The 452344-nt window shown below is 58.3% G+C and carries 425 protein-coding genes and 12 pseudogenes (2 of these 437 running past the window's edge); 222 read left to right on the forward strand and 215 right to left on the reverse strand.

The window, feature by feature from the left end; translation table 11 throughout:
* Positions 1-472, forward strand: the 3' end of a protein-coding gene (locus ACMXYJ_RS21420; protein WP_415756799.1) for an undecaprenyl-phosphate glucose phosphotransferase. The gene continues 953 nt to the left of window position 1, outside the view; 472 of the gene's 1425 nt are visible here — the last part of the coding sequence; its start codon lies off the left edge, out of view; the stop codon is at positions 470-472.
* 24 nt (positions 473-496) lie between these two features.
* Here the strand turns inward: ACMXYJ_RS21420 and ACMXYJ_RS21425 are convergent, their stop codons facing one another.
* From ACMXYJ_RS21425 to ACMXYJ_RS21480, 12 genes are all read right to left on the reverse strand, one after another.
* Positions 497-1648, reverse strand: coding sequence for a hypothetical protein (locus tag ACMXYJ_RS21425; RefSeq protein ID WP_415756800.1), 1152 nt, complete (start codon positions 1646-1648; stop codon positions 497-499).
* Positions 1649-1697: 49 nt separating this feature from the next.
* A complete protein-coding gene (locus tag ACMXYJ_RS21430; RefSeq protein ID WP_415756801.1) occupies positions 1698-2453 on the reverse strand; it encodes a WecB/TagA/CpsF family glycosyltransferase in 756 nt (251 codons plus the stop codon).
* Positions 2453-3640 (reverse strand): glycosyltransferase family 2 protein, encoded by a 1188-nt coding sequence (locus tag ACMXYJ_RS21435; RefSeq protein WP_415756802.1) that lies wholly within the window; start codon positions 3638-3640, stop codon positions 2453-2455. Before ACMXYJ_RS21435 ends, ACMXYJ_RS21430 begins: the two co-directional genes overlap by 1 nt.
* The gene (locus ACMXYJ_RS21440; RefSeq protein ID WP_415756803.1) at positions 3637-4839 is read right to left on the reverse strand and encodes a glycosyltransferase; all 1203 of its coding nucleotides are present in this window, start codon (positions 4837-4839) and stop codon (positions 3637-3639) included. The genes ACMXYJ_RS21435 and ACMXYJ_RS21440 overlap by 4 nt, the downstream gene beginning before the upstream one ends.
* Before the next feature lie 75 nt (positions 4840-4914).
* Positions 4915-5850 (reverse strand): DUF535 family protein, encoded by a 936-nt coding sequence (locus ACMXYJ_RS21445; RefSeq protein ID WP_415756804.1) that lies wholly within the window; start codon positions 5848-5850, stop codon positions 4915-4917.
* Positions 5851-5857: 7 nt separating this feature from the next.
* Positions 5858-6835, reverse strand: coding sequence for a glycosyltransferase (locus tag ACMXYJ_RS21450; protein ID WP_415756805.1), 978 nt, complete (start codon positions 6833-6835; stop codon positions 5858-5860).
* Between the two features lie 43 nt (positions 6836-6878).
* A complete protein-coding gene (locus tag ACMXYJ_RS21455; RefSeq protein ID WP_415756806.1) occupies positions 6879-7403 on the reverse strand; it encodes a serine O-acetyltransferase in 525 nt (174 codons plus the stop codon).
* Positions 7404-7411: 8 nt separating this feature from the next.
* On the reverse strand, positions 7412-8368 hold the full coding sequence (locus ACMXYJ_RS21460) for a glycosyltransferase family 2 protein (protein WP_415760778.1): 957 nt from the start codon (positions 8366-8368) through the stop codon (positions 7412-7414).
* Positions 8361-8978, reverse strand: a complete 618-nt coding sequence (locus tag ACMXYJ_RS21465; RefSeq protein WP_415756807.1) for an acyltransferase — start codon at positions 8976-8978, stop codon at positions 8361-8363. The genes ACMXYJ_RS21460 and ACMXYJ_RS21465 overlap by 8 nt, the downstream gene beginning before the upstream one ends.
* Before the next feature lie 135 nt (positions 8979-9113).
* Complete coding sequence (locus ACMXYJ_RS21470; RefSeq protein WP_415756808.1) at positions 9114-10583, reverse strand: FAD-dependent oxidoreductase; 1470 nt, start codon at positions 10581-10583, stop codon at positions 9114-9116.
* A complete protein-coding gene (locus tag ACMXYJ_RS21475) occupies positions 10580-10774 on the reverse strand; it encodes a hypothetical protein (RefSeq protein ID WP_415756809.1) in 195 nt (64 codons plus the stop codon). The genes ACMXYJ_RS21470 and ACMXYJ_RS21475 overlap by 4 nt, the downstream gene beginning before the upstream one ends.
* 134 nt (positions 10775-10908) lie before the next feature.
* Positions 10909-12285 carry an oligosaccharide flippase family protein gene (locus tag ACMXYJ_RS21480; protein ID WP_415756810.1) on the reverse strand — a complete coding sequence of 459 codons (1377 nt, stop codon included), beginning with the start codon at positions 12283-12285 and terminating at the stop codon, positions 10909-10911.
* A 95-nt stretch (positions 12286-12380) separates the two neighbouring features.
* On the opposite strand from ACMXYJ_RS21480, the gene ACMXYJ_RS21485 reads away from it, so the two are divergent.
* Both ACMXYJ_RS21485 and ACMXYJ_RS21490 read left to right on the forward strand, forming a co-directional pair.
* Positions 12381-13904, forward strand: a complete 1524-nt coding sequence (locus ACMXYJ_RS21485) for an O-antigen ligase family protein (protein ID WP_415756811.1) — start codon at positions 12381-12383, stop codon at positions 13902-13904.
* A gap of 5 nt (positions 13905-13909) precedes the next feature.
* Positions 13910-16528 carry a glycosyl hydrolase family 5 gene (locus ACMXYJ_RS21490; protein WP_415756812.1) on the forward strand — a complete coding sequence of 873 codons (2619 nt, stop codon included), beginning with the start codon at positions 13910-13912 and terminating at the stop codon, positions 16526-16528.
* A gap of 64 nt (positions 16529-16592) precedes the next feature.
* Here the strand turns inward: ACMXYJ_RS21490 and ACMXYJ_RS21495 are convergent, their stop codons facing one another.
* Positions 16593-18239: a phosphoethanolamine transferase gene (locus tag ACMXYJ_RS21495; protein WP_415756813.1), complete on the reverse strand. Its 1647-nt coding sequence runs from the start codon at positions 18237-18239 to the stop codon at positions 16593-16595.
* A gap of 233 nt (positions 18240-18472) precedes the next feature.
* Between ACMXYJ_RS21495 and galE the strand changes: the two genes are divergently transcribed.
* Positions 18473-19450, forward strand: coding sequence for a UDP-glucose 4-epimerase GalE (galE, locus tag ACMXYJ_RS21500; protein ID WP_415756814.1), 978 nt, complete (start codon positions 18473-18475; stop codon positions 19448-19450).
* 44 nt (positions 19451-19494) lie between these two features.
* Here galE and ACMXYJ_RS21505 read toward each other — a convergent pair whose 3' ends face one another.
* The 6 genes from ACMXYJ_RS21505 to ACMXYJ_RS21530 all read right to left on the reverse strand — a co-directional run bounded on the left by ACMXYJ_RS21505 (position 19495) and on the right by ACMXYJ_RS21530 (position 25648).
* The gene (locus ACMXYJ_RS21505) at positions 19495-20226 is read right to left on the reverse strand and encodes a CpsD/CapB family tyrosine-protein kinase (RefSeq protein ID WP_415760779.1); all 732 of its coding nucleotides are present in this window, start codon (positions 20224-20226) and stop codon (positions 19495-19497) included.
* 68 nt (positions 20227-20294) lie between these two features.
* Positions 20295-21854, reverse strand: a complete 1560-nt coding sequence (locus ACMXYJ_RS21510) for a GumC family protein (RefSeq protein WP_415756815.1) — start codon at positions 21852-21854, stop codon at positions 20295-20297.
* Between the two features lie 20 nt (positions 21855-21874).
* On the reverse strand, positions 21875-22945 hold the full coding sequence (locus ACMXYJ_RS21515; protein WP_415760780.1) for a hypothetical protein: 1071 nt from the start codon (positions 22943-22945) through the stop codon (positions 21875-21877).
* 71 nt (positions 22946-23016) lie between these two features.
* A complete protein-coding gene (locus tag ACMXYJ_RS21520) occupies positions 23017-23574 on the reverse strand; it encodes a polysaccharide biosynthesis/export family protein (protein ID WP_415756816.1) in 558 nt (185 codons plus the stop codon).
* A gap of 460 nt (positions 23575-24034) precedes the next feature.
* Positions 24035-24517, reverse strand: a complete 483-nt coding sequence (locus tag ACMXYJ_RS21525; protein ID WP_415756817.1) for a hypothetical protein — start codon at positions 24515-24517, stop codon at positions 24035-24037.
* Positions 24518-24994: 477 nt separating this feature from the next.
* The gene (locus tag ACMXYJ_RS21530) at positions 24995-25648 is read right to left on the reverse strand and encodes a peroxiredoxin (protein WP_415756818.1); all 654 of its coding nucleotides are present in this window, start codon (positions 25646-25648) and stop codon (positions 24995-24997) included.
* 288 nt (positions 25649-25936) lie between these two features.
* Between ACMXYJ_RS21530 and ACMXYJ_RS21535 the strand changes: the two genes are divergently transcribed.
* Entirely contained in the window at positions 25937-26653 is a 717-nt protein-coding gene (locus ACMXYJ_RS21535) for a glycosyltransferase family 25 protein (protein ID WP_415756819.1), read from the forward strand.
* A gap of 101 nt (positions 26654-26754) precedes the next feature.
* On the opposite strand, the gene ACMXYJ_RS21540 is transcribed toward ACMXYJ_RS21535, so the two are convergent.
* Complete coding sequence (locus ACMXYJ_RS21540; protein ID WP_415756820.1) at positions 26755-27084, reverse strand: hypothetical protein; 330 nt, start codon at positions 27082-27084, stop codon at positions 26755-26757.
* A gap of 184 nt (positions 27085-27268) precedes the next feature.
* Between ACMXYJ_RS21540 and potE the strand changes: the two genes are divergently transcribed.
* Positions 27269-28672: a putrescine-ornithine antiporter gene (potE, locus tag ACMXYJ_RS21545; protein ID WP_415756821.1), complete on the forward strand. Its 1404-nt coding sequence runs from the start codon at positions 27269-27271 to the stop codon at positions 28670-28672.
* Between the two features lie 2 nt (positions 28673-28674).
* Entirely contained in the window at positions 28675-30960 is a 2286-nt protein-coding gene (locus tag ACMXYJ_RS21550) for an Orn/Lys/Arg decarboxylase N-terminal domain-containing protein (RefSeq protein WP_415756822.1), read from the forward strand.
* 176 nt (positions 30961-31136) lie between these two features.
* Here the strand turns inward: ACMXYJ_RS21550 and betA are convergent, their stop codons facing one another.
* The 4 genes from betA to speB all read right to left on the reverse strand — a co-directional run bounded on the left by betA (position 31137) and on the right by speB (position 37039).
* Positions 31137-32825, reverse strand: a complete 1689-nt coding sequence (betA, locus tag ACMXYJ_RS21555; protein WP_415756823.1) for a choline dehydrogenase — start codon at positions 32823-32825, stop codon at positions 31137-31139.
* Positions 32826-32827: 2 nt separating this feature from the next.
* Positions 32828-34396 (reverse strand): purine-cytosine permease family protein, encoded by a 1569-nt coding sequence (locus tag ACMXYJ_RS21560; protein WP_415756824.1) that lies wholly within the window; start codon positions 34394-34396, stop codon positions 32828-32830.
* Between the two features lie 102 nt (positions 34397-34498).
* On the reverse strand, positions 34499-36007 hold the full coding sequence (locus ACMXYJ_RS21565) for an aldehyde dehydrogenase family protein (RefSeq protein ID WP_415756825.1): 1509 nt from the start codon (positions 36005-36007) through the stop codon (positions 34499-34501).
* A gap of 27 nt (positions 36008-36034) precedes the next feature.
* Positions 36035-37039, reverse strand: a complete 1005-nt coding sequence (gene speB / locus ACMXYJ_RS21570) for an agmatinase (protein WP_095132840.1) — start codon at positions 37037-37039, stop codon at positions 36035-36037.
* A 151-nt stretch (positions 37040-37190) separates the two neighbouring features.
* On the opposite strand from speB, the gene ACMXYJ_RS21575 reads away from it, so the two are divergent.
* The 6 genes from ACMXYJ_RS21575 (at position 37191) to lipA (ending at position 45827) form a co-directional block, all read left to right on the forward strand.
* Positions 37191-38105, forward strand: a complete 915-nt coding sequence (locus ACMXYJ_RS21575) for a LysR family transcriptional regulator (RefSeq protein WP_415756826.1) — start codon at positions 37191-37193, stop codon at positions 38103-38105.
* Between the two features lie 57 nt (positions 38106-38162).
* Entirely contained in the window at positions 38163-39671 is a 1509-nt protein-coding gene (locus ACMXYJ_RS21580; RefSeq protein ID WP_415756827.1) for a sigma-54-dependent transcriptional regulator, read from the forward strand.
* A 434-nt stretch (positions 39672-40105) separates the two neighbouring features.
* Positions 40106-40483: a glycine cleavage system protein GcvH gene (gene gcvH, locus ACMXYJ_RS21585; protein WP_415756828.1), complete on the forward strand. Its 378-nt coding sequence runs from the start codon at positions 40106-40108 to the stop codon at positions 40481-40483.
* A gap of 10 nt (positions 40484-40493) precedes the next feature.
* Positions 40494-43343, forward strand: a complete 2850-nt coding sequence (gene gcvP, locus ACMXYJ_RS21590) for an aminomethyl-transferring glycine dehydrogenase (protein WP_415756829.1) — start codon at positions 40494-40496, stop codon at positions 43341-43343.
* Between the two features lie 160 nt (positions 43344-43503).
* Positions 43504-44760, forward strand: coding sequence for a serine hydroxymethyltransferase (gene glyA, locus ACMXYJ_RS21595; protein WP_415756830.1), 1257 nt, complete (start codon positions 43504-43506; stop codon positions 44758-44760).
* Between the two features lie 50 nt (positions 44761-44810).
* Positions 44811-45827, forward strand: coding sequence for a lipoyl synthase (gene lipA, locus ACMXYJ_RS21600; protein WP_415756831.1), 1017 nt, complete (start codon positions 44811-44813; stop codon positions 45825-45827).
* A 116-nt stretch (positions 45828-45943) separates the two neighbouring features.
* Here lipA and ACMXYJ_RS21605 read toward each other — a convergent pair whose 3' ends face one another.
* The 5 genes from ACMXYJ_RS21605 to ACMXYJ_RS21625 form a co-directional block, all read right to left on the reverse strand.
* Entirely contained in the window at positions 45944-46324 is a 381-nt protein-coding gene (locus tag ACMXYJ_RS21605) for a RidA family protein (protein ID WP_415756832.1), read from the reverse strand.
* Between the two features lie 84 nt (positions 46325-46408).
* Positions 46409-46867, reverse strand: a complete 459-nt coding sequence (locus ACMXYJ_RS21610; protein WP_415756833.1) for a metallophosphoesterase family protein — start codon at positions 46865-46867, stop codon at positions 46409-46411.
* Between the two features lie 33 nt (positions 46868-46900).
* Positions 46901-47293: a GFA family protein gene (locus ACMXYJ_RS21615; protein ID WP_415756834.1), complete on the reverse strand. Its 393-nt coding sequence runs from the start codon at positions 47291-47293 to the stop codon at positions 46901-46903.
* A 46-nt stretch (positions 47294-47339) separates the two neighbouring features.
* Positions 47340-47987 (reverse strand): hypothetical protein, encoded by a 648-nt coding sequence (locus ACMXYJ_RS21620; RefSeq protein ID WP_415756835.1) that lies wholly within the window; start codon positions 47985-47987, stop codon positions 47340-47342.
* Position 47988: 1 nt separating this feature from the next.
* Positions 47989-48759 (reverse strand): DUF2092 domain-containing protein, encoded by a 771-nt coding sequence (locus ACMXYJ_RS21625; protein ID WP_415756836.1) that lies wholly within the window; start codon positions 48757-48759, stop codon positions 47989-47991.
* 118 nt (positions 48760-48877) lie between these two features.
* On the opposite strand from ACMXYJ_RS21625, the gene ACMXYJ_RS21630 reads away from it, so the two are divergent.
* From ACMXYJ_RS21630 to ACMXYJ_RS21650, 5 genes are all read left to right on the forward strand, one after another.
* Entirely contained in the window at positions 48878-49279 is a 402-nt protein-coding gene (locus tag ACMXYJ_RS21630) for a hypothetical protein (protein WP_415756837.1), read from the forward strand.
* A 229-nt stretch (positions 49280-49508) separates the two neighbouring features.
* A complete protein-coding gene (locus ACMXYJ_RS21635) occupies positions 49509-49790 on the forward strand; it encodes a DUF3303 domain-containing protein (protein WP_415756838.1) in 282 nt (93 codons plus the stop codon).
* Positions 49791-50080: 290 nt separating this feature from the next.
* Positions 50081-51697 (forward strand): arylsulfatase, encoded by a 1617-nt coding sequence (locus ACMXYJ_RS21640; RefSeq protein WP_415756839.1) that lies wholly within the window; start codon positions 50081-50083, stop codon positions 51695-51697.
* A 69-nt stretch (positions 51698-51766) separates the two neighbouring features.
* The gene (locus tag ACMXYJ_RS21645) at positions 51767-53035 is read left to right on the forward strand and encodes an OmpP1/FadL family transporter (protein WP_415756840.1); all 1269 of its coding nucleotides are present in this window, start codon (positions 51767-51769) and stop codon (positions 53033-53035) included.
* A 49-nt stretch (positions 53036-53084) separates the two neighbouring features.
* On the forward strand, positions 53085-53759 hold the full coding sequence (locus ACMXYJ_RS21650; RefSeq protein ID WP_415756841.1) for a DUF3313 domain-containing protein: 675 nt from the start codon (positions 53085-53087) through the stop codon (positions 53757-53759).
* A gap of 120 nt (positions 53760-53879) precedes the next feature.
* Here the strand turns inward: ACMXYJ_RS21650 and ligD are convergent, their stop codons facing one another.
* From ligD to ACMXYJ_RS21665, 3 genes are read right to left on the reverse strand one after another with little or no spacing between them, the layout of a single operon-like run.
* On the reverse strand, positions 53880-56465 hold the full coding sequence (ligD, locus tag ACMXYJ_RS21655) for a DNA ligase D (protein WP_415756842.1): 2586 nt from the start codon (positions 56463-56465) through the stop codon (positions 53880-53882).
* A complete protein-coding gene (locus tag ACMXYJ_RS21660; RefSeq protein WP_415756843.1) occupies positions 56462-57457 on the reverse strand; it encodes a methyltransferase in 996 nt (331 codons plus the stop codon). The genes ligD and ACMXYJ_RS21660 overlap by 4 nt, the downstream gene beginning before the upstream one ends.
* Positions 57458-57467: 10 nt before the next feature.
* Positions 57468-58853, reverse strand: a complete 1386-nt coding sequence (locus ACMXYJ_RS21665) for an iron-containing redox enzyme family protein (protein WP_415756844.1) — start codon at positions 58851-58853, stop codon at positions 57468-57470.
* A 194-nt stretch (positions 58854-59047) separates the two neighbouring features.
* Between ACMXYJ_RS21665 and ACMXYJ_RS21670 the strand changes: the two genes are divergently transcribed.
* Entirely contained in the window at positions 59048-59500 is a 453-nt protein-coding gene (locus tag ACMXYJ_RS21670; protein WP_415756845.1) for a cupin domain-containing protein, read from the forward strand.
* A gap of 99 nt (positions 59501-59599) precedes the next feature.
* On the opposite strand, the gene ACMXYJ_RS21675 is transcribed toward ACMXYJ_RS21670, so the two are convergent.
* Entirely contained in the window at positions 59600-60325 is a 726-nt protein-coding gene (locus ACMXYJ_RS21675) for a tellurite resistance TerB family protein (protein WP_415756846.1), read from the reverse strand.
* 171 nt (positions 60326-60496) lie between these two features.
* Here ACMXYJ_RS21675 and ACMXYJ_RS21680 point away from each other — a divergent pair.
* The 4 genes and pseudogenes from ACMXYJ_RS21680 (at position 60497) to ACMXYJ_RS21695 (ending at position 62810) form a co-directional block, all read left to right on the forward strand.
* Positions 60497-60923: pseudogene (locus ACMXYJ_RS21680) on the forward strand (GNAT family N-acetyltransferase).
* Between the two features lie 235 nt (positions 60924-61158).
* Positions 61159-61878 carry a phosphatidylcholine synthase gene (pcsA, locus tag ACMXYJ_RS21685; RefSeq protein ID WP_056741835.1) on the forward strand — a complete coding sequence of 240 codons (720 nt, stop codon included), beginning with the start codon at positions 61159-61161 and terminating at the stop codon, positions 61876-61878.
* Between the two features lie 15 nt (positions 61879-61893).
* The gene (locus ACMXYJ_RS21690; protein WP_347803871.1) at positions 61894-62280 is read left to right on the forward strand and encodes a DUF488 domain-containing protein; all 387 of its coding nucleotides are present in this window, start codon (positions 61894-61896) and stop codon (positions 62278-62280) included.
* 56 nt (positions 62281-62336) lie between these two features.
* Positions 62337-62810, forward strand: a complete 474-nt coding sequence (locus ACMXYJ_RS21695; RefSeq protein ID WP_415756847.1) for a GNAT family N-acetyltransferase — start codon at positions 62337-62339, stop codon at positions 62808-62810.
* 166 nt (positions 62811-62976) lie between these two features.
* Here the strand turns inward: ACMXYJ_RS21695 and ACMXYJ_RS21700 are convergent, their stop codons facing one another.
* From ACMXYJ_RS21700 to ACMXYJ_RS21715, 4 genes are all read right to left on the reverse strand, one after another.
* Positions 62977-63360 (reverse strand): VOC family protein, encoded by a 384-nt coding sequence (locus ACMXYJ_RS21700; RefSeq protein ID WP_415756848.1) that lies wholly within the window; start codon positions 63358-63360, stop codon positions 62977-62979.
* Between the two features lie 92 nt (positions 63361-63452).
* The gene (locus ACMXYJ_RS21705; RefSeq protein WP_415756849.1) at positions 63453-64571 is read right to left on the reverse strand and encodes an S-(hydroxymethyl)glutathione dehydrogenase/class III alcohol dehydrogenase; all 1119 of its coding nucleotides are present in this window, start codon (positions 64569-64571) and stop codon (positions 63453-63455) included.
* 118 nt (positions 64572-64689) lie between these two features.
* Positions 64690-65658 carry an ABC transporter substrate-binding protein gene (locus tag ACMXYJ_RS21710; RefSeq protein ID WP_415756850.1) on the reverse strand — a complete coding sequence of 323 codons (969 nt, stop codon included), beginning with the start codon at positions 65656-65658 and terminating at the stop codon, positions 64690-64692.
* 150 nt (positions 65659-65808) lie between these two features.
* Positions 65809-66648, reverse strand: coding sequence for a HalD/BesD family halogenase (locus tag ACMXYJ_RS21715; RefSeq protein ID WP_415756851.1), 840 nt, complete (start codon positions 66646-66648; stop codon positions 65809-65811).
* A 136-nt stretch (positions 66649-66784) separates the two neighbouring features.
* Here ACMXYJ_RS21715 and ACMXYJ_RS21720 point away from each other — a divergent pair, with 136 nt between their 5' ends.
* A complete protein-coding gene (locus ACMXYJ_RS21720; protein WP_415756852.1) occupies positions 66785-67675 on the forward strand; it encodes a LysR family transcriptional regulator in 891 nt (296 codons plus the stop codon).
* Between the two features lie 152 nt (positions 67676-67827).
* Positions 67828-68595 (forward strand): metallophosphoesterase, encoded by a 768-nt coding sequence (locus tag ACMXYJ_RS21725; RefSeq protein ID WP_415756853.1) that lies wholly within the window; start codon positions 67828-67830, stop codon positions 68593-68595.
* On the opposite strand, the gene ACMXYJ_RS21730 is transcribed toward ACMXYJ_RS21725, so the two are convergent.
* Positions 68569-69444: an alpha/beta fold hydrolase gene (locus ACMXYJ_RS21730; protein ID WP_415756854.1), complete on the reverse strand. Its 876-nt coding sequence runs from the start codon at positions 69442-69444 to the stop codon at positions 68569-68571. The genes ACMXYJ_RS21725 and ACMXYJ_RS21730 overlap by 27 nt on opposite strands.
* A gap of 778 nt (positions 69445-70222) precedes the next feature.
* On the opposite strand from ACMXYJ_RS21730, the gene ACMXYJ_RS21735 reads away from it, so the two are divergent.
* Positions 70223-70663, forward strand: coding sequence for a hypothetical protein (locus tag ACMXYJ_RS21735; protein WP_415756855.1), 441 nt, complete (start codon positions 70223-70225; stop codon positions 70661-70663).
* Positions 70664-70683: 20 nt separating this feature from the next.
* Here ACMXYJ_RS21735 and ACMXYJ_RS21740 read toward each other — a convergent pair whose 3' ends face one another.
* From ACMXYJ_RS21740 to ACMXYJ_RS21750, 3 genes are all read right to left on the reverse strand, one after another.
* Positions 70684-71697 carry a GlxA family transcriptional regulator gene (locus ACMXYJ_RS21740; RefSeq protein WP_415756856.1) on the reverse strand — a complete coding sequence of 338 codons (1014 nt, stop codon included), beginning with the start codon at positions 71695-71697 and terminating at the stop codon, positions 70684-70686.
* A 149-nt stretch (positions 71698-71846) separates the two neighbouring features.
* Complete coding sequence (map, locus tag ACMXYJ_RS21745) at positions 71847-72638, reverse strand: type I methionyl aminopeptidase (protein ID WP_415756857.1); 792 nt, start codon at positions 72636-72638, stop codon at positions 71847-71849.
* Positions 72635-72901: a ParD-like family protein gene (locus tag ACMXYJ_RS21750; RefSeq protein ID WP_415756858.1), complete on the reverse strand. Its 267-nt coding sequence runs from the start codon at positions 72899-72901 to the stop codon at positions 72635-72637. Before ACMXYJ_RS21750 ends, map begins: the two co-directional genes overlap by 4 nt.
* Before the next feature lie 310 nt (positions 72902-73211).
* Here ACMXYJ_RS21750 and ACMXYJ_RS21755 point away from each other — a divergent pair, with 310 nt between their 5' ends.
* Positions 73212-74891 carry a thiamine pyrophosphate-binding protein gene (locus ACMXYJ_RS21755; RefSeq protein WP_415756859.1) on the forward strand — a complete coding sequence of 560 codons (1680 nt, stop codon included), beginning with the start codon at positions 73212-73214 and terminating at the stop codon, positions 74889-74891.
* Between the two features lie 123 nt (positions 74892-75014).
* Positions 75015-76232, forward strand: coding sequence for a DUF3422 domain-containing protein (locus tag ACMXYJ_RS21760; RefSeq protein WP_415760781.1), 1218 nt, complete (start codon positions 75015-75017; stop codon positions 76230-76232).
* A gap of 32 nt (positions 76233-76264) precedes the next feature.
* Here the strand turns inward: ACMXYJ_RS21760 and ACMXYJ_RS21765 are convergent, their stop codons facing one another.
* Positions 76265-77383: a glycosyltransferase 61 family protein gene (locus ACMXYJ_RS21765; protein WP_415756860.1), complete on the reverse strand. Its 1119-nt coding sequence runs from the start codon at positions 77381-77383 to the stop codon at positions 76265-76267.
* A 74-nt stretch (positions 77384-77457) separates the two neighbouring features.
* The gene (locus ACMXYJ_RS21770) at positions 77458-78612 is read right to left on the reverse strand and encodes a hypothetical protein (protein WP_415756861.1); all 1155 of its coding nucleotides are present in this window, start codon (positions 78610-78612) and stop codon (positions 77458-77460) included.
* A gap of 819 nt (positions 78613-79431) precedes the next feature.
* Here ACMXYJ_RS21770 and ACMXYJ_RS21775 point away from each other — a divergent pair.
* On the forward strand, positions 79432-79872 hold the full coding sequence (locus ACMXYJ_RS21775; RefSeq protein WP_415756862.1) for a hypothetical protein: 441 nt from the start codon (positions 79432-79434) through the stop codon (positions 79870-79872).
* 213 nt (positions 79873-80085) lie between these two features.
* Positions 80086-81012 carry a universal stress protein gene (locus ACMXYJ_RS21780; RefSeq protein ID WP_415756863.1) on the forward strand — a complete coding sequence of 309 codons (927 nt, stop codon included), beginning with the start codon at positions 80086-80088 and terminating at the stop codon, positions 81010-81012.
* Between the two features lie 137 nt (positions 81013-81149).
* Here the strand turns inward: ACMXYJ_RS21780 and ACMXYJ_RS21785 are convergent, their stop codons facing one another.
* The gene (locus tag ACMXYJ_RS21785) at positions 81150-81962 is read right to left on the reverse strand and encodes a class I SAM-dependent methyltransferase (protein WP_415756864.1); all 813 of its coding nucleotides are present in this window, start codon (positions 81960-81962) and stop codon (positions 81150-81152) included.
* 50 nt (positions 81963-82012) lie between these two features.
* Positions 82013-82282 (reverse strand): DUF4242 domain-containing protein, encoded by a 270-nt coding sequence (locus ACMXYJ_RS21790; protein ID WP_415756865.1) that lies wholly within the window; start codon positions 82280-82282, stop codon positions 82013-82015.
* A 193-nt stretch (positions 82283-82475) separates the two neighbouring features.
* On the opposite strand from ACMXYJ_RS21790, the gene ACMXYJ_RS21795 reads away from it, so the two are divergent.
* The gene (locus tag ACMXYJ_RS21795) at positions 82476-83468 is read left to right on the forward strand and encodes an AraC family transcriptional regulator (protein ID WP_415756866.1); all 993 of its coding nucleotides are present in this window, start codon (positions 82476-82478) and stop codon (positions 83466-83468) included.
* 9 nt (positions 83469-83477) lie between these two features.
* Here the strand turns inward: ACMXYJ_RS21795 and ACMXYJ_RS21800 are convergent, their stop codons facing one another.
* The 3 genes from ACMXYJ_RS21800 to ACMXYJ_RS21810 form a co-directional block, all read right to left on the reverse strand.
* A complete protein-coding gene (locus tag ACMXYJ_RS21800) occupies positions 83478-84689 on the reverse strand; it encodes a cytochrome c biogenesis protein DipZ (RefSeq protein ID WP_415756867.1) in 1212 nt (403 codons plus the stop codon).
* Positions 84690-84908: 219 nt separating this feature from the next.
* A complete protein-coding gene (locus ACMXYJ_RS21805) occupies positions 84909-85121 on the reverse strand; it encodes a hypothetical protein (RefSeq protein ID WP_415756868.1) in 213 nt (70 codons plus the stop codon).
* A gap of 48 nt (positions 85122-85169) precedes the next feature.
* On the reverse strand, positions 85170-85433 hold the full coding sequence (locus tag ACMXYJ_RS21810; protein WP_415756869.1) for a DUF2790 domain-containing protein: 264 nt from the start codon (positions 85431-85433) through the stop codon (positions 85170-85172).
* Between the two features lie 305 nt (positions 85434-85738).
* Here ACMXYJ_RS21810 and ACMXYJ_RS21815 point away from each other — a divergent pair, with 305 nt between their 5' ends.
* The gene (locus ACMXYJ_RS21815; RefSeq protein WP_033060285.1) at positions 85739-86479 is read left to right on the forward strand and encodes a response regulator; all 741 of its coding nucleotides are present in this window, start codon (positions 85739-85741) and stop codon (positions 86477-86479) included.
* Entirely contained in the window at positions 86476-87777 is a 1302-nt protein-coding gene (locus ACMXYJ_RS21820) for a sensor histidine kinase (RefSeq protein WP_415756870.1), read from the forward strand. Before ACMXYJ_RS21815 ends, ACMXYJ_RS21820 begins: the two co-directional genes overlap by 4 nt.
* A gap of 42 nt (positions 87778-87819) precedes the next feature.
* Here ACMXYJ_RS21820 and ACMXYJ_RS21825 read toward each other — a convergent pair whose 3' ends face one another.
* Genes ACMXYJ_RS21825 through ACMXYJ_RS21835 form a run of 3 tightly spaced genes read right to left on the reverse strand, consistent with a single transcriptional unit; the run spans position 87820 to position 90074 of the window.
* Positions 87820-88230, reverse strand: a complete 411-nt coding sequence (locus tag ACMXYJ_RS21825; protein WP_415756871.1) for an SRPBCC family protein — start codon at positions 88228-88230, stop codon at positions 87820-87822.
* Between the two features lie 27 nt (positions 88231-88257).
* Complete coding sequence (locus ACMXYJ_RS21830; RefSeq protein ID WP_415756872.1) at positions 88258-89055, reverse strand: SDR family NAD(P)-dependent oxidoreductase; 798 nt, start codon at positions 89053-89055, stop codon at positions 88258-88260.
* A gap of 2 nt (positions 89056-89057) precedes the next feature.
* A complete protein-coding gene (locus ACMXYJ_RS21835) occupies positions 89058-90074 on the reverse strand; it encodes an aldo/keto reductase (RefSeq protein WP_415756873.1) in 1017 nt (338 codons plus the stop codon).
* Positions 90075-90192: 118 nt separating this feature from the next.
* On the opposite strand from ACMXYJ_RS21835, the gene ACMXYJ_RS21840 reads away from it, so the two are divergent.
* Together ACMXYJ_RS21840 and ACMXYJ_RS21845 are read left to right on the forward strand one after the other, a co-directional pair.
* The gene (locus ACMXYJ_RS21840) at positions 90193-91092 is read left to right on the forward strand and encodes a LysR substrate-binding domain-containing protein (RefSeq protein WP_008156947.1); all 900 of its coding nucleotides are present in this window, start codon (positions 90193-90195) and stop codon (positions 91090-91092) included.
* A 181-nt stretch (positions 91093-91273) separates the two neighbouring features.
* Positions 91274-92194 (forward strand): LysR substrate-binding domain-containing protein, encoded by a 921-nt coding sequence (locus ACMXYJ_RS21845; protein WP_415756874.1) that lies wholly within the window; start codon positions 91274-91276, stop codon positions 92192-92194.
* Here the strand turns inward: ACMXYJ_RS21845 and ACMXYJ_RS21850 are convergent.
* The 4 genes from ACMXYJ_RS21850 to ACMXYJ_RS21865 form a co-directional block, all read right to left on the reverse strand.
* Positions 92115-92711 carry a DinB family protein gene (locus ACMXYJ_RS21850; protein WP_415756875.1) on the reverse strand — a complete coding sequence of 199 codons (597 nt, stop codon included), beginning with the start codon at positions 92709-92711 and terminating at the stop codon, positions 92115-92117. The genes ACMXYJ_RS21845 and ACMXYJ_RS21850 overlap by 80 nt on opposite strands.
* Positions 92712-92782: 71 nt before the next feature.
* Positions 92783-93904, reverse strand: coding sequence for an NAD(P)/FAD-dependent oxidoreductase (locus tag ACMXYJ_RS21855; protein ID WP_415756876.1), 1122 nt, complete (start codon positions 93902-93904; stop codon positions 92783-92785).
* Positions 93905-93920: 16 nt separating this feature from the next.
* A complete protein-coding gene (locus ACMXYJ_RS21860) occupies positions 93921-95234 on the reverse strand; it encodes an MFS transporter (RefSeq protein WP_415756877.1) in 1314 nt (437 codons plus the stop codon).
* A 114-nt stretch (positions 95235-95348) separates the two neighbouring features.
* Entirely contained in the window at positions 95349-96137 is a 789-nt protein-coding gene (locus tag ACMXYJ_RS21865) for an SDR family oxidoreductase (RefSeq protein WP_415756878.1), read from the reverse strand.
* A 154-nt stretch (positions 96138-96291) separates the two neighbouring features.
* Between ACMXYJ_RS21865 and ACMXYJ_RS21870 the strand changes: the two genes are divergently transcribed.
* From ACMXYJ_RS21870 to ACMXYJ_RS21880, 3 genes are all read left to right on the forward strand, one after another.
* The gene (locus tag ACMXYJ_RS21870; RefSeq protein ID WP_415756879.1) at positions 96292-97458 is read left to right on the forward strand and encodes an iron-containing alcohol dehydrogenase; all 1167 of its coding nucleotides are present in this window, start codon (positions 96292-96294) and stop codon (positions 97456-97458) included.
* 13 nt (positions 97459-97471) lie between these two features.
* The gene (locus ACMXYJ_RS21875) at positions 97472-97786 is read left to right on the forward strand and encodes an NIPSNAP family protein (protein ID WP_046055817.1); all 315 of its coding nucleotides are present in this window, start codon (positions 97472-97474) and stop codon (positions 97784-97786) included.
* 170 nt (positions 97787-97956) lie between these two features.
* Positions 97957-98940 (forward strand): cyclase family protein, encoded by a 984-nt coding sequence (locus ACMXYJ_RS21880; protein ID WP_415756880.1) that lies wholly within the window; start codon positions 97957-97959, stop codon positions 98938-98940.
* On the opposite strand, the gene ACMXYJ_RS21885 is transcribed toward ACMXYJ_RS21880, so the two are convergent.
* The 5 genes and pseudogenes from ACMXYJ_RS21885 to ACMXYJ_RS21905 all read right to left on the reverse strand — a co-directional run bounded on the left by ACMXYJ_RS21885 (position 98933) and on the right by ACMXYJ_RS21905 (position 104186).
* Positions 98933-99862 carry a LysR family transcriptional regulator gene (locus ACMXYJ_RS21885; protein WP_415756881.1) on the reverse strand — a complete coding sequence of 310 codons (930 nt, stop codon included), beginning with the start codon at positions 99860-99862 and terminating at the stop codon, positions 98933-98935. The two genes, ACMXYJ_RS21880 and ACMXYJ_RS21885, sit on opposite strands and share 8 nt — an antisense overlap.
* Before the next feature lie 87 nt (positions 99863-99949).
* Complete coding sequence (locus ACMXYJ_RS21890) at positions 99950-100888, reverse strand: cyclase family protein (RefSeq protein ID WP_415756882.1); 939 nt, start codon at positions 100886-100888, stop codon at positions 99950-99952.
* A 163-nt stretch (positions 100889-101051) separates the two neighbouring features.
* Positions 101052-101451, reverse strand: a pseudogene (locus tag ACMXYJ_RS21895) (DUF6124 family protein).
* 284 nt (positions 101452-101735) lie between these two features.
* Positions 101736-103076, reverse strand: a complete 1341-nt coding sequence (locus ACMXYJ_RS21900; protein ID WP_415756883.1) for a PQQ-dependent sugar dehydrogenase — start codon at positions 103074-103076, stop codon at positions 101736-101738.
* Between the two features lie 171 nt (positions 103077-103247).
* Positions 103248-104186, reverse strand: a complete 939-nt coding sequence (locus ACMXYJ_RS21905; RefSeq protein ID WP_415756884.1) for a LysR family transcriptional regulator — start codon at positions 104184-104186, stop codon at positions 103248-103250.
* A 175-nt stretch (positions 104187-104361) separates the two neighbouring features.
* Between ACMXYJ_RS21905 and ACMXYJ_RS21910 the strand changes: the two genes are divergently transcribed.
* The 13 genes from ACMXYJ_RS21910 (at position 104362) to ACMXYJ_RS21970 (ending at position 117970) form a co-directional block, all read left to right on the forward strand.
* Positions 104362-105501 (forward strand): iron-containing alcohol dehydrogenase, encoded by a 1140-nt coding sequence (locus ACMXYJ_RS21910; protein ID WP_415756885.1) that lies wholly within the window; start codon positions 104362-104364, stop codon positions 105499-105501.
* Positions 105502-105576: 75 nt separating this feature from the next.
* Positions 105577-106356 carry an enoyl-CoA hydratase-related protein gene (locus tag ACMXYJ_RS21915; protein WP_415756886.1) on the forward strand — a complete coding sequence of 260 codons (780 nt, stop codon included), beginning with the start codon at positions 105577-105579 and terminating at the stop codon, positions 106354-106356.
* A gap of 1 nt (position 106357) precedes the next feature.
* Positions 106358-107563 (forward strand): CaiB/BaiF CoA transferase family protein, encoded by a 1206-nt coding sequence (locus tag ACMXYJ_RS21920; RefSeq protein WP_056741878.1) that lies wholly within the window; start codon positions 106358-106360, stop codon positions 107561-107563.
* Positions 107564-107731: 168 nt separating this feature from the next.
* Positions 107732-108775: a TRAP transporter substrate-binding protein gene (locus ACMXYJ_RS21925; RefSeq protein WP_415756887.1), complete on the forward strand. Its 1044-nt coding sequence runs from the start codon at positions 107732-107734 to the stop codon at positions 108773-108775.
* Positions 108776-108790: 15 nt separating this feature from the next.
* Complete coding sequence (locus ACMXYJ_RS21930) at positions 108791-110689, forward strand: TRAP transporter large permease (protein ID WP_415756888.1); 1899 nt, start codon at positions 108791-108793, stop codon at positions 110687-110689.
* Positions 110690-110729: 40 nt separating this feature from the next.
* The gene (locus tag ACMXYJ_RS21935; RefSeq protein WP_415756889.1) at positions 110730-111188 is read left to right on the forward strand and encodes a thioesterase family protein; all 459 of its coding nucleotides are present in this window, start codon (positions 110730-110732) and stop codon (positions 111186-111188) included.
* A 15-nt stretch (positions 111189-111203) separates the two neighbouring features.
* Positions 111204-112163 (forward strand): amidohydrolase family protein, encoded by a 960-nt coding sequence (locus ACMXYJ_RS21940; protein ID WP_415756890.1) that lies wholly within the window; start codon positions 111204-111206, stop codon positions 112161-112163.
* Positions 112156-113115, forward strand: a complete 960-nt coding sequence (locus tag ACMXYJ_RS21945) for an amidohydrolase family protein (protein ID WP_415756891.1) — start codon at positions 112156-112158, stop codon at positions 113113-113115. The genes ACMXYJ_RS21940 and ACMXYJ_RS21945 overlap by 8 nt, the downstream gene beginning before the upstream one ends.
* Positions 113116-113145: 30 nt before the next feature.
* Positions 113146-114723 carry an aldehyde dehydrogenase (NADP(+)) gene (locus ACMXYJ_RS21950; protein WP_415756892.1) on the forward strand — a complete coding sequence of 526 codons (1578 nt, stop codon included), beginning with the start codon at positions 113146-113148 and terminating at the stop codon, positions 114721-114723.
* A gap of 118 nt (positions 114724-114841) precedes the next feature.
* Positions 114842-115414, forward strand: coding sequence for a PPC domain-containing DNA-binding protein (locus tag ACMXYJ_RS21955; RefSeq protein WP_415756893.1), 573 nt, complete (start codon positions 114842-114844; stop codon positions 115412-115414).
* Positions 115415-115515: 101 nt separating this feature from the next.
* A complete protein-coding gene (locus tag ACMXYJ_RS21960; protein WP_415756894.1) occupies positions 115516-116823 on the forward strand; it encodes an OprD family porin in 1308 nt (435 codons plus the stop codon).
* A 485-nt stretch (positions 116824-117308) separates the two neighbouring features.
* Entirely contained in the window at positions 117309-117494 is a 186-nt protein-coding gene (locus ACMXYJ_RS21965) for a hypothetical protein (protein ID WP_415756895.1), read from the forward strand.
* 158 nt (positions 117495-117652) lie between these two features.
* Positions 117653-117970 carry a DUF2388 domain-containing protein gene (locus ACMXYJ_RS21970; protein WP_415756896.1) on the forward strand — a complete coding sequence of 106 codons (318 nt, stop codon included), beginning with the start codon at positions 117653-117655 and terminating at the stop codon, positions 117968-117970.
* 52 nt (positions 117971-118022) lie between these two features.
* Here ACMXYJ_RS21970 and ACMXYJ_RS21975 read toward each other — a convergent pair whose 3' ends face one another.
* Positions 118023-118955: a pyridoxal-phosphate dependent enzyme gene (locus tag ACMXYJ_RS21975; protein WP_415756897.1), complete on the reverse strand. Its 933-nt coding sequence runs from the start codon at positions 118953-118955 to the stop codon at positions 118023-118025.
* 67 nt (positions 118956-119022) lie between these two features.
* Positions 119023-119814 carry an SDR family NAD(P)-dependent oxidoreductase gene (locus tag ACMXYJ_RS21980; RefSeq protein ID WP_415756898.1) on the reverse strand — a complete coding sequence of 264 codons (792 nt, stop codon included), beginning with the start codon at positions 119812-119814 and terminating at the stop codon, positions 119023-119025.
* 123 nt (positions 119815-119937) lie between these two features.
* On the opposite strand from ACMXYJ_RS21980, the gene ACMXYJ_RS21985 reads away from it, so the two are divergent.
* The gene (locus ACMXYJ_RS21985; protein ID WP_415756899.1) at positions 119938-120885 is read left to right on the forward strand and encodes a GlxA family transcriptional regulator; all 948 of its coding nucleotides are present in this window, start codon (positions 119938-119940) and stop codon (positions 120883-120885) included.
* Between the two features lie 114 nt (positions 120886-120999).
* Positions 121000-121659, forward strand: a complete 660-nt coding sequence (locus ACMXYJ_RS21990) for a methyltransferase family protein (protein ID WP_415756900.1) — start codon at positions 121000-121002, stop codon at positions 121657-121659.
* Between the two features lie 10 nt (positions 121660-121669).
* Here ACMXYJ_RS21990 and ACMXYJ_RS21995 read toward each other — a convergent pair whose 3' ends face one another.
* From ACMXYJ_RS21995 to ACMXYJ_RS22030, 8 genes are all read right to left on the reverse strand, one after another.
* Positions 121670-122338 (reverse strand): HAD-IA family hydrolase, encoded by a 669-nt coding sequence (locus ACMXYJ_RS21995; RefSeq protein ID WP_415756901.1) that lies wholly within the window; start codon positions 122336-122338, stop codon positions 121670-121672.
* 71 nt (positions 122339-122409) lie between these two features.
* Positions 122410-122622, reverse strand: coding sequence for a DUF1059 domain-containing protein (locus ACMXYJ_RS22000; protein WP_415756902.1), 213 nt, complete (start codon positions 122620-122622; stop codon positions 122410-122412).
* A gap of 94 nt (positions 122623-122716) precedes the next feature.
* Positions 122717-123124: a response regulator gene (locus ACMXYJ_RS22005; RefSeq protein WP_415756903.1), complete on the reverse strand. Its 408-nt coding sequence runs from the start codon at positions 123122-123124 to the stop codon at positions 122717-122719.
* A 114-nt stretch (positions 123125-123238) separates the two neighbouring features.
* The gene (locus ACMXYJ_RS22010; protein ID WP_415756904.1) at positions 123239-124846 is read right to left on the reverse strand and encodes a GMC family oxidoreductase; all 1608 of its coding nucleotides are present in this window, start codon (positions 124844-124846) and stop codon (positions 123239-123241) included.
* Between the two features lie 59 nt (positions 124847-124905).
* A complete protein-coding gene (locus ACMXYJ_RS22015) occupies positions 124906-126123 on the reverse strand; it encodes a mandelate racemase/muconate lactonizing enzyme family protein (RefSeq protein WP_415756905.1) in 1218 nt (405 codons plus the stop codon).
* Position 126124: 1 nt separating this feature from the next.
* Positions 126125-127459 carry an MFS transporter gene (locus ACMXYJ_RS22020; RefSeq protein ID WP_415756906.1) on the reverse strand — a complete coding sequence of 445 codons (1335 nt, stop codon included), beginning with the start codon at positions 127457-127459 and terminating at the stop codon, positions 126125-126127.
* A gap of 84 nt (positions 127460-127543) precedes the next feature.
* The gene (aldA, locus tag ACMXYJ_RS22025) at positions 127544-128968 is read right to left on the reverse strand and encodes an aldehyde dehydrogenase (RefSeq protein WP_415760782.1); all 1425 of its coding nucleotides are present in this window, start codon (positions 128966-128968) and stop codon (positions 127544-127546) included.
* A 233-nt stretch (positions 128969-129201) separates the two neighbouring features.
* Positions 129202-130134, reverse strand: a complete 933-nt coding sequence (locus ACMXYJ_RS22030) for a LysR substrate-binding domain-containing protein (protein ID WP_056741896.1) — start codon at positions 130132-130134, stop codon at positions 129202-129204.
* A 184-nt stretch (positions 130135-130318) separates the two neighbouring features.
* Here ACMXYJ_RS22030 and ACMXYJ_RS22035 point away from each other — a divergent pair, with 184 nt between their 5' ends.
* Together ACMXYJ_RS22035 and ACMXYJ_RS22040 are read left to right on the forward strand one after the other, a co-directional pair.
* Positions 130319-131497, forward strand: coding sequence for a hypothetical protein (locus ACMXYJ_RS22035; RefSeq protein ID WP_415756907.1), 1179 nt, complete (start codon positions 130319-130321; stop codon positions 131495-131497).
* A 233-nt stretch (positions 131498-131730) separates the two neighbouring features.
* Positions 131731-132606 (forward strand): LysR substrate-binding domain-containing protein, encoded by an 876-nt coding sequence (locus tag ACMXYJ_RS22040; protein ID WP_415756908.1) that lies wholly within the window; start codon positions 131731-131733, stop codon positions 132604-132606.
* Positions 132607-132730: 124 nt separating this feature from the next.
* On the opposite strand, the gene ACMXYJ_RS22045 is transcribed toward ACMXYJ_RS22040, so the two are convergent.
* The 7 genes from ACMXYJ_RS22045 to ACMXYJ_RS22075 form a co-directional block, all read right to left on the reverse strand.
* Complete coding sequence (locus tag ACMXYJ_RS22045; protein ID WP_415756909.1) at positions 132731-134092, reverse strand: MFS transporter; 1362 nt, start codon at positions 134090-134092, stop codon at positions 132731-132733.
* A gap of 166 nt (positions 134093-134258) precedes the next feature.
* Positions 134259-135692: an NAD-dependent succinate-semialdehyde dehydrogenase gene (locus ACMXYJ_RS22050; protein ID WP_415756910.1), complete on the reverse strand. Its 1434-nt coding sequence runs from the start codon at positions 135690-135692 to the stop codon at positions 134259-134261.
* A complete protein-coding gene (locus ACMXYJ_RS22055; protein WP_056741901.1) occupies positions 135689-136723 on the reverse strand; it encodes an aldo/keto reductase in 1035 nt (344 codons plus the stop codon). Before ACMXYJ_RS22055 ends, ACMXYJ_RS22050 begins: the two co-directional genes overlap by 4 nt.
* A gap of 10 nt (positions 136724-136733) precedes the next feature.
* On the reverse strand, positions 136734-137246 hold the full coding sequence (gene fae, locus ACMXYJ_RS22060) for a formaldehyde-activating enzyme (protein WP_008043405.1): 513 nt from the start codon (positions 137244-137246) through the stop codon (positions 136734-136736).
* A gap of 248 nt (positions 137247-137494) precedes the next feature.
* Positions 137495-137761: a pentapeptide MXKDX repeat protein gene (locus tag ACMXYJ_RS22065; RefSeq protein WP_415756911.1), complete on the reverse strand. Its 267-nt coding sequence runs from the start codon at positions 137759-137761 to the stop codon at positions 137495-137497.
* Between the two features lie 71 nt (positions 137762-137832).
* The gene (locus ACMXYJ_RS22070; protein WP_415756912.1) at positions 137833-138618 is read right to left on the reverse strand and encodes a molybdopterin-dependent oxidoreductase; all 786 of its coding nucleotides are present in this window, start codon (positions 138616-138618) and stop codon (positions 137833-137835) included.
* Positions 138615-139235, reverse strand: coding sequence for a cytochrome b/b6 domain-containing protein (locus tag ACMXYJ_RS22075; RefSeq protein ID WP_415756913.1), 621 nt, complete (start codon positions 139233-139235; stop codon positions 138615-138617). The genes ACMXYJ_RS22070 and ACMXYJ_RS22075 overlap by 4 nt, the downstream gene beginning before the upstream one ends.
* 267 nt (positions 139236-139502) lie before the next feature.
* Here ACMXYJ_RS22075 and ACMXYJ_RS22080 point away from each other — a divergent pair, with 267 nt between their 5' ends.
* Positions 139503-140444, forward strand: a complete 942-nt coding sequence (locus tag ACMXYJ_RS22080; protein WP_415756914.1) for a class I SAM-dependent methyltransferase — start codon at positions 139503-139505, stop codon at positions 140442-140444.
* Here the strand turns inward: ACMXYJ_RS22080 and ACMXYJ_RS22085 are convergent.
* Positions 140428-141204, reverse strand: a complete 777-nt coding sequence (locus ACMXYJ_RS22085) for a helix-turn-helix transcriptional regulator (protein WP_415756915.1) — start codon at positions 141202-141204, stop codon at positions 140428-140430. The genes ACMXYJ_RS22080 and ACMXYJ_RS22085 overlap by 17 nt on opposite strands.
* A gap of 111 nt (positions 141205-141315) precedes the next feature.
* On the opposite strand from ACMXYJ_RS22085, the gene ACMXYJ_RS22090 reads away from it, so the two are divergent.
* Together ACMXYJ_RS22090 and ACMXYJ_RS22095 are read left to right on the forward strand one after the other, a co-directional pair.
* Positions 141316-142419: an extracellular solute-binding protein gene (locus tag ACMXYJ_RS22090; RefSeq protein WP_415756916.1), complete on the forward strand. Its 1104-nt coding sequence runs from the start codon at positions 141316-141318 to the stop codon at positions 142417-142419.
* Between the two features lie 190 nt (positions 142420-142609).
* Entirely contained in the window at positions 142610-143731 is a 1122-nt protein-coding gene (locus ACMXYJ_RS22095) for a P1 family peptidase (RefSeq protein WP_415756917.1), read from the forward strand.
* On the opposite strand, the gene ACMXYJ_RS22100 is transcribed toward ACMXYJ_RS22095, so the two are convergent.
* Positions 143688-144338: an NAD(P)H-dependent oxidoreductase gene (locus tag ACMXYJ_RS22100; protein ID WP_415756918.1), complete on the reverse strand. Its 651-nt coding sequence runs from the start codon at positions 144336-144338 to the stop codon at positions 143688-143690. The two genes, ACMXYJ_RS22095 and ACMXYJ_RS22100, sit on opposite strands and share 44 nt — an antisense overlap.
* 86 nt (positions 144339-144424) lie before the next feature.
* Here ACMXYJ_RS22100 and ACMXYJ_RS22105 point away from each other — a divergent pair, with 86 nt between their 5' ends.
* Entirely contained in the window at positions 144425-145084 is a 660-nt protein-coding gene (locus ACMXYJ_RS22105; protein ID WP_415756919.1) for a TetR/AcrR family transcriptional regulator, read from the forward strand.
* A 261-nt stretch (positions 145085-145345) separates the two neighbouring features.
* Here the strand turns inward: ACMXYJ_RS22105 and ACMXYJ_RS22110 are convergent, their stop codons facing one another.
* Complete coding sequence (locus ACMXYJ_RS22110) at positions 145346-146068, reverse strand: GNAT family N-acetyltransferase (RefSeq protein WP_415756920.1); 723 nt, start codon at positions 146066-146068, stop codon at positions 145346-145348.
* 88 nt (positions 146069-146156) lie between these two features.
* On the reverse strand, positions 146157-146726 hold the full coding sequence (locus ACMXYJ_RS22115; RefSeq protein WP_415756921.1) for a YceI family protein: 570 nt from the start codon (positions 146724-146726) through the stop codon (positions 146157-146159).
* A 205-nt stretch (positions 146727-146931) separates the two neighbouring features.
* Here ACMXYJ_RS22115 and ACMXYJ_RS22120 point away from each other — a divergent pair, with 205 nt between their 5' ends.
* The gene (locus tag ACMXYJ_RS22120; protein ID WP_415756922.1) at positions 146932-147687 is read left to right on the forward strand and encodes an SDR family oxidoreductase; all 756 of its coding nucleotides are present in this window, start codon (positions 146932-146934) and stop codon (positions 147685-147687) included.
* Between the two features lie 161 nt (positions 147688-147848).
* Positions 147849-148253: a MerR family transcriptional regulator gene (locus tag ACMXYJ_RS22125; RefSeq protein WP_415756923.1), complete on the forward strand. Its 405-nt coding sequence runs from the start codon at positions 147849-147851 to the stop codon at positions 148251-148253.
* On the opposite strand, the gene ACMXYJ_RS22130 is transcribed toward ACMXYJ_RS22125, so the two are convergent.
* From ACMXYJ_RS22130 to ACMXYJ_RS22140, 3 genes are all read right to left on the reverse strand, one after another.
* Complete coding sequence (locus tag ACMXYJ_RS22130; protein WP_415756924.1) at positions 148183-149214, reverse strand: NAD-dependent epimerase/dehydratase family protein; 1032 nt, start codon at positions 149212-149214, stop codon at positions 148183-148185. The genes ACMXYJ_RS22125 and ACMXYJ_RS22130 overlap by 71 nt on opposite strands.
* An 88-nt stretch (positions 149215-149302) precedes the next feature.
* Complete coding sequence (locus ACMXYJ_RS22135; protein WP_415760783.1) at positions 149303-150043, reverse strand: transporter substrate-binding domain-containing protein; 741 nt, start codon at positions 150041-150043, stop codon at positions 149303-149305.
* Between the two features lie 80 nt (positions 150044-150123).
* On the reverse strand, positions 150124-150819 hold the full coding sequence (locus ACMXYJ_RS22140) for a phosphoribosyltransferase (protein ID WP_415756925.1): 696 nt from the start codon (positions 150817-150819) through the stop codon (positions 150124-150126).
* A gap of 295 nt (positions 150820-151114) precedes the next feature.
* On the opposite strand from ACMXYJ_RS22140, the gene ACMXYJ_RS22145 reads away from it, so the two are divergent.
* Both ACMXYJ_RS22145 and ACMXYJ_RS22150 read left to right on the forward strand, forming a co-directional pair.
* On the forward strand, positions 151115-151678 hold the full coding sequence (locus ACMXYJ_RS22145; protein ID WP_415756926.1) for a GNAT family N-acetyltransferase: 564 nt from the start codon (positions 151115-151117) through the stop codon (positions 151676-151678).
* A 71-nt stretch (positions 151679-151749) separates the two neighbouring features.
* Positions 151750-152676, forward strand: a complete 927-nt coding sequence (locus ACMXYJ_RS22150; protein WP_415756927.1) for a universal stress protein — start codon at positions 151750-151752, stop codon at positions 152674-152676.
* A gap of 67 nt (positions 152677-152743) precedes the next feature.
* Here ACMXYJ_RS22150 and ACMXYJ_RS22155 read toward each other — a convergent pair whose 3' ends face one another.
* Positions 152744-154093 (reverse strand): MATE family efflux transporter, encoded by a 1350-nt coding sequence (locus ACMXYJ_RS22155; RefSeq protein ID WP_415756928.1) that lies wholly within the window; start codon positions 154091-154093, stop codon positions 152744-152746.
* 228 nt (positions 154094-154321) lie between these two features.
* On the opposite strand from ACMXYJ_RS22155, the gene ACMXYJ_RS22160 reads away from it, so the two are divergent.
* From ACMXYJ_RS22160 to ACMXYJ_RS22180, 5 genes are all read left to right on the forward strand, one after another.
* On the forward strand, positions 154322-155119 hold the full coding sequence (locus ACMXYJ_RS22160) for a hypothetical protein (RefSeq protein WP_415756929.1): 798 nt from the start codon (positions 154322-154324) through the stop codon (positions 155117-155119).
* Complete coding sequence (tnpB, locus tag ACMXYJ_RS22165; protein ID WP_415756171.1) at positions 155119-155523, forward strand: IS66 family insertion sequence element accessory protein TnpB; 405 nt, start codon at positions 155119-155121, stop codon at positions 155521-155523. Before ACMXYJ_RS22160 ends, tnpB begins: the two co-directional genes overlap by 1 nt.
* Before the next feature lie 18 nt (positions 155524-155541).
* The gene (gene tnpC, locus ACMXYJ_RS22170) at positions 155542-157083 is read left to right on the forward strand and encodes an IS66 family transposase (RefSeq protein WP_415756930.1); all 1542 of its coding nucleotides are present in this window, start codon (positions 155542-155544) and stop codon (positions 157081-157083) included.
* Between the two features lie 416 nt (positions 157084-157499).
* Positions 157500-158369 (forward strand): AAA family ATPase, encoded by an 870-nt coding sequence (locus ACMXYJ_RS22175; RefSeq protein WP_415756931.1) that lies wholly within the window; start codon positions 157500-157502, stop codon positions 158367-158369.
* Positions 158366-159235, forward strand: coding sequence for an HNH endonuclease (locus ACMXYJ_RS22180; RefSeq protein WP_415756932.1), 870 nt, complete (start codon positions 158366-158368; stop codon positions 159233-159235). Before ACMXYJ_RS22175 ends, ACMXYJ_RS22180 begins: the two co-directional genes overlap by 4 nt.
* 115 nt (positions 159236-159350) lie before the next feature.
* On the opposite strand, the gene ACMXYJ_RS22185 is transcribed toward ACMXYJ_RS22180, so the two are convergent.
* Together ACMXYJ_RS22185 and ACMXYJ_RS22190 are read right to left on the reverse strand one after the other, a co-directional pair.
* A complete protein-coding gene (locus ACMXYJ_RS22185; RefSeq protein ID WP_415756933.1) occupies positions 159351-159707 on the reverse strand; it encodes a hypothetical protein in 357 nt (118 codons plus the stop codon).
* A 36-nt stretch (positions 159708-159743) separates the two neighbouring features.
* Positions 159744-161210 carry a hypothetical protein gene (locus ACMXYJ_RS22190; protein ID WP_415756934.1) on the reverse strand — a complete coding sequence of 489 codons (1467 nt, stop codon included), beginning with the start codon at positions 161208-161210 and terminating at the stop codon, positions 159744-159746.
* Between the two features lie 505 nt (positions 161211-161715).
* Here ACMXYJ_RS22190 and ACMXYJ_RS22195 point away from each other — a divergent pair.
* A complete protein-coding gene (locus tag ACMXYJ_RS22195; protein ID WP_046056783.1) occupies positions 161716-161988 on the forward strand; it encodes a hypothetical protein in 273 nt (90 codons plus the stop codon).
* A 405-nt stretch (positions 161989-162393) separates the two neighbouring features.
* Here the strand turns inward: ACMXYJ_RS22195 and ACMXYJ_RS22200 are convergent, their stop codons facing one another.
* Entirely contained in the window at positions 162394-163248 is an 855-nt protein-coding gene (locus tag ACMXYJ_RS22200; RefSeq protein WP_415756935.1) for a LysR substrate-binding domain-containing protein, read from the reverse strand.
* Between the two features lie 105 nt (positions 163249-163353).
* Here ACMXYJ_RS22200 and ACMXYJ_RS22205 point away from each other — a divergent pair, with 105 nt between their 5' ends.
* The gene (locus ACMXYJ_RS22205; protein WP_415756936.1) at positions 163354-164037 is read left to right on the forward strand and encodes an FMN-dependent NADH-azoreductase; all 684 of its coding nucleotides are present in this window, start codon (positions 163354-163356) and stop codon (positions 164035-164037) included.
* On the opposite strand, the gene ACMXYJ_RS22210 is transcribed toward ACMXYJ_RS22205, so the two are convergent.
* Positions 164026-164352 carry an AzlD domain-containing protein gene (locus tag ACMXYJ_RS22210; RefSeq protein ID WP_415756937.1) on the reverse strand — a complete coding sequence of 109 codons (327 nt, stop codon included), beginning with the start codon at positions 164350-164352 and terminating at the stop codon, positions 164026-164028. The two genes, ACMXYJ_RS22205 and ACMXYJ_RS22210, sit on opposite strands and share 12 nt — an antisense overlap.
* Positions 164349-165089 (reverse strand): AzlC family ABC transporter permease, encoded by a 741-nt coding sequence (locus tag ACMXYJ_RS22215; protein ID WP_415756938.1) that lies wholly within the window; start codon positions 165087-165089, stop codon positions 164349-164351. The genes ACMXYJ_RS22210 and ACMXYJ_RS22215 overlap by 4 nt, the downstream gene beginning before the upstream one ends.
* A 124-nt stretch (positions 165090-165213) precedes the next feature.
* On the opposite strand from ACMXYJ_RS22215, the gene ACMXYJ_RS22220 reads away from it, so the two are divergent.
* Positions 165214-166167: a LysR family transcriptional regulator gene (locus tag ACMXYJ_RS22220; protein ID WP_415760784.1), complete on the forward strand. Its 954-nt coding sequence runs from the start codon at positions 165214-165216 to the stop codon at positions 166165-166167.
* An 80-nt stretch (positions 166168-166247) separates the two neighbouring features.
* On the opposite strand, the gene ACMXYJ_RS22225 is transcribed toward ACMXYJ_RS22220, so the two are convergent.
* Positions 166248-166592 (reverse strand): cupin domain-containing protein, encoded by a 345-nt coding sequence (locus ACMXYJ_RS22225; protein WP_415756939.1) that lies wholly within the window; start codon positions 166590-166592, stop codon positions 166248-166250.
* A 372-nt stretch (positions 166593-166964) separates the two neighbouring features.
* Here ACMXYJ_RS22225 and umoC point away from each other — a divergent pair, with 372 nt between their 5' ends.
* Positions 166965-167465, forward strand: a complete 501-nt coding sequence (gene umoC, locus ACMXYJ_RS22230) for a UmoC family flagellar biogenesis regulator (RefSeq protein WP_415756940.1) — start codon at positions 166965-166967, stop codon at positions 167463-167465.
* A 76-nt stretch (positions 167466-167541) separates the two neighbouring features.
* Here the strand turns inward: umoC and ACMXYJ_RS22235 are convergent.
* Both ACMXYJ_RS22235 and ACMXYJ_RS22240 read right to left on the reverse strand, forming a co-directional pair.
* Positions 167542-167672, reverse strand: a pseudogene (locus ACMXYJ_RS22235) (organoarsenical effux MFS transporter ArsJ); the annotation flags it as partial.
* Positions 167673-167833: 161 nt separating this feature from the next.
* Entirely contained in the window at positions 167834-168808 is a 975-nt protein-coding gene (locus ACMXYJ_RS22240) for a TerC family protein (protein WP_415756941.1), read from the reverse strand.
* Between the two features lie 376 nt (positions 168809-169184).
* Here ACMXYJ_RS22240 and ACMXYJ_RS22245 point away from each other — a divergent pair, with 376 nt between their 5' ends.
* The gene (locus tag ACMXYJ_RS22245; protein WP_415756942.1) at positions 169185-170087 is read left to right on the forward strand and encodes a universal stress protein; all 903 of its coding nucleotides are present in this window, start codon (positions 169185-169187) and stop codon (positions 170085-170087) included.
* A gap of 323 nt (positions 170088-170410) precedes the next feature.
* Here the strand turns inward: ACMXYJ_RS22245 and ACMXYJ_RS22250 are convergent, their stop codons facing one another.
* A complete protein-coding gene (locus tag ACMXYJ_RS22250) occupies positions 170411-171211 on the reverse strand; it encodes a GNAT family N-acetyltransferase (RefSeq protein ID WP_415760785.1) in 801 nt (266 codons plus the stop codon).
* 292 nt (positions 171212-171503) lie between these two features.
* Between ACMXYJ_RS22250 and ACMXYJ_RS22255 the strand changes: the two genes are divergently transcribed.
* Positions 171504-171881: a c-type cytochrome gene (locus ACMXYJ_RS22255; protein ID WP_415756943.1), complete on the forward strand. Its 378-nt coding sequence runs from the start codon at positions 171504-171506 to the stop codon at positions 171879-171881.
* On the opposite strand, the gene ACMXYJ_RS22260 is transcribed toward ACMXYJ_RS22255, so the two are convergent.
* The 3 genes from ACMXYJ_RS22260 to ACMXYJ_RS22270 all read right to left on the reverse strand — a co-directional run bounded on the left by ACMXYJ_RS22260 (position 171823) and on the right by ACMXYJ_RS22270 (position 173219).
* A complete protein-coding gene (locus ACMXYJ_RS22260; RefSeq protein WP_415756944.1) occupies positions 171823-172143 on the reverse strand; it encodes a MerR family DNA-binding transcriptional regulator in 321 nt (106 codons plus the stop codon). The two genes, ACMXYJ_RS22255 and ACMXYJ_RS22260, sit on opposite strands and share 59 nt — an antisense overlap.
* Before the next feature lie 140 nt (positions 172144-172283).
* Positions 172284-172400 carry a DUF488 family protein, N3 subclade gene (locus tag ACMXYJ_RS22265; RefSeq protein WP_415756945.1) on the reverse strand — a complete coding sequence of 39 codons (117 nt, stop codon included), beginning with the start codon at positions 172398-172400 and terminating at the stop codon, positions 172284-172286.
* A 6-nt stretch (positions 172401-172406) separates the two neighbouring features.
* Positions 172407-173219 (reverse strand): AraC family transcriptional regulator, encoded by an 813-nt coding sequence (locus tag ACMXYJ_RS22270; protein WP_415756946.1) that lies wholly within the window; start codon positions 173217-173219, stop codon positions 172407-172409.
* Between the two features lie 132 nt (positions 173220-173351).
* On the opposite strand from ACMXYJ_RS22270, the gene ACMXYJ_RS22275 reads away from it, so the two are divergent.
* Positions 173352-173870, forward strand: a complete 519-nt coding sequence (locus tag ACMXYJ_RS22275; protein ID WP_056739513.1) for a carboxymuconolactone decarboxylase family protein — start codon at positions 173352-173354, stop codon at positions 173868-173870.
* A 27-nt stretch (positions 173871-173897) separates the two neighbouring features.
* Complete coding sequence (grxC, locus tag ACMXYJ_RS22280) at positions 173898-174149, forward strand: glutaredoxin 3 (protein ID WP_415756947.1); 252 nt, start codon at positions 173898-173900, stop codon at positions 174147-174149.
* 134 nt (positions 174150-174283) lie between these two features.
* Here the strand turns inward: grxC and ACMXYJ_RS22285 are convergent.
* Positions 174284-174520 (reverse strand): annotated as a pseudogene (locus tag ACMXYJ_RS22285) (tripartite tricarboxylate transporter permease); the annotation flags it as partial.
* A 514-nt stretch (positions 174521-175034) separates the two neighbouring features.
* On the opposite strand from ACMXYJ_RS22285, the gene ACMXYJ_RS22290 reads away from it, so the two are divergent.
* The 3 genes from ACMXYJ_RS22290 (at position 175035) to ACMXYJ_RS22300 (ending at position 179039) form a co-directional block, all read left to right on the forward strand.
* Positions 175035-176159 carry an alpha/beta hydrolase family protein gene (locus tag ACMXYJ_RS22290; protein WP_415756948.1) on the forward strand — a complete coding sequence of 375 codons (1125 nt, stop codon included), beginning with the start codon at positions 175035-175037 and terminating at the stop codon, positions 176157-176159.
* Positions 176160-176408: 249 nt separating this feature from the next.
* A complete protein-coding gene (locus ACMXYJ_RS22295) occupies positions 176409-176813 on the forward strand; it encodes a DUF6632 domain-containing protein (protein WP_415756949.1) in 405 nt (134 codons plus the stop codon).
* Positions 176814-177179: 366 nt separating this feature from the next.
* Positions 177180-179039, forward strand: coding sequence for an ABC transporter ATP-binding protein (locus ACMXYJ_RS22300; protein WP_415756950.1), 1860 nt, complete (start codon positions 177180-177182; stop codon positions 179037-179039).
* A gap of 112 nt (positions 179040-179151) precedes the next feature.
* Here ACMXYJ_RS22300 and ACMXYJ_RS22305 read toward each other — a convergent pair whose 3' ends face one another.
* A complete protein-coding gene (locus tag ACMXYJ_RS22305; protein WP_415756951.1) occupies positions 179152-180363 on the reverse strand; it encodes an MFS transporter in 1212 nt (403 codons plus the stop codon).
* Positions 180364-180408: 45 nt separating this feature from the next.
* Entirely contained in the window at positions 180409-181446 is a 1038-nt protein-coding gene (locus ACMXYJ_RS22310; RefSeq protein ID WP_415760786.1) for an alpha/beta hydrolase, read from the reverse strand.
* Between the two features lie 204 nt (positions 181447-181650).
* On the opposite strand from ACMXYJ_RS22310, the gene ACMXYJ_RS22315 reads away from it, so the two are divergent.
* From ACMXYJ_RS22315 to chrA, 9 genes and pseudogenes are all read left to right on the forward strand, one after another.
* Positions 181651-182544, forward strand: a complete 894-nt coding sequence (locus tag ACMXYJ_RS22315) for a LysR family transcriptional regulator (protein ID WP_415756952.1) — start codon at positions 181651-181653, stop codon at positions 182542-182544.
* 192 nt (positions 182545-182736) lie between these two features.
* Entirely contained in the window at positions 182737-184242 is a 1506-nt protein-coding gene (locus ACMXYJ_RS22320; protein ID WP_415756953.1) for a PLP-dependent aminotransferase family protein, read from the forward strand.
* Positions 184243-184354: 112 nt separating this feature from the next.
* The gene (locus ACMXYJ_RS22325) at positions 184355-185425 is read left to right on the forward strand and encodes a sugar phosphate isomerase/epimerase family protein (RefSeq protein ID WP_415756954.1); all 1071 of its coding nucleotides are present in this window, start codon (positions 184355-184357) and stop codon (positions 185423-185425) included.
* Between the two features lie 34 nt (positions 185426-185459).
* Positions 185460-186725, forward strand: a complete 1266-nt coding sequence (locus ACMXYJ_RS22330) for an MFS transporter (RefSeq protein WP_415756955.1) — start codon at positions 185460-185462, stop codon at positions 186723-186725.
* A gap of 389 nt (positions 186726-187114) precedes the next feature.
* Positions 187115-188128: an acyltransferase family protein gene (locus ACMXYJ_RS22335; RefSeq protein WP_415756956.1), complete on the forward strand. Its 1014-nt coding sequence runs from the start codon at positions 187115-187117 to the stop codon at positions 188126-188128.
* A gap of 65 nt (positions 188129-188193) precedes the next feature.
* Positions 188194-188404, forward strand: a pseudogene (locus ACMXYJ_RS22340) (GNAT family N-acetyltransferase); the annotation flags it as partial.
* 166 nt (positions 188405-188570) lie between these two features.
* Positions 188571-189311 carry a Mut7-C RNAse domain-containing protein gene (locus ACMXYJ_RS22345; protein ID WP_415756957.1) on the forward strand — a complete coding sequence of 247 codons (741 nt, stop codon included), beginning with the start codon at positions 188571-188573 and terminating at the stop codon, positions 189309-189311.
* A gap of 115 nt (positions 189312-189426) precedes the next feature.
* Positions 189427-190371: a chromate resistance protein ChrB domain-containing protein gene (locus ACMXYJ_RS22350; RefSeq protein ID WP_415756958.1), complete on the forward strand. Its 945-nt coding sequence runs from the start codon at positions 189427-189429 to the stop codon at positions 190369-190371.
* A complete protein-coding gene (gene chrA, locus ACMXYJ_RS22355) occupies positions 190364-191722 on the forward strand; it encodes a chromate efflux transporter (RefSeq protein ID WP_415756959.1) in 1359 nt (452 codons plus the stop codon). Before ACMXYJ_RS22350 ends, chrA begins: the two co-directional genes overlap by 8 nt.
* A 170-nt stretch (positions 191723-191892) precedes the next feature.
* Here chrA and ACMXYJ_RS22360 read toward each other — a convergent pair whose 3' ends face one another.
* Both ACMXYJ_RS22360 and ACMXYJ_RS22365 read right to left on the reverse strand, forming a co-directional pair.
* Entirely contained in the window at positions 191893-192411 is a 519-nt protein-coding gene (locus ACMXYJ_RS22360) for a hypothetical protein (RefSeq protein ID WP_415760787.1), read from the reverse strand.
* Between the two features lie 88 nt (positions 192412-192499).
* A complete protein-coding gene (locus tag ACMXYJ_RS22365) occupies positions 192500-193183 on the reverse strand; it encodes a winged helix-turn-helix transcriptional regulator (protein ID WP_415756960.1) in 684 nt (227 codons plus the stop codon).
* Positions 193184-193286: 103 nt separating this feature from the next.
* Here ACMXYJ_RS22365 and ACMXYJ_RS22370 point away from each other — a divergent pair, with 103 nt between their 5' ends.
* Complete coding sequence (locus ACMXYJ_RS22370; protein ID WP_415756961.1) at positions 193287-194228, forward strand: carbon-nitrogen hydrolase family protein; 942 nt, start codon at positions 193287-193289, stop codon at positions 194226-194228.
* A 42-nt stretch (positions 194229-194270) separates the two neighbouring features.
* Positions 194271-194705 carry a GFA family protein gene (locus ACMXYJ_RS22375; protein WP_415756962.1) on the forward strand — a complete coding sequence of 145 codons (435 nt, stop codon included), beginning with the start codon at positions 194271-194273 and terminating at the stop codon, positions 194703-194705.
* 50 nt (positions 194706-194755) lie between these two features.
* Here the strand turns inward: ACMXYJ_RS22375 and ACMXYJ_RS22380 are convergent, their stop codons facing one another.
* Positions 194756-195226: an anti-virulence regulator CigR family protein gene (locus ACMXYJ_RS22380; protein WP_415756963.1), complete on the reverse strand. Its 471-nt coding sequence runs from the start codon at positions 195224-195226 to the stop codon at positions 194756-194758.
* Positions 195227-195711: 485 nt separating this feature from the next.
* Between ACMXYJ_RS22380 and ACMXYJ_RS22385 the strand changes: the two genes are divergently transcribed.
* The 3 genes from ACMXYJ_RS22385 (at position 195712) to ACMXYJ_RS22395 (ending at position 197940) form a co-directional block, all read left to right on the forward strand.
* Positions 195712-196521, forward strand: coding sequence for a glycosyltransferase (locus ACMXYJ_RS22385; protein ID WP_415756964.1), 810 nt, complete (start codon positions 195712-195714; stop codon positions 196519-196521).
* Positions 196522-196604: 83 nt separating this feature from the next.
* A complete protein-coding gene (locus ACMXYJ_RS22390; protein WP_415756965.1) occupies positions 196605-197408 on the forward strand; it encodes a 2OG-Fe(II) oxygenase in 804 nt (267 codons plus the stop codon).
* 46 nt (positions 197409-197454) lie between these two features.
* Positions 197455-197940 (forward strand): GNAT family N-acetyltransferase, encoded by a 486-nt coding sequence (locus tag ACMXYJ_RS22395; protein ID WP_415756966.1) that lies wholly within the window; start codon positions 197455-197457, stop codon positions 197938-197940.
* A 22-nt stretch (positions 197941-197962) separates the two neighbouring features.
* Here the strand turns inward: ACMXYJ_RS22395 and ACMXYJ_RS22400 are convergent, their stop codons facing one another.
* The gene (locus tag ACMXYJ_RS22400) at positions 197963-198271 is read right to left on the reverse strand and encodes a panthothenate synthetase (protein WP_415756967.1); all 309 of its coding nucleotides are present in this window, start codon (positions 198269-198271) and stop codon (positions 197963-197965) included.
* Positions 198272-198552: 281 nt separating this feature from the next.
* Here ACMXYJ_RS22400 and ACMXYJ_RS22405 point away from each other — a divergent pair, with 281 nt between their 5' ends.
* The 4 genes from ACMXYJ_RS22405 to phnE are packed head-to-tail and all read left to right on the forward strand — an operon-like array spanning position 198553 to position 201783.
* Positions 198553-199404, forward strand: coding sequence for a putative selenate ABC transporter substrate-binding protein (locus tag ACMXYJ_RS22405; protein WP_415756968.1), 852 nt, complete (start codon positions 198553-198555; stop codon positions 199402-199404).
* Positions 199401-200198, forward strand: a complete 798-nt coding sequence (locus tag ACMXYJ_RS22410; RefSeq protein ID WP_415756969.1) for a phosphonate ABC transporter ATP-binding protein — start codon at positions 199401-199403, stop codon at positions 200196-200198. Before ACMXYJ_RS22405 ends, ACMXYJ_RS22410 begins: the two co-directional genes overlap by 4 nt.
* Positions 200192-201019, forward strand: a complete 828-nt coding sequence (locus ACMXYJ_RS22415) for a PhnE/PtxC family ABC transporter permease (protein ID WP_415756970.1) — start codon at positions 200192-200194, stop codon at positions 201017-201019. Before ACMXYJ_RS22410 ends, ACMXYJ_RS22415 begins: the two co-directional genes overlap by 7 nt.
* Entirely contained in the window at positions 201016-201783 is a 768-nt protein-coding gene (gene phnE, locus ACMXYJ_RS22420; RefSeq protein WP_415756971.1) for a phosphonate ABC transporter, permease protein PhnE, read from the forward strand. The genes ACMXYJ_RS22415 and phnE overlap by 4 nt, the downstream gene beginning before the upstream one ends.
* A gap of 38 nt (positions 201784-201821) precedes the next feature.
* On the opposite strand, the gene ACMXYJ_RS22425 is transcribed toward phnE, so the two are convergent.
* Genes ACMXYJ_RS22425 through ACMXYJ_RS22440 form a run of 4 tightly spaced genes read right to left on the reverse strand, consistent with a single transcriptional unit; the run spans position 201822 to position 206046 of the window.
* Complete coding sequence (locus tag ACMXYJ_RS22425; RefSeq protein ID WP_415756972.1) at positions 201822-202946, reverse strand: agmatine deiminase family protein; 1125 nt, start codon at positions 202944-202946, stop codon at positions 201822-201824.
* Between the two features lie 29 nt (positions 202947-202975).
* Complete coding sequence (locus tag ACMXYJ_RS22430) at positions 202976-204079, reverse strand: extracellular solute-binding protein (RefSeq protein ID WP_415756973.1); 1104 nt, start codon at positions 204077-204079, stop codon at positions 202976-202978.
* Between the two features lies 1 nt (position 204080).
* Positions 204081-204989: an N-carbamoylputrescine amidase gene (gene aguB, locus ACMXYJ_RS22435; RefSeq protein ID WP_415756975.1), complete on the reverse strand. Its 909-nt coding sequence runs from the start codon at positions 204987-204989 to the stop codon at positions 204081-204083.
* Positions 204990-204993: 4 nt separating this feature from the next.
* The gene (locus ACMXYJ_RS22440; RefSeq protein ID WP_415756976.1) at positions 204994-206046 is read right to left on the reverse strand and encodes an agmatine deiminase family protein; all 1053 of its coding nucleotides are present in this window, start codon (positions 206044-206046) and stop codon (positions 204994-204996) included.
* Between the two features lie 147 nt (positions 206047-206193).
* On the opposite strand from ACMXYJ_RS22440, the gene ACMXYJ_RS22445 reads away from it, so the two are divergent.
* The gene (locus ACMXYJ_RS22445) at positions 206194-207048 is read left to right on the forward strand and encodes a LysR substrate-binding domain-containing protein (RefSeq protein WP_415756977.1); all 855 of its coding nucleotides are present in this window, start codon (positions 206194-206196) and stop codon (positions 207046-207048) included.
* Between the two features lie 8 nt (positions 207049-207056).
* Here ACMXYJ_RS22445 and ACMXYJ_RS22450 read toward each other — a convergent pair whose 3' ends face one another.
* The 4 genes from ACMXYJ_RS22450 to ACMXYJ_RS22465 form a co-directional block, all read right to left on the reverse strand.
* Positions 207057-208652, reverse strand: coding sequence for an MFS transporter (locus ACMXYJ_RS22450; protein ID WP_415756979.1), 1596 nt, complete (start codon positions 208650-208652; stop codon positions 207057-207059).
* Entirely contained in the window at positions 208649-209746 is a 1098-nt protein-coding gene (locus ACMXYJ_RS22455) for an HlyD family secretion protein (RefSeq protein ID WP_415756980.1), read from the reverse strand. The genes ACMXYJ_RS22450 and ACMXYJ_RS22455 overlap by 4 nt, the downstream gene beginning before the upstream one ends.
* A 95-nt stretch (positions 209747-209841) precedes the next feature.
* Positions 209842-210255 (reverse strand): cupin domain-containing protein, encoded by a 414-nt coding sequence (locus ACMXYJ_RS22460; protein WP_415756981.1) that lies wholly within the window; start codon positions 210253-210255, stop codon positions 209842-209844.
* A 42-nt stretch (positions 210256-210297) separates the two neighbouring features.
* Complete coding sequence (locus tag ACMXYJ_RS22465) at positions 210298-211050, reverse strand: SDR family oxidoreductase (protein WP_415756982.1); 753 nt, start codon at positions 211048-211050, stop codon at positions 210298-210300.
* Between the two features lie 243 nt (positions 211051-211293).
* Here ACMXYJ_RS22465 and ACMXYJ_RS22470 point away from each other — a divergent pair, with 243 nt between their 5' ends.
* The 4 genes from ACMXYJ_RS22470 (at position 211294) to ACMXYJ_RS22485 (ending at position 214433) form a co-directional block, all read left to right on the forward strand.
* The gene (locus tag ACMXYJ_RS22470) at positions 211294-212892 is read left to right on the forward strand and encodes a winged helix-turn-helix domain-containing tetratricopeptide repeat protein (protein WP_415760788.1); all 1599 of its coding nucleotides are present in this window, start codon (positions 211294-211296) and stop codon (positions 212890-212892) included.
* 63 nt (positions 212893-212955) lie between these two features.
* Positions 212956-213450 carry a PaaI family thioesterase gene (locus ACMXYJ_RS22475; RefSeq protein WP_415756983.1) on the forward strand — a complete coding sequence of 165 codons (495 nt, stop codon included), beginning with the start codon at positions 212956-212958 and terminating at the stop codon, positions 213448-213450.
* A gap of 103 nt (positions 213451-213553) precedes the next feature.
* Positions 213554-213772 carry a hypothetical protein gene (locus ACMXYJ_RS22480; RefSeq protein WP_415756984.1) on the forward strand — a complete coding sequence of 73 codons (219 nt, stop codon included), beginning with the start codon at positions 213554-213556 and terminating at the stop codon, positions 213770-213772.
* 223 nt (positions 213773-213995) lie between these two features.
* On the forward strand, positions 213996-214433 hold the full coding sequence (locus tag ACMXYJ_RS22485; protein ID WP_415756985.1) for a GNAT family N-acetyltransferase: 438 nt from the start codon (positions 213996-213998) through the stop codon (positions 214431-214433).
* Positions 214434-214546: 113 nt separating this feature from the next.
* On the opposite strand, the pseudogene ACMXYJ_RS22490 reads toward ACMXYJ_RS22485, so the two are convergent.
* Positions 214547-214819 (reverse strand): annotated as a pseudogene (locus tag ACMXYJ_RS22490) (integrase); the annotation flags it as partial.
* Between the two features lie 176 nt (positions 214820-214995).
* Between ACMXYJ_RS22490 and ACMXYJ_RS22495 the strand changes: the two are divergent.
* Positions 214996-215259: pseudogene (locus ACMXYJ_RS22495) on the forward strand (PaaI family thioesterase); the annotation flags it as partial.
* A gap of 84 nt (positions 215260-215343) precedes the next feature.
* Here the strand turns inward: ACMXYJ_RS22495 and ACMXYJ_RS22500 are convergent.
* The 3 genes and pseudogenes from ACMXYJ_RS22500 to ACMXYJ_RS22510 form a co-directional block, all read right to left on the reverse strand.
* Positions 215344-216891 (reverse strand): phospholipase D family protein, encoded by a 1548-nt coding sequence (locus ACMXYJ_RS22500; RefSeq protein WP_415756986.1) that lies wholly within the window; start codon positions 216889-216891, stop codon positions 215344-215346.
* A 17-nt stretch (positions 216892-216908) separates the two neighbouring features.
* Positions 216909-217157 (reverse strand): annotated as a pseudogene (locus ACMXYJ_RS22505) (hypothetical protein); the annotation flags it as partial.
* A gap of 212 nt (positions 217158-217369) precedes the next feature.
* Entirely contained in the window at positions 217370-219406 is a 2037-nt protein-coding gene (locus ACMXYJ_RS22510) for an alkyl/aryl-sulfatase (protein ID WP_415756987.1), read from the reverse strand.
* A 166-nt stretch (positions 219407-219572) separates the two neighbouring features.
* On the opposite strand from ACMXYJ_RS22510, the gene ACMXYJ_RS22515 reads away from it, so the two are divergent.
* The 3 genes from ACMXYJ_RS22515 (at position 219573) to ACMXYJ_RS22525 (ending at position 223118) form a co-directional block, all read left to right on the forward strand.
* Positions 219573-220532, forward strand: coding sequence for a LysR family transcriptional regulator (locus ACMXYJ_RS22515; RefSeq protein ID WP_415756988.1), 960 nt, complete (start codon positions 219573-219575; stop codon positions 220530-220532).
* Positions 220533-220695: 163 nt separating this feature from the next.
* Complete coding sequence (locus ACMXYJ_RS22520; RefSeq protein WP_415756989.1) at positions 220696-221145, forward strand: hypothetical protein; 450 nt, start codon at positions 220696-220698, stop codon at positions 221143-221145.
* Positions 221146-221459: 314 nt separating this feature from the next.
* Positions 221460-223118 (forward strand): arylsulfatase, encoded by a 1659-nt coding sequence (locus tag ACMXYJ_RS22525; protein WP_415756990.1) that lies wholly within the window; start codon positions 221460-221462, stop codon positions 223116-223118.
* A gap of 107 nt (positions 223119-223225) precedes the next feature.
* On the opposite strand, the gene ACMXYJ_RS22530 is transcribed toward ACMXYJ_RS22525, so the two are convergent.
* Positions 223226-224020, reverse strand: a complete 795-nt coding sequence (locus tag ACMXYJ_RS22530) for a transporter (RefSeq protein ID WP_415760789.1) — start codon at positions 224018-224020, stop codon at positions 223226-223228.
* Positions 224021-224240: 220 nt separating this feature from the next.
* On the opposite strand from ACMXYJ_RS22530, the gene ACMXYJ_RS22535 reads away from it, so the two are divergent.
* The 3 genes from ACMXYJ_RS22535 (at position 224241) to ACMXYJ_RS22545 (ending at position 226885) form a co-directional block, all read left to right on the forward strand.
* The gene (locus ACMXYJ_RS22535; protein ID WP_415756991.1) at positions 224241-225509 is read left to right on the forward strand and encodes an OmpP1/FadL family transporter; all 1269 of its coding nucleotides are present in this window, start codon (positions 224241-224243) and stop codon (positions 225507-225509) included.
* A 48-nt stretch (positions 225510-225557) separates the two neighbouring features.
* A complete protein-coding gene (locus tag ACMXYJ_RS22540) occupies positions 225558-226235 on the forward strand; it encodes a DUF3313 domain-containing protein (RefSeq protein WP_415756992.1) in 678 nt (225 codons plus the stop codon).
* Between the two features lie 191 nt (positions 226236-226426).
* Positions 226427-226885 (forward strand): glycine zipper 2TM domain-containing protein, encoded by a 459-nt coding sequence (locus tag ACMXYJ_RS22545; RefSeq protein WP_415756993.1) that lies wholly within the window; start codon positions 226427-226429, stop codon positions 226883-226885.
* Positions 226886-226907: 22 nt separating this feature from the next.
* Here the strand turns inward: ACMXYJ_RS22545 and ACMXYJ_RS22550 are convergent, their stop codons facing one another.
* On the reverse strand, positions 226908-227150 hold the full coding sequence (locus tag ACMXYJ_RS22550) for a hypothetical protein (RefSeq protein WP_415756994.1): 243 nt from the start codon (positions 227148-227150) through the stop codon (positions 226908-226910).
* Entirely contained in the window at positions 227116-228084 is a 969-nt protein-coding gene (locus ACMXYJ_RS22555) for a DMT family transporter (protein ID WP_415756995.1), read from the reverse strand. Before ACMXYJ_RS22555 ends, ACMXYJ_RS22550 begins: the two co-directional genes overlap by 35 nt.
* Here ACMXYJ_RS22555 and ACMXYJ_RS22560 point away from each other — a divergent pair.
* Entirely contained in the window at positions 228053-229129 is a 1077-nt protein-coding gene (locus ACMXYJ_RS22560; RefSeq protein WP_415756996.1) for a LysR family transcriptional regulator, read from the forward strand. The genes ACMXYJ_RS22555 and ACMXYJ_RS22560 overlap by 32 nt on opposite strands.
* Before the next feature lie 139 nt (positions 229130-229268).
* Positions 229269-229778 (forward strand): YkgB family protein, encoded by a 510-nt coding sequence (locus tag ACMXYJ_RS22565; protein ID WP_415756997.1) that lies wholly within the window; start codon positions 229269-229271, stop codon positions 229776-229778.
* 45 nt (positions 229779-229823) lie between these two features.
* Here ACMXYJ_RS22565 and ACMXYJ_RS22570 read toward each other — a convergent pair whose 3' ends face one another.
* Both ACMXYJ_RS22570 and ACMXYJ_RS22575 read right to left on the reverse strand, forming a co-directional pair.
* Positions 229824-230669: an AraC family transcriptional regulator gene (locus tag ACMXYJ_RS22570; protein ID WP_415756998.1), complete on the reverse strand. Its 846-nt coding sequence runs from the start codon at positions 230667-230669 to the stop codon at positions 229824-229826.
* A 25-nt stretch (positions 230670-230694) separates the two neighbouring features.
* Positions 230695-232368 carry a hypothetical protein gene (locus ACMXYJ_RS22575; RefSeq protein WP_415756999.1) on the reverse strand — a complete coding sequence of 558 codons (1674 nt, stop codon included), beginning with the start codon at positions 232366-232368 and terminating at the stop codon, positions 230695-230697.
* A 184-nt stretch (positions 232369-232552) separates the two neighbouring features.
* Here ACMXYJ_RS22575 and ACMXYJ_RS22580 point away from each other — a divergent pair, with 184 nt between their 5' ends.
* The 4 genes from ACMXYJ_RS22580 to ACMXYJ_RS22595 all read left to right on the forward strand — a co-directional run bounded on the left by ACMXYJ_RS22580 (position 232553) and on the right by ACMXYJ_RS22595 (position 236081).
* A complete protein-coding gene (locus ACMXYJ_RS22580) occupies positions 232553-232993 on the forward strand; it encodes a phage infection protein (RefSeq protein ID WP_415757000.1) in 441 nt (146 codons plus the stop codon).
* 153 nt (positions 232994-233146) lie between these two features.
* Entirely contained in the window at positions 233147-233719 is a 573-nt protein-coding gene (locus ACMXYJ_RS22585) for a chorismate mutase (protein ID WP_415757001.1), read from the forward strand.
* Positions 233720-233755: 36 nt separating this feature from the next.
* On the forward strand, positions 233756-234184 hold the full coding sequence (locus tag ACMXYJ_RS22590; protein ID WP_056743778.1) for a nuclear transport factor 2 family protein: 429 nt from the start codon (positions 233756-233758) through the stop codon (positions 234182-234184).
* 181 nt (positions 234185-234365) lie between these two features.
* On the forward strand, positions 234366-236081 hold the full coding sequence (locus tag ACMXYJ_RS22595; RefSeq protein WP_415757003.1) for an amidase: 1716 nt from the start codon (positions 234366-234368) through the stop codon (positions 236079-236081).
* Positions 236082-236234: 153 nt separating this feature from the next.
* Here ACMXYJ_RS22595 and ACMXYJ_RS22600 read toward each other — a convergent pair whose 3' ends face one another.
* Together ACMXYJ_RS22600 and ACMXYJ_RS22605 are read right to left on the reverse strand one after the other, a co-directional pair.
* Positions 236235-236624: a c-type cytochrome gene (locus tag ACMXYJ_RS22600; protein WP_415757004.1), complete on the reverse strand. Its 390-nt coding sequence runs from the start codon at positions 236622-236624 to the stop codon at positions 236235-236237.
* Between the two features lie 38 nt (positions 236625-236662).
* Positions 236663-237628: a GlxA family transcriptional regulator gene (locus ACMXYJ_RS22605; protein ID WP_415757005.1), complete on the reverse strand. Its 966-nt coding sequence runs from the start codon at positions 237626-237628 to the stop codon at positions 236663-236665.
* A gap of 105 nt (positions 237629-237733) precedes the next feature.
* Between ACMXYJ_RS22605 and ACMXYJ_RS22610 the strand changes: the two genes are divergently transcribed.
* Both ACMXYJ_RS22610 and ACMXYJ_RS22615 read left to right on the forward strand, forming a co-directional pair.
* Positions 237734-238303, forward strand: a complete 570-nt coding sequence (locus tag ACMXYJ_RS22610; protein ID WP_415757006.1) for an acyl-CoA thioesterase — start codon at positions 237734-237736, stop codon at positions 238301-238303.
* Between the two features lie 95 nt (positions 238304-238398).
* On the forward strand, positions 238399-238713 hold the full coding sequence (locus tag ACMXYJ_RS22615) for a DUF7693 family protein (protein ID WP_415757007.1): 315 nt from the start codon (positions 238399-238401) through the stop codon (positions 238711-238713).
* On the opposite strand, the gene ACMXYJ_RS22620 is transcribed toward ACMXYJ_RS22615, so the two are convergent.
* Both ACMXYJ_RS22620 and ACMXYJ_RS22625 read right to left on the reverse strand, forming a co-directional pair.
* Positions 238697-239971 carry a glucarate dehydratase family protein gene (locus ACMXYJ_RS22620; RefSeq protein ID WP_056743766.1) on the reverse strand — a complete coding sequence of 425 codons (1275 nt, stop codon included), beginning with the start codon at positions 239969-239971 and terminating at the stop codon, positions 238697-238699. The genes ACMXYJ_RS22615 and ACMXYJ_RS22620 overlap by 17 nt on opposite strands.
* Complete coding sequence (locus ACMXYJ_RS22625; RefSeq protein ID WP_415757008.1) at positions 239968-241332, reverse strand: MFS transporter; 1365 nt, start codon at positions 241330-241332, stop codon at positions 239968-239970. The genes ACMXYJ_RS22620 and ACMXYJ_RS22625 overlap by 4 nt, the downstream gene beginning before the upstream one ends.
* Positions 241333-241438: 106 nt before the next feature.
* On the opposite strand from ACMXYJ_RS22625, the gene ACMXYJ_RS22630 reads away from it, so the two are divergent.
* Positions 241439-242341 (forward strand): LysR substrate-binding domain-containing protein, encoded by a 903-nt coding sequence (locus ACMXYJ_RS22630; protein ID WP_415757009.1) that lies wholly within the window; start codon positions 241439-241441, stop codon positions 242339-242341.
* A 151-nt stretch (positions 242342-242492) separates the two neighbouring features.
* On the opposite strand, the gene ACMXYJ_RS22635 is transcribed toward ACMXYJ_RS22630, so the two are convergent.
* On the reverse strand, positions 242493-242792 hold the full coding sequence (locus ACMXYJ_RS22635; RefSeq protein ID WP_415760790.1) for a putative quinol monooxygenase: 300 nt from the start codon (positions 242790-242792) through the stop codon (positions 242493-242495).
* A 98-nt stretch (positions 242793-242890) separates the two neighbouring features.
* Positions 242891-243901 carry a zinc-binding alcohol dehydrogenase family protein gene (locus ACMXYJ_RS22640; protein WP_415757010.1) on the reverse strand — a complete coding sequence of 337 codons (1011 nt, stop codon included), beginning with the start codon at positions 243899-243901 and terminating at the stop codon, positions 242891-242893.
* A 97-nt stretch (positions 243902-243998) separates the two neighbouring features.
* On the opposite strand from ACMXYJ_RS22640, the gene ACMXYJ_RS22645 reads away from it, so the two are divergent.
* Complete coding sequence (locus tag ACMXYJ_RS22645) at positions 243999-244901, forward strand: LysR family transcriptional regulator (RefSeq protein ID WP_415757011.1); 903 nt, start codon at positions 243999-244001, stop codon at positions 244899-244901.
* Between the two features lie 260 nt (positions 244902-245161).
* On the opposite strand, the gene ACMXYJ_RS22650 is transcribed toward ACMXYJ_RS22645, so the two are convergent.
* The 3 genes from ACMXYJ_RS22650 to ACMXYJ_RS22660 form a co-directional block, all read right to left on the reverse strand.
* Complete coding sequence (locus tag ACMXYJ_RS22650) at positions 245162-249712, reverse strand: PAS domain S-box protein (RefSeq protein WP_415760791.1); 4551 nt, start codon at positions 249710-249712, stop codon at positions 245162-245164.
* 68 nt (positions 249713-249780) lie between these two features.
* A complete protein-coding gene (locus ACMXYJ_RS22655; protein ID WP_415757012.1) occupies positions 249781-251490 on the reverse strand; it encodes a two-component system response regulator in 1710 nt (569 codons plus the stop codon).
* A 97-nt stretch (positions 251491-251587) separates the two neighbouring features.
* Complete coding sequence (locus tag ACMXYJ_RS22660; protein WP_415757013.1) at positions 251588-252712, reverse strand: response regulator; 1125 nt, start codon at positions 252710-252712, stop codon at positions 251588-251590.
* A 610-nt stretch (positions 252713-253322) separates the two neighbouring features.
* Here ACMXYJ_RS22660 and ACMXYJ_RS22665 point away from each other — a divergent pair.
* Positions 253323-253427, forward strand: a pseudogene (locus tag ACMXYJ_RS22665) (hypothetical protein); the annotation flags it as partial.
* A gap of 12 nt (positions 253428-253439) precedes the next feature.
* Here ACMXYJ_RS22665 and ACMXYJ_RS22670 read toward each other — a convergent pair.
* From ACMXYJ_RS22670 to ACMXYJ_RS22680, 3 genes are all read right to left on the reverse strand, one after another.
* Complete coding sequence (locus ACMXYJ_RS22670; RefSeq protein WP_415757014.1) at positions 253440-254171, reverse strand: anti-sigma factor; 732 nt, start codon at positions 254169-254171, stop codon at positions 253440-253442.
* Positions 254168-254692 carry a sigma-70 family RNA polymerase sigma factor gene (locus ACMXYJ_RS22675; protein ID WP_415760792.1) on the reverse strand — a complete coding sequence of 175 codons (525 nt, stop codon included), beginning with the start codon at positions 254690-254692 and terminating at the stop codon, positions 254168-254170. Before ACMXYJ_RS22675 ends, ACMXYJ_RS22670 begins: the two co-directional genes overlap by 4 nt.
* 144 nt (positions 254693-254836) lie before the next feature.
* Complete coding sequence (locus tag ACMXYJ_RS22680; RefSeq protein WP_415757015.1) at positions 254837-255379, reverse strand: DUF3455 domain-containing protein; 543 nt, start codon at positions 255377-255379, stop codon at positions 254837-254839.
* 370 nt (positions 255380-255749) lie between these two features.
* Here ACMXYJ_RS22680 and ACMXYJ_RS22685 point away from each other — a divergent pair, with 370 nt between their 5' ends.
* Positions 255750-256310 (forward strand): YSC84-related protein, encoded by a 561-nt coding sequence (locus ACMXYJ_RS22685; RefSeq protein WP_415757016.1) that lies wholly within the window; start codon positions 255750-255752, stop codon positions 256308-256310.
* An 82-nt stretch (positions 256311-256392) separates the two neighbouring features.
* Complete coding sequence (cls, locus tag ACMXYJ_RS22690; RefSeq protein WP_415757017.1) at positions 256393-257799, forward strand: cardiolipin synthase; 1407 nt, start codon at positions 256393-256395, stop codon at positions 257797-257799.
* Positions 257800-258097: 298 nt separating this feature from the next.
* On the opposite strand, the pseudogene ACMXYJ_RS22695 reads toward cls, so the two are convergent.
* The 3 genes and pseudogenes from ACMXYJ_RS22695 to ACMXYJ_RS22705 all read right to left on the reverse strand — a co-directional run.
* Positions 258098-258237, reverse strand: a pseudogene (locus ACMXYJ_RS22695) (cysteine hydrolase); the annotation flags it as partial.
* A gap of 196 nt (positions 258238-258433) precedes the next feature.
* Positions 258434-258793, reverse strand: coding sequence for a DUF6124 family protein (locus ACMXYJ_RS22700; RefSeq protein ID WP_140894202.1), 360 nt, complete (start codon positions 258791-258793; stop codon positions 258434-258436).
* A 614-nt stretch (positions 258794-259407) separates the two neighbouring features.
* Positions 259408-259632, reverse strand: coding sequence for a hypothetical protein (locus ACMXYJ_RS22705; protein WP_415757018.1), 225 nt, complete (start codon positions 259630-259632; stop codon positions 259408-259410).
* Between the two features lie 79 nt (positions 259633-259711).
* Between ACMXYJ_RS22705 and ACMXYJ_RS22710 the strand changes: the two genes are divergently transcribed.
* Positions 259712-260101 carry a phosphotransferase family protein gene (locus ACMXYJ_RS22710; protein ID WP_415757019.1) on the forward strand — a complete coding sequence of 130 codons (390 nt, stop codon included), beginning with the start codon at positions 259712-259714 and terminating at the stop codon, positions 260099-260101.
* Between the two features lie 15 nt (positions 260102-260116).
* Here ACMXYJ_RS22710 and ACMXYJ_RS22715 read toward each other — a convergent pair whose 3' ends face one another.
* The 6 genes from ACMXYJ_RS22715 to ACMXYJ_RS22740 form a co-directional block, all read right to left on the reverse strand.
* Positions 260117-260575 (reverse strand): GNAT family N-acetyltransferase, encoded by a 459-nt coding sequence (locus tag ACMXYJ_RS22715; protein WP_415757020.1) that lies wholly within the window; start codon positions 260573-260575, stop codon positions 260117-260119.
* Between the two features lie 138 nt (positions 260576-260713).
* On the reverse strand, positions 260714-262117 hold the full coding sequence (locus ACMXYJ_RS22720) for a purine-cytosine permease family protein (RefSeq protein ID WP_415757021.1): 1404 nt from the start codon (positions 262115-262117) through the stop codon (positions 260714-260716).
* Positions 262118-262167: 50 nt separating this feature from the next.
* Positions 262168-262908, reverse strand: coding sequence for a TorF family putative porin (locus ACMXYJ_RS22725; RefSeq protein ID WP_415757022.1), 741 nt, complete (start codon positions 262906-262908; stop codon positions 262168-262170).
* A 110-nt stretch (positions 262909-263018) separates the two neighbouring features.
* Positions 263019-264761: an amidohydrolase gene (locus ACMXYJ_RS22730; protein ID WP_415757023.1), complete on the reverse strand. Its 1743-nt coding sequence runs from the start codon at positions 264759-264761 to the stop codon at positions 263019-263021.
* A gap of 19 nt (positions 264762-264780) precedes the next feature.
* Entirely contained in the window at positions 264781-266649 is a 1869-nt protein-coding gene (locus ACMXYJ_RS22735; protein WP_415757024.1) for an amidohydrolase, read from the reverse strand.
* A 225-nt stretch (positions 266650-266874) separates the two neighbouring features.
* The gene (locus ACMXYJ_RS22740) at positions 266875-267897 is read right to left on the reverse strand and encodes a helix-turn-helix transcriptional regulator (RefSeq protein WP_415757025.1); all 1023 of its coding nucleotides are present in this window, start codon (positions 267895-267897) and stop codon (positions 266875-266877) included.
* Between the two features lie 191 nt (positions 267898-268088).
* On the opposite strand from ACMXYJ_RS22740, the gene ACMXYJ_RS22745 reads away from it, so the two are divergent.
* From ACMXYJ_RS22745 to ACMXYJ_RS22775, 7 genes are all read left to right on the forward strand, one after another.
* Positions 268089-268388, forward strand: coding sequence for a hypothetical protein (locus ACMXYJ_RS22745; RefSeq protein ID WP_415757026.1), 300 nt, complete (start codon positions 268089-268091; stop codon positions 268386-268388).
* Between the two features lie 210 nt (positions 268389-268598).
* The gene (gene napE / locus ACMXYJ_RS22750) at positions 268599-268766 is read left to right on the forward strand and encodes a periplasmic nitrate reductase, NapE protein (RefSeq protein WP_033059995.1); all 168 of its coding nucleotides are present in this window, start codon (positions 268599-268601) and stop codon (positions 268764-268766) included.
* A 37-nt stretch (positions 268767-268803) separates the two neighbouring features.
* Positions 268804-269064, forward strand: a complete 261-nt coding sequence (locus ACMXYJ_RS22755) for a chaperone NapD (protein ID WP_415757027.1) — start codon at positions 268804-268806, stop codon at positions 269062-269064.
* Entirely contained in the window at positions 269061-271565 is a 2505-nt protein-coding gene (napA, locus tag ACMXYJ_RS22760) for a nitrate reductase catalytic subunit NapA (RefSeq protein ID WP_415757028.1), read from the forward strand. The genes ACMXYJ_RS22755 and napA overlap by 4 nt, the downstream gene beginning before the upstream one ends.
* Before the next feature lie 11 nt (positions 271566-271576).
* Positions 271577-272071 (forward strand): nitrate reductase cytochrome c-type subunit, encoded by a 495-nt coding sequence (locus ACMXYJ_RS22765; protein ID WP_415757029.1) that lies wholly within the window; start codon positions 271577-271579, stop codon positions 272069-272071.
* A 9-nt stretch (positions 272072-272080) separates the two neighbouring features.
* Entirely contained in the window at positions 272081-272677 is a 597-nt protein-coding gene (locus ACMXYJ_RS22770; RefSeq protein ID WP_415757030.1) for a cytochrome c3 family protein, read from the forward strand.
* A gap of 64 nt (positions 272678-272741) precedes the next feature.
* Complete coding sequence (locus ACMXYJ_RS22775) at positions 272742-273416, forward strand: class I SAM-dependent methyltransferase (protein WP_415757031.1); 675 nt, start codon at positions 272742-272744, stop codon at positions 273414-273416.
* A gap of 4 nt (positions 273417-273420) precedes the next feature.
* Here ACMXYJ_RS22775 and ACMXYJ_RS22780 read toward each other — a convergent pair whose 3' ends face one another.
* The 8 genes from ACMXYJ_RS22780 to ACMXYJ_RS22815 form a co-directional block, all read right to left on the reverse strand.
* Positions 273421-273993 carry an eCIS core domain-containing protein gene (locus ACMXYJ_RS22780; RefSeq protein WP_415757032.1) on the reverse strand — a complete coding sequence of 191 codons (573 nt, stop codon included), beginning with the start codon at positions 273991-273993 and terminating at the stop codon, positions 273421-273423.
* Between the two features lie 100 nt (positions 273994-274093).
* Positions 274094-274423 carry a DHCW motif cupin fold protein gene (locus tag ACMXYJ_RS22785; protein ID WP_056744797.1) on the reverse strand — a complete coding sequence of 110 codons (330 nt, stop codon included), beginning with the start codon at positions 274421-274423 and terminating at the stop codon, positions 274094-274096.
* 287 nt (positions 274424-274710) lie between these two features.
* On the reverse strand, positions 274711-276033 hold the full coding sequence (locus ACMXYJ_RS22790) for a purine-cytosine permease family protein (RefSeq protein WP_415757033.1): 1323 nt from the start codon (positions 276031-276033) through the stop codon (positions 274711-274713).
* 111 nt (positions 276034-276144) lie between these two features.
* Entirely contained in the window at positions 276145-277119 is a 975-nt protein-coding gene (locus tag ACMXYJ_RS22795) for a biotin-dependent carboxyltransferase family protein (RefSeq protein ID WP_103315990.1), read from the reverse strand.
* On the reverse strand, positions 277116-277988 hold the full coding sequence (locus tag ACMXYJ_RS22800; RefSeq protein WP_415757034.1) for a 5-oxoprolinase subunit B family protein: 873 nt from the start codon (positions 277986-277988) through the stop codon (positions 277116-277118). The genes ACMXYJ_RS22795 and ACMXYJ_RS22800 overlap by 4 nt, the downstream gene beginning before the upstream one ends.
* Entirely contained in the window at positions 277985-279358 is a 1374-nt protein-coding gene (locus ACMXYJ_RS22805) for an acetyl-CoA carboxylase biotin carboxylase subunit (RefSeq protein ID WP_415757035.1), read from the reverse strand. The genes ACMXYJ_RS22800 and ACMXYJ_RS22805 overlap by 4 nt, the downstream gene beginning before the upstream one ends.
* A gap of 10 nt (positions 279359-279368) precedes the next feature.
* Positions 279369-279614, reverse strand: a complete 246-nt coding sequence (locus tag ACMXYJ_RS22810) for an acetyl-CoA carboxylase (protein WP_095079351.1) — start codon at positions 279612-279614, stop codon at positions 279369-279371.
* A 94-nt stretch (positions 279615-279708) separates the two neighbouring features.
* The gene (locus tag ACMXYJ_RS22815; RefSeq protein WP_415757036.1) at positions 279709-280467 is read right to left on the reverse strand and encodes a 5-oxoprolinase subunit PxpA; all 759 of its coding nucleotides are present in this window, start codon (positions 280465-280467) and stop codon (positions 279709-279711) included.
* Positions 280468-280592: 125 nt separating this feature from the next.
* Between ACMXYJ_RS22815 and ACMXYJ_RS22820 the strand changes: the two genes are divergently transcribed.
* Both ACMXYJ_RS22820 and ACMXYJ_RS22825 read left to right on the forward strand, forming a co-directional pair.
* A complete protein-coding gene (locus ACMXYJ_RS22820) occupies positions 280593-281510 on the forward strand; it encodes a LysR family transcriptional regulator (protein WP_047882404.1) in 918 nt (305 codons plus the stop codon).
* 362 nt (positions 281511-281872) lie between these two features.
* Complete coding sequence (locus ACMXYJ_RS22825; RefSeq protein ID WP_415757037.1) at positions 281873-282268, forward strand: hypothetical protein; 396 nt, start codon at positions 281873-281875, stop codon at positions 282266-282268.
* Between the two features lie 67 nt (positions 282269-282335).
* On the opposite strand, the gene ACMXYJ_RS22830 is transcribed toward ACMXYJ_RS22825, so the two are convergent.
* Together ACMXYJ_RS22830 and ACMXYJ_RS22835 are read right to left on the reverse strand one after the other, a co-directional pair.
* Complete coding sequence (locus tag ACMXYJ_RS22830) at positions 282336-283082, reverse strand: tetratricopeptide repeat protein (protein ID WP_415757038.1); 747 nt, start codon at positions 283080-283082, stop codon at positions 282336-282338.
* A gap of 143 nt (positions 283083-283225) precedes the next feature.
* Complete coding sequence (locus tag ACMXYJ_RS22835; RefSeq protein WP_415757039.1) at positions 283226-283684, reverse strand: winged helix-turn-helix transcriptional regulator; 459 nt, start codon at positions 283682-283684, stop codon at positions 283226-283228.
* A 138-nt stretch (positions 283685-283822) separates the two neighbouring features.
* Here ACMXYJ_RS22835 and ACMXYJ_RS22840 point away from each other — a divergent pair, with 138 nt between their 5' ends.
* The 5 genes from ACMXYJ_RS22840 (at position 283823) to ACMXYJ_RS22860 (ending at position 288007) form a co-directional block, all read left to right on the forward strand.
* Entirely contained in the window at positions 283823-285106 is a 1284-nt protein-coding gene (locus ACMXYJ_RS22840; RefSeq protein WP_415757040.1) for an MFS transporter, read from the forward strand.
* On the forward strand, positions 285103-285999 hold the full coding sequence (locus ACMXYJ_RS22845) for an EamA family transporter (protein ID WP_415757041.1): 897 nt from the start codon (positions 285103-285105) through the stop codon (positions 285997-285999). Before ACMXYJ_RS22840 ends, ACMXYJ_RS22845 begins: the two co-directional genes overlap by 4 nt.
* Before the next feature lie 259 nt (positions 286000-286258).
* Positions 286259-286561 (forward strand): ArsR/SmtB family transcription factor, encoded by a 303-nt coding sequence (locus ACMXYJ_RS22850; RefSeq protein WP_017338400.1) that lies wholly within the window; start codon positions 286259-286261, stop codon positions 286559-286561.
* A gap of 61 nt (positions 286562-286622) precedes the next feature.
* Positions 286623-287597, forward strand: a complete 975-nt coding sequence (locus ACMXYJ_RS22855; RefSeq protein WP_415757042.1) for a zinc-dependent alcohol dehydrogenase family protein — start codon at positions 286623-286625, stop codon at positions 287595-287597.
* A gap of 41 nt (positions 287598-287638) precedes the next feature.
* The gene (locus tag ACMXYJ_RS22860; RefSeq protein ID WP_415757043.1) at positions 287639-288007 is read left to right on the forward strand and encodes an antibiotic biosynthesis monooxygenase family protein; all 369 of its coding nucleotides are present in this window, start codon (positions 287639-287641) and stop codon (positions 288005-288007) included.
* A gap of 100 nt (positions 288008-288107) precedes the next feature.
* On the opposite strand, the gene ACMXYJ_RS22865 is transcribed toward ACMXYJ_RS22860, so the two are convergent.
* On the reverse strand, positions 288108-289022 hold the full coding sequence (locus tag ACMXYJ_RS22865) for a LysR substrate-binding domain-containing protein (protein ID WP_415757044.1): 915 nt from the start codon (positions 289020-289022) through the stop codon (positions 288108-288110).
* A gap of 140 nt (positions 289023-289162) precedes the next feature.
* On the opposite strand from ACMXYJ_RS22865, the gene ACMXYJ_RS22870 reads away from it, so the two are divergent.
* A complete protein-coding gene (locus tag ACMXYJ_RS22870; protein WP_415757045.1) occupies positions 289163-289558 on the forward strand; it encodes a RidA family protein in 396 nt (131 codons plus the stop codon).
* Between the two features lie 283 nt (positions 289559-289841).
* Here ACMXYJ_RS22870 and ACMXYJ_RS22875 read toward each other — a convergent pair.
* A pseudogene (locus tag ACMXYJ_RS22875) lies at positions 289842-290330 on the reverse strand (TonB-dependent receptor domain-containing protein); the annotation flags it as partial.
* 19 nt (positions 290331-290349) lie between these two features.
* Here ACMXYJ_RS22875 and ACMXYJ_RS22880 point away from each other — a divergent pair.
* Positions 290350-290640, forward strand: a pseudogene (locus ACMXYJ_RS22880) (ATP-binding cassette domain-containing protein); the annotation flags it as partial.
* A 72-nt stretch (positions 290641-290712) separates the two neighbouring features.
* Here the strand turns inward: ACMXYJ_RS22880 and ACMXYJ_RS22885 are convergent.
* Positions 290713-291408 carry a tRNA (adenine(22)-N(1))-methyltransferase gene (locus ACMXYJ_RS22885; protein ID WP_415757046.1) on the reverse strand — a complete coding sequence of 232 codons (696 nt, stop codon included), beginning with the start codon at positions 291406-291408 and terminating at the stop codon, positions 290713-290715.
* A 456-nt stretch (positions 291409-291864) separates the two neighbouring features.
* A complete protein-coding gene (locus ACMXYJ_RS22890; RefSeq protein WP_415757047.1) occupies positions 291865-302799 on the reverse strand; it encodes a peroxidase family protein in 10935 nt (3644 codons plus the stop codon).
* 682 nt (positions 302800-303481) lie between these two features.
* On the opposite strand from ACMXYJ_RS22890, the gene ACMXYJ_RS22895 reads away from it, so the two are divergent.
* Genes ACMXYJ_RS22895 through ACMXYJ_RS22905 form a run of 3 tightly spaced genes read left to right on the forward strand, consistent with a single transcriptional unit; the run spans position 303482 to position 307895 of the window.
* Positions 303482-305218: a type I secretion system permease/ATPase gene (locus ACMXYJ_RS22895; protein WP_415757048.1), complete on the forward strand. Its 1737-nt coding sequence runs from the start codon at positions 303482-303484 to the stop codon at positions 305216-305218.
* A 6-nt stretch (positions 305219-305224) separates the two neighbouring features.
* Positions 305225-306565 carry an HlyD family type I secretion periplasmic adaptor subunit gene (locus ACMXYJ_RS22900; protein ID WP_415757049.1) on the forward strand — a complete coding sequence of 447 codons (1341 nt, stop codon included), beginning with the start codon at positions 305225-305227 and terminating at the stop codon, positions 306563-306565.
* 1 nt (position 306566) lies between these two features.
* The gene (locus ACMXYJ_RS22905; protein WP_415757050.1) at positions 306567-307895 is read left to right on the forward strand and encodes a TolC family outer membrane protein; all 1329 of its coding nucleotides are present in this window, start codon (positions 306567-306569) and stop codon (positions 307893-307895) included.
* 1 nt (position 307896) lies between these two features.
* Here the strand turns inward: ACMXYJ_RS22905 and ACMXYJ_RS22910 are convergent, their stop codons facing one another.
* Together ACMXYJ_RS22910 and ACMXYJ_RS22915 are read right to left on the reverse strand one after the other, a co-directional pair.
* Entirely contained in the window at positions 307897-308721 is an 825-nt protein-coding gene (locus tag ACMXYJ_RS22910) for a nitrilase family protein (protein WP_415757051.1), read from the reverse strand.
* On the reverse strand, positions 308718-310217 hold the full coding sequence (locus ACMXYJ_RS22915) for a purine-cytosine permease family protein (protein WP_415757052.1): 1500 nt from the start codon (positions 310215-310217) through the stop codon (positions 308718-308720). The genes ACMXYJ_RS22910 and ACMXYJ_RS22915 overlap by 4 nt, the downstream gene beginning before the upstream one ends.
* A gap of 147 nt (positions 310218-310364) precedes the next feature.
* Between ACMXYJ_RS22915 and ACMXYJ_RS22920 the strand changes: the two genes are divergently transcribed.
* A complete protein-coding gene (locus tag ACMXYJ_RS22920; RefSeq protein ID WP_140894216.1) occupies positions 310365-311267 on the forward strand; it encodes a LysR family transcriptional regulator in 903 nt (300 codons plus the stop codon).
* Positions 311268-311305: 38 nt separating this feature from the next.
* Here ACMXYJ_RS22920 and ACMXYJ_RS22925 read toward each other — a convergent pair whose 3' ends face one another.
* From ACMXYJ_RS22925 to ggt, 3 genes are all read right to left on the reverse strand, one after another.
* On the reverse strand, positions 311306-312337 hold the full coding sequence (locus ACMXYJ_RS22925; RefSeq protein WP_415757053.1) for a lysozyme inhibitor LprI family protein: 1032 nt from the start codon (positions 312335-312337) through the stop codon (positions 311306-311308).
* Between the two features lie 137 nt (positions 312338-312474).
* Positions 312475-313008, reverse strand: a complete 534-nt coding sequence (locus ACMXYJ_RS22930; RefSeq protein ID WP_415757054.1) for a cysteine hydrolase family protein — start codon at positions 313006-313008, stop codon at positions 312475-312477.
* A 68-nt stretch (positions 313009-313076) separates the two neighbouring features.
* The gene (gene ggt / locus ACMXYJ_RS22935) at positions 313077-314804 is read right to left on the reverse strand and encodes a gamma-glutamyltransferase (RefSeq protein ID WP_415757055.1); all 1728 of its coding nucleotides are present in this window, start codon (positions 314802-314804) and stop codon (positions 313077-313079) included.
* Between the two features lie 136 nt (positions 314805-314940).
* On the opposite strand from ggt, the gene ACMXYJ_RS22940 reads away from it, so the two are divergent.
* Complete coding sequence (locus tag ACMXYJ_RS22940; RefSeq protein WP_415757056.1) at positions 314941-315453, forward strand: methylated-DNA--[protein]-cysteine S-methyltransferase; 513 nt, start codon at positions 314941-314943, stop codon at positions 315451-315453.
* Positions 315454-315577: 124 nt separating this feature from the next.
* On the opposite strand, the gene ACMXYJ_RS22945 is transcribed toward ACMXYJ_RS22940, so the two are convergent.
* Entirely contained in the window at positions 315578-316171 is a 594-nt protein-coding gene (locus ACMXYJ_RS22945) for an NUDIX domain-containing protein (protein WP_415757057.1), read from the reverse strand.
* Between the two features lie 61 nt (positions 316172-316232).
* Positions 316233-316670 carry a hemerythrin domain-containing protein gene (locus tag ACMXYJ_RS22950; RefSeq protein ID WP_415757058.1) on the reverse strand — a complete coding sequence of 146 codons (438 nt, stop codon included), beginning with the start codon at positions 316668-316670 and terminating at the stop codon, positions 316233-316235.
* A 150-nt stretch (positions 316671-316820) separates the two neighbouring features.
* Here ACMXYJ_RS22950 and ACMXYJ_RS22955 point away from each other — a divergent pair, with 150 nt between their 5' ends.
* Positions 316821-317249 (forward strand): GNAT family N-acetyltransferase, encoded by a 429-nt coding sequence (locus ACMXYJ_RS22955; RefSeq protein WP_415757059.1) that lies wholly within the window; start codon positions 316821-316823, stop codon positions 317247-317249.
* 100 nt (positions 317250-317349) lie between these two features.
* Here the strand turns inward: ACMXYJ_RS22955 and ACMXYJ_RS22960 are convergent, their stop codons facing one another.
* A complete protein-coding gene (locus ACMXYJ_RS22960) occupies positions 317350-317700 on the reverse strand; it encodes a hypothetical protein (RefSeq protein ID WP_008154821.1) in 351 nt (116 codons plus the stop codon).
* 162 nt (positions 317701-317862) lie between these two features.
* Here ACMXYJ_RS22960 and ACMXYJ_RS22965 point away from each other — a divergent pair, with 162 nt between their 5' ends.
* From ACMXYJ_RS22965 to ACMXYJ_RS23005, 9 genes are all read left to right on the forward strand, one after another.
* Entirely contained in the window at positions 317863-318111 is a 249-nt protein-coding gene (locus ACMXYJ_RS22965; protein WP_008154823.1) for a hypothetical protein, read from the forward strand.
* A gap of 20 nt (positions 318112-318131) precedes the next feature.
* Positions 318132-318461, forward strand: a complete 330-nt coding sequence (locus ACMXYJ_RS22970) for a DUF6388 family protein (RefSeq protein WP_415757060.1) — start codon at positions 318132-318134, stop codon at positions 318459-318461.
* A gap of 35 nt (positions 318462-318496) precedes the next feature.
* Positions 318497-319201 (forward strand): YoaK family protein, encoded by a 705-nt coding sequence (locus tag ACMXYJ_RS22975; RefSeq protein ID WP_415757061.1) that lies wholly within the window; start codon positions 318497-318499, stop codon positions 319199-319201.
* Positions 319202-319325: 124 nt separating this feature from the next.
* Positions 319326-319718: a sulfurtransferase complex subunit TusD gene (gene tusD, locus ACMXYJ_RS22980; RefSeq protein ID WP_415760793.1), complete on the forward strand. Its 393-nt coding sequence runs from the start codon at positions 319326-319328 to the stop codon at positions 319716-319718.
* A 1-nt stretch (position 319719) separates the two neighbouring features.
* Positions 319720-320082, forward strand: coding sequence for a sulfurtransferase complex subunit TusC (gene tusC, locus ACMXYJ_RS22985; RefSeq protein WP_095129010.1), 363 nt, complete (start codon positions 319720-319722; stop codon positions 320080-320082).
* Complete coding sequence (tusB, locus tag ACMXYJ_RS22990; RefSeq protein ID WP_415757062.1) at positions 320082-320375, forward strand: sulfurtransferase complex subunit TusB; 294 nt, start codon at positions 320082-320084, stop codon at positions 320373-320375. The genes tusC and tusB overlap by 1 nt, the downstream gene beginning before the upstream one ends.
* Positions 320372-320707 (forward strand): TusE/DsrC/DsvC family sulfur relay protein, encoded by a 336-nt coding sequence (locus tag ACMXYJ_RS22995; RefSeq protein WP_056743897.1) that lies wholly within the window; start codon positions 320372-320374, stop codon positions 320705-320707. The genes tusB and ACMXYJ_RS22995 overlap by 4 nt, the downstream gene beginning before the upstream one ends.
* Complete coding sequence (locus ACMXYJ_RS23000) at positions 320704-321705, forward strand: glycosyl transferase family protein (RefSeq protein WP_415757063.1); 1002 nt, start codon at positions 320704-320706, stop codon at positions 321703-321705. Before ACMXYJ_RS22995 ends, ACMXYJ_RS23000 begins: the two co-directional genes overlap by 4 nt.
* A 90-nt stretch (positions 321706-321795) precedes the next feature.
* On the forward strand, positions 321796-322797 hold the full coding sequence (locus tag ACMXYJ_RS23005; protein WP_415757064.1) for a glutathione S-transferase family protein: 1002 nt from the start codon (positions 321796-321798) through the stop codon (positions 322795-322797).
* Positions 322798-322930: 133 nt separating this feature from the next.
* Here the strand turns inward: ACMXYJ_RS23005 and cysG are convergent, their stop codons facing one another.
* The 7 genes from cysG to ACMXYJ_RS23040 form a co-directional block, all read right to left on the reverse strand.
* On the reverse strand, positions 322931-324325 hold the full coding sequence (cysG, locus tag ACMXYJ_RS23010) for a siroheme synthase CysG (RefSeq protein WP_415757065.1): 1395 nt from the start codon (positions 324323-324325) through the stop codon (positions 322931-322933).
* Positions 324326-325606, reverse strand: coding sequence for a serine--tRNA ligase (serS, locus tag ACMXYJ_RS23015; protein WP_140680017.1), 1281 nt, complete (start codon positions 325604-325606; stop codon positions 324326-324328).
* 15 nt (positions 325607-325621) lie between these two features.
* Positions 325622-325996 carry a fluoride efflux transporter CrcB gene (crcB, locus tag ACMXYJ_RS23020; protein WP_046049410.1) on the reverse strand — a complete coding sequence of 125 codons (375 nt, stop codon included), beginning with the start codon at positions 325994-325996 and terminating at the stop codon, positions 325622-325624.
* A complete protein-coding gene (locus ACMXYJ_RS23025; RefSeq protein WP_027925133.1) occupies positions 325996-327318 on the reverse strand; it encodes a replication-associated recombination protein A in 1323 nt (440 codons plus the stop codon). The genes crcB and ACMXYJ_RS23025 overlap by 1 nt, the downstream gene beginning before the upstream one ends.
* Positions 327319-327541: 223 nt before the next feature.
* On the reverse strand, positions 327542-328165 hold the full coding sequence (gene lolA / locus ACMXYJ_RS23030) for an outer membrane lipoprotein chaperone LolA (RefSeq protein ID WP_008154853.1): 624 nt from the start codon (positions 328163-328165) through the stop codon (positions 327542-327544).
* 65 nt (positions 328166-328230) lie between these two features.
* Positions 328231-330633 carry a DNA translocase FtsK gene (locus tag ACMXYJ_RS23035; RefSeq protein ID WP_415757066.1) on the reverse strand — a complete coding sequence of 801 codons (2403 nt, stop codon included), beginning with the start codon at positions 330631-330633 and terminating at the stop codon, positions 328231-328233.
* Positions 330630-330902 (reverse strand): hypothetical protein, encoded by a 273-nt coding sequence (locus tag ACMXYJ_RS23040; RefSeq protein ID WP_415757067.1) that lies wholly within the window; start codon positions 330900-330902, stop codon positions 330630-330632. Before ACMXYJ_RS23040 ends, ACMXYJ_RS23035 begins: the two co-directional genes overlap by 4 nt.
* Positions 330903-330940: 38 nt before the next feature.
* On the opposite strand from ACMXYJ_RS23040, the gene trxB reads away from it, so the two are divergent.
* From trxB to infA, 4 genes are all read left to right on the forward strand, one after another.
* Positions 330941-331900 (forward strand): thioredoxin-disulfide reductase, encoded by a 960-nt coding sequence (gene trxB / locus ACMXYJ_RS23045; RefSeq protein ID WP_095129002.1) that lies wholly within the window; start codon positions 330941-330943, stop codon positions 331898-331900.
* Positions 331901-331964: 64 nt separating this feature from the next.
* A complete protein-coding gene (gene aat / locus ACMXYJ_RS23050; RefSeq protein WP_415757068.1) occupies positions 331965-332645 on the forward strand; it encodes a leucyl/phenylalanyl-tRNA--protein transferase in 681 nt (226 codons plus the stop codon).
* A gap of 57 nt (positions 332646-332702) precedes the next feature.
* Positions 332703-333410, forward strand: coding sequence for an arginyltransferase (locus tag ACMXYJ_RS23055; protein WP_129436902.1), 708 nt, complete (start codon positions 332703-332705; stop codon positions 333408-333410).
* 111 nt (positions 333411-333521) lie between these two features.
* A complete protein-coding gene (infA, locus tag ACMXYJ_RS23060) occupies positions 333522-333740 on the forward strand; it encodes a translation initiation factor IF-1 (protein WP_002553999.1) in 219 nt (72 codons plus the stop codon).
* Positions 333741-333975: 235 nt separating this feature from the next.
* Here infA and clpA read toward each other — a convergent pair whose 3' ends face one another.
* Positions 333976-336246 (reverse strand): ATP-dependent Clp protease ATP-binding subunit ClpA, encoded by a 2271-nt coding sequence (gene clpA / locus ACMXYJ_RS23065; RefSeq protein WP_415757069.1) that lies wholly within the window; start codon positions 336244-336246, stop codon positions 333976-333978.
* Between the two features lie 30 nt (positions 336247-336276).
* On the reverse strand, positions 336277-336639 hold the full coding sequence (gene clpS / locus ACMXYJ_RS23070; RefSeq protein ID WP_046032480.1) for an ATP-dependent Clp protease adapter ClpS: 363 nt from the start codon (positions 336637-336639) through the stop codon (positions 336277-336279).
* Between the two features lie 225 nt (positions 336640-336864).
* Between clpS and ACMXYJ_RS23075 the strand changes: the two genes are divergently transcribed.
* Positions 336865-337143: a cold shock domain-containing protein gene (locus tag ACMXYJ_RS23075; RefSeq protein WP_415757070.1), complete on the forward strand. Its 279-nt coding sequence runs from the start codon at positions 336865-336867 to the stop codon at positions 337141-337143.
* 62 nt (positions 337144-337205) lie between these two features.
* Here the strand turns inward: ACMXYJ_RS23075 and icd are convergent, their stop codons facing one another.
* Positions 337206-338462: an NADP-dependent isocitrate dehydrogenase gene (gene icd / locus ACMXYJ_RS23080; RefSeq protein ID WP_415757071.1), complete on the reverse strand. Its 1257-nt coding sequence runs from the start codon at positions 338460-338462 to the stop codon at positions 337206-337208.
* A 496-nt stretch (positions 338463-338958) separates the two neighbouring features.
* On the opposite strand from icd, the gene ACMXYJ_RS23085 reads away from it, so the two are divergent.
* The 9 genes from ACMXYJ_RS23085 (at position 338959) to aceA (ending at position 349706) form a co-directional block, all read left to right on the forward strand.
* Positions 338959-341184, forward strand: a complete 2226-nt coding sequence (locus tag ACMXYJ_RS23085; protein ID WP_415757072.1) for an NADP-dependent isocitrate dehydrogenase — start codon at positions 338959-338961, stop codon at positions 341182-341184.
* A 211-nt stretch (positions 341185-341395) separates the two neighbouring features.
* Positions 341396-341842 carry an NUDIX hydrolase gene (locus ACMXYJ_RS23090; RefSeq protein ID WP_415757073.1) on the forward strand — a complete coding sequence of 149 codons (447 nt, stop codon included), beginning with the start codon at positions 341396-341398 and terminating at the stop codon, positions 341840-341842.
* Between the two features lie 59 nt (positions 341843-341901).
* Entirely contained in the window at positions 341902-343047 is a 1146-nt protein-coding gene (mnmA, locus tag ACMXYJ_RS23095) for a tRNA 2-thiouridine(34) synthase MnmA (RefSeq protein WP_415757074.1), read from the forward strand.
* Positions 343044-343667, forward strand: coding sequence for a high frequency lysogenization protein HflD (gene hflD / locus ACMXYJ_RS23100; RefSeq protein WP_347805483.1), 624 nt, complete (start codon positions 343044-343046; stop codon positions 343665-343667). Before mnmA ends, hflD begins: the two co-directional genes overlap by 4 nt.
* Positions 343668-343793: 126 nt before the next feature.
* Positions 343794-345164, forward strand: coding sequence for an adenylosuccinate lyase (gene purB, locus ACMXYJ_RS23105; RefSeq protein ID WP_415757075.1), 1371 nt, complete (start codon positions 343794-343796; stop codon positions 345162-345164).
* Positions 345165-345250: 86 nt separating this feature from the next.
* Positions 345251-346420, forward strand: a complete 1170-nt coding sequence (locus ACMXYJ_RS23110; protein ID WP_415757076.1) for a JmjC domain-containing protein — start codon at positions 345251-345253, stop codon at positions 346418-346420.
* Positions 346413-346838, forward strand: coding sequence for a GNAT family N-acetyltransferase (locus ACMXYJ_RS23115; RefSeq protein ID WP_415757077.1), 426 nt, complete (start codon positions 346413-346415; stop codon positions 346836-346838). Before ACMXYJ_RS23110 ends, ACMXYJ_RS23115 begins: the two co-directional genes overlap by 8 nt.
* A 280-nt stretch (positions 346839-347118) precedes the next feature.
* Complete coding sequence (locus ACMXYJ_RS23120) at positions 347119-347880, forward strand: secretin N-terminal domain-containing protein (protein WP_415757078.1); 762 nt, start codon at positions 347119-347121, stop codon at positions 347878-347880.
* 500 nt (positions 347881-348380) lie between these two features.
* Positions 348381-349706, forward strand: a complete 1326-nt coding sequence (gene aceA / locus ACMXYJ_RS23125; protein WP_033057066.1) for an isocitrate lyase — start codon at positions 348381-348383, stop codon at positions 349704-349706.
* A gap of 183 nt (positions 349707-349889) precedes the next feature.
* On the opposite strand, the gene leuS is transcribed toward aceA, so the two are convergent.
* The 9 genes from leuS to ACMXYJ_RS23170 form a co-directional block, all read right to left on the reverse strand.
* Positions 349890-352481, reverse strand: a complete 2592-nt coding sequence (gene leuS, locus ACMXYJ_RS23130; protein WP_415757079.1) for a leucine--tRNA ligase — start codon at positions 352479-352481, stop codon at positions 349890-349892.
* 83 nt (positions 352482-352564) lie between these two features.
* Positions 352565-353824 (reverse strand): MFS transporter, encoded by a 1260-nt coding sequence (locus tag ACMXYJ_RS23135; RefSeq protein ID WP_415757080.1) that lies wholly within the window; start codon positions 353822-353824, stop codon positions 352565-352567.
* A complete protein-coding gene (locus ACMXYJ_RS23140; RefSeq protein ID WP_415757081.1) occupies positions 353781-354926 on the reverse strand; it encodes a pyridoxal phosphate-dependent aminotransferase in 1146 nt (381 codons plus the stop codon). The genes ACMXYJ_RS23135 and ACMXYJ_RS23140 overlap by 44 nt, the downstream gene beginning before the upstream one ends.
* On the reverse strand, positions 354923-355666 hold the full coding sequence (locus ACMXYJ_RS23145) for a class II aldolase/adducin family protein (protein WP_415757082.1): 744 nt from the start codon (positions 355664-355666) through the stop codon (positions 354923-354925). Before ACMXYJ_RS23145 ends, ACMXYJ_RS23140 begins: the two co-directional genes overlap by 4 nt.
* The gene (locus ACMXYJ_RS23150) at positions 355659-356636 is read right to left on the reverse strand and encodes an NAD(P)-dependent oxidoreductase (protein WP_415757083.1); all 978 of its coding nucleotides are present in this window, start codon (positions 356634-356636) and stop codon (positions 355659-355661) included. Before ACMXYJ_RS23150 ends, ACMXYJ_RS23145 begins: the two co-directional genes overlap by 8 nt.
* A gap of 62 nt (positions 356637-356698) precedes the next feature.
* Positions 356699-357748 (reverse strand): ornithine cyclodeaminase family protein, encoded by a 1050-nt coding sequence (locus ACMXYJ_RS23155; RefSeq protein WP_415757084.1) that lies wholly within the window; start codon positions 357746-357748, stop codon positions 356699-356701.
* A 69-nt stretch (positions 357749-357817) separates the two neighbouring features.
* Positions 357818-358342, reverse strand: coding sequence for a MaoC family dehydratase (locus tag ACMXYJ_RS23160; RefSeq protein ID WP_415757085.1), 525 nt, complete (start codon positions 358340-358342; stop codon positions 357818-357820).
* Positions 358343-358352: 10 nt separating this feature from the next.
* Entirely contained in the window at positions 358353-359108 is a 756-nt protein-coding gene (locus tag ACMXYJ_RS23165) for an HpcH/HpaI aldolase/citrate lyase family protein (RefSeq protein WP_415757086.1), read from the reverse strand.
* Between the two features lie 81 nt (positions 359109-359189).
* Entirely contained in the window at positions 359190-360428 is a 1239-nt protein-coding gene (locus tag ACMXYJ_RS23170) for an aminotransferase class I/II-fold pyridoxal phosphate-dependent enzyme (protein ID WP_415757087.1), read from the reverse strand.
* 448 nt (positions 360429-360876) lie between these two features.
* Between ACMXYJ_RS23170 and ACMXYJ_RS23175 the strand changes: the two genes are divergently transcribed.
* From ACMXYJ_RS23175 to ACMXYJ_RS23260, 18 genes are all read left to right on the forward strand, one after another.
* On the forward strand, positions 360877-361638 hold the full coding sequence (locus ACMXYJ_RS23175; RefSeq protein ID WP_415757088.1) for an SDR family NAD(P)-dependent oxidoreductase: 762 nt from the start codon (positions 360877-360879) through the stop codon (positions 361636-361638).
* A 642-nt stretch (positions 361639-362280) separates the two neighbouring features.
* Positions 362281-362694 carry an NADH-quinone oxidoreductase subunit A gene (locus tag ACMXYJ_RS23180; RefSeq protein ID WP_003223812.1) on the forward strand — a complete coding sequence of 138 codons (414 nt, stop codon included), beginning with the start codon at positions 362281-362283 and terminating at the stop codon, positions 362692-362694.
* Positions 362695-362704: 10 nt separating this feature from the next.
* Positions 362705-363379: a NuoB/complex I 20 kDa subunit family protein gene (locus ACMXYJ_RS23185; protein ID WP_008146035.1), complete on the forward strand. Its 675-nt coding sequence runs from the start codon at positions 362705-362707 to the stop codon at positions 363377-363379.
* A gap of 72 nt (positions 363380-363451) precedes the next feature.
* Positions 363452-365236 (forward strand): NADH-quinone oxidoreductase subunit C/D, encoded by a 1785-nt coding sequence (nuoC, locus tag ACMXYJ_RS23190; RefSeq protein ID WP_415757089.1) that lies wholly within the window; start codon positions 363452-363454, stop codon positions 365234-365236.
* A gap of 2 nt (positions 365237-365238) precedes the next feature.
* Positions 365239-365736: an NADH-quinone oxidoreductase subunit NuoE gene (gene nuoE, locus ACMXYJ_RS23195; RefSeq protein WP_008146039.1), complete on the forward strand. Its 498-nt coding sequence runs from the start codon at positions 365239-365241 to the stop codon at positions 365734-365736.
* Entirely contained in the window at positions 365733-367088 is a 1356-nt protein-coding gene (nuoF, locus tag ACMXYJ_RS23200; protein WP_017339604.1) for an NADH-quinone oxidoreductase subunit NuoF, read from the forward strand. Before nuoE ends, nuoF begins: the two co-directional genes overlap by 4 nt.
* 136 nt (positions 367089-367224) lie before the next feature.
* Positions 367225-369939: an NADH-quinone oxidoreductase subunit NuoG gene (gene nuoG / locus ACMXYJ_RS23205; RefSeq protein WP_415757090.1), complete on the forward strand. Its 2715-nt coding sequence runs from the start codon at positions 367225-367227 to the stop codon at positions 369937-369939.
* Entirely contained in the window at positions 369936-370943 is a 1008-nt protein-coding gene (gene nuoH / locus ACMXYJ_RS23210; RefSeq protein WP_150766757.1) for an NADH-quinone oxidoreductase subunit NuoH, read from the forward strand. The genes nuoG and nuoH overlap by 4 nt, the downstream gene beginning before the upstream one ends.
* A gap of 12 nt (positions 370944-370955) precedes the next feature.
* Complete coding sequence (nuoI, locus tag ACMXYJ_RS23215) at positions 370956-371501, forward strand: NADH-quinone oxidoreductase subunit NuoI (RefSeq protein WP_200889382.1); 546 nt, start codon at positions 370956-370958, stop codon at positions 371499-371501.
* A gap of 9 nt (positions 371502-371510) precedes the next feature.
* A complete protein-coding gene (gene nuoJ, locus ACMXYJ_RS23220) occupies positions 371511-372014 on the forward strand; it encodes an NADH-quinone oxidoreductase subunit J (RefSeq protein WP_007905076.1) in 504 nt (167 codons plus the stop codon).
* A 2-nt stretch (positions 372015-372016) separates the two neighbouring features.
* Positions 372017-372325, forward strand: a complete 309-nt coding sequence (gene nuoK, locus ACMXYJ_RS23225; RefSeq protein WP_010458852.1) for an NADH-quinone oxidoreductase subunit NuoK — start codon at positions 372017-372019, stop codon at positions 372323-372325.
* The gene (nuoL, locus tag ACMXYJ_RS23230) at positions 372322-374175 is read left to right on the forward strand and encodes an NADH-quinone oxidoreductase subunit L (RefSeq protein WP_415757091.1); all 1854 of its coding nucleotides are present in this window, start codon (positions 372322-372324) and stop codon (positions 374173-374175) included. Before nuoK ends, nuoL begins: the two co-directional genes overlap by 4 nt.
* A 39-nt stretch (positions 374176-374214) precedes the next feature.
* On the forward strand, positions 374215-375747 hold the full coding sequence (nuoM, locus tag ACMXYJ_RS23235; RefSeq protein WP_415757092.1) for an NADH-quinone oxidoreductase subunit M: 1533 nt from the start codon (positions 374215-374217) through the stop codon (positions 375745-375747).
* 7 nt (positions 375748-375754) lie between these two features.
* Positions 375755-377218, forward strand: coding sequence for an NADH-quinone oxidoreductase subunit NuoN (gene nuoN, locus ACMXYJ_RS23240; protein ID WP_415757093.1), 1464 nt, complete (start codon positions 375755-375757; stop codon positions 377216-377218).
* Between the two features lie 123 nt (positions 377219-377341).
* The gene (locus ACMXYJ_RS23245; RefSeq protein ID WP_415757094.1) at positions 377342-378766 is read left to right on the forward strand and encodes an IS1182 family transposase; all 1425 of its coding nucleotides are present in this window, start codon (positions 377342-377344) and stop codon (positions 378764-378766) included.
* 266 nt (positions 378767-379032) lie between these two features.
* Positions 379033-379464 carry a type II toxin-antitoxin system Phd/YefM family antitoxin gene (locus ACMXYJ_RS23250; protein WP_415757095.1) on the forward strand — a complete coding sequence of 144 codons (432 nt, stop codon included), beginning with the start codon at positions 379033-379035 and terminating at the stop codon, positions 379462-379464.
* Positions 379461-379838: a type II toxin-antitoxin system VapC family toxin gene (locus tag ACMXYJ_RS23255; protein WP_095128987.1), complete on the forward strand. Its 378-nt coding sequence runs from the start codon at positions 379461-379463 to the stop codon at positions 379836-379838. Before ACMXYJ_RS23250 ends, ACMXYJ_RS23255 begins: the two co-directional genes overlap by 4 nt.
* Before the next feature lie 170 nt (positions 379839-380008).
* The gene (locus tag ACMXYJ_RS23260) at positions 380009-381334 is read left to right on the forward strand and encodes an OprD family porin (RefSeq protein WP_415757096.1); all 1326 of its coding nucleotides are present in this window, start codon (positions 380009-380011) and stop codon (positions 381332-381334) included.
* 148 nt (positions 381335-381482) lie between these two features.
* On the opposite strand, the gene ACMXYJ_RS23265 is transcribed toward ACMXYJ_RS23260, so the two are convergent.
* The 5 genes from ACMXYJ_RS23265 to ACMXYJ_RS23285 form a co-directional block, all read right to left on the reverse strand.
* Positions 381483-381815: a DUF2790 domain-containing protein gene (locus ACMXYJ_RS23265; RefSeq protein WP_415757097.1), complete on the reverse strand. Its 333-nt coding sequence runs from the start codon at positions 381813-381815 to the stop codon at positions 381483-381485.
* 67 nt (positions 381816-381882) lie between these two features.
* Positions 381883-382083, reverse strand: a complete 201-nt coding sequence (locus ACMXYJ_RS23270) for a co-regulatory protein PtrA N-terminal domain-containing protein (RefSeq protein ID WP_415757098.1) — start codon at positions 382081-382083, stop codon at positions 381883-381885.
* A 219-nt stretch (positions 382084-382302) separates the two neighbouring features.
* Positions 382303-385455: a CusA/CzcA family heavy metal efflux RND transporter gene (locus ACMXYJ_RS23275; protein ID WP_415757099.1), complete on the reverse strand. Its 3153-nt coding sequence runs from the start codon at positions 385453-385455 to the stop codon at positions 382303-382305.
* 39 nt (positions 385456-385494) lie between these two features.
* Positions 385495-386688, reverse strand: coding sequence for an efflux RND transporter periplasmic adaptor subunit (locus ACMXYJ_RS23280; RefSeq protein WP_415757100.1), 1194 nt, complete (start codon positions 386686-386688; stop codon positions 385495-385497).
* Positions 386689-386737: 49 nt separating this feature from the next.
* The gene (locus tag ACMXYJ_RS23285; RefSeq protein WP_415757101.1) at positions 386738-387997 is read right to left on the reverse strand and encodes a TolC family protein; all 1260 of its coding nucleotides are present in this window, start codon (positions 387995-387997) and stop codon (positions 386738-386740) included.
* A gap of 467 nt (positions 387998-388464) precedes the next feature.
* Here ACMXYJ_RS23285 and ACMXYJ_RS23290 point away from each other — a divergent pair, with 467 nt between their 5' ends.
* From ACMXYJ_RS23290 to ACMXYJ_RS23305, 4 genes are all read left to right on the forward strand, one after another.
* Entirely contained in the window at positions 388465-389139 is a 675-nt protein-coding gene (locus ACMXYJ_RS23290) for a heavy metal response regulator transcription factor (protein ID WP_007940896.1), read from the forward strand.
* Positions 389136-390548 (forward strand): heavy metal sensor histidine kinase, encoded by a 1413-nt coding sequence (locus tag ACMXYJ_RS23295; RefSeq protein ID WP_415757102.1) that lies wholly within the window; start codon positions 389136-389138, stop codon positions 390546-390548. The genes ACMXYJ_RS23290 and ACMXYJ_RS23295 overlap by 4 nt, the downstream gene beginning before the upstream one ends.
* A 129-nt stretch (positions 390549-390677) precedes the next feature.
* A complete protein-coding gene (locus ACMXYJ_RS23300) occupies positions 390678-391028 on the forward strand; it encodes a toxin (protein WP_415760794.1) in 351 nt (116 codons plus the stop codon).
* Positions 391018-391332 (forward strand): helix-turn-helix domain-containing protein, encoded by a 315-nt coding sequence (locus ACMXYJ_RS23305; protein WP_095128978.1) that lies wholly within the window; start codon positions 391018-391020, stop codon positions 391330-391332. The genes ACMXYJ_RS23300 and ACMXYJ_RS23305 overlap by 11 nt, the downstream gene beginning before the upstream one ends.
* A gap of 177 nt (positions 391333-391509) precedes the next feature.
* Here the strand turns inward: ACMXYJ_RS23305 and ACMXYJ_RS23310 are convergent, their stop codons facing one another.
* The 6 genes from ACMXYJ_RS23310 to ACMXYJ_RS23335 are packed head-to-tail and all read right to left on the reverse strand — an operon-like array spanning position 391510 to position 397462.
* On the reverse strand, positions 391510-393252 hold the full coding sequence (locus tag ACMXYJ_RS23310; protein WP_415757103.1) for an ABC transporter substrate-binding protein: 1743 nt from the start codon (positions 393250-393252) through the stop codon (positions 391510-391512).
* A 48-nt stretch (positions 393253-393300) separates the two neighbouring features.
* Entirely contained in the window at positions 393301-393573 is a 273-nt protein-coding gene (locus ACMXYJ_RS23315; RefSeq protein WP_008146061.1) for a DUF2160 domain-containing protein, read from the reverse strand.
* 10 nt (positions 393574-393583) lie between these two features.
* The gene (locus tag ACMXYJ_RS23320; protein ID WP_415760795.1) at positions 393584-394378 is read right to left on the reverse strand and encodes a carbohydrate ABC transporter permease; all 795 of its coding nucleotides are present in this window, start codon (positions 394376-394378) and stop codon (positions 393584-393586) included.
* 29 nt (positions 394379-394407) lie between these two features.
* Positions 394408-395274 (reverse strand): carbohydrate ABC transporter permease, encoded by an 867-nt coding sequence (locus ACMXYJ_RS23325; RefSeq protein WP_415757104.1) that lies wholly within the window; start codon positions 395272-395274, stop codon positions 394408-394410.
* Between the two features lie 2 nt (positions 395275-395276).
* Entirely contained in the window at positions 395277-396368 is a 1092-nt protein-coding gene (locus ACMXYJ_RS23330) for an ABC transporter ATP-binding protein (RefSeq protein ID WP_415757105.1), read from the reverse strand.
* Positions 396368-397462, reverse strand: a complete 1095-nt coding sequence (locus ACMXYJ_RS23335; protein ID WP_415757106.1) for an ABC transporter ATP-binding protein — start codon at positions 397460-397462, stop codon at positions 396368-396370. The genes ACMXYJ_RS23330 and ACMXYJ_RS23335 overlap by 1 nt, the downstream gene beginning before the upstream one ends.
* A gap of 277 nt (positions 397463-397739) precedes the next feature.
* On the opposite strand from ACMXYJ_RS23335, the gene ACMXYJ_RS23340 reads away from it, so the two are divergent.
* Positions 397740-399572 (forward strand): sigma-54-dependent Fis family transcriptional regulator, encoded by a 1833-nt coding sequence (locus ACMXYJ_RS23340; RefSeq protein ID WP_415757107.1) that lies wholly within the window; start codon positions 397740-397742, stop codon positions 399570-399572.
* Positions 399573-399695: 123 nt separating this feature from the next.
* Here ACMXYJ_RS23340 and cysS read toward each other — a convergent pair whose 3' ends face one another.
* Both cysS and ACMXYJ_RS23350 read right to left on the reverse strand, forming a co-directional pair.
* Positions 399696-401078: a cysteine--tRNA ligase gene (gene cysS, locus ACMXYJ_RS23345; protein ID WP_008146072.1), complete on the reverse strand. Its 1383-nt coding sequence runs from the start codon at positions 401076-401078 to the stop codon at positions 399696-399698.
* 39 nt (positions 401079-401117) lie between these two features.
* Complete coding sequence (locus ACMXYJ_RS23350; protein WP_415757108.1) at positions 401118-402818, reverse strand: glutamine--tRNA ligase/YqeY domain fusion protein; 1701 nt, start codon at positions 402816-402818, stop codon at positions 401118-401120.
* Positions 402819-403095: 277 nt separating this feature from the next.
* Between ACMXYJ_RS23350 and ACMXYJ_RS23355 the strand changes: the two genes are divergently transcribed.
* Both ACMXYJ_RS23355 and lpxH read left to right on the forward strand, forming a co-directional pair.
* On the forward strand, positions 403096-403599 hold the full coding sequence (locus tag ACMXYJ_RS23355; protein WP_128869400.1) for a peptidylprolyl isomerase: 504 nt from the start codon (positions 403096-403098) through the stop codon (positions 403597-403599).
* A complete protein-coding gene (gene lpxH, locus ACMXYJ_RS23360; RefSeq protein WP_415757109.1) occupies positions 403596-404348 on the forward strand; it encodes a UDP-2,3-diacylglucosamine diphosphatase in 753 nt (250 codons plus the stop codon). The genes ACMXYJ_RS23355 and lpxH overlap by 4 nt, the downstream gene beginning before the upstream one ends.
* Positions 404349-404535: 187 nt before the next feature.
* Here lpxH and ACMXYJ_RS23365 read toward each other — a convergent pair whose 3' ends face one another.
* The 7 genes from ACMXYJ_RS23365 to ACMXYJ_RS23395 all read right to left on the reverse strand — a co-directional run bounded on the left by ACMXYJ_RS23365 (position 404536) and on the right by ACMXYJ_RS23395 (position 415625).
* On the reverse strand, positions 404536-406065 hold the full coding sequence (locus ACMXYJ_RS23365) for a DHA2 family efflux MFS transporter permease subunit (RefSeq protein WP_095128971.1): 1530 nt from the start codon (positions 406063-406065) through the stop codon (positions 404536-404538).
* Between the two features lie 65 nt (positions 406066-406130).
* Positions 406131-407333, reverse strand: coding sequence for an efflux RND transporter periplasmic adaptor subunit (locus ACMXYJ_RS23370; RefSeq protein WP_415757110.1), 1203 nt, complete (start codon positions 407331-407333; stop codon positions 406131-406133).
* A 15-nt stretch (positions 407334-407348) separates the two neighbouring features.
* A complete protein-coding gene (locus ACMXYJ_RS23375; protein WP_415757111.1) occupies positions 407349-408818 on the reverse strand; it encodes an efflux transporter outer membrane subunit in 1470 nt (489 codons plus the stop codon).
* Entirely contained in the window at positions 408815-409288 is a 474-nt protein-coding gene (locus ACMXYJ_RS23380; protein WP_415757112.1) for a MarR family winged helix-turn-helix transcriptional regulator, read from the reverse strand. The genes ACMXYJ_RS23375 and ACMXYJ_RS23380 overlap by 4 nt, the downstream gene beginning before the upstream one ends.
* Positions 409289-409510: 222 nt before the next feature.
* On the reverse strand, positions 409511-413185 hold the full coding sequence (locus ACMXYJ_RS23385; protein ID WP_415757113.1) for a translocation/assembly module TamB domain-containing protein: 3675 nt from the start codon (positions 413183-413185) through the stop codon (positions 409511-409513).
* Entirely contained in the window at positions 413182-414909 is a 1728-nt protein-coding gene (locus tag ACMXYJ_RS23390; RefSeq protein WP_415757114.1) for an autotransporter assembly complex protein TamA, read from the reverse strand. The genes ACMXYJ_RS23385 and ACMXYJ_RS23390 overlap by 4 nt, the downstream gene beginning before the upstream one ends.
* Positions 414910-414974: 65 nt before the next feature.
* Entirely contained in the window at positions 414975-415625 is a 651-nt protein-coding gene (locus ACMXYJ_RS23395; RefSeq protein WP_218535816.1) for a GNAT family N-acetyltransferase, read from the reverse strand.
* 324 nt (positions 415626-415949) lie between these two features.
* Between ACMXYJ_RS23395 and xthA the strand changes: the two genes are divergently transcribed.
* Positions 415950-416762, forward strand: coding sequence for an exodeoxyribonuclease III (xthA, locus tag ACMXYJ_RS23400; RefSeq protein WP_415757115.1), 813 nt, complete (start codon positions 415950-415952; stop codon positions 416760-416762).
* Between the two features lie 192 nt (positions 416763-416954).
* Positions 416955-418295 carry a substrate-binding domain-containing protein gene (locus ACMXYJ_RS23405; protein ID WP_415757116.1) on the forward strand — a complete coding sequence of 447 codons (1341 nt, stop codon included), beginning with the start codon at positions 416955-416957 and terminating at the stop codon, positions 418293-418295.
* A 208-nt stretch (positions 418296-418503) separates the two neighbouring features.
* Here the strand turns inward: ACMXYJ_RS23405 and ACMXYJ_RS23410 are convergent, their stop codons facing one another.
* Both ACMXYJ_RS23410 and ACMXYJ_RS23415 read right to left on the reverse strand, forming a co-directional pair.
* Positions 418504-419022 carry an ankyrin repeat domain-containing protein gene (locus tag ACMXYJ_RS23410; protein ID WP_415757117.1) on the reverse strand — a complete coding sequence of 173 codons (519 nt, stop codon included), beginning with the start codon at positions 419020-419022 and terminating at the stop codon, positions 418504-418506.
* 111 nt (positions 419023-419133) lie between these two features.
* Positions 419134-420972 carry a long-chain-acyl-CoA synthetase gene (locus ACMXYJ_RS23415; protein WP_415757118.1) on the reverse strand — a complete coding sequence of 613 codons (1839 nt, stop codon included), beginning with the start codon at positions 420970-420972 and terminating at the stop codon, positions 419134-419136.
* Positions 420973-421316: 344 nt separating this feature from the next.
* On the opposite strand from ACMXYJ_RS23415, the gene ACMXYJ_RS23420 reads away from it, so the two are divergent.
* The gene (locus ACMXYJ_RS23420) at positions 421317-421595 is read left to right on the forward strand and encodes a DUF3509 domain-containing protein (RefSeq protein ID WP_102615552.1); all 279 of its coding nucleotides are present in this window, start codon (positions 421317-421319) and stop codon (positions 421593-421595) included.
* A 107-nt stretch (positions 421596-421702) separates the two neighbouring features.
* On the opposite strand, the gene mtnC is transcribed toward ACMXYJ_RS23420, so the two are convergent.
* The 5 genes from mtnC to aroC are packed head-to-tail and all read right to left on the reverse strand — an operon-like array spanning position 421703 to position 425851.
* Entirely contained in the window at positions 421703-422386 is a 684-nt protein-coding gene (gene mtnC, locus ACMXYJ_RS23425) for an acireductone synthase (RefSeq protein WP_415757119.1), read from the reverse strand.
* Positions 422387-422390: 4 nt separating this feature from the next.
* On the reverse strand, positions 422391-422936 hold the full coding sequence (locus tag ACMXYJ_RS23430; protein WP_415757120.1) for a 1,2-dihydroxy-3-keto-5-methylthiopentene dioxygenase: 546 nt from the start codon (positions 422934-422936) through the stop codon (positions 422391-422393).
* Between the two features lie 20 nt (positions 422937-422956).
* The gene (locus ACMXYJ_RS23435; RefSeq protein ID WP_415757121.1) at positions 422957-423583 is read right to left on the reverse strand and encodes a methylthioribulose 1-phosphate dehydratase; all 627 of its coding nucleotides are present in this window, start codon (positions 423581-423583) and stop codon (positions 422957-422959) included.
* Positions 423580-424731, reverse strand: coding sequence for an MFS transporter (locus ACMXYJ_RS23440; protein ID WP_415757122.1), 1152 nt, complete (start codon positions 424729-424731; stop codon positions 423580-423582). Before ACMXYJ_RS23440 ends, ACMXYJ_RS23435 begins: the two co-directional genes overlap by 4 nt.
* Positions 424732-424759: 28 nt before the next feature.
* On the reverse strand, positions 424760-425851 hold the full coding sequence (gene aroC / locus ACMXYJ_RS23445; RefSeq protein WP_008146116.1) for a chorismate synthase: 1092 nt from the start codon (positions 425849-425851) through the stop codon (positions 424760-424762).
* A gap of 83 nt (positions 425852-425934) precedes the next feature.
* On the opposite strand from aroC, the gene ACMXYJ_RS23450 reads away from it, so the two are divergent.
* Both ACMXYJ_RS23450 and ACMXYJ_RS23455 read left to right on the forward strand, forming a co-directional pair.
* Entirely contained in the window at positions 425935-426933 is a 999-nt protein-coding gene (locus ACMXYJ_RS23450) for an alpha/beta hydrolase (protein ID WP_415757123.1), read from the forward strand.
* A 131-nt stretch (positions 426934-427064) separates the two neighbouring features.
* Entirely contained in the window at positions 427065-427856 is a 792-nt protein-coding gene (locus tag ACMXYJ_RS23455; protein WP_415757124.1) for a hypothetical protein, read from the forward strand.
* Positions 427857-427943: 87 nt separating this feature from the next.
* Here ACMXYJ_RS23455 and prmB read toward each other — a convergent pair whose 3' ends face one another.
* Entirely contained in the window at positions 427944-428852 is a 909-nt protein-coding gene (gene prmB, locus ACMXYJ_RS23460) for a 50S ribosomal protein L3 N(5)-glutamine methyltransferase (protein WP_415757125.1), read from the reverse strand.
* A 238-nt stretch (positions 428853-429090) separates the two neighbouring features.
* Between prmB and ACMXYJ_RS23465 the strand changes: the two genes are divergently transcribed.
* From ACMXYJ_RS23465 to ACMXYJ_RS23495, 7 genes are all read left to right on the forward strand, one after another.
* Positions 429091-429681 (forward strand): cysteine hydrolase family protein, encoded by a 591-nt coding sequence (locus tag ACMXYJ_RS23465; RefSeq protein WP_033057146.1) that lies wholly within the window; start codon positions 429091-429093, stop codon positions 429679-429681.
* A 131-nt stretch (positions 429682-429812) separates the two neighbouring features.
* On the forward strand, positions 429813-430133 hold the full coding sequence (locus tag ACMXYJ_RS23470) for a hypothetical protein (protein ID WP_348123672.1): 321 nt from the start codon (positions 429813-429815) through the stop codon (positions 430131-430133).
* Positions 430134-430208: 75 nt separating this feature from the next.
* Positions 430209-430766 (forward strand): Smr/MutS family protein, encoded by a 558-nt coding sequence (locus ACMXYJ_RS23475; RefSeq protein WP_056740389.1) that lies wholly within the window; start codon positions 430209-430211, stop codon positions 430764-430766.
* Positions 430767-430835: 69 nt separating this feature from the next.
* On the forward strand, positions 430836-431570 hold the full coding sequence (locus tag ACMXYJ_RS23480; protein WP_415757126.1) for an XRE family transcriptional regulator: 735 nt from the start codon (positions 430836-430838) through the stop codon (positions 431568-431570).
* Positions 431571-431824: 254 nt separating this feature from the next.
* A complete protein-coding gene (locus tag ACMXYJ_RS23485; RefSeq protein ID WP_415757127.1) occupies positions 431825-432499 on the forward strand; it encodes a polysaccharide lyase family 7 protein in 675 nt (224 codons plus the stop codon).
* A 358-nt stretch (positions 432500-432857) separates the two neighbouring features.
* Positions 432858-433403, forward strand: a complete 546-nt coding sequence (gene folE / locus ACMXYJ_RS23490; RefSeq protein ID WP_010456659.1) for a GTP cyclohydrolase I FolE — start codon at positions 432858-432860, stop codon at positions 433401-433403.
* Between the two features lie 101 nt (positions 433404-433504).
* The gene (locus ACMXYJ_RS23495) at positions 433505-433876 is read left to right on the forward strand and encodes a glutathione S-transferase N-terminal domain-containing protein (protein ID WP_415757128.1); all 372 of its coding nucleotides are present in this window, start codon (positions 433505-433507) and stop codon (positions 433874-433876) included.
* 78 nt (positions 433877-433954) lie between these two features.
* On the opposite strand, the gene ACMXYJ_RS23500 is transcribed toward ACMXYJ_RS23495, so the two are convergent.
* Complete coding sequence (locus tag ACMXYJ_RS23500) at positions 433955-434095, reverse strand: hypothetical protein (protein WP_415757129.1); 141 nt, start codon at positions 434093-434095, stop codon at positions 433955-433957.
* 123 nt (positions 434096-434218) lie between these two features.
* On the opposite strand from ACMXYJ_RS23500, the gene ACMXYJ_RS23505 reads away from it, so the two are divergent.
* Positions 434219-435568, forward strand: coding sequence for an NCS2 family permease (locus ACMXYJ_RS23505; protein WP_415757130.1), 1350 nt, complete (start codon positions 434219-434221; stop codon positions 435566-435568).
* Positions 435569-435647: 79 nt separating this feature from the next.
* Entirely contained in the window at positions 435648-436274 is a 627-nt protein-coding gene (locus ACMXYJ_RS23510; RefSeq protein WP_415757131.1) for a LysE family translocator, read from the forward strand.
* A 190-nt stretch (positions 436275-436464) separates the two neighbouring features.
* Here ACMXYJ_RS23510 and uraH read toward each other — a convergent pair whose 3' ends face one another.
* Positions 436465-436818 carry a hydroxyisourate hydrolase gene (gene uraH, locus ACMXYJ_RS23515; RefSeq protein ID WP_008146146.1) on the reverse strand — a complete coding sequence of 118 codons (354 nt, stop codon included), beginning with the start codon at positions 436816-436818 and terminating at the stop codon, positions 436465-436467.
* A gap of 431 nt (positions 436819-437249) precedes the next feature.
* Here uraH and puuE point away from each other — a divergent pair, with 431 nt between their 5' ends.
* The 8 genes from puuE (at position 437250) to ACMXYJ_RS23555 (ending at position 445289) form a co-directional block, all read left to right on the forward strand.
* Positions 437250-438176, forward strand: coding sequence for an allantoinase PuuE (puuE, locus tag ACMXYJ_RS23520; protein ID WP_111449005.1), 927 nt, complete (start codon positions 437250-437252; stop codon positions 438174-438176).
* Complete coding sequence (gene uraD / locus ACMXYJ_RS23525) at positions 438173-438688, forward strand: 2-oxo-4-hydroxy-4-carboxy-5-ureidoimidazoline decarboxylase (RefSeq protein WP_415757132.1); 516 nt, start codon at positions 438173-438175, stop codon at positions 438686-438688. The genes puuE and uraD overlap by 4 nt, the downstream gene beginning before the upstream one ends.
* A gap of 86 nt (positions 438689-438774) precedes the next feature.
* The gene (alc, locus tag ACMXYJ_RS23530) at positions 438775-439770 is read left to right on the forward strand and encodes an allantoicase (RefSeq protein WP_150656316.1); all 996 of its coding nucleotides are present in this window, start codon (positions 438775-438777) and stop codon (positions 439768-439770) included.
* A gap of 121 nt (positions 439771-439891) precedes the next feature.
* Positions 439892-440395 carry an ureidoglycolate lyase gene (locus ACMXYJ_RS23535; RefSeq protein WP_010456681.1) on the forward strand — a complete coding sequence of 168 codons (504 nt, stop codon included), beginning with the start codon at positions 439892-439894 and terminating at the stop codon, positions 440393-440395.
* A gap of 50 nt (positions 440396-440445) precedes the next feature.
* Positions 440446-441747, forward strand: coding sequence for a urate hydroxylase PuuD (locus ACMXYJ_RS23540; RefSeq protein WP_415757133.1), 1302 nt, complete (start codon positions 440446-440448; stop codon positions 441745-441747).
* A gap of 138 nt (positions 441748-441885) precedes the next feature.
* A complete protein-coding gene (locus ACMXYJ_RS23545; protein ID WP_415757134.1) occupies positions 441886-443244 on the forward strand; it encodes a nucleobase:cation symporter-2 family protein in 1359 nt (452 codons plus the stop codon).
* A 99-nt stretch (positions 443245-443343) separates the two neighbouring features.
* The gene (locus ACMXYJ_RS23550; RefSeq protein WP_415757135.1) at positions 443344-444129 is read left to right on the forward strand and encodes an outer membrane protein OmpK; all 786 of its coding nucleotides are present in this window, start codon (positions 443344-443346) and stop codon (positions 444127-444129) included.
* A 374-nt stretch (positions 444130-444503) separates the two neighbouring features.
* Positions 444504-445289: an outer membrane protein OmpK gene (locus ACMXYJ_RS23555; RefSeq protein WP_415757136.1), complete on the forward strand. Its 786-nt coding sequence runs from the start codon at positions 444504-444506 to the stop codon at positions 445287-445289.
* Positions 445290-445349: 60 nt separating this feature from the next.
* Here ACMXYJ_RS23555 and ACMXYJ_RS23560 read toward each other — a convergent pair whose 3' ends face one another.
* Together ACMXYJ_RS23560 and ACMXYJ_RS23565 are read right to left on the reverse strand one after the other, a co-directional pair.
* Positions 445350-446522 carry a patatin-like phospholipase family protein gene (locus ACMXYJ_RS23560; protein WP_415757137.1) on the reverse strand — a complete coding sequence of 391 codons (1173 nt, stop codon included), beginning with the start codon at positions 446520-446522 and terminating at the stop codon, positions 445350-445352.
* Positions 446523-446556: 34 nt separating this feature from the next.
* Positions 446557-447489: a lipid A biosynthesis lauroyl acyltransferase gene (locus tag ACMXYJ_RS23565; RefSeq protein ID WP_415757138.1), complete on the reverse strand. Its 933-nt coding sequence runs from the start codon at positions 447487-447489 to the stop codon at positions 446557-446559.
* A 118-nt stretch (positions 447490-447607) separates the two neighbouring features.
* Here ACMXYJ_RS23565 and minC point away from each other — a divergent pair, with 118 nt between their 5' ends.
* The 7 genes from minC to ACMXYJ_RS23600 form a co-directional block, all read left to right on the forward strand.
* A complete protein-coding gene (gene minC, locus ACMXYJ_RS23570) occupies positions 447608-448345 on the forward strand; it encodes a septum site-determining protein MinC (protein WP_046054034.1) in 738 nt (245 codons plus the stop codon).
* Between the two features lie 202 nt (positions 448346-448547).
* Positions 448548-449360, forward strand: coding sequence for a septum site-determining protein MinD (gene minD, locus ACMXYJ_RS23575; protein WP_033057165.1), 813 nt, complete (start codon positions 448548-448550; stop codon positions 449358-449360).
* On the forward strand, positions 449360-449614 hold the full coding sequence (gene minE, locus ACMXYJ_RS23580; protein ID WP_007898843.1) for a cell division topological specificity factor MinE: 255 nt from the start codon (positions 449360-449362) through the stop codon (positions 449612-449614). The genes minD and minE overlap by 1 nt, the downstream gene beginning before the upstream one ends.
* Positions 449615-449704: 90 nt before the next feature.
* On the forward strand, positions 449705-450340 hold the full coding sequence (locus tag ACMXYJ_RS23585; protein WP_415757139.1) for an RluA family pseudouridine synthase: 636 nt from the start codon (positions 449705-449707) through the stop codon (positions 450338-450340).
* A 30-nt stretch (positions 450341-450370) separates the two neighbouring features.
* Positions 450371-450739 carry a hypothetical protein gene (locus tag ACMXYJ_RS23590; RefSeq protein ID WP_415757140.1) on the forward strand — a complete coding sequence of 123 codons (369 nt, stop codon included), beginning with the start codon at positions 450371-450373 and terminating at the stop codon, positions 450737-450739.
* 103 nt (positions 450740-450842) lie between these two features.
* Entirely contained in the window at positions 450843-452132 is a 1290-nt protein-coding gene (locus ACMXYJ_RS23595) for a M18 family aminopeptidase (protein ID WP_415757141.1), read from the forward strand.
* A gap of 158 nt (positions 452133-452290) precedes the next feature.
* On the forward strand, positions 452291-452344 hold the 5' portion of the coding sequence (locus ACMXYJ_RS23600; RefSeq protein ID WP_176471556.1) for a hypothetical protein. It continues 123 nt past the right edge of the window; the window shows 54 of its 177 coding nt (coding positions 1-54); it begins with the start codon at positions 452291-452293; its stop codon lies off the right edge, out of view.

Genomic DNA, 452344 nt, shown 5'->3' on the forward strand with positions numbered 1-452344 from the left:
ATTCTTTCGTCAGCAGCGTATGGGGTGGAGTGGAGAAGCTTTTCGGATCTGGAAATTCAGAAGCATGGTCGTCCATCAGCCGGAAGACGGCATCGTCAAGCAGGCGCAAAAGAATGACCCGCGCATGACCAGGGTTGGCGCCTTTATTCGGCGGACCAGCCTCGATGAGTTACCGCAGTTGTTCAACGTGTTGATGGGGGAAATGTCTCTGGTGGGGCCTCGCCCGCACGCTATTCAACACGATGTGCAGTACTCGCCCGATGTCTCGGGCTACTTTGCGCGTCACAACATTAAACCGGGCATCACAGGACTGGCTCAGGTACGCGGCTATCGTGGTGAAACGAAGGATATAGATCAGATGATTCGGCGTGTTGACTCGGACATCGAGTACATCAACAACTGGTCGCTATGGCTCGATTTCGTCATTCTTGTTCGAACGGTGTTTGCCTTCTCCGGCAAGCATGCCTACTAGCCAGTCCTGAGTGTCTGGACGATCTCAAGGCCTGTTTAGCGCTACGACACTTTCCAGGACCGGCGGTGACTTCAGATGAGCGTAGCGACTGCGCAAGGTGTCGAGAAGCGCTTCTCCCGGCTCCCTGGAACAATGGAGGTATATTTTGAAAAGGCCGCCAAAACCCATTTCGCGATATCGATTAGCGACTTCCTCGTCACTCGGACCTTCCGGCAACCCAAGATGAAGTGTCAACTGCTTGCCTTCGACAGCAAACAGAGGCGTCTCCCAAAGAAATTGCGCTGCGCCCACCTTGGGCAGTCGAACAAACAAATAGCCGTGATTGCCCAGCGTATCAACATCACCACCACGCCTTCTCTTCCACTCAAGAAGTCCATCGTCCGGGCGTGCCAGGCAAGTGCCGATATCGTAATAGTCAAAACCATTTTCTATCGCCCATTCAAGCGCCATGAACGTGGTAATCGAGTTGATTTCACGTAACTTCTTGGCATCTGAAAATACAACATCGGGATAGCCGAAACGGATCGTGCTCCAGTAGCGTTTTCCTGCCCGGGTAATGACGCACCCAAGATGGCATGCAACAATTTCATCCTCCAGTAATACCAGATCGAGTCGCCCGGCATTTTTTGCCACCCTTTGAACCTCATGCGATTCAATTTGAGAGGCGGATGCTCCATGCCTTGCTCTGGCATAGGGCTTAAGCATTTCCCGATCTGCGATTTCAATTTCGTCATCGTTCAAGGCCTGTTTCATACGATAGCGCAGCCGGTTTTTGCGCAGATTTCGACGTAACTCGGTATTGTATCGGGCCGTAATATCCTCAATTGACCTGCTCAGCGGAACGACAGCACTCAAATATTGAGGCACATACAATGCACCCAAGGTCGGCATTTCACTGACCCACACCGTCCGGTCTGACGTGGCCAACTTCAACTGACTATCAACCGCTTGAGATTCAGCGCCCAGTAGAACCTTCACAAAATCCCGCTGTGTTTTCCTGCCCACATAGAGAATGTCGTGAAGGCTGTCTTCCCGCAGTCTGAACCTGACAATTTCCCAACGCCAAAAACAGGCTCGTCCAAGAATATCCCGCAGCCAGGCAGCCGTTTTCCTTAGCTCAAATCGCATCGAAGGCGATATGAACTTGCGTATCGACTCTGCTATGTATTTTTTCATTTGGTTATTAGCACAATTCAAGGAAGGGGTATTTGGGTTTACAAACCATCTACTTTGAACACGTCACCTTGCCTTTATCCCTGTAGATCAATGTGCGCAACAGGAACATCGGATTACCCACCACATAACGTCTGAATAATCGCTTTGGCTCACCTATCAGCCTGAACACCCACTCACAACCGAGTCGACGCACCCATTGAGGAGCACGAGTCACCTTGCCGCCGAGAAAATCCAGAATCGCCCCTCCGCACACGACCAGACAGGGCACGCCGCTGTCCGCTAACCTGGCAGCAACGGCTTCTTGCTTGGGCATGCCCATACCCAACACAACCAGTTCCGGCTGAAACTGCCGGGCAAGGTTTATGTAAGTATCCACCGGCGCGAAACCATGGTGAGCAGAGACTACATTGGCCGCAAATAGCGCTTCGCTACGCTGCACCGCGTTGGCTAAAAAGGGCTCTTCAGTACCCCAGAAAGCCACGCGCCGACCCTTGAACGCGTCCAGCAACTTGGGAATGAAATCGGTGCCATTCATGTTTAGCCCCGGCTCCAGGCCGAGTCGACGAAACAGGATGGCCATGCCGGAGCCGTCCCGTAATAACACGTCAGCAGCCAGCAGCGCGTTAAAGTAGTCGGTATTGGCCGCCACCAGATTCATGGCATGGGCATTGGCGAACCCGAGCACTGTCGTCACGTCAGGTCTGGATAACGCATCAATCAAGGCTTGCTCGTCATCAACATCGCTGACCACCCTGAGTTTCCGGGTAATCGTTTGCCAGCTGTGCTGCCAGGATAAAGCCCGCATTAGCTGTCATCTCGCTTCGAACGCACCCATTCAACCTGGCGCTTAAGCAAAAATCCGAGATACAGAGGGATTTTCTTCAGCGCGTAGAACGGCGCATACAACAAGCCTGAAAAAGAAATAATTCCGCGACCAAATTGGCTCCATGCCAGCAAGATAGCCACACCCAATATTGCCACCCCGGAAGTAGCGATCAATGCTGGCGCCAAGGCTCCGGACAGCATAAATACCAACCATGACAGACCAAATGCCGCCGCCAAGGCCAACGTCAACAAGGCCAATGGAGGGACCATCAAATCCAGCGTCATCGCCAGCAGACTCCCGTTACGCTGGCCAATCGACTCCACCAGCAACTTTGGCGTATCCCCGAGAATCACCCCTAAATGACCATGCTCCCAGCGCGTACGCTGGGTCGTTAAGCCTTCATCGCTGCGCGGAAAGTAACTGGTTACCAGAGCATTGGGGCAGAACACAGGCGGCTTGCCGCTTCGGCATAAATCCAGGCCCATCTTCAAATCTTCAACGATGTGGCCACTGGCCAAATTGATCAACGTCAGATCCCGCCAGACGAAAGCCATTCCCGTGCCCATTAACTGACAGGGTAAACCAAGCCGGGTCCAACCCTGCGGCCGTACCCGATTCTTCACACACCAGGCAAACTCGGCAAGCCGCACTTTCAGCCCGGAACCTGCTGGAGCAAGCATTAAATTAAGGGCTTGCGCTGGCCGCCCTGAGTCGATGCAGCAGATTGCCAAACGCTCAATAGAACCCTCGGCCACCTGGCAATCCGCATCGATAACAATCATGACGTCCGGCGCATCGCTCGCCAAATGACGCACCCCGCAGTCCAGCGCATAACCCTTGCCACGCTGCTGATCATTGCTGCGCTCCACCACCTCGGCGCCCGCCGTGCGGGCCAGCGCGGCCGTGTCGTCAGAACAGTTGTCCGCCACCACCAATAGGCGATCACCCAAAAGCAACTGCGGCCGAATGCTATTTAATGTCGCGAAGATGATCGAGGATTCATTGTGTGCCGGTATCAACACCGCCACCCGCGGTCGCGATCCTTGCACCGACAAGCGCGACCGTGCAGGCAGACAGGCCATCAGTACTTGCACAAACAGCACCAACACCGGCAGAAGGATGAGTATCAGCAGGGAGCTGAACAGCCAACCAAGTAATGTGATCATGCTTGCGCCCTAAACAAATTAGCCAACTTGGCCGCTTCGGTATCGATGTCGTGTCGCTCCAGCACTCGCTGATAAGCCGCCTCGCCCATCCGCTGCAACACCTCGACAGGTTGCGCGAGGCAGTCCGCCAACGCCGCCACCAACTCATCCACCGCTCCAGCGGGAAACAACCAACCGTTCTCACCCTGTCGCACTAACTCGGGAATGCCCGCCACATAGCTCGTCAGTACGGGTCGGCGTAACGCCATGGCTTCCATGATGACCACCGGCAATCCCTCGGCGAAGCTCGGCAACACCAAGGCCCGCGCCGCCAGAATTTCCGCCCGCACCTGTTCGCTGCTGATCCAGCCGGTAATTCGCACCCGCGCCTGCAAGCCATGTCGTGCAATCAGGGTTTCGATTTCCGCGCGCATTTCTCCATCGCCGGCCAGTACTATTTCGAACTCCACACCTTGAGCAGCCAGGATGCGGGCGGCTTCAAGCAACAACAGCTGACCCTTCTGCTCACACAAACGACCTACACACACCAACCGCGGCGTGGATGGCACGGCAACGGCCGGCACATTGTGAAACGCCCGCTCCAGCCCACAGTGCACCACCTTTACCCTTGGCCAGTGCGCATGAGCCACCCAGCGAAACAGCTGGCTGCGCCCATAAGAACTGATAGCAGCGACAAAGGCAGCGCGCCGAACTTTCTCACCCAAATGAATAAACTGCGGTTTGTCGAACTCTTCCGGCCCGTGCACGGTAAAACTGTACGCCGGCCCACCGAGGGCATTCGCCAGCATCACCACCTCGGTTGAGTTGGTGCCAAAATGCGCATGCACATGCTCGGCACCGAACACCTGCAACCACAACAGCACGCGACACGCCTCGGACAAATAAACCAAATGATAGGGCCAGGGGCGATCGGCACGCCGGCCCATTCGTAGCGCCAGCCACAGTGCCGAAAAAAAACGTCGCGGCTGGGCGCGCAACACTTGAAGCACAGGCACTAACAGCTCTTTGACTCCGCCCTGCAGCACATACTGGGTTTTATCGCGTTCGGACACGTCCTCGGCATCCACCAATTCGGCATCCCAGCCACGCAGGGCAATGCGCTGCACCACAAAACCCTGTCGTTCCAACGCCAAAATCTCGCGACGAATGAAGCTATGGCTGACTTTGGGGTATTGATTGATGAAATAAGCGATACGCATAGGAACCAGACTTAGTTGTCGTTGCGGTGGATTATTACTGCAAGTAATCCCACAGTAGTACAGGTCTCAGGAACGTCAACTAGCCACACGGCTGCTGCTATAACTGCCTATCAACACGCTGTCTATCTTTTTAAACGTGTCATCCAGCAACTCATAGCGCCTGCGGTACATGGCACGTTTTTTCGAAGCAATACTGTCGAGCGGTTTCCTGGACAGCATCATCGGAATCTCAAAAAAATCTTCGCGCTCTGATGGAGTCGCTCCATGCTCTAACCAGATCACATCATAATTTGCCGCCAGTTCCAGAGCTTTGTGGGCGCCAAAATACGGATGACGATGGTGGCGATACCCATCCCCTACCGCATAAATCTTTTCAACACCTATATTAATGGCAATGTATTTAATAACTTCGATCAGAAAGCTTCTTGGCCGAAGGCCTTCAAAGTCTTTTGTCAGGTCCCTGTAGATACTCAACGACAGTTCACTCTCGACGCCTTTGTGTATCCCTTGAACGGCGCCGATAAAAATACATAACTCAGTGTCCGTGCGACACAAGGTGAAGGCTATTGATGCGATGCGCAGATCCCCCTGAAACAAGTTCAGTACCAACTCCCCTTCACGCATAAACCAGAAGGGACGATCCAGCACCAGGGAACAGCCAGCCGCAAACTCCGACAAATCACTCAGCAGCAAGCTGTCACTTCGCCCCAACAGCAATAGCTGCGGACAGCTTTTGGTAACCACTTCGTAATGCGAAGCCAACACACTAAGTTTGTTCTTTGGGCTCCAGCTTTTACTGATGTATGGCCAATGAACAACGCCTACACAATCCCCACCTAATTTCTCAACACCGGACTTGCCCAGGGCGTTCGACATACGCCCGCAAAACAACTTTAGCTCGGTCCAGTTTTTTGCAACCAGCACCAACATTTTAAATTTATTATTCAATGCCCTTAAGGAATACCCGGCGTGTAAAAAAAACACGCTCTTTAATATCACCCAATTATTCATATCAGTCTCACTTGTATTCGATCAACGCCGTCTTGCCGGCGCCGAATCTGTTCAGTAGAAACTTGACTTGCCCGAGCATCTCGGGAAATTTCCCCAGCACGAGAAAGAAAGCCCGCAGCCAGTTTTCGCGCGTGGATCTATCGCCCCTTCGGGCAAGGCGCACGACTTGCAATGGATAGACCAGCAGCACAAGCAGCCCAAACCATCCCAACACCCAACTCGCAATAACAGTCGCCAGCGGGACACCCAATCCCCAGAACCAGGCACGGCGCGACTCACGCAACCAATGTTGCTCCGGTGCGGCCCCATGTAAAAATGCACCCTCGGCAAAGGCATAACCACCGCGCAGGGTACGTTGCCACCATTGCCCGAACCGGATCATGGTTGCATCGTGCAAGGTCATTTCCTCGCCCAGACGCCAGATCTTCCAACCATTCCCACGCAGACGTACGCACAATTCAGGCTCTTCCCCGGCAATAAGGCCAGGTCGAAACCCGGACGCTTCGGCGAAGGCGTCAGCCCGCATCAGCGCATCGCCACCACATGCCTTGGCCTCACCTACCGGCGTATCCCATTCGAAATCACACAGCAAGTTGTAAACCGAGTGCTGCGGAAAACGTTCACGGCGCCGTCCACAGACCACCGCGACGTCAGGATGTGTATCAAGAAAGGCTTGCGCCCGGGGCAGCCAACCGCCGACAACCTCACAATCACCGTCGACGAACTGCACATAACGCATCGCCGGCAATAAGCGTTGTATGCAGGCAAATCCTTCATTGCGCGCACGCGCAGCCGTAAAGGGAATGGTCATGTCCAACTCGACCACCTCGACCCCAAGCCTCAGTGCCATCTGCACTGACCCGTCCGTTGATCCAGAGTCGACATAAACGACCTTCTGCGCCGAACCGACGAGGGAAGTCAGACAACGCTCAAGCCGTAGGCCTTCGTTGCGACCGATAACAACGACACCCATCCCCATAGCCATGGCGCTCACTCAGCGACGCAATTGAAGTAATCCATCGGGTGGTTCATGAGAATTCCCTCGACTCTGCGTACTTCCTTTTCTTGATAGTCGCAGGCACGCCCACTGCCACCGAATCATCCGGTACATCGGTCAGCACCACAGCATTGGCACCAATCACGACATTGTTACCAATGCGGATATTGCCCAGCACCTTGGCCCCTGCCCCGATATCAACATTGTTACCCATCACCGGAGCAATCGGCTCACTCACATTCTTGAGGCCCACGACGACGCCATTGCGAATACGGCAATCATCGCCGAACTGCGCATAGCCGCTGATGATGATTCCGCCGAAATGATCGATGACGAAGTTGCGCCCGACCACCACCTCACACGGCAACTCGATACCGGTGACGATCTGCACCAGTTTGAAGAGCACTTTGTATATAAAGGAGAACAACTTGCGTAACAGTGCCGGTCGCACACCGTAACGCCAGCGCCCAAAGCGATAAACCACCATCACCCAAAATCCCTGAGCCCCCCAATCTCCGGCGTATGCACGTAAATCCGCACGTATGTTTTCGAACATAACTGGCTCTACCGTGTTGGTTGGCTAGCGAATTTGGTATCACGCAGCAACGCCCAGGTCACACGAGTATGCTGCCAACACGCCCCTAAAGCGGCCCGACCGCGGCCTTTCACTAGCGCCTTGAGCGCGACAATCAGATCACCCAGACTCACCAGTAGCATATGTGAGGCCAAACCAGGTAGACCGTGGTGCTTGCGGAAGTACAAAAGCTCACTTTCAATTTGTAACGTGGGTAACTGACGATTACCCGCAGTGAGTTTGTCAACAGACTTGGCACTTTCACCGCCGATATGCACCACCGTGGTATGCGGGTAGTAAACGACCTTCCAGCCTGCCTGTTTAACGCGTTTGCAGTGATCTATCTCCTCGAAGTAAAGGAAGTAGCGCGGATCGAACAAGCCAACCTGGTCGATGACTTCACGGCGGATCAGGTAATAGCACCCGGGCACCCAGTCGCACTCACGCACCGAAGCATGATCCCAGGCCATGTCGTCGACTCTTTTCACCACAGGGAAAAAGCGTTCAAGCCCTGTATGCGAAAGGAAGACATTCAACGGCGTTGGAAAATAGCGACAGGAGGGCTGTAAATCACCCTCTCGTCCAACCAACCGAACGCCGAGGACACCGCAATCCGGATGAGTCTCCATGTAGTCGAGCGTCTTGCTCAGCGTATCCGCAGCCACAAAGGCATCGGTATTGAGGAGCAACGCATATTTGCCCTGCAAGTGTTCAACCAATTGATTATTGGCACGCCCAAAGCCAACATTATTTTCATTGGCGAGTTGCAATGCCTCTGGACAAATAGTTGCCAGGCACTCCAACGAATTATCGACAGAGGCATTATCCACCACCAAATAGCGCGTGCGATCCACGCTATTTGACTGGCGTAACGCATTAAACATCGGTTGCAACAACTCCGCTGTATTGTAATTAACTACCAACACGTCAAGGGGAGCACTAACCATTGGGTTGCGCGCCAAAAAAGTATTCCGCTCTCATTTTTATAAGCATCGGCTCAAATGCCGGGTCGTATACACCATTGCGCTGCCTGATAAGGTCCATCCACGGATAATCGGCGGCACGCTCTTCGACTTTAGCCAACACCTCTTCCAGCGTACAAATAACCTTGGCTGGATTACCCGCAACCACCACCCCAGGCGGGACATCTTTTACGACTACAGAACCGGCTGCGACAATCGAATTAGGGCCAACAGTCACACGCGGCAAGATCATGGCGCCATAGCCGATAAAACAATTATCAAGAATGTCGACAGGACCGACAGAATCAAGTTTTCTATCAAAGACCACCTCGAGCATGCCGACTACTCCATCGTGGCCGAACAGCGTGCAACACGATAAACCTACATTATTTCCGAGTCGTACTAGTGAAGGGTCAGGTATGTTGGCAGCAGGATTGATCCATACGCCTTTACCGATGGAGTGCAGTCCCCCCCACCGAACCATATGTTTAGCCCATTCATAGCCGTCCGGTTTACAGAATTTTTTATAGAGCGGGGTCCCATACCCCGTTGTTTTTGCAATATAAGCAATCGTACGTTTTAGTAGACCAATCATCCTGTCAGCCTCAATAATTTAGCGATAGACACTTGTGCCAAGGTTAGATACACCCTGATTCTTCATTACCACTACCCTAAGAGTAGACGCTTCCCTAAAATCCAACACTCAAATAATCCACACATGCTCCCCCCTTCATGAGTATCTGCCCACCCCGGGCCCCATCTGATGGTTAAGATGTTCCGCCAGCCTTAAAACAATTTGCAAAAGAGGCATCGTGGGGTTACAGGCACCACCTGTAGCGAAAACACTGCTGCCCGCAACGTAAAGATTCTCGACACCGAACACTTTGCAGTTCTCGTCGACCACGCCAAACTCAGGCGAAGTCGCCATGCGTGTGGTCCCCATATGATGAGCATGGGGATTGAGCTTCAGTGGCAAATCGACGTCATAAACGTACTCTTCCAGCTTGACAAAGCCCAACCCTGTCTCGGCAAAACACTTTGCCACCTCGAGCCCTATGGACTTGACGGTATTTCTGTCTGCCGGGGTCAGTTCCCAATGAATATTTGCTTTCCTCATCCCCAATGCATCTCGCTCGTCGAGCAATGAGATTCGGCTATCAGGGTTAGGAAACTGCTCGATCAGCGTGCCGAGCACCCCATCTCCAGGGCAATCGAACTTGGCAATAAATTCAACCTTGCGCTCCGCACCCACCTCGCAAACGAGGTTCTCGAAAAAGCTCTTGATGGCAGCCATTCGCCCATAGGATTTCACTTCAGCTACAAGCGAGGCCGTCACATTCCCTTTACCTGACTTGTGCTCCATCACGAATGCATCGGTCGTGAAGTACTCCTTCCGAGCGTCTGTACCCTGCCCGTCGTTCAGGATGAAGGTTCCCATTTCGACGTTCAGGTGCTCCATGAAGCATCTACCGACGAAACCATCCTTGCTTACGATACCGCCAGCTGCCAGGGACTCGCTGTTGAGCAGGTGCCTGGCATTCTCGATCGCGCCTGTCGCCAGAATGAACTGCTTTGCCGTGACTCGCTCTCGATGCAACTCGTAGTCCGAGACGACTATCGTTGCTATGCGGCCGGTCTTGCTGTCGAACTCAAGATCGACGCAATTGCAATGGATGAAGACATCCAGCCCCTCGGTCTCATTCAGTTCCCTGGCATATTTTTGTGCAAATCGTGTCGGTGGGCTTAACAGGAAGCGATCGGCGTCAAAGTCGGTGCCGTCCAAAGTCGCATTGATAGCCTTGAACCCGGAGTGCGGCGGAAGATCGACAATATCCATGGCCGCCGACAGATTGCGCTCGATCTCGGAAAACGCGATGGGCCAACCCGGCACGGGCACCGGAGGGCCCACGGTAAAGTCCGACTGTTCGAATGGACGGCATCGCCCGGCCCAGTGATTGGAGGTCCCGCCAAGATAACGCAGGCGTGTTTCATGAGCGTACATCTCAAGGCCTGACGATGAGACGGTGTAGAGGTTCTGCGAGGCCGGCGAATACTCGTGCCCGCCACCCTCGACAAGCACCACACGCCGACCATTACCGGCTAAACGCAAGGCCAGGGTAATGCCGGCTGGCCCCCCACCTATGATGCAGACGTCATAGTGGTCGCGGAGTTCTTTCTGCGATTGGTAGTCTTTGATCATGCGTGTGTTTGCCGAAAATGCTGGGCAGGCAGCACCCATCCGTTGATGACAACAAACTCGGATTTAGCAGCAGAAGGCCGGGCAACCGCTTTGGAAAATCCGAACACGAGTCCCCCAAGACTCAATAGAGCAGAAGCCTGGAGGAAGCTTCTGCGCCCCATCACAGAGGTATTCAAATCAGTTTCTCTCATGATTCAAAGCTCCACGACACCGAGATTACGTTGGAAATTTCAACCACACATCAAGGCCACACTTTTTTGGCGACGGCCATCAATACTCAATGGCGACGCTGTGCCACAGCTTTGGAAACATCACGAGAAACAGATCAAAGCCATTTAACAAAATCCGTCAATAACTCCCCACACAATGCCCCCACTGCCAGCATAGGCAGCACCACCAATTCACGCTTGAGACTGAACATCCCCAGACGACAATTGACATAAAAAACCAGGATAAGCGTAGGGAACGTGTACAGGGCAGCGCCCCAAATCGCATATTTGACCCCGCCAATCGCCAACAGCAGAGGCAGCAGCACCCACAACGAGACCACGCGAATAATGTTATCGATGGCCTGGTACTTGGTGTGTCCCAAGGCAATCCAGACCTGATTCGCCAGCATGTAGCGCATTGTGAAAAAAGAGAGTGAAAGAATGGCCATCATGTTGCCGGCCTGAGCGTAACGCTCATCGTACAAAATGCTGATGAGCAGGGGACTGCCGGTCAGGAACAGCCCACAGAGAAACAGGCAGGCAAGATCGAGCATCAATTTCAAGCGGTAATACAAAGCGTGGAGCCGCACGGTGTCATTGGTTCTTGAGGCCTCACTGAAGGCCGGCAAGGCCACCGCCCCGACTATCTTTTGCAACGCAAGCTGAACAGCGCCCAAAATCAACACGGCAATGGAGTAAACGCCCAGTTCGCCGGCCGTCATGCTGCCGCCGAACCAGACACGATCACCGTACATGGCCAATACGCCCACTGCCGACGACAACAGTATCCAACGGCCGAAGCCGACTAATTCATCGAGCGCAGAACGCTCCCACTGTAGACGGTTGGAAGGGCCCTCAAACCAGAAATGCCCCAGCAGCGTGCTGACCATCGATTGGACCAGACCTGCAATGACCAGCGACCAGATGGACCGGGTGAAGTAACCGATGACCAGCATGACCACCAGCCCGACGACCTGGGATCCAAACTCGGTGAGTACCACTTTCTTTTGCTGGAAAGAGCGCACTGCCAGGTCGATTTTGGTCGACTGAAAACCAACGATGATTGCCGAGAAACCGGTCACGGCCAACACCACTGGCAACTCGGGTGCGGCGTAGGTGGAATTGGGCGACCACAGATTAATGGTCTGTGCATACCAGGCGAGGGCCGCAAGGAGCAGTGTCGAAGCAAAAAGGATAAAGCCGCGCACGATCTGCACGGTCCAGATGGTATTGAGAAACACCGGATCGTCGCCACGCGGGCTCTGGATGATGTTCTGGCGCAAGCCGGCATCGGAAAGCATGTGCAGAACCAGAGAAACGGTGATGGCTATCATCATGATGCCGAACATCTCCGGCATCAGCAGACGGGCCATTATCAGGTTGCCGCCCAAGCGAAAGGCTTGCGACGTAACCAGCGCCCCGAAATTCCATGCCCCGGCAGAGATCGCTCGCTTACGAAGGCCCAACGTTGGCGACAAATCAACTAACGACATAGCATCATCCCCGGACTCAATGGCTCAAAAGGAACTATAGTCGCGTTTGGCCATTCCACTAGCCGTCGCTCATCAATCAATAAGTCCAATCATCCATGCCTGAGCACTTCCGAGCGTTAATCGTCATTCTGGTCCTTACTGGCATCGTATTTGCCATGGCACGGCGACCAGCAGCAGACCTGATTCCCGACCGTAATTTCACTCGTCGGCGCAATCTGTGGTTCGTATTGACGCTTCTGGCATTTGTGTCGTACAGCTTCTGGGTGTACGCGGGCATTGCCGCGATCGTTTTGACCTTCGCAGGAAATCGCGAACGCAATCCCGTGGCGCTATTTTTCCTTCTGCTGTTTCTCATCCCGCCGGCCACGGCAGAGATTCCGGGCTTCGGCCTGATCAACTATTTTTTTGCCCTTAACCATATTCGTGTGCTGGCACTGTGTGTGTTGCTTCCGGCTTTTTTGGTTCTGCGCAAGCGCGCCGACACGGTCCCTTTCGGGCGCACCTGGCCTGACAAACTGTTAGCTGCCTATCTCCTGCTGACAAGTCTGCTTTTCCTGCGCGAAACCACCGTCACCGACACCTTGCGCCAAATGCTTTACATGTTCATCGAAGTTTTTTTGCCTTACTACGTTGCCAGCCGGGCGCTGAGGAACCTCAGCGACTTCAAGGACGCTCTGTTCGGTTTTGTACTCGCCGCCATGGTGCTGTCGCTTATAGGTCTCTTCGAATATGCCAAGCACTGGCAGCTGTACAGCGGGGTTGTCTTCGCCATGGGCATGCAATGGGATCCCGGCTACTTGAGCCGTGGTGGCTCATTACGCGCCAGCGCCACTACCGGCCAGGCCATTGCGCTGGGCTTCGTCATCAGCGTGGCCATCGGCTTTTACCTGTACTTGCAGGAGGAGGTCCGTAGCAAATTGCAGCGCAGCCTCGGCGCACTTTTGCTCGCCGGTGGTCTGTACGCACCGCTGTCGCGTGGTCCCTGGATCGGTGCAGCCGTCATGATCGTCGTGTTCATCGGCACCGGCCGTAAAGCAATCAAACGCCTGATGCTGCTGGCCGCCGCCGGGGCGCTCGCCCTGCCCTTGCTGGCCATCGTGCCGGGCGGGCAAAAAGTGCTTGATCTGCTACCGTTTATCGGCACGGTGGAAGTCGAAAATATCACCTACCGGCAGCGCTTGATTGATAACGCCTTGATCGTTATTCAGCGCAACCCTTGGCTGGGTACTTTCAATTTCCGCAGCACACCGGAAATGCAGTCCATGATTCAGGGCCAGGGGATCATCGATATCGTGAACACCTATATCGGCATAGCGCTGTCGTTCGGTTTGATTGGCTTGACGCTTTTCGTGGTTTTTTTCACCAGTGTCCTGCAGGGCATCCGCAAAGGGATGCGTTCGTTCCCCAATAAAGACGATGAGGCACGCCGACTCGGACGTGCACTTCTGGCGACACTGATCGGGATCCTGATCACCATCGTTACCGTTAGCAGTATCACGGTCATCCCCGTGGTGTATTGGTCGGTGGCTGGACTGTGCGTGGCCTACGCTCAGATGGCACGCAGGCTCAAGCACACTTCGACGGCCGTCTCGGCGAGTGCCCATCTCCAACTCAGGTAGAACCCATGATCCAGTTGTCTCGCCGCCCCCAGATACTGCTCCTGCTGGTTTTTGCAATTTGGCCGTTTCGTACCTGGGCGTCAGACTGGGTCGTCAGTGTGGATGAGCGCAACGGCCTGCCAATGCTGGAGCGTGGCGGCAGCCCGGCTTTTGTTACGACATTCTCGTTCTTTGGGCGCAACTGGGACTGGACGTATTTGCAGACCGAATTCAAGGTAAACACCCCTTATCGATACTCCCTTGCAGGCAAAAACAAAGCGCTGGATTTCGACTTGGCTGCGCAGATTCAGAAGCAAGACGAGCAAAAGCTGACCTGGAATTTTGCCGTGGATGCACACAGCGGGAAGTCAGGCATTTCAGGGGGTGGCATGGTCTTCACATTCGACCCCGCTCTTTTCGCTGGAGAAATGGGCGAGCCCACGTTGCTGCCCGACAACCGCGGCTGGACCTGGGGCAATGCGCAAGGGCGACGCATCGAAATGCGCTTCGAGCCCGCACTGGCGAGTGTGTACTTGGAACCGGGCAGTAAATCCGAGGTGCGTGCTTTTTTCTACAAGAACACAATCAAACCTGGCCGCCTGGATTTCACAGCCACCTTGAGCGTTTCTGGCGATGTAGCAGTCGGCCCAACCACTACCGAGCGCTTCGGGTTGTCGAACCCAAAGAGCTGGCCGACTGACAAGCTCGACTGGAAAACCTCGCCGGTCGACCTGTCCTTTCTCAACGCACAGGAAAAACCTGCAGGCAAGCGCGGCTTCATCAAAGCCTCCGGCGAACAATTGCAATTCGCCGACAACACTCCGGCGCGTTTCTGGGGCACCAACCTTTCGGCCTACGCGCTGTTCCAAACCTCAGACGATGCAATCAAGCTGCAGGCCAAACGCCTGTCGGCACTGGGCTTCAATCTTGTACGACTGCACCACCATGACTCGCCATGGGTCTTCCCGAACATCTTTGGCGACGGCAGGGTGACGCGCAGCACCCAGCAACTGAGTCCGGAATCGCTGAAAAAAATCGACTGGTGGATCAAATGCCTGAAAGACGAAGGCATTTATGTGTGGCTCGATCTGCACGTCCAGCGAGTCTTTACTGAAAACGACAACATCTATGGCTTCGATGAGTTGCCAAAAGAAGAGCAGAACTTTACCTATCTGAAGGGCTATTCCTATGTGAATCTCACCATTCAGAAAGCCATGAAGCGTTTTGCCGAAGCCTACCTGACCCATGTAAACAGCTATACCGGCCTCGCCTACAAAGACGACCCGGCGATTGCCGCCGTACTGATTACCAACGAAAACGACGTCACCAACCACTTTGGCAACGCCCTGCTGCCAGACAAGAATTTGCCGAAGCACAACCGCGTCTACATGGCGGAGGCCGAGGCTTTTGCCAAACAGCACAATCTGTCTGCGGACCAGACCTGGCGCTCCTGGGAGCCAGGCCCCTCCAAAATGTTCCTTAACGATCTGGAGCGACGTTTCAACGTCGACATGATTCAACACCTGCGTGGAATAGGCGTGAAGGTCCCTATCGCCACGACCAGTAGCTGGGGCCGCAATGGCCTGAACTCCCTGCCGGCCCTTACTGCCGGCGACGTAATCGATGTCCATAGCTACGGTGGCTCGGGACAGGTCGAGAAAAACCCGCTCTACAGCGACGGCATAGTGAATTGGATTGCCGCCGGCCAGGTGATCGGCAAACCCTTGACCGTCACCGAGTGGAACAATGAGCCCTTCCCGACACCAGACCGTCACTCGCTGCCACTCTATATCGCCGGTACCGCCAGCCACCAAGGCTGGGATGCACTGATGCAATATGCCTACAGCCAGGAACCCATGGGGGGTGTAGGGATGAGTGCCAACAACTGGCACGCCTACAACGACCCTGCAATGCTGGCCACCCTGCCCGCCGCCGCCTTGCTTTATCGTCGTGCAGACGTTCGCGAAGCAACGACGACCTACGTCTTCGCGCCGACGTCAAAAACCCTGTTCAACCAAATGATCACACCCGCCAGCTCTGCTCTCCTGCGCACAGCCATGGAGAAAGGCAAGCTGGAAATCGCGATGCCGCAGACGCCGGAATTGCCTTGGTTGCAACAGAGCGTTATCCCAAGCAATGCACAGGAATTTCATGACCCTGACCAATCGCTGCTGGACGCCAATGCCAGCGAGTCCACGACCGACACGGGAGAGCTGAAGCGCAATTGGAAACAAGGTGTCTACACCATCAATACGCCGCGCACCCAGGCCGCTACCGGCTGGATCGGCGGCGAGTCGATCAGCCTTGGCAACATTAAGGTTCAAGTGAAGACCGCCAACGCCAGTGTGGTAGTGCAAAGCCTGGACGACGCGCCTTTGAGCCGATCGCAGGATTTACTGATTTCGTTAGGCACCCGTGCGATCCCTCAGGACAACGACAACATACCCTTTTACGTTGAGCCCCTCGAGGGCACGCTAACCATCCAGGCGCCGCAAGGTTTGACACTGTTCACCCACGGCATTCTGAGGCAAATGAAGAAGCTGCCCGCGACCTACCTTGATGGCCGCTATACAATCAAGTTCGACGGCTTGCAGGCGTCGAACTGGTTGTTCTTGAAAAAAGACGTCACGCAAACACAACCTTAGGCGATACGCAGCCGACCTCAACCTGATGGAACAACACCTTGCGGTGTTGTTCCGCGAGGGCTATTCAAAGGGCGTCAAAATCAAACGATGGAACATAGCCTGCGCCGAGCAGATGTGGACATTTCGACGATACAAAATCATCGCTCAATAAATCATCCGCACTTTTATACTTGTTCGTGAAAACCCCGGTGATATTTAAAAGCGTATGGGGCAAGGAGGAGACGCTGATTTTCTGACTCTCTCTTTCCTTCAACTTTAAAAGCTTGAGCGATTGCGAGCTTGAAACATTATCGGATGCCCAGATAAATGCCGAAACCGGGAGATCATATTTATTGCCAATTCCATGACCCAAGAGCCCTCGACTGTCATCCATCATATTCTCGCCATGATCCGACGAATAAACCAAGACAGATGGTTTTTTGCTTGATTTCAACTGATCAATAATTGTACTCAGCAGCCAGTCCGTATATAAAATACTATTGTCATATTCCGCGGTAACTTTGTCTTTGAAACTGTCTGTTGACGGCTTGAATTTATCGAAATTTTCCGGGTATCGGCGTGAATACTCGAAATGACTACCCTTGACATGAATGAATATGGCTTTCTTTCCTGTATCGCTTTTATTGAGTATCTTTTCATATTCTGAAATCAATGCCCCATCAAAGCTTCTCTCAAAATATTGACGGTATTGTGCCTCTGCGGCTATTTGTGGAATTATTCCGCCAAAACTATCAACCTCTTGTACAGACAACCAATAGGTCATGTACCCGGCTGCGCGATATATACTCACCAATGACTTCGTTGACGCAATGGCGTCCCAATCCGATATAGGCTCGAGGCTCAGCATTGAAGGAACCGCAAACGAGGTATAGGGGGCTGTCGTGCAGATCTGATTAAACTTGAAAAGCCCCGCCTGCTTACCGAGATTCGGGGTTGTATCCTTGTTATAGCCGTAGAGGGACCAGTTCTGCGGCCGTGATGACTCGCCAATTACAAAAACAATGGTTTCTATATTTGATTGATCCGACAGGCTGGTTATTTTTACCTCAGATTCCCGACGGCGCTTGATAAGCTCCTCCGTCCCCAAATACAAATTTGCAGTCAAGGCAACTTGCGACAAATAACCGGCTGGCGTGCTTTGATCTTTTGCAAGGAGATCCATGACTGCAGATTTCCCGAAAGAATTAAGTTTGACGGTTTTATAAAAATACGCCCCATACCCTACTAGCAAGGCGCTAACAACCAGAACAAAAATTCCCTTGTTTTTATATAATTCGCGTTGATGCAGGCCTATTAATCCAACCCCATAGCAAAATATGAAAATCACCAAAACGATACTGATGGGTTGCCAATAGGTCGGCAAAAATTCGCTTGCCTCCTGATGGTTTGTCAAGCCAATGAATATATAGGCAGCTGTTAATCTCGAGTTGAAATTCAAAACCAAAAAAAGATCAATAGCTGCTACCAAATAGAACGGCAACAAAAAAATGTGAACCTTGAATTGATTGGATGAAACAAATCTAATTGCCAACAGCCACAACACCGACATGCCAAGGGTGTAAACGACCAATAAATCAATTTTAGAGTATTGATAGTTTGTTAGCGTTCTAACAATCAACGGTGACAGCAGAAATGACCACAACACTAGATTTGGCCATTCTGCTTTAAATATTTTTAATGAGTAATCGATAATTCTGGCAGGATTTTTCATTTGATGATTATTCTCGCAGGATGCCCAAATGCCTCCTCAGAGGGTAGCTCCAATTGGCGCGCTCGCTGTGTCTTGTTCGAAAAATTCTCTCCTTTGGCGCTCCAAACGTAGCGAGTCTCGGCTATTGCCAGCGAGCTTGTAGCGAAAAGTCCAACTTGTCCTTTAATGTAATGGTCAGGCGGATCGCACTGACGTTGCAACCTGTGCTTGCACAGCAATAGTCGGAGATCAGGATGAAATTTTTGGTGGTGGGTGGCGCGGGTTATATCGGCTCGCACATGGTGAAGCAGCTACTGAGTGCAGGTCACGATCTTGTGGTGGCAGACAATTTCTCAACGGGTTATCGCAGCGCGTTGAGGGGCGGGACATTGGCCGAGCTGGACATAGCCGACGAACAGGCGCTGGACGCCCTGTTTGCGGGACACCACTTTGATGCCGTGTTCCACTTCGCCTCCTTTATACAGGTGGGCGAATCCGTCGCTGAACCTGCCAAGTACTATCAAAACAATTTCGCCGCCACCCTGACGCTGCTCCAGGCAATGGTTCGCGCCGGGGTTAAAAACTTCATTTTTTCCTCGACCGCCGCCGTCTACGGTGACCCGGTGTATGTACCGATCGACGAGGAGCATCCCAAGGCCGCGATCAACCCTTATGGACGCAGCAAGTGGATGGTGGAGCAGATGCTTGAAGATTTCGACCGCGCATACGGGCTGAAATCGGTCTGCCTGCGCTACTTCAACGCCGCCGGAGCAGACCCTGAAGGACAGTTAGGTGAACGCCATGAACCGGAAACCCACCTGCTGCCGCTGATCCTGCAAGCAGCCTCCGGACGGCGCGCCACCATCACCGTCTATGGCCGTGATTACGACACACCTGACGGCACTTGCATTCGCGACTACGTCCACGTTGTCGACCTGGTTGCTGCTCACGCGCTTGCCGTGGATTATCTGCTGGCAGGGGGTGCAAGCACGGCGTTCAACCTCGGTAACGGTCAAGGTTTCTCAGTACAGCAAGTGATAGATACCGCGCGCTACGTGACCGGCCAGGATATCTCTGTCAGCGAAGCGCCACGTCGCGCGGGCGATCCACCACGCCTTGTCGCCGATCCCCGCCTGGCTAACACATTACTTGGCTGGCAACCGCAATTTGGCTCACTTGAACAGATAGTGGCGCACGCCTGGAGCTGGGAACAGAAGTACCCTTGGCACTGAGCGTCGGCGCTGGCCAATAGCGCCGATCTCCCGCGGGTGATGCTCTAGTAGTAAGAGCGGTTTTCTGGCTCGGCTTTGTTCAACACCGTGCCAATCAGATTGGCGGTCCCAAGATGATGCAGGCTTTCCTCGATCTCTTTCTTGCTGTTCAATCCATTAGCGACAACGAGCAGGACGCAGTCGAACCTGGGCAGGACGTTGATCACATCATCCGAACTCAACAATGGCGGCAAGTCGAAAATCACGATGCGTGAGTTGTAGCGCTCGCGCAGATCAGCAATCAAATGGCTCACTGCAGGCGATGACAGCACCTCGGTGGAAAGAGGAATCGGCTCACGCGTCGGCAGGACCACAAAGCGCGGCAAGGTCGGATTGACCAGCACTTCTTGCAGTTCAGCTTCATCTGCCAACAATTCATTCAGCGATTTATCCATCGGCAGACCCAGATACTCACCCACCTTCGGACGACGCAAGTCGAAGTCCACCAGCAACGCCGTCTTGGTCGTGTGATGCGCGATACTCATCGCCAGGTTTATAGCCAACACCGTCTTGCCTGCCTCCGGAGTCGGCGAGGTGATAGCGAGCGTGCGCCAGCCATTTTCCTCCATGATTTTTAGAACCTGTGTACGCAGTAGATCGAACGCCCCGCTCATATTCGAATTTTTGTTGTAAGCCACAATGCGGTTGCGCTCAAGGTGATCGGGTCGCAAAGGTACAACCTTGGTTTGCACATAACTGAGTGCATTCAGGCCTGTGGACTGCGCGGTCGGCGTCATGGCTTTTGACGAGGTCTGCTGCTCGGCTTTTTCGGTATCGGGATTGAATATTTCCATGGCTATATTCCTTATGCAAACCGGCCCAGAGCTTTAAACATCAGAAGATCCAGAGGCATGTAGAGGAAGTGCAGGAGCACCAGAGAGATCGCGATTGTCACGGCTCCACAGACGATCAATAGCGTTCGCCACTTCCTGCGGCGTACCAGTTCAGCCTTGGTGTGAATGTAGGGAATGGAAACCAATACGCGTCTACCCAGCACGCTGGCCAAGGCCTGGGCACCACGCACACGCTGACTCATCATCTCGAGGAGCATCACCAGCGCGCCAGAACCCACCGGGGCAAGCAAGAAACCCATGGCGACCACTTTTTTACGGTTCGGCCGTACCGGCTTTTCGGGCATCAGCGGCGACTCCAGAAGAACAAAACGCTCGGCTTTGTTTTCCTGCTCCAGGCTTTCGGAAATTTTCGCACTCATTTCCTTCGTGCGAATCTCCTCATATTTTTTACGAGCATTATCATGGTCACGCATCACCGTGACCAAGCCGCGCTCGACTTGCGGCGTCTCAATAATTTGTGCCTCGTATTCGGCTATTTTTCCGAGTATTTGCTGCTTTTGATCGGCCAACGACTTGATACGTGCTTCTGCTGCGGAGATCCGCGCCTGGGCCTTGGCAATGTCCAGATTGACCGAAGCCCCTGCACCAGCACCTTTGCCAGCCTCAAGTGCAGCAATTTTGCGTTTGACGGCACGCACGTCGGGGTGGGCTTGCGTATACAGCGACTGCAAGCGGGTGTACTCCGCTTTGAGGCTAGCCAAATCCTGTGGTTTATCAACTGCCGCACCGGGCGCTCCAGGCTTGGTCGCTAGCCCGGCATTCGCGGCGGAAAGCTCCAACTCATTGAAGCGCAACTCCTCACGGGCAGTTTTGTAGTCCCGGTCGACCTCTTTAAGCTCGGTTTCGGCGCGCGTCAACATATTCATGCGCAGCTCTTGATGCTCAGGCAGTGCGTTGCTGTGTGCCTGCTTGAAGTCCGCCAACCGGTTCTCAAGGGCTTCCAGTTCCACCCTGAGTTTGTCCGCCTCCTGCGTCAGGAACTCTGTCGTTTCACTGGCGCGCTCGGTGCGTTGCTTGATGTTTTCATCCAGAAACAGCGTCACCAGCTCCTTGGCAACTTTGTTCGCAATCTCTGGCTGCCTGTGCTCAAAGGAAAGACGGAAAGCAATCGTCACCTCTCCCCGCCCCTTTACGGCAGCACTGACCAGGGAGACCACAATCGCAGTGCGCATTTCTTCGATCTTCTCGCTAACGCTCAGTTGCCGGGTTTGCGAAGCATAAAGATTGTATTTGTCGATAATTCCTTCCAGATGCTCACGGGTCATCACGCGCTGGCGAATGACTTCGATGCGCTCATCGGCAAAGGTATTGTTGTTGGCCGCCACCAGGTCTGGCGAAATCTGTTGAGACTCCACCAGAATCGTGCCGGATGACTCATAGGTAGGCGGGAGAGAAATCGCTACCGCTATGCACACGCCGAGTATGACCACGAAACTCAAGATCAACAGCAGGGCGTGGTGCTTGATGATAGCTAGGTAGTCGTTGAACGACATTTCGTATTCAGAGGCCATATTTCTCACACAGCTGAATGTCAGAGACCGGGATAACTATAAGTCAACGTCAGCCCGACGACGTTTGCAGTGGCATCCGGCAAGCCATCTTGCTGGCGTTGTTTGTATGTGTAGGATAGGCGTGCAATCCAAAAAGGCGAGAGTTCTTGGCTAAACCAGGCACTGTAATTTTGCAGGGTATTAGGCGTTCGGCCTTTGGCGTCTTGCCAGGAGACATCGAAACCGGTGCGCCGGGTCTCGTCGAGGGCATAGCTCCATGTTCCCCTCAGGGCATCAACCTCAACGAAACCACCGTCCCCGCTGGCGAGAGTGCTACGACTGGCGTCGATGCTGGTATCAATACGCTCACCGGCATATTGCAACAGTAAACCGCCCTGGCCTTTGGGGCCGCTACCGGTGCCGGAAACTTGGTTGAGACCCGCGTAGGCCGTCCCCTTAAGTCGCTCGGAGAATTGGACATTCAAGCCGACCGTGGGGGTGTAGCTGTTTGAGGAAGCCACCGCAGACCCCTTCTCCGGCTCATAGCGCCTCACGCCAAGACGGGTGAACAGCTCGACCTGCTCACTCCATGCATAGTTCCAGCTGAAGCGGGTCGCCAGCTCGTCATAGTCGGTCAGCGTATCAACGTCGTAAGTGACATGAGTGTAGTCAGTCTCGTTAACCAGGGTACTTCGCTCGCTAAGAGCAGTGCTCCAGTTGCCGCCCACCAAATACATCTTTTGCGTGCCATCGGAGGCCACTACGCCGGTTTCCTGAACAACCGTGGAAAGCGTAGAGTTTTCTTCATACCTCGCCGTGAGTCCAAAAGCACCCGTTTCGGTCTCGCGCTGCCACCCTAACCTTAATCGGGGATCTTCACGGTCCGAAACGATCGACGTATCCGACGAACGCACGATATTTACCCCGAGACCGAACTGGAACTCATCCCGTCCGGAAGTACCCACGAGGCTGTAATCGGGGGCGATGATGGTACGGGTCACCCCCTTCTCATCACTCGTGAGCAGCAGTGGGTTGCTGTCGTACTCGACCGTCGAAGGCACTGCTATTGCTGATTGCCAAGTAGCAGCATAGGTCATGTCCGAACACGACATTGCCAGGATTGCCGTCGCAACCCCGGTAGTTCGAAATCCAAGCAAAGTAATCCCTAGTGCCTTGCGCAAGGCTAAGGCACGACCAGCGTATCGCCGGCTTTAAGTAGAAAATTGGTGGCCATGTCTTTCCCTGACATCAACTTGCTGTAGTCGACGCGCAGGATCTCTTGTTTAGCCCCATTGAGCCGCACGACCTTAATGTCGTCTTTATCGGCGAATTTGTCGAGCCCGCCCGCCATGCTTATTACCTGCAGCACTGACGTTCGACCTGCCATATGCACGGGGCCGGGTTTCAGCACTTTGCCCTGGACGTAGACGAGATTACCTTCGGTGCCGGTGACGACAACGCTCACCTGCGGATCAGGTATGAATTTCTCAAGTTTGGCAGCGATTTTTTGCTCGACAGCGGTAGTATCAAGCCCCTCAACAGCGACTCGCCCTACCAGCGGGAAGGTAATGCTGCCATTGGGGAGTACGCGTACATCCTGTTTGAGCTTGTCTTCGCCCCAAACGGAAATAGTAAGGTTATCTCCCGGACTCAGCGAGTAAGGGGGCTCATTTTCGATGGCATTGGAAATGCTGGGCCAAACGGCCAGCGCGCAGAGCACAGGTATCAATGAACGGAACATCGGCATCCCTCCGTCTAAGTAGCCATGCAAGGAGTCTAGAACAAAAAAACCTACTCAAATCACTCTAGCCTATTTCACGCCAAAGAAATGCCTAAACAACATTCCCCTTGAGCGTCTGGGTGGTCAATTCCGCCAATGCAACACACCGAAACCGGAACGTTAGTGCAAAACAGCAGAATAGTGTTATTTAACAACAGCTTGTAGCAAGCAAGCCACCCACAACATATTTCGCGTCAATATTAACCACACCATGCCCGCTTGAACCGGCTTAACTGCAACACTGTCAGCCTGACAATAACTACGTTTGCCAGCGCAACTAACTGATATCAACAATTACAAACCAAACATCATTGCAAGACCGGTATTATCCGTAAAAAAATACATAAATTCGTGTGTCCAGACAGCCCACTAAGCGACCCTCTAAACAGCCCTTATTGTCGACAACGATAACGACCACCCCCTATATCTTCCGTCGGTTGGCGACCACAATAAAACCAAACAACGCGGAAGAAAATAACCATGCTGCCGCAGAAAGCGGTACTGCATTGGGCTGGTTGATATCAGATACCCCCACCAGACTTTTATCCTGGAGAGATGAATCAATCTTGAATTTCTTATTGTCAACCGCCGCCATTAATCCGTCACGCGAAGAAGAATTGACGGATACATCCACGCCAGAGTCAGCATGATGAATGGCACTGTTAACTTTCGCAGAATGGGCATCATCGACGTATATATCAGTGATCAATGAAGGCAAGCCAAGGCCCTTTCCAAAAGTAAGCAGTGCGCCACCCGTGTGCTCTTTGAGAGCCGTACAAAGTTGAGGCCCTAACTCCTCGCATGCGCTGCTTAGGCCCAAACTGGCCGCTTGAGCAGTAGCAACGGCTGCACCATTCAGGAAAACAGACAACAACACAAATTTAATGACAAGTGTTGAGCGCATAACACCGCCTCCTTGCGTAGGGGGTTATTCTTTTGTCGGTTGAAGGAATCTTTATCGGATGAATTGAGCCTATAAGCACATCGCCATTACGTCAATGGCTCGTCACAATAATAAATCGAAATTTATTTTTAGGGCGGATGACGTCAAAATAACGACACAACCAGCACGCCAATCCAGTGGATTCTATCCATGTGAAATAGCTTCACGCATGGGCGTCACCCTGCATCAGTATGCTTGTCCACGACCCGGCGCAGCGCCTTGCACTGGGCACCGAGGCTCCTGGGCAATGGCATGGGCTCGACCGCCGACCATGCCTGTAAAGGCGGGGTTTATAGGCCACTTTCTGAAAGTACCCGGCGGCGGAGAGTTTTTGACGCATGAAGACGGCATGGCAGGTAAAGGCTCCCCCGTGCATTCCCAGCCCTGGAACACTGTAGAAGTCTCGGCGCGGTTGAAGACAGGATGAATGACTGACCATTACTTCGGTTGCGCCACCGTACGCAAATAAGGTTTCACCGTCTTGAAGCCATCCGGGTATTTCTTCCTTGCGTCGTCGTCGGATATAGACGTTGGAATGATCACGTCCTCACCCGGACGCCAGTTCACCGGCGTGGCAACCGTGTGCTTGGCGTTTAACTGAATAGCGTCGAGCAGCCGTAGCACTTCATCGAAGTTGCGCCCGGCACTCATCGGGTAGACCAGCATTGCCTTGATCTTTTTATCCGGGCCGACAATGAACACTGAACGCACCGTGGCGTTGTCCACGGCAGTACGAGCGCCGCCACTGGCGTTCGGGTGAATCATGTCGTAGAGCTTGGCCACCACCAGATTCTCGTCGCCAATCATGGGGTAGTTGACCGCATGGCCCTGGGTTTCCTCGATGTCTTTGGCCCAGGTCTGATGGTTACCGACCGGGTCGACGCTGAGACCGACAATCTTGGTGTTGCGTTTGTCGAACTCCGGCTTGAGGCCGGCCATATATCCGAGTTCAGTGGTGCAAACCGGGGTGAAGTCCTTCGGATGTGAGAACAGGATGGCCCACTTGTCGCCAATCCATTCGTGGAAATTGAGCGTGCCTTCGGTGGTTTCGGCGGTGAAATCCGGTGCTTCGTCGCCAATACGAATGGTCATGTGCGTTCTCCTCGCTGTGAAGGGTAGGGAAACTCTCGGAACGATCCAGTATAGGAGACCTTGAAGACTTCGCTCTGCACTCCGCCGAAGAGCTGGCGCGAGCGGTAAATGCCCGGAGCTATCGGAGCTTTCTGCCTAGTGCCCATTCACTGTGCACCTATCCGGCGGGTCTTATCGGACTGGTGCCGCACGCCGATTCACGAGACTGAAACTTCATCCGCAAATGCTGCCTATACTGCAATCCGGCCAATCCAACTGCCCTGATTGTCTGCGCTAAGGACCTGACAGATGAATGTGATCGAGTATTTTGATCGAGTAAGAATCATCAATATCTCGTCAAGAAAGGATCGCCGTTTAGAAACAGTAGAAGAATTCACTCGCAACGGCTTTCACATTGATGATGAAAAAATAGGCTTTTTTGAGGCTGTTACGCCCAGTGAGGGAAATGGTTTCCCGAGCGTCGGGGTCAGAGGCTGCTTTTTAAGCCATCTGGGGGTGCTGGAAGAAGCAATGCGCCTGAATTTGGAAAATATCTTGATCATGGAGGACGACATACAGTTTTCCAGACATATTTCTCAATATGGTAGAGAGGCCATCGAGTCTCTGGAAGGCATGGAGTGGGACATCGTCTATTTTGGGCATCCGTTTGAAGAAAACTCAAACTTGCCCGCTTGGAAAGCAGTCGACCGGCCAATACATTTGGCCCATTTCTATGCTGTAAACGGGAAATGCTTTGGGAAGTTGAGGGATTTTTTATTGCAGATTCTGGAGCGGCCGCCGGGACATCCAGACGGTGGCCCGATGCATTATGACGCTGCGCTCAATACGCTTATTCATAAGAATAAAGAAATTCTGGCTTACTATTTCACCTGGAATTGTGGCTATCAAAGGCCCTCGCGGACGGACCTGCATGAGCTTTCCATCTTTGACAGGGTGCCTCTCCTGCGGCCGGTAATGGGTATGCTCAGGAGGCTAAAGGCAAAAAACCTGAGAAGAACTCGATAGTTTTCTCTCTTCAGGGAAGGTCTGAAGCATCCAATGCCTGACGTAACCAGCCCGGCACGGCGCAGGAACCGTGTCCGGGTGATTGTGGCGGACCGCCCTCCTCATTTGCGCGCCAACTTGTACCGGACGCACTCTTCATAAAAGCTCTCGCGCAGGGCTGCGGGCTTCATCCGCGAATGACTGTCATAGGTCTGCTCGGTAATGCCCATCGCCATCATGTGCATCCACGACTTACTGAACTTGTAGGTATGTAACTTCTGCCGCGCTGCATACAGTGAAACCCCGGACAGCTTGAGTTCCTGGGCTCTCGCCGCAGTTCCTGCGCCCCAGCTGCAAATGTAACGATCATTCGATGCCAGCTCTTTGGCCTGGACAGAGGCGGCAACGCTCGCCAGGCCTAACGAAATCAGTGCAACCATCACATTCCGCATTTGCATTCGATCCTAACTATCTGAAAATAAATTGATTTTGGTCAAAACTTTCAGACTTCGGGGCCAGCAAAATGCCTTAAATGCGCTATAGCTTGCTTTCTCCGTGTCTTACGGACACTTCTTGCGACATTTCAATCCTTTGCTATAGCTAACACTCTCTCCCGCCAACGAATGAGGCAACGGAATGTCAGCCGCAAAGAAAATGACAGTGGGGCAACTGACGATGTTGACAGCCGTCAACATGTTGGGCTCCGGCATTGTGCTGCTCCCCACAAAACTTGCCGAAGTCGGCGGTATTTCCATCCTTTCCTGGCTGATCACGGCCACCGGTTCCCTGGCGCTGGCCTATGCCTTTGCGCGCTGCGGGATGCTCAGCCGAAAGACCGGGGGCATGGGCGGCTATGCCGAGTACACCTTCGGCAAGGCGGGCAACTACATCACGAACTACACCTATGGCCTCTCGCTGTTGATTGCCAACGTTGCGATCAGTATTACGGCGGTCGGCTATATCCAGGAACTGTTCCACATCAAGCTTGATTCACTGCAAGTGGGTCTGGCGACCATCGCTCTGTTGTGGATCACCACGTTCGCCAACTTCGGCGGCGCGCGGATTACCGGCCGGATCGGTGCGATCACGGTCTGGGGTGTGATTGCGCCGGTGGTGCTCGTATCCACCGTTGGCTGGTACTGGTTCGACAGCAGTGTCTACGCCGCCGGCTGGAACCCCCACAACATGGGCTGGTTCGAAGCCGCAGGGGCATCGGTGGCGATCACCTTGTGGGCATTCCTCGGTCTGGAGTCGGCGTGCGCCAACACCGATGCCGTGGAAAATCCGGAGCGGAACGTACCCATTGCGGTACTCGGCGGCACCCTCGGCGCTGCGGTGATCTACATCGTCTCCACCAACGTCATCGCCGGTATCGTCGATAACCCGGAACTGGCCTCCTCCACTGCACCGTTCGGGCTGGTCTTTGCCAAGATGTTCACCCCTCTGGTCGGCGACATTGTGATGGCCGCGATGGTACTGGCGTGCATCGGGTCGCTGCTGGGCTGGCAATTCACCATTGCTCAGGTCTACAAAAGCTCTGCGGACACCGGTTATTTCCTGTCGATCTTTGCCAAGTCCAACAAGGCCGGTACGCCGATTGTTGGCATGCTGGTGCTGCTGGCCGTGCAGACGGCGCTGGCTTTTCTCACCATCAGCCCTGACCTGAGCAAGCAGTTCGACACACTCGTCAACCTCGCGGTGGTCACCAACCTGGTGCCCTACATCCTCTCCATGGCCGCGTTGATGACTATTCAAAAGGTCTCCAACGTTCCGGCGGGCAAGGCGCTGATAACCAACATCATTGCGTGGGTCGCAGCGGCTTACAGCTATCTGGCGCTGTACAGTTCAGGCGCGCAGGCATTGATGCTCGGTGGCGTGGCGACCATCTTCGGATACACGCTGTTCGGCTTCGTCAACAATCGCCTGATCCGTCTCGAAGCGCTCAATAACAGCGTACCAACACAAACCGTCAGCGCTCAGCACATCACGGGCGAGGCGGTGCCGGTCAATAACTTGCAAGCAGTAAAAGTGGAGGCTTAATCATGACGGAATATAGACACACGCTGGGGATGCTGACGCTGTTGGTCAGCAGCCCGCTAGACAAGCGCACCGTCTTCGGTCGTGCCCTGACTCAGTTGGTCCATGATGTAGAAGAACGCGCCGTTCACGTGCTGGCGTCGGAAACCCTGAGCGACGCCACGTCGATCCTGCGCTCGGACCCGGCCATTCAATGTGTGCTGCTCAGTTGGGAAATGGACAAAAGCGAAGACCATGAGGAATGCATCCAACTGCTGGTCAGCCTGCGTGAGCGCAACACCCGGGTGCCGGTTTTCCTGATTAGCGACCGCAGCACCGCGTCGAACATTCCACTCGTGGTCATGCAGCACGCCGACGACTTCATCTGGTTGCCCGAGGACACCAGCCGCTTCCTCAGCGGACGCATCCTGGCGGCCATCGAACGTTATCGCCAAGCCGCACTCCCTCCCATGTTCGGTGCGCTGGTGAAGTTTGCCCGGACTTATGAGTACTCGTGGCACACCCCAGGACATGCCGGCGGCACAGCGTTTTTGAAGAGCACCGCGGGCCGCGCCTTCTATGAGTTTTTTGGCGAAAACCTGCTGCGTTCGGACCTGTCGATTTCAGTCGGTGAACTCGGTTCGCTGCTCGATCACAGCGGCCCCATCGGCCAGGGCGAGCGCTACGCCGCCAAGGTGTTCGGCGCCCACCGCACCTACTACGTCACCAACGGCTCGTCGATGTCCAACCGCGTCATCCTCATGGCCAGCGTCACGCGCAATCAGATCGCCCTGTGCGACCGCAACTGCCACAAGTCCGCCGAGCATGCGATGACCCTGTCCGGGGCCATTCCGACCTATCTGGTGCCGACCCGTAACCGCTACGGCATCATCGGCCCGATCCTGCCGCAAACCCTGAGCAGCGACGGCGTGAAAGCCGCTATCGCCAGCAACCCGCTGGTCAAGCAAGGCATCGACCCGACACCCGTCCACGCCATCATCACCAACTCCACCTACGACGGCCTGACTTACAACGTCACCCGCCTCGAAGAGTTGCTGGGGCAAAGCGTCGATCGTCTGCATTTCGATGAAGCCTGGTACGGTTATGCGCGTTTCAACCCGCTGTACCGCGAGCGCCACGCCATGCACGGCAGCCCGGACGACCACGACGACTCGAAGCCGACCGTGTTCGCCACCCAGTCGACCCACAAGTTGCTGGCCGCCCTCTCCCAGGCCTCGATGATTCACGTGCGTAACGGCCGCAACCCGATCGAACACGGGCGCTTCAACGAGTCGTACATGATGCACGCCTCGACGTCGCCGAACTACGCAATCATGGCTTCGTGCGACGTCAGCTCGGCGATGATGGAAGCGCCCAGCGGGCAAATCCTCACCACCGAATCGATCGAAGAAGCCATCAGTTTCCGCCAGGTCGTCTCGCGCATGCACAACGAGATGCTGAGCAAGGATGACTGGTTCTTTACCTGCTGGCAGCCGCCGACCGTGCAGGTTGGCGCGGCCACCGTGCCGTTCCATGAAGTCGACCCGGTGCTGTTGAAAACCGAGCCGAACTGCTGGGTACTGCACCCCAACGCGGTATGGCACGGCTTCGGTGACATCGAAGAAGGCTACTGCATGCTCGACCCGATCAAGGTCTCGGTGCTCAGCCCCGGCATGGGCGACGACGGCAACCTGCTCGACTCGGGCATCCCGGCTTGTGTGCTCACGGCGTACCTGGGACGTCAGGGCATCGTGGTCGAGAAAACCACCGACTTCACCATTTTGTTCCTGTTCTCCATCGGCATCACCAAAGGCAAATGGGGCACCTTGCTCAATGCCCTGCTCGACTTCAAACGCGACTATGACGACAACGTCGAACTGGAACTGTGCCTGCCGGATCTGCTGGCCGCCAACCAGACTCGTTACGCCGGCATGGGCCTCAAGGACCTGGCCGACGAAATCTTCGCCGCCATGAAGAAACACAAAACCACCGCCAACATGGCCCAGGCGTTCGGCACACTGCCGAAAGCCGAATTCAGCCCGGTGGAGGCTTACGAAAAACTGGTCAGAAACGACATCGAACGGGTGACACTCGAAGAAGCCGCCGGACGTATCGCCGCGACCGGTATCGTGCCGTATCCACCGGGCATTCCATTGCTGATGCCGGGTGAAAACGCCGGGCCTGCGGACGGGCCGTTGCTGGCGTATCTCAAGGCGCTGGAAGCCTTCGACAAATCCTTCCCGGGTTTCACCCATGACACCCATGGGATCGAAAGCGAGGGCGGGGTTTATAGCTTGCTGGTGTTGAAATGAGCTAGCGCCTGTACGTGCAGCAAAGTCAAAAAACGGGCGCCTTGAGGGCTCATACTTGTCAGTTAAGGCGTAAAACCTGTGGGAGCGAGCTTGCTCGCGATGGCGGCGCAACATTCAACATCAATGCTGACTGACCTGCCGCTATCGCGAGCAAGCTCGCTCCCACAGAGTGGGGTTTAAACCCTCACATTGCGCCCCGGCAACGACGATCGCTGGCTGGTTTCCCAATCCGGGACCAGACCGACGGGCGCATCGGACGCCGGCAGCATGGTGCGCCCACGAACCAGATCGGAGGCCCGTTCGGCCAGCATGATGGTCGGTGCGTTGAGGTTGCCGTTTGGCTCGGTTGGAAACACCGACGAGTCGATCACCCGCAAACCCGCGATGCCCCGCACACGCAACTCGGAGTCAACCACTGCCATCTCGTCCTCGCCCATGCGGCATGAGCCGCAAGGATGGTAAGTGCTTTCCAGGTTTTCACGCACGAAGGCGTCGATTTCTTCGTCGGTGTTCACCTGTGGCCCGGGGGCAATCTCGCCGTCGCGGAAGCGGTCCATCGCCGGCTGGCCGATGATCTCGCGAGTCAGACGAATGCAGCGGCGGAAACCTTCGCGGTCTTCTTCGCGTTGCAGGTAGTTGAATTGAATCTCTGGATGTTCGTAAGGGTCAGCGGAACGCACCCGAACATAACCGCGACTTTTCGGTTTGTTCGGCCCGGTGAGCACCATGAAGCCGTGGCCCTTGATCGGTTTGTTACCGTCATAACGCATGGCCGCCGGCAGAAAATGGAACTGAATGTCCGGCCAGCGCAGGCCCTTGTCCGAGCGGATGAAACCACCGGCCTCAAAATGGTTGGTGGCGCCGAGTCCGTCCTTGAACAACAGCCAGCGCAGGCCGATCAACAGTTTGCTCAGCGGGTCCATTTTGCTATTGAGCGTCACGGGTTCCTTGCAGCCGAACTGGATGTACACCTCAGCGTGATCCTGCAGGTTCTCCCCTACTCCCGGCAGGTCATGACGCACGCCGATCCCGGCTTTGCGCAAGACCGCGGCCGGGCCGATACCGGAGCGTTGCAACAGGTGCGGCGAACCGATGGGCCCCGAGGAAATCAGCACCTCACGGTTGCAGTAAACCTGATGGGTCTGGCCATCGTGGTCATACATGACGCCGACGGCTCGCTTGCCTTCAAGGATGATCTGACGGGTCATTGCATGGGTGATCACGGTCAGGTTCGGACGTCCCATGGCCGGGCGCAGGTAAGCGTTGGCCGTGGAGCAGCGCACGCCGTTTTTCACCGTCATGTGCATCGCGCCAAAACCTTCCTGCATGTAACCGTTGCAGTCCTCGGTCTTGATGTAGCCCGCTTCTGCGCCCGCCTCGACCCAGGCCCCATACAACGGGTTTTTCATGTGATTGCCGTTGGTGGTGTGCAAGGGGCCGGTGCCGCCGCGATAACCGTCACCGCCCTCCTCGTAATGCTCGGCCCGTTTGAAGTAAGGCAGGCAATTGCGATAGCCCCACCCCTCTGCACCGAGGGACTCCCATTCGTCAAAGTCATAGGCGTGACCACGGATGTACACCAGGCCATTGATCGACGACGAGCCACCGAGCACCTTGCCCCTTGGGCAGTGAATGCGACGTCCGTTGAGGAACGGCTCCGGCTCGGTTTCGTAGCGCCAGTTGTACTTCTTGGTGTTCATCGGGATCGAAAATGCACTCGGCATCTGGATCACCACACTGCGGTCGCTGCCGCCGAATTCCAGTACCAGCACGGAGGTGGCCGGGTCTTCGCTGAGGCGGTTGGCCAACACACAACCTGCCGAGCCGGCACCGATGATGATGTAGTCGTATTTTTGCGTAGCCATGATTATCTCCGGGCCGTTGATTCGTTGAAAACGTGCAACGAAGGCAGGGGCAACTTGTCGCCGGTGGTGTATTGCGGGGATGTTTTTTCGATGTGCTGGATGACGGCTTCTTCGCGCTTGAGGTCGATTGAACGGCTGAACCAGTAGTAGACCAGCCCCGACACGATCAGCCCGACCAGCCAGGCGATATCGATGCTGCCGAGCGCTTTGGCGAGCGGGCCGACATACACTTCACGCTGCTCGACGCCGTCGTAGATGTAGAAGAACGGGATCATCGAGATGAAGCCGATGGCATACGCCGCGATGCCGCGCAGGCCCCAGCTGCCATAGATGTTGCCGTGCGGCATGAAGAAATGCGGGATGGCGTAGCGGCCTTTGCGGACGAAGAAGTAGTCGGTCAGGTTGACCGAGGTCCATGGCACCAGGAAGTACAGCATCACCACCAGGTAAATGCCCAACACTGACAGGCCTTTGCCCGAACTCTGAATGCTCAGGGCCACGCCCAGTTGCAGCAGGATCACGAAACCAATCGCCAGAATGCGTGCCTTGCGGGTCGGTTCGATGTGCTTGATCGAGTCGACGCAGGTCAGCGTGGTCAACTTCGCACTGTAGATGTTCATGGCGATGACCGGCAGGAACGCCAGGATCGTGACCACCACTACCACGGTCCCCATCAGCGGCGACACCGTGTTACCCACTTGCCCAAGGGCCACCAGCACGTCCGTGGAATGCAGGTGATCGGCCAGCCAGCCACCCACGGAAATCATCCATGCGCCGGACAACGAGGCACCCAGGAACACCACGGCGATCAGTTTGCCGCTGGAGGTGTTCTTCGGCAGGTAACGCGAATAGTCGGACACATACGGGGCGTAAGCGATGTTGTAACTCGCCGCTGCTGCGAACTGGGCAATGAAACCGGTCCAGTTGAAGCCCAGCGGCGCCGGGGCCACTTCACCGGCCGCGAGTACCGGCACCGCGGCATCGGGAACCCAGCCCATCAGCACCGCCAATGTCACCAGGCCGTAAAGCGGAAGCGACAGGTACAACGCCCATTTGAAGCTGCGGTGCATCCAGTCATGCCCGAGGATTGCCAATACGGCCGCCGGTATCGTCACCGCCACCGCGATCACTGCGGGGTTGAAGCCGAATAGCGTGTGCAGCCCCTGCATCATCAACACCAGGTTCACGATGTTGAAACCGGCGAACACAAACAGCGTCGCCAGCAGCACCAGGATCACACCGCGATAGCCGAACTGCGCACGGGACTGGATCATTTGCGGCAGGCCAAGGTGCGGGCCTTGCGAGCCGTGAAACGCCATGAACAGCGTGCCGAACATGATGCCCAGCGTGCCGGCCAGTGTGGTCCAGAGCGCGGTCAGGCCGACGCTCGGGCCAACGAAGCCGATGGTCATGGTAAAGAAGGTGAAATTGCCGAGGAACCAGAACGGGCCCTGGCTCGACAGTTTGTCGGTGCGCTCGTTCTCCGGGATGAAGTCAATCGAATGGCTTTCGACGACGGGTTTGTCGTCCAGGACCGACACGCTCAGGGCTGACTTGGCGTTAGTGTTCATGATGGTCTCTTATTGTTGGAAGATCATGACGAGATAACTGCGTTGTTTTGGGTGAACGCCCCTGTAGGAGCGAGCTCCCACAGGGATTGAGTCAGCCTTGACTCAGGGAAGTGTGATCCAGACCGCCTTGGTCTCGAGCAGATAATCGAGCTGCTCCGCGCCCAGGTCCTTGCCGAATCCGGACTGTTTGTAGCCACCGAACGGCATCGACGGGTCGAGGGTGCCGTGGGCGTTGACGTAGACCGAACCCGCTTTCAATCGTGGGATCAGGCTGTGCACCTTTCCAAGGTCATTGGAATACAGTGCGGCCGCCAGGCCGTAAGGCGAGTCATTGGCCAGGGCCAAGGCCTCTTCTTCATCGTCGAACGGTGCGGTGACCAGCACCGGACCAAAGATCTCTTCCTGGACAATGCGCATGTCGTTGCGGCAATGGGCAAAAATGGTCGGCTCGACAAAGAAACCGGGCCCCTCGACAGGCTGGCCGCCGTAGACCAGTTCGGCGCCTTCTTGCTTGCCGGTTTCGATGTAGTCGGTCACTCGCTCCTTCTGCAACGCCGAGACCAACGGGCTGATGAAGCAGTCTGGATCCAGACCCGGTGCGATTTTCAGCGTGCGGGTGTAGGCGATCAGTTCGCGCAGGAATTCGTCGTAGACGCTGCGATGAACATAGGCGCGAGTACCGGCATCACACACCTGACCTGAGTTGAAAAACACGCCGTTGGCAATGGCCTGGGCGGCGGCTGGCACGTCGGCATCAGCCAATACGATTACCGGTGATTTTCCTCCGAGTTCGAGGGTTAGTCGCTTCATTTCGTCCAGCGCGGCGCGGCCGACGGTACGGCCGACCGGGGTCGAGCCGGTGAAGGTGAGCTTGTCGATACCGGGGTGCGTGGCCATGGCCGCACCGACCACGCTGCCGCGTCCGGTCACGATGTTGATCACCCCGTCCGGGATACCGGCTTCCTGCACCAGTTCGGCAAATCGCAAGGCCGACAGCGAGGTCAGTTCGGCGGGTTTGACCACCACGGTGCAACCGGTTGCCAGCGCCGCGCCGAGCTTCCAGGCCATGGTTTGCAGCGGGAAGTTCCAGGGCACGATGGCGCCGACCACACCCACCGCTTCCTTGCGCGTATAGGCCAGGTAATTGCCCGGCAGCGACGGCTCAACGGTGCGGCCATGCAGCTTGGTCGCCCAACCGGCGAAGTAACGCAGCGTATCGACGGTGCCTTGGATATCGACGTCCCGCGCGAAGGCGACTGACTTGCCCATGTCGATCGATTCGATTTCCGCCAGCTCAAAGGCGTTGCTTTCAATCAGGTCCGCCAGGCGTTGCATCATCCGCTCGCGTTCCGCCGGTTTGGCCTGGCGCCAGGCGCCACCGTCAAACTGTGCGCGAGCGGCTTGCACGGCGCGATCCAGATCCTGTGTGGTGCCCATCGGAATACGCGTGATCAGACCCTCGGTCGAGGGCTCGATAACATCGGACGTCTGCCCGTCGCTGGCCTCGACAAAGGCGCCACCGATAAACATCTTCTGAACCTTGCTGAGGAAGGTCTGGGTGGCTTCGGATACACCAAATTTCTGGAGATACTGCTTAACGATCATGTCCATTTTCATTCCCTCTGTGCGGCGCTCAGATCACGCCGTGGCCGTGGTGGTTTCACTCATGGCGTTCCGTGCTTGAGCCCGCTCGTGGAAGATGAAACCGATGCTGTTGAGCAGCAGTTGCGCCGCCAGAATCGAGGTCATGCCGGAAGGGTCATAGACCGGTGCAACCTCGACCAGGTCCATGCCAACGATGTTGCCTTGGCTGCGTTTGGCCAGGGCCTGGATGATTTCCAGCACTTCGTAATAAAGGAAGCCGCCGTGACTTGGGGTGCCGGTGCCAGGGGCGATGGACGGGTCGAAACCGTCGATGTCGATGGTGATGTAGTAGTTGATGTTCTGCGGGATCAACGCCAGCACACCTTCGACGCCGAGGCGGCGCACATCACGGACCGAAAGGATCTTCGAGCCGGCCGCGTGGGCGGCTTCATAGTCATCGCGATTGGACGACGACACGTTGCGGATGCCCATCTGGGTCATGCCAACGATGTGGTTCATTTCGGACGCGCGGCGCAGCGGGTTGCCATGGCCGTAGCGAACACCGTGGCGCTCGTCGACGAAGTCCAGGTGCGCATCGAAGTGGATGATGTGGATCGGGCCGCGGCCCTCGAACGCCTTGATCACCGGGGCGTGAACCGAATGATCGCCACCGAGTACAACCGGCATGACACCGGCATCCAGAATCTTGCGGACGGCGTACTCGGTGTTCTCGTTACTGGTGACCATGTCGGTGTGCACGATGTCGGCATCACCTACGTCGACCATGCGCACGTCGGCGGCGGTCAGGTACATGACGTCATCTTCGTGGTCATAGGCGCCGGCATGGCCGAAGGAAAACAGGGTCGATGCCTCACGAATGCCGCGTGGTCCGAAGCGTGCGCCGGAACGCCACTGGGTGCCCATGTCGTTGGGCACGCCGAGGACCGCCACGTCCGCATCCAGTGCATCCCAATCGGTGCACACCGGGGATTTTCCAAAGGTGCAGTGACCCACGAATGGCAGGTTCAGGCGACCGGATTCATAACCGTTGTTCGACATTTCAGGCATCTCCAATTCTTGTTATCAGCTAGCGGACTTGGAAGGCGACCGCCGTTGGAATGACTATGGGCGCAGGTTTTCGTGGAAAAAATGCTAAACATCAGATACTCATATCGGCATTACCGATGCATCCACACGCAGGAGGTTCAAGGTGATCCAGCTGCACGATGTCGATCTGAAATTGCTCAGGGTGTTTGCCACGATTGTCAGGTGCGGCGGTTTCTCTGCCGCGCAGGCGGCGTTGAATGCCGGCCAGTCAACCATCAGCGAACAGATGACTCATCTGGAAACCCGGCTGGGGGTCAAGCTCTGTCAGCGCGGGCGCAGCGGCTTTCGTCTGACCGAGCAAGGCGTGGCGATCCACGAAGCCACTCAGCGCCTGCTCTCGGCGGTCGAGAATTTCTGCATGGACGCCGACGTGCTCAAGCAGCACATCAGCGGCAAGCTCAATCTGGGGATCATCGACACCACCATTACCGACCCCGATTCACCGCTGCCGCGCACCACCCAGCGCTTCGTATCCAGAGGCCATGACGTGCACCTGAACGTGTACGTGGGCACCCCCGCCGAACTGGAAGAACGCGTACTCGACGGTCGACTGCACCTGGCCATCGGGCATTTCCCGATTCACGTTCCGGGGCTGTTGCACTCGCCGCTGTATCAGGAAGCATTGGGGTTGTATTGCGGGCGGCGGCATCCGCTGTATGGCAGCAAGACCGAGGGCGACGAACTGCTCGAAGAGATTGCCGCGAGCCGGATTGTGGTCAGGGGCTACATGCAGCAATACGACCTGGAGCACCTGGGCGTGAGCAAAGCTGCCGCGACCGTGGACAACATCGAAGCACTGGCGATTCTGCTGATCTCCGGCGCTTATCTGGGCTTCCTGCCAATGCACTTCGCAGCCCAGTGGATCAAGACCGGCGAGATGCACCAACTGGCACCGACGAGCCTGCAACTGATGTCGCCGTTCGACGTGATCACCCGACGCGGCACTGCCCCGCCGCCGATCCTTCAGGCGTTCCTTGAGGATCTGGCCGCCTGTTCGCGCACCACCGGCACCACCTGACAGACACGGCGCGTGCCGGTCATACTCATTCTGTTTCGCAACCCATGCAGGCCACCTATGCGCATCCACGTCACCTTCATCGACCGCGTCGGCATCACCCAGGAAGTGCTGGCCCTGCTCGGTGGACGCCGTTTTAATCTGGATGCCGTCGAGATGGTGCCGCCCAACGTTTACATCGATGCCCCGACCCTCGGCGCCGATGTGCTGGAGGAGTTGCGTGAGGCCTTTCTCGGCGTCCAGGGCGTGCAAGCGGTGACGATGGTCGACATCCTCCCGGGGCAGCGCCGACGCTTGCAACTCGATGCCTTGCTGGCGGCCAGCACCGACCCGGTGTTGGCGGTGGATGAGCGCGGACATGTGCTGCTCGCCAACCCGGCGCTGATTTCGCTGTGCGGCCGGGAGCCCGCCGGTGAACCGCTGACGGCACTCTTCGATGATCCCTCCTTACAACAGACGTTGATCGAACACGGTTATCGCCTGCCCATGCACGAGGTCAGCCTCGCAGGCCAGACACTGCTGCTGGACGCCATGCCGATCACCGATGCCGGCGCCCTGCTGACCCTGTATCACCCGAACCGCATCGGTGAACGCCTCTCGGCGCTGCATCATGACCATGCCGAAGGTTTTGATGCGTTGCTGGGCGAATCGCCGGCGATTCGGACCCTCAAGGCCCGCGCCCAGCGTGTTGCAACGCTCGATGCACCGTTGCTGATTCAGGGCGAAACCGGCACCGGCAAAGAGTTGGTGGCGCGTGCCTGCCACGCGATCAGCGCCCGGCATGACTCGCCCTTCCTGGCCCTGAATTGCGCGGCACTGCCGGAGAGCCTCGCCGAAAGCGAGCTGTTCGGCTATGCCGCGGGCGCCTTCACCGGCGCACAACGGGGTGGCAAACTCGGCCTGCTGGAACTGGCCGACCAAGGCACGGTGTTCCTCGACGAGGTCGGTGAAATGTCGCCCTACCTGCAAGCCAAGTTGCTGCGCTTTTTAAGCGATGGCTGCTTCCGTCGAGTGGGTGGCGATCGTGAGGTCAGGGTCAACGTGCGGGTCCTCAGCGCGACTCACCGTGACCTGGAAAAAATGGTCAGCGAAGGCAGCTTTCGCGAAGATCTTTTCTACCGCCTGAATGTGCTCAATCTGCAAGTACCGCCGTTGCGCGAGCGCGGCCACGACATCCTGTTGATGGCCAACCACTTCATGCAGCAGGCTTGCGCGCAGATCCAGCGTCCGGTCTGCCGACTGGCGCCCGGGACCTATCCGGCGCTGCTCGGCAACCGCTGGCCGGGCAACGTGCGACAACTGCAAAACGTGATTTTTCGCGCCGCCGCCATTTGCGAAAATCCGCTGGTGGACATCGACGACCTCGACATCGCCAGAACGGCCGTGGAGCGGCGAAACGACGGTGAGGTTGGCAGCCTGGAAGATGCCGTCGAATCGTTTGAAAAGAACCTGCTGGAACAGCTCTACAGCAGTTATCCGTCCAGCCGTTTACTCGCCGCCCGCCTGCAAACTTCCCACAGCGCGATTGCCGTTCGGTTGCGTAAATACGGAATTCCGAACAAGCAATGAAGCCAATGCCGAAACACAATCCCATCACCAACACTTAACCCCTGTGGGAGCGAGCTTGCTCGCGATGGCGGTATGTCAGTCACCATTGATTTCGACTGATACACCGCCATCGCGAGCAAGCTCGCTCCCACAGGGGAAATGCATCAAGCACAAATGTCTGCAAATCGATACACCGTATCGAATTCAAGACAAAACCCTCTCGACCTGTCTGGCCCGGGCTTCACCCCTTCCTCACTGAGTTGCCGTATTGATTTCAATACAGACACGCTTCACTCACTCGTCTAAAAACATCTCAACCAGTTGATTTACAACGACTAAACAACATTGGCACCACCCTTGCTATCAACCCTCAAGCCACGCTCGTTGCCCGGCACGAGCCTGCCCATCGTCATCCGCCACCAGCAGTGGATGAGTCTGAACAATGAGGAGTTGATATGAGCGAATTGCGTTTTACCGTCGATCACGAATGGTTGCGTCTTGAGAGCGATGGCCTGATCACCGTGGGTATCACCGCGTATGCCCAGCAAGCGTTGGGTGACGTGGTCTTCGTTCAAGTGCCTGAATTGCGCACCTTCGGCGCTGGCGATGAGGTGGCGGTGCTGGAGTCGGTGAAAGCTGCCAGCAGCGTGTACATGCCGCTGGACGGCGAAGTGGTCGAAGTGAATTCGACGCTGGAAAGCTCTCCCGAATTGATCAACGAAGACGCCCTGGGTGAAGGCTGGTTCTTCCGTATGCGCCCGAGCGACGCCACCGCGATGGACGCCCTGCTCGACCAGGCCGCTTACGAGCGCCTGACCAATGACGACGCTTGAGGATTTGCGTATGACCACCCTCCTCGACACCCGCAACGAATTCATCGCCCGCCACATCGGCCCGCGCGCCTTTGATGAGCAAGCCATGCTCAACAGCCTCGGCTTCGACTCGCTGGAAGCCCTGAGCGCCAGCGTCATCCCCGACAGCATCAAGGGCACCAGCGTCCTCGGCCTCGAAGACGGCCTGAGCGAAGCCGATGCCCTGGCCTTGATCAAGTCCATCGCCGGCAAAAACCAGCTGTTCAAGACCTACATCGGCCAGGGCTACTACGGCACCCACACGCCGTCGCCGATCCTGCGCAACCTGCTGGAAAACCCGGCCTGGTACACCGCCTACACCCCGTACCAACCAGAAATTTCCCAGGGCCGTCTCGAAGCGCTGCTCAACTTCCAAACCCTGATCAGCGACCTCACCGGCCTGCCGATTGCCAACGCCTCGCTGCTGGATGAAGCCACCGCCGCCGCCGAAGCCATGACCTTCTGCAAACGCCTGAGCAAGAACAAGGGCAGCCACGCCTTTTTCGCCTCCGTGCATTGCCACCCGCAAACCCTCGACGTGCTGCGCACCCGGGCCGAGCCGTTGGGCATCGATGTGGTGGTTGGCGACGAACTTGAACTGACTGACGTGACGCCGTTCTTCGGCGCCCTGCTGCAATACCCGGCGAGCAACGGTGACGTCTTCGATTACCGCGAGCTGACCGAACGCTTCCACGCCGCCAATGCGCTGGTGGCGGTCGCCGCCGACCTGCTGGCCCTGACCGTGCTCACCCCGCCGGGCGAATTCGGTGCCGACGTGGCCATCGGCAGCGCACAACGTTTCGGCGTGCCGCTGGGCTTCGGTGGCCCGCACGCGGCGTACTTCTCCACCAAGGACGCATTCAAGCGCGACATGCCGGGCCGTCTGGTCGGCGTGTCCGTCGACCGTTTCGGCAAGCCGGCGCTGCGCCTGGCGATGCAGACCCGCGAACAACACATCCGTCGCGAGAAGGCCACGTCGAACATCTGTACCGCGCAAGTGCTGCTGGCCAACATCGCCAGCATGTACGCCGTGTACCACGGCCCGAAAGGCCTGACCCAGATCGCCAATCGCGTGCATCACCTGACCGCGATTCTGGCTACAGGCTTGAAAAAAATCGGTCTGAACGTCGAGCAAGAAAACTTCTTCGACACCCTGACCCTGAACACCGGCGCCAACACCGCCAAGCTGCACGATCAGGCGCGCGCCCAGCAGATCAACCTGCGCGTGGTCGATGCCGAACGTCTGGGCCTGTCTCTCGACGAAACCACCTCGCAAGCCGACGTGGAAACCCTATGGGCCCTGTTGGCCGACGGCCAAACCCTGCCGGACTTCGCCGCCCTCGCCGCTTCGGTGGTCAGCACGATCCCGGCCGCGCTGATGCGCCAGTCGCCGATCCTCAGCCACCCGGTGTTCAACCGTTATCACTCGGAAACCGAGCTGATGCGCTACCTGCGCAAGCTCGCCGACAAGGACCTGGCGCTGGATCGCACCATGATCCCGCTGGGTTCCTGCACCATGAAACTCAACGCCGCCAGCGAAATGATCCCGGTGACCTGGGCCGAGTTCGGTGCCCTGCACCCGTTCGCCCCGGCCGCGCAAAGCGCCGGTTACCAGCAACTGACCGACGAACTGGAAGCGATGCTCTGCGCCGCCACCGGTTACGACGCGATCTCGCTGCAACCGAACGCCGGTTCGCAAGGGGAATACGCCGGTCTGCTGGCGATTCGTGCCTATCACCAGAGCCGTGGCGAAGACCGTCGCGACATCTGCCTGATCCCCTCGTCCGCCCACGGCACCAACCCGGCCACCGCCAACATGGCCGGCATGCGCGTGGTCGTCACCGCGTGCGATGCCCGTGGCAACGTCGACATTGAAGACCTGCGCGCCAAGGCCATCGAGCACCGCGAACACCTCGCCGCGCTGATGATCACCTACCCCTCGACCCACGGCGTGTTCGAGGAAGGCATCCGCGAAATCTGCGGCATCATTCATGACCACGGCGGCCAGGTGTACATCGACGGCGCCAACATGAACGCCATGGTCGGCCTCTGCGCGCCGGGCAAGTTCGGCGGCGACGTGAGCCACCTGAACCTGCACAAAACCTTCTGCATCCCGCACGGCGGTGGCGGCCCGGGCGTCGGCCCGATTGGCGTGAAGTCGCACCTGACGCCGTTCCTGCCGGGCCACGCGCAGATGGAACGCAAGGAAGGCGCGGTCTGCGCGGCACCGTTCGGCAGCGCGAGCATTCTGCCGATCACCTGGATGTACATTCGGATGATGGGTGGCGCGGGTCTGAAACGTGCTTCGCAACTGGCGATCCTCAACGCCAACTACATTTCCCGTCGCCTCGAAGAGCACTACCCGGTGCTGTACACCGGCAGCAACGGCCTGGTGGCGCATGAATGCATCCTCGATCTGCGCCCGTTGAAAGACAGCAGCGGCATCAGCGTCGATGACGTCGCCAAGCGCCTGATCGACTTCGGCTTCCACGCCCCGACCATGTCGTTCCCGGTCGCCGGCACGCTGATGATCGAGCCGACCGAAAGCGAATCCAAGGAAGAACTGGACCGCTTCTGCGACGCCATGATCCGCATCCGCGAAGAAATCCGCGCAGTGGAAAACGGCACCCTGGACAAGGACGACAACCCGCTGAAAAACGCCCCGCACACCGCGGCGGAAATCGTCGGCGAGTGGACCCATCCGTACAGCCGTGAGCAAGCCGTTTACCCACTCGAAACCTTGATCGACGCCAAATACTGGCCACCGGTCGGTCGCGTCGACAACGTGTTTGGTGATCGCAACCTGATCTGCGCCTGCCCGTCGATCGCCGACTACGCCTGAGAACAACGCATAACCCTGTAGGAGCTGTCGAGTGAAACGAGGCTGCGATCTTTTGACGTTGATGTTTAAAAACAAAATCAAAAGATCGCAGCCTCGTTTCACTCGACAGCTCCTACAGGTGCACGTCAGCTCATCCAGCGAACAAAAAGAGGACTCCACCATGTTCAGCAAGCACGACCAGATCAAAGGCTACGACGACGAACTGCTGGCGGCGATGAACGCCGAAGACGCACGGCAAGAGCACCACATCGAGCTGATCGCTTCGGAAAACTACACCAGCCAACGGGTGATGGAGGCGCAAGGCAGCGGCCTGACCAACAAGTACGCCGAAGGCTATCCGGGCAAGCGCTATTACGGCGGCTGCGAACACGTCGATGTGGTCGAACAATTGGCCATCGACCGCGCCAAACAGCTGTTCGGCGCCGATTACGCCAACGTCCAGCCGCACTCCGGCAGCCAGGCGAACGCAGCGGTCTATCTGGCGTTGCTGCAAGCCGGCGACACCGTGTTGGGCATGAGCCTGGCCCACGGCGGTCACCTGACCCACGGCGCCAAAGTCAGCTTTTCTGGCAAGTTGTATAACGCCGTTCAGTACGGTATCGACACCGCGACCGGGCTGATCGACTACGACGAAGTCGAACGTCTGGCCGTCGAGCACCAGCCGAAAATGATCATCGCCGGCTTCTCCGCCTATTCAAAGACCCTGGACTTCCCGCGCTTCCGGGCGATTGCCGACAAGGTCGGCGCTTACCTATTTGTTGATATGGCCCACGTTGCCGGGCTGGTGGCGACCGGTCTGTACCCGAACCCGATTCCCTTTGCCGATGTCGTCACCACCACAACCCACAAAACCCTGCGCGGTCCGCGCGGCGGCCTGATCCTGGCCAAGGCCAATCCGGAACTGGAGAAAAAACTCAACTCAGCGGTGTTCCCCGGCGGTCAGGGTGGCCCGTTGATGCACGTGATCGCCGCCAAGGCGGTGTGCTTCAAAGAAGCGCTGGAACCAGCGTTCAAGACCTATCAGACGCAAGTGATCCGCAACGCCCAGGCGATGGCCAAGGTCTTTATTGATCGAGGCTACGACGTCGTGTCGGGCGGTACCGACAACCACCTGTTCCTGGTCAGCCTGATTCGTCAGGGCCTGACCGGCAAAGACGCCGACGCCGCCCTTGGCCGTGCCGGTATCACGGTGAACAAGAACGCCGTACCGAACGATCCGCAATCGCCGTTCGTGACCTCCGGCCTGCGCATCGGTACGCCGGCGATCACCAGCCGTGGGTTCAAGGAAGCCCAGAGCATCGAGCTGGCGGGCTGGATCTGCGACATCCTCGATCACCTCGGTGATGCCGATGTCGAGGCCAACGTCGCCAGACAGGCTGCCGCGATGTGCTCTGACTTCCCTGTCTACCGCGATTGATCCGCAGCGGGAGGGTCAACCCCTCCCGCTCGCGCCAAAGGAAAAATGACATGAGCGAAGTGGTGGAATCGACCGGCAAAGCACCGGTAAAAATGGAAGTCGGGGTCAAACTGCGCGGTGCAGAAAAGGTCGCGCGAATTCCGGTGAAGATCATCCCGACCGATGAGTTCCCACGCAAACCCGACTGGATTCGCGTACGCATTCCGATCTCCCCCGAGGTCGACCGGATCAAACAGCTGCTGCGCAAACACAAGCTGCACAGCGTCTGTGAAGAAGCCTCCTGCCCGAACCTGGGCGAATGTTTTTCCGGTGGCACGGCGACCTTCATGATCATGGGTGACATCTGTACCCGCCGTTGCCCGTTCTGCGACGTCGGCCACGGCCGGCCAAAACCGCTGGACGCCGAAGAACCGATGAACCTCGCCGTGGCCATCGCCGACCTGCGCCTGAAGTACGTGGTGATCACCTCGGTGGACCGCGACGACTTGCGCGACGGCGGCGCCCAGCATTTCGTCGATTGCCTGCGCGAAATCCGCAAGCTGTCGCCGGGCGTGCAACTGGAAACCCTGGTGCCGGATTACCGTGGCCGGATGGACGTCGCCCTGGCGATTACCGCCACTGAGCCACCCGATGTGTTCAACCATAATCTGGAGACCGTCCCGCGCCTGTACAAAGCCGCACGGCCAGGTTCGGATTTCGAGTGGTCACTGGATCTGCTGCAGAAGTTCAAGCTAATGGTCCCGCGTGTACCCACCAAATCCGGCCTGATGCTGGGCCTTGGCGAGACCGACGAGGAAGTCATCGAAGTCATGCAGCGCATGCGTGAGCACGATGTCGACATGCTCACCCTCGGCCAGTACCTGCAACCGTCTCGCAGTCACTTGCCGGTCCAGCGTTTCGTGCACCCGGACGTGTTCGCCTGGTTCGCCGAGGAAGGCACGCGGATGGGCTTCAAGAACGTTGCGTCCGGTCCGCTGGTGCGCTCGTCCTACCATGCTGACCAACAAGTTCAGGGAGCAACGAACACTGTGGATTGCCTACTTACTGCTGGATTCGCCCCCCATTGAAAGCTTCACGCCGTGCGTTGCGCTCTTCTGTGGGTGTAAACGACTGTCAACTCATTTTGCCAACCCGCCCGGTGGTGCCCGCTCGTTGAGTGGGACCGCCGGACAGGTCCGCAGACTCAGCCCTTGGCCGCCATCGCGGTGACTTCCACACGCATGCCTTCAACCGCCAGAGAGGCCACGCCAACGGCGGCCCGAACTGGCCAGGGTTTGGCGAAGAAGCGCTGGTAGACCTCGTTGAAGGCGGCGCGATCGGTCATGTCGGTGAGGTAGATGGTCAGATGCAGAACCCGGTCCATGGAACTGCCGGCGTGCTCCAGCGCAACCTTGAGCGCCTGCAACGTGCATTCGCTCTGCAGGGTGATGTCGCCCAGTTCCAGGCTGCCGTCGGCGCGGGTGGGGATTTGAGTGGAGACCAGCAGGCCGCCGAAACCGGCAACATCCGAGGAGATGGAATCCGGATCAGCATCGGGGAGGAAGGTGAGGTCGTGGTTTGCCATGGGGATCTCTTGCTTGAGGGGGTAAAGAGGCTGTCGAGTATATAGCGACTGGAAAACTCAGTGTGGAACGCCCAGGTCGGTAGCTCATTCCACTAGCGAGATCAGACGCGGCTCAATTGAGGTCTCAAACACCTCAAGCAGAGCCAGCGTCACCGGCAGCTTGAAGCGCCGGCGTCCCGCGCTGCCGGGATTGAGGTAGAGCTGTTCGCCGCGCCATTCTATGCGGGGCTTGTGCGAATGGCCGGTGATCACCAGCCTTATGCCCGCATCAAGCACAGCAGGGACATCGGCACTGTCATGTACCAGCAAGGTCGGCCATCCGTTCAGGTCGAAACATAGGCTGTCGGCGAGATTTTCCGCCCACAGGGCGTCCAGATCATTGTTCCCGCGGACCACATGCAGCGGGGCTATTGATGCCAGTTGTTCGAGAATTTCGGGTTTGCCGATGTCGCCCGCGTGAATAATCCGTTCACAACCCTGCAGTGCAGCAAGGGCTTCAGCGCGGAGCAAGCCATGGGTATCGGAAATCACGCCGACTTTCATGCAGCGCTCCAGACCCGGTTCAAGCATCGGCACCTACTTCTCAAAGCGACCCGTGGCGTCACGGTCGCGCTCGTATCGTCTGGTGAGCGGAAACGGCGGCAACCAGGACTCTCGACGCACGGTCCAGCTTTCGTAGGTTGGCATCAGTTGGTCAGGGGCATCCAGGGACCCCAGGTTCACTTCGATTTCGTCGTCGGTGTGCGCAAAAACGGACGAGCCGCAGCGGGGACAGAAAAACCGCCCGGCGTAGTCGCGTGTTTCGCCTTCGATCGTCACCGCACTCTGAGGGAATATCGCAGAAGCGTGAAAAAGCGCCCCATGATGCTTGCGGCAGTCGAGACAATGACAAAGGCCGACCCGGTATGGCAGTCCCGACGCCTCAATTCGGACGTTGCCGCACAGGCAACCACCCGTGAATCGCTCCATGCTGCGTCTCCTCTAAAATCAAGCGGTCGGAACGTGATCCCCCGACTCAAGGCGCATTCACCACGACATACGTCACATCGCTGCCCTGATACTGCGGTTGATACCAGGTGGAACCGCACTGCATGTAAGCCGTGTTGTACTGGATGACTTGCACGCAACTGGGGGGCAATTGCGCTGGCGTGAAGATCGATCCGACCACCGCCGCTGTCACTGCGACCGTTGCGGTGACAGCCGCCGCCGTGGCGATCGGATGGTAGTGATCGTCGTAGCCATAGCGGCCATTCCCGTCTACGTCGATGTCCACGTCGCGACTGTTGTCGATGTTGACGTTACGGTTGCTGTTGTTGACGTTGGTTCGGTTGCCGACCGTGTTTGCGGTATTGGCCCGATTGCCAGAGTTGACTGTGTTGCCAGCATTGACCCGATTTCCAGAATTGACTCTGTTGCCGGTATTGGCCCGATCTGCGGTATTGACTCTGTTGCCCGCATTGACGTTGGCAGCGCGTTGCGCGGTATTGCCGGTGTTGACGCGCTGAGCCCTTTGGGCACTGGGCGGCGGCGCACGATTGACCGATGCCCTGGCGTGCCCTTGGGCGCGCTGAGGTCGGGCATCCACATAAGTGACCAGGCTCAGCGTCAGTACCGAGGTGGTTACGAGCGATAACAACAGGCTCCACGACATCGTCCTGCTCATGTCATTCCCCTCCCTGATCACTGGCTTTCTTCATAGGAATCGCCACATCGCCCTTACGCGGTGCGAAGGTGAAGATCGAGTCCTTGATGCCCGGCTTCAGGTTCCAGCGATACACCGCGCTGTATTCCGGAAAACCCGGTTCATCGGTGGTAGTGATCACCAGTTTGCACGGCAGCGGCTTGTCGGATCGGGTGATCCACAACTGCCAGTCAACGCCCTCCTGCCGAAAGGCCAGGTGATCACACAGTTGTCCCTTGATCGTCGACGGGCCGACGTACAGCGCCTCTTTCAGCGCATCGATCTGTGCCTGATCGCTGCCAAACAGAAACAGGTCCTCCATGGGCACCTGAATCCCGTAATGGTTTTCTATCAAGTGCAGCGTATCGGAGACGTCAGGTGGCGCATCCACGGTGGTGTAGTACTTGAGGAACGGTGAATACTGGGTCAGCTTCTTGCCGTTGTAGAAGAACTCTCGCGTTCGAACATCGCCTTCCGTCTTGGCATACATCCGATCGCGACCCACCACTTTCAGGACAGTAGAAGCCTCGGTCTTGATCTTCTGACCAGACTCCAGAACGATATCCCGGGACACTTCGGCGTCGACCTGAAACGTCGGCAAGCCGCGCAGGTGGTTGCCCATATCGATGAGTTTATCGACCACTTGCGGGTTGATCGTCGGAGTGGCGTCCGGTGTTGGCGGATCGTCGGCACGCGCGCCCGGGGCCAGCGCAAGGGTGAACAACAGGCAGAAAACACTCGCGTTGGCTTTCATTGATCCCGCTCCTTGGCCTTGGCACGACTCTTAAGCCTAGACCCGGCGTGACCCGTTCGCCAGAGGGGCTCAAAACCCTATGGGCAAACCCGATTGCAGCACTCTATGATTGAACCCCATGACCACCACGCCTCCGATCCGCCAACCCTGCCCGCCCGGCGCCTGCGACTGCGGGCGTGACCCGTTGTTGGAAACACCGGGTGCGGACGTGCGCATCCTGTTTCTGACCCGTTCGGAAGAAAAGCGCCTGATCGAACGCCTGGAAAACCTCCAGAGCCTGAGTGACCTCGAGCGTCTGCAACGGCGGATGTATGAACAGTTGGGCATCCGCGTGGACATCCTCCCCAGCTTCAACGAAGTACGCACCATGCGCGGCATCGGTATCAACCTCGGCGAACAACCGGGGCTATGCCGCAAGACCCGTCAATCGATCCCGGCCGCGATTCGTCGCGCACTGGAGAAACGCCCGGAGATTGCCTACGAGCTGCTCAACGCCAACGACCTGTTGCGCGATGCGTGAAATCAGCCCCATGAACATCGTCCTCGAAGCACCAGCAAAATTCATTGCCATGCAACGAAACAGGATCAGCGGTCATACGCAGAGCCTTGGCCGCTGCTATGCCTTCTCATGGGAGCATTGGTTTCAAGCCAGTCAGGGATGAAGCTGGACACTCAAGCGTGACCGTGGTCCCGGCACCCGCCAGGTACGCGAAGAGCAACAGGTGCCAATCCGTAGCAGGAGGTGGCCAATGTTATTCATAGTCAGTTGGTCTATCAGTTCGGCAAATCGTAACAGCGCGATCGAGCGTTTCCTCAAGACCGGGGGGGCGCCACCCGCTGACGTCAAAATGCTGGGACGCTGGCACGCCGTCGGTGGCGCCACCGGTTTTGGCGTGGCAGAGGCCAGTGATCCGGTGGCCATTCAGAAGTGGGTGCTGGAATGGAGCGACCTCATGACCATGGAGGTCCAGGCGGCACTGACCGATGAACAGATAGCGCCGCTGCTGGCGGCCGCTGTCCGCAAGCAATAGTCGTTGGGGTGGCGAGCCGGGCTCGCCGCCTCATGCCCTCCCGCACGTCTAACAACACATTCCCTATGGCCGGTCCAGGCACGGATTGAGAAATTCGTCTGGTTGAAGTGTCAGCAATCATCCGAATCCACGACCCAACTGTAAAGCCCATGAAACAAAGGCCTGCGGCCGAAAAACAAATGACTGGATATTTCACAATTCGTACCTACGCTCATCGCGGGGGATCCAATTTTTCGTGGGCGGTTGGGGGCTCGTCTCAGAGTACTAACGCTAGTGCGCAGGAGCTCGACATGAACCGGACAACGTTATCCTCGGCGTTCGCTGTATCAGTACTGTTGGCTGCAATGGTTGTTCCCGGCCTCACTCAAGCAGCCGACAAAACAGTCCCCAACATTGTTGTCATCATGGGAGACGATATTGGCTGGTCCAATATCGGTGTCTACAACCAGGGCATGATGGCCGGTCGAACCCCCAACCTCGACCAGCTCGCGGCTGAAGGCATGCGTTTCACCGACTACTACGCCGAGGCCAGTTGTACCGCCGGACGCGCCAACTTCATTACCGGCGAACTGCCGATCCGTACCGGGATGACCACTGTCGGGCAGGCCGGTTCTCCCATTGGTATTCCCGCCGAAGCGGTCACCATCGCCACCACACTCAAGTCCATGGGTTACGCCACCGGCCAGTTCGGCAAGAACCACCTGGGCGACTTGAACGAATTCCTGCCGACCGTGCATGGTTTCGACGAGTTCTTCGGCTATCTCTATCACCTGGACGCCATGGAAGATCCGGCGCACCCCAATTATCCGCAAGATCTTCTAGCCACCGTCGGCCCACGGAACATGGTTCACAGCTGGGCCACGACGACTGACGACACGACCGTGATGCCGCGCTGGGGCAAGGTCGGCAAACAGAAAATCGAAGACGCCGGCACCCTCTATCCGGAGCGGATGAAAACCGTCGACGACGAGATTCGCGACAAAGCCTTCACCTTCATCGACAAAGCCAAGCAGGACAACAAACCGTTCTTCCTGTGGCTCAACCCGACCCGCATGCACATCGTCACTCACCTCTCCGACAAGTACGAAGCAATGCGCAACGCGCAAAATGGCTGGTCGGAACAGGAAGCCGGCATGGCGCAGATCGACGACATCGTCGGCGACGTGATGGCCAAGCTGAAAAAAGACGGCATGGATGACAACACCATCGTGATTTTCACCACGGACAACGGCGCTGAAAACTTTACCTGGCCGGATGGCGGCACCACGCCGTTTGCCATGGGTAAAGGTACGGTGATGGAAGGTGGTTTCCGGGCTCCGGCAATCATTCGCTGGCCGGGCAAGGTACCTGCCAACCAGGTGGCCAACGGCATCATGTCAGGCATGGACTGGTTCCCGACCCTGGTCGCGGCGGCGGGCAACCCGAACATCACTGCAGAACTGCTCAAGGGCAAACAACTGGGTGATACCACTTACAAAGTGCACCTGGACGGCTATGACCAGACACCCATGATCACTGGCAAAGGTCCGTCGAATCGCCATGAGATCTTCTACTTCGGCGAAAGCACGCTGGGCGCAATCCGTATCGATGACTTCAAGTACCGCTTCATTGACCAGCCCGGTGGCTGGCTGGGGGCAAAAACCACGCTGGACATGCCGATCCTGACCAACCTGCGCCTCGACCCGTTCGAACGCGCCGGGTGGCCGGAAAACATGGCGGCCAATGGCTCGCTGGAGTATTTCGAGTGGTTCAAATTCCAGTTCTGGCGCTTCGTGTTTGTTCAGCAGCAGGTGGTCAAACTGGCTGAAACAGCGGTTGAGTTCCCGCCCATGCAAAAAGGCGCGAGCTTCAACCTCGAAGCAGTCAAAGCCAAGATCGAAGCGGCCCGGGCGGCCATGGGCAAGTAAGCAGTTGAATTCGCGGGTGGCCAGCGCTCGCCACCCGCGCTCATGACGGACATTTGCTGAGGTGATCCCATGCAGATAAAAACATCCGCCCTGCCCGCCATTACCCTGTGCGCCCTGTGCAGTCAGCACGCTTACGCTGGCGGCATCATGCTCTATGAAATCGGCACCGATAACGCCGGCCTGGCCAACGCCGGTGCCGCCGCCCGGGCTCAAGGCCCCTCGACCATCGCAAGTAACCCGGCCGGCATGAGTTATCTGCCTGGCACACAGATCACCGGTGGTTTGCAGGTTCTCTACGGCGACCTGAGCTTCGATCGTGACTCAAACACCAACGGCACCGGCACTGGTAGTGGCAACGCCCTCGACCCGATTCCCGGTGGCAGCTTCTTCGTCAGCCATCAATTCGATGACCACTGGAGCATTGGCTTCGGCCAGTACGCTGACTTTGGCCTGGCGGCCAATTACGACAACGACTGGTCCGGGCGTTACTTCGCGCAAAACGCCAGCCTCGCCGGTTTGTCTTTCGTGCCCAGCGTGGCTTATCGCTTTAACGAGCAATGGTCGGTGGGCGTCGGCGTGAAAGCCATGTACGGCATGCTGCAAGCCCAAACCGCGATCGACCGCTCGCCTTTCGGCTTCACCGACCGCAGCGACGGCCAATTCAAATACAAGGACAACGATTGGGGTTTCGGCGCGAACGTGGGGGTGATCTATGCCCCGCAACCCGGCACCCGCATCGGCCTTGCCTACACCAGCAAGGTCGATCTCGAGTTCGAGGACGGGCTGGACGTCAAAGGCGACGGGCCCGCGCTGGAGCGCCTGGACGGGCTGAACACCCAACTCGACATGACCGTGCCGCAAACTGCAACGCTGAGTCTGTTCCAGCAACTCGACCCGCAATGGGCCCTGCTGGCCTCGATCAACTGGCAGGACTGGTCAGAGTTTGGCGATATCGCGGTGCAAGTCGACACCGCCGCGTTTGGCGCTCAATCGACGACGGTCGACGCCCATTTCAAAGACACCTGGCAACTGGCGCTCGGCGCGCAGTATCAGGCCACACCACAACTGCTGTGGAACATCGGCGTGGCGTACGACAGCAGTGCCGTTTCGGACGGAAATCGAACTTTTACCGTTCCCATGGGCGAATCCTGGCGCATTGCGGCCGGAGCCACCTATGCTCTGAACAAGGTCACCGACATTAATGTCAGCTGGGCCATGGTCTGGTTGGGGGATATGCCAGTGGACCAGACCAAATCCACGTCGGGTACTCGAACTTCCGGAGAGTTCGACAATGCCTGGATTCAGGCCTTGACCGGCAACATGACCTGGCGCTTCTGATGCCCTGCTATCGAAAAAAAACGATTTAACCCATGGAGCAAACACCACTATGAACGTGTCCCGAAAACTGTTTATTGGCGCTGCGCTGGCCAGCCTGCTGCTCGGCGGTTGCACCTCGAAAGTCACCGAGCGTGAGCAGTATTCCGGTTTCCTGTCCAACTACAACAACTTGCAGCAGGTCACCACCACCAGCGGCGAAACAGCCATGCGCTGGGTGAGCCCGTCCTGGAATCCAGATGCCTATAACACCGTGGCCTTCAACAAGCTGGAGCTTTACCCGGCGCCCAAGCCCACTGAGCGGGTGAACCAGCAAACCCTGGACGAGTTGCAGAGCTACATGACCAGCAAGGCCAAAGGCGTGCTGGGCCAGAAGTATCGGGTGGTAACGAGCGCGAAATCAGCGCCGGCCGGTTCAAAAACCTTGATCATGCGCGCGGCGATCACCGGGGTGAGTGCCGAAAACGAAGGCATGAAGTGGTATGAAGTAGTGCCGGTTGCTGCGGTCGTGGGGGGTGTTTCCGCTGCCAGTGGTCACCGCGATCAGGACACCACACTGTTCATCGAGGCCGAATTCATCGACGCCAGTAATAACCAGACCGTGGCCAAAGTCGTGCGCAAAGTCTTTGGCAGCACACTGGAAAACGCCAGCCAGAAGATCACCACCAAGGATTTCAAAGTGGCGATCGACAAGCTGACCAGTGACCTACAGGCATTTATCAAGTAACCCCCCTTGTAGGAGCTGCCGCAGGCTGCGATCTTTTGATCTTGATTTTGTCGGTGTAACACCCATCGCCAAGATCGCAGGCTTCGCCAGCTCCTACACCGACCGCGTTCACCCCAACCGCTATTTTTTCATCCCGACCCGCCGCCGCATCTCGGCGGTAATCGACTGACGGGTTTTCTTCAGGTCCGCCCAAGGCTCGTCACCGACCTCGGCCAGGCGTTCATGCACAGTGTGCACGTTCCACTGATTGCCACCTTTGAGCTCGCCCACCTCTTCGCGAAAGATCGGCACCGACACCGGCAACCCTTCGCGGGTGCGCACGGCGTAGGCACAGATGGTCGTGGCGCCAAGGCCGTTGCGCAGGTAATCGATGAAGATCCGCCCTACCCGGTTCTTCGGTCCCGACACCGCAGAAAAACGCTCCGGCAGCAACTTGGCCATGTGGCTGACAATCGCGTGGCTGAAGTCCTTCACCTCATCCCAGCCCAGCTTGCGGGTCAGTGGCACCACCAGGTGAATACCTTTGCCGCCGCTGGTCTTGAGGAACGCCTTGAGCCCCAGTTCATCGAGTACCGAGAGGGTCAGTTGAGTCGCCTCGACCATGCTTTTCCAGGGCAGCGCCGGGTCCGGGTCGAGGTCGAGGACGAAGCGGTCGGGTTTGTCGAGGTTGTCCGAGGTGGCGTTCCACGTGTGCAACTCGACGGTGCTCATCTGCACGGCGCCGATCAGGGCCTCGGCGTTGTTGATGATCATCACCGGTTGGCCGGTGAGTGCCTTGTCCAGGGTGGTGATCCCCGGAATGGCCAGGCGCTCGGCGTTCTTCTGGAAAAACAGTTCGCCGGCGATGCCGTCCGGAGCACGCACCAGCGCCACGGGCCGGTCCTTGAGCTCGGGCAAAATCCATTCGGCGACGCTGGCGTAATACTCCGCCAATTGCACTTTGGTGGTGCCGCTGCTGGCGTCGATCACCCGGTCCGGGTGAGTGATCCGGACCTTGCCCTCGCCGAGGCCGATTTGCGAGGGCGCGGGCGCGGCTTTCTTTTTCGCAGCGGTGGAAGGTTTTTCGGCAGTGGTTTTTTTCGCGGCTGAAGTCTTCACGGCTTTCGGACGCTCCTCGGTAATGTCTTCGGCAGGTTTGTCGTCACGCAGGCCATGGAACACCGCGTGGCGGACGGAACCTTCCTTGGTCATTTCGGCAAAAGCGACCTCAGCCAGCAACGTGGGCTTGAGCCAGTGCACTCCCTTGGCGTCAAACCCGCTCGGCGGGTTGATCACTGAAATTTTTTTGGTCTGCAACGGTTTCAGTTGCTCGTAGATTCGCTTCAGCGTCGTCTCGTTGAACCCGGTGCCGACCTTGCCCGCGTAACGCAACTCACCGCTGTCGCGCTCATGCAATCCCAGCAGCAGCGCACCAAAGGCATTGCGCGAGCCTTTCGGGTCGGTGAAGCCGACAACCACAAATTCCTGCCGATGCTTGCACTTGAGCTTGATCCAGTCGCTGCTGCGTCGCGACACGTAAGGCGTGCCCAGACGCTTGCCGATCAGCCCTTCCATCTGCATTTGGCAGGCGCTGTTGAGCAGCGCTTCCGGTTCTTCGCTAAAGGCATCGGAGAAGCGCAGCAGCGGATCTTTGTTGGGGTTGAGCACGGTTGACAGCGCAACCCTTCGCTCCTCGACAGGCACCTCGCGCAAGTCCACGCCGTTGAGGTAAGGCATGTCGAACAGGTAGTAGACGATGTTGCCGCTGCGGCCCGAGTCGAAGGCGTTTTGCAAGGCCTGGAAGTCCGGCACGCCCTGCTCGTCGGCGACCACCATTTCCCCGTCGAGCCAGGCGGATTCGAGGCCTAGCGCCGCCAACGCCTCCGCTTGCCTGGGCAGTTTGTGGGTCCAGTCGTGGCCGTTGCGGGTGAAGAGCTTGACTTCGTCGTGGTCGATGCGTGCCATGATCCGATAGCCATCGAACTTGATCTCATAGCTCCACTCGCCGCCCGGGGCCTTTTCTACCAGCGTCGCCAGTTCCGGTTTGAGCAGCTCCGGCAATCTGGCTTTGCGCGCGCCCGTCAATGGCGCCGGCTTTTCCTTGTGCACCGGGGCGGCGGGTTTTTTGACGGGTTTGGCAGCAGTCTTCGCCTTTTTGGCAACGATGGTCCGGTCACTGAGCACGCTGTCGGGCTCGGCGGCGACCACGTCGTAATCGCTTTCGGGTTTGGCCGCGCCGTCCTGATGCTTGATCAGAAACCATTGCTCCTGCTTCCCCGGCATGTGCGTGCGCACCAGGTTCCACAGGCCGCCGAGCTTCTCGCCCTTTAGCTCGAATTTGAGCTTGCCCTTGGCGTAAGCCTCGGCCGGATCGTCCTGAGGAATCCATACCCCCCGGTCCCAGACAATCACCTCGCCGGCGCCGTAATGCCCTTCGGGGATGCTGCCCTCGAAGGTGGCGTAATCAATCGGATGGTCCTCGACGTGCACCGCCAGGCGCTTGACCTTGGGGTCCAGTGACGGGCCTTTGGGCACTGCCCAGCTTTTCAGTGCGCCATCGAGCTCCAGGCGAAAGTCGTAATGCAGGCGCGAGGCGTCGTGCTTCTGGATGCAGAACTGCAAGGCATGGTCTTTCGCGGTTTTTTTGCCCGAACGTTTACCCGCGGCCGGTTCAGAGGTCGCCGAAAAATCGCGCATGCGATTGTAATCGTCCAGGCTCCTGGTCATGGCGCACCTGCTGACGAGGTCACGGTGCCTCCGATGCCTGGGCCGATACGCGTGACAATCAGGGCAACGACAGCAATTCGTTCCACCCGCTGATAGCCAGGGGTCAACAGTTCTTCACCGAACACATCGGGGTCGAGTTCGTGGTAGGTCCAGCCGAACATTGGCGACTCCAGACGCGGCGTCACCGCATCCAGAAACGGGTCGAGGCCATCGATCATCGCCACGCCGGTGTACAGCACCAGGGAGCCACCGGGGGCCAAGCGATACAGGGCTTGCTCGACAATGCGCATCGACAACTGCGCACCAAGCTCGCCGCCGCCGTGCCGGTAAGCGCGCTCGGTCGGGTCGGCCATGTAGGGCGGATTGGCGACGATCAAGTCGAATTGGCCGTCGACGTCTTGCAGCACATCACTGGCCTCGATACTGACGTTAGCCACCTCGGCGAGCGCGGTATTGACTGCCGTCATGCGCAACGCCAACGGGTTGATGTCGACGGCCAGCACTTCGGCTTCACGGCGCGCGCGGGCAATCACAATCGCTCCGACACCCGCGCCGCAGCCGATGTCCACGACGCGTCTGATCGGCGCGAAGCTCTGTTGCAGATGGGTATGAATCAGTTGTGCAAAACGATAAGTGTCGGGGCCGAAGAACACCGCGTCAGCGGCATCAGTGGGGTAACCCGAATGCACGAACAACAGGTCATCGAGGCTTGACCAGCGCACATGACTTTTCAGTCGACCATTGCATTCCTCGAGGACGCCTGCCTGTTGCAGCTGCCGCTGCTCATCCACCGACAACAGACCGGGCTCAAACCACCGCGACCAGCCAAATACTTCGCGCAGGGTCCGGGCGCTTTGCCCGAAGACGCGATCATTGACCCGCTGATGGGTGAGCGGCGTTGGCGTGATGAAACGGTAACCGTCGGCCTGCAGGCGGCGCCCCAGTTGCAACAAGGCCAGATCGGCGGCGCCAAGGTGTTCTTCCTGATTCATGACGGGCTCCCTATCGAAAACCGGATTTGAGTTCGATGAACCGTCGCGTGGCCATCAGGCCAGCGGGGTGGGCGTGCCGATGGGCGGACAACCACGGAATCAACACCTGCATTTGCTCGTCGGCGGTAAGCCCTTTAAGTGTAGCGTGCAGGCTTTGGACATCCGGGTCACTGGCACGCACTGGCCGTTCGGTCGCGGCACGGGTGCCGCGTCGAACCGCGGCCGGCGATCGCTCAGGTCGCCAGTCTCCAGCAATCCAGTCGTGCAGCAGCTGTTTTTCGTAAGGGCTGAACACCCCGAACATGGCCGCGCCGTCGCCCTCGACCAATTGCCAGAAACGGCTGGCTTGCGGGTCCTGGTGACGGTTGATCCAGCCCTTGTTTTCCATGGCGCTGAGGAAGCCTGGCAACTGCTCCGGCGACGACAGCCATTGATTGACGGTCTTGCCTTCAAACCGGCAGTAGTCGGAATGCATGTGCTGACCAAACGGGCGCTTGCGCTCGAGCATGCTCAGCAACTCGCCATACAAGTCGAACGACTCGATAATCGCGCGACTGCCCTGCCCCAGATCGTTGAGCCGATAACCCCGCGCAACCCTGCGCAGAAAGTCTTCACGGTCGCCTTCCACCGGCAACAATTGCAGCACCGACTGCACGGCCTTTTGCGCGTGGCCGGTGCTGGCATTGTCGATGGTCACGTGCAGGGTGAAGTAATACGGATCGATGCCCAGTTCGCTGAGTTCATAGGCGCTGATCAGCAAATGCAGCGGCAATTGTTCATAGCCGAGGTTGTAGCCGATCACTTCCGGCAAAAAATCGTCGCTGCAATAACCCAGCGCCAATTGCACCGCGCCTTGCAGGTAACGCTGGTCCGGGATGCACGGGTTGTCCAGCAAGCCATGCTCAGCGAGCAGCTTGCGGTAGATCACCACATGATTTTGCGCCGGGTTGCCGTCGCCCAGCTCTTCCAGGTAGGTGCAAATCAGGCCTTCGAAACGCGGGTCATGCCAGTGCCGCAGCAGGCCATACAGCCACGCGCCGTCCACCAGTTTGGTCGGGGCAACGGCTTGCAGGAAATACAACGCGTGCGCCTTGTTGGTGAAGAACTGCCGCGGCCCGCCGTCCTTGCGCTGTTGCAGGTAATCGGCGTATTGGCGAGCCACCTCGGTGCAGTGCTGTTCGATAAAGGTTTTCAATGCCGACAGGTCTCGCGGCATGTCCTCAGGCAGGTCCGTTGCTTGCGCAAGTTGAGCCTCGAGAAAGGATTGGCCGAGTGCACGCTGGTGTTCGATATCGTCGCTCAGCAATAACTGTTCGTAGACAGCTTTTAGGCTGCCGGCGGTCAGGATCGCGCGTTGGTGAGCCGGCTGGGATTCAAGTCGTGTCAGGGCAGTCATGGGCGTGTCTCTCAGTCTGAGGCCAGTGGCAGGACGCTGAATCAGCACGTCTCTACATCAGCAGAGCAATTCGCCCGGAAAAAAATTCAATCGACGTTGAAATCGCCCGGACAGACGGGCAAGTGGCGCGGCACCCGGCGCCAGATCAAGTGAATATACTCAGCGAGTGTGGACTCATCCTTCGGAGAGCAATCATGCGAACGGTTCATGTCATCGAGCCCGAAAAAACCCCCGACCCGGTCAATGTCGTGGGTGAGGCCATCACCATTCTCGCGGGCGGGGATCTGAGCAAGCCTTTTGAAATGCATATCCAGGAAGGCGTGCAAGGCGGCGGGCCGCCCCCGCACTTTCACCCGTGGGACGAAGCGTTCTACGTCATCGACGGGCAAGTGGAAGTGACGGTTGAGGGCAAGGCCACCACCATTTTCCCCGGCGGTTACGTGCATATTCCCGCCGGGACTGTTCATGCTTACAAGAACATCAGTGCGACGGCGAAGATGATCGGTGTGGTGTCTGATCCGCTCGGTGGTCAGTTCTTTGCCGCGGTGGATCAGCTCAAAGTGCCGCAGGATTTGCCGCGGATACTGGAAATTGCCGAGAGCTTCGGCGTTACGTTTCTGGTGCCGAAAGCACCTGAAACCCGGTAGAGCCCAGACTAACGAAAAAAACGGTCTTCTAAGGGGAATGTAGCAGCAGGCTTCGCCAGCTGCTACGGATTGTGTCGCTCCTTAACTGATCGGGATCGTTCAGGCCACGCCACCTTTGGCCTGTTGTTCCAGATGCACTTGCAGCTCCGGATCGATACTCAGCGCCGCAGCCAGTTCATCCAGATAGCTGCGTTCGGCGTCCTGCTGATCGTCCACCAGCATCACACTGGCCAGGTACATCTCCGCCGCCATACCGGAATCCGTGGCCGACTGCGCCACATCGGCGGCGTCCAGCGGCCGCGCAACTTCGTCATCCAGCCATTGCTGGAGCTCCGGGTCGTCGGTGTGGCGACCGATTTCGGTGCTGATCATCTGCTTCTCGGCGTCATCAATCCGGCCATCGGCCTTCGCCGCCGCAATCAATGCCCGGAGAATCGCATGGCTGTGGTCCTCGACTTCCGGGCCGGACAACAGGTCGACAGTGCGCGGTGCCTGTTGCGGCGCCGAGGCCTGGCTGCGTTGCCAGGCTTGATAGGCCTGGAATGCCATCATTCCGAGCGAAGCCAGCGCCGCATAGTTGGTGCCGCCACCCGAGCGGGTCTGGGTCGAACCGCCCATGGCGGAGCCACCGCCCAGCAGCCCCCCGAGCAAACCACCCAGGCCACCGCCCCCGGTGCTTGAACCGGCACCACCGCCCAACAGGCCACCGAGCAAACCACCGAGACCGCCGAGACCACCTTGGGCCGACGCACCACCGCCACCCTGTTGCGACATTGAACCTTGGCCGGCCCTTAGTAACTGTTCGAGCAAATCGCTGGTGTTCATGACGATGTCCTCATCGGTTGGAGTGATCCAGTCAGGCAACGATAGTCCTCGCCGGCAAATGCGCCACCACCGTTTGGCTGACGTGAATCCCTTATAGCCCTTGACCCCGATGACCATCGGCTGCGAGTGTTCTACCCTTGCAAACCCGATGCCCCCAGGATCAACGAACACATGGACCGCCACCTGATTGTCGTCAGCGACGTCATCGAACCTGAAGTCGAGCACGTACTCAGCGCCGGGCTGAGTGCCTTCAATGATCAGATGACCGGCATCAACGACCGCCAGTCGCTGGCAGTAACGGTCCGCGATCCGGATACCCATCAGGTGATGGGTGGTATTACCGGGCGTACGTCGCTCGGTCTGCTGTTTCTCGATTTGTTCTACTTGCCCGAGTCTCTGCGCGGCTCCCGGGCTCGGGTCTCGACTGCTCAACGCGTACGAGGAAGAAGGCCGTCGTCGCGGTTGCCGCTCGGCGGTGCTCTATACCCTCAGTTTCCAGGCCCCGCAGTTCTATGAAAAGCACGGCTGGCAGCGCTTCGGGGAAGTGCCTTGCGACCCGCCAGGCACGAGTCGGGTGTTCATGAGCAAGGCGCTGTGAATGAGCCTGTCTGCTGCCGATCACTGCGCTTGAGTAAAACGTATCGCCCTGCGCCGATGTTTCATTTAATACCCAGGATTTATCCGGGGTATTTTTTTGCGGCACAGCTAAGATTTACAGATGGTGAACCTTATCCCCGGATACCCGGTCGATACATGCAACCTGACTTGGTTTGCCGACACCCCCAATTGAAGGGGTGATAACAGGCTTGCTTCACTTTTTGGAGAACGCCACCGTGATATCGACCTTACACATCGCCAGGCTCAAAGCTTGGGGCGCCCATGGTTTTACCGCCACCGGCGTGGTCACTGCCTTCCTCGCGACCCTCGCCCTGCTGGAAAACCAGGCCACAAACTGCCTGCTGTGGCTGGGCGTCGCCCTGATCGTCGATGGGCTGGATGGTGCGTTGGCACGCAAGGTCAATGTCCAGTCGGTACTGCCAAGTTTCGATGGCTCGATCCTCGATCTGGTCATCGACTACCTGACGTATGTGTTTATCCCCGCGCTGTTCATTTATCGTTACATCCCCTTGCCGGACTACACGCTGCTGCTGTCCGTGTCGCTGATTCTGGTCTCGTCGCTGTTTTGCTTCTGCAACGTCAACATGAAGAGCAAGGACAACTACTTCCAGGGCTTCCCCGCCGCCTGGAACGTGGTAGCCCTGTGCCTGTACATCATCGCCCCGTCGCCGTGGATCACTTTTCTCACCATCATCGGCCTGGCGCTGTTGACCGTGACGCGGATGAAGTTCCTCCACCCGTTCCGCGTGCGCAAGTTCATGCCGATCAACATCGCGGTGACGGCTATCTGGCTGCTGTGCAGCTTGTCGCTGGTGGTCAACCATCCGGTGATCAACCCGCTGGTGATGGGGCTTTGGCTGCTGATGTCGGCTTACTTCCTGGGGATCTGTATCTGGCGCACAGCGCTGGAGTGGTTCGAAAACTCGCGGGGATAAGGGAACACTTCGACCATGCCCATCCACATCGTGCGCCTCGGTTCACCGCGCGCTGCCAATGAAGGCCTGCGCCTGGGCACGGTGCGGCGCCCGCCGCGTGGCGTGCCCAAGGCCGAGTTTGCCAGCCGGGACTTTTATGACGTGTGGCAGCCGCTGCTGTCTCCCAGTGCAGAACTGGTCGCAGAAGCCAAAGCGGCGGAAGACGCCAAGGCGTGGGAAGCCTTCAAGCGCAAGTTCAAGACCGAAATGAACCACCCGGCGCCTAGCCAGTTACTCGATTTGTTGGCGGCGTTGTCCCATCAAACGTCACTGGCCATTGGCTGTTATTGCGAAGATGAAGCGCATTGCCATCGGTCGGTATTGCGGGCGTTGTTAGAGGCGCGAGGTGCGCAGCTCAAATAGTCGCTCAAGATCGAGCTAAAGGATTTCGGTAAGGACACAAGGATTGGGGTCTTCAAATGAGTAACCAGATTCGACTCGCCACCCCTGACGATGCGACAGCCATCAGCCAGGTCATCATTCAATCGCTGCGCCAGTCCAATGCCCTGGACTACCCGCCCGACGTCATCACCCAGGTAGAGAAAAGCTTTTCTACCGAGGCCATCCGCGCCTTGCTGAGCCAACGCCAGGTCTTTGTCGCCACCATCGATAAGCGTGTCGTCGCCACGGCCAGCCTTGATCAAGACGTTGTGCGTAGCGTATTCGTTGACCCTGGCCATCAGGGGCGCGGACTCGGCAGGCAATTGATGGCAACGATTCAATCTGTCGCCCAAGCTGCAAAAATCAAGGTACTGCGCGTTCCCTCCTCCATTACCGCAGAAGCCTTTTACTTCAAGCTGGGATATCGAAAGATCCGCGACGAGTTTCACGGGGCCGAGCGCACGATCATTATGGAGCGGCGTTTGACGCCCGTTGTCGACTACTCAAACTAACGCCAGCGAATGTCCGTTACTGACCTTACGAATCCCCCTAAACAGCCTGTTGCGCGAACAATAGACATGTTCACTAACAGGCTGTCGAAAGTGACGACGACACCAACGGAGATTCACCTGGTAATGAGGATGAATGACGCGGCCCGGTTGATGTCGTGCCTGAAGCTTAGGCTGGCTTGAAACAGTACGCAGCCAGCTTGTTACCATCGAGGTCCCTTGCGTATGCCGCATAGGCGTCTGGAGCCCAGTTGCGGGGCCCAGGTTGTCCTTCACAAGTGCCGCCGTTGGCCAGCGCCGTTTCATGGAAAGCCTGAACAGCAGCCCGACTTGGAGCCTCGAAACTGACGGTTACGCCGTTGCCGACGGTGGCAGGCGCACCGTTGGCAGGTTTCAGTACGAAGAACGAGGGAGCGCTCTCACCCCAAATCGAGCCATTGTCGTCCAGATCGGCGATGCGTTTTTGGCCCAGTGTACCCAGGACGCTGTCGTAGAAGCTGCGCGCTTGTTGCAGGTTGTTAGTACCGACGGTCACATGAGTGAAAATGGTCATCTTAGTGCTCTCTTTGGTAGAAATGCGGTGGTTGATATTGCAGTTTTTCCCAGGTGAGACTGGCCCTGGCGGCCTTCGTCAAACCTGTTGTGTCAGCGATCAAAATGGATGACGGTGCGGATGCTTTCACCGTTATGCATCAGGTCGAAGGCCTTGTTGATCGCCTCCAACCCCATGGTGTGGGTGATGAACATATCCAGTGGAATTTCACCTTTTTGCGCGCTCTCGACATAGCTGGGTAGTTCGCTGCGTCCTTTCACACCACCAAATGCCGAGCCGCGCCAGACGCGCCCGGTCACCAGTTGGAAAGGACGAGTACTGATTTCCTGACCGGCTCCGGCGACGCCAATAATCACCGACTCGCCCCACCCCTTGTGACAGCACTCCAGGGCCGCGCGCATGAGATTGACGTTGCCAATGCATTCGAAGGAGTAATCCACACCCCCCTCGGTCATCTCGACTATCACGTCCTGGATCGGCTTGTCGTAATCCTTCGGATTGATGAAGTCGGTGGCGCCCAATTGCCTGGCGATCTCGAACTTGGCCGGATTGATATCGATCGCGATTATTCGACCAGCCTTGGCCATGGTGGCGCCGATGATCGCTGCCAGGCCGATGCCGCCAAGACCGAAGATCGCCACGCTGGCGCCCTCCTCCACTTTGGCCGTGTTAAGCACTGCGCCAATTCCGGTCGTCACACCGCAACCGAGCAAGCAGACCTTCTCTAGCGGGGCCTCCTTGGGAATCCTGGCCAGAGAGATTTCCGGCAGCACGGTGTACTCGGAGAAGGTCGAGGTACCCATGTAGTGGAAGATGGGTTGGCCCTTGTAGGAAAAGCGGCTGGTACCGTCCGGCATCAAGCCTTGCCCCTGAGTGGCGCGAATTTTCTGGCAGAGGTTGGTCTTGCCGGACGTGCAGAATTTGCACTCGCCACATTCCGGGGTGTACAGCGGGATCACATGATCGCCCACCGCCACTGAGGTGACACCCTCGCCAACCGCCTCGACGATGCCGCCGCCTTCGTGACCCAGAATGACCGGAAAGAGGCCTTCAGGATCAGCACCGGAAAGGGTGAAAGCATCGGTATGGCAGACGCCGGTGGCAATGATGCGCACCCGCACTTCCCCGGCTTGCGGTGCAGCCACATCGACTTCGACAATTTGCAGCGGCTGGTTCGCCGCGAAGGCGACGGCAGCTCGTGATTTGATCATATTCATAATTCCCGGGCGCAAAGAGGCGCCGCCTCTTTGTAGAAGCAAAGAAAATTCAGTAGTCTGCGTGTGTTCAGGGAGACGTTACAACGGACAGGCGTCCTTGCCCCTCTGCCGATTAGAGCGATGCGTCGATTTTTTTCGCGACGGCTTCACTGACCCAGGCGTGCCACACTTCCGGGTGTTCCTTGAGGAAAATCCTGGCCAGTTTGGGGGATTCGATGCGTTCCTTGGTCATCCTCGCCAGGTTCTGATTCAACAGATCGATGGGGATGTTGACCTTCTCCAGAACCGCAACCAGTTCTGGCGCCTGCTCATGAAAAGCTTTGGAGAGTCCGACTTTAGTGATGACGTTTTTGTCGACCCCCGGCTTCTCTTCCAGTCTTATCGCATCGATCTGCCCCATCAGCGGCGTCGGTGACCAGTAGTAAAACAGCACAGGTTCACCGCGCTTATAGCTGGACAGCACAGCCGCATCCAATGCAGCGCCGGTCCCCGGGCGGAAGTTGGTGTAGGTGCTTTCAAGACCGTATTCTTTCAACATCTCGGTATTGTCCTGTTCACAAATCCAACCCGCGGGACAATTGTAGAAACGTCCTTTGGAAGGTTCCTCCGAGTCTCGAAAAACCTGCGGGTATTTGTTCAGGTCGGCAACCGTCTTGAGGTCTGGAGCGCGAGCGGGTTTATTGCGTTTAGCGTCCCCCTCGACCACATAACGCGGCACGTACCAGCCTTGGACTGCACCGATGATCGGTGAGCCAACTGCAATGACCTTTCCGGCGGCCGCGGCTTTTTTCCAGACTTCGCTACGTTCCATCCACTCTTCGCCAAATACTTGAATGTCGTTGCTGGCCAGGGCGGTCTCAAGAATGATGGTGTTACCCACCAACTGGTCGGTTTCGCAGCCGTAGCCATCCTTGAGAACGATCATCATGATGTCGGTGAGGAGCATCCCGCTCTCCCAATTCAGACCGGCAAATCTCACCGATTTGCCTGACTCACACCACCCTGAAGCCTGACTTGAGGCGCTACCGACGAGTAAGCCAAGGGTGAGTAACGAGGCCAGCAAGTTCTTCTTGTATTTCATGATCAGACGCTCCGAAATTATTATTGGGGGCAGCGAACTGTTGCGTGCACACACGAGGCAAACGAGACCATCAGATCTGACGTGGACAGGTGCCTGTGCATACGCGTGAAGCGATGGAGTGAGTGAATAGTTTTATTATTGATTGGGTACTTAATTCAAAGGCTCTACCGTGGTACGCCCGTAAAACAATTGACGGGCATAAGCGCTGAACTCGACATTTGGCTGATCCACGTAAGCAAATACAGCGTTGAGTCTTAACCTGTCCCCCACCACCGGCGTAACACGATGCAGTGAATAGCGGCCGCGAAACAATGTCAGTGTTCCAGGTACTTGAGGCAGAACCTCTATCTGCTGGGTGTCGGGGTTATCAAGGAATTGCCTGACCGCGTCATAACAGTCGTCGTCCTCATTGCGAAGCATGCGTACATATTCAAAATCCCCGCCGGCGCTTGCGGCCTGGAGTGACAGCGTGACGCTGAAGTCGGAGCGATCAAAGTGCCAACCCAATTGCTGTCCTGCCGTAAAGCCCTGCAAATTAAGCGCGGCTAACGGATCTGCATGGCGATAGAGCGCTTCCAGCCCCAACACATCTTTGATGAAAGAAAGCACTTCTTCCGATTCATAGATCTGCCTGATCAAATTGTCGCCAGGAATATCCGCGTAGGCGACGGTATCTTTTTCGGTTTTCATCAAGCGCCGCAGGGGATGCCCTGAATCAACGTTTCCCTCTTGAGGTTTGAAATAAACCGTGTGGTTTTCCCGGAAATGAAACATACGCGGGTGTAGTTCAAGCGTTTGATCCGCCATCGTCGCAACCGATTCATCACGGACAAATCCCGGGAAGATCGCGACGCCTTCCTGCCCGAGCAATGATTGGCTATGAGTGACCAGCGCCCGATAAGCGGGGTCGGTTCGATCGGTAATGGGATAACGCTCAAGGTCGATGACATCGCCCAGGGTTACGGCGGGTGTGAGAGGCAGCATAGGCATGATTATTGGTCTCCGGTGGCTCTTGCTGGAGTCAGATTGCATCGAAGGCAAAAACAAGTCACGCTCATATTTTTACGCTATTTTGTGAATAATTTTCAGGTCGCGCCCTATGAGACTCACTCTGGATCACCTCGTAATGCTTCAAACCCTGTCGGAAGTGGATTCGGTGACCGCTGTGGCAGAGCGTCTATGGCTGACGCCTTCAGCCGTCAGTCATCGCATGCGGGAGGCGGAACGCAGGCTTGGCGTGACCCTGACAGAGCGCTCAGGGGGAAAGTTGCGACTCAGCCCTGCAGGTGTGCGCCTGGAGCGAGCAGCAAGAGACATCATCGCGATTCTTAACGAAGCGGAGGCGGAGGCCAGATCCATGGCAGGTGGGGTCACAGCCTTCGTGCGTATGGGTGTCACCTCATACGGGCCGTTTCGCTGGATTCCAAAATTTATCAAGCATTACTCCAGTCTTCGTCCAGACATCGAAATAACACTGGTGACCGTGCCCCGTAACGACGTTTATGCCAGCCTGATGCAAGGCAGGCTCGATGTGTCGATTATTGATGACGGTATGGTACCGAGTGGTGTTGCCAAGTTGCCGCTTTTCCGTGACGACCTGATTGCGATCATGGCAACCGATCACCCACTGGCGCAGAGGAAAAACATTTATGCCGAAGACTTCAAAACTTACAACCTGGTGACGTATTCAACGGACCGCGCAAGCGGCTGGGAATATGACCGATTCTTCGCCCCCGCGAGTATTTTGCCGCGCAGAATGATTACCGTGGAGTTGATTGAAGCCATCGTCGAACTGGTGCGCTCGGGATACGGAATCAGCATATTGCAACGCGACTTGGTGACGCCCAGTCTTGAGCGCGGAGAGCTTGCATGGGCAGCCCTGAATGACGGCCTGGATATCGCCTGGAACGCGATTATTCGCCCTGCCGAGCCCGATGGCAGTGAAGTCAATCAACTGGTCACCGAGCTGACCAGTTGGATTAAACATGCGGGGAAGTCCGAGAATGGCTACGCATAGCAAGAAGGCCCGAGACGAGCGTGGGCAAAATAGTCAGTGGCCGGCCTCCTCCCCTGGTTCAGCGGTTAATCCTGCGGCTATGAGGTATGGCAGGACGCTTATCAACTTGTCAGTAGAATGGGCTGCCATTCAAAACAGGTAGGAGTCGATCGATGCGCATCGCCTTGCTGTCAGACATCCACTTGTCCGTCAACGCGTTACCTTTTCCTGATGTGGATGCCGACATTCTCGTCCTCGCCGGAGACATCTCCCGTCCGGCTACGGCCATCGAGTGGGCCAAATCGTGCCCTGTTCCGATCGTGTACGTGGCAGGGAATCACGAGTTTTATGGCAGCGACTTGATCTCTACCTACGAACATTTGAACAGGTTGTCGCAAGGCACACAGATCCACGTACTGGAACGCTCGGAGTATCTCCACAACGGCGTGCGGTTTTTGGGTTGCACGCTGTGGTCTGACTATCGTCTTTTCGATTCTGCCGAGCATCGGGCACAGGGTGTTGATCTGGCCACGAAGCTCATGCGGGACTTCACCCACATAAAAATCTCGCCCGATTTTCCAGACCTGTTCAGCCCGGCGGTTTCCCAACTGATTTTTTTACAAACCGTCGCCTGGCTGGAAGACTGCTTCACCCGAGACAGAACCACTCCCACGGTGGTGGTTTCGCATTTTGCACCGACACGGTTGAGCATAGGCCCGCTGTTTGAAAATTCGCCGATTAACGCGAGTTTTGTTTCAGATCTCGAAGACCGGATCAACGTCTGGCAGCCGGCGCTTTGGCTGCATGGCCATACCCATGGGAGCTTTGACTACCAGGTGGGCAAAACCCGGGTCATATGCAATGCCCGGGGTTATGCAAAAAATGGCATAAATGAAAATCCGGAATTCAATGGCTCACACGTAATTGACCTGGATATCTGAGGCAACACGGCCCTGCTTCCTGCAAGCTGGATCCAGAAAACCGAGCAAGGCCTGGCGGGTATCATGCAAGGCCGCCGAGTGTTCCATATCGAGGAAATGCCCGGTGTTCTTGATGGTATGGAAACGAGATTGAGGGGCATGATCGGCAAAAATCCTGGCGTCTTCTACCGAGGTGTACTCATCCCATTCGCCGTTGATAAACAGCAGCGGGATTTCGATGGAAGCGGCACAGGCGACATAGCAATGGGTGTCTTGGGTCAGCACCTCATTGACGTGGAAATGCATCTGCCGGTACTCGTGCTCGTCCAGGCTTCTGACATGGCGGTCATTAAAGCGTTTGAACAGCGATGGCAGGTGCTTGCCGATCGTGCTGTTGATCAAGCGACCGACATTGAGGCGGTCGCAAGCCTGGAGATGGCTCAGGCCGCTCTCCAGGTAATCGCGCATCGGCGTGTTGATCCGCGCTGCGAATGAATTGATCACCGCCTTCTCGATTCGTCGCGGCCGCTGGGCCAGCGCCAGCAAGGTAGCCGCACCGCCCCAGGAAAAAGACAGCACGTGGTGCGCACCAAAGTGTTCGATTAAATCCAGCAGTATCGCTGCCTCGTCTTCCTTGCGGATCGGTTGGCCGTGAAGGTTGTGTTCCTTCGACTGACCGGCGTAGGGCTGGTCGTAGAGAACCACATTGAATCGCGGCTGCAAGTAACGCACCGTTTGGGCAAAAGATGCGGTCGTTGCCAGTGAGCCATTGACCAGAATGATGGTCTTGTCAGCGGCAGTGTTGAGATAGTGCTCGGTATAAACCTTGTACTTCCCGCAGATCTCGACGATGGCAGTTTTCGGCATCATGACATTTACTTCCTTGAACCCATTGGACTAAGCGCACAGCGTTTTGGATGCCCATAGGGCCCTATCGCAGACAGCAGAACACGTGGACCTGACAGCGAAGTGCCAGGCCAATACATTAATAACTCGGTGTGATTTTCAAACGTCAACGCATAGGCCTCCTCGGGCTTGATCTGGCAACACGGACAAGCAACAACAGCGCGAGGGTGCCCCGATGGGCGTCGTGACCAATGAGTCACTGACTGACCATATGTTCAGAGTTAAGCAGGGATTTCCTCGTCTGCAAGAACGCAGACGAGTTATTGCGTCGAAGACGGCTTGATGGTCGAACGAGGTCACCCAGGACGAGGCGACGCGCGAAAGCTCCGCGGGCGGCCATCTCATGTTCGCGGATCACTTCCCGGGTGCCGCCACCGAGTCATCGTCTCGTCGAGTTACTTGGCTATTGGCCCAGGCCTTGCTTTGGCATCTTTGCGGTACCTGGCCAACTTTGCGGAATTTCGAGTGTTTATGCCTGACAAGGCTTGGTAGGCGACCGTTGGTGCTGATGCAGGCCGCAAGCCTGGCAACGATCATGGAGTTTATGCAGGACCTGAACCGGGTGTTGATTGTGGCAAGCCTCTAGACGACAACCGCTCCACTTTCAGGAACACCCCCAAGGTTGGGGACTTTCGCCCGCCCAAACGGGCAGGCTTATTTATTGCCAAATTTCATTAAAGGCAGCCTGGCTACGCTCCGCGCGCAAATAAAAAAATAAATGAACAACAAGGGGAACCCTACCTTGAAAATTTCAACAATCTGCGTCGCGGGCAGCCTTTTGGTTTCGGTCGCGGCTTCTGCTACAGGGATGATTCCCGTCCTCGACCTGGACTTCACAAGGTCGGCTGCTGAAACGCTGAAAAAACGAGGAATCAACGACGCTTGTATCGTTGCCGCTTCAAACCCGAAAACGTTCACCTATTGTCGAGAAGGATCGCCAACGCTCTGGAAGTATCAGGCTTTGGATCTGGAACAACAGGCAGTGATCATGAATGACGAAAAGCTGCACCTGACAGACAACGGGCAAATCACCGTCGCGGAAGTCGATAGCGCAGCCTGCCAACAGGACAACCCTGTGTCATTGGTTAAATCGGCGATTACTCGTGGGCTGGGCCTCGGCCTGATCACCCTGTTTCTATTGATTGGCTTGCGATATACCTACTGGGCAAGCCGCCGCCCGTAACCAAAACTCAAGAAGCAGTGCTATTTGACGAGTCGCGTTTCCTTGGAAGGCCTGTAGCCGAAGTACGAGCTATAGCACTTGCTGAAATGGCTGGGCGATACAAAGCCACACGCAACCAGCACATCCACCTGGGACAGTTCGGTGTGCTGGAGCAGCCGACGCGCTTCGGTAATTCGCAGCTCCATGTAATACCGTTGCGGCGTTGTGCCCAGTTGCTCCTTGAACAAGCGCTCAAGTTGTCGACGCGAACGACCTGCGTATACGGCCAACTGCTCCAGCTCCAGAGGCTCTTCGAGGTTGGCATCCATCAGCTTCACCACCTCGCGTAATGGTGCACTCACGCAGACATTTTCAGTTGGTTTTATCCGCCGATAACGCGACTCCTCGAAAGCCAGGATGTCCTCAATCCCCTCGACGAGAGCTTTGTCGTGCAAGCCTTTGATCCAGTCCAGCGCCATGTGGAATGCCCCCGAGGGACTGGAAGCCGTGAGCCGGTCTCGGTCAATGACGTAGGGTTCACTGGTGACATGCGTCGCCTTGGAGATCTCCGCGAGCGCGGGGCGATGTTCGGGGTGAATCGCGCAACGATATCCGTCAAGCAAGCCTGCCCTTCCCAGGAACCATGCGCCATTCCACAACCCGGCCAGACTGACACCCTGGTCTGAGGCAGCCCTCAACAGGGAGATGAGTTCATCCGTCGCTTTGAGTTCTGTCCTGTAACCGCCACAAATGACCAGAAGATCCAGGTCCTGGATCACTGAACAATCAAAACGGGTATCCGGCCGAATAACCAGGCCCAGGTCACTGACGACCTCCTCATCGGTCAAGCCGAACGTTCGGGAAGAGAACAACCCGGGTCGCAGAAGATTGGCGGTGACAATCGTATCCAGTGCTTGCGTGAATGCGGGCAGCGAGAAATGCTCAAGCAACAGAAATCCTGCCCGAACCATTTGAGTTTTCTCGTTGGGGTTCTCATTCAGATAGCGGAGATTTTTCCCCTTCATGCCTCCGCTAAATTGGCGACGTTCGATCAATGTACGGCCTACTCGGTTACGTAGCCCAACCTGTCGTTGGGTGCGTTGATAAACCTCAATGCTAACTGTAGAAGTTTCAAAACCACTAGCGCCATTTTGCGATTGATCAGGCCAGCTGGAGGTAGCTTTATGTCACTCGCACGCTGCGCCTAAACGATGGCGGCATAGCCATCGACACTGTCGGGCCAACGGGTCAGAACCTCGAAGCCGTCGTCAGTGACCGCAACCATATGCTCCCACTGAGCCGAGAGCGAGTGATCCTTGGTGACCACGGTCCAGCCATCAGCCAGGGTTTTCACATGGCGTTTGCCCGCGTTCAACATGGGTTCAATGGTGAAGATCATGCCGGTTTTCAGTTTCAGGCCCTGGCCTGGGAAGCCGTAGTGAAGGACCTGCGGCTCATCGTGATAAATCTTGCCGATACCGTGACCGCAGTATTCGCGCACGACGCTGAATCCGTCTCTTTCGGCCACCGTCTGAATGGCATGGCCGATGTCACCCAGCGTAGCGCCGGGTCGGACGACGCGAATACCGGCGCACATCGCTTCATAGGTCGTCACTGCCAGGCGTCGGGCATCCGGGCCGGGCTCACCCACGAAGTACATGCGGCTGGTGTCGCCGTACCAACCCTCCTTGATAACGGCAATGTCGATATTGACGATGTCGCCATCCTTCAGTGGCGTGGCCGAAGGAATACCATGGCAGACCACTTGGTTGACCGATGCACACACGGTTTTCGGGAAGCCGTGATAGCCGACATTGCCCGGAATGGCTTTCTGAACATTGACGATGTAGTCGTGACAGAGCCGATCGAGTTCGTCGGTGGTGACCCCCGCTTTGACATGCGGAGCAATCATGGCCAGGACCTCGGCGGCCAGCGTGCCCGCAGCACGAGACATGGCTATTTCTGCCGGGGTATTGAGCTTTACATTGGCCTTCATTGCTGGGCTCCTGATGCTGCATCAACCTGGGCGCTTTGCGAAAAATCGGCGAGTGCGCACAGCTGTTTTACATCGAGGCCGCCAGCCAGTTCGGCACGAATCAGCACGCGGCAGATGTCGCTGTGGTCCAGGTTGGGATGTAACTCGGCAAGCATCCCGATGCGCATCCAGTGTTCGGCCTGGGCGTTGATCGAGCGGCTCAGCGCATCGCTGGCGACGCGCAGATTCTCGTGCATGGCTTCTGAAATTTTTACGATACCCACTGTTCAATCCAATATGAAATGTATATGGATCGTATATTAGTCGGTAGTCGCGTGAAATTGCAATTTCACGATTTGTAGCCACGCCTGAAGCGCGCGAGAACATAAAAAAGTCACTGGGTGACTTGAAGTCCGACTTCAATAGCTGAGGGAATGAAGTGCTGAGCAATCATCGTTTGTACCCCTACTCGATGATGCCCAGAATTCGTGGCGCAGACGTTAGCCGTTGTTCGTCCAATTGATCGAGTCAGTACCTGTCAGAAAGAGCGTCATTCACCCTTTCACACCGCACCATTCGACTCAGGAGATAACAATGCATAAAACCATTTCTCGTCGTAGCGGAGGTCAGATATTGGTGGATGCCTTGCGCATCCATGGCGTCAAAAGAGCTTTTTGTGTTCCGGGAGAAAGCTACCTCGCGGTGCTCGATGCATTGCATGACGTGCAAGAAGAAATCGATCTGGTGGTGTGCCGCCAGGAAGGTGGGGCGGCCTATATGGCAGAAGCCTACGGCAAGCTCACTGGTAAGCCAGGCATCTGCTTCGTGACCCGTGGCCCGGGTGCAACGAACGCCTCGGTTGGCGTTCACACGGCGTTCCAGGACTCATCGCCGATGATTCTGTTCATTGGCCAGGTCGCTCGCGATCAGCAGTATCGCGAAGCCTTTCAGGAAGTTGATTTTCGCCAGATGTTTGGCCCCTTGGCGAAATGGGTCGTGCAAATAGACGACACCCGCAGAATTCCCGAACTGATCAGCCAGGCGTTCCACCGAGCGGTCAACGGCAGGCCTGGGCCTGTCGTGGTCGCACTCCCGGAAGACATGCTGACCGAATTGGCGGAAGTCAGTGATGCCGGGCCGTTCAAACGCGTATTGATGACCCCGGCAGCCGAGCAAATGGCCGCCCTGCAGCAACTGCTTGAGCGATCGGAGCGGCCATTGATGGTGCTGGGTGGCAGCGGTTGGGATACCGAGTCAGTACACGACATCCGGCTTTTTGCTGAACAGCAAAATATCCCGGTTGCCGCCTCCTTTCGCTGCCAGGACCTGTTCGACAACCGACACCCGAACTATGTCGGCGATCTTGGTTTCGCCGCGTCAGCGCAGTTGTCCTCAGCGGTAAAAAACGCCGACCTGCTGCTGGTCGTAGGCTCCAGAATGGGTGAGGTTTCAACGGGCGGATATGCGGCCTTGGACATCCCGGTACCGAAACAAACCTTGATCCATATTCACCAAGGCATCGAGGAACTGGGGCGGGTTTACCAACCTGCGTTAGCAATAAACAGCAGCATGTCGACCTTTGCCAAATCAGCCGCAAAACTTCCGGCGGTGCCCAGCCAGATAAAGAGTGAATGGACGCGCACCCTCAACAAAAGCTACCGCGAAAATCTGCAACACTCGCCCTCCCCTGGCGACGTCCAGATGGCCGAAATCATTGAGTGGTTGAATCACAGACTTCCGGACGACGCGATCCTGACCAATGGCGCCGGAAACTATGCCGTCTGGCTGCAACGCTTCTATCAGTTCCGCCAATACCGCACCCAACTAGGCCCTACCAATGGCTCAATGGGCTACGGCGTTCCAGCTGCTGTGGCCGCCAAACTGACTTACCCGGACCGAGTGGTGGTTTCGTTTTCAGGAGATGGCTGCTTCTTGATGAACGGCCAGGAGATAGCGACTGCAGCGCAATATGGTGCCCATGTGATTTTCGTTGTGATCAACAACGGGATGTACGGAACCATCAGAATGCACCAGGAACGCAATTACCCTGGACGCGTGTCAGGCACTGAATTGCTCAACCCGGATTTCGCCGCACTGGCCCAAGCCTATGGCCTGCATGGCGAGGTGGTAACCGCCACGTCCGACTTTGCGCCAGCGTTTGAACGCTGCCTTGAAATGTCCCGGCCATCCTTGATTGAGGTCAGAGTCGATCCTGAAGCATTGACGCCTCGACTCAGCCTGACTCAGATCAGAGAGCAATCAAGCAACACGTAACCCGTTTATTCAGTTTTGGGCGCCTGACTCACGATTTACAAAGCGCCTTTTTTTGAGCTTGTGACTCATCAGTTCATCGACCTGTCCCACCTACAACAGCAGTCGATCAATGGCCTGAACAGCATGCATCCGCAAAGACAAACCCTGCACAACGAGCTGCACGCGCGTCCGTCACTGTATTTCGACGAGCCGGCCCATGTGTTTCATCTGGCCTTCCTTGGTGGGGAACCGGAGTGCAATGCGCTGCTGGAGCGATGCTGCCCTACCCCGATCGATCCTCATGCTGCCCAAGGCATCACCCAACTCGATGGCCACGCCCTGAAATGGGAGCGTCACGCCGAGTTCTTCACCCTGACCCTGGTAGTCACTTCATCCGGCGATGACCTGTCCTGGACATCGCTGCCCGAGGTGCTGGCGCAGAAGGTCGAAGGGCATTTGCCGCAGCTGATCAACTCGGTGCAGATCGTCGTGCGTGGCGAAGCCGGCCTGGACCTCGCCGGCTACGGCTTCAAGGACCCGTGCGGTTCCTGCGTGGGCGGTGGCGATGCGGTGGTCTGGAGCGATTTTCGTCTCAGCGAGGATGGCAACAACCACATCCTGTTCATCAACCGGCGCCTCAACGCTTACCGCCAAGGGCGGATGATCCGTCGCCTGCTGGAGATCGAGACCTACCGCATGATGGCCTCGCTGTCGTTGACCACGGCCAAGACCTTGAGCGCGCAACTGGATGTCTTTGACAAGACCTTGGTCACCCTCTCCGAGCGTAACGCCGACGCTGACAGCGGCAACGCGAAAGCCCTGCTGGCTGACATCTCCAACCTGTCAGCCCAAGTAGTCAGCAGTACCGCGAAAACCCGCCATCGCTTCAGTGCCACCCAGGCCTATGCGCAACTCGTGTACGAGCGCCTGGGCGAATTGCGAGAAAGTCACGTCGGCGATTGCCAGCGTCTTGGCGTGTTCATCGAGCGCCGCTTCAAACCCACCGTCAGGTACTGCACCGCCACTGAACAACGCCTGGAGCACCTGGCCAAAAGCGTGGCCAACCTGGGCGACCTGTTGCAGGCCCGGGTTCAGGTAGAAATGGAAGAACAGAACTCGGAAATTCTCAAAAGCCTGAACGCCCGCGCCGATGCACAGATCAAGATCCAGCGCGCCGTGGAAGGTCTGTCGATTATCGCCATTACTTACTACCTGCTGAACCTGCTCAAGCTTGGCTACTCAGGGTTGCACCTGCTCGGCGTCGAGGTGGCCCCGCGGGAGGCGATGCTGGCGATGACGCCCCTCGCGATCGCCATCCTTGCGCTGATTATTTTCCGCATCAAGAAGGTCAAAGAGCACTGATACGGTGAATCGCAGGGAAGCACTATCACCCATCATGACGGGAACATATCCAGTGTGCGCTCAACCTCTTGAATGTCGATTGTGAAGCCATCGCCCTCTGGCGTTCCGACCACAAAGCCAAAATTCTGGTTGTCGCGATCCGTCAGGTACTTGAAGTAGCTGACGAAACGGTTCGGTGGCTGCAGCACCAGCAACGAACCACCCTGCGGCAGTACATTGACACCATGTACAAGCTGGCTCCCTTCGACCCCCACCACGGTCCGCGCCCCGGCGCACGTCGCCACTATGGTCGGGACATCGGTTTTCAAAGGATTGATTATGCGAAAACCCCTGGTCTTGCGCAGATGCTCAGCGAGCTCGATTTCATTGCGCAATAAACGCAAGTCACCGTCGCCACCCCGGAGAATGAACACGCCAGGGTGAGACTCATAGCTCACGTGCGACAGGAGCTTTTCACCCATGGCACGGAAACGTAAATGCCTGCTTTGATTGTTGCTCACATCGTCGAACAGCACGAGTTCACGAAAAAACGCACTGTGCAAGCGAAGCGGCTTCATATCAAACCAGTCCTCATAGGCGGGTGCCTGGGTAAATAGAGGAAACCTGGCGGATGGCGCGGTGGTTACCGGGACGCCTTCATCGCATGCCAATGAATAGGTCGGGCAGTCTTCCATCAACCAAGTACCAAACCATGTGTTTCCATTTTGCGTGCAGTACGCGGCACCGCGTTCGATCTCCTTTTCCACGATAATTCGCGGAAACATACCAGGCTTGAGAGACAACCAATGACTTGCATTGTCCTTGTAGAGCGCGCCATCGATCAGCCAGACATCCTTGATCAGGTAGCCACGTGTCGGGCCTTGTACTACATCGCCCAGCCCTTCCATTGTGCGAGCGGGATGCTCGAAAGGATAAAAGCGCTTCGCCTCCCATCCTGTCACACGGTCCATTTGATTGGGCAGGAAGAAAGCCGGTGGAGAATGCGATATCCCACCCGGAGCAATATCCCAGGTTTTAACCGCCAGTTTTTTTAAGCTGACCTCCGCCTTTCGTGCGAGTCTTTTTCTTGCCATATACCGGTAGGCGGCAAGGGTCCATTTTTTTCGGCTGCCAGCGGTCGAAGTGCTTATTTGCGAGACATCGCTTTCCATGAAAAGTCCTCCCTGCGGAACAGGGTCAATAGCCAGACGTGAAGCGCTCTGTTTATGTCAGTCGTGGAAATTGTTCAGTTGGATGCAATCCTTTTCATGATGGGTGGTGTCTGCAAATTGGCGTAGCGACTACGCAAGGTTTCGAGAAACTGTTCGCCTGAGCTCTTGGCGCAATAAAGATAAATTTTGTGCAGCCCGCCAAATACCATTTCATGATAACGGCTGGCGACTTCCTCATCGCTGGGTCCATCCGGCAAGCCAAGGTGAAGGGTCAGTTCCTTACCTTCGACAGCGAATAGCGGCGTGTCCCAAAGGAATTTGGCAGCCCCTGTCTTGGGCAGCCGGACAAACATGTAAGCGTGGTTTCCCAAGGAATCAATATCACCGCCACGCCTTCTTTTCCATTTCAGAAGTCCGTCATCTGGTCGTGCCAGGCAAAGACCGATGTCGTAGTAATCGAAGCCATTGTCTATCGCCCATTCAAGTGCCATGAAGGTGGTAATCGAGTTCACTTCACGCAGTCTTTTGGCATCTGAAAAAATCGCCTCGGTATATCCGAAACGTAGCGTGCTCCAGTAGCGTTTTCCGCCCCGGGTTATTACGCAGCCAAGGTGGCATGCAACAACCTCGTCCTCCAGCATGATCAGGTCGAGCCGGCCGACAGTCTTGGCGATCCTGAAAACCTCCTGCGTGGCAAATTGCGCAGCGTGGATGCCTTGCCTTGCCGTGGCATAAGGTCGAAGCATTTCCTTGTCTGCCTTTTCAATGTCTTCATCCAACAGCGTCTGGACCATTCGGTAGCGCAGTCGGTTCTTGCGTATATTTCGACGCAATTCACTATCGTATTTTGTGGTGATCTCCTCGATGGATCGCCCCAGCGGTACGACGGCGCTCAGATACAAGGGCACATACAAGGCCCCCGAGGTCGGCATTTCACTGACCACTACCACATGACTCGACGCGCCAGGTTCCGGTTCGCTGTCGACCATGGGGGACTCACCTTGGGTCTTTCCCCTTATGAGAAGCTTGGCCATCTCCCGCTTCTTTTTCCTTCCGATATAGAGGATTTCGTAAGGACTTTCGTTCTGCACTCTGAACCTGGCAATCTCCCAGCGCCAGAAACACGCACGTCCAAGAATATCTCGCAACCAGTTTGAAGCGTTTCTTATCTCATACCGCATTGACGGAGATATGAGTTTGCGGATAACTGCCGCCAAGTTCTCTTTCATTTCTTCGTCATCCTTTGAACTTTCTTTTGGGTAAATCCGAAAAAGATCAAGGCGGAACTTCAAGAGGCGTGCTTAAACCTTGATATAAAAGACATATTTGATGAGGAACGCTCTCACGTTCAGTGACTAGTAAAGATCAAGGTAGCGACTTTGCAAGCGGCATGGGGTGGCATCAGTCGTCTATTTCATGACGCCAATTTTTCTTCCAGCCCCGTAGAAGCGTAAGCGTGCGGCAAACACACGGGAATGCAAGCGCCCTGCTAATTGACGTGGAGTGTCACCTCCAAAATCGTCCTTAGTCAGCGCCCTGAGTATTTAACGGAGTGACTGCGTCAGTGCTTGAAGGAGAGACATTAAGAAAGTCATTCCATACCTCGTAAGCATCGTGATGCCGTTTGGTTGCCTCTTCCCATTCTGGTCCTGAAACACATTTGGAAGAGACCAGCGTCATCATGCCCATCGTTGCGGCGTCCAGCTCGATAAGGAAAGCGTGAGATTGGATCCTGAAATCTTCGACCGATGGCATTACGTGTTCCCCCGGCGGATTACACCGCTATTAAGGAGCGACTGCTCCTCGGACGGTGGAGTACCGCCAACAGGGAAAATTCAGGCAGTCTGACCGCCGGTACGATTCATTGTCCAAGCTGATCGCCGAAGGTCGTGAGGCTATAATCTTGAAGACACGCCGCTCCTTCACTACTGTAATTAGCATTGACGCTGGACGGGGCCAAGCCGGTTCCGGTGCTACGCTTTCATTTCCTGATAGAGAACGAAGCGATGCCCACCGAACTATCACCCCCCATACTCACGACTGTAGCCATGAAACGGATCCTGATCGGTGGTATTACCGCAGCAATTATCGGCACGATGACGTATGGATTTTTCCAATGGAAAATCGTCGAAAGTCACAAGCACGACATTCTGTGCGGAGAGGCCAAGCAGACGCTGAAAGACGTGGAAATCCGGGCGCGGGCGTTGGCTGCCGGGCTGTCTGTAGAAGACTATGGCAAGGCTGAAGAAGACGAAGTGGCAACACTCATTGGTGCGCTCGACGCCGCCAAAAGCGACGCTGAGGTCGACTCGGTCATAGAGGCTCACGCTGCCACCATCGAAGCGGTGGATGCGGCTATTGACGCAGAGGTTGATACCCGAGGCGATCAGATATTCCTCGAACAACGACTCGTGAAACAGCGGATACCGGTCGACGTCAAACAAGAACTGCAACGCGCCGCGAAGGCCGTTAGTGTCAGGTGCAGTTAGTATTCAACAGTGCCCTACCCCACAGCCCCCAAGTAATAGTTCTGTGTCTCTTCGCGCGCGGCCAATTCGGCTGCCGAACCTTCATCCACACCCCGTACGAACCTCAGCCTGCACCCGGTTTACGGACGGGAGGTTGATCATGGTCAATACTTAGAGACTGGATGTACGTCGCACGAGCCGCACGTCGGGCGGCTAATCCACGGGAGGTTCGTCATGTCCGGTCAATCCCGCTTCATGCTGGTTGCATCACCGCTGATGGAACACAGCCCCGCTTTCGACAGGGCCGCTGCGCTGGCCAAGGCCGAAGACGCCGCGCTGCACATCGTCGCCTTCGATTACCTTGAAGGCCTGGCGACCGCCAGTCTGGTCAACGAAAAGGCCCTGGAGCAGATGCGCGTGGGCTACGTCGAGCGCCACCGCCAATGGCTTGAGGAACAGGCCCGCCCCTTGCGCAAAATCGGTGTGCACGTCACCACCGAAGTGGCCTGGGTCGAACGCCCATTGGAGGAAATCCTGATTCACCTCAAAGAGCAGCCGATGGACGTGCTGATCAAGGCACTGGAGCACGAATCGCTGCTGTCACGGCTGATGTTTACCCCGCTCGATGTGCATTTGCTGCGCGAATGCCCGGTGCCGCTGCATTTCGTCAGCCACGCCGTGCACGCCTTGCCGCGAAAGATCGTCGCGGCGGTCGACCCTTTTCATCGCGATGACCATTACAAAACCTTCAACGACCGGATCCTTCACGAGGCGGCGAAACTGGCGAGCGCCTGTAATGCCGAGCTCGATGTGGTCTACGCCTATGACCTTTCATCCATCAGCGCCGACGAGTTCGGCTTCGACAACGGGTCGGCGTTCTTCTCGTCGGGCAAGGCCAGGACCGTATTCGATTACCAGGAGGATGCCTTCAACGACCTGGCCGAGCGCAACGGCATCGCGCCAGAGCAGCGGCACATGATCATGGGTAACCCGTCCAAGGTCCTCACCCGCTATGTCGATGCCTATGACGTTGACGTGATTGTCATGGGCCGGATCGGCCATCGCGGCATGGGCCGGCTGATCGGCAGTACGGTGGAGCATCTGCTGTACAAAATGCCGTGCAGCGTTTGGGTGGTGTACTCCGAGCGGCTGGATGAATAGCTGCGATACACGCGGTCCCTGTAGGAGCTGCCGCAGGCTGCGATCTGTTGATCTTGACCCTGTCGCGTCGAATGAAGATCAAAAGATCGCAGCCTGCGGCAGCTCCTACAATGCCCTCTTCAGATAGGTGAATGAGGTCAACGCCGGGTGATCACCACCTCAAGGTATTCACTCGGCACCACCAGCGATTTCTCTCCCGCTCTGTTCATGCGGTTGATCAGTTCGGTCAGGTCGTTTTCCAGCGCTTGGGCGCCTTCAGGAGGCAGCGCTGCGAACGCCTTGTGAACCGGGCCGTACCAGGTGCGGAACGTATCGATGAAATGCGCGGCCGAGCGGTAGCGGAAGTTGAAAGTCTTGCGCGTCACCTGGAGCAGAAAGTCACGTTCGTCGAACTGCGTATGCAGCCAGGCTTCGGTGCCCCACTGCGAAGGCGGTTGAGCGCCTGGCGGTGGCGGCAGGTGGCGGCCGAGGGTTTTGAACATCTGGCCGACAAACCCTTCGGGCGTCCAGTTGGCCAGGCCGATCCGGCCTCCGGGACGACAGACTCGCGCCAGCTCCGCGGCGGCCTTGGGTTGGTCCGGCGTAAACATCACCCCGAAGGTCGAAAGCACGGCATCGAAGCTGGCATCCTCGAACGGCAAGGCTTCAGCGTCAGCCACTTGAAACGTGACTTCCAGGCGTTCCGCCCTGGCCCGGTCTTCGCCGCGTTCCAGCAGCGTGGCCACGTAGTCGGTCGACGTGACATGGCAACCACGGCGCGCGGCAGCGAGCGTCGCGTTACCGTTGCCGGCGGCCACGTCGAGCACGCGTTCATCGCAAAGCAGGTCGCAGGCTTCGGCCAGTTGCTCGCCGACGATCTGCAAGGTGGTGCCAATCACGGCATAGTCGCCACTGGCCCAAGAGGCCATCTGACGGTTTTTCAAGGCAGTAAGATCAATGGGTGTACTCATGGATTCTTTCTCTGGCGGAGTTGGATCACTGAGCAGGAACTGGCGGACGCTTACTCCGCCGTAGTGGGATCGATAATGTTCATGACCTGGGAAACGCTGTTGGCAGGGAAACCACCCAGCCTGGCGTGTTCCCGGATGAGCTCCGCGTTCGGCGCGATGTACACGCAGTAGAGCTTGTCACCGGTGACGTAACTCTGCAGCCACTGCACCTCTGGCAGATCGCGCAAGACCCTGCACGACTTTTGCGAGACGGCTTTCAAATCCCTTTCTGACAGTGTTCCAGCACCCGGAATCTCGCGTTCTATAACGAACTTAGGCATGGCAACCTCTCATTCTTGTTATTGATGACAGGGTCGGCAGACCCTGTGTGCCAACTATCGCGCCGGGCAACGCTGGCGTCCTGCCCGATCGTCGGCCAACCCTGCCCGATCGTCCGGAGATTTCACAGTTTGCGGCGACAGGCTCACAATCAAGCTCACCACCCAAAGCAGCCGCCCACACGGGAAAACCATCATGGACGCCCTGTCCCAGACGCTGCGCGTCGTCCGCCTGGTCGGCGCGATTTTTATCAATGCCAGGTTCACTGCCCCCTGGTGCTACCAGTCGCCGAGCGCCGACACGGCGGCGCCGTTTCTGGAGCCCGGCGCCGAACGCGTGGTGATCTTCCACTTGATCACCGAAGGCGAGTGTTATGTCGAACTGGGTGATGATCCCCCGCTCCTGCTGACGGCCGGTGATGTGGTGGTTTTCCCGCAGGGAGACGCCCATCGCATGAGCTCTAAACCGGGGCTCGCGCCCGCTAAGGGTGCGCGGCTGGACGTGGTACTGGCGCGCCGTCCACGGCAATTGAGCTATGGCGGTGGCGGCGCGGTAACACGGTTGGTGTGCGGTTATCTGGCGTGCGATACGCGGTTGGCGGGGATGTTGCTTACCGGGTTGCCGGCGGTGGTCCGGGTCAATGTGCGCGGCTCGAATGCCGGTATCTGGCTGGAATCGTCGGTCCGTTATGCGCTGGCCGAAGCGCGCTCGCCCCGCCCCGGCGGCGAAGGTGTGCTGGCGAAACTGGCCGAGGTGTTGTTCATCGAAGTGCTGCGCCTGTACATGCACGAACAGGGCGAAGGTCGCACCGGTTGGCTGGCGGGGGTGGGCGACCGGATTGTCGGCGCCGCCCTCAACGCGCTGCACAAAAAACCGTGTCACGCCTGGACGCTGGATGAGCTGGCGCGCACTGCCGGCACTTCAAGATCGGTGTTGGCGGAGCGCTTTCAGCAACTGGTGGGGAGTTCGCCGATGCAGTACCTGACGCAATGGCGGATGTTGCTGGCGGCCAACCTGTTACGCAGCAGTAACAGTTCGTTGATGCGGATTGCCGAAGAGGTGGGCTACCAGACCGACACGGCGTTCAGTCGGGCGTTTCGTCGAGAGTATGGAGCGCCACCGGCAGCGTGGCGGCGCAGTCAGGAGAAAAAACCAATGGCCCACGGCGCGCAGCCTGTGAGCCATTGATTTGAAGTGTTACGCAGCGGGTGCTTTAGCCTCTTCCAGCAACTGCTGAATCACTTTCTCCTGAGTCCCGTAGCTGCCTTCACCAAAGTGGGTGAAACGCACCTGACCCTTGGCATCGATCAGGTAGTGAGCCGGCCAGTACTGGTTGTCGAAATTGCGCCAGATCGCGTAGTTGTTGTCGATGGCCACCGGGTAGGTGATGCCGAGCTTTTTCACCTGATCCTTGACGTTGTCGATGATGCGTTCAAAACCGTATTCAGGGGTGTGGACGCCGATCACCACGAGGCCATCCTTCTCGTATTTTTTCGCCCAGTCTTTCACGTAGGGCAAGGTGTGCTGGCAGTTGATGCAGTCGTAGGTCCAGAAGTCCACCAGCACCACTTTGCCTTTCAGGGACTCATTGGTCAGGGCCGGCGAGTTAAGCCATTGCACTGCGCCGGAAATTGACGGCATGGCGCCTTTGGCGTTGTCCATGGACGAGTCTGCATTGACCTTGCTGACGAAGTAATCGACGACTTTCGGTACGGTTTCCAACACACTTTTCTCGATGCTGCTGACGCCTTCGGACGAAGTACCGGCCAGCAGTGTTTTGTCGGCACCAGTGGAAATCATCGCCGCCGCCGCCAGCACCGCAACACCCGTACCACGACGCAGCCAACCGGTGACCGGGATCGACGCTTTCAAGCGATTGACCAAGCCGCGACCGGCGAAGATCAAGGTGCCCAGGGACAATGCGCTGCCCAGGCCGTACGCCACCAGCAACAGGCTGGTTTGAGCGTTTGCACCTTGCAGCATGGCGCCCGTGAGGATGACCCCGAGGATCGGCCCGGCGCACGGTGCCCAGAGCAGACCGGTGGCGACACCGATCATGACCGAGCCCAGCGGACCGGACATTTTGCGGGTGTCCGGATCGAGGCGGTTACCCAACGCCACAAAGGGACGGGCCAACCAGTCACCGACACGGGCGGAAATCAGCGACAGGGCGAACACCGTCATCACGATCAGCGCTACGTGGCGACCGGTATTGTTGGCTTGTACCACCCACTCGCTGCTGACCACGGCCAGGCTGGAGATCAGGGCGAAGGTCAGGACCATGCCGCCGAGGGTGAGCAGGATCGAGGAACGTGTGCGTTTAACACCGGCGAACAGGAATGGCACGACCGGGAGGATGCAGGGGCTGAGGACGGTCAATATGCCGCCCAGGAAAGCGATGAGAAACATGGGATCACCTTTGAATATGGCGGTTCGGCTCGAGATCCACCCCTCACCCTAACCCTCTCCCCAGAGGGGCGAGGGGACTGACCAAGTGGTTTGTCCGAGCTGCTGCGACGTGTAATACCGAGTCGAACTCAAGATTTGAAAAGCATGGAGATCCGCCCCCTTTCCCCCTCTTCCCACTGGGGAGAGGGCTGGGGTGAGGGGTGGCTCTCACTGACACCCTCAAGCAGTCTGGGTATCCAGCAACTGCCCCTGCTGCGTGCGGCCCGAACCATCCTCTGCCAGAAAAGCGCTCCCACCCTTCTCCCCCACCGGCGTCAGCTGGAAGCAAGTCGCGCTGCCGCAGCTTTTCTGTTCAACAGCCGCGTTGGCATGGGCAGCGGCGCCAGCCGCGGAGAAGGCAATGGCAGTCAAAAAGCGGGTGACGTTGTTCATGATGTTCTTCCTGTTTCAATTGGGATGGGCAATGCGTCAGCGCAGCACTCAGTTGTCTGAGTTGCAGCCATCAGCAAATTTGCGATAGTCCAGAACCTGGGTTTTGTTATGCGAATCCAGGTAAGTCAGCTGGGCATCCACAACCCCACAGGAAGTCGAGGCATCCTGCTTCAGCGACACCACTTTCTTAATGTCCAGGTGCGAGCCGTAGGTGTAGGTTTTAGCGGTGACATCGGCTTCGGCGCGGGCCGACAAGGTGCAGATGTTCAGGGCGGCAAACAGGCAAGCGGCGTAGACGGCTTTGGTGTTCATGGTGGTTTCCTCAAGGCTTCAATAGGTCAATCGTTTAGTGGGCCGAGGCGATTTGATTTGCCTCGATGGAACCTATTAGAAGCCCGCGAGGTATCCCGACTGTGTCGGAAACAGGCGCGTGTAAATCGGTACGTATCAAAACCGGGCCGGGATACACAGCGATACAAAAGCCCTGAAAATGGGTGTTTTTGCGTCCACGTGTATCCGCCGACAGGCCAGATACACTGCAATACAAAGGACTGCGGGCGAGCGGGCCAAGGCTCGATAGACTGCGCGACATCCCCCACCTACAGAGGCCTGGCCAAATGGAACACGTCGATCACATTCTCATCGTGGACGATGACCGCGAGATCCGGGAGCTGGTAGGCAACTACCTGAAGAAAAACGGCCTGCGCACCACCGTCGTGGCGGATGGACGGCAAATGCGCACCTTCCTGGAATCCACCCCGGTGGACCTGATCGTGCTCGACATCATGATGCCGGGCGACGATGGCCTGATGCTGTGCCGTGAGTTGCGTGCCGGCAAACACAAGGCCACGCCGGTGCTGATGCTCACCGCGCGCAACGATGAAACCGACCGCATCATCGGCCTGGAAATGGGCGCCGACGATTACCTGGTCAAGCCATTCGCCGCCCGTGAACTGCTCGCCCGAATCAACGCCGTATTGCGCCGCACGCGGATGCTGCCGCCCAACCTCGTGGTCACCGAAAGCGGTCGCTTGCTGGCCTTTGGGCGCTGGCGCCTGGACACCTCGGCCCGGCACTTGCTCGATGAAGACGGCACGATGGTCGCGCTCAGTGGTGCGGAATATCGGTTGCTGCGGGTATTCCTCGATCACCCTCAGCGGGTGCTCAATCGCGATCAATTGCTGAACCTGACCCAAGGCCGCGATGCCGACCTGTTCGACCGTTCCATCGACTTGCTGGTCAGCCGCTTGCGCCAGCGCTTGCTGGACGATGCCCGCGAACCGGCCTACATCAAAACCGTGCGCAGCGAAGGTTATGTGTTTTCCCTGCCGGTGGAAGTGCTCGGGGCGCCCTCATGAACCTCTCGATGCGCTGGCCTCGCACCCTCGCCTCGCGGCTGTCGCTGATCTTCCTGATCGGCTTGATTCTCGCGCAGGCGCTGTCTTTCGGCGCGCAATACTACGAGCGCTACGAAAGCACGAAGAACACCATGCTGGGCAATCTGGAAACCGACGTCTCGACCTCCATCGCCATCCTCGACCGCTTGCCGGCTGAAGAACGCATGAGTTGGCTGCAACAACTGGATCGACGTAACTACCGCTATTTGTTGAACGAAGGCTCGCCGGGCATGCCCATGAGCGATTCGCCAATCGCGATGACGTCGATCAAAGAGGCTATCGGCAAGGATTACCCGATGACGATGACCGACATCCCCGGGCCGGATAAACATTTTCAGGTCCACCTAAAACTGGCGGACGGCAGCCCGGTGACCATCGACGTGCGTCCCTCGATGGTGCCGTTGTCGCCGTGGTTACCCATCGTGTTGCTCGGGCAACTGGCACTGATGCTCATCTGCACCTGGCTGGCCGTGAGAATCGCCATCCGCCCCCTCACCCGCCTGGCCCAAGCGGTAGAGACCCTGGACCCCAACACCCACGCGGTGCATCTGGATGAGAGAGGCCCGACCGAAGTCGCGCATGCCGCCATGGCCTTCAATTCGATGCAGGCGCGCATCGCCGCTTACCTGAAGGAGCGCATGCAACTGCTGGCGGCGATTTCCCACGACCTGCAAACCCCGATCACCCGCATGAAACTGCGCGCCGAATTCATGGACGACTCCGCCGAGAAAGACAAACTCTGGAATGATCTTGGCGAGATAGAACACCTGGTGCGCGAAGGCGTGGCCTATGCCCGCAGCGTGCATGGCGCCACCGAGGAAAGTCGCCGCACCAATCTGGATTCGTTCCTCGACAGCCTGGTGTTCGACTATCAGGACATGGGCAAAGACGTTCAGCTGGGCGGTAAAAGTGACGCGGTGATCAACACCCGGCCGCACGCCTTGCGGCGGGTGCTGGTGAACCTGACGGACAACGCATTGAAGTTCGCTGGCGCCGCCGAATTGCGGGTGGAAGCGAAGGCTGACGGCAGTTTGTCGGTGAAGGTGATGGACCGCGGGCCAGGGATTGCCGAGGAAGAATTGGCTCAGGTGATGGAACCGTTTTATCGCGTGGAGAATTCGCGCAACCGCAGTACCGGCGGAACCGGGTTGGGGTTGGCGATTGCGCAGCAGTTGGCGTTGGCGATCGGGGGATCGTTGACGTTGAGTAATCGCGAGGGAGGTGGGTTGTGCGCGGAGCTTAGATTGCCGGCTCAGTAGCTGATCGTTCCCGTGCTCTGCGCGGGAACGATCAGCTCAGGGTCAGGCCGGGTAGTTGGCCCGCAGGGCCTCAAGGCCACCCTGATAGATACCGGTAAACAGCGCCACCACTTCCCCGTCACTCACCCCGACAGGTGAAAACCGCCCGGACCAGGTCACTCGCGCGCCCTGCCCCTGCGCTTCAACACTGATAGTCGCCAGATAGTCAGTAGCCGGAAACGGCGCCTGCAAGATCGAATAACTGTAAGTCTTCCCAGCGTTATCAAACGCCTCCAACCGCTCAACCACCACCGCCCCGTCCGCCGTCTGCAAGCTACGCACCCGGCCGCCTTCACTCAGCTCGCTTTTGGGAATAAACGGCAGCCAGTCCGGCAGCGAGTCAAAGCCGCCAATCAATTGCCAAACCTGGTCGGCGGTCGCCGGGATGTCGATGAATGCTGATGCTGTAGCCATGAAATATTCTCTCTCAATCAATAAGGTTCAGATTGCCATGCTGTCGACGACGCCGCCGTCAACCCGCAAAGCCGCGCCAGTAGTCGCCGACGACAGCGGCGAGGCGATATAAGCCACCAGATTCGCGACTTCCTCAACATCCGCCACACGCTGGATGATCGAACTCGGCCGGGCCTTGCGCACGAAGGCGTCAGCTTCTTCCCGAACACTGCGGCCGGATTCGGCGGTGGCGTCTTTGAGCATCTGCTCCAGGCCATCGGTCAACGTCGGGCCAGGCAGGATTGCGTTGACCGTCACCCCAGTGCCCGCCAGCCGCTTGGCCAGACCATGGGACACCGCCAGATTGGCACTTTTGGTCACGCCGTAGTTGATCATGTCGGCCGGTGTTGCGACTCCGGATTCCGAGGACAGGAAAATCACCCGGCCCCAGCCCTGCTTGACCATGTCCGGCACGTAATGGCGTGACAGGCGAACGCCGGAGATCACGTTGACCTCATAAAAACGCGTCCACTCGCTGTCCGGTGCGTCGAAGAAATCCACGTCGTTGAAGATCCCGAGGTTGTTCACCAGGATGTCCGCCCGTGGCTCGGCGGCGAACAACAACTCGGCGCCTTCGGCCGTGCCGAGGTCTGCGGTCAGGCCACGCAACTGCGCGTCCGGCACGCTCTGGCGAATGCTCGCCAGCGCGTGGTCGACCTTGGGCGTCTCGCGGCCGATCACCACCACCGTGGCGCCGGATTCGGCCAGCGCCTTGCTGATGCCCAGGCCAATACCGGCGGTGCTACCGCTGACAATGGCGAGTTTTCCAGTCAGATCGATTTTCATGCTCAACCTCCAATAATCGGCAATGGCGCACGTTCGGACACCAGTTTCGCGTCGCGCATCGCCTGCCAGAACGCAGCGGGAATGACGGCCGACATCGCGGCAACGTCTTCAGCAATCCGGTCCGGACGGCTGGAACCTGGAATCACCGCCGCCACGGCCGGGTTCGCCAGGGAGAATTGCAACGCAGCTGCCTTGATGTCGACACCATGCGCGGCAGCGATGCGCTTGATGTGCTCAACTTTGTTGATGATCGCCGGGCTGGCTTTCTGGTACTCGAAGTGTGCACCACCGGCCAGAATGCCCGAGCTGTAAGGACCACCGACCACGATCTCGACATTCTGCGCCAACGCGGCGTCCATCAGACGTTGCAACGCACGATCGTGGTCGAGCAGCGTGTAGCGACCCGCCAGCAAAAAACCGTCCGGCTGGGCTTCGGTCAGATCCAGGGTCAGTTCGCACGGCTCAACCTTGTTCACGCCCAGGCCCCAGCCCTTGATCACGCCTTCTTCGCGCAAACGGGTCAGCACTTTGAAGGCACCGGTGCGGGCCTGGTTGAAGTATTCCAGCCATTGATCGCCGTAGAAGTCCTGAGCGATGTCATGCACCCAGACGATGTCCAGACGATCGGTTTGCAGGCGCTTGAGGCTGTCTTCGATGGAGCGCATCGTGGCGTCGGCGCTGTAGTCGTTGACGATCTTGTTCGGGCGGCCGTGTTCGAACACACCGCTCTTCTCGCCCAAGTCACGGGCCGCCGCATCTTCAACTTCATCGAGAATGACCCTGCCGACTTTGCTGCTCAGCACATAGTCATCGCGGTTGTACTGGGCCAGCGCGGCGCCCAGACGAATTTCCGACAGGCCCGACCCGTAAAACGGCGCGGTGTCGAAGTAACGCACGCCGGCATCCCAGGCCGCGTGGACGGTGGCCATCGCCTCTTCTTCAGGAATGGCGCGGAACATGTTGCCCAATGGGGCGGTGCCGAAACCCAGCGCGCCGGGCAGTTTGTCTTTCAAGCTCATGATTCAATCCTCGTCAGTTTCAGAGGTCAGCAGAGGTGACCGTTGAGCAGATGCTAGATTGCGATGATCGGACCGTCCAAGACATAATACGCAGCACTTGAGTCCCTAGAGGTCTGACATGATCGACATCCGCCAATTGCGCTACTTCGTCGCCGTCGCCGAAGAAGAACACGTCGGTCGCGCCGCCGAACGCCTGCACATTTCCCAGTCGCCCCTGAGCCGGCAGATCGCCCAACTCGAAGAGCGCCTGGGCCTGACCCTGTTCGAACGCAGCCAGCAACGCATTCGCCTGACCCGCGATGGCCAGACTTTCCTGGCGGAAACCCGTGCCCTGCTGACCCACGCCAATCGCCTGGAATCCCTGGGCAAGCGCCTCGGTCGTGGCGAAGAAGGCGGCCTGTGCATCGGCTACATCGAAAACGCCATGCACGCCGGCGTTTTACCCAATGCCTTGCGGGTGCTGCGGGTCGACCGGCCGAACGTGCACGTCGCGCTGTACAACCTCAATTCCGCCGAACAACTCGAAGGCCTGCGTCAGCGTAGTCTGGATATCGCACTGGTCAGCGAACCGCCCGTCGCCGACGACCCGGACCTGCTGGGTTTTCAAGTGCTGGACGATCCGATGCTGCTGGCCCTGCCCGAGCACCATCCTTTGGCGAACAACCCAACACTGACCCCGGCAGACCTGGCCGATCAGGAATGGATCGGCGTGCAACCCCGCCAGGACGCCGCCAGCCGCGACGACTTCGTCAGCGCCTGCATCCGCGCCGGTTTCACCCCGGACATTCGTATGGAAGCCACTGAACCGTTTACCGCGTTGGGATTGGTGGCATCGGGGCTGGGCATCGCCATGATCCAGAAAGGCCTGAGCCGCAACGCACCGCCCGGCGTGGTGCTGCGGGAAGTGCCGTGGATTTCCTTCACCACGCCGCTGTGGGCCGCGTGGCACCGGATCAATTTGCGACCGCTGGTGGAGACGTTCAGGAAGGTGCTGACCGAGCCCGGCCCCGCCACATGATCGTTGGGAATGCAGCCCGGGACGCTCCGCGTCCCTTTCGCGAGCTGGAACGCGGAGCGTCCCTTGAGGCATTCCCACGCAGAGCGTGGGAACGATCGGTTAGTGTGGCGAAGGCGCTTGCCTCCTCGCCACACGTTTGGTGCTTTACTGAAAAGACCCCGAATTCCTGCGAGAAGCCCGGATGAACCGCAACGACCTGCGCCGCGTCGATATGAACCTGCTGGTGATTTTCGAAACCCTGATGTTCGAAAAGAACCTGACCCGGGCCGGGGAGAAGCTGTTTCTCGGCCAGCCCGCCGTCAGTGCCTCACTGGCCAAGTTGCGCGACCTGTTCGACGACCCGCTGCTGGTGCGTAACGGTCGCGTGCTGGAGCCGACCCAGCGTGCCTTGGCGATCCTCAAGGAATTGCAGCCGGCGATGGACACCATCTCTGGCGCGGTCAGCCGGGCCAAGGATTTCGACCCGTCCACCAGCCGCGATGTGTTTCGCATCGGCCTGTCCGACGACGCCGAGTTCGGCCTGTTTCCGCCGTTGCTCAAGCAAATACGCGAAGAGGCGCAGAACATTGTGGTGGTGGTGCGGCGGGTGAATTTCCTGCTGATGTCATCGATGCTCTCCAGCGGGGAAATTTCCGTCGGGATCAGCTACACCACGGAGCTGCCGGCCAATGCCAAGCGCAAGAAGCTGCGCGACCTGAGCGTCAAGATCCTGCGCGGCGATGACCGGCCCGGCACCCTGACCCTGGATGAATACTGCGAACGCCCTCACGCGCTGGTGTCGTTTTCCGGGGATTTGACCGGTGCCATCGATAGCGACCTCGCGCGCATCGGCCGCTCACGCCGGGTGGTGCTGGCGGTGCCGCAGTTCGCCGGCCTGCGCGCCCTGCTGGCCGGCACCGACATGCTCGCCACGGTGCCGGATTACGCGGCGTGCGCGCTGATCGAAGGCAGCAGCCAGCTGCGGGCCGACGACCCGCCGTTTGACATCAACCTGTCCGAACTGTCCATGGTCTGGAACGGCGTCAACGATAACGATCCGGCAGAACGTTGGTTGCGCTCGCGAATTGCCCAACACATGTCGGCGCCGCTACCGGAGCACTAACCGATTGGAAAGATGCGGGGTCGGTTTCGCGCAGGTATACCGGCAGGTCAGTGACCGGTGGCATGACCGGGATCTCGAAATACATCTGGATCACCCAGCCGCGGTGATAACTGGCGTGATTGACCACATGCATCAGTATCGCGCCGGCGCTCATGATGCCGCTTTCCCCCGAGACAAAGCTGAACTCGACGGGTTTATCCAGCGAGGCATCGGTCTGTCGTTCGCTCCAGTCGCAGTACCAGTGATCGATGTCCTTTTGTGCCAGGCGCAACTCGGCGAGGTCGGGGTGCAGCAGATCGTGTGAAGTTTTAAAGCCGTGCCCTCGGCCTTCGAGGTGGGCTCGCCAGATGCAGTCCACCACATAGATGTGGTTCAGGGTACCGATCATGTTCTTGAACACCGACACGCGCTCTTTATTGACCTCACCCGGCGGCAGTGCGGCCAGGCTGTCAAAGAGGCGTTGATTGGCCCAGCGTTTGTAATCGGCAAGCATGCGGGCAGTGCGTACGTTGATCATTGGAGGTCTCCCATTGTGATGGGCGCACTGCCAAGCATAGCCCTCAGGGCGAGCGGCATTGCAAACGCTGATTACCGGTCACTTCGTGGTGTGGCTAGTATCGTCGTCACCCGATCGGCCAGCGCCAGGCAACTGGTCAAGCCCGGCGATTCGATTCCGAACAGGTTCACCAGCCCCGGCACACCATGCTCAGCCGGGCCACTAATGACAAAGTCGGCCGCCGGTTCGGTCGGCCCGGTGATTTTCGGGCGGATGCCGCTGTAGGCCGGTTGCAGGCTGTTATCGGGCAATGCCGGCCAGTAGCGCCGGATCGCCTCGTAGAAGCCATCCGCTCGGCGTGGATCCACACGATAATCGACGTGATCGACCCATTCGACGTCCGGCCCGAAGCGCGCCTGGCCGCCCAGATCCAGCGTCATGTGCACGCCCAGCCCTGCGCTCTCCGGTGCCGGATACACCAAATGCCGGAACGGCGCCCGGCCGCTGAAACTGAAATAGCTGCCCTTGCACAATCGTGCCTCGGGAACATGCTGCGACGGCAGACCTTCAATCCGGCTCGCCACCTCAGGCGCGGACAGTCCGGCGCAATTGATCAACTCGCGACAGCTCAAGGTCATGGGTTGGGCGCCGCCCATCTGCAGTTCGAAACCTTGCTCGGTGCAACGGGACGACGCCAGTGGCGTATGAAAAACCAGCGACGTGCCGCTGGCCTCGGCATCCGCCTGAAGCGCCAGCATCAAGGCATGGGAATCGACAATCCCGGTAGACGGCGACCAGAGCGCAGCGACGCAGGACACTGCCGGCTCAAGTTCCCGCGCCTGTTCGGCATCCAGCCATTGCAGGTCATCGACGCCGTTGCTGCGACCCTGCGCCAACAACTTCTGCAAGGCCGCGCACTGACCGTCATCCGTGGCCACGATCAGCTTGCCCAGGCGCCGATAATCGACGCCGCGCTCATCGCAAAAGGCATAAAGGCGTTGCTTACCCTCCACGCACAATTGCGCCTTGAGGCTGCCGCTCGGGTAGTAAATGCCGGCGTGGATCACTTCCGAATTGCGCGAGCTGATGCCCACACCAATGCCCTCGCCCGCCTCGACCAGGATCACTTCCCGCCCGCTGCGGGCCAGGGCTCTGGCGACCGCCAGCCCGACCACACCGGCCCCGACCACCACGCATTCGATATCGACGCTCACCTGCCCTCCGCTCCTTTCACGCCAGCCCTCGTTCCCGATAATCGATCAGGCTGGAGAATATCGCCAGCAGCATGGCCATGACCACGAAGAAGATCAGCACCAGGAAGTACGACCCGGTGAACTGCACGATCAGCCCGATCAGGATCGGCACGATCACCCCGGCCATGTTCCCGCAGAAGTTCATGGTGCCGGCCAGTACGCCGGTTTTCGAGGTGCCGCCGAGGATCGACGGAATGCACCAGTACATGCCGCACCAGCGAATGAAAAACATCGCCACACAGAGCAAGCCGATCGCTTTGCTGGCCTCGCTCGCATACGCCACCGCCAGCATGCACAGGGCCGCCACCAGCGCCGAGCCGCTGAACATGCTGCGCATCACCAGATTGGGCGAGGCGCCGCTGGATTTCCATTTGTCGCCGAGATAACCGCCGACCAGCTCGCCGACAAAACCGCACATGAAGATCAGGAACGTCGCCCCGCCCATGCTCGAAATGTTCAGGCCGTGGGTCTGGTGCAGGTAGCTCGGCATCCAGGTCAGCAGTCCGTAGAACACGCTGAGAATGCAGCAGTAACCGGCGAACATCGCCAGCACCGAACGATCCTTGAGCAGCTCCTTGAGCGGAATGCTGGTGACCGCGCCGGGTTGGCTGACTTTGATATTGCCTTCGGTGATGTGCGCCAGTTCCGCAGCATTCACCCCAGGGTGTTCGCTGGGATGGTTGCGGATGTATTTCCAGGCCAGCACGCCGGCGAGCATGGTGCCGACGCCGGCGATCACGAAGGCGATGCGCCAGGAGTCGAACCAGCCGATCAGGCCGGCAATGATGATCGCGCCGAAGGCACTGCCCAGCGGTGCACCGCCATCGACCAGCACCGCGCCGCGTCCGCGTTCGTTAGGCGTCAGCCAGGCGCCGTTGAGCTTGGCCCCGGCCGGCATGATCGGCGACTCGGCAATGCCCAGGCCCATGCGGGTGATCAGCAGCGTGATCCAGTTGTGCGCGCCGGCGGCCAGGGCTTGAAAGGCACCCCAGGCGACGGTCGCGATGACGATCACACGGCGAGTCTGAAAACGGTCCAATAACATGCCGCCGGGTATCTGCATCAATGCGTAGGACCAGAAAAACGCGCTGAGCATCAAGCCTTCCAGCGCTGGCGGAATCTGGAACTCACTGGAAATCAGCGGTAAGGCCACCGACAGCGAGGCGCGGTCGATGTAGTTGATCGCGGTCAACAGCAACATGATGAGGAAGATCCGCCAGCGCACGTTGGTGGGGCGCTCGGTTGCGGACGCGGCGGTCAGCCGCAGGGTTTCGGCACTCGGATTGTTCATGAGGGGCGCTCTTATTGTTGTGAAGGCTTGCGGCCCCACTCTAATCACGCACCCGACAGCTGAATAATGAGGGGATCTGATTGGGGGATCACCGATCGTCATCCCCCCAAAAGATCAGAACGTACCGGGATAACTGCCGCCGTCCAGCAACAGGTTTTGCCCGGTGAGGAACCCGGCGTGGGCGCTGCAGATGAACGCGCAGTAGGCGCCGAACTCGTCGGGCTGGCCGAAACGCTGGGCCGGAACGTGCTGGCGGCGCTGCTCGCTGATGCTCTCGACCGTGGTGCTGTTGGCTTCGGCGGCGGCACTCAGGGTTTTGTGCAAGCGCTCAGTCTCGAACGGACCTGGCAGTAGATTGTTGATCGTCACGTTGTGCCCGGCCAGCCGCGACTGGCGCGCGAGCCCGGCGATGAAACCGGTCAGCCCGCTGCGGGCGCCGTTGGACAGGCCCAGCACATCGATCGGCGCTTTCACCGCGCCAGAGGTGATGTTGACGATGCGCCCGAACCCACGCTCAGCCATGCCATCGACGCAGGCCTTGATCAGCTCGATGGGCGTGAGCATGTTGGCATCCAGCGCTTTCAACCAGTCTTCGCGCTGCCAGTCACGGAAGTCACCCGGCGGCGGACCGCCAGCGTTATTGATCAGGATGTCCACCTGCGGACACGCCGCCAACACCTGCTCGCGCACAGCAGGCGTGCTGATATCCCCGGCCACCGTGCGCACTTCGATGCCCGGTGCCAGGTTGCGCAATTCTTCGGCAGCGGCCTGCAAGGTTTCGTTGCCACGGGCGTTGATCACCAGGTTGACGCCCTCCTTCGCCAAGGCGCGCGCACAGGCCAGACCCAGCCCCTTGCTGGCGGCGCAGACGATGGCCCAGCGACCCGATATTCCCAATTCCATGACGATGCTCCTGTCGGTTCGAAAACCTTACGTTACCACCGCAATAGGACACATCAGGGGATGACAAAGGGTGATCGCCGGATCAGACCTTTTCATTATCAGCCGCCTCCCACGCTAATTACTGTCTCCAGACCAATAAGAACCGGAGACACACATGAACCCGTTCCAGTTTTATTTCCCCACGACCCTGAAAAGCGGTAACGGCCTGGTGCGTCAGGCCGGTGCGCTGCTCAAGCCGCATGTTCGAAAAAAACTGCTGGTGGTCACCGATGAAGGCTTGATGGCCTCGGGCGTGATGGAAGGTTTTTTCGCCTCGTTGGTCGACAGTGACATTCACTACGAAGTGTTTTCCGGCGTCGAACCCAACCCCACCACCGACGTGCTGGAACGCGCCGTGGCATTCCTGAAAAACCACGACTGCGATTCGGTGATCGGCGTCGGGGGCGGCAGCAGCATCGACACCGCCAAGGGTGTCGCGGCCATGGCCACCAACCCTGGCAACATCCTCGACTACGAAGGCTACGACAAACTGCTGCACCCGCCTCTGCCGATCTTTGCCATTCCGACCACCTCCGGCACCGGCAGCGAATGCACCGCGTCCACCGTGTTCACCAACACCAAAACCCTGTTCAAGACCGTGATCATCAGCCCGGCGCTGTTTCCGAAGCTGGCGATTCTCGACGCCGAACTGACGCTCAAACTGCCGCCGTCGATCACCGCTGCCACGGGCATGGACGCGTTGACCCATGCCATCGAATCCTACGTGTCGAAGCAGGCCAACCCGGTCAGCCAGGCTCTGGCGCTGCAAGCGATCAAGATGATCTGCACGCACCTGCCAAAAGCATTTTTCAGCGGCTCCGACCTGCACGCACGGGAACAGATGCTGCTCGGTTCGTTCCTCGCCGGCGTCGCGTTCGCTCAATCGAAACTGGGCAACGTGCATGCGATCTCCCACACCTTCGGCGGCGTGTTCAACATTCCCCATGGCATCGCCAACGCGACGCTGCTGCCCTACGTCATCGAATACAACCTGGCGGCCTGCCCGGAACTGTTTCGTGAAATCGCCATGGCCATGGGCGAGAACGTCGATGGCCTGAGCCCTGCGCGTGCCGGGCTCAAAGTGGTGGAGCACGTGGTGGCGTTGAACAAGGCCATCGGCATTCCGGACAACATCAAGGACCTGGGCGTGGACCTGGACTACATGCCGCAAATGGTCAGCGACTCGATGCGCAGCGGCAACGTGCTGGTCAACCCACGCCTGACCACCGCCGCAGACATCGAACGCATCATCAGCAACGCCTGGCACGGCACTCATTCCTGAAGAGACGACTCCCATGTTTTACGAAATGCGCACCTACACGATTCAAATCGGAAAAATGCAGACCTATCTCAAGCACTTCGAAGAAACCGGCCTGCCGGTGATCTCCCGCTACACCACGCTGGTGGGCTGGTGGTACACCGAAATCGGCGAGCTGAATCAGGTCATCCACATTTGGGCCTACGAGAGCCTTGATGACCGGATCAAGAAACGCGCGGCGCTGTATCAGGATCCGGACTGGCTCGAAGGCTTCGTGCCGAAGGCGTTCCCGATGCTGGAAAAGATGGAATCGAAACTGCTGATCGCTGCGGATTTCTCCCCCATCAAATAATCCCGACACAGCTCCGATGAGCAGCGCAGTCCATGTGGGAGCGGGCTTGCTCGCGAAGGCGGTGTGTCAGCCACATCAATGGCGACTGACACACCGCCTTCGCGAGCAAGCCCGCTCCCACAAGGGATTTGTGCTGGCCTGCCACATCCACTCATTTCCAGGACAACCTCATGTGCGACCACAATACCAATAACACCGCCGCTGACCGTTCTCCCGACATCAAGGCCTTGCTCGAAGGCCTGCCGACCAACTGGGGGAAATGGGGCCCGGATGATGAAGTCGGCGCCCTGAATTACCTGCAAAGCGCAGAAATTCTCCGGGGTATCGCCTCGGTCCGCCAAGGCAAGACCTTTACCCTGCAAGTGCAGATCGGCCACCCCAAAGGCGAACCGTTGTGGCCCGGCCGACGTCCGTCTATGCGCGTCAACGTGTTGGACAAGGGCCATTTCCTGGCCGGCAAGGCCCACTTCGACGGCCATGTGGAATACGCCGACGACGTGATCTTCATGCACCTGCAAGGCTCGACCCAATACGACGCGCTGGGCCACGTCTGGCACGACAACAAACTGTGGAATGGCTACGACGCCATGAGCACCATCGGCAGCATGGACAAGGCCAGCATCCTGCCGATTGCCGAACGCGGGATTGTCGGGCGCGCCGTGTTGATCGACATGGCCCGCCATCGCGGCAAAGCGGTGCTGGACAAGGGCGAAACCTTCAATCATCTGGACCTGCTGGCCGCAGCAAAATCCCAGGGCATCGAGATCGAGAAACGCGACATCCTGATCATCCGCACGGGTTGGATCGGCTCGTTCTATGAGCGCGAACCGGAAGAGTTCTACAAGGACTTCGCCGAGCCGGGCCTGACCTTCAGCCGCGAGCTGGTGGAGTGGTTTCACCAGATGGAAATTCCCAACCTGGTGACCGACACCATGGCCAACGAAGTGGCGGTCGACCCCACCTCGGGCGTGCTGATCCCGCTGCACAATGCCCTGATGCGCAACCTCGGCGTGACCTTCACCGAAGTGGCGATGCTCGACGACCTGGCCACAGATTGCGCCGAAGACGGCCAGTGGCAGTTCCTCTACACCGCCGCGCCGTTGAAGGTCGTTGGCGGCACCGGTGCACCGGTTAATCCGATCGTGATCAAGTAATCAGGTCCTGCTGCAGTTCGTTGATCAGCAGGGTTGCCGCCGGGGAAAGATCGGCGCCGGCCCGGCTGATCACGCCGTAAGGCTCGATCAATGCACGCATCGATACCGGCAGCTTTACCAGCAAATCGTGTTGCTCGCAGAACTCGGCGACTTCCACCGGGATCACCGCCAACAGCGTCGGGTCTTGCTGCACCAAGAGTATGGTGGCGAAAATCGACGAGGTTTCCAGCGGATAACGCGGAGTCCCCAGCCCTGCCTCATTCAGCTCACGTTCCAGGGTCTGACGCATCGGCATGTCTTTGGGATAGACCACCCAGCGGAAGTCGCTCAGCTGCGACAGCTGCAAAGACTCGGCACTGGCCAGTGGATGGTCCTTACTGGCGACCACCGCCAACGGCTCTTCGCTCAGTTCGATGCAGTCGTAAGCGTCCGAACGCTGACCGACGCTGGTGCGACAAATCGCCAGGTCCAGCCGTCCCTGATCCAGCAACCCGAGCAACGTGGCGCTGGTGTTTTCCACCAGTTCGACCGACAGCTCCGGCTGCTTGAGGCGCAACTCGATCAGGGCCCGGGTCAGCAACGGCACCGCCCCCATGATCACCCCCACAGAGAGCCGCCCGCCCTGGCCTTGCATGATGCTGAGCATTTCTTCGCGCAGGTGTTCGACATCGCTGTAGATCAGCCGCGCATAACGAATCATGCAACGGCCCATTTCGTTGGCCACCAAGCCTTTGGGCTGGCGTTCGAACAGCGGCATGCCGAGCAACGATTCGACTTCGCCCAACGCCTTGGTGGCGCCGGACTGGGAAATCGAAATCTGCTCGGCAGCCTTGTGCAAGGAGCCGCGATCATCCAGCGCGATCAGCAGACGCAGTTGTTTGAGGCGCAAGCGTGCAGCGATGCTGCAAAGGGAAGGAACCATGTCCGTTTGTTCTCGATTCAAGAGGTAAACCAATGACTGCGGCAACGCCCACTTTAAAGTGGGCGTTACGGCTTCGAACGGTGGCTGTCAGCGAATGGCGACCGGGTTGATGTTGACTTGGGTCGAACCCTTGTACAGCGGCTGCCCCAGCACGAACATGAATTCCCACGCCTTGTCTTTCACCAGCGCTCGGCTGTCGATCAACTCAAGGTTGTAGATGCCGTTCTTGGCCAGCATGAATTGGTTGACCGGGAACTCCTGGCCATCTTTCGCCGGGTAGATTTCCGAGGCCCAGGTGTCACCGCCGAACGCGACGATCTGTTTGTCCACCAGCCATTTGGCCGCTTCCATGCCGATGCCCGGTTCCACGGCGAGAAATTTCTGGTTGTCCTTGCCCAGCAGTTCCAGCCAGCCGGTGTTGAACAGCACCACATCGCCCTTCTGAATGCTGATGCCTTGCAGGTCCAGCGCCTTCTGAATGTCGGCAACGCTGAACTCGGTTTTCTCCGGCACGATGGCGCTGCCGTACACCGCTGTCATGTCCAGCACTACGCCTCGGGTGACGATCGGCGGGACCTTTTCGATGCCAAGCTTTTTCACCCCTTCGACGGTCACGAAATCGGCGGCGCGATTGCCGTTGTAATAGACGTTGTCGATGCCGATGTGACCGATGCCGTTTAGCTGGGTGCCGACGCCGGTCCAGCCCACCACCAATTCATCGTTGAAGGTGAATTTATTCGGCCCCATCGTGGTGCCGCCCGCTTCGCCTGGCTGGATGTTGGTCAGGTGAAAGCTGCGATGACGGAACGCTGGCAACGTCTTGTCGATGGGCACGGCCAAGGGGTAGGTTTTGCCGGTCTTGATCAGTTTCGAGGCATTGATCACCGACTCGGCGTTGAGCAGGTTCAGCGCGCCGATTTCATCGTTGGCGCCGTATTTGGAGGGGTACCATTTTTCGGCATCCGCGGCGTGGGCGGCATTGAGGGTGAACAACAGGGCAAACGGCAGTACCAATCGATTCAGCATGAGGGGGTCCTTGTGAGGTTGCAGTGGACCCAAGGTACCCAGCCCTTCTGTGGGGAAACAGACAGGAATGGGCAATACATTTGTTCTGGATTGTCACGAGTGATGCGAGTGCTGTAGGAGCAAGGCCATCGCGGGCAAGCTTTGCTCCTACAGTGCCTGGCTGCTAGCCAGGCTTGTGGTTATCCAAAACCCGATTGACCGCTAACTCACCCAACATGATCACCCGTTGCAGCACCAGCACCGTTTGCCGTCGCTGGCCGTCCGTTACATCGGCGAGATCGTTGACCATGGCGCTGGCAGATGCCAACGATTCACAGGCCTCGACGAGCAACGTTTCGTCATCCACCGCTGCGTCGATGGTGAAAATGGAGCTGGGTTTGCGGGGCGGTATCTGCGTTTTCGACGCCCCGGGGTTGAGGTAGAAGCTGAGTGCGCGGTCGGCCGCCTCTTTCATTTTCCTGGGGTCAAGATCAAAGAAAGGCGTCGTAGGGTAACGGACAGGTATTCGGGGGGTTGGGTGTGACTTTGTAAACAGGTTTATGCGGTGTGCCGGCTGACGCCATCGCGAGCAAGCTCGCTCCCACAGGGCCCGGTGTCGACCACAAATCTCGCGAACAACATAAAACCAATGTGGGAGCGAGCTTGCTCGCGAAAGCGGTGTGTCAGGCGACAGTATTTTTTGACTGTGCCACCGCCATCGCGAGCAGGCTCGCTCCCACAGGGGACCTGCGCCGGCCACAAATCTCGCGAACAACATAAAACCAATGTGGGAGTGAGCTTGCTCCGGGCGGCGTTCCGACGATGACGGTAGCTCATCCAGCATCCATCTAACTGGCCTACCCCATCTCTAGGGCTTGGCGATCGCGATACGCCAAACCTTGTTCCCGACATCATCGGCCACCAGCAACGCGCCGCCCTGATCAAGCGTAACGCCCACCGGACGCCCTTGCGCTTCGCCGTCGGCGTTGAGGAAATCAGTCAGGAAGTCCACCGGCAGCCCCGAGGGTTTGCCGTCGCTGAAGGGAATGAACACCACTTTGTAACCGGCCTGGGGGTTACGGTTCCACGAGCCATGCTCACCAACGAAAACCCCATTGGCGAAATTGGCGGGCATGCCTCGGGCATCAGAAAACGTCAGGCCTAACGGTGCGACGTGGGTGCCCAGCGCATAGTCTGGCGCGATGGCTTTGGCCACCCTGTCTGGACGCGGCGGCTCGACACGGGTGTCGACATGATCGCCGTAGTAGCTCCACGGCCAGCCGTAGAACGCTCCGTCCTGCACCGACGTCAGGTAATCCGGCACAAGGTCGCTGCCGATTTCGTCGCGCTCGTTGACCACGGTCCACAACTGCGTCGAACCGGGCTTCCAGGCCAGCCCGTTGGGGTTACGCAGGCCGCTGGCGAACAAACGCTTGTCGCCGCTTTTAACGTCAACTTCCCAAATCGCCGCGCGCCCTTCTTCCGCCTCGAGGCCGTTCTCGCCGACGTTACTGTTGGAACCCACCGTGACGTACAGCTTGGTCCCTTCAGGGTTGGCGATGACATTCTTGGTCCAATGGTGATTAATGCCTGCGGGCAGGTCGGTCACTTTCACCGGCGTCGCACTCACCTCGGTCTGACCCGCGTTGTACGGCACCTTGACCAGTGCATCGGCATTGGCAATAAACAATTCATTGCCGACCAACGCCATGCCAAACGGCGAAGCGAGGCCCGTCATGAAGACCTTCCGGACTTCCGCATGGCCATCACCGTCGGCATCGCGCAACAAGGTAATGCGATTGGCGCTGGGGGCATCAGCGCCAATACGGCCCATCACAACACCCATGACGGTGCGTTTTGCCCAGGCAATCGGCCCGGTGCCACCGTCAGTCGCGCCTTCCGGCATCGGCGGGTGGTTGCTCTCGGCAACCAGGACATCGCCATTGGGCAGCGTAAACACCCAGCGCGGGTGATCGAGGTTCTCGGCCAGCGCGGTCACTTTGAAACCGGCAGGCGCCTTGGGCGTGTCATTACCGGCCCAGCCGATCGCTTTGGACACTTTTAACGTGGGGATCAACGAGGTGGTGGGTTCGGGCAATTGCGGGGACGGACCGACGCTGGCCTGAGACGGCAATTTGGAAGACTCACCACACGCGGCGAGCAGTGCGGCAATGGTCATCAAGAGCGCAAGTCGGTTGGACACATTCATTGTTCTAACCTCGCAACGGCCATCCGTGGGCCAATTATTGGGCAGGCAAAATCCCGCCGAAGTATCCCGGCGCGGGCCCGTTTCAAACACCGCGCCTGGAACAAATCAAATTTGCGTAAAACGCACGAATGCGCGCAGCCAAAGCCGGGCACTATCCCAACCACCCCATTTCTATGCGCCATGAGCCCCAACGGGGTTCAACAACGCCTCTCGTAACAGCCTGGCCGCTGGCGAATCCGGCACGCCTTTGCGCGACACCAGCTCATACGGTTCGCTGCGCGAAGTGATGGGCAGCGGCAGCGTGGTGGTGAAACCGTAGCCGGAGCAGAACTTCGCCACATCGGTCGACACCAACGCGACGAGGGTCGGGTTTTCCTGAAGCAACGACAAGGTGGCAAACGCCGACGTGGTTTCCAGCAGGTGCACCGGAAAACGCAGGTCGGCCTCGTGAAACTCGCGCTCCAGCAGCAAACGCATCGGCATGTTGGCGCGATAGACCACCCAGCGGTAATCCACGAGGTCCTTCAACGACAGCTGCCGGGCATAGGCGAACGGATGCTGAGTGCTGGCGATCACCGCCAAGGTTTCTTCGACGAAGGTCGAGCTCTCATACAAGTAGGGCGTGGTGCTGATGGTCGTACGGCAGATCGCGAGATCCAGGCGCCCGGCGTCAAGTTGGCTGAGCAGCGCGGCGCTGGTGTCCTCGACGATCTCGATGGACAGCTTCGGGTGGTCGGCAATCACCCGGCTGATCGCGGTGGTCAGCAGCGGGACGGCGCCCATGATGGTGCCGACGGACACGCGTCCGCCCTCGCCGCTCATGATGCCGATGATCTCTTCGCGCAGATGGGCGAGGTCGGTCTGGATCAAGCGTGCGTAACGAATGACCGAGCGTCCGGCATCGTTCGGTTCAAGCCCGCGGTTAGTGCGGGTGAACAACGAGGTACCGAACGTCGTTTCAATTTCTTGCAGGGCTTTACTGGCGCCGGGCTGGGTCAGCGCGACCTGTTTGGCCGCGCCCAGCAAGGAGCCGTGTTCATCAAGGGCTATCAACAAGCGCAGCTGCTTGATGTGCAGGCGGGACATGATCGAATTGAGTGAGGGCGTCATCAGGGTTAACTAAAAGTTATAGAGGTATCGAAAGTTGTCAGTATCGAGGCTCGCCACGACGGCCCTATAGTCCACCCCACAACCAGGCAATGCAATGGGTTTGACCAGAGAGCGAAAGCCTTCCTGCCGCAGACCGATTGCAACAATAACAATCCTGTATAACTTGTGGTGAATCATGTCCCTCATCAATTACGTCACCAAGATCCAGTTCGGCTACGACAGCCTGCAGCATCTGGCCGCCGAAGCCGAGCGCGCGGGCATCACCCGGCCGCTGATTGTCACCGACATCGGTGTGCGCAATGCCGGCATCGTCGACAAGGTCATCGCGGCCCTCGGCGCCAGCCTTCCTCCTTCGATTTTCGACGCCACCCCGCCCAACCCCAACGAACACGCCGTACGTGAAGCCGTCGCGCAATACCATCTCGACGAGTGCAACGGCATCATCGCGGTCGGCGGTGGTTCTTCCATCGATCTGGCCAAAGGCGTGGCTGTCTGCGCCACGCACGACGGTCCCCTGCACAGCTTTGCGGTGATCGAAGGCGGACTGGATCGCATCACTTCTGCCACCGCGCCGCTGATCGCCATTCCCACCACGGCGGGCACCGGCAGCGAGGTCGGCCGAGGCGCCATCCTGATTCTCGACGATGGTCGCAAGGTGGGCGTAATCTCACCTTATGTGGTGCCTCGCGTGGCCATCTGTGACCCGGAACTGACCCTGGGCCTGCCACCGATGCTGACCGCCGCCACCGGCATGGACGCGATCGCTCATTGCATCGAAACGTTCATGGCGCCGGCCTTCAACCCGGCGGCGGATGGCATCGCCCTCGACGGCCTGTGGCGTGCCTGGGAACACATCGAGCGCGCCACCGCCGAACCCGGTGATCGCGAAGCGCGAATGAACATGATGAGCGCGTCGATGCAGGGCGCACTCGCCTTTCAGAAGGGATTGGGCTGCGTGCACAGCCTGTCCCACGCCTTGGGCGGCATCAATCCGAAGCTGCACCACGGCACCTTGAACGCCATCTTTCTGCCCGCGGTCGTGGACTTCAACGCCAACGCCCCGACCGTTCGCGACGAACGCAAGCTCGAACGCCTGCGACATGCCATGGGCCTTGAGGCCGACGCAAACATCGGCACGGCCATCGAGGACATGACCCGCCGCCTGGGCCTGCCGACCCGCCTGAGCGAAATCGGCGTCGATGAGAGCCTGTTTGCCGGCATCGTCGAAGGCGCCTTGCACGATCACAGCCACAAGACCAACCCCCGCGAAGCATCGTCCGCGGACTACCTGTCGATGCTTGCGCAGTCTTTGTAAACCGCCGCTATCCAACAACAATAAATCAGGAGGCAGCCGCAGCGTCGAACGTGATTCGACGCCAGCGGAACAATCATGAAGCCCACCGTCCTTATCGAACGGCAAGAATCCATTGCCACCGTCACCCTCAGCCATCCAGGGAAAATGAACGCCCTGACCTTGTCCATGTGGCAGGACCTGGGTGATGTCATGACCGAGTTGTCCGCCGACGCCACCGTGCGCTGCGTCGTGTTGCGCGGTGCCGGCGAACAAGCCTTCGCCGCCGGCGCTGACGTCAGCGAGTTTCCGACCGTGCGCGCCAACCTGGCACAAGCCCGGGAGTATGCCGAAGTCACCTCGGCGGCCATGCGTGCAGTCGTGGACTGCCCGCACCCGGTGATCGCGATGATCCATGGCGTGTGCGTCGGCGGCGGGCTGGAAATCGCCGCGCTGTGCGACCTGCGTATCTGCGGCAGCTCCAGTCGTTTCGGTGCGCCGGTCGGCAAGCTGGGGCTGGTCATGTCCTATGACGAAATGGCCGGTCTGGTGGCGCTGGCCGGACGCTCGACGACCCTGGAGATTCTTCTCGAAGGCCGCATTCTCGACGCCAACGACGCCTACGTAAAAAACCTTGTGACCCGCGTCGTGCCCGATGCCGAGGTCGAGTCCGAAACCCTCGCCACCGCCAAGCGCATCGCCAATGGAGCGCCCCTCGTCGCCCGCTGGCATCGCCAGGCCGCACGCCAGCTTGAGGCCGGCGTTGCCCCCACCGTCGAGCAGATTGACGCGAGTTATTTCTGCTACGACACCGAAGATTTTCAGATCGGTCTGAACGCTTTCATCGAGAAAGCCAAACCACAATTCAAGGGGAAATAACATGGGACCGCTGACAGGAATGCGCGTGGTAGAACTGGCTCACATCATGTCCGGCCCGGTGTGCGGAATGATGCTGGCCGACATGGGTGCCGACGTGGTGAAGGTCGAGAAAGTCCCGGGCGGTGATGATTCGCGCCGCTTCTCGCCGATCATGGCCAGCGGTGAATCGGCTTCGTTCATGGTGGTGAACCGCAACAAGCGCGGCATTGGCCTGAACCTCAAAACCGAGGGCGGACGCGACGTGTTGCGCCGCCTGTTGATGGACGCCGATGTGGTGACGGAAAACTTCCGTGCCGGCACCATGGAGAAATTCGGCCTGGGCTATGAAACGCTGAAAACCCTCAATCCAGGGCTGATCTACTGCGCAATCTCCGGTTACGGCCGCAGTGGCCCGTTTGGCGAAAAAGGCGGCTTCGACCTGATCGCCCAAGGCATGAGCGGCATGATGAGCATGACCGGTGAAGCCGGACGTGAGCCGGTCAAGGCCGGTTCGCCAGTGGCCGACATCAACTCCGGCATTCTCGCCGCCCTCGGCATCTGCGCAGCGTACGCCGCCAAACAGAAAACCGGCCTGGGGCAGATGGTCGATACCTCGCTGTTCGAAGCCGGCCTGCAACAGATGTACTGGCCGGCGGCGGCGTATTTCGCCGACGGCACCATTCTGCCGAAGATGGGTTCGGCCAACTCCACCAGCGCGCCGTATCAGGTGTTCCGCACCGCAGACGGCTGGATCAACATTGGTGCCGCCAACCAGGCCAACTACGAACGGCTGGTCGAGGCGCTCGCCGTGCCACAACTCGAAGCCGACCCACGCTTCGCCAGCAACGCGCTGCGCATGGAGCACCGCCTGGCCCTGGTGGAAATCCTCAACGAAGTCCTGGTCGCGCGCACCACGGATGAATGGATGGTGCTGTTCGACAGCCTCGGCCTGCCTGCCGGGCCGGTCCTCGACATCGCCGCGGCACTGGCTCATCCGCAAACCGAAGCACGCGGCATGGTCGTCGAGACCCAACACCCGACCGAAGGCCGGGTACGCGGCATGGGCCTGCCGATTCACTTCTCCGACATGGACAACGCCGCGCCGCCGACCAGTCGGCATGCCCCGCTGCTCGGTGAACACACCCGCGAAGTGTTGAAAGAAAGCGGCTACGCGGAGGATGAAATCGACGAACTGATTCGAACCCAGGCCGTGGTCGCACTCGCGTAACGCAAAAACCTGTGGGAGCGAGCCTGCTCGCGATGAGGCCGTGCCAGGCGACATAAGTATCGACTGATACGCCGCCATCGCGAGCAGGCTCACTCCCACAAAGAGCAGCGTTCACTTAACTGATTCGCTGTTTTTTAGAACAACTACAAAAACAATAAGGTGAACATCATGAGCCGTATCTTGACCGAGGCCGTCAGCCGCCGATCATTTCTAGTGTCTGCCGGCGTCACCGTCGGCGGCGCATTCGCCGCCAACCTGTTGCCCTCCAGCGTCTTCGCCGCGACCAAACCCATTGTGTTGCGCTACACCAGCAGCCTGCCCGACACCCATCCGCTGAACATCCAAATGAAGGCGGCTTCGCTGGCCATCAAGGCCGAAACCAATGGCGCCGTGGACCTGCAGGTGTACGCCAACGGCGCCATGGGCGGCGACACCGACATGCTGTCCCAGGTGCGCGCCGGGGCAATCGATTTCATTCCCTTGCCAGGCGCGATTCTCTCCACGCTGGTGCCGGCCATGTCTATCGAAAGCATGCCGTTCGCATTCAAGGACTACGACAGTGTCTGGGCCGCGCTGGACGGCAAGCTGGGCGAATACGTACGGGCCAAGACCGCCAAGGTCGGCCTGATCCCGATGGAAAAAGTCTGGAACAACGGCTTTCGCCAGATCACCAGTTCGACGCGGCCGATCTACACGCCGCAAGACCTGGCTGGTTTCAAATTGCGCGTATTGGTGAGCCCGCTGTGGACCTCCATGTTCAGCGCCCTCGGCGCCTCCCCGACCGGCATCAGCATCAACGAAACCTACTCGGCGCTGCAGACCAAAGTGGTCGACGGCCAGGAAAACCCGCTGGTGGTCGTCGAAGCCGCACGCTTCTATGAAGTGCAGAAATACTGCTCCATGACCGACCACATCTGGGGCGGTTTCTGGATCGTCGCTTCGGGCAAGACCTTTCCAAAACTGCCGGCGGACGTGCAGGAAATCGTTTCCCGGCAAATCAACGCCGCCGCGCTGATTCAGCGTCAACAGGTGATCGATCTCAACGCCAGCCTGGAGCCGTCACTGACCGCCCATGGCATCACCTTCAACAAAGTCGACCGTTCATTGTTCAGGACTGATTTGCAGTCCAAAGGCTTCTACACCCAATGGAAAGAAAAGTACGGCGATGAAGCCTGGAGCTTGCTGGAGCAGTACGCGGGTCAACTGTCCTAAGCCGGAGACAAGGTCATGAAAAACGAAATACCAATGACGGATGTTTCTCCCGCTGAAGGACTCAGCACGCGCCCCACCACGTTTCGTCTCGGTCGCGCTTTGGATACAGGGCTGCGCTGGCTGACCGAGGGCAGCGCGGCATTGCTGGTGGTTATCGAAGTCACGCTGCTGTTTTGCAATGTGTTCTCGCGCTACGTGCTCAATCAACCCATCGTCTGGGGCGACGAACTGGCCTCGCTGCTGTTTCTCTGGCTGGCGATGCTCGGCTCAGTGGTGGCGATGCGTCGAGGCGAGCACATGCGGCTTACCTCGTTCATCGGGCGGCTGCCGCTGGAAAAACGCGCCTTTGTCGACACCTTGGGCGCGGTGATTGTCATCGCGTTCATCGGGTTGCTGTTCACGCCGGCCTGGGAGTACGTCAGCGACGAGTGGATCATCACCACCGCCGCCCTTGAAATCCCTAACGCCTTTCGCGTGTCCGCCATCGCGGTCGGTCTGACCCTGATGCTGATGACGTGTGTCGCGCGTCTGCTGACCAGCGCCCGGTTGATCGACTTCTCCGTGTCGGTGGCGATGCTGGCGTCCCTGGCCGCGTTGTTGTGGGTGGCTGAAGGCTGGATGTTGCTGATGGGTAACTGGAACCTGATCATTTTCTTCATGATCGGTGTGATGGCGATGATCATGATCGGTGTGCCGATCATGGTGGCGTTCGGCCTGGCCACGGTGGCTTATCTGTCGACCATGACCGGAACGCCCTTGAGCCTGGTGGTGGGCCGGATGGACGAAGGCATGGCGAGCCTGATCTTGCTGGCCATTCCGTTGTTTGTGTTTTTGGGGGCGCTGATCGAGGCCATGGGCATGGCCCGAGCGATGATCCGCTTCCTCTGCTCGTTGATCGGTCATGTCCGTGGCGGCCTGTCTTATGTGCTGATCGGGGCCATCTACCTGATCTCCGGCATTTCCGGCTCCAAGGCTGCCGACATGGCGGCCATCGCCCCGGCGTTATTCCCAGAAATGAAGAAACGTGGTGAGGATGAAAACGAACTGGTGGCGATGCTCAATGCCTCCGGGGCGATGTCGGAAACCATTCCGCCGAGCCTGGTACTGATCACCATCGGCTCGGTGACCGGTGTGTCGATTTCCGCCCTGTTCACCGGCGGTTTCATGCCGGCGGTGGTGGGTGCCATCGCCATGGCGGCGGTGATCTGGTGGAAAAACCGCAAAGGCGAGGCCTCCACCGGTAAACGCGCTTCAGGCAAGGAAATCGGTCACTCGCTGCTGGTTGCGCTACCGGCCCTGGCCCTGCCCTTCGTGATCCGCACCGCGGTGGTTGAAGGGGTCGCGACCGCCACCGAAGTCGCCGCCATCGGCGTGGCCTACACCTTCGTCGTCGGGTTGCTGTGCTACCGCTGCTTTGACTGGCGCCGCCTGTATCCGATCCTGGTCAGTACCGCGTCGCTGTCCGGCGCGATCCTGATCATCATCGGCAGCGCGACCGCCATGGCCTGGGCATTGACCCAGTCGGGCTTCTCCCACCAGTTGGCGCAGGTGATGTCGACGGTGCCGGGTGGCGCGATGGGCTTCCTGATCATCTCCGCCGCGGCGTTCATTCTTCTGGGCAGTTTTCTGGAAGGCATCCCGGCCATCGTGCTGTTCGGGCCGCTGCTGTTTCCGATTGCCAAGGCCATGGGCATCAACGACGTGCATTACGCCATGGTCGCGATCTTCGCCATGGGCCTGGGTTTGTTCGCCCCACCGTTTGGCGTGGGCTTCTATGCCGCTTGCGCCATCGCCAAGGTCGACCCCAGCGGCGCCATGCGCCGGGTCTGGCCGTATCTCGGCGCACTCGTTGTCGCCCTGGGCGTGCTGATCGCCGTGCCATGGATTTCCATCGGTTTCCTGCCCAACGCCTGAATCCCTTTTTGACTATCAGCACTCAAATACGAGGTTTCTCATGAATTTTTCCACACTCGAAGCCGGCACCGCCACCGAACGCCAACTGATCGTCGACAAGGAGCGCACCATCTCGTTTCTCGGCGAAGACTTGCGCATCTACGCCACGCCACGGTTGGTCGATGACATCGAACAGACCTGCCTTGATTACCTGCTCACCTTCCTGGATGAGGGCGAAAACACCGTCGGTGCGGCAGTCGACATCCGCCACGTCGGCGCCACGTTGCTCGGCATGTCTGTCAGCATCGTCGCCACGGTCACCCGGATCGAGGGGCGCAGCGTCACCTTCAACGTCGAAGTGCGCGATGACGTCGAGCTGGTGGCCACGGCGGCGCATACCCGGGTGGTGGTGAACGTCGCCAAACTGCGCAGCCGCGTTCAGGCCAAGGCCGAGGCGGCCGCCGCAGGGGACGTCGAAGACAGCGCGCTCAGCCCTTCCCAATTCGCCGCGTCGCGCTGAGCAAGGGACCCCGTCATGATCACGCTGCACGAACGCAATGGCTTGCCCAACCTTGCGACCGAGGATGCGCTACCGATTGTCGATGCTCACCACCACTTGTGGGACCTGGGCAACGGTCGTTATCCCTGGCTGCAGGACGACTATCACGAAGATTTTTTTCTCGGCGACTATCACAGCCTGTGCCGTGATTTCTTGCCGGAAAACTTTCTTGCCCTGACCGAAAAACAACGGTTGGTAGGAACGGTGCATGTCGAGGCCGAACGTGCTCGCGATGAGCAAGTTGCCGAGACACACTGGCTGGAACAGGTGAATGCCCGTTACGGCTTCCCGAATGCCATCGTTGCCCACGCCTGGTTCGACCGTGAGGACAGCGCGGACATTCTCGCGGCTCAGGCCGCCAGGCCGCTGGTCAAAGGCATACGCTCCAAACCGGTGACTTCGGCGTCACCGGAGGTGTCGATTGCCGGGGCCCGCGGCACCATGCAGGACCCGAAATGGCTGGAAGGTTTTTCGCGACTGGCTGACCACAACCTGTCGTGGGACCTGCGCGTGCCGCCGTGGCACCTGGTCGAGGCCGCCGAAGTGGCGGCGATGTTTCCGCAGATCCGGATCGCCCTCAATCACACCGGCTTCGCCTGGGATCGCAGCCCGCAAGGCATGATCCGCTGGCGCAAGGGCCTGGAAGCACTGGCCCTGCAACCCAACGTGCACATCAAGCTGTCGGAGTTCGGGCTGAAAGACTCGCCCTGGAACTACGACGATAACCGGATCGTGGTGCTGACCGCATTGGAGATTTTCGGTCCCGAGCGCTGCATGTTCGCCAGCAACTTCCCGGTCGCCGGACTGCGCGCGTCCTACGACACGATTGCCGATGGCGTGGCCGCGATGCTCGCGCCACTGGGGCGCGCCGTGCAGGAAGCGGTGTTCGCCGGCAATGCACAACGCTTTTATCGTCTGGAGGAACAGCATGGATAACCCATCCGTGATCGACTGGCGCGCGCGCTTTCAGGCCAGTGGCGAGGACGCGGACTTACCCATCGTCGACGCCCACCAACACTATTTCGATATCGAAAAGCATTACTACCCGTGGCTGAACGACCGCCCGCTGCGCCCGTTTCGTTATGGCGATTACTCATCGATCTGCCGCAACTTTCTGCCTGAGGACTATCGCCGGCTGACCGGCAACCATCGCATCGTGCAGACCGTCGTCATCGAGGGTGAATGGGACCCTGCGACGCCCGCCGATGAGGTGCGGTTTGTCGAATCACTGGCACAAAACGAGCCGACCCTGGCGGCGATGGTGGCGCAGGTTTGGCTTGACCGTGAAGACGCATCGGACCTCTTGCGCCGATACGGCGATCATCCATTGGTGCGCGGCGTGCGCCACAAACCTGCGGTCACCAGCCTTGAAGCATGGCGCGAAGATTTCGTGGCGCCAGGCTCCATGCGTGACCCTCGTTGGCGCGAAGGCTACGCACAACTGGCTGAAAACGGCCTGCACTTCGAGTTGCAGGCGCCATGGTGGCATCTGGCGGAAGCGGCCGAGCTGGCCAGGGACTTTCCTGACGTGACCATCGTGGTCAATCACACGGCGCTGCCGGCTGATCGTTCGCAAGAAGGTCTGGCCGGCTGGCGTGAAAACCTCGCGTTGCTGGCACGGGAGCCGAACGTCGCCCTGAAGATCTCGGGCATCTGCATCCCCGGCCAGGCGTGGCCCGTCGAGTCGAACCGCGTGGTGGTGAACGACGCGATTTCGATTGTCGATGTCAGTCGCTGTGCATTTGCCAGCAATTACCCGGTCGACGGCGTCGTGAACGGCATGAGCGAGATCTTCGACGGCTTCAAAACGATTGTCAGCGACCGCTCCCTGACGGATCGACTCGCCCTGTTTCATGACAACGCCCGACGCATTTACCGGCTCATTTGACCCTCATTGAACAGCCTTTCAGGAGTTCCCATGTTTGAAGTTTCAGGCCACAACTACATCGCTGGCGCTCGTTCGGCTAAAGGCTCGAGCACTCTGCAAAGCCACGACGCCAGTACCGGCGAAGCACTGCCGTATCGCTTCCATCAGGCGACCGTGGACGAAGTGAATGCGGCCGCGGAAGCGGCGGCCACGGCTTACCCGATCTTTCGTAACCTTTCATCCGCCCGACGCGCTCAATTTTTGGAGGCTATTGCCTCTGAGCTTGAGGCGCTGGACGACTCGTTCATCGCCCTCGTGTGCCGGGAAACCGCCCTGCCCGCCGGTCGTATTCAAGGTGAGCGGGCACGCACCAGCGGCCAGATGCGTCTGTTCGCCACCCTGCTGCGTCGCGGCGATTTCTACGGCGCCCGCATCGATCGTGCTTTGCCCGACCGTCAACCGCTGCCCCGTCCAGACCTGCGCCAGTACCGTACCGGGCTCGGTCCGGTCGTTGTGTTCGGTGCCAGCAACTTCCCGCTGGCCTTCTCGACCGCTGGCGGCGACACCGCCTCCGCCCTCGCTGCGGGCTGCCCGGTTGTGTTCAAGGCCCACAGCGGTCACATGGCAACCGCCGATTACGTCGCCGATGCGATCACTCGCGCGGCCAGAAAAACCGGGATGCCTGATGGCGTGTTCAACATGCTCTACGGCAGCGTCGGTGAAGCATTGGTCAAGCATCCGGCGATCCAGGCGGTGGGTTTCACTGGGTCATTGCGTGGCGGTCGAGCCTTGTGTGACATGGCAGCGGCGCGTCCTCAACCGATCCCGGTGTTCGCCGAAATGAGCAGCATCAACCCGGTGTTGTTGATGCCCGAAGCACTGAAGGCGCGCGGTGAAAAAATCGCTGCCGAGCTGAGCGCTTCCGTGGTGCTGGGCGCGGGTCAGTTTTGCACCAACCCCGGCTTGGTTTTGGGCATTCGTTCGCCAGAGTTCACGGCCTTCCTCGAACGCTTCACCGGTTTGATGGGCGAGCAATCCGCGCAAACGATGCTCAACGTCGGCGCGCTGAAAAGCTATTGCCACGGCCTGGAAAATCTTCACGCACACCCCGGCATGACGCACCTGGCCGGCGCCGCACAACAGGGCAACCAGGCGCAGCCGCAAGTGTTCAAGGCCGACGTCAGCCTGTTGATCAACGGTGATGAGTTGCTTCAGGAAGAAGTCTTCGGCCCGACCACCCTCGTGGTGGAAGTCGCTGACCAGGCCGAGTTGCTCCAGGCACTGCACGGTTTGCGTGGTCAGTTGACCGCCACGCTGATCGTCGAAGATTCGGACCTCAATGCCCTGAACGAAGTGCTGGCCCTGCTGGAACAGAAAGTCGGGCGCGTGCTGTTCAATGGTTATCCAACCGGCGTGGAAGTCTGCGATGCCATGGTTCACGGCGGACCGTACCCGGCCACTTCGGATGCTCGCGGTACATCGGTCGGAACGTTGGCGATTGATCGATTCCTGCGTCCCGTTTGTTATCAGAACTGCCCCGACAGCTTGTTGCCGGACGCGCTGAAGAACGCCAACCCGTTGAGCATTGCCCGACTGGTTGACGGTGTCAGCAGCCGTGATGCGCTGTAAGTCACCGAACTAACACCCGCCGTTAGTAACAACTCCGTCGCCTATCGAAAAATAGGCGCCGGACACGCTCGCCTCAAAAAACGCTGTAGCCCACAACAACAAAAACAGAGGAAGTCTCATGCACGTTCAACTTCACCCGACACTGCGTCTCTCCAAGATGATGTTGGCGGTCACCGCTGCCGTTCTGCTCAATTCAACATTTTCCCCACTCGCGGTTGCAGAAACCGCACCCACCGCGACGGCAGCGCCTATGCAATGTGTAACTGAAACGACACCGCGCTACACCAAAACCCCCACCGGTTACCTCATGGTGCTGCGCATGGGCGACAACGCCTTCAAGGAACTGACCAAACTGGCCATCGCCGAGAAAATCCCCAGCGCGTCCATCAGCGGTATTGGCTTTGGCAACGTGAAGTTCGGTTTCTGGAACAAGGACAAAAAGGACTTCGACGCCAAGACCTTGAACAGTGTCGAGATGGCCAGCGTCACCGGCTCCGTGGCCTGGAAGAACGATCAGCCTTCGATCCATATACACGGTGTTGCCGGTGACGCCACGTTTCAAGCGTATGGCGGCCACATCCTCGACTTCGAAGTGACCACCGGTTCGATGGAAATCACCGTGATCGTCCACCAGCGTCGTCTGGAGCGCGGGATTGACCCGTGCATCGGCGCCAACGTGTTGGGTATTTAAGCCAGGCGAATAACGCTCCCGCAGGCATCGAACGTTGCCGGCACCCGCTACTGCGGGAGCCACCCTCCCAAATACAAACTACAAAAAAAGGGGCGATTCAGATGAGTAACAAGAAAACGGCGGTGACGTTTGCATTGGGTGCCATTGCACTCAGCACCCAGGCGCATGCCGACTTCCTGAGTGACAGCAAAGCCACCCTGGGGATGAGAAATTTCTACTTCAATAACGACAACCGTGACGGCACGGCCGCGCCTTCGAAAACCGAAGAGTGGGCGCAGGGTTTCATGCTCGATTACAAGTCGGGCTACACCGATGGCACGGTTGGTTTTGGCGTCGATGCACTGGGCTTGATGGGTATTACGCTGGACAGTGGCAAGGGACGGCACGTCGGCAGCAGCATGATTCCTTCAGATAGCGACAACAGCGCCATCGACGAATGGAGCCGGTTGGGGTTGACCGGCAAGGTCAAGGTCTCGAAAACCGAACTTCGCCTGGGCACGCTGATGCCGAAGCTGCCGATCCTGGTTTCCAACGACGGCCGTCTGCTGCCGCAGACCTTCGAAGGTGGCCAGATCACCTCTGGCGAGTTCAAGGATTTGACCTTCACTGGAGGCCGAATCGAACACGCCACCGGTCGGGGCTCAAGCGATCAGACGGGGTTGGCCGCCACGGGCGGCACCCGCGAAAGCAACGCGTTCGACTTCGCCGGGGGCGACTGGAAAGTCACCAAGGACCTGACGGCCCAGTATTACTACGCCAACCTGGACGACTATTACACCCAACAATTTTTTGGCCTGATCCACACGCTGGCGATCGCGGAAGGCCAATCCCTGAAAACCGACTTGCGCTACTTCAAGACGGACTCGTCCGGTGCAAACAGCTCAGGCACTTCAGGCTACAAAATCAGTGGCTACACCGAAGGCAATGATGGCGAGATCGATAACCGAACCTGGAGCGCCGCGCTGATTTACACCTTGGGTGGTCATGCAGTCACGGCGGGCTACCAAAGCGTTTCAAGCGGCAGCAACTTCACGCAGCTCAATCAGGGCGGCCTGGCCAACAAGGGTGCCGGCGGCTCCAGCCTTTATCTGTACACCGACCGCCTGATTCAAACCTTCACCCGTGCGGGCGAACGCACAGCCTTCGGTCAATACGCCTATGACTTTGCTGCCTTGGGTGTGCCAGGCCTGAAAGCGTCCGTCATGTACCTCAGCGGGGACAACATCAAGACGAACTCTGGCGATACCCAGAAGGAATGGGAGCGGGACATTGCTCTGGACTACGTGATTCAGTCCGGTTCGCTTAAAGGGGTCGGATTCGGATGGCGTAATGGCAAGTCCAACAGTGAGGCGTCCCGCAACCAGGATCAGAACCGCTTGATCGTGAGCTACAGCATTCCGTTGCTGTAGGAGCAAAGCTTGCTCGCGATAGCGTCGGCACCTTCAACATCAAGGTGACTGACACACCGCCTTCGCGAGCAAGCCCGCTCCCACATTGGATCTCTGGTGGCCGCAGAATGTGTGATCGACTCAATTCCCTGTGGGAGCGGGCTTGCTCGCGAAGGCGTCGGCACTCCCAACATCAAGGTGACGGACATACCGCTATCGCGAGCAGGCTCGCTCCCACATTGGATCGCGGGTGGCTGCAGAATTTACGATCCCCTTAATTCCCTGTGGGAGCGGGCTTGCTCGCGAAGGCGTCGGCACACTCAACATCAATGTGACTGACATACCACTATCGCGAGCAGGCTCACTCCCACATTGGATCTCTGGTTGAACGCTGGATGTGTGATCAACGTAATTCCCTGTGGGAGCGAGCCTGCTCGCGATGGCGTCGGCACCTTCAACATCAATGTGACTGACACACCGCTATCGCGAGCAGGCTCGCTCCCACATTGGACCTCTGGTGGCCGCCGTTATCGGTCATCGGCCCGTCACCGAATGAACCGCGGCTAATCTACGCCTTCGGTCACCAGCACTTGGGCCTGCCCCTGGCCGGGGCAACCGGTCAGTTGGTCGCCGCCTGCATCGCCGGCAAGGCACCTCAATGGCTGGACAGTTTTTCAGTGCAACGCTTCTGAGCGGCGCTGAGATCGTCGTGTATGCAGCGAGGGGCTGAGCGTTTTCAGGCGCACGCATTAAACTGATATCGCTTCGCCAGGGAACTCCTGACGTCCGCCACGCATCCTAGACTATGAGGTACTTCCTTTTTTGCTTCACGCTTTCAGAGGACACCGTCATGCGCCGTCTGATTATCATCTCTTCCCTTTTGCTGTGTTTACCCTTCGGCTCCGCTATGGCCAAAGTGGATGCGGGCGATGTCGCCACGTCAGCCGGGGTTTCCGCATCGTTGTACTCGACCTTCAAGGATGACAAACGGGTGATTCCGGCTCGGGATGACGCCTCCAGCTTCGTTGCCAGTGGCGGTGCGATTCGTGGTGTTTATCTGGAGTCGTACTTAAAGCAGATTCGTCAGGAAAATCCCGGCCTCAACGCCAGCGACGAAGACCTGGCCAGAGCAATCCTCGTCCAGGAAGGCGTAGCTGCAGGCAAATAAAGACTGAAAAAGTAGCGGTGGGGCTTGCAGCGCCCAGATAGCGTGTGCAGCCCTACCTTGCTTCAGCACCGGTGGATAATCGCGCCCAACCCGCCACCAGCTGCGCGCTGATGCTCACGCCGCCACACACCACAATCACTACGTCATGGGCTTCGGCAATCGCCGGATGGTCCAGGTATCCAATCGCCAACGAAACACCGCACGCCGGTTCGACCAACTGACGCAAGTCGTTGGCATAACGCACCACGCCCATGATTGCCTCGTCATCGCTGAGCGCGACACATTCGTGCGGGAAATCGAAAATATGCTGCACCGGCCAGGCAGCCACCAACGTAGCGCCAAGCGACCTGGCGACCGTATCAATCCGGGGAAATATGACTGGATGTCCGGCACTGACAGCGGCGGCAAAAGACGCAGAACCCTGGGTTTCACACGCGATTATCCGACAGTCCATGCGCTGGTGGCGGATCAATCCGGTGAGAATGCCCGCCAGCAAACCTCCACCCCCTACCGACATCACGAGTGCATCGACCTGAGGGCAATCTTCGAGGATTTCATCGACCATCGTGCTGTGCCCTTCCCACAGCACCGGGTGATCGAAGGCTGGCACATATTCGGTGTCCGCGCCCTGCGCGAGTTCCTTGGCCCGTAGATTGGCTTCGTCCCAGACCTTGCCATGAACGATCACCTCGGCACCGGTTTTGCGGATTTTTGCGCGGGTGGTTTCCGGGGTGGTGTTCGGCACCACAATGCAGGCTTTCAACCCCAGGCTGGCGGCAGCCACGGCGGTGGCGAACCCGGCATTGCCGCCGGAAGGACAGATGACTTTGCGTTTCCCTTGCTCCGCCGCCTGGCTGCACAAGAGCCCAATACCGCGAAGTTTGAATGAGCCGCTCGGTTGCAGGTTTTCCAGCTTGAGCCAGATTCGTCGAGATGGGGTCGACAGGTCTGGATGCAGAATCAAGGGCGTCCTGATGTGAAGCATGGTGGAGCTCCTTAAGGGTGAACAGTCCTACTCCAAGCTTAGTTCACCCTGCCCCGCGGCTACCGCTTCAGCGATAACGCGGTGCGGCCGTGGAATGGCCGAACAAACCTGAAAGCGTCTGGCGCTGGGCTTCGTAGGTGTCCCACTGGTCGCCTTGGTGCAGGCCCGGAATGGTCACCACTTCGCCTTGCGCCAGCCCCGTCAGCGCGGCATCGACCATGTCCTGGGCAGACATCACGATCTCTTGCGGCAGGTTTTCCACCGGGTTGCCGGCCTCGCTCCAGAAGTCGGTGGCGGTAGCGCCGGGCAGCACGGCCTGGATCCGAATGCCTTTGTCCGCCAGTTCGCGGTGCATCGATTGGCTCAGGCCGAGGACAAACGCCTTGGTCCCGCCATACACGCCGTTGAGAATTTCCGGGGCGATGGCAACAATCGAGGAGATATTGATCACAGTTCCTGTGCCGCGAGCGACGAAGCCTGGCACCACCGCGTAAGCCAGGCGCATCAAAGCGGTCACGTTGAGGGTGATCATGTCTTCCATGTCATCCACCGGGCTGCCGAGCAGCGGCATGACGGCGCCGACCCCGGCGTTGTTGACCAACAGGGTGATACTGGCGTCGGAGCGTAGAATTTCTTCGACCCGCCGCACGTCGGCCTTGTCTTTCAAATCGGCGGCGACCACTTCCACGGCGCGGCCGGTTTCGTTACTCAGGTGGTTGGCCAGGGTGTTCAGTTTTGCCTGGCTGCGGGCGACCAGAATCAGGTCGTAACCCTGCCGGGCGAGACGGTCGGCATACACCGCGCCGATGCCCGAAGAGGCGCCAGTGATCAGCGCGGTACCTTTGGATGAGAGGGCCATGTCTATTTCCTTCACAGTGAGGCGATAACGTCGCCGGGTGTGATCCGTTATAAAGGGTCTAACGGCCGTCTCAAATGACGTTTAAAGTACGTTTTTCGGACATGACCTTTTGAGGACATCTCGATGACTTCCGTGGCATTTGTAGTGTTTGAAGGGTTCCAGTCCATGGCGCTGGCGGCCATGCCGGTGTTCGAGTACGCCAATTTCAGCGCTGGCGAGGCGCTTTATGAGGTGAGCGTGGTGTCCGAAGACGGCCGCACATTGCGCGCTTCCGGTGGGCTGAACGTCGGCACCGAGGCCTTTGGTGAGCGGGTGTTCGACACGGTGATTGTGGTGGGCGGCGATGCCATCCTCGCGCAGGCACCCGAGGGCGTGCTGAACTACCTGCGCGCAAACGTTAAAACCGCACGGCGCACGGCGTCGATCTGCTCCGGCGCGTTCGTCCTGGCCCAGGCGGGTTTACTAGATGGGCGGCGGGCCACCACCCATTGGGCTTATGCACGGGAGCTGCAAGCGAGGTTTCCGTCGATCAAGGTTGAAGAAGATCGCATCTACGTCGTCGACGGTTCAATCTGGACCTCCGCCGGGATGACCGCCGGCATCGACCTGGCGCTGGCCATGGTCGAAAAGGATCACGGCGCCGCACTGGCCCGTTCCGTGGCGCAGAAACTGGTGATGTACCACCGCCGCGCGGGCGGCCAGTCGCAGCACTCGGCGCTGCTGGAACTGGAAGCGAAATCCGACCGCATTCAAACCGTCCTCGGCTATGCGCGAGAGCACCTCACCGAGACGTTGTCGGTGGAGCATCTGGCGGACGTCGCGCGCCTCAGCCCTCGGCAGTTCAGCCGGGCCTTTCGGGCGGAAACCGGTCAATCGCCGGCCAAAGCCATTGAGAACCTGCGCCTGGAAACGGCGCGCCAGATGCTGGAACGCGGGCGCCTGACCCTCGATCAGATCGCCGAAGAGTCCGGCTTCAGCGACTGCCGCCGCATGCGCGAAGCCTTCCTTCGGGCGTTCGGGCAGCCGCCCCAGGTGATTCGGCGTAATGCCAGGGCAGACACCGCCACGTAGGAGCTGCCGAAGGCTGCGATCTTTTGATCTTCGCTTTTCAAAACAAGATCAAAAGATCGCAGCCTGCGGCAGCTCCTACAATGAACGGTGTCAGGTCCGTTTGTGGAGATGCAGATGAAAATCTCGGCCAAACTGGCGTTCTTCGCCGTTGTTTCCACCCTCGCCTACCTTGGGCTCGCGGTGTGGGGGCTCGGCGGGTTCTCGGCGTTTTTCTCTCATACACCGCTGGTGGTCATCGTGTTTGCCACTTTGGTGATGGCCATCGCGTCTTTGTTCACTGAGGTCAACCTGAGTTCCGGCGAACGTGAAGACCGGGCCAATCGCTGGGTGCTGCCGGCGTTCGGGGTGATCGGATTATTGAGCGGGTACCTGCCGGCCTACACCGACCGGATCGATTTCTGGACGTTTGGCGGCGAAGGTGTGCGCTGGCTCGGGGCGTTGTTGTTCATCATCGGCGGCACGCTGCGGCTGTGGCCGGTGTTTGTGCTGGGCAAGCGTTTCAGTGGACTGGTGGCGATTCAGCCGGGGCACACGCTGGTCACCGACGGGATTTATCGCTCCTTGCGCAACCCCAGTTATCTGGGGCTGATGATCACTGCTGTGGGCTGGGCACTGGCCTTTCGCTCCGGCGTTGGCCTGTTGCTGGCCGCGGTGACGCTGATCCCGCTGATCGCCCGCATTCACTCCGAAGAAGCGCTGTTAAGGGCGCAGTTCGGCAGTGAATACGAGGCTTATTGCGCCCGCAGTTGGCGCTTGATTCCCGGGGTTTACTAGTCAATCCACATTAGATCTTCGTTAGGCGGATGAGACCGTCGGCGTCTTTGCGGGCCTCGACCGACTCATAGCTGGCGAGCGTGGCATGCGGAGTCTGGAGCGGATGGTCGTGGGTCGCAGTCACCACGATCAGGCTCGCGCCCGCTGCCTCGGCGGCAAGTATGCCCACGGTGGCGTCTTCGAAAATCAGGCAATCGGCTGGTTCAACGCCCAAGCGCCTGGCCGCCAGTCGATAGCCCGCGGGATCGGGTTTGCCGGCACTGACGTCTTCGGCAGTGACCATCACCAGAGGCTGCGGAATACCCGCCGCAGCCATCCGCCGCAGCGCCAATGCCTTCGGCGCCGAGGTGACGATAGCCCATTGATTGGCGGGCAGCGACTTCAGGAAATTCGCCGCGCCAGGCACCTCGATGATCCCCTCGACATCCCCGATTTCCGCCTCGGTGATGAACGCCGCTTCAGCCTCGGCATCCACCCCGGGCAATGCCAGACGATTGATGGTGTCGATAGCGCGAACGCCATGGATGGTGGGCAGGAAAGTGTCGACATCGACGCCGTGGCGCAAGGCCCAGGCCGCCCAGATCCGCTCGGCAGCGGCGATGGAATTGAGGACGGTGCCGTCCATATCAAACAGAAAAGCGCGGTACGGGGTGTTGAAGACAGATTCTTGAGCAGACAAGGGGGAGCTTCCTCTCGCAAGTGCCAGGCGGGTTCGCCGGGCAATGTAGCATTTGCGAGAGGATCTCGTTACTAAGCAGGACGCGGTGCGTCAACAGGCGGCGTGCCGTCGTGAAACATCGTCTTCAGTTGAGCACGCAGTTCCGGTGAGTCGGTGTGCTTGTGAACACTGACCGCATGCTGTGCGGCGGCCTCGAGCAGTTCGTTTTCAGAGTCTGCGGACAGTGCGACCGAGCATTTGGCATCGCTTGGAAACTCGCGGCAATCGATGTATTTACGCGCCATGATCTTCTCCTCCCTACTGGGGCGACTCTTGAAGTATAGGCCCGCCACAAGGCGCATCGTCAAAAGTGCTAGGGGTCTGATGTGCCGCAAGGTTCTAAAGGGTACGTTTCGACTTCAAGGCACCTTCCACACAGTCCAGCAACTGCCCAAGCGCCCATGGTTTCTTGATGAACGACACCGAATGCCTGACCCCGGAGCTTTCCGGCGTTTCAAAACCGGACATGATCATGATCGGTTTGTCGGGCCAGCGGTCGCCAAACAGATTGGCCAGGTCCGCGCCATTGAGTTTGCCCGGCATGGTGATGTCCGTGAGTAATAAACGGACGCCTTCGGAGTGTTGCTCCAGATACTTCGACGCCGCATCCGCGCTGGTCTGCGGTTCAACCACAAAGCCTTCTTCCTGAAGAATTTCGCAGAGGAACTCCAGGATCAGCGGGTCGTCCTCCACCACAAGAATCAACCCGCCAAGGAGATGATCGCCCGCCGTCGATACTGGTCTCATGACTGTGCCACTCCCTGATTGCCTAAATGATTTCGCGCGCTTAAATCCGCTGCCTATCAGGTATGAGCAGCGGGCTCGGCGGAAATTCATTTTTGATGCAACCAGACGACGAAATCAGGCGTCCTGCAAAATCAGATCGGCGCCCTTCTCCGCCACCATAAGCACGGCGGCGTGAGTGTTGCCAGAGGTCACGTTAGGGAAAATCGATGCATCGACAATGCGCAAACCGTCTAAACCATGGACTTTAAGCCGCTTGTCGACCACCGACGTCTGTTCGTCCGCACCCATCGCGCAGGAACCGCACAGGTGATAGATCGAACCGCTGTTTTCGCGAAAATACTGCAGCATCTGTTCGTCACTTTCGATGGCCGGCCCCGGCAGCACTTCTTCGACGGTAATGCCTTTGAGTGCCGGCGCCTGCATGATTCTGCGCATCAAGCGGCTGCCCTGGATCACCTCGTCGATGTCCTTTTGCGTGCTCAGGTAATTGGGGTCGATCAGCGCCGCGTCCCGCGGATTTTTCGAGGCAATCTCGATGTGCCCGCGACTGGTCGGCCGGCACGGGTTGAAGCACAACAGGAAGCCTGAATACGGTTCCGGCTTGAGGCTAGCCTTATTGTTTTTTGGAATCTGGTACGACAACGGGTTGAAGTACAACTGCAGGTTCGGGTTGGCCTGTAGCTCGTTGCCACGGAAGAATCCGCCGGCCTGATTGACGCTCATCGCCAGTGCGCCCTTGCGGGTGAACAGGTACTTCAAGCCCAGTTTGAACTGACCAAACAGCGAGCTCAGTTGATCGTTGAGCGTCGGGATGTTGGCCTTGTAGTAGTAACTGGCGCACAGGTGATCTTGCAGGTTCTGCCCCACCGCCGGCAGGTGTTTGACCAACGGGATGTTGTGTTTGGCCAGCAGCGCCTGATCCGCGACACCGGACAATTGCAGGATCTTCGGCGTGTCCACGGCACCGGCGCAAAGAATGACTTCCTTGTTGGCGGTAAATGTCCGCACCACGCCGTGCTGGGTGATGGAAATCCCGGTCGCCCGGCCGTTATCAAACAACACCCGATCCACCAGCGCGTAATGCTCGACCGTCAGGTTCGGCCGGCTCAATGCCGGATGCAGATGCGCAAAACTGCTGGAGCAACGCTGACCGTTGCGGGTGTTGACGTCGTAGATGCCCGAACCTTCAAATTTCGGGCCGTTGAAGTCATCGCTATGGGGATAACCCAGTTCATCGCAGCCCTTTAGGAACACATCGCAAATCGGATGGGTCTGGCCCTTCATCGGCGTGATGCTGATCGGGCCGCTGCCGCCGTGGTACTCGCTGTCGCCCAGCGGATGGTTTTCCAGTTTGCGGAAGTACGGCAGCACCTCCTTGAAGCCCCAGCCTTCATTGCCGTTAGCCGCCCAGTCGTCGAAGTCATGGGCCTGGCCACGGACGTAGATCATCGCGTTGATCGAGCCCGAACCACCCTGTACCTTGCCCCGCGGGGCATAGATTTCGCGGTTGTTCAGCTGTTTTTGCGGCTGGCTGTAGTACATCCAGTTGAAGGTCGGGTTGTAATACATTTTGGCGAAGCCGACCGGGATCCTGAACCACAGGGAACTGTCCTTTCCGCCCGCTTCCAGCAGCAACACCGAGTGTTTCCCGGACGCCGAGAGCCGATTGGCAAGGATGCAGCCTGCGGCGCCAGCGCCAGCGATGATGTAGTCGTAAGTCATGCACGGTTACCGCGTAAGTCGTTTTACAAAAAACCGCCCGTCATGGGCGGCAAATCCCGTCAGCCTCGAGCTGGCGATGCGTCTTTGACATCAGCCGGTGTCGGCGCCATTTGCAGGTGCAAACGCTCGCCGGTGTACGGCGAATGCTTGCGCACCACGTCCATGTTCAGCTCCACGCCCAGGCCCGGCTCGGTGGACGGGATGATGTAACCGTCCTCCCATTGCAGCGGTTTGGTCAGGACTTCGGCATGGAACCCGCCCCAGGTCATGATGCTTTCCTGAATCAGGAAGTTCGGCGTGCAGGTGGCCAACTGGAAACTCGCCGCGGCGCCAATCGGCCCGTTGTAGAGGTGTGGCGCGATCTGCGCGTAATAAGCTTCGGCCATGCTCGCGATCTTTTTTGCTTCCAGCAGACCGCCGCAGCGGGCCACGTTCATCTGCAAAATCGACGCGCCACCCGCCTGCAACAGTTTGAAGAATTCGTACTTGGTGGTCAGCCGTTCGCCGGTGGCAATCGGGATGCTGGTTTTGGCCGCGACTTGCGCCATGGCCTCTTCCTGGCCCGGCGGCACCGGTTCTTCGAACCACAGCGGATCGTATTTCTCCAGGCGCTTGGCCAGGCGGATCGCCGAGGACGGCACCATTTGCCCGTGGGTGCCGAACAGCAGATCGCACTTGTCGCCCACCGCTTCGCGGATCTTGCGGCAGAAGGTTTCGCAGCGTTCCAGCACTTCCAGCGAGATCTGGTGCCCGGAGTACGCGGTGTAAGGCCCGGCCGGGTCGAATTTCACGGCGGTGAAGCCTTTGTTCATGTTCTCGATGGCGCATTCGGCGGCCAGGTCCGGGTCGTCGTAGTCGTACTCGCCCTTGCTGTTGACCGGGTACAGGTAGGTGTAGGAACGCAGGCGTTCGTTGACCTTGCCGCCCAGCAGTTCATACACCGGCTTGTTCGCCGCTTTGCCGATGATGTCCCAGCAGGCCATCTCCAGGCCGCTGACCACGCCCATCATGGTCAGGTCCGGCCGCTGGGTGAAACCGCTCGAATAGGCCTGACGGAAGAAGCGCTCAATGTGGTGCGGGTCGTGGTTGAGCAAGTAGCGTTCGAACACGTCTTCGATGATCGGCAGCATGGCTTTGGGGCCGAAGGTCGCGGCGTAGATTTCGCCCACGCCTTCAATACCGCAATCGGTCTTGAGCTTGACGAACAGCCAGTACATGCCACCGATGTGCGGTGGCGGTACGGCAACGATATGGGTTTCAAGGGCGACGATTTTCATCTCAGGCACCTGTTTTATTCAAAGATGTTTTGTTCAAAGATTGACGATTGATACGTGCGCGCAAGGTCAGGGCCGCGAGGGTCCCGAGCAGGCCGACGAAAGCGATGTAGCCGAAATACAGCTTGTAACCAAAGGCACCCGGGAAATGCTCGGTGAGGTAGCCGTTGATCAAGGGAATGAAGGCATCCGGCAGGTAACCGACCACCGAGACGATGCCGATAGCCAGGCCGGTGATGCGCAGCGGGATGTTGCAGGTGTCGAGGATCGCCCAGTACAAGCCGCGAATGGCGTAGGTCATCAGGCCGATGAAGATCACGGTGCCGATCAGCAGGCCCATGCTGTTGAGCGCCGGGAACACGATCAGGCCGACCATCGCCAACGTCGCGAGGAACAGCGCCACGATCAGCACCGAGATGTTGGAGAACTTGTCACCCAGCCAGCCGCCGCCGATACCGCCGATCGGGCGCATCCACAGTTTAATGGTGGTGATGGTGCCGGCCATGACCGCGGTCATGCCGCCGCCTTGCAGGTAATCGGAGAAGCTGTAGGTGGCCCAGAAGATGTGATAACCGCAGAACACGATGGCCGTCACCAACCACAATTCAGGGATTTTCACCAAGGTCGTCAGATCGCTGAGCAGGTTGTACTTGCCCTTTTCCACCGGCGCCGTGTCTTCCATGGACTTCGGGTCCTTGATCAACACCAGCACACAGCCGATGGCGATACAGGTGAAGGCATAGAGGTAAACCACCTGTTTGAAACCTTCGGCAGCCGATTCGCCACGGGTTTCGGTGGCGAAGGCAAACAGCCCCAAAGCGACAGTCGCCAGCAAGGCTTCGACCAGTCCGCGACCGCCATCGAGAATGCCGAAGAACCGACCTTGTTCAGTGTGATGAGCAATCATCTTCACGCGTTTGAGCACCGAGGCCCAGAACGTCAGGCCGGTGGTCAGGCCCCAGCAACCGAAGATGATCATCAGACCGGTCATAGACGGCGCGGTGGAGTACCACAGGCCTAACGCTCCGGTGGCGACCAGCGAGAAGAAGATCAGAAAGCGTGGGGCAATGCGATCCGCCAGCCAACCGCTCGGCAAGTAACTGAGGAGGAAAATCGTCCCGAGCATCGAGTACAGATAACCCAGTTCGCTGTGGTTGATCTGAAACACTTCGAGCATGGTGGTCTGGTAGACCTGGCGCAGGTACAGGATCGGATAGATCGCACCGGCGGCCAGCACCAATAGCATCAGTTGGAAATAGCGACTTCCCTTGTCACTGTGGCTTTTTGTACCCGCGTTCGAACCCTGAACAGCGGCAGCAGTGGATGCATGCTTGGACATCTAGGAGACCTCGGGCAGTCCGGTGGTCCGGGCGCCCCAAAATATTGTTTTTATGGGTGTGGCGTGAGGCGTGTTGCGGGTGGATCAATACTTCATGACGACCAGACGGGTCTGGGTGAATTCGAGCATGCCGTGTTTGCCGTCATCGCCGCCAAGGCCCGAGCGTTTCCAGCCGGCGTGGAAGCCCTGGTACGGATCTGCCGGGGTGCGATTGACGTACAACTCGCCGGCCTCGATGGCGTTGGCGACTTTCATCGTGGTGCGGTAGTTCTCGGTGTACAGCACCGAAGACAGGCCGAACTGGTGATCGTTGGCCATGGCCAGCGCTTCGTCGATGTCGCGGTACTTGAGCACCGGCAGCACCGGGCCGAAGATTTCTTCCTGGATGATTTCCATGTCCTGACGGCAGCCGCTAAGCAGCGTCGGCGGGTAGAAATGACCCTTGCCTTCTGGCAGCACACCGCCGGTTTCCAGTACAGCGCCGTCGGCAATGGCGCGCTCGACCATGGCGTGGATGCTCTGTTGCGAACTGGCGTTGACCAACGGCCCCATCAGATTGGCGTCGGTGGCACGGTCACCGAACTTCACGGCGCTGATTTTGGCTTTCAGCAGCGCGAGGAACTGTTCATAGACGCTTTCCTGCACGTAGACCCGCTCGACCGCCGTGCACAACTGGCCGCAGTGGGTGGTCTTGGAGGCTACGATCGCGGTAGCGGCGGCTTCAAGATCGGCGTCGGCCTCGATGATCGCCGGGGTTTTACCGCCCAACTCAAGTGACGGCTTGGCGATGTTGGCCTTGCAGTAATCGAGCACGATGCGCCCGGCGTTGACGCTGCCGGTCAGGGTGATCAAACCAACAGCCTTATGGGTGCAAACGGTCGCGGCCGTGGCGTGATCCATGGTCAGGATATTGACCACGCCGGCGGGCAAACCGGATTGCTGCACAGCCTTGGCGATCTCGAACGCCGAGGTCGGGGTGTTGTTGCTCGGACGCACCACCACCGTGTTGCCGGCAATCAACGCCGGGGCGATTTTGCGCAGCAACGTATAGACCGGGTAGTTGAACGGAATAAGGCAGGCAACGACGCCAATCGGCTCGCGGTGCAGAAAGAGGTTTTCGTTCGGGGTGTCGCTGGGAATGATTTCGCCTTCGATACGGCGCGCCCACTCGGCGTGGTAACGGGTGATCTGCGCGGCATAACGGGCTTCGTTGCTGGCATCGGCAACGCTCTTGCCGGATTCAGCTGCCAGGGCTGCGCCGATGTTTTCAGCACAGGCGTCGAGGGCGTCGGCGAAGGAACGCAGGTGTTCGGCGCGTTCGATGCTGGTGAGTTTGCCCCAGACTTTCTGGGCGCCCGCGGCGGCTTCGACGGCGGCAGTGGCTTCATCGGCGGTCGCCGCTGAAACATGACCCACCAGCGCTTCGGTCGCCGGGTTGTAGACTGCGATCAGCGCTTCGCTGGCAGGTTCAATGAAGTGACCGTTAACAAAATTTCGCTCGGTTCGCATGTGCATCGCCCATCGTTGTTTTTATCCAGTGAATGCAGTCTTGTCATTGGACCGGTGTTGAACAAACGATTTATTGAGCGATGTAACATTCGAAAAATGCAGGTTACTTACGAAAGTGATGGAATTCCCTGTAGGAGTGAGCCTGCTCGCGATGGCGAGTGTCAGGCGATGACGTTGTCGACTGATACACCGTCATCGCGAGCAGGCTCACTCCTACAGGGGTTATGTGTGGATTAGAGAGCAGCGGTGGAAGGTTCGAGCTGCCTTTGCGCCAACCAGATCTCTTCCTGCAACCACTGACTGAACACCTGCAATTGCGGCATCAGCGTCTGCTCGGGCCGGGTCACCAGCCAGTAGGATTGGTGCCCTTCCACATGCACGTTCAGCACCTGGGTCAGTTGCCCGGTGGCCAGTTCCGAAGCGACCATATGCCAGTCGGCAATGGTGATGCCCAAGCCGTCGATGGCCGCACGGATTGCCAGGTCCAACAGGTCGAATTCATAACCGCCCTGGGTGTCGACTCCGGTGATTCGCGCGGCGTCCAGCCAGTGTTTCCAGGTCAGGTAGCGCTGGTCTTCCCGGGCCAGTACATGCAACAGCGTCAAGCGATTGAGGTCGATGCCCCGCTCGCTCCACTCTCGCGCATACAAGGACGGTGCACACACCGCGATGTGCCGTTCCTGGATCAGCAGCGAGCTGTCCAGGCCGTCCCATTCACCGTCGCCAAAACGGATCGCACAATCCAGCGTACTGGTTTCCGCCAGGCTGTCCTGCAAGCGCGTGGTGATGCTCAGTTCCAGTTCCGGATGCTTCTCGCGCAGCCGCCCCAGACGCGGCATCAACCAGCGGTTGGTGAAGGTTGGCGGCGCGTTGATGTGCAGGCGATTGGAGTGGGTTTTCTGCTGAATACTGCGCACCGTCAGTTCGATTTTGTCGAAGGACTGATGCAAGGCCCGCAACAGAATCCGACCGGCGCTGGTCAGTTCGAGGTGATGGTGACGGCGCTCCAGCAGCGTCTCTTCGAGCTGTTCTTCCAGCTGACGCACCTGCCGGCTGACGGCGCTTTGCGTCACGTTCAGCAACTCGGCGGCCCGGGTGAAGCTGCCCGTGCTACCAGCGACTTCAAAGGCTTTCAGCGCGTTGAGGCCGGGCATTTTTCGTTTCATGGAGGGCTCTCGGGATGAGTGACAAGACGCAAAGCATCCCACGCTCGCGGTGCATTGTCCTACAGGATTTTCTCAGTAACATGCATCTGGCGAAGGTTTACTCGCATTTTTTATCGTTTGTTCAAGGCATCGCTGATCGCAAGACTGGCCGGCATCTCTAATAAAAATAACCGAGAGCTGCCCCATGCCCTTCCCTGCTTCTTTGCGCCTTAGTCCGTCTTGCCTCGCTCTACTCTGCACCTTTGCGGCGCCTGCCATGGCGGTACAGGTCACTGACAATCTCGATCTCGGCGGCGCGGTCCGTGCCCGCTGGGACTACGACCCGGACCGCGACATTCAGAAGTTTGGCCTGGACACTGTGTTCCTCAGCGCCAAGTACAACTCCGACACATGGATCGGTGAGGCCCAGTACCGTTTCTACGGACGCTCCTACCCCTACCAGTACACCAAGAACTACGGCGATATCCAATTCGCCAAGTTCGCGTGGGCCGGCTACAGGTTCAATCCCGACCAGCAGGTGCAAGTGGGTCTGAACACGGTGCCGTTTGGTTTGCAGCCGTACTTCGGCAGCACGTTCTACGAAACCCTGGGCAACGTCATCGGCCTGGAAGATGTGCAACAGGTCGGCGCCAAGTACATCCAGCAAAGCGGCGACTGGAACCTCCAGGCCGGTTACTACCTGCGCCCGGCATGGCAAGGCAAAGGCACCAGCAACGGGGTCACCTACTCCAGCGTGGTGTCCGAAGCCGACAGTTACGTCTCCGACGGCAGCAACAACCAGGAACGCAACACCGTGGTGCTGCGCGTGGCCAAGGCCCTGGACCTGGGCCCGTGGAAGTCCGAAGTGGGCCTTTCCGGCCTCAGTTCCACCCTGGAAAACAAAGACACCGACAACGATGGCCGGCGTAACGCCGTGGCCGTTCACTATTTGGGCAAGAACGGTCCGTGGGGCGTGCAGTTGCAGGCGGCGCGGCAACAGATGTCGCCGCGCAACGCAGGCACAGATGAACTGGTGACGCTGGGCGGTTACGACGGCACGTACAACGTCGCCAGTCGCGGCAACCTGTATGTGGCGGATGTGAGTTATGACGTGGCCGGTAAATACCTGTTCGATCAGGTCAGCGGGGTCAAGGTCTATGCCAACTACAGCGCCTTCGATAAATCCGCCAGCGAGTTCAAGACCTCCGAACGGGTGATTCTTGGCAGCTCGTTTTCGGTGAGCAAGTTGTGGATCGCGACTGAATGGTTGTTTGGCAAGAACGATCCGTACATTGGGGGCAGCAGCTATACCCAGAGCCTGGGGGCTGGCGGGACGGATCAGTGGGAGAATCAGTTGTATGTGAACGTTGGTTACTACTTCTGATCCGGATTAATTAGCGCCCTCACGGGCGCTATCGCGAGCAGGCTCACTCCCACAATGGACCGCGTTCCCATGAGCGACTCGGTCTACTGTAGGAGCGAGCCTGCTCGCGATAGCGTCAGCGCAAACAACACTTGCATCAGCCCGTTGCCAATAGTCAGATAGGCACCACAAAACCATCCAAAAACAAAACCGACCCGATGCAACACCCGAGGCCGGTGTGGAGTCATCCTTCCATGCGTCAACTGCCCTCGCTAAACATGTTGCGCGTCTTCGAAGAGGTTGCGCGGCATCGCAGCTTCAGCCAGGCGGCTTTGGGATTAAACGTCACCCAAGGGGCGGTCAGTCGTCAGATCAAACAACTGGAAGACTACCTCGGCGTAGCGCTCTTCATCCGCACACCACAAGGCTTGTCCCTGACCGAAACCGGCACCGCCCTCTCCCCGCATCTGGCGGAGGCCTTCGACCACATCGAGCGCGCCCTGCAAGCGGTGCGCGTGCCCAATCTGCGTCAACGCCTGCGAATTCTCGCACCGCCAACCTGGGCGACTCGTTGGTTGTCGGCGCACCTGCGTGTGTTTTGTCAACGTTATCCGGACATCAGCCTGAGCGTGACTAACCAGGCCAACCACGACAGCCTCGCCGAAGTCGACTGCCATATCCGCTTCGGCCTCGAAGCAGCCAGTCATTGCAGCAGTCAGTTGCTGGTGATGGAGCGTCACATCGCCGTGGCCAGTCCAGAGCTGTTCAACGACGGCCAGCCGCCGGACCTGCGGCAGTTTCCGTTGCTGCATATCCTGCACGACGGCAAACGCTTGAAGGTCTGGGAGAACTGGTTGGCCGCGATGGGCCGGGACGATGTTGATGCGGGGCAAGGACTGGAATTCAGCACGCTGGATCAGGTGATCCATACCGCGTTGGCGGGTGGCGGATTGGCAGTGATTGACCGGCAGATGATCGAGAAGGAACTGGCGAATGGCAGCCTGTTGCCGATCACTCCGGTGGAAGTGATCGGGCCGTATGGCTATTGGCTGGATGTGGCGAATGACAAAAAAGGGTTGTCGAAGGTGCAGCTGTTTACGGATTGGTTGGGATTAGTCAGCAATCCCTGATACACCCCGTCCCCATGTAGGAGTGAGCCTGCTCGCGATAGCGGTGGATCAGTCAACCTTGATGTCGACTGATACTCCCTCATCGCGGGCAGGCTCACTCCCACATTGGAACTTTGACAGTCAGTTAGATCGGGGCTGGGACTTTCACCGCCACCGCGCCACCCTCCACCGGGCTCTGCGCCTTGCACGCCTGGCTCAGTGTCAGCGATTTGGTTTCCGGCGCCCAGGCCCAGGACAGCCAGGCACCGATGGCCAAAATCGCCGCCAGAATCCCCATCGTCGGGCTCAAGCCAATCCCCGCCACGCTCACCGGCAACAGGAACGTACTGATCGCCGAACCCAACCGGCTTACCGCCGTGGCCAGGCCAATCCCGCTAGCCCGCACCTCGGTCGGAAAGCTCTCGGCCGGGAATACGCCCACAAGGTTACTCACGGCCGAAAGCACCAGCGTGAACAGTCCGAACACCAACACCATCAAAAACGCCGCACTGCCCGGCAACACCGCCAGCAGGAACAACGCCACCGCGAGAATGATGAACGAGTTGATCAAAAAGCCCCGACGAGAGAACTTGATCGTGCACCAGATCCCGATCAGCGCGCCCAGAATCAACAGCATGTTCAGCATTAACTCAGTACCAAAGCCTTCGGCCAGGCCCATCTTCTGCAGAATCGACGGCAGGAAGGTGTAGATGGCGAAGTACGGCATGACGATGCAGACGAAGAACAGGCAATTGAACGCTGTGCGCTTGCGGTATTCACGACTGAACAGCACCGCGTAACCGGAGCGGGTTTCGGTGGATTGTGTTTCGTCGAGCTCGACGTTGTCGCCCAGATGCTTCTTGACGATCGCTCGCGCCTCGGCAATCCGCCCCTGATTCACCAGCCAGCGCGGCGACTCGGGCGTGCCGATACGGGCGATCAGAATCAATGCCGCCGGAATCGCCGACGAGGCCAGCATCCAGCGCCAGGCATCGTCCCCGAGGCTGAGCATGGCAGTGCCGACGAAGGTCGCGGCCACGTAGCCGAAAGTCCAGATCACGCTGAACGAACCGAGCAGCACACCGCGGTGTTTCTTCGGCGCAAACTCGGCCAGCATGGCGTGGCCAACGCTGAAATCACCACCCAGCCCGATACCGATCAGCACCCGACAGAGAAACAGGCCCATGGCCGTTTCGGCGTAGAACTGCATCACGGAGGCAATGGTGATCAACACGAAGCTGACCAGGAAGATTTTCTGCCGGCCGACTTTGTCGGAAATCCAGCCAAAAAACAGACTGCCGAGAAACAAACCGATCAGCGCCGAAGCCCCAATCAATCCCTGCCAGAACGCATCCAGCTGCATCTGTGGACTCAGCAGCGTAAACGCGATACCGATCAGACCGAGGATGTAGCCGTCTGTGAAGTGCGCGCCGAAGGTCAGGCCGGCGATCTTGAGGTGGAATCGCCCGATGGGCAGGTCGTCGATTTTTACCGGTTGTACGGACATGTAAGTCTCCAATTGTTGTTATTGACGGAGAAATGAAACCGATAGCTCTAGCTCTTATTGTGGGAGCGAGCTTGCTCGCGATAGCGGTCTGTCAAACAACATCAATGTTGGATGTGCTGGCCTCATCGCGAGCAAGCTCGCTCCCACAGTGGTTTATGGCTGGGTCTTAGAGACCGCCCATTAGCAGGTATTTGATTTCCAAGTAGTCATCCAGACCGTACTTCGAGCCTTCGCGACCGAGGCCCGATTCCTTGATGCCACCGAATGGCGCCACTTCCGTGGAAATGATCCCTTCGTTGATTCCGACCATGCCGGCTTCCAGGCCTTCGGCCATACGCCAGACCCGGCCGATGTCACGGCTATAGAAGTAGGCCGACAAACCGTACGGCGTGTCGTTGGCCCGTTGCAGCACCTCGGCCTCGTCCTTGAAACGGAAGCACGCGGCCACCGGGCCGAAGGTTTCGTCCTGGGCGATCAGCATGTCGCTGTTGGCTTCGGTGAGGATGGTCGGTTCATAAAAAGTGCCGCCGAGCGCGTGGCGACGACCGCCGCACAACAGCTGGGCGCCCTTCTCCAAGGCGTCACCGACATGCAGTTCAACCTTGGCCAATGCCGCCGCGTTGATCAGCGGACCTTGCTCGGTTTCACCCTCCAGCGCGCTACCCACCCGCATTGCCGCAACGGCTTCAGCGAGTTTTCCGGTGAAGGCTTCGTAGACGCCGTCCTGAATGAAGAAGCGGTTCACACAGACACAGGTCTGCCCGGTGTTGCGGAATTTAGAGGCCATCGCACCTTTGACGGCGGCATCCAGATCAGCATCGTCGAACACAATGAATGGCGCGTTGCCGCCCAGTTCCAGCGAGACTTTTTTCAGGGTGTCCGCCGCTTGGCGCATCAGCAGTTTGCCCGTGCGGGTGGAGCCGGTGAACGACAGTTTGCGCACGATGCCGGAGGCTTGCAGCGCCCCGCCAATCGCCACCGCGTCACCCGAGACGATGTTGAACACGCCGGCGGGAATGCCCGCCTGCTCGGCCAGCACCGCTAGGGCGAAGGCCGACAACGGGGTTTCTTCCGACGGTTTGAGGATCATCGTGCAACCCGCCGCCAGCGCCGGGCCAACCTTGCGGGTGACCATGGCCAGCGGGAAGTTCCACGGGGTGATCGCAGCGACCACACCGATGGCTTCCTTGACCACGATGATCCGCGCATCAGCCTTGTGGCATGGAATCACGTCGCCGTAAGCGCGTTTGGCTTCTTCAGCGAACCACTCCAGAAAGCTCGCGGCATAGACCACTTCACCCATGGCTTCGGCCAGTGGCTTGCCTTGTTCGCGGCTGAGCAAGGTCGCAAGATCCTTCTGGTTGCTCAACATCAGCTCGCTCCAGCGCTTGAGCTTCTGGCTGCGTTCCTTCGCGGTCAACTTGCGCCAAGCTGGCAAAGCGCGGTTGGCGGCGTCGATCGCGAGGTTGGTTTCTTCAGCGCCGGCCTTTTGCACTTCGGTAATCAACTCGCCATTGGCCGGGTTGAACACCGAGTACGTCGAACCACCGCTGGACCATTGGCCGTCGATGAAGTTGCCGTTACGGATCAGCGCGCTCATGCCACAGCCTCAGTCAGATTGAAGCGCTCCAGACCCGGACGGGCCGAACGCAAGATACGTTTGCCGGCGGTGTAATCGTTGATCACGTCGCACGGGGTGTAATTGCGTTCCAGCTCGTACAGTTCATCTGCATCGAGTTTGGTCTCCAGCGCTGCCAAGGCACTGTCGAACTGTTCTGTGGTGTCGGCGCCCACCAGCATGCAATCCACGCCAGGATGATTGGCGACCCAGGCCTGAGCGATCTGCGCGTTGGAAACACCGCGAGCGCGGGCGACACGCTGTACCGAATGTGCGATCTCGAACGAAGCCTCGTCGCTGTACATCTGCTGAGTGAAGAAGTCGGTCTGGTTGCGGGTCGATTGCACATCGCCGGTCAACAAACCACGGGCCAGGGGACTGAACACCGACACCCCAAGGCCTTGATCGCGGCAGAACGGGATCATCTCGCGCTCTTCTTCGCGGTAAGCGCAGTTCAGTTGCAGCTGCATGTTGATCGGTTTGACCCAGCCATTGCGCTCGCAGGCCATGAGGATTTTCGCCAGTTGCCCGGTGAGCATGGTCGAGACACCGATGTAGCGCGCCTTGCCGGAACGCACGATGTCGTTCATGGCGCTCATGGTTTCTTCGACCGGCGTGTTCACGTCGAAGTAATGCAGCATGAACACATCGACGTAATCCATGTTCAGACGCTTCAGCGACGCGTCGATGCTGTCCATGATGTGCTTGCGCGAATGACCGCTGGCGTTGATCCCGGTGCGGGTGCCGTAGCCGACTTTAGTGGTGATCACCAGGTCTTCGCGCCGGGCCAGGCGCTTGACGATGCGCCCCACCACTTCCTCACCGACACCGGCGGAATAGAAATCCGCGAGGTCGATGAAATTCACGCCGTTGTCCAATGCGTGCGCAACGATCGGCTCGCTTTTCTTCTCATCGAAGATCCACGGCTTCCAGTCCGGGGTGCCCATGTTCATGGTGCCCAGGCACAGGCGGGAGACTTGCAGGCCGGAGTTGCCCAAACGAATGTATTGCATGGCGCGGACCTCAGGCTTTTGGCGTGTAGAAAGGATTGCTGATGTGATTGACCACATCCGCCAGTTGCGCCGTTTCCGGCTTGCCGGTCAGCGCCGCACGAATCGCCGTGCGGCAGGCGTTGTAGTTGTTCAGGTAAACCGCATCCAGGTCGTCGCAGGCCGGGTTGACCCAGTTCGCGGTCACGATGGCCCACTCGTCTTCGGCTTCCGGCGGCAAGGTGCCGTCCAGCAGCGCTTCAAGCACAGCCTTGGCGATCCCGGCCTGCGACGCGCCCCACGTGGCGTTGCCGTGCAGGTCACTGCTGATCGCGGCTTTGTTCACATAAAGGGTCATCGGCTTGACCGGAATATTTGGCTGGGCGATCACCATGAACGGGCAATGCCCTTGGCTTGGCGATGCCAGGCTATTGGCAAACGCCTGCCCTGCCGGGCCGTTGCGCGGACCGATCAGAATGTTGATGTGCGCGGCATTCACGCCCGGGCCTTCGAAGCCTTCACCGATGTACAGGTCGAGTTCTTTCATGAGTTATTACTCTTCAGGGATTTGGGTTGATCAGAAGTGCACGCGAACCGTGGAGGTCGCGTGGTAAATGTCAGGGTTCGAAGAGCGCGGGGTGTGGCAGTGAGGATGAGTCATGGGTGCAAACGCTCTTTTTTGTTGTTGATGAGCTGTGTTTGCGATTTTTTAACACCGGGGGTTTGCGGGGCTGTAACCATTAAAAATCATGAGGGCATGACTTCAAGTCATACCCCCATTTGACGGTGTTCGGATCAGTACGACGGCGCGTCTTTTTTCATGATGTCCTTGGACATCGCGTCCTTCTTCATTCCGTCCTTGGACATGGTGTCTTTCTTCATCGCGTCCTTGCTCATGGAATCCTTGGACATGGCGTCCTTTTTCATCGTGTCTTTGTGCATGGCGTCTTTGGACATTGAATCCTTGCTCATGCTGTTATTGGTGGTTGCATCGGCGGCAAACACGCTCGCGGCGCCAAACGCCAGGCACATGGACAGTACGGTGGTCGCTAACTTTTTCATGATGAAACTCCTTGAAGCACAGGTTGCGAATGAGCGCAGCGGACGCTGCGCAGAGAAGTGGCCAGGCGCCATCAGCTGCCACCGAACCAGTTGTAGCCCTGGTCTTCCCAGTAGCCACCCGGGTAGGTGTTGGTGACGAAAAGCGCCTGAATGTGTTTGGGATTCTTGTAGCCCAGCTTGGTGGGCATGCGCAGCTTCATCGGGAAACCGTATTCGCGAGGCAGCACCGCGCCGTCATAGGTCAGCGTCAACAAGGTTTGCGAATGCAGTGCGGTGGCCATGTCGATGCTGGTGTAGTAGTCGTCCGCGCATTTGAAGCCGACAAATTTGGCATCCGTGTCGGCACCGACCCGCTTCAGGAAGTCGCTGAACCGCACGCCGCCCCAGCGGCCGATTGCACTCCAGCCTTCGACGCAAATGTGCCGGGTAATCTGTTCGGTCTGGGCCATGGCGCGCAGTTCTTCCAGGCGCCAGCTGCGCTTGTCGGCGACCATCCCGGTCACTTCCAGTCGATAACTCTCTTCCTCCACCGTCGGCGCCTCGTCGATGCCGTAGAAGGCATTGAACGGAAACGGCCGGGTGATCATCGACTCAGGATAGGTCGGTGCCAGGGCGTTGGGATTGAACAGCCAGCCCTGCACCCTGTCGTTGAAGCGGGACATCGAGGACAGCGCGGTCTCGACACTTTCGTTGTCGGTGATGTTACAGCCGGACAACATGGCCACGCCGCCGAGGGTCAAGCTACGCATCAGGAACGAGCGTCGTGAGCGGTCCTCGATCTGTGGGGCGAGGATCTTTCTGGCATCTGTCAGGATGGACGACTCGTCCAGCCCTGAGCCTTGAATGCGCTTTTTCATATGACCTCCTTGCGACCGGCAATCATGGCCCACAACGTTTTGGGAACCAGCGCGACCATCACCAGATGAACCGCGACAAAGGCCACCAACAGCGACATCGCGATGAAGTGCACGTGCCGCGCACCTTCGTAACCGCCAAGCAGTTCACGCAACAGCGGAAACTGGACGGACTTCCACAACACCAGCCCGGAAATCACCAGCAATGTGATGTCGACCATCACGAACAGGTACGCCACCCGTTGCACCTGGTTGTAATGACTCAGGTCGGCATGCCCCAACCGCCCTCTCAACGCCGCCCACAGGTCATGCAGGACACCTTTGGGCGAAACCGGGAAAAAGCGCCGTTTCAGACGACCACTGACGAGGTTGATGATCAGGTAGACAAGACCGTTGGCGGCCAGAAACCACATCGCCGCGAAATGCCATTGCAATGCGCCGCCGAGCCAGCCACCCAACGTGATCGCTTTGGGAAAACTGAAGTCGTAAAGCGGTGAAGCGTTATAGATTCGCCAACCGCTGGTGACCATGACCAACACCGCCAGGGCGTTCAGCCAATGGGTCAGCCGTAGCCAGCGAGGATGAGTGCTGACTGTGGGTGAAGCAGCTAACTGCGACATGTTCGGCTCCCGGCGGTTGATCGTTGGAACCGATTATGCGAACCGATAGATCGCCAAATCCTCACGTAAAGTTAAATTAAACGTGATAACTCCCCCCCAATAACCTGTGGGAGCGAGCCTGCTCGCGATAGCGGTAGATCAGTCAATATTGATGTTGAATGTAATGCCGCCATCGCGAGCAGGCTCGCTCCCACAGGTTTTTACGTGGTCCACCCCCGGCTCAATTGTGTTTAAAATGCCGCCCCCTCCAATTGCCGACCGTATCCGATGAACGCTGAAGCCCTCTCCACGCTGCATGACCATCTGCTGACAGCACTGGCAACTGCCCCCGCCGAAACCCGCCGGCTGTTCCACGGCCGTGGCCGGTGCTGGCCGGGGCTGGAGCAATTGACCGTGGACTGGCTGCAAGGCGTGGTGCTGGTGTCGCTGTTCAAGGAACCCGAAGCGTCGCAGCTGGAAGCGTTGAAACAGAAGCTGATGGACCTCACGCAATCGCCTGCGTGGACGCAATCCGGCGCGCATACACTCTTGCTGCAACATCGCTACCTGCTGCAAAGCACCACCGAGTGGCTGTTGGGGGACGCGATCGACGAGATGACGATCACTGAGGGCGGCCTGCATTACCGGGTGGACCTGGGCCGCAAACAGAACACGGGCCTGTTCCTCGACATGCGTTATGGCCGCGACTGGGTGCGGGCTAACGCCCAGGGCAAGCGCGTGCTGAATCTGTTCGCCTACACCTGCGGATTCTCGGTAGCGGCCATCGAAGGGGGTGCGACGCACGTGGTCAATCTGGACATGTCCAGCCCGGCCCTGAGCCGTGGCCGCGACAATCACCGGCTCAACGGCCACGACCTGAGCAAGGTGACGTTCCTCGGTCATGACCTGTTCAAGTCCTGGGGCAAGGTGATCGGCAAGGGCCCTTACGACCTGGTGATCATCGACCCGCCGTCTTTTCAGAAAGGCAGTTTTCTGCTGACCAAGGACTACCAGCGCGTGCTGCGCCGACTGCCGGAATTGCTCAGCCCTCAGGGCACGGTGCTGGCGTGCATGAACGATCCGGCGTTCGGTGCGGACTTCCTCATCGACGGCGTCACCCGCGAAGCACCGAGCCTGCGTTTCGAGCAACGGCTGGACAATCCGCCGGAGTTTCCAGACGCCGATGTTGAATGCGGGTTGAAGGCGCTGGTGTTCAGGCTGGGGGATTGAGCACCAGCGCAAACAACTCACCATGCCCATTCACATTGAGCTTGTGATAGAGATTGCGCCGGTGCACCTTCACCGTCTCCGGGGAAATGCCCATCTGCTGGGCGATGGCCTTGCTTGAGAAGCCCTGAAGAATCAGGCGCGCCGTTTCTATTTCCCGCGCCGACAGGCGCGCGTCGAAACGATCCAGCAGGGTCGCCAGATCCCCGGCCACCGCCTCGGTTGCCGGTCCTTCCCGTGGCATCAATTGCAGGTGACGGCGCATCGCCGCCAGCACCCAATCGCGCACGCAAAGCAGGCGCCCCTGTTCCTCAAGCGTGAATCGCGTCGAGCGTCCCAACGACAAACCGAGCACGGCGCCCTCGACGTTGATCATGAACTGCAACTCGTCGCCGCCCACCACGGTGCGGAAGTAGCTCAGGTAGTACTCGCTCTGCTGGAACTGGTCGGGGGCCACCGATTCGAGGCTGTGCAAACCGTCGGCAATGCCGGCACAGGCGGCCTGATAAAACGGATCGAGCAGGTACATGCCGGCGCTGTAGTCCGCCAGTTCTTCATGCTCGGCAGCACCGCCCTTCGAGTCGAAATCGATCAGCAGACGCGGCACCCGCCCGGCCCGCATCACCGCGACCAACGCATTGTCCATCGGTACCAGCAGCCGCAGCGTGTCGACCAGCGCACGCCAGAACCCGTCCTGCCCCAAGGCACCAAATACCCGCGCCAGCCCTTGGTGCACGGGTAACTCTTTCAACAACGCGTCCACGCCCTACCCCTTTCGAGTAACCCATGATGGGAATGGGTGAGCCCACTCCCGATCGATACGCTGCAAGTACCTGATCATCACCGGCCTGCAGCAGGCCAGGAGTGCCGCATCATGAGTCGTCACCGCTCGTATATCAATCTTGGACTGGGCGCCTGTTTGTCGGTCTCGCTATCGGCGGTTGCCGCTGAGGGCCCGACGGTTCACGTCTACAACTGGTATGACTACATTGGTCCCACGACCCTGCAGGATTTCAAGCGTGACACCGGGATCGCACCGGTCTACGACACCTTCGACAGCGCCGAAGTGCTGGAAGGCAAATTGCTCACCAGCCGCAGCGGATACGACGTGGTGGTGGCCAGCAACTTCAGCTTGCCGACGCTGATCAAGGCCGGTGCCCTTGCACCTCTGCCCCACGCTCAGATGCCTGACTTCAAAAACATGGACGCTGACCTGTTGGCAAAACTGGCCAACAACGACCCGGGCAACCAGTACGCCGTGCCCTATCTGTGGGGCACCAACGGCATCGGCTACAACATCGACAAGGTCCGCGCGGCGCTGGGCGACAAGGCGCCGGTGGATTCGTGGGACCTGGTGTTCAACGAAGAAAACCTGGCCAAACTCGGCCAGTGCGGCGTGGCCATGCTCGACTCGCCGGCGGAGATGCTGCCAGTCGCCCTTCACTACCTTGGCCTGCCACCCAACAGCACCAATCCCGAGGACTACAAGAAGGCCGAAGCGCTGCTGCTCAAGCTGCGTCCGCACATTGCCTACTTCAACTCGTCCAAGTTCATCAGCGACCTGGCCAACGGCAACATCTGCGTGGCGGTGGGCTGGTCCGGCGCGATGCTGGAAGCCAAGACCACTGCCGAGCAGGCGAACAATGGCGTGAAGATCGCCTACAGCCTGCCGAAAGAAGGCGCGCCGGTGTGGTTCGACACCCTGGTGTTGCTCAAGGACGCACCGCATCCGGAACAGGGTTTGGCCTTCATCGACTACCTGATGCGCCCTGAAGTCATCGCGCCGGTCAGTGATCACCTCTCCTACCCCAACGGCAACCGCAGCGCGACGCCACTGGTGGCCGAAGCGACCCGCAACAATCCTGCCGTGTATCCGTCAGCCGAAGCCATGGCCACGTTATTCACCCTTCAGCCTCTGCCGCCCGCCACCGAGCGCGTGCGGACGCGGATCTGGAGCAAAGTCAAAAACGGTCAATAAACCTGATGTGAAACACCTGTGGGAGCGAGCTAGCTCCGGGCGGCGATCCGACGATGAGGCCATCACATTCAACACTGATGGCGACTGATCCACCGCTATCGCGAGCAAGCTCGCTCCCACAGGGTTCGCGCCTTGATTGGATATGGTTAGTACCCCTTTTTTCTGCCACGAATTGAAGATGAGAGAAACGATGAAACCACGTGCCCGCGACCTGAACATCCAGTTCGGCCAACTGCAACCCGGCCCGCTCAACGCCATCACCGATGTGCCCGGCGTCCGGGTCGGTCACAGCAATGTGCGAGGACGCACCGCCAACGGCCGCGACATCCTGACCGGCGTCACCGTGATCGAGCCGCGTGCCGGTTCCACCAGCCTGCAACCGTGCTTTGCCGGCGTCCATGTGCTCAACGGCAACGGTGATGCCACGGGTCTGGAGTGGATTCGCGAGGCCGGCCTGTTGACCAGCCCGATCGCCTTCACCAACACCCACAGCCTGGGTGTGGTGCGCGATGCGCTGGTGACGCTGGATCGTCAGGAGCAACCCGATGACGGGCGACTCTACTGGAACATGCCAGTGGTGCTGGAAACCTTCGACGGTCTGCTCAACGACATCAACGGTTTCCATGTGAAGGTCGAGCATGTGGCCGAAGCCCTGCGCACGGCGGTGGGCGGTCCGGTGATCGAAGGCGCCGTCGGCGGTGGCAGCGGCATGATCTGCCACGAATTCAAAGGCGGAATCGGCACCGCTTCGCGACGTCTGAACAGTGCTGAGGGCGGCTGGACCGTCGGCGCTATCGTCCAGGCCAACCACGGCATCCGCAACGAATTGCGCGTCGATGGTTACCCGGTCGGGCGCTACATGGAAAAGGCCGACTCGCCGTTTCTCAAAGCGTCGTTGCCGCATCCGGGCATGGGCTCGATTGTCGTCTGCCTGGCCACCGATGCGCCGTTACTGCCGCACCAGTGCACTCGCCTCGCGCAACGCGCCAGCCTCGGCCTTGCCCGCACCGGCGGCGGCAATGAAGACCACAGCGGTGACATCTTCATCGCCTTCGCCACCGGTAATCAACACGTGCCGCCTGCCGCTTACGAGAGTAAGCGGGCGCCGACCACCGACAACCTGAGCATGGTCAACAACGACCACATCAGCGAGTTGTTCCTGGCCGCCACCGAAGCCGTAGAAGAAGCGATCATCAACGCCTTGCTCGCCTCCGACACCGCCGAAGGCAATGGCCATGCGGTGCCGGGACTGGACGCCGGGACGCTGCTCAACGCCTTGCGTCGGGCGGGTTGGCCGGGAGAGCAGGTCTAACAGGATTGAGGCGTCTGGAGGCCGCAAAGAGCTCGCGACCGAGGCTTTTTGCGGCATCCAGGTGCACCGCTGGGTCCTGGATTTCCGATTCGAGCAGCAACTCGGACGTCACCACCTGAGCACCGCAATAATCAAAAATCCCATGGTCAATCTGCGTCTTCATGGCCTCGGCATAACCGTGCCGGGCGTAGGTGGCCGCGTCGGCACCGCCCACACCGATCAAGTGAACCCGCAGATGGCCAAGCTTCTTCTCCAGCTTGGCATCCGCCGTGAAATCGAACGCCCAGCCGTTGGCGAACACCCGATCAATCCAGCCCTTGAGCAGCGCCGGCATCGACCACCAGTAGACGGGATAAACCAGCACCACCGCATCGGCGCGGTCTATCCGCGCTTGCTCGGCAACCACATCAGCAGGGGGCGGCGCTTCCCGGTGATGCACCGCCAGATCAGCGACGCTGAACCGCGGATCAAACCCTTCGGCCGAGAGGTCGGCGATTTCAAAGGTATGACCGGGATCGTCCAGGGCGATGCCCTGAGCGACTTGCGCCACCAGGCTATGGGTAAGCGAACGAGGATCGTGATGAGCCACAACGATAAGCGCGTGCATGCTGGAAACTCCTGTTTGAGAGCACAGGGCGGACCTTATATACTCTTGGTAAGTTACGATCAGTAAGTTACTTTTGGTACATAGCCATGTCAACCACCGAAACAATCGAGCAGGATTCCAGCCCACAACCGCGACGACGGATGTCCCGGGAGGACCGCCAACGCCAGTTGCTGGACGTCGCCTGGCAACTCGTTCGGGAAGAAGGCACCGACGCGCTAACATTGGGGCGACTTGCCGAGCAAGCCGGGATCACCAAACCGGTGGTGTACGATCACTTCACCACGCGATCCGGGCTGTTGGCGGCGCTCTACCAGGACTTTGACGCCCGACAGACAGCGCTGATGGATGCTGCGCTCCAGGACAGCGAACCGACTTTGCCCGGCACCGCCAGGGTGATCGCTTCGTCGTACGTCGACTGCGTGCTGCTTCAGGGCAACGAGATCCCCGGCGTCATCGCGGCACTCGCCAGCTCCCCGGAACTGGAGAAGATCAAGCGTGAGTACGAAGCGATCTTTCTCAACAAATGCCAAACCGCCCTCGCCCCTTTCGCTGGCGCGGGTGAGATCCAGGCAGCGGGATTGCGGGCGATGCTCGGTGCGGCGGAAGCCTTGTCACACGCCGCCGCGAATGGAGAAATCAGCGCCGTACAGGCACAGGACGAACTGTACGAAACCATCATCGCCATGGTCGAAAGAAGTGCCCGTGGCGACGTTGGAAAAATCGCGAAAACTGACCGATTCGACTAGCGGTACTTGAGCGCCAACCCCCATCTTTCTACGATGATTCTACGCAGCCGCTTGTTTGCTCAAACCGCTGCGTAGGTGGTGAGTGAACTGAACCCCAACAAGCTCACCACTTGTTTCATGCGCATCTTGAGCCTCGAGGGCTCTACTTCCTCCCCATCAAAGAGCTTTGAGGCTCTTTTTTATCTGCACGAATTCCAGACACTAAAAAGCCCTTGGCGCGTTGTCCGCACCAAGGGCTTTTTTTGCGTTGAGTCGAAGCGACTAGACCAGCCGCAGCCGAGGTGAAGGGGCTGGCACCGCACCTTCACCGAGTCGCTCCCGAACAAACTCATTCGCCTTGCGCGTCATCTGGTCCAGATGCCGGTCACGCTGTTTTTCCGCATCGAGCATGGCCCGCTTGCCGTGTTTTTGCAGCAGGTACGTATGAATCTGTCGCACCTCGAGCGAGCTGTAGATCGGCGCCACGTCCAGCAGGGCCATCAAGCCATCACTGCCGTGATCGCGGGTGTTCATCAGCACTTGAGTAGCGCGCACGCCCACCACCTGAAACCCCATTGCCTCAAAATACGGAACCTTGGCCACCGCGCACGTCAGCTCGGCATGCGGGTAGCGGCCGACCATTTCCCCCAGCATCCGCCGGGCAATACCTTGGCGTCGATGGCTGGCACTCACCGCCAAATACGCAACACCGCATGCATCGGGATCGTCCTTGACCGGCAGGTACAGCAAGAAGCCGACGACCTTCTCCGGGTCGTCTTCGTCGGTCGCGACGAGTAACTCCACCGCAATCCCTTTCGCCCCGTTCAATGCTTCCAGATAGAGGTGAACCTCGTAGCCGATCGCGTACTGGTACACGTTGTACAACAGATTGCTCGGCGCGATCGCGACCATGCTGATGTCGGTCAGGTAATCGACCACCATTTGCAGGATCTGGCTATTGATGTGCTCGGGGCACGGGGTTTTGAAATGGGTGATCTGGGGCATTCGTGGCTCTGACTCTGGGGCGGACGTGAAGAGTGTGTTCGCGGGCGTGCCTATCATAACGTGCCGGGGCAGCGTGCGCCGCAGCACGTTACTGCTGCGGCGCAACCATCCGAAACCGGATATTGATCTTGTCAGAGACAACACCACTGGCCCATTCACCTTCACCGATTTTGAAGTCGCTGCGCTTGAGCGTTAACTGGCCATCGAAAATCCCGATGGCGTTATCGGCCTTCAGGAGGACCGGTACCTCCACTTCACGCGTGATCCCCCTGAGCGTGAGTTTGCCGGTGATTGAGTAACGGTTGTCGCCCAGGACCTTCACGCCGGTCGATTCAAACGTCGCCACTGGATTCGTTGCCGTGTCGAACCAGGCTGGTTTTTGCAATTCGCTGTTGGCGTCGCTGCTTCCGGCATCGATGCTGTCGAGCTGGATGGTGAGCGCGGCCCGGCCTGCCGACGGGTTCGCCGTGTCGAAATCAAGCGTGGCCTCGAACTTGCTGAACGTGCCGTATACCCGTGAGGAGAACTGTTTATAGGTGAAGGAAATCGTGCTGGCGGTTTCATTGACCTGCGTGTATTCGACCGCTTGGGCGCAAGGCAACGCGCCGAATGCAAGGGCGGCCACCAGCACGGCGCAGGTCGGGAATCGATGTTTCATGGGATTCTCCGGTCGGGCTCCCGTCTTGAGCTGAGGCGCCGCACATGTGAGCCAACGATAGGTGGACTAAAGCAAACAAACGCCGTTAATTCCACCTGCCGCTCAGACTTCCGACCACCTGTCGGGCAACGGGAGTGGCCGCCCGATACCGCCGCTGCCAAGGTGTTTAATGACTGTCCCAACTCACCGCATCGGGAGACTGGTCATGAAATTCGTCGTCATCGGAGGAAGCGGGCTGATTGGCAGCAATGTCTGCAAGAACCTCCAGGATCTGGGGCATGAAGTCATATCAGCGTCACCGAGTACCGGCATCAACGTCATCACCGGCGAGGGCCTGGCGGACGCGCTCAAGGGCGCCGACGTGGTGGTCGACGTGGCCAACTCCCCCTCTTTCGAGGATCACGCGGCGTTGCATTTCTTTGAGACCGCCGGGCATAACCTGTTTGCTGCCGAGAAGGTAGCCGGCACCCAACACCATGTTGCCCTGTCAGTCGTCGGCACCGAACGAATGCTCGACAGTGGTTATTTCCGGGCCAAAATGGCCCAGGAAAAACTCATCAAGGCCTCGGGGGTTCCCTACACCATCCTGCGGGCCACGCAGTTCTTCGAGTTCATTGGTGCCATTGCTTACTCGGGTCGCGAGGACGGCAACACCATCCATTTAACGTCCGCCGCGTTGCAACCAGTGGCCTCGGTCGATGTCGCGGCCGCACTGACGGATATCGCTCAAAAAGCGCCGATCAATCAGACCGTGGAAGTGGCCGGGCCGGATCGCCGACCCATTGTCGAATTCGTGAGTGAGTACCTCAAACACACCAAGGACCCGCGCGAGGCTGTTTCGGACGACACGGTTCCTTACTTCGGCGCGCCAATCAATGACAAGTCCCTCACGCCCGGCGATAGCCCCATTGTCGGAGCGATCCGGTTTGAAGATTGGCTAGAGATCGCGCATCCCTCCTGAGTCGCTAATGGCGATGATGATCAGCGGGCCCAGCGAAACTGAACCCGCTCTCGCCGTTCAGGTATCAGCACTTCACAGGCAACGGCTTGCAAGCAAATCGGGCTGCGATAGGATGACGCCCGGATTTTCGATAGCGACTCGCGTGGCGAGAAGGACTGCTGATGTTCATTGGAAGACTCGCCGGGCTCACCGGCTGCACCCCGAAAGCCATTCGACTTTACGAACAGATGGGGTTGATCCCGGAACCGGATCGCCAGGGTCGATATCGCGTCTACACCTCGCATCACCTCACGCTCGTGCGCCTGATCCGCCGGGCACAGGTCGCCGGTTTCAAGCTCGCCGAGATGGTGCCGCTCATCGCTGCCAAGAACACATTGAACGCCTTTCCCGTGGAACTGGCCAACGAGGCGATCGACCTCAAGCGCCAGCAAATTTTCGAGAAAGTAGCCGACTTGCTGGCCTTGGTAGATCACCTCAGCGAACTCAAATGCGAGATCAATTCACTCTTTGAACCGGGCGCAGTGATAACGCCTCATAGCGATGCGTCGAGCACTGGCTTAGATTGATGAAGGCCGATTGCAGGGCAACTTGCGGCGTTCGTGGACGGAAGCCCAATTCGGTCCTGGCCTTGGTGATGGCGTATTCCTGTTTAACGCCGTGGAACATCCTGACCTGACTGAGCAACAGTTGGGCTGGTCGCCCCGTCAGCCCAGCCCAGCGCTCCTGCATCCACGCCACCGCGACCAACAGCCACTTGGGTGCCGGCGGTGGTAGCCGATAGCCCGGTGAAACCACGTTCGCGACATCAATGATTTCGGTCAGTGAAGAGGACCGTTCATTCGCCAGAATGTAGCGCTGCCCTGACCGGCCTTTTTCTGCCGCGAGGATCATCCCCAGGGCGACATCTCGCACGTCGACAAAATTGAAATGAAAGCCCGGGTCCAGCGGCATTTGCCGCCGCCTGACCGAATCGACAAACTTCATGGTGTCAGTCAGCTTGGCCGCGTTGGGGCCGATCATCGCCGAGGGCAACACCGCGACCATCCAAAGATTCAGTGCCTGAGCCGTGTGCCAGGCCATTTGCTCCGACAGAATCTTGGACGCGTAATAGGCATTCTCGTCCTCGTCATTCCAGCGATCTTCATCGAGCGCCTGCCCGTTCTGACCGATGGCCGCAACGGAACTGACATACACCACGCGCTTGACCCCGGCCTTCGCCGCCGCCTGCAAAACGCGACGTGTTCCTTCCACATTCGGTTGGATAATCTCGGCGTGCGGATGCTTCGCCCAATGTTTGAACACCGCCGCGACCTGAAACAACAGGTCTACCCCGTTCAACGCCTCGAGCATGGCCGCTTCGTCGAGCAGTTCGGCATACACCCTTTCACAATCCAGCCCCTCGAACGCTGCCGAATCGTTCACATCACGAACCCCGGCGCGGACTCGGTAACCCTGATCGAGCAAGGCTCTGACCAAGGTATTGCCCAAATGCCCATTGGCGCCTGTGACCAGACATAACTGACTCATACCATTGTCCCCCTCGCTTGAACACGCATCCGTTTTGGCGAGGACGACCTTAGGCTCTGTCCCTTGGGACAGAGTCAATATCAGCGGATCAAAAGATCGCAGCCTGCGGCGCCACCGTGACATCCGCCTGACCGCTGGCCTTCAGCGCCGCGTGCACAAAGCCTTCGGCCTTTTTGCGCTCCACAAATGACCTCACATACGCAGCACCGGCCTCTCGATCTCGAGGCACAGCCATCGCCTGGCGAATGGCGGTGAAGGCCCCTTCAAGCACGCGATAACGCGGGTCCGCATCGGCCACTTTCTGCAGCGGTTGGCGCACGCCCGCCGCGGCATCCAGGTCCTTATCGAAGAACAGGTCGACCGCAGCGGCGGAGGTTTCCGCCCGCGCCAGTTGCGCGTGTTTCAAGGTGCGCGCGAGGAACAGGTCATAGGCCGCGCCCTTGCCGACCGCCAGCCGCAACCCTGGCTGATCGAGATCTTCGACGGCCACAAAGGGCGAATCGGCCGCTACCAGGTAAGTGCCTTCGATGATCACGTAGGGCGCACTGAACGCGATCTGTTGCTCGCGCACGGGCTCGATGGCAAGGAACGCAAGGCTCCAGGCCCCCTCCTCCAGCGCGGCAAACACTTTACCGGCGGCATCGAACGTCACCATCTCCAGTTGCACGCCAAGCTCTTGCGCCAGTGCCTTGGCCAACGCGACGGAGACGCCTTGTGGCGATCCATCCTGGCCCTGCTGAGCCAATACCGGATTACCGAAATTGATCGCGGCGCGAAGGACACCTTGCGGGGCGAGATCTTCAAGAACTGCCGGGGTGATAGCACTCATCATTTTGAGAATCCTTTACTCGAGAACGCTGAGTGAAGCACGCCGGGCAACGCGTTATCCAGTGAAGGCTCTGATGTTTGTCAGCGATGACCGGAGCGCTGCTGCGCGGAACTGGACTCTCGCTGCCACGCCCGCTGCAGCAACTTGATGACCTCGGCATCCGAGGTCTGGGTAAAGTCCATGTACCAACGGCTGATCGACATCATCCAGTCGGGAAGAATCGGGCATATCAGCTCATCCACCTCACTGCGCAGCGCCTCCGCCGTCTCAATCGGCGCCACCGGCACGGCGACGACGATGCGAGACGGCGCGTGCGCACGCACCGCGTGGATCGCCGCCATCATCGAGGCGCCTGTCGCCAGACCGTCGTCGATCAGGATCACCACCTGATCCTTGAGTTGCACCGGCGCGCGCGTTCCCCGGTAAAGCTGCTCGCGGCGTAGCAGCTCCCGGGTTTCCCGTGCGACCACGTCATCAAACTCGGCCGGGTCAATCGGGTGAACCCGCAGCGCCTGTTCATTGAGGATTTTGATGCCGCCGCTGGCGATGGCGCCCATGGCGAACTCTTGATGAGACGGAACGCCCAGCTTACGCACCAGCATCAGGTCCAGACGAACGTCCAGTGCAGCGGCCACTTCATAGGCCACCGGCACACCGCCACGGGGCAAGGCGAGGATGATGACATCGGGGCGATGCGCGTATTCGAGTAACGGCTCCACCAGTCGTCGACCGGCCGCGGCTCGGTCCTGCAGGAGGGTGGGCGATGAGGGACTCATTTGAAAACCTCCTCAGGCGATCACGCCTGTCGGTTCGCATCACACGGTCACTCATGGATTGTCGGTCTGACGGTGGCTGACATCAAGCTCAGCCTCGACGCCCTCTAGACCGCCAGAACGTTGCAAGGCACGCGCCCTGCCCCAGGTTGATTTACATCAAACATGAGCAAATAAACGCCTGCTGTCACGACTCCCTGATCCAGATCAGATTCAAGTGCCGCCAGCGGCGTAAAAAGGAATGAATCGCGTGGTTCGACACCGCGCCAGCCTTTCAAACCGGATGGAGGATCACCCCATGCTCACTGTCAAAGACCACAATGATCGGGCTGTGGCTGCCTACGCGGCAGTTACCGGACGATACTGGATTGAAGCGCTCAAGGACGGCCGTCATGTGTTGATCCGGCCGCTGGCGGAGAAAGACCGCGAGCGTGAATACGCCTTTATCAAGGGTCTGTCCCCCGAGTCCCGGCATTTGCGCTTTCTCGCGCAGATCAACGAACCCGGCACCGCCCTGCTCAATCAGTTGATGGACACTGACAACAAACAGCGTCTGGCCTACATCGCGCTGGTTCATGAAAACGGCCAACTGATCGAGATCGGCGTCAGCCGCTACGCCGCCACGAGCGAGCACGAATGTGAATGCGCCGTGACCGTCGCCGATGCCTGGAACGATCTGGGCCTGGGTCCGCTACTGATGGAGCATTTGATCAAGGCTGCTCGCAAGAACGGATTTCGCCAGATGTATTCGGTTGACGCCGCCAGCAACACCCCGATGCGCGACCTGGCCAAAGCCCTGGGTTTCGAAACACACAATGATCCCGATGACAGCTGTCAGGTCATCCATCGTCTATCCCTGTAAAAAATCGCCCTCCAACTAACCCGCGGCCACTCCGGGCCAGCGTTTGCGCAATGACTTAAGGGAGATGTGTCATGTCCGAGCAATCACGTTTCATGCTGGTCGCCTCACCTCTGATGGAAAACAGCCCTGCTTTCGACCGCGCCGCTGCGCTGGCCAAGGCTGAAGATGCAGCGCTGCACATCGTGGCCTTCGATTACCTGGAAGGCCTGGCGACCGCCGGCATGGTCAATGAACAGGCCCTGGAGCAGATGCGCCTGGGGTATGTCGAGCGCCATCGTCAGTGGCTGGAAGAACAGGCTCGTCCGTTGCGCAAAATCGGCGTGACCGTCACCACGGAAGTGGTCTGGGTTGAAAAACCCTTGCAGGAAATCCTGATCCACCTCAAAGAGCAGCCGATGGCCGTGCTGATCAAAGCGCTGGACCACCAGTCGCTGCTGTCGCGGATGATGTTTACCCCGCTGGACATCCACTTGCTGCGCGAATGCCCGGTACCGCTGCATTTTGTCAGCCATGTGCAGCATGCCTTACCGCGCAGGGTCGTCGCGGCAGTCGACCCCTTCCATCGCGACGGTCAATACAAAGGCCTCAATGACCGAATCCTGCATGAGGCGGTGAAATTGGCGACGGCGTGCAACGCCCAGCTCGACGTCCTCTACGCCTATGACCTGTCTTCTATCGGCGCCGATGAATTCGGCTTCGACAACGCATCCGCCTTCTTTTCCTCGAGCAACGCCAAGACCCTGTTCGATGCACAGGGCGAGGTCTTCAATGAGTTGGCCGAGCGCAATGGCATCCCACCGGAGCGACGCCACATGGTCATGGGCAACCCGGCCAAGGTTCTGGCCAGTTATGCCGATGCCTACAACGTCGACGTGATTGTCATGGGCCGCGTCGGTCATAACGGCCTGGAGCGGCTGATTGGCAGCACGGTGGAGCACCTGCTGTACAAAATGCCCTGCAGCGTTTGGGTGGTGTCGCCGGAAGAACTCGCCGATTGATCGCAAACCGATTCGATCCAGAAAGCAAATGGGCCGCCGTGTTAACGGCAGCCCATTGTTTGGCGGCCTACACCAACCGCTCAATCTTCTGATGCTGCCAGACCATTTTGTAATACGCCGTCTGCAACACCAGCATCCCCAGATACGCCACCGGAAACGCCATCCACACCCCTTGCAACCCGTAGTGCCCGTCCAGCACATACGCCACCGGCAACTGCACCCCGACCACACAAAAAATCGAAATCGCCATCGGCACCAGCACCGAGCCACTGGCGCGCATGATGCCGCCGACAATCGCCTGGAAGCCGAACACCAACAGACTCCAGAGCATGATGTGCAACAGATACTCCGCCTTCGCCCGGGTGGAATCATCCGTAAGGAACAACCCCAGCAACCAGTGCGACAACAGATAACCCAACACCACCAACCCACCGGTCAGGCACACGTTGATCAACAGCCCCGTGCGCAGAATCGGCCCCATCCGCTCAAGCCGCCCTGCTCCAATCGCCTGAGCACCGAGAATCGACGCCGTGATCGCAATCGACAGCGCCGGGAACTGCACGTAATTGACGATCTGCGTCACCGCCCCATACGCCGCCGTCGCCTGCGAACCGTGCTGATTCACCAGCGCCAGAATCACCAACTCCGACACCGACAACACCACCATCTGCAACCCGGTCGGCAACCCGATGCGCAACACCTTGCCGAGAATCACCAGATCCAGGCGCATCGCCGCAAACATCTCCCGATCCGGCGCCAACGGATGCCCCTTGCGAATCAACCGCCACGCCAGCCACCCCATCGCCGACAAATTACCCGCCAACCCCGCATACGCCGCACTCTGAATCCCCATCATCGGCAGCCCGAACCAACCCCGAATCAACGCCGGCGTCAGCGCCAACCCGATACACGTCGACACCACCAACGCGATCAGCGGCGACACCGTATCGCTCACCCCGCGCAGCAGTTGGGTGAACAGCACGTAGACCAGCAGCGACGGCATGATCCACATCATCACGTGGGCGTAAGACACGGCGTCGTCAATAACGTCGGCCGGTGTGCCCAAGCCTTCCAGGGCTGGTCTTGCGAAAACGCTACCGAGTACGGCCGCTGTCAGGCCGATCATTGCGCCTAACAGCAAGGTGGTGCCGGCGATGGTTTTCACCAGATGCGGTTCACGCGCGCCCCAGGCTTGGCCGATGAGCACGCCCGCCCCCGCGCCGAGGCCGATGACCAGGGCGATGAAGAAGAACACGATGGGGAACATGCCAGACACGGCAGCCAGGGCTTGGGTGCCGAGCATTTGGCCAATGTAGATGCTGTTGATGGTGCCCGACATGGATTGGAGGAAATTGGAGAGGACCATGGGGGCTAGGAAAAGGAGGTAGGTTTTCCAGAGGGGGATGGGGTTTTGCATGACAATAATGGCTCGACACATGCGATAGAAGGTAAGAATTCTACCGGTAATTTCATTAAAAAGATGTCTGGCTACCTAACTGAAATGAATTTGTCATTGATAACGAACATGCAGTCGACATGCAAGTGGCGCTTTGCTAGCATTAAATATAGAAGACAGAAATAATTAGATCCCCATTGACGATACATCTGAAAGCCTTAACAAAACAGCAACAGGACGCTGCGCATAATGAACATAAACTTCATAGTAACAAAAACCTCCCTACCTAGAAAAAATCAAATCACACTTAGTCCTAATAACTGGGATGATTTTAGTTACAAAACCCAATTCTTTATGACTTATTACGACGAAACCGGTAGGAGCCATGACATTGGGAACCTAAAAATTGGATATATAGGTCAAAAAATTGGCTGGACAACAGAGAATCTTCCACCTGAATTTCCTTTTCTCGAAAGGGAGTTTTTTTCTCTCGGCCAAGAAGTGGATTATTACGCAAACATAGCCAAACTCCCACCTGAGACATCCCAACTCATATTAGAGTCTATACGTGACATAGTTCACAACACTGAAATTCTAGAAACAATTAAAAATGAAGCAGTGTTTTCAACATCGTTAATGCGACACACTAGCCTTTCGTCTATCAACCATCAATATAGACGAATACTCAAAGGCGGCGACATACTTACGGAGTTCAACTTTTCATTCGAGCAAAATCAAACTGCGGAACTATCTCAAATCAACCTTGATTTCTTTATTACCCCAGACTCTAGACCTCCGACTAATATGCATGTACTTATTGGTCGTAACGGGGTAGGAAAAACCACCTTACTAAACAATATGGTAAGCTCCATTCTTGACAAAGATCAAAATATTAACTCCCCAGGAAAATTCTACGAAAGCAAACCATGGGGCAAAGCACCAATCAGCAAAGACTACTTCAGTAGTATAATTTCTGTTTCATTCAGCGCGTTTGACCCCTTTGATCGTAAGCGCTCCATGAACCCCACATTCAAAGCGCTTAGCTGATGCCGGATGCTGTGCTCCCGATTCTCTCAGGAGGCCAGCTCGTCATGATGCGACCCGACGCCAAAGTTGAAAAAGTTTATCTCTACCCCAAGCCCGTGGACTTCAGAAAGTCCATTGATGGCCTCGCTGCGCTGGTCGAGCTGGACATAAAAGTGGCGGTGTTCGATCCCGTGCTCTTCGTTTTTCTCAACAAGCCCCGTAACCGCGTGAAGATTTTGTACTGGGAGCGCAACGGCTTCTGCCTTTGGCTTAAGCGCTTGGAGTCCGAGCGATTCAAAACATCGCCTGATCTCAGCGATGAAGTGATCGTTCTGACCGTCCAGGAACTGAACTGGCTGCTCGACGGTTTTGACCTGTGGCGCAACCGTCCTCACCAGGTTTTGACTCCACGCTACGTAGCCTGACCCGGTATAATCCGGGCCATGATTTCTCTGCCCGACGATCTTCCTGATGACCCCGTTTTGCTCAAGCAGCTGCTGCTTGAGGCACTCAATCGCCAGGAAGAAGTTGCCCAGGCTTATCAGGCTCACATCCTCGACCTGAAAGGACAGATCAAGCTGTTGCGCGACCGCTTGTTCGGGCGTAAGTCCGAGCAGACAGCGCAGCCCAATACGCCGCAACTTGCACTGTTCAATGAGCCTGAAAGCGAGCCGATGCCATTGATCGGCGATGCTGAAGAAGTCGTTTCCCCGGTGCCGCGCCGAGGAAAACGTAAGGCGTTGTCGGCTGAGCTGCCGCGTGTCGAGGTCATCCACGAACTGCCCGAGCACGAACTGACCTGTGCCTGCGGTTGCCGCAAGCACGTGATCAGCGAAGAAATCAGCGAACAGCTGGATATCGTGCCGATGCAGATCCGTGTCATCAAACATATCCGCAAGGTTTACGGTTGCCGTGGCTGCGAAACGGCACCGGTCACCGCCGACAAACCGGCTCAACTGATCGAAAAGAGCATGGCCAGCCCAAGCGTTCTGGCCATGTTGCTGACCACCAAGTACGTCGATGGCTTGCCGCTGCATCGTTTCGAGACGGTGTTAAGTCGACACGGTATCGATATACCAAGGCAAACACTGGCGCGCTGGGTGATGCAGTGCAGCGAACACTTTCAGCCACTGCTGAACTTAATGCGCGACCGATTACTGGAAAGCCCGGTGATCCACTGCGATGAAACCCGTGTTCAAGTATTGAAAGAGCCAGGTCGAGACCCGACCAGCCAATCCTGGATGTGGGTACAAGCCAGCGGCCCGCCAGATCGCAAAGTCGTGTTGTTCGAGTACACGTCCAGCCGTGCGCAGGAGGTTCCGTTACGTCTACTGGAAAGTTATCGCGGCTATGTTATGACCGATGATTACGCGGGCTATAACGCCTTGGCGTTGCAGCCGGGGGTTGAACGGCTGGCCTGCATGGCCCATGCGCGCCGCAAGTTTGTCGAGGCTCAGAAAGTGCAGCCGAAGGGCAAGACGGGACGTGCCGATATCGCCCTAACAATGATCAACAAGCTGTATGGCATCGAGCGCGACCTCAAGGACGGCGATGATGGACAGCGTTTAATCGGCCGTCAGCAAAGGAGCGTACCGATCCTGGCTCAGTTGAAAAGCTGGTTGGAGAAAACGCAGCCCCAAGTAACGCCGCAAAGTGTGCTGGGTAAGGCCATTAATTATCTGGCCAGCAACTGGAGCCGGCTGGAGCGTTATGTAGAAGCCGGTTTTTTACCTATCGACAACAATGCGGCCGAAAGGGCGATAAAACCGTTCGTTATCGGTCGTAAGGCGTGGCTGTTCAGCGACACGCCCAAAGGCGCTACCGCCAGTGCTCAGATCTACAGCCTGATGGAGACCGCCAAGGTCAACGGGCAAGAGCCTTATACGTGGCTACGCCACGTACTGGAGCAGTTACCACATGCGCAGTCGGTGGCGGATTATGAAGCGCTGCTGCCGTGGAACTGTTCGCCAGAGATACGAAGTTAAGCCTGACCCTATCGTGGGTGGTTGGATCGTACGCTATCGAGACCTTTCGATATCCTTGGCTGTACTGCCAAATCCACCCAACACGTAATAGACTCGGTACGTTTTTTGGGCCTCCAAAGCCCTGTAAAAACGGAAAATCCTACCCCCGGTACAAAAATAGTCCTACCCCCGGTACAGGTCCAAAATGGCTCACATGAGCGCAGATAGGGCGTACTTCTCCATTTTCGTGGCATTTATGTGACATTTGAATGGCATTTAAATACCACAGAAATAGGGCCCATCTTTTGTGCCACCTGAAATACCTGGCCTTGGCATTTTTGTGCCACTGAAATAACCAAACTTTGGCATTTTTATGCCACTAAAATAGCCAAACATTGGCATTCTTATGCCAGCAAAATGGTAGGTAAGCTATTTATGTGCCACAGGTAGAGAAATATGGGGCGCCGCGTCTGGGATCAGGTGGTGACTTTGAATGTGGGGTTCATGGAGCGCTTACCTTTGATCCACCTGCAAATCAACCAGATCGTTCCAAAGGTGTTTGCTATTACTACATAGGGCTAAAAAACAGAGACAAAGCCAATACTCAGTTGAAAGCCACCGCCGACCTATGCACAGACTTCATCGATAGTTTTAATGCCTGTTTCAATCAAGCACGCAAAAGAAAACTTTGGCTTGCTTCGGTCGAAAAATTAAATTTCGACATAAACTTTAAAGAAATAGGACTTCTTGAATTAATTACATTTATAAACGACCCGAAATTCGAATCACGCCTCAAACAGACCTATTTAAGAATGAGTTCTGGTCATGCAATTGTTTTATTAACACTTACAAATATTATCGCTAATATTGAGGAAAAATCACTTATACTCATTGATGAACCTGAAAGCCATTTACACCCACCTCTTTTATCTGCCTTCACTCGCACGCTTTCCGATCTTTTAATTGAGAGAAATGGTGTTGCGATTATCGCAACACATTCGCCCGTTGTTTTACAAGAGGTCCCTAAATCTTGCGTTTGGAAGTTGTATAGAGTGAGACTTGAATCTACTGCTAATAGACCACAAGATGAAACATTCGGAGAAAATGTGGGAACACTTACACGAGAGGTTTTCGGTCTAGAAGTATCAAACTCAGGATTTCATGCTCTACTACGCCAATCTGTCAGTGAAAAAAAGACATATGAACAAATAATAGAAGAATACAAAGGACAATTAGGCTACGAGGGAAGATCAATTCTTCGATCCCTCATTTCGCCAAGCCTAAAAGGAGACGAAAAAACATCATGAGACGCCTTCCAATACCAGCATATGATACAGTTTCAATTCTCCAACAGTGCTTCTTGGGCGTCTCTGATTTAATTCTACGCACAAAATATATGAACACGGAGAATTTACTTCTTCAATCTGCTGACAACTACGCCGCAAAAGCGCTAGCCGTCCAACTATTCACAATCCCAGCCAATGATTGCGCAACTCATGAAGTAGCACTTGGCGCGCTTACAAAATCAGAATTATACAAGCTCTACACTCAGTACTTCGCAGGAAAAACCAAACCTGCAAGAAGTTATTATGATTCATTACTACTAAGCACTCCAGACCAGAAATGCCCTTATTGCGGTTTTGGTCACATCTACACCCTTGTTCACTACTTGCCAAAATCGAAATATCCAGAATTCTCAGTATTAACTTCAAACTTAGTTCCTGCTTGCCGGGATTGCAATGAGGGCTGTAAAAGCTCAGCATCGGTTTCCTCTGCCGACGAACAATTACTTCATCCATACTTCGACAAACAAAACTTTTTCAACGAGCAATGGCTTTTTGCTTTAATTCTTGAAACGTCCCCCGCTGCCGTAAAATTCTATGTTTCCTGCCCACTCGGATGGAGCGACTCCGCAAAATCTCGTGTAAGAAAACACTTTGAAAATTTTGACCTTAACAAAAGATATATAGTGGAGGCTGCTGATGAACTTTCCAGCCTTAGTCCACGACTGTCCACCTATCACAAACATGCAACAGCCGCACAAATAAAAGCAATCTTAGATGAAACTCTAGAAATAGAACAGCACAAGCACAAAAACTCATGGATGACGGCGTTGTATGACGCGTTAATCAAAAGCAACTGGTATTGCAGCGGAGGCTTCAACGCATCATAATGGCTCAAAAGGGGACAGATTTATTTTTTACATTTAATCAAAAATAAATCCGCCCCTTTTCTCAAACTTGATCAATCAAAACATTTTTATGCATTCCCGCTTGAAGCACGAAAACTTAAGCGCTTCCTTTTAATATACGCAACTCATTTTTTAAAACCTCAATATCAGCTTGTAATTTTTTATTTTCCTCTTTTAGGAAATTCTTCGAAGGGCTTTCATGATTATGATACGGTTTAATGGAGTAGAGTAAATCCAACTCGTCTTTATAAGGCATTAATGGCTGATAAAGTTGATAGAACGCGCGCCCCACCGCCCCTCGAAACAACTCAAGCCTAGGCTTCTTTGCACCAACGGAAAGGATATGATCAGTAGCAATCCCAGGATAAGGATCAATATAAATAATTTTAACAATGCCTAACTGATACGCTTTTTTCGCACAAAGCTCGCATGGGCTAGCAGTTGTAAACAGCACTCCACCAGACAGTTTCTGCCCCCCATACTTCGCAATCTACAAAAATGCATTTTCTTCTGCATGCAGCGACCTTGTGTGCACTTGATTCTTTTCGCCCTCAATTTCATTCTGAATGCTTTTAAAACAAAACGGAACATTTCTATTTTTAGTAGACCCTGACTTAATCAAGTTAAAATACTTATCACTCAACGCATCGCGAAAGACATTATCATTTCGCTCATAGTCACTATAATCAGATCCATTCACTCCCCCTAGCAAGTCCTCTGCACTCCTCAACAAACACGGGGTCTGTCCTTGAGGAGTACTATTCCAACCTACACACTTAACACTATAGCTCTCATCGGTTACAACGGCGCCAACTTGCCTAGATATACAACCCGAACTTTGCTTTACCGTGTATGCAACCTGCATACAATTTTCAATAGATGTAGGCATTACTAGACCCGGATGCATCATCAGGGCCAAGTACCAGGCTAACTGACTTACTAAATCATTCTGATTGAACTCACTAACCTTAGAGTTATGAATATGAATATCGGAAATCTCTATACACGCTTGAATATTTTGAGCAATAAACTTGTTCTCCCCAGAAATTTTTCCGGGATATTCCTTATCATCAAGCTCAGCTATTTCTTTAATAGAAAGTTTTCTATATTCACGCAGACTACTCACCCGTTGAGAGTCCGATGTGTTTATTGATACTAGGTAAAAATTTGCATACCTTCGCTTCAGATAAAACGCTTCATAAGGATTTCGAATTGCATCTATGACAATTCTACATGGAATGCCTTTTGCCCTTGCAGACCTACGAACTAGCTTAATCACAAAATTCAGATGCTTGGGAAAGTTGAACAACATCCCAACATCAAAAATATCAATATTTGCAATACCCGAAGACCTTACGTTATCGCCAGTTCTTTGATAAAGCCTGGTAAAATTTGCGCCACCAAGATGGTTTTTTATCTTTTCCGTAACACTAGGCAGCGTCGAAAAATATAAATCTATCCATGATTCAACTTCATCAGGCTCTACCTTTCCGTCGAAAGAGTGGAGTCTAAGAAGCTCTTCACATGCTTCGCTTAAGCTATCATACGCCTGCTCTGCATTTTCCTGATTAATTTCTGCACCAATAATGCCTACCAAATAGGAAACGAAGGTCTCTCGACCAAGCAACAACAAGTGATAGGTGATTATTGATCTTGCCTCAAGTTTATAAAACGGAACCCATCGATCACCCCTCAAGTACTTATGTATAATTTTGTGCTTTTTAAGTTCATTTTCACTAAGCCCCTCATACCCATCCAGAGGAAACTCTAAAGCGGCCGCTCCTAACTTAATAGCTGCCGTCGTGCAACCCGAGCCCGTACGACCAGTGAGCCCAATTATTAAAAAGTCCTTTGATTCATCATATATGCTATCAATTGCTTCCGCAGACTTCGATGGCATTTCAAACTTCCTTTTAATTATCTTTTCTATAAATTTGCGAGCAAGTTTTACTTTCAATCACCTTTTGCAGCCCTGAATCTACTCCAACATGGAGATTCCCAACAAATGAAGCCATAACCACAGAAAGAATGTAGCTCGTTTTTTGATGCTGAGCCTTGACCATCGTAGCTCTACTACTCGCTGTTCCCCCTTTGTGGAGGCACGACGCTTTTTGATAACTCGCAGCCACCAAGCAAAAAGTCCTAGGACCACCCTAAAACTTCCTACACAAACCTCGGAATCCCTAACCTTGCCCACCGTTCCGATGAAGCTTATAGTCCGCCCCGTCGCCCAAAATGGCGATTCAGGTTTGGCGACCTGATCGATCGGATGCAAAAGCGCTGTGCTTTCCTGCAGTCGCTTTCGCATGCCCGCAAAGCTGTCTTTATGGCAGCTGTGCGCGGGAGACCTTCGGGTCTGCCGGTATTCCGATCCCGGTTCGCCAACCTGCGTACAGCTGTCACCCATTCGTTTGGCGACGATTGAGGGACAGTCAACCTTTGCCTTGATCGGAGTTTCACCTATGGAAAGATACATGCCCCTCACCGGAATCGACCTGATCCCGGCCTCCCTGCTCATCGACACCCAAGCCCCACTCGACGTCCTGCAAGCCATGGCCGATTACCGCATTCGTACGGTCACGCAGGTGCTGGAAAACATCGCCTACCGCGCCGAACTCGGTTGCGACACGGTGGTGTTGAAAGACTTTTCTCAGCTGTTAGTCATTCCGTTACGCGACGGCTGTGACTTGATGGACGTGATCGGTCGACGCTTACGAGCTCAGGTGAAGGAGTAAATAAAAACGGGCGCCTCAATGGGCGCCCGTTTTTCTGTAATTGCGATCTGTGCGTAGACGCGGCTGACGGAGCCTTTCGTGAGCCCATTGACCGAAGTCATTTCACCTAAAAATATGTGAAATAAAATGTGAAGGTGATTTTGTTTTAAGAGCCCACAAAACCTCTGGAGGCCAGGAAATTAGCGCCTCTTCATCAAGTCAGTATGTGAAATAAAATGTGAAGACTTTCATACGGTGAAAACCGCTATGTGCGGTCGATTAAATGAGAACGGGCGCCATCGAGGCGCCCGTTTTTTTGTGTCCATGATCAAAGTGGTTCACCCGCATCCATCAGACGGCTGCCCTTCCCTCACGAAGGCAAAGACCGCGTACCCAAGACGTTCAAGCAGCCCCTTGAAATGACAATCAAACCCTCCGCATGGAGCAATACTCCACAATAAGCTGAGTGACCGCCGCCACAATCGCCTGATCCGCGTCAGGCGAGGTGAACAGCCGACATTGGGCATCCGGCAAATCCGGCAACCCTTGTTCTGCCCCAACAACCGCCAACCCTTGCCCCAACTGACTGAGTGGCATGGGCGCTACCGCGAAGCCTGCCAGGGCCGCCGCCCGCAATCCGGCAGTGCTGCTGCACAACATCGCCGTGCGTTGGGCGATCCCCGCCTGCGCCAGTCTCGTCAGCGCGGCCTCGCGATAAGGGCACGGTTCGGGGAACAGGGCCAGCGGCAATGGCGTGGGTAACCGGGTGACGGGTTGCGCCGACCAGGCCCACACCAGCGGTTCTTGCCATAGCAACAGCCCCGCTTCGCTGGTTTCGCACAGCGAACCGATGACCACGTCCAGATGCCCTTGCTTCATCAGCGCCAGTAACGTGCCCGGAATGTTCACCTGCACCTCGATCTTCATCCCGGGGTACTGCGCTGCGAAATCCTGAACAGTGCGCAGCAATCGAGACTCGACAAAATCCTCGGACACTCCGATCCGCAGCCGCCCGTGAAATGGCGTGCGTGTCAGGTCTGTCCAGGCATCACGGTTCAGCGCGAGGATCGTGCGCGCATAAGAGACCAAGCGCTCGCCATCGGCCGTCAGTTGCTGGGAACGGGTGGTGCGCGTCAACAGGGGTTTACCAATCTGTTCTTCCAATCGCCGCACATGGCCACTGACCGCCGACTGAGTCAGGTGCAGCTTCTGGGCTGCACGGCTGAAGCCGTCTTCATCGACGACAGTGACAAATGTCTTGAGTAGCAGAGCATCGAACATAGTTTTGTACGTGATCAATCGAGTTGGAATTTACGATTTATATTTCAAATACAACTATGTTGCAATGCTCCCACCTGCCCTGCTCCCCATCATTCAAGGTGTGCCATGACGACTCTTCTCCATATTCAGTGTTCTCCACGCAAGCAGCGTTCGGCTTCCCTTGAAGTCGCCCGCAGCTTCATTGCGCGTTATCAAGCAAACACCCCGGACACCGAAATCATCACCCTCGACCTCTGGAACATGGCGCTGCCGGAATTCGATGATCTGGCCATGGAGGCCAAGTACGCAGGGCTCAATGGCACGCCGTTGACCGCAGCACAACAAGACGCCTGGAACACGTTAAAAGCGTTGGCCAGTCACCTGCACCGCGCGGATGTACTCGTGATGTCCGTACCGCTGTGGAATTTCAGCATCCCGTACAAACTCAAGCACTTCATCGACCTGGTATCGCAGAAAGACATCCTGTTCAGCGTTGACCCGGAACGCGGTCTGGAAGGCATGCTGCATAACAAACTCGCCGTGGTGATGTACGCCCGCGGCCTGGATTTTTCGGCGCAGTCGAGCACACCCGCGGAGCGCTTCGACTTCCAGAAGCCCTACGTGGAAGCCTGGCTGAAATTTATCGGCGTCACGGATGTGCATTCGGTGATTGTGGAGAAAACCATCCTGGGGGAAGACGTTGATCGGCGCGCGCGTGAGGACGCGACTCAGCAGGCCAGGCGCCTGGCAGACAGTTTGTCGCTGACGCTTCAGGCCCCTCGGCTGCACATCGATTCATTACACGCCTAAAAACTTGAATAGCCACAACCCTCCCATACCCACCGCCAGCGTCAGGAGCGTATTGCGAGTCTGCCAAGCGACCCAGGCCGCAATAATGGCGGCGGGTATCTGGGGGTTATTCAACACGAATGCCCCCTGCCCATTCGGGTACACCACAGCGGGCAGCACAAGGGCCGCCAGCACACTCGCCGGTACGTAAAGCAAGGCCCGACTCAGCACTGACGGGATGCGCAACCGGCCATACAGTTCGACAAAAGAAAGACGCATCGCGAACGTTCCCAAACCGACCGCCAGGAACATCCCCCACATGGCTAGATCACTCATGGTGTCTCCCTCTCGACGTCATGGGTCTGCACATCGATCAATGGGCGCTTGCGAACACTCTCGATCAACAGCCCTGCCATGACACCGCCGATGGAAGCGGTTATCAGCCCAAGGTTATAGGGCATATTGACCGCCAACACGGCGATCAGCCCGCCGACCGAGGCGGCGGCCAAGCTCGCCGCGCTGCGTATGCCGGGAACCAGAAGCGCCAGAAACGAAAGCGGTATGGCAAAGCTCAATGACCAGGTATCGGGGATGCTTGCGCCCAGGTAGATGCCCGCCAATACCGATAATTGCCACGACAACCACATGGCTGCGGCGGTGCCGGCATAGTAGTGGTGCGCAAATTGACCCAACTCGCCAGAGGACAGCTTGAGACTGCACAGTGCGTAGGATTGGTCAGAAAGCATGTAGGAAACCGGCCATGTCCAGCGTCGGGGCAAGTGGTGCAGATGGGGGGCCAGTGACGCGCTGTACATGATGAAGCGCAAGTTGATGACCAGGGCCGTCACCACGATCGCCAACGGCACAACGCCCGTATGGAGCAGTTGCAGTGCAACCATCTGAGCAGACCCGGAGTAGAACAGCAATGTCATGCCCATGGTCGTGCCGGGCGACAGGCCCATGTTGATCGCCATGACCCCCGTCAGCAGGCCGAAAGGAACGACACCGGGACTCAATGGAACGAGCGCCCGGACACCCTGCATGAACGCTTCCCTTCCTGATCGGTACGGCATGTCGTCTCCTTGTTTTTGTGTTCGCGGTGCCGGTTCGATTGCGACCCATCGTGCGGTAGAGTGTGGACCCGGAGCCCGATGGGCTGAACCGACTTTTTTTTCGCGAAAACAGGTAGTTTTTGTTATGGCTAAAAGCTCCCATCCGGATCAGGCCCTGCTCTCAATGCCGTCCTTCAAAGCCATGAGATCGTTCGTGGCCGCCGCCAAGTATCGAAACTTTACCCGGGCCGCCGAGGCGTTGTGCGTCACCCAGGCCGCGATCAGCCGTCAGATTCGCGAGCTTGAGCTCTACTTGGGGACCGAGTTGTTCACTCGTACAGGGAGGGAAGTCAGGCTGACAGCGTCGGGCACAGCACTCTTCGATGCGGCACAGCTGTCCTTGCTCAACATCTTTCAAGCGACCGAAAGAATTCGCCGGGAAAAAAGCGATAAGCGCACCCTGACCCTATGCTGCTCACCCGCCTTGTCGGCGCTTTGGCTATCCCACCGACTGAAAGACTTCTTCAGCGCCAATCCTGACGTCGATTTGAATGTCATCACCACCCAGCATTTTCTGGTGATGGAGCCCGGGATCAATCCGGATATCTTCATCACCAAGAACAGTGATCTGCGCCCCGGCTATCTGCGAATACCTTTGTTTAATGAAGTCGTCTATCCCGTGTGCACACCTCGTTATCTGGAGGCTCATCCAGAACTGAAAACCCTGGAGGGCATGCGCAACAGCGTACTGCTGGACCTGAATCCTTATGGCCGTTCCCAGCTGTCAGAACAGGTCGACTGGAATGTGTGGTTCGCTTTCCAGTCCCATGACCTGCAGATCCCGGCCTCGGAAAGCCCGCACTATTTCAGCAGCAACGACTACAGCCTTCTCGTGCAAATGGCGCTGGATGATCAAGGTATCGCCTTGGGCTGGGATCATTTGGTGGGACATCTGGTGCAGCAGGGGCGCCTGGTTCGGCCGGTGACGGAGGAGATTACGCTCAGGGAATCGGTTCAGTATTTGATGATCAATGAGAAGAAGGCGGAGGATCCGGCGTGTGGGCGTTTGAAGGATTGGCTGGTTGCTGAGTTCAAGTGAAGTAAATGGCGAGCGTCCGCACCAGGACTAGATACGGGACACGACCATAAAATAATCTGTCCCCCTTTTTGGTCCTGACCTTACGCTTGCCTGACAATATCGACCGAGATCTCCACCGCCGCAATCGTGCCTTTGTTCTCAAGCCAGTGGGTGGTATTCCTGTCCTCGGGCCAGCCCACTCCCGGCCCATAATCCGTGGAGACTCCGTTTCGATGGTCAGTGATCGTTCCTTGCAGAATGTAGACGGTGCCGGGTCTATCGATATGGTTGTGTATCGGCCCGAAGACGCCTCCGGGCTCGATGGTCACCCTGCGCATTCTGAGTTGGCGCCCTGCCATACCCTCGATCTCAGGACCCAGGTCAATGGCTGCAAGTAACGTCACCGTGACCCCTTTCGTCTCGGGTGTAGTCTGTTCGTTGCTCATCGCGCGCTCCCCTCTTTATGTACAAGGTCTAACTAGAAGTAGAGACCCTAAAAGGGGTGGTCGGTTGAGAGGCGACAAAGGGTCGATTGCCGTCCTTCGCGACGGGCTGTTATTGGCCAGAAGCAGACACTCAGCTTCGAAGGCATAGGCTTATCACACCGTCTTTTAACAGGGCATGAGACTACGCAGAGATCAGCACCAACCACATTCTTAGTGGCATTGAACAGCGTGCCCAGGATGCAGTCCAACAGGTCTTGGACTGTGAGCGCTATCAGACCTCACCAGGCTTGGTCCTGCGTGCGTAGTACACAATCGGCCTAGCATCCAAAGTTGTTTCTTCCCCTCGAAAAACGCCTTCCAAAGGATAGATAAATGAGAAAACTCATTTCTGTGGTCGCTGTAGCGACTTCATTTGCCATGGGTACTGCATTCGCTCAAGCACCCGCGAAACCTGATGTGAATCCAATCACAAATGGCGCGATCAATACGGCAGTTTCGCCGACTACCACCACAGCAAAAATTGCAGTGACCAGCGATGCTCATGCTGGAGCATTGAACGAATGCTACAACACCATTGGCGATCAGCCCCGGACAGCGTTGCAGCCTTGCCTTGAGGGCAAGACTCGCGAAGTGACGTCACAAATGAATATCGCCTACAAAAAACTGGAAGCTCAGACAAAGGAAATCAATTCGAGTGCGACGGCCAAAGCCCTTACCTCGCTGCTCGCCTCTCAGAAGGCTTTCGAGAAGTTCAAGGATGCACAGTGTCAATGGGAAGGTGACTCCGTGATGGGGGGCTCGGGCTCTGGAGATATTTTAAGTTCCTGCAAAGTCGATTTGATGCGTTGGAGAACGAAGCAACTTTCCGATTGAAGTTATCGACATAGGCGGTGCCGCGTGCGGGAACAGATGGCGGGTACGCCGTCTGGTTGCTTTCGGCCAAAAACAGTCATTCACTAAATCCCTGACGAGGCAATGCAATCGAAATCAAAACTGCAAACAGAACGAATGCACTTGATATCCATAAGCATGCCCATACACCTGATAAATCCAGCCGGATAGCACCGTGCCCATCAATCTGTTGGTGCTGGTGCGGTTTTGACCCAAGCTACTGACTTCAGCTAACCCTTAGGCGGTCTGTGAAGACATACATAAGACCATCGATTACCAAGTATTCGGGTAGGTCATTGATTTCCGGTAGCTTGGGTCAAAACTGCATCAGCGCCAACATCTCTGATTCATCATTGTTCTCCCGTAACCCGTGTTTTGCTCTTCGTCAAAGTCAGGCTCAACAGTACCGAAATCAATATGATGCCGCCGACTGTGGTCAGCGACCATTGGATCGGCATGTGCCACCACGGCGCGACCAGCATCTTGCCACCGATGAACACCAGTACGATGGCCAGGCCATATTTGAGCAAGTGGAAGCGGTAGGCCATGTCGGCAAGCAGAAAATACAGTGCGCGCAGGCCCATGATGGCGAAGATGTTGGAGGTGAACACGATGAAGGGGTCGGTGGTGACGGCGAAGATAGCCGGGATGCTATCGACCGCGAAGACCAGGTCGCTGGCCTCGATCAGTACCAGCACCAGGAACATCGGAGTCGCCCAGCGCAGGCCGTTCTGGCGCACGAAGAAGCGCTCGCCACGAAAGCCATCGGTGATGCGAAGATGGCTACGCAGCCAACGCAGCAAAGGGTTCTTTTCGAGGTCTGGCTGCTGGTTGGCGAAGATCAGCATCTTAATGCCGGTGATTACGAGGAAAGCGCCAAAGACATAGAGTAGCCAGGCAAACTCCTGCACCAGCCACACACCGGCGAAAATCATACCGGCGCGCATGATGATGGCTCCGAACACGCCATAGAGCAGGACGCGGCGCTGCAACTCTGGCGGTACGGCGAAGTAGCCGAAGATCATCACGAAAACGAACATGTTGTCGATCGACAGCGACTGCTCGATCAGGTAGCCCGTCAGGAATTCGAGCGTTGTACGCTGGGCCACTTCGGCGCCGAACATGCTGCGCAGATACCACCAGAGCAGGACGGCGAAGACCAACGCCAAACTGGACCAGGCGATGACCCAGGCCAGCGCTTCGCGCACCGAAACACGATGCGCCTTGCGTCCGCCGAAGACGAACAGATCGAGCGCCAGCATGGCAAGGACGAACACGATGAAGGCGGTCCACATCCAGGATTGGCCGACGCTGATGGCGGTCATTTACTGTCTCCGCATGAAGCAGCAATAGGCTGGAGGAGTCATGCTAACGAGCCTGTTACATCAACAAAAATCGTTTATTCATTGCGAATAGTTCATTTTTTACGAAGTGTTGATTCAAGCGCTCAACTACCGGCAATCGCATTGGTTCTGCTAGGTGGTCAAGGCGGGTGGCATGGCGCGCGGTTCCAGCACCCCGCCTCCTGCTCGATCGTGATGAAAAGGTCTGCTACATCCTTGGCAACTGGTAAGCCGGTGATGCAGGCGTATATTGATAGTGTCGATCCAGGTAGTTGAGGCGATAAAAGATCGCCAATGGTGGGACAAGTGAAAGTGCTGGGGACGCTAGCGAATAACCCAGAACGTTTGGAGGTGTCACATGAGGCGGTATCAACGACTCTTTCTGATCGCAGGTCCGACCATGCGTCACTCGCCGGCGATGGAGCGGGCAATCGCACTGGCCGACGCTACAGGCGCAGCGCTGCATATCGCGGTGTTCATCGAAGACTTCGACCTTATGCGGTTAATGAGCAACAGTGAACAACTTCGTGAGAGTTGCCGGCAGGAGAACCTGCAGTGGTTGAAGGATGAGGCCGAACTCATACGCAGGAAGGGCATCAATGTGACCACCGAAGTTGCATTGACCCGTGACCCGCTGCAAGAGATCCTTGGGCATGTGGCTGAAATGCAGCCGGACCTGATTATCAAGGACGTACATCATGAATCAGCACTCAAACGCGTATTCGTCACGCCTTTGGATTGGCAGTTGTTGCGCGAATGTCCGACCCCCATACATCTGGTCAGCGAAGTCAGGTGTCCGCTTCCTCGGGTGATTGTGGCAGCGGTTGACCCATCGCATCCAGAGGGTCAGATCAGCGGAATCAACGACAGCGTCATTCAGGCGGCGAACGAATTGGCGACGCAATGTGATGCTGAATTGCACATGCTGTATGCCTATGAACTGACACACACACATTTCTCTGATGCAGGTGCTGGCGCCGTGACGATGCCAGGCTTCAGCAACGACGTGCGCCGGTCACTCGAAAAGTGCTTCATTGCCTTGGCTGGACGCCACGGCGTGCCACCTGAGCGACAACACTTCATTGCAGGACCGCCAACCAAAGCAATGACCGACTTTGCCACTCACACTCGAGCGGATGTCTTCGTAATGGGAAATACCCATCACAAAGGGGTGGACAAGCTGGTTGGCAGTACCACGGAGCATGTTCTGTATCAGGTGCCTTGCAGCGTTTTGGCCATCAAGGGAGAAGCGGATGACTGAAGAAAAAAAGCCGCCACTATCGCAGCCGGCTGTTGGTGCTGATGTGGTTTTGACCCAAGCTGCTGACTTCAGCTGACCCTTAGGCGGTCTCTATGAAGACACACATAAGACCCTCGATTACCGAGTATTCAGGTAGGTCAACGATTTCCGGCAGCCAGGATCAAAACCGCATCAGCGCCAACATTGAAAGCACCGTCAGAAACTTGGGGATTGAATTGCCCCGATTTTTTAGACACCAATTACCGGCAGCTATGGGTCGTTTTCTGCCTCTCGCGACAGGCAGCAATCGGCCAAGAGCGGACGGTCGTGTTCAGCCGTTTATCTTAGTTATCTGCGAGGCGGTACAGTGCTTGGGCATGAGATGTCGTCAACCCGGCACGTTGCAGATTTCGGCAACTTTGGGAGCTGGCCAGCGCGGACGCGGCGATCAAGTGGCAGCCATGCTTCTTCGCTTGCTCAATTCGATGAGATATCAGTGCTCCATGGTAGCCAAGGCCCCGGGCATCCTTTCGGGTGGCAGCCGTTCCAAGGTAGGCAATGCCATTACTGGCCAAATACATTGAGGCTCCTGCCACGACTTTCCCATCAGCCTTCAGGACGCAGATTTTCAGACGTCCGCTCGACGTCTGCTCTGCGAAGGATGCTTGATTCAGCAATTGGTACTCTGGTTTGGTATGAAAACCACCCGCATGCACATCTGCGAACTGAGCAAGAGTTTTTGACGTGACTTCCTCGATTTCGAATGAGTGGCGACTCAAGACCACCTTCTCGATGGCACACGCGAATTGCAAGTGAGTCCAGCCCCTCAAACGCTCAAGCTGCGCTTCGCCCACAAGTGAGTACCGCCCCAACGCGGAAGGTTTCCCGATAAGGGGAGTTACGACCGAATGTTCCGCTGAATCGTTGAGCAACTTCAACAGTGCCTGGGGATCACGGGCGCTGTCGCCGTAGATGCGGTTGAACATTGGGCTAGGTGATGCGTTCACCTGAAAGCACGGAAAGTCTCCGTTGGAAAAAACACGTGCGCCATAAGGATTTCCACTTATCCCTGCCAAGTTCTGAACACGCGAACGCAAATACTCGCTTTCTGCGGCCTCAATCTGATGTGCCAGTTCAACATCCATGTAAGTCGTCCTTTTTTGAAGATTTCCAAGGGAGGGAAAGCGCATCGAACAATACGCTTGCGTCCAAGTACGTACCAGTAGTTGGCTCTGCTTCACCGTCAGCTTAGGGTCGATTTCTGCCCATCGTGACAGGAAGAAATCGGCCAAGAATGGTCACCGGGATGCGCCGGGAAAACGTGTTGATTTAATGGGCATCAGGAATGACGGTGTGTGCCGACGCGATGGCTGATATCTTTCCCGCGCTGCAAATCGCGTCCAATCGACGCCGATCCCATCAAGGAAGATAAAAACAATGAAAATATTATTCATCGCTTCGCTAGGAATTTTATCGCTGACTCAAACATCACTATCCTTCGCGGATAATGCTAATGGAAAAAATCTCTATCTACAGCGATGCAGCATGTGCCACGGAATGGATCTCAAAGCAACAGGACCGCTGGCTAATAAAAGCAATCCGCCTACACCTGATCTAACAACGTCCGCTTTCAAAAAACGATTAACTGATTATCCGGGCGTGATTGTATCTTCGATAATACTTCGCCCAAATGGCGACTTAATTCCAAGAACCTTGCGTGAGAATGGAGTAAAGCTATCGCCGCACTCATGGAGCGTTAAGGATTTGCGCGATTTAAGTCAATACATGGGTGGTGTGGTTTCACAAAACCGATGACATTTGAAGTGCCTGGTCCTGTGCTGTCACCTTCGATTGACATGACGCCAGCGCTTGACTCTGTCCCTTGGGGCAACCCGTAACTGCCATGGCGCTGAGGGCTCAGCAGACCCGGTTGCTCATACAAACGAATGGCTTTTGGAGTGCACCCCGACAACTTGGCAAGTTCACCTATGTGTAAATGACGCTCCTCCCTGATCCAGCGCCGGCCCGCTGTTTGCTGGCTGTGACCGGATGTCGTCCTGATGCACACGGTGTTCATGCAGAGTCGCTCAGCGGCACCGCGACAGGCAGAAAGCGGCCAATTTCAGCCTTTGCTGACCGGCAGCTATGGGTGTTGCCTCCAGTGCGCTTTGCGCTAACGCCTGGTGCAGATCAGCTGACGGCGCAACGTCGGGGCAATCAGGCATCCAACGCCAACGAATCCCTGGGACAATCTGACGGCCACTGACGATCCACCAGAATCCGCCGCCCGTCTTCAGGCGTGGCAGGTTCGCCTGAACTTTTGCACTGGATCATCACATCTCACCCCCTCCACTCCCGCGGGCTGACTCCGGTCTTGCGGCGGAACGCCCGGGCCAGTGCCGACGGGCTTTCGTAGCCGACTTCTTCGGCGATCAGGGCGATCGGTTTGCCTTCGCGCAGGCGTTTCTGCGCCAGGCTGATTCGCCAGCTCACCAGATAATCCACTGGCGCCTGGCCGACCACGCGTTTGAAGTGTTCAGCGAAGCTGGCCCGCGACATGTTGGCCAGTGTCGACAGTTCGGCCACGCTCCAGGGCTTGCCGGGGGCTTCGTGCATCAGGCTCAAGGGCCGTGCCAGGCGCGGATCGGCGAGGCCGGCCATCATGCCCGGTTGCTGATTGCGTGTGCTGAGGATGTGCCGTAGCAACAGAATCACCACCAGTTCGAACAGCCGGTCCATCACCGCTTCACGACCACAAGTGCCCTGGAATGCTTCGTCGAACAACCATTGCAGGGTGCTGGCCAAGGTCGGGATTTCATCGAGTTTGAGCACCAGAAATTCCGGCAGCGATGCCGCCAGGGCGTTGCTCGAGCCGCCATCGAAACTCAGGGATGCGCATACCAGTTGAGTGGCGGAGGCTTGCGAGGCGCTCAGGCGATGGCGGTACGGCCTGGGGAAAAAGATCAGCGTCGGCTCGCTGAGGCGCTGCTCTGGCTGATCGGCCAGTTTCAGCACGACTTCGCCGGCTTGCAGCAAGTGCACATGACCGCAGGCCTGGTTGCCGTCGAAGGCCGTAGTGCCGCAAAACGTGCCGCTATGAAAGGTGCCAGCGTTGACGCCGAAATGGGTGAGCAAGGTGGATAGGCGATCCATAGGGAAACTCCCGGAAGCAGTTCTGGACGATCTGTCGCATATCGTCGACGATTTGCATCCAATTAACCAGCTCGAATCCATAGCATGAACTCCGTACCCAGCGCCTGTCGCGCTCAACCACGGAGCATCACCATGACCCGCATCATCCCTGTCAGCCTCGAACACGCCACCGACGCCACCCGCCCATTGCTGGAAGGCGTGCAGAAGAAAATCGGTTTCCTGCCCAACGTTTTCCGGGTACTGGCCCACGCCCCCGCCGTGCTGGCTTCGTACCTGCAAAACTCGGCGGCCCTGGGCAAGACATCCCTGAGCGCCACGCAGAAGGAAGCGATCTTCCTCGCCACCTCACAGGTCAACGGCTGCGATTACTGCCTGGCGGCACACACGCTGTTTGCCAGCAAGGCCGGGCTCTCCGGCCAAGAGATCCGCAGCGCCCGGGTCGGCCAGCTCGACGCCTATGCCCTGCTCGCCCGGCAGATCACCGAAAGCCGTGGTCACTTGAGCGGCGAGCAGATCGCCGCGGCCCGCGCCGCCGGTATCGATGACGCGAAGATCATCGAAGTGATTGCCCACGTGGCCTCGCAGACTCTGACCAACTACTTGAACAACGTCGCCCTGACCGATATCGACTTCCCGACCATCGACGCCTGATACCCACCCGCTGCGGAGAATACGAGCATGAACACTGTGACCCTTTACACCACCGACACCTGCCCTTACTGCCGCAGCGCCAAATCACTGCTGGCCAGCAAAGGCGTGACAATGCAGGAGATCAACATTCAGCGCGAACCCGACAAGCTTGAGGAAATGCTCAACCGCAGCGGCCGACGCAGCGTGCCGCAGATTTTCATCGGCGACAGGCATATTGGCGGCTTCGATGACCTGGCCAAGCTGGATCGTCAGGGAGGGTTGATGTCGATGCTGGCTTGAGCGCAATGCCACTGTGGGAGTGTGTCTGCTTGCGAAATGGCACATCAACTACCCCTATGCTGAATGTGCCGACGCCTTCGCGGGCAAGCCCGCTCCCACAGGGATTGGGTTTGACTGACAGATATTTGCAGCGCTCAGTCGTCTTCGTGCAACTTGATGCCACGCTTGTGCAGCTGGTACGGCACCACCAGCACCAACAATGTCAGGGCCATGAAAAACACCGCGATCGGTTGCGTCAAAAATATCGTCCAGTCGCCTTCGCTGATGGATAAGGCGTTGCGCAATTGCTTCTCGGCCATCGGCCCAGCAGCATGCCGACGATCACCGGCGCCACCGGGAAAATCGAAACGGCGCATCAACATCCCGACCCAGACAGGTGGCTTTTGCCCGGTTCAGCGCAGCTTATCCCCTGGAACTGATCGCTCGACCGGAACATTGGTGGGTGCTTTTAGGGTACGCGCAACGGGCACCCTCACCCTGATCTTCGCCGTTTTTGAAAGCGCCGACGACGAAGTAGCCGGAAAACATGAGGCTACTTCAACCATCCTTAAGGCGCGCATTCTGAGTAATACCACTATGCGCCGGGAGTCATGCAGCGACATCGTAGTTAGGGGATGGGTGATTTCGTAAAATCAAACGACCAATACATTCAAAAAAATTGTAATGGATACATTTCAGCTAACTGTCGCGTCTTCACAGCCATTCGGCGCCACTCTTGACCGTCCGTTATTGGCCGATTTCTGCCCGTTGCCACCAGCAGCTTTCGGCCAAAAACAGACGTTCAGCCTTCTCACTAAAGACCACGAATAGAGCTAACGATGGAATTTATGCGCGACGGTTCGAATGTGGGCTTTAATGTCCGTGCTTATATGCAGCCGAACGAAGATGGATGCCCCTAACGGCGGGTTCAGGTTGCCATGCACTCGTCTAATCAAGGAAGAAACGACATTGAAAAAAATAGCTTTCGGCGCCCTGTTGTTGACCTGGCTGACTACTATCGCACTCGCTGACGAGAACCCTGTCGGCTTCCAATCTTCCACACTGCCGGACTCGCACAATGACCGCGCACTGGAGATGGTCGTCTGGTACCCCAGTGCAACTACCGCCACCACGCAATTGATCGGCGATGATGTGGTGTTCGTCGGGGCTTCTGCCGTTCGTGACGCGCCGCCCGCTGCTGGCAAGCATCCATTATTGGTGCTCTCCCACGGATACAGAGGTAACTGGAGCAACCAGATCTGGCTTGCCAGTGCTCTGGCTCATAGGGGTTACATCGTCGCCGCAATCAATCACCCTGGCACCACCACTCATGACCGTAGCCCTCAAGCAGCGGCGCAGTTATGGCAGCGGCCCGTTGATGTGCGTCGAGCCATTGATAGCGTCACGACTCAACCTGAAAAATTCGGCTTGGTCGCCAATGACCGAATTGCAGTAGTGGGCCATTCACTCGGCGGCATGACCGCCTTGGAGATCGCCGGTGCTCGTTTCGATCCAGACCGCTTCGCCCATGACTGCAAAGCACACCCGCAGTTAGCAAGTTGCACCGTCTATGGAAAGATAAACCCCGCAAGCACCTCAGAATCAAAGGCCGCGTTGGCCGCCGATTTGCGCGATAAACGCGTCACTGCTGTGGTTACATTGGACCTGGGCCTTTCACGGGGCCTGACCGATGAAAGCCTGATCGCGCTGCCGGTACCAACGCTGGTGATCGCTGCCGGCGTACCGTCGCACGATCTTCCCGCCGAGTTGGAGTCTGCCAACCTGGCCAAACGCCTGCCTGCGGCGTCAAGCCGTTACGTCGAAATCAGCGACGCAAGCCACTTCAGCTTCTTGTCGGTGTGCAAACCTGGCGCGGAGGTATTGCTCGAAGAAGAAGTACCAGGCGATGGCATCATTTGCCGAGATGGCGATGGCGATGGCGCTCGCTCGCGTGGGGTGATCCAACAGCAGGTTACATCGCTGATCGACGAGTTTCTTCAGTCCTCTATCTACAAAGAAGGCAGTTTCTAAAATCGTGGTACGAGAACTGCGGCCCTTCCTGATAGACAACTATCGGCCAGAAGCAGCCGGTGGACGGAGCGATAGCAAATGAGTAGCTATGCTTGGTCTACTGCCGGAACTGATTGAGCAGATTGGGCTTTCCGTCCATGGTGTACAAACCCTTTCAGCGGTCACCCGACTGTCACAATGCCCGGCCTAGTCAGGCGTTATCACCCCACTTGGGGTCAATTTAGAGTAAGGCCCAAAGAGGAGTTCGCCATGACCGTAGTCGATCGCCTCAGGTATTTGCGCATCGTTTTAGTTTTAGCTGGCCTCGCGTGCCTTGCTCTCTACCCACTTATGTTGTTCTGGCCGTCCGGCTGGGCCTGGCACGTCGGTCACTCGGACTACCCGATGATGATCGTTGGCATCTACGCCACACTTGGCGTGTTCTTGATCATGGCCGCACGTGATCCATTAGCCAATCTGAGCCTAATCTGGTTCACCGTGTGGTCTAGCGCCGTACACGGAGGAATCATGGCCGTCCAGACGATCACCCAGCCGGGGCAAATGGGGCACTTGGCAGGTGACGTGCCGGCGCTATTCATCGTGGCGGTTGCCTTGGCTATCTTGACGCCCCGCTCGCAATTGGCCGCTCGGCCCCGGACACACAATGGGGCCTAAGAGCAGGTTTGACTGTCAGGATCGGGACGAAAATCGCGTTTCTACGCGATTTTTTGCGCCTGCTGATCAACCGAGCGCCGACAGGTTTTACGTAGCAACGCAGTCTTAAAGACTGTGCCCGCGTTTTTTCACAGCCTGGGGCGTTTTCTGCCTGTCACGACTGACCGGTTTGGGCCGACAGCAGCGCTCCGAGACCACCCGTATTAACCCCGCCGACCTGGACTTAAACAATGCCTGAGTTCCCCCACTCGGCACCCCAACTTCCAGGGCAACATACCGATAACGCCCTACCCGCCAACCCACATAACCCTCAAAGCAACCTTTAAATGGCAGAATCCCCTTAACTTGATTGTTTCGGAGACCACCATGCTTCGCGTATTTGAACAGAAACTCGACCCCTTCCCGCCCGACGAGGTACCACCGCCACCCGAAGGCCTGGCTCGGTTCCTTTGGGCGTGCACACGGGGCGCCCGCGGCTATATTCTCGCGTTTGCGCTGCTCAGTGCCGGTGTGTCGATCTACGAAGCCTGGCTGTTCTCTTTCCTCGGCCAGGTCGTGGATCTGCTCTCGACCTGGAAGGCAGGTGGTGATGCGGCTGCGCAGGAAAGTCGCGTGTTGTGGGGCATGGGCATCGTCATGCTGACCAGCATCGGGCTGGTGGCGTTGCGTACGATGGTGCAGCACCAGATATTGGCGATCAATCTGCCATTGCGGCTGCGTTGGGACTTCCACCGCCTGATGCTGCGGCAAAGCCTTTCGTTCTTTTCCGATGAGTTCTCCGGCCGGGTCACCACCAAGGTGATGCAGACGGCGCTGGCCGTGCGCGACGTGCTGTTCACCCTTATCGAGATCGCACCCGGAATCGGGGTGTATTTCATCGCGATCATCGCACTGGCCGGCGGCTTCGCACCGAAACTGATGCTGCCTTTCGTTGCCTGGATCGTGTTGTTCGGGCTGGCCATGCTCTATTTCGTGCCCCGCTTGGGGAAAGTCGGACAGGAACAGGCCCATGCGCGCTCCTCGATGACCGGACGTATCTCAGACGCCTACACCAACATCACGACAGTGAAGCTGTTCTCCCATTCCAATCGTGAAGCGCACTTCGCGCGCGCGGCCATGGAGGATTTCAAGCAGACCGGCTTTCGCCAGATGCGCCTGGTCAGCCAATTCGAGATCGTCAACCAGGCGTTGGTGGTGGCGTTGATCATGGCAGCAGGCGGTTATGCACTTTGGCTGTGGCACCTGGGCGAAGTCGGCACAGGGGCCGTGGCGGCGATTACCGCCATGGCGTTGCGTATCAACGGCATGTCGCACTGGATCATGTGGCAAATGACCTCGCTGTTCGAGAGTATCGGCACCGTGCAGGATGGCATGACAACCCTCACCCGCGGCCCCAAGGTGCAGGATGCGCCAGACGCGGGCGTGCTGGTGACCTCCGGTGGGGCGGTAACCTTCGACAATGTGAGCTTCAACTACAATGGCGAACGCCAAGTGCTCGATGGCTTGAGCCTGAACATTCGCCCGGGCGAAAAAATCGGCCTGGTAGGCCGCTCCGGCGCGGGCAAATCCACGCTCATCAACTTGCTGCTGCGCTTCTATGATGTCGACAGCGGGCAGATTCGCATTGATGGGCAAGACATTGCGCACGTGACACAAGACAGTCTGCGCAGCGCCATCGGCATGGTCACCCAGGATACTTCCCTGCTGCACCGTTCCATTCGCGACAACATCGCCTACGGCCGACCCGATGCAAGCGACGCAGAAATCCGCCGTGCCGCGACCAATGCCCAGGCCGATGAGTTCATCAGCCAACTGAGCGACCGGCAAGGTCACTCCGGCTACGACACCCTGGTGGGCGAGCGCGGCATCAAGCTTTCGGGTGGCCAGCGCCAGCGCGTCGCGATTGCCCGAGTGATGCTCAAGAACGCCCCGATCCTGCTACTTGACGAGGCTACCAGCGCGCTGGATTCAGAAGTCGAAGTGGCCATTCAGGAAAGCCTCGATGAAATGATGGAGGGCAAAACCGTCATCGCCATCGCCCATCGGCTGTCCACGATTGCGGCGATGGATCGACTTATTGTCATGGATGATGGACGCATCATCGAACAAGGCACCCACACCGAATTGCTCGCCAGGAACGGCCTCTACGCGCGGCTGTGGCACCATCAGAGTGGCGGGTTCCTGGGGGAGGATCGGGGGGTGATCGAGGCGATGGACCAGGTATGAGCCTGAACGGCCCGGGGATAATCTGCAAGCGGCTGCTTTGGGTCGCTGCCCATCGCGAGAGGCAGAAAACAGCTGTGGATTCAACCGGTCGATGCAACACAACTAAATTCTGTTAAGCCTGTTTTCGCGATGTGAAAAAGGCCATCACTGCGGCGAGAACCAACAAAATAGAGCTTGCGAGAAATGTCATGCGATAACCGCTCCCGTCGAAAAGCAGCCCGCCGAGGGTAGAGCCCAGTGCAATGGATAGCTGAATGACTGCCACCATCAGGCCGCCACCGGCCTCAGCATCCTTGGGTAGCGCCTTGGCCAACCACGACCACCACCCCACGGGTGCTGCCGTCGCGATCAGACCCCACAGCCCCAGCAATACAAAAGCTGCCACGACTCCGCCGCCAAGGACAATCAAGGAAAGTGCAATGGCGGCCATCAAAAGTGGAATGCAGACCAGGACGCGATACATGCCGATGTTCAGGAAAGTGCCGATCAGAATGGTCCCGACAAAACCCGCCACGCCGATGACCAGCAGGATCATCGACAACATGGAGACATCTACACCAGTGACGGTCTCCAGGAACGGGCGCAGATAGGTGAACAGTACAAACTGCCCCATGAAAAAAGCACCCACACTCAACATGCCGAAACTGACCAATGGGCTCTTGAACAATCGAAAGGCATTGCCAGCGCCTGCTTTGCGCGGCGCCGCCGTCATGGCTGGCAGGCTGATCCACTGCCAGATCAACGCGATGATCGCTACCGGAATCAGGCAGAAGAAAGCACCCCGCCAACCGATGACACTCCCCAGATAGCTTCCCAGTGGTGCGGCCACTACAGTTGCCAAGGCATTGCCGCCGTTGAAGATTGCCAGAGCCTTGGGCACGCTATGGGACGGTACCAGGCGCATGGCCATGGCCGCCGACATCGACCAGAACCCGCCGATCACCATGCCGATCAGCGCACGACCAATCATGTACACCGTATAGTTTGGCGCCAGACCGACCACCAGCCCCGACACGCACATAATCCCGGTCAGTAGCAGCAACAGCGTCTTGCGGTCCATGGAGCCCGCAAGCCTGGAAATCGTAAGGCTTGTCAGCACCGCGAAAGCGCCCGAGATGGCGATCCCATACCCGGCCAGTCCTTCACTGATTTGCAGATCCGATGCAATCGGTGTGAGCAAACTGACCGGCATGAACTCCGAGGCGATCAGCGCGAATACGCACAGCGTCATCGCAAAGATGCCACTCCAGTAAGCCGGCTGCTCCTCTGTCCCCGGCGTGCCGAGGGCATCACTTGCCGGGGTGTCGAATACTTGAGCCGTCATGCAAAAATCTCTCATCAAATAGTAGTTGGCTGAAGCACTGGCCTTTTAGCCAACCGCCGTCAGGTGCCGGGTAAAAAAGGCGGTGAGCTTGGTCCAGGGAATCAAGTTCACGCGGTCGTACAGATCCACGTGACCCGCGCCGGGAACCCAGGCCAGTTCCTTAGGTTCGGCGGCGCGTTGGTAGGCGTCCTCGCTGAACTCTCTGGAGTGCGCCTGATCGCCAGCGACGAACAGCAGCGGACGCGGGGAAATCGTCTCGATATCGTTGAATGGATAGAAATTCACGAACCTGACTTCACTGGTCAAGGCGCGGTTTTGCGTCAGTTCCAATGTTCTGCCATGAGGGATATGGATGCCGCGTGGCGTGCGGTAGAAGTCCCAAAACTCGCGAGTTACCGGGTCGGTTTCCTTGCCAGGCTGCGCAGGCAGATAGTTCAGAAATTGCAATGTTCCGGTAGAGAACTCGTCATAGCGTTGCTCGGCGGCTTTGGCGAGCATCGCCTGGCGTTGCTCGACAGTCACTGAGCGCCCCAGACCATGACGGGTGACGGCGCCCATGTCGTACATGCTGACGGTGGCCACGGCTTTCAAACGCAGATCCATCTTGGCCGCACTGATGGCAAAGCCACCGCTGCCACAGATACCCAGTACGCCGATACGCTTGCGATCGATAAAGTCCCGCGTGCCAAGGTAGTCAACGGCGGCACTGAATGCGTCGGCATACATTTCTGGGGCAACCTGGTTACGAGGCAGACCCTCACTCTCTCCCCAGAAAGGCAAGTCAATCGCCAATGTGATAAAGCCTTGTTCCGCCAGCTTTTGTGCATAGAGCATGGAGCTTTGCTCTTTGACTGCTCCCATGGGATGACCGACGATAATTGCAGGCGCTTTAGCGTTTCGAGCCAGACTTTTTGGCGTTACAAGATTGCCCACAATCTGAAGATTGTATGAGTTCTTGAAAGTCACCTTTTGCACGGTGACCTTGTCGCTTTTATAAAAATTGTCGGCACCTTCCGGCGGGCGGGCAGCGTTTTTCGAGTCAGCCGCGAAGGCTGAGCCCCCCGCTACCGAAAGCACGCCCATAGCCGCAATACTGACGCCCGCGGCCTTTACGAATTCGCGCCGATCAAGCCCTGGAGGGGTCAAGGCTTCTGTAGCTGCAAGCAGGGTTTTAGGTGACTTGCTCATCATCAGTACTCCGTTCCAGATAGGTGACAGAGCTTGACGGATTCGAGATACCCTGATTAGTAGGCGCAATCTTCATGTAGTTTTGAGAAAAACTCAGCAATGGCCAATACCAAAGTCAACGATCTCCAAGCTTTTCTGGCAGTGGCGCGTGATCAAAGCTTTACCAAAGCCGCCGCCAAACTGGGCATTACTCCTTCTGCGCTGAGTCATACGATCCGGGCACTTGAACAAAGACTTGGGATACGTCTGCTGGCCCGCACGACACGCAATGTGTCGCCGACAGAGGCGGGAGAAAGATTGATGCGCTCGATCGCCCCGCTTTTTGATCAGATCGCTGTTGAGCTTGAAGCCTTGAGCGAATTACGGGACAAGCCGAGTGGCACGATTCGTATTTCCTGCACTGACGATCAGATTGAGTTGTGCATTCGGCCGATGCTTGCAGGTTTCTTGAAGAATTACCCGGATATCACACTGGAGTTCTACGTCGACTATGGATTCACCAACGTGGTCGAGGAACGCTTCGATGCCGGCATTCGCATGGGTGAGTCGATCAGCAAGGACATGATTGCGGTTCGCATAGGACCGGATTGGCGGTTGGTGGTGGTGGGATCTCCGGCGTATTTCGAACGCAAACCGGCACCAGCGACGCCCCATGAGTTGACTGCCCATGACTGCGTCAATATTCGACACAGGCCATCAGGGGCGATTTACGCCTGGGAGTTTGAGCGAGATGGCCAGGCGTTTACGGTCAAGGCAGATGGGCAACTCGTTTTCAACAGCATCATGCATGTTCTCAATGCCGCCGTTGATGGCATAGGTCTGGCGTACGTACCAGAGGAATTGGTCGCACGGTATCTGGCCGACGGCCGACTCAAAGAAGTCCTGGCCGATTGGTGTCCTGTGTTTCAGGGTTACCATTTGTATTACCCCAACAGACGCCAGGCGTCTCCCGCCTTTTCTGCATTGGTCGAGGCGCTGAAATATAGACGCTGAGCTTTCTGTATTCGACGTGCTGCAACGTCTGCTATGGGTCGTTAGAGACCCTTCATGTCAGGCAGCTATCGGCCGAGTTGCGCCGGACATCAACGCCAGACGGATGACTTATCGGGTATCGCTCGATACCCTTACCTCCCCGTCGCCTGACGGTTTCCCGGTCAAATCCCATTTCACCCAGACGAGCATGTCATGAAATCCCCCGCAGGTTTGCTGCTGTCGGCTATCGAGCTGGACCGTGCCAGTGCCATTCCGCTGTACCGCCAACTGTATCTGCAGATTCGCAAACAGATACTCAACGGTAGAATCCAAGGGGGCGTACGCCTGCCGTCGACCCGGACATTGAGCAACGAGTTGGGGTTGTCGCGGATCACCATTCTCAATGCTTTCGATCAGCTGATTGCCGAAGGTTTCCTGGCCTCGCGCACTGGCGCCGGTACGTATGTCGGCACTGAGTGGGAAAGCCGGGGTATCGAGGATGAGCAACCGCGCCAGCCACCGCGCCTCTCCGACTTGAGCCAGTCGATGCTGTCGCTGCGCAGCGATCATTTCCGCGGGGTGTCCTATGCCGACTGGGACCCCGCGACCCCGACCTCCTTCCTGCCCAGCCACAGCAGCTATGACGCATTCCCGCAGGCGATTTGGCGGCGCCTGATGAACCGGCATCTGCTCAAGCCAACCAAGGCCATTCTGGGTTATGGCGAGTTGCAAGGCTTGCAGGCGTTTCGCACAGCGATTGCCGAATACGTCTTCGATGCGCGTGGCATCGACTGCAATGCCGGGCAAGTGGTAATCGTTTCCGGCGCGCAGCAAGCGTTCAACCTGCTGGGCATGCTGCTGCTCAATCCTCAGGACAGCGTCTGGATGGAGGACCCGGGGCACATCGCCGCGCGCATTGCGTTGAAGGCCCTGGGGGCTCAGGTGATTCCGTTGCGTATCGATGAACAGGGGATCGATGTCCAGCAAGGCCTGACCGAGTGCCCTGATGCCCGCCTGGTGTTTTGTACGCCGTCGCGCCAGCATCCTTTGGGCGTCACGCTGAGTTATGCGCGGCGCCAGGCACTCATCGACTGGGCTGCACAGCATCAGAGCTGGATCATCGAGGACGATTGCGACAGTGAGTTTCGCTACAGTGGCCGACTCCTCCCGGCGCTTTATGCCATGGACCAGATGGCCCGGGTGATCTACGTCGGAACGTTCAGCAAAGTGCTCTTTCCGTCACTGAGACTGGGTTACGTGATTCTGCCGCAGGCCCTGGTCGAACCCTTTTGTACCCTGCGCGCGGTCATGGATCGCAGTCCGCCCACACTGCTTCAGGCGACAACGGCGGACTTCATGGGCGAAGGCCACTTCCTGGGGCACATCCGCCGCATGCGTGCGCTGTACAAGGCGCGCCAGCAGGCATTGATCGAACAGATTGAAAAGCAGATTGGCAGCTTCTTCAGGATTACCCCGACGGATGCTGGCATGCACCTGATCGCCTGGCTGCCCCCCGAACTCAGTGACACTGACATCGCCCGGCAACTGGCCCAGTACAACATCCACACCTATGCCTTGAGCGACTACAGCATCAAACATGCCCTGCCACCGGCCCTGTTGATCGGCTTTGCCGGCACGCCTGAAAACCAGGCCAGGGAACGTGTCGAAGCGCTGGCCCAAGCCTTGCGCGCATTGGGTTATCTGCCGCCGACCACTTGAGGCGAGGCAAGTGGTCTTATCAAATAACTGATAGTGGATCTATCGAGAGTTCCTGACTGGCGCGATAAAGGCTGCGCCGGTAGACCCGGTGTCTGAACCAGGAACGACTCTAATGAACAATAAGATCCAGGAACGATTCAGCGCCTTGCTGAGCCATAAGGTGGTCGAACACGGGGCTGTTCCCGTGCTGACGGACGCACTGGCCCGACGGCTGCTTGAACGTCTCGGGCAATTGCGCCTGTTTGCCCACGCCTACCCGCTACTGACCAACCTCACCCACGGTCGTGTCATCCCTGCCGACCTGCTGGACTTCGCCTATCGCCACGAGCTGCAAGGCCTGAGCCTGCACTTGCTCGACGGCGAGGAAAACAGCCTGAGCCAAATGTCACCCGCGCAGCTCCAGGCGTTTGCCGCCAAAGCCAAAGCGCTGGGGCTGGATGTGCACCTGGAAATCAGCAGCACGCTGAAAATGGACGTCGACCAGGTGATCGCCATCGCCAGGGCCCTGGGGGTGCGCAACATCCGTGTTTACTCACGTTACGAGGGCACGCTGTCGCGGGTCATGGACGTGATCGAGAGCGACCTGCACTACCTCGCGCAACAGGCCGACGCACACGATCTGTACTTTGACTTCGAGCAGCATGAAGAACTCAAGAGCGGCGAAATCGCGCAACTGCTCAACCGCCTCAACCACCCTCGCCTGCATGCCCTGTTCGACTTCGGCAACATGATCAATGCCTGCGAACAGCCCCTGCAGGCCCTGCGCAACCTGGCGCCGCACATCCGCCAGACTCACCTCAAGGGTGTGCGCATCGTCCCCGAACAAAACGGCTTCGGTCATTACGGCGTTTTGCAGGGCAGCGACGAGGACGATCTGCCCAGCGCCCGCATGCTGTTCGAGCTGTTGATGCTCGGGGAAGCAGCCCCGCAGGTGATCGCGTTCATCCTCGAGCAGGAAAACCACTACGTGGCCCCGGCCTTCCGCCAGAGCACTGAGGCGGCCGATCCCTTCATTGCCTACCGGGAGATGAGCGAAACGCCACTGCCGAACGGCTACTCCCTTGAGCAAATGCTGGCCGACGAACACCGCTGGGCGAACAACCAGGTCGCCTATGTCCGTAGCCTGCTGGCCGAATTGCGCACGCTGGCCGAACTGACCCTGGCCAGCCCTTCCAACGCCTGATCCTGACGAACCCGATTACGCCTGGAGAACAATAATGACAATTCAAAACAAGGCCAAATGGCTCCGATTCCTGATCCTCATCCTCGGTGGCGGCACCATCTACAAGCTGGCGAGCCTCAAGGACGCCTTCTATGTACCCATGCAGGAATTCATGGGCTTGAGCCACACTGAAATCGGCATGCTGCTCAGTGCCAACGCGATCATCGCCACCGCGCTGTTTGTGCTGGGTGGCCTGCTCGCCGATCGCTACGACACGCGCAAACTGATTCCCCTCGGCCTGATCGGCACCGGTGGCCTGGGCTTGTACCTGGCGACCTTTCCCCCCTTCAGCAATCTGCTGATCGTGTTCAGTCTGCTGGCCGTCTGCGCCGACTGCCTGTTCTGGCCATCGCTGCTCAAAGCCATCCGCAACCTGGGTGACGATCAGGAGCAAGGCCGGTTGTTCGGCCTGCTCGAAGGCGGGCGTGGCGTGGTGGACACCCTGGTGGCCTTTTCCGCCCTGGGCGTGTTTGTCGCCATGGGTTCGGGCGAAACCGGCCTTAAGTCGGCGATCCTGTTCTACTCGGTCATCGACATTCTGGCCGGCACCCTGACCTGGTTCCTGCTCAAGAGCGGCAGCGCGCAGTCGGTGGCCAAGCCGAAGAATGGCCTGGCGAACCTGATGGAAGCGATCAAGGTTCCGGGCATCTGGCTGGTCAGCCTCAACGTGTTCATGGTCTACATCGTCTACTGCGGCCTGACCTATTTCATTCCCTACCTCAAGGAAATGTACGGGTTGCCCGTGGCACTGGTGGGCGCCTACGGCATCATCAACCAGTACTTCCTGAAGATCCTCGGCGGTCCTGCCGGCGGTTTCATCGCCGACAAGCAGTTCAAGAGCACCAGCCGCTACATGAAGTGGGCATTCCTGGCGCTGCTGCCGCTGATGGGCGTGATCATGCTGATTCCGAAAAGCCCGAGCTTCATCTATGCGGGCATGGCCGCTACCCTGTCCTTCGCACTGATCGTGTTCTCCATGCGCGGCGTGTTCTGGGCGCCCATGGGTGAAGTCGGCATTCCCCAACACATCACCGGCTCGGCCTTCGGCATCGGTTGCCTGATCGGCTACGCGCCCGGCATGTTTGCCTACGTCATCTACGGTGCAATCCTCGATCACTTCCCCGGTGAACAGGGTTACAACTATGTCTTCACCTTGATGAGCTTGCTGGCCGTCGTGGGCTTCATGGTGTCCAGCCTGCTCTATCAAGCGGTGCGCAAAAAATCCATGGCCACTGGCGGGATGAGCGCGGCGCAAGCCTGATCATCGCCATGGACTCCGGGAGGAGGAATCGTCTACCACGCCGATCCCTCCTCCTGGCCACAACGCCGGAATGAACCGGCGCTGACTTACGCGCAATCTGGATAACGCGTTCCCGCAACGGAACGCTTTTTCATCTTATGGCGTATCAAGCAACGTCAAACAAACAACGCCAAAAACCCTGTCATTTAGCGAATCCCTCGCGCCTGGAATTTTTTCATGGCGTGAAGTGTAAAGTGCAAAAGGTGTCCTAGACTACAGGCTTAAATAGTCTGATTTCTTGAATTCTTCACCGCTGCAACTACTGGATTTTTATATGAATTCAGACAGTCTTCGGACGCAGCACTGCCTTTATCGAATACCCTCTATCGACCCAAGAGCGGGATGCAAATATGAATAGTGATTCCGTAGCGGGCTCTCGATTCAGCGTACTTGATGGATGGCGCGGCATAAGCATCTTGCTTGTCTTGGGGTGCCACCTGCTACCACTTAGCCCAAAGGCTTGGCAATTTAATGCCGCCGCAGGCGTTATGGGGATGGCTATATTTTTTACGTTATCGGGTTTCCTGATAACAAATTTTCTGCTCAACAACAGCAGTGTCGTTGATTTTTTAATCCGCAGAATCTTTCGGGTTGTGCCGCTCGCCTGGTTGTACATGCTCATTGCTTTACCTGTCATGAACAGCACTTCGGATGTCTACATCGCAAACTTTCTGTTCGTTGCCAACTGGCCGCCTATGTGGCTTGGCAGTGTAAACGGCCACCTATGGAGTTTGTGCATGGAGGTCCAGTTTTACTTCGCCATCGCTTTGCTGGTCGTTCTGATGAGAAACAAGTGGGTACTGCTGATCCCTGCTCTCTGCATCGCCGTCACGATGTACCGAGTCATGAACGATGTCCATGTCGCAATCAACACTTACTACCGCATTGATGAAATACTTTCCGGATGCATACTGGCACTGATCTACAACAATAGACTCGGCAACATCCTGGCAAAACTTCCGACACCAACGTGGATCGCGCAAATATTTTTAGGTCTGCTGTTTGTCCTGTCCTGTCATCCCGATGCGGGCTTCATGAACTACTTCCGCCCCTATCTTGCCGCAGCAATGGTGGGAAGCACGTTACTCAATAGCCGGACACTAGTTGCCCAGCTTCTGAATAATCGCGCCCTGTTTTATATCGCCACCATCTCGTACGCTCTCTACGTTGTTCATCCACTGCTAATACATACCTGGCTGGGTAGCGGAGATACCGTCATAAAATATCTGAAGCGCCCGTTGTTGTTCGCCGCCATTTTTATCACCGCGCATATCTCGACCTTCTATTATGAAAAATGGTGGATTGCTTTTGGTAAGAGATTTTCCAAGAAAGTAGCTAGCCAATCTGTTACATCGGTCGGTTGAATCCACAGTCGATTGCGGTCCTTTACGACAGGAAGCAATCCGGCCAAAAGCAGCCATTCAAAACTGAACAGATGCGGGGCCAGGGCATCGGGGATGCGGTTAATGCGCATGGCCGAAGATCTTGCGCAAAAGAAGAACTGCATTGGCATTTGGCTAGAGACCTTCAGCTTTCAAGCGCCAGGTTTTTATCGAAAACTTGGGTACTCCGAGTTCGGACGCTTGGCAGATTACCCACCCGGACATACTCGACTCTATTACCAAAACACGCTGTGCTAGCAGCGTTTTAAGTTGATTTTGCTCTCGTAGATCCCAAAGCCCGGTGATGTGTATCTCATGCAGCTTCGGCTAAATCGTTCAGCGGACGTTTCGTGGTTTGGGGGCTGCCGGAGAAGGTGTCCGGGCTAGACTCGCTCATCCTTGACGCCCTGCCATACTGTTCAACATGACCAGTGCAACCTTCCGCTTCTACGAGGAGCTCAACGATTTCCTGCCGGCCGAACGGCGGCGGCAGTCCTTCACTTGCGAGTGCGCGCGAGCGGCGACGGTCAAGCACATGATCGAGGCGCTCGGGATACCGCACACGGAGGTCGAGTTGGTGCTGCTCAACGGCGAGTCGGTGGGCTTGGAGCGGGTGATTTTCGACGGTGACCGGCTGGCGGTGTATCCCAAGTTCGAAGCGCTGGACATCAGCCCGCTGCTCAAGGTTCGTGCCCAACCTTTACGGGTGCTGCGCTTCGTCGCTGATGCGCACCTTGGCGGGCTGGCCAACCTGCTGCGCATGAGCGGCTTCGACACACTCTACGACAATGGCTTCGAGGATGGCGAGATCGCCGAGATCGCTGCGCAGCAAGGACGCATCGTGCTAACCCGCGACCGCGAACTGCTCAAGCGACGGATCATCAGCCACGGCTGTTACGTGCATGCCCTGAAACCGTCGCTGCAGCTGCGCGAGTTGTACGAGCGCCTCGACCTGGCGCGTAGCGCGCGGCCATTCAGCCTGTGCCTTCATTGCAACCTGCCGCTGCACGAGATCAGCCCGGAACTGGCCCGGTCGCAGGTGCCGCCACGCGTTGGCATCCTCTATTCGCGCTTCCTGCGCTGCGACGCCTGCCAGCGGGTTTACTGGGAAGGTTCGCACTGGCGCGGCATGTGTGCACTGCTGGCACCTCTGCTGTACCGATAGCCGAGCGCATCGGCCGGCTCTACGCCTTGAAGCGCCCCACCAGCGCAGATGGCTTTCCAAACGCCAAAAACACCGATAACGTAATAATCACTACACAATAAATAGCGCTCCCTACATGAGTAACTGGCTGACACTGATTCTCGCTTTACCCACCGCGAATGCCACCGAGCGCATGCGAGCCTGGCGTGCTCTGAAAGCCTCAGGTGCGGCGGTTTTGCGCGATGGTGCCTATCTGTTGCCTGATACCGGTGTCTGTCGTGAAGCGCTGGCGTCTGTCGAGCGCGACATCCTTTCTATCAATGGCACTGTTTACATCCTGCCTGTGGTCGATCCGCAGGGTGAGCGCTTTGTCGAGTTGTTCGACCGTAGCGATGACTACAGCAAGTTACGCTCAGAAATTGAAGAGTGCCGTGGGCAGCTCAATCCTGAAAACGCATTGGCCGCCACCAAGCAAATTCGCAAGCTTCGCAAAAACTACGATCAGCTCTCCCACATCGATTATTTCCCCGGCAAGCCCAAGGAGCAGATTGATTCAGCCTTGCAGGCGCTTGAGACGGCTGCCAGCAGAGCGTTGTCTGCGGATGAACCCCATAGCCGCGACGAACCCATCACGGCACTCAACCGTGGCGACTATCAACGTCGTGTCTGGGCAACACGTAAGCGTCCGTGGGTTGATCGTCTGGCTTGCGCCTGGTTGATTCGGCGCTTCATTGATCCTCAAGCTCGGATCCTCTGGCTGAATACTCCACAGGACTGTCCGGCAGACGCGCTGGGTTTCGACTTCGATGATGCGACCTTCAGTCATGTCGGCAATCGCGTGACCTTCGAAACCCTGCAAGCCAGTTTTGAGCTTCAAGAGCCCGGCCTGAACCGCATCGCAGCTTTGGTGCACTACCTCGATATCGGCGGCATTCAGCCCTTGGAGGCGGCCGGCATCGAGCGCGTGCTGGCAGGATTGCGCGAAACCATTGCCCATGACGACCACTTGCTGGCGGCTGCCAGCGCCATCTTCGACGGCCTGCTCGCCGAGTTTGTGAAAGAGGAACAACCCAATGCGTAAGGTGTTGGCATCAACGGCTGAAGAGAACCTATCGAGGCCGGAGGCGATCAGCTTGCGTGAGGCATTCTGGTTCTGGTTGAAGCTCGGCTTCATCAGTTTCGGCGGGCCAGCAGGACAGATTTCGATCATGCACCAGGAACTGGTAGAACGTCGGCGCTGGATCTCCGAACGACGCTTTCTCCATGCGCTCAACTATTGCATGTTGCTGCCTGGGCCGGAGGCTCAGCAACTGGCGACCTACATCGGCTGGCTGATGCATCGAACCTGGGGCGGAGTGATCGCCGGAGTGTTGTTTGTGCTGCCCTCACTGTTCATCCTCATCGCTTTGTCGTGGATGTACATCGCGTTCGGCGAAGTGCCTGTGGTGGCCGGCCTCTTCTATGGGATCAAGCCTGCCGTGACGGCCATCGTGGTGCAGGCGGCACACAGGATCGGCACTCGGGCGCTGAAGAATAATTGGCTGTGGGCGATAGCAGCAGCTTCATTTACCGCGATCTTCGCGTTCAATGTTCCTTTCCCGCTGATCGTATTGGGGGCAGCGTTAATCGGCTATGTCGGAGGGCGTCTGGCGCCTGAGAAGTTCAGAACCGGGGGCCATAGCGCTGCCAAAAAGTCCTTCGGCCCAGCCTTGATCGATGACGACACCCCGTCCCCGGAACATGCCCGGTTCAGCTGGATGAAACTGGCGATGCTGGCCTTCATCGGCGCAGCACTGTGGGCGTTGCCGATGGGAGTCCTGACCGCGCTTTTTGGCTGGGAAGGTACCTTGACCCAGATGGGCTGGTTCTTTACCAAGGCCGCGCTGCTGACTTTTGGCGGAGCCTATGCAGTCCTCCCGTATGTCTATCAAGGTGCGGTCGGTCACTATGGCTGGCTTACCCCGACTCAGATGATCGACGGTTTGGCACTGGGAGAAACCACACCAGGGCCGCTGATCATGGTGGTGGCCTTCGTCGGCTTTGTTGGAGCGTACGTCTCACAAGTGTTCGGCGCCGATCATGTATTTCTGGCCGGGGCTGTCGCAGCCACCCTGGTGACCTGGTTCACCTTCCTGCCCTCGTTCCTGTTCATCCTCGTCGGTGGCCCGCTGGTGGAATCGACCCACAACGAACTCAAATTCACCGCACCGCTTACCGCAATCACAGCGGCGGTGGTTGGAGTGATCCTCAATCTGGCCTGTTTCTTCGGCTATCACGTGCTGTGGCCGCAAGGCTTCAGCGGCAACCTCGACTGGCCCTCTGCACTGATCGCCATTTTGGCGGCAATTGCCTTGTTCCGCTTCAAACGGGGCGTCATTCAGGTGCTGATGGCTTGCGCGCTTGCCGGCTTGGCGGTGCATCTGCTGCGCTAAGAGAGGATGTGATCAGCCGGCGCTTGCGGGCGCAGGCGGCAAAATAAACAAAAACGGGCGCCTTGTCGGGCGCCCGTTTTGTTTGTGACATGCTGCGGGTTTTGGTCGCTCGCAGCCTATCCACCCACTGCCTGAGTCTGTTGGGCTTTCCCATCAGCCGTTATGGCTGATCAGTGCGATTTTTTCGATACCGAAGTCCCGGCTTTGCTCAACCCTTTCGTGTTGTGATCGCCTGGAGTCGTGGTCGAGACGGCTCTGGCTTTGTCCAAGCCGCGAGTGTCTTTGGAATTGGCGATGCCTGAAGTCGTTTGGCCATGACCGCTATCACTATTGCGAACACTGCCGTAGTGGTTTCCGCTTTCGCCACGGTCGCGAACAGCCTTGCCGGCATGATCGCTGGACAGTCCATTACCGCGGCCGTTGCTGTCGGAGTTGCCGGAGTGACCTGAACCGCTGTGACCGCCGCCTGTACCGCCGCCGTGGCCACCACCATTACCCCCTCCGTTTCCGCCCCCATTACCACCACCGTTACCGCCGCCGCCACCGTTGCCACCACCACCACCACCACCACCACCGTCTTTCGCATAGGCGGAGTTCATGATGGACAGGTCAGCAGGGAGTAATGGCGCGGCCGCCAGCATCAGGGCGCAGGACATTACAGCAATGAGACTCTTATTCTTTAAAAGCATGATGGCTTCCATGGGTTGATATCGCAGATCTTATGACGCTTTAAGCCCCAGACAGTTCAAGCCCTGCGACCGACGGATGCTGCCAGCGCTAGCGTGCAGCGCTCCGGGTACCCGCGAACGCGCTCGTGCCAAGCCAGCGCCACAAACTTTGCGCATCCCTCACCGCGCCATCTACGCGCAGCTCTCGCGACTGAAGAACCTCCCCCGGTGTGCGGTCGCCCGCCCACACCTCCGTCAACGCGCGCACGCTGGAGTCCACGACGAGCGTCAGTTCGCGGCCGGGATCGTCGCGACACAGGTCTGCCACACCCTGTTCAACCACGAGCCACCACGCTTGCTCGCCGGGTCGCGCGTCGCGGAACTTGAACTGGATGACCACCGGTCGGGACGGGAACGTTTCGATGCGCACGAACCGGCGCACGTCCCACATCAGCAGGCCCGCGTCGAGTTCGTCATCGCGAAGGCGACTGCCGATCCAGCGCGCGCCCCAATGCCCTAGCGCCATGATGATGGGGCGCAACTCCTCGCCCGCCTCGGTCAGGCTGTACTCCCAGACTTTGCCGGTGGCCGTGCGGTGCACGACGCCGATTTCTTCCAAATGGCGCAGACGTTGTGCCAGCAGGTTGGTGGACATCCGTGGTACGCCGCGGTGCAGTTCATTGAAGCGCTTGCTGCCGCAGAGTAGCTCGCGCACGACCAAGGGTGTCCAGCGCTCGCACAGGGCTTCAGCACCGCGCGCGACCGTGCAGAACTGACCGTAGCTATCGTCCATTGCCTTGGCTCCGCAATTACAACGCTTCAGATTCTGAACTAGCCCCGCCATTTCGCCACGCGCACGCTGAAACCTCGAAAGCCAAATACCAAAGGAGCACGTCATGACCAAGGTAGCCATCATTCAGCGCCCGCCCGTGCTGCTCGATCGCAGTGCGACGATCGCCCGGGCCGTGCAATCGGTCGCCGAGGCAGCGACGGCGGGAGCCTCGCTGATCGTTTTGCCCGAATCGTACATTCCCGGTTACCCGTCGTGGATCTGGCGGCTGGCAGCGGGCAAGGACGGGGCAGTAATGGGTCAGTTGCACACGCGACTGCTGGCCAACGCCGTCGATATCGCGAACGGTGACCTGAGCCAATTGTGCCAGGCCGCCAGGGTCCACGCGGTGACGATCGTGTGCGGCATCAATGAATGCGACCGGCGCAATGGAGGCGGCACGCTCTATAACAGCGTAGTCGTTATCGGCTCGAGCGGCGCCGTGCTCAACCGACACCGCAAGCTGATGCCAACCAATCCCGAGCGCATGGTGCATGGCTTCGGTGATGCAACCGGGTTGCGTCCGGTCGATACACCGGTCGGCCGCGTCGGTGCGCTCATCTGCTGGGAAAACTACATGCCGTTGGCACGCTATTCACTGTATGCCCAAGGGGTGGAAATCTACGTCGCCCCCACTTACGACACGGGCGAAGGCTGGATCAGCACGATGCGTCACATTGCTCTCGAAGGCCGCTGTTGGGTGCTCGGCAGTGGCTCCGCGCTGCGCGGCAGTGACATTCCCGACGATTTCCCGGCTCGTGCGCAACTGTTTCCCGATCCGGATGAATGGATCAACGACGGCGACTCGGTGGTGGTCAGTCCTCAAGGTCGGATCGTGGCCGGTCCTTTACACCGAGAGACAGGCATTTTGTATGCGGACATCGACGTCGCACTCGTGGCACCCGCGCGGCGGGCACTCGACGTCACTGGGCACTACGCGCGCCCTGACATTTTCGAACTGCAGGTGCGGCGCACGCCAGCGACTGCGGTGCACTACATTGACGAATGACGTCCGGCGGTTTCGCCTGGCAATTGATCAGGGAGTCATGCCATGAGTATTGAACGGTCTTACAAGGGCAGTTGTTTTTGCGGCGCAGTCGAGTTCACCGTCAGCGGCGAGCCGGCCGCGATGGGCTATTGCCATTGCGAGTCGTGTCGGCATTGGTCAGCAGGACCGGTCAATGCCTTCACGCTGTGGAAACCCGAGGCGGTGCAAGTGACTCGGGGTGCTGACAACATTGGTACCTACAACAAGACACCGCAGAGTTACCGCAAGTGGTGCAAGACGTGCGGCGGGCACATTTTCACTGAACACCCGGGGATGGGGCTCATCGATGTGTATGCCGCGGTCATCCCGGATCTTGCGTACTCGCCAGGCGTTCACGTCCACTATCAGGAGACCGTGCTGCGCATCAAAGACGGATTGCCCAAGCTGAAGGATGTCCCCAACGAATTGGGGGGATCGGGTATCAGCGTGGACGAATAGCGCTGTTTACGCCGGCTGCCACCTTCAAATGGGCATATGGATCATGCCCATTAATCAAAAGCACCGTTGAGCACTTCGTAGATGAGCCCGGTTGCCAGCGCGACCAAGATCAAGTCGGTGCCAACTTGCTGCCATTCATACCCATCATAATGAGGCAGCCTGCCGATCAACCGACCGTCCAGTTTTTTGGCAATCCCGGGTGGAAGCGGCTTACCTCGCGCGAGGTTCTTTTGTATGCCGGGTGGCAATGCAGGTCCGGGGCTCCAGTAGTCCCGATACCCGCCAATAATTCCAAGAACGCTTCCGTGATTGATGCTTGGCCCATTATCCCAATCGCCGCCTCCGGAATTTTTGCCCTTGCCTCCCTGACTTCCCTGGTTGCCATGAACCTGGCTGTTTTGCGGGTTTCCCTTGCCGTTTCCGTGGCCCTTTCCATTGCCAGGATCGGCCAATGCAGTCACTGAACCGGAAACCAGCGCAAGGCATGTAATAGCTGCAATCAATGAGCGAGATCTGAGCATGAGTCGTTCCTTCAGCGTGGCGAGACATCTCTCTGTAACTTAGACGCTATCGACGATGTGGGTTCCCAGTCCTCCCATCGACACCCAAGCCCATGGCCGGTTTGCGAAACAAAACCCTTGCCCTGAGCCGCCAGCGCTTGCCACCCATCTCCGGTCGCCTGGATGCACTGGGCCGCACGTTTCTTCAGTGATGCTCAATGCGAATTAGCCGTTAGTACTGCGGCGTGTACGGGAGACGGTTAGCGGGGGAAGGTGTAACGAATTAAGTCGCGGATGTTTACCTACAGAGCAGATCCTTATACGATGAAGTCCGCACATACTGCCCTCCATCAGGCCAAAGTAAGCTATGGTTATTATGTACAACAAAGCGACTTAACAAATTGTGTTTTATAGTCAAGCAAGCCTTGCGCAACCAAATAAGCGAAAACTGTATACATGCTCAACCATTCTTACAACAACATGCACTATCATTGGGCGCCTGAACGATGAATAACACTAACCTCCTGAATGACAACTCTAAAACTTTCAGCATAGTTATAGTCAATTACAAAACACCAGAAATCACCAAGATATGCTTGGACTTATTGCACCAGCATGTGGGCAGCCAAAACGTCCCAATATGGGTAGTTGACAACTATTCCGCCGATGAAAGCACTGAGTATTTACGAACGCTTGACTGGATAAATTTAATCGAGCGCTCTGTTTCCGAACCAGAAGCCGGGCATATCGCCCATGGCAAAGCACTTGACCTGGTTTTGGAGCGAGTTGAAACTGATTATTTATTTCTAATGCACACCGACACATTTGTTTTTGATAAAAATGTTTTTTCGATGATGTTGAGCAAATGCTTAAAAAACAAAAAAGTCGTAGCCGTCGGTTGTGTTGAGCAATTAAACCGCGGTACCACGAGAACACTTTGGCGCTTTAGCTCACGACTATTCAAACACCATTTCAGGCGCTTGAAAATCTCCATGGGATTACGCTCCAGAGAACCAAAACCGTACAAAGAAGTCTACTTGAAAAGTTTCTGCACATTATGGAACTGCAAACTTATCAAACAGCACAACATGCATTTTTCGATGGATAATCGCGTACCCGGTTACACCCTCCAAGACCGCATGACCGAGCTTGGCTATGTCGTTGAAATGTTATCACCGCGTAAAATCTTCAGTTATCTGGATCACATCCAGGCCGGCACTGTCTCAGCGGCTGGCGGCTATGGAGAAACTCATAGACGAACCAAAATGTACAATAATATCTTGAAGCGCCTAAAGAAAGACGACAACAAAAGTTAAGCGACGAAGCGACACAACAAGCAGTGCGCTGGACGCTGCTTGAAGTCACCCACAAGTCTTTATAACAAGTTATTGGAGCGGTAATGGCACCCATCACTCAAGCACTACCTATGACCCTCTCCCCGGAGCTTGATTTCGACCAGAACGCCGCCAGCGCCTTGGGTTCCTCATTGGCCAGTGGCTATACTCAGGCGACGCCATTTCCGCACATCGTCATCGATAATTTTCTGGATGAAGAGCTGATTGCGAGTATCTGCTCAAACTTCCCAATCGAGCCAACTAACAACGAAACGCTCTACGAGCGCGGTTATAAAGGTCAACTAAAACGTCAAATCAGTCCCAACGAATGCGCCCCCTATTTGAAGACTGTTTTCAACGCCTTTAACTCGGCCCCCATGTTGCAGTTTCTTGAAAAACTCACAGGCATCGAAGGTTTGATACCCGACCCCTACTTTTCTGGTGGCGGCCTGCATGAAACGAAAAGCGGTGGCTTCCTGGGGGTTCACTCGGACTTCAGGCTCAACAAAAAGCTTAATGTTGAGCGCAGACTGAATATCATCATTTATCTGAATGAAGACTGGCGAGAGGAATACGGCGGCAACCTTGAGCTTTGGGATGTCGACATGAAGACCTGTCTTAAAAAAGTTCTGCCCATTTACAATCGATGTGTCATTTTCAATACAGACAAAGACAGCAATCATGGCCATCCAGAGCCTTTAACAACGCCAGAGCACATCACGCGCAGGTCTATAGCGCTTTATTACTACACCGCAGGAACCATGGTGATCGATCCTGCACAAAGAAACAAAACCCACTACAAGCCAAGGCCCAAAGATCGTTTCAGCCTGAAGTACTACATGGGCAAACTAATCAAGAAGAAAAACTAAACTACGAAACACCCGCTGAAAGATTTAGCCATTTTTACGGAAGATCATGGACATTCGATTGACGGAAGCCAAAGACTGGATGTTTTTGAAGCAAGTCCGTCTCGCTGCGCTTTTGGACACGCCGACGGCGTTTGGTGTGAGCTACCAAACGGCCGCTCAATACAGTGACGAACAGTGGAAAGAGCGAGCCTCGTCAGTGGCCGGACCGGAATTCTGGCTGGCCATCAAGGAAGATAAACCGGTGGGGATGATCGGTGCCGGGGTCAGTCAAGCGAATCGCTATAACCTGATCGGCATGTGGGTTGAACCCGCTGCACGTGGTTCTGGCGTGGCAGCACAGCTGGTTGAGGCGGTGAAATCTCGTGCAATCGGCAAAGGGCATGATCGCGTGTTCCTGGATGTCTCCCCGGACAATGCAAGAGCCTCGAATTTCTATCTAAAGCAGGGTTTCACTTTCATCGATGAATGGGAACCTCTGGTCAGTCATCCGCATATCAGGGTTCAGACCATGCTTTGGACTGTACGGAACTGACTAATCAGGCGTGTCTGGCCTCTCAGCACGCCCACGTTTTCCCGAGCGTCTCCAGACCGGACTTTTGCAGATCCTGCGCGCTCATCACAATACGGAACTTGCAGGTGGCGTTGAAGTTGAGAAAAAAGGGCTCCGCCAATGCGGGGATGTCGGAGGGGTCTTGTACGTCGACCACAAAAATCCCGGCACGCATGCCATCTTGTTCAGTAAAGTACGCCGCCTCCGGTTTGATGTTGGTCAGGATGCGTTCAATGACCTCGCCCACCGTCCCGGCTTTGACAAGGGTGTTGAAGGGTTCATTGGGGCACTCGACCATCAGTAGCATCTTCATCACTCAATCCTCTGTTCCACTTGCAAGCCGGTAGTGTCATGAAGAATAGCCAAGCGTGAGCCAACCCTCGGACCGGGTTACGGGCGGTCATGAAACATGCGATTTCGGGCTGCTAAAAGTGCTATTCCACGTATCATCCTGGCCGGATCGACTTCAGGCTTGTTGCACTAACAATGGGGCCAAAAGCAGTCAATTTCGTTCCATTCGTCTACCCTCACAAAGCGCCATGCAGCAACCCGTTTGCACTTGGCGTATCGACATTAATGCACCGGAGAATTTTCATGCTCAACCGTACCCTGGCATTGGCTGTCGGCTTGACGCTGTCTTTTGGCACCCTGTTGGCGCAGGCCGCCGACACCCTGAAAGTCAGCGCGATTCCCGATGAAGCCCCGACCGAACTGCTGCGCAAGTTCAAGCCGCTGGGCACCTACCTGGAGCAACAATTGGGCATGAAGGTCGAGTTCGTTCCCGTGAGCGACTATCCGGCCGTGGTCGAGGCGCTGGCCACCGACCGGATCGATATGGCCTGGCTGGGCGGCTTCACGTTCGTGCAGGCACGCCTGAAAACCGGCAATGCCATTCCGCTGGTACAGCGCGAACAGGACGCCCAATTCACCAGCAAATTCATCACCGCCGACCCGGCCGTCAAGTCCCTCGCCGACCTCAAGGGCAAGACCTTCGCCTTCGGTTCGGTGTCCTCCACGTCGGGCAGTCTCATGCCGCGCTATTTCATGCTCAAGGACGGCATCAAGCCGGAAACCTACTTCAGTCGCGTGGGCTATTCCGGCGCGCATGACGCCACTGTCGCCTGGGTCCAGGCCGGCAAGGTGGACGCCGGGGTACTGAACGCCAGCGTGTGGGAAAAACTGGTCGCCGCCGGCAAGGTCGACACCACCAAGGTCAAAGTGTTTGCGACCACCCCGGCCTACTTCGACTACAACTGGACCGTGCGCGGGACCCTCGACCCGTCACTGGCGGCCAAGATCAAGGCAGCCTTCCTGGCGCTCGATCCGGCGAACCCGAAGGACAAGGAAATTCTGGATCTGCAGGCTGCCAGCCGATTCATCGAAACCAAACCCGAGAACTACAAGGGTATCGAGGAAGCCGCACGCGCTGCCGACCTGCTCAAATGACGTTGCATCTGACCCAGGTCAGCCTTACCCACGCCAACGGCGTCCAGGCGTTGCGTGGGGTGGACCTGCACATCGGTGCAAGCGAACAGGTTGCCATCATCGGCCCGTCCGGCGCGGGCAAGTCGAGCCTGCTGAACCTGCTGGCCACCGCCCTGCGACCGGACGACGGCGAGCTCCAGGTACTCGGCGAGCGAGCCTGGCAGCTGTCTGCCCGTCAGCGTCAGCGTCTGCGCGCGCGCATCGGCCTGATCCATCAAGCGCCCCCGCTGCCACCGCGCCAGCGTGTGATCACCGCGGTTCTGGCTGGAAAACTGGGTCAGTGGGGTCTGGGCAAAAGTCTGCTGAACTTGCTGCATCCGGTGGATATTCCGGGCGCACGCGCGGCATTGGCCAGGCTCGACCTCAGCGACAAGTTGTTCGCGCAATGTCAGCAACTGTCCGGTGGACAGCTACAGCGCGTGGGCATTGCCCGCGTGTTGTATCAAGCGCCCGAGGTGTTGCTGGCCGATGAACCGGTATCGGCCATGGATCCGGTGTTGGCCGAACACACGCTGTCGGTGCTCTGTCGCCATGCCCGGCAGCATAACGTCACCCTGGTCGCCAGCCTGCATGCGGTGGAGCTGGCCCTGGCGCACTTTTCGCGCATCATCGGCTTGCGTGATGGACAGATACTGTTCGACCTTGCGGCCAGCGAAGTCGACCGCGAGCTGCTCGACAAGCTCTACGCCAACGAACAACTGCAATCTCCACCGATTGCTCCGGCGCCCTTGAGTGTGCAGATTCCCCGATGCTGACCCGTGATACTCGAGATCCGTCCACCCTACCCCGCCTGCTGCTCATCTTGCTGGCCCTGGCCTTGCTGTGGCCGGGCATCCACTTCAGCGAATTGGACCTCAGTGTTCTGGTGGCGAGCGACAGTCAGAGCGAGATGGGCCGGTTTGTCTCAGCCTTCTGGCCACCTGCCCATGGCGAAGAATTCGTTGAGCTGTTAGTGCAAGCCACCCTGCAGACCCTGGCCATCGCCACGGCCGGCATGGCCCTGGCGTTGCTGTTGGCCGTCCCCGCCAGCCTGCTGGCCAGTCGGGCTCTGTCGCTGTCTGCTGCCTCCCGCGCTGGCCACCCGAGCTATTGGGGTCAACTGCTGCGTTGGCCGGTACGCGGTTTACTGATCTTCCTGCGCAGCGTACCGGAAATCGTCTGGGCGCTTTTGTTTGTGCGCGCCGTCGGACTGGGCCCGACTGCCGGGGTACTGGCCATCGCCATTACCTACAGCGGCATGCTGGGCAAGGTCTACGCGGAAATTTTCGAGTCGGTCGACCAGCGCCCGGCCCACGCGCTATTGCAGGCTGGCAGCGGTCGGCTAGCCGCCTTTTTCTACGGAATCCTGCCCAATGTCGCTGCGGAACTGCTGTCGTACACGGTGTACCGCTGGGAATGCGCCATCCGCGCCTCGGTGGTGATGGGCTTCGTCGGTGCCGGCGGTCTGGGCCAGCAAATGGACCTGTCGTTGCGCATGTTCGCCGGCGGTGAAGTGGCCAGTTTGTTACTGACGTTTCTCGTATTGGTGCTGCTCGCCGATCAACTCAGCCGTCTGCTGCGCTGGAGGCTGGCATGAACCGCCTGATCAACCTGGTGCTGCTTCTGTGTATCGGCGCAGCGGTGGTCGCCTCGTTCATCTACTTGGGCATCGACCTTGGCGAGCTCGGTGGCAGCGGTAACCTGAAGCAGATGGTCGCCTATGCACAACGCTTTCTCAGCCCGGACTTGAGCGCGGGCCATCTGCAAGCCATCGGCCACGGCGCACTGGAAACCATCGCCATGTCCGCCCTCGGCACCCTGCTCGCGGCGGTATTCGGCCTGCTGTTGGCATTGCCCGCGGCCGGGCGCTTCGGCTGGCCTTTGCAGAGCGCGTCGCGTCTGGTGCTCAACGCTTTGCGCGCGGTTCCGGAACTGGTGTGGGCTGCGCTGATGGTTCTGGCCGCCGGGCTCGGGCCCAATGCGGGCACCCTGGCCTTGGCCTTGCACACCACCGGCGTGCTCGGCCGGCTGTTCGCCGAAGCGCTGGAAAACACCCCACCCGAACCGGCCGAAGCCATCCGTTTGCAGGGCGGCAATGCCATATGGGCGTTCTGTTACGGATCACTGCCCAACCTGTTGCCACAGCTGCTGGCCTACATCCTGTACCGCTGGGAAAACAATATCCGCATGGCCAGTGTGCTCGGCTTCGTCGGTGCCGGTGGCTTGGGGCAAATGCTCTATGTCAGCCTCAGCCTGTTCCAGGAAGCTCAAGCCAGCACGGTCATTCTGGCGATGCTGTTGCTGGTATTGGCCGTCGACACATTGAGCAGCTGGAGCCGTCAACGCTGGGTCAAGGCCTGACGGCTTCGCAGAACCGGATGGCAAAGCGTTGATCCAGACTAAGCCAACGGTTGGTGACTGGTCACACAGTGGATACCACCGCCACCGGCAGAGATCGCGTCGATGTTGAGCTGCACCACTTCACGATCCGGGTAGAGTTCGGACAACAAATCGAATGCTTTGGCGTCTGCCGCCCTGTCACCAAACTCGGGCGCAATGACCGCCCCGTTGATCACGAAGTAGTTGATGTAGCCTGCCGCAAAGTCCGGGTTGTTGCGGCTGAACTTGCTCTTTCGTGGGTTGAGCGGTGGCGACACGGTATGCACCTGCAGCTGGCGGCCATCGGCATCCGTGGCATTGTTGAGAATCTCCAAATGGGCACGCGTGACTCTGTAATCGTATGACTGAGGGTCGTTGTCGAGGTTGGCGATCACCACGCCTGGCTTGACGAAACGGGCGTAGAAATCGACATGGGCATCCGTGATGTCCTTACCTTTGATCCCCGGCAGCCAGATGATCTTGCGCAAGCCCAAGCGCGCTTTCAGCTCTTGCTCAATCTCGGCCTTGCTCCAATCGGGGTTGCGGTTGGCATTGATCCAACTGCTTTCGGTCATGATCCCCGTGCCGTGACCATCCACTTCGATACCACCGCCCTCGCCCACCAACTCACTGCGGATATGACGGGCTTCAACAGTGCTCGCAACCAGAGCGGCCAGTTGCGCATCTTCGCCGTGCTGCTGTTTGTTGCCCCAGCCGTTGAAGTTGAAATCCACAGCGCCGAGACCTCCGTTCCCATCGATGACAAAGTTGGCACCGGTATCGCGCATCCAGATGTCGTCGAGTTCGGTGGTGACGTAGGTGATGTTAGCCGTGCCGCAGTGTTCTTCCGCCAGCTCCCGTTCACGCTCACGACAGAACACGGTCACCGGTTCATATCGCGCAAGGGTGCGAGCGATCAGGCCAATGGCGGCTTGTACGTCGGGAGTGAAATCCTCCCAGATCGCTTCCTGTGCGCCAAAGGCGATGAAGGCCCGCTGATGCCTGTCGCCCTCATCCGGCATACGCCAACTGCCGGGGGTGGCCGCTTGCGCGTACAGGGGCGTCAGGCCAAGCCCGATAGACACTGCCGCGCCCAAACCGGCGACTACCGATACCTGTTTGATGAACTCACGACGCGTCGACATGTGTTGATCCCTGGAGTGTTTGTCTGAAGTCATTTCGCGGTGGCCGTCTTGAACTTGGTCCAGGTGCGCATGCGCGCCCGCATATCGGGCTGGGGAATGTCCTTGCCGGGAATCAGCCGTGCATAGGTGGCTTCATCGAGGTAAATATCCGGGTTGTTGCGCATGGTCGCATCGACGCTCGCACGTGCCTTGGCATTGGAGGTGGGGTAGCCGGTGAAGTTACTGATGGCGGCCATGTTGTCCGGGCGCATGACGAAGTTGATGAACGCATAGGCGTACTCCGGATGTCTGGCGTCGACCGGAATCGCCATGGCGTCCATCCACACCGTGGTGCCTTCACGGGGAACACGGTATTGGAACGTGGTGCTCTTGCCGGCGGAATCCGCCGTCCGTTGCGCCTGTGTCATGTCCCCGCTGTAACCGAGCGACAGGCACAGGTTGCCGTTCACCAGGTCGGTGACCGGTTGCGACTGGAACTTGCGGATGTACGGCCGTAGTTTGAGCAACAGATCACTCGCCGCGGCCAGGTCTTCAGACTTGGCACTGCGTGGCTCGCGGCCCAGGTAGTTGAGCACGACTGCCAGCACTTCGTCGGGCGAGTCGATCATCGAAATGCCGCAGTCGGCAAATTTGGCAGCCAGTTCCGGTTTGAACAACATGTCGAGGCTGTTGACCGGAGCATCCGGCAAACGCTGTTTGATCTGCTCGGCATTGTAGGTCAGGCCGATGGTGCCCCAGGTGTAAGGGACCGTGGCCTGGCGCGAATACTCGTAATGCGTTCGCAGCTTCTGCAAGCCGGGCTCGATGTCATCCAGGGCCGTGAGTTTTGAGCGGTCCAGCGGTTGCAGGCTGCCGGCGCGCATCAAGCGTTCGGCGACGGTGTCACCCGGGAAGATCAGGTCATAACCGCTGCCGCCAGCGAGCATTTTGGCTTCCAGGGTTTCACTGCCATCCATGACGTCGTAGATCACTTTGATCCCGGTTTCCGCGGTGAATTTGGCCAGCGTGTCCTCGGCAAAATAGTCGGCCCAGTTGTACAGCCTCAGGGTTTTTTCTTCCGCGTGCAGCGCCGGCAAGGCACAGCCCAGCGCCAGGCCCAAGGTGCCGCTCAACAGTTTTTTGATGGTGTGCATATCAAACCTCCTGAGTCTTCCAGCGTGCATGGGTGTGACGACCGTCCTGAGTCAACAGCGCGCCGTACATGTCCGGACGGCGATCGCGGTAAATGCCCCAGCTCAAGCGCTCTTCGCGCATGGCGGCCAGGTCCAGGCTGTGCACGAGCACGCCGGTGCTGTCGCGGTCGGCCTCGGCGAGCAACTTGCCCTTGTGATTGCAGATAAACGACGAGCCGTAGAAGCTCATCTGCAAGGCAGGATCGGTGGTGGCCACCTCGCGGCCGACGCGGTTGGCGGCCACCACCGGCAGCAGGTTGGCGGCGGCGTGGCCGCGCATGGTCATCTGCCAGTGGTCACGGGAATCCAGCTCCGCGCAGCCAGGCTCAGAACCGATGGCGGTGGGAAACAGCAGGACTTCAGCGCCCATCAACGCCAGGCAGCGTGCGGTCTCAGGGAACCACTGATCCCAGCAGATCCCCACACCCAGGCGCCCGAACGCCGTGTCCCAGACACGAAAACCGGTATCGCCGGGGCTGAAGTATTCCTTCTCCTGATAGCCGATGGCGTTGGGAATGTGGGTCTTGCGATACACACCCAACAGGCGCCCATCGGCATCGGCCACGCTCAAGGAATTGAAGTAGGCATTGCCGGCCTTCTCGAACCAGCTCAGCGGCAGCACCACACCCAACTCTTTGGCCAGCGCGGCAAAGCGCTTGAGTACAGGGCTGTATCGATATTCTTCAGCGAGCTCCAGGTGCTTGTGGCATTGCTCGATGCAGAAATACGGCGTGGCAAACAGCTCCTGCAACAGGATGACCTGGGCGCCTTTGGCCGCGGCTTCGCGAACCAGATACTCGGCCTGATCGAGGTTGTGTTGCAGGTCCCAGGTGCAGGGCATCTGGGTGGTGGCGATGGTCAGAAGCGTCATGGCATCAACCCTCCACCGGCCAGGCGGGCTGTTGCTGGGTGATGCAATGCACACCGCCACCGCCATGGGCCAGGTGATTGATCCGCACCGGCACCACTTCGCGCCCGGGGAACGCCTGAGCCAACACTTCGGCCGCGACGTTGTCGGCATCAATGCCGTAGGCCGGCATGATGATGGCGCCGTTGGCGATGTAAAAGTTGGTGTAGGAGGCACAGAACACTTCAGCGTCGGTGTCCACGGCATCGGTGGCTTCATACAATTCGATCAGCTCGAACTGGCGGCCTTGGGCATCGGTGGCCAGCTCCAGGGCACGACGGTTTTCGCGGGCCACCTCGGCATACACCGAGTGCTGGTCGTGGGTGGCGTCCACCAGCAACACGCCAGGGCGGGCGAACGCGCACACGCCATCGACATGGCCATCGGTCATGTCGCCGGTCACATAGTCCGGATCGCCCGGCAGCCAGATCGTCTTCTTCACGCCCAGCAGACGCGTGAAGATCTCCTCCATCTCTGCCTTGCTCATGCCCGGGTTGCGATTGGGATTGAGCAATACCGACTCGGTGGTGATCAGCGTGCCCTCGCCGTCCACATGGATGGCCCCGCCTTCATTGCTCAGCGCGGTACCAAAACACTCCACGCCCAAGTGATTGAGTACGCGACGCGCCAGGCTTTCGTCCAGATCATGGGCCGACTTGCCACCCCACGCGTTGAAGCGCCAGCTCACCCCGGCCAGGCCTTGTTGTGGATGGCAGACGAAGCTCGGACCGGAATCCCGACACCAGCTGTCGTTCACCGCCAGCTCGATCAATTCGATGTTCGGACCACATAAGGCTTTGGCGCTGGCGATAGCAGAAGGGTCGACGACCAGTTTCACCGGTTCGAAACGGGCGATGGCGTTGGCCACGCGAGCGAAGTCCTCTTGCACTTGCGGCAATGTCACGCCCCAACCGGACTCCCAGAGTGCCGTGTTGTGCGGCCAGACCATCCAGGTGGCGGCGTGCCTGACCCACTCGGCCGGCATCATCCAACCGCTGTTTCGAATTTCATTCTGCTGCATGACATGCTGCATGATAAAAAGCCCTTTAAGTTAAGCCATTGTGTTCAACAAAACTGCTTGGGTGTTCCTGGCATGCATGCTACGGCCGTAAAATCAGGCAAACAAACGATGGATTTTGCAGACAAATGATTAGAGGAACTTATCAGTATGCTCAAGCACTGGCCGCCACTCAGCACCCTTCGCGGCTTTGAAGCCGCCGCCCGGCTGGGCAGTTTCCACAAGGCGGCCGCCGAGTTGCACCTCACCCAATCGGCGATCAGTCAGCAGATCCGCAGCCTTGAGGCGTACCTCGAACAACCCTTGTTCTTCCGCAGTGGACGCAGCGTCAGCCTGACCGATGCCGGTCACGACCTGCTCAGCACCACCCAGGCGTTGCTGCAACAACTGGCCGTCGGCATTCGCCGTCTTGGGCAATACCAGAAACCCAACCAACTGGTGCTCAACACCACCCCGGCGTTCGCCCGTCACTGGCTGCTGCCACGCTTGGAGGATTTTCGCCGCGAGCACCCGGACGTTGATCTGTGGATTTTCAGTACCGATGAAGTCCCGGACATGACCACCCAGACCATCGACCTCGCGGTGCGCGATGACATCAGTTCCCAAGCCGAGTGCAGCTTCAAGGTGCTGCACGCCGACCGCCTCTATCCGGCGTGTCACCCGAGCCTTTTGGCGTTGCCACAGGAACAGCGCACCACACTTCACGGTGAGCGGGAAATGGATTGGAGTCACTGGGCGGTGGAGGCAGGCATCGATGTAGGCCAGAAGGATCAGGGGCTGAACTTCTCCGATCCCGGCCTGCTGCTGGACGCCGCGTGCGCGGGGCTCGGTATCGCCCTGGTCAGCCAGTTATTGAGTCGGCAGGCGCGCACCCAAGGATTGTTGCAACCCTTGGTGGAGCAAACCATTCGCGGCCCGAACTGGGCCATGCTGACCCATCGTGACAGTGAGAATAATGCGCTGGCGCGAAGCTTCAGCGAGTGGCTGTTGGGTAACCTGGACTGAGTGAAGCCTCACGCTACGGTTCGCGCAGCGCGTGCTTTCGCGTATTTCGAGAGTCCGACCTTGATGCCAACCAGCATGGGCGCGGCGATTACAAAAAGCAGGGCGACAGCAATGAATGCTGTGTCGAAGGCAATCACCGTGGCCTGACCTGACACGACCCGGCCCAGGAGGCTCACCGCTGCCCGGCCTACGGCCACTGCATCCATCCCTTTCACCGACAGCATGGCTGTCGTGGTCGTCAGCCGTTCGATGACCGCGGCCCCTCCCGGGGTGACATTGGCGCCGAGGACCATGGCATCGGCGAAGACGTTATGGTCGATCAGTGTCTGAAGCCCTGCGACGCCCATCAGACCGCCCAACTGGCGCCCCGTATTGAACAGACCTATCCCGCAGGCGAGGTTGCGGCTGTTGAGGTCGCTGAAAGCGATCAGCGTGATCGATAGAAACAGGAAGCCAAGGCCCAGCCCGCGCAACAGGATGGCTACCATCATGTCGTCCGAGCCGCTTTCGCTGGTCGAACCGGACAGCATCCACATCGCAACCATGATCATCAGGATTCCAAAGGGCACTGTAGCGACCGGCGGAACCCGGCGGACCTGCATGAGATAGGCGGATATGAGCAGTCCGCCGATAAAAAACCCGCCACTGGGCAACAGGAGCAGGCCGGCATCGGTAGGCGTGAACGCGAGTACCGACAGGGCGAACGCAGGGATCAGGAACGCGCTGCCGAACAAGGCGGCGCCAGCGACAAAACTGACGATAAAGGCGAAAGAAAAATCGCTCGATTTGAACAGGGTGAAGTCGAGCAGACCTTGGCCTTTGGCCAACACTTGTTGGCCGAGAAATGCCAGCAGCGCGGCTGTGCCGATCACGCTCAGCCAGAGGATGCGTGGCTCTTCGAACCAGTCCCATCGGCTGCCCTGGCTGAGAACGTAGGTGAAGCAGAACAGCGTGGCAACCATCAGCGCGAAGCCGACCCAATCAAACGGACGGTGCCGGGTCGTGGCTGGCATCGGGCCGTCGGCGATCAGCAGAAGTCCGGTTGCCGCCAGGGCCAGCGGAACGACGCTGAAGAAAATCCATGTCCAGGACTGGCTATCGATCAACCACCCTTGAAGGGCCGGGGCGAGCGTGGCGGATGCGACAACGGCGCCCATGGCAAACAGGGCTTGAAGGATGGGCTGATGGGATCGCGCAAAGGCGCGAAATATGATCGCCTGCCCCCCGACCAGCAGGGTTCCGCCAGCGAAGCCCTGAACAATTCGAAGCGCGATCAGCAGGTCCAGCCGAGCGGTGATGGCGGCAATGCCGCATGCAGTGCCCATGGCCAGGGTTGAGCCGATGATCACCTGACGCGGATTAAAACGCGTCAGCAGCCAAGGCGCGGTCATGAACCCGATCAGCTTGAGCGCGGTGTAGCCGATATCCAGCCAGGCGAACTCATCAGGCGTTGCATAGGTGTCGCCGATGATGTCGCCGCGTCCGAGCGACAGAACGGTGCTGGCGATCGCCTCCGTTAGCGTGGCAAGCACGATGCCGACCATGAGCAAGACACCGGTCGTAGCGCGGGTGTTGCTCCGCGTCGCGCTGGCGTCCGCGCTCATGATCCCTCCCCGTGCGCAACTTCGACACGGGCGGACAGGCCCGGCACGATGCGGCCCGGCAACGGGTTGTGGACAAGCCGGATCTTCACCGGAACGCGCTGCACGACACGCACAAAGTTGCCGGTCGCGTTGTCGGTGGGGAGTAGGCTGAACGCCGACCCGCTGCCCGGTGCAAAACTGTCGACCACGCCTTCAAGTGCCCCGCTGGGGTAGCCGTCGACCGTGACTCGCACGCGCTGACCGGGGCGGATTTGTTCGAGCTGGGTTTCCTTGAAATTCGCCACAACCCATACGTCGTTGACCGGCACGATATCGAGCAAGGCAACGCCCGTCGTAACGAAACGGCCGATGCGAACCTGACGGTTACCGACCACGCCATCAACCGGCGCGCGTACCACGGTGCTGTCGAGATCGATCTGGGCGAGATCGCGTGCGGCCTGCGCCTGCGTCACCGCAGCCACGGCAGCTTCGCGCTCGGCCACAAGGACGGCGATGTGTTGCTGTTGCGCCTCCACCGATGCCGAAGCGGCCGATACCGTCGCCTCGGCTCTGGATTGTGCCGCGCCGGTTTCATCGACCAGAGCCTGGCTGACCGCGTTGCTGACGATAAGTTTGCGGCTGCGATCGTGGGTTTTGGTCGCCAGATTCATCTCAGCCACGCCCGAACGTCTCTGGGCTTCGGCCTGTCGAATCAGGGCACGCTGAAGCTGGGTTTCTGCATTCACATGGGTCAGGCGAGCCTGGGCAGCGCTGACATTGGCCACGGCTTGCGCCAGCCGTGCGCGATAGTCCCGATCATCGATACGGAACAGGACGTCACCGGCCCGGACGGCTTGGTTGTCCTCGACCTCGACCGCAGTGACATAGCCGGCAACCTTGGCGGCGAGCGACGTGACGTCGCCGCGCACGTAAGCGTTGTCGGTGGAAGTCGAGCCGCTCGAAAGCGCCATGGCCCATCCGCCAGCCAGGACCACCACGGCACCGATGCACAGCAGGATGCCGACCTTCTTTCTCTTGCTTTGCCGCACCACCACGACAGGGATCTCGGCACTTGCGCCGGTGGCAATGGCGGCCTTGTCCTGAAGCGAGTTCATGTTGTCTTTTCCTGTTCAATGCCTGGGACTCCAGCAGCCACGGGCGGCAGTGGTCTGCCGCCGGGCTGTCGAGCATTCATGAGCGCGTCATCGGCTCATTTTTTGATCGGTGTAACGAGCGGTGTTTCATCGGTGTCGAGGACGAACACGGCCAACAGGCGTGCGGGTTGGGTGTCGCTGGCGTTGGCGCTGACTTCGTGCACGGAGCCCGGCTCCTCTACGAAGTTTTCGCCGACGTTGTAGATCTTTTCCGGCTCGCCTTTGACTTTGATGCGAAACGAGCCTTCCAGGACCGTTGCATAAATGAAGGCCGTTTTCGGATGGGTGTGGGACGGCGACGCGGCGCCCGGCCCATACTCGACGACGACGCCCTTCATGCTCTTGCCGGGGATGTTGGGAATGGGACGGTCAAACACGACTGTCACCTTGCCGGCGGGCGGCTCGGCGGCCGACGCTGCGCTGATCGACAGCACTGCAAAGGCCGCGGCCAAGAGGTATCGGGTAAACATGACAATTCTCCTTCGTGGTGTGAGTTTTGACGTCGCGGCCCGTTACCCGGCCGTCGACTGACCAAGCCAGTCTTCGAAGCGGATCGCGCCCAGGCGCGGGTTCTTGCCGGGTGTCAGCGATTGATCGTCAAGCTCGGCGCCGTAGTAGCGCGCGTGTACGTCCGGTACAACCTGGCGAGTATCCCGAGTGGCCCGCAGAAAGCGCCTGATCAGCTCGTCCAGTGGCATGGCTTCGGGCCCCGCGACTTCGACCGTGCCATTGACCGGCGCTGCCAGCACGACGTCGGTGAGCGCCGCCACCACGTCGTCGGACGCCAACGGCTGGATCAGCGCCGGCGAAACGCAAAGTTCTTCGCCGACGGTAAACGATTGGGCAATGCCGCCGACAAATTCGAAGAACTGCGTCGCACGCAAAATGGAGTAAGGAATGCCGGACGCCTTGATGAGGTTTTCCTGCGCGACCTTGGCCCGGAAATAGCCGTTCTCGGGAAGCCGTTCGCTACCGACGATCGACAGGGCAACGTGATGACGAACACCGGCGGCAGCTTCCGCAGCCAGCAGGTTACGGCTCGACGTTTCGAAGAAATCGAGGACGGCCTGGTCCTCCCACGACGGCGCGTTCGCCACGTCGACGACAACCTCAGCGCCATCCATTGCTTGGGCCAGGCCCTCGCGGGTGATGCTGTTCACGCCCGTACTGGGGCTGGCTGCGAGCACGTCATGGCCACGCTCGCGGAGGTTCTGCACAAGTTTCGATCCAATGAGGCCGGTGCCTCCGATGACGACGATCTTCATGGGTTCACTCCCTACGCTTCTCGACAGCAACCATTGCTGTCGATGTAGAAAGAGAGTGCCCGCGCGCGTGAGGGAAGTCCTTGTGCCGACCTTGGGTTTGTCTTCGGGGAAGCTTGGTTTTTCGTCCAAAGAAGCCGCTTGCTGGACGGTGCAGAGGATTACGCGCTGCCGTATTATCGGCACCACGTACAAATCGCCAGCTCGGACACGGAGTCGAGGGCGCTCGACCAGGGGATCCGCACCTTGCCATTCGTGTTTGAAGACTACGTACTCGATCAGGAGCGCCGGGAACTGACCTTGCGCGGGCAAGTCGTGGCCGTCGGGCCGCAGGCCTTCGATCTATTGCTGCAGCTCGTCAACAACCGCGATCGCGTCGTCAGCAAGGACGACCTGCTCAAGGCAGTGTGGAACGGTCGGATCGTCTCGGAATCGACGATCACCAGCCACATCAATGCGGTGCGCAAAGCTATCGGCGATACCGGCGAGGAACAGCGACTGGTACGCACAGTCGCCCGCAAGGGCTACCGCTTCGTCGGCGAGATCAAGGTCGACGAGATCGACGGAGCACGACAGCCTGACGGGCCTGGCACCGGCGAAATTGCGTCCGTGGACCCGAAGCAAACACCTCCCTCCTCGCTCGTCCTCCCGGACAAACCCTCCATTACCGTCCAGCCCTTCCACAACCTGAGCGGCGATCCGGAGCAGGAGTATTTTGCCGACGGCATGGTCGAGGACATCACCACCGCCCTGTCGCGTATCCGCTGGCTGTTCGTCATCGCGCGCAATTCGAGCTTTACCTACAAGGGCCGTGCGGTGGACATCAAGGGCATCGGCCAGGAGCTCGGCGTGCGCTACGTGCTGGAAGGCAGCGTGCGCAAGTCCGCAAACAAAGTACGCATCACCGGTCAACTCATTGACGCAACAAACGGAACGCATATCTGGGCGGAACGCTTCGAAGGCCTGCTCGACGACATCTTTGAACTGCAGGATCAAATCGCCGAAAGCGTCGTCGGTGCCATCGCGCCGCAGCTGGAACGTGCGGAAATCGAGCGCGCCAAGCGCAAACCGACGGAAAGCCTGGACGCCTACGACTATTACCTGCGCGGCATGGCAAAACTGCACAGCGGCACCCGGGAAGCCATCGAGGTGGCGCTGCCGTTGTTCTACAAGGCCATCGACCTCGACCCGGAATTTGCATCGGCCTATGGCATGGCGGCCTGGTGTCACTTCTGGCGCAAGTTGAATGGCTGGATGATCGATCGGCCTCGAGAGATCGCCGAAGGCGTACGGCTTGCGCGGCTGGCGGTGGCACTCGGCCGCGATGATGCGGTGGCGCTGACGCGAGGCGGACATGCGCTTGCCCATCTCGCTGGCGATGTCGATGGCGGCATTGCCCTGCTCGACAGGGCACGCCTGCTCAATCCCAACCTCGCCCCTGCCTGGTACCTGGGCGGTATCCTGCGCGCACTGCGCGGTGAAACAGACGAAGCGATTGAGCATTTGACCCATGCCGTTCGCTTGAGTCCACTGGACCCGGAAATGTTCCGGATGCAGGTCGGAATGGCGCTCGCGTATTTCTTCGCCGGGCGCTTCGACGCCGCTTCTGCCTGGGCAGAGAAAGCGCTGGGGAACCTGCCCACCCTCCTGCCCTCGGTTGCCCTGATGGCGGCCAGTCATGCGCTCACCGGGCAAATGGACAAAGCGAAGCAGGCAATACAGCGCCTGCACGAGCTGGAACCCTCGTTGCACGTCTCCAACCTGAAGGACTGGTTGCCCATCCAACGGCCCGAGGATCTCGCGCAGCTCGCGGATGGACTGCGGCTGGCCGGCTTACCCGAGTGACCGATGCCGATTGCAGCGTTAAAATCCGACGGTTTGGTTCACATTTTTGAGGATGACCACGGTATGTCCAGGCTCGAAACCTCCCTGCAAGACACCGCCGCACCTGAAGGCGTTTGTTACGGCTGCGGCAGCAGCAATCCGCACGGGCTTCACATCAAGAGCGTCTGGCATGAGGACGGCGTGCATGTCATGGCCGAGCACGTGCCCGATGACAAGTATTGCGGCTGGCCGGATCTGGTTTACGGCGGGCTGATAGCGATGCTGGTTGACTGCCATTCAAACTGGACGGCGATGGCCTATCACTACCGCACGGAACACCGCGAAGTCGGGAGCCTCCCCCGCATCAATTGCGTCACTGGCAACCTCGGCATCAAGTTCATCAAACCGACACCGATGGGTGTCCCGCTGACCCTGCGTGCGAAAGTCGAAGGTGAAGTCGGACGCAAAACTCGCGTCATCTGTGAGGTTTATGCGGGGGATGTGCTTACGGCTATTGGAGACTCTGTTTTTGTTCGTGTGGATACTGAGCAACTGGCTGCGGTTGCTCATAGTCGGTAGGTTGCCTACGCACAAGCGCCAAGGACAAAAGTTTAAGGCGCCTTACACCACCCATTGGCGGTTTGGCAGGATCCGCCAGAGTTCACCATCAAGTGAGGTTCAAATGGACAGAACACCGGGGCTGGAAATCGAGGAAGCCGCCTACAACGAATTTTTCGGGCTTTGGAACTTGGGAATGCTCGAGAAGCAGCGCCTGGGTCAAGCCTTCTATAACTATTTCCGTCTGCATCGCCTCACCGACCAAGCGTCCTTGTTTGGCCTCTATGAGGCTGACGGGGAGAACGCCTTAGTCACGATTTCACGCCTGTTTCAGATCAAATAACCTCTCTTCAATGAAAGACAGAAATCGGCCAAAAGCAGACCGTGGACACGCAGCTAATTCTTCAGTAATGCGCAAAAAACATGCCGCCGCCCCCCTTCTTGATGTCGCGTTTACAGACTCGATTTTTTGATTGTTCAAGGGATTACGCATGGACATGTCACAAAACTAATTGTTATGCCAAAAGCCGTACGGCACCTCAAAGTTGAATGATCGGAGTAATAAAGTGGAAATCAAGATTGATATATTGAATTCTCCAACAGAAAAAGATCAGGGAGCTCTGAATAATAGGTTTTCAGAATATCTTCGAATTCAATACCCCAATCTACCGCCAGAATCGGAAGATAAAATATTTATGGTGATTGCACACGATGAAGTAGGCGACTACATCGGTGCAATAAGCTGTAATTGTTACTGGGATGGCTTAGAAATTGATACCTTTTGGGTTAAGGAATCTCATCGCGGTAGAAAAATCGGTTCTATGCTATTGGAAAAAGCAGAAACGATTGGCGCCAACAATGGGGCAGTAGTTGCATTCTTAAAAACCGTTGATGCTAAACAGTTCTATGAGCAGCATGGGTATGAGATTTATGGTGTTCTTGAGGATCGACCAATCGGGACTAACCTGTATCATTTAAAGAAACGGCTAGTAAAACATGCATAACAACTGGTTCAAACCGTTCGATTCGCTCACTGGGACGGGCTAAAGCCCGCCCCTTAACCCAATGCTGGTCAGCGTCCGCATTGGGTCGGATAGCGACGGTCTGGCGTAGACCGTCGCAGTGGATGGTGGGTTTTCTGCTGCATCACGATGGCCCGTGACGACACATGTTCCCCATGGGCTATGTCTCGGACTCGCAGCTTGGTTAAGTCGCAGGCACGCAGTTTGCTGTCGATGGCCAAGTTAAAGAGCGCCAGATCCCGTGTCTACTCAGCAAGCTGAAGTCTTACGCGTATGGCCCAGATATCTCTGACTCGGAGCGGGGCTTTCTGCCCGACAAGCTTTCCCTTGTTCCAAGGCTGATGGCGATATGTAGCAATAGAGTTCATGGCTTGTCCTCCAGGTTGAGGGAGGACAAGAGTGGATCAGTCACGGTGTGTCGTGGTCGCTATTCGACCCAAAGCAGCCCTTCATGACAGGTTGAAAACGGCCCGAAACGGACGTTTAGAAGTAAAAAAAGGGAACAGATTTATTTTTCTGAAGAATAGATCTGTCCCCTTTACGCTCGTATCACTACCGTATGGAACACCGCGAAGTCGGAAGCCTCCCACGCATCAATTGCGTCACTGGCAACCTTGGCATCAAGTTCATCAAACCGACACCGATGGGTGTCCCGCTGACCCTGCGTGCGAAAGTCGAGGGTGAAGTCGGACGCAAAACTCGCGTCATCTGTGAGGTCTACGCCGGGGAAGTGCTCACCGCGATTGGTGACTCCGTTTTTGTTCGCGTGGACACCGAGCAACTGGCAGCCGTTGCTCATAGTCGGTAGGTTGCTTCCATACAAGCACCAAGGACAACCTGGCTGGACGCATGCGGCGCCTTCATGGTTGGTGCGGCCAGCGCCGGCTTCGATCTAGAGCATTTTCTCCAGGCCGATCTTGTCGCTGAGCCAGGCCTTGAAGCTGCGCCATTTACCGCCGGGCTCCTTATGCAAGGTATACAGACGGCCGTCGTCTTCGGTGATCCAGACGACTTCGCCGTTTTCCAGGCGGGCCTGGTAACTCACGGCTGGCGCCATGCCCTCGTGCGCCAGCTTACGCATGTAACCAGCCAATTCAGGGCTGTCGACCAGCACCCCGACTTCCGTGTTCCAAAACACTGAACGCGGGTCGAAATTGAAGGAGCCAATGAACACCTTCTGCTTGTCGAGGATCATGGCCTTGGTGTGCAAGCTGGAGTCCGAGCCACCACTGAAGCCAAAAGAAGAACCGCCACCGGGATCGTCCGGCTGGCGCCGCAGTTCATAGAGCTTCACGCCATGCTCGAGCAGGGTTTTCCGGTAAGGCGCATAGCCGCCATGCACCGCTGGCACATCGGTGGCTTCCAGAGAGTTGGTCAACAGGCGCACATCAACACCGGCATCGGCACGACCGAGCAGGTAGCGCATGCCCGGCTGTTGGGGGACGAAATAGGCCGAGATCAGGATCAGCTCCTTGTGAACGCTATCGAGCTCAGGCCGCAGTTGTGTGGCCATCAATAGCGCGCGGGCCGGTTCGTCGTCGGCCAGTACCTTGCTCGGGGCGTCCCACATCGCCTGGCCATGGGCCCAGATCAACTGCTGGCGCCAGGTGGCGAGTTGCGGTTGCGTCCGGTAAGTCATCAGGTGGTCGTACAAGGCCTTGTTTTCGATACCTGTGCTCTGCAGCGATTGTTCCAGGCGTTGGCGGCTCTTGAGCAAGTCGTCGGCTGTTGGCTTGTCGAGCAGGAAGTCACTGATCGGCTGGCTCAGGGCGCTATTCCAGTACTGATCGAAGCTGTGGCCCAACTGCTCGGCGACCGGACCGATACACAGCAGGTCCATGTCGGTGAAATTGAGATCGGGTCTGGCGTCGAAATATTCATCCCCCAGGTTGCGTCCGCCGACGATGGCCGCGCTGTTGTCGGCCAGCCACAGTTTGTTGTGCATGCGCCGGTGCTGTTGGGAAAGATTGAGCAGACGGCCCATGGTTCGGGTAACCATGGTGCTGCGCCCCAGATGCAACGGGTTGAAGACACGAATATGGATGTTCGGGTGCACGGCCAGGGTAGCGATGACTTCTTCCTGGCCGTCGCTGGCAGTGTCATCGAGCAACATGCGGATCCGTACACCGCGATCGGCTGCCAGCAGTATTTCGCGTACCAATGCCCGGGTGCTGAGACCGTTATGCACGATGTAGTACTGCAGATCGACGCTTTTTTGCGCATTACGGATTAGCTCGGCGCGCGCCCGGAACGCTTCACTGCTGTTAGGCAGCAGTCGAAACCCCGAACGCCCCTCATGCTGGGCGGCCTGGGCCTGGATCGAGCGCCCGAAAGCCGAATCGCTGGCGGGTATTACTTCGCTGAAGTCGCGGGGCAAGCGCGTGGTGGCGCAGCCAGCGAGCAGCAGTGCGAGCAACATGGCGGGGAAGATCCAGGACATGGGCAAAGGGCTCGTCCTCAACCTCGACGGGTGTAGTTTTGACCTCGGAAGCCGGAGCCGCCCGTGCGCACCGCTTGTTCGATTTCCTGTGTTGCCCTGGAAGCGACGCTCATCCGCAGACAGTTACGGTACTTGTCCGATGCCGAGAAAATGCAGCTCACGGCAATCTGCACACCTTATTCCAGTAAAGCCCGGTTTAAGCGCAGCGTGTCGAAATTTTCCGGCAGTTCCGCCCAGAGCATGAAATCGCCCTGGGGGCAGCTGGCCACCCCTCTTCTCTGCGGACCACTGCGCATTCTCACCACCCAGCATCCTCAAAAAGAGCCACAACAGCTTTAACGGGATTGCCGCGCTGTATGCCGAGATCGATCGACATGAGAGGAATAGTCGAGCTTCTTTCGTCCGTCGATGCCCCTCTGGAGTGGTAGCTACCCTACGTTATGGGCAGCTACCACACCCAGTACGGAGCCCTGACGGATTACTGCTGGGTGCCGGGCAGCAGTTCAAAGGTAGGGGTAAACGGGGTGATGGCGGCCATCAACAGTTCGAAGGGTTTGTGATCGCCTTCGAAGGTGGCTTTGCCGGCCGCGACGAGTTGAGCGAAGCTGGTTTTCCTTGCCATCACGTCTTCAAGATCCGAGCGGTCAAGCGTGATGGCAAGATCAGCCTTTTTCGCTTGCTGCCCCTTGATGGTGGTCAGCGTTGAGTTGCTCAACTCAACCACAAACTGCTCACCGTTGTCGGGCGTCTTGAGATTCAAGATCAAGTGTTGATCCGCGACCTTACTGCCGTCCAGGGCGATGCCGAGGTATTCCAGCCACAACTCGGTGCTCATGGCGCGGATCATGTCCGGCCCCGTGGGTTTTGGCGGCACTCCCTTGGGCATGCCATGGCGTAATTCGTACGCTGCCGTGAGAAAGCTGTTGCGCACGCCGGCACTTTCCTTCTGATAGCCAACCTGCTCATAGACGTCCGCGAGCAGATCCTTGGCCTTGGTGTTTTGGGGTTCTGCGTACACCAGTTTATTGAGGATTTCATAGGCCTCGCGGTATTTGCCCTGATCGAACAAGGATTTGCCCTTGGCCATGATCTTGGCCGCGCCCCCCATCATTTCCACGTACAGCGGTGCAGAATCTTTCGGCGACAACGGCATGAGCGTCGCCGGGTTTGCATCCCAGTAACCCAGGTAGCGGTTGATCACGGCACGGCTGTTGTGCTCTTCGGAGCCATGGTAGCTATGGGTCGCCCAGTTGTTTTTGAGGCTTTCAGGCAACTTGTAGACGTTTTGAATCTCGTTGATGGTGACGCCCTGGTTCGCGGCGTGCAGTACGGCGTTGTTCAGATTGGCATAGGCATCGCGTTGTGCGCGCATGACGTCTTGAATTCGCTCATTGCCCCAGCGTGGCCAACTGTGGGAGGCGAACATGACATCGGCCTGTTGTCCGTAGCGATACAGAGCGTTGTTGATGTTCTTCGACCAGACCAGCGGATCTCGGACCAGGGCACCGCGCAAGGTGTAAATGTTGTGGATGGTGCCGATGATGTTTTCGGCTGCCCAGAAGGCCTTGAATTGCGGGAACCAAGTGTTCATCTCCGCAGGGGCTTCGGTGCCGGGTGTGCTCTGGAACTCCATTTCCACGCCGTCGATGGTCAGGGTTTCGAAATCTTTCGCGATGTAGCGATTGGGTTCGATCAGCCCCATGTTGCCAATGGAGGCATTTTTTCCGATGGCCATGTCGACATGGCCATAGGGGCTGTGCGGCAACATCACGCCGTATTGGAAGAAGGCGCGCCGGGTCATGGCGTTGCCAGCGTAGACGTTTTCAGCCACAGCATGCTCCATGAAACCGGTTGGTGCTATGAGCGGGACCTTGCCGCTGCGCACATCGGCTTCATCGACCAGGCCGCGGACTCCACCGAAATGGTCAGCATGGGAGTGAGAGATCACGATCGCCACGACCGGGCGCTTGCCGAGTTTTTCATTGATGAAATCCAGGGCAGCCTTGGCGGTTTCCTTCGACATCAGGGTGTCGAACACAATCCAGCCCGTATCGCCCTTGATGAATGTGATGTTGGCCAGGTCAAACCCACGCACTTGGTAAATCCTTTCCGGAACCACCTCATACAAACCGAAGGCCATGTTGAGTATCGCCTGGCGCTGTAAGGACGGATTGATGCTGTCGTAGTCCTTGCCGTCGAGCAGGAAGTCATAGCTCCCCATGTTCCAGGCGACATTCCCGGCTTCGGCCATGATCTTGTTGTAGGACGGTGCAGCGATGAAGCCTTTTTGGGCTTCTTCAAAGTCGCGTTTGTCCGCGAACGGAAGTGTCTTGCGTACACCATTCTGCGCTTCGATCGTGTAGGACGAAGGCGCTTTGCCCTTGCTGTCGAAGTGCGAATTTTGGGTCGGGGCCGGCTCAGAACTTACGCCGTTTGCATCGGCAGCAAAGAGGACAGGGCTGATGCCGCTCCCAAGCGTGATTGCCAGTGCCAGATGAAGGGTCTTGTTGTGCATGAGAGTTCCTGCGCCAAAGGGGTGCCATGAGCGTCAAGGCGAAAACTTGCGCTCGATTGTATTTATTGGGTACGCGTCAACTTGACCCGCCTGGCCATGAATAGCATATTCATTTCATTACGAAAAATTCCGTTTTAACCAATTTCGATAACACAAAGGTTATGAGATGACGCCGCGTCGCTTACGTCAGTTTCTGGCATTGATTGAACATGCACACTTTGGGCGAGCGGCAAAAGCGTTGGGGGTTTCCCAACCGGCGCTGAGCAAAAGCATCCAGTTGCTGGAAAGCGAACTCGGGGTCACGCTGTTTGATCGACGCACCGACGGCGTCGTACTGACGGCGTTTGGTCAGTTGTTGCGTGAAAAGAGCCTGCGCCTGTTGCTGGCCGAGGAAGACCTGCGGCGCGACATCGCCTTGCTGGCGGGCGGGGATATCGGAGCGCTCAGGGTCGCGTTGGGCCCCTACCCCAGCGTCACCAGCGGATACGCCAGCATCGCGCGTTTGCATGCCCGGCATCCGCAGATCAAGGTCACTGCACACGTCGCCGGCTGGCGCGAAGTTGCTCATCAGGTCGCCTCCGGGGCAGTAGACCTGGGGATCGCCGAAATCAGCACCTTACAAGGACAGGAGGAGTTCACCTGTGAACTGCTGGGCGAGCATGAGGGCCGCCTGTTTTGTCGCCCCGGCCATCCGCTGCTTTCGCAAAAGCGTTCACCAACGTTGGCGCAAACACTCGATTACCCGTGGGTGGCCTCGCGCATTCCGCTGCGGCTGACGACCCATCTGCTTCCGGCAACGCTGGGCTGTGCCGGCGCCTACGATCCAGTAACGGGTGATTTTGTACCGGCGATTGAAATAGATGTGCCCATGCAAATCGTCAAATTCGTCGAGAGTAGCAATGCCCTTGCGTTAGGGAATTTATCGACGTTTGAACAGGAAATCAGGGCAGGGGCAATCGTGCCGTTGCCCGCCCATGTCCCCGCACTTCGTACCCGTTATGGCTTCATCTACTTAAAAGAGCGCTCACTGCCACCCGCTGTAGAGGTTTACATGAGGGAGGTGCGGGCAGTGGAAGCAGAAATTTGTCAGCGTGAGCGCGTTCTCGCCCAGATGGGCAGCGAGTGATCCCGATCTCTGCCGCATGCGAACTCACAAGTCTGATCGATAAACCGGGGGATTCAGGGACTTAACTGGCTATAAAAGTAGACGTTCAAGAACGCACTGCGACGTTATTGAGCTATACCCAATAGTCCCCCCACCGCACTTCTTCCAATATTGGAGGTTGGCAATGAAACTCCGTCTCCCCCTGTCAGTGCTATTGACTACCGCAAGTCTTTTCGGCTGCACCAGCTCCTCACACCAATCAATGAATCTTCCGTTGGCAGCGACCCACAAAAACCTTGGTCATACCGCCACGACTACATTGACTGGCGAAGGCAATCAAACCAACTTTGACTTCTACATTACCGGCGTTCCAAACGGGACCATCCTGCCGCCGCGCATCTACACCTTCATCAACAAAGGCAGTTGCCAGCAACCCGGGCCAGTCGCGTACGCAATGAACAATAAGGTCAACACCGAACCCAATGCAGGCACCGGTGGATGGACCTTTTACAGAAGCGCGCCGATAGCCCTGCCAGACCTGCTTTCCGGCAAGTACGCCGTTGTCGTACGTACTTCACCCGAGGATGGCAGCGTCGACATTTTCTGCGGCGATGTTGCGCACGCCACTCGATGAAGCACCTATAGTCATTTTTGAGTCGAGTCGCGCTTAGTGTGGCGATTGTGTTTACCGCATTCATGGTTGGTATCTGTCCAGTTTGTAATCCTGGCGTTACATACACCAACAAAACACGACTATCGCCCCGTTCATTTGAAAAAACCGCACTAGACTCCTTCCTGCGCCTTAACCCGTGCATGGTCATACAACAGGGGGAAATGATTCTGTACGCAGTACCTAGGCTAATTACTCGGTGGTCAATGCACCATGGGTCAATGTTGATGTGCACCATCACCGGTTGCCAGCACCATGAAACAACGAGGAATCCTGGTATGGAACAGCTATCGGATCGTTTCAAACTATCAATAGTGTTTGCTGCGCTTTTGTCATTGAACGGACTTGCCCATGCGGCTCAGACGGAAAAGACCAATATTCTGTTTATCGTCTCTGACGATACCGGCTATGGCGACCTGGGCCCCTACGGCGGTGGGGTCGGTCGAGGCATGCCGACACCCAGCATCGATGAGCTGGCGGCAGAAGGGGTCACTTTTTACTCTTTTTATGCCCAGCCAAGCTGCACACCGGGTCGGGCGGCCATGCAAACCGGGCGTATTCCCAATCGTAGCGGCATGACCACCGTGGCCTTCCAGGGCCAGGGCGGTGGCCTGCCAGCAGCCGAGTGGACGCTGGCATCGGTGCTGAAAACCGGTGGCTACGACACCTACTTCACCGGCAAATGGCACTTGGGCGAAGCCGATTATGCGCTGCCCAATGCACAAGGTTATGACGTGATGAAATACGTCGGCCTGTACCACCTCAACGCCTATACCTACGCTGACCCGACCTGGTTCCCGGACATGGACCCGGAAACCCGCGAGATGTTTCAAAGAGTCACCAAGGGCGCATTGTCCGGCAAGGCGGGTGAAAAACCGGTCGAAGAATTCAAGGTCAACGGCCAGTACGTGGACACGCCTGTCGTGGATGGAAAACCCGGCGTGGTCGGCATTCCGTTCTTTGACAACTATGTCGAAAAAGCTGCCTTGGAGTTTCTCGACACGGCGGCCAAATCGGACAAGCCGTTTTTCATCAACGTCAATTTCATGAAAGTACACCAGCCGAACATGCCGGCACCGGAGTTCGTGCATAAATCCATGTCCAAGTCCAAGTACGCCGACTCGGTGGTTGAACTCGATACCCACATCGGCCGCATTTTGGACAAGCTCAAGGCGCTGGGCCTGGATAAGAACACGCTGGTGGTTTACACCACTGACAACGGGGCCTGGCAGGATGTTTATCCGGACGCCGGCTACACCCCGTTCCGCGGGACCAAGGGCACAGTGCGTGAGGGCGGTAACCGGGTACCAGCCATTGCCGTCTGGCCAGACAAGATCAAGCCCGACACAAAAAACCACGAGATCCTCGGTGGCCTGGACCTGATGGCGACCTTCGCAGCCGTTGCCGGCGTGAAACTGCCGGAAAAAGATCGCGAAGGTCAGCCAATCATCTTCGACAGTTACGACATGACCCCTGTACTCACCGGCAGTGGCCCTTCTCCGCGCAAGGAGTGGTTCTACTTCACCGAGAACGAACTGTCCCCGGGTGCGGCGCGTGTCGGAAACTACAAGGCCGTGTTCAACCTGCGCGGCGATGATGGCGCGCAAACTGGCGGCCTGGCGGTGGACACTAACCTGGGATGGAAAGGTGCAGAAAAATATGTAGCTACCGTGCCGCAGGTCTTTGACTTGTGGCAAGACCCGCAAGAGCGCTATGACCTGTTCATGAACAACTTTACTGAGCGTACCTGGACGATGGTGCCGATCACGGGCGCGATCATGAAGCTAATGAAAACCTACGTCGATTACCCACCACGCAAACTGCAAAGCATGGGTTATGACGGGCCGATCGAGCTGTCGCAGTACCAGAAATTCCAGTACGTGCGTGACACCCTGAAAAAAGAAGGTATCAATCTGCCGATGCCAGCGGGTAACTGATCAAACAGCGAAACATGGCGGCCCCATCAGGGGTCGCCGCTTCGCCATTTTGACGTTTGGAGCAGTCATCACTCGTGACGCCTGGAGATGCTGCAACAGGGCTGAAATCACTTGGGAAACAATAGCGTATACGCCACCCGAAACCCCCAGCCTTGAGCTCCATCTTTCGGACTGTCAGCCCAATACCGCGGGCCCACTTGCAAGCTCATGGGCTGATGACCCACTTTGAAAAGCTGGGTGACGAACAGGTTGATCGGCACCGACCACTCGCGGGTCTGCCAGTCGTAGGTTGATTCGGTGTTGATGCCGTAGGTGGTGTAGGTATGGGTGGTGTAGCTGAAGAAGGGTTGCAGAAAGGTCTGGTTGATTTTGTCTTTGTCGTCAGGCGGGCTGTTGTCCAGCGACCAGATGTGATTGGCCAGGATACCGCGGGTCCAGCCGTTACTTTGTTTGAGGGCAACCACGGTAGGACCCGCCCCCCACTGCTCACCGCTCAATAGCTCATCACTGCCGGTTGGCACCAGGATTACCGGTCCTGCCCCCCAAATCCAGCCGCTCGCGGTCGGGTGTTTGGGTGAAAAAAAGAAGCTCTGGGTCACATCACCGACCCCGGACTTGTCCGCCTGCCCACCCGGTACCAGACCGTGTTGATCGATAACTGGCAGGATGGTTCGGGAAATAAGGTTCCACTCATCATTGAGGGTGAAGGGCAGCACCGGCTGGATATTGGTGACGCTTTGGTAGCCCTCGCCACTGGGACCAAGTTTCTGGTTCCAGTTGTACTGAATCGGCACGCTGTACAGCGCAGCAACCGGGTTCAGTGATTGTTTGGCCAGCTCGGCCTGGCTATCGGCAGTTTTGCCGGTATCGGGCCAGATAATTACCAGGGCCATGACAGGCATGAGGTGGACGACTTTGCTCATCAGTAGCTCCTTCTCGATAACGAGAATATGCACTACCACTAAGGTTGTACCGCCTCGATGCGAAGCGACCCGGAGAGCTTAGTTCAGGTTTTCTCGACTAGTATCAATTCGATTTGAGAAGGCGCGTGGGGCGCCTGCTGTTACTCCATGGACATGTGTGCGTGCGCTACGTTAATTCGAAAATGGATAGAGGTTAACCATGCCAACCAAAACCACTGCCCTGCCCGCTTGTACGCTCCTCGCGCTGTGCTGCCAGCAAGCCTGGGCCGGCGGCATCATGCTCTACGAAATCGGCACCGATAACGCTGGCCTGGCCAACGCCGGTGCCGCCGCCCGGGCCCAAGGCCCATCAACCATCGCCAGTAACCCGGCGGGTATGAGTTACCTGCCGGGCACGCAGATCACCGGCGGCTTGCAGGTGCTGTATGGCGACCTGAGCTTCGATCGCGACGCCGGCAGCAACGTGGCCGGCAGCGGCAGTGGCAATGCCCTCGACCCGATCCCCGGTGGCAGTTTCTTCATCAGCCATGAACTGGATGAACATTGGAGCGTCGGCTTCGGCCAGTACGGCGACTTCGGCTTGGCGGTCAACTACGACAACGACTGGTATGGCCGCTACTTCGCGCAGAACTCCAGCCTGCTGGGTCTGTCCCTGGTGCCCAGCGTGGCGTATCGCTTCAACGAGCAATGGTCGGTGGGCGTTGGCGTCAAGGCCATGTACGGCATGTTGCAGGCGCAAACCGCGATCGACCGCTCTCCCTTCGGTTTCAGCAATCGCGCTGACGGTCAGTACAAGTACAAGGACGGTGCCTGGGGTTATGGCGCCAACGTCGGGGTGATCTATGCCCCGCGATCCGGCACCCGCATCGGCCTGGCCTACACCAGCAAAGTCGACCTGGACTTCGAAGACCGGCTGGATGTGAAAGGCGACGGCCGTTTGCTAGAACGCATCAACGACACCAACACCAAACTCGACACCACCGTGCCGCAGACCGTAACCCTCAGCCTATTCCAGCAACTGGACCGGCAATGGGCCTTGCTGGCCTCGGCCAACTGGCAGGACTGGTCGGAATTCGGCGAGATCGGCGTACAGGTCGACACCACCGCGTTTGGCTCGCAGTCGAAATCGGTCGATGCCGGTTTCAAGGACACCTGGCACCTGTCCCTTGGCGCGCAGTACCAGGCCACCGAGCAATGGCTGTGGAATGTCGGCGTGGCCTACGACAGCAGCGCTGTCTCCGATAGCAAACGCAGCGTGATCGTACCCATGGGCGAGTCCTGGCGCATCGCGACAGGCGCCACCTATGCTCTGAACAAAGACACCGACATCAACGTCAGTTGGGCCATGGTCTGGCTCGGCGACATGCCGGTGGACCAGACCAAGTCGATCTCGGGCGACCGAGTCTCCGGTCAGTTCGACGATGCCTGGATTCAAGCCCTGACCGGCAACATGACCTGGCGATTCTGAAGCGTTACCACCGAAACATAAGACTTTGTCCATGGAGCACTCACCACTATGAACCTGTCCCGAAACCTGCTCGTCGGCGCCGCACTGGCCGGTTTGATGCTCAGCGGTTGTTCCTCGAAAGTCACCGAGAAAGACCAGTACTCAGGCTTCCTGTCCAACTACAACAACCTGGAAGAAGTGACGACCACCAGTGGCGAGAAAGCCATGCGCTGGATCAGCCCGTCATGGAACCCGAATGCGTATGACACGGTAGCCTTCAACAAGCTGGAGCTGTACCCGGCGCCCAAGCCCACTGAGCGGGTGAACCAGCAAACCCTGGACGAATTGCAGGGCTACATGACCAGCAAGGCCAAAGGTGTGCTGGGCCAGAAATACCGGGTGGTATCGAGTGCGAGCGCAGCGCCGGCCGGGTCAAAACCCCTGATCCTGCGTGCAGCAATCACCGGAGTGAGTGCCTCCAATGAAGGCATGAAGTGGTACGAAGTGGTGCCGATCGCGGCTGTAGTCGGAGCGACACAGGCCGCCACCGGTCACCGGGAGCAGGACACCAACCTGTTCATCGAAGCCGAGTTCATCGACGCAAGAACCAATCAGACCGTGGCCAAAGTGGTGCGCAAGGTATTTGGCAGCCAACTGTCGAACGAGAGTCAGAAGATCACCACGCAAGACTTCAAGGCCGCAATCGACAAATTGAATGCCGATCTCTGGGCGTTTATCCGCAGTTGAGTGCTGTTGCACCCTCGCGCTGGGTGCCTGCGCGACGGCCGATGCGCAGACGCGGTAGTCGTGGGTTCCGACCAGATCCAGCCCGTGGTCGCGTATGAGTCAGGACCACTGTGGAGCCGAGACATAAATACGATCCAGGGACGCAAACTCAAAGGCATTGCCATCAAATATCTACAATGAGGTACGCAGCAATGAAAGCTATCTTGTCTTGGCTGACGCTTACGTTGGCAACGGTACTGATCAGTGCTTGCTCCGCCGTGGGATCAACCGATGGCGGTGCCGGTGAAACCGAAATTCGCTCAGGGAAAATCGAGCAGATATCACTGACACAGATGCAGACCAATCACGACAGTGGCGTAGGCGCCATACTCGGTGGCCTTGGCGGGCTCGGAATCGGCAGCCTGATCGGCAGCGGCACCGGGCGCGATGTCGCCATGGTAGCTGGCGCACTGGCCGGTGCCGTTGGCGGCAATTATGCAGAGAAGAAAAAGTACGACCAACCTGTCCAGGCACAGCAGATCATCGTGCGGGTCAAAAGTGGCGTGCTCGTATCGGTGACCCAGCCTATCAATCCGTCTCTGGGTAAAGGCATGAACGTTTACATCGAGGGCTCAGGTAATGATGCTCGGGTGGTACCGCAAGGCGGTTAAAAGACTGGGACATGAACCGATTTCATTCGAGCAACTGACGACGCCCGGCGCCCGGGGACATGAAAAACCAGTGATAGGCGTCTCCCTGCGCGGCAGCGCGAAGATGGGCAAGGCATTGATCGACGATGTCAGGCATCGACGCGGTTCTTTCGTCAGCAACTTCGCCGAAGGCGGCGGCTTTCTGAAAACCGATGCCAGCCTTGCGCGTCCAGAAATCCAACTGCATTCGTTCAAAGAGCCACAATAGCTTTACCGCGATTGCCATGAAACGCACCAATCGCTTTAACGACCCCCACACCAATCAGTGTGATGCCCAACGCTTCAGGCACCGTGGGCCACCGGTAGTAAAACAGCAGCCCAAGACAAGTAGCGAAGACCATTTCCAATGACAGCAACTGGCTGGCCAGTGTCATGGGAAGGCGCTGGGAGGCGATGGTCCAGGCCCATGCGCCGCCAATCGACGCAACGGCCGCCAATACAAAAGCGGGAAGGTATAGGTGGCTGAAAGCGCTTTGCCCGAAACCAAGCATGGGAGCGTTGAACACATCCATGGCCGTACCCACCGGGATGAACAGGAGCGTTTGCAGGCTGCCTCCAATCATCATCATGGCGGTCCAGACCCAGGCATTCATGCCGGGCCTTTTCATCAGCGCTTTTTGATTGGCCAGCCCAAACCAGACCCACAGTGCGACCGCCGCAAGTGACGCGCCGATCCCGAGCGCCAGCGTGGTGTTTGATTGCCCTTCGAACCGGGCAATGCTCTGGCCGTTGACCAGGAGCAAACCGAGCACGGCCAGTGCAAAAGGCACTTGAAGCGAACGCCAGGAAATCGTGCCCCGAACATTTCCGCTGATGGCCAGCACGACGGGCACGAGCCCTAAAAAGGCCGGCGCGACGACGGGGCCAGCGTACGTAGCGGCGATGATGACGGCGATGAAATAACCCACGTAGCCGATGAATCCCAACCCGGCAGTGACGAGCCAATCATTGAGGGTCAGATGACGCCAGGCTTTGAAATTGGCCATCAGGATCAGGGCGCCGATCAGCCCGGAAATGATGAATCGGCAGGCGGCAAGGTCAAATATCGAATACTCACCAATGACCAGAGGGGCGACAAAGTTCATCGACCATGTCAGGGAGGCCAATACCGCGGCGCTGATTCCTGTGATGGATAAACGATTGCTGTGTGAGTCTTTCATCACCGACCTCTGTAGAGGAATTCGATTAGGGGTGGGTTCTTGGGATCGAATTCTCGACGGTGACAAAACAAAAGGTAATTCATTGCTTTTGACCAGCACCTGTTCCATAACGGAACAAAACGAGGTGCATATGGACAGGTTTAGCGATATGGCGATCTTGATCACCGTCGTTGATGCGCGCGGCTTTTCGCCCGCCGCCCGCAAGCTCAAGATCACCCACTCGGCGATCAGCAAAAGAGTTCAGCGCCTGGAGGATCGGCTCGGCACGCAGTTACTGTCGCGCACGACGCGAACAATGACACTGACGCAAGCAGGCGAAAGGTATGTGCAACTGGCTCGGCCAATCCTGGAGGATATACAGGCGCTGGAAGCCGCCGTTGTGCATGATTCCGATGCGCCGAGGGGGACGTTGAAGGTGTCTGCGCCCAATGCGCTCGGCCAGTACCATGTGGTGCCTGCGCTGATCGACTTTATGCGGCTCTATCCCGCCATAAAGATCGATTTGACCCTGACCGACGCCCTTATCGATATCAGACATGAGCGCATTGACGTCGCGATACGAAGCGGTGTGCTATCCGATCCAAGCCTTGTCGCTCTTAAACTAAGTGCCAACGAGCGCCTTGTTTGCGCCTCCCCGGCTTATCTCGAAGCCCATGGGGTGCCTGCTGAACCTTGCGAACTCGCTGACCATCCCTGCTTGAAACTCAATTTTGAAAGCCGGTTCAACGACTGGGAATTTCGGACGTCCACCAGCAGGGCGATTCCGATCGAAGGAGGGTTTACCTGCAACAGCCTGGACGCTATTCGCACGTTATGCCTGGCGGGCACGGGAATCGCTCGCCTGCCCAAATACATGGTGAACGAGGATGTGCAAGCCGGGCGCCTGATACCGCTGCTACAGGCGTTTTCAAGTCCAACCGCCTCGGCCATTTATGCGCTCAGGCCGGCTGGCGATTATGTTCCGGCCAGAACTCGCGTGTTCATCGCCTTTCTTGCAGAGCGCCTCACGGCAGCCTGCCTGAATGACTTTCAAGACCTGCAGTGAGTCAAGACGATCTGCACTGAACGCAATACGTTCAGAAGCCACCAGCGTGGAATCAAAGGCAACACTGTCGTCACTCCCAACGTAAACCGCGTTGGGCTCCTGAACAGCGTTCGTCACCACACTCTTGGAAGCCTTGATCATGAAAACCTTAAGCATTGAGAACCACAGAACCAACAACGCACATAACAATTCAACGCTCGGGAATAAAACCATGGCGTTTGGAACCTACGGTGCTTACTTTGCGCTCGCCGTCATTTACTTCTGGTTCGGCGGCATGAAGTTCACACACTACGAGGCGCAGGGCCTGGTTCCGCTGGTGAGCAACAGCCCTTTCCTGGGGTGGGTTTATGACATCTTCAGTGCCGATACCTTCTCCAGCTTACTCGGCGTTCTGGAGGTCTCGATCGGTGTTCTGATTGCAGGTCGCCTGCTCTCACCCAAGCTTTCATTGATCGGTGGCGCGTTGTCTGCCGGACTGTTTTTCACCACCTTGAGCTTTATGTTTTCGACGCCCGGCGTGATTGAACCCGGCCTCGGTTTTCCGGCCATTACGGTTGCGCCGGGTCAGTTTCTCCTCAAAGACATCGGGTTGCTTGCCGCTTCTATATTTGTGGCCGGCCACTCTCTGACTGAGTTGGAAAACCGTTAAACCGATGACTTTCCTCCCGGAATGGCCTGAAGCAATTCGATGCTTTCAGGCCATTGCCCCATCATCCTCTCCGGCTAAATCTTTCATCCAGTCCCGAGGGCTGTAGCCCGTTTTGCGGCGAAACGCGCGGGCAAGTGCCGAAGGGCTTTCATAACCGACCTCGGCCGCGATGAGCGTAATCGGGCGCCCTTCACGCAGGCGCTTCTGCGCCAGGCTGATACGCCAACTCAACAGATAATCTGCGGGTGTCTGCCCTGTAACGGCCCGGAAATGCACGGCGTAGGCAGCGCGCGACATGTTCGACTCGCTCGCAAGCTCTGCAACCGACCAGGCACGATCCGGTGCGTTGTGTATCTGTACCAGCGAGCGCGCCAGCCGCATATCGGCCAGTCCAGCCATCATTCCGATTCGCAACTGGTGGTGGTCGAGCAGATGCCGAAACAACAAGATGATCAATAGTTCGAACAAGCGATCCAGCGCAGCCTCCCGGCCACAATGTCCGCCTGCCGCCTCACTGAACATCCATTTCAGTGTATCGGCCAGCAGCGGTAGCTCATCCAGGGACAACACCAGACAATCGGGTAACGAAGCGGACAACGGGTTATCGACCCCGCCCTCAAACTTCATCGACGCACACAAGAGTTGAGCCCCCCCGGGCTCACCGGCGAACAGTTGATGCCGGCTTGGGCGTGGCAGAAAAATCAGACTGGGCTGGGTAAGCAGCAAGTCCTTGCGGTCAGCCCCCTGCAACGTGACGCTACCTGCCTGCAGCAGGTGAATATGACCGCGCTGGTCAGCGCCATCGTATGACGCCATGCCGCAAAGATTGCCGTTGTAAAACACGCTTGCGCGCACGCCGAACTGCGACAACAACGTAGACAAGCGATCCATAGGCAATCTCCGGCGCTTTCGTGCATCACTGACAACACCCCGCTCCAACACGGCAAAAACACGAGGCCTTAATCTCCACATCCGCCCGGGCCATGGCCAAAGCAAGGCGCGTCTGGGCGGCAGCCGCTTCGGCATCCAGGCCCAGTCGTTTCAGGCATTCCACATAACCGTGCAGGCTCCACACATTGTCCAGATGCCAGGACGCACGACTAAGTGTGTTGTCCAGTCCCAGATCGGCTCGATAGGCCTGCAACGCTTCTTCTACCCTGCCCTGCTCCAAAAGTAACGCACCCAACGCATGCCTGACCGGTTGCATCCAGCCCCATGGCTCGTCGTAAGGCAGGTCGTCGTCCAGAGAAAGTGCCTGGCGCAAATGGGCGAAGGCCTCGTCGTAATTGCCCTTACGGTACTCGATTTCCCCGCGCAGCATGCCTGCGGCAACCGCCAGAATGTCGGTGCATTTATTGTTGAAGAGGTAGCGGGTGTCCGGCACTCGGGTCCAGGCTTCGAGGAATAGTCGCTGTTCGGCTTCTGCGGCGGCGATGTACCCGGTGGCCGCGTGCGCCACGCCTCTGGCGTAATGCAGCATCGCCGTGGTCACGCAGTACAGCGCCTGGTCGTTGGGCAGCGGCGTGGCGAGGATGTCCTGCCATTTGCCGAAGCGAATCTGCACATGCACCTTCATCGACACGAAGCCTTCCAGCCAATCGGCCATGGGCGGCTGCTCCACGCGCAGCAGTTCTTCCCTGATGGTCGACGTCAACTGATCGGCGGCTTCCAGGGCCGGTTGGTACTGCCCGAGGAACATCGCCGAATAGAGTTTGAAGTGGTAGTTGTGGCATCGATACAGGGTGTAGAAGTTGAGCGGCCCTTCCCGCTCCAGGTATTTGCTGTCGGCCAGGATTGCCCGGCTATTGGTGACCATGGCCCCACGGTAATCACCGCAGAGCACGTCGATGTGCGACGGCATATGCCGCAGATGTCCCGCATCCGGCACCAGGTCACGCAGGACATCGCCGGCGCGCAATGCCCGTTCCGGGTAGGGCGACATTTCCAGGGTGTGAACGTACATGTGCAGCACGCCGGGGTGCGGCGCATCGCCGTGCTGCTCCATCCGCCGCAGCGCCCGCTCCAGCACCGCTACCGTTTCAAGCGTGTCGGCGCCCGGTGCCGGTTTACCGGTTTTCAGGTCCCACAATTGCCAGGGTGTGCGGTCGATCAACGCTTCGGCAAACAGCGCAACGACATCGGGATCGTCGGGAAAGGCTTTATAGACATCGTGCATGGACGCCGCATAGGCATCGTTCCACGCGAAGAGTTGGTCGAGGCTGGTGGCCTGATCGGCTTGGTAACGCTGCGCCAGCGTGCAGATCAGCGCCTGCTCCACCGGTGTTGCGCCGTCGATATGTGCCAGCGCGTTTTGTGTCGCCCGCCGGGCCTGGGCCACGGCCTCTTTCAACTCCTGTTCGATGAAGGCATCCCAACGCTTGTTGTAGTTGGGGCCCGAAGCGTAAGCGATGCCCCAGTAGGCCATCGCGCAATCGCGGTCGTGTTCGATCGCCTTGTGGAAACAGCGTATGGATTCGTCATGGTTGTAGCCGTAACACCATACCAAGCCACGATCGAACCAGCGCTGGGCCTCGGGCGAATTGGTCGTCACCGGGCGGCTGTAGGTGCCTAAATCGTAATAGTCGTGCATCGATTTATCCTCTCGACCAGACAGGTCCAGCATACCCCCGCGGTTCTGGCTGAGCGGTAGAGCCGACGACAGGAGGATCATTGCCGGCGTCGATAGTCACCATCAACTCAATGAAGTTCTCATAAAAAATCCGCAGCGTAACATCAGCGCCATACCCAACAAACACACCCCGGAGCACACCCTCATGAAACGCCAAATCCTTCTCAGCATCGCTTTCTCGGTTTTTGCAGTTAACGCTTTCGCCGCTACCTCTGCTCACCCGGTTGTCGCTGAAGGCGGCTCGGATCGCCTGATTGAAAGTCGTGTGGCTGAAGGTGGTTCGGATCGTCTGATTGAAAGTCGCGTCGCTGAAGGTGGTTCGGATCGTCTGATCGAAAACCGCGTTGCTGAAGGTGGTTCGGATCGCCTGATCGAAAACCGCGTCTCTGAAGGTGGTTCCGATCGTCTGATCGAAAACCGCGTCGCTGAAGGTGGTTCGGATCGCCTGATCGAGAAACGCGTTGCCGAAGGTGGTTCCGATCGTCTGATCGAAAACCGCGTTGCTGAAGGTGGTTCCGACCGTCTGATCGAAAACCGCGTTGCCGAAGGTGGTTCGGATCGTCTGATCGAAAACCGCGCTGCATAAATGAATGGCTTTACCGAAGCACTCAACGAAAAGCCCGGCCTGACAAGCCGGGCTTTTTCGTGCACAAAATAAATCGATCCCTGCTTAATGCCTCTGCCGCACCTGTGATACATAACACCTGATTGTGAGTCCCGTACCCAATGAGGTTTACCCATGCTCCACTCCCCTCGCTTACCGCAACTGCTGATCTGCGCCGTCCTCGGTTTACTCGCCGGCAACGCGCAGGCCAGTGCGCCCTCCCCGGCGCCGGACAGCTTGCAACCACTGCTGGTAACGTTGAACGAACGCCTGAGCATTGCTGATCTCGTGGCGCTGACCAAGTGGGACAGTGGCAAACCGATCCAGGACAGTGCCCGGGAAGCGCAAGTCATCGCCAACGCCAGGAAGCTGGCCGTTGAGCGCAAACTGGACCCGGACGAAATAGCCGAATTAATCGCCGCACAGATTGAAGCCAACAAGCTGGTGCAGTACGGGCTGGTGGCCCAGTGGCGAGCGGCAGGCAAGGCACCTGACACGCCGCGGCCAGACCTCGCCAATCAAATCCGGCCACAGCTCGATGAGCTGCAAAACCGCCTGTTGCAGCAATACGCCGCCTTCGCGCCCTACCGCAAAGACCCGCAATGCGCGAACTGGCTAGCCAAAGAACGATCCAGCCTGATCAAGGACGGTCTTCATGGTCAGGCACTGATACGCGCCACCGGGGAACTGTGTGTCGCTGATCGATGACAAGGTAACCAAACAACAAAAATACAGGAGTTGAAAATGTCTGAACTGAAACTGCACCCCAAAGCCGCAGAATCCCTGAACCAGTGGCACGACATGATCAGCAAGGGTGACTTGAGCGCCCTGCCCGGTTTGTTGGACCCACAGGCGATATTCCGGTCCCCGATGGCGCACACGCCTTACCCGGGTGCAGCCGTGGTATCGATGATTCTCAACACGGTCATCGAGGTATTTGAGGATTTTGTCTACCACCGGGAACTGTCGACCGCAGACGGCCTGAGCGTCGTCCTGGAGTTCAGCGCCAACGTCGGCGGGAAAGCGTTAAAGGGCATCGACATGATCCGCTTCAATGAACAAGGAAAAATCGTCGAGTTTGAAGTGATGGTCCGTCCCTTGAGTGGCCTGCAAGCCTTGGGCGAGCAAATGGGGCAACGCCTTGGCGCTTATCTGGCAGCCAGCAAAGCCTGAAGACGTTGCATCACCTTGGGCGATGCCTCTGCTCCCCGCTTGGTGTTAAATAGAGCGCGTAAAGCTGCGCAACGAGAACACCGATGAATACCCATTTTGAGATTAGTGATGTCCCTGAGCCCAACATTCAGCGCGATGGCAACATTCATCGCGTCGTCCATCAGCAGACGGTGGTAACAGCATGATCGAGGTCACCGAAGTTTCCATTGCCGAACTGCGTGCTGCGCTCGAGTCAGGCCGAACCACTGCGGTTGAGCTGGTTCAGGCCTATCTCGCCAGGATCGATGCCTACGACAGTCCCGACACGCCCACCGCCCTCAACGCGGTGGTGGTTCGAAACCCCGAGGCGCTGAACGAGGCGCTGGCGTCCGATGCTCGTCGGGCCAAGGGCGAGACGCTGGGTCCGCTCGATGGCATTCCCTATACGGCCAAGGACAGTTACTTGGTGAAGGGGCTCACCGCCGCCTCCGGCAGTCCCGCCTTCGCGAACCTGATTGCTTATCGCGATGCGTTCACGATCGAACGGCTTCGCGCGGCTGGCGCGATCTGCCTGGGCAAAACCAATATGCCGCCGATGGCAAACGGCGGCATGCAGCGCGGGGTCTACGGCCGCGCGGAGAGCCCGTACAACGCTGACTATCTCACCGCCCCCTTCGCCTCGGGATCATCGAACGGCGCCGGTACGGCAACTGCCGCCAGCTTCGCGGCATTCGGCCTCGCGGAAGAAACCTGGTCGAGCGGACGCGGCCCTGCATCGAACAATGGTCTGTGTGCCTACACGCCTTCGCGCGGGGTGATTTCGGTGCGCGGCAACTGGCCGTTGACGCCGACGATGGACGTTGTCGTGCCGTTTGCCAGAACCATGGCCGACATGCTCGAGGTGCTCGACGTGGTGGTGGCGGATGATCCCGACACCCGTGGCGATCTGTGGCGGATGCAACCCTGGGTGCCGATTCCGAGTGTCGCCTCGGTGCGCCCCGCTTCCTATGCCGAGTTGGCCGTGAAGTCCGATGCACTGGCAGGAAAGCGCTTCGGCGTGCCGCGCATGTACATCAACGCGGATCCCGAAGCGGGCACGAGCGATGCGCCTGGTATCGGAGGTCCGACGGGGCAGCGAATCATCACCCGTCCTTCCGTGATCGGGCTCTGGGAAGAGGCTCGCAAAGCACTCGAAGCCGCTGGCGCCGAAGTCATCGAGGTCGATTTCCCTCTGGTCTCCAATTGCGAAGGTGATCGCCCGGGTGCGCCGACCGTATTTACGCGGGGCCTGGTGTCCAAAGAATTCCTGCATCATGAGTTGTGGGACCTGTCGGCCTGGGCGTTTGATGATTTTCTGCGGGCCAATGGCGATCCCAAGTTGAATCGTCTGGCCGATGTCGACGGACCGCAGATTTTCCCCCACGACCCGGGCACGCTCCCCAACCGGGAGGACGACCTGGCCGCTGGCATGGACGAGTACGTGAAGATGGCCGAGCGTGGCATCACACCGTGGGACCAGATCACCACCGTGCCTGACGGATTGCGCGGACTTGAACAGACGCGCCGAATCGATCTTGAGGACTGGATGGATCGGTTGGGGCTCGATGCGGTGCTGTTCCCGACGGTGGCCGACGTGGGTCCGGCGAATGCCGATGTCGATGCGAAGTCTGCGGATATCGCGTGGAGCAATGGCGTCTGGGTCGCCAACGGCAATCTTGCCATCCGGCACCTGGGCGTTCCCACGGTCACGGTGCCGATGGGCGTCATGCCGGACATCGGCATGCCCGTCGGGCTGACATTCGCCGGTCGTGCCTATGACGATTCGACGCTGCTGCGCCTGGCTTCGGCGTTCGAGTCGATCGGAACAAAACGATTGATCCCGCCTCGCACCCCACCTTTGCCGGTTGGCAAGCAATAGAAAGGGCGGGATTGGGGCTTTACACGCTCCAATCCCGTCCACTGGTTGAACGTCGCCCCGGCAATCAGCGCCAACGTCGACGGAGAACTGTCAAAAGGCGTTTTTCGACGAGGTGCAACCAGCCATGAAATGCCTTTCGAGCGTCACAAAGTCCTATTGCGGCTGGAACGTCTGAAGGTACGCCAACAGGTTGTCGATCTTTTCCGGATCGCTGAGCCCCCAGAAAATCATGCGGGTGCCGGGCACCACTTCTTTTGGATCTTCGAGGTAGGCGGTCAGTGTTTCGCGGGTCCAGACGATACCGGCTGATTTCATCGCATCGGAATACTGGTAATCCGTGGTGCTGCCCGAAGGGCGTCCAAAAATGCCATTGAGCTGCGGCCCGAATGAACCGCGCGCCGACTCCCCGACCTGATGGCAGCCGCCGCATATCCGCTTGAACAGTGTCGCACCCGCTTCAGCATCGCCGGCCGCTTGTGCTTGCGCGCTAAACACCCCTGCGCTGAGCATCAGGGCGAAGGTGAGTACGGCGGTTTTCTGCATGTTCTGCTCCCGATCATTTGTGGCTTGGCGCAAGTGAATCAACTCGCACCCGGTTGAAACTTCTTCCTGTACGCCGCTGGCAGCAAACCCACTCGCTGGCGGAACAGTCTACGGAACGAATTACCGTCTTCGTAACCCACGGCGTAAGTGATGCTGTCGAGTGTCATTCGGGTGGATTCAAGAAGCTGTTTGGCCTTCTCCAGACGCAGGGTTTGCAGGTAGGTAATGGGCGTGTAACCGGTGGCCTCCTTGAAACGCCGTTTGAAGTTCCTGACGCCGAACCCGAATTGCTGGGCGACGTCATCAATCAGCAGCGGCTCTTCGAAGTGTTCCTCCAGCCAGTGTTGAACCCGCAGGATGTCGCCATCCCCATGGTTCTTCGGCAATGACCACATGACGTATACCGATTGCTCGCTGCGCACAGCGTCGACCAGCAAGTACTTGCCGCACTTTTGCGCCAGTTCCAGTGAAGCGAACCGGCGCACGAGGTGCAGCAGAAGATCCATGGCGGCACTCGCGCCCCCGCACGTGATCACGCGATTGTCCTCGCAGAGGATCTGCGTCTCCTCCAGACGGACCTCGGCATACCGACGACGAAACAGGTCGGCAAAGGCCCAGTGCGTGGTAGCACGAACGCCATCCAGCAGGCCCGTTTCGGCCAGCATGAACGCCGCCGTGCACATCGACGCCACCACGGCACCCTGCGCATGCTGTTGACGCAGCCATGGCCCATAAGCTGAAAAGGCCGGCAAGGCGTCCTTCAAGGTGAAGAGGAATCCGGGGATCAGCACCAGGTCGGTTCGCGGGATCTCGCCGGTGGACAAGTCCACGCGCAACGTCTGCCCTCCCCACGCGGCGACATCATCCCCATCAAGCGAGGCGATGACCACTTCAAAAGGCGCACCGGCCGTGTCGGCGAACAGGTTGGCGGCGCTGAGCACTTCCAGGGCCATCGTGGCGCTGGCGGCGGAACATTGATCCGCCAGTAAAAGCGTGACGTGCATATATGATCCTATTGCGCTTTTCGCATGGAAAAAGTCATTTGCGCACCTACCTTACCCGATCCTTCCGCCCTAAAGTGCACCGGTCATTCAATCAACGGCGTACTTATGAATCTCTGGTTCCGACTTTTCCTCATGCTGTTTCGTCGTCCGTGGCGCAAGCCCGTTGACGCCTTGGCCACCACCATTGTCCACATGCGCGTCTGGCCGCTCGATCTCGACCTCAACCGACACGTTACCAACGGCCGGTATTTCACCCTGGCCGATATCGGACGCATGGACTACGTGCTGCGCAGCGGTGCATTCCGGGTGGCGCTGCGTAATAAGGCGGTGCCTATCGTTGGCGATACTTGGGGCAAGTTTCGTCGTGAGCTGAAACTGTTCGAAGCCTTCGAGATTCACACCAGGATGCTTGGCTGGGACAACAAGTGGAGCTTTATGGAACACCGCTTCGTGAGCAAGGGACGCGTGGTCGGCGTCGTGGTGATGCGGGGTCTGTTCCGCTCTACCAAAGGCACGGTTGCACCTGGCGAGTACGCCCGGGAGCTGGGCTTGTCAGAACAATCGCCGCCGATGCCGACGTGGCTGACAGACTGGTCGCAAAGCTGCAACGACATGAGCCGTGAGCTTCGAGAGGAAGAAGGTCAGCCTGCCCGGCGCCCGCAGACCGTCGAATAAACTCGACGCGCCCGCTATCCGCTGACAGGCTCAAGCGCACACTCTATCCTGTGTACCCCGAACCTACGCTTGCCACGATTTCACCGGAGACATCAGTGCCGCCCCTGACCACCCGCGAGGTTTACCAGCAATTGCGCGACGCCGCGCTGGAAGTTCGGCATTTAAAGCGCCTCGACGAACAACCCGAGCCGGGCCAGGTACAGGTCGATATCGAGGGCTGGCGCCTGACCCTCGACTTCGACGGCAATCACCTGCGCCACTGCCAACGTTGCCAAAGCCCGGACGGCCGCGTGGGTGAGTTCGATAGTTGGCAACGTTACGGCACTGACCCGGTCAGTTTGCTCAGCACCTGGGAGCAGGCGCAGATCGAGCGCCTGTGCACTACTTCCCTGATCAAAAACGCGGTTTGACCGCCTTCCACTCCGGTTTGTAACGCTGCATCTGTTTCACGTCATCGCGCTGACGAATGCCGCACGTCAGATACTGGTCGTGCAGCTTGCCCAGTTGATCGTGATCCAGCTCCAGGCCCAACCCGGGCGCGCGGGTGATTTTCACGCAGCCATCGACGATGGGTATTTTGCCGCCCTTGATCACTTCTTCATCCGGTTCCTGCCACGGGTAATGCGTGTCGCAGGCGTAATCCAGATTGGGCACAGCGGCGGCGACATGCGCCATCGCCATCAGGCTGATACCCAAGTGCGAGTTGGAATGCATCGAAACGCCAAGGCCAAAGGTGTCGCACATTTTCGCCAGCGCCTGGGTGTCGCGCAGGCCGCCCCAGTAATGGTGGTCGGCGAGGACGATCTGCACGCTGTTCAACGCCACACTGCGGCGGAACTCATCGAAGTCGGTGACCACCATGTTGGTCGCCAGCGGCAGGCCGGTGCGTTTGTGCAGTTCGGACATGCCGTCCAGGCCCGGTGTCGGGTCTTCGTAATATTGCAGGTCATCGCCCAGCAGTTCGGCCATGCGAATCGAAGTTTCCAGCGACCAGTTGCCGTTCGGGTCGATGCGCAACGGGTAACCGGGGAAAGCCTTTTTCAGCGCCTTGATGCACGACACTTCGTGCTCCGGCGGCAGCGTGCCGGCCTTGAGTTTGATGCTCTTGAAACCGTTGGCTTCGATCATGCGCCGCGCCTGGGCGACGATCTGTTCTTCGTTCAGCGCCTCGCCCCAACTGTCAGGTTTGTAGGGTGAATCGACATGCTGCGCATACTTGAAGAACAGGTAGGCGCTGAACGGAATCTCGTCGCGAATCGCACCGCCCAGCAAGTCCACTAATGGCACGTTCAACGAGTGCGCTTGCAAATCCAGGAACGCCACTTCGAACGCTGAATACGCGTTGCTCACCGCTTTGCTGGCGTGGGAGCCTGGCGCCAGTTCCGCACCGGCAATGCTCGCCGGTTTGTTCGCCGCCACGGTGGCTTGCACGATGCGGCGCAGCTGATTGAGGTTGAACGGGTCGAGGCCGATCAGTTGGTCTTGCAGTTGCTGCTGGATCAACAGCGCCGGGGCGTCGCCGTAGCTTTCACCCAGGCCAATGTAGCCGTTGTCGCTTTCAATCTCGATGATCGAGCGCAGCGCAAAAGGTTCGTGGATACCACTGGCGTTGAGCAGCGGCGGATCACGGAAAGCGATTGGGGTGACGGTGACTCGTTTGATTTTCAAGAAGCTGCTCCCTTTGAACGTGAACTCAAGACTGGATGACTGATGGATTTTTCAGGCGTTGCGACGTCGCCACGCGGTGCGGTGCGAGCGAAAAAGATCACCACAGCCGCGACCAGTGACGTGGCCGCCAAACCGTAGAGGCCGCCTTCGATGGAACCGGTTTTTTGCTCCAGGAAACCGAACGCCGTCGGGGCGACGAAACCGCCGAGGTTGCCGATGGAGTTGATCAAGGCGATCACCGCAGCGGCGATGCGAGCGTCCAGATAACCTTGCGGAATCGGCCAGAACAATGCCGAGGCGGCCTTGAAACCAATGGCGGCAAAACAGATGGCGACGAAGGCGAAGATCGGCCCGCCGGTGGTGGACATGAACATGCCGAACGCGGCGATCACCAGGGTCAAGGCTACCCAGGCTTGCTGGTGTTTCCATTTGCTGGCCATGGCGGCGAAGCCATACATCGCAATGATCGAAATGATCCACGGAATCGAGTTGAACAGGCCCACCTGGAAGTCGCCGAGGTTGCCCATTTTCTTGATCATGCTCGGCAGCCAGAACGTGGCGCCGTAGATGGTCAGGGCGATGGAAAAGTAAATGAAGCAGAACAGCGCGATTTGCTTGTCGGCCAGCAGCTTGAACATCGACGGTTTGACAGTTTGTGTGGCTTCGCGGGCCTGTTGTTCCAGCGCGATGGCGTCAACCAGTGCGTCTTTTTCTTCGGCGCTCAGCCATTTCGCCTCGCGCGGGTGGGATTGCAGCCAGAACCACACGAACCCACAAAGCACGATCGAGGCAAAGCCTTCGATCAAGAACATCCACTGCCAGCCATGCAGGCTGAAACCGCTGACGTTCAACAGCGCGCCGGAGACGGGACCGGAGATCACCGAGGCAATGGCCGAACCGCTGAGGAAAATCGCCATGGCCTTGCCGCGTTCAGTCGACGGCAGCCATTGGGTGAAGTAGTAAATGATGCCGGGAAAGAAGCCTGCTTCGGCTGCACCGAGGACAAAACGCAGCACATAGAAGCTGGTTTCGCCGCGCACAAACGCCATGGCCATCGCCGCTGCGCCCCAAGTGAACATGATGCGCGTCAGCCAGGCGCGAGCACCGTAGCGCTGCAACAGCATGTTGGAGGGGACTTCGAAGATCGCGTAACCGATGAAGAACAATCCGGCACCCAAGCCATAGGCGGCTGCGCCGATGCCAAGGTCAGTTTCCATGTGACTGCGCACGAAGCCGATGTTGACGCGGTCGATGTAGTTGACGATGAACATCACCACAAACAGCGGCAACACATGGCGCTTCACCTTGGCCGCTGCGCGGGCGAGCACATTCGGGTCCGGCGGACTCTGGACGGTATTCAAGGGGCAACTCCCAATCATTGTTTTTTTAGGGACAGGCCGATGATGGACGCAGGTATTGATCCCGTCTAATCTAACTTGGCATTCGATTGATACCGGAATTAGATCAATGTTCGAACTGACTCAACTGCGCTGTTTCACCACCGTGGCGACCGAACTGAATTTCCGCCGTGCCGCCGAACGGTTGAACATGACTCAACCGCCTCTCAGTCGACAGATTCAACTGCTGGAACATCACCTGGGTGTCGAGCTATTCACCCGCACCACCCGCAGCGTCGCCCTGACCGCCGCCGGCCGCGCGTTTTTCATCGAAGCGCAGAACCTGCTGGAGCGCGCCCAACAAGCCGCCGTCACCGCCCGCCGTTTTGCCGAGGGCGACATCGGCTCGGTCAACATCAGCTTCGTCGGTAGCGCGGTGTATGAATTCCTGCCCAAGGTCATCGCCGAAGCGCGGCTCAAACAGCCGCATGTGAAAATTGACCTGACGGAGATGAACACCTACCAGCAGCATGAAGCCCTGCGTGCCCGTCGTATTGACTTGGGCATCGTTCGAGCGCCATTGCTGGAGCCGGGATACGCCACCGAATGCCTGGTGCGTGAACCGTTTGTATTGGCGGTGCCGAACAATCATCGGCTGGCGAGTACAGAAACCGTGTCGGTCAAAGACCTCGATGCGCAGCCTTTCCTGATGTACTCCCACGCCGCCTACCCGCCGTTCAACGAACTGCTGACCGGCATGCTCCGCTCTGCCCGCGTCGCCCCGGAATACGTGCAATGGCTCGGTTCATCGTTGACCATCCTGGCGTTGGTCAACGCCGGCATGGGCCTGGCCCTGGTGCCTCGCTGTGCCACCAGCGTGGTGTTCAAGAACGTGGTGTTTCACGATATCGACTTGGGCGAAGGTGTGCAGAGCGAGCTGCATTTGATCTGGCGCGAGAACAATGACAACCCGGCGTTTGCGATGTTGCTGGAGGGGATTCGAAGGGCTGTGCGGGAGGGATGGGGCGTTTGAGTTTGGCGTTGCCTGGCGTTTCTTTTGGGGTCATCGACCACGTTGGTCAGTAGCGGACCTTCGTGGCCTACAACTATCGGCCAGGAGCAGACATTCGATGTGTCTGAGAAATCAGGAGCGATTCACAAGACGGCATGTGGAATGAGGCTGTCTAGTTCGAGACCTGCTCAAGGAAGATCAGTTGCAAAGGCTCCTTGAGCAAACTATCGGCGGTTGCCGCAAATTGCTTGAAGTACGGCGTTGCAAAATGCGCGTCGAGGGCCGCCTGGTGCTTGAACGCTTCGCGCATGTAGAAAGTGCCGGGTTCATCGCGCAGCTCAAACAGCACATAGTCAAGATTACCGGGCTCGGTGCGCGTTGGTTCAACCAACGCCAACAAGCCTTGTTTGAGCGCCTGCTGTTTGCCTGGCTTGGCCTTGAGTACGGCGATGGATATCAATGATTTTTGCATAGCGGTAGTTCCGTCAGAAGAAAGGGTCGGCTGTTGGCTGCCGCATCCGCCGATCAACAACACCAGTAACGATAAGCCCATCGATCTGATTAAGGTGTTCATGCAAAGCCCTCTAGAACAATCTTGCCTCGCGCTTTGTTGCTTTCGACCAGCGCGTGGGCGCGGCGCATATTGGCGGCATTTATAACCCCAAAATGCTCACCCAGTGTGGTCTGCAAAATGCCTTGGTCGATCAGTTGGGCAGTGCGATTGAGCAGGTGATGCTGGTTAATCATGTCCGGGGTTTCGAACAGTGAGCGGGTGAACATCAGTTCCCAATGCAGGGATAGAGACTTGAGCTTGAGTGGCATCACATCCAGACTGCGTGGATCATCAATCACCCCCAGGCGACCCTGAGGGCGCAACACTTCGATCAATTGCGCCAGGTGCTCCTCGGTATGCGTCAGGCTGGCCACATAACTGACCTCGCCAATCCCCAGAACCTGCAATTGGGCCAGCATCGGCTGGCGATGGTCGATCACATGGTCGGCGCCCATGCGCTTGACCCAGTCGACGGTTTCCGGGCGCGAAGCGGTACCAATCACGGTCATGCCGGTCAGCTCGCGGGCCAGTTGTACCAGCATCGACCCCACACCGCCGGCAGCACCGACTACCAGCAATACATCGCCATCGCTGCCGCCTTCGCTGACGCCTAGGCGATCAAACAGCAATTCCCAGGCTGTAATCGATGTCAGCGGTAAGGCAGCAGCGTGGGCAGCGCTCAACGACTGCGGCCGGTGCCCGACAATGCGCTCATCCACTACCTGCAGTTCACTGTAACTGCCTGCCCGGGTCAGCGAGCCGGCGTAGTAGACCTTGTCGCCAGGCTTGAACAAACTGACGTCGGCGCCCACTTCCCGCACGGTGCCGGCCGCGTCCCAGCCGAGTATTTTCGGTTCTTTGGCGAAGCTACCGGAACGGACTTTGGTGTCCACCGGGTTGACCGCAACCGCTTCCACTTCCACCAGTAAATCCCTAGGGCCTGGCATAGGTGCGGCGATGTTCACGTCTTGCAGGGAGCGCGGGTCGTTGATGGGTAGACCGTGCTCGGTAAAGGCAATGGCTTTCATGACAACTCATTGATGATGGGGTTGCGTGCATCTTTACCTTTCCCACTACAAAGAAAAATCAACACAATGCAGCAACACTTTCACTGCCGGAGGGAAAATGATTCGTATCGATGATCTTGGGCTGTTCCTGCGCAGCGCCGCCCTGGGCAGCTTTACCGCAGCGGCGGTCGAAGCTGATTTGCTGCCGGGGCAGGTTTCAGCCGCTATCAAGCGGCTGGAGCGGGAGTTGGGGGTGCGCCTGTTTACCCGTACTACGCGCAGCCTGCGCCTCAGCGCTGAAGGCGAGCAATACTTGCCCACGGCTCGGTCAGTGCTCGAGCACCTGGAGCAAGGACGGGCGAACCTGCGCGGTGACAATGCACCACTGCGCGGTACCCTGCAGATCGCCGCCCCGTCTGATCTGGGACGCAATATCCTGCTGCCGTGGCTCACGGATTTTCGGCACCTGCATCCTGAGTTGAACCTACGCTTTCTGCTCTCCGACCAAGTGAGCAACCTGTTTCGCGACCCGGTGGACGTGGCCATCCGCTATGGCCTGAACGAAGACGCCAACTACATTGCCCTGCCCCTAGTTCCATTGAACCGCCGGGTACTGGTGGCGTCGCCGGACTATCTGGCACGCCGTACCGCGCCACGAACGCCAGAAGACCTATTGCGTCACACGTGCCTGCCCTACCTACAAAGCGGCCGACTGCATGACCGCTGGCAATTGGGCACGCAAACGGTGCAAGTCGCCGGCCCGTTGTTCAGCGATGACGCCGATGTGGTGCGCCGCTGGGCACTGGAGGGTGAAGGTATCGCCTACAAATCCTGGCTGGATGTCAGCGACGACGTGCAAGCGGGAAGGCTCGTGGTGCTGCTGACCGATTTTCCCGGTGACGTGTACCCTCTGAGTTTCGCCTGCCCCCACCGTGGGCAAGTATCGCGGGCCGTAGCCGAGCTTCATCAGTGGTTGAGGAAACGGTTCATCGCCATTCCTCCTTTTGTCAGGGAGGATTAGAAAATCCGTCGTTTGATGATCCTTTTGAATCGTCAAGCCACTATGGTTTGGAACCACTGCGAGTTGGCTATGCAACTTTTCACCAGAGCTTTGAAACCTGGCAAGTAAGCCGGGCAGGAGATTCCAGCGCCGCAGAAAAACACCACCCGCCCTTCTTCAACGAATTAGAAAACCTCGGCAGTACGCAGCCATCACTTCGTCGACAATGAGAAGCTTTGGACGCTCAGGTGATGAGGCAACCAGGTCCATTAACGGTTCCATCAGGCAGATCTCAACAGGTTACGACCAACCGGCATCGCTGCAGAAAAGTCTAGCGACTGCACCATGACAACAAGTTCGTCGTACTGTGGGCGCAGGGATGGCGGCGTTTTTGACACCAAAGCAGCTGCCAGCTCTATGGCTTGAAGGTTACCCGCTTCCAGCAATATCAAAATCTCCTTCAACGATTCTTTCCATTGCGTCGGCTCCATTGTTTCCTGGGTTGTACTGATCTCTGCTCGTGGGCTTTGTCCAAAGTCGACATTCATCTGCTCAAGGCTTTGCCGCAGCAACGTGCCAAGTTCGTCAAACCATGTTGGGTCAGCCAAGAGGCTCGCGACAGAAGTTGCATCCCCGTGTTGTAGTGTGTGCTCCAGGTTGCCAGCCAGCAGCGACAGCGCCCTGGCTCCCATGGTGCCGCTGCTGCCTTTAATGGAATGGAGTACGAAAGCGGCCCCAGACGCGTCTCGTTGCTGGATCTGATCGTGCAACCGGATAAGCTGTTTTTCCAACTCGCGGCCAAAGTTTTTCAGCACGTTGCAAATCAACTCGAGGTCACCGCCAAATCGATCAATGATTGATGCACGAGAATCGTTGACGCCTTCTCGCGCCAGGGTTTGCCCCTGACCTGAATATGCCTGGCTGCTCTCGCGGCCTACTTGAAAGAGCAGGGTTGCGACAAGTTGTTCCAGATCGATAGGCTTGCCAACATGCTCATTCATCCCGGCCGCAAGGCATGCCTCACGGTCGGAGCTGGAGGCATTTGCGGTCATTGCCACAATCGGCAGCGCAGCGCAGCGTGGGTTCGATCGAATGCGGCGAGTCGCCTCCAGGCCATCAATATCCGGCATCTGGATATCCATTAATACGACGTCGAAGGGCACACGCTCATTGATCGCCTTGCTCACACCTTCCAGCCCGCCTTCGGCCAGCGTCACCTGAGCGCCTTCCCGTGTCAGTAACTCATCGGCTACCTGGCGATTGAGCATGTTGTCTTCTACCACCAATAGCCGTAACCCGGCCAGGCGCCGCGGCCGGTCAACCGTAGGCCGGGAAAGGGAAGAATGCAGAAGACCAGTGCCGTTGAATGCTTGCGCAATGGCGTCGGATAACTGCCTGGGGGTGACCGGTTTGGTGAGAAACCCTACAAAGGGCGCGTCCCCGGCCTTGTGGGCGTCGGCCAACACTTCACGGCCGTACGCCGTGATCATAATGATCATGGGCGGTGACACACCGTGACTCTGTTGGTGGATCAAGTGCGCAGCTTGCAATCCATCCATATCGGGCATCCGCCAGTCCATCAGTACCACGTCGTAGGCTTCACCTCGCAACTGGGCGCTCTTCACCCACTCCAACGCTTGCGTACCGCCACTTACGTGGTCGGCCGTCCATCCTAATGCCACAACGGTTCGTAACAACAATTTAGCCGTCGTGGCGTTGTCGTCGACGATCAATATCCGTATGGATACATCGACCTCTGGGCGGGTAGCCCTCAGGGCTGACGTCGGCGCTGTATCCAGAGTGATATCGAACCAGAAGCGACTGCCGACACCTTGTTGGCTTTCCACCCGTAGCTCTGCGCCCATCAAGGTGACCAACCGCTTGCAGATCACCAGGCCCAGACCGGTGCCACCAAAGCGCCGGGAGGTTGAAGCCTCGGCTTGAGTGAAACCCTCAAAAATGCGCTTAAGTTGTTCCGGGCTGATCCCAATGCCGGTATCAGAAACGGCGATGCGCAAGGTCACAGCATTTTCCACGCGCATCCGTTGTTCAACGCTGACCACGACCTGACCTTCCAGAGTGAACTTGAGAGCATTACCCGCCAGGTTGATCAGTACCTGTTGCAGTCGCAGGCTGTCGCCTATCAGGTCGTTGGGTAAATTGACGTCCAGGTCGAACATGACCTCGACGACTTTCTGCCCCTGGTTACCTGCCAGCACCACGGCGAGGTCACGCATGAGCGGCTCGAGTTCAAACGGGTGCATATCGAGTTGCAGCTTGCCTGCCTCAATCTTGGAGTAATCCAGGATGTCATTGAGCAAGCCCAGCAATGATTTCGCAGCGGTCTGGGCCTTGGTCACATAATCGAGCTGGCGTCCGTCCAGCTCCGTGTTCTGCACCAACTGCAACATGCCCAGCACGGCGTTCATTGGCGTGCGGATTTCATGACTCATGTTGGCGAGGAAGGCCGACTTGGCTGCGCTCGCCATGTCGGCCTGTTCTTTTGCGTTAAGCAGATGGGCCTCAAGTTCGCGCTGGGAGGTGATGTCCCGATTGATCCCGGTCACACGCAATGCCGCACCGTTCGGGCTGCGCTCGATCTGCGCGCCGGCCTGTATAAAGCGGATCTGGCCATCCGGGCGCACAACGCGGAACACCGTGTCGTACGTATCAACCCCATCGACAGCGGCGTTCAGCCTTGCCGCCGCAGCCATGACATCCTCGGGGTGAACACGCGAGTACCAGTGCTGATAATTCAGACCGTTATCACGCAACGTCTGTGGCTGACCGTAAAACTCGAACATTCGGTCATTCCACTGCAAGGCATTATCCGCCAATGTCCAGGACCAGACGCCCAGCTCTGCCACTTCAGCGGCCATCAGCAACTGATCATGCACCGCCATCAGCTCGCTGCGTTGTTTCTGGGTTGTCTCCAGGCTCGCTGCCAGCCCTTTTTCTGCCGCTTTGCGCTCGGTAATGTCTACCGCGATACCCAAGTAGCCGTTCAATTGCCCATCGTCATCGCGCATGGAGGTGACCACCAGCGTGACGGGAAACCGCAAGCCATCCTTGCGTACGTACGTCCACTCCCGGGTTTCTGCGCCTTCATGCTCGGGTCTATGGGTAAATACACGGAACCCATCGATTACCTGAGCATACTCCTCGCTCAGTTCTACGCCCCGAGCAGTGACCTCTTCAGGTATATGGAAGAGCGCCGGTGTGTATTTACCCAGTAACTCATCGGCGTCATACCCCAACAAATGCTCGGCGCCTTTATTGAACACACGGATGACACCCTCGAGGTCTGTCGCAATGATCGAGACTTCAGTGGCCGAGCGCAGCACGGCACCCAACAACAGATTGAGATGCCGCAACTCGGACGTTCGCTGCGCAACCTGCTCCTCCAGGTTGGAATTGAGCTCGAGAATTTTGGCCTCTGCTGCTTTTTTCGCCGAGATATCCCTTAACGTTTTGGAGGCTCCAACAACACGACCACCCTCCCCATAAATGGGTGAGATGCTGGCAGAGACATCGATCATTCGGTTGTCTTTGTGATGGCGTTGAGTATCAAAGCTGCCGATACGCTCCCCCGCCCTGATGCGCGCAAGAATATGCGCTTCCTCATCGACAAGCTGCGCAGGAACAATCAAGTTGGCCAGTGTCTGGCCCACTGCCTCCTCGCAGGTATAACCAAACAGGTTCTCGGCGCCCTTGTTCCAGTTGGTGACGACACCATCGAGGGTTTTTCCGATAATGGCCTCCGCCGAGCTTTCAACGATGGCGGCCAGTCTTGCCTGTTCAGCCAGTATCTGCCGCCGACGTTGACGACTGACACTCACGACACTCGCCAGAGTCGCCAGAAGAAGCGTGAGAAAACCACCCAAAAACAGAACGACCTTCGGTGAGACCTGATGCAGACGCTGGATGAACAGCGGATTCGCGCCGAGTTCGATTTGCCACCGCCTCCCGTAGACCTCGCGCTCCAGCTGATGGGTCATCAGCGTTTTGCGGCTAGCCGAGTCGTCGGTGCTTTCATAAAACAGCGTCTCTTGCCCGGGGACGGTGACGTCCCTCAATCGCAGATGCACCGCCTCATTTTCTATGCGCAAACCTCTAAGTACTTCCTCGGTCTGCAATACCACATAGCTCCAGCCAAAAGCGGCTGCTTCTCGTTCGGCTGCGGAGGCCGGAGTCACTCCGCCGCGAAAAACGGGCATCAACAGCAAGAAAGATTGCCGTGGTATCGCGTTGCTCTGTATCAGGGTGATGGGCCCGGTGATCCGCGCCATACCGCTCTGTATCGAGGATTGGGCAGCCTCTCGCCGCGATGTTTCCGACGCTATATCCAAGCCAATTGCAGGCTGGTTACCCTCAGCCGGCTCGACATACTGGACAACGTAGCGCTCTCCTGAATGGACTGAGAATTGATGAATGGAGAAATCCGCTGCGCTGTCAGCTTGAGCGTACTTGAGAAACTCGCCTTCATTGCGCTCCGGTACGCGCCTGACAAAACCAAAGGCACTGGCGCCAGGGAACTCGGTAGCGAGGTCACGGGTTCTGTGATATCGGCGAAACACTTCGCGGCTAATGCCATACTCGCCGGCGGTGAGCACAGCGCCACGAGCCCCTCGCAAACCGTATTGGTAAAGATTCAGACGCGTTAAAACCAACTCTGCGGCCCCCTCGGTAGCCGCTGCAATCGCTTCTTGAGCCTGCTGCTCGTTGATGCGTTCAAGGGTCCAACCGCCCAGGACGCTTGCCCCCAGCCCCACCGCCAGAGTGATGGCGACTCCCCGGTTCAATGCAAAAAACTTGAATTTTCTCACTCGCATTGTCCCGTTGCAGAAGACCTTCATGCCTTCGATATTGAAGTTAGAACCCTGTTGGAGGCGTCTGCAACTTAGCTCATATGCGCAACATTAACGTTGAGTCCAGAGGATAAAAATGACGATATTTGAGCAAAGGGAACAGGACGGCAATACAGATAACCTTGCATGATCTGACAGCCTTGCTCCAGAAGCGCATCGGCCTGTTCCTGGGTTTCTACGCCTTCGGCCACCAATTCAAGACCTAGCGCCTGACCTAACTTGATGATCGCGACAATGATTGCCGAATCGCTTTTGTCGGTGAGCATATCTCGCACAAAACTCTGATCTATTTTCAGAACATCAATGGGAAACCGTTTGAGATAAGCCAGGCTCGAATAACCGGTGCCGAAGTCGTCGATCGAAATGCGAACCCCGAGCGTCTTGAGAAGACAAAGGGTTTCTCGCGCGTTATCAATGTCTCTTGCCAGCACCCCTTCGGTAATCTCCAGCTCGAGAAATTGTCCTTCTAAACCAGATTCGGCGAGGATACTTTTCACCATGGCCAGAAAGGCTGCCTCGCGAAACTGCACGACAGAGATGTTTACGCTAATAGAAATGTCATGGCCCAGTTCACGAAGCACCCTCGTGTCCTTACAGGCCTGGAGCAGCACGTGTTTGCCAATCGGAATGATCAGGCCTGTTTCTTCTGCCAGAGGAATGAAATCGGCAGGCGAGACCAGAGCGCCGTCATGGTTGCGCCATCGGATCAACGCCTCCATTCCAATGACCCGGTTATGCCGTGCATCAATCTTCGCCTGGTAAAAGACCTCAAAGACACCCTCTTCCAAAGCGTTGCGCATATGGCGCTCAAGCAGGTGCCTGGCACGCATGCTGCTCTCGATATGCGAAGAGAAAAAACAATAGCGATTACGACCTGCAAGCTTCGCCTGGTACATGGCCGCGTCGGCATGCCGGTAAAGTGATTCCATATCGTCGCTATCTTCAGGAAACACACTGATGCCGATGCTTGCGCTAAGGTCGTATCGGTTTGCCTGGATTGAAAAAGGACTGGAGAGTGTGGCGAGCACCCTTTCAGCGAAGTCGCCGACGGCATCGAAGCCGACCACTTCGGGCAGGAGGAGGATGAACTCGTCGCCTCCTTGCCTGCTGACGGTATCCTCGACGAGCAAGGATCGCGATAATCGCGATGCCACCTCTTGCAACACCAGGTCACCAACCGAGTGCCCCATCGAATCGTTGATTGCTTTGAAGTTGTCCAGATCAAGCAGCAACATCGCCACACGGCCATTGTTGCGACGGGCCTTTTGTAACGCCTGCTCGGTACGATCCTGCAGCAGGATTCTATTGGGTAGCCCAGTCAGTGCATCGTGGTTGGCGAGCCTCTTGGCCTCATTGCGCAAGGCGACATGAGCTTTGATATGGGCTCTGGCAACCGGAATATTCAGCGGCTTTTGAATGAAGTCCACTGCACCGCACTCCAGAGCGAAAAGCTCCTTGTCGGTCTGCGTATGAGCGCTTACAAAAATGACCGCGGCGTCCAACAGTTCCGGATCAGACTTCAGCGCCCGGCACACCTCGAAACCGTTCATGCCTGGCATCTCGATGTCGAGCAACACCACATCGGGCCTGCATTGACGAGCAATCTCAAGTGCCTGCTGACCACTTTGGGCGATATAGACTTCAGCTAAATCTTGCACTGCAGCGCTGAGAATTCTCAGGTCGGTGACTTGGTCATCGACGATCAGGACGACTGGTTTGAGGCTAAACGTCTTGTCGCGCATTCCGTTGCTCCCGGTAAATCCCTTGCGTTTAACAACAAGCAAACCTGAACAGCTTCTATCTGCGCCAGAACACCCAGCCTGCCAATCCCAGTCAGGCTCAAGCCAGGCCGGCTAATCGTTGAAGTCTTTCAACGTCTGCTTCGGGTTCCCCCTTGTTCATGGCGGCGGCAAGGCGCATCACCACTTGTTCGCGGCGAACTTGCATGGGAGGCAACGCATAAATAGCGCCTATCAACTCACGTAGAACCATAGGCAGCCCCCAGCGTGCTTTTAAGCGAACGGCAAAAGGCGCTGCAAAATCGCGGACTGCGTGCATGAGTGTTTCTTCGTCCACGCTATTGCCCTGGTTCTCCCATTTCTGAGTTTGGTATAGCACACAGAGTTCGCCCATACGGTGCAGCAGAGCTGCAGTCTGCAGGGGAGCAGGGTCCAGACCACATTGTTGAGCCAACAGATCAACCCTTTCAGCCAAACGCTCAGCATCATCCAAATGCGCCTGGATGAACGTCATCAGCATGCCGTCAGGTTGAGTATTGGTCTGTCGCAAGGCTTGGCTAATCGCCAGATTCACGCTGGTAAGCGCTCCTAACCGTGTCAGGGCACCGTTCAAGTTCGTGCATGGCTCGCCGAGCCCGAGATACGCGGCACCGTTGGCTGCGGCGATCAAGTGGGCGCATAGCGCCGGGTCATACTGCCAATCTTTGGCGAGCTCTCGCAAATCCATTAACGCCCCGCCATAGCCAAGATGAAGCTTGTCCTTTACGGAGGCCAGTAAAGGCAAGTCCAACTCGCCCGCAGACAAACCACTGAGATAGCTAATCAGGTCTTCAGTGTTGACAGTGGTCGCTCGGGGAGGCTCATCAAGAGGAAGGAGCGCGTCCAGGCATTGTACGACGCGCGCCACTTGGAATGGCTTGGTGAAAAAGGCACTGATCCTCAGCGACCTTACCGCCAGCACACTGTCTCGATCAGCGCGTCCGGTAATCATGATCAGCGGCGTGTCTTGATCTTTTTCGCGAATTTTCTGCAACAGGTTGACGCCGGGGGCATCCGGTAGATTCCAGTCGGCCATAACCAACTGATAGGTGCTTGGCTGCCAAGCGTCTAAAGCGCTGGCGACATTGGTAAAGCAATCGACTTGGGCAACCGGACGGATGCTCAACACAAGCTGTTTTAAAAGATCTGATATCCAGGGGTCATCATCCAGAATCATCACTCGCATTCGGTAATCCTCACTGGACTGACGCTCAACTTCCCAACGTATTAGTGGTTACTATCAGACAACAGAAAAATGAGCGCCATTGAGATCAATGGATAAGGTTGTAGTCGAGAGAATTTGAGTAAGTCACTGCAATTTCCCTTTGGCAGGTGGCTAGATAAGGCCCTGAAGGGTCAAATCTATTCCTTGCCAGCGAACTATACAAGCTATCAACATGGCCAATAGCTCACGGGTAATAATGTCGATTGGAGTGCATGAACGCCGCGATAGCGCAATTGTTTGAGCGGCTGTGTCCTGCGTTAGCCGCTGTTTATGTCAACGTCCAAAGGCCTCAACTGAGAGACCGAGTACCGAAAGGTTGCTACGCATCAGGGCTGCAATGAAAGTCATCCCTGCGCAAACTTACGGCCAGCTGAAAACCAAACGCTGGCCGACTTTACGTAGCGACGCAGACTTCAAAACGGGCATACATTTTCACGCAGCCAGGGTCGATTGCAGCCGTTTGCATCCCTTCCAGACAGACAAAAATCGGCCGATATCGCTCGCAAAGGGCGGCGTGGCTAAGAATTCGTGTGCAGCGATGACTTAGCCTGTCCAACGAGAGCAGAATATTTTGATTGAGACGCGCCGGCGGCGCAGCACCGAGACCACTTTCTATGTGCTGGCGGTGTACTTCGGCTCGGTCGGGCTGCTGGTGTGTTACTGGTTTTTCGGATAAAGACGCCCGTGGTCAGATCACTTTAACGGCCCGACCAATGAACTGCACCGGTCCAGTGGGTTTGCCAGTCTCAGATCCATTGGGGTTCTCCAGCGTCAATTCAAAGAGCTGGTTGGATTCCAGTGGCGGTAATTTATCCAAAGGGACAGAAAGCGTTTGCCCAGGTTTGACCAATCCAAGGGACACCGGTCCTTGCCAGCCGTCCGCTTTGGTCCAGAATTCAAGTGCTTTGTCGGTTGGGACTTGCGCTACCCCCAAAGGTATCAGTTGGATTTCCTTTGGGTTGCTCGCTTGAATGACCCAGCCGGGTGCCTGGTTCTGCGGAGCCACTAGAACAACCAGGTAGGTGGTCGGATTCACCGGCGCGGTTCGTGTCAGCATTACTGTTCCGAGCAACAGCGTTGCGACGAGACCTGCTCCCGCGAGCCCACGCCATAGCGGAAGGAGGTTCCACCACGAGATCGGCTTCACGGTGGTCGTCACTCGGGGGGCTCGCCGGACATCGCTACTCAAACTGCGCTCGATTCGTCGCCATAGCAGCGGGCTAGGGTTCTGCGGGTCGGCCAGTTCGGTCAACGCAAGCAAACGCTGTTCCCACGCATCTACCGCATCTCGCAAATCCGCCTCCTTAGCGAGACGCTTTTGAATCTCTTTGCGTTGCTCGGCCGGCAGCGTGCCTAACACATACTCACTCGCCAGTTCGTCAATGTCGTCGGGGCTGTCATCCTGTGGATTCATGGTCATCCCATGCACTCGCGCAAGGCCGCCAGACTGCGTTTGATCCAGGCTTTGACGGTCCCTAGTGGGGCGCCCAGTTTCTGCGATATTTCTGCATGCGAACAGCCATCTACATATGCATGAAGGATGCAGTTGCGACGCACCGGCTCCAGTTGCTCAAGGCACACATAAATACGTCCTGAACGAGTTCGATAATCGAAGGTGTCCACACTCTCTGTCGATGTCTCCATAGACACTAAAGCTTGCAGTGACATTTCGCTGTGCTCGCTAACTTGCACCTCCCGGGCGTTATCTCGTATGAAGTTCAGCGCCATATGCCGCGTCACGCTGAAGATCCAGCCACGCGCAGAGCCTCGTGCCGGATCGAAAGTGGCGGCACGAGTCCATATCTTGATAAAGACATCGTGCACGATGTCTTCGGCCAAGGTGTTATCGCGAGCGATTCGCTTGGCAACCCCCAAAAGTCGATCACTTTCCTGCTCATACAAATCCCGCAATGCCTGCTGCTCGCCTCGGGCGCAAGCCATCAGGCAGGTTTCATAGTCAAAACAGGGCTCTGGTAAGGACAAGTTATTCAGCCGCCAGCAGGTAGTAAATACCCCAGCCCTAGGGCTGGGGTTCCATCGGAGCAGCGTAGACGACTTTGGGCGCTACCTGTTCTGATGGTTGTCTTAATTGGCCGCCCAAAAAATATAGTCAGCCTGATATTTCACTACCTCGCGTTTGCCTTTGTTTGCTGCGGTGCATTCGCTCATGGGCGCTACCCCTCCTTTAACGGCCACCCGCTGAACGTAGCTGACACCGTTCATTGCACCTTTGCCTTCAGCGGGGTTGGCCTTGACCAACTGGTAAGGGAGGTCGCCGGTACCTGAGGGTGCAACAGCCAGTTGCGTCCCGGTGATTTTAGAGCCGTCTTTGGCTTGCCAGGTGGCAGGCGGCCCAAAGTAGGTACCGACCTGTTTGCCGCTGCGATCATTCAGTACCGCTTTGGGCCCGACAAAAAACCATTCAGTCTGGCCGGCGGTGTTCGCTTTGTCGCGACACTCATACGTGATTTCGCCCACGCCCACGGTCTCCAGCGCGACCTTGTGGCCGTCAGGGACCTTGATGCTGTCGGGCAGACCTGTTTGTGCATAGGCAGCTGGCACTGTGACCAAGAAGCAGGTGGCAGCAAGCGTCGCACTGACAATGCCCAGGACTCGTTTAGCGTTCATACACATCTCTCCAGAAAGGTGATCAGTTCAGCAGCTGTGGCTACTACCTTTACTACCCACCGGAGGACGAACTGGATGCAGCTAGTTGAAAAAAAATCGACGCTGAACGATTTAGCCAATCTATTGCATCGCCCGGTTGAATCCACAGTCAAAAGCAGTTTCTGACAACGAACCCGGCCGTTGCGCAGTGGTCCAAACTTCTGATGGCGTCGCGACTGATCACAGGCCTTGGGCCTGGTTCATTCAAAAGCGACGTTTTGCAATTCACACACATCAGGGTGCGCCGGATAACGTTCAGTAGGTTCGGATCCTGTCTGGTGCAGGCGCTGACTGCTGCTCCCATCCCCTGCTCCCTTACCGGAGTACGAAAATGACTCAGTCAATGCGCTTCCTCCTATCGATCTTCCTCGCGACAGCCTCATTGGCATCAGCGAGCCTCCTCAACAATGCAGGTGCGGCAACTGCCGAGGACCTGAATGCCGACTCCAAGCAAGCGTTGCAAACGCTTTACAAGGCCACACCCGTTGCCAAAGACATTTCGCAGAAAGCCAAAGCGGTGCTGGTCTTCCCGAAAATCATCAAGGCCGGCCTTGTGTTTGGTGGCAGCTATGGCGAAGGCGTGCTGATGAAAGGCTCGCAAGTAGAGAATTATTACAACTCCGTAACCGGGTCCTGGGGACTGCAGGCAGGCGCCCAATCGTATGGTTATGCGGTGTTCCTGATGACTGACAAAGCCGTGAATTATGTTCGTGAGACCAAGGGCTGGGAAGTCGGCGTAGGGCCCACCGTTGTAATGGTTGATGAAGGGGTGGCGAAGAATCTGTCCAGCACGACAGTGAAGGACGATGCCTACGCGTTCATTTTCGACCAGCAGGGGTTAATGGCCGGGATCAGTATCGAGGGAACGAAAATTTCCCTGATCAAGCGCTGAAAGCCGTCGATCAAGGCGTCTTGCGCAGTCCGCAAGGCGCCCGGACAGAGCGCTATCACCGTCCTCGCCAAGAGGGAGCCAGATGAACCTTCTAACCCGATGTAAGGGTGCATGTATTGCTCTGGTGCTAGGCGTGGTTGTGCTCCTGACCTTTGTGATTGGCTCCAGTGCTTTGCCGAGGATAGTGCCGGACATGGCTCGCGTTTCCTCTGCGCCCGTGCAACTCGACGGGATACACGGACCTCTGTCAGCCGAGCGCAGCAAAGCCATTCTCGACCGACTCAAGACCAGCGGCGCAGAGACCAACATCTTCGATGTGCACCTCGCCATTGAAGAATCCGTTGCCGGTAGCCCGCTAACGGAAGGAAACAAGGTCGACTTGCTGCAGGACGGTCCCAGCACCTACCAGTCGATGATCAAAGCCATTGAAGCTGCGCGCGACCACATCAACATGGAGACCTACATCCTCGAGGATGATGAAGTCGGCCAGCGTTTCGCCGCCGCACTGATCGCTCAGCAACACAAAGGCGTACAGGTCAATCTGATCCGTGACAGCGTCGGAACCCTTGGAACACCCTCAGCGTTTTTCTCTCGATTGACCGAAGCGGGCATCAAGGTGCTGGAATACAACCCAGTCAATCCGGCGACGGCCAAAGTGGGCTGGGACGTGAACCAGCGTGACCACCGAAAGCTGCTGATAGTGGACGGCCGTATTGCCTTTCTCGGCGGGATCAACATCAGCAGCGTCTATTCGGGGGGCTCGTTCAGCGCTCACTCGAAGACTCGCCCAACGGGTGATTTGCCCTGGCGAGATACCGACTTACGCATCGAGGGGCCTGTGGTTGCGGACCTGCAGAAGCTGTTCATCGGAACCTGGACTGCACAGAAAGGTGAACCACTCGCGCCTCGCCACTACTTTCCACCACTGGAGCGCAAAGGCACCGAAGTGATTCGCGCCATCGGCAGCTCGCCGGATGAGCCGTTCAGCCAGATCTATGCGACGTTGATTTCGGCGCTGCACAGCGCGCAGACCGAGATATGGCTGACGAACGCCTACTTTGTGCCCGATCCGCAGTTGCTGGCGGTACTCAAGGAGGCGGCAGCACGTGGCGTCGACGTGAAGTTGGTGCTGCCCGGCAGCACCGATTCGTGGCTGGTGTTCCATGCCGGACGCGCCTACTACAGCGAGCTGCTGGAGGCCAACGTCAAACTTTACGAACGCCGTGACGCCCTACTCCACGTCAAGACTGCCGTCATCGATGGCGTGTGGTCGACTGTCGGCTCCACCAACCTCGACTGGCGCAGCTTCGTGCACAACGATGAAGTCAACGTCGTTGTACTGGGCACCGAATTTGGAAAAAAGATGCAGGCGGCATTCATGGCTGATCTGGCCAAGTCGAACGAAATCAAGCTGGAAAAATGGCAGCGCCGCTCGCTCGTTTTGAGAGCCAAGGAGCAGATGGGACGACTCTGGGAATACTGGTTATAGGTCGAGTGGCGCGGTTGAGAATGAGCAGTGGAGCTCTGTGTGTTGCGCAATGGAATTGCCAGTAAAGGTGCACTACCTTGGGTTTGTACCGCCCACGTTTCGCAATCCATTCAGGTTGAGAGGTGGAATTCATGAACAACATCATCTACATCGTCGGGCTAGTTGTGGTTGTCGTGGTTATCCTGTCGTTTCTCGGGTTTGCATAGAACCGAAGAGCGTCCTGTATTGACAAGGCTGTGCCCCGCATCGCGAGGTACAGCCTGGTCGCGCTTGAGCTATTTGGCCTTTAGAAACTCCACAGGTTCGCCGCCATGCCCGCCAATATGATTTGCGCGGCTGCCGCGCCAGGTCATTAGTTTCCGGGCCATAAACCATGTGCGGTGAAGCAATGATGGTTTTGCCGTCGAGGACGTAGGGCTTGTAATCGGGCATGAAGTCGCCGCAATACCTGTGGGAGCGAGCTTGCTCGCGATGAACGATTACACGGCATCCCGGACCTGACACAAAACCCAATCACCGGTCAGCAACGGCAACCGAGAACCTGTGGCGAGGGAGCTTGCTCCCGCAGCGGCCCCCCAAAGGTGACAACTGCCCAACCCAACGTCAGTTACCCACTCACCACAGCAGACCGCACTTACGCAGGTGGATCAATTTTATCCAGCAATCGGTTTGCCGTGATTTCAGCCACCATGACGCTGTTGGAAATGCCCAACAGGGAATAGCGCGAGCAACCCTCCAGGAGGTCCACCAACTCGTGGACCATCACATCGATCGAAGCCAGGGTTTCGACCAGAAAAACCGCCAGGGTTTCGGTCGTGGCCTCTGGGTCCACGTAAAACAGGGTGCTGCGTGTTCGCGGGGTGGCTTTGATGTCGGCAATTGACGGGAAGTGGTAATTGAGAGCCCGCTCGGCGGCTTCGTTGAGTTTTTTTGAATCGGGTTCGTACGGGGAGACCGGATCGGTGTCCGGTGGGTTGGGTGTGACCTTGAACATAGTGAAACTCCTAGAGAAATGGAGCTGCCACCATTCGCTGCGAAACGATAAAAGGTGGCAACTGTACGCGGGTTCGCAGACCAGGACTCTAGGAACCCGGCAGACCCTAAGGCCTCCCACGCACAGCCGCCATGACATGAATGACAGACCTAATGAAGCGTCTGCTCACGGACGGTAGACGTTGTGCGTCTAGAGTTTACCCAGGCTGCGAAACCCGATCACTGATGGGCAGTGACACGAATCAAGTTACCGAGTGACCCCAAGGCACACAAGCCGGCGGATTCTGGCGCAGCCGTAGGCAACGGCGCAAGGTCTTGTGGCTTTCAGGAAGTAACCTTGATGGATCTTAAACAAGCATCCTGTGGAGATGTTTAGACATCTGACACGCGCTTCTTATACGAGGTGAAACCTTGTTCCATGTCTCGACGCCGGTTAGCCAACCCAACGATAAAAAATCAACCCTGTGAGTAAGGGTCTGCAGCGTCCTGCCGATTACGACAAAGCGTCGCGCTCGATTGCCGGCGTTTTATGGACCGCAAAGCATTAGCAGGGACTTTGCGTGCGTCACCTCAGACACCTTACCTCCCCTCTGAATCAGCAAAAGATTGCTGGCGTCACCTTCCATCTCGATCCGTCTGATCAGAACGAACTGGTGACGGTGCTTCAGCGTTTTTTTTGCCGAGCCGGATCAACATGCATTGCTGGATATTCCCGAGGAAACCCGCAGCGTGTTCCTGCTCGAAGGTGAACGAAAATGGGTGTTGAAACACAACCGCCTGACCCACTGAAAAAAGCAGCTGCAGAATTTCCTGGGCCTCAAGCGTGTGTTCGGGCTGCATGACCTGACCAACGAATTCATCAACCTGTCCGTTGTGTCCGCCAAGTCGGAGTCATCGCCCAGAGTGGCTGCATTCGGCCATGTCGGACATTTTCCAACTGTTTGGGCAGACGCTGGTCGAGGGGTTTGTGCACATGGACCCGCACCCCAAGAACATCCTGATTGGCCCCGATGGCAGGCTGCGCCTGATCGATTTCGAATGCTGCGCGCATTCGGTGCTGGATCACGACTTCAGCCTCGGTTTTCTGCTGGGTTACTTCTATCGCTTCTGGTTCAACACGTTCATATCGGTTGAAGACTACAACGCGTGCTGCGAACGCTACCTGAAGCATCAGCATTCAGAATTGAACCGTGAAGTTTTCCAGGCGGTGTATGAACGCTTTCGGGACCATGATGTTTCCCGTAGCACGCGTTACCGCATCCTCACGTGCCCCAAGGCCCAAGCGGCATTCCTGCACGAGTTGAGGTAACCGGCAGCGGTTGGCTCAGCCTTGTTTCAAATCGAGGCAGTAGGTGTAGTAACCCGTATCGCGCACATAGCCCAGGGATTCATACAACCGTTGCGCGCCGACATTGTCCGTGGCCGTTTCCAGCACCATGCCTTTGGCGCCGGTCAACAATGCAAAGGCTCGCGCGGTGTTCATCAGCAACGTGCCGACTCCTTGACCTCGGGCGGCGGGGGTTGTGAAAAGGTCGCCCAGCAGCCAGGTACGGTGCGCGTCGATGGAGGAGAACGTCGGGAACAACTGGACGAAACCCAGCGCCTCGCCGCTGGGGGCCTGGGCGAAGAAGATCGCGGACTCGTCCCGGGCAATGCGCTCGGCAATGAAGTCGCGAGACTGCGGCAGGTTCGACGGCTGGCCGTAGAAGCCTCGATAGGCGTCGAACAGGCCGGCGATTTTATCGAGGTGGGATGCGTCGGCGCGCAGGGCCTGGATGTCCATGTTGATCGTTTCCTTGCGGATTGGTTGGATGAGCGGAAAAAGGGAAATGTAGATCAAAAGATCGCAGCCTGCAGAAGCTGCCGCAGGTTGCGATCTTTTTGGGCTCACCCAAATTTCCGCTTTCCTCCTTAAGGCCTTTCAACTCCGCGCAGTGGCCACCGCCGGCATTGATGTCCTGGCCAGCCCGTAATAAAGAATCCCCGGCACCACCAGACCAACGATCCAGGAGATATCGACACCGCCGAGCTGCGCGACCATCGGCCCGGAGTAGAAGTGCGTATCGACGAAGGGCAGCTGGATCAATACACCGACGACATACACGCTGATCCCGCGCATGTTCCAGCGACCATAACGACCCGCCGGGTCGGACAACGCCGGGATGTCATAGCGCTCTTTGTTGATGAAGTAGTAATCCACCAGATTGATCGCGCTCCACGGTGTGAAGAAGGTCAGCAAAAACAGGATGAAGTACTTGAAGGTATTCAGAAACGAGTACTGACCCAGCAGCGCAAGCGTGGTGGATGCCGCGACAATCAACAGCACAAACACCATGCGCTGCCGGGTGGAGATCTCCAGACGACTGCGGAAGCCACTGATGATGGTGGCCACGCACATGAAGCTGCCATAAGCGTTGAGCGTGGACACCGTGACCTTGCCGAACACCACGCTCAGGTACAGCAGGGACGCCATCACACCGGTGCTGCCCAACCCGACGATGGTCGCCACCTCGTGACCGCGGAAGTTCGCACCGGCCAACGCCGCGGCGAACACCCCCAGCACCATGGACGCCTGAGCGCCCAGCACCGTTCCAAGCCCGACGGCAGCGAACGTCTTCCAGGACGAGGTCTTGCTCGGCAGGTAGCGTGAGTAGTCAGCCACATAAGGGCCAAAGGCGATCTGCCAGGACGCCGACAACGACACCGCCAGCAGGAAAGTACTCCAGCCGAAGTGACGGTTTTCCAGCAGCAGACCGATATCGTTGAGGGTCATCAACCGGGTAAACAGATAGACGAAGGCAATGATGCCCAGCACGCTGGCCACCCGGCCGACCAAGTGGATGACCCGGTAACCGAAGATCGTCAGAAACGCGATGCACGAGGCGAAAATCAGGATGCCGGCGCTGTCGCTGACATGGATCAATTGGGCAATCGCCTGCCCCGACAACACCGCACCGGTGGCGCTGAAACCGAGGTACATCAGGCACACCAGCACAATCGGGATGGCCGCCCCATAAACCCCGAACTGCACGCGACTGGAGATCATCTGCGGCAGCCCGAGCTTCGGCCCTTGTGCCGCATGCAGGGCCACCACTGCGCCGCCCAGCACCTGGCCGATCAGCAAGCCGATGAGCGACCAGAACACATCACCGCCCAACACCACGGCCAGGGCGCCAGTGACGATCGCGGTGATTTGCAGGTTGGCGCCGAGCCACAGGGTGAACTGGCTGTAGAGGCTGCCATGACGCTCGGCCTCGGGAATGTAATCGATCGAACGTGTCTCGATCAGGGGACTTCGCTGCTGACTATCGCTGACCTTGGTCATTACGTTGTTTTCCTTTGAGGCGCTTGTTTTTATTGTGTGGGCTCGAACGCTTAGAACGCCTTGCTGGCACTGGCAACCACCGTGGCGGAGCACAAATCACCATAGCCGTACCAGCTCGTGCATTCGCTTTTCGACAGGTCGGTATCGATGTAGCTGAGGCCCCAGGTCACGCCCACGAAGTCACGGGTCAACTTGGCTTCCCACTCGGTGTAGGCATCACGGCTTTCGCCGCTGGCGGACCAGAACGCCGGATCCTTGACATCGTTGCGACCCACGCGCAGGTCCAGGCCGATCTCGGCCGGCAATTCGATTTTGTAGCTGAGGTAGGTGTAAAGGGTGTCCTGGTCCTCGCCAAAGAAGTTCGGCGTATCGTTTGAGTAGTTGGCGCCGAGCTTCACGCCATAAACGTCAAGAACGGCGTAGACCTCACTCAGGTTGAATTGGCCTTCCTTCGGATAGTCGTACTTGATGTACCCCAGATCGAGGCTGATGGCCTCGGTCGCCTGCCAGTAGTAGCCCGCGTAATACTCGAGTTCCTGCCGCGTCTTGAACTCGCCGCCGAAATCGACATTCGAGGTCCAGGCGCCAACGTACAGGCCGCTGCTGTGCACCAGCGTGACGCTGGCCTGAGCCGCCGGATCACCCAGGGTTTGCGAAATCCCACGGGTGCGGTAGTCGCTGAAAACTCCCAGGGTCATGTCCAGGCTGAAGTCATCGTTGAGTGTCAGTGCCTGGGTGGTCAGGGGTGCCAATACAAGCGTGGCAAGGGTCAATACTGAGCGTGCGTTCATACAAGTCTCTTATTTTTATGGAGGTGCGGGTTATTTCGGGCATGGCAATGCCGAGCCCCTCGTCGTACGAGGAGCCAGGTGTCTTTTGCGTGGTGCGGGTGAACGGAGGGTCAGGACGCGGGCGCGTACACCTCTTTGCCGGCGAAGAAGGTCTTCAGGACCTTGGTGTCGAACAGTTCGTCATCGCTGACCTTGAAGACATCGCGGTCGAGGATGATCAGGTCGGCCTGTTTGCCGGGCGTCAGCGAACCAATCTGCTGCTCCAGGCGCAGGGCCTTGGCGGCATTGAGCGTGTAGGCGTAGAACATGGTCTGGCGATCGATGCTTTCCTTGGCATTCAACACACCCAGCGGCCCTTTGCGCGTGCTGGCCTGAGCGATGGCGTTCCATGGATTGGGGCTGGACACCGGCCAGTCACTGCCACCGGCGATGACCGCGCCAGCGTTATGCAGGGACTTGGCGGGATACTGATAACCGTAAGCAAATGCGCTGATATAGGGTTTGACCAACTCCACGGTGTAACTCTCGCCGGTGGCCCACAGCAATTGCATGGAAGCGATCACCCCAAGTTGCTTGAAGCGCGGAAACTCTTTCGGGTTGACCAGTTGCAGGTGGCTGATGCTATGAGCCACCGGGGTCGGGTTGAGTTTGCGCGCGTAGGCAAAACCATTGAGTGATTCACGTACCGCGCGGTCGCCGACCGCATGCATGTGCACAATCCAGTCGCGCTTCTCCGCTGCCACGACCAACTCACCGAAGTGCGCGGGGTCGATCAGCAGTTGACCGTTTTTATGGCTGTTCTTGAAGGGAACGATGACCGCTGCGGTCTGCCCCGGAAACTCGAGAACGCCATCGGCGAATACCTTGATGCCAGGAAAACTCAGGTTGGGCACACCCTCGAATTTCTTCATGACCTTGGCCAGCACTTCCAGGTCGGCCGGTCGGCTTTTTGGATTGGCCAGCAACAGAGCGGCAACGTGGGCGCTGAGCTCGCCCTTCTCTGCCAGTTCGCGGTAAAGCGGCAGCACGCCGTAACTCTGCTCGGTTGCCTTGAAATCGAACAGCGAATCGCCACTGCCGGCATTCGCCGCCGCGTCCATCCAGGCGGTGACGCCGTATTGATTGTTGACCTTCACGGCCTCGCGGGCGGCTTTCAACATGATCTCGTCGCGGGGTGCGGGGATCTGGCTGCGTACCTGGTCCCAGCGCGACTCGGCAAAATAGCCATTGGGGGTGAAATCCGCATCGTGACCCACAAAGCTGCGGTCCTGTTCCGAGAGTCCTTTTACCAATGTCGCGTCGATTTTGAGGCGCTTGAGCATGGCGTTGTTGGCCCAGCCGGTGTGCCCGTCGATCCCGCTGAGGACCACCGGTTGATCCGCCCAACGTCCCTGATTGAAGCGCTGGCCCAGCTCACGGCTCTTGTCCCAATAGGCCGAACTGACCCCGGCGATGCTGATCACGTCACCGGCACGGGCAATGCCCGCCTGATCCTGTTCGATAATCCACTGTTCAAGCGCCGGCAACGGCTTGACTTCATCCAGCAGGTTGGCCCCCATGCTGTCGAAGGCCGCCACCACCGGGTGACTGTGGGTATCAATCATTCCCGGCATCAGCACCTTGCCCGCCAGATCGATCCGTTGTGTGCGGGTGTCGGCCAGGGCGTTGATCTCGGCATTACTGCCCACCTTGAGGATCTTGCCGTCTTGCACGGCCACTGCCTGGACCAGTCCCTGGCCGGGTTCGGCGGTGAAGACCTTGCCGTTGAACAACACAAGGTCAGCGGCGGCCATGGCTTGCACCGAAGAAAAAGCCAGGGCTGCGGCCAACAGGTTTGGAATAAATCGCTGCATCGGAAACACTCTCTTGTTTTTATTGGGCAGAACGGGAGGCTGATGCCTGGGACAACGCCTTAGGATCAAGGCCAACGAACGGCGCCTTGGCCCACACGACCTTGCCGCCCACTACCGTCAGCAGCACGTTGTTTCGAGCCAAGGCCTCCTCGGGCACCTGCATGAAGTTCTTGTCCAGAACGATCAGGTCCGCAAACTTGCCCACCTCGACCGAACCAACGACAGCGTCCAGTTTCAGCTGCTCGGCGGCGTTGATGGTGATGGTGCGCAGCACTTCAGTGCGCGACAACGCCGGGTCGGCATTCAGCCTGCCCGCATACTTGGGACCATAGCTGTGCGGGTTCAGCGGATCACCTGAGCGGGTGACACCGATCTTCAGTGCCAGGAACTCGTCGAGCGGGTCGACCGGCCAGTCGCTGCCATACGCAACGCGGCCGCCGGCACGAGTGATGCTGCCGGAGGGTTCCATGCGGGCAAATCGCGCCGCCCCTAGATGTTCGTTAGTGCCGTCAACCGTGGACGGTGCCTGCTGGGCCCACTGGAAGGACATGTTGGCGGTCACGTCGAGCGCCTTGAAGCGCGCATAGTCGGCAGGGTCCACCGACTCGTTGTGAGTAATGGCCGGGCGGAAGCCATTGCCGGGCAGTTGCTGGCGCACGTATTCGATGCCGTTCAGTGAGTCGCGCACCGCGCGGTCTCCGGTGGCGTGAAGGTGCGGATCGAGGCCGGCCTGAACGGCCTTCAACAGCAGCGGGTTGAGCACTTGCGGCGGGAAGTACAGCTCACCGGTGTTCTTGCCGGGTGTCCACTTCGGCGCCGTATCGGTGCCGGCATTGCGCAGGTACGGCGTCAACATTGCACCCGTGTCCGCCGGCGCATTGATGATGCCGTCCATGAACAATTTGACGTGACGCATGCTCACACCCGGCGCCACTTTTGCTTCGCCCTGGTCGTAGGTATCAGCCAGCGCCTTGGCGTCGGCGATGGTCTTCGCCGGGTCCGCCGTGGCGGCCGCAGGGTCGAGTTTGATCGCCAGCAAGGCCCGGGCCGTCAGCTCACCCGACTGCTGCAGGGTGGTAAACGCTTTGCCGTTTTCCGGTCCCGACAAGGCATCGAAGAAACTGGTGATGCCTTGCTGGCGCATGGCATCGAGCGCCGCGCGGGTCTGATTGAGTTTCTCTGCATCGGTGGCGGGCGGCACCACGGCAGCCATGGCCTCGGCGGCTCCGTCTTCGCAGATGCCGTTCGGGTTGCCGGCGCTGTCGCGCATGTACTTGCCGTCACCGGGATTGGCCGTGTGCTTGTTGATACCGGCCACCGCCAAACCGCGCGAGTTGGTCAGCACCGTATGGAAGTCGGTGGAACGGACTTGAATTGGGCGATTGGTCTTGAGCGCGTCCAGTGTCGACTTGTCGGCGTCACCGTCGAGTCCAGTCATGCCCATGCGGTCCCAGCTGCCCACTTCGAGCCAGACATCGGGGCCTTTGTCTTTATCGGCATCAAGGCACGCCTGAATGGTTTCCTGGAAAGCCTTGCGGGTCATCGTCTGGTATTTCAGGTCGCACAAGGTCATGGCGCGGCCGCCATCCCCCGGATGCATGTGCGCATCAACGAAGCCCGGCATCAGCATGCGGCCGGCCAGATCGATCAGCTGTGTCTGCGTGTCGATGTACGAGGCAACCCCTGCATCGCTGCCGACATAAACGATCTTCCCGCCCGTGACGGCGATCGCCTGCTGCACGGAATTCTTGCCGTCGACGGTATAGACATAGCCGTTGCGCATGACCATGTCGGCGCCTGTCGAAGCGTGTGTCTGACACCCCACCAGCGCCACGCAGGAAAATGCCGTTGTCGCGGCAACGGCGATAGATAGCCTGGAAAATTTCAACTGCCTCACCTCTATTTTTATAGTTTTGGAAGTGGCCCGAACGGACGGTCGCAAGCCCCTGATATGCAGGGCATACCCTATAGAGCGCGGCGGTCGGATGGACCTCCACAAATGAGGAGGGGTAAGGCAAATACCGGTCAGTTGAGCAGCAACACAGTCTTGTGGCGAGGGGATTTATCCCCTCGCCACAAGGCTGCGGCTACAAGGTTTGCGTTGTGGCGCTGCTTAATGACGACGTGCAGTTTCCGCCAGCGAAGTCGGCGAACGCAGGGCTGAACCCAGCTCCACTTTGCTCTTCACGCCGAGCTGCAAGTAGCAGTTACGCAGATAGGTGCGCACTGTGGCCGGACTCAATGCAAGAATTTTGGCTATTTCCTTATAGGAATGACCGGCGGCGAACAGCATCGCGGCCGTGCGCTCGCGAGGCGCCAGCACCGCCCCGCGCGACTGTGTTTCGAGTGACAGGATGACGTGCTCGGCGTTGGGGCTAAGTGTCATTGCAGTGCGACCCAGGCGAATCACGCAGGGCGCCTTTGGCAGTTGCGCGATGACGTCAAAGGGAAGCATTGAACCGCTCCAACCAGGCAACTCACGCTGAATGGCGGCGCACAGACTTGCGCCCACATACAGCAGACTGCCATCCATCCGGGCGACCCCGAAGTCACTTGCCCCGTTGCCCGTGTCGCAGCGAATCATGTCCTGCACCTGAAAGCGCCACAACTGCAACAGATGGTCGCAGAACGCCGAGAACAACCCGGCCTCGCTGTCATTGAAAGCCGGTGCATGAAGGCCGCGGTAGAGACAGACGAAGAACATCAAGCCGCTTTCAGGGAGCTCGAACGTGATGCACATCAGGTGGTAGAGGTCGTGACGCCGTGCGAAGTCGTTCACCTCCTCACAGGGGTCGGTGAACCCACTGTCGCGCACCACTTCCCCGGGTTGACTTAAGGTCTCCTGGGAAAAACGGTCGCTGACCGCCACTTTGTGCCATTCGACGGCAAACGACTCAGGCAGATTGATCCGCCCGTGCATCCAGCTTTGAGGGGGAGTACTGGCGTCTGACGTCGACATCTCGCCCCACCATGCCGAAGCGAAGGGCACCAGTTGGCGGAAGGCCTGCAAGCCGTCGGCAATAAATTGAGAGGCCCCGCGGTCTCGAGCAAGCCGACCCAGGTGCAACACGCAACGATTGAACGCGGTCAGCGTGGCCATCGACGCCTTGGCGCCGACCTCATCACCCTCCTCCATTGTTTTTATCCTGTTTACTACATGGCGTATTTTTTCGACGATGCCATAGGTGCGGTTATGGCGTCCAGCGAGCGCTGTTGTTGCGGGAGAATTCTGGTTTAAACAGACCCAAGGTTAGGCGCAACACCGTCTAATCTGAATAGAGTACGACCACAAACATGCCTCTAGCCTCCTGATACAGGGGAAACGGGATGACCGGAAAAACAGCGCGCCAATGCTCGTCATGGATCCTGTTCTCCCTGCTCGCCATCAACCTGGCGCTGGCCACGGGATGTTCAGGTAAAGCTGCGACGGCTCGCTATGCGGCCTCAACCCTGGGCGACAGCTGCTATGCAAAAGCGCTCCCCACTGTCGGCGAGGGTGGCCTGGCTTGGGGCTCCACCTTGAACATGGCTCGCAAAAAATCCCTGAATAATTGCATACGCTATGCCGGCCGATCCGGTGGCACGCCCGATTCCTGCAAAGTGGTGTTGGCGGAGTGCAAAAATTAATAAAGAGGCAACGACAAGAACATTTATTGAAAGCGAATACCTATCAATACAGCGAACTTTGGTAACTAAATGAAGTAATGATTGAAAACGTTATAACCCGTTGCGACACCGGAGCACGGGTTAATAACCGTCGGTCTGTAAAACCCCCACCAGAAAACCTGCGAAAACTTCGTGATCTAGTCTGACTGCACGTTCGGCAGGAGATTACTCATGTCATTGGCTGAAGAACGAAAACCTCAGCGCCGCAAGGAAACCCGACTGTTTCTCTTTCTTGTCGTCTGCCTCTTTCCACTGCTGTCGGTCGCTATCGTCGGCGGCTACGGTTTTATCGTCTGGTTTTTCCAGATGCTGTACGGCCCACCGGGACCACCCAACTAACTAATAGCCTTTTCTGAAAGCCTATTGGAGCCAGCGCATGGACGAAGCTTTGCATATTGCCAGTCTTGTCGTACTTGCCCGACCTGAATTGTTCGATGCCGTTAAAGCTAACTTGCGCTTGTTGGACGGCCTGGAACTGCATCACGAAAGTGCGGCGGGAAAACTGGTGGTGGTCCTTGAAGCCGTACACGAAAGTCAGATCCTCCAACGCATCGAACAGATCAACAACTTGCCCGGCGTACTTAACGCGGCGTTGATCTATCACGAACTCCTCGAACCCGAAGGAGATATCGAATGAGCATGTCGCGCCGAGCATTCGTCAAGGCCCAGGCCGCCGCCATTGCAGCCGCCGCTGCTGGCCTGCCGATTATTACCGACGCCAGTAATCTGGTAACCGAAGCGGACATGGTCACCCTGGACTGGAACAAGGCGCCCTGCCGTTTCTGCGGCACCGGGTGCAGCGTGATGGTTGCGACTAAGGACAACCGGGTGGTCGCCACCCACGGCGACGTCAAGGCCGAGGTCAACCGCGGACTGAACTGCGTAAAGGGCTATTTTCTTTCGAAGATCATGTACGGCGTTGATCGCCTGACCCAACCGCTTTTGCGCATGACGAATGGCCAGTACGACAAGCAAGGCGAATTCCAGCCGGTCAGCTGGGAGAAGGCCTTCGACATCATGGAACTGAAATTCAAGGAGGCCTTGAAGAGCAAAGGTCCCGGGTCGGTCGGCATGTTCGGCTCAGGTCAATGGACCGTGTGGGAAGGCTATGCCGCCAACAAGCTGATGAAGGCAGGCTTTCGCAGCAACAACATCGACCCCAACGCCCGCCATTGCATGGCCTCGGCGGTGATGGGTTTTATGCGCACCTTTGGCATGGATGAGCCGATGGGGTGCTACGACGACATCGAAGCCACCGATGCCTTCGTGCTCTGGGGCTCGAACATGGCCGAGATGCACCCGGTGCTCTGGAGCCGGGTCACCGACCGCCGCCTGAGCCAGCCTCACGTGAAAGTGGCCGTACTGTCGACCTTCGAACATCGCAGTTTCGAGCTGGCCGACATCCCCATGGTGTTCAAGCCGCAAACCGACCTGATGATCCTTAACTACATTGCCAACCACATCATTGAAAGCGGCGCGGTGAACCAGGACTTCATTACTAAACACACCCGATTTGCCAAAGGTGCCGACGACATCGGATACGGCCTGCGCCCTGACGATCCTCGGGAAATGAAGGCAAAAAATGCCGGCAAGGCCAACACCTGGACCGACATTTCCTTCGAACAATACGCAGCATTCGTCAAACCTTACACGCTGGAACAAACCGCCAAGGAGACAGGCGTTCCGGCTGAAAGGCTCAAGGCTTTGGCCGAGTTGTATGCCGACCCCAAGCGCAAGGTCGTGTCGTTCTGGACCATGGGTTTCAACCAGCACACTCGCGGCGTCTGGGCCAACAACCTGATCTACAACATCCATTTGCTCACCGGCAAAATCAGCGAACCGGGCAACAGCCCTTTCTCGTTGACCGGCCAGCCGTCGGCCTGTGGTACGGCACGCGAAGTCGGGACTTTCTCCCACCGCTTGCCCGCCGATCTGGTGGTCACCAACCCCAAGCATCGCGCCATCGCCGAAAAAATCTGGAAGCTGCCCGCCGGCACCATTCAGGAGAAGCCTGGTTTTCACGCAGTGGAACAGAGCCGCATGCTCAAGGACGGCGTACTCAACGTTTACTGGACCCAAGCCAGCAACAACATGCACGCCGGGCCGAACATCATGCAGGAAGTCCTGCCGGGCTGGCGCAACCCGGATAATTTCGTGATTGTCTCGGATGTCTACCCCACCGTTTCCGCCCAAGCCGCCGACCTGATCCTGCCCAGCGCCATGTGGGTGGAAAAGGAAGGTGCCTTCGGCAACGCTGAACGGCGTACACAATTCTGGCATCAGTTGGTGACCGCGCCCGGGGACGCCAAGTCGGACCTGTGGCAGTTGCTGGAGTTTTCCAAGCGCTTCACCACCGATGAAACCTGGCCCGCCGAGTTACTGGCCAAGTCTCCTGAGCACAAGGGCAAAACCCTGTTTGAAGTGCTTTACAAGAATGGCCAGGTAGACCAGTTCCCGGTCGAGCAAATGGAAGCTGGATACAAAAATGATGAAGCCAAAGCCTTTGGCTTCTACCTGCAAAAAGGTTTGTTCGAGGAGTACGCCCAGTTCGGTCGCGGCCACGGGCATGACCTTGCCACGTTCGACCGCTACCACAGCGAACGGGGACTGCGCTGGCCGGTGGTGGACGGCAAGGAAACCCGCTGGCGTTACCGCGAGGGGCTCGACCCCTACGTGGAGAAAGGCAGCGAGGTGCAGTTCTACGGCTACCCGGACAAGAAGGCGATCATCTTCGCCCTCCCCTACGAGCCGCCGGCCGAAGCCCCGGATGCCGATTTCCCATTCTGGTTGAGCACCGGACGCGTCCTCGAACACTGGCACACCGGCACCATGACCCAACGCGTCGAGGAACTGTACAAAGCGGTGCCGGACGCGTTGGTCTACATGCACCCCGAAGATGCCAAGGCCTTGAAGGCGCGGCGTGGAAGTGAAGTGAAGTTGATCAGCCGACGCGGTGAAATCCGTGCGCGCATCGAGACCCGCGGGCGTAACAAACCGCCTCAAGGATTGGTGTTCGTGCCGTTTTTCGATGCCAACAAGCTGATCAACAAAGTCACGCTCGATGCCACCGACCCGATCTCCAAGCAGACCGACTATAAAAAATGCGCGATACGAATCGAGTTGATCAGCGTGGCCTGAGGAGAACCGTCATGCCTTTGCGAATCCTGCCGTTGCTCCTGTTTGCTGCGATTGGCGTGGTGATGGCTGCCGAAGTCAACTACCCCCTCGATGCACCGGGGCCGGATGGGCGCCGGCCCGGTGGCACCTTGACCCAGAGCATGCCGGCCCCGCCCATTGCCAATGAAGAAAACAAGGACCTGAAGCGCGAACGCAATTACCCGGACCAGCCACCCACCATCCCCCATACCATCCTCGGTTATCAGATCGACAAGAACGGCAACAAGTGCCTGTCCTGTCACAGCCGTGCCAACAGCGCGCGGACCCAGGCGACGATGATCAGCATCACCCACTACATGGACCGCGACGGCCAGGCGCTGGCGGCGGTGTCACCGCGCCGATACTTCTGTAACCAATGCCACGTGCCGCAAACAGAAGTGCTGCCCCTGGTGGGCAACAGTTTCGAAACGATCGACAAGATCTTGCAAGACGACGCCAACGCCGCCAACGCCGCGCAGAAACCCTGAGGAGGCAACATGAAAGCACTGTTCGCCCTGCTTAAGGATTACTGGGGCATTCTGCGTCGTCCGAGCCTCTACTACAGCCTGGGCTTTCTGACGCTGGGGGGCTTTATCGCCGGGATCATTTTCTGGGGCGGCTTCAACACCGCGCTGGAGCTGAGCAATACCGAGAAGTTCTGCGTCTCCTGTCATGAGATGCGTGACAACGTTTTCGTCGAGCTGAAGGACACGATCCACTACACCAACCGATCCGGCGTGCGCGCCAGTTGCCCGGACTGCCACGTGCCCCACGAATGGACCCACAAGATCGCGCGCAAGATGCAGGCTTCAAAAGAGGTGTGGGGCAAGATTTTCGGCACCATCGATACGCGCGACAAATTCCTCACGCTGCGTCGCGAACTGGCCGAGCATGAGTGGGCAAGGCTCAAGGCCAACGATTCTCGCGAATGCCGTAATTGCCACAACTTCGAGTTCATGGACTTTACCCGCCAGAGCAAGCGCGCCTCTTCCATGCATTCAACTTCCCTGGCCAACGGTGAGGCCACCTGCATCGACTGCCACAAGGGCATCGCTCACAAGCTGCCCGACATGAGCGGAGTGAAGGGTTGGTAAGGTTTTTTCGAGCCACCCGCACTTGTCCTATCCTTTTGTCCAACCCACAACGCCGGTCACCGACATGCCCACCGCCGAATCCACCCTCCTCGATAGCTGGCACCACAACGCCCAATCCTGGATCGACGCCATCCGCACCGGCGCCATCGAAAGCCGCCTCAAGGTCACCGATCAGGCAATCCTGCTGGCGGTGCTGGGCCGCCAGCCCGAGCGCGTGCTCGACCTGGGCTGCGGCGAGGGCTGGCTGTTGCGCGCGCTGGCTGAACGGGGCATCAAGGCGGTCGGTGTGGATGGCGATGCGACGCTGGTCGAGGCAGCCCGGGCGGCGGGCTCCTCCCAGGTATATCTGGCGAGCTATGAAGCGTTGGTGGAGGCAAAGGTGGACATCGGCCGCGACTACGACCTGATCTGCGCCAACTTCGCCCTGCTGCACCAGGACATCATCCCGCTGCTCGCCGCCATGAACGCCCTGCTCGCCCCTGGCGGCGCGCTGGTGATCCAGACGCTGCATCCGTGGACCGCGGCGGCGGGCGACTATCAGGATGGCTGGCGGGAAGAGACCTTCACTGGATTCAAGGGGCAATGGCAACCCATGCCGTGGTATTTCCGCTCCTTGTCCAGTTGGCTCAATGCGCTGGACATGGCCGGTTTTCAGTTGGCCGCCCTGCAGGAGCCACAGCACCCGCAAAGTCCTGTGCCGCAGTCATTGCTGTTGGTGGCCGAGCAGCGGGGTTCGTGACTCTTCAGTAATTCCCTTCCCGCACCAACCGTCTGACTTCAGCCTGTATGGCATAAGCCGGCGCCTCCACAGCATTGAAATCCTGTGTATACCGCTGGGCAAATCCTTCTACCCCCCATTCCTGATACTGCTGCACATGCTTTAACTCGTGAGCCCAGAGCGCGACGTCCTGTTCTGCGGCTTGAGCGTCCCGGAAGAGGATGATGTCGATCAGCGTCACGGCACCGACATCGGGGTTTTGCAGCATGGCCGTGGCGGCGCTGAATTGGCCGTTGTCGCTCACTTTGTAGCGCGCGGTATCGAGGACGCTGGGGTCGTACCAGCGCAGCAGTTGCTCCCGGATGTGCGGTGGAATGGGTTGGATGTCGGCGGTGGCTGCTTCAGCGCGGGCTTGGGTCAGCCACAGCGCCAGGGCAGGTGCCGCGATCTGGTAGAGGCCATCAGGCACTGGCAGGCAGATGCAGCCGTCTAGGCACACTTGTGTCTCGCCAGCCGGACAGGCGTTGGTCTGGGCGGGCACGTCAAGCGTCAGGCAAAGAACAAACAGCGCCACCAGGCGCGTGATGATGGGCGGCATTGGGCGCTCCTGGGACGGACGCAGCGCGAACAGTGGGTCCCTCCCGATTGATCGACGATCCGCATGGCTTTAGCGTAGTCCCGAACGAAGCGTCCCAGAGCTAATCCACGACGAACAACTTGGCACCGGTGGTGCTGAAAGATCGATGCCCCTCAGCGTTGCTGCCCACCTGATAGCTCATCCCGGCGGTGAGCGTGAACTGACGACCATCCTCCAGCTCCGTGTGCAACTCGCCTTCCAGGCACAACAGGATATGACCTCTCCAGCACCAGTGATCGGCCAGATACCCGGGACTGTATTCAACCATCCGCACACGCGTTGAACCAAACTGGCAGGTTCGCCAATAGGCGGTACCCGTCTGTCCAGCATACTGAACAGGTTCGACAGTCGACCAATCGGTCGTACCAAAGGGAACAGCCGTCAGATCCATCGTTGCCTCATCAATGAAGGAGTGTCTGTGGACCGTAACCATCCACTACTACTTTCGATAGACACAGATGCCCCGTATTTATGAGATACAGGCGCCCACTTAAGCATGATAGTCAGAGGCAGCTTTCGGCCCAGGCTGTGTAAAAACGTTTTTCAGCGCAACAGGTACTCAAAACCGGACTGGAAATCGCGCTTCTATGCGAAATCCACATCTGCTGACGGGCCAATAAATTTCAGATTGAACGTAGACGCAGAGCAGGCGGGTACGGGATGAGTGACTGCAAAACTCTACTCTGCCAACCGTAACCGCAACCGGCTTCGATGGGATAAGCCTGCTTGCAAGGCAAATGCAACTATCACGGTAGATGGCGCGGAAAAGCTGCTCAGGCCGCCGCCGGAAAACATCAACGCAAGACCCAATGCGGTGGCGCCAAACCAGGCCGTCAAGCCCACCGGGTTAAACGCGACCACCCGTTCGAGCGCTGCCACGTCACTGCGTCCGTAGACAATTTGCGCCAACGCCACACCCACCCAGGCCACCACGAAAATCCCCTGATAGGCCAACGCCTTGAGGAGGTAGGCAAACACGTCCGCGAGCATCAAGCCGTAGACGATCACCCCCACCGCCACTGCCCACATCAGGTACGAACCGCGAAGGCCAAATCGACCAAAGAACGCCTGCATGTTCAGGGTCGCCAAGTAATAGTTGGCCGTGTTGATCCGGGTTTGCGTGGCCCAGACAAACAACAATCCCCACAGGCCCATCAACTGCAAAATCGCCATCACCACCGAGACTTCGTTCAGCGCGCCTTCGTGGGGAATGCTGCTGACCAGGTAAATGCCCGCCGCGCCGTTGAGCAGAAACGTCACCGCGTAGAACGGCATGCCGAAGTTCCAGCGACCGTGGTACTCGGCGTCTTCAGGCTTGCCGAAACGCGCATAGTCGAAGGTGAACAGCATCAACACCCAGACACCCATGTAGGCGACAAAACAATCCCACCAGCCGAATGCACTAGGCGTTGCCGGGCCGAAATCCAGCCATTGCGGCTGGTAGCCATAACGGCTGATCGATAGCCCCACCGCCACCAGCAAACCACCGAGGTACACCGGCAGCAACACGCCGTTGAGCTTGTCCAGCCAGTGCTGCACGCTGCCCAGGATCATCGGCACGCTGTAGAGCACCACCGCCAATGCCGCCAGCGGATAGACCAGTTCCGGGTACAGGTGATTGAGCGCGACGGCGATCACCGAACCTTCGAACACCGCGTAATAGATCGCGGTCGAGAAGAAAATCAACGTTGCCAGGCACGCCCCGGTGCTGCCGAACAACAGCCGTGAAAACAACGCCACCGACAAACCGCTGCGAATCGCAAAGCGGCTGAGCACGCTGTTGACCAGTCCATAACTGATCACCGACAGGACCATGCCGATCAGCGCATTGCGCGCACCGAACGACAACGCCAATGAAGCACCCACCACGATATAAAACATCGCACTGCACACCGCCCACCAGGCCATGGTCAGGGACAGTCGACCCATGCGCGCTTCGGTGGGAACAGGATGGTGCGCCGGGTCTTGCCCGGTTTGACTCGATTGCGATAAAGCAGCCATATGCGTGAACTCCAAAACCAGTCAAAGGTTGAAGCGCGGGCAGCCGTCACCGCACCGAAGTGCGGCGTTGGCGTACCGTTTGGCATGGCCCGCGCTAGACGGCGGGCAGAATCAGGAAGGGAACAGCTTGCTCAGGCAGCTGAGTTTTTTCTTATAGGAACGTCGCGCTTCCAGCGCCTCTTCGAGGGTTACCGCGACAAAGCGGGCCTTCTGGTTGGGTTGCATCTGGCCGATCAAGTCGAGGTCGGCGCTGATCACCGTGCCAATCATCGCGTAGCCGCCACCGGACACCGCATCACGGTGCAGCACGATGGGTTCGAGCCCGGCGGGCACCTGGATCGAGCCGATCGGGTAGCAACTGTCGACGATGTTCGACGGATCGGAACCGGCGCCGAACGGCTGCTCCCGGGGCTGAAAGCTCAGCGCGCTGCCGCCCTTGAAGCGATAGCCGATGCGGTCGGCTTCCGAACCGACCGTCCACGGCTCGGCGAAAAAGCTCTTCGCCGCCGATTCGGTCAAGCGGTGGTAGTACAAACCGGGCACCACCCGCAGGGTGATTTCGCCACCCAATGATTGCCGTAACGCCATGGGCAAACTGGCCCCGGCGCGGCTCTTGCCACTGGCGATGCCCACCGGCAATTCGTCGCCTGCAATCAGGCGTCGCCCCTGAAAACCGCCGAGCGCGCCCAGCGCATAGGTGGAGCGACTGCCGAGCACCACCGGCACATCAATGCCGCCGGCCACTGCCACATAAGCGCGGGCACCAGCCTTGGGAAAGTCAAAGCGCAGCACTTGCCCGGCCTTCACGGTGAACGCGGTGTCGTGGTGCATTTCCACGCCATCGACCCGTGGCGTCATGTGCGCGCCGCTGACCGCCACCAATGCATCCTGCTGAAACTCCAACTCAGGCCCGAGCAGCGTGCATTCCAGCGCCGCCAAACCTGCCGGGTTGCCGACCAATTGATTGGCCGCGCTCAAGGCGTATTGATCAAGCGCGCCGGACGGCGGAATGCCCAAGTGGTAATACCCTTCGCGGCCCAGGTCCTGTACCGAAGTGGCGAGGCCGGGTTTGAGGACCTTGATCATGCCAACACCTCCTGCAACGACTTGGGATAGCCAACGGGATCGGCGAGGAACGCGTCCAGCGAAAACTCCACCGGCCGAATCCGCAGATCAAAGCAACCGGCTTCCACTTCGGCCACCGCGTGGTCGTAGGCTTCACGGTCCATCGGTTTGAACTGCACGATGTCGCCTGGACGGAAAAACACCATGTGTTCTTTCAGGTACGCGAGGTTCTGTTGCGGGTCGTAGATCGGCGCGGGGGTGACGCCAAACATCTGATAACCGCCGGCGCCGCGCACCGAGTAAATGCAACCAAAGCAACCGCCGTGACCAAGGGTCAATTTCGGTGTGTCGGTGCGCGGGCGCAGGTACTTGGGCACCTGCAACTGACGCTCGCGCTCGACCATCTGGAACATGAACGGCAGCCCGGCAACGAAGCCGACCATCGAGACAAACCACGGCGCGCCACTGTGGGCCGCGATGAATGCATCGACGTCGGCCAGACCGTTGATTCGTGCGGCGTATTCCAGGTCCGTGGCGCTCGGGTCTTGATGGCGGTCGCGAAAACGCATCAGGGTTTCGTGGGTCCAGGGATCGTTGTAGAGCACCGGAATCTCGATAATCCGCGTCTGCAACGTGCGCTCGGCAACGGCTCCGGCCTCGGCGATTTTTACCGCTTCGAGCAAGGTGTGAGGGGCGATGCGATCCGGGTCGAAACGAATCTGGAATGACGCGTTGGCCAGGCAGATATCGAGCACGCCATCCAGCGCCAGCCGTTCCACGGCACGGGTGACGGCCAGGCCTTTGAAGAACGCGTCCAGGGACATGCTGTCGCTGACTTCGGCAAACAAATGCTCATCGGCGCCAAAGCTGTAGCGGATGGGAGTACTCATGCTTCACCTCCGCTGCGGCGCTCGGCCAGCCAGGTTTCCAGGGTGCCGGTGTGAAAGTCGGCGCTGTGCAGCCACGGTTGCTCCAGCAATTCACCGTGCAACGCCAAGGTGTTGGCCATGCCAGTGAGCGTGGTGTGCGCCACCGCCATTCGCGCTCGGGCCAGGGCTTCGGCGCGATCCGCACCGTGAATAATCAGTTTGGCCAGCAGCGAGTCATAGTACGGCGGCACACGGTAGCCTTGATACAGATGCGTATCGACGCGAATGCCCTCGCCGTTCGGCCAGATCAGTTCCTCGACCAGGCCGGGACTCGGGAAGAAATCCCGCGCCGGGTCTTCAGCGTTCAGGCGCATTTGCAGGGCGGCGCCGTTGAGTCGGATGTCACTTTGCTTGAAGCCCAGCGGCTCGCCGCCAGCGATGCGCAACATGGCCTGGACCAGGTCGATGCCGGTGATCAGTTCGCTGACCGGGTGCTCCACCTGAATCCGCGTGTTCATCTCGATAAAGAAGAACTCGCCAGTGGCGTCGTCATACAGGTATTCCAGTGTGCCGGCGCCCTTGTAGCCCAAAGATTCGGTCAGGCGCACGGCGCTTTCGCAGAGGGTTTCCCGTTGCTGTTGGCTGAGGACTGGCGACGGAGCTTCTTCGAAGATTTTCTGCCGACGCCGTTGCAGCGAACACTCGCGCTCAAACAAATGCACCGCGTGCTGACCGTCGCCCAACACCTGCACTTCAATATGCCGGGCCCGGCTGATAAACCGCTCCAGATACACCGCGCCATTGCCAAACGCCGCTTTGGCTTCGCGCTGGGAACGGGGAAATTCTTCGCTCAATTGCTCAACGTTTTCCGCCAGCCGAATACCGCGCCCGCCACCACCGGCCGAAGCTTTGATCAACAACGGGAAGCCAACGGATTCAGCAGCCTTGAGCGCAGACTCGACGTCGAACAGTTCACCCGGCGAACCCGGTACCACCGGCACGCCAGCGGCTTGTGCGGTACGCCGTGCCTCGGCTTTATCGCCCATGCGCCGGATCGTCTGCGCGCTTGGGCCGACAAAAATGGCGCCGGCAGCCACCACCGCTTCGGCGAAATCGGCGTTCTCCGACAGAAAGCCGTAACCGGGATGCACCGCGTTGGCGCCCGTGGCTTTCAAGGCGCCGAGCAAGGCCTCGACGTTCAGGTAACTTTTGTCGGCACGGGCCGGGCCAAGAATGTGCACCTCATCGGCCATGCGCGCGGCCTGGGAATCGACGTCCGCCTCGCTGCACGCAGCAACGGTGGGAATGCCCAGTTCTTTGGCGGAGCGGATAATCCGCACGGCGATCTCGCCACGGTTGGCGACCAGCAGTTTATGAATGGCTTGGGTCATGATCGCGCCCTCACTCGTCGTCGAGTGTTGCGACGACTTGACCCGGCTCCACCGGATCACCGTCTTCTACCAAAAAGGCACTGAGGCGACCGGCCGTCCCGGCGGTCAGTTCGGAGAACTGCTTCATGACCTCGATCAGGCCAATCACCGTGTCGGCACTGACCTGCGCGCCGACCTCGACGAAGTTCGCCGATTCCGGGGTAGCTTTGCGGTAGAAGGTCCCTGGCAACGGGGTGATTACAGTGTGTTCGGCCATGTCTGTTCCTCTTGGAATAGTTGTAGAAAGGCAGGCAAAAAGTGAATCGGTGGGCAAACCCTGGCGTCTGTGTGCCAGGTGTTTTCGTTCGGTCTCAGCGCGGTGCTCGGACCTCGATGCCCGCGCCATCAAGTGCATGACGCGTGGCCTCGACCAACGCCAGGGCACCCGGCGTGTCGCTGTGCAAACAGATGGAATCGAATTCAATCGCCAGGTCTTCGCCCTCGACGGTGCGCACCACGCCTTGTTGGCAAGCACGCAGCACTCGCTCGGCGACATGGGCCGGGTCGTAAGCCCGCACGTTGCGGGTGAAGACGATGGAGCCGCTGAGGTCGTATTCGCGGTCAGCGTAGAACTCGCGGATCACCGGTTGGCCGAGTTCCGTGGCAACCCGCCAGATCACCGAATCGGGCATGCAATACAACAGCAACTCCGGCTCCAGGCGCTGGAGGTTTTCCACCAGCAAACGGGCGGCGTCTTCGTCTCGGGCCAGGTGCATGTAGAGCGCGCCGTGGGGTTTGATGTGTTGCAGGGCCACGCCTTGAACCCGGGCGAGTTCACGCAGGGCGCCCAACTGATAGAGCATGTCATCGACCAGTTCCTGGGCCGGCGCATTGATGTGCCGACGGCCAAAACCAACCAGGTCGCGAAACCCCGGATGCGCGCCGATGGCCACGCCCAGGCGCTTGGCCTGCTCGATGGTGCGGCGCATGGTGCTAGGGTCGCCGGCATGAAAACCGGTGGCGATGTTGGCCGAACTGATAAAGCCCATCAGCTCATTGTCGACGCCATCGCCGATGGTCCAGGGGCCAAAGCCTTCGCCCATGTCCGAGTTGAAATCTACTGCCTGCATGACGCTTGCTCCCGACGCTTGTGACTTCATGCAGGCCAAGTTAGATTCCTCCCACCCCCTTGGGAAGATCTATTATCAGATGGGGTATCTTCTGAAAAACAGATACCTCGTCACCCGGAGTGCTCATGTCCCTGACCCTGCGCCAAGTCCGTTATTTCGTCGCTACCGCCGAGATCGGGCAAATCTCTCAAGCCGCGATTCATCTGAATATTTCCCAGTCGGCGGTGACCACGGCGATCAAGGAACTGGAAGGCATCCTCGGCACGCTGTTGTTCCAGCGCTCGGCCCAGGGCATGAGCCTGACCGACGCCGGGCGGCACTTTTTGAATCGGGCCTACGTGATTTTGCGCAGTGTCGATGACGCGTTGAACAGCCCGTTGCCGGATATCCGCGCCAGTGGCGTGTTGCGCTTGGCGGCGAGCTACACGGTGATCGGTTATTTCCTGCCGCACCATTTGCAGCGCCTGGAACACTGGCATCCGGACGTGGCCATTGAAGTCCATGAACAGGAACGGCAAGCGATTGAACAAGGCTTGTTGGAAGGTCGTTTTGATATGGCCGTGGTGCTCACCGCCAACCTCACGCACCCGGACATCGTTTCAGAGATTCTCTTCAACTCCGAACGGCGGTTATGGCTGCCCAGCCACCATCCGTTATGCGAACGCTCGGCGGTCAGCCTCGCCGACGTCGCGAAAGAGCCCTACATCCTGCTGACCGTCGACGAAGCCGAACAAAGCGCCATGCGCTACTGGGAACATGCGCATCAGCAGCCAAACGTGCGGGTGCGTACCAGTTCAGTCGAAGCGGTGCGCAGCATGGTCGCCAATGGCAGCGGCGTGGCAATCCTTTCGGACTTGGTGCACCGCCCCTGGTCACTGGAAGGAAAACGCATCGAAACCCTGACAGTCACCGACAAGGTGACGCCGATGAGTGTCGGACTGGCGTGGCATCGCGAGCGCGAATTCAGCCCGGCGATGCAGGCGTTTCGTAACTATTTCCACGATGCATTTTTGGCGCCGCAACAGCTGTCTGCACGACGCTGAAAACAGCGAAAACCATGCCCTCCTTTTGTGGATTTACGATGAGAGCTTTGGGCCATTTCCGGTCTGTTGTGACGGGAAGATTTTGGCCGTTTTCCGCCCGTCACGAATGACCGGTTGAATCCACAGTCGATTGCTGCCATTCGCCACAGACGGCAATCGCCCCAGAAGCGGACATCGAGATAGCAAACCTCAAAGGCACCAAACACTGAGGCCGTTGGCTATTTAAGCAGCGGCTCCCTAGAACTTTTCCTTATTTATCTGTCTATGTGGATAGGCACATCCGCTCGGTAAGCGCGAACCCGCAGGCTTCTCGCACCCAGATGGCCACACGTCCAATTGTCAATCTGAGGTTGTCTTCGCTCATGAAATTCCATGACCCACGGATGATGCTCTTCGGCCTGTTCGCGTTCGCGGCAGTGGGCTCGGCATCAGCAACACAGATGAAGACCTCAACCCCTGTTTTCGCAACTGAAGTCACAGCCGTTCAGGCTCCTGTCCAGACCGCCGGCAACCCTTGGCCAACCTTGGCCAGTATGGCCAAGCAGCCAGGGCCGTTGCTTGCCCATGACGACCGATACTGGCATGACAACCGTTCGCACAATCGTAGAGACGATTGGCGCCGAGACGACTGGCGTAGAGATCAGTGGCGTAGAGAGCAAGCCCGCCGAGAAGCTGAACGCCATCGTGATTGGGAGCGCCACCACGATCGGGCCATGCGGCACCGCTACGAGGACGATCGCCGCTACTATCGTCGCTAGTGCGAAGCCACGGGATTATTCGCCTGCAACACCTGCGGCTTAACCGGCCCGAAGGACACTCAAAAACTCAACCGCGCACCAGGTAGGCTCCTGACGGAACCCGATGTCGCAGCTTCTTGCACTTGCCGGGTGCGGGCTGATGCCCGGGCGGGCGATCAGGAAACCAGATTCGGCATTTACCCGGAGGCGGCCAATGGCCGCGGGGGATCTGAACCTCATCGTACGCGGGCTCTGGCTCGACGGAAGCCACTGGCAATTCTCCTTCGGGCCGTGGCCTGCCAGCCGTCGGCGATTCCGATGCGGTCACTGCGTTTGCGCTAACGAAGTTGCCAGCGTTGGATTGTTCAGCAGCGGCCATTTCTGCTTCGCGGCGCTTTTTGACCTCTTCTTCGAGCCCTTTCTGTACGGCGACCAGGCCCTCTTTGGCGTTGGGTGAAGTATTCGAAGCCTTGGCCTGCTGCGCCGCCTGGATCAATTGGAAGTTGCGGTTGCGTAACTCGACGTTGCGGCCAACCCGCATGTTCGAGCGCGCCGCCAATGTTTCAGCCTGCTGGTACTCCCCCTGCTGAAGACGCAACACACCAAGGTAATGCAGCGTCGCGGGATTGTTCGGCTGGATATGCAGAGCACGCTCCAGCGTGGCAGCGGCTTGGTCCAACTGGCCATTTTCATACTGCCGCGAGGCGGTTTCGATTAGCGTGGTTGATGCGCTGTTACTTTGCGAGGGCGCTCTACGCTCGGCAGCAACCGAGCAAAGCGACGCGACGGCGCAGAACGCCAGGAGGAGACCCGGCAGAAAACTCTTGGTTGGCATCAGGGGGGCGGACTCGGATGATCTCGGACGGCACTGCCGTAAAACAGGCCACCAGCGCTGCTCGGCATCGCCGATACAGGGCCCCTGTTGACCTGGTCAGTACCCTGAAGTTCCCGCTGCAACGACCACCCCACCCTGTCGATTCACAACTCGCCGTCAACAAGTCTCACTCTGTGGCAGTCAGACGGTCCAAGTTTTTGACCGCTTGATGAGCGAACATCAATCGGCATCAGGGGCTGGCCGGACTCGTTGTCTATCAGCACAGAACGCGTCTCCTGCGGCTCGAACAGAAAACGTTCGCCCCACTGCCTCATGCTGACCACAACCGGAAAGATCTCCCGTCCTTTGTCCGTAAGGACGTACTCCTTGTAGGCGCTTCCATCTGATGCCGGTCGAACGTCGAATACCCCGACCTCGACCAACGTTTTCAGCCGCGATGCCAGAATATTTTTGGCCACGCCCAAGCTCTTTTGAAATTCGCTGAATCGGCGAATGTCATCAAAAGCGTCGCGGATGATCATGAGCGACCATCGATCCCCAATTGCCTCCAGTGTCCTTGCTACCGGGCATTCGCTGCGTTGCGGTGAAGCGTCTTCGACCATCTTTTTTGACCTTCCGGAATGTGGTTTTGCCAAGTGTGTCCACCAGCCTGGCGCAATGTGGTTGCAATTTAAAACCTGATACAACAACAATTGAATCTAGTTTTTAATTGAAACCAGTTTAACGCCATGGAGGTGTACATGACAGCAGATGCCGACTCAGCCACCAAACGGTTCTCCGGGCAGCCTCCGGGATTGCTGCATTCGGATACCGGAGAAAACAGCAGGACCGACCGGTCTCCGGGGCTTTCCCCGTCGCTCACGTTATTGTTTTCTGTCACCTGCGCGCTGGCAGTAGCCAACGTTTACTTCGCGCAACCGTTACTCGATTCAATGGCTCAGAGCCTGGGCGTGGCCTCATCAATGATCGGAGTTGTCGTGACTGCTACTCAGGTTGGTTACGCGCTGGGGTTGCTGTTCATCGTTCCGCTGGGCGATTTGGTAAACCGTAAACGGCTGATTTTGACTCAAGTGATGCTGTCTGCGGTTGCACTCGCGGCGGTCGGCGCAGCACAGCAATGGCTGACCCTGTTGGCTGCCATGATCGTGATGGGCCTACTGGCAGTGGTTGTTCAAGTACTTGTGGCATACGCCGCCGTGTTGGCAACGCCATCACAACGGGGGCAGGCAGTGGGAACCGTAACCAGCGGAATTGTCCTGGGCATTCTTCTGGCGCGGTTTACCTCTGGCCTGATTGCGGACATCGCGGGCTGGCGCGCCGTTTACTTCGTTTCGTCAGGATTGATGCTGGCCATCGCGGCGGTGCTGTGGAAAGTGGTTCCTGTCACGGCGCCGCCACGGCACCAAGACTCCTACCTGTCGCTCATAAAGTCGCTCTTCAAACTGTTCATCACCGAACGCACTTTACGCGCCAGGGGCCTTCTGGCCTTACTGATCTTTGCCGCTTTTTCCGTGCTGTGGACATCCATGGTGCTGCCGTTGAGCGCCCCGCCGCTGTCGCTTTCACACACGGCCGTCGGCATGTTTGGCCTGGCCGGCGTCGCCGGTGCCCTTGCTGCCAGAAGAGCCGGTCGCTGGGCCGATCAAGGCCTGGGACAACGAGTTACCGGTATTTCGCTGGGGCTCCTGACGCTTTCCTGGCTGCCCATCACTTTTGCCGAGACGTCCTTGATCGCGCTGGTCTGCGGAGTGGTCTTGCTCGACTTCGCGGTGCAAGCAGTACACGTCACCAACCAGAGCCTCATTTTTGCTGCACGACCCGACGCCCAAAGTCGCATGGTCGGCGCATACATGTGCTTCTACTCGGTCGGTAGCGCGCTGGGAGCCGCAGCCGCGACCCAGGTTTATGCGCTTTGGGGCTGGATTGCAGTAAGCCTGCTGGGCGCCTTGATCAGCGCTACTGCCTTGGTTCTGTGGTTTCTCACGTTACATTTTTCAACGACCCATCAAGGAAGATCAGCATGAAAGCCAGGCACCTCCTACTCGCCATCTCGATTACTGCCATTTGGGGCGCGAATTTCTCGGTTATCAAACTGGGGCTCACCACCGTTGACCCATTCATTCTTGCCGGCATTCGCTTCACGCTATGCGCGCTCCCAGCGATCTTTTTCATTCCGAAACCTGATGTGCAGTGGCGCTACATCATTGGTTACGGCCTGGTCTTCGGTATCGGACTTTGGGGCGTCGTTAACCTTGGCATCAAGTCTGGTCTTTCCGCAGGCATCGCTTCGCTGGTGCTTCAGTTCAGCGCGTTTTTCACCATCCTGCTGGGTTCATGGATATTCAAGGAAAGCATCTCCCGCTTTCAGTACGCGGGCATGGGTCTCGCTCTGTGTGGTTTGTTGAGCATCGTCTCCATCGTTGATGGGACAGTAACGACGCTCGGGCTGATCCTGGTGCTGCTGGGAGCGGTCGCCTGGAGTGCGGCCAACGTGATCAACAAAAAAGCCAGGACCACGCAGGTCTTCGCTTTCCTGGTGTGGTCGAGCGCGTTTTCGCCCATCCCTCTTTTCGCGCTTGATTACGCTGTTAACGGCTCGACGGGGTACAGCGCATTGGTGAATCAACTCGACTACCGCGCCGCCCTGTCCATCCTGTTCCAGGTATACCCCAATACGCTGTTCGGCTACTGGGTGTGGAACTCACTTATGAAACGATATCCAGTGTCAACCGTCGCGCCATTGTCGTTGTTGGTGCCGGTATTCGGCCTGCTCGGTTCAGTCATGATTTTCAATGAGACCCTGTCACTTAACAAAATCGTTGCAGTCGTTCTCATCGTGTCGGGTCTTGGCGTCGGTTTATATGGACAGTGCGTCCTCAGTGCGGTGCTCAAGCGATCTGACCAATGCCCATCGTGATGTAACAGCACGAACTGGAGACCTGCTGAACACTGCTGAAGCCCAGGGTGCTTTCGTACTAAAGCTTGAGCAAGAAGACACCATAGATTCAGTCGATATGGATGACTGGCTGAGGGGTCGATAGTTGTCCTTCGCGACAGGCAACTATCGGCCAGAAGCAGACACTCGGTCTAGCCAACGAAACCGTTGGCAATTCGAAGTTCAAGATTGTTCTAATCTCTGGCATTGACATATCGATAAATCTCGATATCCTCGGCTTATGGAATTGATCGAAATATTCAAAGCCCTCTCAAACCCTACGCGTCTTGAAATCTTGAAAGGTTTGAAGGACCCCGCAAAGAACTTCCCTCCGCAGGATGAAGGTGACGTTCTCACGGTCGGCGTCTGCGTCAGTAGTATTCAAGAAGGTATCGGACTGTCGCAGTCAACGGTGTCCGGTTACCTTGCCACGTTGCAACGAGTGGGCCTGGTCGAAGTCAGGCGCATCGGTCAGTGGACCTACTACAAACGAAATGAAGCAACCATCAGTGCTCTTGCCGAGATCATTGGGAAAGATCTGTAATTTTTTACCGCAAGATATCGAGATATCTCGATATTCCTTTTTGTCGATACGAGGATTTACTATGAAAGCGATGATACTTAAATCATTTGGCGGTCCTGAATCGTTCGAACTCTGCGACGTGCCCAAGCCCGTGCCGCACACGGGACAGGTCCTGGTGCGGGTACACGCAACCTCCATCAATCCACTGGATTACCAGGTTCGACGTGGCGATTATCCCGACCTGGTGCAACTGCCGGCCATTACCGGACACGACGTATCTGGCGTTGTCGAAGAAGTTGGGCCAGGTGTGACGACCTTCGTACCAGGAGACGAAGTCTGGTACACCCCGCAAATATTTGACGGGCCAGGAAGTTATGCCGAGTACCACGTCGCTGCAGAAAGCATTATCGGGAAGAAGCCTCCCTCGCTGAGCCATCTTGAGGCGGCAAGCCTGACCTTGGTTGGCGGGACGGCGTGGGAAGCACTGGTCGTGCGGGCCGCGCTCAGGGTAGGGGAAAGTATTCTTGTACACGGCGGCGCGGGAGGCGTCGGTCATGTCGCGATCCAGCTGGCGAAAGCCATGGGAGCAAGGGTGTTCACAACCGTGCGCGAAGCAAACATTGAGTTCGCTCGCAGCATGGGTGCCGATGTGATCATCGACTACGAAAAAGAAGATTATGTCGACGCCGTCATTCGGGAAACGGGTGGCCGCGGCGTTGATGTCGTGTTCGACACCATCGGCGGCAACACATTGTCACGCAGCCCCGACGTGCTCGCACAACTTGGCCGCGTGGTCACGATTGTGGACATTGCACTGCCACAAAATGTCGTTCAGGCCTGGGGCAAGAACGCGAGCTATCACTTCGTTTTCACCAGGCAAAACCGCGGCAAGCTTGATGAGCTGAGCGCATTGGTAGCGCGCGGTCAACTGCGGCCAAACGTTGGCGCCGTCTATTCGCTTGCCGACATTTCCCTCGCCCATGCCCGGCTGGAAAGTCCCAACAACGGTATTCAAGGAAAAATCGCGATTGCGGTCGAGCCATCGCTCCTCTCGTAAGTGCGTACTTTTAATCGTTCAAGTCAACTTAGAGGTACGCCATGATCTATGAAATCGCTCTGCTCCCCGTTCACAAAGAACGCATTGAAACGTTCCGACGTGCATTTGCCGAGGTCGTTCCTTTGCTCAGCCGCGCCAAAGGTTACGGTGGCCACCTGCTCGCGCAAGGGATCGAAAGCCCAGAGATATTCAACCTGATAGTGAGGTGGCAATCACTCGAAGATCACACGCCGGGCTTCGAAGCGAGTGAAGACCATCGGCTGTTCATGATGGGCTTGGAGGAATATTTTTCGGACGAACCGAAGGTCTACCATATTGAGGGGACCGCTTTTAGGACTGACGAACATGATGATCCAAACAATACCGTTGGCATGGGTGCTGCCATCGCCTTAAGAGGCTTGTGGCCTTAAAGCAAATAGCCGTTGTCGGAAACAGACGTTCATGACCGGCAATTTTTGCCAAAAAATGGACGTTTAGAGTGTCTAGTCCTGAAATGGCTTTACACCTGTTTCACCTAACCACCGGCGCATGCTCGGCCATCAATTCCATTACCCAGTCGATAAATACCCGCACCTTGGCGCTGACATGGCGATTCGGCGGGAATGCCAGATACATCGGCATTGGCGCCATGTGCCAGTCCTCAAACAGCGGCAGCAGCTCGCCGCTGACCAGGTGTGGTTTGGCCATGTACTGCGGTAGCCAAAGCATGCCCAGACCAGCCAAGCCGGCGGCGAGGTACGCATTGCCGTCGTCGACCGTCAGTTGCGGGCGGCCCTGGGCCTCGATGCGTTCCTCACCCCGCTGCATCGCGTAGGGCAAGGATTTGCCTGTACGAAACCAGAGGAAGCCAACGGTACTGTGCCTGCCCTCCTCCAGCTCACGGGGGTGCGCCGGCGTACCGAAGCGCTGCAGATAGCCGGGCGCGGCATAGATGCCGAGTTTCAGATCTCCCACATGCCTTGCCACCAGGGACTGATCGATGATCTCGCCGCCGCGCACCACGCAGTCGACGTTTTCGCCAATGATGTCGACGATGCGATCGCTCACGCCCACGGTCAGCTGGATTTCCGGGTAGCGTGCAAAGAACCCCGGCAAGGCGGGTATCAGAAGCATTCGCGCCAGCGGACTGGGTACATCCACCCGCAGTCGCCCGCGCGGGGTCATCGACGCGCTGGACAGGCTGGTCTCGGCGTCGTCCATATCGACCAGTAGCCGGATGACGCGCTCGTAGTAGGCCGCGCCATCGGCGGTGACGTTGACCTTGCGTGTGGTGCGGTTGAGCAGGCGCACGCGCAGTCTCGCTTCCAGTTGCTGAACCAGCTGCGTCACGGTGGTCTTGCTCATGTGCAGGGTGGCTGCCGCCTTGGTGAAGCTGCCGGTTTCCACCACTCGGGCAAAGGCCTGCATTGCATCGAAACGGTCCATTTCACGCCTCACTCGGGTCTGGATAGTTTGGATTCTACAAACAGTCATGACAAGCGTTGCTTGTTTATTCAGGTTGGTCGTCTTTTTACAGTGGCTCCATCGTAAACAGCGGGCCGCGATGGCCCCGAAGGAGGTATGCAATGACCAGCAAACGTGATGTCGTTTTCCCGCCTGACCGCCATGCACTGTACGAGCTCCACCGCTACTCGCCGGCGATTCGCTCCAACGGTTTTCTGTTCGTATCCGGTCAGGTCGGCACTCGCAAGGATGGCTCGGCCGAGCCGGACCTCGCGGCACAGGTTCGCCTGGCCTTCGCCAACCTCAACGCGATCCTTGCCGAGGCCGGCAGTAGTTTCGAGGATGTGGTCGACACGACCATCTTCATGGTCGACCCCGACTCGAAATTCGAAACCATCTGGGAAGTAGCGGCCGAGTACTGGGGCGAAGCGCCCTACCCGACGGCGACCGCTATCGGCGTGACCTGGTTGTCCGGCTTCGACTTCGAGATCAAGGTGATCGCCAAACTACCCCAATAGAATCGGCTCAGCACTCCTCCGACCGCCAAAGGGGACCATCTTGTTTTTTCTGGAGCGACCCTCCGCTCCCGACCGTTCTCTGCCTGTTGTCACCGTCCGCTTCTGGCCGTTTTCTGCTTGTCACGACTGGCAGAAAACGGCTGTGGATTCAATCGGCCAGAAGCAGTCATTTGCTATCCAAACACGATAGTCAGATATGAACAGGGCTACCTAAAGACGAACGCTTCAGGAACAACAGCTGTGAAACCAGACGCGGGGAATTGGCTTCCCCGCGTCCAAGGGCTTACATGTCGTAGCGCAGAACCAGACCCACAGTGCGCGGGGCGCCGACATCAACGATGTCACCGCTGCGGTTGTTGGTGACGTATTCCTTGTCGAAGGCGTTTTTCACGTAGCCGGATACAGCCACGTTTTTGGTGATCTTGTACTCGGCGTTGAAGTTGGCCAGCCAGTAGTTGTCACTCCGGCGCTCACCCGTGACCTGGCCAGCATCATCGAACTCGTACTCCGACGGCGCGGAGCTCTGATAGATGACGTCGGTGTTGAGGGTCAGACGATCATTCCAGCGATAGGTACCGCCGAGCGACATCTTGTACTTGGACGAATAGAGGACGTCCTCGCCGCTCATGTCGCGGCCGTCGCTCGTGACGAAGTCCTTGTATTTGCCATCGGTGACAGAGGCACCGGCGTTCAGGGTCAACTGTTCGCCGAAGTCTTTTTCAACAGCGACTTCCAGGCCCTTGATGTCACTGCTGCCGGCGTTGAACACGTCAAGCAACTCGGTGTCCGGGTTGGATGACGAAAGCGACTGGACGCAGACCCTGAGCGTCGGTGAAAAGCAACGCTGTGCCTTCGTCCGCGCGCTACTGACCCGCCCCGCGGTGCTGTTCCTTGATGAGAGCAGTTCGGCACTGGATTTGGAGAACGAAACGCGCTGTTATCAGTTGCTCAAACAAACACTGCCGGAGACGATCCTGATCAGTGTCGGCCACAATGCCTCGCTGGAGCGCTTCCATTGGCAAGTCCTTGAGCTGCAAAGCGAGGTTCAGTGGGTGCAGCGAAAGGTGAAGCAACCTGTATGAGTTCTCGTGGCTCGTACTTCGGCCGGTGAATGGGCAGTTACATGATTTTTTCGTACAAACCCTGGACCGTGCTCACGCCAGCAACTCGGTGATCCACCGGGCCTGCCGGGCGATGTCTTGCACCTTCTCCTCGGGCACGGCCTGCCGCGCACGGGCGAACTGGGTCAGGGTCTTCTGCTTCTCGCGCAGTATGCGCTGCCACTTGATCAGGAACGCCGGGCTGCGTGCCTGCATCTGCAGCGGACCGAAGTACAACTCCTCGGCGGTGTACATCACCGGCCCGGCGCGCTCGGCGACGATGATTTCGTAGTCGAAGCGATTTTCCCGCAGCAGTTCCTCGCAGAGGATGCGGTAGCCATTTTCCATCAGCCATTGGCGCAGTGGCTGCTCGCCGCCGTTGGGCTGCAGAATCAGGCGCTCCTGGCCGCTCAGGTGCGCCTTGCCGCTGTCGAGGATGTCGCGGATCGTCTCGCCGCCCATGCCGCAGATGCTGATCGCCGTGATCCAGTCTCCCGGCTCGATCGCCGCCAGGCCATTGGCCAGGCGCACGGTGATCCGCTGGTCCAGGCCATTCTCGCGCACGGTGCGTTCGGCCGAGTGGAACGGCGTCAATGCCACCTCGCCGGCCACCGCCGCCGCGATGGCGCCACGGCGCATCAACGCCACCGGCAGGTAGCCGTGATCCGAGCCGATATCGGCCAGGCGCGCATCTGCTGGTACATGCGCCGCCACGCGCTCCAGGCGCATGGACAATGTCTGTTCGTTCAACCGCAGTTCCTTTTTCAGTGTCCGCATCAGGTCGATATCAGCAGGTAGCGAAAGACGTAAGCACCTGTGGTATTGCCGTACCCATGTTGTGAGAAATCCCCCATAAATGAGCTGTATTACCCGCATCCTGTTTCAACTTTTTTGATGAAGAACTGGCCACAGAATCGGGCAGCCCCGCCGGCGGGGAATTATAGGCCGTTAAATTTTTTAGCATAGAGAATGCTGCGAGTTCACTAGCGCATTAATTGAGAGTTTGAAGCGCTGTTACCACTGGAAAAACAGCTTTCCTGAGGCTCTCCCTATACATTCAACCGTTGCCTTGAAAAACACCGACCTGCCAGGGTGGTTCACTCATTTTCAGCTCAACAAACAGCCCGTTTTTTAAAGAAAAAAAGGGAGGGCATCCATGCCCTCCCCTCCTCTTTTCACGCGTCTGCGACAGTACTGATCAGGACCTCAAGTGGCGAGAATGAAGTCTGCGGCAGTGACGGTTGTTGCATCGGCCACACCGACCAGGCGGATGGAGTCAGCTATTCCTGCGGAGCTGATCAAGGTATCCGCACCGACATCGGTAATGATGACGACGCCGGCAAAGGCCGCAGCAGTGACGCCAAACGCGGAAATATCGAGCCGGTCCTGGCCTCCCACCGCATTGGCATCGAAGCCGATGATCTGATCGACCCCGAAGCCCGCCGCGAACATGAAGATATCGTTGCCACTGCTGGCAACCATCACATCGTTGCCGGCACCACCAGTGACTGTATTGTTGCCAATACCGCCATCGATAGAGTCATTGCCGGCACCACCCAACAATGTGTCGTTACCCTCACCACCGAGCAGCGTGTCGTTGCCTGCTCCACCATTCAAGACATCCGCCCCATCACCGCCGGTGAGAATGTCGTTGCCGCCGCCACCATTGAGGGTGTCATTACCCACCCCGCCGGTGATGGCGTTATTCAACCCGTTACCGTTGCCGACGAAGTTGCCGACTCCGGTGTAGGTCAGATTCTCGACTTCAGCGCCCAGCGTGTAACTGGCCAGCGAAGTCTGCACGGTGTCCGTACCGCCACCCGCCACCTCGACCACCACATCTGCGGCTGCATCGACAACGTAGGTATCGTTGCCGGCGCCCCCCACCATCCGGTCAGCACCCGCACCGCCATTGAGGAGGTCGTTACCCACCCCGCCGGTGATGGTGTTGGCCAGTGCGTTACCGGTACCGGTGAAGTTACCGGCTCCCGTATAGGTCAGGTTCTCGACGTTGGCACCGAGCTGGTAGCTCGTGAGGCTGGTTTGCACCAGATCGGTACCACCACCCAGCGCCTCGGTGACAAGGTCACCGACGTTGTCGACCACAAACGTGTCGTTGCCGGCACCGCCGTTCATGGCATCCGCGCCGAGCCCACCGTTGAGGGTGTCGTTGCCGTCCTCGCCATTGAGGACGTCGTTGTCGTCTCCGCCGTTGAGGATGTCGTTGCCAGTGCCGCCAAACAACTGGTCGATACCGGCGAGGCCATTCAGCGTATCGTTCCCGCCCAGGCCAAACAGCACATCGTTACCTGCGGTGCCGGTGAGGGTGTTCGCCAAAGCGTCGCCCTGCAGCACCACGCCCAGTGCCGCAACCGCCACCGTCGCCGCCGAGGTCACCGACTCCAGCGTGCCGAAGCCATCGGTGTAGCGCACGATCACTCGCAGTTGCAGATTGACCTGCGCCGCACCAGGGGTGAAGGTCGCAGCAGTCGCGCCGTTGATGTCGGTAAAGGACGCGCCGACACCTTGCTGCCACTGGAAGCTGAAGGTGCCCAGCCCATCCGGATCGGCAATCCCAGCCGTCAGCGCGGTCAGCACCTGCCCTTGGTCCGGTGTCGTATCGCTGATCAGCAACGCGCCTGTCGGTGCATCGTTGACGTTGGCCACCGGCCCCAGGATGTTGGACGAAGCGCTTTCGGCCGTACCGAAGTCATCCACATAACCGATCACCACGCGCACTTGCTGGCCGACCTGAGCCTGGCCAAGCGCGAACGTGCTACCGGTAGCTCCGGCGATGTTGACGAAACCAGGCCCGTTGCTCGCCTGCCATTGGTAGGTGAACTGCGGATTGCTGAGGCCATCAATATCGATGATGCTCGCCGGGTTAGCAGTCAACACCTGGTTCTGCACGGCAAGCCCGGTTACGGTTGGCCCTGCAGTCGGTGCATCGTTGACGTTGTCCACCGGTCCCAGGATGTTGGACGAAACGCTTTCGGCGACACCGAAGTTATCCACGTAACCCATCACCACGCGCACTTCCTGGCCGACCTGAGTCTGGCCAAGCGCGAACGAGCTACTGGTAGCGCCGGCGATGTTGACGAAGCCCAGCCCGTCGTTCGCCTGCCATTGGTAGGTGAACTGCGGATTGCTCAGGCCATCGAGGTCGATGATGCTCGACGGGTCAGCGGTCAACACCTGGTTCTGCACGGCAAGCCCGATAACGGTCGGCCCTTCGGTCGGTGTACTGTTCCCGGACGACTCGACGATCTCCAGCGTGCCCTTGGCATCCTGGTACACCGCCCGGACGCGGATATTCAGACCCGCCTCATCGGCCCCCACCCGGAAGGTGGTGCCAGTCGCCCGTGTCGCCTCGCCAGCGGCGACGGTGGTGATGTCGTCATAGATGCCCGATCCGGGAATGGTTTCGACCTGCCAGTAGTAAGCCACCGCACCCGTTACCGCACCGGTCGGGTTGGCCACGCTTTGGTTGTCCGCGTCGTGTACCCCCCGATCACTGACGCGCAGCAACTGGCCGGCGACAGGCGTTTCGTCACGCAAACCGGTAGCCGCATCGAGGATTGCCAGATGACCCAATGGGTCGTTGTTTTGGGCGGTGCCCACTCCGGACGATTGCGCCACGTCAGCGAACTGCAGACGCTCGATACCCGTCAGGCGATCGACGCCATCACGCCCTGCCACCGAGTCGGTCACGATGACCGTGTCGCCATCGATCTCGATGCCGTATTCCCCCAAATTACCGGAGAACAACGCGGTGTCGAAGCTGTCATCGCCGGTCAGAATCTCCCGCACGATGACCAACTGGCCCGGGTTGTAAGTACCGTTCAGCATAAACGGCACCAGTGGCTCCATGCTGTTGAACGTGGCGATTTCCGCGCCAGTGCCATCAACGTTTTCCCGTACGCTGATACGTACGTTCAGCCACTTGTCACCATCGATGATGTCGTCACCACCGCGACCTTCGATCAGGTCGCTACCGCTACCGCCGAGGATGATGTTGCCGCCATCGAAGAACGTCGCTCCGTCTGGCAGCAATTCAGCCAGGCCGTCGATCAGGTTGATGTTGGTCAGCACACTGCCGGTTGCACCTGCAGTGGGCAGCGATGTGGCATCTTCGTTGTCACCGCGCAGGAAGTCACCGTGCGATGAACCCGACAGACCTTCCATGATGTCGAAACGTACCAGCGCTGAAGCACCCGAACCCGGCATCGGCGGAACATCGAAAAAGCGATCGGTGTAATCGATGGTCACACCTTGGGCGAGCCCCTTGAAGGTTGCCCAGTCAAAGCCGGAGCCGCCGATATAACGGTCACCCAGGCCGAGACTGCCGACCATGATGTCGTCGCCGCCTTCACCGTTGAACTTATCGTTCTCGTTACCGCCGATGAACACATCGTGGCCAATCACCGGGTCATTGCCAGCCGGGTCGAAGTTATCGCCAGGTGCACCGTCCGAAGTGCCCTTCTCGATCCAGTCGTCGCCTTCGTTACCCATGTCCTGCTCGTTGGCTTTGCTGCCCAGGATGAAGTCGTTGCCCTGGCCACCAATGGCCTCGGAAGCGTCCTCACCGGTAATGATGAAGTCATTACCGAACCCGCCAATGATCAGGTTGACGCCGTTGCCACCGTGCAGCACGTCGTTGCCGTCGCCACCCTGGATGTTATCGTCGCCACCGCGGTCGGTGATGATATCGTCGCCGGCACCTCCGCGCAGTTGGTCGTTGCCGTCACCGCCTTCAATGCGATCGTTGCCGCCGTCACCCCAGACCGTGTCATCACCTTCACTCGAAATGAGGATGTCTGCGCCGTTGGTGCCGCCCAGCACGATGTGCTCTCCACCCGAGTACCGGATGTAGTGGGTGTCCGGACCCGCGGTCAGCGGGTTGTCGCGGAATACCACCTGCTCGCCGTTCTCGCCAAGCGGATCGGCGTTGCCCAGGCCATCGTTGTACTGCTTGCTCTTGTCGACTTCCAGATAAAGCCCTGGGTCCGAGAACACCAGGCCCGGCAAGTGCGTGGCCGAGGTGTTGGCCATGATCAGCTTGGCGAACGAGTTGCTTTCCAGTTCGGCGTTCATCGACAGGCCAGCGGTACGCTCCAGGTAGTAGAAGCGGTCACCGTCCTGCAGTTTTTCCAGCTGGTTCTCGAACACAAAGTTGAAGGTCGAGCCGAGCATGCCGCCGAACGGAGTCTTCTCTTCGGCCAAGCCGCCGATCCAAAGGTCGATGGCATCGACGCCCGTGATCGTCACTCCCTTCAGATCGTCGGCAGTACCGAGCAGTCCATCTTTGCCAGCCAGCGTGACATTGGTCCAGGCACCAGTGCCGTTGAGGAAGTCCAAGCGGTCGTCCGGCGCATCATCACCGCCAAATACCAGCGCCATGGCTGCAGCGCGTTTGCCTTCCAGCGTGGTCGCCTCCGTGATCGTGTCATGCGTGCCATAGGCCGCGATGAAGTTGATCAACGACTCTGGATGTTTCAGGTGCTGCACCAGGTCGACCCAGCTGATGTACGGCTTGAGTTGGGTATCACCGGTTTGGCTGTAGATGTCGCGGCGGACCGCATTGAGCGAAGGAATCCCCACGTCGCGGCCACGGGCGATGTTCAACGCCGGCAGGTCGAGTGGCAGGCCGAGCAGGTTATTGCGCAGCGCCTCGGTGACGAACTCGTCGATTTCGTTACCCGCTTGCCGAGTCATCCCACGCACGATCGCACTGGTCGCATCCTCGGGTGTCACGCCACTGGCGGCGTACGCCAACGGGTTGAGGAACGCCGCGATCAGGCCCAGTTGCTGATCAGGATCAGCACTGTTCGGATCGCCGACCACGTTGAAGTCGACGTCGAAGCGATCGACGGTCTCGGTCAGCATCGAGTGGCCAAACCGGTACACGGTGTGGGCGAACTCGGCGACGATCGAGGCATCGAGGTCAACGTCATAAACCTGGGTCGGTGCGAAGAACAGGTCGACCCGGGGCTGGATGGTCCGGGCAAACTCCTCGAACACCAGGTGCTGATACTGCATCTCGGTGCCGAACTTCGCAGCCTGGAACAGGCGCTCGCCATTCCACACCAGCGCATCGATTTCAGCCTGGTTGGCTGGCAACGCGCTCACCGGATTGAGCAGCCATTCGTTGAGGAAGGCCACGTCACCCGAATCGAGCACGGTGTCCATGGTCTGCGCGACCAGCCGATTGTGCTCGGCGTGGAAGATCGCATGCACTGCGGTCAGGCCAATGTTCTCGTTGACCCGGCCGTCGCCAGCGATGTAGTGCGCATCCAACAGTTCGTTGTCGTAGGCCAGGTTGGCCCCGGTCTGCGGATTGAACGGCACTGCGTTGCCAACGTCGTTATCCGCGTCAGGCACGAGCACACCACTGCTGAACACCGGCGCTGCATTGTGGGCAATGTCGGCGAGGAACTGGTGACCGGTGCGCACAGCATTGGTCAGGCTGATCGGGGAAAGCGGATTGCCTTCGACAAGGACGTCATCAGCCGTGCCACCCAGACCGTCAGCCCCCTTCATCACGACCATCGGGAAGCCGTTCGGCCCCTTGATGAAATTGCCATAGGCGTCAGTCGCCAACAGCGGGGAGTTTTCGACGTCGGCATCGGTAAGGCGGATCCCCAGAATGTCGTTGGCCTGCGCCTTGACCACCTTCCAGGTCGCCATGCCACCGATTTCGGTGTCGTCTGCCGTCCCGAACTTGCCATCCGCCCCCAGGTCACGGTTAGTGATCAGCCTGCCGGTCGCGATGGGGCCGTTGTCGGTCAGCTCATAACCGCGCAGGAAAACCTGGTGCGACGGGTGCGAGCTGTAGGTCTGGTTTTGGTCCACGAACGGCGTCGTGGTGTTGGTGTGCTCATGGATGTCGTCGGCCGTGCCGAGAATGCCATCCGCCCCAGGCTGGTTGGTCGCACGGGTCAGCACCATGAAGTTGGTGTTGCCGCCGGGCACATACAGCGGATCATCCGGTTGCAGCGGGATGAAGATGGTGCCCGAACCTCCTTTGGTCACCAGGTCCAAACCGTGATCGAAGAACTGCCCGAAGAAGGTCATCCAGGCGTTGAACGGCGCGGACAACCCTGCGTCCGCCGTGGTGTTCTCGAACAGGTACACATCGTGGTCGTCGTCAGTACCGAACTGACCATCCATGCCGGGGCTGGCGACTATCCGTACGCCATCCTTGAGTATGTCGTCGTTATCCACCGTGCCGAAGTTGAGCACACCGTCCGCGCCCACGTCATAAGCCGTGGCGTACGCGGCCGGGTTGTTCGACGTCTGGTCGACGATCAGATTACTGATGGTGCGCGGCTGCGAGTCAAACACTGAGCCGCTGGTCTGCTGGTACGACGATCCCGGAATGGCCGGTGAACCGGGGCCAAAGAACCCGGCAGGTGCACCTTCCGCCGGATTGAAGACCGGATCGGTCAAGCGCGGAAAGGTGTTATCCGCGGCACCAAACTCGGTGTTGTTGATGCCGTTGAGGTTCATCAGGTTGTTGTTCGAGCCATCGACCGCACGCAAGCCCAACGGCGCGCGGATATTCGGGATTAGCGAGAGGATGTCCTGACCGCCCGCGTCTGCCTCGGCAATCTTGATCTGATCAAGAATGAAGTTGAGGTCGGAGCGGACCATGTGAAGGCCCTCGCCACCCGCAGTGGCATCGACGACAGGTACCTGCGCCGTTGGCACAACCGGCTCGCCAGGGTCCACTACGGCCGTCGGCTGCGAGAACAGCACTTCAGTCGTGCCATGACCATCCTGGTAGATCGCCTTGACCCGCAGTGCCAGCCCGGCAAGATCCGGGGAGACCTTGAACGTGGTGCCGTCGGCACTTTGGAACGCCAGGTCACCCGCAGGCAGCAGGATGATGTCTTCGAACACGCCAGTGCCGGGGTCGGCTTCGAATTGCCAATAGTAGGACACCGAGGTGTTGTTAACAAAACCCTGCAGATTACCCACTGCGATGTTGTTGCCATCGCGCACACCGGCCATGCTCACGGTCAGTGTGTCGCCCACGGTGATCGCGCCGCCGTTTCCATCCGCGACGGTCGGCCTGCCCGTCGGTTGTGCGTTCAGCCCCGGCATCAACACTTGCTGGGTATCGGCGAACTGCAGGCGTTCGATATGCAGCAAGGTATCGGTGCCGTCGCGACCCACTTCGGTATCGGTCACCGTCCAGACATCGTCCGCCACATCGGCCGTGCCGCGGGTATCACGTGTCACCACATATTCAGACTGAAGCCCGGAGAAAATGGCGGTGTCGAAAGCCGCCCCGCCTGTCGAAGTGCCGGGCAGGATTTCCCGCACGGCCTTGAGCTGCCCCGGGTTATAGGTGCCGTCGAGCATGAACGGGATCATATCGACCATGCTGTCGAAGGTGGCGATCTCGGGGCCGGTATGGTTGACGTCACCGACGTCATAGACCGCAATCCTGACGTTGAGCCATTTGTCGCCATCGATCAGATCATCGCCACCGCGCCCCTCGATCAGGTCACTGCCATTGCCACCGAGGATGATGTTGCCCGTGGCAAAGCCGGTGGTCGGCAAACCGGCATCGGCCAGAAACTGCTCCAGTCCGCGGATCAACGCCACATTGGTCAGCGCACTGCCCGTGGTACCACCGTGGTTGATGATCGTGACCGCATCAACATCATCGCCCTTGAGCACATCGGCGAACTTCGAACCGGACAAGCCTTCGACCTCGGCAAAACGGTCGAGAATCGAGGCCGGCGAGGCGCCGACCGGATTGAACACCCCGGTGTTCTGGTTTGGCGCATTGCCGTGTGGTTGCGCCAGCGTGGCCATGGTCAGGTCAACGGTCACGCCGACTCTGTCATTTTTATGGGTGACCCAGTCAAAACCGGACATGCCGTCCATATTGTCCTGGGCGTCGCTGCCGACAAAGATGTCATCACCACCCTCGCCGATCATTTCGTCGAAGCCACCACCACCGACAAAGATATCGTTGCCGATCGAATCGTCATTGAGCAACGGCGCAGCGTTATCACCAGGCGCACCGTCCTGGGTGCCCTTCTCGATCCAGTCATCACCTTCGTTGCCGGTAGCTGGCAGGTTGGTCTTGGCGCCGAGGATGAAATCGTCACCCTGGCCGCCGAAGGTGGTGCTGATGTCTTCAGTAGTGATGATGAAGTCCTGGCCATCGCCCCCAAGGATCAGGTTGCCTCCAACCAGCATGCTACCGGCGATGATCACATCGTTACCGGCATTGCCTTCCAGACGGTTGTCGCCAAACGAGTCGGTGATGATGTCATCGCCCGCGCCACCCAGCACCGCATCGTTGCCGGCGCCGCCTTCGAGGCGATCGTTGCCGCCGTCGCCGTACAGGGTGTCATCGCCATCACCGGAGACGATGATGTCATTGCCGGCGGTGCCGCCCAGGACGACATGGTCTTCACCGGTGTATTGCAGATAATTACTGTCCGCGCCCGCGGTGTTGGGGTTGTCGCGGATCACCAGCGGCACGATTTCCACGCCGTTGATCATGAGGCCGCCCGTCGGGTCGTCTTTGCCGTCCACGCCAAGGTTAGTGAACTGATTGTCCTGATTCACTTCGAGGGTGAACGTCGGCGTCAGGAACACGGTGTTCGACAGGTGGGTGACATCGGTGTTGAGCATCATCAACTTGGCGAAGGAGTTGTTCTCCAACTCGGTGCCGAAGTTCAGACCCGCGGTACGCGACAGGTAGTAGAAGCGGTCGCCGTCCTGCAACGCCTCCATCTGGGTTTCAAACACGAAGTTGAACGTCGAGCCGAGCATGCCGCCGAACGGCATTTTCTGCTCGGCGAGGCCACCCACCCAGAAGTCGATGTCGTCGAGACCCGTGATCGTCACACCCGTCACGTCGTCGGCAGTACCCATCAGCCCATCCTTGCCGGCCAGCGTTACGTTGGCATAGGCATTGGTGCTGTTGAGGAAGCTCAGGCGGTCAGCCGGTGAACCCGCACCGCCGAATACCAGCGCCAAGGCAGCAGCGCGTTTGTCTGCCAGCGTGGTCGCCGCCGTAATCGTGTCATGCGTGCCATAGGCCGCGATGAAGTTGACCAACGACTCGGGGTGCTTGAGGTGGTCCGCAAAGTCAGCCCAACTGATGTACGGCGTGAGTTGGCTGTCGCCGGTTGATGCGTACATCTCACGGCGCGCTTCATTCAACGTGGGGATGCCAGTGTCGCGACCACGCGCCAGGTTCAGGGCCGGCAAATCGAGCGGCAGACCGAGCAGATTGTTGCGCAACGCTTCGGTGACGAACTCGTCGATCTCGTTGCCGAGCTGACGGGTCACACCGCGAATGATCGCCCCTGCCGCTTCGTCGGCAGTCGCCCCGCTGCCGACAAACGCCAGCGGGTTGAGGAAGGCCGCGATCAGACCCATTTGCGAGTCCGGGTTGTTCGGGTCAGTGAGGAGCGGATTGAACTCGGGGTCGAAGCGATCGACGGTCTCGGTCAACATCGAGTGACCGAAGCGGTACACCACGTGGGCGAACTCGGCGAGGATTGCCGGGTTGATCGAGGTGTCATACCCGTTGGGTGCAAGGAATGCGTCGACCTGCGGCTGAATGGTCCGCGCGAACTCCTCGAAGACCAGGTGCTGGTACTGCATCTCGGTGCCGAACTTGGCGGCCTGGAACAGGCGTTCGCCGTCCCACACCAACGCCGCGATTCCAGCGGGTGTAGTCGGTATCGCGGCCACGTCGTCCACCAGCCACTCATTGAGGAAGACCAGATCGCCAGCGGCAAGGAGGGTGTCCTTGGTTTGCTGGACCAGGCGGTTGTGTTCGGAGTGGAACACATGGTGCACGGTGGTCAGGCCGATGTTCTCGTTCACCCGGCCGTCGCCGGCAATGTAGTGAGCGTCGAGCAGTTCGTTGTCGTAGGTCAGGTTGTTGCCACCTGCGCCAACCGGCTGCGCATTGCCGATATCGGCATCAGCATCCGCCTGAAGAACCCCGCCGACGACTACCGGCGCAGCATTGTGGGCGATGTCGTCGAGGAAGCCATGCCCGGCGCTCACGGCGCTGGCCAGGCTGATCGGAGCATCCCGGTTGCCTTCGACCAGTTGAGTGACGTCATCCGCTGTCCCGGCGACCCCGTCAGCACCGTTACTGACGCGCATCACCACCTGCGGCATGCCGCTCGCCCCCCGGATGAAGTTGCCATACGCATCGGTTGCCAGCAGCGGCACGCTGTGCACATCGGCGTCGGTCAGGTTGATGCCGAGAATGTCACGGGCCTGGGCCTTGACCACTGCCCAGGTCGCCATGCCGCCATTTTCGCCGTCGCCATCATCGGCCGTGCCGAACTTGCCGTCGGCGCCGAGATCGCGGTTGGTGATCAAGCGCCCCGTTGCAACAGGGTCACCTGCCGCGTTGAGGACATACTCGCGCAGGAACACCTGATGCGAGGGGTGCGAGCTGTAAGTCTGGCTTTGGTCCACGAACGGCGAGGTGGTGTTGGGCTGGCTATCATCGGCAGTGCCGAGTATTCCGTCCGCGCCGGGGGTATGCACTGCACGTGACAGCACCATGAAGTTGGTCGGGCTGCCCGGCACGAACAACGGATCGTCCGGCTGCAGCGGAATAAACACGAAGTCGGTACTGCTTTTGGTGACCAGGTCGAGGCCGTGGTCGAAGAACTGGCCGAAGAAGGTCATCCACGAGTTGAAGCCGGCGGTCAGACCGGCGTCCGGCGACACGTTGGGGATGAAGAACACTTCCTTGTCGTCTTCCGTGCCGAACACGCCATCCAGACCGGGGCTGATCACCGGGTCTGAACCGCCGTTCGCCGCTACTGCGGCCGGGTTGTTGGCGGTCTGGTCGACGATCAGGTTACTGATAGTCCGTGGCTGCGAGTCGGACACTGTCCCTGACGCGGCATAGGCCGCTCGATATTGGGCATCAAGCAGGCGCAGGAAGGAATTGTCCGCAGCGCCAAACTCGGTTTGCCCGGCGACCAGGTTGTTGTAGCTGCCATCGACAGTGCGCAGGCCGAATGGCACCTGACTGTTGGGTAGCAAATCACTGAGGCTGGCACCGTCGGCATGCGCTTCTGCGATGAAGATTTGCTTGAGGATGAACTCCAGGTCCGACTTATTGAAATTGGCCATTTTGATTGCCCTCGATCTCTTTGGGGGAAGGACAAGGGACGATAAGAATCCTCCCACGCCCAGTCCGGTGCTGGCTTGCGCAGTGTGTTGGTTCTTTTTTTGGCGAGCGCTGACGCGGGATGGAAAAGCCGTTACACGGCCCCCCGGGATGCGCTTCTGGAATTCGCGAAAGAATGGCTCGCTAAGCGATTAGGCAGAGCGAACCCGAGCCCTGGGTGGGCCATGGAAACTTGAAGAAAAGGCGAACTTCCTGAACATCCCCTTCACTCTGCAGAAGAACGAAATCATCGACATGTGTGCTCCATCGGGAAAATCTTGACGCCTTGCGTTGCCAAAAAGTTGGCAGGCTCCAGGCGGCCGTCTCCCTCAATGACTGAGACTAAAGTTGCATAGCGAAAAATTGTCAATTTTACGACACGTAAAACAGACGACTGGCGATTGACCTTCTAACTAACTGTTTTTACGAGACTTATAGGAAATCATTTGCAGCATTAGAGCGAAATGTTATTTCAGGTTGTTTCTACGACACCTACGCTGCTAGCCATGAGAGCGACGCAGTGATTTTGCAGGTGATGCGCCCCTAGAGCGACCAACCTGCGTATCAACCAGCTGCCTGCGGAACTGCATTTGTTAGTTGTTGCGCCGCAAGGGCAAACGGCTTTTTGAAGAGGGGTCACCCAAAATGCACAAGCAATCGAGCAATCGATCAGAACTGGCTGACGCGCTCTTTCGACTTCGCCGCAGTTTTTACTCGCTCGCAGGGTTCAGCGGCGTCATCAACGTCATGATGTTGACGCCGGCTATTTATATGCTGCAGGTCTATGATCGGGCCTTGGTCAGTCGCAACGTCACAACGTTGACGATGTTGACCATTCTGGTGATAGGCCTGTTCTTGCTGATGGCCACGCTGGAAATGTTCCGCACCCGCGTGCTGATCCGGGTCGGCAACTGCCTCGACATGGACCTCAATCGACGCATTTTCACCGCAGCATTCGAGCGCAACCTGAGCCGCGCCGGAGGTAATCCGGCCCAGGCCCTGCAGGATCTCGCGCAGGTGCGTCAGTTCCTCACCGGCAATGGCCTGTTCGCTTTCTTTGATGCGCCATGGACGCCGATCTACCTGCTGGTCGCCTATCTGATCCACCCGCTGCTCGGACTGGTCACGCTGATCGGATCGCTGATTCTGGTGGGCCTGGCTTATCTCACCGAGAAGGCGACGCAAAAGCCGCTGGCCGAAGCCAATCAGGCCGCCCTCTCCTCCGCCAGCTATGCCAACAACAACCTGCGCAACGCCGAGGTCATCGAGGCCATGGGCATGCTGCCGTCGATCGGCAAGCGCTGGTACCAAAGCCATTTGCGCATACTGGAAATGCAGACCCTGGCCTCCGACCGTGCCGCCCTGATCAGCAGTACCGGGCGCTTCGTGCGTATCACTTTGCAGTCGCTGATCCTCGGCGCCGGCGCGCTGCTGGCGATCGAAGGCAAGATCACCCCCGGGATGATGATTGCTTGCTCGATCCTCACCGGCCGCGCGCTGGGCCCGGTGGAACAAGTCATCGCGTCGTGGAAGCAGCTGCTTGGCTGCCGTTCGGCTTGGGGCCGTTTGAACGAGATGCTGAACGACTATCCGCGCCGGCCACCGAGCATGTCGCTGCAGCGGCCGGTGGGCGTGCTGGCGGTGGAGAATGTGTATGCCGGTGCCCCCGGCACCGGCAACACAATTCTGCGCGGGGTGAGCTTCAACCTTTCCCCCGGCGAAAGCCTTGGCATTATCGGTCCATCCGCCTCGGGCAAATCCACCCTCGCCCGCCTGTTGGTCGGCGTCTGGCCGGCACAGGCCGGCAAGGTGCGCCTGGACGGCGCGGACATATTCACCTGGAACAAAGGCGAACTTGGCCCCTGGCTCGGTTACCTGCCACAGGACGTGGAGCTGTTCGAAGGCACCATCGCCGACAACATTGCGCGCTTTGGCGAAGTGGACAGCGACGCGGTCATCCGCGCCGCCAGGACGACGGGAGTGCACGAGATGATCCTGCGTTTGGCGCAGGGTTATGAGACCCGTCTGGGCACCGATGGCAGCCCGCTTTCCGGTGGCCAGAAGCAACGCATCGCCTTGGCCCGCGCGCTGTATGGCGAACCCAATCTGATTGTGCTGGATGAGCCGAATGCCAACCTCGACGACATCGGTGAAAAGGCCTTGGTCGATGCGCTGGCCCAACTCAAAAACCGCGGCGCCACCGTCATTCTGATTTCCCACCGTCCCAATGTGCTCTGCGCCGTCGATAAGGTGCTGATGCTGCGCGACGGCGGCGTGCAGATGCTCGGTACTCGCGACGAAGTATTCGCGGCGCTGCGCAAGGCCAGTGTGATGCCTGCAGGCGCATCAACTCCGCTGGCCTCCGTCAAAGCACGGGAGTAAACGATCATGCAAATGAGCCAACACACCGACATGATTCTCGCCGATCCCAGGAACGAAGTGGATCTGGACGTCGGTAAGCCCGTGCGCTGGGGCATGTTGCTGATGCTCGCCGGCTTCGGCGGTTTCCTCCTGTGGTCCTGGCTGGCGCCGCTGGATGCCGGCGTGGTGGCGACAGGCACGGTAAAAGTCACCAGCAATCGCAAAGCCGTGCAGCATCTGAGCGGCGGCACCGTAGAGGCCATTCTTGTTCGCGAAGGCGATGCAGTGAAAAAAGGCCAGGAGGTGGTCCGCCTCGACTCGCTGCGTGCCGCCGCCGAACAGGGTGCGGTCAGCGCCCAATACATCGTCAGCAAGACTGTGGAAAACCGCCTGGAAGCGGAACGCGACGGCCGCGATGTGGTGAACTACGATCCCGAATTGTACAAGCGCTTCGGGAATGACTACCGCCTGTTGGCCGCCATGGATCTGCAACAACGCCTGCTGGACACCCGGCGTGCCGGCCTCGCTGGCGAAATCAGCATCCTGCAGGAAAACCTCGCGGCGTCGGCGGTGCAGCTCAAGGGTCTGCAGCAGGTCTATGGCGCCCGCGCCTCGCAGATCAACTTCCTCAGCCAGGAACTGACAGGCACCCGCGCGCTGGCGGCCGAAGGCTATGTCCCGCGCAACCGCCTGCTTGAGCTGGAACGCAGCAATGCCGACCTCTCCGCCGGCCAGGCCGAGAACCTCAATAACATCGCTCGCGTGCGTAGCCAGACCTCCGAAATCAAGCTGCGCATCCTGCAGCGCCAGCACGATTACCGGAAGGAAGTCGAATCGCTGCTCACCGACACCGCCAAGGAAAACACCACCTTGGCCGACCGCTTGCGTGCGCTGGATTATGAAGTGACCCACACGGTAATTCGATCGCCCATCGATGGCATGGTCCAGTCCCTGAGCATTGCTACGATCGGCGGGATCATTCAGCCCGGCTTCAAGATCATGGAAATCGTTCCAGACAACGAACCGCTGCAGGTCGACGCGATGATTCCCGTGCAGGCCATCGACAAGATGGTCCCCGGCCTGCCCGTGGACATCGCCTTCCCGGCCTTCAACCATGCCCAGACACCCAACATACCCGGCCGCGTGAAGACCGTCTCCGCCGACCGCCTGCTCGACGAGGAAAGCAAGCAACCGTTCTATCTGGCTCAGGTAGAAGTCACGCCCGATGGCATGAGCCTGCTAGGCAGCAACCACATTCGGCCTGGTATGCCCGCCAGCGTCACCATCAAGACTGGCGAGCGCAACTTGATGAGTTATCTGCTCAAACCAATGCTCGAGCGTGTTGACAGCTCCTTCAAGGAACAATGAAATGGACCGTCATTGCCTGTTCTTCTGCCTGCTGGCGCTGTCCCTCCAGGCCAGCGCCATGGACCTCAAACAAGCCTGGGATCTGTTGCAGTACCAAGGCCCCGTCTATCGCGCCGCCGTGCATGAAAAGGAGGCCGGTGCGCAAAACCGCGACATCGGCAGGGCCGGCCTGCTACCGCAGATCAATGCCTCGGCCTACGACAACAAGGTCAATGGCACCCAACGCCAGAGCGGCGTCGATAGAGATCTCGACTACACCTCCAAGGGCGCTAACGTGCGCCTGCGCCAGCCGCTGTTCAACAAACAGAAGATGGCCGAGTACCGCCAGGGCAAGCAGCGTGCCGACTACAGCGTCGCGGTGTTCGACGCCAAGAGTCAGGACGCCGCGGTGCGCCTGGCTGAAAGCTATTTCGACGTGCTCCTGGCCAGCGAAACCATCCTCCTTGCCAAATCCAAGTTGAGCGCCTTCGACGAACAACTCGCTTCGGCGAAACGGCGCATGGAGTTGGGGGCCGGCACCATCACCGACATCGACGAGTCGGCCGCTCGCCGCGACCTCGCCGCGGTTGAGCTGATCGAAGCGCAGGACAACCTGGTCAACGCGCGCCGCAAGCTTGAGGAATTTATCGGTGAAACCCCCGAATCGCTGACCACCTTGCGTCCGAGCTTCGATACACCACCGCTGCTACCGAGCAACCTGCAAGACTGGTTGGTCAAAGCCCAGGCCGACAGCCCGCTGATCCATGCGCGCCGTCATAGCAGCGACCTCGCCGAAGAAGAAGTGAAGCGCGCCAAGGCCGGCCACTGGCCAACACTGGATTTCGTGGCCGGCTACACCGCGGGTCAGAGCCAATCAATCTCCGAGTTGAATCAACGCAACCGCTACGGCTCAATCGGGCTGGAAGTAAACTTCCCGTTGTACAGCGGTGGCGGCACCAGCGCGCTGACACGCCAGGCGAGTGCCAATAGCTATAAGGCCCTGGACGAACTCGACGCCACGCGCCAGGAAGTCATCACCGGTACCACCCGTGAGTATCGCGGCGTAGAGAGCGGCGCCCAACGTATTCGCGCGCTGGAGCGGGCCGTGGAGTCCAACGAACGCTCACTGAATTCGACACGCAAGGGCTTCAAAGAGGGCGGCACCAGCACCAATGCGGACGTCCTCAATGCCGAAGAGCTGCTCTTCGTTGCGCGCCACGATCTGTTCGAGGCCAAGCTGCGCTACTTGATGTCGCGCCTGCGCCTGGCCTCTTCGGTGGGCAGTCTGGGCGACGACGATATCGACCACATCAACGACTACCTCGGCCCGGAACTGTTGGTCACCAACTGACCTAATACAACTGCGACCGTCGATCCCGATGCAAATCATTACGCGCGCTGATTCGCTTGTTCCGCGCCTCGGCAAGATTCAGTGTCGCCAGCAAAATCTGCTCGCCACCCTGCTCCGCCGGCCCTGCCACAGGGTAGCCATCAGCATCGACGATCACCGAGCCTTGCACCCAACTGACCCCACGTTCATGACCATGCCGATCACACGCGGCGATGAACATTCGGTTGACCGAGGCGTTGGCCTGGACTCGCACAACTTCGGCTGGACGCTCGGTTTGCGGCCGTGGCCCGTCGGGCCAATTGACCGGTGCGCAGAGCAGGTCCGCACCGGCCAGCGCCGGGAGTCGCACCCACTCGGGGAATTCCAGGTCGTAGCAAATCAGCATGCCGATTCGTCCATGAACGGTTTCTACAACCGGCGGCGCGTCGTTTCCGGCGCTGAAGATTTCGTTCTCGCCATCCCAGAGGTGCGCCTTGCGGTACATGGCGCGCAGGCCTTGGGCATCGATCATCGCCGCACTGTTGGCCAGTTCATCGCCGGCCAACCGCTCACAGAATCCACCCACCACGACGATGTTCAATTCCCGGGCCAGCGCCGTCCACAGAAGCAAGGTCGGCCCTTCGACGGTTTCCGCCAGCGACAGGGCTTCGCTGCGGTCGGCAAACAAGTAGCCGCTCTGGACCAGTTCGGGCAGCACCACCACTTGGGCGCCTTGGTAAGCCGCCGAACGAATCGCCCGCTCGGTCAGCTTCCGGTTGTAAGCCAGGTCGCCTATTTTCGGCGCCAGTTGGCAGCAGGCGACCACAGTATTTTTTGCGCTGTTCAACGCCCCTCCTCCACAGGCTGATGAGCCATGGAAACAATGTCGCTCTCAGTAATCGAATCGATAATCCGGCGTTCGTACTCAAGGTCTATCGAACGGCTGAGCAGGTAATACGTCAGGCCCGAGACCACCAGACCCACCAGCCAGGCGATATCAACGCCTTCCAGCATCCGCGCCAGCGGCCCGACGAACACCTCTTTGCCAGCCGCCGCATCAAAGATGTAGAAGAACGGCACCATGGCGGCGAAGCCAATCAGATAAGAGACAATGCCGCGAAATTGCCAGGCGCCGTAAATGCCCTTCGGCGTGAAGAAATGCGGGATCGCGTAGCGACCTTTGCGCACGAAGAAGTAGTCCACCAGATTGACCGCGGTCCACGGCACAAGAAAGTACAGGAGCAGTACTAGGAAGGTGTTCAACAGGGCGATGCCATCGCCTTTGATCGACAGCACACAGGTCAACAGAATGACGCTGATCGCGGAGATCGACATCACTCGGGCGCGGAGTGTCGGTGTGATTTTCTTGATCGAATCCACACCCGTCAGCAACGTCAGCATGGCGCTGTAGGTGTTGAGCGCGATGATCGGCAGAAAGCCCGCCACCGAGACAATCACCAACACATTGCCCAGGCCTGGAATCATCGAAGAGCCAACCTGGTTCAGCGCCACCAGCGCATCCGCCGCTTTCAACTGCTGCGCAAGCCAGGCCCCGAGGCCGATCATCCAGCCGCCCGACAACGAGGCGCCGATGAATACGGCGGCGATCAGTTTTGGTCGACTGGTGTTTTTCGGCAGGTAACGGGAGTAGTCGGAGACATAAGGCGCATAGGAAATGTTGTAGCTCGCGCCAATGGCAAACAGTGTGGCAAAGGCAATCCAGCTGAAACCCAGGTCGGTCGCCGGGGTGACACCCTCCTGGCCTGCGCCGAACATCAAGGCGATGGTGACCAGCGCATACAGCGGCAACGTTGCGAGCAACGCCCACTTGAAGGCTTTGTGCATCAGGTCGTGGCCGTAGATCGACAGCAGCGCGCCGATCAGCACTACCGCAATGGCGACGATGGTCGGGTCGATGCCAAACACGTGTTCGAGGCCGTTCATGATCAGCGAGATGTTCACCACGTTGAATCCGACGAACACAAACATCGTCGCCATCAACGCCAGGATCACCCCGCGATAACCAAACTGCGCACGCGACTGGATCATTTGCGGAAGGCCCATCTCCGGACCTTGCGAACCATGAAACGCCATGAAAATGGTGCCGAACATAATGCCCAGCGCACCGGCTAACATCGTCCACAGCGCCGACAAGCCAAGGCTTGGGCCGACAAAACCGATGGAGATGGTGAAGAAGTGGAAGTTGCCCAGAAACCAGAAAGGGCCCTGGCTGCTGAGCTTGGCGTGACGTTCGTTTTCCGGAATGTAATCGATCGAGTGGCCTTCGATGGCCAACCCGCTGCTCGCTTCGATGGCGTGCGCAGATTGAGGGGACCCTGACATATGAGTGTTCCTATGCTGGTGATTGTTGTTTTTATGGGCAAGGCGCCGGTTTCATTGCAATGTAGGGCGTTGATCAGGGCTGTAAAATATCGCAGGCACACTGTTTACATAGATCCACGTCTATGTAATTGAGTATCGGGAGCACGCATGCTGGGAACTGTATCGGAGCTGGATCTGCGTTTGATCCGGGTGTTTCTCACCGTCGTTGAGGCGGGCGGGATTTCGGCCGCGCAAACGGCGCTCAACACCACGCAACCCACCATCAGCGCGCAATTGGCGACGCTGGAAGCGCGGGTGGGGTTTCGTCTTTGCGAACGCGGGCGCGGCGGGTTTTCGGTGACGCCCAAGGGCAGCCAGTTTGTCGAGGCGGCGCGGCGATTGCTGGCGGCTGCCGAAGGGTTCCGGGTTGAAGTCCAGCACATCAATCGCAAGGTGTCGGGCAACATCAACATCGGCCTGCTCGGTCAAATCGATCCGGTGGCCAACAAGAAAATCGCCCTGGCCATTGCGCGGTTACGGTCCCGGCATGAAGGGCTGTATTTCCATTTCACGGAGCTGTCGTCATCGCTGCTGGAAGAGAAAATCATCAACGGCCATATCGATCTGGCGATCGGCTATTTCTGGCACCGCCTGCCCAACATTGATTACTTTGCGTTATTCCAGGAAACCCAGATCGCCTACTGCGCCCCGACTCACCCGCTGTTCGAGCAAGTGGGCGAGCTGACCCGGGATGACGTCAGCGATTACGACTGGGTATGGCCCAGCCATCCCTTGCCGGAAATGCCGGCGCCCACCTCGATAGAACGCCTGACGGTGCTCACGGACAGCATGGACGGCGCCGCCCTGCTCATTCTGTCTGGCCAGCATTTGGGGTTTCTGCCGCAGCACTATGCGGCGAAGCATGAACAACTGGGGCAGTTGCATCCGCTGAATCCCGAGCTGTTGCGCTATGAGGTCGGCTTTCATGCAGCGGTCAGGCATTCGGCGCGACAGCGGGATTTGGTGAGTGCTTTTCTGACTGAGTTGATCGACATTTTCGGGGCCGTGTAAGCGTCAACGGGAGCAAACCCCTCACCACCAAAATCAGCTCAAGGCATCAGGTCCAGCGGTAACGTCTCGTCTTTCGCTCGCTCGTCGTACCAACGCTTCAAAGATTCAGGCAAGCGGCCTTTCCAGCCCGGCACATTGGTGTAGTAGCGGGCCCTCAAATGGCTCTGCTGATCGACAACCACCAGTAGCAACCAGAATCGGCTATCCGGTGCGCTCGCGAAGATAGCCGCGTTGATCGAGCCTAAACCGCGTATCCACATTTCCGTGACCTGCGCCTCGGGCAAGTCGCTCGACGTGTCGCCAGTCACCCTTGAACTGCTACTCGCCACCAACCGCTGATAGTCATCCTTGAGCAATTGCCGCAGCGCGTCATCCTCCTGCTGTGTACGCACCAACCCCACGCTGAGTAAATCGTTGTCCAGTGCCAAAGACTGTTCCGACGCCACATAACGTCCGGCGTAATACACCCCCATGCCGGCGCCACAATCGGCAGAGTCGCCGCTCTGTGTAACGTCGAGTACGCCGTTGATTGCTTTGAAATCCAGGGTGCAGGATCCCTCGGCGTAATGCGCCTGAGTGCCGTCGAGTGTCGCGATACCGTCCAGCTCGCCCATGTTGGCGCCGTTCGTGGCCGAAACGTCGAAGGTAATGTGGGTTGAATCCTTGCGTTTGGTTTTCAACTCGGCCCCCGTCGCAACGCCCCACGGAATCAGTTGCCAGGAGGCATCCCAGGTAAACGGCTTGGCAGCGTGGCCGAGTTCAACGAGGCGCATCTGGTACTGCTGGCGCAGGCAGCTGAGGTTGTCGGCGCATTGATTGCGTTGTTTCAGCCATTGGCGTTGATCCGCTTTCAGCGACTTGGGGTCGGCGACCTTGGGCAGCGTCGAACTCCAGAGTGCGCCCAGTTTGCGGTCAAGATCCGACGTGTAGGGGTCGGCGCAAATGGCCTTCTCGCTGGGACTGGCGGCGCTGTCGCAGTTGAAGCTGCTGGCGTGGGCAGCAGCGGACAAGAGGGCAGGAATCAACAGGAAAGCGTAACGGGTCTTGAAACGACAGAACGTTAAGGGCATCGACAGATTCCATTCTTTTGACGGCGCCAGTATGCCCAAGTCCATGAGCGCGGGCATTTTTATAACGATGGCTCGGTGGTACCCGAGGTGAACACGTCAAAACGGGGGCGGCCCCCCGCTACATGTTCAGGGTAGTTTCAGATATGGATTTCGTTGGTCGGCATCACGTCGATCCGCGCCACGGGCCCCGTCAAATGCGCCAGGTCTGCGTTGTGCTCGGTGATGATGTCTTCGGCGGCGAGGTTGCCGTTGTCGACGGTGGAATGCGCATCGGCGGCGAGCACTACGTCATAGCCCAGCTTCAGGGCCTGGCGGACGGTGGCGTTGACGCAATAGTCGGTTTGCAGCCCGCAGATGATCAGGCGATCGGTGCCCAAATCCTGCAACTGGGCTTGCAAGTGGGTCCGGTAGAACGAGTCTCGATGGGTTTTTCGCACGCGAAGGTCTTGCGGCGACGTCTTCAGGCTTTCGGCCAGTTGCCAGCCTTCGGAACCGTGTTGCAGCATGTCGCCCTTTTCTTCGTGCTGGATGAGGACGACCGGGATGCTGGCAGCGCGAGCCTTGGTGCCCAGGTCGTTGATGTTCTCGATAACGCGCTTGATCTCAAAACATGCGTACTCGCCAGTGCACAGGGCTTGCTGGACATCGATGATCAGCAGTGCGGTAGCCATGGTCCCGTCCTTGAAAAGTCAGTGGATCAGGGGACGAAAATAGGTCCGTCCCCTTTTAAAAACAACCCTCAATAACCGAGCGACAATCCGGTGTTTCGACGTGGGTCGTTCGCCCCATAGAAGCGGTTTTTGCCCACAGGTTTGCCTTCCAGGGAAGGCGCGCCGACCAGAATCGCCGCCACATGGTTGGCGTCCTGCGGCCCGGCAAACTTGTGCCCCCAACTTTCGAGCATCTTCACCGTATCGGGGCTGGTAGTGAAGGTCTCAAGGTTGGTCTCTTCCGGCAACCACTGCTGGTGGAAACGCGGGGCATCGACCGCTTCCTGGATGTTCATTCCGTAGTCGATCACGTTGAGCATAGTCAACAAGGTTGCGGTGATGATGCGACTGCCACCGGGGGTGCCGACGACCATCACTACTTTGCCGTCCTTGGTGACGATGGTCGGGCTCATGGACGACAGCGGTGCCTTGCCGGGTGCGATGGCATTGGCCTCCCCTTGCACCAGGCCGTACATGTTTGGCACACCGATTTTCGAGGTAAAGTCATCCATCTCGTCATTGAGGATGACCCCGGTTTTGCTGGCCATAACGCCGGCGCCGAACCAGTCGTTCAGGGTATAAGTCACCGAGACCGCGTTGCCCCATTTATCGACGATGGAGTAATGGGTGGTGTTGCTGCCTTCGTGGGGCGCTACGCCGGGTTTGAGCTCGCGGGACACACCGGCCTTCTGCGGGTTGATGGCGGTGCGGATTTTGGTGGCGTAGTTTTTATCCAGCAGATGGGCGATCGGGTTCTTCACGAAATCCGGGTCGCCCAGGTAGCTGTTGCGGTCCACATAGGCGTGACGCATCGCTTCGATCTGGTAGTGCATGCTCTGGGCCGAGTGATAGCCCAGGTCTTTCATCGGATAGCCTTCGAGAATGTTCATGATCTCGCAAATCACCACGCCGCCGGAGCTTGGCGGTGGCGCAGAAACCACGTGGTAGCCGCGGTAATCGCATTCGATCGGGGCCAGTTCGCGGGTCTTGTATTTGTCGAGATCGGCCTGAGTGATGATGCCTTTGTTGGCCTGACTGGAGGTGACGATGGCATCAGCCACCCAGCCTTTATAGAAGCCGTCGGCGCCGTTCTCGGAAATTTCCCGCAGGGTCTTGCCGAGGTCTTTTTGCACCAGTTTCTGACCGACTTGCATCGGCTCGCCGTTGCTCAGGAAGATCGCACCGGAATCCTTGATGTCCTTCTTGAACACGTCAGTGGCGTATTCCAGCAACTCGACATCGCCCTGCTCCAGCACAAAACCGTCTTCGGCGAGCTTGATGGCCGGGGCGATCACTTCCTTGCGCGGTTTGGTGCCGTATTTCTTCAGCGCCAACTCCATGCCCGACACGGTGCCCGGCACGCCAACAGCCAGATGGCCACGGGTGCTCAGGTCAGGGACGACGTTGCCCTCCTTGTCGAGGTACATGTCGGCGGTGGCAGCCAGCGGTGCTTTTTCACGGAAGTCGAGGAAGGTCTTGCGCCCGTCCGCCAACTGAATGGTCATGAAACCGCCGCCACCCAGGTTGCCCGCTGCGGGATAAACCACCGCCAGCGCGTAACCGACCGCTACCGCGGCATCGACGGCATTGCCGCCGTTCTTGAGTACATCGACGCCCACATGACTGGCCAGATGCTGCGCGGTGACGACCATGCCGTTTTCGGCCGCGACCGGCGCCACGGAGGCCGCGTAAGCACTGAGGCAGCTGAGCGCCAATGAGGTCGCAATCAGCGATTTGGCAAAAGGTTCGAACTTCATGAGTCGGTCTCTTCTTGTTTTTAAGTAGGAAAACGCTTCAAGAGCAGTACGCAGTATGGCTGGGATTGCGTATTGCGCCTCCCCGTCGAGGCAGTATGCTTGCCCTCAGTTCAGCACTTTTGCGGAGTCCGCCAGCATGACTTACACCTGCACCACCCTGGCGTCCCCGGTCGGCGAGCTGAAGCTGGTCGCGAACGGTTCACGACTGACCGCCATCCTCTGGGAAAACGACAAACCGGGGCGAGTGCGGCTTGGGCCGATGCGCGAGGCGCCGGATAATCCGATCCTGATGCGCACCACTCAGCAGCTGCGGGAATACTTTGCGGGCACGCGCACTCGTTTCGACCTGGAACTGGATTTTGCCGGGACGGAATTTCAGAAGAAGGTCTGGGCAGCGTTGCTGACCATTCCATTTGGTGAGACCCGCAGCTATAGCGAGATTGCCCGGCAGATCGGCAATCCCAGTGCGGTTCGGGCCGTGGGCGCGGCGAATGGCAAGAACCCGATTTCGATTGTTGCGCCGTGTCATCGGGTGATTGGCGCTTCGGGGAAGTTGACAGGGTTTGCCGGTGGGCTTGAGGCGAAGGAGCGGCTGCTGACGCTGGAGGGCGGACATTGGGGTGGGACTGGACGACTGGAAGGCTTTTGACCTTGTAGGAGCTGCCGCAGGCTGCGATCTTTTGATCTTGATCTTCGGTGCCCTTGAAGACGCTGAAGATCAAAATCAAAAGATCGCAGCCTGCGGCAGCTCCTACAGGGGTTGTCTGCGTCTCTTAAACCGCGACGAAGATGTTTTTCATCGCCGCGTACTGCAGCAGCATGATGGTCTTCGCATCGCAGATCTCCCCGCGATAAAACGCCTCAAGTGCGTCATCGAATTTCCACTCCAGCACTTCCAGTTCCTCGGTCTCCTCCTCCAGTCCGCCGCCATCACTGACCTTGGAAGCAGCATCGTACTCAGCGATGAAGAAGTGCAGTTTTTCGGTCACCGAACCGGGGCTCATGTAGGCCTCGAACACCTTGTGCACATGGTGCACGCGATAACCGGTCTCTTCCTCGGCTTCTTCGCGGATGCGCTCTTCAGGCGCCGCACCTTCGAGCAGCCCCGCTGCCACTTCGATCAGCAGACCATCGTGGCCGTTGACGAACACTGGCAACCGGAATTGCCGGGTCAGCACCACGGTTTTCTTTTCACGGTTGAACAGCAAAATCGCCGCGCCGTTGCCACGGTCGTAGACCTCGCGGGTCTGGCGCTGCCATTCGCCGTTGTTGCGCTGGTAATCGAAGGTGATTTTCTTGAGCAGGTACCAGTCGTGGGACAACACCTGGGACTCGATGAGGTTGACCCGCTCGGCTGTGTTCGACATGACAATGCATCCCTTTTTTCGTCAGAAGGCGCACATCTTAGGCGAAAACGAAAGCCTGGCGCTAAGACAGCTGCGCCTTGTATTCCTTCTCATACTGACCCGCCAGCGTCTCTTTCTGTTTGTCGTCGAGCAACTTGCCGGCCATCTGGAAGAACTTCTGCTCTTCCTCTTCCAGGTGGTGATTGACCTTCTCGGCGAGCTTCTTCGCGACCACCAGCCAGGCCGGGCTGGACATCTCGGTCTCGTCCAGTTCCTCCATCATTTCGTCCATCTCGTGGTGTTCTGAAATGGCATGACGGCTGAGATCCACGCCATTATCAAACTCCATCAGCGGGATGTAGAAATGCCGCTCTTCAGCGGTTTCGTGGGCCTGAAGTTCAGACTTGAGTTGCTTGTAAGCTTGGACCCGCTCGGGGGTGTCGCCGCTGGTCTGGATCAGTGCATCGGCGTAGGTGCGCTGGCGGTCGTGACTTTCGCGCAAGGCTTCGAAAATATTCACGGAGTGTCCTCATAGGCCGCGTTCTGGAATGACGCTGTTTAGGCTAGACATCTGCGCCCGAACGACGGTTCCACCTGAGAGCTGGAACAACGACCCGTTGCCGCGATAGGCTTGGAAATGTTTTCCACCCTGGCCATAAGGAAATAGCTGATGCCCCTGCGAATCGAACGGTCGCAAAACCCCACGGATGAAGAGCGCCAGGCGATCCTGCTGCCGTTGCGCGCCTATAACGCCGCAAAAGCCGGAATCTCGACTCAGGAGCCCGTTGCCTTGCTGGTGCGTGACGAAAGCGGCGAGATTCTCGGTGGGCTTCACGGCCGAGTGTTTTACCAATGGATGTACATCGACCTGCTGTCGGTACCGGAGCAAGCCCGGGGACAGGGCATGGGCACGAAGCTGATGCAGATGGCTGAAGACCTGGCACGGGAAAAGGAATGCATCGGAATCTGGCTCGACACCTTCGACTTCCAGGCGCCGGCGTTCTACAGGAAGCTCGGCTACAGCGAGTTAGGCCAGATCGCTGACTACCCGCCTGGTCACAAGCGCTTCTTTTTTCAGAAGCGCCTGATAAATATTTAATCCCTGGCACCGCCCAAAGATCGCAGCCTTCGGCAGCTCCTACAGGGAGTACACCTGCCCAGTGTAGGAGCTGCCGCAGGCTGCGATCTTTTGATCTTGCTTACAGGCAGGTCGCCAACGCCGCCAGTCGGCGCTTGGCGACAAAGTCGTCATGCTGCGCGTAATAATTCAGCACGGTGGCGGAAGCGTCAGTCTTCACGTCCACAAAGGATTCCGCCGAGCGCGTGTAAACGGTAGTGCCTCCCTTCTCGCCAGGCTGCAAATACGCGCCAGCATCGACACCAAACACCGCCTCGTCCTGCCAGGAAAACTGCACACACTGGGCGACGACTTTTTCCGGCTTGTCCGAGGTCAGGGTTTTATACGGGGTTCCAGTGCGGGCGTCGTTCATCGCCGAGCCCGCGCATCCCGCCAGCAACGTTACGGCCAGCGCCACCATCAGAATTCGCATTGCGTTCGCTCATCAAGAAAAAGCGGACTGTATCACCGCGGCACGGCGTATCGTTCTGCTTTACTTCATTTATACCGCGACACCGAGTGACGATTCGCGCACCCTGTCGCGCCATTAACACCGCATCGCCCGTTTTTCCGGGCTCATTTTTTTGGAAAGGCCATGACACCCAACGCCGAATATTACAAACCAACCGCTGAATATGCCGACAAGCTGATCAGCCAGATCGGTCAGACGCCGTCCTGGATTGCCAAGCGAATTGGCGTCACCGACAAGCGGATTCGTTACATCCTAGACGGCGAGAGAACCGTCAAAGGTGAAACCACGCCGATTCAAATGACGTATCCCGAGCAGTTTGCCCTCGAATGCCTGGCAGCAGCGGCCAAGGCCAGCAAGAAGCAGTCTTCGTAATCCAGCCTCAAGGAGCGACCATGGCGGCAACCGAACAGCAACACGAGCAAGCGTTGAAGAGGTTTCTCGATGAGCGCCCTGAACTGCGCGTCGAACTCGACAACCTCAACCCGCTGTTGGCTCAGGCCAAGGGCGAGACCGCGGCGCAGTACCGCGAGGAGCGCTTGCATGAAGCCTTTGAAGCCGAGGCCGAGCGCCTGGGATTGTTTGCCTGGGAGCTGACGCTGCAACTGACCGCCGCGACGTCCGAGGACTATCAGGCACAGCGCCTGGAAGTGCACAAGGAAGTGGCCGAGATGGCCGGCATGGACTGGCTGGAGTATTGCGAGTTATATGGATTGAGTAAGTGACCCTTTCGGTCGCTGTCTGAGGACGACCTTCGCTGATGTTGCCATCCCTCTCCACTGATCGCGCCAGTCCAGGCCATCTGCATACCCGCAAATGGCGCGGACGCATCGGCATGTCGCTGGTGGCCAGCCTCTCGGTGCTCGCGGGCATGACCGACGCCATCGGTTTCATGGCCAGCGGCGATTTCGTCTCGTTCATGAGCGGCAACACCACCCGCCTCGCCGTTGCCATCAGCGACGGCGACCTGGGCCTGACTTTGCGCCTGGTGATCCTCGTCGGCACCTTCATCGTCGGCAACGCCTTGGGGATTGTCGTCAGCCGCCTCGGCGGTCGCCGGGCGCTGCCCTTGCTGCTGTGCATCGCCACGCTGCTCTGCGGCGCCGCCGCCTGGCCCTACGACGAACAATTGCCAGCGCTACTGGCGACGATCATCGCCATGGGCATGCTCAATGCCGCCGTGGAAGAAGTGAACGGCCTGCCGGTCGGCCTGACCTACGTCACCGGCGCACTGTCGCGCTTTGGCCGTGGGCTGGGACGCTGGATGCTCGGCGAACGGCGCAACGGTTGGCGCGTGCAATTGATCCCCTGGACCGGAATGTTTGCCGGCGCGGTACTCGGCGCCGTGCTGGAACATCACTTGGGGCTCAGGGCGTTATTTGTCAGCGGTCTGCTGGCCGGCGCGGTCGGGCTGCTGTCGCTGAAAATTCCGCGGCGCTGGCAGTTGGGTTATATGCCGCGCTGAATTGGGTGGTGTCTGTCAGGCCGCCTTCGCGAGCAAGGCGGCGACTCGGTCTTGAGGAAAACGCCCTTCGCCGCCCCGGCGATAAAGCTTTATCATGGCCGCAGTTTTGCTGATCGAGTCCGTCATGAAGTTCGCCATCGCGCTGTTTTCCGCTGCCCATGCGCCCTCCTCGCGCCGCGCCCTGCTGTTCGCCCAGGCTGCGCTGGCCAGTGGGCATGAGATTGTCCGGCTGTTTTTTTATCAGGACGGCGTCTACAACGCCTCCGGCAGCGTGGTCACGCCGCAGGATGAGCAGGACTTGCCCAAGCAATGGCGCAATTTCGTCACCGAGCATCAACTGGACGGCGTCGTATGCATCGCCGCCGCCCTGCGTCGTGGCGTGTTGAACGAAGAAGAAGCCGGGCGCTATCAGCGTGAAGCCGTTGCGGTGGGCGCGCCGTGGGAATTGTCCGGACTCGGCCAATTGCATGACGCGGTACAGGATGCTGACCGCCTGATCTGTTTCGGAGGCGCGTGAGATGGCTAAATCCTTGCTGATTATCAGCCGTCAGGCGCCTTGGTCCGGACCGAGTGCGCGGGAAGCGCTGGACATCGTGCTGGCCGGCGGTGCCTTTGATCTGCCGATCGGCCTGCTGTTTCTCGATGACGGGGTGTTCCAGCTCGCCGCGAAACAGGATGCCAAGGCCCTCCAGCAGAAAGACCTGAGCGCCAACCTGCAAGCCTTGCCGATGTTCGGTGTCGACGACCTGTTCGTCTGTGGCGAAAGCGTTGCGGAACGGGGTCTGAACCCGGCCGGCTTGTCGCTGGAAGAAGCTCAAGTGCTGGCAGCCCACGAAATCACCGCCCTTATCGACCGTTACGACCAGGTGATCACCCTCTGATGTCGACTTTGCATGTGTTGTCTCATTCCCCGTTCGGCGACGATCGCCTGACCAGCTGCCTGCGCTTGATGGGCGCTGACGATGCGTTGCTGCTGACTGGCGACGCGGTTTATGCGTTGCAACCAGGCACCGCGCCGTTCAATGCGCTGAACGCCCGCACTCTGAAACTGTTCGTACTGGCCGAAGACGCCCAGGCTCGCGCGCTGGAGATTCCTGACACAGCCAAGGCCATCGATTACCCGGCCTTCGTCGAGCTGTCGATTCATTACGACAAGGTCAACAGTTGGCTATGAACTCCCTGACGGTCGGCGCACGCGCCATCGAGTTGGACAAGGACGGTTTCCTGGTAGAACTGAGCGACTGGTCCTGCGACGTGGCCAGCGCCCTGGCCGCCGCCGAAGACATCGAGTTGAGCCCCGAACACTGGGAAATCCTCGAACTACTGCGCAGTTTCTATGCCGAATTCCAGTTATCGCCGGCCACCCGCCCGCTGATCAAGTACACCGCGCTGAAGCTGGGCCCGGACAAGGGCAACAGCCTGCACCTGAACCGACTGTTCAAAGGCACCCCTGCCAAACTCGCCGCGAAACTGGCGGGCCTGCCCAAACCGACGAATTGCTTATGACCGACTACCCAGCGCTGACCCTCGAAACACCCGCCGAACACCCGTTCGCCCAGTTCGTGCGCATCCTGGGCAAAGGCAAACGCGGCGCCCGCGACTTGACCCGGGTCGAAGCCCGCGAAGCCATGGGCATGGTGCTCGACCACAAGGTCGAAGACACCCAACTCGGCGCATTCCTGATGCTGTTGCGGCACAAGGAAGAAAGCGCTGAGGAGATGGCGGGGTTCACCGAAGCCTTGCGCGAACGTTTGCAGACACCGGCATTAAAGGTGGATCTGGACTGGCCAACCTACGCCGGCAAGAAACGTCATCTGCCTTGGTATCTGCTGGCGGCCAAGTGCCTGGCGCAGAACGGCGTGCGGATCTTCATGCACGGCGGCGGCGCGCATACAGCGGGTCGGCTCTATAGCGAACAATTGCTGGATGAGTTGAAGATTCCGTTGTGCCGCGACTGGCAGCAGGTCGGCGAGGCACTCGATAACGGCGGTCTGGCCTTCATGCCGCTGGTGGATTGGGCACCGCAGCTGCAACGAATGATCGACCTGCGCAATACATTGGGCCTGCGCTCGCCGATCCATTCCCTGACGCGGATTCTCAATCCGTTGGGCGCTCGCTGTGGCCTGCAAAGCATTTTCCATCCCGGTTACCAGGCGGTGCATCGCGATGCCAGCGGCTTGCTCGGCGATACCGCGATCGTTGTGAAAGGCGACGGCGGCGAGATCGAGATCAACCCGGACGCCGACAGTCACCTGTACGGCACCACTGGCGGCGAAAGCTGGGACGAGGAATGGCCGCAGCTGTCGAGCCAGCGCCACGTCAAACCGGCCACCCTCGATCCCGAGCATTTAAAAGCCGTGTGGCGTGGCGACGTGGTCGATAGCTACCCGCAAATGGCGCTGATTTCGACCATGGCCCTGGCCTTGCGCGGCCTCGGCCAAACCCGCGAACACGCCTTCGAAACCGCCCAGCAGTATTGGGATGCTCGGAACAAATCGATTTAACCGATCATAAGCGCCCAACCTTTGCGCTTTTTTATCGAACCTACGCGAATAGACTCCTCTCCAACGCTTATTGGTTGAGGAGTCTTGAACATGGGTTTGTTAGTTGAAGGTCGCTGGCATGACCAGTGGTACGAAAGCGCCAAGGACGGTACGTTCCAGCGTGAACAGGCCCAGCGTCGCAACTGGCTGACCGCTGATGGCAAACCCGGCCCGACCGGAGTCGGTGGCTTTGCAGCCGAGGCCGATCGTTATCACCTCTACGTGTCCCTCGCCTGTCCATGGGCTCACCGCACACTGATCCTGCGCAAACTCAAAGGCCTCGAAAGCCTCATCGATGTCTCGGTGGTCAGTTGGCTGATGCTGGAAAACGGCTGGACCTTCGACCGGAACCTCGGATCGACCGGGGACAAGCTCGATCATTTCAATTTCATGCACCAGCGTTACACCGCCGATACCGCCGACTACACCGGTCGTGTCACCGTGCCAGTGCTTTGGGACAAACAGCAGAATCGCATCGTTAACAACGAATCGGCGGAGATCATCCGCATGTTCAATGGCGCCTTCGATGACTTGACGGGTAATGACCTGGATTTCTACCCGGCGCCGCTGCGGGGCGAGATCGACGCGCTGAACGAACGGATTTATCCGGCGGTGAACAATGGCGTGTACCGCGCAGGGTTTGCCACGTCGCAGCAGGCGTATGAAGAGGCGTTCGATGATGTATTTGCCGAACTGGATCGACTGGAGTTGCTGTTAGGCGAGAACCGTTATCTGGTCGGTGAATACCTGACGGAAGCGGACATTCGGCTGTTCACCACGTTGATTCGCTTTGACGCGGTGTATTACGGGCACTTCAAGTGCAACCTGCGACGGATTGCCGATTATCCGAACCTGTCGAACTGGCTGCGGGAGATTTATCAGTGGCCGGGGATTGCCGAGACGGTGGATTTTGAGCACATCAAGAATCACTACTATGGCAGCCACAAGACCATCAATCCGACCGGAATTGTGCCTAAAGGGCCGGCGCAGGAGTTCACAGCGCCGCATGATCGCGAGCGGTTGAGTGGGAAAGGGGTTTGGCGCAGAGCCTGACAAATGATCGTTCCCACGCTCCGCGTGGGAATGCTGCCATGGACGCTCCGCGTCCGCTTCTGACGCTGTGACGCAGAGCGTCACGGGATGCATTCCCACGCAGAGCGTGGGAACGATCAGTTTCGGGGGGTGTTCAGACTTGCGCCTGAGCCCCTTCAAACCACGCCAGTTTCTCGCGCAATTGCACCACTTCTCCAACGATCACCAGCGTCGGCGCATGCACTTCATGCTCTGCCACCAGACTTGGCAAATCGGCCAACGTGCCGGTAAACACCCGCTGATTAATGGTGGTGCCCTGCTGGATCAACGCCGCTGGCGTATCCGCCGCACGACCATGCTTGATCAACTGCTCGCAGATGATCGGCAAGCCCACCAGCCCCATGTAAAACACCAGGGTTTGCGCTGGCGCGACCAGGTCGGCCCACGGCAAATCGGTGGAACCGTCCTTCAAGTGCCCGGTGACAAAACGCACAGACTGCGCGTAATCACGGTGAGTCAGCGGAATCCCGGCATACGCCGCGCAACCGCTGGCCGCGGTGATACCCGGTACGACCTGGAACGGGATGCCATGGGCCGCCAGTTCTTCGATCTCTTCACCGCCGCGACCGAATATGAACGGATCTCCGCCCTTCAGCCGCACGACCCGCTTGCCTTGCTTGGCCAAATCCACCAATTGCTGGTTGATTTGATCCTGCGGCACAGCGTGATCGGCGCGACGCTTGCCGACGTAAATCCGCTCGGCATCGCGACGGCACAAATCCAGAATCGCCGGTGCCACCAAGCGGTCATACAGCACCACATCGGCTTGCTGCATCAGACGCAAGGCACGGAAGGTCAGCAGGTCGGGATCACCGGGGCCAGCGCCCACCAAATAGACTTCGCCCGTTGCCGTCGGTGCTTCACCGGCAATTTTCGCCAGCATCAAGCGCTCGGCTTCGGCGCCCTGCCCGGCCAGTTGCCGGTCGGCAATCGGGCCCTGGAACACATCTTCCCAGAACGCCCGACGCTGCTGCACATCCGGGAACAGGCGTTTGACCTGACTGCGAAAGCGCGCTGCCAGGCCGGCCAGTTGACCGTAGGTGGAAGGAATCCAGGTTTCCAGTTTGGCGCGGATCAACCGCGCCAGCACTGGTGCATCGCCACCGCTGGAGACGGCAATGATCAAAGGAGAACGGTCGACGATCGCCGGGAAGATCACGCTGCACAGGGCTGGCGCATCCACCACATTGACCGGCACGCAACGCCGACGGGCATCGGCGGAGACTTGCGCGTTCAGCGGTTCGTCGTCGGTGGCCGCGATGATCAGCCCGCAACCGTCCAGGTCTGCTTCAAGGTAGCCTCGCACCAGACACTCGCCACCGCTGCCGGCAACCAGTTCACGCAGTTGCGGTTCGATTTCAGGTGCGACCACCCGCAGCAGCGCACCGGCTTCGGCCAGCAGGCGGGATTTGCGCAAGGCAATCTCCCCCCCGCCGACGACCAAGACACGACTGCCGCGAAGGTTATGGAACAGCGGCAGATAGTCCATTTAGCCGATGACCTCAAGGCCACCCATGTACGGTTTCAGCACGTCAGGCACACGGATCGAACCGTCGGCCTGCTGGTAGTTTTCCAGCACCGCCACCAGGGTACGACCGACCGCCAGGCCGGAACCGTTCAGGGTGTGCACCAGTTCAGGCTTGCCGGTTTCCGGGTTACGGAAACGCGCTTGCATGCGACGGGCCTGGAAGTCGCCGCAGTTGGAGCACGACGAAATCTCGCGGTATTTGTCCTGGCTCGGGATCCACACTTCCAGGTCGTAAGTCTTGACCGCACTGAAGCCCATGTCGCCGGTGCACAGCGCGATAGTGCGATAAGGCAGCTCGAGCAATTGCAGGACTTTTTCGGCGTTGGCCGTCAGGCCTTCCAGCGCTTCCATCGAGGTCGATGGCTCAACGATCTGGACCATTTCAACCTTGTCGAACTGGTGCTGACGGATCATGCCGCGCGTATCGCGACCCGAGGCACCGGCTTCACTGCGGAAGCACGGGGTGTGGGCGACGAACTTGATCGGCAGCAGTTTCGAATCGACGATTTCGCCAGCGACGATGTTGGTCAGCGACACTTCGGCGGTCGGAATCAGGTACAGATCGGCTTCGCCTTCACGAGTGATCTTGAACAGGTCTTCTTCGAACTTCGGCAACTGACCCGTGCCTTGCAGCGCCGGCGCTTGAACCAGATAAGGCGTGTAGGCCTCTTCGTAACCGTGTTCGCTGGTGTGCAGGTTGATCATGAACTGCGCCAGGGCGCGGTGCATACGAGCGATCGGGCCACGCAACAGGGCGAAACGGGCACCGGACAGCTTGGCGGCGGTTTCGAAGTCCAGCCAGCCGAATTTCTCGCCCAGGGCGACGTGGTCCTGAACCGGGAAATCGAACGCGGTCGGGGTGCCCCAGCGGCGCACTTCGACGTTGCCGTCTTCGTCATCACCGATCGGCACGGATTCGTGCGGCAGGTTCGGGATGCCGAGCAGGATCGAATCCAGATCGGTCTGGATCGCGTCCAGCTCGACTTTACCGGCGCTCAATTCATTCGCCATGCGCTCGACATCAGCCATCAGCGGTGCGATGTCTTCGCCGCGCTGCTTGGCCTGGCCGATGGATTTGGAACGCGCATTACGATCAGCCTGCAGTGCTTCGGTGCGGGTCTGGACGGTCTTGCGCTGTTCTTCCAGCGCTTCGATGCGCGCAACATCCAGCGTGTAGCCACGGGATGCCAGGCGGTCCGCTACGTCCTGAAGGTTGCTACGTAACAGTTTGGAATCGAGCATGTCGGTCTCTCGTTATCAAAGTTTGGTCAAGGACAGGCCAGCCCAGGTAGCGAGCAGGCCGCCGAATACGCTGATGGCAGCATAGACAAAAGCCAGCGGCATTTGCCCGGTTTCCAGCAGACGCACCGTATCCAGTGAAAAAGATGAAAAAGTCGTCAGCCCCCCGAGGAAGCCGACCATCAACCCGGCGCGCACCTCAATCGGCACCTCCGGGCGTACTAAAAACAGACCGTATAGAACGCCGATCAGCAAACAGCCGACGATATTAACGGCCAGCGTCGCGGTATAGAAGTGCCGCGGCCAATTAGCGTTGATCCAGTTACCGGTAGCAAAGCGCAAAAGCGTTCCGGCGATACCGCCCACAGAAACGGCAACGATCAAAGGAATCACTATTTTCTCCGCTGCCGGGGACTGAGACGGTCAAGTTGCGCGAGGTGATTGAGCTTCTCCCCGATCTTCAGCTCCAGGCCGCGAGGCACTGGCTGATAGAACGGTTGTGGCTCGAGTTCTTCCGGGAAATAGTCTTCGCCAGCAGCGTAAGCGTCCGGTTCATCGTGGGCATAGCGGTATTCGTCGCCATAACCCAGTTGCTTCATCAGCTTGGTCGGCGCGTTGCGCAGGTGCAGCGGCACTTCCAGCGAACCGTGTTCGGTGGCGCTGCGCATCGCGGCTTTGAAGCCCATGTACACCGCGTTGCTCTTTGGCGCGCAGGCCAGATAAGTAATGGCCTGGGCCACTGCCAATTCGCCTTCTGGACTGCCGAGGCGTTCCTGCACTTCCCACGCCGCCAGGCACAGGCTCAAGGCGCGAGGGTCGGCGTTGCCGATGTCTTCGCTGGCCATGCGCACCACGCGCCGGGCCAGGTACAACGGATCGCAACCGCCGTCGATCATCCGTGCAAACCAATACAGCGCACCATCGGGGTTGGAGCCGCGCACGGATTTATGCAGCGCAGAGATCTGGTCGTAAAACGCTTCGCCGCCCTTGTCGAAACGCCGGCGGGTATCACCGAGCAGGCTTTGCAGCAGATCGACGCCGATCTCGCTGTTGTCTTCAGCCAGGTCCGAGGCGTTTTCCAGCAGGTTGAGCAGACGCCGGCCATCGCCATCGGCGGCCGACAGCAGCATCTGGAAGCCTTCATCGCTGAGGGTCAGTTGCCGCTTGCCCAAGCCACGCTCCTCGGTCAATGCGCGATGCACCAGTTTGCGCAGTGCCGCTTCGTCGAGGCTTTTGAGCACATAGACGCGCGCCCGGGAGAGCAACGCGTTATTGAGTTCGAAGGAGGGATTTTCAGTGGTTGCGCCGATGAAAATCAGCGTGCCGTCTTCGACGTATGGCAGGAACGCATCCTGCTGGGACTTGTTGAAGCGATGCACTTCATCGACGAACAGGATCGTCCGCTTGCCGTACTGCCCGGCTTGCTGCTTGGCGATTTCCACCGCCTGACGGATTTCCTTCACGCCGGCCAGTACCGCCGAAACCGTTTCGAAGTGCGCATCCGAGACTTCCGCCAGCAGCCGGGCCAAGGTGGTTTTTCCCACACCCGGCGGGCCCCAGAAAATCATCGAGTGCAGGGCACCCTGCTCCAGCGCTTCGCGCAAAGGCTTGCCGCGAGCGAGCAGGTGTTCCTGACCGACGTACTCGTCCAGATTGGCAGCACGCAAACGGGCGGCCAGGGGCTGAGCAATCGGGGCACTGCGAAACAGGTCCATCACGTGGCGTTGAAACCTCGGGTTAATACAACTCTCTTAAGCCTGCTGGAAACCTGTGGCGAGGGGATTTATCCCCGTTGGGCCGCGAAGCGGCCCCATTCGATTCATCGGTTAGACCGAGTTCTCAGGTTTTACGACTGCTTCGCAGCCGAACGGGGCGGTGCGACGTTTCGATAAATCCCCTCGCCACAAAAGCTCGCTCCCACAGGTTTTGCGTCTGCTCTTATTCCTGGATCACATCGGCACCCTTGGGGATGTCGAACTTGAACTTGGACGCCGGGATCGGCTCGTTGGCCTTCACGCCGGTGAACAGGATGTTGGTGCGCTGACCGACGCTGTCGATCATCTGCATGTCATTGACCAGGCCATTGCGGAACGACAGACGCAGGCTGTCGAACAGGGTGTCCTTGGTTTTCGGCTTCAAGGTGAAGTCGATCACGCCACCGGCTTCCTTGGCGCTGATGTCGAAGCTCTGGCTGATCTTGGACACATCACCGGACAGCAGCAACGCCGGGGTCTGGGTCAGGCGCTGATCGAGGTTCTTGATGGTGGCCTGCTCCAGATCCGGATCCCACAACGTCACCTTCTTGCCGTCGGAGACCATCGTTTGTTCCGCCGGGGCATTGGTGTGCCAGTAAAACAAGCCAGGACGCTGCAAGGACATTTCACCGGCGGTTTCCTGTAACTGGGTGCCGCTACCGTCGAGGGTCAGCTGGGAGAAACGTGCGGTCAGGGTCTGGGATTTTTCCAGCAATTGGGTCAGACGCGCCACGTCCTTGTCATCGGCGTGGGCCGAGAGCGTGGTCAAAGCCAAAACCGGCAGCAACAGCATGCGGATAAGACGCATGGGAGTCCTCATAACATTCGTGGGGGTGCGATGGCGCGTCATTACGCCACCGCGTTTCAATCAATTCAGTCGCGTACCGGGCCCGGAGCCAGGACTTCACGCGAACCGTTGGTGTTCATGGACGTCACGACCCCGGCCATTTCCATGGCCTCGATCATGCGCGCGGCGCGGTTGTAGCCGATTTTCAGCTTGCGCTGAACCGCAGAGATGGACGCACGACGGCTTTCCAGTACGAACTGCACCGCTTCGTCGTAGAGTGCATCGGATTCACTGTCTTCGTCGCCACCGCTGCCACCTTCAAAGCCACTACCCGGCTCTTCGACACCGGCGAGAATCTCATCGTTGTATTCCGGCGCGCCGCGCAGTTTCCAGGCTTCGACCACCCGGTGAACTTCGTCATCGGACACAAAGGCGCCGTGGACACGAATCGGCAGACTGGTGCCCGGCGGCATGTAGAGCATGTCACCGTGGCCCAACAGCTGTTCGGCGCCGCCCTGATCGATGATGGTCCGGGAGTCGATCTTGCTCGACACCTGGAACGCCATACGGGTAGGAATGTTCGCCTTGATCAGACCGGTGATCACGTCAACCGAAGGACGCTGGGTCGCGAGGATCAAGTGGATACCTGCAGCACGGGCCTTCTGGGCGATACGGGCGATCAGTTCTTCAACCTTCTTGCCGACGATCATCATCATGTCGGCGAACTCGTCCACCACCACGACAATCGTCGGCAGCTTGGTCAGCAGCGGCGCTTCGTCGTGAATGCTTTCGCGCTTGTACAACGGATCGGTCAACGGCGTGCCGGCGTCCTGGGCTTCCTTGACCTTGGCATTGAAGCCCGACAGGTTTCGCACGCCCATTTTTGCCATCAGTTTGTAACGACGTTCCATCTCCGCCACGCTCCAGCGCAGGGCGTTGGCGGCGTCCTTCATGTCGGTCACGACCGGGCACAAAAGGTGTGGAATGCCTTCGTAGATCGACAGCTCAAGCATTTTCGGGTCGATCATGATCAGCTTGGCGTCTTCCGGGCCGGACTTGAACAGGATCGACAGGATCATCGCGTTCACACCCACCGATTTACCGGAACCGGTCGTACCGGCTACCAGCAAGTGAGGCATTTTCGCGAGGTCGGTGATGACCGGCTTGCCGCCAATGTCGTGGCCCAGGGCCAAAGTGACCGGCGACTTGAAGTTATCGTACTCAGGGGTCGACAGCACTTCGGAGAAGCGCACGATCTGGCGGTCTTCGTTAGGAATTTCGATACCGACAGTGGTCTTGCCCGGAATCACTTCCACCACACGCACGCTGGTCACGGCCAGGGAACGTGCAAGGTCTTTCGCCAGGTTGGAGATACGGCTGACCTTGACGCCGGCCGCCGGCTGGATTTCGTAACGGGTAATCACCGGGCCCGGGTGAATCGAATCCACCGAGACTTCGACACCGAACTCCTTGAGCTTGATTTCCAGCAAGTGGCCGACGGCCGCCAGGGATTCAGGCGAGTAATTGAGTTGTTTCTTTTCTGCCGGGTCGAGAATCGAGATCGGCGGCAAGGTGCCTTCGACGGCGCTGTCAACGAACAACGGCGCCTGTTTCTCTTTTTCCACGCGCTTGCTGGGCGCCGATGGCTTGGGCGGTGCTGGGGCAATCACCGGCGGCACCTGCTTCTCGCGGTCCGACATGTGTTTGCTCAGGGCCTGCTCACGTTCGATCAGGCGTTCCTTGACCTTGGCCTGCTCGCGTTTGTCGGTGACGGTCGGCGCCACCACGTGATGAACGCGGTCGTCGACTTCACGCAATTGGGCGACCAGTTGCTTGCGTTCACTGCGGGCGGCCCACCAGCGGTTGGCCGCGCCCTGGAACAATTCGAACAGGTCGAGGGTGATCTTGCCGGTGAGGTCCATCACTTTGAACCACGACAGATCGGTGAACACCGTCAGGCCGAACAGGAACAACGCGATGAACACCAGCGTACTGCCCTGGATGTTCAGGGCATTCCTGGCCAGATCACCGAGGCTTTCGCCTAAAGCGCCGCCAGCGCCGGCCGGCAGACCGGTCGCGGCGTGAAAATGAATATGGGCCAGCGCCGCGCCCGACAGCACCAGGAACACCAGGCCGATCAGGCGCCAGGAGAACAGCCAGCCGCTCCACTCCCACTGTTCGTGGCGTTGACGGAAGATTTGATAAGCCTTGATCGCCAGCAACAGCGGGAAGATGTAGGCGAAGTAACCCAACACCATGAACAGGATATCGGCGCTGTAGGAGCCTACCGGTCCGCCGAAGTTCTGCACATCGTCGATCTTGCTGTTATGGCTCCAGCCCGGATCGTCCTTGCCGTAGGTCAACAAGGCCATCATCAGGAACAGGCACAAGCCGCCGATGGCGATCAATGCACCTTCCTTGAGCCGGTAGTGCAATTGCTGGCGCCAGAGCGGAACGACTGTTTTTGGTGCTGCGGTGGATTTCTTCAAAACGCTTCTTTTCCTGCGCCTGTGGCGCGTCCATCTGTTGATTGACTATAAAAAACTGCCCAATCCAGGCAGGTAAAAAAGTTAACAGGCGTAACTGAGACTACTTTTAACACTACGCTCCGGTTTTTATAAACACGGCGCACGGCGCTTATTTTATTACAAACGCTGTTACAGGCAGGCATTGTACGGGTTTGTTCGTCCGATGCCATGCTTGAAACCCAAGGTGTAGCATAGCCAACAGCACATAACACGCGGTTCAATTTGAGCATGCATTCTCTTTTGTGACAAAGGCTTATGAGGTGTTTTTATGAGCGAAGCGAAGCATTCCCGCCTGATCATTCTGGGTTCCGGCCCCGCCGGTTACAGCGCAGCCGTTTATGCCGCCCGCGCCAACCTCAATCCCGTTGTCATTACCGGCATACAGGCAGGTGGCCAGCTCACCACCACCGTCGAAGTCGACAACTGGCCCGGTGATGTCGAAGGCCTCACCGGCCCGGTGCTGATGGAACGCATGCAAAAACACGCCGAGCGCTTTCATACAGAGATCGTTTACGACCACATCCACACGGCCAAGTTGCAACAGCGCCCGTTCGAACTCATCGGCGACAGCGGCACTTACACCTGTGATGCGTTGATTATCGCCACCGGCGCCTCGGCGCAATACCTGGGCCTGCCATCGGAAGAGACATTTGCCGGCAAAGGGGTGTCTGCCTGCGCGACGTGCGACGGTTTCTTCTACCGCAATCAGGTGGTCGCGGTCGTGGGTGGCGGCAACACCGCGGTTGAAGAAGCGCTGTACCTGTCGAACATCGCCAAGGAAGTTCACCTGATTCACCGGCGCGACAAGTTACGCTCGGAGAAGATTCTTCAGGACAAACTCTTCGAAAAAGCCGCCAAAGGTAATATCCGCCTGCACTGGAACCAGAATCTGGATGAAGTGCTGGGTGATGCCAGCGGTGTGACCGGCGCCCGCCTGCGGGACAGTCACACTGACGAAACCAGTGAATTGCCGCTGACCGGCGTGTTCATTGCCATTGGGCACAAACCCAACACCGACCTGTTCGAGGGTCAGCTGAAAATGCGTGACGGCTATCTGCTGGTCAAGGGCGGCAGCGAAGGCGATGCTACCAGCACCGAAATCCCGGGCGTGTTTGCCGCCGGTGACGTGGCCGATCATGTTTACCGTCAGGCTGTGACTTCTGCCGGGGCCGGCTGCATGGCCGCGCTGGACGCCGAGAAGTATCTCGACGACATTCCAGTCGTTTGACGGCACACTTCACGGTGGGCCCACCCGCCCACCACTGCCCTCCCCTTCTGCAAGCCCGGATGCCATGCTGACTTGGTTACAACGCAATACCCTGACCTTCCCGCCCCTGGAAAAAGCCATGCGCGATCCCAACGGGCTGTTGGCCGCGGGCGGGGATCTGTCCGCCGATCGTCTGATTCAGGCCTATCGCCACGGCTGTTTTCCGTGGTTCTCGGAAGGCCAGCCGATTCTCTGGTGGTCGCCGGATCCACGCACCGTACTGTTTCCCGACGAACTGCATATCTCGCGCAGCCTGAACAAACTGCTGCGCCAGCAACGCTATCAAGTGACCTTTGATCAGGATTTTGCCGCAGTCATCCGCGCTTGCGCCGCGCCTCGGGATTACGCCGACGGCACCTGGATCACAGAAGCCATGCAGAACGCCTACCTCGAGCTGCATAGGCGCGGCTACGCCCATTCGGTGGAAGTCTGGGACCAGGGCGAACTGGTCGGCGGGCTCTATGGCCTGGCGATGGGTCAGCTGTTTTTCGGCGAATCCATGTTCAGCCGCGCCGACAACGCCTCTAAATATGGTTTTGCCACACTGGTCCGACATCTGAAAGAGTCAGGCTTTGTGCTGATCGACTGCCAGATGCCTACCGACCATCTGCACAGCCTCGGCGCCCGAGCGATTCCTCGCCGCGAGTTTGCCGACTACCTTGCGCAGCATCTGGATCAACCCAGCCGCGCAACCTGGGTTTGCTGAGCGACTTTTGCGCGCGTGGCTTACACTTAATTCAAAGCTTATTCCCGAGGGTTGATCATGACCGAGTTGGCGCGTTTGAAGTTTTATGCCACTCAGCCCCACTCTTGCAGTTATCTGCCCGAGGAGCAGGCCACGACCTTGTTCCTCGACCCTAGTCAGCCCATGGATGTGCATGTCTATGCAGACCTGTCTGAAATGGGTTTCCGTCGTAGCGGCGATCATCTTTACCGGCCTCATTGCCAGAATTGCAATGCGTGTGTACCGGCTCGAATCCCTGTGGCGCAATTTTCGCCCAACCGCCAGCAGAAACGCATCTTCAAACGCAACGTCGACCTGCAGGTGCGCCCTGGCAGGCCGCAATTCAGCGAAGAGTATTTCGATCTTTATCAGCGGTATATCGAACAGCGTCACGCCGATGGCGATATGTACCCGCCGAGTCGCGATCAGTTTGCGACGTTCCTGGTACGTGACCTGCCGTTTTCCCGATTCTACGAATTCCGCCTCGAAGGACGACTGGTGGCTGTGGCCGTCACCGACTTGCTGCCGAACGGTCTGTCGGCGGTCTACACCTTCTACGAGCCCGCTGAGGAACGCCGCAGCCTGGGGCGTTATGCGATCCTCTGGCAAATCGCCGAGGCTCAGCGTCTGGGGCTGGAGGCCGTCTATCTGGGCTATTGGATCAAAAACTGCAAAAAGATGAGTTACAAGACTCAATATCGCCCTATCGAACTGCTGATTAATCAGCGCTGGGTCATCCTGAACTAGAGCAAGCCGTAAACCCCTTGGCTTAAACCCCATTTTTCGGGCACAATGCACGCCGCTTTTGCCTGGCGCAGTTGCACCGGGCCATTCATTGGACACCGAGGGCTTTACTGCATGTCGAAAGAAGACAGCTTCGAAATGGAAGGCACTGTCGTCGACACCCTGCCCAACACCATGTTTCGTGTGGAGTTGGAAAATGGGCACGTCGTAACCGCGCATATCTCCGGCAAGATGCGCAAGAACTACATTCGTATTCTTACCGGTGACAAAGTGCGCGTCGAGCTGACGCCCTATGACTTGAGCAAAGGGCGCATCACTTACCGCGCTCGCTAATTAAGTCAATACAAAACGCCCGGTTTATGCCGGGCGTTTTTGTGTGCGTGGGATTTTATGCCGCACACGGACAATGTGGGAGCGAGCTTGCTCGCGATAGCAATGGATCAGCTTGCATCAATGCCGAGTGTGCCGCCGTCATCGCGAGCAAGCTCGCTCCCACAGGAGATCGGTGTAGATCTGGCAGACAGCAAAAAGGCGCCTTTCGGCGCCTTTTGCTTTGTAGCGGTTTACGTCAGGCCATTTCAGCCGTGGTCTCGAAGTCGAAGGTCAGCTCGCCGTCCTTGAGATCGATGTGAACCACACCACCATGGTCGGCCAGTTCGCCAAAGAGAATCTCTTCCGCCAGCGGACGCTTGATCTTGTCCTGAATCAAACGCGCCATTGGTCGAGCACCCATTGCCGAATCGTAGCCACCCGCTGCCAGCCAGCTGCGCGCCGCGTCCGTCACTTCCAGCTGCACACGCTTGTCTTCCAGCTGCGCCTGAAGCTCGGTAAGGAACTTGTCCACCACGCTTTTGATGACCTCATGGCTGAGGCGACCAAACTGGATAATGGTGTCCAGACGGTTGCGGAACTCTGGCGTAAAGCTCTTCTTGATCACTTCCATCGCATCGGACGAGTGGTCCTGATGGGTGAAACCGATCGAAGCACGAGCTGCCGTTTCGGCACCGGCGTTGGTCGTCATGATGACGATCACGTTACGGAAGTCCGCCTTGCGCCCGTTGTTATCGGTCAGCGTACCGTGGTCCATGACCTGCAGCAGCAGGTTGAAGACTTCCGGATGCGCCTTCTCGATCTCATCGAGCAACAGCACGCAGTGAGGCTGCTTGGTAATGGCTTCGGTCAGCAGACCGCCCTGATCGAACCCGACATAGCCTGGAGGCGCACCGATCAGACGCGATACGGTGTGGCGCTCCATGTACTCGGACATGTCGAAGCGAACCAGCTCGATGCCCAACGCCTTGGCCAGCTGACGCGCCGCTTCGGTTTTACCGACACCGGTAGGCCCTGCGAACAGGAACGAACCGACTGGCTTGTCAGGCGACTTGAGGCCGGCACGGGACAGTTTGATCGCGGTCGACAGTGAGTCGATTGCGGCATCCTGGCCAAATACTGTCAGCTTCAGGTCACGCTCAAGGTTACGCAGCAGCTCTTTGTCGGAGCTGGTAACGTGCTTAGGCGGAATCCGCGCGATTTTCGCGACAATGTCCTCGACCTGAGGCACTTCGATGCGTTTCACGCGCTTCTCGATTGGCTGCAGACGCTGATAGGCGCCCGCCTCGTCGATGACGTCGATGGCTTTGTCCGGCATGTGCCGGTCATTGATATAGCGCGAAGCCAGTTCGGCCGCCGCACGCAACGCTTCATCGCTGTATTCGATGTTGTGATGCGCTTCGAAACGACCTTTCAGGCCGCGCAGGATGCCAATGGTGTCTTCCACCGAAGGTTCCGACACGTCGACCTTCTGGAAGCGCCGGGCCAACGCACGATCCTTCTCGAAGATCCCGCGGAATTCCTGGAACGTGGTCGAACCGATGCAACGGATATCACCCGACGACAGCAGCGGCTTGAGCAGGTTCGAGGCATCCATGACCCCACCGGACGCGGCACCCGCACCAATGATGGTGTGGATTTCGTCGATGAACAGGATCGCCTGCGGACGTTTTTTCAGCTCATTGAGCAACGCCTTGAAGCGCTTCTCGAAATCGCCGCGGTATTTGGTCCCGGCCAGCAAGGCCCCCAGATCGAGGGAATAAACCACGGCGTTGGCCAGCAGGTCCGGCACCTGGTTGTCGACAATGCGTTTGGCCAGGCCTTCGGCAATCGCGGTTTTACCCACGCCTGCCTCGCCCACCAGCAACGGATTGTTTTTGCGACGACGCGCCAGGATCTGCGCAACGCGCTCGACTTCCAGCTCACGGCCTACCAATGGATCGATTCGACCCTGGCGCGCGAGTTCGTTGAGGTTGCTGGCATAAGCATCCAGAGGATTGCCTGAAGAAGAAGACTCACCGCCCTCGTCGTCCTGCATATCTTGCTCACCTTCAGAGTGATCGCCATGCCCCGGCACTTTGGAAATGCCGTGTGCGATGTAGTTGACGACATCGATGCGCGCAACGCTCTGCTGTTTCAGCAGGAACACTGCCTGACTCTCTTGCTCACTGAAGATCGCGACCAGTACGTTGGCGCCAGTCACTTCGCGTTTGCCCGAGCTCTGTACGTGAAAGACAGCACGTTGCAGAACACGCTGGAAGCCCAGGGTTGGCTGGGTCTCACGATCCTCGTCATGAACGGGGATCAATGGCGTGGTGGAGTCGATGAACTCCTGCAGATCGTGCTTGAGTTTGTCGAGGTTTGCGCCGCAGGCACGCAAAACGGTGGCGGCAGCCTCATTGTCCAATAGGGCCAGCAGGAGGTGCTCGACGGTCATGAATTCATGACGCTTCGAACGGGCCTCCTTGAAGGCAAGATTGAGGGTGACTTCGAGCTCGCGGTTTAACATAGCTTCACCTCATACCCAAGTGGTCGGCGATTAACCGTCCTTCTCGATTTCACAGAGTAGCGGATGCTGGCTTTCCCTGGCGTACTGGTTGACCTGCATGGCCTTAGTCTCGGCGATGTCGCGGGTAAACACTCCACATACTGCCCGTCCTTCTGTGTGGACGGCCAGCATGACCTTGGTCGCCAGCTCGCGATTCAGGTTAAAAAACACCTCGAGCACTTCGACGACGAAATCCATCGGTGTGTAGTCATCATTAAACAAAACCACCTTGTACATCGGCGGCGCCTGTAAAGCAGGCTTTGCCTCCTGAACAGCAATGCCTGCGGAATCGTCGTCGTGTGAATCAGGGCGATCCTGATTGAATGTTAGTCGAATCTGGCTGATTGCATGCATGGAAAGAAAGGTTCGTCAGTTGTGCAAATACAGTGGTGGGGGCGGCTATGGTCGATTTCAACTCCGACTGCCCGGTCACCTTGACTATCGGGAAAACGGTGTTACAACCAATAGAGCCCACAGTGGGTAAAAAAGGTCCGCGGAGTCAATCTTATTTCCAGGAAATGACTGCGGATGAACTGGATGATACTCCAGTGATGGAGTCTGTTGCAGAGGGATATGGGTATGTCAGTCGGTAAGGTGAAATGGTTCAACAATGCCAAGGGGTTCGGTTTCATTAACACCGATGCCAGAGAAGGCCGTGACGAAGACGGTCATCTTATTGATTTCTTTGCACACTATTCGGCCATTGAAATGGACGGATACAAAACTCTCAAGGCCGGGCAACTCGTAAGCTTCGAGATCGTCCAGGGACCCAAAGGGCTGCACGCAGTCAAGATTGGGGCTGCTACGACCGAGAACGAACAGGCCGCTACCACCCAACAGGAAACAGCGTCGAGTTGACGCAACCCGTCATCCAGTCATAAAAAAACCGCCCGAAGGCGGTTTTTTTAATGCCTATTCGCTTACATATGCGAAATCAGCGCATCACCGAACGCAGACGAAGACAGCAGCTTCGCGCCTTCCATCAGACGGTGGAAGTCATAGGTCACGGTCTTGGCGGAAATCGCGCCGTTGGTGCCCTTGATGATCAGATCAGCCGCTTCGGTCCAGCCCATGTGACGCAGCATCATCTCTGCGGACAGGATCAGGGAACCCGGGTTGACCTGGTCCTTGCCGGCGTACTTCGGAGCAGTACCGTGGGTCGCTTCGAACATCGCAATGGTGTCAGACAGGTTGGCACCCGGTGCGATACCGATACCGCCCACTTCCGCCGCCAGGGCGTCGGAGAGGTAGTCGCCGTTCAGGTTCAGGGTCGCGATCACATCGTACTCGGCCGGGCGCAGCAGGATCTGCTGGAGCATGGCGTCGGCGATGGCGTCTTTGACGATGACGTTCTTGCCGGTTCTCGGGTTTTTGAACTGCATCCACGGACCGCCATCGAGCAGGGTCGCGCCGAATTCTTCAGCCGCCACTTCGTAGGCCCATTCCTTGAAGGCACCTTCGGTGAACTTCATGATGTTGCCTTTGTGCACGATGGTCAGCGAGTCGCGGTCGTTGTCGACCACATACTGCAGCGCTTTGCGCGCCAGACGCTTGGTGCCTTGCAGCGAAACCGGCTTGATGCCGATACCGCAGTTTTCGTCGAAACGGATCTTGGTGACGCCCATTTCATCTTTAAGGAACTTGATGACCTTGGTCGCTTCCGGCGAACCGGCTTTCCACTCGATACCGGCGTAGATGTCTTCCGAGTTCTCACGGAAGATCGTCATGTCGACGTCGCCTGGCTTCTTGACCGGGCTAGGTACGCCTTCGAACCAACGCACAGGGCGCAGGCAGACATAAAGGTCGAGTTGCTGACGCAGGGCCACGTTCAGGGAACGGATGCCGCCGCCGACCGGGGTGGTCAGAGGGCCCTTGATGGAGACCACGTAATCTTTAACTGCGTCCAGGGTTTCCTGGGGTAGCCAGGTGTCCTGATCGTAAACCTGAGTCGCTTTCTCCCCGGCGTAGACTTCCATCCAGGAAATTTTGCGCTCGCCGCCGTAAGCCTTCTTAACAGCAGCATCGACAACCTTGATCATGACCGGGCTGATATCAACGCCAATACCATCACCTTCGATGAAGGGGATGATCGGGTTGTTAGGAACATTGAGAGAATGGTCCGCGTTGACGGTGATTTTGTCGCCGACTGCTGGAACCTGAATCTTCTTGTATCCCATGCTGAACTCCATTGTTTGGATTGAACATCTGGCTTCGTTCGAGCGTACCCCAGTTAAATCGGCACGCAAACCCTATGTTCCAACCATCTGCCGCAAAGCTGCACTGTTCGCGACGTACAAGCCTGAAAGCAAAGGGAAAAGCGCCAAACTCAAGCACGGTGCAAGACTCTACGCCCCCCTCGCCCCTGCGACCTTTAGACCAATGGACGACAATCGTTACCTATGAACCATCGGCAGATTGCCAGCTACCTATGTATAATGCCGCCCGCTGACCACAGAGTCACGACGGCCGACCTCTCTATTACGAGGCTTTGGGCCTGAAAAAGCCGGGTTGTTACCGCAGCCCACCCGCTTGACGCTCGACTGATGCACCCAACATCACCGCGAAGAAATCTCGACATTCGGCTCATGGATGACTTTGAACGAACGCGCTTACCCGGCGCCCCTCGAGTTTTTCTGCGCACGCTTTAGCAAAGAAGAGAGAGTTAATCCGAATATGCCCACCCGCTCGAAGATCATCTATACCTTCACCGACGAAGCTCCCGCCCTCGCCACCTATTCACTGTTGCCTATCGTAGAGGCCTTCACCGCCTCCGCTGATATCGCCGTGGAAACCCGCGATATCTCTCTTGCAGGGCGCATCCTGGCCAGCTTCCCCGAGCAACTGGGAGACAAAGCCGTAGCCGACCACCTCGCCGAACTGGGCGACCTGGCCGTTACGCCTGAAGCCAACATCATCAAGTTGCCGAACATCAGCGCCTCGGTTCCGCAACTGCAAGCCGCGATCAAGGAACTGCAAGCCCAGGGCTTCGCACTGCCTGACTACCCGGAAACCGTGACCAGCGACGCCGACAAGCTCGCCAAGTCGCGTTACGACAAGATCAAGGGCAGCGCCGTGAACCCGGTTCTGCGCGAAGGCAACTCCGATCGTCGTGCACCGTTGTCGGTCAAGAACTACGCACGCAAGCACCCGCACAAAATGGGCGCCTGGGCTGCGGACTCCAAGTCCCACGTAGCGCACATGAGCACCGGCGATTTCTACGGCAGCGAAAAAGCTGCCCTGATCGACGCCGCTGACGCCGTCAAAATCGAACTGATCGCTCAAGACGGCACCACCACCGTCCTGAAAGAAAAAACCACCGTGCAAGCCGGTGAGATCCTCGATTGCGCGGTACTGAGCAAAAACGCCCTGCGTAGCTTCATTGCGGCCGAGATCGAAGACGCCAAGCAAAAAGGCGTGCTGCTGTCGGTTCACTTGAAAGCCACCATGATGAAGGTCTCCGACCCGATCATGTTCGGCCAGATCGTTGCCGAGTTCTACAAAGACGCACTGGCCAAGCACGCGGACGTGCTGGCACAGATCGGCTTCAACCTGAACAACGGCATCGGCGACCTCTACGCTCGCATCAAGGCTTTGCCGGCTGAGCAGCAAGCGCAGATCGAAGCGGACATCCAGGCGGTCTACGCTGATCGTCCGTCGTTGGCCATGGTCAACTCCGACAAAGGCATCACCAACCTGCACGTGCCGAGCGACGTCATCGTCGACGCCTCGATGCCAGCGATGATCCGTGACTCCGGCAAGATGTGGGGCACTGACGGTCAGTTGCACGACACCAAGGCTGTGATCCCGGATCGCTGCTACGCCACCATCTACCAGGCGGTAATCGAAGACTGCAAGCTGCACGGCGCTTTCGATCCAACCACCATGGGCAGCGTGCCAAACGTTGGCCTGATGGCGAAAAAAGCTGAAGAGTACGGTTCCCACGACAAGACTTTCCAGATCAAGGCCAATGGCGTAGTTCGGGTTTCCGATGGCGCTGGCCGCACCCTGCTGGAACAGTCGGTTGAAGCCGGCGACATCTTCCGCATGTGCCAGACCAAAGACGCGCCAATCCAGGATTGGGTCAAACTGGCCGTCAACCGTGCCCGTGCAAGCGCAACCCCGGCTATTTTCTGGCTGGACCCGATGCGCGCCCACGACGGTGTAGTGATCGAGAAAGTTCAGGCCTACCTGAAGGATCACGACACCGCAGGGTTGGACATCCGCATCATGTCGCCAGTCGACGCGATGGCCTTCACCCTGGGCCGTACCCGCGAAGGCAAGGACACCATCTCGGTGACCGGCAACGTACTGCGCGACTACCTGACTGACCTGTTCCCGATCATGGAACTGGGCACCAGCGCCAAGATGCTGTCGATCGTTCCGCTGATGAATGGCGGCGGCCTGTTCGAAACCGGCGCTGGCGGTTCGGCACCGAAGCACGTTCAACAGCTGCTGGAAGAGAACTTCCTGCGCTGGGACTCCCTGGGTGAGTTCCTCGCCCTGGCCGCCTCCCTTGAGCACCTGGGTGTTACCTACAACAACCCTAAGGCGCTGGTTCTGGCCAAGACCCTGGATCAGGCCACTGGCCAGTTCCTGGACAACAACAAGTCGCCATCGCGCAAAGTCGGCAACATCGACAACCGCGGCAGCCACTTCTACCTGGCGCTGTACTGGGCTCAAGCCCTGGCTGCCCAGACCGAAGACACTGCACTGCAAGCGCAGTACGGCGAACTGGCCAAGACCCTGACCGAGAACGAAGCAACCATCGTTGCCGAGCTCAACGCCGTTCAGGGCAAGCCAGTGGACATCGGCGGTTACTACCACGCCAATGCCGAACTGATCAGCAAGGCCATGCGCCCAAGCAACACCTTCAACGCCGCGATCGCTGCGCTGGTTTAAGGTTGTAAGGGAACATCACAAACCCCGGCCTCGTGCCGGGGTTTGTGTTTCTGACACACATTTCACTGTGAACACCGAACAAGTGTGGGAGCGGGCTTGCTCGCGAATGCGGGTTATCATTCAACATCTTTATTGACTGACCCACCGCTTTCGCGAGCAAGCCCGCTCCCACAGGGTCCGTGGTTCACTATTCAAAATTCAAGGAAGCCCTATGGACTGGAAACCCCACATCACCGTCGCCACCATCGTCGAAGACAACGGCCGTTTCCTGATGGTCGAAGAATCCAAGGGCGGACGAACGGTGCTCAACCAGCCCGCCGGCCACCTCGACCCGAACGAAACCCTGATCGAAGCCGCCGTGCGTGAAACCCTCGAAGAGACCGGCTGGGACGTCGAGCCGACCGGCGTGGTGGGCATTTACCTCTACACTGCCCCGAGTAACGGCGTGACGTATCAGCGGGTCTGCTTCACCGCAAAACCGATCCAACATCACCCCGACTATCAGCTGGACGACGGCATCGTCGGCGCAAAATGGCTCACGCGTGACGAACTGCTGGCACAGCGCGCAAACTGGCGCAGTGAGCTGATCATCCGCTGTATTGATGATTATCTGGACGGCAAACGCTTCGACCTCGAACTGATCCGCCCTTCTCTTTAGCCTTGCGGGCTTCGGCCTGTTAGAATCGCGTCCTTTTTCAAGACACTCATTGAATCCCTATGCGTGATCCAGCCCCTTCTGACACACAAAAGAAGCGCGTCATTGTCGGCATGTCCGGCGGCGTGGACTCTTCCGTTTCCGCTCTCCTGCTGATCGAGCAGGGTTATGAGGTGGAAGGCCTGTTCATGAAGAACTGGGAAGAAGACGATGGAACGGAATACTGCACCGCCATGGATGACCTGGCGGACGCCCAGGCCGTATGCGACAAGATTGGCATCAAGCTGCACACCGCCAACTTCGCCGCCGAGTACTGGGACAACGTGTTCGAGCACTTCCTGGCCGAATACAAGGCCGGCCGCACGCCGAACCCGGACATCCTGTGTAACCGCGAGATCAAGTTCAAGGCGTTCCTCGACTACGCCATGATGCTCGGCGCTGACCTGATCGCCACCGGGCACTACGTGCGTCGCCGCGACATCGATGGTCGCACCGAGTTGCTCAAGGGCCTGGACCCGAACAAGGACCAGAGCTACTTCCTGCACGCCGTCGGCGGCGAACAGATCGCCAAGACCCTGTTCCCGGTCGGCGAGCTGGAAAAACCCGAAGTCCGCGCGATTGCCGAGAAACACGAACTCGCCACCGCGAAGAAAAAGGATTCCACCGGGATCTGCTTTATCGGCGAGCGCCGCTTCAGCGACTTCCTCAAGCAGTACCTGCCGGCCCAACCGGGCGAGATCAAGACCACCGAAGGTGAAGTCATCGGCCGTCACCACGGCTTGATGTATCACACCATCGGTCAGCGTCAGGGCCTGGGCATCGGCGGCTTGAAAGACGCCAGTGACGAGCCGTGGTACGTACTGATCAAAGACCTGGAGCACAACGAGCTGATCGTCGGCCAAGGCAATGATCACCCGTACCTGTTCTCCCGCGCCCTGCTCGCTTCAGACATCTATTGGGTCAACCCGATCGACCTGAGCGAACCACGCCGTTTGACCGCCAAAGTCCGCTATCGCCAAAGCGACCAGCCATGCACGCTGGAAAAAACCGCCACCGGCTACCTAGCAACCTTCGATGACCCGCAACGCGCGGTCACCCCAGGCCAGTCCGTGGTGTTCTACGACGGTGAAATCTGCCTCGGCGGCGGCGTGATCGAAGTCGCGAAGCCATGGACCAGCAAAGGCACTCCTCAAGGCGAGCAGCAATGAGCCCGACTCAGGAGCAACTGACGGCACTGGGCGGCGTGTTCCTCGCCGCCGTGTTGGTCGACAAGATCGCCAAGACCGGCCAGACCACCGAAGCCGGCCTGACGTGCATGCTCGGCAGCCTGCTGATTCGCGACCCAAAGGACACCCTGGAAGTCTATGGCGGCGACGACATCAATCTGCGTGAAGGTTACCGCGCATTGATTGGCGCCCTTGAGCGCGACCCAAGTACCCTTCAGCGCGAACCGCTGCGCTATGCGCTGGCGATGCTCGGTCTGGAGCGTCAATTGGCCAAGCGCAACGACATGCTGGACGAGATCGGCAAACGCTTGCCGCAGATTCAGTCCCAGGTCGAGCACTTCGGTCCGGCGCACGAAAACGTGATTGCCGCCTGCGGTGCGCTGTACCAGGACACCCTGAGCACCCTGCGCCAGCGAATTCAGGTCCACGGCGACATGCGCAACCTGCAGCAACCGAGCAACGCTTCGAAGATCCGCGCCCTGTTGCTGGCCGGAATTCGTTCGGCACGCCTATGGCGACAGTTGGGCGGACATCGCTGGCAGCTGGTGATCAGCCGTCGCAAATTGCTGAAAGAGCTTTACCCGCTGATGCGCAGCAGCTGAACCGCGCCCGCAAGACCTTTTGTAACTTGTAACGCGTAAGACGCTGGTCAGTTGGCAACGGACCGGCGGATTTTTTCATGTATGATACGCGCCCCATTTCGTTGCCCGACTGTCCGAGAACACCCCATGCAGCTTTCTTCGCTCACTGCGGTTTCCCCTGTTGACGGCCGCTACGCCGGCAAAACCCAGGCCCTGCGCCCAATTTTCAGCGAGTACGGCCTGATCCGTGCTCGCGTCCTGGTTGAAGTGCGCTGGCTCCAGCGCCTGGCCGCTCACCCAGGCATCAGCGAAGTGCCGGCGTTCTCCGCCGAAGCCAACGCTGTACTGAACACCCTGGCGGAAAACTTCGCTCTGGAGCACGCCGAGCGTGTCAAAGAGATCGAGCGCACCACCAATCACGACGTCAAAGCCATCGAATACCTGCTCAAAGAGCAAGCGGCCAAGCTGCCGGAACTGGCTGCTGTCAGCGAATTCATCCACTTTGCCTGCACCAGCGAGGACATCAACAACCTGTCCCACGCGCTGATGCTGCGCGAAGGCCGTGATGACGTGATGCTGCCGCTGATGCGTCAGACCTGCGACGCCATCCGCGAACTGGCCATCCGTTTCGCTGACGTGCCAATGCTGTCGCGCACCCACGGCCAACCGGCCTCGCCGACCACCCTGGGCAAAGAGCTGGCGAACGTGGTTTACCGTCTGGAGCGTCAAATCGCCCAGATCGCTGCCGTTCCGCTGCTGGGCAAGATCAACGGCGCTGTCGGCAACTACAACGCACACATCTCTGCCTACCCGGAAATCGATTGGGAAGAAAACGCCCGCGCCTTCATCGAAGACGAACTGGGCCTGGGCTTCAACCCGTACACCACGCAGATCGAACCGCACGACTACATCGCCGAGCTGTTCGACGCGATCGCCCGCTTCAACACCATCCTGATCGACTTCGACCGCGACATCTGGGGCTATATCTCCCTGGGTTATTTCAAACAGCGCACCATCGCTGGCGAAATCGGTTCGTCGACCATGCCGCACAAGGTCAACCCGATCGACTTCGAGAACTCCGAAGGCAACCTGGGCATCGCCAACGCACTGTTCCAGCACCTGGCGAGCAAGCTGCCGATTTCCCGCTGGCAGCGCGACCTGACCGACTCCACCGTCCTGCGCAACCTCGGTGTCGGCTTCGCCCACAGCGTGATCGCGTACGAAGCCAGCCTCAAAGGCATCAGCAAACTGGAGCTCAACGCTCAGAAAATCGCTGCTGACCTGGACGCGTGCTGGGAAGTATTGGCTGAGCCAATCCAGACCGTGATGCGTCGCTACAACATCGAAAACCCGTACGAAAAACTGAAAGAGTTGACCCGTGGCAAGGGCATCAGCCCTGAAGCACTGCAAACTTTCATCGACGGTCTGGACATGCCAGCCGCCGCCAAGGCCGAGCTGAAACTGCTCACCCCGGCGAACTACATCGGCAACGCTGTAGAGCAAGCCAAACGCATCTGATCGACCGCTTTACCCTTTTGAGACGCCCGGCAGCGCCGGGCGTTTTTATTCCCGTCTGAAAAGTGCATTTTTTCAATAGGTTACACATGAATCCTGATATTCCTCTTCAACTTCTGGGTGGCATCACGGCACGCGAATTCCTGCGTGACTACTGGCAGAAAAAACCGCTGCTGATCCGCCAGGCGATCCCTGATTTCGAAAGCCCGATCGACCCAGACGAACTGGCCGGCCTGGCGCTGGAAGAAGAAGTTGAATCGCGCCTGGTGATCGAACACGGCGAGCGCCCTTGGGAAATGCGTCGCGGCCCGTTTGCCGAAGACGAATTCAGCAAGTTGCCGGAAACCGAGTGGACCCTGCTGGTGCAAGCAGTCGACCAGTTCGTGCCGGAAGTCAGCGAACTGCTGGAGAACTTCCGCTTCCTGCCGAGCTGGCGCGTCGACGACGTGATGATCAGCTTCGCTGCTCCGGGTGGCAGCGTCGGCCCGCACTTCGATAACTACGATGTGTTCCTGCTGCAAGGTCACGGCAAGCGCAACTGGAAGATCGGCCAGATGTGCGATTCCGAGAGCAAGTTGCTGCCTCACGCGGACCTGCGCATCCTCGCCGACTTCGAAGCCACCGAAGAGTGGGTTCTGGAACCGGGCGACATGCTCTACCTGCCGCCGCGCCTGGCCCATTGCGGTGTCGCGATTGACGACTGCATGACCTACTCGGTCGGCTTCCGCGCCCCGAGCGCCTCTGAAGTGCTGACTCACTTCACCGACTTCCTCAGCCAGTTCCTGACCGATGAAGAGCGCTACACCGATGCTGACGCCCTGCCGGCGGTCGATCCACACCAGATTCAGCACGACGCCCTTGATCGCCTGAAAGCTTTGCTGGCTGAGCACATGAGCGACGAGCGCCTGCTGCTGACCTGGTTCGGGCAGTACATGACCGAGCCGCGCTACCCGGAACTGATAGTCGGCCCGGAAGAAATCGAAGAAGAAGACTTTCTCGCGAGCCTGGAACAAGGCGCCGTGCTGATCCGCAACCCAAGCGCGCGCATGGCCTGGTCCGAAGTCGATGACGACCTGCTGCTGTTCGCCAGCGGCCAGAGCCGTTACCTGCCGGGCAAACTGCGCGAACTGCTGAAGCTGATCTGCGCCGCCGACGCCCTGCACACCGACAACCTCGGTGACTGGCTGAGCGACGAAGACGGCCGCGGCTTGCTGTGCGAGCTGGTCAAACAGGGAAGCCTGGGGTTTGCTGATGAATAAAATCCACGTTCGTGTCGCAGACTGGCAAAAGGACAACGCCGAGATCCGGCGCATTCGTGAGACGGTGTTCATCGCCGAGCAATCCGTTCCACCTGAACTGGAATGGGATGCTGATGACGCAACGGCGGTGCATTTTCTGGCCTTCGAAGGCGACTTTCCGATTGGCACCTCCCGCCTGCTGCCCGACGGCCACGTCGGTCGGGTGTCGGTGCTGAAAGACTGGCGCGGATTGAAAGTCGGCGATGCGCTGATGCAAGCGGTGATCGGTGAAGCCGAGAAGCGCGGGCTGAAGCAGCAGATGTTGAGCGCACAGGTACAGGCCACAGCGTTCTATGAGCGCCTGGGCTTCAGCCTGGTCAGTGAGGAATTCCTGGAAGCCGGGATTCCGCATGTGGACATGGTGCGGCATTCGGCCTGACACCCTGTGGCGAGGGGATTTATCCCCGTTCGGCTGCGAAGCAGTCGTCAAACCATTACATGCGGTAATCCTGATGTACCGTGGTTGGAGTTTTTGGGGCCGCTTCGCGACCCAACGGGGCGGTGCGACGTTTCGCTGAATCCCCTCGCCACAGGAACCACCACAAAACGCCCCGCCATCTTCGGATGCCGGGGCGTTTTGCTGTCTACGATTCAACTTGCCCCACGCCGGGCCGACAAACTGGCAATATCAACACTTCAAGATGTCGGAGATAACGGATATGTCCCTACGCACCCTGCTCACCACGCTGCTGTTGACCTGCAGTTTTTCGGTCATGGCCGCCACCGAGATCGTGCCACTGAACTACCGCACCAGTGCCGACATGCTGCCGATGGCCCAGGATTTCATCGGCAAGGATGGCCAGGTCAGCGCCTACGGCAACCAACTGATCGTCAATGCCGATCAGCGCAAGATCGACGAACTTAAAGCCTTGATCACGCAACTCGATGTAGCCGCCAAGCGCCTGCTGATCACTGTCGACACCAACGAAAACAACTTCCAGGGCGATCAGGGTTACTCGGTGAATGGCGCCAAACCAAGCCAGACCCGCATCATCAATCGCAGCACCGACAGCCGTGACGGCGGGATTCAGCAGGTCCAGGCCAGCGAAGGGACGCCAGCACTGATCCAGGTCGGCCAGAGCGTCCCGCTCACCAGCACCCAGACCGATTCCTACGGCGACCTGCGCAGCCAGACCGAATACCGCAACGTCACCCAGGGTTTCTACGTCACCGCCAGCGTCACCGGCGACATCGTTCATCTGGCGATCAGTACCAACCGTGACCGAATGAGCCAGGAACGCCCTGATGTAGTGAATGTGCAAAGTACCGACACAACTGTCACGGGACGACTGGGTGAATGGATCACCCTGGCCGGCGTAAACCGCCAGACTCAGGCCGACAAACAGGGTCAGACCCGCAGCTACTCGACTCAGGGTCGTGATGACATGACCCTGCGGGTGAAAGTCGATACTTTGGACTAAACCACCGAAAACTGACTGATTAGTCGTATTAGACCAAAGATGTAGTGCCATAAAAAAAGCACTACAAAACGTTTGACGATACAAAAAAGCAAAGGCATGATGGCCTCGCTCCCGCTAATCAGGGGCCCTGGCAAGGGCCTTCGAGGCGCCGTTCGCACCTACCCCGCGAGCCGCTTCGTGTCTGTACCGCCCACAAGGTGTGTTTGACGAGGTTGCCGACTGGAACGAAGTTGTCCCGAGGGACGGAAGCGTAATTAGGTAACCCGGCTCCACACTGAAGTTCGTACCAAGGCCCACGACGCCCGAATGCGCTCGACAGTTCGCCCTTACCTGCTCACTTCCCCTCGAGCCCATCGTTCATCCCGTCGCCATCCCCGCCGAATCCGACTTGACCACCTAAGCTTCTGGTCAGCGAGCAGCCTTTTACGCATCTCTCATATTGCGTATTTGGCAGGAGCAGGAATTTTCCACCCCAGACCTATGCGACGAGGTTTATCTCCATGGCACTGACACGCGAACAGCAAATTGCAGCCCTCGAAAAAGATTGGGCTGAAAACCCACGCTGGAAAGGCGTGACACGCGCTTACTCCGCTGCTGACGTCGTCCGCCTGCGTGGCTCGGTTCAACCTGAGCACACCTTTGCAAAATTGGGCGCCGAGAAGCTTTGGAACCTGGTAACCCAGGGCGCCAAGCCGTCCTTCCGTCCTGATAAAGATTTCGTCAACTGCATGGGCGCCCTGACCGGCGGCCAGGCTGTACAACAAGTTAAAGCCGGTATCCAGGCAATCTACCTGTCGGGCTGGCAAGTCGCTGCGGACAACAACTCCGCCGAATCGATGTACCCGGACCAGTCGCTGTACCCGGTGGATTCGGTTCCAACCGTGGTCAAGCGCATCAACAACTCGTTCCGTCGTGCTGACCAGATCCAGTGGAAAGCCGGCAAAGGCCCGGGTGACGAAGGCTACATCGACTACTTCGCTCCAATCGTGGCTGACGCTGAAGCCGGTTTCGGCGGCGTGCTGAACGCTTACGAGCTGATGAAAAGCATGATCGAAGCAGGCGCCGCCGGCGTTCACTTCGAAGACCAACTGGCTTCCGTGAAAAAATGCGGCCACATGGGCGGCAAGGTACTGGTTCCTACCCAGGAAGCTGTACAGAAGCTGACCGCTGCTCGTCTGGCAGCTGACGTTGCCGGTACTCCGACCATCATTCTGGCTCGTACCGACGCTAACGCGGCTGACCTGCTGACTTCCGATTGCGACCCGTACGACCAGCCGTTCGTGACTGGCGAACGTACTCAGGAAGGTTTCTACAAAGTGCGCGCCGGTCTCGACCAGGCAATCGCTCGCGGCCTGGCTTACGCTCCGTACGCCGACCTGATCTGGTGCGAAACCGCCAAGCCGGATCTGGACGAGGCTCGTCGCTTCGCTGAAGCGATCAAAAAGGAATACCCGGACCAACTGCTGTCGTACAACTGCTCGCCTTCCTTCAACTGGAAGAAAAACCTGGACGACGCGACCATCGCCAAGTTCCAGCGCGAACTGTCCGCCATGGGTTACAAGCACCAGTTCATCACCCTGGCCGGCATTCACAACATGTGGCACAGCATGTTCAACCTGGCGCACGACTACGCCCGTAACGACATGACTGCCTACGTAAAGCTGCAAGAGCAAGAGTTCGCTGACGCTTCGAAGGGCTACACCTTCGTGGCTCACCAGCAGGAAGTGGGCACCGGCTACTTCGACGACATGACCACCGTGATTCAAGGTGGCTCGTCTTCGGTAACCGCGCTGACCGGTTCGACTGAAGAAGAACAGTTCCACTGATCTGCTTCACCTGAGCAAACGGCCGTTGCGGACCGAATAGAAAGCTAACCGCAACGCCGCATATCTGACGCCCCGACTGGTTCGGGGCGTTTTTTTTGCCTTTGATTTACCGGTCACCGCAAACAGTGGCCCTCCGGGGCAAAAAACATTGATCCACCCCGCAAGCGGTGTACGCGACCTGAATCAGAGAAGGAAGTTAACCAGACGGTTGGGGACCACAATCATCCTGCTCGCGCCTTCCAGATAGCTGCGCAGCAGTGGATCGGCCAATGCCTGGATCCGTATGGCATCGTGATCGGCATCAGACTTGATCACGATGGCCCCACGTAACTTGCCATTGACCTGAACCATCATTTTTACTTCGTCCAGCTTCAAGGCTTCACTATCTGGCACAGGCCACGAACTGTCGTAGATGTCACCTGAAAAACCCAGTTCCGCCCAGAGCGTCTGAGAGATGTGCGGCGTTACGGGATGCAGAACCTGCAACAGGATCGCCATGCCTTCGCGGGCCACCAGCGGGCCGGCAGCCCGGCCACCCTCAAGCACCTTGAGCATCTTCATCGCACCTGAAACGACCGTGTTGTATTGCAGCCGTTCGTAATCGTTGTTGATCTGCTGCAGTAAACGGTGCATCTCAAAGCGCACGCGACTGGATTCGGCAACGTCCTCCATCCGATCATCCCCACTATCCCGGGCATAATCGTCGTAGGCAAACGTCCATAACCGGCGCAGGAAGCGATAAGCGCCTTCCACCCCGCTGTCGCTCCAGATCGTGCTCTGGTCGGGAGGTCCCGCGAAAATGGTAAACAAACGGGCAGTGTCGGCGCCGAACTTGCTGATGATGTCCTTCGGCTCGACGACGTTGTTCTTCGATTTGGACATTTTTTCCACGCCACCAATGGCGACGGGCAAACCATCCTCAAGCGCCGTAGCCTTTACCGGGCGGCTTTTTTCATCGTACTCAACGGTCACCTCTGCGGGATAAAACCATCGTCGACCGCCGTCGTCCGCTTTCCGGTAATAACTTTCACGCAACAGCATGCCTTGGGTGAACAGGTTCTTGAACGGTTCGCTGAACGCCACCAACCCCTCATCACGCATCGCCCGGGTCCAGAATCTGGCGTAAAGCAAATGCAGCACCGCATGTTCGATACCGCCGATGTATTGATCGATGGGCAACCAGTATCGGCCGCCAGGCCCTGCCATCGCGGCATCACCGTCGGGATCGCAATAGCGCATGAAATACCAGCTTGAGTCGACAAACGTATCCATGGTGTCCGTTTCACGCAACGCCGCAGCTGCGCAGCGAGGGCAAGCTACGTGGCGAAATTCATCATGCGTCAGCAACGGGTTGGCGCGGCCGTCGGGGATGCAATCGGTGGGTAACACCACGGGCAGATCGGAATAAGGAACCGGGACTTCACCACATTGTTCGCAATGGATAATGGGGATTGGGGTTCCCCAGTAACGCTGCCGTGAAATACCCCAATCGCGCAGACGCCACGTGGTGGTTTCCTCACCCATTGCGCGCTCGACCAACGCAGCGACGATGGCCTGGGTGGCCTGTACGACTGTCAGCCCATCGTAGACGCCGGAGTTGATGAGATGGCCGTCCCGACGGGTATAGCTGTCCGACCAATCCCGGGGGGCGTATTCCTGATCGTCGGAGGCAATGACCTGGCGAACAGGCAACCCGTATTGATTGGCAAAGTCGAAATCACGCTCATCATGGGCAGGCACGGCCATCAGGGCCCCTTCACCATATTCGCTGAGCACGTAGTTGGTAATCCACAGGGCGACAGGCTCGCCGGTCAACGGGTGCTCGAGATGCAAGCCGCTGGGAACGCCAACCTTGGTTTGTACGCTAGAGGCAGGACCGGCATCTACCGCTTGACGACAGGCCCGCACGTGCGGCTCAAGACTCGGGTCAAGCTCCAGAGCACGCCTGGAAAGCGCATGGTCGGGAGAAACAGCACAAAAGGTCACCCCCATGAGCGTATCCACGCGCGTTGTGAACACCCACAGCTTGCCTGCATCGATCAACTGCTCCGACGCATCCCGGACCTGATGGGCAAATGCCAGACGAACGCCGTTAACCTTGCCGATCCAGTTGCGCTGCATGGTGCGAACCCTGTCGGGCCAACCATCCAGTGTGTCGATCGCTGACAGCAACTCTTCGGCATATTGAGTGATGCGCAGGTAATACCCCGGAATTTCCCGCTTCTCGACAACCGCCCCCGAGCGCCAGCCCCGACCGTCGATCACCTGCTCGTTAGCCAGAACCGTCTGGTCGACAGGATCCCAATTGACTATCTGGGTTTTCTTGTAGGCCACGCCCTTTTCTCGCAGCTTCAGGAAGAACCACTGATTCCACTTGTAGTACTGCGGATCACAGGTGGCCATTTCGCGCGACCAGTCGAATGCCAGTCCCAGGGGCTGCAGTTGAGCCTTCATGTCCGCAATGTTCAGGCGAGTCCACTGCGCGGGAGAAACACCCGACTGCATGGCCGCATTCTCTGCAGGTAAACCAAAAGCATCCCACCCCATCGGCATCAGCACGTTGAATCCCTTCATACGTAAATGACGAGCCAACATGTCGTTGATCGTATAGTTGCGTACGTGCCCCATATGCAACTTGCCCGATGGATAAGGAAGCATCGAGCAGGCATAAAACTTGGGCCGACTTTCATCTTCGACGGCTCTGAATACATCACCTTGAAGCCATTTGGCCTGCGCCGTACTTTCTACCCAGGCCGGATCATACTGCGCTCGCATAGCGGTTCCCTTGACATTGCGGGAGCTGAACGACAAATGTTTCGATCGGCTCACATTCCTTTAAAAGTTGCCGGTCGATTGCTTCAGCTCCTGTCCGGCGATGGAACACGGGGCGCTGCAGTCTTCCTGGCAGCAACCAAAAGAAAGCCGCCTCCGAACAGGATGCCCACCAGACCGTAGAGGCTCCAGCTCAGCTGGAAACCGATCCCGGTGATCAACGAGGCGCCCAGCCCTACGGAGACCATTCTCGCCCCGGCCAGCACGGTAGGAATAAGGGAAAACAGACTGGCCTGGGTTTGCAATGTGGTTTTCTGCGCAATCAACGCAGTGACGTAGGTGATGCCGAGAATCTCACCCAGCGTCCAGAAGAAAACAAACGACAGGATCAGAACGGTCTGCTCGAAAAAGGCATAGGCGCCAAATCCGATACCGTAAAAAACCGCCGCCAGGGACAGATTGGTGAGCGCGCCGAAACGCGATGTCAATGCAATCAGTGGTTGCGTCAACACAATCACCAGCAACGCATTGACGATACCCACCGCACCGAACAGGCCGGCAGCCTTCCCCGCCGTCACCCCATCAAGCCATAGAGGCAGCTGATATTCACGCTGCGCGTCCAGCACAGACAACGCAAAGAACATGGCGCCCGCAACGATCACGATCCTTGGCACATCGACCATCGCACCAATGGAAGCCTTTCCGGCTTCAATCACTGCGCCCTGGCGTTCCGGCAGCGCCAGAAAGACACTCGCTAAAAGGCACAGCACACTGGCGACCATCGCAAAAAGCATCAGATAGTGACTGTCGAGGCCGAGCAAGTACCCACCCATCACGAACAGCAGCGCTCCCCCCAGATTGCTGGCCAGGTGCAAATAGCCAAAAGAGGCGACGCGATTGCTTTCGTCCGCCGCCAAGGACGTGAGAATGCTGAATACCGGCGTGATCAGGCCCGCGCACAACATGAACAACAGCACCATCACAATGGATGCAATCGATGAGCTGAATACGGCAGCGAACAACAAAAACAACGATGAACAGGACGAGGTACAGATCAATAGTGCCCGGAAGGAACAACGACCGACCAGCGCCCCGCCCAACAGATTGCCCACCAGATAGAACGCCGACATCAGCGTGATCACCAACGCCACCGCCGAACTGTCGAGTCGGTAGTGACGCTGGAAAAACAAGGCCGCAAAAGGCCCCAGCGCATTTGCCATGACGAACAGCAACCGGAGAAGAACGATATTGCGCATCCCCGCCGCCAGATCGAACCTTTTGAGCAATCTCGTCACTTGAGGATCACCTCGATGCTCCGCAAGCGCGCAACGCTGGTCTTTCGTCAATCCGGCGCTCTATTTTCACATCGCTCAAGCAAGCCGCACTGCCGCTCCCACGCAATATTGCCATCAGGAATGTTTTGAGATCCGACGACGAAGGAACAGCCACACGCAGCATGTTGTGGAGCAGGCCGAAGCTGTGAGGGTACTGCGAACAGTTGCTGACGCGGATACTGGCCTGGGCGAAAGCGTTGGCCAGACGACCATCGTGCTCATCTTGCACCAGCAGAAAGTTCGTATCGCTCTCGTACACGACGATCGCGTTGGGCCGGCAGACTTCGATAATTTCACTCTTGATCTGCGCGAGATTGTCGTGCGCCTGCTGCAATGCCTCCTGATTCTGCAAGCAGAACAACCCGGCTTTTACGGCCACATGGTTTACATCCCAAGGGCCGCGCACCTTCATCAGTTCACGGATTGATTCCGGTCGCGTGACCACATACCCCAGGCGCAACCCGGCAAGGCCGAAGTACTTGGAGAACGAACGAATGACAAATAGCTGCCTGACCGCACTGAACGTATCCAGACATGATTGTTGCAGGTACTCAAAGTAGCATTCGTCAACGATCATCGGCTTGTCTTGCCTTACACAAGCCTCCATAAGAACGCTCAATTTTTCAGGATCGATGCGTACGCCCAGGGGATTGTTGGGGTTGCACAGGATCAGTCCCTGGCTGGTTTGCAACGATTCGAGTACAGCCTCGATGGGCAGCACGAATTTTTCGGATTGTTTCTCGAACCCCACGATCACCGGCACCACGCCATTGACGTCGAGCATCTGGTAATAGAAGGAAAAAACCGGAGAAGGAACAACTACCCGATCCCCAGGCGAAAACAGTAACCGTATCACCAGATCGATTGCCTGATCCGCCCCATTGGTCAGCAGCAAACTGTCGGTCGAAACCTTGCAGTACTTTGCCAGCTCACTAAGGAGCGGCTGATAATTGGGGTAGGCAAACAGATCCTGAGGCTTCAATTCGGTGGCAATGAACCCTGCCAGAAACTCATGTAAAAACTGGTTTTCATTCAGGTCCAGCAATACCGATGAAAGATCGCGCTCCGGCGCCTTCCATAATCCGGAACCCGAGATGTGATCGTGAAACTTCATTTGTGCATCTCTCCATAAATCACCTGTTCGCCAAGTTCATACATCTGCCTGACCTCTTCACCGCTGGCATACACCACTGCGTTCCCCGTGGCTGCCGACAGGTATTGGCTGGTAATCAACCGGCTGATTTCCGCAGTGAATGCCACGGCACGATGAAACGCCTCGGACAGGTCGCGGCCAAAACAGGTAATGCCATGACTGGGCATCACAATGCAGTTGGTGTCATTGGCGCAGCAGCCAATCGCACTGACATCCAGCTCGACATTCATACCCGCACCGAGAATGCACGGTGGCTTGCCCATGACCAGTGCCGTGTCGTTCGACACGTACTCCATCTCACGCCACTGCATGACGGCGAAAAAGGAAATGACATCATTGGGATGAAGATGCACCGTGGCATTGACATCAGCACGGCAGCGCATGATTTCCCGGTGCATCTGGTGCCCCAGGCTGGGTCTGATACAACCGTACAAAAGCTCATCGGATTGCATATCCAACACAGACAGATGTTCAAGACCGCATTCTTCCAGGGAGATGCCGCGGTGTTTGGTGTAGATCACGTCGCGCTGCCAGTACGAGCAGTGACTGCGTACAGCGACATTGCCCAGTGTATTGACCAGAAGTTGTCGCGCCGCCAGGCGCTGACCGTATTGAACAATGCTGTTGCCGATCGCCACGTCGAACCAGGCCGGCAACCCGGCTCGGGAAGATTCAAGTCCCGCCAGTTTCAATTCAGGCATATCCCTTTGCCTCCCCCGATACGCAATCGGGATTAACCACTGTTTTGACTATTTCCCCCTGTAGCAGACCCAGCATCGTTTCCAGGGCATTGGCCTTCAATTGGGCCAGAGAACGCCCGCTGTAAAACGCGGCATGCGGCGTCAATAACACACGCTCATGTTCGATCAGGGCCTGGGGAGGTGCCGGCTCCTCCTGCACGACATCCAGCAGAGCCATGGACACGACCCCGGCCTGCAAGGCCCGGAGCAGAGCATCGGTATCGACGATGCCTCCTCGCGCGGTATTGACCAGGGTCGCACCGTGCTTCATCCGTGAAAATCTCGCATCGTTCATTAAATGCACGGTGTCCGGGGTGAGAGGCAGATGCAGAGAGATGACATCTGCCGTATCGAGCAGCGAATCCAGCGTGGCACCCTGAGCAATACCTTCGATACAGCGCTCGACCCCGGGATCGTAAAAGCAGATCCGGTAACCCAAGGCTGCCGCTTTGCGCGCCAACGCTCGCCCTGTCGCGCCATAGCCAATCACCCCCAGAACCGTGTCTGCACAGGCTTTCACCTCGCCGGTATGGGCTCGCCAGCTCCAGCCGCCCTGCCGAGTGTGCCTGGCGTAGTCGAAAAGCTTGCGTTGGGCGAAGAGGATCAACGCCATGGCGTGCTCCGCAACTTCCTCCGCCCCCACAGCGCCGATGTTGGAGCAAACAATGCCTTTCGCGCTCAACGCCTCGACATCCACATCATCGAGGCCGATGGTTGCCTTAACCAACGCGCGGCAACGGTGCATCCTGGCAACCAGCGGCGCATCGATGACCACCGAATGAAAGGCGATGATCCCGTCGGCCCGGGCCAATTGCTCATCCGAAGGTCGCGATGTCACCTCCAGGCTATAGTGCCGATGCTCCGAACCCGGGGCATACTCCCCTGGCTCGACATAATTCACCCTCTGCGAATCGATCATCAGAATATTCATGGGCACCTCTTCCTTCCCTAGTCAGTAGCACTGCCGATTCAAAATTTCGCGCCTGGCGACTCTCAGGCGTTGAGGTAGTCGCACTGTTTGCCGATGCGCCCAGCCCTGGCCGCGTCATACAGGCAGGCAGCGACCACCATGTCCTGGCTGGCATGTCCGACGCTGCGGAAGTAACTCAGCCCCTGTTTCCGGGTTACCGGCGAAGGCTGCTCGACAGCCAAGGCGCTGATCTCGCGGATATCCTTGCGATCAATCACCGACAACGCCAACGCCTGAGCAATTTCGCCCGACTCGCGGCATGCGGCGTCCAAATGATCGACATGAACCTGAGCATTGCCCAGCAACCGGGGATCGACCTCGCACGCCTGCAGCGTACTGCCGCCGATGGCATTGATATGGGCATCGGGTTTGAGCTGATGCGCCCCAATCAAAGGCAGCGGACTGTCATGGGAGGTTGTCGTGCAGACAATGTCCGCGTCAGCCAACGCATCCTCCATACGCTCGACAGCCTCGATCGGCTGCGAAAGCTCAATGGACAAACGTTCGGCCAAAGCAACACTGCGGGCCAGACAACGGGAAAATATCCTGATCCGCCCAAGATCCCTGATAGCTGCCATCGCCTTGATATGTGCCGCGGCCTGAGCCCCAGCCCCCATCACCGCCAGATTGAGCCGCACTCGCAGGCAGAGCTTGTCCGTCGCCAGCGCACTCATGGCGCTGGTGCGAATCGCCGTCAGGGTTGCACTGTCGAGCATCGCCAATAACCTTCCGCTTTCGATATCGATCAGCAAGACCGCGCCATTGACCGCCGAGAGCCCGCGCACAACGTTGCCGGGATGAAACGAAGAGACTTTGATGCCCAGCGTCTGGCTTGCGGGCAAGAAGGCCGGCATGAACAAAGAAAATGCTTTTTGTCGCTCGTGAGTGATGATCGAGCGCTGGGGAACCACGGGGGCCGCGAGTGAAAAGGCTCGGTGGGCTTTTTCGAGTGCGCGAACAAGCCTTGGCAACTCGACACAACGCCCGATATCTTCGCGATTAAGAAGCAGCATGGCTTTTCCTTTTCCATCAAAGCATTTCGAAGGTACCGGCCATCCTCGGGCCGGCAGCACTCATGCTTGAGTGCCTCCAGTCACCGGCATTGCAATCCCGGTGGCTGAAACACTACTGAAGCCAGACGTCTAGCCGACGGGGTAGTCCTGGGAATGACCCTGCTTTGGAACCAGAAAGGTGCGCAGGTAAGTGATCACGGGAGTGGCATCCTGCTTACGACCAATGACCCTGATGGTGACGATGCCTTGGCCCGGACGCGACCGGGATTCACGCTTGGAGACAACCTCGCTCTCGGCGTACAAGGTGTCGCCGACATAGACCGGATTGGGCAGGCGTATTTCGTCCCAGCCCAGGTTGGCGATCGCCCGGGCGCTCATTGTCGCTACCGTCATGCCGCTGATGATCGACAATGTCACCGAACTGTTGACCAGCAACTTTTCGAACTCGGTGCGCTGTACATAAGCAACATCGATATGTGCCGGATGGTTGTTCATGTTCATCAGTGACTGCCAAATGTTATCCAGCTCAGTCACAGTACGGCCGGGGCGGTGCTCGAACACATCCCCCACCACAAACTCCTCGTAATGCAGCCCATAAGACTCACGGTAGCGGTTAGCACCGATCCGTTCGTGGGCGAGAATCATCGGTTCCATGGCGTTCTCCTCAAAGACCCAGTTCCCGGGCGCGCTGGATGAGTTTGCGGGCTTGCTTCACGAATGGCGGCCCCACCATTAGATTCTTCAACCGGGTGATTTTTTCACCACTGCTTTGCGCAGCCTGCACAACGGCCAGGGCATGTTCGTACTCAGCGATGGAAGGGGTAAACACCTCATTGATGATGGGGATCTGCCTTGGGTGAATGGAGGTCTTGCCACTGAATCCCAACTCACGGGTGTCCTGGCATTCCTTCAGTAGCCCTGCTTCGTCATCGAGATTGAAGTAAGCGGTGTCGAACGCGGGAATACCCGCTGCGCTGGCGGCCGCGACGATGCTCCCACGCGCATGCAGGATGTTGCTCCACCCACCAATCTGCACACCCAGGCTGGCCGCATAGTCGGCGGAACCAAAGATCAGTCCGTCGGCGCTGGATGCAATGGCGTAAATATCCCGAAGACAGGCCGGTGTTTCGACGGTGACCAGGATTTTCGGACTTTCTCCATGACGACTTAAATTGGCGCGCACTACCTCTATCTCGGCCGCCGCTTCGGTCATTGCCAGGACGATGAACTCGGGTCGCTGTTCAATTGATTGCAACAGCAGCAGATCGAGCAACCCTTGATTATCACGCAAAGGATTGATTCGCAGTGCCGTACGCTGTGCAACATGGGATCGATAGAACTGCTCGACACACAACCGGGCTTCAGCTTTCCTGGGGAGCGGAACACCGTCCTCCAGATCAATCACCATGACATCCGTCATGGCACTCTTGGCATATTGCTCAGGGTGCAAGGCAGAGCAATACAATAAACTTCTTGGTGTCGGATTAGTCATAGCAACCTCTCAACGCTGTACAGGTTTCAGGTTCAAGCGGGCCTCTTCGACCTCAGCCCTGACAGCGGAACAAAAACTCCGGACATCTTCTTGCGACATATCGGCACGCAACATCACGCGTAGACCGGATTTATTCCTGGCCACAATGGGAAAGAACACGGCTGAGGTGTAATACCCTCGTTTGAAGACACCCTCGGAAACGCTAATCGCCATATCCGGACTGTCCAATGGAATAACCCGAATCGGTAGACCCGATCCCGCGTGTTCCGTCTCGAACAAACTGTCGAACAGACGAATATTGGAACCGAGTTTCTCCTGCAGATCACCAAGCTCACTGGTCTTATGAATATCCAGGGAAGCCATGGCCGCACCTATAGCGGCGGGATTTATATATTGAGAATAGGACATTGGCCCGCCAAAGCGACGGAAAACACTTTGATAGCTGGCCTTCTCCGACATGAATATACCGCCACCATTGGCACCGAATGCCTTGGCCAATGAATAAACCAGTAGGGTTCGAGGATTGAGTTCAGGCATGAAAGTACGAATATAGCCCTCACCCCGCTCGCCATAGGCACTTAATGAATGTGAGTCATCGAAATAGAGAAACAGCCCATACTTATCCTGCAACGCCAACAACCGCTCAATAGGCGCACTTCCCCCCATGCTGTATGCACCGTCAGCAACATATGCGACCAAAGGATGGCGCTTGCACATATCCTCAATAAAATCGACATCGTTGTGATTGCACGTGAAAACCTGCGTTTCATCACCACAGATGGCCTTGACCTGATTCAGTGCAAAATGGGCATGTTTATCAAAGATCAAAACGGGGCGCTGCCCCTCGGTAAACATGCCAGCTGCCAGGAGGGGCAAAGACGCAACGATGCCCGCACTGCAGGAAGTCGCGGTAAACGCTCGACAACTGAAATGCGCGGACAAGGCGTCTTCAAGCTCGTCGAGCTCTTTCAATCTTATTCTGATGCGCGAGGTGGGCAGATTTACAGTACCGCTACTCAGCACATAATCGGCGGCACGGCGCGCCAGACGCTCATCGACCTCAAGCCCCAAATATGAACAAGAGCACATATTCATGAATAGATGGCCATTCTGGTCCTGCATACGCCCCTGCGAAGTATGTTTGACACTCAAATCGGTCAACCCCGAGTTTTGCGCCAGCGCCCAGGACGGATTACCAATTTCGACGACCCCGGCGGTATTAATATACTTATTTCGTTGCTCTGACATACACGACCTCTATATAAGCCTATATAACAAGAACACTTACAAGCTGGCACTCATGGCTACTTCACGACAACGCCGCGCACCAATAAATAAAACAAACACCCCATGCAACACACCTATCTAGCTAGCCATAGAGCTTACCTAACAACAGCTCACCATCAATGTCACAATTACAGTATTTACGCGCACTCAAGAAAATCCCTTCATCAGTTAATGAATGGTCTGTAGGAATACTCTTAAAAATCACATCCATCTGCCCTATCACATTAGCCGACCTTTCCCGCCCCCCCGTAAAACAACCCACGTCGCTTCGCAACACAAAGAAACAAACATAGGTTCTATTATTGGATTTCACGCTAGCGAAAGTTGGCGAGCGGTCTATGTTCAAGCATTGCCTCGCATTCAACTTTCAATTGTATGCCCTGCAATCTGGTATCACGGAGAACCACTCATGAATGGAAGACTAAGAGGTAAACGAGCGCTTATAACAGGCGCATCGTCAGGTATTGGAAGGGCGATAGCCGAAGCCTTCATTGCCGAGGGCGCCGATGTTTTCATTACCGCGCTCACCGATGAAGTTGCGGCTCGTGAAGTCATTGAGTTAGCCGAGCACCTGGGCCAGCACGCCAGTTTCACCCTCATGGATGCCGCGAGCATTCGCATCGAGACACTCTTTGAGGAAGCGCACGCTACCATCGGCCCCATAGATATACTCGTAAATAATCCCGCGTTTATCACCCGCACTCCATTTCTGGAACTGGGCGGCGACGAGTACGAACAAACCCTGGCAGTCAATCTCCGCTTTCCTTTTTTTGCGACTCAACGCTTCGCAAAAGGCTGTATCGCTCGCCGTCAGGGCGGCAGTGTCATTAACATTTCATCCGTCAGCGCTTTCAAGGCCGTCAGCCGAATGTCGGCTTATCAGGCAAGCAAAGCGGCGCTCTCGATGCTTACACGAAGCTGCGCGGTGGAACTGGCCCCCCATGGCATCAGAGTCAACACGATTTCACCCGGACTGACCGCGACCAGTGGCAACGCCAACCAATGGCGGGACGCGCCGGAGATTTGGCAGAACAGAAAAAAGGAGATTCCCATGCAGCGTGCCGGAATTCCTTCAGATATGGCAGGCGCGGCCATCCTTTTGGCATCTGACGAGTCATCCTGGATGACCGGTGCTGATCTGGTCATCGATGGGGGTCACAGCTGCGTTTGAACCCCGGAGGTCGGCCGGCCATTGCGGACCGACCAAAAAGCTGACCGCAACGTCGCACATCTGACGCCCAGACTGGTTCGGGGTGTTTTTTTTTGCCTGCGATCTACAAACACCGCAAATCTCCTGTGGGAGCGAGCTTGCTCGCGATGACGTCAGCACATCCAAGATGGGTGCTGACTGAAAAAACCGCTATCGCGAGCAAGCTCGCTCCCACAGTGGTCGGTGGCGGCTCAGGGTAAAAAAACCTTGATCCTGAGCATTTTCTCGATCAGGAAAAGAAGGTAAAACGACTCCACTCGCTACTTGCAGTAACGCGCATGTAAGGCAACTTCCCGGCCACCTACCCGTTAAGCAGTTTAAAAACCACCGCAAACAATATTGATTATCATTTAGACGCGACTATGTTCGTTACATTCCCAACAAAACAATATTGATGAAATCCCGGCTAATGCCCTAACCGCATGGGCTGCGGAGCTTTGGAGGTGCGCTATGTCCTTATTCCTGTAAATAATTTCGCTATAGGAATTTTACTTGCACGGTGTTGTGCCATAAAATCAGCGGGATTGATTGCTGCGACATATCGTCACTGCTTTGTTTCTTTTCAAGCTCAGAGACCTTTGCTCTCTGTTAAGGATTACCAGCATGCCCGAAGCGACAGGACTCATGGCCCACAACTGGGGCTTTGCCATTTTCCTTCTGGGCGTCGTCGGCCTTTGTGCCTTCATGCTCGGCGTCTCCAGCCTCCTCGGGTCAAAAGCCTGGGGCCGCAGCAAAAACGAACCGTTCGAATCCGGCATGCTGCCTACAGGTGGCGCCCGTCTGCGGCTCTCTGCAAAATTCTATCTGGTCGCGATGCTCTTCGTGATCTTCGATATCGAAGCCCTTTTTCTCTTTGCCTGGTCTGTGTCCGTCCGCGAAAGCGGCTGGACCGGATTCGTCGAAGCTCTCGTTTTCATAGCAATTCTGTTGGCAGGCCTTGTCTACCTATTCCGAGTGGGCGCCCTTGACTGGGCTCCGGAAGCTCGTCGTAAGCGGCAAGCGAAGCTGAAACAATGAGGCTTTGGCAATGCAATACAATCTCACCAGGATCGACCCCGATGCTCCTAACGAGCAGTATCCGATTGGCGAACGGGAAACCGTTTCCGATCCGTTAGAAGATCAAGTTCACAAAAACATTTTCATGGGCAAGCTCGAAGACGTGCTTAACGGCACGATCAACTGGGGGCGCAAGAACTCCCTGTGGCCGTACAACTTCGGCCTTTCGTGCTGCTACGTGGAAATGACCACCGCCTTCACGGCGCCCCACGACATCGCGCGCTTTGGCGCCGAGGTTATCCGGGCATCGCCGCGTCAGGCGGACTTCATGGTTATCGCCGGTACCTGCTTCATCAAGATGGCGCCGATCATTCAGCGTCTCTACGAGCAAATGCTCGAACCTAAATGGGTTATCTCCATGGGTTCGTGCGCCAACTCCGGTGGCATGTACGACATCTACTCAGTCGTTCAAGGGGTGGACAAGTTCCTGCCTGTGGACGTCTACGTGCCTGGCTGCCCGCCCCGCCCTGAAGCTTTTCTGCAAGGCTTGATGCTCTTGCAAGAGTCGATTGGACAGGAGCGTCGCCCACTTTCCTGGGTCGTCGGCGATCAAGGCGTGTACCGCGCCGAGATGCCTTCGCAAAAGGAACAGCGCCGCGAACAGCGAATCGCAGTCACCAACCTGCGCAGCCCCGACGAAGTCTGATCCAGACCTGCTTCTTTTATAGAACGAGAACCTGGCTTCATTCTTTACGTTGACCGAAAGCGATAAATAACCATGACTACAGGCAGTGCTCTGTACATCCCGCCTTATAAGGCAGACGACCAGGATGTGGTCGTCGAACTGAACAACCGTTTTGGCCCCGAGGCGTTCACCGCCCAGCCTACCCGCACCGGCATGCCGGTGCTTTGGGTTGCCCGCGCCAAACTCGTCGAAGTCCTGACCTTCCTGCGCAACCTGCCCAAGCCGTACGTCATGCTCTATGACCTGCACGGCGTGGACGAGCGTCTGCGCACCAAGCGTCAAGGGCTGCCTAGCGGCGTCGACTTCACTGTGTTCTATCACTTGATGTCGATCGAACGTAATAGTGACGTAATGATCAAGGTCGCCTTGTCCGAGAGCGACCTCAGCGTGCCGACCGTGACCGGCATCTGGCCGAACGCCAACTGGTACGAGCGTGAAGTGTGGGACATGTACGGCATCAACTTTGCCGGTCACCCGCACCTGACCCGCATCATGATGCCGCCGACCTGGGAAGGTCACCCGCTGCGCAAGGACTTCCCGGCCCGTGCCACCGAGTTCGACCCGTTCAGCCTGACCCTGGCCAAGCAACAGCTTGAGGAAGAAGCCGCGCGCTTCAAGCCTGAAGACTGGGGCATGAAGCGTTCCGGTGCGAACGAGGACTACATGTTCCTCAACCTCGGTCCTAACCACCCTTCCGCGCACGGTGCGTTCCGCATCATTCTGCAGCTGGACGGTGAAGAGATCGTCGATTGCGTACCGGACGTCGGTTACCACCACCGTGGTGCCGAGAAGATGGCCGAGCGTCAGTCCTGGCACAGCTTCATTCCGTACACCGACCGTATCGACTACCTCGGCGGCGTGATGAACAACCTGCCGTACGTGCTCTCGGTCGAGAAGCTGGCCGGTATCAAGGTGCCCGAGAAGGTCGACATCATCCGCATCATGATGGCCGAGTTCTTCCGGATCACCAGCCACCTGCTGTTCCTGGGGACTTACATCCAGGACGTCGGCGCCATGACCCCGGTGTTCTTCACGTTCACCGACCGTCAGAAGGCGTACACGGTGATCGAAGCCATTACCGGCTTCCGTCTGCACCCGGCCTGGTACCGCATCGGTGGCGTCGCTCACGACCTGCCGCGCGGCTGGGAAAAACTGGTCAAAGACTTCATCGAGTGGATGCCAAAGCGTCTGGACGAATACCAGAAAGCCGCACTGGACAACAGCATCCTGCGTGGCCGGACCATCGGCGTCGCCGCCTACAACACCAAAGAAGCCCTGGAATGGGGCGTCACCGGTTCCGGCCTGCGTTCGACCGGTTGCGATTTCGACCTGCGTAAAGCTCGCCCGTACTCCGGTTACGAGAACTTCGAATTCGAAGTGCCGCTGGCGGCCAATGGCGATGCCTACGACCGTTGCATCGTGCGTGTCGAAGAAATGCGCCAGAGCCTGAAGATCATCGAGCAGTGCATGCGCAACATGCCGGAAGGCCCGTACAAGGCGGATCACCCGCTGACCACGCCGCCACCGAAAGAGCGCACCCTGCAACACATCGAGACCTTGATCACGCACTTCCTGCAAGTTTCGTGGGGCCCGGTCATGCCGGCCAACGAATCCTTCCAGATGATCGAAGCGACCAAGGGCATCAACAGTTATTACCTGACGAGCGATGGCGGCACCATGAGCTACCGCACCCGGATTCGCACCCCAAGCTTCCCGCACCTGCAGCAGATCCCTTCGGTGATCAAAGGCAGCATGGTCGCGGACTTGATCGCGTACCTGGGTAGTATCGATTTCGTTATGGCCGACGTGGACCGCTAAGCATGAACAGCACGCTTATCCAGACAGACCGTTTCGCCCTGAGCGAAACCGAGCGCTCGGCCATCGAGCACGAGCTGCATCACTACGAAGACCCGCGCGCGGCGTCGATCGAAGCCCTGAAGATCGTCCAGAAGGAACGTGGCTGGGTGCCTGATGGCGCGCTCTACGCCATCGGCGAGATCCTCGGCATCCCGGCGAGCGACGTTGAAGGGGTGGCTACTTTCTATAGCCAGATCTTCCGTCAGCCGGTCGGCCGTCACATCATTCGCGTCTGCGACAGCATGGTCTGCTACATCGGTGGCCATGAATCGGTCGTCAGCGAAATCCAGAGCAATCTGGGCATCGGCCTGGGTCAGACCACCGCCGACGGTCGTTTCACCCTGCTGCCGGTCTGCTGCCTCGGCAACTGCGACAAGGCGCCGGCGTTGATGATCGACGACGACACATTCGGTGATGTGCAGCCTGCCGGCGTTGCCAAATTGCTCGAGGGCTACGTATGACCCTGACTTCCTTCGGTCCAGCCAACCGCATCAAGCGTTCGGCCGAGACTCACCCGCTAACCTGGCGTCTGCGTGACGACGGCGAAGCCGTATGGCTCGACGAGTACCAGGCCAAGAACGGTTACGCGGCTGCGCGCAAGGCTTTCGCCGACATGGCTCAGGACGACATCGTCCAGACCGTGAAAGACGCGGGCCTTAAAGGTCGCGGCGGTGCAGGCTTCCCCACGGGTGTCAAGTGGGGCCTGATGCCCAAAGACGAATCCATCAATATCCGCTACCTGCTGTGCAACGCGGACGAGATGGAACCGAACACCTGGAAAGACCGCATGCTGATGGAGCAACTGCCCCATCTGCTGATCGAAGGCATGCTGATCAGTGCTCGCGCGCTGAAAACCTACCGTGGCTACATCTTCCTGCGTGGCGAATACACCACCGCCGCCAAGCACCTGAACCGTGCCGTGGAAGAAGCCAAGGCAGCGGGCCTTTTGGGTAAAAACATCCTGGGCAGCGGCTTCGATTTCGAGCTGTTCGTCCACACCGGCGCCGGGCGTTACATCTGCGGTGAAGAAACCGCACTGATCAACTCCCTCGAAGGTCGCCGCGCCAACCCGCGCTCCAAGCCACCCTTCCCTGCCGCCGTTGGCGTGTGGGGCAAGCCGACTTGCGTGAACAACGTTGAAACCCTGTGCAACGTGCCGGCGATCATTGCCGACGGCGTGGACTGGTACAAATCGTTGGCCCGCGAAGGCAGTGAAGACATGGGCACCAAGCTCATGGGCTTCTCCGGCAAGGTCAAGAACCCGGGCCTGTGGGAATTGCCGTTCGGCGTCACCGGTCGCGAGTTGTTCGAAGACTACGCCGGCGGCATGCGCGACGGTTACAAGCTCAAGTGCTGGCAGCCAGGCGGCGCCGGTACCGGTTTCCTGTTGCCGGAACACCTGGACGCACAAATGTACGCCGGCGGCATCGCCAAAGTGGGCACCCGTATGGGTACCGGCCTGGCCATGGCGGTGGACGACAGCGTCAACATGGTTTCCCTGCTGCGCAACATGGAAGAGTTCTTCTCCCGCGAATCCTGCGGCTTCTGCACCCCGTGCCGTGACGGTTTGCCGTGGAGCGTCAAGCTTCTGCGCGCGATCGAGAACGGTGAAGGGCAAGCCGGCGATATCGAGACCCTGCTGGGTCTGGTCGGTTTCCTCGGCCCAGGCAAGACCTTCTGTGCTCACGCACCGGGCGCCGTGGAGCCGTTGGGCAGCGCAATCAAATACTTCCGCCATGAGTTCGAAGCCGGCATCGCGCCTACCAGCGCCGTCGTCCCGCCTCTGGCAAGGCCGATCGTAGTCGGCGCGTAAACGCTTAAAAAAGCGAAGGGTCCGTGCCCGCAGCTTTTCGTGTGATGACGCCGCAAGCGGCTGTGTTGATTCACGCGAATAACAAGATTCCATTAGCCACGCCCGCTGACACCGGGCCAACGAAGAACTTTGAACCATGGCCACTATCCACGTAGACGGCAAAGAGCTCGAAGTCGATGGGGCAGACAACCTGTTACAGGCATGTCTGTCGCTAGGCCTCGATATCCCTTATTTCTGCTGGCACCCAGCCCTAGGCAGCGTTGGCGCTTGCCGCCAGTGCGCGGTCAAGCAGTACACCGACGAAAACGACAAGCGTGGTCGGATCGTCATGTCCTGCATGACCCCCGCCACCGACGGCAGCTGGATCTCCATCGACGACGAAGAAGCGAAAGTGTTTCGCGCCAGCGTCGTTGAATGGCTGATGACCAACCACCCTCACGACTGCCCGGTCTGTGAAGAAGGCGGTCACTGCCACCTGCAAGACATGACGGTGATGACCGGCCACAACGAGCGCCGTTATCGCTTCACCAAGCGTACTCACCAGAACCAGCAACTGGGCCCGTTCATTTCCCACGAAATGAACCGCTGCATCGCTTGCTACCGTTGCGTGCGCTTCTATAAGGACTACGCCGGCGGCACCGATCTCGGTGTATTCGGCGCCCACGACAACGTGTACTTCGGTCGCGTTGAAGACGGCACCCTGGAAAGCGAGTTCTCCGGCAACCTCACCGAGGTCTGCCCGACCGGTGTGTTCACCGACAAGACTCACTCCGAGCGCTACAACCGTAAGTGGGACATGCAGTTCTCGCCGAGCATCTGCCATGGCTGCTCCAGCGGTTGCAACATCTCCCCGGGCGAGCGCTACGGTGAACTGCGTCGTATCGAAAACCGTTTCAACGGTTCGGTAAACCAGTACTTCCTGTGCGACCGTGGCCGTTTCGGCTATGGCTACGTCAACCGCAAGGATCGCCCGCGTCAGGCATTGCTGGCCAACGGCGCCAAGCTGACCCTCGACGAAGCGCTGGATAAAGCCGCCGATCTGCTGCGCGGTCGCAACATCGTCGGTATCGGTTCGCCGCGCGCCAGCCTCGAAAGCAACTACGCGTTGCGCGAACTGGTCGGCGCCGAGCACTTCTACTCCGGTATCGAAGCTGCCGAGCTGGAACGCATTCGTCTGGTGATGCAGGTGCTGAAAGACAGCCCGCTGCCGATCCCGAACATGCGCGACATCGAAGACCACGATGCGATCTTCGTCCTCGGTGAAGACCTGACCCAGACCGCTGCGCGCATGGCCCTGTCCCTGCGTCAATCGGTCAAAGGCAAAGCCGAAGACATGGCCGACGCCATGCGCGTTCAGCCTTGGCTCGACGCCGCCGTGAAGAACATCGGTCAGAACGCTCTGAACCCGCTGTTTATCGCCAGCCTGGCTGAAACCAAGCTCGACGACATCGCTGAAGAATGCGTACACGCTGCGCCAGACGACCTGGCCCGCATCGGTTTCGCCGTGGCTCACGCCCTCGACGCCAGCGCGCCTGCCGTTGAAGGCCTGGACGCTGAAGCTCTTGAGCTGGCCAAGCGCATTGCCGACGCCCTCCTCGCCGCCAAGCGTCCGCTGATCATTGCCGGTACCTCGTTGGGTTCCAAGGCGCTGATCGAAGCCGCGGCAAACATCGCCAAAGCCCTGAAGCTGCGCGAGAAGAACGGTTCCATCAGCCTGATCGTGCCAGAGGCCAACAGCCTCGGCCTGGCCATGCTCGGTGGCGACTCGGTCGATGCCGCGCTGCAAGCCGTGATCGACGGTAAAGCTGACGCCATCGTCGTGCTGGAAAACGATCTGTACACCCGTACCGACAAAGCCCGTGTCGATGCAGCCCTGAACGCCGCGAAAGTGGTGATCGTGGCGGACCATCAGAAGACTGCCACCAGCGATCGCGCGCACCTGGTTCTGCCAGCCGCCAGCTTCGCTGAAGGCGACGGTACGCTGGTCAGTCAGGAAGGTCGCGCCCAGCGCTTCTTCCAGGTCTTCGACCCGACTTACCTCGACGCAAGCATCATGGTTCACGAAGGCTGGCGCTGGCTGCATGCCCTGCGCGCCACCCTGTTGAATCAGCCGATCGACTGGACCCAACTGGACCACGTCACCGCTGCCTGTGCCGCAAGCACTCCGCAACTGGCCGGCATTGTCAGCGCCGCACCGTCTGCCGCGTTCCGCATCAAAGGCCTGAAACTGGCTCGCGAACCGCTGCGTTACTCCGGTCGTACCGCCATGCGCGCCGACATCAGCGTGCACGAACCGCGTACTTCCCAGGACAACGACACCGCGTTCTCGTTCTCCATGGAAGGTTACTCGGGCTCGGTCGAACCGCGTCAGCAAGTGCCATTCGCCTGGTCTCCGGGCTGGAACTCGCCGCAAGCCTGGAACAAGTTCCAGGACGAAGTCGGTGGTCACATCCGCGCTGGCGACCCGGGCACCCGCCTGATTGAAAGCACCGGTGACTCGCTGAACTGGTTCGCCAGTGTTCCGCGTGCGTTCAACCCGGCTCCGGGCACCTGGCAGGTTGTGCCGTTCTTCCACCTGTTCGGCAGCGAAGAGAACTCTTCCAAAGCCGCGCCGGTTCAGGAACGCATCCCGGCCGCTTACGTGTCGCTGGCCAAATCCGAAGCCGACCGTCTGGGTGTCAATGACGGCGCCCTGCTGAGCTTGAGCGTTGCTGGCCAGACCCTGCGTCTGCCGCTGCGCATCAACGAAGAGCTGGGTGCCGGTCTGGTCGCATTGCCGGCTGGTATCGCCGGCATTCCGCCAGCGATCTTTGGCAAATCCGTTGACGGTCTGCAGGAGGCAGCTCAATGACCTGGTTCACGCCTGAAGTGATTGACGTGATCATCTCGGTCCTCAAGGCCATCGTGATTCTGCTCGCCGTCGTGGTGTGCGGCGCGCTGCTGAGCTGGGTCGAGCGTCGTCTGCTCGCCCTCTGGCAGGACCGTTACGGTCCGAACCGCGTCGGCCCGTTCGGCGCGTTCCAGATTGCGGCCGACATGATCAAGATGTTCTTCAAGGAAGACTGGACCCCGCCGTTCGCCGACAAAGTGATCTTCACCTTGGCACCGGTTGTGGCCATGAGCGCCTTGCTGATTGCCTTCGCGATCATCCCGATCACCCCGACCTGGGGTGTGGCGGACATCAACATCGGCATCCTGTTCTTCTTCGCCATGGCCGGTCTGTCGGTCTACGCGGTGCTGTTCGCCGGCTGGTCGAGTAACAACAAGTTCGCCCTGTTGGGCAGCTTGCGGGCCTCGGCACAAACCGTGTCGTACGAAGTGTTCATGGGCCTGTCGCTGATGGGCATCGTGATCCAGGTTGGCTCGTTCAACATGCGCGACATCGTTGAATACCAGGCGCAGAACCTGTGGTTCGTCATCCCGCAGATCTTCGGTTTCCTGACCTTCTTCATTGCCGGCGTCGCCGTGACTCACCGTCACCCGTTCGACCAGCCGGAAGCGGAGCAGGAACTGGCCGACGGTTACCACATTGAATACGCCGGCATGAAATGGGGCATGTTCTTCGTCGGCGAGTACATCGGCATCGTGTTGATTTCGGCGTTGCTGGTGACCTTGTTCTTCGGTGGCTGGCACGGTCCGTTCGGCATTCTGCCGCAGATCCCGTTCATCTGGTTCGCACTGAAAACCGCGTTCTTCATCATGTTCTTCATCCTGCTGCGCGCCTCGATTCCGCGCCCACGGTATGACCAAGTGATGGATTTCAGCTGGAAGTTCTGCCTGCCGCTGACCCTCGTCAACATGCTGGTGACCGCTGCGATCGTGTTGCTCAACACGCCCGCCGTCGCGGCTCAGTGAGGATAGAGAATCATGAAGTACATATTTGACATCGTGCATGGCTTCTTCACCCAGCTTCGCAGCCTGGTGATGATTTTTGGCCACGCCTTCCGCAAGCGCGACACGCTGCAATACCCGGAAGAGGCGGTGTACCTGCCGCCGCGCTTCCGTGGCCGTATCGTGCTGACCCGCGACCCCGACGGCGAAGAGCGTTGCGTAGCCTGCAACCTGTGCGCCGTGGCGTGCCCGGTCGGTTGCATCTCGCTGCAGAAAGCTGAAACCGATGACGGTCGCTGGTACCCGGAGTTTTTCCGTATCAACTTCTCGCGCTGCATTTTCTGCGGCCTCTGCGAGGAAGCCTGCCCGACCACCGCGATCCAGCTGACACCGGATTTCGAGATGGCCGAGTTCAAACGTCAGGACCTGGTGTACGAGAAAGAAGATCTGTTGATCTCCGGCCCCGGCAAAAACCCTGATTACAACTTCTATCGTGTTGCAGGTATGGCGATTGCCGGTAAGCCAAAAGGCTCCGCGCAGAATGAAGCCGAACCGATCAACGTGAAGAGCTTGCTGCCTTAAGGAAGAAAGATGGAATTCGCTTTCTATTTCGCATCGGGTATCGCTGTTGTGTCCACGCTTCGCGTGATCACCAACACCAACCCTGTGCACGCCCTGCTCTACCTGATCATTTCGCTGATTGCCGTGGCGATGACGTTTTTCGCCCTCGGCGCGCCGTTCGCCGGTGTGCTGGAAGTGATCGCCTACGCTGGCGCCATCATGGTGCTGTTCGTGTTCGTGGTGATGATGCTGAACCTGGGGCCCGCCTCGGTTCAGCAAGAGCGCGTCTGGCTCAAGCCCGGCATCTGGCTCGGCCCGGTCGCACTCGGCACCCTGCTGCTGGTTGAACTGCTGTATGTGCTGTTCAGCGACGCCAGCGGTCAGGCCATCGGCCACACCACCGTAGACGCCAAGGCCGTGGGCATCAGCCTGTTCGGTCCTTATCTGCTGGTGGTCGAACTCGCCTCGATGCTGCTGCTTGCCGCAGCCGTCACGGCGTTCCACCTGGGCCGCAACGAAGCCAAGGAGCAATGACGATGCCTGCTATCCCTCTGGAGCATGGTCTGGCGGTCGCCGGCATCCTGTTCTGCCTCGGTCTGGTCGGCCTGATGGTCCGGCGCAACATTCTTTTCGTGCTGATGAGCCTGGAGATCATGATGAATGCCTCCGCTTTGGCGTTCATCGTTGCCGGTAGCCGCTGGGGTCAGCCGGATGGACAGATCATGTTCATCCTGGTGATCAGCCTGGCAGCCGCCGAGGCCAGTATTGGCCTGGCGATTCTGTTGCAGCTGTATCGCCGCTTCCACACTCTCGATATCGACGCTGCCAGCGAGATGCGCGGATGAATCTTCTCTATCTGACTTTCGTATTCCCTCTCATAGGTTTCCTGCTGCTGGCGTTCTCACGCGGCCGTTTTTCGGAAAACCTGTCGGCGCTGATTGGCGTCGGTTCCATCGGCTTGTCTGCCATCGTCACGGCTTATGTGATCTGGCAATTCAACGTCGCGCCACCTGAAGGCGGTCACTACACCATGGTGTTGTGGCAGTGGATGGCGGTGGAAGGCTTTACGCCTAACTTCGCGCTGTACCTGGATGGTCTGTCCCTGACCATGCTCGGTGTGGTGGTCGGCGTCGGCTTCCTGATCCACCTGTTCGCGTCCTGGTACATGCGCGGTGAAGCCGGCTACTCGCGCTTCTTCGCCTACACCAACCTGTTTATCGCCAGCATGCTGTTCCTGGTCCTGGGCGATAACCTGTTGTTCCTGTACTTCGGCTGGGAAGGCGTGGGCCTGTGCTCGTACCTGTTGATCGGTTTCTACTACAGCAACCGCAACAACGGTAACGCGGCACTCAAAGCCTTTATCGTGACCCGTATCGGCGACGTGTTCATGGCCATCGGCCTGTTCATCCTGTTCGCGCAACTGGGCACGCTGAACATCCAGGAACTGCTGGTGCTGGCGCCACAGAAATTCCAGGCTGGCGACTTCTGGATGGTCATGGCCACCCTGATGCTGCTGGGTGGCGCTGTCGGTAAATCCGCGCAACTGCCGCTGCAAACCTGGCTGGCGGACGCGATGGCCGGTCCTACTCCGGTTTCGGCACTGATCCACGCCGCAACCATGGTGACCGCCGGTGTCTACCTGATCGCCCGTACTCACGGCCTGTTTTCCCTGGCGCCGGATATCCTGCACCTGGTTGGCGTTGTCGGCGGTGTGACCCTGGTACTCGCCGGTTTTGCCGCACTGGTTCAGACCGACATCAAACGTATCCTCGCCTACTCGACCATGAGCCAGATCGGCTACATGTTCCTGGCCCTGGGCGTTGGCGCATGGGATGGCGCGATCTTCCACCTGATGACCCACGCCTTCTTCAAGGCTCTGCTGTTCCTTGCATCCGGTGCGGTGATCGTTGCCTGCCACCACGAGCAGAACATCTTCAAGATGGGCGGCCTGTGGAAGAAACTGCCACTGGCCTACGCCAGCTTCATCGTCGGCGGCGCGGCATTGTCTGCCCTGCCACTGGTCACCGCAGGCTTCTACTCCAAGGACGAGATCCTTTGGGAAGCGTTCGCCAGCGGCAACCACGGTCTGCTGTATGCAGGTCTGGTCGGTGCGTTCATGACTTCGCTGTACACCTTCCGCCTGATCTTCATCGCGTTCCACGGTGAAGTGAAGACCGAAGCGCACGCCGGTCACGGCATCGCTCACTGGCTGCCACTGTCGGTGTTGATCGTATTGTCTACCGCCATTGGCGCGATGATCGTTCCACCGCTGCACGGCGTGCTGCCGGAAAGCGTCGGCCATGCCGGCGGCGAAGCCAAGCACAGTCTGGAAATCGCGTCGGGCGCCATCGCCCTGGCCGGTATCCTGCTGGCCGCGCTGCTGTTCCTCGGCAAGCGTCGTTTCGTCACTGCAATCGCCAACAGCGGCATCGGCCGCTTCCTTTCGGCCTGGTGGTTCGCTGCCTGGGGCTTCGACTGGATCTACGACAAACTGTTCGTCAAGCCATACCTTGCGATCAGCCACGCACTGCGCAAAGACCCGCTCGACCAGACCATCGGTCTGATCCCGCGTATGGCCAAAGGCGGTCACACCGCCCTGAGCCGTACCGAAACCGGTCAACTGCGTTGGTACGCGGCATCGATGGCAGCCGGCTCCGTGCTGGTCATCGGCGCCATCGTGCTGGTAGCGGTCTGATATGAACCTTGCGAACTTGCGAAAGGAATTGAGCCCGTCATGATTCTGCCTTGGCTAATCCTGATCCCCTTCATCGGCGGCCTGCTGTGCTGGATGGGTGAGCGCTTCGGCGCTACCCTCCCCCGCTGGATTGCGCTGTTGACCATGACCCTGGAACTCGCACTCGGCCTCTGGCTGTGGGCCCACGGTGATTATTCATTTGCTCCGGCCCCTGGCGCCGATCCGACCTGGGTGCTTGAGTTCAAGCACATCTGGATCGAGCGCTTCGGCATCAGCGTGCACCTGGCCCTCGACGGCCTGTCGCTGTTGATGATCCTGCTGACCGGTCTGCTGGGTATCCTCTCGGTACTCTGCTCGTGGAAAGAGATCCAGCGTCACGTTGGCTTCTTCCACTTGAACCTGATGTGGATCCTGGGCGGTGTCGTCGGCGTGTTCCTCGCCCTCGACCTGTTCATGTTCTTCTTCTTCTGGGAAATGATGCTGGTGCCGATGTACTTCCTCATCGCGCTCTGGGGTCACAGTTCTTCGGACGGCAAGAAAACCCGGATCTACGCGGCGACCAAGTTCTTCATCTTCACTCAGGCTTCCGGCCTGATCATGTTGGTGGCGATCCTGGGTCTGGTCCTGGTCAACTTCAACGACACCGGCGTGATTACCTTCAACTACGCCGATCTGTTGAAAACCAAGATGTCACTGACCACCGAGTACATCCTGATGCTCGGCTTCTTCATCGCCTTCGCGGTGAAGCTGCCAGTGGTGCCGTTCCACTCCTGGTTGCCTGACGCTCACGCCCAGGCGCCGACAGCGGGTTCGGTCGACCTGGCCGGTATCTTGTTGAAGACGGCGGCTTACGGTCTGCTGCGTTTCGCCCTGCCGCTGTTCCCGAATGCCTCGGCCGAGTTCGCGCCGATCGCCATGACCCTGGGTCTGATCGGGATCTTCTACGGTGCGTTCCTGGCCTTCGCCCAAACCGACATCAAGCGTCTGATCGCCTACTCCTCCGTTTCCCACATGGGCTTCGTGTTGATCGGCATCTACTCCGGCAGCCAACTGGCGCTGCAGGGCGCGGTGATGCAGATGCTGGCGCACGGTCTGTCAGCGGCGGCACTCTTTATCCTCAGCGGTCAGTTGTACGAGCGCACTCACACCCGCGACATGCGTGAAATGGGTGGCCTGTGGTCGAAGATTGCTTACCTGCCGGCCATCAGCCTGTTCTTCGCAGCCGCGTCCCTGGGCTTGCCGGGTACCGGCAACTTCGTCGGTGAGTTCCTGATCCTGATCGGCACGTTCCCGGCCGCCCCATGGATCACTATCATCGCGACGTCCGGTCTGGTGTTCGGTTCGGTGTACTCGCTGATCATGATCCACCGCGCCTACTTCGGCCCGTCCAAATCGGACGCGGTGCTGCATGGCATGGATGGTCGCGAACTGATCATGGTGGTTGGGCTTGCGGCGCTGCTGATTTACATCGGCGTGTACCCGCAACCGTTCCTCGATACCTCTGCTGCGACGATGCATGGCGTGCAGCAATGGCTCGGCACCGCCTTCACTCAACTCGCTTCGGCCCGGTAAGAGCGCTATGGAATTCACGACTCAACACTTTATCGCGCTTGCGCCGTTGTTGATCACCAGCGCCACGATCATCGTGGTGATGCTGGCAATCGCCTGGCGCCGCAACCACTCGCAGACCTTCCTGATTTCCGTGGCGGGTCTGAACCTGGCGTTGCTGTCGATCCTGCCAGCCCTGAAAGTCGCGCCTCTGGCCGTGACTCCATTGCTGCAGATCGACACCTTCGCCTGCTTGTACATGGCGCTGATCCTGGTCGCCACCCTCGCTTGTGTAACCCTAGCCCACGCCTACCTCGGCGATGGCGGTTCGGGTTACCCGGGCAACCGTGAAGAACTTTACCTGCTGATCCTGATGGCCGCCGCCGGTGGCCTGGTACTGGTCAGCGCGCAGCACCTGGCCGGGTTGTTCATCGGTCTGGAACTGCTCTCGGTACCGGTCTACGGTCTGGTGGCTTACGCCTTCTTCAACAAGCGTTCGCTGGAAGCCGGTATCAAGTACATGGTGCTGTCGGCTGCCGGTTCTGCGTTCCTGTTGTTCGGCATGGCGCTGCTTTATGCCGACTCTGGCAGCCTGAGCTTCGTCGGTATCGGCCAGGCGCTGGCGGCTACTGGTCTGCCAAGCTCGCTGGCGCAACTGGGCCTGGGCATGATGCTGATCGGTCTGGCGTTCAAGCTGTCGCTGGTACCGTTCCACCTCTGGACCCCGGACGTTTACGAAGGTGCTCCGGCACCGGTGGCTGCGTTCCTGGCCACCGCGTCCAAAGTCGCTGTGTTCGCAGTGATGGTGCGTCTGTTCCAGATCTCGCCCGCGGCGAGCAGCGGTGTACTGAGCGACGTGCTGACCATCATCGCCATCGCGTCGATCCTGTTCGGTAACCTGCTGGCACTGACCCAGAGCAACCTCAAGCGTCTGCTGGGTTACTCGTCCATCGCTCACTTCGGTTACCTGCTGATCGCCTTGGTGGCGAGCAAGGGTCTGGCCGTGGAAGCCATCGGCGTGTATCTGGTCACCTACGTGATCACCAGCCTCGGCGCGTTCGGCGTGATCACCCTGATGTCCTCGCCGTACAACGGCCGTGACGCGGATGCCCTGTACGAATACCGCGGCCTGTTCTGGCGCCGTCCGTACCTGACCGCCGTACTGACCGTGATGATGCTGTCCCTGGCCGGCATCCCGCTGACCGCGGGCTTCATCGGCAAGTTCTACATCATCGCCACCGGTGTCGAGTCGCACCAATGGTGGCTGGTCGGCTCCCTGGTACTGGGCAGCGCCATCGGCGTCTTCTACTACCTGCGCGTCATGGTCACCCTGTTCCTGATCGAACCGAACCTGCGTCGCCACGATGCGCAACTGCACTGGGAACAACGTGCTGGCGGCGTGATGCTGCTGGCGATCGCGGCACTGGCGTTCTTCCTTGGTCTGTATCCGCAGCCGTTGCTGATTCTGGTTCAGCAGGCGGGGTTGGCGGGTTGATCGCTTAAGCGACACTCGGTAGAAAACAGAAACGGCACCTTCGCAGACTGTGTGAAAACCTAGCAATCTGTGCGGCACTCAAAGAAAATGCTCCGTATCGAAAGATACGGAGCATTTTTCGTTATGGCCTACATCCAAGGAGAGTCCCGCAGCCAGACCAGCCTGTTCCCGGCCTCGCTGGAGGAACTGATCCCCGAGGATCACCTCGTTCGTGTGATCGACCTCTACGTCGCCAAGCTGGATCTGGTGCAACTGGGCTTCGACAAAGCGTTGCCCAAAGGCACCGGGCGCCCCTCTTATGATCCTGCCGATCCGCTAAAACTCTATCTCTACGGCTATTTCCAACGGATTCGCTCCTCACGCCGACTTGAGGCCGAGTGTCAGCGCAACATCGAAGTGATGTGGTTGATCAACCGGCTCAAACCCGACTTCAAGACCATCGCCGACTTTCGCAAAAACAACAAACCGGCCTTTGTGGCGACGTGCCGGGCCTTCGTCCAGTTCTGCCGAACCGCCGGCCTGATAGCCGGTGAGCTGGTGGCCATCGATGGCAGCAAGTTTCAGGCGGTTGCTTCCTCGCGGCGTCATATGAGTTTGAAGCGGCTCAAGCACCAGGAGCAGACGCTGGATAAACGCATTGCCCAATACCTGGCTGAGCTGGATGAGGCGGATAAAACCGAAGCCAATGAGGTGGTTGATCGCAGTGCGGTCAAGACGGCTTTGGCGCAACTTGAAGTCAGGCACTCCAATAACCTGACGCGCCAGGCCCTGATGAAATCAATGGAGCTTGAGCAATTCAATACCCACGAAAGCGATGCCCGAATGATGCGAACGCATAAAGGGCCGCGGGTCGCGTACAACGTGCAAACCGTCGTGGACGCTGAGCATTGCCTGATCCTGCATCATGAAGTCACGCAGGACAGTGATGATCGCAAGCAACTTGAGCCTATGGCCAAGGCCGCCAAGGAACACTTGCAGCAAGATGAATTGACGGTGGCTGCCGATGCAGGCTACTCGAATGGCAGGCAGTTCCAGGCCTGCGAGGATGAGAACATCACGGTTTATGTACCACCCAATCGGTCAGGCAACTCCAGCGGCAAGGAAAAGGAGTTCTTTGGCCGAACAGTGTTTACCTACGATGCGTCGCAGGATCGATATCAATGTCCCGCCGGAAAATGGCTGACACTCAAGCAAACCAGTAAGGGCGATCGCATCTACCAGGCGGCGATCAGCGACTGCACCGCTTGTCCGCTGAAAGCGCAATGTACTGAGGCCCGGCGCCGATATGTCTCACGCCATGCTCACGAAGAGGCGTTCGAACGCATGGAGCGGCGAATGCAGGCACACCCCGAAATGATGGTCAGCCGAAGATCCATCGTGGAGCATCCCTTCGGCAACCTAAAACAGTGGTTGTTTGGCAACGCTCGCTTCTTGCTGCGACAGCTCGAGGGGGCGAGAGCCGAAATGGCCTTGGCGGTGAACGCCTATAACCTGAAAAGAGCGATTAACGTGCTCGGCGAACGTCAGTTGATGGCGTTGATGGGCTGAAACGCCCTTTTTCGTCTGCCGTCCGCACAAAAGCAAACGCCCCGAACAAGTCGGGGCGTTTGCTTGAAATCACCATCAGTGTGTTTTCACACAGTCTGTTCGGGTGCCGTTTTTGCGTTTGTACGATTTGTTACCGCTGCACTCCCCTCCTCTCGCAATCCCCGAAAGCTCTCGCCGGACTATCCGCCTCGTCCTACAGCCAGCATTGAGCACTTGGCTCTATCTTGAGTGACTGCTGGATAGAGCAATCAAGGCGAGAACGAATAATGAAACGTGACATCTTTTTAGAATTGGTAGAAGGCTTCGATGCTTTGGCCGCTGAGCGCCAAGGAAAAGTCTCACTGCTACACCCAAAAGCGAAAGCCGCCAAACTAGCCTCCGTCATCAATGAGGAACCGCACAACTTTGCCGCCCCCAAAAATTCTGGCTATATTTGTCCAGAATACGGGAGACACATGATGATCATTGTTCCGTTGGCAGAAGCAAAAAACAATCTATCTAAACTCGTCGATGACGCCGCCGCGGGACAGGTCATCACGATTACCAAACATGGTCGGGCACTTGCCCGCCTCGTTCCCGCGGGAAAACCCTGCGCACAGCGTATCGGAGCAATGAAAGGCAAACTGGTACTGCCCGAAGAGTTCGACGCTCCATTGCCGAACGACATGCTTGATGCTTTTGAAGGCACTCAAGAATGAGGCTTCTGCTCGACACGCATATATTGCTCTGGACGCTCAGCGATGACCCCAGGCTATCCGGCAAAGCCAGAACGCTTATTCAGAACGCTGCCGACATTTACATCAGCGCAGCGACATTCTGGGAGATGGCGATCAAGGTCGGGCTGGGAAAGCTGAACGTTGACCTGGAGGAAATCCGGCAGTACTGCCTCGACAGCGGGTTCATCGAACTACCCGTGACCTCAGAACACGCCATTGCCGTGAAGGACCTCGAACATCACCATCGGGACCCGTTTGACCGCCTCATTGTTGCAACGGCCATGACAGAACCCATGAAACTCCTCACCGCCGATCCATTGGTTGCCCGGTACACGGATCTGGCTGTTTTGGTCTGATCGGGCAACATCAGATGCACATGACGAAATTGTAATTCCCCCATCACCTTGGCGTTATCCGCAGCTTGCGACGATGTCACCCGGCGACCATGCCGGCGGGCCCTTGCCCGCCGAACAATAAAACCCACGCCGAAGCACGTTCCCGTTCTGCCGAACCCAAGGAGTGATTGATGGTTAACAATACAAAAATGTCGATAGCCGCTTTAGCTGTGGTTGTCGGCTCCGGGCCGTCCATAGTGTTGGCGGAAGATAAAGCCGAGGGGTTTGTCGAGGGCAGCAGCCTGACGGTGCTCAACCGCAACTTCTACTTCAATCGTGATCACCGTGACGGCCAGTCCAGCCCCACCGGCAATGGTTATTCCGAGGCATGGGCCCATGCGGTCATCAGCAAGTTCGAATCAGGGTTTACACCGGGCACCGTCGGGGTCGGTGTCGATGCGTTTGCGATGATCGGTTTGAAGCTTGATACCGGTGACGGGCGCAACGGTGGCCGTAGTTCGTTTGATGTGCTGCCGGTCGACAGTGATGGCCAGGCGCGGGACGAATACACCAAGGTCGGTGGCGCCGCCAAAGTGCGCGCCTTCGATACGGTGGTGAAGGTCGGCGATGTGTTCCCCGCCAACCCGGTGGTTGCGGCGGGTGACTCCCGACTGTTGCCGGAAAGCTTCCGGGGTGTCACGGCCACCAACACCAGTATCGAAGGTCTGTCGGTACAGGGCGGTCGCCTGCATGCGATGAGCCAACCGGTGTCCAGCGACATGCGCGAGAACTTCGCGACCTTCTATGGCGGCCCGGTCAACTCGCCGTGGGTCGGCTATTTCGGTGGCGACTACGCGCTGAACAAAAACCTCAGTTTCAGCCTGTATTCCAGTCGCCTCAAGGAAGCCTGGAATCAGTACTACGCCGGCACTGCGTGGACTTACCCACTGTCGGATGACCTGTCGCTGTTCGGTGGCCTGAACTATTACAAGGCGGTCGACGAAGGCAAACAACTGCTCGGCACCTTCGACAACAACATCTGGAGCGGCCGGGTCGGGGTGAAACTCGGCGCCCACTCCGTTGCGTTATCGCACCAGCGCAACAACGGCAACGACGACTTCGACTACCTGCGCCAGTCCGACTCGATCTTCCTCGACAACTCCATCCAGTACAGCGACTTCAACTCGCCCAAGGAGCGTTCGTGGATGGTGCGTTACGACCTCGACATGAGCAGCTATGGCGTGCCGGGTTTGTCGTTCATGACCCGTTACGGCCGCGGCACCGACGCCGACTATTCCAGTGCCAACGCCGTGTACATGCGCCGCGATGCCGACGGCAACCCGCTGACCGATCAGAAGCGCTGGGAGCGTGACATCGAAGTCAAATACGTGGTGCAGAGCGGCTCGCTGAAGGACATGTCACTGCGCCTGCGTCAGGCCAATACCCGCGCCACTGCGTATGAATCGGATCTGGATGAAGTGCGGGTGATTATCGAGTATCCGCTGGCGATTCTCTGACTTCACGGTTTATGCAAATTCACCTTTAGAAGCTCCTTGCTCCTTTGGTAAGAGGTGAATCTTTTGGCGTCCTTCGGGGCGCCTTTTTTATGCCTGTAGATTGAGCACTGCAGGAGCAGCCTTCGGCAGCTCCCCAGGGGAATTGGTGTCAGCCGCCGCGATTGCGGCAATCGCCTGCCACGGTGTATTTGATGGTGTTGAGTTGGCCCTTCGAGTCTTCGTAGGTCATTGCGGTGGGAACTACAGCGCAGGCAACTTGCGGCCGCACAACGCTCACCACTTTCACCACGTCCAGCTTCATCCCGTATTCATAATCCTTGACCACCGGCGCCGGTTTGCCCTGGCTGGCCGCGTATTGCTCCATGGCTTTGGTGTTGGCACTGAGCGCTCTCTCGAACGTCCGGTCGCCCCCACCTTCAGCCAGCACATTCAGGGACATCGCCATCACACCGGCGAACGTCATCAACTTGATAAGTTTCATGTTCAATACCTTCATAAAAAAGCCCGGCATCGGGACTCGACGACGGGCTTGTTCAAGTGCGACACGCTTACAAGTCTTTGGTGTTGTCGCCCTTCTTTTCATTGACGACGACTGGGTCGCGGGCCTGTTCCTTGGCTACGAACAGCTCTACGGAGCGGTCATTGGCGGTCATCATTCTTTCGAAAGTTCGGTCGCCGCCGCCTTCGGCCAATGCCATGGAAGACATCACCAACGCCACCGCAAACGCACTCAGTTGTGCAAGTTTCATGTTTGATTCCTCGTTTAATTAACTGACGGGATCAAGGTAACAATCCGAACCTTTCGTGACGGTGGCGTGGAGATTACATATCCGTTATGTGGCCGCAGCTCTGATACAAGACACAAAACCTGTGGGAGCGAGCCTGCTCGCGATGACGGTGGATCAGTCAGCATCATTGCCGACCGACAGATCGCTATCGCGAGCAGGCTCGCTCCCACAGGGGATCACCTACTTAGTTGAAGCTGCGTCTTCGTCGCGTCGGTGCGCCAACTGATACAACGCCGGCAGTATCAGCAGCGTCAGGATGGTCGAAGACAGAATCCCGCCGATCACCACCGTTGCCAGCGGACGTTGCACCTCGGCACCCGTGCCGGTCGCCAAAGCCATCGGAATGAAGCCCAGAGACGCCACCAGCGCCGTCATCAACACCGGTCGCAGCCGCGTTAGCGCGCCTTCGTTGATCGCATCACTGAGTGAACGCCCCTCCTCCCGCAGGTTGCGGATGAACGCGATCATCACCAGGCCGTTAAGCACCGCCACCCCCGACAGCGCAATGAAACCGACACCCGCCGAGATTGACAGCGGAATGTCCCGCAGCCACAACGCCATGACGCCGCCAGTCAACGCAAACGGAATCCCGGTGAATACCAGCAAGCCGTCCTTGAGGTTGTTGAACATCATGAATAGCAGCCCGAACACCAGCAACAAAGCCACCGGCACCACAATCTGCAATCGTTTGGCCGCCGATTGCAACTGCTCGAACTGCCCGCCCCAGCTGGTCCAGTAACCCGCCGGAACCTGAACATCGCGCTCGATCACCTCCGCGGCCTCTTTAACGAAGGAGCCAATATCCCGCCCACGCACGTTGGCACTGACAATCACCAGCCGCTTGCCATTCTCGCGGCTGACCTGATTAGGCCCGAGCACCAGATCAAGGCTGGCGACGTCGTTGAGGGCGATGAAGCCAATCTGATCGGCAGCACCACTCAGGAGCGCCGGCACCGGAATCAACAGCGCCGACAAGCCTTCGATGTCCTTGCGCATGGCATCGGACAGACGCACCACCATGTCGAAACGCCGATCACCTTCGTACAATGTCCCTGCCTGGCGCCCACCGACCGCTACCGCAATGGTGTCCTGTACATCGCCGACGTTGAGCCCGTAACGCGCTGCCTTGTCGCGGTCGATGTTGATGGTCAGCACCGGCAGGCCGGTGGTTTGCTCGACCTTGACCTCGGACGCGCCGTTGACCTTCTGCATGGCGACGGCGATCTTCGCCGCCGTGGCGTTGAGCACGTCCATGTCATCGCCGAACACCTTGACCGCCACATCGCTGCGCACGCCGGAGATCAGTTCGTTGAAGCGCAACTGGATCGGCTGCGACAGTTCATAGTTGCTGCCCGGCAGCGTCGCGGCGGCTTGTTGCAGTTCGGCCATCAGCGTTTCACGGGACTTGCCCGGATCCGGCCACTGCTCCTTCGGCTTGAGCATCACGTAGCTGTCGGAGATGTTCGGCGGCATCGGGTCGGAGGCGATTTCGGCGGTGCCGGTACGGGCGAATACGCGCTCGACTTCGGGCACCTTGTTGAGGATCAAGGTCTCCAGACGCTGCTGCATATCCACCGACTGGGTCAGGCTGGTGCCTGGCACGCGTAACGCTTGCAAGGCAAAATCGCCCTCACTGAGGCTCGGCACAAACTCGCTGCCCATGCGGCTGGTCAGCACACCACTGAGCACAATCACCCCGAGCGCCGTGCCCACGGCCACTGCTCGATGGGACATCACCCAGGCCAGCGCCGGCGCATACACCTGACGTGCGCCGCGCATGACCACGCCTTCCTCTTCCTTGACCTTGCCGGTGACAAACAGCGCAATGGCCGCCGGGACGAAGGTCACGGACAAGAGCATCGCACCGAGCAGTGCGATGACCACGGTGAAGGCCATCGGGTGGAACATTTTCCCTTCGACACCGCTCAGGGCGAAGATCGGCAGGTACACGACCATGATGATCAACTGGCCGAAAATCAGCGGCCGCCGCGCTTCTTTTGCCGCCGCGAATACCTCGTGAAAACGTTCGGAACGGGTCAGCAATCGCCCGTGACGCTGCTGCGCATGGGCCAGGCGCCGCAGGGTGTTTTCGACGATCACCACCGCACCGTCCACGATGATCCCGAAGTCCAGTGCGCCGAGACTCATCAGGTTGGCGCTGACTTTGTTGGTGAACATGCCGGTGAAGGTGAACAGCATCGACAGCGGAATCACCATGGCGGTGATCAACGCCGCGCGGATGTTGCCCAGAAACAGGAACAGAATCGCGATGACCAGAATCGCGCCTTCCACCAGGTTCTTTTTCACCGTGGCGATGGCCTTGTCCACCAGGTGCGTGCGGTCATACACCGGAACCGCGATCACGCCTTGGGGCAGGGAACGGTTGATCTGTTCAAGCCTGGTAGCCACTGCCTGGGAGACCGTTCGGCTGTTTTCGCCGATCAGCATGAACACTGTGCCAAGCACCACTTCGCGACCGTTCTCGGTGGCGGCACCGGTACGCAGTTCGCGACCGATGTCCACGGTCGCGACGTTCTTCACCCGGATCGGCGTACCGTCGACATTGGCCATGACGATGTTGGCGATGTCCTCGACGCTCGCCACCTGGCCGGGCGCACGAATCAGCAACTGCTCGCCGCTACGCTCGATGTAACCGGCGCCGACGTTGGCGTTATTACGCTCCAGCGCCGTGACCAGATCGGTGAGGGTCAGTTTGTAAGCCGCCAGCCGTTTCGGGTCGGGGGCAATCTGGTATTCCTTGGCGAATCCGCCGATGGTGTTGATTTCGGCCACACCGGGCACGTTGCGCAATTGCGGCTTGATGATCCAGTCTTGAATCACCCGCAGGTCGGTCGGCGTGTAGGCCGTGCCGTCGTCCTTGAGCGCACCGTCCTGCGCCTCCACCGTCCACAGGAAAATCTCGCCAAGCCCGGTGGAAATCGGCCCCATCAGCGCTTCCGCGCCCTCGGGCAATTGCTCCCTGGCGATCTGCAAACGCTCGTTGACCAATTGCCGGGCGAAGAACAGATCGGTGCCGTCCTTGAAAATCACCGTGACCTGCGACAGCCCCGAACGCGACAGCGAACGGGTCTGCTCCAGCGCCGGCAGACCGGCCATGGCAGTTTCAATCGGGAAGGTGATGCGCTGCTCGGTTTCCAGCGGCGAGAACCCGGCCGCACCGGTGTTGATTTGCACCTGGACGTTGGTGATGTCCGGCACGGCGTCGATCGGCAGCTTTTGATAACTGGCGATGCCGAGGCCGGCCATGAGCAGAACGGCGAGCAGCACAATGATGCGCTGCTCGATGGCAAACTGGATCAGGCGTTCGAACATGAGAACCTTCTCGTCGAGGGGGCGGATCGGTGGGAGTCTTCAGTGAGAGTGCTCAGCTGAGGCTTTGCCCAGTTCCGATTTGAGGACGAAGCTGCCGGCACTGGCGACTTGCACGCCCGGTTCCAGCCCTTGGGTGACTTCCACCAAACCGGCCGCGCGACTGCCCAGCTCCACCGCTTGTGCCTTGAAGCCGTCGTCGGTGCGCACGAACACCGTGGGCTTGTCCTCGACGGTCTGGATCGCGGCTTCAGGTACGGCGACCTTGGCTTGGCGACTGTCGGTAGCCACCAGCGCGGTGACGAACAGGCCGGGGCGCCACGAGCCTTGCGGATTTTCCAGGGTCACGCGAACCGTTGCAGTGCGGGTCTGTTCGCCGAGCAAACTGCCGACGTAGGCCACGGTGCCAGCGACTTCGGCATTGAGTTCCGGGGCGCTGACGGTGACCGGTTTGCCCACTTGCACCTTGTTCAGATCCTTGGGCGAAACACCGAACGTCACCCACACCCGCGACAAGTCGGAGAGCGTAAAAGCCGCCGTGGTTTCATCGACCACCTCCCCCGGCGTCAGGTGTTTCTCCACCACCACGCCGTCGAACGGCGCGCGCAGTTCATAGCGATTGCCGCCGGTGGCAACCACGCTGCCACTGAGCACGCTGATTTTTTGCCGGGCATTGGTCAGGGCAATTTCGGCTTCTTCCAATGCTTGACGTGCCTGAAGGAAATCCTGCTCGGCGGAGATCTTGTCCTGCCACAGTTTTTTCTCGCGTTCGTAGGTGGTGCGCGCCAAGGTCAGGCGACGCTGTGCGGCAGCCTGTTCGCTGCGCTGATCAGAGATCTGCTGACTGGCGATCACCGCCAGCAACTGGCCCTTCTTCACCGACTGCCCGAGATTGACCGACACCGACTCGACCACGCCGGGGACGCGCGGCACCACGTGCGCGGTGCGGTCTTCGTCAAAGCGCACTTCGCCGGGGAACGGCAAGCCGAGGCTGATGTTCTGCGCCCGCGCTTCGGCCAGTTGAATGCCCGCCGCTGTGATCTGTTCGGTGCTCAACTCCAAGTGCCCTTCTTCTGTATGTTCACCGTCGGCTGCAGCGCCTTCTTCAGCGTGATCGGCGTGTTCCGCCGCTTCATCGGCGTGAGCGTCGATGGACGCATTGCCCGGCCACATCGAGCCAATACCAATGCCCAGCGCCAACGTCGCCGCAGCAACCACGATCAGTTTTTTTTCCATGGAAACTCCTCTGCGCCATGCCATCGCGCAGTGATCTAAAAGATGAAATTCAAGGGCTGACGAAGAGGTCGCCGAAGATGCGTTCGATGCGTACTCGCGCGTCCGTCGCCTCGCTGACGGCCTGGATGTATTGGCTGCGCGCGCTGATCAGGGTGCGTTGGGCGTCGAGCACGTCGAGGAATCCGAACTTGCCCATTTCGAAGCCGCGCGTGGCGCTGTCGACCGCACTTTGCGCGGCGGGCAGGATGGTTTGGTTGAACGCTTTGACTTCGCCGTTGGCGGTCTGCCATTGCTCAAGGGTGGTCTGGATTTCCGTGCGCAAACGCAGCTCGGTGGCGTTGCGCAGATCCCGCGCCTGATCGCTGCGCCGCGCCGCCGCCAGCACATTGCCCTGATTGCGATTGAACAGCGGAATCGGCATCGACAGCCCGACTACGTTGACCCGCTCGCGCTCGGTTTCACTGTATTGGCTGCCAATGCTTACGGTCAGGTCGGGAATGCGTTGCGATTTTTCCAGACCCAATGAGGCGTCGCGCTGATCGATCTGCAATTTGGCCAGACGCAGCTCCGCGGTCTCGTTCAGGCGCTCAAGCAATCGGGTCGGCGGTGGCACCGTGGGCATGCTTTGCGTGGCCGCTTGCACGGTGGTCGAGGTTGGCAACGGTGAGCCCATGACCTGCGCCAATTGCTGATAGGCGTTGGCCTGATCGCGTTCTGCGCGGCTCAGTTCCAGGCGCACTTCAAAGAGTTGCACTTGCGCACGGGTGCCTTCGACTGGCGATGATTTACCGGCCTCGATGCGTCCTCGGGCGACGCGCAAACCGTGTTCGGCGAGTTGCAGCGACTGGCGCGACAACTGCAAGCGTTGTTGTGCGGTCTGGGCGCTGTTGAACGCCTGAATCACATCGGCGCGCAAGGCATTGCGCTTGCGCTCCAGTTCGATCCCGGCGGCGTCCTGTGCGCGGCTGGCGACATCGATTCGTGCGCCACGTTTGCCACCCAGTTCGATCGGTTGGCTGAGCATCACGGTGGTGGTTCGCGAATCGCGGCGGGTGTCCTCAGCCTCCCACGACACTTCGGGGTTGGGGATCAGACCGGCCTGCTGCCGATCCCCTTCGGCGATACCGATTTCCCACTGGGCCGCCGCCAGATCAGGGTTACCGGCGAATGCCGTTTGCAGGGCTTGATCGAGGGTCAGGGTCGATGCATGCACAAGACCCGTGCCGGCCAGCAACACAACGCTGGCCGTCAGTGTCCTCGCTGTTTTTTTCAGGCGTGATCGCGCCGTCAGTTCTTTTAAACCGGGCAATGGAAGACTTCCTTTATTCAAGAATCTTTGATGCCGCCACGGTAGGGTTTTGAACTTATCGGCAAGGTGACTGGAACATTACAAATCCGTTATCCACGGTTTGTAGAAGTTGTTTCGGTCTAGGATACGAAGTGCGAAGTGCGACATAGCAATACACAGAAACAAATACACGGCAGTTATCTGCCAAACAGCACTTGCCTGAATGCGGCGCTTCGGAACTCGGGCTTGCCTGCTGCGACAGGCTGTCGCAGATCGCCATTCTCAGGGCTCAAGACCCAGTATTTCAGTTGACTCTGTAGCCACTACAGCCTTTACCTTGCACGCCATCACACAGGGAAATCTCTGTAGGAAACCAGAAACTCACAACATCTAATCGTTATTAAACCCCGTCCGGAAGCCCCTATAAAAACAACAACTTTCCCGGCCACCTTAATTAAATATCTATTAAATAAAAGTGGTGATAGATCATGCGAATCCTTGTCGTCGAGGACGAGCTTAAAGCTGCCGAATACTTGCATCAGGGACTGACGGAAAGTGGTTATATCGTTGACCACGCGGCCACCGGCGCCGATGGACTGCATCTGGCGCAACAGCAGGCGTATGACCTGGTGATTCTGGATGTGAACCTGCCGGAACTCGATGGCTGGGGCGTGCTGGAACAATTGCGTCGCACCCACTCCACCCGGGTGATGATGCTCACCGCGCGCGGGCGTCTGGCCGACAAGATTCGTGGCCTGGATCTGGGCGCCGATGATTATCTGGTCAAACCGTTCGAGTTCCCCGAATTGTTGGCGCGGGTGCGCACGCTGATGCGGCGCAGTGAAAACATCCCGGTGCCGCAGGTGCTCAAAGTCGCCGACCTGGAACTCGACCCGGGGCGCCATCGCGCCTTTCGCGGCGAGCAGCGCATCGACCTGACCACCAAGGAGTTCGCCCTGCTGCATCTGCTGATGCGTCAGTCCGGAGAGGTGCTCACCCGCACCCAGATCATTTCGCTGGTGTGGGACATGAATTTCGACTGCGACACCAACGTGGTCGAAGTGTCGATCCGGCGTTTGCGCGCCAAGATCGACGACCCGTTCGACAGCAAACTGATCCATACCCTGCGTGGTGTCGGCTATGTGCTGGAGGCGCGGGAATGAAGCCGGCCAGCCTGTCGCTGCGCCTGGGCCTGACCGTCAGCATCCTGGGGGCGGTGCTGGTGGTGTTCCTGGCTGTATTGGCCTTCTTTGCCCTGACCCATGAACTGAACGTGTTATCCAGAGACAGCCTGGCGCAGAAGATGGAACAGGTGGAACACAGCCTGGCGCTATACGCCGATTCCGCAGAAATTCGTTCGGCGCCGCACATTCTGCTCGATCAGGTCATGGGCCATGACAACCTCACCCTGACGATTTATGACCGCACCAACTTGCGTACGCCACTGTTGAAATCCGGCACCGGCATGGTCGACCCGCGACTTGAGCGCAAGACAGCGCTGGCCGCCAACGAACAACTGGTGTTCTCGGACAGCACCGACGATCAAGACAAGCGCTACCTGACCGTCTCTCGGTTGATCCGCATTAAGGACGGCACCCGCATCCCGGTGCTGCTGTCGATGAACGATGCCCACAACCAGGCGTTGCTCAACGCCTATCTGCGCTCGACGCTGATTGCTTTGCCGTTGCTGCTGATCTTCATCGGCCTCAGTGCCTGGGCCGCCGTACAGCGGGGGCTGAGGCCGCTGCGCGAGTTTCGCAAAGTGGCGGCGATGGTCTCGACGCAAGACCTCGGCCATCGGCTGTCGGTGCTCGACATGCCCCAGGAACTCAGTGAACTGGCCCGGGGGATCAACTTCATGCTGGATCGCCTCGATAATGGTGTGCAGCAGTTGTCGCAGTTCTCCGATGACCTGGCCCATGAACTGCGCACGCCGATCAACAATTTGATGGGCAAGGCACAGGTGACGCTGTCCCGGGAACGCACGGCCGAGGCGTACAAAAACGTTTTGGTGTCTTGCACCGAAGAACTGGAGCGTGTCGCACGGATTGTCTCGGACATGCTGTTTCTGGCGCAGGCCAGTAACCCGGCAGCGCTCACGTCCTTCGAGTCGGTCGCCCTGGAAGAAGAAGCCGAAAAGGTGGCCGACCTGTTTTCCTTGTCGGCTCAAGACAAGCGCATCAGCCTGAGCGTGACCGGCAACGCACGCGTGCCGGGCGACCGCTTGATGATTCAACGGGCAATATCGAACCTGCTATCCAACGCCCTGCGCCACTGCCCGGCAGGGCAAACGGTTTCGCTACACATTGAGCAAGAGGCGACTCAGGTTTCGCTGCGGGTCAGCAACCCTGGCGCAGGCATCGAAGCACAGCATCTGCCGCATCTATTCGACCGCTTTTACCGCGTCGACAGCAGCCGCTCCCGCTCACAAGGCAGCACCGGACTGGGCCTGGCCATCGTGCGCTCGATCATGAGCTTGCATCAGGGGGTGGCCGAAGTTGAGAGCCTGCCCGGTGCGATGACCGTGTTCAGACTCGCTTTCCCCCGATATCCAGAATCGCCTCGCGGGTGAATCAGCCGCGTCCTACATCTCGATCCTGCCTTCGACTTTAACGTAATGACTTGACCGAATTTGGCAGGAACAGAAGCCTTGACCTATTCGATTCTTGTGATAGAAACATACGCAGATAACGTACAGAACATGGACGCTCTTTTTATCGAATTACCCGCATTTCAAAAGCACAGAAATGACTACCTGGACGACGAACTGTTTCGCAGCTTTCAACTGGAGCTGCTGAAAAACCCGGAAGCGGGCGATCTCGTGGAAGGTACGGGCGGTTTGCGCAAAGTCCGCTTCTCCGACCAGCGACGAGGCAAAGGCAAGCGCAGCGGATTACGGGTGATTTATTACTGGTGGTCAGGTTTCGATCAATTCTGGCTGTTCACGGTGTACAGCAAAAACGAGCAGGACGACCTGACGCCTGCCCAGAAAAAACTTTTCAGACAAACGCTGGATAGAGAAATCAACACGAGAACCTACTATGAAACGTGACATTTTTTCCGAACTGATGGAGGGCCTCGAAGCCTTGGCCGACGAGCGCCAAGGCAAGGTCACGCTGCGGAGCCACAAGGTCAAACTGCCAAAACTGGTGCCCATCACTGCCGAGGAAGTGGTAGCCATACGCCAACAGCTCAACCTTTCCCGTTCGGTATTCGCGATGTATTTGCGTACGAATACCCGGACGCTGGAGAACTGGGAACAAGGACGAGCGAAACCTAATGCTCAGGCGACAACGTTGATCCGGCTGGTTGAGCGCTTTCCGGAAACGGTTCAACAACTGGCGGCGCTGACCTGAAGTGCCCGCTGCGTTTTCAATGACGCCATCGCGAGCAGGCTCGCTCCCACAGGGGACCACGTTCTGTCAGAAAGAATGCGGTTCAATGTGGGAGCGAGCCTGCTCGCGATGGCGGTGGAACGGACACAAAGCAAAACGGCACCTTTCGGTGCCGTTCGCGTTTCACATTACAGACGATTACTTACGCGCCGCCTCCCACGATTTCAGCAGTTCGGCATAGCTCACGGTTTCACCTTTAGGCTTCTCGTTCGCCAGTTTCGGCTTCGGTGCACCCGGTTGGTCCAGCCAGTACTGCGCGTCGCGCTCGGGATTCATTTTCGGTGCGCAGGTGGCTTGCGCCTTCGAGCGTTCCAGACGGGTCATGATCGCGTCCTGATCCTTGGCCAAACCATCCAGCGCCTGTTGCGGGGTTTTCTCGCCACTGGCCGCTTCGGCGATGTGGCTCCACCACAGTTGCGCCAAACGCGGATAGTCCGGCACGTTGGTCCCGGTCGGGGTCCATTGCACACGGGCCGGGCTGCGATAGAACTCGACCAGACCACCGAGTTTCGGTGCCAGGTCGGTCATGGCTTGCGAGTTGATGTCCGACTCGCGGATCGGCGTCAGGCCAACGATGGTTTTCTTCAGGGATACGGTTTTCGAGGTCACGAACTGCGCGTACAGCCAGGCCGCGAGTTTTTGCTTCTCAGGCGTGGACTTCATGAAAGTCCAGGAACCCACGTCCTGATAACCCAGTTTCATGCCCTCCTCCCAGTACGGCCCGCGCGGTGACGGCGCCATGCGCCATTTCGGCGTGCCGTCGGCGTTCATCACCGGCAAGCCCGGCTTGGTCATGTCGGCGGTAAACGCGGTGTACCAGAAGATCTGCTGCGCGATGTTGCCCTGGGATGGCACCGGACCGGATTCGGAGAAGGTCATGCCCGCCGCTTCCGGTGGCGCATATTTTTTCAGCCAGTCGACATACTTGGTGGTTGCATAGACCGCCGCCGGGCCGTTGGTGTCGCCGCCGCGGGTCACGCTGGAACCAACCGGATGGCAGTCCTCGACGCGGATGCCCCACTCGTCCACCGGCAAACCGTTGGGAATGCCCTTGTCGCCAGCGCCAGCCATGGAGAACCAGGCATCGGTAAAGCGCCAGCCGAGGGACGGGTCTTTCTTGCCGTAGTCCATGTGCCCGTAGATACGCTTGCCGTCGATTTCCTTGACGTCTTCGCTGAAGAATTTGGCGATGTCTTCATAGGCCGACCAGTTCACCGGCACGCCCAGTTCATAACCGTATTTTTCTTTGAATTTTGCTTTCAGATCCGCCCGCTCGAACCAGTCGGCGCGAAACCAATAGAGGTTGGCGAACTGCTGGTCGGGCAGCTGATAGATCTTGCCGTCCGGCGCGGTGGTGAAGGAGATGCCGATGAAGTCTTTGATGTCCAGGGTCGGCGAGGTGTAAGCCTTGCCTTCGTTGGCCATCAGGTCGGTGATCGATTCGGTTTTGCCGTAGCGAAAGTGCGTGCCGATCAGGTCCGAGTCGTTGACCCAGCCGTCATAGATGTTCTTGTCCGATTGCATCTGGGTCTGCAGCTTTTCCACCACGTCGCCTTCTTGCAGCAAGTCGTGGGTCAGCTTGATCCCGGTGATCTCGGTAAAGGCCTTGGCCAGCGTTTTGGATTCATATTCGTGGGTCGCGATGGTCTCCGAGACCACCTTGATGCTCATCCCGCGAAACGGCTCGGACGCCTTGATGAACCACTTCAACTCTTCGAGCTGCTGTTCCGGGGTGAGGGTAGACGGTTTGAATTCGCTGCCAATCCATTTCTTGGCGGCGTCTTCATAGGCATCCGCCCAGGCTGCAGCGCTCAACCCGCTGAGTGCCAGCATGGCTGCCAATGAAACGCTATGTCGCAGCTTATTGTTTTTGTCGAACATAGAGACCTCCTGTTTGGGTTTCGGAGCAACATTGCCGATCGATTTCGACTAGCCCCAACGCATCACAGCCAACAGCCACACCAGGGACAACGCGAACGCCACCCAGATGCTCCAGTCGGTGACGCCGATTACCAGCAAATGCAGGTAGGCGCTGCCGAGAAGACCGATAAACAACCGATCGCCACGGGTGGTGGCAATCGGCAACAAACCACGCCGAAGAATGCTCGGCGAACGCAATTCCCAGGTCGTCATGCCCACCAGGATCAAGGCAATGACGCTGAAGAATGCCGCCGTAGGGCCAGTCCAACTCATCCATTCCATCATCAGCTCCTCAGACCCGGCCCAGGGCAAAGCCCTTGGCCACGTGGTTGCGAACAAACCAGATCACCAGCATGCCTGGCAGGATAGTCAACACCCCCGCCGCCGCCAGCACACCCCAGTCGATGCCGGACGCCGAGACCGTGCGCGTCATCACTGCCGCAATCGGTTTGGCGTTGACTGACGTCAGGGTTCGCGCCAGCAGCAGTTCGACCCAGGAAAACATGAAGCAGAAAAACGCCGTCACACCGATCCCGGAACCAATCAGCGGAACGAAAATCTTCACGAAGAACTTGGGGAAACTGTAGCCGTCGATGTAGGCGGTTTCGTCGATCTCCTTCGGAACGCCAGACATGAAACCCTCAAGAATCCACACCGCCAACGGCACGTTAAACAGGCAATGAGCCAACGCGACGGCGATGTGCGTATCGAACAAACCGATCGAGGAATACAGCTGGAAGAACGGCAGCAAAAACACCGCCGGCGGTGCCATGCGATTGGTCAGGAGCCAGAAGAACAGGTGCTTGTCACCAAGGAACCGATAGCGCGAGAACGCATACGCGGCCGGCAATGCCACGCTCAGCGAAATCACCGTGTTCAGGCTCACGTAGTACAGCGAGTTGAGGTAACCGGTGTACCAGGCCGGATCGGTGAAGATCACCTTGTAGTTGGCGAAGGTGAAATCCTGCGGAAACAGCGTCAGGCCGCTGAGGATTTCGGTGTTGCTCTTGAAGGACATGTTCAGCAGCCAGTAGATCGGCACCAGCAGGAACAGGATGTAGATCAGCAGTGGAATCACTTTTTTCATAGGGGTAAGACGCTTGCTCATGGCAGACCTCAGCGGTTGGCGTCAGAGTGAGTCATGGCCGTATAGAACAGCCAGGACACCAACAGGATGATCAGGAAGTACACCAGCGAGAAAGCCGCCGCCGGGCCGAGGTCGAACTGCCCGATCGCCATTTGCGTCAGCGTCTGACTCAAGAACGTCGTGGCATTCCCCGGACCGCCACCGGTCAGCACAAACGGCTCGGTGTAGATCATGAAACTGTCCATGAACCGCAACATCACCGCGATCAGCAATACGCTCTTGAGCTTGGGCAACTGGATATGTCGGAAAACCGCCCAGGCCGAGGCCCGATCAATCCGCGCCGCCTGGTAATACACGTCCGGAATCGCCCGCAGCCCCGAGAAACACAACAACGCCACCAGCGACGTCCAATGCCAGACGTCCATCACCAGCACCGTGACCCAGGCGTCCATGGTGTTGGCCGCATAGTTGTAGTTGATGCCCATGGCCTTGAGGCTGGCGCCGAGCAGACCAATGTCCGCCCGACCGAAGATCTGCCAAATGGTGCCGACCACGTTCCACGGAATCAGCAACGGAATCGCCAGGATGATCAGCACCAGCGACGACCAGCGGCCCTTGGTCGGCATGGTCAAAGCGATGGCGATGCCCAGCGGGATTTCAATCAGCAGCACACAGCCGGAGTAGATGAACTGGCGCAGCAAAGAATCATGCAGGCGCGGATCGAGCAGCACTTGCTTGTACCAGTCGGCGCCGACGAAGTAGCGGCTGGACTGGTCGAAGATGTCCTGCACCGAGTAGTTGACCACCGTCATCATCGGGATCACCGCACTGAACGCCACCAGCAAAAACACCGGCAACACCAGCCACCAGGCCTTGTTGTTCTGCACCTTGTTCATGGCTACGTCTCCAGGAGATATTCGTCGGCGTACACCATCAGCCATTGAGCCGGGAAGCTGATGTAGGCGGTTCCCTCAGGCACTGGTTTGTCTTCGGCCAGGCGCACTTTCAAAGGAGCGCCGTCGAGGTTCAGGGTCATGATCTTGTAGGTGCCAAGGTCTTCGACGTGTACGACCTGTGCCTGCATCGCCTCATCAAATGGCTCGTCCCACACATGCACGAACTCCGGACGGATGCCGACCATCAGGGTTTTCGACTCGGACTCCGCGATGCGTTTCTGTTGAGCATCGGAAAGCGGCAAATGCGTCGAGGCGAAACCGACACCGCCCGGCTGCGGCTGAACCTCGATCAGGTTCATCCCCGGACTGCCGATGAAATAGCCGACAAAGGTGTGGCTCGGTCGCTCGAACAGTTCTCGCGGCGTACCGAATTGCACAATCTGCCCGCCGTACATCACCGCGATCTTGTCGGCGAAGGTCGAGGCTTCGAGCTGATCGTGAGTGACGTAGACCATGGTGATGTTGAACTGCTCGTGGATCTGCTTGAGCTTGCGCCTCAGCTTCCACTTCAGGTGCGGGTCGATCACGGTCAGCGGTTCATCGAACAGGATCGCCGACACGTCATCGCGCACCAGCCCACGGCCCATGGAGACTTTCTGCTTTTCATCGGCGGTGAGGTTGCGCGCCTTCTTGCTCAGCAGCGCCTGGAGGTCGAGGACTTCGGCGATTTCCTGCACCTTGCTGTGAATTTTCGCCTCGGCCATGCCCTGATTGCGCAGCGGGAAGGCCAGGTTGTCGAACACCGTCATGGTGTCGTAGACCACCGGAAACTGGAAAACCTGGGCGATGTTGCGCTTCTCCGGGGTCAGGTCGTTGACCACTTTGCTGTCGAACAGCACCTGACCCTGGGACGGACTGAGCAGCCCCGAAATGATGTTGAGCAAGGTCGACTTGCCGCAGCCTGAAGGCCCGAGCAAGGCATAAGCACCGCCCTGCTCCCAGACGTGGTCCATCTCGCGGATCGCATAATCCTCGGGGCCGGTCGGCGTGCGGGTGTAACTGTGGGCGAGGTGCTGCAAACGAATTTCGGCCATCAGGCAACCCTCGCGATACGGCGACCGGGCGCCTGGACCAGCCGCCCCTGCGTATCGAAGACAAACAGTTTATGGGTCGGAATGTAGATACGAATCGGCGCATCGACGTCGTATTCGTGGACGCCGGGCAAGTGCAGCACCAACAGGAAATGTTCGTTGCGCACATGGAGGAAGGTTTCCGACCCGCTGATCTCGGCCACCTCGACGGTCACCGCCAGTTCCAGGTCATCGTCGTTGCTCGGCACCAGCGAAATATGGCTGGGCCGTACGCCAAAGCGGAACTCGCCCTCGCCCACCGGCCGCAGATCGACGTTCAGCGGGAAGTGCACGAAATTGGCGAAGCTGACTTCGTTGCCAGCGATACGCCCCGGCATCAGGTTGATCGGCGGCTCGGAGAACAGCTCCGCCGCCAGCACGGTTTGCGGCTGGTGATACACCTCGGAAGACTTGCCGCTCTGAATCACCCGACCTTCGTGAAGAATGGTGGTGGTGCCGCCCAGCGCCAGGGCTTCGTTGGGTTCGGTGGTGGCGTAGATGGCGATGGTGTGCCGGGCCTTGAACAGCTCGCGCATTTCCTGGCGCAGTTCTTCGCGCAATTTGTAGTCGAGGTTCACCAGCGGCTCATCGAACAGGATAAGTTCGGCATCCTTGACCAGCGCCCGGGCCATCGCCGTGCGCTGTTGCTGGCCGCCGGAGAGTTCCAGCGGATGGCGCTGGAGGAATTTCTCGATGCGCAACATCTTCGCGGTTTCCAGCACTTTGCTCTGGATCAGCTCATTGGACACGCCGCCCTGGCGCAAGGGCGAGGCGATGTTCTCGAACACTGTCATGGTCGGGTAGTTGATGAACTGCTGATAGACCATCGACACATTGCGCAAACGCACCGGGCGCTGGGTGACGTCGACGCCGTTCATCAGGATGCGGCCGCTGTCGGGCTTGTCCAGACCGGCCATCAAGCGCATGAGACTGGTTTTGCCGGACAGCGTACGCCCGAGCAAAACGTTGAAGGATCCGGCTTCGAAACTAAGGCACGCATCGTCGATCCAGGTCTGGCCCTCGACGGTGCGGCTGACGTGCTCCAGGGTTAATGACATGGCTCGGCCTTTTTATTATTGGAGTCAAGCGACCGGAGCTACAGAGCGACATTCGTGCCAGAAATTGCAAGCCATTGATCCGGCTTGAGAATCCTTCAAGTGGAAGAAAAACCGCGTTCGTTGCTGAACAGAAATGAACAACCGCGACTGAACAATTGAACAACCCGACGGTTGACAATGAACAATAGTGAACAACACTCTACGGATGCTTTTACTGCGGGAAATTCTGAATCGCGCTGCACATAACAAAAATAATAATGCTCAGAGATCGACTGCCATGGCCGCACCCGCCTTGCCGCTCTCCCACGACGCCATCATCCAGGACTCCTGGTCCCGTTGCCGCGCGTTCGGCCTCAATCATCAGAGCGCCCCGGCGTTCGATCAGTTGCCGGCCGAGGGCATTGCGCAATTGCTGGAGAGCCAGCACTCACTGGTGCAAACCACTCACCAGGAAGTCCTGCCGTATTACGAGAACATCCTCAGCAACTCCAACTGCCTGATCATGCTCGCCGACAATCAGGGCCAGGTGCTGACGTCCTGGGGCACCCAGCGTTTTATCGAGCCGAACTTGACCCGCGGTTTCAGCGCTGGCGCCAGCTGGATGGAGCGTTGCAGCGGCACCAATGCGATCGGCACCGCCCTGGCCTGCGAGCAGGCGGTGCACATCGAGCACGACGAACATTTCCTCAAGGCCAACCGTTTCATGACCGGTTCCGCCGCACCGATTTTCGATGCCGAACGCAAGGTCATCGCGGTGCTGGATGTGTCCAGCGACAGCTACCTGCCGCCGTCCCACACACTCGGCATGGTCAAGATGATGAGTCAGACCGTGGAAAACCGGCTGATCCTCAACCTGTTCCATGGCCAGCATTTCCAGCTGACCTTCAACACCGGACTGAACAACCTCGACAGCCAGTGGGCCGGGCTGCTGATCTTTGATGAAACCGGACAGGTGCTGTCCGCCAACCGCCGGGCCGACAATCTGCTGGGCATCAGCCTGTCGCGGGTCAGCGTCGAAAGTCTGTTCAAGGTTTCGCTGCTGGAGTTGTTGAACCAGCCGGACGGCTTGCCCTTCGCCTTGCAAACCTCAGGACGCAACCGCTTCCAGTGCCTGTTGAGGCGGCCGAAACAGGCAGTGATTCAGGCGCGAGTGTTTATTGAGCCCACGGTGGCGACACCGGCAGCGATCAGCCTCAATACCCTGCATTTCGGTGACAGCCGCGTGGAAAAAGCCGTGCGCCAGGCCGAGCGCTTGCTGGAAAAAGACATCCCGTTATTGATCCACGGCGAAACCGGGGTCGGCAAGGAAGTCTTCGTCAAAGCCCTGCATCAAGCCAGTTCCCGGAGCAAAAAGCCCTTCATTGCCGTCAACTGTGCAGCCATCCCCGCCGAACTGGTGGAGTCCGAGCTGTTTGGCTACGAGAAAGGCGCGTTCACCGGTGCCAACCAGAAAGGCAGCATCGGGCTGATCCGCAAGGCCGACAAAGGCACCCTGTTCCTTGATGAAATCGGCGATATGCCGTTGCCGACTCAGGCTCGACTGCTGCGAGTGTTGCAGGAGCGTTGCGTACAACCGGTGGGCAGCAGCGAGTTGTTCCCGGTGGATATCCGGATTATTTCGGCGACCAACCGCTCGTTGCGTGAACAGGTGCAGTTGGGGCGGTTTCGCGAGGATTTGTATTACCGGATTGGTGGCCTGACCCTGGAACTGCCGCCATTAAGAGAACGCAGTGATAAAGAGGCTTTGTTCAAACGTCTGTGGGAACAACACCGCGAGCCATCGCAGTGGGCCGGGTTGAGCCGCGAGGTGCTGGAGTTGTTCAGCCGTCATCCGTGGCCGGGGAATTTAAGGCAGGTCAGCAGCGTGATGCAGGTGGCGCTGGCCATGGCCGAGGAACAACCCGTGCGGCCGGAGCACTTGCCGGATGATTTTTTTGTGGATATGGAGATGGAGCCGGTGGATTTACCGGAGCCGTTGGCGGTGGATTTGAATGATGCCGAGGATTTGAATCGGCAGTTGCAGGCGGCGGGAGGGAATATTTCGCACTTGGCCCGACGGCTGGGAGTCAGCCGAAATACCCTTTACAAGCGGTTGCGCCAGACTGAATGACGAGTGAGCCGTACGGGTTGTGGTTGGCTCGCGATGGCGCCAGCCCTGTCACCACAGCACTTGCGCCCTGCGCATAAACAAAAACCCGCACAAGGCGGGTTTTGTTTGTAGCAAACGCAGCAATCAGTCAGCCAATCGCCAGGTCGTGCCGCCCTTCCCGTCTTCCAGCACCACGCCCATGGCGGTGAGCTGGTCGCGGATACGGTCGGATTCGGCCCAGTCTTTGCCCGCACGAGCCGCCAGACGCGCAGCAATCAACGCATCAACCTCAGCCGCATCAACCCGCCCTTCAGCACCGGCCTGCAGGAAGTCATCAGCTTCGAGCTGCAACACACCCAGCACACTCGCCAATTCCTTCAAGCGCGCTGCCAGACCTGCCGCCGCATTAAGATCGCTCTCACGCAGACGGTTGATCTCGCGAACCATCTCGAACAGCACCGCGCAGGCTTCCGGCGTACCGAAGTCGTCGTTCATCACCTGAGTGAAACGCTCGACAAAAGCTTCGCCGCCAGCAGGCGCCACGCTCGGCAGGCCTTTCAACGCATGGTAGAAACGCTCGAGTGCGCCTTTGGCGTCCTTGAGGTTGTCTTCCGAATAGTTGATCGCGCTGCGGTAGTGGCTCGACACCAGCAGGTAACGCACGACTTCCGGGTGGTACTTTTCCAGCACGTCGCGAATGGTGAAGAAGTTGTTCAAGGACTTGGACATCTTCTCGCCATTGATGCGAATCATGCCGCAATGCATCCACGCGTTGGCGTAGGTCTTGCCGGTGGCCGCTTCGCTCTGGGCGATTTCGTTTTCGTGGTGCGGGAACTCGAGGTCGCTGCCGCCGCCATGAATGTCGAACGTCTCGCCGAGGCAGCAGGTGGACATCACCGAGCACTCGATGTGCCAGCCCGGACGACCGTCGCCCCAAGGCGAAGGCCAGCTCGGCTCGCCCGGCTTGGCGCCCTTCCACAGCACGAAGTCCAGCGGGTCCTGCTTGGATTCGTCGACTTCGATCCGCGCACCGATGCGCAGGTCTTCGATTTTCTTGCGCGACAGCTTGCCGTAGCCCATGAACTTGGCGACGCGGTAATACACGTCGCCATTCCCCGGAGCGTAGGCGTAACCCTTGTCGATCAGGGTCTGGATCATGGTCTGCATGCCAGCGATGTGATCGGTGGCCCGCGGTTCCATGTCCGGCTTGAGGATATTGAGGCGCGCCTCGTCCTCGTGCATTGCGGTGATCATGCGCTCGGTCAGCACGTCGAACGGCTCGCCGTTCTCCTTGGCCCGATTGATGATCTTGTCCTCAATGTCGGTGATGTTGCGCACATAAGTCAGGTTATAACCGCTGAACCGCAACCAGCGGGTCACCAGGTCAAACGCGACCATGCTGCGGCCGTGGCCAATGTGGCAGTAGTCGTACACGGTCATCCCGCAGACATACATGCGCACATTATTGCCATCCAGCGGCTTGAAGACTTCTTTGCTCTTGGTGAGCGTGTTGTAGATCGTAAGCACTTTATGTTGCCTATTTATCAAGGCCGGTCAGGCCTGTAATCACTGGCCCCACGAATCACGCAAGGTCACGGTACGGTTGAACACCGGATGACCGGGCTTCGAGTCCTTGATATCCGCGCAGAAGTAACCTTCGCGCTCGAACTGGAAACGGTCTTCCGGCTGTGCATTGCCAAGCGAAGGCTCAGCACGACAACCGGTGAGGACTTGCAGCGAGTCAGGGTTGATGTTGTCCAGGAAACTGGCGCTGTCTTCGGCCTTCTCAGGGTTGGCCGAACGGAACAGGCGATCGTACAGACGCACTTCGCATTCGACGCTGGCAGCGGCCGGCACCCAGTGCACCACGCCTTTGACCTTGCGGCCTTCAGGGTTCTTGCCCAGGGTTTCCGGGTCATACGAGCAACGCAGTTCGACGATGTTGCCATCGGCGTCCTTGATCGCTTCGTCGGCGCGGATTACGTAGCTGCCACGCAGACGCACTTCGCCGTTGGGTTCCAGGCGCTTGTAGCCTTTTGGCGGCTCTTCCATGAAGTCATCGTGGTCGATGTAGATTTCACGGGCGAACGGCAGCTTGCGCACGCCCAGTTCTTCTTTCTGCGGATGACGCGGCAGTTCGAGGTTCTCGACCAGGTCTTCCGGGTAGTTGGTGATCACCACCTTCAACGGACGCAGCACGCACATGGCGCGCGGAGCGTTCTGGTCCAGATCCTGACGGATGCTGAACTCGAGCATGCCGAAATCGACGACGCCGTCAGAACGGTTGGTGCCGACCATGTCGCAGAAATTGCGGATCGACGCAGGCGTGTAGCCACGGCGGCGGAAACCCGACAGCGTGGACATGCGCGGATCGTCCCAGCCGAACACGTGCTTTTCATCGACCAGTTGCTTGAGCTTGCGCTTGCTGGTGATCGTGTAGTTCAGGTTCAGACGGCTGAATTCGTACTGACGCGGTTGCGCCGGCACGGGCAGGTTCTCGAGGAACCACTCGTACAGCGGACGATGGCTTTCGAACTCCAGGGTGCAGATCGAGTGGGTGATGCCTTCGATGGCGTCCGACTGACCGTGGGTGAAGTCGTAGTTCGGGTAGATGCACCACTTGTCACCGGTCTGGTGGTGGTGAGCGTGGCGGATGCGATACATGATCGGGTCGCGCAGGTTCATGTTCGGCGAGGCCATGTCGATCTTGGCCCGCAACACGCGTGCGCCGTCCTTGAATTCACCGGCCTTCATGCGGGCGAACCAGTCGAGGTTTTCTTCCACGGAGCGATCGCGGAACGGGCTGTTCTTGCCCGGCTCGGTCAGCGTGCCGCGATATTCCTTGGCCTGTTCAGGGCTCAGGTCATCGACGTAGGCCTTGCCGGCCTTGATCAGCTCAACGGCCCAATCGTGCAACTGGTCGAAATACTGCGAGGCGTAGCGCACTTCACCGGACCATTCGAAGCCCAGCCATTTGACGTCGCTTTCGATCGCGTCGATGTATTCCTGGTCTTCCTTGGCCGGGTTGGTGTCGTCGAAACGCAGGTGCGTGACGCCGCCAAATTCCTGGGCCAGGCCGAAGTTCACGCAAATCGACTTGGCGTGACCGATGTGCAGGTAGCCGTTCGGCTCAGGCGGGAAACGGGTGACGATCTGCGTGTGCTTACCCGAGTCCAGGTCCGCCTGGATGATCGGGCGCAGGAAATTGACCGGCACGGCAGGGCCGGTCTTGGAATTCGAGGTAGGGTCGACAGTGGGCTTGCTCATAGGATCCTTGAACGTACAAGTGCGCGGCCAGTTGGCCAAATCAAAGCGGCTGTTAAAACAAAGGGGCTTATCATAGCCGATGCCGTCAAGTCGCTGACAGCGCAGGGCAAAAAACGGCTGCATTTAATCGGATGCAAATGAAAAACAGCCTCGAAATTCGCGCTTGGCACGCTAAACTGCGCATCTTGGCCAAAATTGGCCGGACCGGTTGAGGGCTTCAATGCCCCGAAACCTACGAATTCCCAGAAAACGCTTTTTTTAAAAAGAGTCCCCGATCATGACCCAAGTCAAACTGACCACCAACCATGGCGACATCGTCCTGGAACTGAACGCTGAAAAGGCACCGCTGACCGTTGCCAACTTCATCGAGTACGTCAAAGCCGGTCACTACGAAAACACCGTTTTCCACCGCGTCATCGGTAACTTCATGATCCAGGGCGGCGGTTTCGAGCCAGGCATGAAAGAAAAGAAAGACAAGCGCCCAAGCATCCAGAACGAAGCCGACAACGGCCTGCCAAACGAGAAGTACACCGTTGCCATGGCGCGCACCATGGAGCCGCATTCGGCTTCCGCCCAGTTCTTCATCAACGTGGCTGACAACAGCTTCCTGAACCACAGCGCCAAGACCACTCAGGGCTGGGGCTACGCGGTATTCGCCAAAGTCGTTGCAGGCACCGACGTAGTGGACAAGATCAAAGGTGTTTCCACCACCATGAAGTCCGGCCACCAGGACGTTCCAGCAGAAGACGTGATCATCGAGAAAGCCGAGATCATTGAGTGATACTGCTGATTTCAGACTTGCATCTGGAAGAGGAGCGCCCGGACATCAGCCGGGCGTTTCTGGATTTGCTCGCCGGACGCGCCCGCTCGGCGAGTGCGTTGTACATCCTGGGCGACTTTTTCGAGGCGTGGATTGGCGACGATGCCATGACGCCGTTCCAGCGTTCCATCTGCCAGGCCCTGCGCGAACTCAGCGACAGCGGCACGGCCATTTTTCTGATGCACGGCAATCGCGACTTCATGCTCGGCCAGGCCTTCTGCAAACAGGCCGGCTGCACGTTGTTGAAAGACCCGAGTGTCGTTCAGTTTTACGGTGAGCCGGTGCTGTTGATGCACGGCGATAGCCTCTGCACCCGCGACGAAGCCTATATGAAGCTGCGTCGCTACCTGCGTAATCCGATCACCCTGTTCATCCTGCGCCACTTGCCCTTGGGCACCCGGCATAAACTGGCGCGCAAGCTGCGCAGTGAAAGCCGTGCGCAGACGCGGATGAAGGCCAATGACATTGTGGATGTCACGCCGGAAGAAGTGCCGCGGATCATGCAGGCCCATGGCGTGAAGACCTTGATCCATGGACATACCCATCGCCCGGCCATCCACAAGTTGCAGATTGGCGAGCAGGCCTCCAAGCGGATTGTGTTGGGGGATTGGGATCGTCAGGGGTGGGCGTTGCAGGTAGATGAGAACGGGTTTGCGTTGGCGCCGTTCGACTTCGCCCCGCCGCCACAGCTGGCTTTGCCAAACGGCTGAGAGCCACCCCTCACCCCAGCCCTCTCCCCAAAGGGGAGAGGGGGCAAGGGGGCAGATCTTCATGGGTTTCAAAACCTGAGTTCGACTCGGGCTTCCAGGTCGATGTAACTCAAAAGAACAACTCGGTCAGTCCCCTCGCCCCTCTGGGGAGAGGGTGAGGGTGAGGGGTCGATCCTGAGCCTTACCCTTAATGACCGGAGGCAGCCGGCCCCGCCTTCGCCGCAAACGGCGGTTTCGCCAGCCACACCAGCACAATCAAGCCCATGAATGCCCACCCCAGCAACGTGAAGTAATCCACGGTCGACAGCATGTACGCCTGACTGGTCAGCACATGATCCAGTTGCGCATACGCTGGATTGCTCGCCCCGCCCAGGCTGTTCAACGCCTCACGGGTAGCCGGTTCATAGGTGCTGATGCTTTCGCTCATATAGGCGTGGTGCTGATCCGCCCGGCGTATCCAGATCCAGGTCGTCAGCGAGGCCGCAAAGCTACCGCCCAACGTCCGCAGGAACGTCGCCAGGCCCGCGCCGTCGGCGATCTGGCTCGGTGGCAGGTCCGACATCAGAATGCTCAAGGTCGGCATGAAGAACAGCGCCACGCCAATCCCCATGAACAGCTGCACCAGGGCGATGTGCTGGAAGTCCACTTCGTTGGTAAACCCGGCACGCATGAAGCAACTCAGGCCAATCGCCAGGAACGCCAGGCCGGCCAGCAGCCGCAGGTCGAATTTATGTGCGTACTTGCCGACAAACGGCGACATCAACACCGGCAGAATCCCGATCGGCGCCACCGCCAGCCCCGCCCACGTCGCCGTGTAACCCATCTGGGTTTGCAGCCATTGCGGCAGAATCAGGTTTATGCCGAAGAACCCGGCATAACCCAACACCAGCACAATCGTGCCGATGCGAAAGTTGCGGTAAGCGAACAGCCGCAGGTTGACCACCGGGTGTTTGTCGGTCATTTCCCAGATCACGAACACCGCCAGCGCTATCACTGAAATGGCCGCGCCGATGAGGATGAAGTTCGACTCGAACCAATCCAGGTCGTTGCCCTTGTCCAGAATCACCTGCAACGCGCCGACGCCAATGATCAGTGTGATCAAACCGACGTAATCCATCGGCTGGTAGCTGGTTTCCACCGGCCGCGCCTTGAGTTGCTGGCGCACCACCATCACCGCGAAAACACCGATCGGCACGTTGATAAAGAAGATCCACGGCCAGCTATAGCTGTCGGTAATCCAGCCGCCGAGGATGGGACCGGCAATCGGCGCCACCACCGTGACCATCGCCAGCAACGCCAGGGCCATGCCGCGCCTGGCGGGCGGATAGACGGCAATCAGCAGCGTTTGAGTCATCGGGTACAACGGACCTGCCACCAGGCCTTGAAGCACCCGAAAGCCAATCAGCTCCGGCATCGAGGTCGAGATACCGCACAGAAACGAAGCCAGCACGAACAGGATCGTCGCCCAGAGAAACAGCTTCACCTCGCCAAAACGCCGGCTGAGCCAACCGGTCAGCGGCAGCGCGATGGCGTTGCTCACGGCGAACGAGGTAATCACCCACGTGCCCTGCTCCGAACTCACGCCCAGGTTGCCGGAAATCGTCGGCAGCGCCACGTTGGCGATGGTGGTGTCGAGCACTTGCATGAAGGTCGCCAGCGACAGGCCGATGGTGCTGAGCAACAGGCTGGGCGGCGTAAAAGAGGCGTTATTGCTCATCGCGAATCCTTTGAAACTGGGCTGTCGCGACACCTTTTAACGGGCGTCGCTGAGGGATTGGCGAATCAGCGTTGAACGGTTTTGCTGACCGCCGCGCTGTTGTCGTGGATCAACTGAGTGATCATCGCGTCGGCCTCGGCCAACTGACGGTCATAGACGTTGGTGCTGAACGAGGCCTTTTGCGGCGGTTGTTGCGCCAGCACCGGGCCGCTCTGGTCGCGCAGGTTCACATCGACCTGAGTCGACAGGCCGACCCGCAACGGGTGCTTGGCCAGCTCTTCGGCGTTGATGTGAATCCGCACCGGCACCCGCTGGACGATCTTGATCCAGTTACCGGTGGCGTTCTGCGCCGGCAGCAGGGCAAATGCGCTGCCGGTACCAGCGCCGAGGCTGTCGATGGTGCCGCTGAACTTCACGTCGCTGCCGTACAGGTCGGCTTCGATGTCCACTGGCTGACCGATGCGCATGTCACGCAGCTGGGTTTCCTTGAAGTTGGCGTCGATCCACAACTGATCCAGCGGAATGACCGCCATCAATGCGGTGCCCGGCTGGACGCGTTGGCCCAGTTGTACGGAGCGCTTGGCCACGTAACCGGTGACCGGCGCGATCAAGGTGCTGCGGGAGTTGTTCAAGTAAGCCTGACGCAATTGCGCGGCAGCGGACATCACGTCCGGGTGCGACGACACCACGGTGTCATCGACCAGCGCACTGGTGGTTTTCAATTGCTGCTTGGCGTTAGCCAAGGCGTTTTGCGCCGAGGTCAGGTCGTCTCGAGCGTGGGACAGTTCTTCCTGGGAAATCGCGCCGCCAGCGGCGAGATTTTTCCGGCGATTGAAGTTGTCCTGAGCCTTTTGCACTTCAGCCTGTTGCGCGTTGACTTGGGCTTTCATGCCGTCGACGTTGCTGTACAAACCGCGAACCTGACGCACGGTGCGGGCCAGATTGGCCTGGGCACTTTGCAGGCCGACTTCGGCGTCGTTCGGGTCGAAGTTGATCAGCACCTGACCTTCGTGAACCAGGTCGCCATCGTCGGCACCGATGCTGACCACCGTGCCGGTGACCAACGGAGTGATTTCCACCACGTTGCCGTTCACATAGGCATCGTCGGTGCTTTCGTTCCAGCGCCCGTAGAATTCGTGATAACCCCAGACGCCGATACCGGCGAGGATCACCACGATCGCGAGCACTACCAGCATGACTTTGCGTTTACGCGAATTGCTGGTGTCTTGTGCGTTGTCAGGGGTTGGTGTTGTTTCGGCAGTGGCCATGACAAATACCTTGAATTAGTTGTGCTGCGTGGCTGGGGTTGCGTTGGCTGCGGTCAGGGTTTCGCCCTGGAAGCCGCCGCCCAGCGCCTGCATCAGTTGGATCGACAGGTCGATCTGCTCGGCATTCAGGTTGGCCAGCTGACGCTGGGCCTGGAGCAATTGCTGCTCGATGCTGAGCACGTCCAGGTAATTCCCGATGCCGGAACCGTACCGCTGGACCACGGTGTTGTAAGAATCCTGGGCAATGTCGGTGGCGCGCTGCTGAGCGCCGAGCTGCCGACCGATATCGCGCAACTGGTTGATGGTGTCGCTGACATCACCCAGGGCTTTCACCAGGCTTTTGTTGTACTGCGCCACGGCGAGGTCGTAATCGGCGTCGCGGGAATCGAGGTCGGCCCGCAGGCGGCCACCGTCGAAAATCGGCACCGAGATCGTCGGCGCGATGCTGAAGAAACGACTGGCCGAACCGAACATCGCATCGCCCAGCAACGACTCGGCACCGGCCGCGGCGCTCAGGTTGAGGTTGGGGTAGAAACGGGTTTTGCCGGCGTCGATGTTCTTGCTCGCCGCCTCGACCCGCCAACGCGCGGCCACCAGGTCTGGACGACGACCGAGCAGCTCGGCCGGCAGCACCGAGGGCAACGCGACGGCGCTGGCCTGAAGGATTTTCGGCCGGGCGATTTCGTTGCCGCGATCCGGGCCTTTACCGAGCAAGACGGCCAAGGCGATTTTCGCGCTTTGCAGGCGTTTCTCGGCGTCGATCAGGCTGGCTTCGGACGTGGCTTCCAGACTCTCGGTTTGCTGGAACTGGTATTGACTGTCGATCCCCGAGCTCAGGCGGCGCTGGCTCAGGTCGAGCATTTGTTTGGTGCGTTTGAGGTCTTCCTGCGCCAGGTCGTGAACGATATGCGCCTGCCCCAGATCGCTATAAGCGCGGGCAACGTCGGCGGATAACGTCAGTTGCGCCGCTTGCTGATCGACTTCGGCGGCACGGGCCTGGCCCAGCGCAGCTTCCCAGGCATCACGCTGACCGCCCCAGAGGTCGAAGTTGTAATTGAAACTGGCGCTGATGTTGCGCACGGTGGAGTACGCATCGCCCTCGCCCCTCGGGTCCTGATCCCGGGCCAGACGCGAACGGCTGACGCCAGCGCTGGCATCGAGGGTTGGCATGCGAGCGGCGTCGGCGGCATAAGCGGCGGCGCTGGCCTGGTGGGCGCGGGCGTCGGCGATTTGCATGTCGGGGCTGTCGTGCAGGGCTTCGCGGATCAAGCCGTCGAGCTGTGGGTCGCCGAGGCTTTTCCACCAGTCGCTTTTTGGCCAGGCCGCAGGCGACAGGGTCACGCCGCTAAGGGATTGCCCGGCCTTGAGGGTTTTCGCATCCAGGCTTTTGCCTTCGGTGGTCAGGCCGCTGTAGCTGGCGCAACCGGCCAGGGTCATGGCCGCCAGCACCAGGCTCAGGCCGGTCCGCAGGGTTTTACTGCTCATTTGTCACCTACCCGCAGCAGGGTGATCGAGTCACCGGCTGCCACCAAAATTTTCTTCAGGATCTGTTCGAGGGTCTGCAACTCCTCTGGGGTGATCGCGCCGGCCAGTTCATTCATGGCATCGGCGCCGATCTCCGGCAGGCGGTCAGTCAACTGCTGCCCTTGTTCGGTCAGCACCAGTTGAACCTGACGACGATCCGCTTCGGAGCGTTGGCGGGCGAGGAAGCCTTTCTGTTCCAGACGGTCGAGCATGCGGGTCATCGATCCACTGTCCAGCGACAGGTGACGGCACAGCTCGGCCGGGGTATCGACGCCGAACTGGGCCATGATGATCAGCACTTTGAACTGCGCGGCGGTGATGCCGTGGGGTTCCATGTGCGTGTCGATGACCCGGTCCTTGAGCAGCGCAGCACGCCCGAGCAGGAGGCCGAGATGGCAAGTGTGGAATGCGTCTGGGGTGAAATGTTTCATCTGACCACCAATTAGCTGCCTAGGCAGAGAATGTATGTCGAGATGTTACTGCCTAGGCAGCGAATGTCAACGCAATAGTTAGGTTGCTTGCTATTTAGTTGATAAATGGCAGCCGTCAGACCGCTATCGCGAGCAGGCTCGCTCCCACAGGTTCGGTGTGATCCCTGTGGGAGCGAGCCCGTTCGCGATAGCGGCAACTCGGTGTGGAGAAAGGACGCGGGTCTAGAAATCCCGCTTGTAGAAGATGTCCAGCGAACTGGCCACGCCGCCCGCTGCTTCGAGATAGACCTTCTTGCTCAGCTTGTAACGCAAGGCAATGGTGTTGGCCGGCTCGAACACGCCAACGCCATAACGCAGGCTGAGCTTCTCGGAGATGTTGCCGCTAGCTACTACGCTGGTTGCATTGCCGCTGCCCTCGGTGTCGAGTTGGAAGTCCTGAATCCCCAGGTTCTTGGCCAATCCGCCGGTCACCCCCGAACTGCCCATCAAGCCCAACCCGAGCGCCGCTTGGGCGAGCATATTGTTGTCCTCACCGTTGGTGCTCAGCGGACGCCCCAGCACCAGATAGGACAACGCCTGTTCCTGGCTCATGGCCGGCTCGGAGAAGATCTGTGTGGTCGGCTGCTCGGCGCTGCCGCTCAGGCGAATGCCGGCGATCACGTCGTCGGTCTGGCGAATCGCTTCGATGTCCAGATACGGCTGGTCAATGGGACCTGCAAACAGCAAACGCGCCCGGCGCACGGTCAATCGCTGACCATAGGCACGGTATCGCCCATCGTTGAGCCAGAGCTCGCCGCGGGTGTCCATGTTGTCGCCGATGTGCACATGACCTTGCAGGTTGGCGGTCAGGCCAAACCCGGCGAAGCTGAGTTTGTCCTGACCGACCACCACATCGATGTCCATCGCCATGGCCATCGGGGGTTTGCCCTCTTCGGTCTGCTGACCGACGATCACCGTGTCATCGGACACCTTGACCGTCGATGGCGGCAACTCGCGCACGGTGATCTCGCCTTTCGGCACCAGCACTTTGCCGGTGATCGCCAGTTTGTCGTCCTTCACCGAAATCTTCAGGTCCGGCGCCACTTCCAGCTTGGCGTACGGCTCGACGGTGACGGGCAATTGCGTGCCTTTGAGCGCCAGATCAACCACCAATGCGTGACCCCAGGCGATGTTGCCGCTCAAGGTGCCGTGCCCGGTCTTGCCGCTTTTCCAGCCGCCGTTCAATTGCACGGTTTCGCCAGCGATCACGGCTTGAAGTTGCAGCGCTTCAAGGTCCATCGGCAGTTCAGGCCCGGAAATCTCGCCGTCGCTGAGCAGCAGATTGCCGTTGACCTGCGGCGCCAGCAGCGTACCTGCGAGCGTGCCGCTGCCATTCAAGCGTCCGGTCAGTTTCTCGACCATCGGCACAAACGGCCGCGCCACCGACAGGTCCAGTCCATTCAAACGGAATGAGCCAGTCAGTGGCTTGTCCTTCGGCAACGGATTGATCTGCGCCTGGAGCATAAGTTCACCGAGCTTGCCGCCAACGAAGTTAAGGTCAGTGTCGATGCGCTTGGGCGTGAGTTTGCTGTTGAGTTTCAGGGTCTGGTACGGGAAGTCCAGCCACTGGTCCTTCTCCTTGATGCGCAACGTGCCGCCGCTGGCATCGACGCTGATCTGGCCATTCGGGCCGCTGGCCGGCAGGTCCAGTTGCAGGTCGGCGTTGAGCCGGCCTTTCCAGGCGAAATCCTTGGGCAACCACTGCGCGAGGCTGTCGATCGGGAACTGTTTGAGGTGATAACGCAGCTTCGGCTCAGGCATCAGGCGCTGATCCTCACCGCACAGGCTGGCCGGGCCGGATGCCCAGCAGTGGGCGCCAAAATTGATCTTGCCGTCCGCCAGCCGTTCAAGCTTTGCCGGACCTTGCAGCTTCCAGTCCTGCCCCCCGGCCTGGATATCGCCGCTGGCAAGCCGCCCACGCCAATTGCCTTGGTCCAGATTGCCGTCGAGGCCAAGCGCGAGCTTCAGCTTCGGCCCTTGCAGGTCGAGGGTGAGTTTCTGGTTTTTGATGTCGCCCTGGCCGCTGGCGGTCAGCGTCCCCAGTGACGTCTCACCGGCCTGAATGCCACTGCCCTTGAGGTCGATTTTCGCGCGCTGCGCGCTGTCGAGAGTGGCGTCCAGATTCAGGCTTTGCAGGCGATTGTCTTCGAAGGCCAGTTGCGTGCCCTGCAGCCCGAGTTTGCCTTGCGGGGCCTTGAGCGTCCCGGCGACATCGACGCGACCATTGAGCTGACCGCGCAGTTGCGGCCACAACTGGGCCAGGCGAGGCAGCTTGATATCGATCTGGCCGGCGAGTTTCTGTTGCAGACTGCCCTTGCCGTTGATGCTGTTGTCACCGAGGCGAATCTGCAGCGCGCTGAGGTTCCATTGCTCACCACCGCCATCGGCTTTGGCTTGCAGAACGGCCGGTTGTCCGCGCAGTTTGCCCTTCAAATCCAGGTCGGCGGTCAGGCTTAGTTTTTCATTCTTCATCTCGCCCTTGCTGCGCAACGGTCCGGCCAGGATGCCCGGCAACTCCGCGACCCAGTACGCCGGGTTGATCGCCGACAGGTCCAGCGCGGTGTCCCAGGCAATGCCATCGGCAAATTGCAGGTTCAGGTGCCCTTCGGCCTTGCCCTGCCCGGCTTCGAGTTGAATTTGTTGCAGGTAGATTTTCGTCAGGTCGCCGCTGAACGGGCTGACCAGACTGAACGCCCCGGCCGGGCCGTCGAGTGCGGCTTTGAAGCTGCCCAGGTATTTACCGTCGGTGTAGGAGACTTCACCGTTGAAGCTGCGCAACGCCACTTCGGGCTCGTCGATCAGTGGATAAAGGCTGTGCCACGGGAAATCCAGCCAGTCGATTTTGGCATCGGCGCTCAGGCCTTTGCTCCAGTCGAGGTTGCCGGTGAGCTTCAGGCTTTGCTTGTCGTTGGCCGTGAGGTCCAGCCCGGCGATCTGAGCGCCGTTGGCGTCGACCTTGCCTTGCAGCAACAACGCAACCGGGCCTTTTTCGCCAGGCAACGTGGCTTTGCCGAGTAACTGGTAACCGTTTTTCAGGTCGCCGTCGCCGGTGAGTTCCAGTTGGTTGAGCTGCAGGGTGTCCGGCAGATCGGCGCCGGGCTTGAAGCCGTCAGCGGTGATCCGCACCTTGGCCGGCAGGTTTTCCACCAGCGGTTGCAGTTCGCCGATCAATTGCCCGTTGAGGTAACCGCTGCTGTCGGCTTTCAGGTTCAGGGTTTTCAGCAGATCGCCGTCAACCTTCAGGGCCAGCGTCCAAGGCCCGGTGCCGGGGGCTGGCAGGGTCAGTTTGCCTTCGGCCTTGAGCGGCCAGTTGCCGCTGGGTTGCAGCAGGCCTGAAAGATTCAGGCTCAGGTCATCCCTTTGCAAATGAACAGAGTCGATCTGCAAACCGTTGGCCGTCCAGTGCGCCGCCAGTTGCAGGCCCTTGAGTTCTTCGCTGCCGTTGAACATCAGGCTGCCGACCTGGACATCGCCCAGCTCGATGGCCAAGGGCAGTTTCAGATCCGGGAGACTGATCGGCCCGCTGCTTTCTTCTTCCGTGCCGGGAGGAAATTGCAGGCTGACCTGATCGGCTTTCAATTGCTCGATGCACAGGGTCATGCGCGTCAGGCACAACGGCGACCAGGCGAAAATCACCTTGTTCAGCTCCACCCGACTGCTGTCCTGCTGCCACAGCACATGGTCGGCACTCCACTGCCCGCCCAAACGGCCCTGGAAATTCTCGACGGTCAAACCCGGCACAAACCCCAGCGCCCAGCGACTGCCCGTTGCCGTGCCCAACACTGTGGCCACGGTCAGGACGACCAGCATCAGCAGCGCCAGAATCGCCAGCAGCGTTACTTTCAAACCACGCTTCACAGCTCAGGCCCCATGGAAAAGTGCAATCGAATGCCGCCGTCGTCGTCCATCGCATGGGCCAGGTCCAGGCGTATCGGCCCCACCGGCGAAACCCAGCGCACACCGATGCCGACGCCGGTCTTGAGGTTTGGCAGTTCGAGGGTATTGAAAGAGTTGCCCTGATCGATGAACGTCGCGACCCGCCATTTTTCGGCGATGGAGTACTGATACTCGACACTGCCGGCGACCATGTAACGACCACCGATGCGTTCGCCCTCGGAGTTTTCCGGGGATAGGCTCTGGTAGTCGTAGCCACGCACGCTCTGATCGCCACCGGCGAAGAAGCGCAGCGACGGCGGTACCGATTTGTAGCCGTTGGTGGCGCTGCCGCCGACCTGCACCCGACCGAGGAAGCGGTGTTTGTCGAAGACCGTGGTCAAGCCTTTCACCAACGCAGTGCCGTAAAGCAGGTTGGTGTCGGAGCCCAAGCCTTCCTTGGCTACTTTGGTCTCGAATTCGAGGCGATAACCGTTGTGTGGGTCGATGCGGTTATCACTTTTAAGGTAGGAATAGCTGACGCCGGGCATCAGCAATGTGCTGAGCCCTGAGTCGTCGCCGAGCCTGTATTCCTCGCGCTGCCACTTGAGCGACACCACTCGCTGCCAACCGCTGGGCAGCTTGCTGTGCCACTCGGGGCCGACGGTCAGCAGTTTGCTGAGGGAGTCCTTGTCGGCGATTTCTTCATTCTGATAACCACCGGCGAAGCGAAGCTTGTCAGTCAGCGGTGGGTCCAGGGGAATGTCGTAGAACACACCGACGTTCTGCCGAGGTGCCGAAACTTCGGTCTCCCAGCCATAGCTGTGTCCCTGAGGGTTGACCCAGTGCCGGGTCCAGTTGGCCTTGACCCGTGGGCCGACGTCGGTGGAATAACCCAGCCCCAGACCCATGGTTCGTGGTTTGCGGGTTTCGAGTTTGACGTCCACCGGGATCACGTCGTTCTTGGACGCCGTCGGCGCCGCATCCACCCGCACGCTTTCGAAATAGCCGCTCGCTTGCATGGCCTGATTGAGTTCGGCGATCAGTTCGGAGTCATAAGGCGCGCCCGCCTTGAATGGAACCATGCGTTGCAGCAGGTCTTCGTCGAACGGCGTGTCACCTTCGAAACTGACCTTACCCAATGAATAACGCGGGCCGCTGTTGTAGATCAGTTCGATGTCGGCGACGCCGGCTCGCGGGTCGACCAACAATTTCTGGCTGCTGAAATAACCACTGAAAAAGCCATATCGCGAAGCCTGATTCTGAATCAGGCGTTTGGCGTCTTCGTAATGGCCATGATTGAGCACTGCGCCGGTTTTCAGCGCATCACTTTTGGGTACACGAAAGGACTTGAGGGTGGCGGCCGGGCCGTCGATGCGAATAGTGACGTTGCGCAAATGCACCGGCTCGCCGGGATCGATGTTCAGCACCAGGCGCGGCGTCTTGCCGCCCTTCACATCCGAGTCGATCTGCGGCTGGTAATAACCCAAGGCCTGGGCGGCCTTGCGCGTCTGTTCTTCGGCGCCGCGACTGAAGCGCAGCAAAGCTTCTTCGTCTCGATCGCCGAGGCTGCCGATATAGCCCTCTATATTGGCTTTCAGTTCATCGTTGGACGGTTTGATCCGCACATCCAATTCACTTTGCGCCAGGGCCGCGCAGCTGGTAATCAGCATCAGCACGCCGCTGGTCATTCTTCCTGGAAAATTCATAGGCGCGGATGCTATCACGAGCTTGGGAGCGTGATAGAGCCTGGCGTGGCGTGAAAGTTCGACGTTTATCCCGTTGCTGTTTGTAACACCTGCGGATTGGCGTGAAAAAACACGTGCTCGCGAATCGGTCCTACGGCGACCTCACCGATTTCCTCATAGCCCTGACGCTTATAGAATTCCAGATAACGAGGATTCCCGGTATCGAGAATTACGCCCTCGGAGTGCTCATCCACCGCGCACCAGTTGTGCACCGCTTGCAGCAATTGTTCGCCGAAGTGTTTGCCCTGAAATTGCGGATGAACCCCCAGCAATGGCAGCAGGTGCACCGAGTCGGACGGCACGCAAGCCATCACGGCATCGTGATACTCGAGATAGCGTCGGGTGCAACGAAACCCGGTGCTGAGCACCATGCGCAGACGCCAGGCCCAACTCTCTGTGATGCCCAGGCGACGTTGCGGCGGCGCGATCAGGGCGATGCCGATCAACCGGTCGTTGACCAGCAGGCCGATGGCCGGCAAGTCCTGAAGAAAATGTTGTTTGACCAGTTCGCGCACGGTGGCACGGACCCGCTGTTCATAACCGGGACGCTCCGCTTCGAACAGGTAGCCGAACGTCGGCTCATGCCGGTAAGCCTGGTACAACAGCGAACGTGCTTCGCGGGAATAGCCGCTGTCGAGCATGTGAATATCGGCGATGACGGTCGAGGTTTCGGGCATAACGGTATTTCTCCCCGGGACAGCTCAAATGGCTGTGCTCTTGTTGTTACGAGCCTATAGGAGCTGACACAGTTCCTTACTGATTGAAATCAGTGGTGGCTGTGATGCCGCCTTCGCGAGCAGGTCGAATCGTCGCACCGTCGCTCCCACCAGTTATAGACCAGACTCCTGACCTGTGGGAGCGAGCTTGTTCCGGGCGACGTTCCGACGATGGCGTCCTTATTGTCGACACAAGACCTACCGCCAAACACGAATCCCCTCACCCCACACTGGCCCCATTCCTACATGTCAGCTAGCATCGCCCTTTTGCCAGGACTGCCGACCATGAAGATCGTCTCCTTCAACATCAACGGGCTGCGCGCTCGCCCGCATCAGCTGGCAGCGCTGATCGAAAAGCATCAGCCAGACGTTATCGGCTTGCAGGAAACCAAGGTTCACGACGACCAATTCCCACTGGCCGAGGTTCAGGCGCTGGGTTATCACGTGTATTTCCACGGTCAAAAAGGCCATTACGGCGTGGCCCTGCTCTCGCGTCAGGAACCTATCGCGCTGCACAAAGGTTTCGCCACCGATGAAGAAGACGCTCAGCGCCGCTTCATCTGGGGCTCGTTCGCCGACGCCAATGGCGTGCCTGTGACCATCATGAACGGCTATTTCCCACAGGGCGAAAGCCGTGATCACCCGACCAAGTTCCCGGCCAAGGAACGCTTTTACAGCGATCTGCAACAATTGCTGGAAAGCCAGTTCAGCAACGATCAGCCGGTGGTAGTCATGGGCGACGTGAACATTTCCCCGGAAGACTGCGACATCGGTATCGGCCCGGACAACATGAAACGCTGGTTGAAAACCGGAAAATGCAGCTTCTTGCCAGAAGAGCGCGAGTGGATGGCCCGCTTGAAGAACTGGGGCCTGGTGGACAGCTTCCGTCACTTGAACCCGGAGGTGGCCGACCGTTTCAGCTGGTTCGACTACCGTAGCCGCGGTTTTGAGGATGAGCCCAAGCGTGGGCTGCGGATTGACTTGATCATGGCGTCCCACGGATTGTTGCCACGCGTGAAGGATGCGGGTGTGGATTACGAACTGCGCGGGATGGAAAAACCATCGGATCACGCGCCGATCTGGCTTGAACTGAGCTGACCCTTCCCTTTCAACGGCAATCAAACTGTGGGAGCGGGCTTGCTCGCGAAGGCGGTGTGTCAGTCGACATCAATGTTGAATGACAATCCGCCTTCGCGAGCAAGCCCGCTCCCACATTTGAAAACTGTCATCTTTCAGAAACCTTACTGACTTATTCTCCCGGCACTTCCTTTGGCTTTATTAGGTGCTGGCATGACGCTGCGTGTGTTGTTCCTGTTGATGCTGTGCGCCTGGCTGCCGCTGACGGCGTCGGCTGGCGCGCTGCCAATGCCCGAGTCTGGACCGGTGCTACGCATCCAGGGTTCCAACACCATTGGTGCGGCATTGGGCCCGGCGTTGGTTGAGGGGTTGATGCGCGAACAGGGCCTGCTCAAGGTTCACAGCGAGGCCCCGGACAAAGCCAACGAACTGCGCGTGATCGGCGAAACCGTTCAGGGCCGCAGGGTCGCGGTGGACATCGCGGCCCACGGTTCCAGCACCGGTTTCACCGCACTGAAAACCGCCACCGCCGACCTCGCTGCCTCCTCGCGCCCGATCAAGGACAGCGAACGGACAGACCTTGCACGCCTGGGCGACTTTAAAAGCCCCGGCGCCGAGCAGGTCATCGCCATCGATGGCCTGGCGATCATCCTTCATCCGCAAAATCCGTTGAGTGAACTGAACACCGAACAACTGGCGCGAATCTTCAGCGGCGAGGCAAAAACCTGGGAAGAACTCGGCGGCAGCGGCGGGACAATTCATCTCTATGCGCGGGATGACCAATCGGGCACCTACGACACGTTCAAGGAACTGGTCCTCAGCCGTCGTGGGAAAACGCTGAGCAGCGCGGCGAAACGGTTCGAATCCAGCGAGCAATTGTCCGACGCCGTCAGCCTCGACCCGCAAGGTATCGGCTTCATCGGTCTGCCTTATGTGCGTCAGGCCAGAGCCGTGGCGATTGCCGATGGCCAATCCCAAGCCATGTTGCCGCTCAACAGCCTGATTGCCACGGAAGACTATCCGCTGTCCCGACGGCTGTTCTTTTACTTGCCGCCCAATGGGAAAAACCCTTGGGCCGACGCACTGGTGACGTTCGCCCAAAGCAGCAAGGGTCAGGCGATTGTCGCGGCCAACGGCTTTATCGCCCAGACCGTCCAGGCCATGACCGTCACACCGAACGCGCTGATGCCCGAGGGTTATCAGGCGCTCAGCCGTCACGCTCAGCGCCTGACGGTGAATTTCCGCTTCGAAGAAGGCAGTGCGACGCTAGACAACAAGGCTCGGCAGGACCTGTGGCGGGTGCTCGACTATATAAAACAGCATGAGAAAACCAATCGGCAGGTGACGCTGGTGGGGTTTGGCGACGCCAAGAGTGATCCGGCGCGGGCCGATCTGCTGTCGAAACTGCGCGCCATGGCGGTGCGGCGCGAACTGGTGAAAAGCGGCGTGGTGTTTCGCGAGATTCGTGGTTTTGGCGCCGAGATGCCAGTGGCGGCCAATAGCGCGGATGAGGGGCGAATCAAGAATCGGCGGGTTGAGGTCTGGGTGTATTGAGACCCGCCTGATTCAGGCAGACCACACTGTGGCAAGGGGATTTATCGGAATGCCGCACCACCCCGTTCGGCTGCGAAGCAGTCGTCAATCCGGTTAACGCGGTCTTTCTGAGAAGCATAGGTGACTGGAATGGGGTGGCTGCGCCACCCAACGGGGATAAATCCCCTCGCCACAGGTTTTTCGTTTACCTCAAGAATTCCTTGAGCCGTTAGCCGAGCAATGTCTCAAGCTGCGCCGTGGTGTCCACCGCGCCCATGGTCTTGGCGGCATCCAGCGCAGAGACGCCATTGGCATCCTTGGCTTTCGGGTCGGCGCCTTTGCTGATCAGGTAGTCGACGATTTCGACGCGATTGAACATCGCCGCCATCATCAGCGCAGTACGACCGTCAAAGGACGAACCCTCCACTTGCGCGCCGCCTTCAACCAGTGCCTTCACCACCGCCAGGTCACCCTTGAACGCCGCGCCGGCAATCGGGCTCTGGCCGTTGTCGTTGCGGATTTCCGGGTCGGCCTTGTGTTCGAGCAGGACTTTTACCGTCTCCACATGGCCGTGGTACGCGGCCAGCATCAGCAAGGTGTCGCCCTTGTGGTTACGCAGGTTCGGCGGCAGGCCCTTGGTCAACAGCGCAGCCATCATGGCCGCATCGCCCTCGCGCGCCTTGTTGAATACCTGTTCGGCAAATTCAGCGGCTTCTTCGGGGGTCATCTGGCGGCTTTGGTCTGACATTGGGCACTCCACGTTCGTTTATTCGCAAAGCCGACAGTTTCCCGAGCAGCCCCGACGCTGTCACTTCTTTTTTCTCATGGATGGCCATAGCCACATTCAATAGCGCTGCACTCAATAACGAAAAGCGCCGCCGTGAATATCCGCCAGCAACTGCGGAGTGACCTGCACGTAAGTCTGGGTCCCGGGCAGCCAGGCGTAGATCGGATCATCGCCGGTTTTGCCGGGGTCGAAGGCCTCGTCCTTGAGGCGGGTCTTCTGATATTTGAAGGTGCCGGTGGTCTCCATTTTCACCTTCACTCGTAAGAACAAAGGCACCGCATAAGCGGGCATTTGTTCACGGGCGAAAGCCAGCAGCTCACTGAAATCCAGGGTCGCCAGGGACTCGGCTGGCGTAATCGCCGCCATCCCCGCGCGCCCGTTGGTGTTGCGGATTTCCACGCCGTAGGCCACGGCTTCGGAAATATTCGGGTGTTGCAGAAGGATGTTCTCAACCTCGGTGGTCGAGACGTTTTCACCCTTCCAGCGGAAGGTATCTCCCAGGCGGTCGACAAACTGCGCGTGACCGAAACCGATGTTGCGCAACAGGTCACCCGTATTGAAGTAGCGGTCGCCCTTCTCGAACACGTCGTGCAGCACAACCTTTTCGGTCTTCTGCGGATCGGTATAGCCGTCGAGCGGCGCCTTGTCGTCGATCTTCGCCAGCAACAGTCCCTGCTCGCCTTTGGCGACTTTGCGCATGAAGCCCTGGGCATCCCGAATCGGCGCGCCGCTGTCGTGGTCGTACGCCGCCAACTCCCATGACATCAGGGAAAAACCGACGGTGTTATCAAAGTTGAGGATGTTGGTGAAACCGATGTTGCCGTCGCTGGCGGCGTACAGCTCACAAATGTGGTTCACCCCGAATCGCGTCTTGAACTCGCCCCACGCGCCGGGGCGCAGGCCATTGCCGATCATCTTCGTCACACGGTGCTTGCTGTCGTCGGCGCTGGGCGGTTGATCCACGAGGTAGCGGCACAGTTCGCCGACATAACCGAGGGTAGTCGCGCGGTACTTGCGCACATCGTTCCAGAACTGACTGGCGCTGAACTTGCGGCGAATGGCAAAGCCCGAGGCGCCACTGATCGCCGAGCCCCAGCACACGCACAGCCCGGTGGCGTGATAGAGCGGCAAGGTGCAATAGACGACGTCCTCCGGGCGCATATCCAAGGCGATCAGCCCGAAGCTTGCGGAGCTGCGCATCCAGCGGCCGTGCTTGAACACTCCGGCCTTGGGCAAGCCGGTAGTGCCCGAGGTGTAGATATAGAAACAAGGGTCGTCGAAAAAAACCTGCTGACTGCTGGTGGGATTGGCGCTGGAGCTGTCGGCACTGGCGGTCATCAGGTTGATGAACCCGTCGGGCGCAATGCCCGGATGGCTGAAGGTGTCTCGATCAGCGACGAACCAGGTGCGCGCTGCCTCGATCGACACCCGTTCACGGACCGCCAAAAACGCCGGGACCAGCTCTTCTCCGACGATGATCGCCGCGGGCGCCACCAGGTTCAGGCTGTGTGCCAGGGTATCGCGGGTCTGCGATGTATTGAGCAAGGCACTGATCGCGCCGACTTTGGCCACCGCCAGAATCGTCACCAGCAGTTCCGGGCGATTCTCGATAAAGACCGCCACCACATCACCCTTGCGGATGCCTTGGGCAATCAGATGATGGGCGATGCGATTGGCCCATTGGTTGACCTGAAAATACGTCAGCGCTACCTCGCCCTGCAGCAATGCCCGGCCATCGGGATTGCGCAACGTTGCTTGCTCGAAGCTCCAGCCCAGGCCGCACGGTTGGGTCGGGTCCTTGACGTTGGCGGCTTTCATGCCCTTCACCACGCGAGGAATGGCTTTGGCAATGGAAGGCAGCTTGCGGAGCATCATGCCCCAGGTAATCGTGTCGTGCGGCGTGCGGCTCATGGTTGCTCCCGGTGGATCTTTTTATTGTTCGGGCGGCGTTGATTGAGGCCGAAAATACGTCAGCGGTTCCTGAGCTGTACACGCGGTTTTTGAAATGATTTGTATCCACGGCTGCGGCATTCGACATCGTGAGCCTGCGCCGGGCAAATGGTTCCATCGAATCGATGTCGACCACGCAAAATGCAGGATGCACGATGGCCATTCATGCAGATTGCACGAAAGTGCAAAAGCACTGAAAAACTAACTAATTGATATGTAAGGACTTTTAAAAAAACTGGTGCTGGCACAATCACTGCAACTACCTCTGCATGCTTGCCATTCAAGAGCTAACGGAGCTGATAGACATGAACCTGATCCAAGAAAAATTTTCGTCCCTGTTCTCCAACTTCGAAGTGACCACCCAGCCGCGTCCTGACGGTGGCATTCTGCTGACCTTGAGCAGCACCGACGGCAAAGTCTTCAAACGTTCGATTTCGTACCAGCAATTGCATGCTGGCGATCAGTTGTCCTGGGTGATCAGTGCCATTCGCCGTGACATCGCCGAACAGGCCAGCGAACTGCCGCAGATTTCCATGCTGCAAAGCCAGCAGCGGTTTGCCCTGCCAACGTATCACTCGGCTTAAACCGTTCCAGAGCTGTAAACAAACAGGCCGTGAGAGCTTTCGCTCCACGGCCTGTTTAGTTTCTGGAATCACGCAAGCCCGCTCCCACAGGTTATGTGCGTCGTGGCTTAGAACATCGAAGGATCGATCCGCGCAAAACTGTCGACGGTCATATGCCCCGCCAGCTCCCCGCCCTCTCGGGCCAGCCCGCACGTAGCCATTCCCGCCGTGCGCGCCGCGTCCAGTTCCTCGACGATGTCGGACAGAAACAGGATCTGCGAAGCGTCCAGGCCAATGGACTGGGTAATGCGCTCGTAGGACTTCGCTTCACGCTTGGGCCCCGAGGTGGTGTCGAAATAGCCGCTGAACAGCGGCGACAAATCACCCGCCTCCGAGCAACCGAAGATCAGCTTTTGCGCCTGAATTGATCCCGATGAGTAAACAAACAGTTTGTAGCCTTCCGGATGCCAGCGTTTGAGCGCTTCAACGGCGTCCGGGTAAACGTGGCCTTTCAACTCTCCGGCCTGATAGCCCTGCTCCCAGACCATGCCTTGCAACGCTTTCAGCGGCGTGGCTTTGCGGTCTTCGGCGATCCATTGCAGAAGAATGTCGATCACCCGCTCGACGTCGGCGTTCGGCTCGTTGGTATCCCGGCGAACGGCGTCCAGTTGCTCGGCAACATCCGCACGCGCGGCGTTATGGCGAACAAAATCCGGCAAGTGTTTGGCCGCGTAGGGAAACAGCACGTCGAACACAAAACTCACCGCGCTCGTAGTGCCTTCGATGTCGGTGAGAATCGCTTTGATCGGCATCGCCTCAGTCCTCAAGACGCGGGAAGCGACTGGCGATGTCGTCGCCGGTGAAATTGGCCACCCAGCCCTCAGGGTTGTTGAACAGACGGATCGCGACGAAATGCGGATGCTCGCCCATGTCGAACCAGTGCGGGGTGCCGGCCGGTACCGAGATCAGGTCGTTTTTCTCGCAGAGCACCGCGTAGACGTAATCGTCGATGTGCAAGGTGAACAAGCCACGGCCGGCGACGAAAAATCGTACTTCGTCTTCGCCATGGCGATGTTCGTCGAGAAACCTTGCGCGCAATTCGGCTTTTTGCGGGTGATCGCTGTTCAGGCTGATCACATCGACGGTGATGTAACCGCGCTCGGTCATCAGTTTGTCGATTTGCTCCTGATACGCGGCGATCACTTCTTCCTGACTGGCGCCGGGCTGGATTTTCGCCGCGGCTTGCCAGCGGTCGAAACGCACGCCCTGCTCGGCCAGGGTCGAGGCGATGTCTTCGAAATGCGTCAGCACCTTGTTTGGCAAATCAGGGCTTGAGACGTGGTAAACGGACAGGCTGCTCATCAGGGCAACTCCTTAACGGTTCATGCTTGACGGTTCAAGAGTGAGCGCATCTTCAACTCGCACTCGAACAAAAATTCAAAGGCCTCGATCTGCCGCAGCGCGTCGCTCATGCGCGCGCCCCAGGTGTAGAGGCCGTGGCCGCGGATCAGGTAGCCGACGCAATCGGGATGCGCTTCAAGCCAAGGCTGTACCTTGGCGGCGAGGCGTGCAATGTCTTGATCGTTGTCGAAAATCGGCACACGCACCCGGGATTCGTGGGTCGACACACCACTGAAGGCTTTTTGCAGTTCGTAGTCTTCGAACTCAATGAAGTCTTGCGGCGTCAGGCGCGACAGCACCGTGGCGTTCACCGAGTGCGTGTGCAGCACCGCGCCGATCTCCGGGCGCCAACTGTAGAGCTGGGTGTGCAACAGGGTTTCGGCGGACGGTTTTTTGCCCGGCTCCAGGCTGTTGCCGGACAGATCGGTGGCCAGCACATCGTCGGGGCCGAGTTGGCCTTTGTGCTTGCCGGACACCGTCAGCAGCGCTTCAGTCGCCGACAGGCGCGTCGAGTAGTTGCTGCTGGTGGCCGGTGACCAGCCGCGGCCATACAGAAAACGCCCGGCATCGATGATTTCCTGGGCGAGGTGCTCACGGGTGAGGCTCATGGCCTGTCCTCTTGCATACGTGTGGCAATGATAACGGCTGCCGCGAAGGCTGCGAGGCTGGCAATACTAAAGGTCAATGCGGGGCCGAGGGCATTCCAGCTGTAGCCGGAATACAACGCGCCCAGTGCGCCGCCGGTGCCGGCCAGTGCGGCGTACAACGCCTGGCCCTGCCCTTGTTGGCGCGCGCCGAAGCTACGTTGCACGAACTGGATGGCAGCCGCGTGAAAGCTGCCGAAGGTCGCCGCGTGCAGTACCTGGGCAAACAACAGCACCCAAAGAAATTCAGCGAACGAACCGAGCAACAACCAACGCAACGCCGCCAGCAGAAAACTCGCCAGCAACACCCGACGCACGGAGAAGCGCGCGAGGATCTTGCTCATGGCCAGAAACATCAAGACTTCGGCGACCACACCGACCGCCCAGAGCACGCCGATCAGCCCACGGCTGTACCCGAGTCGCTCCAGGTGCAAGGTCAGAAAGGTGTAATAAGGACCGTGGCTCATCTGCATCAGCGCCACGCAACCGTAAAACGCCAGCACCCCGGGATTGCGCAATTGCTTGAGAAACCCATCTCCCGCAATTCGATTGCCCTGAGCCGGTTGGGCGTTCGGTACCCACAAACTGCTGACCACGATCCCGGCCATGATCAGCACCAGCGCCACCGGATAGATATCCAGGCTCAACCATTCGAACAACCGGCCAAGCGCAACCACGGTGATGATAAAACCGATGGAACCCCACAGGCGGATCTGGCTGTAACGGTGAGTCTGACCCTGCAAGTGCGCCAACGTGATGACTTCGAACTGCGGCAACACCGCGTGCCAGAAGAACGCGTGCAAGGCCATGACCATCGCCAGCCAGGCATAGGTCTTGCTGACAAAGATCAGCGAAAACGTCAGCAGCGTGCAGACCGCACCGAAGCGCACGATGGCCAGGCGTCGGCCGGTGTAATCACCGAGCCAGCCCCAGATGTTCGGCGCCACGCAGCGCATCAGCATCGGGATCGCCACCAGCTCGCCGATGCGCGCACTGGAAAAGCCCAGGTGATCGAAGTACAGCGCCAGAAACGGCGCTGTCGAACCGAGCAAGGCGAAATAGAACAGATAGAAACTGGAGAGCCGCCAGTACGGGAGCGCCGCTGTTGTCATCTGACAGCAGCGGCTGTGAGGTCAGCCATTAAAGCTGACCCAGCACCGGCGTGCTCACGCGCACGTCCAGGTTCTGCCCACGGTGACGCAACAGGTGATCCATCAGCACGATGGCCATCATCGCTTCGGCGATCGGTGTGGCGCGGATGCCGACGCACGGGTCATGGCGACCCTTGGTGACGACTTCCACCGGGTTGCCATGGATGTCGATGGAACGACCCGGCGTGGTGATGCTTGAGGTTGGCTTGAGCGCCAGGTGCGCGACGATCGGCTGACCCGACGAAATGCCACCCAAAATGCCGCCCGCGTTGTTGCTGAGGAAACCTTGCGGGGTCATTTCATCGCGGTGCTCGGTGCCGCGCTGGGCAACGCTGGCGAAACCGGCGCCGATTTCCACGCCTTTGACCGCGTTGATGCTCATCAGCGCGTGAGCGAGTTCGGCATCGAGACGGTCGAAGATCGGCTCGCCGAGGCCCGGCATTACGCCTTCAGCGACTACGGTGATCTTCGCGCCGACCGAATCCTGGTCGCGACGCAACTGGTCCATATAGGCTTCCAGTTCCGGGACCTTGTCCGGATCAGGGCTGAAGAAGGCGTTCTCCTCCACCGAATCCCAGGTCTTGAACGGGATTTCGATCGGGCCGAGCTGGCTCATGTAGCCACGAATGACGATGCCCTGAGTGGCCAGGTATTTTTTCGCAATCGCCCCGGCCGCCACGCGCATGGCCGTTTCACGGGCCGAACTGCGACCGCCGCCACGATAATCGCGCTCGCCGTATTTGTGGTGATAGGTGTAGTCGGCGTGGGCCGGGCGAAACAGGTCCTTGATCGCCGAGTAATCCTTGGACTTCTGGTCGGTGTTGCGAATCAACAGGCCGATGGAGCAACCGGTGGTGCGCCCTTCGAACACGCCGGAGAGGATTTCGACTTCGTCGGCTTCCTGGCGCTGGGTGGTGTGGCGGCTGGTGCCGGGTTTGCGGCGATCCAGGTCACGCTGCAGATCCTCCAGGGAGATCTCCAGGCCCGGCGGGCAGCCATCGACAATGGCGACCAACGCCGGACCATGGCTTTCGCCCGCGGTGGTGACAGTGAACAGCTTGCCGTAGGTATTGCCGGACATGCAGGACGCTCCGTGAATTCGAACCAAATACGTAATGCGCGCCAGTATACGCAGGCTACCCAACTAGTTCATCCTCGAACCTTATGGGTGCCTGCGAGTCCAACCGGCATCTTGTTCATGATGGCGTGATGATGCTGCGAGTTATAGCCTTGAGCCTTACCCTCTTTACCGGCTTTGTACAGGCCACCGTCCTGCAACGCCCGATCACGTTGGACACCGGCACCGGCGAGCTTTTCGGCTCGCTATTGCTGCCCAAGTCCGACACACCGGTACCGGTTGTCCTGATCATTTCCGGCTCCGGTCCTACGGATCGTGACGGAAACAACCCCGACGGCGGACGCAACGACAGCCTCAAGCGTCTCGCTTGGGTACTGGCCAAACACAACATCGCCAGCGTGCGTTATGACAAACGCGGCGTCGCGGCGAGTCTTGCGGCAACCCCGGACGAACGCAATCTTTCAGTTGAAGCCTACGTAGCGGACGCAGAGGCCTGGGGCCGGAAGCTCAAAACCGACCCGCGCTTTGGCCAACTGATCCTGCTGGGCCACAGCGAAGGCGCCTTGATCGCCAGCCTCGCGGCGCCGAGCCTGGATGCCGCCGCGGTCATTTCCATGTCCGGCAGCGCCCGACCGATCGATCAGGTGCTGCGCCAGCAATTGAGCAATCGCCTGCCGCCAGCACTGATGCTGCGCAGCAATGAACTGCTCGACAGCCTCAAGGCCGGCCACACTGACGACAACGTGCCGCCGCAGTTGCAGGTGATTTTCCGCCCGAGTGTGCAGCCGTATCTGATTTCATTGTTCCGCCAGGACCCGGCGGCGGCATTCGCCAAGTTGAAGATGCCGGCGCTGATCATCCAGGGCAGCAACGACATCCAGGTCGGTGTCGGTGACGCCAGGCTGTTGAAGGCCGCCAAACCGGACGCCGAACTGGCGCTGATCGAAGGCATGAACCACGTCATGCGCATCGTGCCCAACGATGTAAAACGGCAATTAGCCTCTTACAAAGATCCGCAATTGCCGCTGGCGGCCGAACTCGGCACGCGAATCCTCGGGTTTATTGACGGACTTCGCACCAGTTAAGCGGTGTTAGGGGCGTGAAAACCAGTTTAGAACGCCCCCTAACCCTCCAGTCCTGAAAAAAACGGCCGATAAGCCTTTGTCGCCAGCGCTATGACTGGCGGCAAGCAGAGCTTGGACAGGATCTCGCCGTTATGACTGATACCCAGACTTCACCCGACACCACTGCCGAAAAAGACGCACCACCAGTGGTCGAGCTGCCGTGGGCGGACGTCCACGCCGAGCACCACAAGATGCTCCGTCTGGCGCCATTGAAAACCGACCGCAACACCGGTGGACGGCCGCTGCGCTTTGTTGAATTCGGTTACGCCGAGCGCAACAACAAGGAACACAGCCTGATGCGCATGAGCATTGCGCTGCCCGGCCAGCGCGTGCGCAAGGAACAGAATCATCTGGACGTGTGGGTCGATCACGCCACCAAGCGCGTGCATTTCGGACCTGACAGCGGTTTGCAGATCGAACCGATGAACCGTGGCATCGGTCGCTTCATGGCCGCTCAGGGTATTACCTGGGCGAAAAAGAGATGGCCTGGCTACACCGTCGACGGCACAGACCTGAACAACAAGGATGCGCTGAACGAAGACACTCGCCTGCGCCGCGATCACTTTTTACGGATGCACGGTTTCGACGTGATCTACGCCGACGCCCAGCATTTGAAAGGCAGCGTCAAAGAAGTGCAGGTCGGCGACCTGTTGGGTGACTGGAGTACGGAAAAACTGCAGGTCGTGGAAATTCTTGAGGCGGCGCAGATGCTCCAGCAAGCTGAGCAAAATCTCGCCGAGCAGGAAGTCAAACTCAAGAAACACGAAGAAAAAGTCAGCAAGTACAAGCGCGAAGACGCCGGACTGCGCTTTACCATTACCTGTCTGGTGGCGTTTGCGGTGTTTCAGGCGGGGTTGTTGATCTGGATTGCCACGCACCGGTAGATCAAAAGATCGCAGCCTCGTTGCACTCGACAGCTCCTACAGGGCTTACACATTCCCTGTAGGAGCTCGATCTTTTGCTTTTAAGGGTCAGACGCGGGAAGCGAACAGCGCCTGATGATCGCGGCACTGTTCCGCCGTCAGCATGAACACGCCATGCCCACCACGCTCGAAATCAAGCCAGGCGAAGTCGACTTCCGGGTACAGCGCCGAGACGTGAACCTGGCTGTTGCCCACTTCGACAATCAGCAAGCCCTTCTCGGTCAGGTGATCCGCCGCTTCGGCGAGCATGCGACGCACCAGGTTCAAACCATCATCACCGCAGGCCAGGCCCAGCTCCGGTTCGTGCTGGTATTCGTCCGGCATGTCGGCGAAATCTTCCGCATCGACGTAAGGCGGGTTCGACACGATCAGGTCGAAACGCTGACCCGGCAAACCATCGAAGCCATCGCCCTGCACCGTGTACACCCGCTCATCGACGCCATGGCGCTCGATGTTCTGGTTGGCCACTTCCAGCGCTTCGTACGATAGATCAGCCAACACCACTTCGGCGTTCTGGAACTCGTAGGCACAGGCGATACCGATGCAGCCGGAACCGGTGCACAGGTCGAGAATCCGCGCAGGTTCCGCACCCAGCCACGGCTCGAAACGTTTTTCGATCAGTTCGCCAATTGGCGAACGCGGGATCAATACGCGCTCATCGACAATGAACGACATGCCGCAAAACCACGCTTCACCCAACAGGTAGGCGGTAGGAATGCGTTCTTCAATACGGCGCTTGAGCAGGCGTTGCAGCTTGACCAGCTCGTCTTCTTCAAGATTGCAGTCGAGGTAGCTGTCGGCGATTTCCCACGGCAAGTGCAAGGCACCCAACACCAACTGACGCGCTTCGTCCCAGGCGTTGTCGGTCCCATGGCCGAAAAACAGATCCTCCCCATGGAAGCGGCTGACGGCCCAACGGATATGGTCACGCAGGGTACGAAGTCGGGAAGTGATCACGGGGCAAACTCCAAAAAAAACGACTGGCGATTCTAACAGCCAAAACGCGTCTCGACGACGCGGGAAAACTACCGGGGCAAATGTAGGACTCTTCTATTTTTTCGGCTGGGTATTGAACAAAACGAGCCTATTGACAAGGCTGCGAGCCAGCAAAGACGGCGCCTACGATGGTAGCGATTCACAGAAGCGCTCAGCCAGAGGACAATGTCGCAAAAGCCCCACCCGAAGGAGCCCCAGAATGTCCGTTCCAAAAACGATGTTTCAACTCAGCGGCCGCGGTTATGCAGCAGCCGTTCTGAGCCATGCGACCCTTGTCATCATCGACGCCCAGAAAGAATACCTCAGCGGTCCGTTGGCCCTGATCGGCATGGATGCTGCCGTCGCGAACATCAAGCAACTGGTAGCCGCTGCCCGTGCAGCCGGCCGGCCAATCGTCCATGTTCGCCACCTCGGCACCGTCGGTGGGCTGTTCGATCCACAAGGCGAGCGCGGTGAGTTCATCCCGGGCCTGGAACCACAGGGCGACGAAACCATCATCGGTAAATTGCTGCCGAGTGCGTTCCACGGCACCGAACTGCTGGAACGCCTGCAAAATCTCGGCTCGCTGGACCTGATCGTGTGCGGTTTCATGAGCCACTCCAGCGTCAGCACCACGGTGCGCGCCGCGAAGAACCTGGGCTTTCGTTGCACGCTGGTAGAAGACGCCTGCGCGACTCGCGACCTGCCTTACAAGGGCGGCGTGTTGAGCGCAGACCACGTTCAGCAGACTGAAATGGCGATCATGGCGGACAACTTTGCCACCCTCGCGCTGACTCACGAACTGATCTGATCGACGCTCGATGAGCGGTCCATGCCGCCGCTCATCCGCAAAAGCCTATCATTTGCTGTAATTGTCTTAGCCTCAGGAACATCCCGGTCAACTCCCGGTCGAAGGGCCGATACCCATTGAGGAAGGTCGGAATGAAGTTATCCGATGGTTTTGACGCTCGCCGCTTGCGGCCCAAAGGCCAACGCAACTGGCGTTTTCGAATCGGCGCGGCATTTGCTGCCTTGTTGTCGATGTGCGGCGTGTTGCTGGCGATGGCCGGTGCCGCCAGCCTGCTTGGCCACGCACCCGCCCTGGGCGAGTTGAATACCAACCGGGTCGGTTCGGCAGTGATTCTGGCGATTGGCCTGTTCGTGCTGTACCTCGGCGTGTGGCTGTGGCGTCGCTGCCGTCGCCGCTCGCGGCAGTCGCAAGAGCTGAACATCTCCCCGCATTTGATGAAAAAGCACGACTGAGCCGAGTGCTGCGCGTTTTCTCGCGCCCCATTCGCCTCGAGTTGGGTAAACTGGCCGCCCTTCGCGGAGGCTGACATGCAAGACGACGATTTTTCCCTGTTCAAAAGCGCGATCCAAGGCGTCAAGCCGATCAAACACGATCGCGCCGAAACCGGCAAACCCAAAGCTGACCGCGCACAAATCGCCAAGTTGCGACAAGCCGCCACCGTGCGCACCGATGCCACCACCGTTGACGGGCTGTCCGATCAGTTCGTTATCGATGTTGGCCCGGAAGACGAGCTGATGTGGGCGCGTGACGGCGTTCAGGAAAGCCAGATGCGCAAGCTCAAGATCGGACAGATTCCGTTCGAAGGCAGCCTCGACCTTCATGGCATGAACGTGGAAAAGGCTCGGGAAACCCTCTGGGCGTTTCTGGCCGAAGCGACCAAATTCGAAATTCGTTGCGTGCGCGTCACCCACGGCAAGGCTGTGCGTCTGGACGGCAAGCGACCGATGATCAAAAGCCACGTCAACACCTGGCTGCGCCAACATTCACAAGTGCTCGGCTTCACCTCGTGCCAAGCGAAACACGGCGGCGCCGGGGCGGTTTATGTGATGCTCAAACGGACCATGATGGAAGGTCGCGACGAGTAAAGCAGTCGCCTGGCAAATTATCGGGATAACGATTTGCAAAGATATGGGAGCTCCCGTAATACTTCGCAGATGGAATTCAAAGAACGACTCAAAGCAGCCCGCCAACACGCCAAGCTCAATCAAACTGAGCTTGCTGCGCGCGCAGGCCTGACGCAAACCTCAATCTCCGACCTCGAGCGCGGGAAATCGAAGGCAACAGCCTTTGCTGCCCAGATCGCTTCAGTGTGTGGCGTTTCACCAATGTGGCTGGCTGAGGGTGTCGGTGACATGCTTAAAGGGGTGTCCGATGCTGCTCCGGTGAATCGCCCTCCTCCAAGCGTTTCAATGTCAGACATCCAGCCTTGGGACGACAGCACGCCCCTGGATGACGACGAGGTGTATGTCCCGTTCCTGCGTGAAGTTGAACTAGCGGCCGGATCAGGCCGTTTCGTGATCGCGGAAAACGACAGCGCCCGGCTGCGTTTCTTCAAGAAAGACCTGCGTCACAACAGCGTGCAGTTCAACAACGCCAAGTGCGTGGTGGTGAGCGGAAACAGCATGCTCCCGGTACTGCGCGACGGCGCGACGGTTGGCATGAACGTCGGAAAGAACTCGCTGGGCGACATCGTCGACGGCGAAATGTACGCGATCAACCACAACGGCCAGCTGCGCGTGAAACAGGTCTACCGACTGCCCAGTGGGATCCGCCTCCGCAGCTTCAACCGTGACGAGCATCCGGACGAGGACTACACCTTCGCCGAGATCCAGGAGCAGCAGATTGCGATCCTGGGTCATGTCTTTTGGTGGGCGATGTATTCGCGGTAAATTCATCCAAGAGAAGCCCGCCAAGCGCGGGCTTTTTTTGTACCTGAAATATAGGCACGGAATAAAATATGGGAATACCCATTGACATAAAATATGGGAACTCCCATATTTATTCTCAAGCCGACGAGAAATCGATCGGAAGCTGCCAAGCATCACTTCTGTCCATTCACTGAGTGCGCAGTGGGATGTAGGCCTGCATCAAACGCAAGGCTCACCAGAGCAAAAAGCGACATCAATGGACTGAGGCAAAAACCATGACTGTAGATATCAGCAACTTCACCATCGCTACCCCGCTTCCAATCTCCGACACCAACCCGATTGCGCTTGAGCTCATCGGCTGGCGCGCACTGATCGAATGCCCCGACGTCATCTCAATGCTTGACGATGGTTCGCTGCTGATGACGGCGCCGACACTTGGAGCTTCGAGCAAGAGCACGCTACGAACCCGCTGCGAGTGGAAGGAGCCAGGTTACTGGCTGTTCTCCAGCGCAGCGGACCACTGGAATCGCCAAGAAATGCGACTGACGAAGGTCAACTCGCTGCAGAAAGTCGTGATCGCCCAAATTCATGTGAAGGGTTCAGAACGACCTCCGGTAAAGGTGTTCTGGAACAAAGGAAAAATCACCATGGGGTTCCGGTCAAGCTACCTCCAGGACGATCCGGTCAACTCGACGGTGTTGGAGAACGTGCCGCTCGGTGCACTTTTCAAAATCAACATTCACGCCAATTCGAGCGGCGCCGTCTCTGTATCGGCTAGTTGTAACGGCGTCAAATCCACCTCCGCGATCATGCGCCTCGACAACACCTGGGACACGAAAACACTCGCCTTTCACGGCGGCGTGTACAACCAGATCGATTACTCCGACACCACCGACCCGCTAGACGGTTCTATCTGCATCATCAGCGATCTGTCGATCACTCACGCCTGATACGACCTGCTCGGCCTGATGAGCAAGACAGGCTTCAGGGAAGCATCACTGCTGCACCTTGGCGACAGGGTGTAGCGGGATGCGCAAACCCGAAATGACCGATTTGGGGAATCGCGCCCGCCGGCAATACAACTGCCGGCACACATACGCTACCATGTGCCTCATGTCGGGGATGAACCCTGCGATTATTGCCACTCAGCTCGGTCATAGCGTTCAGATGTTGCTATCGACCTACACCCGATGGATCAACGCCAGTACAGACTGGGTGAACTCGGGAAGATTGAAAAGAGCTTGATTGGTACACAATTGGTACAGACAGAAACAGTACCCCTCTGAAACCCGTATGGAATCAGCCTCTGTGACACTGGAACAGAACTACACCGCGATTCTCGGCCAATTGGGCGAGGACGTCTCCCGCGAGGGCCTGCTCGACACGCCAAAACGTGCCGCCAAAGCCATGCAGTACCTCTGCCGCGGTTATGAACAGACACTGGAAGAGGTCACCAACGGTGCCTTGTTCAGCTCCGACAACAGCGAGATGGTGCTGGTGAAGGACATCGAGCTCTACTCGTTGTGCGAACACCACCTGCTGCCGTTTATCGGCAAGGCTCACGTCGCCTACATCCCGAGCGGCAAGGTATTGGGCCTGTCGAAAGTCGCGCGGATCGTCGATATGTACGCCCGCCGCCTGCAGATCCAGGAAAACCTCAGCCGCCAGATCGCCGATGCAGTCCAGCAGGTCACCGGCGCCCTGGGCGTTGCAGTGGTGATCGAGGCCAAGCACATGTGCATGATGATGCGCGGTGTGGAGAAACAGAATTCGTCGATGATCACTTCGGTGATGCTGGGTGAGTTCCGCGAAAACGCGGCCACCCGCAGCGAGTTTCTCAGCCTGATCAAGTAATTCGCAGCAGAAGAAAACCGGCATTCATCGCCGGTTTTTTTTCGTCCGTGAAAAATCAGGTAAGCTGCGCGCCTTCTGTTTGCCCCTGAGAGGCTTATACCGTGTTCGTTAAAGCACTTCGTGTCGGCCTTGGCCAACTGATCATCTTCATCGACTTCATCACCCGTCCGGGCAAAAAACAGCGCCCTGCCGAGGTTCAGGCTCAGGTCAACACGGCCGCCAAGGACCTGACCCTGTATCAGTTCCACGCCTGCCCGTTCTGCGTGAAAACCCGCCGCACCCTGCGCCGCTTGAACGTGCCGGTGGCGCTGCGCGACGCGAAGAACAACGAACAGGATCGCCAGGCCCTGCTGGAACACGGCGGCAAGATCAAGGTGCCGTGCCTGCGCATCGAAGAAAATGGCCAGACGACCTGGATGTATGAGTCCAAGGTGATCATCGAATATCTGGACAAGCGGTTTGCCGCAGCCTGAATCCGTACAGATTTCGGATAAAAATAAACCGGCCCATTGGCCGGTTTATTTGTTTTTGCACCCTTCGCACCAGCAGCCTCAAGCCGCTTTTGCCGCCTGGGCCTGACGCAGCACCGCTGCCAGCCGCTTGAGCCCTTCTATAGCCGATATATCCCGATCAACAAACTTTTCGTCTACAAAATCAAAAACATTATTTGCTTTATTTGTATACAAAAGCATAATCCACTTCGTGCGAGTTCCTGACCAAGCGGTCAACAAATTCGCAAGCACCTCAAAGGGTCGCTGCCACCCTCATGGGTCCGGCCCTGGAAATAACAATAAAACTCTTGAGGAGTATTCGCTGTGGAAAGCCGCAAATCCGAAGCCCCGACGCTGGAACTCTCGCCGCAATTACGCAATGGCTGGCTGGAGCGCATCTTCAAACTCAGCTTGCATGGCACCACGGTGAAGACCGAGTTGATTGCCGGTCTGACAACCTTCATCACCATGGCCTACATCATCTTCGTCAACCCCAACATCATGGCCGACGCCGGGATCGATCACGGTGCCGCGTTCGTCGCCACCTGCATCGCCGCCGCGCTGGGTTGCCTGCTGATGGGCCTGTACGCCAACTGGCCGGTCGGCCTGGCGCCGGGCATGGGCCTCAACGCTTTCTTCACTTACACCGTGGTCGGCACCATGGGCTACAACTGGGAAACCGCCCTTGGCGCGGTGTTCGTGTCCGGTGTGTTGTTCATGTTTCTGACTTTTTCCCGGATCCGCGAATGGCTGCTCAATAGCATCCCGGTCAGTTTGCGCTTTGCCATGGGCGCCGGTGTGGGCCTGTTTCTGGGGCTGATCGGCTTGAAAACCGCGGGCATCGTGGTCGACAGCCCGGCCACCCTGATCAAGCTCGGCTCCCTGCGCGAGCCGGGTCCGCTGCTGGCCGCCATCTGCTTCCTGATGATCGCCGTGCTCAGTTATCACAAAGTGTTTGGCGCGATCCTCATCAGCATCATTACCGTCACCCTGGCGGGTTGGGGCCTGGGCCTGGTGCACTACGAGGGCCTCATGTCCGCCCCGCCGAGCCTGGCACCAACCTGGATGGCCATGAACATCGCGGGCGTATTCAACGTCAGCATGATCAGCGTGGTGCTGGCCTTCCTCTTCGTGCACATGTTCGACACTGCCGGCACCTTGATGGGCGTCGCCCAGCGCGCCGGCCTGGTGAACGCTGACGGCAAGATCGAAAACCTCTCCCGCGCCTTGAAAGCCGACAGTGCGTCTAGCGTATTCGGTGCGGTGGTCGGCGTTCCGCCGGTTACCAGCTATGTAGAAAGTGCTGCGGGTGTAGCCGCTGGTGGTCGGACTGGTCTTACCGCAGTCACCGTAGGTGTGCTATTTATTGCGGCAATGTTTTTCGCACCGCTGGCTGGCATGATCCCCGCTTACGCAACCGCCGGTGCGCTGATTTATGTGGCGATGCTGATGATGGGCGGCATGAAGCACATCGAATGGGACGAAGCGACCGACAGCATTCCGGCGATCGTAACCGCGATCATGATGCCCCTGACCTTCTCGGTCGCTGATGGCATTGCGCTGGGCTTTATCACGTATGTGGTGCTGAAGGCTTTCACCGGTAAGCACAAGGAAATTTCCGTCAGCCTGTGGGTGCTTTGCGCGATTTTCATCGCCAAGTTCATTTTCTTGTAAGCCGTCTACGTTTAAAAAGCAGTGTTTCAAAACAGCCTCACCCCGTCGGGTGAGGCTTTTGTGCAAATGGAGGAAAGTGATGAGTCTGGAAACCTGGCTGCTGTTCAGCGGCGCTGCGCTGGTGGTAATCCTGATCCCGGGACCACTGTCTTTGCTGATGATCAGCAACAGTCTGAATTACGGTTTGCGCCGTTCTTACCCAGCGTTTCTGGGTGGCGTGATTGCGTCGATCTGCTTGCTCAGTGCGTCGGCGCTGGGTTTGGGCGCCTTGCTGCTGGCATCGGAACAGTTGTTCAGCGCGCTGAAGATCGTCGGGGCGCTGTACCTGTTCTACCTGGCCTGGCAGAGCTGGCAGCAATCGCGTCTGCCCTCCCACGGCGCTGAAGTGCCCCAGGCTGCGCCAGTGCCACGCTTTCGCGCACTGTTCGGGCGCGCGTTCATGTTGGGCGCCAGCAATCCGAAAGACATTCTGTTCTTCGCCGCTTTCCTCCCGCAGTTCCTCAGTGCCGAGCAGCCGTTCCTGCCGCAGTTGCTGGTGATGATTGCGACCTGGACCGTGCTGGATTTGCTGTGCAAGTTGGCTTATGGGCTGGGTGCCCACGGGGCGGCGCGGTATCTGCGCAGCGGCAAGGGACAGAGCTGGTTTAACCGGATCAGTGCGGGGTTGTTCAGTGGTGCCGGTGCGGCGTCTCTGTTGAGCCGTTAGTAAAGCAAGATCAAAAGATCGCAGCCTCGTTTCACTCGACAGCTCCTACAGGGGATCGCGGTTTCCTGTAGGAGCTGTCGAGTGAAACGAGGCTGCGATCTTTTGCCTTTCCCAAAGGCAAAAAAAAGCCCGCAGTGTGAGCGGGCGAAAGACCAAAGAAGCTTATGCGCAGGATTCTGGGGGGAAAGTCCTAGCTTCCTCTGTAGGTCGAATAGCTGTACGGCGAAATCAGCAACGGCACATGGTAGTGATCCTGTTCCGCAGAGATGCCAAACCGCAGCACCACCACGTCCAGAAACGCCGGCTCCGGCAGCTGAACACCACGGGCGCGGTAGTAATCGCCCGCATGAAACTGAACCTGATAGACCCCAGAACGGTAGTCATCGCCTTGCAGCAGCGGTGCATCGACCCGGCCGTCGCTGTTGGTTATCGCAGTGGCGACCAATTCCAGCTGCGAACCTTCAACGCGATACAACTCGACCTTGATCGAGCTGCCCGGGCAACCGTGTGCAGCGTCTAAAACGTGAGTAGTCAAACGTCCCATTGATTCTGCGCGCCTGCCTGCGTGGAGCAGTCAGACCTCGCGCCTCCCGAAGTCAGTTGAAAAGGAGACCGCACCGATTCGGAGCACGAAACGCTGCGGCGAGCGACTGATTAAGACACTTTTCAAAAAAATTGTACACAATAAAAACAACATTTTTGCCGCTATTCACGTCATCCAGGGATTCCCGACGAATCTGCCACCGAACCATAGGATCAAAGGACCTTCCATCCATTAGCTGACCAATCAGGCAGGTTTCTTGCAATAACATGTGAAGATGACAGTTTTGAAAAATGCAAAAAAACAGGCTTACAAAGTGGATATAAAGTTGTATACAATCAGCCCATCGCTGTGACGCCAGCCTGTCATCACACTGCAGGCCGCCACACAATCCTGACCTTGAACAAGTCGAACGAACAAGAAGGAAGACTGCAGTGAGCGCTGACTACCCACGCGACCTGATCGGTTACGGCAGTAACCCTCCTCACCCACACTGGCCGGGCAATGCCCGCATCGCCTTGTCCTTCGTACTCAATTACGAAGAAGGCGGCGAGCGCAATATCCTGCACGGCGATAAAGAATCTGAAGCCTTCCTTTCGGAAATGGTCTCGGCGCAGCCGCTGCAAGGCGCGCGCAACATGAGCATGGAATCCCTTTACGAGTATGGCAGCCGCGCCGGCGTCTGGCGGGTTCTGAAACTGTTCAAGGAATTCGACATTCCGCTGACCATCTTCGCCGTGGCCATGGCCGCCCAGCGTCACCCGGACGTGATCCGTGCGATGGTCGATGCCGGCCACGAGATCTGCAGCCACGGCTACCGCTGGATCGACTACCAGTACATGGACGAAGCACAGGAACGCGAGCACATGCTCGAAGCGATCCGCGTCCTCACCGAAATCACCGGCGAACGTCCGCTCGGCTGGTACACCGGCCGCACCGGCCCGAACACTCGCCGACTGGTGATGGAAGAAGGCGGTTTCCTCTACGACTGCGATACCTACGACGACGACCTGCCCTACTGGGAACCGAACAACCCGACTGGCAAGCCGCACCTGGTGATTCCGTACACGCTGGACACCAACGACATGCGCTTCACCCAGGTCCAGGGTTTCAACAAGGGCGATGATTTTTTTGAGTACCTCAAAGACGCCTTCGACGTGCTGTATGCCGAAGGCGCCGAAGCGCCGAAGATGCTATCGATCGGCCTGCACTGCCGTCTGATTGGCCGTCCGGCGCGCCTGGCCTCGCTCAAACGCTTTATCGAATACGCTAAAAGTCATGAACAGGTGTGGTTCAGCCGTCGCGTCGACATCGCTCGCCACTGGCATGAAACCCATCCGTATCAAGGGGCCACGAAATGAGCCAGTTCCAAACCCTGAAGCCCTCGACCTTGAGCCGCGACGCGTTTGTCGCCGCTTTCGCCGACATCTACGAACATTCGCCATGGGTGGCCGAAAAGGCCTTCGACCTGGGCCAGGACGCTTCGATCGACGAGATCGAAACCCTGCACCAGCGCATGAGCGACATCCTGTTGAGCGCCGATCACGAAGGCCAATTGGCACTGATCAACGCTCACCCGGACCTGGCCGGCAAAGCCGCCGTCCAGGGCCAGCTGACCGCCGCCAGCACTGAAGAACAGTCTGGCGCGGGTATTCACCAATGCACGGCCGAAGAGTTTCAACGCTTCACCGAGCTGAACGACGCCTACAAAGCCAAGTTCAAGTTTCCCTTCATCATGGCGGTAAAAGGCAGCAACCGGCATCAGATCCTCGCGGCGTTCGAAACGCGCATTCACAACCCGCAAGACACCGAGTTCAAGTGCGCGCTGGCGGAGATCAACAAGATCGCCCTGTTCCGATTACTGACCCTATAGCGAGCCTTGCCCGAGTGTTTAAAACGCGAAGACACCCAGGGCACTGCAAGCATCCCAAGCCACTTATTTAAAGGCAGACAAGAAGAATGAAAGCTTACGCCGTACCTTTCGAGAAGTTCGTCAACTTGGCCGACGCCCGCCTGGGCACCAAAATCATCTCGGTCACCGATGACTGGTTCGCTGATGCCAACCGCCTGTTCCAGCCAACCCCGGCTGTTTGGAAGGAGGGCGTGTTCGATGACAACGGCAAGTGGATGGACGGCTGGGAGTCGCGCCGCAAGCGCTTCGAAGGCTACGACAGCGCGGTGATCCGCCTGGGCGTACCGGGTTCGATCAAAGGCGTGGACATCGACACTTCATTCTTCACCGGCAACTTCCCGCCATCGGCCTCCCTGGAAGCGTGCTTCCTGGCCTCGGGCGAGCCAGACGAAAACACCCAGTGGACTGAAGTGCTGTCCGCCGTCGAGCTGCAAGGCAACAGCCACCACTTTCACGAAATCAACAACGACCAGGCGTTCAGCCACCTGCGCTTCAACATCTACCCGGATGGTGGCGTGGCTCGTCTGCGTGTTTACGGTGTTCCGTTCCGCGACTGGTCCGCTGTGGGCGACAACGAGCAAGTTGACCTGGCCGCAGCCCTCAACGGTGGCCGCGCCCTCGCCTGCTCCGACGAACACTTCGGTCGCATGAGCAACATCCTCAACCCGGGCCGTGGCATCAACATGGGCGACGGCTGGGAAACCGCACGTCGTCGCACGCCAGGTAATGACTGGGTCATCGTCGCGCTGGGTCATGCCGGCGAGATCGAGAAAGTCATCGTCGACACCCTGCACTTCAAGGGCAACTACCCGGACACGTGCTCGATCCAGGGCGCTTTCGTGAAGGGCGGCACCGACAGCCAGATCGAAACCCAATCGCTGTTCTGGCGCGAATTGCTGCCGGCGCAGAAACTGGAAATGCACGCCGAACACACCTTCGCCGAGCAGATCAAGGCGCTGGGCCCGATCACCCACATCCGCCTGAACGTGTTCCCGGATGGTGGTGTGAGCCGCCTGCGCGTTCTCGGCAAGGTCGCTAAATAAGCGCCGAACCCAATCGCCAGCAGGCTGGCTCCCACAGGGGAATGCATTCCAAATGTGGGAGCTGGCCTGCCAGCGATAGCAATAGAACAAACAACACAGAACTCAAGGTAAGAAGACCAGCATGCGCACATTGACGATTGAACCGCTGACCAAAGAAGCCTTCGCCCCTTTCGGTGACGTGATCGAAACCGACGGCAGCGATCACTTCATGATCAACAACGGTTCGACCATGCGCTTCCATAAACTGGCGACGGTGCAAACCGCCACGCCAGAGGACAACGCGATCATCAGCATCTTCCGCGCCGACGCGCAGGACATGCCGCTGACCGTCAGCATGCTGGAGCGTCACCCGCTGGGCAGCCAGGCTTTCATTCCGCTGCTCGGCAACCCCTTTCTGATCGTGGTCGCGCCACTTGGCGATGAACCTGTATCAGGCTTGGTCCGCGCCTTCGTCACCAACGGCAGGCAGGGCATTAATTACCATCGCGGCGTTTGGCACCATCCGGTGCTGACGATCGAAAAGCGGGATGACTTCCTGGTGGTTGATCGCAGTGGCACAGGCAATAACTGCGATGAGCATTTTTTCAAAGAGGATGAGCGTTTGATCCTCGCCCCCCACCAATAAGAGAAGGTCTGATCACTCGACAACAGAGTGACAGGCGAGAGGTAAAGACTGTGGAAGCACATCTGTTGGAATGGCTGAACCTGAGCGTGCGCTGGGTTCACATGATTACTGGCGTGGCCTGGATCGGTGCGTCGTTCTATTTCGTCTGGCTGGAAAACAACCTCAATCGGGTCAACCCGAAAAGTGGTCTGGCGGGCGATTTGTGGGCGATCCACGGCGGCGGTATCTATCACCTGGAAAAATACAAACTGGCTCCACCGACCATGCCGGACAACCTGCACTGGTTCAAATGGGAAGCCTATTTCACCTGGTTGTCGGGGATCGCGCTGCTGTGCGTGGTGTTCTACTCCAATCCGACGCTGTACCTGCTGGCACCGGGCAGCAGCCTGACCGGCCCTGAAGGGGTCGCACTGGGCATTGCCTCGTTGTTCGTCGGCTGGTTCGTCTACTCCTTCCTCTGCGACTCGGCCCTGGGCAAACGCCCTGCCCTGCTCGGCTTCATCCTGTTCGTGCTGATCATTGGCGCCGCTTACGGCTTCAGCAAAGTGTTCAGCGGTCGTGGTGCGTACCTGCACGTCGGCGCGATCATCGGCACCATCATGGTCGGCAACGTGTTCCGCATCATCATGCCGGCGCAGCGCGCACTGGTTGCCGCGATTGCCGAAAACCGCACACCCGACCCGGCGCTGCCGGCCAAAGGCTTGCTGCGTTCGCGTCACAACAACTACTTCACCTTGCCGGTGCTGTTCATCATGATCAGCAACCACTTTCCGAGCACCTACGGCAGCCAATACAACTGGCTGATCCTGGCCGGGATCGCGGTGCTGGCGGTGTTGGTGCGTCACTACTTCAACACCCGTCATGACAGCCACAGATTTGCCTGGACCTTGCCCGTCGCGGCAGTGGGCATGATCTGCCTGGCTTACGTGACTGGCCCGGCGCAGATGCCGAGCGCGCCTGAAGTAGCCAAGGCGCCTGGCACCATCGAGTACCAGCCGTTGCCGGAGACTGCTCTCGGTGGTGGCGCCAAACCTGAAGCGGCGAAACCTGCTGCACCTGCCGCTGCACCGGCTCAGGCGTCCAACGCCGGCCCCGGTTTCGACAAGGTTCACAGCGTGATTCAGGAGCGTTGCGCGGTTTGCCATTCGGCCAAACCGACCAGCCCGCTGTTCAGTGCTGCACCGGCGGGCGTGATGTTCGATACCCCCGAGCAGATCCGCCAGAACGCGGCGCGCATCCAGGCGCAAGCCGTCACCAGCCAGATCATGCCACTGGGCAACATCACCCAGATGACCCAGCAGGAACGTGACCTGATCGGTGCCTGGATTGTTCAGGGAGCTCCAACCAACTAAGTAGCAAAAGCATCGCGAGCAAGCTCGCTCCCACAAGGATTACGCAGGACCTGTGGGAGCGAGCTTGCTCGCGATTGGCCGCGCCGCGGCCCCCCCTGATACAAAAATCACAAGAATAAAAAAGATCCGAGGTGTTGCATGTCCGAGCTATCCAAAGCGCGCATCCCCGACGCACCCGCCATTCAGCGTTTACCCCTTTTGCAACTGATCCTGGTCGGCCTGCAACACGTTCTGCTGATGTACGGCGGAGCCATCGCGGTGCCGCTGATCATCGGACAGGCCGCTGGCCTGAGTCGTGAAGAAATCGCCTTTCTGATCAACGCCGACCTGCTGGTAGCCGGGATCGCTACCATCGTGCAATCGTTGGGCATCGGCCCCATGGGCATCCGCATGCCGGTGATGATGGGCGCCAGTTTCGCCGCCGTCGGCAGCATGGTCGCCATGGCCGGCATGCCGGGCATCGGTCTGCAAGGGATCTTCGGTGCAACCATCGCCGCCGGTTTCTTCGGCATGATCATCGCGCCATTCATGTCCAAAGTCGTACGCTTCTTCCCGCCGCTGGTGACCGGCACGGTCATCACCTCGATCGGTTTGTCGCTGTTCCCCGTGGCCGTGAACTGGGCCGGCGGCGGTGCGGGTGCCGCGCAATTCGGCTCACCGATTTACCTGGCCATCGCCGCGCTGGTGCTGGCAACCATTCTGCTGGTCCACCGCTTCATGCGCGGTTTCTGGGTCAACATTTCCGTGCTGATCGGCATGTGCCTGGGTTACGTGCTCTGCGGCCTGATCGGTATGGTCGACCTGAGCGGCATGGCCGAGGCGCCGTGGTTGCAATTCGTGACCCCGCTGCATTTCGGCATGCCGAAGTTCGAACTCGCACCGATCCTTTCCATGTGCCTGGTGGTGGTGATCATCTTCGTCGAGTCCACCGGGATGTTCCTGGCGCTGGGCAAGATCACCGGCCAGGAAGTCTGCCCACGGATGCTGCGTCGCGGCTTGCTGTGTGATGCCGGAGCCTCGTTTTTTGCCGGCTTCTTCAACACCTTCACCCATTCCTCTTTCGCGCAGAACATCGGCCTGGTGCAGATGACCGGCGTACGTTGCCGTTCGGTGACCATCGTCGCCGGCGGCTTGCTGGTGGTGTTGAGTTTGCTGCCGAAAGCAGCGTTTCTGGTGGCATCGATTCCGCCCGCCGTACTGGGCGGCGCAGCGATTGCGATGTTCGGCATGGTTGCCGCCACCGGCATCAAGATTCTTCAGGAAGCCGACATCGGTGACCGTCGCAACCAGTTGCTGGTGGCGGTAAGCATCGGCATGGGGTTGATTCCGGTAGTCCGTCCGGAGTTCTTCGCCCACCTTCCGATGTGGATGAGTCCCATCACTCACAGCGGCATTGCCATGGCGACGTTGAGTGCTTTGTCGCTGAACCTGCTGTTCAACATCCTCGGCGGCGCCGAACGCGCGGCCATCAACGACTGCCACGCCCACCCGCATTGATCCAGTAAAGCCACAAGACCTGTAGGAGCGAGCTTGCTCGCTCCTACAGGTCTTGTGGCTGCCTGCGCCTCAAACAATAAAAACAAGAGGGAGCAACAGATGATTCGGACACAGACAAACATGCTGTTAGGCGGTGGCCTGTTGGCCGCCAGTCAGGCCATGGCCGGCGATGTACTGCTGTGGCAGACCAACAGCCTGAGCTACCTGTATGGCAAGGATTTCGCGGTCAACCCGTCGATCCAGCAGACGATAACCTTTGAGCACGCCGACCGCTGGAAGTACGGCGACAACTTCCTGTTCGTCGACAGCACTTACTACAACGGCGAGAAAGACCGGAACAAAGGCGTTCACGCCTATTACGGCGAGTTCAGCCCGCGCCTGTCGTTCGGCAAAATCCTCGACCGTCGTTTCGAATTTGGCCCGATCAAGGACGTGTTGCTGGCCATGACCTACGAGAATGGCGAAGACGACACCGAGGCCTATCTGATCGGCCCAGGCTTCGACCTCGCGGTACCGGGCTTCAATTTTTTCACCTTGAACTTCTACTATCGCCAGACCGAAGGCTCGCGTCCCGGCGACGATGTCTGGCAGATCACGCCGGCCTGGTCCTACACCCTGCCATTGGGCAACTCGAACCTGTTGATCGACGGCTACATCGACTGGGTCGTGGATAACGACCAGAACTCACAGGGCACCTACCACGCCAACCTGCACGTGAACCCGCAGGTCAAATATGACCTGGGGAAGGCCTTGGGCTGGCGGGAGAAACAGATGTACGTCGGCGTCGAATACAGCTATTGGAAAGACAAATACGGCATCGAAAACAACGCCAACCTCGACACTAACGAGAACACCACCAGCCTGCTGGTGAAGGTGCATTTCTAGATGGTCCGCAACCGTGCTCCAAACCTGTCGTCGGTGCGCTGTTGCGGGGCACTTGAGACCTGGCCAAGGAGTCAGTATTCTCCGCGGCCGCCCGAATCTGGTCTAAAAAAAAGCCCGGATCTAATTCCTGACCAGAAAGCCAACTTATCCCGGCTCTGGACGGTACCAAGGCACTCCAAAACCACTCTCAATCGACTGCTCTTGAGCCGCCGAACGGGAGTTTTTTGGCTTTTCAAAAGCCTTGGCTCAGCTCTTGCTAACAGCACTGAAGCTGACCGATTGGATGATTTTTACAGTGACAGAAAAAGGCGCCACACCAGAGCGCCGACCTTAGAAAAATAACGTGGAACCACCTACTTTTTGGGAGCAACCGAATGAAACGTACGTGCACTAGCCTGATGCTGGCGGGATCTTTGCTGGCCGGGGGCCAGGCCATGGCCGGCGACTTGCTGCAATGGCAGAACAACAGCCTGACCTACTTGTATGGCAAGGACTTCCAGGTCAACCCGCGCATTCAGCAGACCGTCACCTTCGAGCACGTCGATGGCTGGAAATACGGCGACAACTTCATGTTCATCGACAAGATCTTCTACAACGGCAAGGAAGACTCCTTCGCCGGTGAGAACACCTACTACGGTGAAATCAGCCCGCGCCTTTCGTTCGGCAAGATCTTCGATCAGAAACTCGAGTTCGGCCCGATCAAAGACGTGTTGCTGGCCATGACTTATGAGTTTGGTGAAGACGACACCGAGTCCTACCTGATCGGTCCCGGTTTCGACCTGGCGATCCCGGGCTTCGACTACTTCCAGCTGAACTTCTACAACCGTCATACCGAAGGTGACCGTCCCGGTGACAATATCTGGCAGGTCACTCCGGTCTGGTCCTACACCATCCCGGTGGGCGATTCGAACATCCTGATCGACGGTTTCATGGACTGGGTGGTCGACAACGACGTCAACAAAAAAGGCGAATACCACGCCAACCTGCACTTCAATCCACAGGTCAAATACGACTTGGGCAAGGCGCTGAACCTTGGCGAAAAGCAGTTGTACGTCGGCGTCGAGTATGACTACTGGAAAAACAAGTACGGCATCGAAGACAGTCAGGGCTTCAAAACCGATCAGAGCGTAACCAGCTTCCTGGTCAAGGTTCACTTCTGATCCGGCAGCGTCTGTAAGGACGCCATCGCGAGCAAGCTCGCGATGGCCACACCGCAAATCTCAAGCAGTGACCGCTGCCTCGGCTATCCCGAGAAACCGGCACAACTCTCCGCGCTTGGCCAACGCATCCCGCCGCCCCAAATCAATCAATTCGCTGCAATACCCCGCCTCGAACAGCAGATAACTCAGCACCCCCGCCCCGCTCGTCTTGGTCGCCCCCGGACCGCGCAGAAACAGACGCAGCGCCGCTGGCAACTCCTGCCGATGCCGCGCCGCAATCTCATCGATCGGCTGACTCGGCGAAATCACCAGCACGTCCACCGGCGCCACACCCAGCGCGCGCGTCGGCGTGCCATCGGGCAGCAGATGACTGAACTGATTGAGCCGCTGCAACAACTCGATGTCACTTTCCAGGCTGTCAATGAACGTGCTGTTGAGCATGTGCCCACCGATCTGCGCCAGGCTCGGCTGCTGGCCGGTGTAGGCGCGTTGCAGCGGTTGTTCCGGGTCGACGCCGCGGGGGTTGCCGCTGACGCCCACCACCAGCACTCGGCTGGCGCCCAGGTGCAGCGCCGGACTGATCGGTGCCGACTGACGTACCGCGCCGTCCCCAAAATACTCTTCACCGATTTTCACTGGCGCAAACAACAACGGAATGGCGGAGCTGGCCAGCAAGTGATCAACGGTCAATTGGGTGGGGACGCCGATTCGCCGATGGCGCAACCAGGCATTGATGGTGCCGCCGCCCTGATAAAAGGTCACCGCCTGACCGGACTCGTAGCCGAATGCGGTCACCGCAACCGCCTGCAACTGCTTCTGTGCAATGGCCTCGGCAATCCCGCTCATCTGCAGTTTGTCGTTGAGCAATCCGCGTAGCGGCGAACTGTTGAGCAAGGCCACCGGCACCTGAGCGCCAATCCCGAGCAAACTGTGGCTGACAAAACGGCTGGCCTGGTGGATCACGCCCGGCCAGTCGCTGCGCAGCACCAGATGACTGCGAAAGCCCTGCCAGAAGGCTGTCAGACGTTGAATCGCACCCCGAAAATCCATCGCCCCACTGGCGAGGCTGACCGCGTTGATGGCGCCGGCCGAGGTACCGACGATCACCGGAAACGGATTGCTCGCGCCGACCGGTAACAGCTCGGCAATCGCCGCCAGCACACCGACCTGATAAGCCGCCCGAGCCCCGCCGCCGGAAAGAATCAACCCTGTAACCGGTTCAGCAGGACTCATCGCAACACTCCATGGTGCTTATAAGGACGGTGGTTCAACCGCGTTTTGCGTACAGCTTCGGCTCACCCGGCGGACGGCTCTTGAAGCGACGATGAGCCCAAAGGTATTGCTCCGGACATTCACGCAAGACGCCTTCGATCCATTGGTTGATCCGCAGGCAATCGGCCTCTTCGGTTTCGCCGGGGAAACCTTCGAGCGGTGCATGAATCACCAGTCGATAACCGCTGCCATCCGCCAGACGCTCCTGAGTGAACGGCACCACCAGCGCCTTGCCCAACCGCGCAAACTTGCTGGTGGCAGTGACGGTCGCGGCCTGAACCCCGAACAGCGGCACGAAGATACTTTGCTTGGCGCCATAGTCCTGATCCGGTGCGTACCAGATTGCCCGGCCGGCCCGCAGCAATTTGAGCATGCCGCGCACGTCTTCGCGCTCCACGGCCAATGAGTCGAGGTTATGCCGCTCGCGACCATTTCGCTGGATGTAATCGAACAGCGAGTTCTTGTGTTCGCGGTACATGCCATCAATGGTGTGCTGTTGGCCGAGCAACGCCGCGCCGATTTCCAGCGTGGTGAAATGAACGGCCATCAGGATCACGCCTTTGCCGTCACGCTGGGCTTTTTTCAAATGCTCCAGCCCTTCGACATGGGCCAGCTTCGCCAGACGCTCGCGCGACCACCACCAGCTCATGGCCATTTCGAAAAACGCGATGCCCGTCGAGGCGAAGTTTTCCTTGAGCAGGCGCTTGCGCTCGGCAGCGGTTTTTTCAGGGAAACACAGTTCGAGATTGCGCTTGGCAATGCGCCGTCTGTCGCCCGCTACTCGATACATCAATGCACCCAAGGCGCGACCGATCGACAGCAACGCCGGATACGGCAACTGGACAATCAGCCACAACAGCCCCAAGCCACACCACAGCGGCCAGAAACGTGGAGATAGAAATGCTGTTCGAAAACGCGGGCGATCCATTAAAGGTTCCGGAAAGACAATGGCCGCGCATTCTACATCGTTCGACCCTGCTTGCGGCTCGCGGGCGTTCTCGTTATAAGTCTCGGCACTTTTAGTGACAAGTCGTTGTATGCCGACCATGAGCCAAACCGAACCGCTAGACCAAGATCCCGTGTTCCAGCTGAAGGGCAGCATGCTCGCCATTACAGTGCTGGAACTGGCTCGTAACGACCTCGAGAACCTCGATCGTCAACTGGCCGCCAAGGTTGCCCAGGCGCCTAACTTCTTTAGTAACGCGCCATTGGTGCTGGCCCTGGACAAACTCCCGGCCAGCGAAGGCGCGGTCGATCTGCCGGGCCTGATGCGCGTCTGCCGCCAGCATGGCCTGCGCACCCTGGCGATCCGTGCCAGCCGCATCGAAGACATCGCCGCGGCCATCGCGGTCGACCTGCCGGTGCTGCCACCGTCCGGCGCCCGTGAGCGTCCGCTTGACCCGCTCGAAGGCCAAATCAAGAAAAAACCGGAAAAACCGCCAGAGCCGACGATCAAGCCAACGAAGATCATCACCTCGCCCGTACGCGGTGGGCAGCAGATTTATGCCCAAGGCTGCGATCTGGTGGTGATCTCGTCGGTCAGCCCGGGGGCGGAACTTCTCGCCGATGGGAACATCCATGTATACGGCCCGATGCGTGGTCGAGTGTTGGCCGGCGTCAAAGGCGACACGAAAGCCAGGATTTTCTGTCAGCAAATGAGCGCTGAACTGGTCTCCATCGCAGGCCACTACAAGGTTTCGGAGGATCTGCGTCGCGACCCTTTGTGGGGCGCGGGCGTACAGGTCAGCCTGTCGGGCGATGTGTTGAACATCATTCGGCTTTAACGGATACTGCCGCATTTTCCAAACATCTCTAAAACGTAGCGAAAACGGCTCAAACGAAGTAGGAAAAAGGCCACAAACAGTGTTTACCCCGAAGTAAGCGCCGTTCTGGACCGGATTCCAGCCAAGGCTGTCCGACTGCAGTAGTTTTTCTAGAGATGTTTTTCAGGGGCTAAATGTCCTTTTTCCTTAGGGGTGAAACACCTTGGCCAAGATTCTCGTGGTTACATCCGGCAAGGGTGGTGTGGGTAAGACCACCACCAGTGCTGCTATCGGTACCGGCCTCGCACTGCGCGGTCACAAAACAGTTATTGTCGACTTCGACGTCGGCTTGCGTAACCTCGACCTGATCATGGGTTGCGAACGCCGCGTGGTGTATGACTTCGTCAACGTGGTAAACGGCGAAGCCAACCTGCAACAAGCCCTGATCAAAGACAAACGCCTGGAAAACCTCTACGTACTGGCCGCCAGTCAGACCCGCGATAAAGACGCGCTGACCGTGGAAGGCGTGGAAAAAGTGTTGATGGCGCTGAAAGAAGACTTCGAATACGTAGTCTGCGACTCTCCAGCCGGCATCGAAAAAGGCGCCCACCTGGCCATGTACTTCGCAGACGAAGCGATTATCGTGACCAACCCGGAAGTGTCTTCGGTTCGTGACTCGGACCGCATGCTCGGCCTGCTGGCCAGCAAATCGCGCCGCGCTGAAAAGGGCGAAGAGCCGATCAAGGAACACCTGCTGCTGACCCGCTACAATCCGCAACGGGTCAGTGATGGCGAGATGCTCGGCGTCGAAGACGTCAAAGAGATTCTGGCGGTCGCCCTGCTGGGTGTCATTCCGGAATCCCAAGCGGTACTCAAAGCTTCCAACTCGGGCGTGCCAGTCATTCTCGACGACCAGAGCGATGCCGGTCAGGCATACAGCGATGCGGTCGATCGTCTGCTGGGCAAAACCGTGGAGCATCGTTTTCTCGATGTAACGAAGAAGGGATTCTTCGAGCGCCTGTTTGGAGGTAGATAATGAATCTTTTTGACTTCTTTCGTGCCAGCAAAAAGGTCAGCACCGCGTCGGTAGCGAAAGAGCGTCTGCAGATCATCGTGGCGCACGAACGCGGCCAACGCAGTACACCGGACTACCTGCCAGCCTTGCAGAAGGAATTGGTCGAGGTCATCCGCAAGTACGTCAATATCGGGTCCGATGACGTGCACGTCGCACTGGAAAACCAGGGCAGCTGCTCGATTCTGGAACTCAATATCACCCTGCCAGATCGCTAGTCGATCAGACAGGAGCCACGGCGGCTCAGGCCCCTTCTGTTAACGGAAGGGGCCTGAGCCGCCGTTGGCGTTTGTTACGAGGCTGTTTTAATGCCGCTGTCCAACATCCGCATCATCCATCAGGACGCCGCCGTACTGGTGGTGAACAAACCGACCCTGCTGCTCTCTGTCCCTGGCCGGGCCGATGACAACAAGGACTGCCTGATTACCCGCCTGCAGGAAAACGGCTACCCGGAAGCGCGAATCGTCCATCGCCTGGACTGGGAAACTTCCGGCATTATTCTGTTGGCCCGTGATCCGGACACTCATCGCGAGCTGTCTCGGCAATTTCACGACCGCGAAACCGAAAAGGCCTACACCGCCCTCTGCTGGGGACAACCGGAACTGGACAGTGGCAGCATCGATCTGCCCTTGCGCTACGACCCGCCGACCAAACCACGCCATGTGGTGGACCATGAATTCGGCAAACATGCCCTGACCTTCTGGCGCGTACTGGACCGTTGTGGCGACTGGTGTCGTGTCGAATTGACGCCGATCACCGGCCGCTCCCATCAGTTGCGCGTACACATGCTTTCCATCGGCCACCCACTGCTGGGTGACGGGCTGTATGCCCACGAGCAAGCACTGGCCGCCTGGCCACGACTCTGTTTGCACGCGAGCATGCTGAGCTTCACTCACCCGCAAAGCGGCGAACGCTTGCGCTTCGAGTGTCCTGCTCCTTTTTAAGCAACCGCCGAACCAAAAAACGCCCTTCCATTGAAGGGCATTTTTTTTGTTGCGCCACTGACCTCCGGCGATACGCCGCTGTTTGCCAAGATCCAGCCGCTGGATACCTTGAAGGCAACAGTGCGCGTGACCTTTGGCAAACCGCAGCGCAATGGTCGATTCGACTGGCCGCTGGAAGAGCTGATCAACACGCTCGAAGCGCAGCGCCGTGGCGTACAAATGCCGGCGCTGCAAGGGTTCGGTTATACCAAGGACCGACTGGAGGACGACTACATTCGACAGATCCCGGGTATCTCGAAGGAAAAATTCAACGAGGTGTACCTCGCGAGTAAACATGAGCATGTGGGCCGCAAGCAACGTCGCGAAGTGTTCCTCAATGGCAAGCTGATCACCGGCTGACTTCTCTTCGCCAACCGGCAGCCGGCGTACGTCGAACGGCATTGTCGCTGCAATGCCGTGAGCCAATACGTTAAACTTGCGCCATTGCTGTCTGGAGCTACTTATGCGCGAAGAGTTGAACCAAGGCCTGATCGATTTCCTCAAGGCCTCCCCTACCCCATTCCATGCCACCGCCAGCCTTGTTCAGCGCCTGGAAGCGGCGGGCTATCAACGCCTTGACGAGCGCGAGCCATGGACCACCGAAGCCAACGGTCGCTACTACGTCACCCGTAACGACTCGTCGATCGTCGCGTTCAAGATGGGCCGTCATTCGCCCCTGCACGGCGGTATTCGTCTGGTTGGCGCGCACACCGACAGCCCATGCCTGCGGGTCAAACCCCAGCCGGAACTGCAACGTCAGGGCTTCTGGCAGCTGGGCGTCGAAGTCTATGGCGGCGCACTGCTGGCGCCATGGTTCGACCGCGACCTGTCCCTGGCCGGCCGCGTGACCTTCCGCCGTGACGGCAAGGTCGAGAGCCAACTGGTGGACTTCAAGGCGCCGATCGCCATCATCCCGAACCTGGCCATTCACCTGAACCGTGAAGCCAACATGGGCTGGGCGATCAACGCCCAGACCGAACTGCCGCCAATCCTTGCGCAATTTGCCGGTGACGAGCGCGTGGACTTCCGCGCCGTGCTCACCGATCAACTCGCCCGCGAACACGGCTTGAATGCCGATGTCGTGCTCGACTATGAGCTGAGCTTCTACGACACCCAAAGCGCTGCGGTCATCGGCCTGCATGGCGACTTCATTGCCGGGGCGCGCCTGGATAACCTGCTGTCGTGCTATGCCGGCCTGCAAGCCTTGCTGACCACCGAAACCGAAGAAACCTGCGTGCTGGTCTGCAACGATCACGAAGAAGTCGGTTCCTGCTCGGCCTGCGGCGCCGATGGCCCTATGCTGGAGCAGACGCTGCGTCGCCTGCTGCCTGAAGGTGATGAATTCGTACGGACCATTCAGAAATCCCTGCTGGTCTCGGCCGACAACGCCCACGGCGTGCATCCCAACTACGCCGACAAGCACGATGCCAACCACGGCCCGAAACTCAACGCCGGCCCGGTGATCAAGGTCAACAGCAACCAGCGCTACGCCACCAACAGCGAAACCGCCGGGTTCTTCCGCCACCTGTGCATGGCCGAAGAAGTGCCGGTACAGAGCTTCGTGGTGCGCAGCGACATGGGTTGCGGCTCGACCATCGGCCCGATCACCGCCAGTCACCTGGGCGTGCGCACCGTGGACATCGGCCTGCCGACCTTCGCCATGCACTCGATCCGTGAACTGTGCGGCAGCCATGACCTGGCGCACCTGGTCAAAGTGTTGAGCGCGTTTTACGCCTGCCGCGAGCTGCCGTAATCCGCGTAGGAGCTGGTAGGAGCTGGTAGGAGCTGTCGAGAGAAACGAGGCTGCGATCTTTTGATCTTGTTTTTAAATAGCAAAGTCAAAAGATCGCAGCCTCGTTTCACTCGACAGCTCCTACACTTTCAATACCCCATTCGACAAGGCAGTCGCTCATGATCTCGTTGTCTTCGTTCCACGCCATGCTGATCCCGATTCTTTCCGGGATG

The sequence above is a fragment of the Pseudomonas arabinosi genome, from assembly GCF_047758675.1.
Lineage (GTDB): Bacteria > Pseudomonadota > Gammaproteobacteria > Pseudomonadales > Pseudomonadaceae > Aquipseudomonas > Aquipseudomonas arabinosi.

What these genes read in the sequence shown, in the direction of transcription:
- ACMXYJ_RS21715 (WP_415756851.1), bottom strand. Translation starts at nt 66,648, where the DNA reads ATGCCTATGCTGCCTCTCACACCCGCCGTAACCCTGGGCGATGTCATC.
- ACMXYJ_RS23270 (WP_415757098.1), bottom strand. Translation starts at nt 382,083, where the DNA reads ATGAAACTTGCACAACTGAGTGCGTTTGCGGTGGCGTTGGTGATGTCT.
- ACMXYJ_RS22365 (WP_415756960.1), bottom strand. Translation starts at nt 193,183, where the DNA reads ATGGACGATAGCTACGGTCAGTTCTGCACGGTCGCGCGCGGTGCTGAA.
- ACMXYJ_RS22290 (WP_415756948.1), top strand. Translation starts at nt 175,035, where the DNA reads ATGGATGCCCCTAACGGCGGGTTCAGGTTGCCATGCACTCGTCTAATC.
- aguB (WP_415756975.1), bottom strand. Translation starts at nt 204,989, where the DNA reads ATGACGCTTCTGACCATCGCCACCACCCAGATGCCCTGCACCTGGGAC.
- ACMXYJ_RS21975 (WP_415756897.1), bottom strand. Translation starts at nt 118,955, where the DNA reads ATGCTTCACATCAGGACGCCCTTGATTCTGCATCCAGACCTGTCGACC.
- ACMXYJ_RS23330 (WP_415757105.1), bottom strand. Translation starts at nt 396,368, where the DNA reads ATGGCCGAAATTCGTTTGCAGCACCTCGCCCACAGTTACACCCGCACG.
- ACMXYJ_RS22055 (WP_056741901.1), bottom strand. Translation starts at nt 136,723, where the DNA reads ATGCAATACATTCGTTTGGGCAACTCCGGCCTGCAAGTCTCCCGCCTG.
- ACMXYJ_RS21900 (WP_415756883.1), bottom strand. Translation starts at nt 103,076, where the DNA reads ATGAATGTGTCCAACCGACTTGCGCTCTTGATGACCATTGCCGCACTG.
- ACMXYJ_RS23355 (WP_128869400.1), top strand. Translation starts at nt 403,096, where the DNA reads ATGACCCAAGTCAAACTGACCACCAACCATGGCGACATCGTCCTGGAA.
- ACMXYJ_RS22430 (WP_415756973.1), bottom strand. Translation starts at nt 204,079, where the DNA reads ATGCACACCATCAAAAAACTGTTGAGCGGCACCTTGGGCCTGGCGCTG.
- aldA (WP_415760782.1), bottom strand. Translation starts at nt 128,968, where the DNA reads ATGCGAACCGAGCGAAATTTTGTTAACGGTCACTTCATTGAACCTGCC.
- ACMXYJ_RS23250 (WP_415757095.1), top strand. Translation starts at nt 379,033, where the DNA reads ATGAAACGTGACATCTTTTTAGAATTGGTAGAAGGCTTCGATGCTTTG.
- ACMXYJ_RS21550 (WP_415756822.1), top strand. Translation starts at nt 28,675, where the DNA reads ATGACGGAATATAGACACACGCTGGGGATGCTGACGCTGTTGGTCAGC.
- purB (WP_415757075.1), top strand. Translation starts at nt 343,794, where the DNA reads ATGCAGCTTTCTTCGCTCACTGCGGTTTCCCCTGTTGACGGCCGCTAC.
- ACMXYJ_RS22745 (WP_415757026.1), top strand. Translation starts at nt 268,089, where the DNA reads ATGACCGGAAAAACAGCGCGCCAATGCTCGTCATGGATCCTGTTCTCC.
- nuoI (WP_200889382.1), top strand. Translation starts at nt 370,956, where the DNA reads ATGAAGTACATATTTGACATCGTGCATGGCTTCTTCACCCAGCTTCGC.
- ACMXYJ_RS22965 (WP_008154823.1), top strand. Translation starts at nt 317,863, where the DNA reads ATGACACCCAACGCCGAATATTACAAACCAACCGCTGAATATGCCGAC.
- ACMXYJ_RS22725 (WP_415757022.1), bottom strand. Translation starts at nt 262,908, where the DNA reads ATGAACGCACGCTCAGTATTGACCCTTGCCACGCTTGTATTGGCACCC.
- clpS (WP_046032480.1), bottom strand. Translation starts at nt 336,639, where the DNA reads ATGCATGCAATCAGCCAGATTCGACTAACATTCAATCAGGATCGCCCT.
- nuoL (WP_415757091.1), top strand. Translation starts at nt 372,322, where the DNA reads ATGAATCTTCTCTATCTGACTTTCGTATTCCCTCTCATAGGTTTCCTG.
- ACMXYJ_RS23185 (WP_008146035.1), top strand. Translation starts at nt 362,705, where the DNA reads ATGCAATACAATCTCACCAGGATCGACCCCGATGCTCCTAACGAGCAG.
- ACMXYJ_RS21515 (WP_415760780.1), bottom strand. Translation starts at nt 22,945, where the DNA reads ATGTCGTGTTCGGACATGACCTATGCTGCTACTTGGCAATCAGCAATA.
- ACMXYJ_RS22575 (WP_415756999.1), bottom strand. Translation starts at nt 232,368, where the DNA reads ATGCACGACTATTACGATTTAGGCACCTACAGCCGCCCGGTGACGACC.
- ACMXYJ_RS22945 (WP_415757057.1), bottom strand. Translation starts at nt 316,171, where the DNA reads ATGTCGAACACAGCCGAGCGGGTCAACCTCATCGAGTCCCAGGTGTTG.
- ACMXYJ_RS22275 (WP_056739513.1), top strand. Translation starts at nt 173,352, where the DNA reads ATGACCCGCATCATCCCTGTCAGCCTCGAACACGCCACCGACGCCACC.
- ACMXYJ_RS21635 (WP_415756838.1), top strand. Translation starts at nt 49,509, where the DNA reads ATGTTATTCATAGTCAGTTGGTCTATCAGTTCGGCAAATCGTAACAGC.
- ACMXYJ_RS22145 (WP_415756926.1), top strand. Translation starts at nt 151,115, where the DNA reads ATGCTCACTGTCAAAGACCACAATGATCGGGCTGTGGCTGCCTACGCG.
- ACMXYJ_RS22065 (WP_415756911.1), bottom strand. Translation starts at nt 137,761, where the DNA reads ATGAAAAAGTTAGCGACCACCGTACTGTCCATGTGCCTGGCGTTTGGC.
- ACMXYJ_RS21795 (WP_415756866.1), top strand. Translation starts at nt 82,476, where the DNA reads ATGGACGCCCTGTCCCAGACGCTGCGCGTCGTCCGCCTGGTCGGCGCG.
- ACMXYJ_RS23170 (WP_415757087.1), bottom strand. Translation starts at nt 360,428, where the DNA reads ATGTCAGAGCAACGAAATAAGTATATTAATACCGCCGGGGTCGTCGAA.
- ACMXYJ_RS21860 (WP_415756877.1), bottom strand. Translation starts at nt 95,234, where the DNA reads ATGAACAATCCGAGTGCCGAAACCCTGCGGCTGACCGCCGCGTCCGCA.
- ACMXYJ_RS21915 (WP_415756886.1), top strand. Translation starts at nt 105,577, where the DNA reads ATGAAGCCCACCGTCCTTATCGAACGGCAAGAATCCATTGCCACCGTC.
- ACMXYJ_RS22370 (WP_415756961.1), top strand. Translation starts at nt 193,287, where the DNA reads ATGACCAAGGTAGCCATCATTCAGCGCCCGCCCGTGCTGCTCGATCGC.
- ligD (WP_415756842.1), bottom strand. Translation starts at nt 56,465, where the DNA reads ATGACCAGGAGCCTGGACGATTACAATCGCATGCGCGATTTTTCGGCG.
- ACMXYJ_RS22640 (WP_415757010.1), bottom strand. Translation starts at nt 243,901, where the DNA reads ATGAAAGCCATTGCCTTTACCGAGCACGGTCTACCCATCAACGACCCG.
- ACMXYJ_RS21675 (WP_415756846.1), bottom strand. Translation starts at nt 60,325, where the DNA reads ATGAACACCAGCGATTTGCTCGAACAGTTACTAAGGGCCGGCCAAGGT.
- ACMXYJ_RS23430 (WP_415757120.1), bottom strand. Translation starts at nt 422,936, where the DNA reads ATGAGCAGCCTGTCCGTTTACCACGTCTCAAGCCCTGATTTGCCAAAC.
- ACMXYJ_RS21880 (WP_415756880.1), top strand. Translation starts at nt 97,957, where the DNA reads ATGTGCGACCACAATACCAATAACACCGCCGCTGACCGTTCTCCCGAC.
- ACMXYJ_RS22850 (WP_017338400.1), top strand. Translation starts at nt 286,259, where the DNA reads ATGGAATTGATCGAAATATTCAAAGCCCTCTCAAACCCTACGCGTCTT.
- ACMXYJ_RS22970 (WP_415757060.1), top strand. Translation starts at nt 318,132, where the DNA reads ATGGCGGCAACCGAACAGCAACACGAGCAAGCGTTGAAGAGGTTTCTC.
- phnE (WP_415756971.1), top strand. Translation starts at nt 201,016, where the DNA reads ATGAACCGCCTGATCAACCTGGTGCTGCTTCTGTGTATCGGCGCAGCG.
- ACMXYJ_RS21580 (WP_415756827.1), top strand. Translation starts at nt 38,163, where the DNA reads ATGCGCATCCACGTCACCTTCATCGACCGCGTCGGCATCACCCAGGAA.
- ACMXYJ_RS22380 (WP_415756963.1), bottom strand. Translation starts at nt 195,226, where the DNA reads ATGCTCAGATCTCGCTCATTGATTGCAGCTATTACATGCCTTGCGCTG.
- umoC (WP_415756940.1), top strand. Translation starts at nt 166,965, where the DNA reads ATGAGAAAACTCATTTCTGTGGTCGCTGTAGCGACTTCATTTGCCATG.
- ACMXYJ_RS21630 (WP_415756837.1), top strand. Translation starts at nt 48,878, where the DNA reads ATGACCACCACGCCTCCGATCCGCCAACCCTGCCCGCCCGGCGCCTGC.
- ACMXYJ_RS21955 (WP_415756893.1), top strand. Translation starts at nt 114,842, where the DNA reads ATGCACGTTCAACTTCACCCGACACTGCGTCTCTCCAAGATGATGTTG.
- ACMXYJ_RS23295 (WP_415757102.1), top strand. Translation starts at nt 389,136, where the DNA reads ATGAAGCCGGCCAGCCTGTCGCTGCGCCTGGGCCTGACCGTCAGCATC.
- ACMXYJ_RS21960 (WP_415756894.1), top strand. Translation starts at nt 115,516, where the DNA reads ATGAGTAACAAGAAAACGGCGGTGACGTTTGCATTGGGTGCCATTGCA.
- ACMXYJ_RS23140 (WP_415757081.1), bottom strand. Translation starts at nt 354,926, where the DNA reads ATGAAGTTTCACGATCACATCTCGGGTTCCGGATTATGGAAGGCGCCG.
- ACMXYJ_RS22310 (WP_415760786.1), bottom strand. Translation starts at nt 181,446, where the DNA reads ATGGGCGTGCTTTCGGTAGCGGGGGGCTCAGCCTTCGCGGCTGACTCG.
- ACMXYJ_RS21985 (WP_415756899.1), top strand. Translation starts at nt 119,938, where the DNA reads ATGACTTCCGTGGCATTTGTAGTGTTTGAAGGGTTCCAGTCCATGGCG.
- ACMXYJ_RS22960 (WP_008154821.1), bottom strand. Translation starts at nt 317,700, where the DNA reads ATGCGAATTCTGATGGTGGCGCTGGCCGTAACGTTGCTGGCGGGATGC.
- ACMXYJ_RS22410 (WP_415756969.1), top strand. Translation starts at nt 199,401, where the DNA reads ATGACGTTGCATCTGACCCAGGTCAGCCTTACCCACGCCAACGGCGTC.
- ACMXYJ_RS22530 (WP_415760789.1), bottom strand. Translation starts at nt 224,020, where the DNA reads ATGCCTGTCATGGCCCTGGTAATTATCTGGCCCGATACCGGCAAAACT.
- ACMXYJ_RS22265 (WP_415756945.1), bottom strand. Translation starts at nt 172,400, where the DNA reads ATGATCCAGTGCAAAAGTTCAGGCGAACCTGCCACGCCTGAAGACGGG.
- lipA (WP_415756831.1), top strand. Translation starts at nt 44,811, where the DNA reads ATGAGCGAAGTGGTGGAATCGACCGGCAAAGCACCGGTAAAAATGGAA.
- ACMXYJ_RS23535 (WP_010456681.1), top strand. Translation starts at nt 439,892, where the DNA reads ATGCGCACATTGACGATTGAACCGCTGACCAAAGAAGCCTTCGCCCCT.
- ACMXYJ_RS22455 (WP_415756980.1), bottom strand. Translation starts at nt 209,746, where the DNA reads ATGAACTCGCTTCAGGACAAGGCCGCCATTGCCACCGGCGCAAGTGCC.
- map (WP_415756857.1), bottom strand. Translation starts at nt 72,638, where the DNA reads ATGAAGGCCAATGTAAAGCTCAATACCCCGGCAGAAATAGCCATGTCT.
- ACMXYJ_RS22320 (WP_415756953.1), top strand. Translation starts at nt 182,737, where the DNA reads ATGAAATCCCCCGCAGGTTTGCTGCTGTCGGCTATCGAGCTGGACCGT.
- ACMXYJ_RS23320 (WP_415760795.1), bottom strand. Translation starts at nt 394,378, where the DNA reads ATGAAAAAAGTGATTCCACTGCTGATCTACATCCTGTTCCTGCTGGTG.
- ACMXYJ_RS22005 (WP_415756903.1), bottom strand. Translation starts at nt 123,124, where the DNA reads ATGAGACCAGTATCGACGGCGGGCGATCATCTCCTTGGCGGGTTGATT.
- ACMXYJ_RS23150 (WP_415757083.1), bottom strand. Translation starts at nt 356,636, where the DNA reads ATGAATATTCTGATGATCGATTCGCAGAGGGTGAATTATGTCGAGCCA.
- tusB (WP_415757062.1), top strand. Translation starts at nt 320,082, where the DNA reads ATGTCGACTTTGCATGTGTTGTCTCATTCCCCGTTCGGCGACGATCGC.
- ACMXYJ_RS22045 (WP_415756909.1), bottom strand. Translation starts at nt 134,092, where the DNA reads ATGTCCGTACAACCGGTAAAAATCGACGACCTGCCCATCGGGCGATTC.
- ACMXYJ_RS22580 (WP_415757000.1), top strand. Translation starts at nt 232,553, where the DNA reads ATGAAACGCCAAATCCTTCTCAGCATCGCTTTCTCGGTTTTTGCAGTT.
- ACMXYJ_RS22400 (WP_415756967.1), bottom strand. Translation starts at nt 198,271, where the DNA reads ATGAAGATGCTACTGATGGTCGAGTGCCCCAATGAACCCTTCAACACC.
- ACMXYJ_RS22180 (WP_415756932.1), top strand. Translation starts at nt 158,366, where the DNA reads ATGAGACGCCTTCCAATACCAGCATATGATACAGTTTCAATTCTCCAA.
- ACMXYJ_RS22300 (WP_415756950.1), top strand. Translation starts at nt 177,180, where the DNA reads ATGCTTCGCGTATTTGAACAGAAACTCGACCCCTTCCCGCCCGACGAG.
- ACMXYJ_RS22080 (WP_415756914.1), top strand. Translation starts at nt 139,503, where the DNA reads ATGAACGCTGAAGCCCTCTCCACGCTGCATGACCATCTGCTGACAGCA.
- trxB (WP_095129002.1), top strand. Translation starts at nt 330,941, where the DNA reads ATGAGCGAAGCGAAGCATTCCCGCCTGATCATTCTGGGTTCCGGCCCC.
- ACMXYJ_RS21940 (WP_415756890.1), top strand. Translation starts at nt 111,204, where the DNA reads ATGATCACGCTGCACGAACGCAATGGCTTGCCCAACCTTGCGACCGAG.
- ACMXYJ_RS22570 (WP_415756998.1), bottom strand. Translation starts at nt 230,669, where the DNA reads ATGGATCGCTTGTCTACGTTGTTGTCGCAGTTCGGCGTGCGCGCAAGC.
- ACMXYJ_RS22555 (WP_415756995.1), bottom strand. Translation starts at nt 228,084, where the DNA reads ATGAAAGACTCACACAGCAATCGTTTATCCATCACAGGAATCAGCGCC.
- ACMXYJ_RS23510 (WP_415757131.1), top strand. Translation starts at nt 435,648, where the DNA reads ATGAGTCTGGAAACCTGGCTGCTGTTCAGCGGCGCTGCGCTGGTGGTA.
- ACMXYJ_RS21440 (WP_415756803.1), bottom strand. Translation starts at nt 4,839, where the DNA reads ATGCGTATCGCTTATTTCATCAATCAATACCCCAAAGTCAGCCATAGC.
- ACMXYJ_RS23585 (WP_415757139.1), top strand. Translation starts at nt 449,705, where the DNA reads ATGCCGCTGTCCAACATCCGCATCATCCATCAGGACGCCGCCGTACTG.
- ACMXYJ_RS22870 (WP_415757045.1), top strand. Translation starts at nt 289,163, where the DNA reads ATGACCAGCAAACGTGATGTCGTTTTCCCGCCTGACCGCCATGCACTG.
- ACMXYJ_RS22325 (WP_415756954.1), top strand. Translation starts at nt 184,355, where the DNA reads ATGAACAATAAGATCCAGGAACGATTCAGCGCCTTGCTGAGCCATAAG.
- ACMXYJ_RS22390 (WP_415756965.1), top strand. Translation starts at nt 196,605, where the DNA reads ATGGCACCCATCACTCAAGCACTACCTATGACCCTCTCCCCGGAGCTT.
- ACMXYJ_RS22925 (WP_415757053.1), bottom strand. Translation starts at nt 312,337, where the DNA reads ATGCCCTTAACGTTCTGTCGTTTCAAGACCCGTTACGCTTTCCTGTTG.
- ACMXYJ_RS23265 (WP_415757097.1), bottom strand. Translation starts at nt 381,815, where the DNA reads ATGAAACTTATCAAGTTGATGACGTTCGCCGGTGTGATGGCGATGTCC.
- ACMXYJ_RS23160 (WP_415757085.1), bottom strand. Translation starts at nt 358,342, where the DNA reads ATGGAACCGATGATTCTCGCCCACGAACGGATCGGTGCTAACCGCTAC.
- ACMXYJ_RS23255 (WP_095128987.1), top strand. Translation starts at nt 379,461, where the DNA reads ATGAGGCTTCTGCTCGACACGCATATATTGCTCTGGACGCTCAGCGAT.
- ACMXYJ_RS22560 (WP_415756996.1), top strand. Translation starts at nt 228,053, where the DNA reads ATGGATAAACGATTGCTGTGTGAGTCTTTCATCACCGACCTCTGTAGA.
- tnpC (WP_415756930.1), top strand. Translation starts at nt 155,542, where the DNA reads ATGATTTCTCTGCCCGACGATCTTCCTGATGACCCCGTTTTGCTCAAG.
- ACMXYJ_RS23545 (WP_415757134.1), top strand. Translation starts at nt 441,886, where the DNA reads ATGTCCGAGCTATCCAAAGCGCGCATCCCCGACGCACCCGCCATTCAG.
- ACMXYJ_RS22780 (WP_415757032.1), bottom strand. Translation starts at nt 273,993, where the DNA reads ATGCCGCCCATCATCACGCGCCTGGTGGCGCTGTTTGTTCTTTGCCTG.
- ACMXYJ_RS22245 (WP_415756942.1), top strand. Translation starts at nt 169,185, where the DNA reads ATGAGGCGGTATCAACGACTCTTTCTGATCGCAGGTCCGACCATGCGT.
- ACMXYJ_RS21845 (WP_415756874.1), top strand. Translation starts at nt 91,274, where the DNA reads ATGAACCGCAACGACCTGCGCCGCGTCGATATGAACCTGCTGGTGATT.
- ACMXYJ_RS21690 (WP_347803871.1), top strand. Translation starts at nt 61,894, where the DNA reads ATGCCCATCCACATCGTGCGCCTCGGTTCACCGCGCGCTGCCAATGAA.
- ACMXYJ_RS22595 (WP_415757003.1), top strand. Translation starts at nt 234,366, where the DNA reads ATGATCGAGGTCACCGAAGTTTCCATTGCCGAACTGCGTGCTGCGCTC.
- ACMXYJ_RS22040 (WP_415756908.1), top strand. Translation starts at nt 131,731, where the DNA reads ATGCGTCAACTGCCCTCGCTAAACATGTTGCGCGTCTTCGAAGAGGTT.
- ACMXYJ_RS21455 (WP_415756806.1), bottom strand. Translation starts at nt 7,403, where the DNA reads ATGTTCGAAAACATACGTGCGGATTTACGTGCATACGCCGGAGATTGG.
- ACMXYJ_RS23440 (WP_415757122.1), bottom strand. Translation starts at nt 424,731, where the DNA reads ATGACAACAGCGGCGCTCCCGTACTGGCGGCTCTCCAGTTTCTATCTG.
- tusD (WP_415760793.1), top strand. Translation starts at nt 319,326, where the DNA reads ATGAAGTTCGCCATCGCGCTGTTTTCCGCTGCCCATGCGCCCTCCTCG.
- ACMXYJ_RS21705 (WP_415756849.1), bottom strand. Translation starts at nt 64,571, where the DNA reads ATGATCAAATCACGAGCTGCCGTCGCCTTCGCGGCGAACCAGCCGCTG.
- ACMXYJ_RS22660 (WP_415757013.1), bottom strand. Translation starts at nt 252,712, where the DNA reads ATGCGAGTGATGATTCTGGATGATGACCCCTGGATATCAGATCTTTTA.
- alc (WP_150656316.1), top strand. Translation starts at nt 438,775, where the DNA reads ATGAAAGCTTACGCCGTACCTTTCGAGAAGTTCGTCAACTTGGCCGAC.
- ACMXYJ_RS22465 (WP_415756982.1), bottom strand. Translation starts at nt 211,050, where the DNA reads ATGAAGATCGTCGTCATCGGAGGCACCGGCCTCATTGGATCGAAACTT.
- ACMXYJ_RS22260 (WP_415756944.1), bottom strand. Translation starts at nt 172,143, where the DNA reads ATGAACACCGTGTGCATCAGGACGACATCCGGTCACAGCCAGCAAACA.
- leuS (WP_415757079.1), bottom strand. Translation starts at nt 352,481, where the DNA reads ATGCGAGCGCAGTATGATCCGGCCTGGGTAGAAAGTACGGCGCAGGCC.
- ACMXYJ_RS22815 (WP_415757036.1), bottom strand. Translation starts at nt 280,467, where the DNA reads ATGCAGGCAGTAGATTTCAACTCGGACATGGGCGAAGGCTTTGGCCCC.
- ACMXYJ_RS21890 (WP_415756882.1), bottom strand. Translation starts at nt 100,888, where the DNA reads ATGCTGAATCGATTGGTACTGCCGTTTGCCCTGTTGTTCACCCTCAAT.
- ACMXYJ_RS23500 (WP_415757129.1), bottom strand. Translation starts at nt 434,095, where the DNA reads ATGCTTTTGTATACAAATAAAGCAAATAATGTTTTTGATTTTGTAGAC.
- ACMXYJ_RS21980 (WP_415756898.1), bottom strand. Translation starts at nt 119,814, where the DNA reads ATGGCCCTCTCATCCAAAGGTACCGCGCTGATCACTGGCGCCTCTTCG.
- ACMXYJ_RS22415 (WP_415756970.1), top strand. Translation starts at nt 200,192, where the DNA reads ATGCTGACCCGTGATACTCGAGATCCGTCCACCCTACCCCGCCTGCTG.
- ACMXYJ_RS22035 (WP_415756907.1), top strand. Translation starts at nt 130,319, where the DNA reads ATGCCCTTCCCTGCTTCTTTGCGCCTTAGTCCGTCTTGCCTCGCTCTA.
- icd (WP_415757071.1), bottom strand. Translation starts at nt 338,462, where the DNA reads ATGGGATACAAGAAGATTCAGGTTCCAGCAGTCGGCGACAAAATCACC.
- ACMXYJ_RS22710 (WP_415757019.1), top strand. Translation starts at nt 259,712, where the DNA reads ATGTCGGACATTTTCCAACTGTTTGGGCAGACGCTGGTCGAGGGGTTT.
- ACMXYJ_RS22715 (WP_415757020.1), bottom strand. Translation starts at nt 260,575, where the DNA reads ATGGACATCCAGGCCCTGCGCGCCGACGCATCCCACCTCGATAAAATC.
- ACMXYJ_RS23180 (WP_003223812.1), top strand. Translation starts at nt 362,281, where the DNA reads ATGCCCGAAGCGACAGGACTCATGGCCCACAACTGGGGCTTTGCCATT.
- ACMXYJ_RS22205 (WP_415756936.1), top strand. Translation starts at nt 163,354, where the DNA reads ATGACGACTCTTCTCCATATTCAGTGTTCTCCACGCAAGCAGCGTTCG.
- ACMXYJ_RS23075 (WP_415757070.1), top strand. Translation starts at nt 336,865, where the DNA reads ATGTCAGTCGGTAAGGTGAAATGGTTCAACAATGCCAAGGGGTTCGGT.
- ACMXYJ_RS22330 (WP_415756955.1), top strand. Translation starts at nt 185,460, where the DNA reads ATGACAATTCAAAACAAGGCCAAATGGCTCCGATTCCTGATCCTCATC.
- napA (WP_415757028.1), top strand. Translation starts at nt 269,061, where the DNA reads ATGAGCATGTCGCGCCGAGCATTCGTCAAGGCCCAGGCCGCCGCCATT.
- ACMXYJ_RS21475 (WP_415756809.1), bottom strand. Translation starts at nt 10,774, where the DNA reads ATGAGAGAAACTGATTTGAATACCTCTGTGATGGGGCGCAGAAGCTTC.
- ACMXYJ_RS21470 (WP_415756808.1), bottom strand. Translation starts at nt 10,583, where the DNA reads ATGATCAAAGACTACCAATCGCAGAAAGAACTCCGCGACCACTATGAC.
- ACMXYJ_RS22120 (WP_415756922.1), top strand. Translation starts at nt 146,932, where the DNA reads ATGAAATTCGTCGTCATCGGAGGAAGCGGGCTGATTGGCAGCAATGTC.
- tnpB (WP_415756171.1), top strand. Translation starts at nt 155,119, where the DNA reads ATGCCGGATGCTGTGCTCCCGATTCTCTCAGGAGGCCAGCTCGTCATG.
- ACMXYJ_RS21920 (WP_056741878.1), top strand. Translation starts at nt 106,358, where the DNA reads ATGGGACCGCTGACAGGAATGCGCGTGGTAGAACTGGCTCACATCATG.
- ACMXYJ_RS22315 (WP_415756952.1), top strand. Translation starts at nt 181,651, where the DNA reads ATGGCCAATACCAAAGTCAACGATCTCCAAGCTTTTCTGGCAGTGGCG.
- hflD (WP_347805483.1), top strand. Translation starts at nt 343,044, where the DNA reads ATGAGCCCGACTCAGGAGCAACTGACGGCACTGGGCGGCGTGTTCCTC.
- ACMXYJ_RS21820 (WP_415756870.1), top strand. Translation starts at nt 86,476, where the DNA reads ATGAACCTCTCGATGCGCTGGCCTCGCACCCTCGCCTCGCGGCTGTCG.
- ACMXYJ_RS21930 (WP_415756888.1), top strand. Translation starts at nt 108,791, where the DNA reads ATGAAAAACGAAATACCAATGACGGATGTTTCTCCCGCTGAAGGACTC.
- ACMXYJ_RS22510 (WP_415756987.1), bottom strand. Translation starts at nt 219,406, where the DNA reads ATGCACAACAAGACCCTTCATCTGGCACTGGCAATCACGCTTGGGAGC.
- ACMXYJ_RS22905 (WP_415757050.1), top strand. Translation starts at nt 306,567, where the DNA reads ATGGACCGTCATTGCCTGTTCTTCTGCCTGCTGGCGCTGTCCCTCCAG.
- ACMXYJ_RS22240 (WP_415756941.1), bottom strand. Translation starts at nt 168,808, where the DNA reads ATGACCGCCATCAGCGTCGGCCAATCCTGGATGTGGACCGCCTTCATC.
- ACMXYJ_RS22955 (WP_415757059.1), top strand. Translation starts at nt 316,821, where the DNA reads ATGCCCCTGCGAATCGAACGGTCGCAAAACCCCACGGATGAAGAGCGC.
- ACMXYJ_RS22670 (WP_415757014.1), bottom strand. Translation starts at nt 254,171, where the DNA reads ATGACCATGAATCCACAGGATGACAGCCCCGACGACATTGACGAACTG.
- ACMXYJ_RS21800 (WP_415756867.1), bottom strand. Translation starts at nt 84,689, where the DNA reads ATGTTTCTCATCGCTTTCCTGGGCGGCATATTGACCGTCCTCAGCCCC.
- ACMXYJ_RS22730 (WP_415757023.1), bottom strand. Translation starts at nt 264,761, where the DNA reads ATGCAGCGATTTATTCCAAACCTGTTGGCCGCAGCCCTGGCTTTTTCT.
- ACMXYJ_RS22000 (WP_415756902.1), bottom strand. Translation starts at nt 122,622, where the DNA reads ATGGCGCGTAAATACATCGATTGCCGCGAGTTTCCAAGCGATGCCAAA.
- ACMXYJ_RS21485 (WP_415756811.1), top strand. Translation starts at nt 12,381, where the DNA reads ATGCCTGAGCACTTCCGAGCGTTAATCGTCATTCTGGTCCTTACTGGC.
- ACMXYJ_RS23475 (WP_056740389.1), top strand. Translation starts at nt 430,209, where the DNA reads ATGCAAGACGACGATTTTTCCCTGTTCAAAAGCGCGATCCAAGGCGTC.
- ACMXYJ_RS21525 (WP_415756817.1), bottom strand. Translation starts at nt 24,517, where the DNA reads ATGCGCTCAACACTTGTCATTAAATTTGTGTTGTTGTCTGTTTTCCTG.
- ACMXYJ_RS22855 (WP_415757042.1), top strand. Translation starts at nt 286,623, where the DNA reads ATGAAAGCGATGATACTTAAATCATTTGGCGGTCCTGAATCGTTCGAA.
- ACMXYJ_RS21425 (WP_415756800.1), bottom strand. Translation starts at nt 1,648, where the DNA reads ATGAAAAAATACATAGCAGAGTCGATACGCAAGTTCATATCGCCTTCG.
- ACMXYJ_RS22805 (WP_415757035.1), bottom strand. Translation starts at nt 279,358, where the DNA reads ATGACCCAAGCCATTCATAAACTGCTGGTCGCCAACCGTGGCGAGATC.
- grxC (WP_415756947.1), top strand. Translation starts at nt 173,898, where the DNA reads ATGAACACTGTGACCCTTTACACCACCGACACCTGCCCTTACTGCCGC.
- ACMXYJ_RS22295 (WP_415756949.1), top strand. Translation starts at nt 176,409, where the DNA reads ATGACCGTAGTCGATCGCCTCAGGTATTTGCGCATCGTTTTAGTTTTA.
- ACMXYJ_RS23550 (WP_415757135.1), top strand. Translation starts at nt 443,344, where the DNA reads ATGATTCGGACACAGACAAACATGCTGTTAGGCGGTGGCCTGTTGGCC.
- ACMXYJ_RS22375 (WP_415756962.1), top strand. Translation starts at nt 194,271, where the DNA reads ATGAGTATTGAACGGTCTTACAAGGGCAGTTGTTTTTGCGGCGCAGTC.
- ACMXYJ_RS21615 (WP_415756834.1), bottom strand. Translation starts at nt 47,293, where the DNA reads ATGGAGCGATTCACGGGTGGTTGCCTGTGCGGCAACGTCCGAATTGAG.
- ACMXYJ_RS23280 (WP_415757100.1), bottom strand. Translation starts at nt 386,688, where the DNA reads ATGGAAAAAAAACTGATCGTGGTTGCTGCGGCGACGTTGGCGCTGGGC.
- ACMXYJ_RS21765 (WP_415756860.1), bottom strand. Translation starts at nt 77,383, where the DNA reads ATGGAAAGCGATGTCTCGCAAATAAGCACTTCGACCGCTGGCAGCCGA.
- ACMXYJ_RS21950 (WP_415756892.1), top strand. Translation starts at nt 113,146, where the DNA reads ATGTTTGAAGTTTCAGGCCACAACTACATCGCTGGCGCTCGTTCGGCT.
- ACMXYJ_RS21790 (WP_415756865.1), bottom strand. Translation starts at nt 82,282, where the DNA reads ATGCCTAAGTTCGTTATAGAACGCGAGATTCCGGGTGCTGGAACACTG.
- ACMXYJ_RS23310 (WP_415757103.1), bottom strand. Translation starts at nt 393,252, where the DNA reads ATGTTCGACAAAAACAATAAGCTGCGACATAGCGTTTCATTGGCAGCC.
- glyA (WP_415756830.1), top strand. Translation starts at nt 43,504, where the DNA reads ATGTTCAGCAAGCACGACCAGATCAAAGGCTACGACGACGAACTGCTG.
- ACMXYJ_RS21670 (WP_415756845.1), top strand. Translation starts at nt 59,048, where the DNA reads ATGCGAACGGTTCATGTCATCGAGCCCGAAAAAACCCCCGACCCGGTC.
- ACMXYJ_RS21605 (WP_415756832.1), bottom strand. Translation starts at nt 46,324, where the DNA reads ATGGCAAACCACGACCTCACCTTCCTCCCCGATGCTGATCCGGATTCC.
- ACMXYJ_RS22550 (WP_415756994.1), bottom strand. Translation starts at nt 227,150, where the DNA reads ATGGCAATCGCGGTAAAGCTATTGTGGCTCTTTGAACGAATGCAGTTG.
- ACMXYJ_RS21510 (WP_415756815.1), bottom strand. Translation starts at nt 21,854, where the DNA reads ATGGCCTCTGAATACGAAATGTCGTTCAACGACTACCTAGCTATCATC.
- ACMXYJ_RS22475 (WP_415756983.1), top strand. Translation starts at nt 212,956, where the DNA reads ATGTCCAGGCTCGAAACCTCCCTGCAAGACACCGCCGCACCTGAAGGC.
- ACMXYJ_RS21830 (WP_415756872.1), bottom strand. Translation starts at nt 89,055, where the DNA reads ATGAAAATCGATCTGACTGGAAAACTCGCCATTGTCAGCGGTAGCACC.
- ACMXYJ_RS22915 (WP_415757052.1), bottom strand. Translation starts at nt 310,217, where the DNA reads ATGTCAGGGTCCCCTCAATCTGCGCACGCCATCGAAGCGAGCAGCGGG.
- uraD (WP_415757132.1), top strand. Translation starts at nt 438,173, where the DNA reads ATGAGCCAGTTCCAAACCCTGAAGCCCTCGACCTTGAGCCGCGACGCG.
- ACMXYJ_RS22835 (WP_415757039.1), bottom strand. Translation starts at nt 283,684, where the DNA reads ATGGTCGAAGACGCTTCACCGCAACGCAGCGAATGCCCGGTAGCAAGG.
- ACMXYJ_RS21770 (WP_415756861.1), bottom strand. Translation starts at nt 78,612, where the DNA reads ATGAAAGAGAACTTGGCGGCAGTTATCCGCAAACTCATATCTCCGTCA.
- ACMXYJ_RS23025 (WP_027925133.1), bottom strand. Translation starts at nt 327,318, where the DNA reads ATGGACCTGTTTCGCAGTGCCCCGATTGCTCAGCCCCTGGCCGCCCGT.
- ACMXYJ_RS21495 (WP_415756813.1), bottom strand. Translation starts at nt 18,239, where the DNA reads ATGAAAAATCCTGCCAGAATTATCGATTACTCATTAAAAATATTTAAA.
- ACMXYJ_RS22535 (WP_415756991.1), top strand. Translation starts at nt 224,241, where the DNA reads ATGCCAACCAAAACCACTGCCCTGCCCGCTTGTACGCTCCTCGCGCTG.
- ACMXYJ_RS21435 (WP_415756802.1), bottom strand. Translation starts at nt 3,640, where the DNA reads ATGATCACATTACTTGGTTGGCTGTTCAGCTCCCTGCTGATACTCATC.
- ACMXYJ_RS21540 (WP_415756820.1), bottom strand. Translation starts at nt 27,084, where the DNA reads ATGCGGAATGTGATGGTTGCACTGATTTCGTTAGGCCTGGCGAGCGTT.
- ACMXYJ_RS22115 (WP_415756921.1), bottom strand. Translation starts at nt 146,726, where the DNA reads ATGAAACATCGATTCCCGACCTGCGCCGTGCTGGTGGCCGCCCTTGCA.
- xthA (WP_415757115.1), top strand. Translation starts at nt 415,950, where the DNA reads ATGAAGATCGTCTCCTTCAACATCAACGGGCTGCGCGCTCGCCCGCAT.
- ACMXYJ_RS22155 (WP_415756928.1), bottom strand. Translation starts at nt 154,093, where the DNA reads ATGCAAAACCCCATCCCCCTCTGGAAAACCTACCTCCTTTTCCTAGCC.
- ACMXYJ_RS23040 (WP_415757067.1), bottom strand. Translation starts at nt 330,902, where the DNA reads ATGCTCAAATTGAACCGCGTGTTATGTGCTGTTGGCTATGCTACACCT.
- tusC (WP_095129010.1), top strand. Translation starts at nt 319,720, where the DNA reads ATGGCTAAATCCTTGCTGATTATCAGCCGTCAGGCGCCTTGGTCCGGA.
- ACMXYJ_RS23005 (WP_415757064.1), top strand. Translation starts at nt 321,796, where the DNA reads ATGGGTTTGTTAGTTGAAGGTCGCTGGCATGACCAGTGGTACGAAAGC.
- ACMXYJ_RS22890 (WP_415757047.1), bottom strand. Translation starts at nt 302,799, where the DNA reads ATGGCCAATTTCAATAAGTCGGACCTGGAGTTCATCCTCAAGCAAATC.
- serS (WP_140680017.1), bottom strand. Translation starts at nt 325,606, where the DNA reads ATGCTCGATTCCAAACTGTTACGTAGCAACCTTCAGGACGTAGCGGAC.
- ACMXYJ_RS22020 (WP_415756906.1), bottom strand. Translation starts at nt 127,459, where the DNA reads ATGTCCAAGCATGCATCCACTGCTGCCGCTGTTCAGGGTTCGAACGCG.
- nuoE (WP_008146039.1), top strand. Translation starts at nt 365,239, where the DNA reads ATGAACAGCACGCTTATCCAGACAGACCGTTTCGCCCTGAGCGAAACC.
- ACMXYJ_RS22685 (WP_415757016.1), top strand. Translation starts at nt 255,750, where the DNA reads ATGACTCAGTCAATGCGCTTCCTCCTATCGATCTTCCTCGCGACAGCC.
- ACMXYJ_RS23405 (WP_415757116.1), top strand. Translation starts at nt 416,955, where the DNA reads ATGACGCTGCGTGTGTTGTTCCTGTTGATGCTGTGCGCCTGGCTGCCG.
- ACMXYJ_RS21660 (WP_415756843.1), bottom strand. Translation starts at nt 57,457, where the DNA reads ATGAATCAGGAAGAACACCTTGGCGCCGCCGATCTGGCCTTGTTGCAA.
- ACMXYJ_RS22335 (WP_415756956.1), top strand. Translation starts at nt 187,115, where the DNA reads ATGAATAGTGATTCCGTAGCGGGCTCTCGATTCAGCGTACTTGATGGA.
- ACMXYJ_RS23435 (WP_415757121.1), bottom strand. Translation starts at nt 423,583, where the DNA reads ATGAGCCTCACCCGTGAGCACCTCGCCCAGGAAATCATCGATGCCGGG.
- ACMXYJ_RS23395 (WP_218535816.1), bottom strand. Translation starts at nt 415,625, where the DNA reads ATGCCCGAAACCTCGACCGTCATCGCCGATATTCACATGCTCGACAGC.
- ACMXYJ_RS22600 (WP_415757004.1), bottom strand. Translation starts at nt 236,624, where the DNA reads ATGCAGAAAACCGCCGTACTCACCTTCGCCCTGATGCTCAGCGCAGGG.
- ACMXYJ_RS21565 (WP_415756825.1), bottom strand. Translation starts at nt 36,007, where the DNA reads ATGGACATGATCGTTAAGCAGTATCTCCAGAAATTTGGTGTATCCGAA.
- nuoJ (WP_007905076.1), top strand. Translation starts at nt 371,511, where the DNA reads ATGGAATTCGCTTTCTATTTCGCATCGGGTATCGCTGTTGTGTCCACG.
- ACMXYJ_RS21665 (WP_415756844.1), bottom strand. Translation starts at nt 58,853, where the DNA reads ATGACTGCCCTGACACGACTTGAATCCCAGCCGGCTCACCAACGCGCG.
- ACMXYJ_RS21445 (WP_415756804.1), bottom strand. Translation starts at nt 5,850, where the DNA reads ATGAATAATTGGGTGATATTAAAGAGCGTGTTTTTTTTACACGCCGGG.
- ACMXYJ_RS21450 (WP_415756805.1), bottom strand. Translation starts at nt 6,835, where the DNA reads ATGGCTATGGGGATGGGTGTCGTTGTTATCGGTCGCAACGAAGGCCTA.
- ACMXYJ_RS22790 (WP_415757033.1), bottom strand. Translation starts at nt 276,033, where the DNA reads ATGGCTGCTTTATCGCAATCGAGTCAAACCGGGCAAGACCCGGCGCAC.
- ACMXYJ_RS23335 (WP_415757106.1), bottom strand. Translation starts at nt 397,462, where the DNA reads ATGTCATTAACCCTGGAGCACGTCAGCCGCACCGTCGAGGGCCAGACC.
- galE (WP_415756814.1), top strand. Translation starts at nt 18,473, where the DNA reads ATGAAATTTTTGGTGGTGGGTGGCGCGGGTTATATCGGCTCGCACATG.
- ACMXYJ_RS21490 (WP_415756812.1), top strand. Translation starts at nt 13,910, where the DNA reads ATGATCCAGTTGTCTCGCCGCCCCCAGATACTGCTCCTGCTGGTTTTT.
- ACMXYJ_RS22360 (WP_415760787.1), bottom strand. Translation starts at nt 192,411, where the DNA reads ATGCTTTTAAAGAATAAGAGTCTCATTGCTGTAATGTCCTGCGCCCTG.
- aat (WP_415757068.1), top strand. Translation starts at nt 331,965, where the DNA reads ATGCTGACTTGGTTACAACGCAATACCCTGACCTTCCCGCCCCTGGAA.
- ACMXYJ_RS23275 (WP_415757099.1), bottom strand. Translation starts at nt 385,455, where the DNA reads ATGTTCGAACGCCTGATCCAGTTTGCCATCGAGCAGCGCATCATTGTG.
- ACMXYJ_RS22635 (WP_415760790.1), bottom strand. Translation starts at nt 242,792, where the DNA reads ATGCAAAAATCATTGATATCCATCGCCGTACTCAAGGCCAAGCCAGGC.
- ACMXYJ_RS23555 (WP_415757136.1), top strand. Translation starts at nt 444,504, where the DNA reads ATGAAACGTACGTGCACTAGCCTGATGCTGGCGGGATCTTTGCTGGCC.
- ACMXYJ_RS22125 (WP_415756923.1), top strand. Translation starts at nt 147,849, where the DNA reads ATGTTCATTGGAAGACTCGCCGGGCTCACCGGCTGCACCCCGAAAGCC.
- ACMXYJ_RS23560 (WP_415757137.1), bottom strand. Translation starts at nt 446,522, where the DNA reads ATGAGTCCTGCTGAACCGGTTACAGGGTTGATTCTTTCCGGCGGCGGG.
- ACMXYJ_RS21815 (WP_033060285.1), top strand. Translation starts at nt 85,739, where the DNA reads ATGGAACACGTCGATCACATTCTCATCGTGGACGATGACCGCGAGATC.
- ACMXYJ_RS22030 (WP_056741896.1), bottom strand. Translation starts at nt 130,134, where the DNA reads ATGAAACGAAAAATGCCCGGCCTCAACGCGCTGAAAGCCTTTGAAGTC.
- ACMXYJ_RS22130 (WP_415756924.1), bottom strand. Translation starts at nt 149,214, where the DNA reads ATGAGTCAGTTATGTCTGGTCACAGGCGCCAATGGGCATTTGGGCAAT.
- ACMXYJ_RS21785 (WP_415756864.1), bottom strand. Translation starts at nt 81,962, where the DNA reads ATGAGTACACCCATTGATCTTACTGCCTTGAAAAACCGTCAGATGGCC.
- lolA (WP_008154853.1), bottom strand. Translation starts at nt 328,165, where the DNA reads ATGCGTCTTATCCGCATGCTGTTGCTGCCGGTTTTGGCTTTGACCACG.
- ACMXYJ_RS23365 (WP_095128971.1), bottom strand. Translation starts at nt 406,065, where the DNA reads ATGAGCAATAACGCCTCTTTTACGCCGCCCAGCCTGTTGCTCAGCACC.
- fae (WP_008043405.1), bottom strand. Translation starts at nt 137,246, where the DNA reads ATGAAAGAACTCGACCTGTACATCGGTGAAGGCTTCGAAGGCCCGGGC.
- ACMXYJ_RS22105 (WP_415756919.1), top strand. Translation starts at nt 144,425, where the DNA reads ATGTCAACCACCGAAACAATCGAGCAGGATTCCAGCCCACAACCGCGA.
- ACMXYJ_RS22425 (WP_415756972.1), bottom strand. Translation starts at nt 202,946, where the DNA reads ATGTCGACGCGTCGTGAGTTCATCAAACAGGTATCGGTAGTCGCCGGT.
- ACMXYJ_RS22860 (WP_415757043.1), top strand. Translation starts at nt 287,639, where the DNA reads ATGATCTATGAAATCGCTCTGCTCCCCGTTCACAAAGAACGCATTGAA.
- nuoC (WP_415757089.1), top strand. Translation starts at nt 363,452, where the DNA reads ATGACTACAGGCAGTGCTCTGTACATCCCGCCTTATAAGGCAGACGAC.
- ACMXYJ_RS22680 (WP_415757015.1), bottom strand. Translation starts at nt 255,379, where the DNA reads ATGAACGCTAAACGAGTCCTGGGCATTGTCAGTGCGACGCTTGCTGCC.
- ACMXYJ_RS22140 (WP_415756925.1), bottom strand. Translation starts at nt 150,819, where the DNA reads ATGAGTCCCTCATCGCCCACCCTCCTGCAGGACCGAGCCGCGGCCGGT.
- ACMXYJ_RS22795 (WP_103315990.1), bottom strand. Translation starts at nt 277,119, where the DNA reads ATGATCAAGGTCCTCAAACCCGGCCTCGCCACTTCGGTACAGGACCTG.
- ACMXYJ_RS22995 (WP_056743897.1), top strand. Translation starts at nt 320,372, where the DNA reads ATGAACTCCCTGACGGTCGGCGCACGCGCCATCGAGTTGGACAAGGAC.
- ACMXYJ_RS23110 (WP_415757076.1), top strand. Translation starts at nt 345,251, where the DNA reads ATGAATCCTGATATTCCTCTTCAACTTCTGGGTGGCATCACGGCACGC.
- ACMXYJ_RS21725 (WP_415756853.1), top strand. Translation starts at nt 67,828, where the DNA reads ATGCGCATCGCCTTGCTGTCAGACATCCACTTGTCCGTCAACGCGTTA.
- betA (WP_415756823.1), bottom strand. Translation starts at nt 32,825, where the DNA reads ATGGCTACGCAAAAATACGACTACATCATCATCGGTGCCGGCTCGGCA.
- ACMXYJ_RS22920 (WP_140894216.1), top strand. Translation starts at nt 310,365, where the DNA reads ATGCTGGGAACTGTATCGGAGCTGGATCTGCGTTTGATCCGGGTGTTT.
- ACMXYJ_RS21810 (WP_415756869.1), bottom strand. Translation starts at nt 85,433, where the DNA reads ATGAACACCAAAGCCGTCTACGCCGCTTGCCTGTTTGCCGCCCTGAAC.
- ACMXYJ_RS21560 (WP_415756824.1), bottom strand. Translation starts at nt 34,396, where the DNA reads ATGAACACTAACGCCAAGTCAGCCCTGAGCGTGTCGGTCCTGGACGAC.
- ACMXYJ_RS21850 (WP_415756875.1), bottom strand. Translation starts at nt 92,711, where the DNA reads ATGATCAACGTACGCACTGCCCGCATGCTTGCCGATTACAAACGCTGG.
- ACMXYJ_RS21925 (WP_415756887.1), top strand. Translation starts at nt 107,732, where the DNA reads ATGAGCCGTATCTTGACCGAGGCCGTCAGCCGCCGATCATTTCTAGTG.
- ACMXYJ_RS22930 (WP_415757054.1), bottom strand. Translation starts at nt 313,008, where the DNA reads ATGGCTACCGCACTGCTGATCATCGATGTCCAGCAAGCCCTGTGCACT.
- infA (WP_002553999.1), top strand. Translation starts at nt 333,522, where the DNA reads ATGTCGAAAGAAGACAGCTTCGAAATGGAAGGCACTGTCGTCGACACC.
- ACMXYJ_RS22655 (WP_415757012.1), bottom strand. Translation starts at nt 251,490, where the DNA reads ATGCGCGACAAGACGTTTAGCCTCAAACCAGTCGTCCTGATCGTCGAT.
- ACMXYJ_RS22385 (WP_415756964.1), top strand. Translation starts at nt 195,712, where the DNA reads ATGAATAACACTAACCTCCTGAATGACAACTCTAAAACTTTCAGCATA.
- ACMXYJ_RS22765 (WP_415757029.1), top strand. Translation starts at nt 271,577, where the DNA reads ATGCCTTTGCGAATCCTGCCGTTGCTCCTGTTTGCTGCGATTGGCGTG.
- gcvH (WP_415756828.1), top strand. Translation starts at nt 40,106, where the DNA reads ATGAGCGAATTGCGTTTTACCGTCGATCACGAATGGTTGCGTCTTGAG.
- ACMXYJ_RS22900 (WP_415757049.1), top strand. Translation starts at nt 305,225, where the DNA reads ATGCAAATGAGCCAACACACCGACATGATTCTCGCCGATCCCAGGAAC.
- ACMXYJ_RS22845 (WP_415757041.1), top strand. Translation starts at nt 285,103, where the DNA reads ATGAAAGCCAGGCACCTCCTACTCGCCATCTCGATTACTGCCATTTGG.
- ACMXYJ_RS22865 (WP_415757044.1), bottom strand. Translation starts at nt 289,022, where the DNA reads ATGGACCGTTTCGATGCAATGCAGGCCTTTGCCCGAGTGGTGGAAACC.
- ACMXYJ_RS22100 (WP_415756918.1), bottom strand. Translation starts at nt 144,338, where the DNA reads ATGCACGCGCTTATCGTTGTGGCTCATCACGATCCTCGTTCGCTTACC.
- ACMXYJ_RS22255 (WP_415756943.1), top strand. Translation starts at nt 171,504, where the DNA reads ATGAAAATATTATTCATCGCTTCGCTAGGAATTTTATCGCTGACTCAA.
- ACMXYJ_RS21935 (WP_415756889.1), top strand. Translation starts at nt 110,730, where the DNA reads ATGAATTTTTCCACACTCGAAGCCGGCACCGCCACCGAACGCCAACTG.
- ACMXYJ_RS22610 (WP_415757006.1), top strand. Translation starts at nt 237,734, where the DNA reads ATGAATCTCTGGTTCCGACTTTTCCTCATGCTGTTTCGTCGTCCGTGG.
- ACMXYJ_RS21650 (WP_415756841.1), top strand. Translation starts at nt 53,085, where the DNA reads ATGAACGTGTCCCGAAAACTGTTTATTGGCGCTGCGCTGGCCAGCCTG.
- ACMXYJ_RS21535 (WP_415756819.1), top strand. Translation starts at nt 25,937, where the DNA reads ATGAATGTGATCGAGTATTTTGATCGAGTAAGAATCATCAATATCTCG.
- ACMXYJ_RS21775 (WP_415756862.1), top strand. Translation starts at nt 79,432, where the DNA reads ATGAAACGGATCCTGATCGGTGGTATTACCGCAGCAATTATCGGCACG.
- ACMXYJ_RS22785 (WP_056744797.1), bottom strand. Translation starts at nt 274,423, where the DNA reads ATGGATCTGACGGCTGTTCCCTTTGGTACGACCGATTGGTCGACTGTC.
- ACMXYJ_RS22450 (WP_415756979.1), bottom strand. Translation starts at nt 208,652, where the DNA reads ATGAGCGCGGACGCCAGCGCGACGCGGAGCAACACCCGCGCTACGACC.
- ACMXYJ_RS21970 (WP_415756896.1), top strand. Translation starts at nt 117,653, where the DNA reads ATGCGCCGTCTGATTATCATCTCTTCCCTTTTGCTGTGTTTACCCTTC.
- uraH (WP_008146146.1), bottom strand. Translation starts at nt 436,818, where the DNA reads ATGGGACGTTTGACTACTCACGTTTTAGACGCTGCACACGGTTGCCCG.
- napE (WP_033059995.1), top strand. Translation starts at nt 268,599, where the DNA reads ATGTCATTGGCTGAAGAACGAAAACCTCAGCGCCGCAAGGAAACCCGA.
- ACMXYJ_RS23370 (WP_415757110.1), bottom strand. Translation starts at nt 407,333, where the DNA reads ATGGCCACTGCCGAAACAACACCAACCCCTGACAACGCACAAGACACC.
- ACMXYJ_RS21760 (WP_415760781.1), top strand. Translation starts at nt 75,015, where the DNA reads ATGCATCCGCAAAGACAAACCCTGCACAACGAGCTGCACGCGCGTCCG.
- chrA (WP_415756959.1), top strand. Translation starts at nt 190,364, where the DNA reads ATGCGTAAGGTGTTGGCATCAACGGCTGAAGAGAACCTATCGAGGCCG.
- nuoK (WP_010458852.1), top strand. Translation starts at nt 372,017, where the DNA reads ATGCCTGCTATCCCTCTGGAGCATGGTCTGGCGGTCGCCGGCATCCTG.
- ACMXYJ_RS21695 (WP_415756847.1), top strand. Translation starts at nt 62,337, where the DNA reads ATGAGTAACCAGATTCGACTCGCCACCCCTGACGATGCGACAGCCATC.
- ACMXYJ_RS23410 (WP_415757117.1), bottom strand. Translation starts at nt 419,022, where the DNA reads ATGTCAGACCAAAGCCGCCAGATGACCCCCGAAGAAGCCGCTGAATTT.
- ACMXYJ_RS21870 (WP_415756879.1), top strand. Translation starts at nt 96,292, where the DNA reads ATGAACCCGTTCCAGTTTTATTTCCCCACGACCCTGAAAAGCGGTAAC.
- ACMXYJ_RS22480 (WP_415756984.1), top strand. Translation starts at nt 213,554, where the DNA reads ATGGACAGAACACCGGGGCTGGAAATCGAGGAAGCCGCCTACAACGAA.
- ACMXYJ_RS22705 (WP_415757018.1), bottom strand. Translation starts at nt 259,632, where the DNA reads ATGCAGCCCGAACACACGCTTGAGGCCCAGGAAATTCTGCAGCTGCTT.
- ACMXYJ_RS23380 (WP_415757112.1), bottom strand. Translation starts at nt 409,288, where the DNA reads ATGAAACATTTCACCCCAGACGCATTCCACACTTGCCATCTCGGCCTC.
- ACMXYJ_RS21835 (WP_415756873.1), bottom strand. Translation starts at nt 90,074, where the DNA reads ATGAGCTTGAAAGACAAACTGCCCGGCGCGCTGGGTTTCGGCACCGCC.
- ACMXYJ_RS21805 (WP_415756868.1), bottom strand. Translation starts at nt 85,121, where the DNA reads ATGAACAACGTCACCCGCTTTTTGACTGCCATTGCCTTCTCCGCGGCT.
- ACMXYJ_RS22800 (WP_415757034.1), bottom strand. Translation starts at nt 277,988, where the DNA reads ATGAGTACTCCCATCCGCTACAGCTTTGGCGCCGATGAGCATTTGTTT.
- speB (WP_095132840.1), bottom strand. Translation starts at nt 37,039, where the DNA reads ATGTCGAACAACGGTTATGAATCCGGTCGCCTGAACCTGCCATTCGTG.
- ACMXYJ_RS21460 (WP_415760778.1), bottom strand. Translation starts at nt 8,368, where the DNA reads ATGGTTAGTGCTCCCCTTGACGTGTTGGTAGTTAATTACAATACAGCG.
- ACMXYJ_RS23470 (WP_348123672.1), top strand. Translation starts at nt 429,813, where the DNA reads ATGAAGTTATCCGATGGTTTTGACGCTCGCCGCTTGCGGCCCAAAGGC.
- ACMXYJ_RS21530 (WP_415756818.1), bottom strand. Translation starts at nt 25,648, where the DNA reads ATGACCATTCGTATTGGCGACGAAGCACCGGATTTCACCGCCGAAACC.
- ACMXYJ_RS23340 (WP_415757107.1), top strand. Translation starts at nt 397,740, where the DNA reads ATGGCCGCACCCGCCTTGCCGCTCTCCCACGACGCCATCATCCAGGAC.
- ACMXYJ_RS23260 (WP_415757096.1), top strand. Translation starts at nt 380,009, where the DNA reads ATGGTTAACAATACAAAAATGTCGATAGCCGCTTTAGCTGTGGTTGTC.
- ACMXYJ_RS22200 (WP_415756935.1), bottom strand. Translation starts at nt 163,248, where the DNA reads ATGTTCGATGCTCTGCTACTCAAGACATTTGTCACTGTCGTCGATGAA.
- ACMXYJ_RS23465 (WP_033057146.1), top strand. Translation starts at nt 429,091, where the DNA reads ATGTCCGTTCCAAAAACGATGTTTCAACTCAGCGGCCGCGGTTATGCA.
- ACMXYJ_RS21700 (WP_415756848.1), bottom strand. Translation starts at nt 63,360, where the DNA reads ATGACCATTTTCACTCATGTGACCGTCGGTACTAACAACCTGCAACAA.
- ACMXYJ_RS23350 (WP_415757108.1), bottom strand. Translation starts at nt 402,818, where the DNA reads ATGAGCAAGCCCACTGTCGACCCTACCTCGAATTCCAAGACCGGCCCT.
- ACMXYJ_RS22135 (WP_415760783.1), bottom strand. Translation starts at nt 150,043, where the DNA reads ATGAGTGCTATCACCCCGGCAGTTCTTGAAGATCTCGCCCCGCAAGGT.
- ACMXYJ_RS21755 (WP_415756859.1), top strand. Translation starts at nt 73,212, where the DNA reads ATGCATAAAACCATTTCTCGTCGTAGCGGAGGTCAGATATTGGTGGAT.
- ACMXYJ_RS22220 (WP_415760784.1), top strand. Translation starts at nt 165,214, where the DNA reads ATGGCTAAAAGCTCCCATCCGGATCAGGCCCTGCTCTCAATGCCGTCC.
- nuoF (WP_017339604.1), top strand. Translation starts at nt 365,733, where the DNA reads ATGACCCTGACTTCCTTCGGTCCAGCCAACCGCATCAAGCGTTCGGCC.
- ACMXYJ_RS23120 (WP_415757078.1), top strand. Translation starts at nt 347,119, where the DNA reads ATGTCCCTACGCACCCTGCTCACCACGCTGCTGTTGACCTGCAGTTTT.
- ACMXYJ_RS23055 (WP_129436902.1), top strand. Translation starts at nt 332,703, where the DNA reads ATGACCGAGTTGGCGCGTTTGAAGTTTTATGCCACTCAGCCCCACTCT.
- cysG (WP_415757065.1), bottom strand. Translation starts at nt 324,325, where the DNA reads ATGGACTATCTGCCGCTGTTCCATAACCTTCGCGGCAGTCGTGTCTTG.
- ACMXYJ_RS22195 (WP_046056783.1), top strand. Translation starts at nt 161,716, where the DNA reads ATGGAAAGATACATGCCCCTCACCGGAATCGACCTGATCCCGGCCTCC.
- aceA (WP_033057066.1), top strand. Translation starts at nt 348,381, where the DNA reads ATGGCACTGACACGCGAACAGCAAATTGCAGCCCTCGAAAAAGATTGG.
- ACMXYJ_RS23325 (WP_415757104.1), bottom strand. Translation starts at nt 395,274, where the DNA reads ATGAACAAGGTGCAGAACAACAAGGCCTGGTGGCTGGTGTTGCCGGTG.
- ACMXYJ_RS22515 (WP_415756988.1), top strand. Translation starts at nt 219,573, where the DNA reads ATGACGCCGCGTCGCTTACGTCAGTTTCTGGCATTGATTGAACATGCA.
- ACMXYJ_RS22395 (WP_415756966.1), top strand. Translation starts at nt 197,455, where the DNA reads ATGGACATTCGATTGACGGAAGCCAAAGACTGGATGTTTTTGAAGCAA.
- ACMXYJ_RS23000 (WP_415757063.1), top strand. Translation starts at nt 320,704, where the DNA reads ATGACCGACTACCCAGCGCTGACCCTCGAAACACCCGCCGAACACCCG.
- nuoN (WP_415757093.1), top strand. Translation starts at nt 375,755, where the DNA reads ATGGAATTCACGACTCAACACTTTATCGCGCTTGCGCCGTTGTTGATC.
- ACMXYJ_RS22830 (WP_415757038.1), bottom strand. Translation starts at nt 283,082, where the DNA reads ATGCCAACCAAGAGTTTTCTGCCGGGTCTCCTCCTGGCGTTCTGCGCC.
- ACMXYJ_RS23485 (WP_415757127.1), top strand. Translation starts at nt 431,825, where the DNA reads ATGACTGTAGATATCAGCAACTTCACCATCGCTACCCCGCTTCCAATC.
- ACMXYJ_RS22940 (WP_415757056.1), top strand. Translation starts at nt 314,941, where the DNA reads ATGACTTACACCTGCACCACCCTGGCGTCCCCGGTCGGCGAGCTGAAG.
- ACMXYJ_RS21865 (WP_415756878.1), bottom strand. Translation starts at nt 96,137, where the DNA reads ATGGAATTGGGAATATCGGGTCGCTGGGCCATCGTCTGCGCCGCCAGC.
- ACMXYJ_RS22445 (WP_415756977.1), top strand. Translation starts at nt 206,194, where the DNA reads ATGCTCAAGCACTGGCCGCCACTCAGCACCCTTCGCGGCTTTGAAGCC.
- ACMXYJ_RS22820 (WP_047882404.1), top strand. Translation starts at nt 280,593, where the DNA reads ATGTCCCTGACCCTGCGCCAAGTCCGTTATTTCGTCGCTACCGCCGAG.
- ACMXYJ_RS21430 (WP_415756801.1), bottom strand. Translation starts at nt 2,453, where the DNA reads ATGCGGGCTTTATCCTGGCAGCACAGCTGGCAAACGATTACCCGGAAA.
- ACMXYJ_RS23305 (WP_095128978.1), top strand. Translation starts at nt 391,018, where the DNA reads ATGAAACGTGACATTTTTTCCGAACTGATGGAGGGCCTCGAAGCCTTG.
- ACMXYJ_RS22070 (WP_415756912.1), bottom strand. Translation starts at nt 138,618, where the DNA reads ATGAAAAAGCGCATTCAAGGCTCAGGGCTGGACGAGTCGTCCATCCTG.
- ACMXYJ_RS21875 (WP_046055817.1), top strand. Translation starts at nt 97,472, where the DNA reads ATGTTTTACGAAATGCGCACCTACACGATTCAAATCGGAAAAATGCAG.
- ACMXYJ_RS22525 (WP_415756990.1), top strand. Translation starts at nt 221,460, where the DNA reads ATGGAACAGCTATCGGATCGTTTCAAACTATCAATAGTGTTTGCTGCG.
- ACMXYJ_RS21505 (WP_415760779.1), bottom strand. Translation starts at nt 20,226, where the DNA reads ATGACGCCGACCGCGCAGTCCACAGGCCTGAATGCACTCAGTTATGTG.
- ACMXYJ_RS23090 (WP_415757073.1), top strand. Translation starts at nt 341,396, where the DNA reads ATGGACTGGAAACCCCACATCACCGTCGCCACCATCGTCGAAGACAAC.
- cls (WP_415757017.1), top strand. Translation starts at nt 256,393, where the DNA reads ATGAACCTTCTAACCCGATGTAAGGGTGCATGTATTGCTCTGGTGCTA.
- ACMXYJ_RS22565 (WP_415756997.1), top strand. Translation starts at nt 229,269, where the DNA reads ATGAAAACCTTAAGCATTGAGAACCACAGAACCAACAACGCACATAAC.
- ACMXYJ_RS22975 (WP_415757061.1), top strand. Translation starts at nt 318,497, where the DNA reads ATGTTGCCATCCCTCTCCACTGATCGCGCCAGTCCAGGCCATCTGCAT.
- ACMXYJ_RS21645 (WP_415756840.1), top strand. Translation starts at nt 51,767, where the DNA reads ATGCAGATAAAAACATCCGCCCTGCCCGCCATTACCCTGTGCGCCCTG.
- ACMXYJ_RS22460 (WP_415756981.1), bottom strand. Translation starts at nt 210,255, where the DNA reads ATGTTTACCCGATACCTCTTGGCCGCGGCCTTTGCAGTGCTGTCGATC.
- clpA (WP_415757069.1), bottom strand. Translation starts at nt 336,246, where the DNA reads ATGTTAAACCGCGAGCTCGAAGTCACCCTCAATCTTGCCTTCAAGGAG.
- ACMXYJ_RS21905 (WP_415756884.1), bottom strand. Translation starts at nt 104,186, where the DNA reads ATGACGCCCTCACTCAATTCGATCATGTCCCGCCTGCACATCAAGCAG.
- ACMXYJ_RS22740 (WP_415757025.1), bottom strand. Translation starts at nt 267,897, where the DNA reads ATGGAGGAGGGTGATGAGGTCGGCGCCAAGGCGTCGATGGCCACGCTG.
- ACMXYJ_RS21625 (WP_415756836.1), bottom strand. Translation starts at nt 48,759, where the DNA reads ATGAAAGCCAACGCGAGTGTTTTCTGCCTGTTGTTCACCCTTGCGCTG.
- ACMXYJ_RS22010 (WP_415756904.1), bottom strand. Translation starts at nt 124,846, where the DNA reads ATGACTTACGACTACATCATCGCTGGCGCTGGCGCCGCAGGCTGCATC.
- ACMXYJ_RS21945 (WP_415756891.1), top strand. Translation starts at nt 112,156, where the DNA reads ATGGATAACCCATCCGTGATCGACTGGCGCGCGCGCTTTCAGGCCAGT.
- ACMXYJ_RS23390 (WP_415757114.1), bottom strand. Translation starts at nt 414,909, where the DNA reads ATGAATTTTCCAGGAAGAATGACCAGCGGCGTGCTGATGCTGATTACC.
- ACMXYJ_RS22520 (WP_415756989.1), top strand. Translation starts at nt 220,696, where the DNA reads ATGAAACTCCGTCTCCCCCTGTCAGTGCTATTGACTACCGCAAGTCTT.
- minE (WP_007898843.1), top strand. Translation starts at nt 449,360, where the DNA reads ATGAATCTTTTTGACTTCTTTCGTGCCAGCAAAAAGGTCAGCACCGCG.
- ACMXYJ_RS23480 (WP_415757126.1), top strand. Translation starts at nt 430,836, where the DNA reads ATGGAATTCAAAGAACGACTCAAAGCAGCCCGCCAACACGCCAAGCTC.
- ACMXYJ_RS22755 (WP_415757027.1), top strand. Translation starts at nt 268,804, where the DNA reads ATGGACGAAGCTTTGCATATTGCCAGTCTTGTCGTACTTGCCCGACCT.
- ACMXYJ_RS21910 (WP_415756885.1), top strand. Translation starts at nt 104,362, where the DNA reads ATGTCCCTCATCAATTACGTCACCAAGATCCAGTTCGGCTACGACAGC.
- ggt (WP_415757055.1), bottom strand. Translation starts at nt 314,804, where the DNA reads ATGAAGTTCGAACCTTTTGCCAAATCGCTGATTGCGACCTCATTGGCG.
- ACMXYJ_RS23290 (WP_007940896.1), top strand. Translation starts at nt 388,465, where the DNA reads ATGCGAATCCTTGTCGTCGAGGACGAGCTTAAAGCTGCCGAATACTTG.
- ACMXYJ_RS23415 (WP_415757118.1), bottom strand. Translation starts at nt 420,972, where the DNA reads ATGAGCCGCACGCCGCACGACACGATTACCTGGGGCATGATGCTCCGC.
- ACMXYJ_RS22350 (WP_415756958.1), top strand. Translation starts at nt 189,427, where the DNA reads ATGAGTAACTGGCTGACACTGATTCTCGCTTTACCCACCGCGAATGCC.
- ACMXYJ_RS22305 (WP_415756951.1), bottom strand. Translation starts at nt 180,363, where the DNA reads ATGACGGCTCAAGTATTCGACACCCCGGCAAGTGATGCCCTCGGCACG.
- ACMXYJ_RS21780 (WP_415756863.1), top strand. Translation starts at nt 80,086, where the DNA reads ATGTCCGGTCAATCCCGCTTCATGCTGGTTGCATCACCGCTGATGGAA.
- ACMXYJ_RS21480 (WP_415756810.1), bottom strand. Translation starts at nt 12,285, where the DNA reads ATGTCGTTAGTTGATTTGTCGCCAACGTTGGGCCTTCGTAAGCGAGCG.
- ACMXYJ_RS22540 (WP_415756992.1), top strand. Translation starts at nt 225,558, where the DNA reads ATGAACCTGTCCCGAAACCTGCTCGTCGGCGCCGCACTGGCCGGTTTG.
- ACMXYJ_RS21465 (WP_415756807.1), bottom strand. Translation starts at nt 8,978, where the DNA reads ATGATTGGTCTACTAAAACGTACGATTGCTTATATTGCAAAAACAACG.
- ACMXYJ_RS22840 (WP_415757040.1), top strand. Translation starts at nt 283,823, where the DNA reads ATGACAGCAGATGCCGACTCAGCCACCAAACGGTTCTCCGGGCAGCCT.
- aroC (WP_008146116.1), bottom strand. Translation starts at nt 425,851, where the DNA reads ATGTCCGGCAATACCTACGGCAAGCTGTTCACTGTCACCACCGCGGGC.
- ACMXYJ_RS22250 (WP_415760785.1), bottom strand. Translation starts at nt 171,211, where the DNA reads ATGGATGTTGAACTGGCACATCAGATTGAGGCCGCAGAAAGCGAGTAT.
- ACMXYJ_RS22050 (WP_415756910.1), bottom strand. Translation starts at nt 135,692, where the DNA reads ATGAGCGCGCTGATCCGTAACGGCAACTTCATCGACGGCCAATGGTCC.
- ACMXYJ_RS22405 (WP_415756968.1), top strand. Translation starts at nt 198,553, where the DNA reads ATGCTCAACCGTACCCTGGCATTGGCTGTCGGCTTGACGCTGTCTTTT.
- ACMXYJ_RS21710 (WP_415756850.1), bottom strand. Translation starts at nt 65,658, where the DNA reads ATGAAATACAAGAAGAACTTGCTGGCCTCGTTACTCACCCTTGGCTTA.
- ACMXYJ_RS22545 (WP_415756993.1), top strand. Translation starts at nt 226,427, where the DNA reads ATGAAAGCTATCTTGTCTTGGCTGACGCTTACGTTGGCAACGGTACTG.
- nuoH (WP_150766757.1), top strand. Translation starts at nt 369,936, where the DNA reads ATGACCTGGTTCACGCCTGAAGTGATTGACGTGATCATCTCGGTCCTC.
- ACMXYJ_RS23145 (WP_415757082.1), bottom strand. Translation starts at nt 355,666, where the DNA reads ATGCCTGAATTGAAACTGGCGGGACTTGAATCTTCCCGAGCCGGGTTG.
- ACMXYJ_RS22500 (WP_415756986.1), bottom strand. Translation starts at nt 216,891, where the DNA reads ATGTCCTGGATCTTCCCCGCCATGTTGCTCGCACTGCTGCTCGCTGGC.
- ACMXYJ_RS21720 (WP_415756852.1), top strand. Translation starts at nt 66,785, where the DNA reads ATGCTTCAAACCCTGTCGGAAGTGGATTCGGTGACCGCTGTGGCAGAG.
- ACMXYJ_RS22590 (WP_056743778.1), top strand. Translation starts at nt 233,756, where the DNA reads ATGTCTGAACTGAAACTGCACCCCAAAGCCGCAGAATCCCTGAACCAG.
- nuoG (WP_415757090.1), top strand. Translation starts at nt 367,225, where the DNA reads ATGGCCACTATCCACGTAGACGGCAAAGAGCTCGAAGTCGATGGGGCA.
- ACMXYJ_RS22585 (WP_415757001.1), top strand. Translation starts at nt 233,147, where the DNA reads ATGCTCCACTCCCCTCGCTTACCGCAACTGCTGATCTGCGCCGTCCTC.
- ACMXYJ_RS23245 (WP_415757094.1), top strand. Translation starts at nt 377,342, where the DNA reads ATGGCCTACATCCAAGGAGAGTCCCGCAGCCAGACCAGCCTGTTCCCG.
- ACMXYJ_RS22720 (WP_415757021.1), bottom strand. Translation starts at nt 262,117, where the DNA reads ATGACCAAGGTCAGCGATAGTCAGCAGCGAAGTCCCCTGATCGAGACA.
- ACMXYJ_RS22630 (WP_415757009.1), top strand. Translation starts at nt 241,439, where the DNA reads ATGTTCGAACTGACTCAACTGCGCTGTTTCACCACCGTGGCGACCGAA.
- ACMXYJ_RS22270 (WP_415756946.1), bottom strand. Translation starts at nt 173,219, where the DNA reads ATGGATCGCCTATCCACCTTGCTCACCCATTTCGGCGTCAACGCTGGC.
- ACMXYJ_RS22775 (WP_415757031.1), top strand. Translation starts at nt 272,742, where the DNA reads ATGCCCACCGCCGAATCCACCCTCCTCGATAGCTGGCACCACAACGCC.
- ACMXYJ_RS22075 (WP_415756913.1), bottom strand. Translation starts at nt 139,235, where the DNA reads ATGTCGCAGTTAGCTGCTTCACCCACAGTCAGCACTCATCCTCGCTGG.
- ACMXYJ_RS22090 (WP_415756916.1), top strand. Translation starts at nt 141,316, where the DNA reads ATGAGTCGTCACCGCTCGTATATCAATCTTGGACTGGGCGCCTGTTTG.
- ACMXYJ_RS23420 (WP_102615552.1), top strand. Translation starts at nt 421,317, where the DNA reads ATGAACCTGATCCAAGAAAAATTTTCGTCCCTGTTCTCCAACTTCGAA.
- ACMXYJ_RS22825 (WP_415757037.1), top strand. Translation starts at nt 281,873, where the DNA reads ATGAAATTCCATGACCCACGGATGATGCTCTTCGGCCTGTTCGCGTTC.
- ACMXYJ_RS22225 (WP_415756939.1), bottom strand. Translation starts at nt 166,592, where the DNA reads ATGAGCAACGAACAGACTACACCCGAGACGAAAGGGGTCACGGTGACG.
- ACMXYJ_RS22160 (WP_415756929.1), top strand. Translation starts at nt 154,322, where the DNA reads ATGAACATAAACTTCATAGTAACAAAAACCTCCCTACCTAGAAAAAAT.
- ACMXYJ_RS23115 (WP_415757077.1), top strand. Translation starts at nt 346,413, where the DNA reads ATGAATAAAATCCACGTTCGTGTCGCAGACTGGCAAAAGGACAACGCC.
- ACMXYJ_RS23175 (WP_415757088.1), top strand. Translation starts at nt 360,877, where the DNA reads ATGAATGGAAGACTAAGAGGTAAACGAGCGCTTATAACAGGCGCATCG.
- ACMXYJ_RS22095 (WP_415756917.1), top strand. Translation starts at nt 142,610, where the DNA reads ATGAAACCACGTGCCCGCGACCTGAACATCCAGTTCGGCCAACTGCAA.
- ACMXYJ_RS23595 (WP_415757141.1), top strand. Translation starts at nt 450,843, where the DNA reads ATGCGCGAAGAGTTGAACCAAGGCCTGATCGATTTCCTCAAGGCCTCC.
- ACMXYJ_RS21520 (WP_415756816.1), bottom strand. Translation starts at nt 23,574, where the DNA reads ATGTTCCGTTCATTGATACCTGTGCTCTGCGCGCTGGCCGTTTGGCCC.
- potE (WP_415756821.1), top strand. Translation starts at nt 27,269, where the DNA reads ATGTCAGCCGCAAAGAAAATGACAGTGGGGCAACTGACGATGTTGACA.
- ACMXYJ_RS21620 (WP_415756835.1), bottom strand. Translation starts at nt 47,987, where the DNA reads ATGAGCAGGACGATGTCGTGGAGCCTGTTGTTATCGCTCGTAACCACC.
- ACMXYJ_RS23165 (WP_415757086.1), bottom strand. Translation starts at nt 359,108, where the DNA reads ATGACGGATGTCATGGTGATTGATCTGGAGGACGGTGTTCCGCTCCCC.
- ACMXYJ_RS21610 (WP_415756833.1), bottom strand. Translation starts at nt 46,867, where the DNA reads ATGAAAGTCGGCGTGATTTCCGATACCCATGGCTTGCTCCGCGCTGAA.
- ACMXYJ_RS22650 (WP_415760791.1), bottom strand. Translation starts at nt 249,712, where the DNA reads ATGCGAGTGAGAAAATTCAAGTTTTTTGCATTGAACCGGGGAGTCGCC.
- ACMXYJ_RS23300 (WP_415760794.1), top strand. Translation starts at nt 390,678, where the DNA reads ATGGACGCTCTTTTTATCGAATTACCCGCATTTCAAAAGCACAGAAAT.
- ACMXYJ_RS21640 (WP_415756839.1), top strand. Translation starts at nt 50,081, where the DNA reads ATGAACCGGACAACGTTATCCTCGGCGTTCGCTGTATCAGTACTGTTG.
- mtnC (WP_415757119.1), bottom strand. Translation starts at nt 422,386, where the DNA reads ATGCCGATCAAAGCGATTCTCACCGACATCGAAGGCACTACGAGCGCG.
- ACMXYJ_RS22645 (WP_415757011.1), top strand. Translation starts at nt 243,999, where the DNA reads ATGATTCGTATCGATGATCTTGGGCTGTTCCTGCGCAGCGCCGCCCTG.
- ACMXYJ_RS22770 (WP_415757030.1), top strand. Translation starts at nt 272,081, where the DNA reads ATGAAAGCACTGTTCGCCCTGCTTAAGGATTACTGGGGCATTCTGCGT.
- ACMXYJ_RS23450 (WP_415757123.1), top strand. Translation starts at nt 425,935, where the DNA reads ATGGGTGCCTGCGAGTCCAACCGGCATCTTGTTCATGATGGCGTGATG.
- ACMXYJ_RS22110 (WP_415756920.1), bottom strand. Translation starts at nt 146,068, where the DNA reads ATGCCCCAGATCACCCATTTCAAAACCCCGTGCCCCGAGCACATCAAT.
- ACMXYJ_RS22015 (WP_415756905.1), bottom strand. Translation starts at nt 126,123, where the DNA reads ATGAAAATCGTCGCCCTTGAAACCCATATCGTTGCCGTACCGCCACCG.
- ACMXYJ_RS21885 (WP_415756881.1), bottom strand. Translation starts at nt 99,862, where the DNA reads ATGGTTCCTTCCCTTTGCAGCATCGCTGCACGCTTGCGCCTCAAACAA.
- ACMXYJ_RS22675 (WP_415760792.1), bottom strand. Translation starts at nt 254,692, where the DNA reads ATGGCTTGCGCCCGAGGCGAGCAGCAGGCATTGCGGGATTTGTATGAG.
- ACMXYJ_RS21730 (WP_415756854.1), bottom strand. Translation starts at nt 69,444, where the DNA reads ATGATGCCGAAAACTGCCATCGTCGAGATCTGCGGGAAGTACAAGGTT.
- ACMXYJ_RS22210 (WP_415756937.1), bottom strand. Translation starts at nt 164,352, where the DNA reads ATGAGTGATCTAGCCATGTGGGGGATGTTCCTGGCGGTCGGTTTGGGA.
- ACMXYJ_RS23085 (WP_415757072.1), top strand. Translation starts at nt 338,959, where the DNA reads ATGCCCACCCGCTCGAAGATCATCTATACCTTCACCGACGAAGCTCCC.
- ACMXYJ_RS22345 (WP_415756957.1), top strand. Translation starts at nt 188,571, where the DNA reads ATGACCAGTGCAACCTTCCGCTTCTACGAGGAGCTCAACGATTTCCTG.
- ACMXYJ_RS22810 (WP_095079351.1), bottom strand. Translation starts at nt 279,614, where the DNA reads ATGGCCGAACACACTGTAATCACCCCGTTGCCAGGGACCTTCTACCGC.
- ACMXYJ_RS23565 (WP_415757138.1), bottom strand. Translation starts at nt 447,489, where the DNA reads ATGGATCGCCCGCGTTTTCGAACAGCATTTCTATCTCCACGTTTCTGG.
- minC (WP_046054034.1), top strand. Translation starts at nt 447,608, where the DNA reads ATGAGCCAAACCGAACCGCTAGACCAAGATCCCGTGTTCCAGCTGAAG.
- ACMXYJ_RS22605 (WP_415757005.1), bottom strand. Translation starts at nt 237,628, where the DNA reads ATGCACGTCACGCTTTTACTGGCGGATCAATGTTCCGCCGCCAGCGCC.
- ACMXYJ_RS23375 (WP_415757111.1), bottom strand. Translation starts at nt 408,818, where the DNA reads ATGAGCAGTAAAACCCTGCGGACCGGCCTGAGCCTGGTGCTGGCGGCC.
- mnmA (WP_415757074.1), top strand. Translation starts at nt 341,902, where the DNA reads ATGCGTGATCCAGCCCCTTCTGACACACAAAAGAAGCGCGTCATTGTC.
- ACMXYJ_RS22895 (WP_415757048.1), top strand. Translation starts at nt 303,482, where the DNA reads ATGCACAAGCAATCGAGCAATCGATCAGAACTGGCTGACGCGCTCTTT.
- ACMXYJ_RS21840 (WP_008156947.1), top strand. Translation starts at nt 90,193, where the DNA reads ATGATCGACATCCGCCAATTGCGCTACTTCGTCGCCGTCGCCGAAGAA.
- ACMXYJ_RS22440 (WP_415756976.1), bottom strand. Translation starts at nt 206,046, where the DNA reads ATGCAGCAGAATGAAATTCGAAACAGCGGTTGGATGATGCCGGCCGAG.
- gcvP (WP_415756829.1), top strand. Translation starts at nt 40,494, where the DNA reads ATGACCACCCTCCTCGACACCCGCAACGAATTCATCGCCCGCCACATC.
- ACMXYJ_RS23315 (WP_008146061.1), bottom strand. Translation starts at nt 393,573, where the DNA reads ATGGAATGGATGAGTTGGACTGGCCCTACGGCGGCATTCTTCAGCGTC.
- ACMXYJ_RS22700 (WP_140894202.1), bottom strand. Translation starts at nt 258,793, where the DNA reads ATGTTCAAGGTCACACCCAACCCACCGGACACCGATCCGGTCTCCCCG.
- ACMXYJ_RS21825 (WP_415756871.1), bottom strand. Translation starts at nt 88,230, where the DNA reads ATGGCTACAGCATCAGCATTCATCGACATCCCGGCGACCGCCGACCAG.
- ACMXYJ_RS21990 (WP_415756900.1), top strand. Translation starts at nt 121,000, where the DNA reads ATGAAAATCTCGGCCAAACTGGCGTTCTTCGCCGTTGTTTCCACCCTC.
- ACMXYJ_RS23455 (WP_415757124.1), top strand. Translation starts at nt 427,065, where the DNA reads ATGACTGATACCCAGACTTCACCCGACACCACTGCCGAAAAAGACGCA.
- ACMXYJ_RS22150 (WP_415756927.1), top strand. Translation starts at nt 151,750, where the DNA reads ATGTCCGAGCAATCACGTTTCATGCTGGTCGCCTCACCTCTGATGGAA.
- ACMXYJ_RS22215 (WP_415756938.1), bottom strand. Translation starts at nt 165,089, where the DNA reads ATGCCGTACCGATCAGGAAGGGAAGCGTTCATGCAGGGTGTCCGGGCG.
- nuoM (WP_415757092.1), top strand. Translation starts at nt 374,215, where the DNA reads ATGATTCTGCCTTGGCTAATCCTGATCCCCTTCATCGGCGGCCTGCTG.